The sequence below is a fragment of the Pseudomonas sp. S2_B10 genome, assembly GCF_054668425.1.
Genome location: NZ_CP162768.1, coordinates 2,459,158 through 2,913,397, shown reverse-complemented (window position 1 = coordinate 2,913,397; position 454,240 = coordinate 2,459,158). Strand labels below are relative to the sequence as shown.

At 60.7% G+C, this 454,240-nt stretch carries 412 protein-coding genes, 1 other RNA gene, 7 pseudogenes and 1 riboswitch (1 of these 421 cut by a window edge); of the genes and pseudogenes, 232 read left to right on the top strand and 188 right to left on the bottom strand.

Features of this window, described 5'->3' with window-relative positions; genetic code table 11:
• The 4 genes in view from AB4O45_RS13125 to AB4O45_RS13110 are tightly spaced (at most 3 nt apart) and all read right to left on the bottom strand, a layout consistent with a single transcriptional unit that may run on beyond the window.
• On the bottom strand, nt 1-105 hold the 5' end (the start) of the coding sequence (locus AB4O45_RS13125; RefSeq protein WP_236167826.1) for an ABC transporter permease. The gene continues 693 nt to the left of window position 1, outside the view; 105 of the gene's 798 nt are visible here — the first part of the coding sequence; its start codon is at nt 103-105; its stop codon lies beyond the left edge, outside the window.
• Entirely contained in the window at nt 106-1,548 is a 1,443-nt protein-coding gene (locus AB4O45_RS13120; RefSeq protein ID WP_056791065.1) for a mannose-1-phosphate guanylyltransferase/mannose-6-phosphate isomerase, read from the bottom strand.
• 3 nt (nt 1,549-1,551) lie between these two features.
• Entirely contained in the window at nt 1,552-2,523 is a 972-nt protein-coding gene (gmd, locus tag AB4O45_RS13115) for a GDP-mannose 4,6-dehydratase (RefSeq protein WP_105704732.1), read from the bottom strand.
• On the bottom strand, nt 2,520-3,434 hold the full coding sequence (locus AB4O45_RS13110) for a GDP-mannose 4,6-dehydratase (protein WP_460161478.1): 915 nt from the start codon (nt 3,432-3,434) through the stop codon (nt 2,520-2,522). The genes gmd and AB4O45_RS13110 overlap by 4 nt, the downstream gene beginning before the upstream one ends.
• Before the next feature lie 426 nt (nt 3,435-3,860).
• Between AB4O45_RS13110 and AB4O45_RS13105 the strand changes: the two genes are divergently transcribed.
• The 6 genes from AB4O45_RS13105 (at nt 3,861) to AB4O45_RS13080 (ending at nt 12,160) form a co-directional block, all read left to right on the top strand.
• A complete protein-coding gene (locus AB4O45_RS13105; protein ID WP_460059709.1) occupies nt 3,861-5,438 on the top strand; it encodes a glycosyltransferase in 1,578 nt (525 codons plus the stop codon).
• Nucleotides 5,432-6,733 (top strand): glycosyltransferase, encoded by a 1,302-nt coding sequence (locus tag AB4O45_RS13100; RefSeq protein WP_305381850.1) that lies wholly within the window; start codon nt 5,432-5,434, stop codon nt 6,731-6,733. Before AB4O45_RS13105 ends, AB4O45_RS13100 begins: the two co-directional genes overlap by 7 nt.
• A complete protein-coding gene (locus AB4O45_RS13095) occupies nt 6,730-7,884 on the top strand; it encodes an acyltransferase family protein (RefSeq protein ID WP_095181180.1) in 1,155 nt (384 codons plus the stop codon). The genes AB4O45_RS13100 and AB4O45_RS13095 overlap by 4 nt, the downstream gene beginning before the upstream one ends.
• Nucleotides 7,878-8,717, top strand: coding sequence for a class I SAM-dependent methyltransferase (locus AB4O45_RS13090; RefSeq protein WP_460161477.1), 840 nt, complete (start codon nt 7,878-7,880; stop codon nt 8,715-8,717). Before AB4O45_RS13095 ends, AB4O45_RS13090 begins: the two co-directional genes overlap by 7 nt.
• Nucleotides 8,718-8,853: 136 nt before the next feature.
• Nucleotides 8,854-10,038 (top strand): DUF3142 domain-containing protein, encoded by a 1,185-nt coding sequence (locus tag AB4O45_RS13085; RefSeq protein WP_460161476.1) that lies wholly within the window; start codon nt 8,854-8,856, stop codon nt 10,036-10,038.
• Nucleotides 10,025-12,160 (top strand): hypothetical protein, encoded by a 2,136-nt coding sequence (locus tag AB4O45_RS13080; protein WP_460161475.1) that lies wholly within the window; start codon nt 10,025-10,027, stop codon nt 12,158-12,160. The genes AB4O45_RS13085 and AB4O45_RS13080 overlap by 14 nt, the downstream gene beginning before the upstream one ends.
• Here AB4O45_RS13080 and AB4O45_RS13075 read toward each other — a convergent pair.
• Complete coding sequence (locus AB4O45_RS13075; RefSeq protein ID WP_460161474.1) at nt 12,157-12,786, bottom strand: LysE family translocator; 630 nt, start codon at nt 12,784-12,786, stop codon at nt 12,157-12,159. The genes AB4O45_RS13080 and AB4O45_RS13075 overlap by 4 nt on opposite strands.
• Before the next feature lie 146 nt (nt 12,787-12,932).
• Here AB4O45_RS13075 and AB4O45_RS13070 point away from each other — a divergent pair, with 146 nt between their 5' ends.
• Entirely contained in the window at nt 12,933-13,406 is a 474-nt protein-coding gene (locus tag AB4O45_RS13070; RefSeq protein WP_056791036.1) for an Lrp/AsnC family transcriptional regulator, read from the top strand.
• Nucleotides 13,407-13,506: 100 nt separating this feature from the next.
• Here the strand turns inward: AB4O45_RS13070 and lpdA are convergent, their stop codons facing one another.
• A complete protein-coding gene (gene lpdA / locus AB4O45_RS13065; protein WP_056791033.1) occupies nt 13,507-14,907 on the bottom strand; it encodes a dihydrolipoyl dehydrogenase in 1,401 nt (466 codons plus the stop codon).
• 210 nt (nt 14,908-15,117) lie between these two features.
• Here lpdA and hflK (AB4O45_RS13060) point away from each other — a divergent pair, with 210 nt between their 5' ends.
• From hflK (AB4O45_RS13060) to cfaB, 5 genes are all read left to right on the top strand, one after another.
• Nucleotides 15,118-17,079, top strand: a complete 1,962-nt coding sequence (gene hflK / locus AB4O45_RS13060) for a protease modulator HflK (protein WP_460161473.1) — start codon at nt 15,118-15,120, stop codon at nt 17,077-17,079.
• Nucleotides 17,076-18,104 carry a protease modulator HflC gene (gene hflC, locus AB4O45_RS13055; RefSeq protein ID WP_460161472.1) on the top strand — a complete coding sequence of 343 codons (1,029 nt, stop codon included), beginning with the start codon at nt 17,076-17,078 and terminating at the stop codon, nt 18,102-18,104. The genes hflK (AB4O45_RS13060) and hflC overlap by 4 nt, the downstream gene beginning before the upstream one ends.
• Complete coding sequence (hflK, locus tag AB4O45_RS13050; protein WP_353187292.1) at nt 18,101-19,150, top strand: protease modulator HflK; 1,050 nt, start codon at nt 18,101-18,103, stop codon at nt 19,148-19,150. Before hflC ends, hflK (AB4O45_RS13050) begins: the two co-directional genes overlap by 4 nt.
• Nucleotides 19,147-21,057 carry a heavy metal translocating P-type ATPase gene (locus AB4O45_RS13045; RefSeq protein WP_460094450.1) on the top strand — a complete coding sequence of 637 codons (1,911 nt, stop codon included), beginning with the start codon at nt 19,147-19,149 and terminating at the stop codon, nt 21,055-21,057. Before hflK (AB4O45_RS13050) ends, AB4O45_RS13045 begins: the two co-directional genes overlap by 4 nt.
• A 177-nt stretch (nt 21,058-21,234) precedes the next feature.
• Entirely contained in the window at nt 21,235-22,422 is a 1,188-nt protein-coding gene (gene cfaB / locus AB4O45_RS13040; RefSeq protein WP_095181188.1) for a C17 cyclopropane fatty acid synthase CfaB, read from the top strand.
• A gap of 10 nt (nt 22,423-22,432) precedes the next feature.
• Here cfaB and cls read toward each other — a convergent pair whose 3' ends face one another.
• Nucleotides 22,433-23,872 (bottom strand): cardiolipin synthase, encoded by a 1,440-nt coding sequence (gene cls / locus AB4O45_RS13035; RefSeq protein WP_460161471.1) that lies wholly within the window; start codon nt 23,870-23,872, stop codon nt 22,433-22,435.
• 131 nt (nt 23,873-24,003) lie between these two features.
• Between cls and AB4O45_RS13030 the strand changes: the two genes are divergently transcribed.
• Entirely contained in the window at nt 24,004-24,522 is a 519-nt protein-coding gene (locus AB4O45_RS13030) for a DUF3617 domain-containing protein (RefSeq protein ID WP_016772436.1), read from the top strand.
• Nucleotides 24,523-24,603: 81 nt separating this feature from the next.
• On the opposite strand, the gene AB4O45_RS13025 is transcribed toward AB4O45_RS13030, so the two are convergent.
• From AB4O45_RS13025 to AB4O45_RS13005, 5 genes are all read right to left on the bottom strand, one after another.
• A complete protein-coding gene (locus AB4O45_RS13025; RefSeq protein ID WP_460161470.1) occupies nt 24,604-25,479 on the bottom strand; it encodes a metal ABC transporter substrate-binding protein in 876 nt (291 codons plus the stop codon).
• A gap of 11 nt (nt 25,480-25,490) precedes the next feature.
• A complete protein-coding gene (locus AB4O45_RS13020; protein ID WP_460161469.1) occupies nt 25,491-26,360 on the bottom strand; it encodes a metal ABC transporter permease in 870 nt (289 codons plus the stop codon).
• Entirely contained in the window at nt 26,360-27,028 is a 669-nt protein-coding gene (locus AB4O45_RS13015; RefSeq protein WP_460161468.1) for a metal ABC transporter ATP-binding protein, read from the bottom strand. Before AB4O45_RS13015 ends, AB4O45_RS13020 begins: the two co-directional genes overlap by 1 nt.
• Complete coding sequence (gene folE2 / locus AB4O45_RS13010; RefSeq protein ID WP_460161467.1) at nt 27,025-27,921, bottom strand: GTP cyclohydrolase FolE2; 897 nt, start codon at nt 27,919-27,921, stop codon at nt 27,025-27,027. The genes AB4O45_RS13015 and folE2 overlap by 4 nt, the downstream gene beginning before the upstream one ends.
• A gap of 83 nt (nt 27,922-28,004) precedes the next feature.
• On the bottom strand, nt 28,005-28,382 hold the full coding sequence (locus tag AB4O45_RS13005) for a glutamine synthetase (protein WP_122748244.1): 378 nt from the start codon (nt 28,380-28,382) through the stop codon (nt 28,005-28,007).
• A 209-nt stretch (nt 28,383-28,591) separates the two neighbouring features.
• Here AB4O45_RS13005 and zigA point away from each other — a divergent pair, with 209 nt between their 5' ends.
• Nucleotides 28,592-29,797, top strand: a complete 1,206-nt coding sequence (gene zigA, locus AB4O45_RS13000) for a zinc metallochaperone GTPase ZigA (RefSeq protein ID WP_122506277.1) — start codon at nt 28,592-28,594, stop codon at nt 29,795-29,797.
• On the top strand, nt 29,797-30,447 hold the full coding sequence (locus AB4O45_RS12995; protein WP_460161466.1) for a DUF1826 domain-containing protein: 651 nt from the start codon (nt 29,797-29,799) through the stop codon (nt 30,445-30,447). The genes zigA and AB4O45_RS12995 overlap by 1 nt, the downstream gene beginning before the upstream one ends.
• A 4-nt stretch (nt 30,448-30,451) precedes the next feature.
• On the opposite strand, the gene AB4O45_RS12990 is transcribed toward AB4O45_RS12995, so the two are convergent.
• On the bottom strand, nt 30,452-30,808 hold the full coding sequence (locus AB4O45_RS12990; protein WP_041476571.1) for a hypothetical protein: 357 nt from the start codon (nt 30,806-30,808) through the stop codon (nt 30,452-30,454).
• A gap of 40 nt (nt 30,809-30,848) precedes the next feature.
• Between AB4O45_RS12990 and AB4O45_RS12985 the strand changes: the two genes are divergently transcribed.
• The gene (locus tag AB4O45_RS12985; protein ID WP_460142521.1) at nt 30,849-31,820 is read left to right on the top strand and encodes a CobW family GTP-binding protein; all 972 of its coding nucleotides are present in this window, start codon (nt 30,849-30,851) and stop codon (nt 31,818-31,820) included.
• Nucleotides 31,821-31,826: 6 nt separating this feature from the next.
• Here the strand turns inward: AB4O45_RS12985 and AB4O45_RS12980 are convergent, their stop codons facing one another.
• Nucleotides 31,827-32,240 carry a DUF3301 domain-containing protein gene (locus AB4O45_RS12980; RefSeq protein ID WP_038861179.1) on the bottom strand — a complete coding sequence of 138 codons (414 nt, stop codon included), beginning with the start codon at nt 32,238-32,240 and terminating at the stop codon, nt 31,827-31,829.
• Between the two features lie 117 nt (nt 32,241-32,357).
• Here AB4O45_RS12980 and pdxY point away from each other — a divergent pair, with 117 nt between their 5' ends.
• Entirely contained in the window at nt 32,358-33,230 is an 873-nt protein-coding gene (gene pdxY, locus AB4O45_RS12975) for a pyridoxal kinase PdxY (protein WP_095181198.1), read from the top strand.
• Nucleotides 33,231-33,337: 107 nt separating this feature from the next.
• Here pdxY and AB4O45_RS12970 read toward each other — a convergent pair whose 3' ends face one another.
• Nucleotides 33,338-33,820 (bottom strand): acyl-CoA thioesterase, encoded by a 483-nt coding sequence (locus tag AB4O45_RS12970; RefSeq protein ID WP_016772447.1) that lies wholly within the window; start codon nt 33,818-33,820, stop codon nt 33,338-33,340.
• 279 nt (nt 33,821-34,099) lie between these two features.
• Here AB4O45_RS12970 and AB4O45_RS12965 point away from each other — a divergent pair, with 279 nt between their 5' ends.
• Entirely contained in the window at nt 34,100-35,863 is a 1,764-nt protein-coding gene (locus AB4O45_RS12965) for a cation:proton antiporter (protein ID WP_095181199.1), read from the top strand.
• 21 nt (nt 35,864-35,884) lie between these two features.
• Here AB4O45_RS12965 and AB4O45_RS12960 read toward each other — a convergent pair whose 3' ends face one another.
• From AB4O45_RS12960 to uvrD, 3 genes are all read right to left on the bottom strand, one after another.
• On the bottom strand, nt 35,885-36,292 hold the full coding sequence (locus AB4O45_RS12960) for an SMI1/KNR4 family protein (protein WP_038359443.1): 408 nt from the start codon (nt 36,290-36,292) through the stop codon (nt 35,885-35,887).
• Nucleotides 36,293-36,427: 135 nt separating this feature from the next.
• Nucleotides 36,428-37,303 (bottom strand): Tim44 domain-containing protein, encoded by an 876-nt coding sequence (locus tag AB4O45_RS12955; protein ID WP_016772449.1) that lies wholly within the window; start codon nt 37,301-37,303, stop codon nt 36,428-36,430.
• Between the two features lie 300 nt (nt 37,304-37,603).
• Nucleotides 37,604-39,787 carry a DNA helicase II gene (uvrD, locus tag AB4O45_RS12950; protein ID WP_095181201.1) on the bottom strand — a complete coding sequence of 728 codons (2,184 nt, stop codon included), beginning with the start codon at nt 39,785-39,787 and terminating at the stop codon, nt 37,604-37,606.
• Nucleotides 39,788-40,043: 256 nt separating this feature from the next.
• Between uvrD and AB4O45_RS12945 the strand changes: the two genes are divergently transcribed.
• From AB4O45_RS12945 to AB4O45_RS12935, 3 genes are all read left to right on the top strand, one after another.
• Nucleotides 40,044-42,917 carry a putative bifunctional diguanylate cyclase/phosphodiesterase gene (locus tag AB4O45_RS12945; RefSeq protein ID WP_460161465.1) on the top strand — a complete coding sequence of 958 codons (2,874 nt, stop codon included), beginning with the start codon at nt 40,044-40,046 and terminating at the stop codon, nt 42,915-42,917.
• 127 nt (nt 42,918-43,044) lie between these two features.
• The gene (gene hexR / locus AB4O45_RS12940) at nt 43,045-43,911 is read left to right on the top strand and encodes a transcriptional regulator HexR (protein WP_007962240.1); all 867 of its coding nucleotides are present in this window, start codon (nt 43,045-43,047) and stop codon (nt 43,909-43,911) included.
• A gap of 233 nt (nt 43,912-44,144) precedes the next feature.
• Nucleotides 44,145-44,348, top strand: a complete 204-nt coding sequence (locus tag AB4O45_RS12935) for a PA3496 family putative envelope integrity protein (RefSeq protein ID WP_423663674.1) — start codon at nt 44,145-44,147, stop codon at nt 44,346-44,348.
• Here the strand turns inward: AB4O45_RS12935 and AB4O45_RS12930 are convergent.
• Nucleotides 44,290-45,252, bottom strand: a complete 963-nt coding sequence (locus AB4O45_RS12930; protein ID WP_252868494.1) for a LysR family transcriptional regulator — start codon at nt 45,250-45,252, stop codon at nt 44,290-44,292. The two genes, AB4O45_RS12935 and AB4O45_RS12930, sit on opposite strands and share 59 nt — an antisense overlap.
• 190 nt (nt 45,253-45,442) lie before the next feature.
• On the opposite strand from AB4O45_RS12930, the gene AB4O45_RS12925 reads away from it, so the two are divergent.
• Nucleotides 45,443-46,858, top strand: coding sequence for an acetyl-CoA carboxylase biotin carboxylase subunit (locus tag AB4O45_RS12925; RefSeq protein ID WP_024014853.1), 1,416 nt, complete (start codon nt 45,443-45,445; stop codon nt 46,856-46,858).
• 11 nt (nt 46,859-46,869) lie between these two features.
• Nucleotides 46,870-48,678 carry a sodium-extruding oxaloacetate decarboxylase subunit alpha gene (oadA, locus tag AB4O45_RS12920; RefSeq protein ID WP_056790967.1) on the top strand — a complete coding sequence of 603 codons (1,809 nt, stop codon included), beginning with the start codon at nt 46,870-46,872 and terminating at the stop codon, nt 48,676-48,678.
• Nucleotides 48,679-48,889: 211 nt separating this feature from the next.
• Here the strand turns inward: oadA and AB4O45_RS12915 are convergent.
• A pseudogene (locus AB4O45_RS12915) lies at nt 48,890-51,078 on the bottom strand (autotransporter family protein).
• A 56-nt stretch (nt 51,079-51,134) separates the two neighbouring features.
• Here AB4O45_RS12915 and AB4O45_RS12910 point away from each other — a divergent pair.
• Genes AB4O45_RS12910 through AB4O45_RS12900 form a run of 3 tightly spaced genes read left to right on the top strand, consistent with a single transcriptional unit; the run spans nt 51,135 to nt 53,072 of the window.
• A complete protein-coding gene (locus AB4O45_RS12910; protein WP_460161464.1) occupies nt 51,135-51,419 on the top strand; it encodes a hypothetical protein in 285 nt (94 codons plus the stop codon).
• A gap of 28 nt (nt 51,420-51,447) precedes the next feature.
• Complete coding sequence (locus AB4O45_RS12905; protein WP_460161463.1) at nt 51,448-52,797, top strand: HipA domain-containing protein; 1,350 nt, start codon at nt 51,448-51,450, stop codon at nt 52,795-52,797.
• Complete coding sequence (locus AB4O45_RS12900) at nt 52,794-53,072, top strand: helix-turn-helix domain-containing protein (protein WP_041476582.1); 279 nt, start codon at nt 52,794-52,796, stop codon at nt 53,070-53,072. Before AB4O45_RS12905 ends, AB4O45_RS12900 begins: the two co-directional genes overlap by 4 nt.
• Nucleotides 53,073-53,079: 7 nt before the next feature.
• On the opposite strand, the gene AB4O45_RS12895 is transcribed toward AB4O45_RS12900, so the two are convergent.
• Both AB4O45_RS12895 and AB4O45_RS12890 read right to left on the bottom strand, forming a co-directional pair.
• Entirely contained in the window at nt 53,080-53,916 is an 837-nt protein-coding gene (locus AB4O45_RS12895) for an amino acid ABC transporter permease (protein WP_460161462.1), read from the bottom strand.
• Nucleotides 53,913-54,731, bottom strand: a complete 819-nt coding sequence (locus AB4O45_RS12890) for an ABC transporter substrate-binding protein (protein ID WP_095181205.1) — start codon at nt 54,729-54,731, stop codon at nt 53,913-53,915. Before AB4O45_RS12890 ends, AB4O45_RS12895 begins: the two co-directional genes overlap by 4 nt.
• Before the next feature lie 113 nt (nt 54,732-54,844).
• Here AB4O45_RS12890 and AB4O45_RS12885 point away from each other — a divergent pair, with 113 nt between their 5' ends.
• Nucleotides 54,845-55,747, top strand: a complete 903-nt coding sequence (locus tag AB4O45_RS12885) for a homocysteine S-methyltransferase family protein (protein WP_353187262.1) — start codon at nt 54,845-54,847, stop codon at nt 55,745-55,747.
• Between the two features lie 122 nt (nt 55,748-55,869).
• On the opposite strand, the gene AB4O45_RS12880 is transcribed toward AB4O45_RS12885, so the two are convergent.
• Genes AB4O45_RS12880 through AB4O45_RS12870 form a run of 3 tightly spaced genes read right to left on the bottom strand, consistent with a single transcriptional unit; the run spans nt 55,870 to nt 57,634 of the window.
• Nucleotides 55,870-56,541, bottom strand: a complete 672-nt coding sequence (locus AB4O45_RS12880; RefSeq protein ID WP_353187260.1) for a GNAT family N-acetyltransferase — start codon at nt 56,539-56,541, stop codon at nt 55,870-55,872.
• 12 nt (nt 56,542-56,553) lie between these two features.
• Nucleotides 56,554-57,000: a GNAT family N-acetyltransferase gene (locus tag AB4O45_RS12875; protein ID WP_016772461.1), complete on the bottom strand. Its 447-nt coding sequence runs from the start codon at nt 56,998-57,000 to the stop codon at nt 56,554-56,556.
• Nucleotides 57,001-57,010: 10 nt separating this feature from the next.
• Nucleotides 57,011-57,634 carry an FMN-binding negative transcriptional regulator gene (locus AB4O45_RS12870; RefSeq protein WP_150743141.1) on the bottom strand — a complete coding sequence of 208 codons (624 nt, stop codon included), beginning with the start codon at nt 57,632-57,634 and terminating at the stop codon, nt 57,011-57,013.
• Nucleotides 57,635-57,727: 93 nt separating this feature from the next.
• Here AB4O45_RS12870 and pdxR point away from each other — a divergent pair, with 93 nt between their 5' ends.
• Nucleotides 57,728-59,278: a MocR-like pyridoxine biosynthesis transcription factor PdxR gene (gene pdxR, locus AB4O45_RS12865; RefSeq protein WP_460161461.1), complete on the top strand. Its 1,551-nt coding sequence runs from the start codon at nt 57,728-57,730 to the stop codon at nt 59,276-59,278.
• Here pdxR and AB4O45_RS12860 read toward each other — a convergent pair.
• The 7 genes from AB4O45_RS12860 to aspA all read right to left on the bottom strand — a co-directional run bounded on the left by AB4O45_RS12860 (nt 59,235) and on the right by aspA (nt 72,069).
• A complete protein-coding gene (locus tag AB4O45_RS12860) occupies nt 59,235-63,839 on the bottom strand; it encodes a dermonecrotic toxin domain-containing protein (RefSeq protein WP_460161460.1) in 4,605 nt (1,534 codons plus the stop codon). The genes pdxR and AB4O45_RS12860 overlap by 44 nt on opposite strands.
• Nucleotides 63,840-63,981: 142 nt before the next feature.
• Nucleotides 63,982-65,076, bottom strand: a complete 1,095-nt coding sequence (locus tag AB4O45_RS12855; RefSeq protein WP_150637189.1) for a polyamine ABC transporter substrate-binding protein — start codon at nt 65,074-65,076, stop codon at nt 63,982-63,984.
• Nucleotides 65,073-66,098: a histone deacetylase family protein gene (locus AB4O45_RS12850; protein ID WP_150637187.1), complete on the bottom strand. Its 1,026-nt coding sequence runs from the start codon at nt 66,096-66,098 to the stop codon at nt 65,073-65,075. Before AB4O45_RS12850 ends, AB4O45_RS12855 begins: the two co-directional genes overlap by 4 nt.
• A 199-nt stretch (nt 66,099-66,297) precedes the next feature.
• Entirely contained in the window at nt 66,298-67,290 is a 993-nt protein-coding gene (locus AB4O45_RS12845; protein WP_353187251.1) for an AraC family transcriptional regulator, read from the bottom strand.
• A gap of 245 nt (nt 67,291-67,535) precedes the next feature.
• A complete protein-coding gene (locus AB4O45_RS12840) occupies nt 67,536-68,540 on the bottom strand; it encodes an asparaginase (protein ID WP_460161459.1) in 1,005 nt (334 codons plus the stop codon).
• Nucleotides 68,541-68,711: 171 nt separating this feature from the next.
• On the bottom strand, nt 68,712-70,160 hold the full coding sequence (locus AB4O45_RS12835; RefSeq protein WP_016772471.1) for an alanine/glycine:cation symporter family protein: 1,449 nt from the start codon (nt 70,158-70,160) through the stop codon (nt 68,712-68,714).
• A gap of 484 nt (nt 70,161-70,644) precedes the next feature.
• Nucleotides 70,645-72,069: an aspartate ammonia-lyase gene (aspA, locus tag AB4O45_RS12830; RefSeq protein WP_016772472.1), complete on the bottom strand. Its 1,425-nt coding sequence runs from the start codon at nt 72,067-72,069 to the stop codon at nt 70,645-70,647.
• Nucleotides 72,070-72,249: 180 nt separating this feature from the next.
• On the opposite strand from aspA, the gene AB4O45_RS12825 reads away from it, so the two are divergent.
• The 5 genes from AB4O45_RS12825 to AB4O45_RS12805 all read left to right on the top strand — a co-directional run bounded on the left by AB4O45_RS12825 (nt 72,250) and on the right by AB4O45_RS12805 (nt 76,065).
• Complete coding sequence (locus AB4O45_RS12825) at nt 72,250-73,158, top strand: LysR substrate-binding domain-containing protein (RefSeq protein WP_024014837.1); 909 nt, start codon at nt 72,250-72,252, stop codon at nt 73,156-73,158.
• Between the two features lie 335 nt (nt 73,159-73,493).
• Nucleotides 73,494-73,985, top strand: coding sequence for a 5-(carboxyamino)imidazole ribonucleotide mutase (gene purE, locus AB4O45_RS12820; protein ID WP_007920220.1), 492 nt, complete (start codon nt 73,494-73,496; stop codon nt 73,983-73,985).
• Between the two features lie 10 nt (nt 73,986-73,995).
• Entirely contained in the window at nt 73,996-75,078 is a 1,083-nt protein-coding gene (locus tag AB4O45_RS12815) for a 5-(carboxyamino)imidazole ribonucleotide synthase (protein ID WP_041476593.1), read from the top strand.
• A gap of 111 nt (nt 75,079-75,189) precedes the next feature.
• The gene (locus AB4O45_RS12810; RefSeq protein ID WP_016772475.1) at nt 75,190-75,435 is read left to right on the top strand and encodes a GlsB/YeaQ/YmgE family stress response membrane protein; all 246 of its coding nucleotides are present in this window, start codon (nt 75,190-75,192) and stop codon (nt 75,433-75,435) included.
• A 93-nt stretch (nt 75,436-75,528) separates the two neighbouring features.
• Nucleotides 75,529-76,065 (top strand): DUF3299 domain-containing protein, encoded by a 537-nt coding sequence (locus AB4O45_RS12805; RefSeq protein WP_056790934.1) that lies wholly within the window; start codon nt 75,529-75,531, stop codon nt 76,063-76,065.
• Nucleotides 76,066-76,277: 212 nt separating this feature from the next.
• Here AB4O45_RS12805 and AB4O45_RS12800 read toward each other — a convergent pair whose 3' ends face one another.
• Together AB4O45_RS12800 and AB4O45_RS12795 are read right to left on the bottom strand one after the other, a co-directional pair.
• Nucleotides 76,278-77,177, bottom strand: coding sequence for a D-hexose-6-phosphate mutarotase (locus tag AB4O45_RS12800; protein WP_460161458.1), 900 nt, complete (start codon nt 77,175-77,177; stop codon nt 76,278-76,280).
• Between the two features lie 57 nt (nt 77,178-77,234).
• The gene (locus tag AB4O45_RS12795) at nt 77,235-77,639 is read right to left on the bottom strand and encodes an acyl-CoA thioesterase (protein WP_003229628.1); all 405 of its coding nucleotides are present in this window, start codon (nt 77,637-77,639) and stop codon (nt 77,235-77,237) included.
• Nucleotides 77,640-78,016: 377 nt separating this feature from the next.
• Between AB4O45_RS12795 and AB4O45_RS12790 the strand changes: the two genes are divergently transcribed.
• The 8 genes from AB4O45_RS12790 to AB4O45_RS12755 all read left to right on the top strand — a co-directional run bounded on the left by AB4O45_RS12790 (nt 78,017) and on the right by AB4O45_RS12755 (nt 88,877).
• Nucleotides 78,017-79,315, top strand: coding sequence for an MFS transporter (locus AB4O45_RS12790; RefSeq protein WP_073470879.1), 1,299 nt, complete (start codon nt 78,017-78,019; stop codon nt 79,313-79,315).
• A 240-nt stretch (nt 79,316-79,555) separates the two neighbouring features.
• Nucleotides 79,556-80,554 (top strand): phosphate ABC transporter substrate-binding protein PstS, encoded by a 999-nt coding sequence (locus AB4O45_RS12785; RefSeq protein ID WP_016772480.1) that lies wholly within the window; start codon nt 79,556-79,558, stop codon nt 80,552-80,554.
• 220 nt (nt 80,555-80,774) lie between these two features.
• On the top strand, nt 80,775-83,060 hold the full coding sequence (locus AB4O45_RS12780) for an ABC transporter permease subunit (protein WP_024014834.1): 2,286 nt from the start codon (nt 80,775-80,777) through the stop codon (nt 83,058-83,060).
• Nucleotides 83,061-83,076: 16 nt separating this feature from the next.
• Nucleotides 83,077-84,747: a phosphate ABC transporter permease PstA gene (gene pstA, locus AB4O45_RS12775; RefSeq protein WP_016772481.1), complete on the top strand. Its 1,671-nt coding sequence runs from the start codon at nt 83,077-83,079 to the stop codon at nt 84,745-84,747.
• Between the two features lie 93 nt (nt 84,748-84,840).
• Nucleotides 84,841-85,674, top strand: coding sequence for a phosphate ABC transporter ATP-binding protein PstB (gene pstB / locus AB4O45_RS12770; RefSeq protein WP_041476597.1), 834 nt, complete (start codon nt 84,841-84,843; stop codon nt 85,672-85,674).
• 119 nt (nt 85,675-85,793) lie between these two features.
• Nucleotides 85,794-86,555, top strand: coding sequence for a phosphate signaling complex protein PhoU (gene phoU / locus AB4O45_RS12765; RefSeq protein ID WP_016772483.1), 762 nt, complete (start codon nt 85,794-85,796; stop codon nt 86,553-86,555).
• Between the two features lie 176 nt (nt 86,556-86,731).
• Nucleotides 86,732-87,664 carry a response regulator gene (locus AB4O45_RS12760; protein WP_041476598.1) on the top strand — a complete coding sequence of 311 codons (933 nt, stop codon included), beginning with the start codon at nt 86,732-86,734 and terminating at the stop codon, nt 87,662-87,664.
• A 316-nt stretch (nt 87,665-87,980) separates the two neighbouring features.
• Nucleotides 87,981-88,877 carry a peptidoglycan DD-metalloendopeptidase family protein gene (locus tag AB4O45_RS12755; protein WP_460161457.1) on the top strand — a complete coding sequence of 299 codons (897 nt, stop codon included), beginning with the start codon at nt 87,981-87,983 and terminating at the stop codon, nt 88,875-88,877.
• A 172-nt stretch (nt 88,878-89,049) separates the two neighbouring features.
• Here the strand turns inward: AB4O45_RS12755 and AB4O45_RS12750 are convergent, their stop codons facing one another.
• The 3 genes from AB4O45_RS12750 to phoB form a co-directional block, all read right to left on the bottom strand.
• Nucleotides 89,050-90,390 carry a hemolysin family protein gene (locus AB4O45_RS12750; protein ID WP_016772486.1) on the bottom strand — a complete coding sequence of 447 codons (1,341 nt, stop codon included), beginning with the start codon at nt 90,388-90,390 and terminating at the stop codon, nt 89,050-89,052.
• Between the two features lie 123 nt (nt 90,391-90,513).
• Nucleotides 90,514-91,800 (bottom strand): phosphate regulon sensor histidine kinase PhoR, encoded by a 1,287-nt coding sequence (gene phoR / locus AB4O45_RS12745; RefSeq protein WP_221264854.1) that lies wholly within the window; start codon nt 91,798-91,800, stop codon nt 90,514-90,516.
• A 137-nt stretch (nt 91,801-91,937) separates the two neighbouring features.
• Complete coding sequence (phoB, locus tag AB4O45_RS12740; RefSeq protein WP_007896474.1) at nt 91,938-92,627, bottom strand: phosphate regulon transcriptional regulator PhoB; 690 nt, start codon at nt 92,625-92,627, stop codon at nt 91,938-91,940.
• Between the two features lie 151 nt (nt 92,628-92,778).
• On the opposite strand from phoB, the gene AB4O45_RS12735 reads away from it, so the two are divergent.
• On the top strand, nt 92,779-93,162 hold the full coding sequence (locus AB4O45_RS12735; protein WP_056790922.1) for a COG4315 family predicted lipoprotein: 384 nt from the start codon (nt 92,779-92,781) through the stop codon (nt 93,160-93,162).
• Nucleotides 93,163-93,273: 111 nt separating this feature from the next.
• Here the strand turns inward: AB4O45_RS12735 and ubiA are convergent, their stop codons facing one another.
• Together ubiA and AB4O45_RS12725 are read right to left on the bottom strand one after the other, a co-directional pair.
• Nucleotides 93,274-94,164, bottom strand: coding sequence for a 4-hydroxybenzoate octaprenyltransferase (gene ubiA / locus AB4O45_RS12730; RefSeq protein WP_041476601.1), 891 nt, complete (start codon nt 94,162-94,164; stop codon nt 93,274-93,276).
• Nucleotides 94,164-94,724: a chorismate--pyruvate lyase family protein gene (locus AB4O45_RS12725; protein WP_056790917.1), complete on the bottom strand. Its 561-nt coding sequence runs from the start codon at nt 94,722-94,724 to the stop codon at nt 94,164-94,166. The genes ubiA and AB4O45_RS12725 overlap by 1 nt, the downstream gene beginning before the upstream one ends.
• A gap of 201 nt (nt 94,725-94,925) precedes the next feature.
• Here AB4O45_RS12725 and AB4O45_RS12720 point away from each other — a divergent pair, with 201 nt between their 5' ends.
• The 3 genes from AB4O45_RS12720 to AB4O45_RS12710 all read left to right on the top strand — a co-directional run bounded on the left by AB4O45_RS12720 (nt 94,926) and on the right by AB4O45_RS12710 (nt 96,727).
• On the top strand, nt 94,926-95,093 hold the full coding sequence (locus AB4O45_RS12720; RefSeq protein WP_305381791.1) for a rubredoxin: 168 nt from the start codon (nt 94,926-94,928) through the stop codon (nt 95,091-95,093).
• 19 nt (nt 95,094-95,112) lie between these two features.
• Entirely contained in the window at nt 95,113-96,261 is a 1,149-nt protein-coding gene (locus AB4O45_RS12715; RefSeq protein ID WP_460161456.1) for an NAD(P)/FAD-dependent oxidoreductase, read from the top strand.
• Nucleotides 96,262-96,451: 190 nt separating this feature from the next.
• Complete coding sequence (locus tag AB4O45_RS12710) at nt 96,452-96,727, top strand: HU family DNA-binding protein (protein WP_003213368.1); 276 nt, start codon at nt 96,452-96,454, stop codon at nt 96,725-96,727.
• A 97-nt stretch (nt 96,728-96,824) separates the two neighbouring features.
• On the opposite strand, the gene AB4O45_RS12705 is transcribed toward AB4O45_RS12710, so the two are convergent.
• From AB4O45_RS12705 to tssI, 5 genes are all read right to left on the bottom strand, one after another.
• The gene (locus AB4O45_RS12705; RefSeq protein ID WP_150637178.1) at nt 96,825-97,181 is read right to left on the bottom strand and encodes a hypothetical protein; all 357 of its coding nucleotides are present in this window, start codon (nt 97,179-97,181) and stop codon (nt 96,825-96,827) included.
• Between the two features lie 94 nt (nt 97,182-97,275).
• A complete protein-coding gene (locus AB4O45_RS12700; protein ID WP_460161455.1) occupies nt 97,276-99,606 on the bottom strand; it encodes a lipase family protein in 2,331 nt (776 codons plus the stop codon).
• Nucleotides 99,603-100,394 (bottom strand): hypothetical protein, encoded by a 792-nt coding sequence (locus AB4O45_RS12695; RefSeq protein ID WP_095181219.1) that lies wholly within the window; start codon nt 100,392-100,394, stop codon nt 99,603-99,605. Before AB4O45_RS12695 ends, AB4O45_RS12700 begins: the two co-directional genes overlap by 4 nt.
• Complete coding sequence (locus tag AB4O45_RS12690; protein ID WP_460161454.1) at nt 100,391-101,239, bottom strand: DUF4123 domain-containing protein; 849 nt, start codon at nt 101,237-101,239, stop codon at nt 100,391-100,393. Before AB4O45_RS12690 ends, AB4O45_RS12695 begins: the two co-directional genes overlap by 4 nt.
• Nucleotides 101,236-103,260: a type VI secretion system tip protein TssI/VgrG gene (gene tssI / locus AB4O45_RS12685; protein ID WP_460161453.1), complete on the bottom strand. Its 2,025-nt coding sequence runs from the start codon at nt 103,258-103,260 to the stop codon at nt 101,236-101,238. The genes AB4O45_RS12690 and tssI overlap by 4 nt, the downstream gene beginning before the upstream one ends.
• Before the next feature lie 699 nt (nt 103,261-103,959).
• Between tssI and tssA the strand changes: the two genes are divergently transcribed.
• The 23 genes and pseudogenes from tssA to AB4O45_RS12570 all read left to right on the top strand — a co-directional run bounded on the left by tssA (nt 103,960) and on the right by AB4O45_RS12570 (nt 133,085).
• Nucleotides 103,960-105,522: a type VI secretion system protein TssA gene (tssA, locus tag AB4O45_RS12680; protein ID WP_252877123.1), complete on the top strand. Its 1,563-nt coding sequence runs from the start codon at nt 103,960-103,962 to the stop codon at nt 105,520-105,522.
• A 32-nt stretch (nt 105,523-105,554) separates the two neighbouring features.
• A complete protein-coding gene (gene tssB, locus AB4O45_RS12675) occupies nt 105,555-106,058 on the top strand; it encodes a type VI secretion system contractile sheath small subunit (protein WP_016772498.1) in 504 nt (167 codons plus the stop codon).
• 28 nt (nt 106,059-106,086) lie between these two features.
• On the top strand, nt 106,087-107,562 hold the full coding sequence (gene tssC, locus AB4O45_RS12670) for a type VI secretion system contractile sheath large subunit (protein ID WP_016772499.1): 1,476 nt from the start codon (nt 106,087-106,089) through the stop codon (nt 107,560-107,562).
• A 9-nt stretch (nt 107,563-107,571) separates the two neighbouring features.
• The gene (gene tssE / locus AB4O45_RS12665) at nt 107,572-107,979 is read left to right on the top strand and encodes a type VI secretion system baseplate subunit TssE (RefSeq protein WP_007920274.1); all 408 of its coding nucleotides are present in this window, start codon (nt 107,572-107,574) and stop codon (nt 107,977-107,979) included.
• Between the two features lie 11 nt (nt 107,980-107,990).
• A complete protein-coding gene (locus AB4O45_RS12660) occupies nt 107,991-108,494 on the top strand; it encodes a PAAR domain-containing protein (RefSeq protein ID WP_076564582.1) in 504 nt (167 codons plus the stop codon).
• Between the two features lie 5 nt (nt 108,495-108,499).
• Nucleotides 108,500-109,351 carry a hypothetical protein gene (locus AB4O45_RS12655; RefSeq protein WP_016772501.1) on the top strand — a complete coding sequence of 284 codons (852 nt, stop codon included), beginning with the start codon at nt 108,500-108,502 and terminating at the stop codon, nt 109,349-109,351.
• Complete coding sequence (locus AB4O45_RS12650) at nt 109,348-109,731, top strand: hypothetical protein (protein ID WP_236167786.1); 384 nt, start codon at nt 109,348-109,350, stop codon at nt 109,729-109,731. Before AB4O45_RS12655 ends, AB4O45_RS12650 begins: the two co-directional genes overlap by 4 nt.
• Nucleotides 109,732-109,832: 101 nt before the next feature.
• A complete protein-coding gene (gene tssF, locus AB4O45_RS12645; protein WP_056790882.1) occupies nt 109,833-111,620 on the top strand; it encodes a type VI secretion system baseplate subunit TssF in 1,788 nt (595 codons plus the stop codon).
• Nucleotides 111,584-112,591, top strand: coding sequence for a type VI secretion system baseplate subunit TssG (gene tssG, locus AB4O45_RS12640; protein WP_056790879.1), 1,008 nt, complete (start codon nt 111,584-111,586; stop codon nt 112,589-112,591). The genes tssF and tssG overlap by 37 nt, the downstream gene beginning before the upstream one ends.
• An 11-nt stretch (nt 112,592-112,602) precedes the next feature.
• Nucleotides 112,603-115,260: a type VI secretion system ATPase TssH gene (tssH, locus tag AB4O45_RS12635; RefSeq protein WP_236167785.1), complete on the top strand. Its 2,658-nt coding sequence runs from the start codon at nt 112,603-112,605 to the stop codon at nt 115,258-115,260.
• Nucleotides 115,261-115,270: 10 nt separating this feature from the next.
• Nucleotides 115,271-116,791, top strand: coding sequence for a sigma-54 interaction domain-containing protein (locus tag AB4O45_RS12630; RefSeq protein WP_236167784.1), 1,521 nt, complete (start codon nt 115,271-115,273; stop codon nt 116,789-116,791).
• Nucleotides 116,792-117,088: 297 nt separating this feature from the next.
• A complete protein-coding gene (locus tag AB4O45_RS12625; protein ID WP_003229566.1) occupies nt 117,089-117,229 on the top strand; it encodes a hypothetical protein in 141 nt (46 codons plus the stop codon).
• Nucleotides 117,230-117,247: 18 nt separating this feature from the next.
• Nucleotides 117,248-118,444, top strand: coding sequence for a type VI secretion system-associated FHA domain protein TagH (tagH, locus tag AB4O45_RS12620; RefSeq protein ID WP_016772508.1), 1,197 nt, complete (start codon nt 117,248-117,250; stop codon nt 118,442-118,444).
• A 5-nt stretch (nt 118,445-118,449) separates the two neighbouring features.
• Nucleotides 118,450-118,949: pseudogene (gene tssJ, locus AB4O45_RS12615) on the top strand (type VI secretion system lipoprotein TssJ).
• 2 nt (nt 118,950-118,951) lie between these two features.
• Nucleotides 118,952-120,283 (top strand): type VI secretion system baseplate subunit TssK, encoded by a 1,332-nt coding sequence (gene tssK / locus AB4O45_RS12610; RefSeq protein ID WP_016772510.1) that lies wholly within the window; start codon nt 118,952-118,954, stop codon nt 120,281-120,283.
• Between the two features lie 5 nt (nt 120,284-120,288).
• Complete coding sequence (icmH, locus tag AB4O45_RS12605) at nt 120,289-121,164, top strand: type IVB secretion system protein IcmH/DotU (RefSeq protein WP_016772511.1); 876 nt, start codon at nt 120,289-120,291, stop codon at nt 121,162-121,164.
• 14 nt (nt 121,165-121,178) lie between these two features.
• Nucleotides 121,179-124,718, top strand: a complete 3,540-nt coding sequence (gene tssM, locus AB4O45_RS12600; protein WP_460161452.1) for a type VI secretion system membrane subunit TssM — start codon at nt 121,179-121,181, stop codon at nt 124,716-124,718.
• Nucleotides 124,718-125,446, top strand: a complete 729-nt coding sequence (locus tag AB4O45_RS12595) for a PP2C family protein-serine/threonine phosphatase (protein ID WP_041476618.1) — start codon at nt 124,718-124,720, stop codon at nt 125,444-125,446. The genes tssM and AB4O45_RS12595 overlap by 1 nt, the downstream gene beginning before the upstream one ends.
• Nucleotides 125,443-126,444, top strand: a complete 1,002-nt coding sequence (locus tag AB4O45_RS12590) for a serine/threonine-protein kinase (RefSeq protein WP_236167781.1) — start codon at nt 125,443-125,445, stop codon at nt 126,442-126,444. The genes AB4O45_RS12595 and AB4O45_RS12590 overlap by 4 nt, the downstream gene beginning before the upstream one ends.
• Before the next feature lie 28 nt (nt 126,445-126,472).
• Nucleotides 126,473-128,509, top strand: coding sequence for a type VI secretion system Vgr family protein (locus AB4O45_RS12585; RefSeq protein ID WP_460161451.1), 2,037 nt, complete (start codon nt 126,473-126,475; stop codon nt 128,507-128,509).
• Nucleotides 128,510-128,514: 5 nt separating this feature from the next.
• Nucleotides 128,515-129,534: a tetratricopeptide repeat protein gene (locus AB4O45_RS12580; protein ID WP_256807621.1), complete on the top strand. Its 1,020-nt coding sequence runs from the start codon at nt 128,515-128,517 to the stop codon at nt 129,532-129,534.
• A gap of 16 nt (nt 129,535-129,550) precedes the next feature.
• Complete coding sequence (locus AB4O45_RS12575) at nt 129,551-132,586, top strand: hypothetical protein (protein ID WP_256807623.1); 3,036 nt, start codon at nt 129,551-129,553, stop codon at nt 132,584-132,586.
• The gene (locus AB4O45_RS12570; protein WP_252877119.1) at nt 132,576-133,085 is read left to right on the top strand and encodes a hypothetical protein; all 510 of its coding nucleotides are present in this window, start codon (nt 132,576-132,578) and stop codon (nt 133,083-133,085) included. The genes AB4O45_RS12575 and AB4O45_RS12570 overlap by 11 nt, the downstream gene beginning before the upstream one ends.
• Before the next feature lie 173 nt (nt 133,086-133,258).
• Here the strand turns inward: AB4O45_RS12570 and AB4O45_RS12565 are convergent, their stop codons facing one another.
• Complete coding sequence (locus tag AB4O45_RS12565; RefSeq protein WP_252877118.1) at nt 133,259-133,531, bottom strand: hypothetical protein; 273 nt, start codon at nt 133,529-133,531, stop codon at nt 133,259-133,261.
• 11 nt (nt 133,532-133,542) lie between these two features.
• Between AB4O45_RS12565 and AB4O45_RS12560 the strand changes: the two genes are divergently transcribed.
• The 4 genes from AB4O45_RS12560 to AB4O45_RS12545 all read left to right on the top strand — a co-directional run bounded on the left by AB4O45_RS12560 (nt 133,543) and on the right by AB4O45_RS12545 (nt 136,539).
• Nucleotides 133,543-134,907 (top strand): lysozyme inhibitor LprI family protein, encoded by a 1,365-nt coding sequence (locus AB4O45_RS12560; protein ID WP_256807625.1) that lies wholly within the window; start codon nt 133,543-133,545, stop codon nt 134,905-134,907.
• Between the two features lie 139 nt (nt 134,908-135,046).
• Entirely contained in the window at nt 135,047-135,502 is a 456-nt protein-coding gene (locus AB4O45_RS12555) for a cell division protein (RefSeq protein WP_460094482.1), read from the top strand.
• 4 nt (nt 135,503-135,506) lie between these two features.
• Entirely contained in the window at nt 135,507-136,094 is a 588-nt protein-coding gene (locus AB4O45_RS12550; RefSeq protein WP_237143798.1) for a lysozyme inhibitor LprI family protein, read from the top strand.
• A gap of 13 nt (nt 136,095-136,107) precedes the next feature.
• On the top strand, nt 136,108-136,539 hold the full coding sequence (locus tag AB4O45_RS12545) for a hypothetical protein (protein ID WP_252877114.1): 432 nt from the start codon (nt 136,108-136,110) through the stop codon (nt 136,537-136,539).
• 59 nt (nt 136,540-136,598) lie between these two features.
• Here the strand turns inward: AB4O45_RS12545 and AB4O45_RS12540 are convergent, their stop codons facing one another.
• Nucleotides 136,599-136,961 (bottom strand): DUF6124 family protein, encoded by a 363-nt coding sequence (locus AB4O45_RS12540; RefSeq protein ID WP_056790830.1) that lies wholly within the window; start codon nt 136,959-136,961, stop codon nt 136,599-136,601.
• Nucleotides 136,962-137,329: 368 nt separating this feature from the next.
• Here AB4O45_RS12540 and AB4O45_RS12535 point away from each other — a divergent pair, with 368 nt between their 5' ends.
• The gene (locus AB4O45_RS12535) at nt 137,330-137,713 is read left to right on the top strand and encodes a hypothetical protein (protein WP_056790828.1); all 384 of its coding nucleotides are present in this window, start codon (nt 137,330-137,332) and stop codon (nt 137,711-137,713) included.
• Between the two features lie 188 nt (nt 137,714-137,901).
• Nucleotides 137,902-140,466 (top strand): hypothetical protein, encoded by a 2,565-nt coding sequence (locus tag AB4O45_RS12530; protein ID WP_460094486.1) that lies wholly within the window; start codon nt 137,902-137,904, stop codon nt 140,464-140,466.
• An 88-nt stretch (nt 140,467-140,554) separates the two neighbouring features.
• On the opposite strand, the gene AB4O45_RS12525 is transcribed toward AB4O45_RS12530, so the two are convergent.
• From AB4O45_RS12525 to exbB, 6 genes are all read right to left on the bottom strand, one after another.
• Nucleotides 140,555-141,955, bottom strand: a complete 1,401-nt coding sequence (locus AB4O45_RS12525; RefSeq protein ID WP_252877111.1) for an aminoacyl-tRNA deacylase and HDOD domain-containing protein — start codon at nt 141,953-141,955, stop codon at nt 140,555-140,557.
• 79 nt (nt 141,956-142,034) lie between these two features.
• Complete coding sequence (gene recG / locus AB4O45_RS12520; RefSeq protein ID WP_460161450.1) at nt 142,035-144,110, bottom strand: ATP-dependent DNA helicase RecG; 2,076 nt, start codon at nt 144,108-144,110, stop codon at nt 142,035-142,037.
• A 9-nt stretch (nt 144,111-144,119) separates the two neighbouring features.
• Nucleotides 144,120-145,049: a hydrogen peroxide-inducible genes activator gene (locus tag AB4O45_RS12515; RefSeq protein WP_024014805.1), complete on the bottom strand. Its 930-nt coding sequence runs from the start codon at nt 145,047-145,049 to the stop codon at nt 144,120-144,122.
• Nucleotides 145,050-145,265: 216 nt separating this feature from the next.
• Nucleotides 145,266-146,012, bottom strand: coding sequence for a TonB family protein (locus tag AB4O45_RS12510; protein WP_024014804.1), 747 nt, complete (start codon nt 146,010-146,012; stop codon nt 145,266-145,268).
• On the bottom strand, nt 146,009-146,437 hold the full coding sequence (exbD, locus tag AB4O45_RS12505; RefSeq protein ID WP_016772535.1) for a TonB system transport protein ExbD: 429 nt from the start codon (nt 146,435-146,437) through the stop codon (nt 146,009-146,011). The genes AB4O45_RS12510 and exbD overlap by 4 nt, the downstream gene beginning before the upstream one ends.
• A 6-nt stretch (nt 146,438-146,443) precedes the next feature.
• Entirely contained in the window at nt 146,444-147,397 is a 954-nt protein-coding gene (exbB, locus tag AB4O45_RS12500; RefSeq protein WP_041476629.1) for a tonB-system energizer ExbB, read from the bottom strand.
• Nucleotides 147,398-147,585: 188 nt separating this feature from the next.
• Between exbB and AB4O45_RS12495 the strand changes: the two genes are divergently transcribed.
• Complete coding sequence (locus AB4O45_RS12495; RefSeq protein WP_256807641.1) at nt 147,586-148,443, top strand: SDR family oxidoreductase; 858 nt, start codon at nt 147,586-147,588, stop codon at nt 148,441-148,443.
• Between the two features lie 140 nt (nt 148,444-148,583).
• Here AB4O45_RS12495 and AB4O45_RS12490 read toward each other — a convergent pair whose 3' ends face one another.
• The 6 genes from AB4O45_RS12490 to AB4O45_RS12465 all read right to left on the bottom strand — a co-directional run bounded on the left by AB4O45_RS12490 (nt 148,584) and on the right by AB4O45_RS12465 (nt 153,886).
• Nucleotides 148,584-149,324, bottom strand: a complete 741-nt coding sequence (locus AB4O45_RS12490; RefSeq protein WP_024014801.1) for a hypothetical protein — start codon at nt 149,322-149,324, stop codon at nt 148,584-148,586.
• A gap of 65 nt (nt 149,325-149,389) precedes the next feature.
• The gene (locus tag AB4O45_RS12485; protein WP_460161449.1) at nt 149,390-149,770 is read right to left on the bottom strand and encodes a RidA family protein; all 381 of its coding nucleotides are present in this window, start codon (nt 149,768-149,770) and stop codon (nt 149,390-149,392) included.
• 24 nt (nt 149,771-149,794) lie between these two features.
• On the bottom strand, nt 149,795-151,900 hold the full coding sequence (gene spoT / locus AB4O45_RS12480; protein ID WP_007920338.1) for a bifunctional GTP diphosphokinase/guanosine-3',5'-bis pyrophosphate 3'-pyrophosphohydrolase: 2,106 nt from the start codon (nt 151,898-151,900) through the stop codon (nt 149,795-149,797).
• Nucleotides 151,901-151,957: 57 nt separating this feature from the next.
• The gene (gene rpoZ / locus AB4O45_RS12475; protein ID WP_008030604.1) at nt 151,958-152,221 is read right to left on the bottom strand and encodes a DNA-directed RNA polymerase subunit omega; all 264 of its coding nucleotides are present in this window, start codon (nt 152,219-152,221) and stop codon (nt 151,958-151,960) included.
• Between the two features lie 168 nt (nt 152,222-152,389).
• Nucleotides 152,390-153,010, bottom strand: coding sequence for a guanylate kinase (gene gmk / locus AB4O45_RS12470; RefSeq protein ID WP_039757364.1), 621 nt, complete (start codon nt 153,008-153,010; stop codon nt 152,390-152,392).
• Between the two features lie 12 nt (nt 153,011-153,022).
• Nucleotides 153,023-153,886 carry a YicC/YloC family endoribonuclease gene (locus AB4O45_RS12465; RefSeq protein WP_016770639.1) on the bottom strand — a complete coding sequence of 288 codons (864 nt, stop codon included), beginning with the start codon at nt 153,884-153,886 and terminating at the stop codon, nt 153,023-153,025.
• Between the two features lie 268 nt (nt 153,887-154,154).
• On the opposite strand from AB4O45_RS12465, the gene rph reads away from it, so the two are divergent.
• The 3 genes from rph (at nt 154,155) to gltS (ending at nt 156,850) form a co-directional block, all read left to right on the top strand.
• Entirely contained in the window at nt 154,155-154,877 is a 723-nt protein-coding gene (rph, locus tag AB4O45_RS12460; protein WP_027610407.1) for a ribonuclease PH, read from the top strand.
• Between the two features lie 25 nt (nt 154,878-154,902).
• Nucleotides 154,903-155,271, top strand: coding sequence for a DUF4870 domain-containing protein (locus AB4O45_RS12455; RefSeq protein WP_016772541.1), 369 nt, complete (start codon nt 154,903-154,905; stop codon nt 155,269-155,271).
• Nucleotides 155,272-155,641: 370 nt separating this feature from the next.
• Nucleotides 155,642-156,850 carry a sodium/glutamate symporter gene (gene gltS / locus AB4O45_RS12450; RefSeq protein ID WP_460161448.1) on the top strand — a complete coding sequence of 403 codons (1,209 nt, stop codon included), beginning with the start codon at nt 155,642-155,644 and terminating at the stop codon, nt 156,848-156,850.
• A gap of 68 nt (nt 156,851-156,918) precedes the next feature.
• Here gltS and AB4O45_RS12445 read toward each other — a convergent pair whose 3' ends face one another.
• Nucleotides 156,919-157,698 (bottom strand): exodeoxyribonuclease III, encoded by a 780-nt coding sequence (locus AB4O45_RS12445; RefSeq protein WP_016772543.1) that lies wholly within the window; start codon nt 157,696-157,698, stop codon nt 156,919-156,921.
• A gap of 82 nt (nt 157,699-157,780) precedes the next feature.
• On the opposite strand from AB4O45_RS12445, the gene pyrE reads away from it, so the two are divergent.
• Entirely contained in the window at nt 157,781-158,425 is a 645-nt protein-coding gene (gene pyrE, locus AB4O45_RS12440) for an orotate phosphoribosyltransferase (protein ID WP_056791572.1), read from the top strand.
• A gap of 102 nt (nt 158,426-158,527) precedes the next feature.
• Here the strand turns inward: pyrE and AB4O45_RS12435 are convergent, their stop codons facing one another.
• The 6 genes and pseudogenes from AB4O45_RS12435 to coaBC all read right to left on the bottom strand — a co-directional run bounded on the left by AB4O45_RS12435 (nt 158,528) and on the right by coaBC (nt 164,217).
• Nucleotides 158,528-158,920 carry a hypothetical protein gene (locus tag AB4O45_RS12435; protein WP_305381777.1) on the bottom strand — a complete coding sequence of 131 codons (393 nt, stop codon included), beginning with the start codon at nt 158,918-158,920 and terminating at the stop codon, nt 158,528-158,530.
• On the bottom strand, nt 158,907-159,479 hold the full coding sequence (locus AB4O45_RS12430) for a hypothetical protein (protein ID WP_016772546.1): 573 nt from the start codon (nt 159,477-159,479) through the stop codon (nt 158,907-158,909). Before AB4O45_RS12430 ends, AB4O45_RS12435 begins: the two co-directional genes overlap by 14 nt.
• 438 nt (nt 159,480-159,917) lie before the next feature.
• Nucleotides 159,918-160,823, bottom strand: a complete 906-nt coding sequence (gene argB, locus AB4O45_RS12425; protein WP_016772548.1) for an acetylglutamate kinase — start codon at nt 160,821-160,823, stop codon at nt 159,918-159,920.
• Between the two features lie 17 nt (nt 160,824-160,840).
• Nucleotides 160,841-162,244, bottom strand: a pseudogene (locus AB4O45_RS12420) (phosphomannomutase/phosphoglucomutase); the annotation flags it as partial.
• A 303-nt stretch (nt 162,245-162,547) separates the two neighbouring features.
• Nucleotides 162,548-163,003, bottom strand: coding sequence for a dUTP diphosphatase (gene dut / locus AB4O45_RS12415; protein ID WP_041476635.1), 456 nt, complete (start codon nt 163,001-163,003; stop codon nt 162,548-162,550).
• Nucleotides 163,004-163,008: 5 nt separating this feature from the next.
• The gene (gene coaBC / locus AB4O45_RS12410; protein WP_016772551.1) at nt 163,009-164,217 is read right to left on the bottom strand and encodes a bifunctional phosphopantothenoylcysteine decarboxylase/phosphopantothenate--cysteine ligase CoaBC; all 1,209 of its coding nucleotides are present in this window, start codon (nt 164,215-164,217) and stop codon (nt 163,009-163,011) included.
• Between the two features lie 133 nt (nt 164,218-164,350).
• Between coaBC and radC the strand changes: the two genes are divergently transcribed.
• A complete protein-coding gene (gene radC / locus AB4O45_RS12405) occupies nt 164,351-165,025 on the top strand; it encodes a RadC family protein (RefSeq protein WP_041476636.1) in 675 nt (224 codons plus the stop codon).
• 145 nt (nt 165,026-165,170) lie between these two features.
• Here the strand turns inward: radC and AB4O45_RS12400 are convergent, their stop codons facing one another.
• Nucleotides 165,171-166,757 carry an ABC transporter substrate-binding protein gene (locus AB4O45_RS12400; protein ID WP_460161447.1) on the bottom strand — a complete coding sequence of 529 codons (1,587 nt, stop codon included), beginning with the start codon at nt 166,755-166,757 and terminating at the stop codon, nt 165,171-165,173.
• A 446-nt stretch (nt 166,758-167,203) separates the two neighbouring features.
• Here AB4O45_RS12400 and rpmB point away from each other — a divergent pair, with 446 nt between their 5' ends.
• On the top strand, nt 167,204-167,437 hold the full coding sequence (gene rpmB / locus AB4O45_RS12395) for a 50S ribosomal protein L28 (protein WP_007920377.1): 234 nt from the start codon (nt 167,204-167,206) through the stop codon (nt 167,435-167,437).
• A gap of 11 nt (nt 167,438-167,448) precedes the next feature.
• Nucleotides 167,449-167,604 carry a 50S ribosomal protein L33 gene (rpmG, locus tag AB4O45_RS12390; protein ID WP_016772554.1) on the top strand — a complete coding sequence of 52 codons (156 nt, stop codon included), beginning with the start codon at nt 167,449-167,451 and terminating at the stop codon, nt 167,602-167,604.
• A gap of 203 nt (nt 167,605-167,807) precedes the next feature.
• Here rpmG and AB4O45_RS12385 read toward each other — a convergent pair whose 3' ends face one another.
• Complete coding sequence (locus AB4O45_RS12385) at nt 167,808-168,170, bottom strand: cupin domain-containing protein (protein WP_150742913.1); 363 nt, start codon at nt 168,168-168,170, stop codon at nt 167,808-167,810.
• Between the two features lie 236 nt (nt 168,171-168,406).
• On the opposite strand from AB4O45_RS12385, the gene AB4O45_RS12380 reads away from it, so the two are divergent.
• Complete coding sequence (locus tag AB4O45_RS12380) at nt 168,407-169,900, top strand: aldehyde dehydrogenase (protein WP_041476638.1); 1,494 nt, start codon at nt 168,407-168,409, stop codon at nt 169,898-169,900.
• 261 nt (nt 169,901-170,161) lie between these two features.
• On the top strand, nt 170,162-171,304 hold the full coding sequence (locus AB4O45_RS12375) for an MFS transporter (RefSeq protein ID WP_460161446.1): 1,143 nt from the start codon (nt 170,162-170,164) through the stop codon (nt 171,302-171,304).
• 87 nt (nt 171,305-171,391) lie between these two features.
• On the opposite strand, the gene AB4O45_RS12370 is transcribed toward AB4O45_RS12375, so the two are convergent.
• Together AB4O45_RS12370 and AB4O45_RS12365 are read right to left on the bottom strand one after the other, a co-directional pair.
• On the bottom strand, nt 171,392-172,960 hold the full coding sequence (locus AB4O45_RS12370; protein WP_130926272.1) for a phospholipase D family protein: 1,569 nt from the start codon (nt 172,958-172,960) through the stop codon (nt 171,392-171,394).
• Between the two features lie 61 nt (nt 172,961-173,021).
• A complete protein-coding gene (locus tag AB4O45_RS12365; protein ID WP_041476641.1) occupies nt 173,022-174,443 on the bottom strand; it encodes an aminotransferase-like domain-containing protein in 1,422 nt (473 codons plus the stop codon).
• A 175-nt stretch (nt 174,444-174,618) separates the two neighbouring features.
• Between AB4O45_RS12365 and AB4O45_RS12360 the strand changes: the two genes are divergently transcribed.
• Complete coding sequence (locus AB4O45_RS12360) at nt 174,619-174,861, top strand: DUF1127 domain-containing protein (RefSeq protein ID WP_150637114.1); 243 nt, start codon at nt 174,619-174,621, stop codon at nt 174,859-174,861.
• Between the two features lie 120 nt (nt 174,862-174,981).
• On the opposite strand, the gene AB4O45_RS12355 is transcribed toward AB4O45_RS12360, so the two are convergent.
• Nucleotides 174,982-176,292 carry an NAD(P)/FAD-dependent oxidoreductase gene (locus AB4O45_RS12355; RefSeq protein WP_460161445.1) on the bottom strand — a complete coding sequence of 437 codons (1,311 nt, stop codon included), beginning with the start codon at nt 176,290-176,292 and terminating at the stop codon, nt 174,982-174,984.
• A gap of 146 nt (nt 176,293-176,438) precedes the next feature.
• Here AB4O45_RS12355 and AB4O45_RS12350 point away from each other — a divergent pair, with 146 nt between their 5' ends.
• On the top strand, nt 176,439-176,792 hold the full coding sequence (locus AB4O45_RS12350) for a YkgJ family cysteine cluster protein (RefSeq protein WP_041476668.1): 354 nt from the start codon (nt 176,439-176,441) through the stop codon (nt 176,790-176,792).
• Between the two features lie 120 nt (nt 176,793-176,912).
• Here the strand turns inward: AB4O45_RS12350 and AB4O45_RS12345 are convergent, their stop codons facing one another.
• The gene (locus AB4O45_RS12345) at nt 176,913-177,401 is read right to left on the bottom strand and encodes an Lrp/AsnC ligand binding domain-containing protein (protein WP_010465173.1); all 489 of its coding nucleotides are present in this window, start codon (nt 177,399-177,401) and stop codon (nt 176,913-176,915) included.
• A 153-nt stretch (nt 177,402-177,554) separates the two neighbouring features.
• On the opposite strand from AB4O45_RS12345, the gene dadA reads away from it, so the two are divergent.
• The 6 genes from dadA to AB4O45_RS12315 all read left to right on the top strand — a co-directional run bounded on the left by dadA (nt 177,555) and on the right by AB4O45_RS12315 (nt 183,674).
• The gene (gene dadA / locus AB4O45_RS12340) at nt 177,555-178,859 is read left to right on the top strand and encodes a D-amino acid dehydrogenase (RefSeq protein ID WP_122506211.1); all 1,305 of its coding nucleotides are present in this window, start codon (nt 177,555-177,557) and stop codon (nt 178,857-178,859) included.
• The gene (locus AB4O45_RS12335; RefSeq protein ID WP_041476645.1) at nt 178,831-179,184 is read left to right on the top strand and encodes a RidA family protein; all 354 of its coding nucleotides are present in this window, start codon (nt 178,831-178,833) and stop codon (nt 179,182-179,184) included. Before dadA ends, AB4O45_RS12335 begins: the two co-directional genes overlap by 29 nt.
• A gap of 93 nt (nt 179,185-179,277) precedes the next feature.
• The gene (gene alr, locus AB4O45_RS12330) at nt 179,278-180,351 is read left to right on the top strand and encodes an alanine racemase (RefSeq protein WP_041476646.1); all 1,074 of its coding nucleotides are present in this window, start codon (nt 179,278-179,280) and stop codon (nt 180,349-180,351) included.
• Between the two features lie 88 nt (nt 180,352-180,439).
• Entirely contained in the window at nt 180,440-180,988 is a 549-nt protein-coding gene (locus AB4O45_RS12325) for a cupin domain-containing protein (protein ID WP_016772566.1), read from the top strand.
• Nucleotides 180,989-181,169: 181 nt separating this feature from the next.
• Nucleotides 181,170-181,583, top strand: coding sequence for a c-type cytochrome (locus AB4O45_RS12320; protein ID WP_039757383.1), 414 nt, complete (start codon nt 181,170-181,172; stop codon nt 181,581-181,583).
• A 168-nt stretch (nt 181,584-181,751) separates the two neighbouring features.
• Nucleotides 181,752-183,674, top strand: a complete 1,923-nt coding sequence (locus tag AB4O45_RS12315; RefSeq protein ID WP_460161444.1) for an acetyl-CoA hydrolase/transferase C-terminal domain-containing protein — start codon at nt 181,752-181,754, stop codon at nt 183,672-183,674.
• A 131-nt stretch (nt 183,675-183,805) separates the two neighbouring features.
• Here the strand turns inward: AB4O45_RS12315 and AB4O45_RS12310 are convergent, their stop codons facing one another.
• Both AB4O45_RS12310 and rep read right to left on the bottom strand, forming a co-directional pair.
• On the bottom strand, nt 183,806-184,378 hold the full coding sequence (locus AB4O45_RS12310; RefSeq protein ID WP_016772573.1) for a xanthine phosphoribosyltransferase: 573 nt from the start codon (nt 184,376-184,378) through the stop codon (nt 183,806-183,808).
• A gap of 57 nt (nt 184,379-184,435) precedes the next feature.
• Nucleotides 184,436-186,445 (bottom strand): DNA helicase Rep, encoded by a 2,010-nt coding sequence (rep, locus tag AB4O45_RS12305; RefSeq protein WP_016772574.1) that lies wholly within the window; start codon nt 186,443-186,445, stop codon nt 184,436-184,438.
• Nucleotides 186,446-186,717: 272 nt separating this feature from the next.
• Between rep and AB4O45_RS12300 the strand changes: the two genes are divergently transcribed.
• Nucleotides 186,718-188,391, top strand: coding sequence for a putative bifunctional diguanylate cyclase/phosphodiesterase (locus AB4O45_RS12300; RefSeq protein ID WP_056791613.1), 1,674 nt, complete (start codon nt 186,718-186,720; stop codon nt 188,389-188,391).
• 128 nt (nt 188,392-188,519) lie between these two features.
• Here AB4O45_RS12300 and AB4O45_RS12295 read toward each other — a convergent pair whose 3' ends face one another.
• Nucleotides 188,520-189,914: a NorM family multidrug efflux MATE transporter gene (locus AB4O45_RS12295; protein ID WP_095181248.1), complete on the bottom strand. Its 1,395-nt coding sequence runs from the start codon at nt 189,912-189,914 to the stop codon at nt 188,520-188,522.
• Between the two features lie 160 nt (nt 189,915-190,074).
• On the opposite strand from AB4O45_RS12295, the gene AB4O45_RS12290 reads away from it, so the two are divergent.
• The 3 genes from AB4O45_RS12290 to AB4O45_RS12280 all read left to right on the top strand — a co-directional run bounded on the left by AB4O45_RS12290 (nt 190,075) and on the right by AB4O45_RS12280 (nt 194,570).
• Nucleotides 190,075-190,995 carry a LysR substrate-binding domain-containing protein gene (locus AB4O45_RS12290; RefSeq protein ID WP_460161443.1) on the top strand — a complete coding sequence of 307 codons (921 nt, stop codon included), beginning with the start codon at nt 190,075-190,077 and terminating at the stop codon, nt 190,993-190,995.
• A gap of 188 nt (nt 190,996-191,183) precedes the next feature.
• Nucleotides 191,184-193,160 carry a methyl-accepting chemotaxis protein gene (locus tag AB4O45_RS12285; protein ID WP_016772578.1) on the top strand — a complete coding sequence of 659 codons (1,977 nt, stop codon included), beginning with the start codon at nt 191,184-191,186 and terminating at the stop codon, nt 193,158-193,160.
• Between the two features lie 195 nt (nt 193,161-193,355).
• Nucleotides 193,356-194,570 (top strand): aldose 1-epimerase family protein, encoded by a 1,215-nt coding sequence (locus AB4O45_RS12280; protein WP_460161442.1) that lies wholly within the window; start codon nt 193,356-193,358, stop codon nt 194,568-194,570.
• Here the strand turns inward: AB4O45_RS12280 and AB4O45_RS12275 are convergent.
• Nucleotides 194,567-196,060 carry a YifB family Mg chelatase-like AAA ATPase gene (locus AB4O45_RS12275; RefSeq protein ID WP_095181251.1) on the bottom strand — a complete coding sequence of 498 codons (1,494 nt, stop codon included), beginning with the start codon at nt 196,058-196,060 and terminating at the stop codon, nt 194,567-194,569. The two genes, AB4O45_RS12280 and AB4O45_RS12275, sit on opposite strands and share 4 nt — an antisense overlap.
• 381 nt (nt 196,061-196,441) lie before the next feature.
• Nucleotides 196,442-196,906: a hypothetical protein gene (locus AB4O45_RS12270; RefSeq protein ID WP_267795958.1), complete on the bottom strand. Its 465-nt coding sequence runs from the start codon at nt 196,904-196,906 to the stop codon at nt 196,442-196,444.
• A gap of 251 nt (nt 196,907-197,157) precedes the next feature.
• Here AB4O45_RS12270 and AB4O45_RS12265 point away from each other — a divergent pair, with 251 nt between their 5' ends.
• Nucleotides 197,158-197,427 (top strand): HigA family addiction module antitoxin, encoded by a 270-nt coding sequence (locus AB4O45_RS12265; RefSeq protein ID WP_460161441.1) that lies wholly within the window; start codon nt 197,158-197,160, stop codon nt 197,425-197,427.
• A gap of 212 nt (nt 197,428-197,639) precedes the next feature.
• On the opposite strand, the gene AB4O45_RS12260 is transcribed toward AB4O45_RS12265, so the two are convergent.
• Complete coding sequence (locus AB4O45_RS12260; RefSeq protein WP_008086041.1) at nt 197,640-197,900, bottom strand: accessory factor UbiK family protein; 261 nt, start codon at nt 197,898-197,900, stop codon at nt 197,640-197,642.
• Between the two features lie 394 nt (nt 197,901-198,294).
• Between AB4O45_RS12260 and glnK the strand changes: the two genes are divergently transcribed.
• The 4 genes from glnK to sutA all read left to right on the top strand — a co-directional run bounded on the left by glnK (nt 198,295) and on the right by sutA (nt 201,076).
• Nucleotides 198,295-198,633 (top strand): P-II family nitrogen regulator, encoded by a 339-nt coding sequence (gene glnK, locus AB4O45_RS12255; RefSeq protein ID WP_002555808.1) that lies wholly within the window; start codon nt 198,295-198,297, stop codon nt 198,631-198,633.
• A gap of 37 nt (nt 198,634-198,670) precedes the next feature.
• Entirely contained in the window at nt 198,671-200,008 is a 1,338-nt protein-coding gene (locus AB4O45_RS12250) for an ammonium transporter (protein WP_041476939.1), read from the top strand.
• A gap of 214 nt (nt 200,009-200,222) precedes the next feature.
• A complete protein-coding gene (locus AB4O45_RS12245; protein ID WP_024014775.1) occupies nt 200,223-200,648 on the top strand; it encodes a secondary thiamine-phosphate synthase enzyme YjbQ in 426 nt (141 codons plus the stop codon).
• A 101-nt stretch (nt 200,649-200,749) separates the two neighbouring features.
• The gene (gene sutA, locus AB4O45_RS12240) at nt 200,750-201,076 is read left to right on the top strand and encodes a transcriptional regulator SutA (RefSeq protein ID WP_056791627.1); all 327 of its coding nucleotides are present in this window, start codon (nt 200,750-200,752) and stop codon (nt 201,074-201,076) included.
• 190 nt (nt 201,077-201,266) lie between these two features.
• Here the strand turns inward: sutA and AB4O45_RS12235 are convergent, their stop codons facing one another.
• Genes AB4O45_RS12235 through lptM form a run of 6 tightly spaced genes read right to left on the bottom strand, consistent with a single transcriptional unit; the run spans nt 201,267 to nt 205,873 of the window.
• Nucleotides 201,267-201,974, bottom strand: a complete 708-nt coding sequence (locus AB4O45_RS12235) for an HAD family hydrolase (protein ID WP_460161440.1) — start codon at nt 201,972-201,974, stop codon at nt 201,267-201,269.
• Complete coding sequence (gene xerC / locus AB4O45_RS12230; protein ID WP_095181255.1) at nt 201,971-202,870, bottom strand: tyrosine recombinase XerC; 900 nt, start codon at nt 202,868-202,870, stop codon at nt 201,971-201,973. Before xerC ends, AB4O45_RS12235 begins: the two co-directional genes overlap by 4 nt.
• A 2-nt stretch (nt 202,871-202,872) precedes the next feature.
• A complete protein-coding gene (locus AB4O45_RS12225) occupies nt 202,873-203,598 on the bottom strand; it encodes a DUF484 family protein (RefSeq protein ID WP_041476935.1) in 726 nt (241 codons plus the stop codon).
• A gap of 13 nt (nt 203,599-203,611) precedes the next feature.
• A complete protein-coding gene (gene dapF, locus AB4O45_RS12220; protein WP_056791632.1) occupies nt 203,612-204,442 on the bottom strand; it encodes a diaminopimelate epimerase in 831 nt (276 codons plus the stop codon).
• A 3-nt stretch (nt 204,443-204,445) separates the two neighbouring features.
• Nucleotides 204,446-205,693, bottom strand: a complete 1,248-nt coding sequence (gene lysA / locus AB4O45_RS12215; protein WP_056791636.1) for a diaminopimelate decarboxylase — start codon at nt 205,691-205,693, stop codon at nt 204,446-204,448.
• A gap of 9 nt (nt 205,694-205,702) precedes the next feature.
• Entirely contained in the window at nt 205,703-205,873 is a 171-nt protein-coding gene (gene lptM / locus AB4O45_RS12210; RefSeq protein ID WP_016772589.1) for an LPS translocon maturation chaperone LptM, read from the bottom strand.
• Between the two features lie 314 nt (nt 205,874-206,187).
• Here lptM and cyaY point away from each other — a divergent pair, with 314 nt between their 5' ends.
• From cyaY to rnk, 3 genes are all read left to right on the top strand, one after another.
• Nucleotides 206,188-206,520, top strand: a complete 333-nt coding sequence (gene cyaY, locus AB4O45_RS12205; RefSeq protein WP_056791639.1) for an iron donor protein CyaY — start codon at nt 206,188-206,190, stop codon at nt 206,518-206,520.
• 3 nt (nt 206,521-206,523) lie between these two features.
• Nucleotides 206,524-206,745 carry a DUF1289 domain-containing protein gene (locus AB4O45_RS12200; protein ID WP_076564524.1) on the top strand — a complete coding sequence of 74 codons (222 nt, stop codon included), beginning with the start codon at nt 206,524-206,526 and terminating at the stop codon, nt 206,743-206,745.
• 254 nt (nt 206,746-206,999) lie between these two features.
• Complete coding sequence (gene rnk / locus AB4O45_RS12195; RefSeq protein ID WP_024014769.1) at nt 207,000-207,419, top strand: nucleoside diphosphate kinase regulator; 420 nt, start codon at nt 207,000-207,002, stop codon at nt 207,417-207,419.
• 9 nt (nt 207,420-207,428) lie between these two features.
• Here the strand turns inward: rnk and AB4O45_RS12190 are convergent, their stop codons facing one another.
• The 3 genes from AB4O45_RS12190 to AB4O45_RS12180 form a co-directional block, all read right to left on the bottom strand.
• Nucleotides 207,429-210,272 carry a class I adenylate cyclase gene (locus AB4O45_RS12190; protein ID WP_460161439.1) on the bottom strand — a complete coding sequence of 948 codons (2,844 nt, stop codon included), beginning with the start codon at nt 210,270-210,272 and terminating at the stop codon, nt 207,429-207,431.
• Nucleotides 210,273-210,454: 182 nt separating this feature from the next.
• Complete coding sequence (locus AB4O45_RS12185; protein WP_003229392.1) at nt 210,455-210,700, bottom strand: TIGR02647 family protein; 246 nt, start codon at nt 210,698-210,700, stop codon at nt 210,455-210,457.
• Nucleotides 210,701-210,897: 197 nt separating this feature from the next.
• On the bottom strand, nt 210,898-211,188 hold the full coding sequence (locus tag AB4O45_RS12180; protein ID WP_150637099.1) for a hypothetical protein: 291 nt from the start codon (nt 211,186-211,188) through the stop codon (nt 210,898-210,900).
• Between the two features lie 123 nt (nt 211,189-211,311).
• Between AB4O45_RS12180 and AB4O45_RS12175 the strand changes: the two genes are divergently transcribed.
• Nucleotides 211,312-211,971, top strand: coding sequence for a glutathione S-transferase family protein (locus AB4O45_RS12175; RefSeq protein ID WP_150742927.1), 660 nt, complete (start codon nt 211,312-211,314; stop codon nt 211,969-211,971).
• 119 nt (nt 211,972-212,090) lie between these two features.
• Here the strand turns inward: AB4O45_RS12175 and argH are convergent, their stop codons facing one another.
• On the bottom strand, nt 212,091-213,485 hold the full coding sequence (gene argH, locus AB4O45_RS12170; protein ID WP_039757402.1) for an argininosuccinate lyase: 1,395 nt from the start codon (nt 213,483-213,485) through the stop codon (nt 212,091-212,093).
• A 317-nt stretch (nt 213,486-213,802) separates the two neighbouring features.
• Here argH and AB4O45_RS12165 point away from each other — a divergent pair.
• From AB4O45_RS12165 to AB4O45_RS12130, 8 genes and pseudogenes are all read left to right on the top strand, one after another.
• Nucleotides 213,803-213,958, top strand: a pseudogene (locus tag AB4O45_RS12165) (sensor histidine kinase); the annotation flags it as partial.
• Nucleotides 213,955-214,701, top strand: coding sequence for a LytR/AlgR family response regulator transcription factor (locus AB4O45_RS12160; RefSeq protein WP_016772598.1), 747 nt, complete (start codon nt 213,955-213,957; stop codon nt 214,699-214,701). The pseudogene AB4O45_RS12165 and the gene AB4O45_RS12160, both read left to right, overlap by 4 nt.
• A 137-nt stretch (nt 214,702-214,838) precedes the next feature.
• The gene (gene hemC / locus AB4O45_RS12155; RefSeq protein WP_460161438.1) at nt 214,839-215,780 is read left to right on the top strand and encodes a hydroxymethylbilane synthase; all 942 of its coding nucleotides are present in this window, start codon (nt 214,839-214,841) and stop codon (nt 215,778-215,780) included.
• Nucleotides 215,777-216,475: pseudogene (locus AB4O45_RS12150) on the top strand (uroporphyrinogen-III synthase); the annotation flags it as partial. The gene hemC and the pseudogene AB4O45_RS12150, both read left to right, overlap by 4 nt.
• Nucleotides 216,476-216,559: 84 nt before the next feature.
• On the top strand, nt 216,560-217,702 hold the full coding sequence (locus tag AB4O45_RS12145) for a uroporphyrinogen-III C-methyltransferase (protein ID WP_056791721.1): 1,143 nt from the start codon (nt 216,560-216,562) through the stop codon (nt 217,700-217,702).
• A complete protein-coding gene (locus tag AB4O45_RS12140) occupies nt 217,699-218,937 on the top strand; it encodes a heme biosynthesis protein HemY (RefSeq protein ID WP_041476923.1) in 1,239 nt (412 codons plus the stop codon). The genes AB4O45_RS12145 and AB4O45_RS12140 overlap by 4 nt, the downstream gene beginning before the upstream one ends.
• A 216-nt stretch (nt 218,938-219,153) precedes the next feature.
• Nucleotides 219,154-219,705, top strand: coding sequence for a disulfide bond formation protein B (locus tag AB4O45_RS12135; protein WP_460161437.1), 552 nt, complete (start codon nt 219,154-219,156; stop codon nt 219,703-219,705).
• 181 nt (nt 219,706-219,886) lie between these two features.
• Nucleotides 219,887-220,345, top strand: coding sequence for an Rsd/AlgQ family anti-sigma factor (locus AB4O45_RS12130; protein ID WP_016985889.1), 459 nt, complete (start codon nt 219,887-219,889; stop codon nt 220,343-220,345).
• Nucleotides 220,346-220,403: 58 nt separating this feature from the next.
• On the opposite strand, the gene AB4O45_RS12125 is transcribed toward AB4O45_RS12130, so the two are convergent.
• Nucleotides 220,404-221,069 carry an FKBP-type peptidyl-prolyl cis-trans isomerase gene (locus AB4O45_RS12125; RefSeq protein WP_041476919.1) on the bottom strand — a complete coding sequence of 222 codons (666 nt, stop codon included), beginning with the start codon at nt 221,067-221,069 and terminating at the stop codon, nt 220,404-220,406.
• A 192-nt stretch (nt 221,070-221,261) separates the two neighbouring features.
• On the opposite strand from AB4O45_RS12125, the gene AB4O45_RS12120 reads away from it, so the two are divergent.
• A complete protein-coding gene (locus tag AB4O45_RS12120; RefSeq protein ID WP_460161436.1) occupies nt 221,262-222,425 on the top strand; it encodes an AlgP family protein in 1,164 nt (387 codons plus the stop codon).
• Here the strand turns inward: AB4O45_RS12120 and AB4O45_RS12115 are convergent.
• Nucleotides 222,422-222,883 carry a TIGR02444 family protein gene (locus tag AB4O45_RS12115; protein ID WP_460161435.1) on the bottom strand — a complete coding sequence of 154 codons (462 nt, stop codon included), beginning with the start codon at nt 222,881-222,883 and terminating at the stop codon, nt 222,422-222,424. The genes AB4O45_RS12120 and AB4O45_RS12115 overlap by 4 nt on opposite strands.
• A 50-nt stretch (nt 222,884-222,933) precedes the next feature.
• Between AB4O45_RS12115 and AB4O45_RS12110 the strand changes: the two genes are divergently transcribed.
• From AB4O45_RS12110 to rhtB, 3 genes are all read left to right on the top strand, one after another.
• The gene (locus AB4O45_RS12110) at nt 222,934-224,844 is read left to right on the top strand and encodes an ATP-binding cassette domain-containing protein (RefSeq protein ID WP_016772606.1); all 1,911 of its coding nucleotides are present in this window, start codon (nt 222,934-222,936) and stop codon (nt 224,842-224,844) included.
• Entirely contained in the window at nt 224,844-225,425 is a 582-nt protein-coding gene (locus tag AB4O45_RS12105; RefSeq protein ID WP_460161434.1) for a mechanosensitive ion channel domain-containing protein, read from the top strand. Before AB4O45_RS12110 ends, AB4O45_RS12105 begins: the two co-directional genes overlap by 1 nt.
• Nucleotides 225,426-225,578: 153 nt before the next feature.
• Nucleotides 225,579-226,211, top strand: a complete 633-nt coding sequence (gene rhtB / locus AB4O45_RS12100) for a homoserine/homoserine lactone efflux protein (protein ID WP_024014759.1) — start codon at nt 225,579-225,581, stop codon at nt 226,209-226,211.
• Nucleotides 226,212-226,381: 170 nt separating this feature from the next.
• On the opposite strand, the gene AB4O45_RS12095 is transcribed toward rhtB, so the two are convergent.
• From AB4O45_RS12095 to AB4O45_RS12075, 5 genes are all read right to left on the bottom strand, one after another.
• The gene (locus tag AB4O45_RS12095; RefSeq protein WP_460161433.1) at nt 226,382-227,128 is read right to left on the bottom strand and encodes a penicillin-binding protein activator LpoB; all 747 of its coding nucleotides are present in this window, start codon (nt 227,126-227,128) and stop codon (nt 226,382-226,384) included.
• 3 nt (nt 227,129-227,131) lie between these two features.
• On the bottom strand, nt 227,132-227,719 hold the full coding sequence (gene lpoB / locus AB4O45_RS12090; protein WP_016772610.1) for a penicillin-binding protein activator LpoB: 588 nt from the start codon (nt 227,717-227,719) through the stop codon (nt 227,132-227,134).
• 36 nt (nt 227,720-227,755) lie between these two features.
• Complete coding sequence (locus AB4O45_RS12085) at nt 227,756-228,127, bottom strand: YcfL family protein (RefSeq protein WP_016772611.1); 372 nt, start codon at nt 228,125-228,127, stop codon at nt 227,756-227,758.
• Nucleotides 228,128-228,143: 16 nt separating this feature from the next.
• Nucleotides 228,144-229,538 carry a COG3014 family protein gene (locus AB4O45_RS12080; RefSeq protein ID WP_056791673.1) on the bottom strand — a complete coding sequence of 465 codons (1,395 nt, stop codon included), beginning with the start codon at nt 229,536-229,538 and terminating at the stop codon, nt 228,144-228,146.
• A gap of 206 nt (nt 229,539-229,744) precedes the next feature.
• Complete coding sequence (locus tag AB4O45_RS12075) at nt 229,745-231,151, bottom strand: COG3014 family protein (RefSeq protein WP_150637080.1); 1,407 nt, start codon at nt 231,149-231,151, stop codon at nt 229,745-229,747.
• A gap of 242 nt (nt 231,152-231,393) precedes the next feature.
• Here AB4O45_RS12075 and AB4O45_RS12070 point away from each other — a divergent pair, with 242 nt between their 5' ends.
• Complete coding sequence (locus AB4O45_RS12070) at nt 231,394-233,292, top strand: FTR1 family protein (protein WP_460161432.1); 1,899 nt, start codon at nt 231,394-231,396, stop codon at nt 233,290-233,292.
• 102 nt (nt 233,293-233,394) lie between these two features.
• Entirely contained in the window at nt 233,395-233,850 is a 456-nt protein-coding gene (locus AB4O45_RS12065) for a YaiI/YqxD family protein (RefSeq protein ID WP_041476910.1), read from the top strand.
• Between the two features lie 104 nt (nt 233,851-233,954).
• On the opposite strand, the gene elbB is transcribed toward AB4O45_RS12065, so the two are convergent.
• Entirely contained in the window at nt 233,955-234,623 is a 669-nt protein-coding gene (elbB, locus tag AB4O45_RS12060) for an isoprenoid biosynthesis glyoxalase ElbB (RefSeq protein WP_016772616.1), read from the bottom strand.
• 167 nt (nt 234,624-234,790) lie between these two features.
• Nucleotides 234,791-235,450 (bottom strand): DedA family protein, encoded by a 660-nt coding sequence (locus AB4O45_RS12055; protein ID WP_056791681.1) that lies wholly within the window; start codon nt 235,448-235,450, stop codon nt 234,791-234,793.
• Between the two features lie 207 nt (nt 235,451-235,657).
• Here AB4O45_RS12055 and hemB point away from each other — a divergent pair, with 207 nt between their 5' ends.
• Nucleotides 235,658-236,671, top strand: coding sequence for a porphobilinogen synthase (gene hemB, locus AB4O45_RS12050; protein WP_122751194.1), 1,014 nt, complete (start codon nt 235,658-235,660; stop codon nt 236,669-236,671).
• Nucleotides 236,672-236,689: 18 nt separating this feature from the next.
• Nucleotides 236,690-238,915 (top strand): polyphosphate kinase 1, encoded by a 2,226-nt coding sequence (ppk1, locus tag AB4O45_RS12045; RefSeq protein WP_016772619.1) that lies wholly within the window; start codon nt 236,690-236,692, stop codon nt 238,913-238,915.
• Nucleotides 238,916-239,161: 246 nt separating this feature from the next.
• Here the strand turns inward: ppk1 and ppx are convergent, their stop codons facing one another.
• The 5 genes from ppx to AB4O45_RS12020 all read right to left on the bottom strand — a co-directional run bounded on the left by ppx (nt 239,162) and on the right by AB4O45_RS12020 (nt 243,731).
• The gene (ppx, locus tag AB4O45_RS12040; RefSeq protein ID WP_041476907.1) at nt 239,162-240,664 is read right to left on the bottom strand and encodes an exopolyphosphatase; all 1,503 of its coding nucleotides are present in this window, start codon (nt 240,662-240,664) and stop codon (nt 239,162-239,164) included.
• A 220-nt stretch (nt 240,665-240,884) separates the two neighbouring features.
• A complete protein-coding gene (locus tag AB4O45_RS12035) occupies nt 240,885-241,622 on the bottom strand; it encodes an amino acid ABC transporter ATP-binding protein (RefSeq protein ID WP_217849677.1) in 738 nt (245 codons plus the stop codon).
• On the bottom strand, nt 241,609-242,259 hold the full coding sequence (locus tag AB4O45_RS12030) for an amino acid ABC transporter permease (RefSeq protein WP_016772621.1): 651 nt from the start codon (nt 242,257-242,259) through the stop codon (nt 241,609-241,611). Before AB4O45_RS12030 ends, AB4O45_RS12035 begins: the two co-directional genes overlap by 14 nt.
• Entirely contained in the window at nt 242,256-242,924 is a 669-nt protein-coding gene (locus tag AB4O45_RS12025) for an amino acid ABC transporter permease (protein WP_122612308.1), read from the bottom strand. The genes AB4O45_RS12030 and AB4O45_RS12025 overlap by 4 nt, the downstream gene beginning before the upstream one ends.
• Nucleotides 242,925-242,945: 21 nt before the next feature.
• A complete protein-coding gene (locus AB4O45_RS12020) occupies nt 242,946-243,731 on the bottom strand; it encodes a transporter substrate-binding domain-containing protein (RefSeq protein WP_041476905.1) in 786 nt (261 codons plus the stop codon).
• Nucleotides 243,732-243,987: 256 nt separating this feature from the next.
• On the opposite strand from AB4O45_RS12020, the gene AB4O45_RS12015 reads away from it, so the two are divergent.
• From AB4O45_RS12015 to AB4O45_RS11990, 6 genes are all read left to right on the top strand, one after another.
• The gene (locus tag AB4O45_RS12015; protein WP_315434579.1) at nt 243,988-244,695 is read left to right on the top strand and encodes a FadR/GntR family transcriptional regulator; all 708 of its coding nucleotides are present in this window, start codon (nt 243,988-243,990) and stop codon (nt 244,693-244,695) included.
• Nucleotides 244,696-244,815: 120 nt separating this feature from the next.
• Nucleotides 244,816-245,145 (top strand): thioredoxin TrxA, encoded by a 330-nt coding sequence (gene trxA, locus AB4O45_RS12010; RefSeq protein ID WP_003206727.1) that lies wholly within the window; start codon nt 244,816-244,818, stop codon nt 245,143-245,145.
• A gap of 247 nt (nt 245,146-245,392) precedes the next feature.
• Complete coding sequence (rho, locus tag AB4O45_RS12005) at nt 245,393-246,652, top strand: transcription termination factor Rho (protein WP_003229334.1); 1,260 nt, start codon at nt 245,393-245,395, stop codon at nt 246,650-246,652.
• A gap of 239 nt (nt 246,653-246,891) precedes the next feature.
• Nucleotides 246,892-248,358 (top strand): 4-hydroxy-3-polyprenylbenzoate decarboxylase, encoded by a 1,467-nt coding sequence (gene ubiD / locus AB4O45_RS12000; RefSeq protein ID WP_039757427.1) that lies wholly within the window; start codon nt 246,892-246,894, stop codon nt 248,356-248,358.
• Entirely contained in the window at nt 248,358-249,326 is a 969-nt protein-coding gene (locus AB4O45_RS11995; protein WP_460161431.1) for a CDP-6-deoxy-delta-3,4-glucoseen reductase, read from the top strand. Before ubiD ends, AB4O45_RS11995 begins: the two co-directional genes overlap by 1 nt.
• Nucleotides 249,327-249,509: 183 nt before the next feature.
• Nucleotides 249,510-250,178, top strand: coding sequence for a gamma-glutamylcyclotransferase (locus AB4O45_RS11990; RefSeq protein WP_024014748.1), 669 nt, complete (start codon nt 249,510-249,512; stop codon nt 250,176-250,178).
• On the opposite strand, the gene glpT is transcribed toward AB4O45_RS11990, so the two are convergent.
• From glpT to AB4O45_RS11975, 3 genes and pseudogenes are all read right to left on the bottom strand, one after another.
• On the bottom strand, nt 250,154-251,503 hold the full coding sequence (gene glpT / locus AB4O45_RS11985) for a glycerol-3-phosphate transporter (RefSeq protein ID WP_024014747.1): 1,350 nt from the start codon (nt 251,501-251,503) through the stop codon (nt 250,154-250,156). The two genes, AB4O45_RS11990 and glpT, sit on opposite strands and share 25 nt — an antisense overlap.
• Before the next feature lie 258 nt (nt 251,504-251,761).
• Nucleotides 251,762-251,950, bottom strand: coding sequence for a zinc-binding dehydrogenase (locus AB4O45_RS11980; RefSeq protein WP_460138413.1), 189 nt, complete (start codon nt 251,948-251,950; stop codon nt 251,762-251,764).
• A gap of 41 nt (nt 251,951-251,991) precedes the next feature.
• Nucleotides 251,992-252,738, bottom strand: a pseudogene (locus AB4O45_RS11975) (NADPH:quinone oxidoreductase family protein); the annotation flags it as partial.
• Nucleotides 252,739-252,888: 150 nt separating this feature from the next.
• Between AB4O45_RS11975 and AB4O45_RS11970 the strand changes: the two are divergent.
• On the top strand, nt 252,889-253,296 hold the full coding sequence (locus AB4O45_RS11970; RefSeq protein WP_056791694.1) for a flagellar basal body-associated protein FliL: 408 nt from the start codon (nt 252,889-252,891) through the stop codon (nt 253,294-253,296).
• A 19-nt stretch (nt 253,297-253,315) separates the two neighbouring features.
• On the opposite strand, the gene AB4O45_RS11965 is transcribed toward AB4O45_RS11970, so the two are convergent.
• The 4 genes from AB4O45_RS11965 to AB4O45_RS11950 all read right to left on the bottom strand — a co-directional run bounded on the left by AB4O45_RS11965 (nt 253,316) and on the right by AB4O45_RS11950 (nt 258,692).
• Nucleotides 253,316-254,434: an ABC transporter permease gene (locus tag AB4O45_RS11965; RefSeq protein ID WP_460161430.1), complete on the bottom strand. Its 1,119-nt coding sequence runs from the start codon at nt 254,432-254,434 to the stop codon at nt 253,316-253,318.
• Nucleotides 254,434-257,157, bottom strand: a complete 2,724-nt coding sequence (gene rbbA, locus AB4O45_RS11960) for a ribosome-associated ATPase/putative transporter RbbA (protein WP_460161429.1) — start codon at nt 257,155-257,157, stop codon at nt 254,434-254,436. Before rbbA ends, AB4O45_RS11965 begins: the two co-directional genes overlap by 1 nt.
• A complete protein-coding gene (locus AB4O45_RS11955) occupies nt 257,154-258,119 on the bottom strand; it encodes an HlyD family secretion protein (RefSeq protein WP_095181274.1) in 966 nt (321 codons plus the stop codon). The genes rbbA and AB4O45_RS11955 overlap by 4 nt, the downstream gene beginning before the upstream one ends.
• Before the next feature lie 123 nt (nt 258,120-258,242).
• On the bottom strand, nt 258,243-258,692 hold the full coding sequence (locus tag AB4O45_RS11950; protein ID WP_460161428.1) for an EVE domain-containing protein: 450 nt from the start codon (nt 258,690-258,692) through the stop codon (nt 258,243-258,245).
• Between the two features lie 197 nt (nt 258,693-258,889).
• Here AB4O45_RS11950 and AB4O45_RS11945 point away from each other — a divergent pair, with 197 nt between their 5' ends.
• Nucleotides 258,890-259,045 carry a hypothetical protein gene (locus AB4O45_RS11945; protein ID WP_024014743.1) on the top strand — a complete coding sequence of 52 codons (156 nt, stop codon included), beginning with the start codon at nt 258,890-258,892 and terminating at the stop codon, nt 259,043-259,045.
• A 35-nt stretch (nt 259,046-259,080) separates the two neighbouring features.
• Here the strand turns inward: AB4O45_RS11945 and AB4O45_RS11940 are convergent, their stop codons facing one another.
• The 4 genes from AB4O45_RS11940 to AB4O45_RS11925 form a co-directional block, all read right to left on the bottom strand.
• Nucleotides 259,081-259,686 carry a 5-formyltetrahydrofolate cyclo-ligase gene (locus AB4O45_RS11940; RefSeq protein ID WP_056791700.1) on the bottom strand — a complete coding sequence of 202 codons (606 nt, stop codon included), beginning with the start codon at nt 259,684-259,686 and terminating at the stop codon, nt 259,081-259,083.
• A gap of 81 nt (nt 259,687-259,767) precedes the next feature.
• A non-coding RNA gene (gene ssrS, locus AB4O45_RS11935) (6S RNA) lies at nt 259,768-259,946 on the bottom strand.
• Between the two features lie 30 nt (nt 259,947-259,976).
• Nucleotides 259,977-260,294: a cell division protein ZapA gene (locus AB4O45_RS11930; RefSeq protein ID WP_016772632.1), complete on the bottom strand. Its 318-nt coding sequence runs from the start codon at nt 260,292-260,294 to the stop codon at nt 259,977-259,979.
• Nucleotides 260,291-260,500: a TIGR02449 family protein gene (locus AB4O45_RS11925; protein WP_007911197.1), complete on the bottom strand. Its 210-nt coding sequence runs from the start codon at nt 260,498-260,500 to the stop codon at nt 260,291-260,293. Before AB4O45_RS11925 ends, AB4O45_RS11930 begins: the two co-directional genes overlap by 4 nt.
• A 125-nt stretch (nt 260,501-260,625) precedes the next feature.
• Here AB4O45_RS11925 and AB4O45_RS11920 point away from each other — a divergent pair, with 125 nt between their 5' ends.
• From AB4O45_RS11920 to gcvP, 10 genes are all read left to right on the top strand, one after another.
• A complete protein-coding gene (locus AB4O45_RS11920) occupies nt 260,626-261,186 on the top strand; it encodes a YecA/YgfB family protein (RefSeq protein ID WP_041476897.1) in 561 nt (186 codons plus the stop codon).
• A 27-nt stretch (nt 261,187-261,213) separates the two neighbouring features.
• Nucleotides 261,214-262,548 carry a Xaa-Pro aminopeptidase gene (gene pepP / locus AB4O45_RS11915; protein ID WP_460161427.1) on the top strand — a complete coding sequence of 445 codons (1,335 nt, stop codon included), beginning with the start codon at nt 261,214-261,216 and terminating at the stop codon, nt 262,546-262,548.
• Entirely contained in the window at nt 262,545-263,732 is a 1,188-nt protein-coding gene (ubiH, locus tag AB4O45_RS11910; protein ID WP_150637069.1) for a 2-octaprenyl-6-methoxyphenyl hydroxylase, read from the top strand. Before pepP ends, ubiH begins: the two co-directional genes overlap by 4 nt.
• Complete coding sequence (locus tag AB4O45_RS11905; protein ID WP_041476891.1) at nt 263,725-264,210, top strand: DUF4442 domain-containing protein; 486 nt, start codon at nt 263,725-263,727, stop codon at nt 264,208-264,210. The genes ubiH and AB4O45_RS11905 overlap by 8 nt, the downstream gene beginning before the upstream one ends.
• A gap of 9 nt (nt 264,211-264,219) precedes the next feature.
• Nucleotides 264,220-265,437 (top strand): 2-octaprenyl-3-methyl-6-methoxy-1,4-benzoquinol hydroxylase, encoded by a 1,218-nt coding sequence (locus AB4O45_RS11900; RefSeq protein ID WP_460161504.1) that lies wholly within the window; start codon nt 264,220-264,222, stop codon nt 265,435-265,437.
• 220 nt (nt 265,438-265,657) lie between these two features.
• Nucleotides 265,658-266,662 carry an extracellular solute-binding protein gene (locus AB4O45_RS11895; RefSeq protein WP_406227822.1) on the top strand — a complete coding sequence of 335 codons (1,005 nt, stop codon included), beginning with the start codon at nt 265,658-265,660 and terminating at the stop codon, nt 266,660-266,662.
• A gap of 245 nt (nt 266,663-266,907) precedes the next feature.
• Nucleotides 266,908-268,524, top strand: coding sequence for an ABC transporter permease (locus AB4O45_RS11890; RefSeq protein ID WP_460161426.1), 1,617 nt, complete (start codon nt 266,908-266,910; stop codon nt 268,522-268,524).
• A 155-nt stretch (nt 268,525-268,679) separates the two neighbouring features.
• A complete protein-coding gene (gene gcvT / locus AB4O45_RS11885; RefSeq protein ID WP_095181283.1) occupies nt 268,680-269,762 on the top strand; it encodes a glycine cleavage system aminomethyltransferase GcvT in 1,083 nt (360 codons plus the stop codon).
• A 47-nt stretch (nt 269,763-269,809) separates the two neighbouring features.
• Nucleotides 269,810-270,193, top strand: coding sequence for a glycine cleavage system protein GcvH (gene gcvH / locus AB4O45_RS11880; RefSeq protein ID WP_095181284.1), 384 nt, complete (start codon nt 269,810-269,812; stop codon nt 270,191-270,193).
• Nucleotides 270,194-270,429: 236 nt separating this feature from the next.
• Entirely contained in the window at nt 270,430-273,303 is a 2,874-nt protein-coding gene (gcvP, locus tag AB4O45_RS11875) for an aminomethyl-transferring glycine dehydrogenase (RefSeq protein ID WP_460161425.1), read from the top strand.
• Between the two features lie 139 nt (nt 273,304-273,442).
• On the opposite strand, the gene AB4O45_RS11870 is transcribed toward gcvP, so the two are convergent.
• The 3 genes from AB4O45_RS11870 to AB4O45_RS11860 form a co-directional block, all read right to left on the bottom strand.
• A complete protein-coding gene (locus AB4O45_RS11870; protein ID WP_172667868.1) occupies nt 273,443-273,763 on the bottom strand; it encodes a DUF2388 domain-containing protein in 321 nt (106 codons plus the stop codon).
• A gap of 65 nt (nt 273,764-273,828) precedes the next feature.
• Nucleotides 273,829-275,613 carry a GspE/PulE family protein gene (locus AB4O45_RS11865; RefSeq protein WP_122506176.1) on the bottom strand — a complete coding sequence of 595 codons (1,785 nt, stop codon included), beginning with the start codon at nt 275,611-275,613 and terminating at the stop codon, nt 273,829-273,831.
• 92 nt (nt 275,614-275,705) lie between these two features.
• Complete coding sequence (locus tag AB4O45_RS11860; protein ID WP_305381723.1) at nt 275,706-276,044, bottom strand: hypothetical protein; 339 nt, start codon at nt 276,042-276,044, stop codon at nt 275,706-275,708.
• A gap of 126 nt (nt 276,045-276,170) precedes the next feature.
• Here AB4O45_RS11860 and AB4O45_RS11855 point away from each other — a divergent pair, with 126 nt between their 5' ends.
• Nucleotides 276,171-276,635, top strand: a complete 465-nt coding sequence (locus AB4O45_RS11855) for an Lrp/AsnC family transcriptional regulator (RefSeq protein ID WP_460161424.1) — start codon at nt 276,171-276,173, stop codon at nt 276,633-276,635.
• Nucleotides 276,636-276,816: 181 nt separating this feature from the next.
• Here AB4O45_RS11855 and AB4O45_RS11850 read toward each other — a convergent pair whose 3' ends face one another.
• Nucleotides 276,817-278,187 (bottom strand): CYTH domain-containing protein, encoded by a 1,371-nt coding sequence (locus AB4O45_RS11850; RefSeq protein WP_041476882.1) that lies wholly within the window; start codon nt 278,185-278,187, stop codon nt 276,817-276,819.
• A gap of 156 nt (nt 278,188-278,343) precedes the next feature.
• Here AB4O45_RS11850 and argE point away from each other — a divergent pair, with 156 nt between their 5' ends.
• On the top strand, nt 278,344-279,498 hold the full coding sequence (argE, locus tag AB4O45_RS11845; protein ID WP_252877080.1) for an acetylornithine deacetylase: 1,155 nt from the start codon (nt 278,344-278,346) through the stop codon (nt 279,496-279,498).
• 262 nt (nt 279,499-279,760) lie between these two features.
• Nucleotides 279,761-281,062, top strand: coding sequence for an amino-acid N-acetyltransferase (gene argA, locus AB4O45_RS11840; protein ID WP_016772647.1), 1,302 nt, complete (start codon nt 279,761-279,763; stop codon nt 281,060-281,062).
• A gap of 139 nt (nt 281,063-281,201) precedes the next feature.
• Here argA and tauA read toward each other — a convergent pair whose 3' ends face one another.
• On the bottom strand, nt 281,202-282,191 hold the full coding sequence (gene tauA / locus AB4O45_RS11835) for a taurine ABC transporter substrate-binding protein (protein WP_460161503.1): 990 nt from the start codon (nt 282,189-282,191) through the stop codon (nt 281,202-281,204).
• A 364-nt stretch (nt 282,192-282,555) separates the two neighbouring features.
• Between tauA and AB4O45_RS11830 the strand changes: the two genes are divergently transcribed.
• The 8 genes from AB4O45_RS11830 to AB4O45_RS11795 all read left to right on the top strand — a co-directional run bounded on the left by AB4O45_RS11830 (nt 282,556) and on the right by AB4O45_RS11795 (nt 289,833).
• Nucleotides 282,556-283,914, top strand: a complete 1,359-nt coding sequence (locus AB4O45_RS11830) for an OprD family porin (RefSeq protein WP_095181290.1) — start codon at nt 282,556-282,558, stop codon at nt 283,912-283,914.
• A gap of 294 nt (nt 283,915-284,208) precedes the next feature.
• Nucleotides 284,209-284,847, top strand: coding sequence for a peroxiredoxin (locus AB4O45_RS11825; protein ID WP_041476878.1), 639 nt, complete (start codon nt 284,209-284,211; stop codon nt 284,845-284,847).
• 314 nt (nt 284,848-285,161) lie between these two features.
• Complete coding sequence (gene ssuE / locus AB4O45_RS11820) at nt 285,162-285,755, top strand: NADPH-dependent FMN reductase (protein WP_041476877.1); 594 nt, start codon at nt 285,162-285,164, stop codon at nt 285,753-285,755.
• 89 nt (nt 285,756-285,844) lie between these two features.
• Complete coding sequence (locus AB4O45_RS11815) at nt 285,845-286,819, top strand: sulfonate ABC transporter substrate-binding protein (protein ID WP_460161423.1); 975 nt, start codon at nt 285,845-285,847, stop codon at nt 286,817-286,819.
• Nucleotides 286,820-286,844: 25 nt separating this feature from the next.
• Nucleotides 286,845-287,993 carry an FMNH2-dependent alkanesulfonate monooxygenase gene (gene ssuD / locus AB4O45_RS11810; protein ID WP_016772653.1) on the top strand — a complete coding sequence of 383 codons (1,149 nt, stop codon included), beginning with the start codon at nt 286,845-286,847 and terminating at the stop codon, nt 287,991-287,993.
• A gap of 9 nt (nt 287,994-288,002) precedes the next feature.
• Entirely contained in the window at nt 288,003-288,785 is a 783-nt protein-coding gene (ssuC, locus tag AB4O45_RS11805; RefSeq protein ID WP_027610511.1) for an aliphatic sulfonate ABC transporter permease SsuC, read from the top strand.
• A complete protein-coding gene (ssuB, locus tag AB4O45_RS11800) occupies nt 288,782-289,588 on the top strand; it encodes an aliphatic sulfonates ABC transporter ATP-binding protein (RefSeq protein ID WP_264365918.1) in 807 nt (268 codons plus the stop codon). Before ssuC ends, ssuB begins: the two co-directional genes overlap by 4 nt.
• 29 nt (nt 289,589-289,617) lie before the next feature.
• Nucleotides 289,618-289,833 carry a TOBE domain-containing protein gene (locus AB4O45_RS11795; RefSeq protein WP_003229256.1) on the top strand — a complete coding sequence of 72 codons (216 nt, stop codon included), beginning with the start codon at nt 289,618-289,620 and terminating at the stop codon, nt 289,831-289,833.
• 161 nt (nt 289,834-289,994) lie between these two features.
• On the opposite strand, the gene AB4O45_RS11790 is transcribed toward AB4O45_RS11795, so the two are convergent.
• Nucleotides 289,995-290,627 carry a TetR/AcrR family transcriptional regulator gene (locus AB4O45_RS11790; protein WP_041476873.1) on the bottom strand — a complete coding sequence of 211 codons (633 nt, stop codon included), beginning with the start codon at nt 290,625-290,627 and terminating at the stop codon, nt 289,995-289,997.
• Between the two features lie 282 nt (nt 290,628-290,909).
• On the bottom strand, nt 290,910-292,286 hold the full coding sequence (locus AB4O45_RS11785) for a glutamine synthetase family protein (protein ID WP_016772657.1): 1,377 nt from the start codon (nt 292,284-292,286) through the stop codon (nt 290,910-290,912).
• 278 nt (nt 292,287-292,564) lie between these two features.
• Between AB4O45_RS11785 and AB4O45_RS11780 the strand changes: the two genes are divergently transcribed.
• The 8 genes from AB4O45_RS11780 to AB4O45_RS11745 all read left to right on the top strand — a co-directional run bounded on the left by AB4O45_RS11780 (nt 292,565) and on the right by AB4O45_RS11745 (nt 301,372).
• A complete protein-coding gene (locus AB4O45_RS11780) occupies nt 292,565-292,921 on the top strand; it encodes a gamma-glutamyl-gamma-aminobutyrate hydrolase family protein (RefSeq protein ID WP_460161422.1) in 357 nt (118 codons plus the stop codon).
• Nucleotides 292,922-293,014: 93 nt separating this feature from the next.
• Nucleotides 293,015-294,373: a glutamine synthetase family protein gene (locus AB4O45_RS11775; protein ID WP_460161421.1), complete on the top strand. Its 1,359-nt coding sequence runs from the start codon at nt 293,015-293,017 to the stop codon at nt 294,371-294,373.
• Between the two features lie 56 nt (nt 294,374-294,429).
• Nucleotides 294,430-295,794: an aspartate aminotransferase family protein gene (locus AB4O45_RS11770; protein WP_460161420.1), complete on the top strand. Its 1,365-nt coding sequence runs from the start codon at nt 294,430-294,432 to the stop codon at nt 295,792-295,794.
• Between the two features lie 171 nt (nt 295,795-295,965).
• Nucleotides 295,966-297,078 carry a polyamine ABC transporter substrate-binding protein gene (locus AB4O45_RS11765; protein WP_039757472.1) on the top strand — a complete coding sequence of 371 codons (1,113 nt, stop codon included), beginning with the start codon at nt 295,966-295,968 and terminating at the stop codon, nt 297,076-297,078.
• A gap of 186 nt (nt 297,079-297,264) precedes the next feature.
• A complete protein-coding gene (locus AB4O45_RS11760) occupies nt 297,265-298,362 on the top strand; it encodes a polyamine ABC transporter substrate-binding protein (protein ID WP_038860901.1) in 1,098 nt (365 codons plus the stop codon).
• A 63-nt stretch (nt 298,363-298,425) separates the two neighbouring features.
• Nucleotides 298,426-299,568, top strand: a complete 1,143-nt coding sequence (locus tag AB4O45_RS11755) for an ABC transporter ATP-binding protein (protein WP_016772662.1) — start codon at nt 298,426-298,428, stop codon at nt 299,566-299,568.
• Between the two features lie 35 nt (nt 299,569-299,603).
• Complete coding sequence (locus tag AB4O45_RS11750; protein ID WP_177327003.1) at nt 299,604-300,485, top strand: ABC transporter permease subunit; 882 nt, start codon at nt 299,604-299,606, stop codon at nt 300,483-300,485.
• The gene (locus AB4O45_RS11745; protein ID WP_041476870.1) at nt 300,482-301,372 is read left to right on the top strand and encodes an ABC transporter permease subunit; all 891 of its coding nucleotides are present in this window, start codon (nt 300,482-300,484) and stop codon (nt 301,370-301,372) included. The genes AB4O45_RS11750 and AB4O45_RS11745 overlap by 4 nt, the downstream gene beginning before the upstream one ends.
• Nucleotides 301,373-301,572: 200 nt before the next feature.
• Here the strand turns inward: AB4O45_RS11745 and AB4O45_RS11740 are convergent, their stop codons facing one another.
• The gene (locus AB4O45_RS11740) at nt 301,573-303,984 is read right to left on the bottom strand and encodes a penicillin acylase family protein (protein ID WP_460161419.1); all 2,412 of its coding nucleotides are present in this window, start codon (nt 303,982-303,984) and stop codon (nt 301,573-301,575) included.
• A 102-nt stretch (nt 303,985-304,086) separates the two neighbouring features.
• The gene (locus tag AB4O45_RS11735; protein ID WP_056786241.1) at nt 304,087-304,665 is read right to left on the bottom strand and encodes a DUF6436 domain-containing protein; all 579 of its coding nucleotides are present in this window, start codon (nt 304,663-304,665) and stop codon (nt 304,087-304,089) included.
• Between the two features lie 99 nt (nt 304,666-304,764).
• Between AB4O45_RS11735 and bipL the strand changes: the two are divergent.
• Nucleotides 304,765-305,711, top strand: a pseudogene (gene bipL, locus AB4O45_RS11730) (phospholipase BipL).
• 132 nt (nt 305,712-305,843) lie between these two features.
• On the opposite strand, the gene AB4O45_RS11725 reads toward bipL, so the two are convergent.
• Nucleotides 305,844-306,575: a DUF2059 domain-containing protein gene (locus tag AB4O45_RS11725; RefSeq protein ID WP_024014712.1), complete on the bottom strand. Its 732-nt coding sequence runs from the start codon at nt 306,573-306,575 to the stop codon at nt 305,844-305,846.
• Nucleotides 306,576-306,683: 108 nt separating this feature from the next.
• Between AB4O45_RS11725 and AB4O45_RS11720 the strand changes: the two genes are divergently transcribed.
• On the top strand, nt 306,684-307,316 hold the full coding sequence (locus AB4O45_RS11720; protein ID WP_076564478.1) for a 2OG-Fe(II) oxygenase: 633 nt from the start codon (nt 306,684-306,686) through the stop codon (nt 307,314-307,316).
• A 2-nt stretch (nt 307,317-307,318) separates the two neighbouring features.
• Nucleotides 307,319-307,804, top strand: coding sequence for a 2-thiouracil desulfurase family protein (locus AB4O45_RS11715; protein ID WP_095181302.1), 486 nt, complete (start codon nt 307,319-307,321; stop codon nt 307,802-307,804).
• A 225-nt stretch (nt 307,805-308,029) separates the two neighbouring features.
• Here AB4O45_RS11715 and AB4O45_RS11710 read toward each other — a convergent pair whose 3' ends face one another.
• Nucleotides 308,030-308,593, bottom strand: a complete 564-nt coding sequence (locus AB4O45_RS11710; protein ID WP_150742959.1) for a transporter substrate-binding domain-containing protein — start codon at nt 308,591-308,593, stop codon at nt 308,030-308,032.
• 135 nt (nt 308,594-308,728) lie between these two features.
• On the opposite strand from AB4O45_RS11710, the gene AB4O45_RS11705 reads away from it, so the two are divergent.
• Nucleotides 308,729-309,154: a DUF4399 domain-containing protein gene (locus tag AB4O45_RS11705; RefSeq protein ID WP_039757489.1), complete on the top strand. Its 426-nt coding sequence runs from the start codon at nt 308,729-308,731 to the stop codon at nt 309,152-309,154.
• 104 nt (nt 309,155-309,258) lie between these two features.
• Here the strand turns inward: AB4O45_RS11705 and serA are convergent, their stop codons facing one another.
• Nucleotides 309,259-310,488 carry a phosphoglycerate dehydrogenase gene (gene serA, locus AB4O45_RS11700; RefSeq protein WP_024014707.1) on the bottom strand — a complete coding sequence of 410 codons (1,230 nt, stop codon included), beginning with the start codon at nt 310,486-310,488 and terminating at the stop codon, nt 309,259-309,261.
• A 205-nt stretch (nt 310,489-310,693) separates the two neighbouring features.
• On the opposite strand from serA, the gene AB4O45_RS11695 reads away from it, so the two are divergent.
• The 4 genes from AB4O45_RS11695 to AB4O45_RS11680 all read left to right on the top strand — a co-directional run bounded on the left by AB4O45_RS11695 (nt 310,694) and on the right by AB4O45_RS11680 (nt 315,024).
• On the top strand, nt 310,694-312,088 hold the full coding sequence (locus tag AB4O45_RS11695) for an FAD-binding oxidoreductase (RefSeq protein ID WP_460161418.1): 1,395 nt from the start codon (nt 310,694-310,696) through the stop codon (nt 312,086-312,088).
• 41 nt (nt 312,089-312,129) lie between these two features.
• A complete protein-coding gene (locus AB4O45_RS11690) occupies nt 312,130-312,795 on the top strand; it encodes a fumarylacetoacetate hydrolase family protein (RefSeq protein ID WP_024014705.1) in 666 nt (221 codons plus the stop codon).
• Between the two features lie 204 nt (nt 312,796-312,999).
• Nucleotides 313,000-313,923 carry an SdiA-regulated domain-containing protein gene (locus AB4O45_RS11685; protein ID WP_150637039.1) on the top strand — a complete coding sequence of 308 codons (924 nt, stop codon included), beginning with the start codon at nt 313,000-313,002 and terminating at the stop codon, nt 313,921-313,923.
• A 183-nt stretch (nt 313,924-314,106) separates the two neighbouring features.
• Nucleotides 314,107-315,024, top strand: coding sequence for an SdiA-regulated domain-containing protein (locus tag AB4O45_RS11680; protein WP_137214341.1), 918 nt, complete (start codon nt 314,107-314,109; stop codon nt 315,022-315,024).
• A 143-nt stretch (nt 315,025-315,167) separates the two neighbouring features.
• Here AB4O45_RS11680 and rpiA read toward each other — a convergent pair whose 3' ends face one another.
• Nucleotides 315,168-315,842 (bottom strand): ribose-5-phosphate isomerase RpiA, encoded by a 675-nt coding sequence (gene rpiA / locus AB4O45_RS11675; protein WP_007913886.1) that lies wholly within the window; start codon nt 315,840-315,842, stop codon nt 315,168-315,170.
• Between the two features lie 317 nt (nt 315,843-316,159).
• Here rpiA and ilvA point away from each other — a divergent pair, with 317 nt between their 5' ends.
• Complete coding sequence (ilvA, locus tag AB4O45_RS11670; protein WP_016772678.1) at nt 316,160-317,674, top strand: threonine ammonia-lyase, biosynthetic; 1,515 nt, start codon at nt 316,160-316,162, stop codon at nt 317,672-317,674.
• A 41-nt stretch (nt 317,675-317,715) separates the two neighbouring features.
• Nucleotides 317,716-318,129 carry a DUF2269 family protein gene (locus tag AB4O45_RS11665; RefSeq protein ID WP_024014701.1) on the top strand — a complete coding sequence of 138 codons (414 nt, stop codon included), beginning with the start codon at nt 317,716-317,718 and terminating at the stop codon, nt 318,127-318,129.
• A 120-nt stretch (nt 318,130-318,249) separates the two neighbouring features.
• Here AB4O45_RS11665 and AB4O45_RS11660 read toward each other — a convergent pair whose 3' ends face one another.
• Complete coding sequence (locus AB4O45_RS11660; protein ID WP_056786265.1) at nt 318,250-318,906, bottom strand: histidinol-phosphatase; 657 nt, start codon at nt 318,904-318,906, stop codon at nt 318,250-318,252.
• Between the two features lie 143 nt (nt 318,907-319,049).
• Between AB4O45_RS11660 and AB4O45_RS11655 the strand changes: the two genes are divergently transcribed.
• Nucleotides 319,050-319,529 (top strand): RNA pyrophosphohydrolase, encoded by a 480-nt coding sequence (locus AB4O45_RS11655; RefSeq protein ID WP_003229203.1) that lies wholly within the window; start codon nt 319,050-319,052, stop codon nt 319,527-319,529.
• A 22-nt stretch (nt 319,530-319,551) separates the two neighbouring features.
• The gene (gene ptsP / locus AB4O45_RS11650) at nt 319,552-321,831 is read left to right on the top strand and encodes a phosphoenolpyruvate--protein phosphotransferase (RefSeq protein ID WP_041476855.1); all 2,280 of its coding nucleotides are present in this window, start codon (nt 319,552-319,554) and stop codon (nt 321,829-321,831) included.
• A 122-nt stretch (nt 321,832-321,953) separates the two neighbouring features.
• Here the strand turns inward: ptsP and AB4O45_RS11645 are convergent, their stop codons facing one another.
• A complete protein-coding gene (locus AB4O45_RS11645) occupies nt 321,954-322,700 on the bottom strand; it encodes an NRDE family protein (RefSeq protein WP_460161417.1) in 747 nt (248 codons plus the stop codon).
• Between the two features lie 130 nt (nt 322,701-322,830).
• Between AB4O45_RS11645 and AB4O45_RS11640 the strand changes: the two genes are divergently transcribed.
• The 3 genes from AB4O45_RS11640 to AB4O45_RS11630 all read left to right on the top strand — a co-directional run bounded on the left by AB4O45_RS11640 (nt 322,831) and on the right by AB4O45_RS11630 (nt 325,530).
• Nucleotides 322,831-323,613 carry a sulfite exporter TauE/SafE family protein gene (locus AB4O45_RS11640; RefSeq protein ID WP_016772682.1) on the top strand — a complete coding sequence of 261 codons (783 nt, stop codon included), beginning with the start codon at nt 322,831-322,833 and terminating at the stop codon, nt 323,611-323,613.
• 79 nt (nt 323,614-323,692) lie between these two features.
• Nucleotides 323,693-324,508, top strand: coding sequence for a prolipoprotein diacylglyceryl transferase (gene lgt / locus AB4O45_RS11635; protein ID WP_016772683.1), 816 nt, complete (start codon nt 323,693-323,695; stop codon nt 324,506-324,508).
• A gap of 50 nt (nt 324,509-324,558) precedes the next feature.
• On the top strand, nt 324,559-325,530 hold the full coding sequence (locus AB4O45_RS11630; RefSeq protein WP_056786272.1) for a thymidylate synthase: 972 nt from the start codon (nt 324,559-324,561) through the stop codon (nt 325,528-325,530).
• Nucleotides 325,531-325,577: 47 nt separating this feature from the next.
• Here AB4O45_RS11630 and cadR read toward each other — a convergent pair whose 3' ends face one another.
• Nucleotides 325,578-326,027 (bottom strand): Cd(II)/Pb(II)-responsive transcriptional regulator, encoded by a 450-nt coding sequence (gene cadR / locus AB4O45_RS11625; protein ID WP_016772685.1) that lies wholly within the window; start codon nt 326,025-326,027, stop codon nt 325,578-325,580.
• 84 nt (nt 326,028-326,111) lie between these two features.
• Here cadR and AB4O45_RS11620 point away from each other — a divergent pair, with 84 nt between their 5' ends.
• The 7 genes from AB4O45_RS11620 to AB4O45_RS11590 all read left to right on the top strand — a co-directional run bounded on the left by AB4O45_RS11620 (nt 326,112) and on the right by AB4O45_RS11590 (nt 335,143).
• A complete protein-coding gene (locus AB4O45_RS11620) occupies nt 326,112-328,367 on the top strand; it encodes a heavy metal translocating P-type ATPase (protein ID WP_457264972.1) in 2,256 nt (751 codons plus the stop codon).
• A gap of 13 nt (nt 328,368-328,380) precedes the next feature.
• Entirely contained in the window at nt 328,381-329,244 is an 864-nt protein-coding gene (locus AB4O45_RS11615; RefSeq protein WP_353188321.1) for a LysR family transcriptional regulator, read from the top strand.
• Between the two features lie 221 nt (nt 329,245-329,465).
• The gene (locus AB4O45_RS11610; RefSeq protein WP_110599954.1) at nt 329,466-330,542 is read left to right on the top strand and encodes a putative 2-aminoethylphosphonate ABC transporter ATP-binding protein; all 1,077 of its coding nucleotides are present in this window, start codon (nt 329,466-329,468) and stop codon (nt 330,540-330,542) included.
• Entirely contained in the window at nt 330,542-332,266 is a 1,725-nt protein-coding gene (locus AB4O45_RS11605) for a putative 2-aminoethylphosphonate ABC transporter permease subunit (protein ID WP_130928470.1), read from the top strand. Before AB4O45_RS11610 ends, AB4O45_RS11605 begins: the two co-directional genes overlap by 1 nt.
• A 37-nt stretch (nt 332,267-332,303) precedes the next feature.
• Nucleotides 332,304-333,329: a putative 2-aminoethylphosphonate ABC transporter substrate-binding protein gene (locus tag AB4O45_RS11600; protein ID WP_073471011.1), complete on the top strand. Its 1,026-nt coding sequence runs from the start codon at nt 332,304-332,306 to the stop codon at nt 333,327-333,329.
• A gap of 126 nt (nt 333,330-333,455) precedes the next feature.
• Nucleotides 333,456-334,589: a TIGR03364 family FAD-dependent oxidoreductase gene (locus AB4O45_RS11595; protein WP_460161416.1), complete on the top strand. Its 1,134-nt coding sequence runs from the start codon at nt 333,456-333,458 to the stop codon at nt 334,587-334,589.
• The gene (locus AB4O45_RS11590; protein ID WP_150742968.1) at nt 334,586-335,143 is read left to right on the top strand and encodes a phosphonate degradation HD-domain oxygenase; all 558 of its coding nucleotides are present in this window, start codon (nt 334,586-334,588) and stop codon (nt 335,141-335,143) included. Before AB4O45_RS11595 ends, AB4O45_RS11590 begins: the two co-directional genes overlap by 4 nt.
• Before the next feature lie 163 nt (nt 335,144-335,306).
• On the opposite strand, the gene AB4O45_RS11585 is transcribed toward AB4O45_RS11590, so the two are convergent.
• The gene (locus AB4O45_RS11585) at nt 335,307-336,692 is read right to left on the bottom strand and encodes a GTPase/DUF3482 domain-containing protein (protein WP_460161415.1); all 1,386 of its coding nucleotides are present in this window, start codon (nt 336,690-336,692) and stop codon (nt 335,307-335,309) included.
• Nucleotides 336,685-338,058, bottom strand: a complete 1,374-nt coding sequence (locus tag AB4O45_RS11580; protein ID WP_460161414.1) for a DUF2868 domain-containing protein — start codon at nt 338,056-338,058, stop codon at nt 336,685-336,687. The genes AB4O45_RS11585 and AB4O45_RS11580 overlap by 8 nt, the downstream gene beginning before the upstream one ends.
• An 85-nt stretch (nt 338,059-338,143) precedes the next feature.
• Between AB4O45_RS11580 and AB4O45_RS11575 the strand changes: the two genes are divergently transcribed.
• Nucleotides 338,144-338,656, top strand: a complete 513-nt coding sequence (locus AB4O45_RS11575) for a dihydrofolate reductase (RefSeq protein WP_125925423.1) — start codon at nt 338,144-338,146, stop codon at nt 338,654-338,656.
• 93 nt (nt 338,657-338,749) lie between these two features.
• Here the strand turns inward: AB4O45_RS11575 and AB4O45_RS11570 are convergent, their stop codons facing one another.
• On the bottom strand, nt 338,750-340,141 hold the full coding sequence (locus AB4O45_RS11570) for an L-cystine transporter (protein WP_056786302.1): 1,392 nt from the start codon (nt 340,139-340,141) through the stop codon (nt 338,750-338,752).
• 239 nt (nt 340,142-340,380) lie between these two features.
• Between AB4O45_RS11570 and AB4O45_RS11565 the strand changes: the two genes are divergently transcribed.
• Nucleotides 340,381-341,436, top strand: coding sequence for an HAD family hydrolase (locus AB4O45_RS11565; RefSeq protein ID WP_095181319.1), 1,056 nt, complete (start codon nt 340,381-340,383; stop codon nt 341,434-341,436).
• Nucleotides 341,437-341,636: 200 nt separating this feature from the next.
• Here the strand turns inward: AB4O45_RS11565 and ilvD are convergent, their stop codons facing one another.
• From ilvD to AB4O45_RS11535, 6 genes are all read right to left on the bottom strand, one after another.
• Nucleotides 341,637-343,478 (bottom strand): dihydroxy-acid dehydratase, encoded by a 1,842-nt coding sequence (gene ilvD / locus AB4O45_RS11560; RefSeq protein ID WP_024014684.1) that lies wholly within the window; start codon nt 343,476-343,478, stop codon nt 341,637-341,639.
• A 256-nt stretch (nt 343,479-343,734) separates the two neighbouring features.
• Nucleotides 343,735-344,967 carry an MFS transporter gene (locus AB4O45_RS11555; protein ID WP_252868430.1) on the bottom strand — a complete coding sequence of 411 codons (1,233 nt, stop codon included), beginning with the start codon at nt 344,965-344,967 and terminating at the stop codon, nt 343,735-343,737.
• Nucleotides 344,960-345,937, bottom strand: a complete 978-nt coding sequence (locus AB4O45_RS11550; RefSeq protein ID WP_460161413.1) for a diiron oxygenase — start codon at nt 345,935-345,937, stop codon at nt 344,960-344,962. Before AB4O45_RS11550 ends, AB4O45_RS11555 begins: the two co-directional genes overlap by 8 nt.
• On the bottom strand, nt 345,934-347,007 hold the full coding sequence (locus tag AB4O45_RS11545; RefSeq protein WP_460161412.1) for a SagB family peptide dehydrogenase: 1,074 nt from the start codon (nt 347,005-347,007) through the stop codon (nt 345,934-345,936). Before AB4O45_RS11545 ends, AB4O45_RS11550 begins: the two co-directional genes overlap by 4 nt.
• 452 nt (nt 347,008-347,459) lie before the next feature.
• Nucleotides 347,460-348,656 carry a class I SAM-dependent rRNA methyltransferase gene (locus tag AB4O45_RS11540; RefSeq protein WP_016772700.1) on the bottom strand — a complete coding sequence of 399 codons (1,197 nt, stop codon included), beginning with the start codon at nt 348,654-348,656 and terminating at the stop codon, nt 347,460-347,462.
• 161 nt (nt 348,657-348,817) lie between these two features.
• The gene (locus AB4O45_RS11535; RefSeq protein WP_064364734.1) at nt 348,818-349,357 is read right to left on the bottom strand and encodes a type 1 glutamine amidotransferase domain-containing protein; all 540 of its coding nucleotides are present in this window, start codon (nt 349,355-349,357) and stop codon (nt 348,818-348,820) included.
• 228 nt (nt 349,358-349,585) lie between these two features.
• Between AB4O45_RS11535 and AB4O45_RS11530 the strand changes: the two genes are divergently transcribed.
• Genes AB4O45_RS11530 through AB4O45_RS11520 form a run of 3 tightly spaced genes read left to right on the top strand, consistent with a single transcriptional unit; the run spans nt 349,586 to nt 351,603 of the window.
• Nucleotides 349,586-350,398, top strand: coding sequence for an HDOD domain-containing protein (locus tag AB4O45_RS11530; RefSeq protein WP_164558347.1), 813 nt, complete (start codon nt 349,586-349,588; stop codon nt 350,396-350,398).
• Nucleotides 350,399-350,410: 12 nt separating this feature from the next.
• Nucleotides 350,411-351,223, top strand: a complete 813-nt coding sequence (gene mutM, locus AB4O45_RS11525; RefSeq protein WP_150743578.1) for a bifunctional DNA-formamidopyrimidine glycosylase/DNA-(apurinic or apyrimidinic site) lyase — start codon at nt 350,411-350,413, stop codon at nt 351,221-351,223.
• Between the two features lie 56 nt (nt 351,224-351,279).
• Nucleotides 351,280-351,603: a multidrug transporter gene (locus tag AB4O45_RS11520; protein WP_252877061.1), complete on the top strand. Its 324-nt coding sequence runs from the start codon at nt 351,280-351,282 to the stop codon at nt 351,601-351,603.
• 125 nt (nt 351,604-351,728) lie between these two features.
• Here AB4O45_RS11520 and AB4O45_RS11515 read toward each other — a convergent pair whose 3' ends face one another.
• From AB4O45_RS11515 to AB4O45_RS11495, 5 genes are all read right to left on the bottom strand, one after another.
• The gene (locus AB4O45_RS11515; protein WP_003195146.1) at nt 351,729-351,980 is read right to left on the bottom strand and encodes a YfhL family 4Fe-4S dicluster ferredoxin; all 252 of its coding nucleotides are present in this window, start codon (nt 351,978-351,980) and stop codon (nt 351,729-351,731) included.
• Between the two features lie 148 nt (nt 351,981-352,128).
• Nucleotides 352,129-352,608 carry a pantetheine-phosphate adenylyltransferase gene (coaD, locus tag AB4O45_RS11510; RefSeq protein ID WP_003229157.1) on the bottom strand — a complete coding sequence of 160 codons (480 nt, stop codon included), beginning with the start codon at nt 352,606-352,608 and terminating at the stop codon, nt 352,129-352,131.
• Between the two features lie 115 nt (nt 352,609-352,723).
• Complete coding sequence (locus tag AB4O45_RS11505; RefSeq protein ID WP_252868428.1) at nt 352,724-354,319, bottom strand: GMC family oxidoreductase; 1,596 nt, start codon at nt 354,317-354,319, stop codon at nt 352,724-352,726.
• Between the two features lie 131 nt (nt 354,320-354,450).
• Nucleotides 354,451-354,996 (bottom strand): twin-arginine translocation pathway signal protein, encoded by a 546-nt coding sequence (locus AB4O45_RS11500; RefSeq protein ID WP_252868427.1) that lies wholly within the window; start codon nt 354,994-354,996, stop codon nt 354,451-354,453.
• A gap of 29 nt (nt 354,997-355,025) precedes the next feature.
• Nucleotides 355,026-356,456: a coniferyl aldehyde dehydrogenase gene (locus AB4O45_RS11495; RefSeq protein WP_460059620.1), complete on the bottom strand. Its 1,431-nt coding sequence runs from the start codon at nt 356,454-356,456 to the stop codon at nt 355,026-355,028.
• 147 nt (nt 356,457-356,603) lie between these two features.
• Here AB4O45_RS11495 and AB4O45_RS11490 point away from each other — a divergent pair, with 147 nt between their 5' ends.
• Entirely contained in the window at nt 356,604-357,275 is a 672-nt protein-coding gene (locus AB4O45_RS11490; protein WP_016772708.1) for a TetR/AcrR family transcriptional regulator, read from the top strand.
• A gap of 31 nt (nt 357,276-357,306) precedes the next feature.
• Nucleotides 357,307-358,161 carry a sulfurtransferase gene (locus tag AB4O45_RS11485; protein WP_252886938.1) on the top strand — a complete coding sequence of 285 codons (855 nt, stop codon included), beginning with the start codon at nt 357,307-357,309 and terminating at the stop codon, nt 358,159-358,161.
• 181 nt (nt 358,162-358,342) lie between these two features.
• Here AB4O45_RS11485 and AB4O45_RS11480 read toward each other — a convergent pair whose 3' ends face one another.
• The 6 genes from AB4O45_RS11480 to AB4O45_RS11455 all read right to left on the bottom strand — a co-directional run bounded on the left by AB4O45_RS11480 (nt 358,343) and on the right by AB4O45_RS11455 (nt 365,780).
• Entirely contained in the window at nt 358,343-359,350 is a 1,008-nt protein-coding gene (locus AB4O45_RS11480) for a hydrolase (RefSeq protein WP_236167722.1), read from the bottom strand.
• A gap of 71 nt (nt 359,351-359,421) precedes the next feature.
• The gene (locus tag AB4O45_RS11475) at nt 359,422-360,894 is read right to left on the bottom strand and encodes a M16 family metallopeptidase (protein ID WP_460161411.1); all 1,473 of its coding nucleotides are present in this window, start codon (nt 360,892-360,894) and stop codon (nt 359,422-359,424) included.
• The gene (locus tag AB4O45_RS11470) at nt 360,891-362,231 is read right to left on the bottom strand and encodes a M16 family metallopeptidase (protein ID WP_460161410.1); all 1,341 of its coding nucleotides are present in this window, start codon (nt 362,229-362,231) and stop codon (nt 360,891-360,893) included. The genes AB4O45_RS11475 and AB4O45_RS11470 overlap by 4 nt, the downstream gene beginning before the upstream one ends.
• Nucleotides 362,232-362,339: 108 nt before the next feature.
• Nucleotides 362,340-362,942, bottom strand: coding sequence for a 16S rRNA (guanine(966)-N(2))-methyltransferase RsmD (gene rsmD / locus AB4O45_RS11465; protein WP_212617362.1), 603 nt, complete (start codon nt 362,940-362,942; stop codon nt 362,340-362,342).
• On the bottom strand, nt 362,942-364,432 hold the full coding sequence (locus AB4O45_RS11460; protein WP_315434611.1) for a pitrilysin family protein: 1,491 nt from the start codon (nt 364,430-364,432) through the stop codon (nt 362,942-362,944). The genes rsmD and AB4O45_RS11460 overlap by 1 nt, the downstream gene beginning before the upstream one ends.
• On the bottom strand, nt 364,425-365,780 hold the full coding sequence (locus tag AB4O45_RS11455) for a M16 family metallopeptidase (protein WP_041476824.1): 1,356 nt from the start codon (nt 365,778-365,780) through the stop codon (nt 364,425-364,427). Before AB4O45_RS11455 ends, AB4O45_RS11460 begins: the two co-directional genes overlap by 8 nt.
• A gap of 344 nt (nt 365,781-366,124) precedes the next feature.
• Between AB4O45_RS11455 and ftsY the strand changes: the two genes are divergently transcribed.
• From ftsY to rpoH, 4 genes are all read left to right on the top strand, one after another.
• Complete coding sequence (gene ftsY / locus AB4O45_RS11450) at nt 366,125-367,612, top strand: signal recognition particle-docking protein FtsY (RefSeq protein WP_460161409.1); 1,488 nt, start codon at nt 366,125-366,127, stop codon at nt 367,610-367,612.
• The gene (ftsE, locus tag AB4O45_RS11445) at nt 367,609-368,280 is read left to right on the top strand and encodes a cell division ATP-binding protein FtsE (RefSeq protein WP_016772715.1); all 672 of its coding nucleotides are present in this window, start codon (nt 367,609-367,611) and stop codon (nt 368,278-368,280) included. The genes ftsY and ftsE overlap by 4 nt, the downstream gene beginning before the upstream one ends.
• A complete protein-coding gene (gene ftsX, locus AB4O45_RS11440; RefSeq protein ID WP_016772716.1) occupies nt 368,277-369,302 on the top strand; it encodes a permease-like cell division protein FtsX in 1,026 nt (341 codons plus the stop codon). The genes ftsE and ftsX overlap by 4 nt, the downstream gene beginning before the upstream one ends.
• A gap of 115 nt (nt 369,303-369,417) precedes the next feature.
• Complete coding sequence (gene rpoH / locus AB4O45_RS11435; RefSeq protein WP_016772717.1) at nt 369,418-370,272, top strand: RNA polymerase sigma factor RpoH; 855 nt, start codon at nt 369,418-369,420, stop codon at nt 370,270-370,272.
• A gap of 179 nt (nt 370,273-370,451) precedes the next feature.
• Here the strand turns inward: rpoH and mtgA are convergent, their stop codons facing one another.
• Nucleotides 370,452-371,174 (bottom strand): monofunctional biosynthetic peptidoglycan transglycosylase, encoded by a 723-nt coding sequence (gene mtgA / locus AB4O45_RS11430; protein ID WP_056786362.1) that lies wholly within the window; start codon nt 371,172-371,174, stop codon nt 370,452-370,454.
• 74 nt (nt 371,175-371,248) lie between these two features.
• Here mtgA and AB4O45_RS11425 point away from each other — a divergent pair, with 74 nt between their 5' ends.
• The 4 genes from AB4O45_RS11425 to trmB all read left to right on the top strand — a co-directional run bounded on the left by AB4O45_RS11425 (nt 371,249) and on the right by trmB (nt 373,491).
• Nucleotides 371,249-371,629 (top strand): DUF423 domain-containing protein, encoded by a 381-nt coding sequence (locus AB4O45_RS11425; RefSeq protein ID WP_056786365.1) that lies wholly within the window; start codon nt 371,249-371,251, stop codon nt 371,627-371,629.
• A gap of 71 nt (nt 371,630-371,700) precedes the next feature.
• On the top strand, nt 371,701-371,901 hold the full coding sequence (gene thiS, locus AB4O45_RS11420) for a sulfur carrier protein ThiS (RefSeq protein ID WP_460161408.1): 201 nt from the start codon (nt 371,701-371,703) through the stop codon (nt 371,899-371,901).
• A 60-nt stretch (nt 371,902-371,961) separates the two neighbouring features.
• Nucleotides 371,962-372,756, top strand: a complete 795-nt coding sequence (locus AB4O45_RS11415) for a thiazole synthase (protein ID WP_007964131.1) — start codon at nt 371,962-371,964, stop codon at nt 372,754-372,756.
• Between the two features lie 9 nt (nt 372,757-372,765).
• On the top strand, nt 372,766-373,491 hold the full coding sequence (gene trmB / locus AB4O45_RS11410) for a tRNA (guanosine(46)-N7)-methyltransferase TrmB (RefSeq protein ID WP_024014663.1): 726 nt from the start codon (nt 372,766-372,768) through the stop codon (nt 373,489-373,491).
• Nucleotides 373,492-373,620: 129 nt separating this feature from the next.
• Here the strand turns inward: trmB and AB4O45_RS11405 are convergent, their stop codons facing one another.
• From AB4O45_RS11405 to AB4O45_RS11360, 10 genes are all read right to left on the bottom strand, one after another.
• Nucleotides 373,621-374,169: an RNA 2'-phosphotransferase gene (locus tag AB4O45_RS11405; RefSeq protein WP_095181331.1), complete on the bottom strand. Its 549-nt coding sequence runs from the start codon at nt 374,167-374,169 to the stop codon at nt 373,621-373,623.
• A gap of 138 nt (nt 374,170-374,307) precedes the next feature.
• A complete protein-coding gene (locus tag AB4O45_RS11400; protein ID WP_008083808.1) occupies nt 374,308-374,631 on the bottom strand; it encodes a DUF3392 domain-containing protein in 324 nt (107 codons plus the stop codon).
• 22 nt (nt 374,632-374,653) lie between these two features.
• On the bottom strand, nt 374,654-375,859 hold the full coding sequence (hemW, locus tag AB4O45_RS11395; RefSeq protein WP_460161407.1) for a radical SAM family heme chaperone HemW: 1,206 nt from the start codon (nt 375,857-375,859) through the stop codon (nt 374,654-374,656).
• The gene (gene rdgB / locus AB4O45_RS11390) at nt 375,856-376,452 is read right to left on the bottom strand and encodes an RdgB/HAM1 family non-canonical purine NTP pyrophosphatase (protein ID WP_024014661.1); all 597 of its coding nucleotides are present in this window, start codon (nt 376,450-376,452) and stop codon (nt 375,856-375,858) included. The genes hemW and rdgB overlap by 4 nt, the downstream gene beginning before the upstream one ends.
• On the bottom strand, nt 376,449-376,883 hold the full coding sequence (locus tag AB4O45_RS11385) for a DUF4426 domain-containing protein (RefSeq protein ID WP_041476817.1): 435 nt from the start codon (nt 376,881-376,883) through the stop codon (nt 376,449-376,451). The genes rdgB and AB4O45_RS11385 overlap by 4 nt, the downstream gene beginning before the upstream one ends.
• A 26-nt stretch (nt 376,884-376,909) precedes the next feature.
• Complete coding sequence (metW, locus tag AB4O45_RS11380; RefSeq protein ID WP_056786380.1) at nt 376,910-377,530, bottom strand: methionine biosynthesis protein MetW; 621 nt, start codon at nt 377,528-377,530, stop codon at nt 376,910-376,912.
• Between the two features lie 7 nt (nt 377,531-377,537).
• The gene (gene metX, locus AB4O45_RS11375; RefSeq protein ID WP_024014658.1) at nt 377,538-378,677 is read right to left on the bottom strand and encodes a homoserine O-succinyltransferase MetX; all 1,140 of its coding nucleotides are present in this window, start codon (nt 378,675-378,677) and stop codon (nt 377,538-377,540) included.
• A 254-nt stretch (nt 378,678-378,931) separates the two neighbouring features.
• Nucleotides 378,932-379,522 (bottom strand): YggT family protein, encoded by a 591-nt coding sequence (locus AB4O45_RS11370; RefSeq protein WP_016772729.1) that lies wholly within the window; start codon nt 379,520-379,522, stop codon nt 378,932-378,934.
• 11 nt (nt 379,523-379,533) lie between these two features.
• Complete coding sequence (gene proC, locus AB4O45_RS11365; protein ID WP_041476815.1) at nt 379,534-380,352, bottom strand: pyrroline-5-carboxylate reductase; 819 nt, start codon at nt 380,350-380,352, stop codon at nt 379,534-379,536.
• A 23-nt stretch (nt 380,353-380,375) separates the two neighbouring features.
• Nucleotides 380,376-381,062: a YggS family pyridoxal phosphate-dependent enzyme gene (locus AB4O45_RS11360; protein WP_071172225.1), complete on the bottom strand. Its 687-nt coding sequence runs from the start codon at nt 381,060-381,062 to the stop codon at nt 380,376-380,378.
• A gap of 56 nt (nt 381,063-381,118) precedes the next feature.
• On the opposite strand from AB4O45_RS11360, the gene AB4O45_RS11355 reads away from it, so the two are divergent.
• Nucleotides 381,119-382,153 (top strand): type IV pilus twitching motility protein PilT, encoded by a 1,035-nt coding sequence (locus AB4O45_RS11355; RefSeq protein ID WP_041476813.1) that lies wholly within the window; start codon nt 381,119-381,121, stop codon nt 382,151-382,153.
• A gap of 150 nt (nt 382,154-382,303) precedes the next feature.
• Here AB4O45_RS11355 and AB4O45_RS11350 read toward each other — a convergent pair whose 3' ends face one another.
• Nucleotides 382,304-382,921 carry a C40 family peptidase gene (locus AB4O45_RS11350; RefSeq protein ID WP_024014657.1) on the bottom strand — a complete coding sequence of 206 codons (618 nt, stop codon included), beginning with the start codon at nt 382,919-382,921 and terminating at the stop codon, nt 382,304-382,306.
• A 248-nt stretch (nt 382,922-383,169) separates the two neighbouring features.
• Between AB4O45_RS11350 and AB4O45_RS11345 the strand changes: the two genes are divergently transcribed.
• Nucleotides 383,170-383,604, top strand: a complete 435-nt coding sequence (locus AB4O45_RS11345) for an NINE protein (RefSeq protein WP_016772734.1) — start codon at nt 383,170-383,172, stop codon at nt 383,602-383,604.
• Between the two features lie 83 nt (nt 383,605-383,687).
• Here the strand turns inward: AB4O45_RS11345 and AB4O45_RS11340 are convergent, their stop codons facing one another.
• The 7 genes from AB4O45_RS11340 to gshB all read right to left on the bottom strand — a co-directional run bounded on the left by AB4O45_RS11340 (nt 383,688) and on the right by gshB (nt 389,699).
• Nucleotides 383,688-384,959, bottom strand: a complete 1,272-nt coding sequence (locus AB4O45_RS11340; RefSeq protein ID WP_150743563.1) for a dihydroorotase — start codon at nt 384,957-384,959, stop codon at nt 383,688-383,690.
• A complete protein-coding gene (locus tag AB4O45_RS11335) occupies nt 384,956-385,960 on the bottom strand; it encodes an aspartate carbamoyltransferase catalytic subunit (RefSeq protein WP_016772736.1) in 1,005 nt (334 codons plus the stop codon). Before AB4O45_RS11335 ends, AB4O45_RS11340 begins: the two co-directional genes overlap by 4 nt.
• Nucleotides 385,961-385,987: 27 nt before the next feature.
• Nucleotides 385,988-386,494 carry a bifunctional pyr operon transcriptional regulator/uracil phosphoribosyltransferase PyrR gene (gene pyrR, locus AB4O45_RS11330; RefSeq protein WP_016772737.1) on the bottom strand — a complete coding sequence of 169 codons (507 nt, stop codon included), beginning with the start codon at nt 386,492-386,494 and terminating at the stop codon, nt 385,988-385,990.
• 81 nt (nt 386,495-386,575) lie between these two features.
• Nucleotides 386,576-387,013, bottom strand: coding sequence for a Holliday junction resolvase RuvX (gene ruvX, locus AB4O45_RS11325; protein WP_041476809.1), 438 nt, complete (start codon nt 387,011-387,013; stop codon nt 386,576-386,578).
• Nucleotides 387,013-387,585, bottom strand: a complete 573-nt coding sequence (locus AB4O45_RS11320) for a YqgE/AlgH family protein (protein WP_016772739.1) — start codon at nt 387,583-387,585, stop codon at nt 387,013-387,015. The genes ruvX and AB4O45_RS11320 overlap by 1 nt, the downstream gene beginning before the upstream one ends.
• Before the next feature lie 135 nt (nt 387,586-387,720).
• The gene (locus AB4O45_RS11315) at nt 387,721-388,620 is read right to left on the bottom strand and encodes an energy transducer TonB (protein ID WP_039757551.1); all 900 of its coding nucleotides are present in this window, start codon (nt 388,618-388,620) and stop codon (nt 387,721-387,723) included.
• 107 nt (nt 388,621-388,727) lie between these two features.
• Nucleotides 388,728-389,699, bottom strand: a complete 972-nt coding sequence (gene gshB / locus AB4O45_RS11310) for a glutathione synthase (protein ID WP_056786399.1) — start codon at nt 389,697-389,699, stop codon at nt 388,728-388,730.
• A gap of 225 nt (nt 389,700-389,924) precedes the next feature.
• Here gshB and pilG point away from each other — a divergent pair, with 225 nt between their 5' ends.
• The 15 genes from pilG to madM all read left to right on the top strand — a co-directional run bounded on the left by pilG (nt 389,925) and on the right by madM (nt 407,583).
• Nucleotides 389,925-390,329 (top strand): twitching motility response regulator PilG, encoded by a 405-nt coding sequence (pilG, locus tag AB4O45_RS11305; protein ID WP_016772743.1) that lies wholly within the window; start codon nt 389,925-389,927, stop codon nt 390,327-390,329.
• Nucleotides 390,330-390,389: 60 nt separating this feature from the next.
• Nucleotides 390,390-390,755 carry a twitching motility response regulator PilH gene (pilH, locus tag AB4O45_RS11300; RefSeq protein WP_016772744.1) on the top strand — a complete coding sequence of 122 codons (366 nt, stop codon included), beginning with the start codon at nt 390,390-390,392 and terminating at the stop codon, nt 390,753-390,755.
• A gap of 10 nt (nt 390,756-390,765) precedes the next feature.
• The gene (locus AB4O45_RS11295) at nt 390,766-391,305 is read left to right on the top strand and encodes a chemotaxis protein CheW (protein WP_016772745.1); all 540 of its coding nucleotides are present in this window, start codon (nt 390,766-390,768) and stop codon (nt 391,303-391,305) included.
• Nucleotides 391,306-391,514: 209 nt separating this feature from the next.
• Complete coding sequence (locus AB4O45_RS11290; RefSeq protein WP_041476807.1) at nt 391,515-393,563, top strand: methyl-accepting chemotaxis protein; 2,049 nt, start codon at nt 391,515-391,517, stop codon at nt 393,561-393,563.
• An 11-nt stretch (nt 393,564-393,574) separates the two neighbouring features.
• Entirely contained in the window at nt 393,575-399,490 is a 5,916-nt protein-coding gene (locus AB4O45_RS11285) for an Hpt domain-containing protein (protein ID WP_460161406.1), read from the top strand.
• Nucleotides 399,483-399,953, top strand: a complete 471-nt coding sequence (locus tag AB4O45_RS11280; RefSeq protein WP_071172230.1) for a chemotaxis protein CheW — start codon at nt 399,483-399,485, stop codon at nt 399,951-399,953. Before AB4O45_RS11285 ends, AB4O45_RS11280 begins: the two co-directional genes overlap by 8 nt.
• A gap of 416 nt (nt 399,954-400,369) precedes the next feature.
• Nucleotides 400,370-402,040, top strand: a complete 1,671-nt coding sequence (gene mdcA / locus AB4O45_RS11275; RefSeq protein ID WP_460161405.1) for a malonate decarboxylase subunit alpha — start codon at nt 400,370-400,372, stop codon at nt 402,038-402,040.
• Entirely contained in the window at nt 402,040-402,897 is an 858-nt protein-coding gene (locus AB4O45_RS11270) for a triphosphoribosyl-dephospho-CoA synthase (protein WP_460161404.1), read from the top strand. The genes mdcA and AB4O45_RS11270 overlap by 1 nt, the downstream gene beginning before the upstream one ends.
• Nucleotides 402,897-403,196 carry a malonate decarboxylase subunit delta gene (locus AB4O45_RS11265; protein ID WP_039757560.1) on the top strand — a complete coding sequence of 100 codons (300 nt, stop codon included), beginning with the start codon at nt 402,897-402,899 and terminating at the stop codon, nt 403,194-403,196. The genes AB4O45_RS11270 and AB4O45_RS11265 overlap by 1 nt, the downstream gene beginning before the upstream one ends.
• On the top strand, nt 403,189-404,040 hold the full coding sequence (locus AB4O45_RS11260) for a biotin-independent malonate decarboxylase subunit beta (RefSeq protein WP_460161403.1): 852 nt from the start codon (nt 403,189-403,191) through the stop codon (nt 404,038-404,040). The genes AB4O45_RS11265 and AB4O45_RS11260 overlap by 8 nt, the downstream gene beginning before the upstream one ends.
• On the top strand, nt 404,037-404,822 hold the full coding sequence (gene mdcE, locus AB4O45_RS11255; protein WP_460161402.1) for a biotin-independent malonate decarboxylase subunit gamma: 786 nt from the start codon (nt 404,037-404,039) through the stop codon (nt 404,820-404,822). Before AB4O45_RS11260 ends, mdcE begins: the two co-directional genes overlap by 4 nt.
• Nucleotides 404,816-405,436, top strand: coding sequence for a malonate decarboxylase holo-ACP synthase (locus AB4O45_RS11250; RefSeq protein WP_460161401.1), 621 nt, complete (start codon nt 404,816-404,818; stop codon nt 405,434-405,436). Before mdcE ends, AB4O45_RS11250 begins: the two co-directional genes overlap by 7 nt.
• Nucleotides 405,433-406,353, top strand: coding sequence for a malonate decarboxylase subunit epsilon (gene mdcH, locus AB4O45_RS11245; protein WP_423663465.1), 921 nt, complete (start codon nt 405,433-405,435; stop codon nt 406,351-406,353). Before AB4O45_RS11250 ends, mdcH begins: the two co-directional genes overlap by 4 nt.
• Nucleotides 406,354-406,420: 67 nt before the next feature.
• Nucleotides 406,421-406,813, top strand: coding sequence for a malonate transporter subunit MadL (madL, locus tag AB4O45_RS11240; RefSeq protein WP_460161400.1), 393 nt, complete (start codon nt 406,421-406,423; stop codon nt 406,811-406,813).
• A 5-nt stretch (nt 406,814-406,818) separates the two neighbouring features.
• Nucleotides 406,819-407,583, top strand: a complete 765-nt coding sequence (gene madM / locus AB4O45_RS11235; RefSeq protein WP_236167703.1) for a malonate transporter subunit MadM — start codon at nt 406,819-406,821, stop codon at nt 407,581-407,583.
• 198 nt (nt 407,584-407,781) lie between these two features.
• Here the strand turns inward: madM and AB4O45_RS11230 are convergent, their stop codons facing one another.
• Nucleotides 407,782-408,702, bottom strand: coding sequence for a LysR family transcriptional regulator (locus tag AB4O45_RS11230; RefSeq protein WP_122881817.1), 921 nt, complete (start codon nt 408,700-408,702; stop codon nt 407,782-407,784).
• A 140-nt stretch (nt 408,703-408,842) separates the two neighbouring features.
• On the opposite strand from AB4O45_RS11230, the gene trhA reads away from it, so the two are divergent.
• Nucleotides 408,843-409,460, top strand: a complete 618-nt coding sequence (gene trhA / locus AB4O45_RS11225) for a PAQR family membrane homeostasis protein TrhA (protein ID WP_039757573.1) — start codon at nt 408,843-408,845, stop codon at nt 409,458-409,460.
• Between the two features lie 175 nt (nt 409,461-409,635).
• On the opposite strand, the gene AB4O45_RS11220 is transcribed toward trhA, so the two are convergent.
• Nucleotides 409,636-410,355, bottom strand: a complete 720-nt coding sequence (locus AB4O45_RS11220) for a 16S rRNA (uracil(1498)-N(3))-methyltransferase (RefSeq protein ID WP_056786439.1) — start codon at nt 410,353-410,355, stop codon at nt 409,636-409,638.
• 132 nt (nt 410,356-410,487) lie between these two features.
• Nucleotides 410,488-411,894, bottom strand: coding sequence for an adenosylmethionine--8-amino-7-oxononanoate transaminase (locus AB4O45_RS11215; RefSeq protein WP_252877042.1), 1,407 nt, complete (start codon nt 411,892-411,894; stop codon nt 410,488-410,490).
• Nucleotides 411,895-412,117: 223 nt separating this feature from the next.
• Between AB4O45_RS11215 and AB4O45_RS11210 the strand changes: the two genes are divergently transcribed.
• Nucleotides 412,118-413,887: a flavin monoamine oxidase family protein gene (locus AB4O45_RS11210; protein ID WP_236167701.1), complete on the top strand. Its 1,770-nt coding sequence runs from the start codon at nt 412,118-412,120 to the stop codon at nt 413,885-413,887.
• Nucleotides 413,888-414,249: 362 nt separating this feature from the next.
• Here the strand turns inward: AB4O45_RS11210 and llpB are convergent, their stop codons facing one another.
• On the bottom strand, nt 414,250-414,747 hold the full coding sequence (gene llpB / locus AB4O45_RS11205) for a lectin-like bacteriocin LlpB (RefSeq protein WP_353188107.1): 498 nt from the start codon (nt 414,745-414,747) through the stop codon (nt 414,250-414,252).
• 300 nt (nt 414,748-415,047) lie between these two features.
• Here llpB and AB4O45_RS11200 point away from each other — a divergent pair, with 300 nt between their 5' ends.
• Both AB4O45_RS11200 and AB4O45_RS11195 read left to right on the top strand, forming a co-directional pair.
• Entirely contained in the window at nt 415,048-415,599 is a 552-nt protein-coding gene (locus tag AB4O45_RS11200) for a cytochrome b (protein ID WP_041476792.1), read from the top strand.
• Between the two features lie 31 nt (nt 415,600-415,630).
• Entirely contained in the window at nt 415,631-416,209 is a 579-nt protein-coding gene (locus AB4O45_RS11195) for a YceI family protein (protein ID WP_039757580.1), read from the top strand.
• Nucleotides 416,210-416,458: 249 nt separating this feature from the next.
• Here AB4O45_RS11195 and AB4O45_RS11190 read toward each other — a convergent pair whose 3' ends face one another.
• The 5 genes from AB4O45_RS11190 to ahcY all read right to left on the bottom strand — a co-directional run bounded on the left by AB4O45_RS11190 (nt 416,459) and on the right by ahcY (nt 423,013).
• A complete protein-coding gene (locus AB4O45_RS11190; RefSeq protein ID WP_016772767.1) occupies nt 416,459-418,321 on the bottom strand; it encodes a DEAD/DEAH box helicase in 1,863 nt (620 codons plus the stop codon).
• Between the two features lie 221 nt (nt 418,322-418,542).
• The gene (locus tag AB4O45_RS11185; RefSeq protein ID WP_252868412.1) at nt 418,543-419,355 is read right to left on the bottom strand and encodes a substrate-binding periplasmic protein; all 813 of its coding nucleotides are present in this window, start codon (nt 419,353-419,355) and stop codon (nt 418,543-418,545) included.
• A gap of 87 nt (nt 419,356-419,442) precedes the next feature.
• Nucleotides 419,443-420,525 carry a hypothetical protein gene (locus tag AB4O45_RS11180; protein ID WP_460094548.1) on the bottom strand — a complete coding sequence of 361 codons (1,083 nt, stop codon included), beginning with the start codon at nt 420,523-420,525 and terminating at the stop codon, nt 419,443-419,445.
• A gap of 73 nt (nt 420,526-420,598) precedes the next feature.
• Entirely contained in the window at nt 420,599-421,444 is an 846-nt protein-coding gene (gene metF / locus AB4O45_RS11175) for a methylenetetrahydrofolate reductase [NAD(P)H] (RefSeq protein WP_056786871.1), read from the bottom strand.
• 159 nt (nt 421,445-421,603) lie between these two features.
• Nucleotides 421,604-423,013: an adenosylhomocysteinase gene (ahcY, locus tag AB4O45_RS11170; RefSeq protein ID WP_460161399.1), complete on the bottom strand. Its 1,410-nt coding sequence runs from the start codon at nt 423,011-423,013 to the stop codon at nt 421,604-421,606.
• 23 nt (nt 423,014-423,036) lie between these two features.
• Nucleotides 423,037-423,135: riboswitch (S-adenosyl-L-homocysteine riboswitch) on the bottom strand.
• Between the two features lie 198 nt (nt 423,136-423,333).
• On the opposite strand from ahcY, the gene AB4O45_RS11165 reads away from it, so the two are divergent.
• Together AB4O45_RS11165 and AB4O45_RS11160 are read left to right on the top strand one after the other, a co-directional pair.
• Nucleotides 423,334-423,738, top strand: a complete 405-nt coding sequence (locus tag AB4O45_RS11165) for an acyl-CoA thioesterase (RefSeq protein WP_016772772.1) — start codon at nt 423,334-423,336, stop codon at nt 423,736-423,738.
• A gap of 173 nt (nt 423,739-423,911) precedes the next feature.
• Nucleotides 423,912-424,799: a formate/nitrite transporter family protein gene (locus tag AB4O45_RS11160; protein ID WP_406227765.1), complete on the top strand. Its 888-nt coding sequence runs from the start codon at nt 423,912-423,914 to the stop codon at nt 424,797-424,799.
• Here the strand turns inward: AB4O45_RS11160 and AB4O45_RS11155 are convergent, their stop codons facing one another.
• Both AB4O45_RS11155 and AB4O45_RS11150 read right to left on the bottom strand, forming a co-directional pair.
• Complete coding sequence (locus AB4O45_RS11155; RefSeq protein ID WP_024014630.1) at nt 424,800-426,065, bottom strand: cation:proton antiporter; 1,266 nt, start codon at nt 426,063-426,065, stop codon at nt 424,800-424,802.
• A gap of 312 nt (nt 426,066-426,377) precedes the next feature.
• Nucleotides 426,378-427,547, bottom strand: a complete 1,170-nt coding sequence (locus AB4O45_RS11150; RefSeq protein WP_460161398.1) for an MFS transporter — start codon at nt 427,545-427,547, stop codon at nt 426,378-426,380.
• A gap of 332 nt (nt 427,548-427,879) precedes the next feature.
• Here AB4O45_RS11150 and AB4O45_RS11145 point away from each other — a divergent pair, with 332 nt between their 5' ends.
• Nucleotides 427,880-428,263 carry an MAPEG family protein gene (locus tag AB4O45_RS11145; protein WP_024014628.1) on the top strand — a complete coding sequence of 128 codons (384 nt, stop codon included), beginning with the start codon at nt 427,880-427,882 and terminating at the stop codon, nt 428,261-428,263.
• A gap of 113 nt (nt 428,264-428,376) precedes the next feature.
• On the opposite strand, the gene mltA is transcribed toward AB4O45_RS11145, so the two are convergent.
• On the bottom strand, nt 428,377-429,561 hold the full coding sequence (mltA, locus tag AB4O45_RS11140; RefSeq protein ID WP_460161397.1) for a murein transglycosylase A: 1,185 nt from the start codon (nt 429,559-429,561) through the stop codon (nt 428,377-428,379).
• Between the two features lie 128 nt (nt 429,562-429,689).
• On the opposite strand from mltA, the gene AB4O45_RS11135 reads away from it, so the two are divergent.
• Nucleotides 429,690-430,139 (top strand): c-type cytochrome, encoded by a 450-nt coding sequence (locus AB4O45_RS11135; protein ID WP_095181353.1) that lies wholly within the window; start codon nt 429,690-429,692, stop codon nt 430,137-430,139.
• A gap of 165 nt (nt 430,140-430,304) precedes the next feature.
• Here the strand turns inward: AB4O45_RS11135 and AB4O45_RS11130 are convergent, their stop codons facing one another.
• The 4 genes from AB4O45_RS11130 to AB4O45_RS11115 form a co-directional block, all read right to left on the bottom strand.
• Nucleotides 430,305-430,700 (bottom strand): DUF1090 domain-containing protein, encoded by a 396-nt coding sequence (locus AB4O45_RS11130; RefSeq protein ID WP_016772779.1) that lies wholly within the window; start codon nt 430,698-430,700, stop codon nt 430,305-430,307.
• A 97-nt stretch (nt 430,701-430,797) separates the two neighbouring features.
• The gene (gene ligB / locus AB4O45_RS11125; RefSeq protein WP_460161396.1) at nt 430,798-432,474 is read right to left on the bottom strand and encodes an NAD-dependent DNA ligase LigB; all 1,677 of its coding nucleotides are present in this window, start codon (nt 432,472-432,474) and stop codon (nt 430,798-430,800) included.
• Between the two features lie 221 nt (nt 432,475-432,695).
• Entirely contained in the window at nt 432,696-433,886 is a 1,191-nt protein-coding gene (gene metK / locus AB4O45_RS11120) for a methionine adenosyltransferase (RefSeq protein ID WP_024014624.1), read from the bottom strand.
• Nucleotides 433,887-433,904: 18 nt separating this feature from the next.
• Entirely contained in the window at nt 433,905-434,900 is a 996-nt protein-coding gene (locus AB4O45_RS11115) for an ArsR/SmtB family transcription factor (protein WP_024014623.1), read from the bottom strand.
• A gap of 259 nt (nt 434,901-435,159) precedes the next feature.
• Between AB4O45_RS11115 and tkt the strand changes: the two genes are divergently transcribed.
• The 8 genes from tkt to AB4O45_RS11075 all read left to right on the top strand — a co-directional run bounded on the left by tkt (nt 435,160) and on the right by AB4O45_RS11075 (nt 443,187).
• Nucleotides 435,160-437,157, top strand: coding sequence for a transketolase (gene tkt / locus AB4O45_RS11110; RefSeq protein WP_150636886.1), 1,998 nt, complete (start codon nt 435,160-435,162; stop codon nt 437,155-437,157).
• A 151-nt stretch (nt 437,158-437,308) separates the two neighbouring features.
• Entirely contained in the window at nt 437,309-438,361 is a 1,053-nt protein-coding gene (gene epd / locus AB4O45_RS11105; RefSeq protein ID WP_310218926.1) for an erythrose-4-phosphate dehydrogenase, read from the top strand.
• 12 nt (nt 438,362-438,373) lie between these two features.
• Nucleotides 438,374-439,537, top strand: a complete 1,164-nt coding sequence (locus tag AB4O45_RS11100) for a phosphoglycerate kinase (protein ID WP_375122805.1) — start codon at nt 438,374-438,376, stop codon at nt 439,535-439,537.
• 34 nt (nt 439,538-439,571) lie between these two features.
• A complete protein-coding gene (locus AB4O45_RS11095) occupies nt 439,572-439,793 on the top strand; it encodes a hypothetical protein (protein ID WP_016772786.1) in 222 nt (73 codons plus the stop codon).
• A gap of 57 nt (nt 439,794-439,850) precedes the next feature.
• Complete coding sequence (locus tag AB4O45_RS11090) at nt 439,851-440,183, top strand: MliC family protein (RefSeq protein WP_064365344.1); 333 nt, start codon at nt 439,851-439,853, stop codon at nt 440,181-440,183.
• Between the two features lie 251 nt (nt 440,184-440,434).
• Complete coding sequence (gene fba / locus AB4O45_RS11085; protein ID WP_008081027.1) at nt 440,435-441,499, top strand: class II fructose-bisphosphate aldolase; 1,065 nt, start codon at nt 440,435-440,437, stop codon at nt 441,497-441,499.
• A 145-nt stretch (nt 441,500-441,644) separates the two neighbouring features.
• Nucleotides 441,645-441,908 (top strand): helix-turn-helix transcriptional regulator, encoded by a 264-nt coding sequence (locus AB4O45_RS11080; RefSeq protein WP_024014619.1) that lies wholly within the window; start codon nt 441,645-441,647, stop codon nt 441,906-441,908.
• Complete coding sequence (locus tag AB4O45_RS11075) at nt 441,901-443,187, top strand: type II toxin-antitoxin system HipA family toxin (RefSeq protein ID WP_095181356.1); 1,287 nt, start codon at nt 441,901-441,903, stop codon at nt 443,185-443,187. The genes AB4O45_RS11080 and AB4O45_RS11075 overlap by 8 nt, the downstream gene beginning before the upstream one ends.
• Nucleotides 443,188-443,448: 261 nt before the next feature.
• On the opposite strand, the gene AB4O45_RS11070 is transcribed toward AB4O45_RS11075, so the two are convergent.
• Complete coding sequence (locus AB4O45_RS11070) at nt 443,449-444,117, bottom strand: polysaccharide lyase family 7 protein (protein ID WP_016772792.1); 669 nt, start codon at nt 444,115-444,117, stop codon at nt 443,449-443,451.
• A 312-nt stretch (nt 444,118-444,429) separates the two neighbouring features.
• On the opposite strand from AB4O45_RS11070, the gene AB4O45_RS11065 reads away from it, so the two are divergent.
• From AB4O45_RS11065 to AB4O45_RS11055, 3 genes are read left to right on the top strand one after another with little or no spacing between them, the layout of a single operon-like run.
• The gene (locus tag AB4O45_RS11065) at nt 444,430-446,553 is read left to right on the top strand and encodes a putative bifunctional diguanylate cyclase/phosphodiesterase (RefSeq protein WP_460161395.1); all 2,124 of its coding nucleotides are present in this window, start codon (nt 444,430-444,432) and stop codon (nt 446,551-446,553) included.
• A gap of 44 nt (nt 446,554-446,597) precedes the next feature.
• On the top strand, nt 446,598-447,092 hold the full coding sequence (locus AB4O45_RS11060) for a YgjP-like metallopeptidase domain-containing protein (RefSeq protein WP_038861199.1): 495 nt from the start codon (nt 446,598-446,600) through the stop codon (nt 447,090-447,092).
• Nucleotides 447,093-447,110: 18 nt separating this feature from the next.
• Nucleotides 447,111-447,407 carry a winged helix-turn-helix domain-containing protein gene (locus AB4O45_RS11055; protein WP_016772794.1) on the top strand — a complete coding sequence of 99 codons (297 nt, stop codon included), beginning with the start codon at nt 447,111-447,113 and terminating at the stop codon, nt 447,405-447,407.
• 123 nt (nt 447,408-447,530) lie between these two features.
• On the opposite strand, the gene AB4O45_RS11050 is transcribed toward AB4O45_RS11055, so the two are convergent.
• On the bottom strand, nt 447,531-447,983 hold the full coding sequence (locus tag AB4O45_RS11050; RefSeq protein ID WP_252886917.1) for a GNAT family N-acetyltransferase: 453 nt from the start codon (nt 447,981-447,983) through the stop codon (nt 447,531-447,533).
• Nucleotides 447,984-448,238: 255 nt separating this feature from the next.
• On the opposite strand from AB4O45_RS11050, the gene AB4O45_RS11045 reads away from it, so the two are divergent.
• Nucleotides 448,239-448,976 carry a substrate-binding periplasmic protein gene (locus AB4O45_RS11045; protein WP_041476775.1) on the top strand — a complete coding sequence of 246 codons (738 nt, stop codon included), beginning with the start codon at nt 448,239-448,241 and terminating at the stop codon, nt 448,974-448,976.
• 111 nt (nt 448,977-449,087) lie between these two features.
• Here AB4O45_RS11045 and yccS read toward each other — a convergent pair whose 3' ends face one another.
• The 3 genes from yccS to dbpA all read right to left on the bottom strand — a co-directional run bounded on the left by yccS (nt 449,088) and on the right by dbpA (nt 454,227).
• Nucleotides 449,088-451,280 carry a YccS family putative transporter gene (yccS, locus tag AB4O45_RS11040; RefSeq protein WP_095181360.1) on the bottom strand — a complete coding sequence of 731 codons (2,193 nt, stop codon included), beginning with the start codon at nt 451,278-451,280 and terminating at the stop codon, nt 449,088-449,090.
• 229 nt (nt 451,281-451,509) lie between these two features.
• Nucleotides 451,510-452,688, bottom strand: a complete 1,179-nt coding sequence (locus AB4O45_RS11035; protein WP_460142438.1) for a BaiN/RdsA family NAD(P)/FAD-dependent oxidoreductase — start codon at nt 452,686-452,688, stop codon at nt 451,510-451,512.
• Nucleotides 452,689-452,841: 153 nt separating this feature from the next.
• Nucleotides 452,842-454,227 carry an ATP-dependent RNA helicase DbpA gene (dbpA, locus tag AB4O45_RS11030; protein WP_024014613.1) on the bottom strand — a complete coding sequence of 462 codons (1,386 nt, stop codon included), beginning with the start codon at nt 454,225-454,227 and terminating at the stop codon, nt 452,842-452,844.
• Nucleotides 454,228-454,240 lie beyond the last annotated feature (13 nt).

Genomic DNA, 454,240 nt, shown 5'->3' with positions numbered 1-454,240 from the left:
CGCGCCGAACAGCGAATTGCGATAACGCGCTTGAAACTCGCGCTGCACGCTGCCGAGGATGAATCCACGGTAGCTGTGCAGCGAGCGGTACAGGGAAAGCAGCATTCAGACCGTCCTGCCGTATTGATCTTCGAAGCGAACGATATCGTCCTCGCCCAGGTACTCGCCGCTTTGCACTTCAATGATGACCAGATCTATCACCCCGGGGTTCTCCAGGCGATGCTTGTGGCCGGCGGCAATGAACGTCGATTCGTTCTTGGCGACCAGAGTCGTGCCGGAACCGTTGTTGGTGACCTTGGCCATGCCTTCGACCACCACCCAGTGCTCGTTGCGGTGATGGTGCATCTGCAACGACAATTTGCCACCGGGTTTGACCACGATGCGCTTGATCTTGAAGCGCGGGCCTTCTTCAAGAACGGTGTAGGTGCCCCAGGGCCGGCTGACGGTGCGGTGCAGGCGATAGGCTTCGTGGGATTTGTCCTTGAGCTGCTTGGCGACGCGCCGCACATCCTGAGCGCGGTCGGCATGGGCCACGAGCACCGCGTCGGCGGTGTCGACGATGATCAGGTTATCCACACCGACGGTCGCCACCAGCCGGCCTTCGCTCTGCACGAAGTTGTTGTGGCTGTCGATGAAGATCGCTTCGCCGCTGGCGCGGTTGTTATCAGCATCGGCGGGAATCAGCGCGGCGACCGCGTTCCACGAACCGATGTCGCTCCAATCGAAACCGGCGGGCACTACCACGACTTTTTCCGAGCGCTCCATCAATGCGTAATCGATGGAGATGTCAGTGATCTCGGCAAACAGGGTCGACGACAACTCCTGTTGCAGGCAGCCGACCGTTTCGACCGGTGCGCTGACGGCCATGCAGGCGCGGGTCTGTTCCAGCAACTCGGGTGCGTGCAGTTGCAGTTCGGCAATGAGCGTCGCGGTGGTGAAGCAGAACATCCCCGAATTCCACAGGAAGTTGCCGCTCTCCAGGTAATGCGTGGCGGTCTGCAGGTCGGGTTTCTCGACGAAGCGCTGCACCTTGGCCGCGCCTCTGGCGTCCAGCGGCGCACCGGTTTCGATATAGCCGAAGCCGGTTTCCGGCGCGGTAGGGACCACGCCGAAGGTCACCAGATAACCGTCCTTCGCCAGATTCACTGCGTGCTCGACCGCACACTTCAAGGCGTCCTGATTGACGATCAAATGATCCGCCGGCATCACCACCATGATTGCGTCGTCACCATGCAGCGCCTGCAATGACAGCGCTGCCGCTGCGATCGCCGGTGCGGTATTGCGCCCGCTCGGCTCCAGCAGAAAGTGCCCGCGATGGCGCGACACCTGCGCCGCGCAATAGTGATCCTTGCTCTGGAAGTAATACTCGCGGTTGGTCACCGTGACGATGTCGCCCCAGCCGTCCAGCAACGCCGCCGCTCGCTGGTAGGTCTTGCCCAGCAGCGACTGGCCGTCGGGCAGGGTCATGAACGGCTTGGGGTGGCCCTCACGGGACACCGGCCACAAACGGGTGCCGGCACCGCCGGACAGAATCACCGGAATCAGCATGGCCTACTCCTTGGCGACGCGTTTCATGTCCGCATCCATCATCATGCGGATCAAGGTATCCAGGTCGGTTTTCGGTTTCCAGCCCAGCACACGCTGGGCCTTGGCCGGGTTGCCGAGCAGCACTTCGACTTCGGCCGGGCGGAAAAACGCCGGGTCGATCTTCACGTAATCGCGGTAGTTCAGGCCGACGTGATCGAAGGCAATGCGGCACATCTCGCGCACGGTGGTGGTGACGCCCGTGGCGACCACAAAATCGTCGGGTTTGTCCTGTTGCAGCATCAACCACATGGCTTCGACGTAATCGCCGGCAAAACCCCAATCGCGCTTGGCGTCAATGTTGCCAAGCGCCAACTCGTGCTGTTTGCCCTGCTTGATGCGCGCGGCGGCGTCGGTGACTTTGCGTGTGACGAACTCAATACCGCGCAACGGTGATTCATGGTTGAAGAGGATGCCGCTGCTGGCGTGCAGGTTGAAGCTTTCGCGGTAGTTGACGGTGATCCAGTGGCCGTAGAGCTTGGCCACCCCGTAAGGGCTGCGTGGATAGAACGGGGTGTTTTCGTCCTGCTGCTCTGCCTGGATCAGGCCGAACATTTCGCTGGTCGAGGCCTGATAGAAGCGCGTGTGCGGGCTGAACTGGCGAATCGCTTCGAGCAGGTGCGTCACGCCCAGCCCATCGACGATGCCGGTGGTCACCGGTTGATCCCAGGAGGCGGCGACAAAACTCTGTGCGGCGAGGTTGTAGACTTCGTCCGGTGCCGATTTGATTACCGCACGCTGCACCGAGCAGGCATCGGCCATGTCGCCGTCGAGGTAGACAATGTCGGCTTCGACACCCATCTCGCGCAGGCGCCAGCGTGAATCGCTGCTGCGTCGAGCAACGAGGCCGTGAACCTTGTAACCCTTGTCCAGCAGCAGTTTGGCCAGATAGGCGCCATCCTGGCCCGTGATCCCGGTAATCAGTGCACTTTTTGTCATTCTTGTCGTACTCGCATCTCCCAGTCGGACAGGATCGCCCGCAGGGATTGTTGTGTGGTGATGGCTGGCACCCATCCTGTGGCGTTGGCCAGTTTTGCGTGGCTGCCGCAGACGCGGCGCTGGTCGGCGCGACGCATGCGCGCCGGATCCGGCACCAGTTCAACGTCGACTTCGGCCAGATCGGCCAATTGCTCGATCAGGCTGCGAATGCTTTGCTCGCGGCCCGAGCAGATGTTGTAGACCTGCCCCGGTGTGCCGTTTTCCAGCAATGCGAAGTACGCGCGAATCACATCGCCGACATCGAGGAAATCGCGGGTCACGTCGATATCGCCGACTTGCAGTTGCGGTGCTTGCAGGCTCTGTTTGATGCGGCAGATCTGCCGGGCTGCGCTAGCGATGACGAAGCTGTCTTTCTGCCCGGTGCCGATGTGGTTGAACGGACGCGCCACCAGCACCGGCCAGCCTTCACTCAGGCCCCATTGCAAGCTGAGGAACTCCGCTGAAAGTTTGCTCACCGCGTAAGGATTGCGCGGCAGCGGCGGTTGTTGCTCGGTGATCGGCAGGTGCTGCTCGCCGACTTGCCCGTAAACGTCGCCGGAGCTGACGTACAGGAAAGTGCCGGCAAAGCCGCGAGCCTTGAGCGCCTGCAACAGGTTGAGGGTGCCGAAAAGATTGATATCGAGGGTGCGGGCCGGGTCACGAAAGGCTTCCGGCACGAAGGTCTGTCCGGCCAGATGAATGACTGCATCCGGCATCTCGGGCCAAAGGTCGATGAGGCTGTCGGCGTTCGTAAGGTCGTAGGCCGATGCGGCAGGCAGCAGCGCCCACGACGATCCCGGCGAAGCCAGACGAGACTGAATGTGTTGTCCCACGAAGCCGCTGAGGCCCGTGACGAACAGACGTTTTTTCAAACAGCGACCCCTTGGTCATGACTCGCGCCGCTTTCCCGGATGCTTTTGGGATAAGTCTGAAATACAGCGGGGAATATCCGCGCAAACAGCAGGCGAAGCCGTTGTTGTAGTTGTTTGGTTGCCAATCTGTGCCAATTGCTCGGCAATTTCAACCGGGCAAACCGTGACTGGTCAGTTCTCGTCAGCATAGTCCGATTTATTCTCGCCCGGCGGTTCCCGGACTCGCGATGGATGTGTTTAGAATGGCCTTCGTCGCGAGTTGGCCGATTGTTTTCCGGACGCCGCGACGCGGGGTGAAACTGACCACTAAAACAAGAACAGAGACGTGCCCGATGATGACGGACGAGTGCCGGCCCTGCCGACCCGATCCGACGCGCGGCCGTCATAGCATGAAGTCGCCGGGATGGCGCTTCATCGTGGGATGCCATGAATTTCATTCTCTACTCGGACGTCAACGACAGCTCCATCAGTGCCAGTCTGGGGCGTCCGGAATACAGCTATTACTTTGTCCTCAAAGCCTATCGCCCGGTGCTGGAAAGCCTGGGGCGCGTGCACGTGGCCGGATCTGTCGCCGACGTCGATGTGATTTACCGGCAATTGCTCGCCGCAGGTGAAGACACTGTGTTCCTGTCCTTCACCCCACCGCAGAAGACCCCGGTTGATCTGGAATGCCCGACGATTTGCGTGGTGGCCTGGGAGTTCGATTCGATCCCCGATGAACAGTGGGACGACGATCCGCGTCAGGACTGGACACGCATGCTCGCACGCCACGGCCGGGTCATCACTCTGTCGAGCCACACGGCAACGGCCATCCGCCGCGCCATGGGCGAAGCGTTCCCGGTGCTGGTTTTGCCGACGCCGTTGTGGGACAGCTTCGCAACGATTCGTCAGCAACACCAACCCATGCCGGTCAATCCCGGGACTGCACTGGCGATCAAGGGCTGTATTTTCGATTCGCGCACCCTCGGCCTGTCAGCCGATGCGCTGATCCCAACGCCAATCAGCCCTGAAGAGCAGGCTGCACTGGCCGCAGCAATTGAAGCCGCGCGCCCGCCACCGTTGACGTTCAAACGCCGACTGGTCATTGCTCGACATTATCTGCGCCTGTGGGCACTGGACTTGGGACGCGAACAGACGGAACCGGTGCCGCGGGTGAAATTTCTGCACAACTGGTACTGGGAGGGCATTCGCGATCTGCTGCCGGACGCGTTGCATGGCTGGCTGCAACAGCGTTGGCCTGAGGTGTGCGGCGCTGCGCCGGTGCCCGTGATCGAACCGGCGCCACTCGATCTGCCGGACACCTCATCGGTGGTCGAAACCACAGTCGAGGGTGTGGTGTACGTCTCGGTATTCAATCCCAAGGATGGCCGCAAGAACTGGCATCGACTGATCAGCGCATTCTGCTGGGCGTTCCGCGAAACGCCCGACGCGACGCTGGTGCTCAAGATTACCCAGAATGATCTGGCGTCCTATTACAGCGAGTTGATGACCCTGCTGGCGCAACTCACGCCGTTCGCCTGTAGGGTCGTGGTGATGCACGGTTACCTCGACGACGCGCAGTACGCCAGGCTCTATCAGGCGGCCAGTTTCTACGTCAACGCGTCACGCTGCGAAGGGCTGTGCCTGCCCTTGATGGAGTTCATGTCCAGCGGTAAACCGGTGATCGCCCCCGATCACACGGCGATGGAAGATTACATCGATGACTCGGTGGCGTTCGTGGTCAGGTCCAGTGAAGAGCTGACGATCTGGCCGCAGGACACGCGGATCATCTACCGCACGCTGCGGCACCGCCCCGACTGGGGCTCGCTGAAAAACGCCTACGAAAACAGCTATCGAATGGCCAAGGCCCAGCCGCAGGAGTATCAGCGGATGTCTGCCGCCGCCGTCGCGCGCATGCAGCAATACTGCGCCTTCGCGCCGGTGCGCAAACGGCTCGCGGAGTTCTTTGCGCTGACAGCAGGCCCCAACGATGCTGCGCCTGTGACGGATAACGCCTCATGCTGATCATCATTCATTCGGAAACCAACCGGCACACCATTGCGCAGAACCTCGGGCGTTCGGAGTACAGCTATTACTTCGTGCTCAAGGAGTATCGCCCGGTGCTCGAACGCATCGGTCGGGTCGTGGAAGTGGCCGATCCGCAGACGGAAGTCGATGCTCTGTATCTGGAGTGTCTGAGCCGTGGCGAGCCCTGCGTGTTTCTGTCGTTCTCGCCGCCGCATCGCACTCCCGTTCAGCTGGCCTGTCCGACGCTGCCGGTGTTTGCGTGGGAGTTCAGCACGATCCCCAATGAAGCCTTCGCGGGCGAGCCGCGCAATGACTGGCGTAGCGTCTTGCATGCCTGTGGCGCAGCGATCACCCACTCCAGCTACACGGTCAATGCCGTGCACGAGGCGATGGGTGCCGAGTACCCGATCGTCGCGGTGCCGGCGCCGGTCTGGGACCGCTTTGCTGCCCGTGGCGCGAAAATGCCCGAGCAAGCCCTGGCCACCGCCTACAGCCTGACGATCAAAGGGCTGGTCGCGGACAGCCGCACCCTCAATCTGAATGCATTCGGGCCGGCGCACCTGCGCAGCGGCGACGGCATCGACTTCGCCGCGCCGGCCTCCGAGCAGACGCTGGTGCTTGACGGCGTGGTTTATACCTCGGTGTTCAATCCCGGTGACGGGCGCAAGAACTGGGAAGACATGCTCAGCGCTTTTTGCGTTAGTTTTCGCGATGTCGAAGACGCGACGCTGGTGCTCAAGCTCACTCACCACGACGCCGAAGAAGCGCTCAGCGATATCCTCCATCATTTGTACAAAAACCAGTCTTACCGTTGCCGCATCGTTCTGATCTACGGTTACCTCGCCGATCCGGACTACGAGCAACTGGTGCAGGCCACGCGGTACGTGGTCAACACCTCCTACGGCGAAGGTCAGTGTCTGCCGCTGATGGAATTCATGTCCTGCGGCAAGCCGGCGGTGGCGCCGCGTACCACGGCGATGATCGATTACCTGAGCACGGAAAATGCCTTTCTCATCGAGTCCACCGACGAGCTGACAGCCTGGCCCCACGACCCGCGCAAAGCCTTCCGAACCCTGCGTTATGTGACCAACTGGAGCTCATTGTGCGAGGCCTATCGGGCCAGTTACGACGTCGCGAAAAACCAGCCGCAGCGCTATGCCGAGATGTCGGCGCAGGCAGTCGTAAGTTTGCAGGCGTTCTGCAGCCAGACTGTGGCTGAACAGCGTTTGCGAGGGTTTCTGACGCAGTTGTTCGAGCATCGTGCGCCTGCTTTGGAAGCTCCCCAAGCATGAACGCCAAGCGCATCATGGACGTTGAAGTCCTGCGTGCGGTCGCGGTGCTCGCGGTGTTGTTCCACCATTTGCCGGACAATCTGTTCACTGACCCGGTGCCGTCGCTTGCCCGGATCCACGAATGGGCGCAGACGTGGTGGGGCGTCGACCTGTTTTTTGCGATCTCCGGTTTTGTCATCGCCCGCAGCTTGATCCCGGTGCTGCAAGGCTGCACGACGGGCCAGGAGCGCTGGCAACAGGTGCGCCATTTCTGGCTGCGCCGGGCTTTTCGCCTGTTGCCTTCGGCCTGGTTATGGCTGGCGGTGATCCTGCTGGCCTGTGTGTTTTTCAACCGGTCCGGTGCGTTCGGTACGCTGTCCGCCAATCTTCAGGCGACCTTGGCCGGGGTACTGCAATACGCCAATTTCCGCTTCGCCGACAGCTTTTTCCAATACGAATACGGCAGCAGTTTCGTCTACTGGAGCCTGGCGCTGGAGGAGCAGTTCTACCTGCTCTTTCCGTTGCTGATCCTGTTGTTTCGCCGACACCTGGTCTGGGCATTGCTGGCGCTGGTGGCGGTGCAGATTCTGACTGTGCGCACGCCTTTGCTGATGGTAGTACGCACCGATGCGCTGGCCCTTGGCGTGCTGTTGGCGATGTGGAGTGCGCAGCCGGGTTTTCAGCGCTGGCAGCCCTCGTTCTTGCGCCGACCATGGCTTGGCATTTCAGCGTTGATGGTCATTGGAGCGCTGTTGAGCTTCATGGCCACCGACCGTTTTACCCTGGCCAATTATCGGATCGGTTCGATCGCCGTGCTCAGTGCGCTGCTGGTCTGGATCGCCTCGTACAACTGTGACTACCTGATGCCTGCCGGACGCTTGCAGCGGTTGCTGGCATGGATCGGCAGCCGCTCCTACGGTATCTACCTCATTCACATTCCGGCGTATCTATTGGTGCGTGAACTGATCTTTCGCTTGCAGAGCAGTGGCCTGCCGAGCCCCGCCGGACATCCCATCCTTACGATGCTGATTGCCTTCGTCCTGATCGCGGTGCTCAGCGAACTCAACTACCGCTTGATCGAAATGCCGATGCGCAATCGCGGTGCTGCGCTGGTCAAGCGCCTCGGTTCCTCCCGAATTGCTGTTACCTCACCCGGAGCCACCTCATGCTGAGCTTTTTGAAGAAACTCTCGGCGACAACGCCTGCGCAAACTGCGGCAGAACCGGTCGCTGCGGTTGCCGACAAGGTTGATCCGTACTCGCTCGGCCTTTACGACGCGAAACTCAGCGGCTGGTACAACCAGGCGACCCACGAGCTGTACACGGGATTCCCTGTGAGTGCCGACGATACGTTGCTTGATGTCGGCTGCGGTGATGGCGGCAATGTGCACTTCTGCGGTATGCGTGGGGCGAAGATCATTCTTGCCGATATCGATGCGGCCAAGGTCGAGGCCACGCGCCGGCGTCTGAGCGACACCCCGGCCCGGGACATCGAATGCCACGTTACCGACTGCAACCCGCTACCGATTGCCGAGGCAACGGCGACGCGCGTGGTCTGCACCGAAGTTATCGAACACGTTGACGATCCTGCGCAGTTTCTTGCCGAACTGGTACGGGTTGGCAAACCGGGTGCGTTGTATCTGCTGAGCGTGCCGCATCCCAGCTCCGAGGACCTGCAAAAGGACATCGCCGCGCCGGAGTATTTCCAGAAACCCAACCACATACGCATCATCAGCGAAGACCAGTTCAAGACGATGGTCAGCGAGGCCGGGCTGGAGATCATCAGCCACAGCCAATATGGCTTCTACTGGTCGATGTGGATGATGTTGTTCTGGGAAGCCAAAGTCGATCTCAGCAACCCCGATCACCCGATGCTCGAGCACTGGGCCAATACCTGGCAAGCGGTGCTGGATTCCCCGCGCGGCGCGCAGATCAAGCAGGCGCTGGATGCGGTGGTGGCCAAGAGTCAGGTGATTATCGCGCGCAAGCCTGCGGCATCCCTGTAGGCGCTACGGCACGCTGCGATCTTTTGATCTGGAGTCTTGAAGCAAGATCAAAAGATCGCAGCCTCGTTTCACTCGTCAGCTCCTACACGGTTTTTGTGTAACCTTGCAGCCCTGTGGTTTCAGGGATTTTCAAGGTATGCGGTTGATTGTGTGTCTGTTCCTTGGCGTCTTGCTGGCAGGTTGCGAGCAACACGTCGCGCCGGCCCTCGACCAGCAACTCTACGTCTGGCAGCGCCAATGGACACCGGCGCATGAACCGGCATTGCGTGACAGTCGCGATGATTTCTCGACGCTGCGCGTACTGGCATTGCAGGCCTTTCCCGGCGAGCGGTGGAGCAGGGCGCGGGTTGATCCAGCCTTGTTGAGAGCCGATGGCCGGCCGTTGATTGCAGTGATTCGCCTTGATGGTCAGCTGCAATCACTGGACCAGCAGCAGGTCACCGCGCAGATTCTGCAAGTCATCGCCGATTGGCAGGCGCAGGGCCTCACGTTGAGCGGCGTCGAGATCGATCACGACGCCGGTACAGCACGGCTGCATGCGTATGCCCAATTGCTCAAAGATCTGCGCGCGACCTTGCCGCCATCGTTGCCTTTGAGCATCACCGCACTGCCGGCCTGGCTCGACAGCGCGCACTTGCCGGCGCTGTTGCAGAGCGTCGACAGCAGCGTGCTGCAAGTCCACGCCGTGAGCGATCCGCGACTGGGTCTTTTCGACGCCAGGCAGGCGTTGAAGTGGGCCAAGGCCTGGGCACATGTCAGCGACAAACCGTTCTATCTGGCGCTGCCGGCCTACGGCGTTGCGCTGTTGAGCGATGATGGTGGCGCGCCGGTAGTGGAAAGCGAAGTGCAACTGGAGCGCGGCGGGCAGCGCCGGGAATTGCTCGCCGATCCGCAGCAACTAAGCCAATTGGCCAAAACCTTGCGCGAGGATCCGCCTGAGCATCTGGCCGGGTTGATCTGGTTTCGCTTGCCGCTGACCAACGATCGTCGCGCCTGGAGCCTGACTACTTTGCGCGCCGTGGCGCGGGGCGATGGGCTGAACAGTCAGTTGCGCTTGTCATTCAAAGAGCAGGGTGGACTCTATGACATCCTGCTCGATAACCGCGGCAATCTCGACAGCCCGTGGCCCGCGCAAATTACGCTCAAGGCGCAGGATTGTGCAGGCGCTGATGCGCTCGCCGGTTACTCGTTGCAACAAAGTGCCAATCTGCTTACCTTCACCCGCCTGCGTGACGGCCGCTTGCCGGCGGGCGGGCAGCGCGCTGTCGGTTGGGCGCGTTGTGCACATATTGATCAAGGAGGTTCGCATGTTGACCCGTAACTGGCCCCGCCATCTGCTCTGCCTGAGCCTCAGCCTGCCGCTGGGTTCGGCGCTGGCCTGCGGCCCGGACTTCCCGATGCGCCTGCTCGACAACCGCGCGCAGACCTTGGCCGATTTGCCCGAGGGCAGCTTCAGCTTCGAAATCAGTCGCCTGGGTAAAACCATTGCCGGGCTGAAAAACGTCACCGCAGCGACCCATAACCCCAACGACTATTCCGAAGACAACGCGTCAGAGCTGGCCCGCGAACAGGCTGAGCAGGTGGGCCTGAGCGCTGAGCAATACGCGGTGGTCAAGCGCCTGCGTGGGCTCAGCGATGCGCGTCAGGCCGAGGAGCAGGGCGCCAGTCTGCCGGCGGAAATACGTTTGTACGTCGCCGGCGCGGTGGCCTTTGCCACCGGTGATCATCAATTGGCCAGTGAGTATTTCAACAAGGTGCTGGCCCTGCCGGCAGACCAGCGTCCGTTGCGCAGCACGTGGGCGGCGTATTCCCTCGGGCGCATTGCCTTCGCCATGAGCAACGGGGCGCACGACCGCATCGAAACGCTGGAGCAGGCGCGCGATGCCTTCCGCCAGGCACGGCAACTGAGCATCGACGGCTTCAGCGATCCGCTGGAACTGGGCGTTGCCAGCCTCGGTGAAGAGGCACGGGTGTTGCGCAGCGCGGGCGACTGGAGCGGCGCCATCGAACTGTACGAAGCACAGAACCTGCACGGTTCGGCCGTCGGTTACACCTCGCTCAAGCAACTGATGAACGAACTGGCCGAATTGCCGGAATCTCAGCTGGCCAAACTGCTGCAGCAGCCAGCAGTGCAGCAACTGGTCACGGCGTCGCTGGTCAGCCGTCAGGGCTGGTCTTTCGGTGAGCAGCCGCCGAATGAAAAGAAACTCGTCACACTCCTGCAAAACAGCACCCGTGGCAGCCTCGACAATGCCGATCGACTGGCGGCGATGAGTTATCAACAGGGCGACTACGCGTCTGCCAAGGCCTTTCTGGTAAACGCCGGGGACGGCGGACTGGCCTGGTGGCTGCGGGCAAAACTGGCAGTGCGTGAGGGCGACACGACTGCCGCCGCTGCCGCCTACGCCAAAGCCGCCCAGGCCTTTCCGCAGAATGAAGACTGGGGATATCGCCGCACGCCGGACTGGGCGTTTGAAACGGTGCAGCCCAAATGTCGGGTGGAAGGCGAAAGCGCGATCCTCGCGCTGCAACGCGGCGAATACCTGCAAGCATTCGTGCAGCTGTATCGCAGCAACAGCCTTTACTGGTTCGATGCCGCCACCGTTGCCGAGCGGGTGCTGACGGTCGATGAGCTCAAGCGGTACGTCGATGAGAACGTGCCGGCGCCGCCGCCATTGACGCAGCAGGAGCGCGATAACTATGTGCCGCTGTCGGTGGCCGCCAATCTGCGCAATCTGCTCGGTCGGCGCTTGCTGCGAGAAGGGCGATACGAGGAGGCGGTCGGTTATTTCGCCAGTGACGATCTGCAGCACAAGGCCCGGCTCTATGGCGAGCAACGGCTCAAGGCCGAGTCGGCGTGGTGGCCGAGCAAACGCGCCAGTGCGTTGTACAACGCCGCGTGGACAGCCCGGGAGTGGGGCATGGACATCCTCGGTTATGAGATGGCCCCTGATTACGCCACCTTCGGCGGCAATTACACGCTGGAGAGCACGAAGCTGGATGTCGGCCCGCTGATTTCCACGGCGGAAGTGCAGCGCCAGCAGGCCAGCGCCGCGCAACCGGATCAGCGTTATCACTATCGTTTTGTCGCCACGGCACTGGCCAGTCGCGCCGCCGATAACCTGCCGCACACCAGTCAGGCGTTTGCCGCCGTGTTGTGCAACGCGGCCGGCTGGAACAGCAGCCTTGAGGACCAGAGTGCGCTGTATCAGCGCTACGTCAAGGAAGGCCCTTATGTGCCGTGGGCGCAAGACTTCGGCAATCAATGCCCGTACCCGGACTTCGAAAATGCCGACAAGCGTTACGTTACCCAAGTGACCGATGCCGTGCGTGGGACGCTGCGGCCGTACAAGTGGCCGGTGCAGATCGGCGCGATCGTCGTAGTCGCGGCCATCGCGTTACTGCTGATCACCCGTCGTCAGCGCAAGGTACGCAAGGCTTAAGTCTGCTGAAGGAAGCTCAGGCGTACGGCGAAGCCAATCAACAGGCTGCCGAACAACCATTGCTGAACGCGCTGGGCGGTTGGACTGTGTTGCAGCCAACGGCCCAGTGCCGCGCCGGTCAGGGCAACCACGCTGTCGAACAGCAGACCTACGGCGACCAGCACCATGCCAAGCAAGGCAAACTGGCTCAGCACCGGCGCGCCGTGACTGACGATGAATTGCGGCAGCAGCACCGAGCAGAACAGCAACGCCTTGGGATTGAGTAGGTTGGTCAGCAAACCGCGACGGATCGCATCGCGCCACTGGCCGGGAACAGGTGCCTGCTCTTGGTTTTGCAGACGCGGTACCAGCGAGCTGCGCAAACACTGGATACCGATCCACAACAGATAGGCCGCGCCAGCGATGCGCACCACGTCAAAGGTCCACGGCGCCGTTTTGAACAGCGCCGCCAGCCCCAGTGCCGCCAAGGCAACGTGACAGGCGCGGGCGATGGCCAGGCCCAGTGCGGTGGCCAGCGCCGCACCGCGACCTTGCCGCGCACCGGTTTGCAATAGCAGGATCATGTCCGGTCCCGGCAGTAGCAGAACCACAGCCAGCGTCAGAATAAACAGCCAAAGACTTGCCACATCACACCCCGTTTTCGATGTCGATTTTCTCGCGCCAGTCTAGAGCGACACGGCAGGGCAGGTGCTTGCGTAGTCGGCTTCAATTGTTCACAGCTTTGGCATAACCTGCTGGTTTTCAACCGTCAGACTATCGGGATCTGCCAAAGATGAAACTCGACGCTTATGACCGCAAGATTCTCGCTGCGCTGCAGCGCAACGGCCGCCTGAGCAATGTCGAGCTGGCGGAACAAATCGGCCTGTCGGCCTCACCGTGTCTGCGCCGGGTGCGCATGCTGGAAGAGGCGGGGGTGATCCGAGGCTACCAGGCCAATCTGGATCGCGATGAAGTCGGGCTGGGGCTGACGGTGTTTGTCGGGGTCAAGGTCGAGCGGCACAACGAAGAACGCGCCGAGGCTTTTTATGCCGCCGTCACTGCACTGCCCGAGGTGGTCTCGGCGTTTCTGGTGTCCGGCGAATCGGACTTTTTGTTGCAGGTAGTGGTGCCTGACTTGCGCGCTTATGACCGCTTTGTCAGCGGCCATCTGCTCAAGCTTCCGGGTGTGAGCGATATTCGCAGCAACTTTGCCATTCACACGGTGAAAGCGCCGGGGGCGTTGCCGTTGGGGCATCTGCCGCTGTAGATCGGGTGGCGCCATTCGCGAGCAGGCTCGCTCCCACAGGGGGAACGCATTCCAAAGTGGGAGCGAGCCTGCTCGCGAAGACGGCGGCAAGGTTTGGAACCTACATCTGCGTCGCCATCCCCTCGACATTCATCGCTGCCTGCCGCAACGCTTCCGAACGCGTCGGGTGCGGATGGCAGGTCAGGGCAATGTCCTCGGCCGAGGCGCTGAACTCCATCGCCACACAGAACTCGCCGATCATCTCGCTCACGCTCGGCCCGACCAGATGCACGCCGAGCACTTCGTCCGTGCGCTCGTCGGCGAGGACTTTGGCAAAGCCTTCTGTTTCGTGATTGATCTTCGCCCGGCTGTTGGCGGTGAAGGGAAACTTGCCGACCTTGTAGGCGCGGCCCTCGGCCTTGAGCTGTTCTTCGGTCTGGCCGACGCTGGCCAGCTCCGGTTGGGTGTAGATGACGTTGGGGATCAGCGCGTAATTGACCTCGCCAGCCTTGCCGTGGATCTGCTCGACGCAGGCCATGGCCTCGTCTTCAGCCTTGTGCGCGAGCATCGGGCCGGACGTGACGTCGCCGATCACCCAGACCCCGGCGGCTTCGGTGCGATGTTGCTTGTTGGCGAGCATGCCGCGTTTGTCGGTACTGAGGCCGACGTTCTCCAGCCCCAGGCCCTGGGTGTACGGCCGGCGCCCGATGGCCACCAGCACATAGTCGGCTTCGATCAGCTCAGCCGTGCCACCGGCGGCAGGCTCGACGCTCAGATGCACGCCTGTGGCGGAGCTGGTGGCGCTGGTGACCTTCGAGCTCAGTTTGAAGGCAATGCCTTGTTTGCTCAGTGCGCGCTGCAAGGTCTTGCCGGCCTCGCCATCGACGCCGGGGCAGATCCGATCAAGGTATTCGACCACGGTGACCTGCGCGCCGAGTCGCCGCCACACCGAACCCAGCTCCAGGCCGATCACCCCGGCACCAATGACCACCAGATGTTTGGGTACTTCACTCAATGACAGCGCGCCGGTGGAATCGAGGATGCGCTGGTTGTCGATCTCGACGCCGGGCAGGGGAGTGGGCTCGGAACCAGTGGCAATAATGATGTCCTTGGCGCTGAGCTCGCTCTTGTTGCCTTGGGCGTCGGTCACCGTCACTTTGCCCGGGCCGTCGATATGGCCCCAACCCTTGATCCAGTCGACTTTGTTCTTGCGAAACAGAAACTCAATGCCCTTGGTCAGGCCGGCGACGCTTTCGTCCTTCTGCTTCATCATCTGCGCGAGGTTCAGCGTCGGTTTGACCTCGATGCCGAGATTGGCGAACTCTGTCCCCACCGCAGCGGCGTACAGCTCCGACGCGTGCAGCAAGGCTTTGGACGGCATGCAGCCGACGTTCAGGCAGGTGCCGCCGAGGGTTGCACGTCCTTCAACGCAAGCGGCCTTGAGCCCGAGCTGGCCGGCGCGGATCGCCGCGTTATAACCGCCGGGGCCGCCGCCCAGAATCACTACGTCATAGTTGCTCATGCGCTTGCTCCAGATTGCTCGATGGGGATAGCCAAGATTAGTCGCGATAAAAATTATGTACGTAATATGAGCTTCGTCGAACATTTCGGTCAAGGCTTCAGGCAAGCGACAGCTGCGGCATCTTTGAATAGAAGCAATTGTGTACGAATATTTCACAGTGTCCGTTATATCGTAACGCTATGAACGCTGAGCCTACATTTTCGGGGTGTTATGCAAGTCGATCTTGAGTTGGACGCCACGCCAGTCACCGGGCTGCCGCGCTTTCAGCAGGCAGCCGTACAGTCACGCAAATTGCGTCGGTTGGCGTATGGACTCGGTGCAGTGGCCGCGTCGGGCTGGGTGCTGGCGTTTTTCGTCGGCCTGTTTGCGCCGCAGTCCCTGTGGTTACCGTCATTGGTCAATCAGAACGCGGCGTTGCTGGTGCTCGTCGCCGGTCTGCAATCGGCCTGGTGGGTGACGCAATGGCGCGCGCGGGTGATGCATGCGCCCGCTTCGCAATCGACCGTCGTGGAAGAGGGCGGCGCAGCCGAGGGCTGGTACGAAAGGCTTCTGGAGCGCTTGAGTCAGCAGAGCCGCCATCTGCTTGGACAAATCGGTGCGCCGACGTTGTGGCTCGGCGGTTGGGCGTTGCTGGTTCTGCTTGGTATTGAGCAGGTGTGGAATCTCACGTTGCCTGCGGCGGCCTTGGGGCTGTCGGCGAGCATCGGTGCGGCATTGGCGTTGTTGCTGGCGTTTGCCCTCTTGGTGCTGGAGCGGCAACTGGCGCAGGTACCGCCGGCGCAATGGCCGGAAGCGGCTGCGCTGGCACAACTGACCCGGGCGGTGATCATCACCCTGTTGATCGGTGCGCTGTGTCTGTTGTTTGCCAGCGAAGACGCAGTCTGGCCGGCGCGTGTTGCGGTATTCAGCGCAATCCTGCCGATGTTGGTTGCCATCGAACTGTTATTGCGCGCGGTGCTGTCTGTTTTCAGCCCGCGCCGCGAACAACTCGAACCGACCCTGCTGGCGCGCAGTTTTATCGCCGATATGCTGCGTTGGCCGCCGCAGCCGTGGCTGGCGTTACAGCATGAAATGCACAACCGTTTCGGCATCGATTTGCGCCAGATCTGGGCCTTCAGTTACATGCGCCGGGCGTTGTTGCCGGTGTTGGCAGTGGTCGCCCTTAGCGGTTGGCTGCTGACCGGCGTACATGAAATTCCCCTGCAAGGTCGCGGCATCTACGAGCGCTTCGGTAAACCGGTACAGGTTTTCGGCCCGGGTTTGCATAGCGGGTTGCCTTGGCCATTGGGGCGTGTGATCTCCGTTGAAAACGGCGTGGTCCATGAACTGGCAACCAGTGTCGGCGACAAGCCAATCGCCGTGCAGTCCGACTCCGCTGAAGGCCCGGCGCCGCTGACCGCCAACCGTTTGTGGGACGCCAGCCATGTCAATGACAAATCCCAGGTCATCGCCAGCAGCCGCGGCGCGCAACAGGGCCTGCAAATCGTCAACATGGACGTGCGCTTCGTTTATCGCATCGGTTTGAACGACGAGGCGGCACTCGCCGCGACTTATAACAGCGCCGATGTACCGACGCTGATTCGCAGCACCGCCAGCCGCATCCTGGTTCACGATTTTGCCTCGCGCACCCTCGACGGTCTGCTCGGCGACGACAGGGCAGGGCTGGCCGAGGAAATCGGTCGCTCGGTGCAAAGCGATCTGAACAGATTGAACAGTGGCGTGGAGATCCTTGCCACAGTCGTCGAAGCGATTCATCCACCGGCCGGCGCGGCGAATGCCTATCACAGTGTGCAAGCGGCGCAGATCGGCGCGCAGGCGTTGATCGCTCGCGAACGCGGGGCGGCTGCGCAGGCCACTAACGAGGCGCAGTTGCAGGCGAGCGCGGCGCGGGATCAGGCAATGGCAAACGCGCGGGAGATCAACGCCGCTGCGCAAACCGCCGACCTGAAGTTCAGCGCTGAACAGAAAGCTTTCGCCAGTGCTGGCCAGGCGTTCGTGCTGGAGCAATACCTCAGCCAGCTCAGTCAGGGCTTGAGTAAAGGCAGGTTGCTGGTGCTCGACCATCGACTTGGCGGGAGCGCAAATGCGCCAACCATCGATCTGCGTACTTTCGCACTGCCGACTGATCCGTCGTCCCCCCGCACCACCGCTCAACCAGGAGCCACCCATTGAGCCAGTCGCCTGTTCATGACGTTCACGACCACAGCGGCCACGACCACGGCCACGGCGGGCATCACCATCATCATCACGGCGAGGTGCCAGAAGCCGGACCAATTCCATGGCGGCGTGTGGCCTGGGCTGCGTTGCTGGTGGCGTTTGCCATTGCCGCCGCGAGTCTGGTGCAGGTGCGCTCCGGCGAAGCCACGGTCATCACGCGTTTCGGAAATCCGTCGCGGGTATTGCTTGATCCCGGTTTGAGCTGGCGCTGGCCTGCGCCGTTCGAAGCGGCGATTCCAGTGGACTTGCGTCTACGTACCACCTCAAGTGGTTTGCAGGACGTCGGCACCAAGGACGGTTTGCGCATCATCGTTCAGGCCTACGTGGCGTGGCAGGTGCAGGGTGATCCTGAACATGTGCAGCGTTTCATGCGTGCCGTGCAGAATCAGCCGGATGAAGCGGCGCGGCAGATTCGCACCTTTGTCGGCTCGGCACTGGAGACCACGGCCAGCAGTTTCGATCTGGCCAATCTGGTCAACACTGATGCCAAACAAGTACGCATCGGCGATTTTGAAGCGCAGTTGCGTCAGCAGATTGACCAACAGTTGCTCGCCACTTATGGCGTGCGCGTGGTGCAGGTCGGTATCGAGCGGCTGACTTTGCCCTCGGTCACGCTCAGTGCAACCGTCGATCGCATGCGCGCCGAGCGTGAAACCATTGCTACCGAACGTACAGCGATCGGCAAACGCGAAGCGGCGCAAATTCGCTCCGCCGCCGAGCGCGATGCGCGAATCGTCCAGGCTGATGCAACGGTGAAAGCCGCTGACATTGAAGCGCAATCGCGAGTCGAGGCTGCGCAGATTTATGGGCGCGCCTACGCCAGCTCGCCGCAGCTTTACAATCTGCTGCGCTCGCTCGATACCCTCGGCACCATTGTCACACCGGAAACCAAACTGATTCTGCGCACCGATGCTGCGCCGTTCCGTGTGTTGGTCGACGGCCCACCGACTCTCGACAACAAAGCCGGATCGCAACCATGAGCGAAGAAGTTCCACGTGGAACACATGCGTTGAACAGTCCGTGGATTCAGGCCGGCCGTCTGACCTTCATCGCCTTGTATGCGATCACTGTTTTGGCCGCATTAGCATGGGCGGTCTCGAATGTCCGGCAGATTGATCCGCAAAACCGCGCAGTAGTACTGCACTTTGGCGCGCTTGATCGCGTTCAGAATGCCGGGCTGTTATGGGCGTGGCCGCAACCCTTTGAGCAGGTGATTCTGTTGCCGGCGGCTGATCGGGTGATCGAGCGTCGAGTGGAAAATCTGTTGCGCAGTGACGAGGCGCTGAAGGCTGACCGGGTGGCGTCCTTCGCTACGCCATTGAGCGATGCACTTGCCGGGTCTGGTTATTTATTGACCGGTGACGCCGGCGTAGTGCAACTGGACGTGCGAGTGTTTTACCAAGTCTCCGATCCCTATGCGTTCGTGTTACAGGGTGAACATGTGCTACCGGCGCTCGATCGGTTGGTGACGCGCAGCGCCGTGGCCCTGACCGCCGCGCGAGACCTCGACACCATTCTGGTCGCTCGCCCGGAATTGATCGGCGCCGACAATCAGGCAGCCGAGCGCCGTGAGCGATTGCGCGGTGATCTGGTGCAAGGCATCAACGCGCGTCTCGCTGAACTGAAGGCGAGCGGGCAGGGCATCGGTATCGAGGTGTCGCGGGTCGATGTGCAATCGAGTCTGCCGGAGCCAGCGATCACTGCCTTCAATGCGGTTCTGACGGCCAGTCAGCAGGCTGACAAAGCAGTGGCTAACGCGCGCACCGATGCCGAGAAACTTGCCCAGTCCGCCAACGAACAGGCAGACCGCACGCTCCAGGTGGCTCACGCGCAGGCAGGCGAGCGTCTTGCAAAAGCCTCGACCGATACTGCAACCGTCACGAGTCTGGCCACATCTACCGACCCGCAAATGCTCCTGCGTCTGTATCGCGAGCGCATACCGAAGATCCTCGGTCAGGCCGGCTCGGTCACCACCGTCAATCCGAAAGACGATTCCCGGTTGATCATTCAAGGAGCCACTCAATGACCGCGACCACCGCTGCTCCAAGTCTGTTGTCCTCGGCCGAACAACGTCGCGCCGCGCGCCAATTGACCCTGGCGATGCTTGCGCTCGGGCTGCTGGGTCTGGGGCTGGTCTGGCGCTGGACACTCCCGGAGCAAATCGGTGTCAGCCAACTGCTGCTCGGTTTCGCTTCTCTGCTCGTAGCGGTTCCGGTGATGCGATCGGCCTGGTACAGCCTGCGTTATCCAAGCCTGCACGGCATCACCGATCAATTGATTGCGCTGGCCATGCTCGGTGCCTGGGCGACCGGTGATCTGCTCACCGCGGCGTTGTTGCCAATCATCATGATCTTCGGCCATGTGCTCGAGGAGCGCAGCGTCATCGGTTCCCAAGAAGCAATTAATGCGCTTGGCCAGTTGACCCGCAGCCATGCGCGCAAGCTGCAAGCGGACGGTTCGATCATCGAAGTGGACAACCGCACGCTCAGTGCTGGCGATATTGTCGAGGTGCGGGCCGGTGATCGGGTGCCGGCCGACGGTCGGGTATTGTCCGGCCAGGCGAGTCTCGATACGGCGTCGATTACCGGTGAATCGGTACCGGTGGAAGCGGGCGTCGGCATGATGGTGTTCGGCGGCGCGATCAACCTCGATGGATTGCTGCGCGTCGAAGTCACCCGCATCGGCGACGAATCCACCTTGGGCAAAGTCATCGCCCTGATGCAAAACGCCGAGCGCTCGAAACCGCCGATCACGCGATTGCTCGAACGCTATGCCGGCAGCTACATGGTGCTGGTCTTGTTGCTGGCGGCGGTGACCTGGTTCGTCACCCATGATGCACAGGCGATGCTCGCGGTGGTGGTGGCGGCGTGTCCGTGTGCGTTGGTGCTGTCGGCGCCGGCCACGGCGATTGCCGGTGTCGCCGTCGCCGCGCGCCACGGGATTCTGATTCGCAGCTCGGCGTTCCTCGAAGAACTCGCCGATCTGACCTCACTGGTGGTCGACAAGACCGGCACGCTGACTTACGGCACGTTGCGTTTGCAGTCGATCGACAGCCTCAGTGTGGACACCAAAGAAGTGCAGGCGCTGGCCGCCAGTCTTGGCGCGGCGAGCAGTCATCCGGTGAGCCGGGCACTCGCCGGGATGGCCGATCAGGAAGCCTATTGGCCTCTGACCAACATCCATGAGCGCCAAGGCTTGGGCGTAGTGGCGACGACAGAGAAGGGCGAAGCTGCGCTCGGTCGTCCAGAGTTGTTCGCGCAACTGGGCATCACAACGCCCCTCGTTCCTGAACACGATGGCCCGATTGCCGGCCTGGCTTTGAACGGTGAATTCCTCGCCTGGCTGCTGCTAGCAGACAGCATCAAACCCGAAGCGCGCTTTGCCTTGAGCGAATTGCGCGAACTGGGGCTGGGACGCCAACTCCTGCTGACGGGGGATCGTCAGAGCGTCGCGCGAACCTTGGCGCAGGAAGTCGGGCTGAATGAAATCCAGGCGCAAGCGCTCCCGGAGGACAAACTCAATCGCGTGCTCAAGGAAATCGATCACGGCTTCCGCCCGATGGTGGTCGGTGACGGCATCAACGATTCACTCGCGCTCAAGGCCGGCGTGGTCGGCGTGGCGATGGGCGCTGGCGGAGCCGATATTGCGCTGGCTTCAGCGGACATTGTGTTGATCGGCAGCGATTTGCGCCGCCTCGGTACCTGCGTGCGCTTGAGTCGTCAGTGCCGGCGTACTTTGCAGGTCAATGTGATCATCGGTCTGGGCTGGACCCTGGCGATCGTGGTCTTCGCGGCTTTCGGTTGGCTTGGCGCGGCCGGGGCGATGATCGCGGCGCTGCTGCATAACCTGAGTACCTTGTTGGTGTTGGGCAACGCCGGACGTTTGCTGCGCTTTCAGGAGCCATTGCTCCGGCTCGACCCTCAGGCTAAATGAAAGAAAATTCATCGAACCGCCGAGTGCACAGGCAGTCATCTATCGTAAGGCACGCCGCCTGTGGCGTTCAGCCGATGTGCCGATCACGATAGACAAGGCCGATCGAATCGATAGCCTGCTATTTTTCAAGGTTGGTCTACCCTCAGATCAGACGTCTGAAACAAGGGGGGATTTTCCATGCTTGCGCAACTTCCACCGGCCTTACAGAATCTGCAGTTACCGCTTCGCCTGCGACTCTGGGACGGCCACGAGTTCAATCTGGGGCCGACGCCCAGCGTAACCATCGTGGTCAAGGACCCGCAGATGGTCACTCAATTCACCCACCCAAGCCTGGATGCGCTGGGTGCGGCGTTCGTCGAAGGCAAACTGGAACTGGAGGGCTCGATCAGCGAGGTCATCCGGGTTTGCGATGAGTTGAGCAATGCGCTGCTCGACGAAGACGAAGACAGTCAGCCGGTGCGCGCGCAACACGACAAGGACACCGACGCCAAAGCCATCTCCTATCATTACGACCTGTCGAATGCCTTTTATCAGCTGTGGCTGGACAGCGACATGGCGTATTCCTGTGCCTATTTCGAAACCGGCAGCGAAACCCTCGAACAGGCTCAGCAAGCCAAATTCCGCCATCTGTGCCGCAAGCTGCGCTTGCAGCCGGGCGAATATTTGCTGGATGTCGGTTGTGGTTGGGGCGGTCTGGCGCGGTATGCGGCGCGAGAGTTTGGCGTCAAAGTGTTCGGTATTACCTTGAGCAAGGAACAATTGGCCCTGGCGCAGGAGCGAGTCAAAGCCGAAGGGCTGGACGATCAGGTCGAACTGCAATTGCTCGACTATCGCGATTTGCCCCAGGACGGCCGCTTCGACAAGGTTGTCAGCGTCGGCATGTTCGAACACGTCGGACACGCCAATCTCGCCGAATACTGCAAAACCCTGTTTGGTGCGGTGAAGGAGGGCGGCCTGGTAATGAACCACGGCATTACCGCCAAGCACACCGACGGCCGCCCGGTTGGACGCGGCGCAGGCAACTTCATCGAAAAATACGTGTTTCCCAACGGCGAGTTACCGCATCTGGCGATGATCTCTGCCGAAATCAGTGAAGCGGGACTGGAAATTGTCGATGTCGAAAGCCTGCGCCTGCACTACGCGCGCACGCTCGATCACTGGAGCGAGCGACTGGAGGACAACCTCGAAGCTGCGGCGAAACTGGTGCCTGAGCAAGCACTGCGTATCTGGCGTCTGTATCTGGCCGGTTGCGCTTATGCCTTCGCGCGGGGTTGGATCAATCTGCATCAGATCCTCGCTGTGAAAGCGCATCCGGATGGCAGCCACGAACTGCCTTGGACCCGCGACGACATCTACCACCCCTGAAGCGGGGCGCTCAGAGAATCGGCGAAATCAGCCGGGCGATCCGCATGCCGACCTGTTGCAGGCGGTGGATCTCCCGGCTTTCTTCTTTGGCCACCTCATCGGCCTGGGCGAAATCGTCATTGAGCATGTGTTCCACAGCAGCGGCGAACTCGCTGTCGACGGTCAGCAACATCACTTCGAAATTCAGGCGGAACGAGCGATTGTCCAGGTTGGCGCTGCCGATGGCGCTGATTTCGCTGTCGATCAACACCACTTTCTGGTGCAGAAAACCCGGTCGATAACGGAACACCCTAACGCCGGCCCGTACCGCTTCAAAGGCATACAGGCTTGAGGCGGCGTAGACAATGCGGTGATCAGGCCGTGACGGCAAAAGCAGGCGCACATCGACACCACGCAATACCGCCAGCCTCAATGCCGCGAATACCGCTTCGTCCGGGACAAAGTACGGGCTGGTGATCCATACGCGTTGCGTTGCTGCGTGGATGGCTTCGACGAAAAACAGCGAGCAGGTTTCGTAGGCGTCCGCCGGGCCGCTGGCGAGCAATTGGCAAAGCACGCCATCCTCCGGGTACGTATCCGGCAGGATCAACGGCGGCAGAGTACGAGCAGCCCAGAACCAGTCTTCGGCGAAGGATTCCTGCATGCAGGCTACCACCGGCCCGCGGACTTTGACGTGGGTGTCACGCCATGGCGCCAGCGGTGGTTTCTCACCCATGTATTCATCGCCGACGTTATGCCCGCCGACAAACCCGACTACGCCATCGACCACGACGATTTTGCGGTGGTTGCGGAAATTGACCTGAAAGCGGTTGAGCCAGCCACTGCGCGTGGCAAAGGCTTTGACCTCGACGCCGGCATCACGCAGCGCCTGCACGTAATGATGGGGCAAGGCATGGCTGCCGATGCGGTCGTAAAGCAAATGAATTGATACGCCTTCGGCGGCTTTCTTCAACAGCAAATCACGCAAGCGCTGGCCGAGCCGATCGTCGTGAATGATGAAGAACTGGATCAGCACGGCTTCCTTCGCTTGTTCGATCGCCTGAAAAATCGCATCGAAGGTCGCGGTGCCGTTCACCAGCAGTTGCACCTCGTTGTTCGCCAGGCACGGCATGCGCCCCAGTTTCGGCATCGCGCGCAATGAGGCGTAGGCGCTCGAAGCGCGAGCGGCCAGAGCCTCCTCCACCCATGGACGCCAGTTCAGTTCTGAAATGGCCAGGCGCATCTGCTCGTTGGCCTGGCGCCGGGCCTTGATGTAGCCATCGAAGGTACTGCGACCAAAGACCAGATACGGAATAAGCGTGAAGTAGGGAATGAAGATCAACGACAATGCCCAGGCGATCGAGCCTTGCGCTGTGCGCACGGTGAGCACCGCATGGATCGCAGCGATCGAACCGAGTGTGTGCAACAGGGCGATCAGGTAACCGAAAATGTGCGGTCCGAAAAAATCCATGGGGCAGCCTTGCTCCGCGAGATGCAATGCTTAACAGACCATGTTCTGCGGCGAATGTCTCTATTTAATCGGCGCATGAACCGACACAATCGGCCGGCGTCTAACGGCCACAACTGATCAGGAGTTACTCGATGAACGTTCGTCTGCTGGGTTTGGCGCTGGGCCTGGGTTTGGCATTACCGGTGGTTGCGCAGGCACAAATGCTGCAGCCGGGGTTGTGGGAAATGTCTTCGAGCAATCTGAAGGTCGATGATCAGGCCATGGACGTGCAATCGATCCTTGGCCAGATTCAAGGCCAGATCACCCCGCAGCAGCGCGCTGCGCTCGAGAAAAACGGCATCAATATTGGCGGCAAGGGGATCCGTGCCTGCCTGACGCCGCAGCAGGTGGCAACCAACGATATCCCGCTGGCCGATCCGCAATCGGGCTGCAAACAGCAGATCACCGAGCGCACCGGCAACCAGTGGAAATTCCGCTTCAGCTGCCCGAAAGCCCAAGGTACCGGCGTGGCGACATTCCTCAGTGACCGCGAATTCACCACCGTCGCCAATGGCACCTTCAACGCCATCGGCATCAATCAGAAGGGCAGCCTGGAAACCCGGGCAGTGTGGCTCGGCCAGGATTGCGGTACGGTAAAACCCCGCGCTTAAAACCTCCGACTCCCACAGCTGGAACCCATTCCAACTGTGGGAGCGAGCGTGCTCGCGAATAGATCGGAAGTTCGCCTCAAGTCATGGCTGACTCAACGCCTTGTACAACGTATTGAGGTTGTATTCGAACAGCCCGGTAAAGGTGCTCGCCGGTCCACTCGCCGCCAGCGCATCCGAGTACAGCGTGCCGCCAATGTGCGCGCCGCTTTCATCCGCGATCTGCTTGAGCAGGCGCGCGTCCTTGATGTTTTCCATGAACACCGCTTTGACCTTGGCTTGGCGAATCTGCGTGATCAGCGCAGCCACTTCGGCGGCTGACGGCTCGCGTTCGGTGGACAAACCCTGTGACGCGATAAAGTCGATGCCATAGGCCTGTCCCAGATAGCCAAAGGCATCGTGGCTGGTGACGATCTTGCGATTACCCGGCGGCAGCGCGCCGAGTTTGTTTTTGGCTTCGGCGAGCAGGGCATAGATCTGCTTGAGGTAGGTCTGGCTGTTGCGCTCGTAGTCAGGCTTGTTGGCCCGGTCGGCGGCGATCAGCGCCTTGGTGATGTTGGCGACGTACAACTCAGCGTTCGCCAGATTGTGCCAGGCGTGTGGATCCGCAACAGTCTCGCCGTCTTCATCGAGCGAACGTGGAATCACCCCGCGACTGGCGCTGATCACCGTCGCCTTGCTGTCGGTGCTGGTCACCAGGCGATCCAGCCAAGGTTCGAAACCCAGGCCGTTCTTGATGATCACTTTGGCTTTGAGCAGCGCCTTGGCATCGTCCGGTGTCGGCTCGTAGGTGTGCGCATCGGCGTCCGCGCCGACCATGTTGGTAATCTGCACGTGCTCGCCGCCGACCTGATGAACCATGTCGGCAAGGATGCTGAAGCTGGTGACCACCGGCAGTTTTTCGGCGGCCGACAAGGACATCGACAGCATCAGGCTGAACAGCACAAGTAGAGCGCGCATCGGGAAGCACCTCATTGGGATGTGAGCAAAGGCGGGCGGCGCAGCAAACCGTGAACCGGTCCAAACACCACCGACAGCAGATAGCCGAGCCCCGCGACCAGCACGATGGCCGGGCCACTGGGCAGCGAGTAGTAGAACGACAGCAGCAAGCCGAACCACACCGACACGCAGCCCATGACGGCGGCGACGGTAATCAGTATCGGCAGATGACGACTCCAGAATCTCGACGCGGCAGCCGGAAGCATCATCAGTCCCACCACCATCAGCGCGCCGATCGCCTGAAAACCAATTACTAGATTCAGCACCACGAGAGTCAGAAACACACCATGGGCCAGAGGCCCCAAACGGCTGACTGTGCGCAAGAACAGCGGGTCGAGTGTGTCCAACAGCAGGGGTTTGTAGATCGCGGCCATAGCCATGAGGCTGATGGCCGAGACCCAAAGCATGCCGGTCAGCGTCGGCCCGTCTACGGCCAACGCTGAGCCGAACAGCAAGTGCAGAAGGTCGAGGCGTTTGCCGGCAATACCAAGAATCAGCACGCCGCTGGCGAGTGAAATCGGATAGATCGCGGCGAGACTGGCGTCCTCGCGCAAACCCGTTCGCCGGGTGATCCAGGCCGCAAGTCCGGCCATGCTCAGACCGGCTCCCAAGCCACCGAGGGTGAGTGCGGGAAGGCTCAAACCGGCAAACCAGAATCCCAGCGCTGCACCAGGGAGAATGCCGTGGGCGACAGCGTCGCCGATCAGGCTCATCCGTCTGAGAATCAGAAACACGCCCAAGGGCGCCGTGCTGCACGCCAGCACCAGGCCGCCGAGCAAGGCCCGGCGCATGAACACGAATTCGCTGAACGGCTGCCAGAAATGGCTGACGGTGGCGAGCATCAGGCGACCTGCATGTGCGGTGTCGGCTGGATCAGTTCTCGGCTGGTTCCGTACACGCAGTGGCCGTTTTTGATCAGCAGCGTATGCGGAACGTGTTCTCGCACCGCCGCCAGGTCATGGCAGACCATGACCAGTGTCCGGCCCTCGGCGTGCCAGTGGTGAATGTGTTGCCAGAGCAATTGCTGGCCGAGTTCGTCGAGTGCGGCGTGAGGTTCATCGAGCAACAGCACCGGGGCGTCAGCGAGGCTCAGTCGTGCGAGCAGGGCGCGTTGTAGCTCACCGCCGGACAGGGCCATCAACGGACGCTGTTCGAGTCCACTCAAGTGCCAGTCTTCCAATGCGTTTTTCAGTCGCTGCGTGCGCAGTTGCGTCGACAGCCGGCGGCCCCAGAAACCTGCGGCGATGAGTTCTTCCAGGCTTATTGGAAATTGCCGATCCAAGTGCTGCTGTTGCGGCAGAAAGGAAATTCCGCTTTGGCGTGGAACAGCCATTTCCACTTTGCCAGCGAGAGGCTTCTGCAATCCGGCAATGACCTTAAGCAGGCTGCTTTTGCCGCAGCCGTTGGCGCCGATGATGGCGGTCAGGCTGGCGCTCTCGAACTCAAGACTCAGAGGCGTCGTCAGCGGTTGACCGGGAGCGCCCCATACCAAGGATTGGCAGCGGATCATTTTTGCTCCCGTCGCCAGCTGCTTTCGGCGACGGCGTCATGGGCATGCAGGCTTTCGGCATGGATCACGCGGATGTGGAATTGGTTGATGCCGGGTGTGCGTTGCAGTGCCAGGTTGAGGCGGCGCGCGGCGTCTTCACAGAACATCAGGTTCTGCCCATTGGCGAGAGCGAATGCTTGCTCGTCGGGGCGCTTTACTGCGGTCTGCACGGCGGTGCCGAGGGCTGCTTCAGCGTCATTGATGATCGCGGTCAGCGGTAGCTCGTCGATGAAGTTGTCGAGATGCAGGTGCAGTTGCGCATAGCTGCGCTGGCTGTGCGGAGTGGCTACGATCCCTTTGGTTGAGCCAAGCCATGCCAAAACATCTGCGTGTTGCAGAGCCTTGTTGGCGAAATCGTCGACGAATTGCTGCTGGATCAATTGCCTTGCCAAGGCTGCGGAGCATGGGCACGTCGAGGAATAGGGCAGTTCAATTTTTAGTTCCACGTGGAACATTTGCTGTTTCAGGCTCGCTGAAATGGACGCCGGATAGGATTTCCAGCCGGCCAAGGGGCTGACCAACGCGGGTCGTTTCAGCAACAATTCGGTGTGAATATTCAGATACGCGCAGGCGGATAGACCTTGATGGCTTGTCAGAAAACACTTGAGTACCTGATGCAGCAAAGCGGGAGAAAGGCTTCGCTGTTCGAGGGTTTCGAGTGCCAGATACAAGCGCGACATGTGAATACCACGCGCTTCACCATCATCGAGACTCACGCCAGCGTCGACTCTGGCGCTGAGGCGTTGGCTTTCGAGCACAACGGGTAGGGCAATCCCACGCATGCCTACCCAATCGAGTGGCAGTGCCTGGCGCGCAGATTGGGCGGCGATATCCGGGAGAGTAAGAGCATTCATGGTTGAGACCGTCGTATTGATCTCTATTTACGTTACATTATAACAATCCATTCAGCGATGCTTTTTTCATGAAAAGGTTTTCACTAGCAGCCCGTCATCCGGCTGCAAGTGAACCTTGCGCTGCTACCGCCCGAGCTGGAGAAGCGGTTGATGGTTGTCCAGCCGACACGACGGGTGTAGCCAACCCAAGCCTCGCCATCGGAGGCGATGCCGGTAAAGAAGGTTAATTGGCCGAAGCGGCTGTTGGTCTGCGCCCAATAGCGATGGCCGTCCTTCTCGAATCCGCGCAGGTAAAGCGTGGTGCCTACCGTATTGACGCTATAGGCATTGCCATCGGCGTCTACACACGCCAGCAGATTAGCGCTGCGTGTGCAGTGCGCCGGCCCCGGCATGTGCGCTTGGGCTTGGCTGGCCAGCGACATAGCAAAGCTCAAAAGCAGGCATTTCAACCCCTTGTTCATTGCGAGTGTCCACGATCGGTGGTGCAGCAATTTGCGAAATCTCCTCTGTCGGACTGGCAAACTCAAGTTGTTATACTATAACATAAATCGGAACCAGCCTGAGCTGCCGATCACAATCATTTGCCTTCGTTGACCCGAGTAAATGAAGCGCAACGCGCCAAGCGCACACCTCAAAGCGCAAATCGGCTGCCATTTATGAGGATTATCCAATGTCAGCCAAATTGCCCGTCACCGTACTTTCAGGATTTCTCGGCGCCGGAAAAAGTACACTTTTGAATTACGTACTACGTAACCGAGACGGCTTGCGCGTTGCGGTGATCGTCAACGATATGAGCGAGATCAACATCGATGGTAGCGAAGTCCAGCGCGATGTCAGTCTGAACCGTGCGGAAGAAAAGCTCATTGAGATGAGCAACGGCTGCATTTGCTGTACGTTACGCGAAGACCTGCTTGAAGAAGTCAGCAAACTCGCCCGCGAGGATCGTTTTGATTACCTGCTGATCGAATCCACCGGCATTTCCGAACCGCTTCCGGTCGCTGAAACCTTCACCTTCCGCGATGAACAGGGGCAAAGCCTCGCCGACATTGCTCGCCTCGATACCATGGTCACCGTGGTCGACGGTGTGAATTTCCTGCTCGATTACCAGGCGGCCGAAAGTCTTGCCTCTCGCGGCGAGATTCTCGGTGAAGAAGACGAGCGCTCCATCACCGATCTGTTGATCGAGCAGATCGAGTTCGCCGACGTCCTGCTGATCAGCAAAATCGACCTGATCAGCCAGCACGAGCGTGAAGAACTCACCGCCATCCTCAAGCGCCTCAATGCCCAGGCTGAAATCATTCCAATGGTGATGGGCGAAATCCCCCTGGAGAAAATCCTCAACACCGGTCGTTTCGATTTCGATCAGGCCGCACAAGCGCCCGGATGGCTACAGGAATTGCGCGGTGAGCACGTCCCGGAGACACAGGAATACGGCATCGCCTCGACGGCCTACCGCGCGCGCCGGCCATTTCACCCGCGACGCTTCTTCAGCTTCATCGATCGGCCTTGGCTGAACGGCAAGCTGCTGCGCTCCAAAGGCTTCTTCTGGCTCGCCAGCAAACCCACCGATGCCGGTAGCTGGTCGCAGGCTGGTGGCTTGATGCGGCATGGATTCGCCGGTCGCTGGTGGCGTTTTGTGCCAAAGAATCAATGGCCGCAGGATCAGGAAAGTGTCCAGGCGATCATGGGAAACTGGATTCCAAGCGTAGGAGATTGCCGCCAGGAGCTGGTTTTCATCGGTCAGAACATAGATTTCCTACAGCTCTCCGCCGAACTCGATGCCTGTCTGCTGACCGACGAAGAAATGGCAACGGGCGTAGAAGGCTGGCGCTTGCTGCCTGATCCATTCGGCCCTTGGCACGAAGAGGCCGCCTGATGCTCGCACTCAAAGATCAGCCGCTTCTTACCCGTCAGCAGCACCAGGGTGTGACACCGCAAACGTTGACGCGAATCCTGGACGACCAGACCAATCTCGCCGTCTGGCAACGCCAGCTGCCCGTGCACATCGCCGATTTTGCGCAATTGGTGCTGTCGCTCAACGAGCCCTTGGCCGAGTCGCTTTGCCTGGAATTGGCTGACGAGGACGCTGAGCCGGATCTCGCCGGTCTGGCTGCAGGGCTGCGTGATCTGCACGGTTTCGGAGGTTTCATCAGCGACCTCAAATGGCTGATCAGTGCCTTCGCCTGCCTGCTGGGCGCGCGGCGTATCGGCGTGCGTTTGCGCGTGCTGGACAAGGCCATGTGTCCGCGTTTCCACGTCGATCACGTGCCGGTGCGCCTGATCACTACTTACGCTGGCATCGGCAGCCAATGGCTTGAGGAGGGTGCGATGGACCGCGCGCAACTTGGCCAGTCCGATGCCGAACCGCAAGATCCAGCGTCGATTCGTCAGCTCAACAGCGGCGACGTCGCGCTGCTCAAAGGCGAAAAGTGGCACGGCAATGAAGGCTTCGGCCTGATCCATCGTTCGCCGCAACCGGCACCCGGTGAGCGCCGTCTGTTGCTGACCCTCGACTGGCTCGGCTGACACATCAGGGCTTGCGCCAGACGCCCTGGCTCTGGCCTTCGCAATATGGCTTGAGATACGCCGTATCGGTGGCCACGCCGTAATAGTGGATATCCTGGCGATAGGGCATATTGGCGACTTGCGCGTTGCTGCACACGCCGAAAGCGCCGCTGGGGCACTGGTCGACGTATTGCACCTCGACCTTCTGCCCGGCCAGCGTCGGTTGGCAGAAGCCGTCATTGAACAATTTCTGCGGAATCGTCCGGTTCTGCTGACAGACTTTGACGTCGAGCCGTTCGCCTTGTGTGTGCACCACGCAGGCCTGAGCCCACGCTTCACTCGACAGCAGCGCCAACAGCAACGACCATCCCGACCAGCGCATCTTCGATCTCCTCAATAACTGTCCGCAGAAAGTACCCGCCATGTTGCAGAACATTCCGACCCACGTCATCGCCGGCCCGTTGGGCGCCGGCAAGACCAGCCTGATTCGCCAGTTGCTGGCGCAACGGCCTGCGGACGAGCGCTGGGCGGTGCTGATCAACGAGTTCGGCCAGATCGGTCTGGATGCTGCATTGCTGACGAATGACGCCGATGGTATCGCACTGGGTGAGGTGGCCGGGGGCTGCCTGTGTTGCGTCAATGGCGCGCCATTCCAGATCGGCCTTGGCCGCCTGCTGCGCAAGGCCAGGCCGGATCGACTGTTTATCGAGCCATCCGGGCTGGGCCATCCGGCGCAATTGCTCAAGCAACTTAACGAGGCGCCGTGGCTGGGCGTGCTGGCGGTTCAGCCCTGTGTTCTGGTTTTGGACGCTCAGGCACTGCACGCGGGTAGAACCCTGCCGGACGCCCAGCAGCAAGCGTTGGCCCGCGCGGGTTTGCTGTTGTTGAACAAGGCCGAAGATCTCGATGAAGCGGTTCGAGAGAAAATCGTCAGCCAGTTGCCGCCCGTCAGGCTGATCTGGACGCAGCAAGCGCAACTGCCTCTGAGCGAGCTTCCGGGGCTGAAAGCAAAAGCAAAAGCGAACGAAGGCGCAGGGCATCTGCCGCTGCCGACTGGATTGGCACAGCTGCCAGCGGTCTGGAGCGATCCGGCCGAACCGATTTGCCTGAGTCAGGCGCAGGAGGGTGGGTGGAGCATCGGTTGGCGCTGGCATCCGCAGCAGGTATTTGATCAAGCACGCATCGCCTATTGGCTGAGCGCGCTCGACTGGAAGCGGGCGAAACTGGTTATCCACAGCACGGATGGCTGGGTTTCGGGCAATGCCCTGGAGCATGCCGAGCTGAGTTGGCAAGCCAGCGAATGGCGAAAAGACTCAAGAATCGAGCTGATCTTCGCTGAACCGCAGAACATCGAACAGCTGCAAGCCGGTTTGGCTGAATGCCGGATTCAGTGAGTCAGCTCAAGGCTTCCACTTGGTATGTTCCTGGCGCCACTGGCTCAGCTCAATGACTTCTGCGCGAGGCTTGTGCACTTCGACCACCGGCGGCGTGTCGTCGAACGGCGCCGGGTAGGGCGCCAGTTCAATCTGCGCACTGTGCGCGCCGAACTGGGTGACGGTGCCGTTGTGGCGGCTTTCACCAGTCACGGTGAACTCGAAGTTGTAGACTCGCGCCAGTCGTCGGCGACCGTTGGCATCCCTGATCAGCCCGATCTTTTTCAGCGCGACGTTACCGTCCAGCAGCTCGACGCCGACATTGGTGCAATGCTGTTTGACCCGCTCCAGCGCGCGCTCGCGCAAGCCGTGGTTGTGCCATAGCCAGGCACCAGCGGCGGCGAACAGCATCAGCACGAAGATGTTTTCCAGGGTCAGCATCGACATCAAACTCCAAAAGATGGCGTCAGCTTAACTGTCTCGCCGGTCTGTCGTACAGGCTGTGTTTCGTCGCATACTGCGCGGCTTGAATTTCAATCGTTTTACGGAATGACCCGAATGAAACGTACGCCTCATCTGCTCGCCATCCAGTCCCACGTGGTGTTTGGCCACGCCGGCAACAGCGCTGCGGTTTTTCCGATGCAGCGGGTCGGGGTCAACGTCTGGCCGCTCAACACCGTGCAGTTTTCCAACCACACCCAGTATGGTCAGTGGGCCGGTGAAGTGCTGGCACCGCAGCAGATTCCCGAGCTGATCGAAGGCATCGCTGCGATTGGCGAGCTGGGCAATTGCGACGCGGTGCTGTCCGGCTATCTCGGTAGCGCCGCGCAGGGCCGGGCGATTCTCAGCGGTGTGGCGCGGATCAAAGCGGTCAATCCAAAGATGCTGTATCTGTGTGATCCAGTGATGGGCCATCCGGAGAAAGGCTGCAGCGTGCCCACCGAGGTCAGCGATTTCCTTCTCGATGAAGCGGCGGCCGTGGCGGACATCATGTGCCCGAACCAGTTGGAGCTGGACAGTTTTTCCGGGCGCAAGCCGCAGTCGCTGTTCGATTGCCTGGCGATGGCGCGGGCGCTGCTGGCGCGCGGGCCGAAAGCGGTACTGGTCAAGCATCTGGATTATCCGGGCAAACCGGCGGAGGGCTTCGAAATGTTGTTGGTGACGGCTGAGGGCAGTTGGCATTTGCGCCGTCCCTTGCTGGCGTTTCCGCGTCAGCCGGTGGGGGTGGGCGATCTGACATCCGGCCTGTTCCTGGCGCGGGTACTGCTGGGCGACACGCTGTTGGCGGCATTCGAATTCACCGCAGCGGCAGTGCACGAGGTGTTGCTGGAAACCCAGGCGTGCGCCAGTTATGAGCTGCAACTTGTGCGGGCGCAGGATCGCATTGCGCATCCGCGGGTGAAGTTCGAGGCTACAGCGATCAGTCTCTGAGACCGAGTCGTCTTTATTCGCGAGCAGGCTCGCTCCCACAGGAAGAATGCATTCCAGATGTGGGAGCGAGCCTGCTCGCGAAAGCGATCAATTGAGCGCTACCCGTTTCAGGCGTCGCCCTTGATCTCCTGATAACGCTTCTCCAGTTCCTGACGAATCTGCCGGCGCTGCTGCGCCTGCATGAAGCGGCGTTTGTCTTCGCTGTTCTGCGGTTGCAACGGCGGCACGGCGGCCGGTTTGCGCTGATCATCCACCGCGACCATGGTGAAGAAGCAGCTGTTGGTGTGGCGCACCGAGCGTTCGCGGATGTTTTCGGTGACCACTTTAATGCCAACTTCCATCGACGTGTTGCCGGTGTAGTTGACCGAGGCCAGGAACGTCACCAGTTCGCCGACATGAATCGGCTCGCGGAAAATCACCTGATCCACGGACAGGGTCACCACGTAGCGCCCGGCATAACGGCTGGCGCAGGCGTAGGCCACTTCGTCGAGGTATTTGAGCAGGGTGCCGCCGTGGACATTGCCAGAGAAGTTGGCCATGTCGGGGGTCATCAGTACCGTCATCGACAGCTGGGCGTTTCCGGGTTCCATAACGTTCTCACGGATCAAGGCTGATTGCAGGAAGCGCCTCTGCGGGCACCTGGTGGCTTTTCAAAAAGCACCGTTATCGGGACGCCGCGCGGCGGGCCGCCGTCACGCCGGTAGCGATCTGTTTCCATATATTGCACCGGCTTCCAGAGCGAAGTCGCGGTGTTAACCTGCAAAAGCCCTGCCCAAGGGCAATTCCTACATTAAAAGCGGATTTTTACCCTGCTCGCGCAGAACGTTCTGACGTCTGTCCGCGCGCCTCGTCATCAAGGAGCCTACGCCATGCATGCCATCAGTTTTATTCAGGATCTGGCAGTGATCATGCTGGTCGCGGGCGTGGTAACCGTACTGTTTCATCGTTTCAAACAACCGGTGGTGCTCGGCTACATCGTCGCCGGCTTCATCATCGGCCCGCATACGCCGCCGTTCGGCCTGATTCACGACGAAGAAACCATCAAGACCCTGGCCGAACTCGGGGTGATCTTCCTGATGTTCTGCCTTGGCCTGGAGTTCAGCCTGCGCAAGCTGTTCAAGGTCGGCGCCACGGCGTTCATTGCCGCGTTTCTCGAAATCATCCTGATGATCTGGATCGGCTACGAAATCGGGCGCTGGTTCGACTGGAACACCATGGATTCGTTGTTCCTCGGCGCGATTCTGGCGATCTCCTCAACCACCATCATCGTCAAAGCGCTGAATGACCTGAAGATGAAGAACGAGCGCTTTGCGCAGTTGATCTTCGGTGTACTGATTGTCGAGGACATCCTTGGCATTGGCATCATTGCGTTGCTGTCGAGCATCGCCGTCAGCGGCACGGTGAGCTCGGGGGAAGTGTTTTCCACGGTCGGCAAGCTGTCGCTGTTCATGATCGTCGCGCTGGTCATCGGCATTCTGTTGGTGCCGCGTCTGCTGGCTTATGTGGCGAAATTCGAAAGCAACGAGATGCTGCTGATCACCGTGCTCGGCCTGTGTTTCGGCTTCTGCCTCCTTGTGGTCAAGCTCGAATACAGCATGGTTCTCGGGGCTTTCCTGATCGGTGCGATCATGGCCGAGTCGAAGCAGTTGTTGAAAATCGAGCAGTTGGTCGAGCCGGTTCGCGACTTGTTCAGTGCGATCTTTTTTGTCGCCATCGGCTTGATGCTCGACCCGCTGATTCTCATCGAATACGCCTGGCCGATCGCGGTGATCACCGTGGCCGTGGTGCTGGGCAAGATGTTGTCCTGCGGCCTCGGTGCGTTTATCGCTGGCAACGACGGACGGACCTCACTGCGGGTCGGCATGGGTCTGTCACAGATCGGCGAATTTTCCTTCATCATCGCCGCGCTGGGCATGACCTTGCAGGTGACCAGCAACTTCCTCTACCCGGTCGCTGTAGCCGTGTCGGTGATCACCACACTGCTGACACCGTATCTGATCCGCGCGGCGGATCCGTTGTCGATCAAGCTCTCGGCAGTCGTGCCCAAGCGTCTCGGGCGTGTACTCGGCATGTATGGCGAATGGTTGCGCAGCATCCAGCCGCAAGGTGAGGGCGCGCTACTGGCGTCGATGATCCGACGGATCCTGTTGCAGGTCGGGGTCAATCTGGCGCTGGTGATTGCGATCTTCTTTGCCGGCGCATACTTCGCCGAGCGCATGTCGTTGTGGCTGCAGGACTGGATCAGCGATCCGAGCTGGCAGAAGGCACTGATCTGGGGCGGGGCGTTGCTGGTCTCGCTACCGTTCCTGATTGCGGCTTATCGCAAGCTCAAGGCGCTGTCGATGCTGCTGGCGGAAATGGGCGTCAAGCCGGAGATGGCCGGGCGTCACACACAGCGAGTGCGCCGGGTGATCGCCGAAGTGATCCCGATTCTCTCGCTGCTGGTGATTTTCCTGCTGTTGGCAGCCTTGTCGGCCAGTATCCTGCCGACCAACAAGCTGCTGGTGCTGATCGCAGTCGTGGCGGCCGCCGTAGCGGCGCTGCTCTGGCGCTGGTTCATCCGCGTGCATACGCGGATGCAGGTGGCCTTGCTGGAAACCCTCGACAACCATAAGGAATCGTCGGGGCATTGACCCACAGGGGCGTTTGGCGGCTCAGCTTTCCAGCCAGACGTCCCGCGCCCAGTGCCACACCGATTCCCAGGTTTCTTCAGCAATCAGTTCTTCTTCGGCCTGCCACAGCACCACGGTGCCGTCTTCTTCGACACAGTAGTAGTCATCGCCGTCCTGACAGATCGGGATCAAGCTGCGATCAACACCCACGTCCCATGCATTGGCCGCAACGTCCGGCAGATAGGTGTGCGATTGCGGGTCAGTGACGGTCACCGGCTCGAGGCTGCCATAGACCACATCGCTGACGGTCAGCAAAAATTCTTTGAAGACGAACGGAATGTCGATGAACAGTTGTTCTTCGATTTCTACCAGCAGGTCTTCGTCAGGCAATTCCAAAGGAACCGGTACGGGTTCGTTGGCTTCGCGCAGTTGTTCGATGATTTCTTCCACGTCCGGGATCCTCTTGCTGAATGGCGCGGTTTATATGGGCCGGTTTATACAGTAGCTCGCCATAGATGCAACCGTGAAATGAAAAACCCCGGCCGAGGCCGGGGTTCTGTTACCGCAAGTGAAGCGCAGCAGGGATCAGCCGTTCTGGCGGATACCGGCGACCAGCCAAGGCTGGTTGTCGCCCTGCGGACGTTCCATGTTCCAGCTTTCGCTGAACACTTCGCCCTGGTCGAAACGCGAGGTTTTCGACACGCCGGTGAAGGTCAGGGTGGCGATGGTCTTGTCGGCACGATCGTCGACGCCGTCCAGCTGCACCTGCAGGTTGTCGATGTAGGTCGACTGGAAGCCATCGCCCAGATCCGCACGCTCACGCTTGAGGAACTCAAGCATTTGCGGGGTCACGAACTCGGCGATCTTGTCCATTTCGTTGGCGTCCCAGTGCTGCTGCAGCGACTGGAAGTGGCTACGCGCAGCTTCAAGGAAACGCTCTTCGTTGAACCAGGCCGGTGCGTTGATCACTGGACGGGCGGCAGCCGGAGCAGCCGAACCACCGAAGATCGAACCCATGGCGGCAGGCTTCTGCTCGAACACTTCACGCTGCATCGGCGCGCCGGCCGGAGCGAATTGCTCCTGCTGCTTGCGACGACGGGCGGCGATGAAGCGGAAGATCACGAACGCGATCAGGGCCATGATCAGGATGTCGAAGATCTGCATGCCCTGGAAACCGTCGCCCATGAACATCGACGCGAGCAGGCCACCGGCGGCGATGCCCGCCAATGGGCCGAGCCAGCGCGAAGCACCGCCGGCCTTGGCCGCGGCGCCAGCAGCACCGGCAGCGCCAGCGGTCGCTGCTGCGCCGCCCACGCCTGGAGAAGAAGGAGCCATCTGGCTGGTCTGGTGCGTCGGCGCAGCGCCGGCGCTTTTGCCACCACCAAAGCGCTTGGCGTTGGCGTCGAGGCTCATCGTCAGGCCGATGCACAACGCCATGGCGATGCTAAGAAAACGTTTCATAAAGGGTATTCCCGTTTTGTGGAGACACGCGCGCCATGTTGCACAGCTGAAGTGTTACTGGCTAGCGAGAGAGTGTTTCGGGCTTTTGCCTGACAGGTTGCGTTCAGCTTGGCGAGGCAATCAGCCGATGTACTTTGGTCTGTAGGAAAAGGCGATAGGTTCAGAGGGATTGATGCACTTGCGCCGCATAACCTGTGGGAGCGAGCCTGCTCGCGAAGGTGTCGTGTCAGGCAAATGATTGCTTGATGACACAGTGCTTTCGCGAGCAGGCTCGCTCCCACATGGGTTCAGTACCGGTGGTTAGATAGCTTCCAGCTTGGCATAACCGAGCATCAGCCACTTGCTGCCTTCACTGAAGTTCACCTGTACCCGGGCCTGGGCGCCGGAACCTTCGAAGTTGAGGATCACCCCTTCGCCGAAGATCGAGTGACGTACGGCCTGACCGAGCACAAAACCGGTTTCCGGAATCTCGCTGCCGTTGAACAGGCTGCTGCCGCTCATCGACTGGTTGCCGCCGAACGGTCGGCTGACGCTATTGGACAGGCGCACTTCCTGGATCAGGCCTTTCGGCACCTCGCGGACGAAACGCGACACCTTGTTGTAGGTTTCGCTGCCGTACAGGCGCCGGGTTTCGGCGTAGGTCATGACCAGATTCTGCATCGCCCGGGTGATACCGACGTAAGCCAGACGCCGTTCTTCCTCGAGACGCCCCGGTTCTTCCAGGCTCATCTTGTGCGGGAACAGGCCTTCTTCCATGCCAACAAGGAACACGTAAGGGAATTCCAGACCTTTGGCGCTGTGCAGGGTCATCAACTGAACGCTGTCTTCGTGCTCGTCGGCCTGTGTATCGCCGGCCTCCAGCGAAGCGTGGCCGAGGAAGGCCGCCAGTGGGGTCAGTTCTTCGTCCTCTTCGGTGTTTTCGAAGTTGCGTGCAGCGCTGACCAGTTCCTCAAGGTTTTCCACCCGCGCCTGGCCTTTTTCGCCTTTTTCCGCTTCGTGATAGGCGATGAGGCCGGATTGCTCGATGACGGTTTGCGTCATCAGGTGCAGCGGCATCTCGGCGCACTTGGCGGCGAGGTTCTCGATCAGTTCGATAAATGCACCGAGCGCGCTCGCTGCACGGCCGGTCAGGCCTTTGTTGGCCACCAGCTGGCGCATCGCTTCCCACATCGACACGTCGCTGTGCCGCGCATGCTCGCGGATCGCTTCGACAGTTTTCTCGCCGATGCCCCGCGCGGGTACGTTGATCACTCGCTCCAGCGCCGCGTCGTTGCCACGACCTTCGAGCAAGCGCAGGTAGGCCATGGCGTTCTTGATTTCCGCGCGTTCGAAGAAGCGCTGACCGCCATAGATGCGGTACGGGATGCGCTCGCGCAGCAGGGCTTCTTCGAGCACCCGCGACTGGGCGTTGGAGCGGTACAGAATCGCAATATCGCTACGGGCCAGACCGGTTTTCAGCGCGCTTTCGATGGTTTCCACCACGTAACGCGCTTCGTCGTGTTCGTTGAACGCGGCGTACAGGTTGATCGCTTCGCCGTCGCCGCCGTCGGTCCACAGCTCTTTACCGAGACGCCCGGTGTTGTTGGCGATCAGCGCGTTGGCGGCTTTGAGGATACCGGCGGTGGAGCGGTAATTCTGTTCCAGACGAATCGTTTCGGAGTCCGGGAAGTCCGAAGAGTACTGATGGATGTTCTCGATCTTCGCCCCGCGCCAGCCGTAAATCGACTGGTCGTCGTCGCCGACCACCATCAGGCTGTCGCCGCCCTTGCCGAGCAGGCGCAACCAGGCGTACTGCACGGCGTTGGTGTCCTGGAATTCGTCGACCAGAATATGCCGGAAGCGCTTTTGGTAGTGCGCCAGCAGGCCCGGGTGATCGCGCCACAGATCGAGGGCGCGCAGCAGCAGCTCGGAGAAATCGATCACGCCAGCCCGCAGGCATGCCGCCTCGTAGGCTTCGTAGATGCCGCGCATGGTGGCCAGGAACAGGTCGCCGCTGGCCTGAATGTGTTGCGGCCGCAGACCTTCGTCTTTCTGGCCGTTGATGAACCACTGCGCCTGACGCGCCGGCCAGCGTTGCTCGTCCAGGCCCAGCTCGCGGATCACCCGCTTGACCAGACGCTGCTGGTCATCGCTGTCGAGAATCTGGAAGGTCTGGCTCAGGCCCGCTTCCTGCCAGTGCGCCCGCAGCAAGCGGTGCGCGAGGCCGTGGAAGGTGCCGACCCACATGCCGGCCGGGTTGATGCCCAGCAACTGCTCGATGCGATGGCGCATCTCGGCAGCGGCCTTGTTGGTGAAGGTCACCGACAGGATGGAGTGAGGCGAGGCGTTTTCGACCTGGATCAACCAGGCGATACGGTGCACCAGCACTCGGGTTTTACCGGAACCGGCGCCGGCCAGGACCAACTGACGGCCAACGGGGGCTGCTACGGCCTGGCGTTGGGCATCGTTGAGGGAGTTCAGCAGAAGGGAGAGATCATCGCGCATCGGGGCATTCTAGGGTGCGCCGCAGGCCCGGGCAAACCGTGCGTTGCATTAGCCGATGAAAGTGCTGCCGATGACGACCGGTCGGTCACTGGCTGCAGGCTTCGGCCCGTCTCGCCTGAGGGGTTGCAGCGGTGCGCAAGCGGCGGAAAATTTCCCCGCAATTGTGATCGGCAGCAGTTTGGCATCGGGATCGGCTTGTGTATGCTCCGTCCACGTTTCGGGCGCACGCCCTCCTATAAGAACAAGAACGTTGCCCATGATCCTCAGCGCCGAACTGTCGGGGCCCTCCGTGGACCCCCGGGTGATCCGCAAGCACTATGCCGTCGAAATGGCGGTGGAGCGCACGCGTCTGCTGTATCAGGGCTCGTTGTTGCCCACGCTGTTCATGTTGATCAATGGTCTGGTCTGCGCCGCTTTGCTCTGGAGCCCGCAGCGCTACTTCGTGGTCAGCGTCTGGCTGGTGTGGCTGCTGTCGCTGGTCGCGCTGCGGGTGATTCAGGTGGCCGCGTTCGATTCGGCGATTCCCGATCGCCAGGCCCAGCCGATCTGGTTCCGCATGTTCCTGCTCGGTTCGACCATGACCGGCCTGACCCTGGCCGGAGCCGGCATCGCTCTGGTACCCGCTGACAACTTCATGCAGCAAGCCTGGGTGTTCGGCCTGATCGGCGCGGCAACGCTGTCCGCCAGCGTCGCCTACGCGGTGAGCCTGCCGGCGTTCCTCTCGTTTACCTTGCCGTGCCTGCTGCCAGCCATCGGCTACCTGTTCTGGGGCGGCGACGATCAGGCCCGGGGCTGGGGCTGGCTGGGTCTGATCCTGCTCGGTTCGTTGAGCGTGGTGGCGTGGCAGGTCAATCGGCTGATCGACCGTGGATTGCTTCGGCGCTTCCAGAATCAGCATCTGATCGAGCATTTACAGCAAGCGCAAACGCGCAGCGAACAACTCAATCAGGAGCTTGGCAAAGAGATCGAACAGCGCCGCTGTGCCGAGGCGCAGTTGCGTGAAGCGCAGGTCGATCTCGAAGATCGCGTCGCCCAGCGCAGCCGCGAACTGGATGCCGCCAATCAGGCCCTGAGCAAAAGCGAAGCGCGCCTGGCTCTGGCGCTCAAGGCCAGTGAGCTCGGATTGTGGGACTGGAACCTGCAGACCGACGAAGTCCACCACACACAGATTCAGGAACTGTTCGGCCTCGCCCCGGAGTACGTCACGGCGCTGCTGCGCGACCTCAAGCCACGACTGCACCCCGAAGACTTGCCGTCACTCAAGTTCGCCCTGGTCGAGCATTTGAAGGGGCGCACCGAGGATTATCAGGTCGAATATCGCCTGCGCCATGGCGACGGCCACTGGGTGTGGATCGAGGACCGTGGCCGTGCCGTGGAGCGCAGCGCCAGCGGCCGGGTGATCCGCATGGTCGGTACTCGCCGCGATATCAGCGCCAGCAAAAGCCTCGAAGAGCAGCAGCGGCTGGCGGCCACGGTGTTCGAAGCGGCCAGCGAAGGCATCGTGATTCTCGACCCGAACTACGCGCTGATTGCGATCAACCAGGCGTTCAGCCGGGTCACCGGTTACGAGATCGACGACATGCTCGGGCGCAACGTCGTCGAGTTGCCCTGCAGCCGCGATGCCCATCGCCACTATGTGGCGATCCGTCATGCACTGGAGCAGCACGGCAGTTGGCAGGGTGAGTTGGTGGAAACCCGCAAGAACGGCGAGTTGTACCCGCAGTGGTTGCAGCTCAATGCGGTGCGCGACAGCCGGGGCAATGTCAGCCATATTGTCGGCTTCTTCGCCGATCTCTCGGCACGGCGTGCGTCGGAAGAACGCCTGCGTTATCTGACCCATTACGATGAGCTCACCGGCCTGGCCAACCGTTCGCTGTTCCGCGAACGTCTGCACGAAGCCCATCAGCGGGTGCGGCAGGGCGGGCGCCGCAGTCTGGCGTTGCTGCACATCAATCTCGATCGCTTCAAATTGCTCAATGACAGCCTCGGCCATGAAGTCGCCGATCAGCTGCTGCAAAAAATGGCGCGGCGGCTGGTCAATGCCTTGCCTGAGGCCGACACCATTGCGCGCTTGTCCGGAGACGAGTTTGCCGTGCTATTCGATGCCTACGGCAATCTGTCGAGCCTGGCGCGGGTGGCGACGCGGTTGTCGGCCAAGCTGCGTTTGCCGCTGAGCGTCGACGGGCATGAACTGGTGGTCAGCGCTTCGATGGGCATCAGCCTGCTGCCGGACAACGCGCGGGAGATTTCCGCGCTGGTCAGCCAGTCGAACATGGCCATGCAGCATGCCAAACATCTGGGCGGCAACAATTTCCAGTTCTTCACCGACAGCCTGCAAGCCAGCACACTCGAACGCTTGCAGCTGGAAAACCACCTGCGCAGAGCTATTGAAGAACAGCAACTGACGGTGTTCTACCAACCGAAACTGTGCCTGCAAACCGGCCGCATGAATGCCGCTGAAGCGCTGGTGCGCTGGGATCATCCGAGCATGGGCCAGGTGCCGCCGGCGGATTTCATTGGCCTGGCCGAAGAGACCGGTCTGATCGGGCCGATCGGCGAATTCGTTTTGCGTCAGGCGTGCTGGCAGGCGTGCGAATGGCAACGGCAGGGCCTGGCGCCGATCCGCGTGTCGGTGAACCTGTCGGTGCATCAGCTGCGCCAGGGCAAACTGGTCAGTCTGGTCCGGCAAGTGCTGGAAGAAACCGGGCTGGCGCCGCACTACCTCGAGCTGGAGCTGACCGAAAGTCATTTGCTCGACAGCGTCGAACACATCATTGCCACGTTCCAGCAACTGCGCGATCTGGGAGTGAAACTGGCGATCGATGATTTCGGTACCGGGTATTCGTCGTTGAGTTACCTCAAGCGCATTCCGGTGGATTACGTGAAGATTGATCAGGCGTTCATTCGCGGCTTGAGCGAGGGCAGTGCGGACGCGGCGATCACTCGCGCGATCATCGCCATGGCCCACGGACTGGCCCTCAAAGTCGTCGCCGAGGGTGTCGAGCGTGAGGATCAGCTGGCATTTCTGCGCGCCGAACGCTGCGACGAAGTGCAAGGTTATCTGATCAGCCGGCCGGTGGACGCTGCCCGTCTGGCCGGGCTTCTGCGTGATCAGGCAAATCCGCAGTAAGGGCTACATGCACCTCAGCGCGCCTGATGCCGGGACATCGAGTTACGCATTGAGCAGGCAAAATGCCCATTCATGTAGTATAACTACAAGCTTGCTACATCCTTGCCCACAAGAAGAGTCCAGCCCCTTGAATCTGCTGCAACACATCGCCCAGTCACGTCACCTGTTACGCAAGTCGGAGCTCAAGGTCGCCGACCACGTGCTGCTTGACCCTGCGGCAGTGATGCACAGCTCCATGGCCGACCTGGCTCACAGCGTCGGCATCAGCGAGCCGACCATCGTGCGCTTCTGCCGCGCCATCGGTTGTTCCGGCTTTCAGGATCTCAAGCTGAAACTGGCGCAAAGCCTGGCCGCCGGCGCCAGCTTCGGCCAGTTCGCGATCCACGAAGATGACTCCGTCGCCGACTACAGCCTGAAGATTTTCGACACCACGCTGCACACCCTGATGGAAGTGCGCGAGAAGCTCGACCCGGTGGAGTTACAGCGCGCGGTGACGCTGATGTCCCAGGCGCAGCGTGTCGAGTTCTATGGCTTCGGTGCTTCCGGTGCGGTGGCCGCGGATGCACAGCACAAGTTCTTCCGTTTGTTGCTGACCGCAGCGGCGTATTCCGATCCGCACATGCAGGCGATGTCGGCTGTGACGCTGAAGCCTACCGATGTGGCGATCTGTATTTCCCAGTCGGGGCGCTCCAAGGATTTGCTGATCACCGCTAACCTCGTTCGCGAAAGCGGGGCGTCGTTGATCACCCTGTGTCCGAGCCAGACGCCGTTGGCCGAACTGTCGACCGTCAATCTGGCGATCGATGTGCATGAAGACACCGAGATCTATACGCCGCTGACCTCGCGAATCGCCCACCTGGTGGTGATCGACGTGCTGGCGATGGGCGTGGCCATGGCGCGCGGGCCGAGCCTGGTCAATCACCTCAAGAGCGTCAAGCGCAGTCTGCGCAGTTTGCGTTTGTCTCCAAAAGCCGTGAAAGCGCTGGATGACTGAGCAAGGTCGTTCCGACCTTGTTCGCGAGCAGGCTCGCTCCCACAGGGGATCTCCTGAGAACATAAATTCTGGGTCATAACGGGATCAGATGTGGGAGCGAGCCTGCTCGCGAAAGCGTCCTCCAAAAAATCACATTCCTGCGCACATTTCATCACATTGTCATCCCCGCGCAGCCAAACCGTCATCCCCCACGCCTATCGTGAAACTCCCGTACTCGCCCTGGGAGACTCGAAATGGCTCAGCCCTACGAAGAACGCAACAGCGCCGCGAAAACCCGTCGTCAGCAGGAAGATCAGCGCCGCATGGAATTTCGCCGCGCAATCGAGGATCGCTTCGAACTTCGCCAGCTTCAGGCTGAGATCGGCGATTTTCCCGAGATCACGCACTGGCAGGCAGTGCCCGCCGCTTCCCGTCGAAACGCTCAACCAGCGCAATAATCTGCGCCCGCTCGCTGCGGATGAACGCCAGGAAGGCGTGCGCCACCGGTGACAGCCGTTTGGCTTTGGCTTGCACCAGACACCAGCTGCGCATCAGCGGCAACTCCTCGACCGGCAGCTCGATCAGGCCGCCGGTCGCCAGCTCCAGGTTCAGGGCGTGGCGCGTCAGCAGCGCCAGGCCCAGACCCGCCAACACGCATTCGCGCTGAGCTTCGGCCGAGGCCACTTCCTGGGTCTGAGTGAAGTGCACGCGCTTTTCCTTGAAATATTCTTCGCAGGCCAGACGTGTGCCCGAGCCCGGCTCGCGGATCAGCAGCGTATACGGCTCCAGATCCTGCAAGCGCAACGGGCCCATGTGTGCCAGCGGGTGATCCGGGCGCGCCACGGCGACAATCGGATTGTTGAGGAACGGCAGGAATTCCAGGCCCATGTCCTGCGGCACCATCGACATGATCACCAGATCATCGCGATTGTCCGAGAGGCGGCGGATGACCTGGCCACGGTTGACCACGGTCAGCTGCAAATTGACTTCCGGATGCTGGCGCTTGAACGCGGCGAACAGATGCGGCACGAAATATTTGGCGCTCGATTCCACCGCCAGTTTCAGCTGACCCTGCAGTGAACCCTGCATGTCCGACAGTTGCATGTCGAGGTTTTCCAGGCGCCCGAAAATGTCGCGGCTGGCGCGCTGAAGCGCTTCCGCCGCCTCGGTCATGTAGAGTTTTTTGCCGACATAGTCGAACAGCGGCTGGCCAATCAGCTCTTCCAGCTGACGAATCTGTAGGCTCACGGCCGGTTGTGTGAGGGACATTTCCTCGGCGGCGCGGCTGTACGAGCGTAAATCACACACCTCGTTGAAGATCTGCAATTGACGCAATGTCATACGCATCAATGACTTACGCATATTTTTCAGGCTCGATCAGCGGTCAGTTGCTTCAACTATAAGTGTTTGCTTATGCCTGACCCAATTTTTATTCATTTTTGTTAATCCCTCAGCAGCGCTAGTGTGGACCTGCGACTGAATTGAAACATTTGGTCACGCGTCGACCTGGGTCTAGCAGGTCGTGGTGCCACCGGCTCAAGGGAACCTCCAAGTGATAAAAAAGATCCTGATCGCCAACCGTGGTGAGATTGCCGTACGCATCGTACGAGCCTGCGCCGAAATGGGCATTCGCTCGGTTGCGATTTTCTCCGACGCCGATCGCCATGCCTTGCATGTGAAGCGTGCGGACGAGGCCCACAGCGTGGGTGCCGAGCCACTGGCCGGCTATCTGAACCCGCGCAAGCTGGTGAACCTGGCGGTGGAAACCGGCTGCGATGCGCTGCACCCCGGCTACGGCTTCCTTTCGGAAAACGCCGAGCTGGCGGAAATCTGCGCCGAGCGCGGCATCAAATTCATCGGCCCGTCGGCGGAGGTCATCCGGCGCATGGGCGACAAGACCGAAGCGCGCCGCAGCATGATCAAGGCCGGCGTACCGGTAACGCCCGGTACCGAAGGCAACGTCTCCGGCATCGAAGAAGCCTTGGTCGAAGGCGACCGTATCGGTTATCCGGTAATGCTCAAGGCCACCTCCGGTGGTGGCGGGCGCGGTATCCGTCGCTGCAACAGCCGCGAAGAACTCGAACAGAACTTCCCCCGGGTCATCTCCGAAGCCACCAAGGCGTTCGGTTCGGCGGAAGTGTTCCTGGAAAAATGCATCGTCAATCCCAAGCACATTGAAGCGCAGATCCTTGGCGACAGCTTCGGCAATGTCGTGCACCTGTTCGAGCGTGACTGCTCGATCCAGCGCCGCAACCAGAAGCTGATCGAGATCGCGCCGAGCCCGCAGCTGACCCCGGAACAGCGCGCCTACATCGGCGACCTGTCGGTACGTGCAGCCAAGGCTGTGGGCTACGAGAACGCCGGCACCGTGGAGTTCCTGCTCGCCGAGGGCGAGGTGTACTTCATGGAAATGAACACGCGGGTGCAGGTGGAACACACCATCACCGAAGAAATCACCGGCATCGACATCGTCCGCGAACAGATTCGCATCGCTTCCGGCCTGCCGCTATCGGTGAAGCAGGAAGACATTCAGCACCGTGGCTTTGCATTGCAGTTCCGTATCAACGCCGAGGATCCGAAGAACAACTTCCTGCCGAGCTTCGGCAAAATTACCCGTTACTACGCCCCCGGCGGCCCGGGCGTGCGCACCGACACGGCGATCTACACCGGCTACACCATTCCGCCGTTCTACGACTCGATGTGCCTGAAACTGGTGGTCTGGGCGCTGACCTGGGAAGAGGCGATGGACCGTGGCCTGCGCGCCCTCGACGACATGCGTCTGCAGGGCGTGAAGACCACCGCCGCGTACTACCAGGAAATCCTGCGCAACCCGGAATTCCGTAGCGGCCAGTTCAACACCAGCTTCGTTGAAAGCCACCCGGAACTGACCAACTACTCGATCAAGCGCAAACCCGAAGAGCTGGCCCTGGCCATCGCCGCCGCCATCGCCGCCCACGCAGGCCTGTGAGGAATACAAGAATGAGCAAGAAAATCTTCGTAACAGACACCATCCTGCGCGACGCTCACCAATCGCTGCTCGCCACCCGCATGCGCACCGAAGACATGCTGCCGATCTGCGACAAGCTCGACAAGGTCGGCTACTGGTCGCTGGAATGCTGGGGCGGCGCGACGTTCGACGCCTGCGTGCGCTTTCTCAAGGAAGACCCGTGGGAGCGCCTGCGCCAACTGCGTGCGGCGCTGCCCAACACCCGCCTGCAAATGCTCCTGCGCGGGCAGAATCTGCTCGGCTATCGCCACTACAGCGATGACGTGGTCAAAGCTTTCGTCGCCAAAGCAGCGGTGAACGGCATCGACGTGTTCCGCATCTTCGATGCGATGAACGATGTGCGTAACCTGCGCGTTGCCATTGAAGCAGTGAAAGCTGCCGGCAAACATGCGCAAGGCACCATCGCCTACACCACCAGCCCGGTGCACACCATCGACGCTTTCGTCACCCAGGCCAAGCAAATGGAATCCATGGGCTGCGACTCGGTAGCGATCAAGGACATGGCCGGTCTGCTGACCCCGTATGCCACTGGTGAACTGGTGCGTGCTCTGAAAGCCGAGCAGTCGTTGCCGGTGTTCATCCACTCCCACGACACCGCCGGCCTGGCCGCCATGTGCCAGCTCAAGGCGATCGAAAACGGCGCCGATCACATCGATACCGCAATCTCCAGCTTCGCCTCGGGCACCAGCCACCCGGGCACCGAATCAATGGTCGCCGCGCTCAAGGGCACCGAGTACGACACCGGCCTGAATCTGGAGCTGCTCCAGGAAATCGGCCTGTACTTCTATGCCGTGCGCAAGAAGTACCACCAGTTCGAAAGCGAATTCACCGCCGTCGATACCCGTGTGCAGGTCAACCAGGTGCCGGGCGGGATGATTTCCAACCTCGCCAACCAGTTGAAAGAGCAGGGCGCTCTGAACCGCATGAGCGAAGTGCTCGCAGAAATCCCGCGCGTGCGTGAAGACCTCGGCTTCCCGCCGCTGGTGACCCCAACCTCGCAAATCGTCGGCACCCAGGCGTTTTTCAACGTACTGGCCGGCGAGCGCTACAAGACCATCACCAACGAAGTGAAGCTGTATCTGCAGGGCGGCTACGGCAAGGCACCGGGCGTGGTCAATGAAAAGCTGCGGCGCCAGGCGATCGGCAGCGAAGACGTCATCGACGTGCGCCCGGCCGATCTGCTCAAACCGGAAATGACCAAGCTGCGTGCCGATATCGGCGCACTGGCCAAATCCGAAGAAGACGTACTGACCTTCGCCATGTTCCCGGACATCGGCCGCAAGTTCCTTGAAGAACGCGCCGCCGGCACTCTTACGCCGGAAGTGCTTTTGCCGATCCCGGAAGCGGGCGCCGTTGCCTCGGCGAGCGGCGAAGGCGTGCCGACCGAGTTCGTCATCGACGTCCACGGCGAGACTTACCGCGTCGACATCACCGGTGTCGGCGTCAAGGCCGAAGGCAAGCGCCACTTCTATCTGTCCATCGACGGCATGCCGGAAGAAGTGGTGTTCGAACCGCTCAACGAATTTGTCGGTGGTGGCAGCAGCAAACGCAAACAGGCCTCGGCACCAGGCCACGTGAGCACCACCATGCCGGGCAACATCGTTGATGTGCTGGTCAAGGAGGGCGATACCGTCAAGGCAGGCCAGGCGGTACTGATCACCGAAGCGATGAAGATGGAGACCGAAGTCCAGGCTGCCATCGGCGGCAAGGTCACGGCGATTCATGTGGCCAAGGGCGACCGGGTCAACCCGGGCGAAATCCTCATCGAGATCGAAGGCTGAGATAACAGTCGCGATCCAATGCTTTAAACCTCGGGGGGGCATGTGCTCCCCTTTTTTTTGCCTGTGATTTTCCGACCTGTCAGGTCATTGTCAGGGACCGCATGTGGGAGCGAGCCTGCTCGCGAATGCGCCAGGTCAGCCAATAGCATCTTTTGTATGATGCACCGCTTTCGCGAGCAGGCTCGCTCCCACAGGAGGCGTGCTTAATCCATCAGAACGCCATGCGCCATTGACCCGCCACGCCATACGTTCGGCTGTCATTACCCAGCTCACCCGTCAAGCCCACGCCCAGTGTGTGCGCCGCCGAAAGACCAAGATCGAGCCCCGCATCCAGCGACAGACTGTTCCGATCCAGTGCCGCGCCGGTCACTTCGAAGCGCTTGCCGCCCTTGCGCAGTTGCTGGCGGGTGTCACTGTCGATGTCGCCGTAGGTATGTTTCCAGCCTGCGCTCAATCGCGGGGTCAAATGCATGCCGTTATCCAGCGTATTGACCAGCGCAACACGCAGACCGAAGGTGCTGCTGAAGTTGTCGCGGGTCTGGCCGTAGACTTTCAACGCCGCGTCGCCGCCCTTTTCGTTGTAGCTGTCGCGCTGATAGCGCTGATAGCCGAGGCTGGCGAAGGGTTCGAGGGTCACGTTGTTGCGGCCCAGGTTGAACCCGGCCTCGGCAAATGCTTGCTGAGTATTGGCGTCGTAATTGCCTTTGAGACGATCGCTGAAACCCTTGAACGCGACCCGCCGTGTGCTGCTGCCGTCATGGCTGGCGTAGGTCGCACCTAGGCGCAAAGACAGCGGGCCATCCTGACGCACGGCGTAGGCACCGAGGTGCCAGCTGTCGAGGTCGCCGTCGTACTGGCGGGCATCGAGTTTGGTCTGCGATTTGCCGCCAAGCAGGCCGACATGCCAGTGCTCGTCGAGTCGCCAGTCAGCGCCCACGACCAGCCCTTGCGTGGCATGTTGGAGGATGCCGTCAGCGTCGCGGTCAACCTTGCCGCCGTGGCCCAGCGCCTGAACCCACACCCGTCCGGAGTCTTCGTTGCCTGCGGCCTGACGCGGTGAACTGCGCGAGCCGTCAGTAGAGCCGGAACGGTTGTCCAGTTGGCGCATCGCCGAGAGCATGCTCGTACTGACCGGCGTGATACTGCTCAGCGTGGCTTTGGCGAGGTTGGCATTGCTGCCTGCGGCAAGTTGATCGAGGGCGATTGGCGCGGTGGTTTTATCGCTGGTCAGCAGTGCGGCGACGGCGGTGTTAATGGGCTTTGCAGGCTCCGACGCGGGCTGTGCGGTGGTTTGTGCAGTTACGATTTCGTCGGGCATCGATGATTCCACCGATGCGGAGTCTTCAATCAAGGTCGCAACTGAGGTCAGGGCGGGGGCTGGAGCTGCGATCACCGCTGTCATTGAAGCTGGAGCGGGCGTTGTCGCGATCGGTACAGCGGGAGAAGTCGGCTGCTCTGGCTCGATAATACTTCCTGCAAGTGCGCCTGCATTTTCTGTAGGAGCGAGGCTTTCAAGCGGTTCACCATTGCGAGCGTAAGTCAGCCCAACCGATTTCTTGTTGTATTGAGCCGTGGCCGTCATATACGCCAGATCGTTCTCGATCCGGCCAAACTCGCCTTTCACCTCACGGGCTTCGATGATTTTGTATTGGCTGCTCTGCGGATATTCTCCGGGAGCCGAAACAATCTTCAGGGTGGCACCTTCGAGTTGGGCGGTGCCATCGACCTTGATCGTCTGACCACCAGCGGGAGTGACCTCGTAAGCCAATTCGGCGTCAGGCGCCAAGTGCAAATTACCCTTCACTCGTGGTGCGCCAAGCGCTGCATTGACGGTGAGCAGCCCACCCACCTCAAGATTTCCCACCGTGCCTTTACCGGCGAAACTGCCGCCATTCTGGACATACACATCACCCTTGATGCTGCCGAGGTTGGTCAACGCTCCACCGCTGTCGACCAGAACACCTTCATGGAAATCGCCTTTGGAGCTCAATGTCCAGTCGCCTTGGGCGACGAATAACCCATTGAAGTTGCGCGTGTCGTTCAACGTGCCGCCATCCGCAGCATTCAGGAACAACACGTTATCGCCCTTGCCGCCATCCAGCCGGCCAGTGAAGCTTGCCCCGTCTGCAAGGGTGATCAAGTCGTTGACTTCAGTCCCTTTGAACACGGCTTCCGGTGTCGTAAAGGTAATCGGCACTGTGCTCGCGTAGTTGAGAAAACCCTGGAGCCGTTCCAAAGCCTGTTGCTTGGGGTTGGCTTCGGGCTGCTCCGTCGTTTCCATGCTTGGGGGCTGCTCGATTGCTTCAGTGGATTGCTCGGCGTTCGCCAGCGCTACGCACCCATTGCCAATGAAATAGCCAGAGCCAGGTGTTTTGGTGCGAATAGGTGTTGAGTGGGCATCAGGTTCGATTTCCGTATCGAGAAAATCCAACTCTATTGCTGCCTGAAAAAAACCGATGTCGGCCGCTTCCCACATCCACGCAGGCGACATCGGATCGTTCTGTGGAAAATCCTCACTGGATTTCGCAAACAATTCTTTTGCGCGGCGCCACTTGTTCTTTTTCCTACAGCTTTCGCTTGAAGACGGCATTTTTATCAGCGTGAAGTTAAATGCTTGTCTGCATTATTTTGCATTTGGTAAGTCAGTAGCGAGCGCTAATGTGCATTTAGTTGCAGATTTGGGGCGTCTTTGGCTGCCAGAATGCACTATATTGCAATTGTCGAAGATTTCTCTTTCTTGAAACGCATTAAAATGCACACGGAATCAACATGTACAACCTGACACTCCAGATCTTCACCGCTGGGCAATGGCACGACGCGATGATTCTTGACTTCGATGATCCGGAAAAAGGCTTCGAAAGCCGCTGCAGTTTTGGCTATGAAGCGGACTATCTGGTGGAAAACATCGAGTTGATCGGGTCGCCTTTTTCCCAAGCCGTGAGTGCCCTGTATCCGCTGGATTGGGAAGGTCGGCGCGCGAAGACGCCGGCCTTTGTCCACGACATCGCACCGGCAGGCGCAGCCAAGCGGTTTCTACTCGCCCGCCTGGGTCAGGAAAGACCCGCCGAGATCAGCGCCGATCTCTTTCTGCTGGGTCGCAGTACACCGGCACCCATTGGCAACATGCGAATAAAGGAATCGGCGGAAGCAGTCGATGACAGGAAGCCGATCGGATTCAAGCGCGAGGAGGTCATTAGCCGCGACAACCGCTTTCTTGAATATGCCTACGAGCTGGGCGCGGCCATCGGTGGCGCGACGGGGGCAGGTGGGGAAGCTCCGAAGCTCTTACTGGCAGAGAACAGCGCCGGGCTTCTGTATCCCGATGCGGTATTGGACGATGAAGAAGTGCGACAGCACTGGTTCGTGAAATTCGCCAGAAACAGGGGCGGGCAGACCGACCAGGACATCCTGCGCAGCGAATTCCATTACTACAAAGCGCTGCAGACATTGGGCATCGCAACCGTCGCGGCAGAAGGCCTGGCCTTGGAAGAGGCGACCAAACCGAGTTTGTGGATGCGACGTTTTGATCGACAAGTGAAAGATGGGGCGGTGTCGCGTTTCGCCGTCGAATCGATTTATTCGCTGGCTGAAGTGACGACGCCAGGCAGCGCCATGAATCATCTGGAAGTGATCCGTATGCTCGCCGGGCTCTGGAGCAAAGCGGGTCAGGCCAGCCAGATTCCCGGCCTCGTCGCCGATTATCTGCGTCGCGACCTGATCAATAAAATCCTCGGAAACTCCGATAACCACGGTCGTAACACGGCGATCATCCGGCAAGAGAATGCTTTCCAACTCGCGCCGATCTATGACCTCGCCCCGATGGTCATGGATGACGAAGGCGTGACTCGTACGACCAAGTGGCCAAAAGAGTTGGAGCGGGCGGGAGATGTCGATTGGCGAGGTGTCTGCCGCGTATTGGCAGATAGCGCAGATCCGCACGAATCTTTGACGGGGCTGGATGCCTCGGCGCTGTTCGAAGGCCTGCATGCGGATGCCCGCCGTCTGGCCGCACTGCCGGATATTCTTGCGGCCAGCGGTTTGCCCGCCAGAACCATGAATCACCCGAGCGTTCATCTGAAAAACCTCGAGCAACGTTTGAAAGAGTGGGACCTGCAATGAGTCTGACCGTCCTCGAGCGCACGGCGCTCATCGAAAGCATTCAGCAATCACTGGCCGAAGGCACTCTGGAAATCGGTGACGCCGTGCGCCGTTTACGGGTCGAAGTCACCGGTCTGCATCAGACCCAGTTCGCGAAGATGTGCAAGATTTCAGTGCGCACGCTGGTGCATATCGAACATGGCGAAGGCAATCAGACCCTGAAGTCGCTGAACGCGGTGTTCCGCCCATTCGGCATGAAAATGGGCGTAGTGCGGATTCGCCGGGACACCATTTGAATGCACCTCAACTACGGCGCACATACGCCTTGCCGAAATGCCGCTCCATCCGTGCCTGAATCAGCTCCAGCCCGATCGACATCAGCCAGTAGATGATCGCCGCCGTGGTGAGCATTTCGATGTAGCGATAGCTTGAGCGCCCGTAGGACTGAGCGAGAAACATCACTTCCCAGACACCCATCACCGAGATCAGCGACGAGTCCTTGAGCATCGAGATGAACTGGTTGGTGGTCGGCGGGATAATCGTGCGCATGGCCTGGGGCAGGGTGATGCGCCAGAAGATCACGCTTTCGCGCAGGCCCAGCGCCAGGGATGCTTCGCGTTGGCCGTGATCGACGCCGAGGATGCCGGCGCGGAAGATTTCGCTCAGGTAGGCGCCATAGTTCAGCGACAGGGCAATGATGCCGGCGACGATGGCGCCGGGGACGATGCCCAGTTGCGGCAGGCCGAGGTAGATCAGCAGGATCTGGATCAGCAATGGCGTGCCGCGAAAGAACGAGGTGTAGAAACTGGCGATGCCAAATGCCACGGCGCTGTTCGACAGGCGCGCCAGCGCGGTGATGAAACCGAGTAGCGACGAGGCGATGATCGAGCAGGCGCAGAGAAACAGCGTCAGCGCTGCGCCTTGCAGGAAGCCGTTTGGCGCCAGCTTCAGGCCAACGAGGTTGGGCAGTTTGTCGAGGATGATCGCGAACTTCAGGTCGAAGCTCAGGAAGAATCCGGCAAACAGGCAGAACAGCGCCGCCCACGTCAGGTACAGGCGCGTGCGGAAACCAAAGAGCTTTTGCAGGCGTGTTTCAGCCACCGGTTGCGGTGGCTGTGGCGGGGTCGGAAAAGAAGTCATTGGCTGATATCGGCGCCGATCCATTTCTGCGACAGCTTGCTCAGGGTGCCGTCCTGTTTCAGTTGTGCGAACACCTCGCGTACCTTGGCGTCCCATTGCGGGTCACCCTTTTCGATGGCCACCGAGTTCGGTTCCGAGTACAGCGGTTCGCCGGCCAATTTGAAGCGCTGGTCCTGATTCAGACGCGGCTGTGCGGTGACCAGATTGGTAAGGATTGCATCCAGGCGCACGCCGGCGCCCAGGCCCAGATCCTGGAAGGCGACGTTGTCGGTGTCATAAGGAGCGATCTGCACATCCTCGAACGGATACTGCAACTGCGTATCCTCGGCGCCTTCGATCACCAGATTTTTGTTCAGATAACTTTCGTAGCTGGAGGCGCTGGTCAGGCCGACCTTTTTGCCGCTCAGATCCTTGGCGCTGTGGATGCGATCGTCCTTGGCATTGACCACGATTACCGCTGGCGAGGCGTAGTACTCGACCGGGAAGTCGAACACTTCTGCGCGGGCCTTGCTCGGGGTCATCGAGCAGATGCAGATGTCGTAGCGCCCGCTCCAGCGACCGGCGGCGATCACGTCCCAGGACGGCGTTTCGAGACGCAGTTTGACGCCAAGCTTGTCCGCCACCGCTTTGGCAACGTCGACATCGAAACCGTCGAGTTGATTCTGCTCATTGAGAAACGAGAAGGGCGGATAGCTTTCCATGAGCACGCCGACCAGTTCTTTTTTCTGCTCGACGCGGTCCAGCGTCGCGCCGCCGAAGGCTTGGGTGGAGGCCAGAATGGTCAGGCCCAGGGCCAATAGCGGTTGGAATTTCACAGTCGCTTCCTGTTGAAAAAAGAGGTTGTTATTAACCGAGTGGTGCGTATTAAATAGTTATAAGAACGACTCTGGTAGTGAGTTATTTTCATAAGCATATGAGTGAAAAGCATATGGGCGCAGCAAGTACGGTCATTCTCGATGGCGGCATGGGCCGTGAACTGCAACGCGCCGGGGCGCCATTTCGCCAGCCCGAGTGGTCGGCACTGGCGCTGAGCGAAGCGCCGCAGGCGGTCGAGGCGGTGCATGCCGCTTACATCAACAGCGGCGCCGACGTGATCACCAGCAACAGTTACGCGGTGGTGCCATTTCACATTGGCGAGGCGCGCTTTGCGGCTGAAGGCCAGGCGCTTGCGGCACTGGCGGGGGAGTTGGCGCGGCGGGCGGTGCAGGCATCCGGCAAGCCAGTGCGTGTTGCCGGTTCGTTGCCGCCGCTGTTTGGTTCGTATCGTCCGGATCTGTTCGAAGCGGATCGCGTGACCGAACTGTTGACGCCTTTGGTTAACGGTCTGGCGCCACATGTGGACCTGTGGCTGGCAGAAACGCAAAGCTCGATCGTCGAGGCCCGCGCTATCCACGCCGGGCTGCCGAAGGACGGCAAACCGTTCTGGCTTTCATTCACGCTCAAGGATGAAGACACCGATGAAGTGCCACGCCTGCGCTCCGGTGAGCCGGTAGCCGAAGCGGCTGCGCTGGCGGCTGAACTTGGCGTCGAAACCCTGCTGTTCAATTGCAGTCAGCCTGAAGTGATTGGCGCGGCCATCGACGCGGCGCGCGCAACCTTTGAGCGTCTCGGCGTCAGGATCAATATCGGCGCGTATGCCAACGCGTTTCCTCCGCAACCGAAAGAAGCCACGGCCAATGACGGGCTCGACCCGTTGCGTGACGATCTTGATCCGCCGGGGTATCTGCACTGGGCGCTGGACTGGCAACAGCGCGGCGCCAGCCATCTGGGTGGCTGCTGCGGGATCGGGCCAGAGCACATTGCGGTGCTGGCGCAAGAACTGCGTTGTTAAGAAAGACCCCGCCCATTGTGGGAGCGAGCCTGCTCGCGAAAGCGGTCAGTCAGGCCACATTTGCAGTGACTGACACAGCGCCTTCGCGAGCAGGCTCGCTCCCACAGGGGTATCCGTGAAGTTCAGCTACGGCATTCGGCCAGACCTTTGAGTTGGCCAGCAGGCGTCTGGTTTTCATCGCTCAGCCAGCGCTCGAACCCTGCACCAATCGCCGGCCATTCCGCATCCAGAATCGAATACCACGCGGTGTCGCGGTTCTGCCCCTTGACCACCATGTGCTGGCGAAACACCCCTTCGAAACTGAAGCCCAGACGCTCGGCCGCGTATTTGGAGCGGGCGTTGCCGTTGTTGCACTTCCATTCCAGGCGCCGGTAACCCAGCTCGAACGAATATTTTGCCAGCAGGTACACCGCCTCGGTGCTTTTCGGCGAGCGTTGCATTGGCGCACCGAAAGTGACGTGGCCGATTTCGATGCGGCCCTGCGCCGGGACGATCGACATCAGGCTGAGGATGCCTTGGACCTGACCAGTCGCACGGTCGATGATGCTGAAGAAATACGGGTCGCTGTTGGCTGCATGATTGTTCAGCCAGTCGTTGAACGCGCTGCGCTCGGGAAACGGACCGTAAGGCAGATAATCCCAGAGTTTCGGATCAGCACCCGGACCTTCGAGAGCGGCGTAAAGCTGCTCGGCATGGCGTACCGGGTCAAGTTTTTCCAGGCGGATGAAACGGCCTTCGAGCAGCGTGGCGGAGGGGGCGGGGACGCCTTTCCAGTCAGCGAGTGAAGCAGTCATGTGCGCGTCTCCTTAAAGGGCTTTACGAAACTGGATGAAGCCCGGGCGTTCGGCAATGCGCTCGTAGAGCTGGATCGCCGTGGCGTTGGTTTCATGGGTCAGCCAGTGGACTTTGCAGCAACCATCGGCCTTGGCGGTAGCGTAGACATGCTCGATCAACAGCCGACCGACACCGGTGCCACGGGACTCGGGCAGCACCAGCAGATCCTGCAGATAGCAGGAATTTTCAATGCTCCAGTTCGAGCGATGATAGATGTAATGCACCATGCCCAGCGCTTTGCCTTCAGCCCAGGCGAGGGCGGCGTGGGTCGGTTCGTTCGGATCGAGAAAGCGCTGCCAGGTGCTCTGGGTGACGGCGTCCGGCAGTTCGGTGTTGTAAAAACGCAGGTACGCCTGCCATAGCGGCAGCCAAGCGGCGTGGTCGTTGGCGCTGACCGGGCGAATATCGATCTGAGTCATGCGGATTTCCTTAGCGCATCAGGCGGGCGAGGGTTTGATCGTTGGCGTCGGGGCTGGCGGCAAGGCTTTCGCGCACCCCGGCAATATCTTCGGCGCTGCGGTTCTGGCTGAGCTTGCGTTTGCCTTCGAGGCGGTCGATGGGAATGGCAAACCCGACGATGGCCTTGAGCATGCCGTCGATGTATTCGGCTGGCGCATCGTCGACCGACCATGGCTGGGCACGGCCTGCCTCGTGACGGTCGGTGAGGGTGCTGACAATGTCGAGCAACCGGCCGCCATCACTGAAGGTCTCGGCCTGGCCGTAGGCGTGCACGGCGATGTAGTTCCAGGTCGGCACGACCTTGCCGTGCTCGGCCTTGCTCGGATAGAAGCCCGGGCTTACGTAGGCGTCTGGTCCGGCGAAGATCAACATCGCCTCGGCGCCGTCACGCAGGTCTTTCCATTGCGGATTGGCCTTGGCCAGATGGCCGTAGAGCGTGCCGTATTCACCTTGTTCGCGATGCAGCAGCACCGGCACGTGGCTGGCTTGCAATCCGCTGTCACCGTGGCTGACCAGAATGGCCAGGCGCGTGGCGAGGATCAGTTCGTGCAGTTGGGACAAGTCTTCGATGGCAAAGGCGCGTGGCGTGTACATGGACAGATTTTCCTTGGCGAATGCCTGCATCCTAGGCAGGCTATTGGTCCGTTGTAAGAGCCATTGCCGAGCCATTTCATAGGTCCATTCGCCATGCCCGATCTGCCACCCTTGTCGATGCCCTTCAACCCGGCCGGTATCGAGCTTGATCGCCGTCAAGGCCTGAGTCGCCAGCTCTATCAGTCTTTGCGCCTGCGGGTGCTTGATGGACGTCTGGCCAGTGGCACGCGATTGCCGGCCAGCCGTGACCTGGCCTCGGCGCTGGGCATTTCCCGTAACAGCGTGGTGCGCGCCTACGATCAGTTGTATGCCGAGGGCTTTATCGAAGGGCGCGTCGGCGACGGTACTTACGTGGCGCAATTGGCTCAGACAGCCACGTCGAAGAAAAAACTATCCACAAATTCATCCACAGGCTTGTCAACAGGCTTACCCACAGCCTTATCCACAAATTGGCTGGATTTACCTGTGAATTCATCCAGCAAAGTTATCCACAGTGGTGGCTTTTCTCGCATTGAAAAGCACCATTTACCTCGACCACCGAGCGGTCCGCCGCGCGCTTTTCGGGTGGGTGTGCCTGCATTTGATCTGTTCCCGTTCGAGGTCTGGGCCAAGCTGAACGCGGCTTTCTGGCGTAAACCGGATCTACAGCAGCTGTGTTACGGCGACCCGGCCGGTGACGCGCGGCTGCGCGGCATGATTGCTGCGTATTTGCGCAGCTCGCGCGGCATGCAGTGCACGGCTGAGCAAATTGTGATCACCAGTGGCGCACAGCAGGGCATCAGCCTTTGTGCACAGTTACTGGTCGAGCCGGGGGACGGTGTGGCGATCGAGAATCCGGGCTATCGCGCCGCCGGGCATGCCTTCGCTGTGGCAGGGGCGAAATTGCATGGGGTGGCGGTAGATAGCGACGGTATCGATTGCAGCGCCATGGCCCGGCTCAGCGATTGTCGGGTGGCTTATGTCACGCCGTCTCATCAGTACCCGACCGGAGTGGTGATGAGTCTGGCCCGGCGTCTGGAATTGCTCGCCTGGGCCGAGCGGGTCGGCGGCTGGATCGTCGAAGACGATTACGACGGCGAGTACCGCTACACCGGCGCACCCCTGGCGCCGTTGGCCGCACTTGATCGTCAGGGGCGTGTGCTCTACGTCGGCACCTTCGGCAAGGTCGCTTTTCCGGCGTTACGCCTTGGTTATCTGGTGCTGCCGCCAGCGCTGGTCGACGCGTTTGCGCAACGCCGCGCCGTCGATGTGCGGCACTCGGAGGTCAGCACCCAAGCGGTGATGGCCGAATTCATGGCTGCCGGGCATTTCCAGCGGCATATCCGCCGCATGCGCCGGGCTGCGCTGAGCCGACGCAACTGTCTGCTCGAAGGCTGGCCGACGGTCGCCGGTGTCGGTCAGTTGCCGGCCGTTTCAGCCGGGCTGCACCTGACCGTCGCCGTGGACAGCATCGAGCGCGAGCAGCAATTGATCGCTCAGGCCGCTGATGTCGATGTCGAAATCAACGGCCTGAGCAGCTACTGGTTACCCGACTCGACTACGCCCATGGATCAGCGCGCCGGCCTGGTGCTGGGTTTTGCCGCCGTACCAGAGCCTGCGATCAAAGCGGCGCTGTCGCGTCTGCGGCAGGCTTGGCAAGATTGAAGAACAGCGTTTCGGCGCTGCGACTGGAAATTTCGCTGCGATGGATTTCAATCAGCCTCTGATTATCCACACCCGTTATTTCGGCGACGCCCCCCATGCGGTGCTGAGCGAGCGTTTTCATATGTCCACGCACAAATGCACCAACGGGCGCGTCGACGCTGCTGTAATGGAAATGCGCATAGCAGAGGACCTTGTCGGTATGCGCATCACGAATCTGATACTCGTCGAGAAAATCGTTCTGATGGCGCCTCAGACGCCGTCGGGTCAGGGTTTTCGAGATGCTCACTTCGCCCTTGTCCTTGAGCCACTCGACCCCGGCAGCTGTTGGCAGTTGTTGCTTGACCAGGCGGATTCGCGTGCTGGTGCCTTTTTGCTCCAGTGTCGTAGCCGCAGCGTCGAGCTTGTGGTTGAGCTCTTCGGACGGTTCATGCAGAGCAGCGGTGAGGTTACTCGCCGTCAGCGCTTCATCGATCGCCGCACCGGCTTTGCGCAACAGGGCGGCGTGGTTGTGGTATTCCTCTTCGACCTCCACTGGAATGCGCGAGCCGCGTTTGAGACGCGCCTCGATGCGCCGATGAAACGCCGCCAGCCCGTCGATCAATGCCTGCCCTTCGCTGATGCTCTTGTTGAGGTTGGGCCTGGCTTTAGGCAACGGTGCAGGCCGTGCACTCTGCTCGACCCAGATACCTGGCGATTCCTCCTTGAATGTCGCGATCACTCTCGTCAGCGCCGTACCGACTTCGACCAGATCGGTGTTCTTGCCGTCGAGGCTTTTTTTCCGCTGGCCGACCAGGGTGCCCTTGTTGCGTGTCTTGATGATCTGCCGATTCGAAGCTGACGTTGCGGGTCTCGACGGACCGGCTTGCGGCACCAGTAGATGCCGGTAGCGCAACAGATCGGCGAGTCGATTGTCGGCGCTTTCCTTGAATGCGACCACGCGCGCCTGCAACTGCTTGAGTCGCTCCGTGTGTATGTGTTCGGAATATTCACTCGCCAGGTCATCGAAACGCTTGTCCACGGAAGCGAACTGTTCGCTCACCTGACTCAGGGCGTCGATGCGTATGCGCAGATCACTGAGGCTTTCATCGGCGCTCAGGTCCCGCGAACTCTGAACGTTCAGCGCAGCATCTTCGAACAGACTGGCCAGCGCTTGTTGTGCCTCGACATGAGCGGTGGAATCGCCGGGTTTGATGCAGGTGTACTGGCCGAGACTGATCTGCAGAGTCTTCAGATCATCCAGCGGGTAGGGCGCCAGGCTGATGTTGTATTTCTGCTTTATCTCCAGGCCATCAGGTCCCAGCCTGGTCAGTTCATCCAGGCAGGCTTCAGCCGACTCCATTTTCTCGATAATGGTTTGAGTGGCATCGTTCAACTGTTCGAACGCAGAGGTGACCGCCTGCGATTCGCCGCGCAGTTCGTCGTCCAGTATCGCCTGCACCCTCAGTACGCGTTGCTGGTAATCCGAAGCGTTATTACTGAGCCACTCCTGCCCCAGAAACAACTGCATGTCCAACCGCTCCGGCATGACCGTGCGGTAGTTGGGAATCGATTGCTTGCAGTTGAGTGTCTTGATCAGCTGAATGTTCGCGGCATATTCGTTGTGCTGTGAATCGAGCGTGGCGAGGTACTGCGCAAGCGCTTGTTCGCGTGCCTGCGCAGGGGCATCGCGAAGGCTGTTGCGTTCGGTATCGAGAAGGCTGCCTTTGCTCTCCATCGTCAAATCGAACGCGGTGATCTGCTCGGACAATACGGCCACCTCCTGGTTTTTTTTGCCTTGCGCCACCTTGCGCCCGTCCTCCAGCCCGCCTCCGCGCAGGCGCAAACGCAGATCTATCACCCATTGGCCATTGGCGGTATAGACAAGCCTGGGCCCGGCTGGTCGGGTGGGCTGACGCGTATCGACGATGTGCACATCGCCATGCACGTTGCGCGCGACTTCGAACCAGCGCTCACCGACCCGGGCGTACCATTTGTCTGCGTGGGCGTAGAGGTCTCGGTACGCGCCTTCCCGGGTGGCTGCGCCAAGGGCTTCGGGCTTGCCGACCTCGAACCCGTCCAACAGCGTGGCGAGTGCCGTCGGGGATCGCTTCAGCGCCGTGATGCTGTCGATTGATGTGCCATGGAATTGGGTTAATTGCGGGCCGGTGATATCGGGCTGGCGCAGCGCTTTGACGATTCTGGCGGCAGGTCTGGTCGTCGCTGCATCCTCTTCGAGCTCCGTGGCCACGGGTGTCGATGGCGCATCGCCCACCGCCGCACGGTGGGCGAGCACCATGCCCAGCGCCAGGAGAATATCGGCGATGGCCGTCCAGGCGATCTTCCCCGATTGCTCGTTGGCGCCGTCGGTGATTTCCTGCAGATCATCCATGATCTGCCAGATCCACGCCGCTGTGCCTACGCTGCGGCCCAGGAACGGCAGCGCGGCATTGAGCATCACCCAGCCGCCCTGTTTCAGCGAGGCCCAGCGTGCTTCGGCATCGGAGACCGACTGCCGGTCGGCTTGAGTGACAAGCGCCTTGACGTTGCGTTCGTGCAGGGTTGCGAGGACATCGCTGGCGATCACCTGAGTGCCCAGCGCGACCGCGCCTGACATATCCAGCGCAGTGGTCGGATTGATCATCAGTTGCGGGATCGTCCACACCGACGGCAGCCTGGCGGTGAAGACGAACTGGCTGTAATTGAAGCGCACATCGTCCGGCAACCAGGCCAGTACCGAGTCACGCAAATGTCGCGAATGCTGGATCGCAAAAAGCAGATTCGCGGGCCCCCGATATTGCAGCAGAGTCTTGTCAAACAGCGGTCGATACAGCACGCACGGCCCTTTGTCGGCATCGCGCGGGCCTATGACATACATGTTGTCGACAGTGTCTGCGGTGGAGCGGCTGCGATGAGCGACGAAGGCCAAAGGGCGAATGACGATTTCCTCGCCATCGACGTAGCGTTCCGCGCCAGTCGTGGCGAATGCGGCGACCACGTATCGATAACCCGATTCATCGAGGCCGGCTCTACCCCGGATCTTGTGCTGCAACGCCAGCAATGGCAGCTCAATGCGCAACTGACTGGTGTAGAGCCCTTGCAACAGCGGCGCTTGCACGGGGTCGTCTAGCAGCATGGCCTTGAGATGCGCCGGGTAGGTCTTGCCGATGTCGACCGTGCTGACCAGTTTTTCCAGAAAAGTCGCGCTCATCCACTCGGGTACCGGGCTGCCATCCTTGTACCGCACAGTCTTGTTGCCCAACGGCAGGCCTGCGAGGTTTTGCAGGGCAAGCTCGGTCAGCGTCCATGTCTGAGCCTGAGTATTTCCCGGCAATACAAACGTGCCCCAGACCACGAGACTGGTGATGGTGATTTCGATGTTGTCGATGTTCACGTCTTTGGCGCCGGGCTGCTCCTTGAGAATCTGTTTGATCAGCGCTGCACGAGTGAACGCCTGCAGGCTGGTGATTTCGCTTTGAAAGGATTTGCCGTTGTTCTCGTGCTGCAGCGTTGTCAGATCCAGCAGGTGCCGGCTGTAACGCGTCTGATCCATGGGCAGTGCGTCGTTCAGCCAGTCCGGAAGCATCGGCTGCAAACGCTCGAAGTGCGCTTCGAGGCGCGGTGTCGGTTGAGCCGGTTTGCCGGCCGTGCCGGTATGCGGATAGACGCGTTTACCAGGGGAATCCTGAAAAAAACTGATTTCGCCCAAGGCATCCGCTTCCATGGAAATCAGCGTGCACGCCTGCTGGTCGAAGAAATTGCCCTGGGGTTCGACCAGCCGCCACTTGAGATCTTCGCCCGAGGCGCTTGCGCCATATATCCGCAGCAGAGCCTCGCCGAGCTCCTCCAGTGAATCGAAACGCTGAAAGCCCTGGGTGACCGCGTGGGTGAGAATCAACTTGCGGTCTGCGATTGTGCCGATCACTACTGCGGCATCGACCAGGGTCAAGTGCGATGACTTGTCGGAGCTACCGCGATCGAGGTCAATCAGATATGCCTTTGCCGAGTACGGGGCGGGGGCCAGGCGTTGTTGCGGGTCGGGCTGTTTGAAAATCGCCCGGGCCATGGCGATCTCGTCAGCGTCCCAGCCGACGCTGGCATCGACGTTCCACAGGTTGCGCAGTGCCTCGGACAACTGCTGCCAGCGCGGTTGCCCGGGGTAGGTGAACTCGTCCCAGTATTCGACGTGCTGCTCCTTGTAGGCGATGAACAGCAGTGGCGCCAGTTCGTTGAGCAACAGGCCGATGGCATCGATCTTTACCGGCAGATGCGCGGGTGCGGGCATGCCGGGTTGCAGGGTCAGATAATGCTCGCCATCAAGGTACGTCACCGTGGTGCCGGACAGGCCGAGCCGCACCAGGGCGTTGGTCAGCGATCCAGCCTGATACCCGTCGGGTACGACTCGACCATCCACAATGGCCCAGGTGGGTTGCACGACCATCGCCAGACGCGGGTCTATGTCGAGATTCGGATACAGCGTCTTGAGGGCATCGCGCAGCGTTTTTGAAGCGACTTCCTGCAGTGAGGGGCCAGTAACCAGCTGAGTCACGATATCGACGGCACTGGCTTTGGGAATGGCGGTCATGGTGGTTTCCTGCTCTGTCGGGACGCCGCAAGGGCGGCGGAGCAGGGCAAGTTAAAAGGCGCAACAGCGACCCGTGCGGTAGATAAAGCTGCCAGGCAAAAAAAAGACCCGCCGAGGCGGGTCTTGAGCAAACGAGCCGGTTTCAGGTCCCGGACTTGATTTTCGTCCACGCTCGCGTGCGTGCGCGTTCGGCATCCCGAGGCAGCGGCTGCAAGGTGTAGAGCGTGCTCATTGCCGCGTCGGTCGGGTACAGGTTCGGGTTGTTGCGAATGGCTGGATCGACCAGGCCGGTGGCGTCCTTGTTCGGGTTCGGATAGCCGACAAAATCGCTGACCGGGGCAATCACCGCCGGTTGCAGCAGATAGTTGATGAAGGTGTAGGCGTCCTCGGTGTTCTTCGCGCCCTTGGGAATGGCGAGCATGTCGAACCAGATCGGCGCGCCTTCTTTGGGCAAGCGCATTTCCACCACCACGCCGTTTTTCGCTTCCTTGGCGCGGTTGGCCGCTTGCGAGAAGCTGCCGGAATAACCGACGGCCACGCAGATGTCGCCGTTGGCGATGTCGGCCATGTACTTGGACGAATGGAAGTAGGTCACGTAAGGACGAATCTTCATCAGCAGCGCTTCGGCCTTGGCGTAATCCGCCGGCTTCTTGCTGTTGGGGTCCAGGCCCAGGTGTTGCAGAGCCAGCGGCAGAATCTCCGACGGTGAGTCGAGCAGGGCGACGCCGCACTGCTTGAGCTTGCTGATGTTCTCTTCCTTGAAGATCAGGTCCCAACTGTCTACCGGCGCGTTATCGCCCAGGGCTGCTTTGATCTTGGCGGGGTTGAAGCCGATCAGAATGGTGCCGTACATGTACGGCACGGCAAATTTGTTTCCAGGATCATTGGCTTCGATCAGCTTCATCAGCTTCGGATCGAGATGATTCCAGTTCGGCAACTTGCTGCGATCAAGCGGCTGGAACACTCCGGCCTCGATCTGCTTGGCGAGGAACACGTTGGACGGCACTACCACGTCATAGCCGGAGTTGCCGGTGAGCAGCTTGGCCTCGAGCGCTTCGTTGGTGTCGAAGATGTCGTAGATCAGTTTGGTCTGGCTGTTCTGTGCCTTGAAGTCGTCCAGCGCCTTGGGCGTGATGTAGTCGAACCAGTTATAAACGCGCAGCGTGCGTTCTTCGGCGTGGGCGCCAGCGCTCAGCATGGCTGCGCACAGCGCCGAGGCGATCAGTCGCTTTTTCATTGTTCGAAACCTTCCAGCACGTTCACTGCGTTGATGCCGATTTCTTCCACCGCGTAGCCACCTTCCATGACGAACAGGGTCGGCTTGCCGAGGGCGGCGATGCGCTTGCCCATGGCCAGGTAATCCGGGCTGTCGAGTTTGAACTGCGAGATCGGATCGTCCTTGAACGTATCGACGCCGAGGGAGACGACAACGATGTCCGCTCCGTAGCGATCAATCTCGTCGCAGGCCTGATCCAGCGCTGCACTCCAGACATCCCAGCCGGAACCGGCCGGCAGCGGATAGTTGAAATTGAACCCTTCACCGGCGCCTTCGCCACGCTCGTCGTCATAGCCGAGGAAGAACGGAAACTCCGCTTCCGGGTGACCGTGGATCGAAGTGAACAGGACGTCGCTGCGTTCATAGAAAATCGACTGAGTGCCGTTGCCGTGGTGGTAGTCGACGTCAAGGATCGCGACTTTCTTGTGGCCCTGATCGAGAAAGGCCTGAGCGGCGATGGCGGCGTTGTTGAGGTAGCAATAACCGCCCATCAAGTCGCTGGCGGCGTGATGTCCCGGAGGACGGCACAGCGCGAAGGCCGCGCGTGCGCCACGCTGGATTTCAGCCTGCGCGGTAAGCGCCACTTGCGCCGCGCTGTAGGCCGCTTGCCAAGTGCCGGCGGTAATCGGCGCGCCGCCGTCGAAGCTGTAATAACCGAGCTGGCCATGCAGGCTGGTCGGCTTGATCGCACGCAGCGTGCGCGCCGGCCAGGTGTAGGGCAGCAAGTCGCCGTCGGTGTTGAACTCGGTCCAGCGTTGCCATGCACCTTTGAAAAATTCCAGATAGTCACGGCTGTGAATGCGCGCGATCGGCTCCAGGCCGAAATCCTTCGGCGCTTCGACCGCCCCGAGGTTTTGCTTCTGCACGCGTTGCAGTACGTGGTCGGCACGCGACGGCATTTCGAAGCACGGCTTGAGCTGGCCATCGATGAGTTCGCAGCGGCCATGGTGCAAGTGGTGATCGTCTGAGTAGATCGTCAGCATTTGTTGTTCTCCGCAAGGCTGATTCGGTGGCTTTCAGTGTTGCGGCGCAGTTTGAATCGGAGAATGTCGGGAGCGGCCAAAAGGGGATCGATATGGCCAAAACCTCTGACCGCAATTCGCCCCTCACAGCCAAAGATCGCAGTCTTCGGCAGCTCACCGATCCCTGTAGGAGCTGCCGAAGGCTGCGATCTTTTGATCTTCAGGATCTGAACTGACTCGGCGCCACGCCACTCCAGCGCACAAATGCATGACGGAAACTCGCGGTCTCGCTGAAGCCCAGCGTCTCGGCGATCCGATAGATTGGTAACTGGTCCTCACACAGCATCTGCTTGGCCCGTTCGAAGCGCAGTTCATCGAGCAGTTCCTGATAGCTGCTGCCCATGTCTTTCAAATGCCGGCGCAGGGTGCGCGGTGAGCACTTCATTTGCTGCGCGAGCCCCTCGAGCCCCGGCGCGGCATTCAATTGTGCGCTGAGCAACTGACGAATCCGCCCCAGCCAGGCCTGACGTCCGGTGAACTCAAGATTCTGCTTGCGGCAACGTTCGGCCATGGCCTGATGAGTGATCGCGTCGGCCAGCGGCAGCGGCTGATCGAGCCAATGGCGGTCGAAGGCGAAGGCGTTGTCTTTGGCCGAGAAGTGCAGTGGCGAGTTAAAGGGTTCGGCGTAGCTGTCGCGGTAGTCCGGCGCTGCATGTTCGAAGCGCGTGGCGCGCAGCGGCAGCGGATGGCCAAGCAAGTCGTCGCAGATGACTTTCAGTGACACCAGACAGAATTCGGCGTTGAACACCGCCATCGCCGCGCTTTCACGGTAATCAGCAGCGACGAACCAGACCTGCTCGCCATCGTCTTCCAGGCTCAGTTCGAACAACGTGCCCAACAGCGCCGGATAACGGATTGCCAGACGCAAAGCGTCACCGAAGGTGGCACAGGTCAGCAGGGCGTAACCGAGCATGCCGTAACAGGACACGTGCATGCGCCGGCCCAATTCGAGACCGATGTCACGCTTGAGCGCGACCGCGTTGGTGCAGACCTGCATCTCTTGATGGGTGGTGATGCGCGTATCGGCCCGCTGCAGATCCGCCGCAACAATACCGCTGCCAGCCAGCAGCGCCTCGCTCGACAGGCCTTCGGCCTTGAACGTGTTGAGGATCAGCGAGACCGCGTTGAGGGTGGTGAGGTGGGAGTGGAGCATGGGATCTTCCAGCCTGGAGGTGGCTGGGACCCAGCAAGTTGCATGCCGCAGGCCCTCACCCCAGCCCTCTCCCAGAGGGAGAGGGGGCCGAACGGGGGATATTGCAGAACTACACCGACGTGAGACACCGCCGCCGAATCCATAATCGACACTGTTTATCAGGTCGGTGTATAGCGCAAGACAACAGGGTCAGTTCCCTCTCCCTCTGGGAGAGGGTTAGGGTGAGGGGCAATCCAGCGCCGTGCTCAGATCAACTCACCACACAAATCCAGTTCGATCAATCGTCGCACTTCAGCCGTTTCCAGCCCGGCCCCCAGCAAGCCATGCAACTTGCCGAACGCCGCCTCGCGGGTCATGCCGCCACCGGACAACACGCCCACCCCACGCAAGCGGCTGCCAGCCTCGTAGACATCCAGCTCTACCCCGCCTTCATGGCATTGCGTCACTGCCACCACCACCACGCCGTTATCCCGTGCACGGCCAAGGCTGGCGAGGAACTCGGGGTTATCGCTCGGCCCGGTCCCGCTGCCGTAGCATTCCAGCACCAGACCTTGAATGCCGCTGTCGAGCAGGCCGTCGAGGACTTCGGCACTGATGCCGGGAAACAGCGGCAACACCGCGACTTTCGCCAGTTGCTTCGGCTGGTTGTAGTTCAGCGCGCCTGGAATCGAAGGCGCCTTCACACCACCGCCCTGACGCTCCAGGCGTTTGAACGGATGGCGGCCGAAGCTGCGCACTTTCGCGCAGCGGGTCGGTGCCAGCAGTTCGCCGTGGAAGTACAGGTGCACGCCTGGCGCCAGGCCCTGGCCGAGGGCGACCAGCGCGCCGCCGAGGTTTTCCCAGGCATCACTGTCGGTCACGCCCGCTGGCAGCATCGAACCGGTGAAACACACGCGGGCATGCAGACCGAGCAACTGAAAACCCATCGCCGCCGCGCTGTAGGCCAGGGTGTCGGTGCCGTGCAGAATCAGCACGCTGTCGCAGCCTTGCACGTCCACGGCATTGACCACCGCTTCGCGCAGTTGCTGCCAGTAGGCCGGGGTCATGTTGGCGCTGTCGATCAGCGGCGACATTTCCCGAAATTGCCACTGCGGCACTACCAGCTCAGGCTGACTGTGCAGGTAGTCGCGCATCCGCGCTTCGAAACCGGACGCCGGGGCCAGACCGTTGGCGCTGGCCTGCATGCCGATGGTGCCACCGGTGTAGAGCACCATGACGTGTTGAGCGGCGGGATAGGTCGACGAGCTCATAGGATTCTCCGAAACGATGAGGGCCCTGTGGGAGCGAGCCTGCTCGCGAAAGCAGTGTGTCATTCAACAATGATGTTGGCTGAAAGTCCGCCATCGCGAGCAGGCTCACTCCTACAAGTTATTGCATCACAATAACTGACGGGCGCAGGGGATGCGCCCGTCATTCACCTGTCAGCGTTGCGCTGCAGGTACGCCTTGCGGCGCAGTTTCAGTCTGGCCCGCCGCTGCTGGCGGGTTCACCGGCCAGGCGTTGCGATCCAGATCCAGATCGGCGAATTTGCTCGAATCAAACACTGGCTGTTTAACGCCGGCGCGACGCTGCTCATCGTAGTCGCGCATCACCCGCAGGCCGACCTTGAACAGCATGGCCAGGGCCACCAGGTTGACGAAGGCCAGGCAGGTCATGGTGATGTCGGCAAAGGCGAACACCGTCGTCAGGTCCTGCATCGAACCCCATACCACCAGCGCCAGCACCAGGCCGCGGAACAGCATCAGCAGGGCGCGGTTACGGCTGAGGAACTGCAAGCTGTTCTCGCCCAGATAGTAGTTGTAGAGGATGCAGGTGAAGACGAACAGCGACAGCGCGACGCTGACGAACATGCGGCCCCAGTCACCGACCACGGCCGCCAGCGAGTTCTGGGTCAGGACGATCCCGTCACCTTCGAAACCCGGGGTGTAGAAGCCCGACAGCAGGATCAGCAGCGCGGTGCAGGTGCAGATCACGAAGGTGTCGAGGAACACGCTGAAAGCCTGGACCACGCCCTGCGCGCCCGGGTGCTTGACGGCGGCCACGGCGGCAACGTTCGGCGCACTGCCCAGGCCCGCTTCGTTGGCGAACACGCCACGCTTCACGCCCATGACAATGGCGCTGCCGAGCAGGCCGGCAAAGGCCGGGTCGAGGCCGAAGGCGCTCTTGAAGATGGTTTCCAGCATGGCCGGCACGTGTTCAATCTGGGTGCCGATCACGTACAGGGTCACGCCTATGTAGGCCAAGGTCTTGATCGGCACCAGCAGGTCGGACACCGAAGCGATGCGCTTGATCCCGCCGATAAAGGTGATGGCCAGCAGCACCGCCAGGACGATACCGGTGTGTTGCGGGTTGAAGTCAAAGGCGTTCTGCAGCGAGTGGGTCACGGTGTAGGACTGCAGGCCGATGAAGGCGAAGCCGTAGGTGACCAGCAGCAGAACGGAGAAGACTATCGCCATGCCTTTGAGCTTGAGCCCGTGCTGGATGTAATAGGCCGGACCGCCACGGTACAGGCCGTCGCCATCCGCGCGCTTGTAGACCTGGGCCAGGGTGCACTCGAAGAAGCTGCTGGACATGCCGACCAGTGCGGTCACCCACATCCAGAACACCGCACCCGGACCACCGAGAGTCACGGCGATGCCGACACCGGCGATGTTGCCTGCACCGACGCGGCCGGCGAGGCTGAGCATCAAGGCCTGGAACGAGCTGAGTTGCCCGGCGCTGCCTTTGAGGCTGTCGCGGAACACCGCGAACATGTGGAAGAAATGACGCAGTTGAACGAAACGCGAGCGAATCGTGAAGTAACTACCGAGCCCGACAATGAGCACGATCAGTACTTTCCCTGAGAGGAAGTCGTTGATGACTTCGAGCATGGATTTATCCTCGCTGTTTTTTGTGGGTGCAAATGCTGGATCGGAGAAACATCGTGTTACACCGGCCTGCGCGCGGCACGACGGGTGAGGCGAAGGTTTCGTCCCGGATCCATATCGCGGGTTTTGTTATTAGTTCGGGTTTCGCATGGGTTATGGCCTCGTTACCGACGACCGCTCACGCGAAGAGGGGCGGCACTATACCGATCAGTGGCGCGCCCGTCTGCACGGTAGTGGTGCAAGCGACGAAACGAGGTTGCTGCAAATCAAAAGATCGCAGCCTTCGGCAGCTCCTACAGGTGCACGTCAATCCTGTAGGAGCTGCCGAAGGCTGCGATCTTGGCGGTATCGAATACACAAAGCATCTAACGTCCTGCCCGCAAAGAAGTTAAAAAAAAGGGCTCGGGGACAAAATCCCCAAGCCCTCAAAAGGTGAGAGGTGTCTAGTCCCTCGACCTGGTGAGCGGTGCTACAAGTTCGCGTCGGCTCAGGCTTTGAGCGGAACCAGACGCGGGGCAATCATGTTTTCCGGGCGCAGGATGTCGGCGAGCATGGCTTCGTCGAGCAGACCTTCTTCGCGCACCAGTTCCAGCACGCCCCGGCCGCTTTCAAGGGCGATACGGGCGATGCGGGTGGCGTTTTTGTAGCCGATGTACGGGTTCAGTGCGGTGACCAGACCGATCGAGTGCTCGACCAGTTCACGGCAGCGCGCTTCGTTGGCGGTGATGCCGACGATGCAGTGCTCGCGCAGCATGTCCATGGCACGTTGCAGCAGGCGGATCGAGTCGAGGATCTTGAAAGCGATCAGCGGCTCCATCACGTTCAGTTGCAGCTGGCCGCCCTCGGCTGCCATGGTCAGCGCCAGATCGTTACCGATGACCTGGAACGCGACCTGGTTCACGGCTTCCGGGATCACCGGGTTGACCTTGCCGGGCATGATCGAGCTGCCTGGCTGACGCGCTGGCAGGTTGATTTCATTGATGCCGGTGCGTGGGCCGCTGGACAGCAGGCGCAGGTCGTTGCAGATCTTCGACAGCTTGACCGCGGTGCGCTTGAGCATGCCGGAGAACAGCACGAACGCGCCCATGTCGGAGGTCGCTTCGATCAGGTCGGCGGCCGGTACCAGCGGTTGCCCGCTGATCAAAGCCAGACGTTGAACAGCCAGTGCCTGATAACGCGGGTCGGCGTTGATGCCGGTGCCGATCGCGGTGCCGCCCAGGTTGACTTCGGTCAGCAGCTCCGGGGCCAGCGTCTTCAGACGCGCGAGGTCTTCGCCCATGGTGGTGGCGAAGGCACGGAATTCCTGGCCGAGGGTCATCGGCACGGCGTCTTGCAGCTGGGTACGGCCCATTTTCAGGACGTGGTCGAACTCTTTGCCCTTGGCCGCGAAGGCCTGAATCAGGCTGTCGAGACTGGCCAGCAGCGCGTCGTGACCCAGCAGCAGACCCAGGCGGATCGCCGTCGGGTAGGCGTCGTTGGTCGACTGCGCCATGTTCACGTCGTCGTTCGGGTGCAGGTACTGGTACTCGCCTTTCTCGTGGCCCATCGCTTCCAGAGCAATGTTGGCGATCACTTCGTTGGCGTTCATGTTGGTGGAGGTGCCGGCGCCACCTTGAATCATGTCGACCACGAACTCTTCGTGGTAATCGCCGCGGATCAATCGCGCACAGGCTTCGCTGATGGCAGCGTGCTTGGCTTCGCTCAGGTGACCCAGCTCGCGGTTGGCGTCAGCGGCGGCCTGTTTGACCATCGCCAGGCCCACAACCAGTTTCGGGTAATGCGAAATCGGAACGCCCGAGAGGCGGAAGTTGTTCACCGCTCGCAGGGTCTGGATGCCGTAATACGCATGGGCCGGTACTTCGAGGGCGCCAAGCAGGTCGGTTTCTGTGCGGAAAGATGCAGCGGAGGACATGATAGAAATCATCTCGATAAGGACCCGGTCTGTGCCGGAACGCTGCGAATGCTAGGCTTGTAGGGATTTTTGGGCCAATGCTGTTCAGCACTGCCCTATGCACATTCGGCATAATGCCCATGTGACGCCGCCTGTGCGGCAGACGTGTGACCTGTTTTGGTGCGTGTCCGGGAGGACGTGATGAATCTGGAAAGCAAATGGCTCGAGGACTTCAGTGCCCTGGCCGCCACCCGCAGCTTCTCGCAGGCGGCCGAACGGCGCTTCGTGACCCAGCCGGCATTCAGTCGGCGGATCCGCAGCCTCGAAGCGGCGCTGGGGCTGACTCTGGTCAATCGCTCGCGCACGCCGGTCGAACTGACGGCGGCGGGGCAGTTGTTTCTGGTGACTGCGCGCACCGTGGTCGAACAGCTCGGTGAAGTCCTGCGCCACCTGCATCATCTGGAAGGCGGGCAGGGCGAGGTCATGCAAGTCGCAGCGGCGCACTCGCTGGCGCTGGGCTTTTTCCCGCGCTGGATCGCCCAGTTGCGCAACGAAGGGTTGAACATCGCCACACGGCTGGTGGCGACCAACGTTGGCGACGCCGTGCACGCTTTGCGTGAAGGTGGCTGCGATCTGATGCTGGCGTTCTACGACCCGGATTCGGCGATGCAGATGGACCCGGAGATTTTCCCGTCGCTGCACTTGGGCCAGACCGAAATGCTGCCGGTGTGCGCGGCGGATCTGGATGGCAAACCGCTGTTCGATCTGGAAGGCGAGGCCAGCGTGCCGTTGCTGGCTTACAGCGCCGGGGCGTTTCTCGGCCGTTCGGTGAACGGCTTGCTGCGCCAGCGCCAGTTGCGCTTCACCACGATCTACGAAACCGCGATGGCCGACAGCCTGAAAAGCATGGCCCTGGAAGGCCTCGGCATTGCCTGGGTGCCGCAACTGAGCGTACGCGCCGAACTGGCTCGCGGTGAACTGGTGGTGTGCGGCGGCCCGCAATGGCATGTGCCGCTGGAGATCCGCCTGTACCGCTGCGCCCTGGTGCGCAAGGCCAACGTGCGGTTGCTGTGGCGAAAACTAGAAGGTGGCGCCGCACAAAGCGCTTGAAGCTGATGAAGATCGAATGTGGGAGCGAGCCTGCTCGCGAATGCGGAGTTTCAGGCGCTGAGGTATCGTCTGACGCAACGCTTTCGCGAGCAGGCTCGCTCCCACAGGGGGATTTTTGCGGTGTTCTTTCGCTGACCTCAAGGTCAATAAAACCGGGCGTTTCGCTCATTTGACAGATGGTCGTTTCGGGGGCTGTTTATTGCTTTCTTTGCGGTATACTGCGCGGCCTTCGGCCGGCACGTCCGGCCATTTTTCGTACAATCAAGCCACGCAACCTGCGTGGCTTGTTGTTTTATGACGCGCCTGCGGGCGCTCCAGAGAGAAGAGGCGCGACGATGAGTGCACTGGTTGGCGTGATCATGGGCTCCAAGTCCGATTGGTCCACCCTTAGCCACACCGCCGATATGCTGGAAAAGCTCGGCATCCCGTACGAGGTCAAGGTGGTTTCCGCCCACCGCACCCCGGATCTGCTGTTCCAGTACGCCGAAGAGGCTGAAAGCCGCGGCATCGAGGTGATCATCGCCGGTGCCGGTGGCGCAGCCCACTTGCCAGGCATGTGTGCGGCCAAGACCCACCTGCCGGTGCTGGGCGTGCCGGTGCAGTCGGCCATGCTCTCGGGCGTCGATTCGCTGCTGTCGATCGTGCAGATGCCAGCTGGCATTCCGGTTGCCACCCTGGCCATCGGCAAGGCTGGCGCAATCAACGCCGCCCTGCTCTCGGCGAGCATCCTCGGCGCCAAGCACCCGCAGTTCCACGCGGTACTGAAAACCTTCCGTGCCGAGCAGACAGACAGCGTCCTGGACAATCCAGACCCACGTATTGCCTGAGGTTGTTGAGATGAAGATCGGTGTAATCGGTGGCGGCCAGTTGGGTCGCATGTTGGCCCTGGCGGGCACTCCGCTGGGCATGAACTTCGCTTTTCTCGACCCTGCGCCGGACGCCTGTGCGGCCGCGCTGGGCGAACACCTGCGGGCCGATTACGGCGATCAGGATCATCTGCGCCAACTGGCCGATGAAGTCGATCTGGTGACCTTCGAATTCGAAAGCGTCCCGGCCGAAACCGTGGCGTTTCTTTCGCAATTCGTGCCGGTCTACCCGAGCGCCGAAGCCCTGCGCATTGCTCGTGACCGCTGGTTCGAAAAGAGCATGTTCAAAGACCTCGGCATTCCGACCCCGGCCTTCGCCGACATCCAGTCGCAAGCCGACCTGGATGCCGCCGTCGCTTCCATCGGTCTGCCGGCCGTGCTGAAAACCCGCACCCTGGGTTATGACGGCAAGGGTCAGAAAGTCCTGCGCAAACCGGAAGACGTGGCCGGTACGTTCGCCGAACTGGGCAGCGTTGCCTGCCTGCTGGAAGGCTTCGTGCCATTCACCGGCGAAGTGTCGCTGATCGCGGTGCGTGCCCGCGATGGTGAAACGAAGTTCTATCCGCTGGTGCACAACACCCACGACAGCGGCATTCTCAAGCTGTCGGTTGCCAGCACCGATCACCCGTTGCAGGCGCTGGCGGAAGATTATTCCAGTCGCGTGCTCAAGCACCTCGACTACGTCGGCGTGATGGCTTTCGAGTTCTTCGAAGTCGACGGTGGCCTCAAAGCCAATGAAATCGCCCCGCGCGTGCACAACTCCGGGCACTGGACCACCGAAGGCGCCGAGTGCAGCCAGTTCGAAAACCACCTGCGCGCCGTGGCCGGCCTGCCGCTGGGTTCGACCGCCAAGGTCGGCGAGAGCGCGATGCTCAACTTCATCGGCGTAGTGCCGCCGGTGGAGAAAGTCATCGCCATCGAAGACTGCCATCTGCATCACTACGGCAAAGCTTTCAAGGCCGGACGCAAGGTCGGCCACGCCAACCTGCGCTGCGCCGACATGGCCACCCTGCAAGCGCAGATCATCAAGGTCGAAGCGCTGATCGCCGAGTAAAACAGTTTCATGTGGCCGCGGCGGAACCATTCAGGGGCCGCCGTTCTCTCATGGCAGGATGCGAAACACTGGCTAGTCTTTCGCATATCTTCCAAATCAGAGGGAAATGCCATGGGAATTATCGGAACCATCTTTATCGGCTTGATCGTCGGCCTGCTGGCTCGGTTCCTGAAACCGGGCGATGACAGCATGGGCTGGATCATGACCATCCTGCTCGGTATCGGCGGTTCGCTGGCGGCCACCTACGGCGGCCAGGCTCTGGGCATCTATCAGGCGGGCGAGGGCGCGGGTTTCCTCGGCGCACTGGTCGGCGCTGTCGTGTTGCTGGTGATCTACGGTCTGATCAAAAAGAACTGATCGAAAGCGACAAAGCCCTCTCGGCCAGCGCGGCCGGGAGGGCTAGAATGCGCGGCGACTCACCGTCCATTCCTTTGCCTGCCGAGCACCTTCATGCGCCGTCTTCTGTTGACTCTCCTCTTGCTGGGCAGCTATCTCGCCCACGCCGGCGAACTGCCGGAAACCGACTGGCTGGAACTGATGCCCAAGTCGGATCAAAAGGCCCTTGAGGCCATGCCGGAAATCGACCACAACTCCCCCGAAGCCACCGGCACCTTCACCGAGAAGGGCGGGATGAAGCAGGCCAAAGGTCTGCCAGCGGTGATGTATTCGACGAAAACCGTAGCGTCGATGAACGACAAACACATTCGCATCGGTGGTTATCCGGTGCCGCTGGAATCCGACGCCAAGGGCCGCAGTACGTTGTTCTTCCTCGTGCCCTATCCGGGCGCCTGCATCCACGTACCGCCACCACCGCCGAATCAACTGGTGCTGGTGCGATATCCGAAAGGGTTGAAGCTGGAGGACATCTACACACCGCTGTGGGTGACCGGCACGCTTAAAATCGAAAAGGTCAGCAATGACCTGGCGGATGCGGCGTATGCGCTGGAGGCGGAGAAGGTGCGGGTGGTGCAGGAGGCTGACCTCTAAAGCGCGCCGCACATAAATTTGGGAGTGAGCCTTTGTGGTGAGGGGATTTATCTGTGGTGAAGGGATTTATCTGTGGCGAGGGGATTTATCCCCGCTGGACTGCGCAGCAGGCCCCAGCTTTTGATTTAAAAAAAGCGGGGGCCGCTTCGCGACCCAGCGGGGATAAATCCCCTCGCCACGGGGCTCTTTGCCCTTTTGTATTGCGCTAGAGCTTAGAGCGGTGCAGCGGCTACGCTAACACCCATCGTATGGCGCGCACCCGGCGCCAGGGTCACCAGATCATCCATCACATTCGCCGTTTCGATGCACAGCATGCGCTGCCAGCCATCGTTGTCCATGTCCGGCAGGGCGGCGGCGCGGTCGATCCACGGGTTCCAGATCACCGCAGTGCGCGAGCCGGTAGAGGTCAGCACAATGCGTCGTTCCCAGGTCGGATCAACGATGCTCAATTGCGGCGGAGCATTGAGGTAGATGCGGTCGGTCTCGCCAGCGAAATGCAGATCGCCGCTCTGGCCGGCCGTGTTCCAGTCGTCCAGGGTCTCGATGTAGTTGAGCCCGGCCACGCCGTCGACATGCACATTACGCACGTCACTCACGGCGAAATAGGTGTGCAGCGCCTGACTCAGCGTGACGCTGTCAGTCCCCCGGTTATGGCTGGTCAGACTGTAATGCAGTTGATCCGCCAGATGCAGGGTCAGGGTCAGATCGACTTCGTGGGGCCAGCCCGGCAGGCCACCTTCCGGGTAGGGCAGCTTGAATTCGACCTTGATGCCGTCAGCCTCTGATTCGATGTTGCCCAATTCCCAGTCCATCGCCCGCACCAGACCGTGCGCGGGGGCCGGCTGCTCGCCGGTGTACATGGCCTGCACGCTGCTCGGGTTGCGTTCGAATTTGCCGAACCACGGCCAGCACACCGGCACGCCGGCGCGGATGCTCTTGCCGGTCTTGAACTCGGCCTTGTCGTTGAGCCAGATGATCGGCGGCTGGCCGTCGATCTGATAACTGAGGATGTGCGCGCCTTGCTGGGCCACCAGCACTTCGGCCTTGCCGTGGCGGATGCGCCAGCAGTTCAGTTCATCCTGTTTCACGGCTTCAACGTTGGGCGTGTTCATGGGCAACTCTCGATCAGACACTGGGGACGACTATCGACCGCAAAACGGCCGCGAGGTTTAACGCGCGCGTGGCGGCACCGAACGGGTGCGACCGCTGCCGTCGATGGCGACGAAAACGAAGACCGCTTCGGTGACCTTGCGCCATTCGCTGGAGAGTGGGTCATCGCTCCACACTTCGACCATCATCTGGATCGAGCTGCGGCCGATTTCCAGGGTCTGGGTATAAAAGGACAACTGCGCGCCGACCGCGACCGGGACGAGGAACGCCATGCGGTCGATGGCGACAGTGGCAACGCGGCCACCGGCCACCCGGCTGGCCATGGCGGTGCCGGCCAGATCCATCTGCGCGACCAGCCAGCCGCCGAAAATATCGCCAAAGCCGTTGGTTTCGCGGGGAAGTGCGGTGATTTGCAGGGCCAGGTCGCCCTGTGGGATCGGATCTTCTTGTTCGAGCTCTATCATGCCGAGGGGCCTCTGACCCATGACTCTTCGTGGGTATTGCGAGTGGTAGCCGTCTTCAAGAAAAACGATTCAACACCGAACACACTGCGTTCGTCACGTTTTCCATCAGGCGCCTAAAGGGAAACTCTGCGAAAAAGGCTAAATCCCGAGCAAAGGACGGGCCAACAACGTTTTCGCACAGCAACCTCTTACAAATCCTGCGCAGGTGGCGAGTATATCGGTCGATAGACCCCGCGACGACCACCCGGTTCTGATTTCGACCGTCAATTACGCGCCTCTATGTGCTTTTTCGAACAATTTGCTATGGTGCCGAACCTGTCCAAGCCACCGCCAGCGTTGTTGTGGCGACAGATTCGACTATAAGAGAAGCCCTTGCCATGACCACAGCGCCTTCGAGCCTCGCGCAGCCCGAGCAACCCGCACGACCGTTGACCCGCAATGACTACAAGACTCTGTCGCTGTCCGCCCTCGGCGGGGCGCTGGAGTTCTACGATTTCATCATCTTCGTTTTCTTCGCCACCGTCGTCGGCAAGCTGTTCTTCCCGGCCGACATGCCCGAGTGGCTGCGCTTGATGCAGACCTTCGGCATCTTCGCCGCCGGCTATCTGGCGCGTCCTTTGGGCGGCATCGTCATGGCGCACTTCGGTGACCTGCTGGGACGCAAGAAGATGTTCACCCTGAGCATTTTCATGATGGCCGTGCCGACGCTGATCATGGGGCTGCTGCCGACCTACGCGCAGATCGGCATCTGGGCACCGATTCTGTTGCTGCTGATGCGGGTGATCCAGGGCGCCGCTATTGGCGGTGAGGTGCCGGGAGCGTGGGTCTTCGTTTCCGAACACGTACCGCAAAAGCACATCGGTTATGCCTGCGGCACGCTCACCAGCGGCCTGACTGCCGGCATCCTCCTCGGCTCGCTGGTCGCCACTGCGATCAACAGCATTTATACGCCAGCCGAAGTGTCGGATTACGCCTGGCGGATCCCGTTCCTGCTCGGCGGCGTGTTCGGCCTGTTCTCGGTGTACCTGCGTCGCTGGCTGCACGAGACACCGGTGTTCGCCGAACTGCAATTGCGCAAGGCACTGGCCGAAGAAGTGCCGTTGCGCGCGGTGCTGCGTGACCATCGCGGCGCCATCGCGATTTCGATGCTGCTGACCTGGCTGCTGTCGGCCGGCGTCGTCGTAGTCATCCTGATGACCCCGACCGTGCTGCAAACGGTCTACCACTTCTCGCCAACCACGGCGCTGCAAGCCAACAGCCTGGCCATCGTCTTCCTCAGCCTCGGCTGCATTGGCGCCGGCGCGCTGGCCGATCGTTTTGGCGCCGGTCGCGTCTTTGTCTTTGGCTGCCTCGGTCTGCTGATCAGCTCCTGGACCTTCTACCACAGCCTCGCCGACCACCCGGACTGGTTGTTCCCGCTGTACGCATTGACCGGTTTGCTGGTCGGCACCATCGGCGCGGTGCCGTACGTGATGGTCAAAGCGTTCCCGCCGGTGGTTCGCTTCAGTGGCCTGTCGTTCTCGTACAACGTCGCGTACGCGATCTTCGGTGGCTTGACGCCGATGGTGGTGAGCCTGCTGCTGAAGGAAAGCGCAATGGGGCCGGCTTACTATGTAGCGGTGCTGTGCGGAATGGGGATTGTGGTAGGTGCGTGGCTCTGGAAGAAGGGGCGTTGATTTTCTCTCCCGCCTGATCGTTCCCACGCTCTGCGTGGGAATGCATCCTGTGACGCTCCGCGTCACGTCTCAAATGCGGACGCAGAGCGTCCATGGCGGCGTTCCCACGCAGAGCGTGGGAACGCTATGTCGCGACATGCTGGCCTTTCATCCAATTGTCATATTTCAGCCATAGAGTGTTCACATGGCCTGCTGATACTTGGCCCCGACTTAACACACCCTATCTGCTAGGAGTAAGGCATGAAACTGAAGCGTTTGATGGCGGCAATGACTTTTGTCGCTGCTGGCGTTGCGACTGCCAACGCGTTCGCCGCTGTTGACCCTGCTATCCCGAGCTACACCAAGACCACTGGTGTGTCGGGCAACCTGTCCAGCGTCGGTTCCGATACCCTGGCCAACCTCATGACCCTGTGGGCCGAGAACTACAAAAAAGAATACCCGAACGTCAACATCCAGATTCAGGCTGCCGGTTCTTCCACCGCGCCACCTGCACTCACCGAAGGCACCGCCAACCTGGGCCCGATGAGCCGCAAGATGAAGGACAACGAGCTGCAGGCTTTCGAGCAGAAGTACGGCTACAAGCCGACGGCGATCCCGGTTGCCGTGGATGCCCTGGCCGTGTTCGTGCACAAGGACAACCCGATCAAGCACCTGACCATGGCTCAGGTCGATGCGATTTTCTCCTCGACGCGCCTGTGCGGTGCCAAAGCTGACGTCAAGACCTGGGGTGACTTGGGCGTGACCGGTGACCTGGCCAACAAGCCGGTCCAGCTGTTCGGCCGTAACTCGGTGTCCGGCACCTACGGCTACTTCAAGGAAGAAGCCCTGTGCAAAGGTGACTACAAGCCAAACGTCAACGAACAACCAGGTTCGGCGTCGGTGGTGCAGTCGATCAGCAGCTCGCTTAACGGCGTCGGCTACTCGGGCATCGGCTACAAGACCGCCAGCGTGAAAACCGTAGCCCTGGCCAAGAAAGAAGGCGGCGAGTTCATCGAAGACACCGAAGAAAACGCCCTGAACGGCAAGTATCCGCTGTCGCGCTTCCTCTACGTTTACGTCAACAAAGCCCCGAACAAGCCTCTGGCCCCGCTGGAAGCCGAGTTCGTGAAGCTGGTGCTGTCGAAACAGGGCCAGGAAGTGGTAGTGAAAGACGGTTACATCCCGCTGCCAGCCAAGGTTGCTGCCAAAGCACTGGCTGACCTCGGTCTGCAAGAAGGCGGCGCTGTCGCCAAGAAGTAACACCCTGAGGCCGGCCTGAAGCCGGACTCCTGTGGGAGCGAGCCTGCTCGCGAAGGGGTGGTCACATGCAGCATCGATGTGACTGACCCGACGCCTTGGCGAGCAGAAGCGCTCCTGCAACCACCAAATTTTCGACTCCGCTGCCGGACTTCCGGCTGGCGGATTTGCTGCGTCACTGCACTGTCATCTTTCTGTCATACAGGATCGCTAGGGTGTGCGCATGAATGATCTGGCCAATTCCCCAATGACTACGTCTTCCCCTCCCAAGCGCATTGACTTCAATACGCCTGAGCTGCAACGCAAGCGCCGCATCCGCGCGCTCAAGGATCGCTTCACCCGTTGGTACGTCCTCGTCGGCGGCCTGGCGGTGCTGGCGGCCATCACCCTGATCTTCTTCTTCCTCGCCTACGTCGTTGCGCCACTGTTTCAAGGCGCCGACCTGACCGCGAAAGACTCGATCACCCCGGCCTGGATGCAGGACGCGGGCAAGCCGCTGATGATCTCGCTCGAAGAGCAGAATCAGGTGGCCATGCGTGTATCCGACAAGGGCCAGGCGCTGTTCTTCGATCTCGACAGTGGCGCTGAATTGAGGCGTGTCGATCTGCCGCTGCCTGCGGGCGCCACTGTGACGTCTATTGGCGAAGACCAGCCGGGTCATCCGCTGGTGGCCGTGGGTCTGTCCAACGGTCAGGCGCTGGTGTTCCGTCATACCTATAAAGTCAGCTATCCCGATGGCAAGAAAACCATCAGCCCGGCCATCGAATATCCCTATGGCGAAGCACCGATCGCGCTGAACGAAAGCGGCGGCGCGCTGGAGCATGTCAGCCTCAATGCCACCGATTCGACCCTGATGCTGGTCGGCTCCACTGGCTCGCAACTCAATGTGCTATCGCTGACCAGCGAAGAAAACATGATGACCGGCGAAGTCACCAACGAGCAGACGCGCATCGATCTGCCGCAGATGACCGAGCCGGTGAAAAACATCTTCGTCGACCCGCGCCAGCAGTGGCTGTACGTGGTCAACGGTCGTGCTCAGGCCGACGTGTTCAGCCTGCGCGACAAGAGCCTCAACGGGCGCTACAAACTGCTGGAAAATGCCGACGCCCAAGTAACCGCCACCGCGCAGCTGGTCGGCGGTATCTCGCTGATCGTCGGCGATTCCAAGGGCGGTCTGGCCCAGTGGTTCATGGCTCGCGATACCGATGGCGAGCAGCGTCTGAAGCAGATCCGCACCTTCCAGATGGGCACCACGCCGATCGTTGAAATCGCTGCCGAAGAGCGCCGCAAAGGCTTCCTCGCCCTCGATGCCAGCGGCAAGCTCGGCGTGTTCCACAGCACCGCACACCGCACGTTGCTGGTCGATCAGGTGGTTGAAGGCCAGGGCCTGTTCGGTCTGTCGCCGCGCGCCAACCGAGTGATCGTCGAAGCCGGCGGCAAGCTGCAGCCGTTGCTGCTCGACAACCCGCACCCGGAAGTATCGTGGAGCGCGCTGTGGAGCAAGGTCTGGTACGAGAACTACGACGAGCCTAAATACGTCTGGCAGTCGACCGCCGCCAACACCGATTTCGAACCGAAACTGAGCCTCTCGCCGCTGACCTTCGGCACTCTGAAGGCCGCGTTCTACGCCATGCTGCTGGCCGCGCCACTGGCCGTCGCCGCTGCGATCTACACCGCGTACTTCATGGCCCCGGGCATGCGCCGCAAGGTCAAACCGGTGATCGAACTGATGGAAGCGATGCCGACGGTGATCCTCGGTTTCTTCGCCGGTCTGTTCTTGGCTCCATATGTAGAAGGGCATCTGCCGGGCATCTTCAGCCTGCTGATGTTGCTGCCGATCGGCATTCTGGTCGCCGGTTTCACCTTCAGCCGCCTGCCCGAGTCGATCCGCCTGAAAGTCCCGGACGGCTGGGAAAGTGCGCTGCTGATTCCGGTGATCCTGTTTGTGGGCTGGCTCTCGCTGTACATGAGCCCGTTCATGGAGAACTGGTTCTTCGGCGGCGACATGCGCATGTGGATCTCCCATGACCTGGGCATCACTTACGACCAGCGCAACGCTCTGGTGGTCGGTCTGGCCATGGGTTTCGCGGTGATCCCGAACATCTACTCGATCGCCGAAGACGCCGTGTTCAGTGTGCCGCGCGGCCTGACCCTGGGTTCGCTGGCCCTGGGTGCGACGCCATGGCAGACCATGACCCGCGTGGTGATCCTGACCGCCAGCCCGGGCATCTTCTCGGCGCTGATGATCGGCATGGGCCGTGCGGTCGGCGAAACCATGATCGTGCTGATGGCCACCGGCAACACCCCGGTCATGGAGATGAACCTGTTCGAAGGCCTGCGCACCCTGGCCGCCAACGTCGCGGTGGAAATGCCCGAGTCGGAAGTCGGCGGCAGCCACTACCGCGTGCTGTTCCTCTCGGCGCTGGTGCTGCTGCTGTTCACCTTCGTCATGAACACCCTGGCAGAACTGATTCGTCAGCGTCTGCGCAAGAAATACTCGTCGCTTTAAGCAAAGGTAGAAGTCTGTGAAACAGAACTCCCTGAAAGGATGGTTCAAGAGCGGCGCCCCGGGCGTCTGGATCAGCGGTGGCGCGGTGTCCATCGCGGTCATCATGACCATTGGCCTGTTGGCGGTGATTGCCGTGCGCGGTCTCGGTCACTTCTGGCCGGCGGACCTGATCCACGCCCATTACGACGTACCGGGCCAGGCCAATCACCTGGTGATCGGCGAAGTGGTGCAGAAAGAAGAAGTGCCGCGCGCACGTCTGAAGAGCGCCGGTCTGCCGGTGCCGGACGAAGGCCCGGAATTCATGACCCGCGAGCTGATCAAGGTCGGCAACCGTGACCTGAACGGCAACGACTTCACCTGGATCGTCGGCGAGTGGCTGACCAAGCAGACCACTCCGCCAGAATTGATGGCGATCGAGCGTCGCGAGTGGGGCAACTTCTACGGCTATCTGGTCAACGTCAAGCAGGATGGCAAGGTCATCGCCGAAGGCGAGGCCGCTTGGCCTGAACTGCAAGCGCGCATCGATCGGGTGAACGATCTTGCTGCTCAACTGAAGACGCTGGAAAAAACCGACATCGGCGCAATCAATGCCGGCCTCGAGCGAATCCGTCTGCACGGGCGCAAACTCGAGCTGGAAGGCAAACTCGACGCCACCGCACAAGCGGACATGGAGTCCGAGCGCGCCGAGCTGGACGCGCGCTACAAGGACATCGAAGCACGTCTGTCTGATTTGCATGCTCAGTTCAACCGCGACGCCTTGACCGCCCGTGACGCCAACGGCAAGGAAATCGAAATCGGTCTGGGCAAAGTGGTTCACGCTTACCAGCCGAACGGCATGAGTACCTTGACCAAGGTCGGCTTCTACTTCAGCAAGATCTGGGAATTCCTCTCCGACGACCCGCGTGAAGCGAACACCGAAGGCGGGATCTTCCCGGCGATCTTCGGCACCGTGATGATGACCCTGATCATGGCGATGATCGTTACACCGTTCGGCGTGCTGGCAGCGGTGTACCTGCGCGAATATGCCAAGCAGAACACCCTGACTCGCGTCATTCGTATCGCGGTGAACAACCTCGCCGGCGTACCGGCGATCGTTTACGGCGTTTTCGGTCTGGGCTTCTTCGTCTACGTGCTGGGTGGTTCGGTCGACCGCTTGTTCTTCCCTGAAGCACTGCCAGCGCCGACCTTTGGTACGCCGGGCCTGCTCTGGGCCTCGCTGACCCTGGCGCTGCTGGCGGTGCCGGTGGTGATTGTGGCGACCGAAGAAGGTCTGGCGCGGATTCCTCGTACCGTGCGTGAAGGCTCGTTGGCCCTCGGCGCGACCAAAGCGGAAACGCTGTGGAAAATCGTTATCCCGATGGCCAGCCCGGCCATGATGACCGGCATGATCCTCGCCGTCGCCCGTGCCGCCGGTGAAGTGGCGCCGCTGATGCTGGTGGGTGTGGTGAAACTGGCGCCGTCGCTGCCGGTGGACGGCAACTACCCGTACCTGCACCTGGACCAGAAGATCATGCACCTGGGCTTCCACATCTATGACGTCGGCTTCCAGAGCCCCAACGTCGAAGCAGCCCGCCCGCTGGTGTACGCCACCGCGCTGCTGCTGGTGCTGGTGATCGCGACGCTGAACCTGTCGGCGGTGTATATCCGCAACCACCTGCGCGAAAAATACAAAGCACTGGATAGCTAAAGCCATTAGCCACAAGCGGCAAGCTACAAGCCGCTTTTGCTCAAACTTGCAGCTTGCAGCCAGAAGCTTGCAGCTACGAACGGAGTGAGACCCATGCAGCACGAAACACACAGCCACGGCATCAACATGTCTGCCCTGGGCCGCGACAAGCAGAGCCTCAACCTGGCGCAGGAAACCGTCGCCATCGAAGTGCCGGGCCTGAGCCTCTACTACGGCGACAAACAGGCACTGTTCGACGTCAGCATGAACATCCCGAAACAGCGCGTGACGGCGTTCATCGGCCCGTCCGGCTGCGGTAAGTCGACGCTGCTGCGTACCTTCAACCGGATGAACGATCTGGTCGACGGCTGCCGTGTCGAGGGCGCGATCAACCTGTACGGCAACAACATCTATCGCAAGGGCGAAGACGTTGCCGAACTGCGTCGTCGCGTCGGCATGGTGTTCCAGAAGCCCAACCCGTTCCCGAAGACCATTTACGAAAACGTGGTCTATGGCCTGCGCATCCAGGGCATCAACAAGAAGCGCATCCTCGACGAAGCCGTTGAATGGGCGTTGAAAGGCGCGGCATTGTGGGACGAGGTCAAAGACCGTCTGCACGACTCGGCCCTCGGCCTGTCCGGTGGTCAGCAACAGCGTCTGGTGATCGCGCGCACCATCGCGGTCGAGCCGGAAGTGCTGCTGCTCGACGAACCGTGCTCGGCTCTCGACCCGATCTCGACGCTGAAAGTCGAAGAGCTGATCTACGAGCTGAAATCCAAGTTCACCATCGTCATCGTGACCCACAACATGCAACAGGCGGCGCGGGTGTCCGACTACACCGCGTTCATGTACATGGGCAAACTGGTGGAATTCGGCGACACCGATACTCTGTTCACCAATCCGGCGAAGAAGCAGACCGAAGACTACATCACCGGTCGCTATGGCTGATTGCAGCAGCTGCACGCCGCAAGCTTCAAGCGGCAAGAAAGAATTGGTGCGATATCAGGACTTATACATAACTGCTTGAAGCTTGCAGCTTGAAGCTTGCAACTTTCGCGGAGCGAACAATGATTTCCAAAGAAGGCCTTACCCATCACATTTCCGCGCAGTTCAACGCTGAACTGGAGGAAGTGCGCAGCCACCTCCTTGCCATGGGCGGGCTGGTCGAGAAGCAGGTCAACGACGCGGTCACGGCGCTGATCGAGGCCGACTCCGGCCTGGCTCAGCAGGTCCGTGAGATCGACGACCAGATCAACCAGATGGAACGCAACATCGACGAAGAATGCCTGCGCATTCTCGCCCGTCGTCAGCCGGCAGCCTCTGACCTGCGTTTGATCATCAGCATTTCCAAATCGGTGATCGACCTCGAGCGTATCGGCGACGAAGCCACCAAGATCGCCCGTCGTGCCATCCAGCTGTGCGAAGAAGGCGAAGCGCCGCGCGGTTACGTCGAGGTTCGTCACATTGGCGACCAGGTGCGCAACATGGTTCGTGATGCGCTGGACGCCTTCGCGCGTTTCGACGCCGATCTGGCCTTGTCGGTGGCGCAGTACGACAAGATCATCGACCGCGAATACAAAACCGCCCTGCGTGAGCTGGCCACTTACATGATGGAAGACCCGCGCTCTATCTCGCGGGTGCTGAGCATCATCTGGGTCCTGCGTTCACTGGAGCGCATCGGCGATCATGCGCGCAACATCTCCGAACTGGTGATCTACCTGGTGCGCGGCACCGACGTGCGCCACATGGGCCTCAAGCGCATGAAAGAAGAAGTTGAAGGCACAAGCGCTGAAACCGCTAATGTTCCGGGCGAAGCTGACGATAAGTAAGATTGCCTGAGAAAAGCGCCCGGCCCTCTGGCCGGGCGTTTTTGTTTCTGCTTTTCAGAAGCGGATTCGAATTAAAAGCAGCACCCGCGAACGAAAAGTCCCGGCGTGACTGAAGAGTTTTGGCAATGTGCCATCAGCCAGCGTTATGCTTGCCGGGATTTTAATAGGGGTGTTGGATGAGCAAGATCAGTGTGTTGGTCGTGGACGATGCTTCGTTCATTCGTGACCTGGTGAAAAAGTGCCTGCGTAATTACTTCCCGGGGATCCGCACCGAGGACGCCATCAACGGCAAAAAGGCCCAGGCCATGCTGGCCAAAGAGGCTTTCGACCTGGTGCTGTGCGACTGGGAAATGCCGGAAATGTCCGGCCTCGAACTGCTGACTTGGTGCCGCGAGCAGGACAACCTCAAGACCATGCCGTTCGTCATGGTCACCAGCCGTGGTGACAAGGAAAACGTCGTGCAGGCGATTCAGGCCGGCGTATCCGGTTACGTCAGCAAGCCGTTCACCAACGAGCAGCTGCTGACCAAGGTCAAGCAGGCACTGAACAAGGTCGGCAAGCTCGACACCTTGATGAACAGCGCGCCGACCAAGATGAATTCGGCATTCGGCAACGATTCCCTGAGCGCACTGACCGGCGGCAAGCCTGCCGTGGTCGGCGGCGCTGCGGCCAGGCCTGCCGCTGCTGCACCCGCTCCAGCCGCTGCGCCGTCGCGCGGTTTGCTCAACAGCCCGCCAGTTCAGGCGCCCGGTGCATCCAAGGCGCCGGTGGGCGGTCGGGGTCAGGGCCAGTTGCGCCTGCCGAGCGGTACTCAGCAATGCGTGATCAAGGCCTTGAGCATCAAGGAAGCCCTGCTGGTGGTGAAGCGCACCGAAACCCTGCCGCAGATCCTCGACAGCGCCGTGCTCGATCTGGAGCAGGGCGACAACGCCGAGATCGCGCGGCTCAATGGTTACCTGCACGCCATCGTCGCCCACGAGCAGAAAGCCGACAGCGACTGGCTGCAACTGACCTTCCGCTTTGTCGACCAGGATGCGCAGAAGCTCGACTACATCTCGCGCCTGATCGCCCGGGGCACGGCGCAGAAGCATTTCGTACCCGGCGCGTAAGCTTCGTCGCCCGATAGGCCGCCTTCGCGAGCAGGCTCGCTCCCACCCTGGAACGCATTCCAAATGTGGGAGCGAGCCTGCTCGCGAAGGGGCCAGCCAAAACACCACTTGTCTCCCGTGCTCTGATCGTTCCCACGCGCAGCAAAGGAATGCCTCAACCGGACGCTCCGTGTCCTCTGTGCAGGGGACGCAGAGCGTCCCGGGCTGCATCCCCACGCAGAGCGTGGGGACGATCATTTGAAACATCTGTCGACTAGCCTGGTCTGTCTCAGCTGCTAGGCTGATTCCCAGGCCTTCCTTCGACAGACTTTTGCCCATGTTCGCGCGCCTGCTGTTTTTCTGCGGTCTCTGCCTGGCCTCCCAGCTGGCGATGGCCATGACCATCTACAAATCCACCGATGCCAACGGCGTGGTCTCGTACAGCGACCGCCCGAGCAAAGGCGCAAAGGTGTTCGTGTTTCAGGACCGTATGGTCGAGCGCCTCGACCGCCAGGTGTACCTGGACATCAAGAAGCAGAAAGGCGTCGACGTGGTGTTTGCGCGCAACGATTTGTACGCGCCGGTCGAGGTTGCCCTGGCCTTCATTGGCACGAGTAATGTGCGCGGCGTGCCCGCGCGGGCGATCCGTCGTGTGCTGCCACCGCGCAGCAACACTCGGCTGGCGCTGCTGACGGCGATCAGCCGTGACCAGCCGCTGGTGTATTCGCCGCAGTTCCAGTATTCGCTGGGCGACCCCGCAGGCACCGCACAGAGCTATCGCTATCCGCTGCCCTGGCGTGGCGGGCCGTTTCGCCTGAGTCAGGGCGCCAACGGCCAATACAGCCACTACGGGTCGAAGAACCGCTACGCCATGGACATCGCCATGCCGGTGGGCACGCCGATCATCGCCGCGCGAGCGGGAGTAGTAGTCAAGACCGAGAACTCACAGAGCGGGCGCGGTACCGATGCCTCCGGCAATTTCGTTCGGGTGCTGCACGACGACGGCACGATGGGCGTGTACCTGCATCTGAAACAGGGTTCGGTGAGTGTGCGCGAAGGACAACGGGTCAAGGTCGGCAGCCCGCTGGCGCTGTCGGGCAACACCGGCAACAGCAGCGGCCCGCACCTGCACTTCGTGGTGCAGCGCAATACCGGAGAGGGGCTGGTGTCGATTCCCTATCAGTTCAACCAGCCACTGGGAGCCTTGCCCAACTTTGCGTTGGGCAAACAGTAGGCGCGATAGGGTGTTGAGGGTTTTTGTGGCGAGGGGATTTATCCCCGTTGGGCCGCGAAGCGGCCCCAAATATTGCAACTCTGTACTAACTGACTGCATTCAATGGTTTTGGGACGGCTGCGCCGTCCAACGGGGATAAATCCCCTCGCCACAAGAGCCCCCCAAACTCCCATCAATCGAGCATCAACACCTTGGCCAGGACAATCTTCGGCCCTTTCATCTTCTTGATGATGATGCGCAGGCCTTCGACTTCCAGCACTTCTTCCTCTTCCGGCACCCGTTTCAGGGTTTCGTAAACCAGCCCGGCAAGGGTTTCCGCTTCGATGTGATCAAGATCGATGCCCAGCAGACGTTCGACCTTGAACAACGGCGTATCGCCACGCACCAGCAGCTTGCCTGGCTGATAGGCGAGAATGCCGCGCTCTGCCTTGCGGTGTTCGTCCTGAATGTCGCCGACCAGCACTTCCAGCACGTCTTCCATGGTCAGGTAGCCGATGATGTTGCCGTCAGCCTCCTCGACCACGGCGAAGTGCGAGCCGCCCTTGCGGAACTGCTCCAGCAGTTGCGACAGCGGCATGTGCCGCGAGACGCGCTCCAGCGGGCGGGTCAGCTCGGCGAGGTTGAACGACTCGGGAATGTGGTCCAGCGCGGCCAGTTCCAGCAGCAGATCCTTGATGTGCAGCAGGCCGACGAACTCCTGGCGCTCGCTGTCGTACACCGGATAACGGCTGAACTTGTGGCGACGGAACATCGCCAGGATTTCCTTCAGCGGCGCGTTGAACTCCAGGGTGATCAGGTCTTCGCGGGAATTGGCCCAGTCGACCACTTCCAGCTCGCCCATTTCTACGGCCGAGGCCAATACGCGCATGCCCTGATCGCTCGGATCCTGGCCACGGCTGGAGTGCAGGATCAGTTTCAGTTCTTCGCGGCTGTAATGGTGTTCATGGTGCGGGCCGGGTTCACCTTGCCCGGCGATACGCAAAATCGCGTTGGCGCTGGCGTTGAGCAGGTAGATCGCCGGGTACATCGCCCAGTAGAACAGGTACAGCGGCACCGCGGTCCACAGCGACAAAAGCTCGGGTTTGCGGATCGCCCACGACTTGGGCGCCAGCTCGCCGACCACGATGTGCAGGTACGAAATGATGAAGAACGCGGTGAAGAACGACACGCCTTTGATGATCTCGGGCGAGTCGACGCCGACTGCGCTCAGCAGCGGCTCGAGAATATGCGCGAACGCCGGTTCACCGACCCAGCCCAGACCGAGAGAGGCGAGGGTGATGCCGAGCTGACACGCCGACAAGTAGGCATCGAGCTGACTGTGCACGGTGCGCAGGATGTGTCCGCGCCAGCCGTGTTGTTCAGCGATGGCCTCGACCCGGGTCGAGCGCAGTTTGACCATGGCGAATTCCGCCGCAACGAAAAAGCCGTTGAGCAAAACCAGGATCAGAGCAAAAAGAATCATGCCGAAGTCGGCAAAAATGGTTGCGAGGGACAAGCCAGGGGAAGGGTCCATGATGGAGTTTTGCGGGTTCCGTGTGATTCGAAATTAGGGAGAAACAGCGCCTGAAAGGCAGGCACAAGTCAGCCAATGTAGCGGCTGACCGTGCGATTGCCTAGTGGCGTGTGCCGGGCGGCGTCACTCGGTGGCGCTGATCGCCCGTGCGCTGGCCACCTGGGCCGGGGCGAAATGGCAGGTGAACGTGCTGCCGTGGCCGGGCACGCTGCTGATCTCCATGCGCGCGCGGTGGCGCAGCAGCACGTGCTTGACGATGGCCAGGCCGAGGCCGGTGCCGCCCGTGTTGGAGTTGCGGCTGGAATCGACGCGGTAGAAACGCTCGGTCAGGCGCGGCAGGTGTTTGCTGTCGATACCGATGCCGGAATCCTGCACGCTCAGGTGCGCGCCCTGATCGTCGCCCCACCAGCGAATGCGGATGTTGCCCTCGGCGGGGGTGTACTTGACCGCGTTGAACACCAGATTGGAGAACGCGCTGCGCAACTCCGCTTCGCTGCCCTTGAGCAGCACTCCGGCATTGGCCTCGAGGCTGATGCGCTGGTTCTTCGCCCCGGACAACTGCTGCGCATCGCTGGTGATCGATTGCAGCAAGGTGTCGATCTGCACTGGCTGGTTGTCCGACGGATAGTCGGTGGCTTCCAGCTTGGCCAGCAGCAACAGATCGTTGAGCAGCGTCTGCATGCGCCCGCCCTGTTGCTGCATCTGTTGCAGAGCTCGACTCCAGCGCGGGTTCACTTCTTCGACATTGTCCAGCAGGGTTTCCAGATAGCCGCAGATCACCGTGAGCGGTGTGCGCAGCTCGTGGGAGACGTTGGCGATGAAGTCCTTGCGCATCTGTTCCAGCTGATGAATGCGCGTCACGTCGCGGACCAGCATCAGGTGTTCATTGTTGCCGTAGCGGGTCAGGTACAGCTGAATGCGCACGCGATCGTTGGTCGGCGAAGGGATTTCCAATGGCTCGGCAAAGCTGTCCTGCTCGAAGTATTCCTTGAAGCGCGGATGGCGCACCAGGTTGGTCACCGGTTGGCCGCTGTCCTGCGGAGTCTTCAGGCCGAGCAGGGTTTCAGCGGCGCGGTTCCACCATTCGAGATTGCCGTCGCTGTCGAGCATGATGACTGCATCTTTCAGCGCGGCGGTGGATTCCTGCACCCGGTCGATCACCGCTTGCAGACGCCCGCGCACCCGTTGGTCGCGGCGTTGCAGGTGATAGATGCTGTCGAACACCTCGCCCCACAGACCATAGCCATCGGGCGGCGCTTCGTCGGGTTGGTGCTGGCGCAGCCATTCGTGCAGACGCAGCAATTGCTTGAGCGTCCAGGCCAGATAAAGCCCCAGACCCGCCGCGAGGCTCCAGCCGTAATAGCCGGTGATCAGGCCGATCACCAGGCAGGCGGTGACCAGCAACAGCATGTGGCGAATCAGGGTGCCATGCCAGTTTTGATTCACAGGGGCGTCCTTAGCCGCAGCTTCAAGTTTCAAGCTACAAGCTGCAAGTCAGAGCGGCTCGCTGTTTCTTGCCGCTTGTAGCTGAAAGCTTGCAGCTGCTTTCATGCTTTTGTGGAGAACCGGTAGCCGGTGCCGCGCACGGTTTGTACCAGATTTTCGTAAGCGTCGCCGAGGGCCTTGCGCAGGCGCCGGATGTGCACGTCGACGGTGCGCTCTTCGACGTAGACGTTGCCGCCCCAGACCTGATCCAGCAACTGGCCACGGGTGTAGGCGCGTTCCTGATGGGTCATGAAAAATTGCAGCAGGCGGTATTCGGTCGGGCCCATCTCGGCGGGTTTGCCGTCGATGGTCACGCGGTGGCTGATCGGGTCGAGCAGCAGGCCACCCACTTCGATCGGCGCTTCGCCATCGGTCGGTCCGGCGCGGCGCAGCACAGCCTTGAGGCGGGCGACCAGTTCACGCGGAGAAAAAGGTTTGGTGATGTAATCGTCGGCGCCGACTTCCAGGCCCTGGATCTTGTTGTCCTCTTCGCCCTTGGCGGTGAGCATGATGATCGGGATGTCCCCGGTCAGCTCGTCACGCTTGAGGCGCCGGGCCAGTTCGATGCCCGAGGTGCCGGGCAGCATCCAGTCGAGCAGGATCAGGTCCGGTTTGCGGTCGACGATGATGGCGTGAGCCTGCTGCGAGTTCTCTGCCTCGAGGCAGTCATAGCCGGCCATTTCCAACGCCACGGCGATCATTTCGCGAATGGGCGCTTCGTCGTCGACGATCAGAATGCTCCTGCCAACCATGCCTTAATCCTCTTGTCATTTAACTGTCTTGCGCCGCATTAGATAACGGAATTATTGCAGTCGTGTGACAGTATTTCAGGCCCGCAACATTTGCACCCATCCTCGACTAAGCTCTAAGTCCGAATCCTGACAACCACAAAAGAAGGTTTCCATGACTCAGATGACTGCTTCTTTCAAAGCCCTGCTGATGGCCGCCGCCCTGACAATACCGGGGCTGGCCATGGCGGCCGATCCGGCGATGGAGAAGGACGGCATGTACACCGACCACAAGGGCATGACCCTGTACACCTTCGCCAAGGACTCCGCTGGCAAGTCCGCGTGCAACGACAAGTGCGCGGCAAACTGGCCGCCGTTGATGGCGCAGGCGGGTGACAAATCCATGGGCGACTGGACGGTGATCAAGCGTGACGACGGCACGATGCAATGGGCCTACCAGGGCATGCCGTTGTACACCTTCGTGATGGACAAGAAGGCCGGCGACATGACCGGCGACGGCAAAATGGACGGCGCGTGGAAAGTCGCCAAGGCCAAATAGATGCAACCCAGACGCTGTGGGAGCGAGCCTGCTCGCGAAAAGTGTCAGTTATCGCAGAGGTGACTGACATGACGCCTTCGCGAGCAGGCTCGCTCCCACAGGTGTCATGCATTAGCGCAGTGCGTAATCCAGCACGATCCCGACAAATATCGCCAACCCTGCCCAGTGGTTGTGCAAAAAGGCCTGGAAGCAGCGCATGCGGTCCTTGCTGCGTGTGTACCAGAACTCCCACGCATAACATCCCGCAGCTACCAGCAAGCCGAGGTGGAACCAGATCCCCAGCTCGAACTTCGACCCGGCCAGAATCAGGCAGCCCAATGACAGCGCCTGCAAGCTGAGGATGATCACCCGATCCGCCTCGCCAAACAGAATCGCCGTGGATTTCACGCCGATCTTCAGGTCGTCATCACGATCGGTCATCGCGTAATAAGTGTCGTAGCCCACCGTCCACAGCAGGTTGGCAATCCACAGCAGCCACGCCGCCGCTGGCAACTCGCCGGTCTCGGCGGTAAAGGCCATCGGCATGCCCCAGGAGAACGCCGCGCCCAGCACCACTTGCGGGTAGTAGGTGTAGCGCTTCATGAACGGATAAGTGAACGCCAGCGCCAGACCGCCGAGCGACAGCCAGATCGTCGGCGCATTGGTGCACAGCACCAGCAGAAAACTGATCCCCATCAGCACGGCAAAGAACACCAGCGCTTCCTTCGAGCTGATCCGGCCAGCGGCGAGCGGCCGTTGCGCGGTGCGTTTGACATGGCCGTCAACCTTGCGATCGGCCCAGTCGTTGATCACGCAGCCGCCGGCACGGGTCAGCACCACGCCGAGGACGAAGATGACGATGTTGGCCAGCGACGGCGAACCCTTGCCGGCAATCCACAACGCCCACAGCGTCGGCCACAGCAGCAGGTAAATGCCGATCGGCTTGTCCATGCGCGTCAACTGAACGAAATCCCAGGCGCGCGGGTTCAGACGGTTGAGGGACTTGAGCAGGCTCTGATACATCAGCAGTTCTCCGGATGGGCGCGGGCGGCGTCCCACAGGCTCGGCAGGAAGATTTCCGCGACCAGCACGCTCAGCGTGCCACGGTCGAAACGCGAACGCCGGCCCCACAGTTCAGGGGCTTGCACCGCTGGCGGCAACCATTGTTCAGGGTAGTGGCAGACTTCAATGGCGCGGCGTTGAAATGCGCGATCGCAAAACAGCAATTCGCCCAGCGAGCGGCTGCCCAGTTCATCCATGTGTAAACCATCACCTTGCAGGGCGGCGCGCGAGGCGACGCTGCGGGCAAACACCCAGGCTTCGCCATGACCACGCAAATACACCTCACGCACCCAGCCTTCGCTGCCCTCGGCCAGATCCAGTGCCGCGCATTCATCAGCGCGCAGGGTGTCCCAGCCTTCGAACAACGGCGACACGCTGAAGCCATCCTCGGACAAACGGGTCAAACGGCGGGTCAGCGAACCTTCGTCGAACAACCAGTCCAGGGTCAACGGATCGGGGCGGGGCGTCAGGCGGTCTTGGGTCAGCCAGAGCGGGGCGGGGCAGGCATTTGAATGTTGCACAATGAGTCATTATTGGCCGCAAATGAGGCGGCGAGCTTACCATGGCAGGCGACAGGATTGAGCGGCGCCGGCCGCCGTTGCGCCGAACAGGCTTGCATCTGCGCGGCACCCTCAGTACAAAACGCCCTGAGCAGGATGGCAGCGCAACACCCATCGACCGTCCGCGCCGGCACTACGCCTGAACCCTGAGGAAGTACCTGAATGAAGAAGTGGCAATGTATCGTCTGTGGCCTGATCTATAACGAAGCCGAGGGTTGGCCGGATGACGACATCGCGCCGGGCACCCGCTGGGAAGACGTACCGGCAGACTGGCTGTGTCCCGACTGCGGCGTCGGCAAAATGGACTTCGAAATGATTGAAATCAACTAAGCAAATAGAGGAGTAAGGCATGAGCGCACCAGTCGTCATCATCGGCACCGGGCTTGCGGGCTACAACCTGGCCCGCGAGTTTCGCAAGCTCGACAGCGAAACCCCGCTGCTGCTGATCACCGCCGATGACGGCCGCTCTTACTCCAAGCCGATGCTCTCCACCGGCTTCGGCAAGAACAAGGACGCCGACGGCCTGAGCATGGCCGAACCCGGCGCCATGGCCGAGCAGTTGAAGGCCGAAGTGCGCACCCACACGCGCATCAGCGGCATCGACGCCGGCCACAAACGCTTGTGGATCGGTGAAGAAGCCGTGCCTTATCGTGATCTGATCCTGGCCTGGGGCGCGGAAACCGTGCGCGTGCCGATCGAAGGCGACGGCGCGGAACTGGTATTTCCGATCAACGATCTGGAAGACTACGCGCGCTTTCGTGCCGCAGCCGCGGGCAAGCGTCGGGTGTTGTTGCTCGGCGCCGGGCTGATCGGCTGTGAATTTGCCAATGACCTGATTCTCGGCGGCTACGAAGTGCAACTGGTCGCGCCGTGCGAACAAGTCATGCCAATGCTTTTGCATCCTGCCGCTGCGGCGGCCGTGCAGGCCGGGCTGGAAAGTATCGGGGCGAAGTTTCACCTCGGCCCGGTGCTGACCCGCCTGGAGAAAGTCGCCGATGGCCTGGAAGCGCACCTGTCCGACGGTCAGATCATCCCGTGCGATGTGGTGGTCTCGGCGATCGGTCTGCGCCCGCGCATCGATCTGGCAGCGGCTGCCGGCGTGCAGGTCAATCGCGGCGTGATGGTCGATCGTTACCTGAAGACCTCTCACGCCAACATCTACGCCTTGGGCGACTGCGCCGAAGTCGACGGGCTCAATCTGCTCTACGTGATGCCACTGATGAGCTGCGCGCGCGCGTTGGCGCAAACCCTCGCCGGAAACCCGACCGCAGTCAGCTACGGGCCGATGCCGATCACCGTGAAAACCCCGGTGTGCCCGCTGGTGGTTTCGCCGCCGCCACGGGGCAGCGAAGGCGTTTGGAGCGTCGAAGGGCAGGGCGCCGACATCAAAGCGCTGTGCCACAGTGCCGACGGTCAGTTACTCGGATACGCCCTGACCGGCGGGGCAGTCATGGAAAAACTGGCCCTGAACAAACAGCTGCCGCCGCTGCTGGCGTAAATGCCGGTCGTTCTGTCGCAAACACCGCTCTTTTGCCCCGACAAAGGTCTTGGGGAGACTGGCGCCGCCGTTGGCGGCGTGCCATTCTCACTCCCGTCTGCCGCAGAGTAGAGCCTGCGGCGCCTTGGGCGCTGTTCCAACGAGAACAGCACGGACATAACAACAAAAAACCGTCAAAGGGGCTTCACTAATGCGTAAACCAGAACTCGCCGCTGCAATCGCCGAAAAGGCAGACCTGACCAAAGAACAGGCCAATCGCGTCCTCAACGCCGTCCTCGAAGAAATCACCGGCGCCCTGCACCGCAAGGACAGCGTGACGCTGGTCGGCTTCGGCACCTTCCTGCAACGCCACCGCGGCGCCCGCACCGGCAAAAACCCGCAGACCGGCGAACCGGTCAAGATCAAGGCCAGCAACACCGTGGCGTTCAAGCCAGGCAAATCGTTGAAAGACAGCGTCAATCCTTGATGGCGGCGTGCTCCCCTGAATGACGGGGAGAACCGCAAATGAAAAATGGGCACACCGATTGCGGTCGGGTGCCCATTTTTTGTGGCTGTCTGTTGGCTTACTGGCGTCGGAAGCAGGCCTTGCCGTTGCCGAAATCCACGGCCAGGCAGTTTGGCTCGATCGCCAGTTGCAGGTCCTGGAACAGTCCGCCCAGATCGCTGTTGGAGGCAGGCTTGGTTTTGCTTTCCAGCAGTACTGTCTGGTTCTCGACTTTCCAGGTGCCTTTGGCAAAGCCATCGGCGCTGCCATACGCCACACCGGCATCAAAGGTGCCGTCGTTTCGCAACAGCAACTCGGCGCCCATTTCCATTGCGCCGGTCAGGTAGTAATGGCCTTCCAGCTGTGGGGTGTCCGCTGACGCTTGGGAGGCGGGCAGCCACATCAGTGCGGCGAAAAACAGTGGTTTCAGTTCCATGAAATGAAGCTCCTTGGCAGTTGTAGTAGAGGGAGCGCATTTTCGAGCGTTGGATTCTGGCACAGCCATGTTTTGCCCGCCCGTTGTTCAGGCGCTACACAATCGAATCAATATCCAGCTGAAACGGCGCGCCAACTGCATGTCCACCGGTCATCGCGGCGATAGCGGCATCGTGGTCTTCAGCGGCTGGCGGGATCATCGCCAGTTGCTCCTGAACCAGGTTTTCAGGATGGGCGTTCCAGCGCAGCAGACCTTCCTCGACCCATTCGGGCTGGTCGGCATAGCTGCCGTAAACGTCGACCTCGGTGACCCGTTGACTGCGCAGCGCTGTCAGGCGGGCCATGGTCATGCTGATCTTGTCTATTTCCTGATTGAGCATCAGCGTCTTGTGCGCGCGCTCCTGCTCTCGCACGTAAGAACGGTGGTTGTTTTGCAGATCGCGCTTAACGGCCCGCAGCTGTTGCTGAATATTCTCCAGGGCGCTGCTGATCCATTCGTATTCGCGATTGGTCACCAGCGAACGCTTGAGCTGCAGTGCTTCCTGCCAACGGCGCAAGCTGGCCCAGCAGCCGGGGATGTAGCTGCCGACCATTGAGTGGTGACCCCGGTCGAACAACTGCCGCAGAAACGATCCGCGTTCGGGCAAGCCGTTGGTAGCGCGCAGGGCCTTGGCGCAGCCGTGATCGACGATCGTGCTGCAACCCGGCTCCCAGAGAAGGGAGGATCGGTGGTCCTTGTCGAACTCAACGGGCATGAAATGGCGCAAAGCACCGTGATGCCCATAGTCGTCGCCAAAGAAATTGATGATTCCCCAGATCAGCAGGCCGAGGCCGGCGACCGGGTTGAAGCCCAGCACCACGGCGTTGGTTGCGTACATCGGCCCAGGCTTGGCAAAGGTGTTCATCCAGGTCGCCGGCACGCTCGGTACCGGATCGTTCTGATTGACGATGCGGTGATGCACCAGCGATCTGGCGCTTTCGATGAAGGTGGTGTCGCCGGCGCGGGGGGCGCCGTAGGTGTAGAGCACGATTTGCGGGGAGAACTCCAGGTTGCGTCTCAGCATCTCGGACAGGATCAGTGCAACTGCACCGCCCAGACTGTGACCCGTGATCAGCAGCTTTTGCCCGCTGTAGAATTTTTCCAGATAAGTCACGATAAATGGATAAGCCGCCAAAGCGCCACCGTAGAAACCGCGGTGCACTTTGCCTTCGCCTTCGGCAAAGGGAACCTGATAGGCATCGCCGTCACGCCGGCCGTCGGGCCAGATCTCACTGGTACCGCGTACGCTGATCAGGATCAGTTCGTCGTGGTGGCAGATGAAAGCCTGAGTGTCCGTGCTTTCGACCTGTTTGCGATCATCGAAAAAATGCAGTCTGGCGGGGTGTTCTTGTTGATTCCCTAACGCGGGGTCATTCACTTCGGGGTAAAGATTCGGGTCAAACGGCACCACTTCCAGGCGTTTCGAATACGGCACGTCTTCATACAGTGGATAGTATTTCTGCGATTGTGAGTCATCGACCTTCCACAACTCATCGAACTGCGGCAGCGCGTGGCCGAACCAGTTGCCGCTGCTGGGCTGTAGCGGAAAGCTTACCGTGTCGGTCTGCACCGGTTGAGTGTTGGGTTCCTGTCCGAAATCGGTGTAGCTCAGCGTCGCCATCACCGACAGCTGATAAAGGTTGAGCGCGCAGAACGCGTCGCCTGTCGACAGCATTGGCCGTAGCGCTCTCATCGGCCGTACTTCCAGCACATGGTGTTTGTTCGGCAGCAGTGCGACGCCCTTGGGCGGCGGCGGGGAAAACCCCAACTCGACGGTGGCCATCTCCGCCGCACTCAAGATGGTGTGCAGTCCGCCATCCGCAGAAGTTTTATCGACGACCGTGAAGTCTCTGGACTTCGCAGCGGGGCGCATGAGCTTGTGCGCCGCCCTCTTCGGAGCGTCGCGACGAGCAGCCAGCGGCGGCAAGTGGGCGATGTGTTTTACCAGTTCACTGACTTCGACCTGGCAGTACGCATCGGTTTCGGACAGGTCCTTGGCGGGGTTGGCCTGGGTGCGAGTGCCTGTTTTGTGGAAGAAGCGGGTTTTTTCGGCGCGGACTTGGAGTTCGGTGATGGGGAGAGGGTAGTGCGGTCGTTCCTTCAGTCGCGCATATACTTCCTCTTTACCCTGATAAAACTGACTGAGCTTCAGGGTTACGGGACCGCAGTAATGATCAAGAACTTTTCCGGAGCCCGAGGAATCCAGTTTGCCGGTATAAACAATATCTTCGTAATCGACGGCTTCGTAGGTCAAACCGGCGTAGGGTTTGCCATCACCGAACTCGTCCACCAATTGAAAACTTGTGGCTTGTCCGCGTCTTGGGCAGGCGTGGATGTTGCCTTGCATAAAGGCCGCAATGCCGGAATCTGTCGGCTCAATGCTCATGGGGTCTGATCCTTGTTTTCAGTGCAATCGGGGTAAATAGTGCAGATGCGCTCGTCTACCATCCTGAATGTGCTGAAGTCTTTGTAATTGCCGAAACAGAACGCATCCTGATCCTCAAAGGCTTTCCCCATGCAGCGCTTCCATCCGCCGGGCACTTTTACCCACGTGTCACCAAAAGCGGGCTTTTCCCGCTCAGATAATTGGATTTTCAGAGTCACCGTTTTTCCAGAAAGCTGAGTCAGCGTGTACGCCGTGAAAGGACGGCTCCGCCCGACATTGCCCTGTGCATCCATTTTTTTGCAGGTCAGCAGTTTGATCAGATAACGCTTCGGGCCCACCGTGCGAAAAGACCACATGCACTCACCAAAGAACTCAGCTGTCTCGTCATCTCTGAAACTACCCATCTGTCGTTCCAGCAACTCCGGACGTACAGCAATCGAGGCGTAGTCATAGCTGAAGTTGCTTCGCCCTGAACCATAAATACCGATGACCTTGATCTCGATGTAATTCAGCGCCAGCGGACATTCGCTTACGGTTCTGTACAGCGGGATCTCGGAAGTCCCTTGGTACTTCATATTGGTTTTGTTGTATCCCAGCTGAGTGTTTCTCCCGCCAGGCACGGTGCATGTTTGGCCCTTGGCCGGAACATAGGTGGCCGTCAGGTCGTACTTGAATCCAGGTGGAAAATCCGGAACAAACATAAAGGTGTTCGGGGTCTTCACCGTCGTACAACCCACCAGCAATCCCAGGCAACCACTCAGCAGCAACCCTCGTTTCAAGTTCCTCATCGACCTACTTCTCCCTGCCAATACAACGCTTCCTGATATACCCGCTCAAAATGCATCGCCGGATCTTCGCCGGGTTTGGGCAGCCATGATTTGCCTGGCCGATATCCCGGTAACTGCAAACTGCGGGTCAGCAAGAAATGCACTTGCTCCGGTTGTTGCCAGCCCCACAAGTGCGTCAGTTGAATCAGGCCCCACAGCCACTCATCGACGTCGAGCTGTTCGGCCAGCGTGGCCATGGCTTCGGTGTGTTCGCCGACCAGGTAACGGCGGGTGTTGTCGAACAGCACGTTGGCGTAGATCAGTTCCGGGGTCGGCGTGTGCAGCCACGGCGGATCCATCGGCAGCGGGTGGTGGCCGGGGTCCGGGTTGTCGATGGCGTTCCATCGTTCTGCGTGCCAATAGCAAACGCTGTTGAATGGCCCGAGAAACGCCGCGCGGTGCTCGGGTTGCAGGTGCGCCAGCGCACGGCCCAGAACCCGGTTGTCATGCACGCGGTACACCGCCTGATTCGGGCGTTCGCCGGTTATCAGGCGCTCGCGCCAATGCGCCGCCAGCAGATCAAGTTCGACGTGACGGGCACTGGCCAGCCAGCCCCAATTGCGCTCGGGCGTGGCGAGCAAGGTCTGGAGGGCGGGATGCTGCGCCGTATCTATCTGCAACAGCAGCGGGCCGGTCGGCACCAGCGACTCGGCCGGCGTGCCGCTGTAGAGCGGACGAAACCGCTCGGTGCCGAGGTCGCGGGTCAACGCAGCGTGCTCTGCCCTTTGGCCGTCGGTGTCGAGCATCAGATACAGTCCGCAGCCGGCGCGGGACTGAGCGTGCAACCATTGTTCGACCGGGCTCATGCGACTTCTCCCAGCTCGCACAGACCCGCCGCGCAGGCTTCGCACAGCGGGCAAAAATCCGCTGCCTGCTGGCGGGCGCTGTTGACGATCGACAGCGGTGTGGCGCTGCTCGGAAGAACCAGGCCAGCCTCTGCCTGTAGCGGTTGTAGCGGTGCGAGCCCCGGCAGTGGCGCGCCGCCCTGAACGATGGGCACGCTGCTGAAAATCCCGCCGGCATTGATCACGATGTGATGTCCGCCCGCTGACAGCGTCAGGCTCATGCCGGCATCGATCACCACGTTGCTTGCCGTGACATGCGCCTGCTGGCCGGCCTGGATCACCAGAGCGCCCAGGGTCTGGCTGCTGGTGCCGCTGACCTGCAACAAGTCATCGGCGTTGATCACGGTGCTGCGCAGCCCTTGATGAGTGCGCGAATCCCTGCCCTCGATGAGACTGGTGCTGTCATTGCCGACATGCTCATAGCGGTCGCGAGTGATCAGGCTGCGGCTGTCGTTGAGGATCAGTTGCTCGAGGTCGCGCTGCGCGCGCAGGCAGATTTTCTCCTGCCCGGCGCGATCCTCGATCGACAGTTCGTTGTAGCCGCCATTGCGCGGTGAGCTCTGGCTGCGTAATACCGTGCGGGTTTTACTCGCCGGCAAGGGATGAGCGACGGCATTGACCTTGTTGGCGACGCAGCCGGTAATCAGCGGTTGGTCCGGGTCGCCTTCCTGGAAGGTCACGACCACTTCCATGTCGACCCGGGGAATGGTCACCGCACCGAATCCGTCACCTGCCCAACTGGAAGCTACGCGTAACCAGCAGCTGCTTTTTTCGCTGTTGCGTTCAGCGCGATCCCAGGGAAACTCGACACGAACCCTGCCGTACTCATCGCAGAAGATCTCTTCTCCGGGAGGCCCGGTAACGCGCGCGGTCTGGCAGACCAGCAAGGGTCTTGGCGCGGGCAAAGGCGGGCGGAAAACCACTTCTGCGGGAATGGCCCTGAAGGTATTGCGGTAGCCCTGGGAAAAACCATCGGCAGGTTTCGCCTCGCTGCTGAAAGCCTCTTCGAGCACTGCCGGTTGCTTGCCTTCGTGACTGAGACTGACCAGCGACCACAACTCGTTGCAGTCGGCCCTGGGATGTTCGCTCAGCTCGAACAGGTGACCGCTGCGCAAAATCGGCTGATTGCTTTTGCCTTCAATCCATTGATAGTCGCTGCGATGGCGCTCCAATGCCTGACGCGCCAGCTGTTTGCCGTGCTTCTCGGACTTGATCAGCAGTGGATAGCGATAGTCCTCCAGAGCCGGCGTGAACTCGGCGGTGAAGCGGCTTTCCAGCAGCAGGCTTGGGCGCTTGAGGTCATAGTCGCGGCGGGTGACCGTGCTGGTACGTGTGTTGAAGCCCATGCTCAGGTGGTTGACCACCGGGTGTTCGGCGACCATGCCGCTATCGACCCTGAAGGGTGTGGTGCCCAATTTGCGCGCGAACACCGGGCTGTCGCTGAACACCAGCAAGTGCCTGTCGAGCGAATGCTGGTGGTGCCAGGCAATACCCTCTTCGGCGCACAGGCGCTGGATGAACAGGAAGTCGCTTTCGCCGTATTGCGTGCAGTACTCACGAGGCTCACCGGCGGCGACATTGAACGTGAAGTCATCGGCCTGGATGCCATGCCCTTTGAGCACTTGCGCGATGATCTGCGGCACTGTCAGCTGCTGGAAAATCCGCTGGTCGTGGCTCATTTGCAGATAATGCAGCGCCGGTACCACTGACAGCTCATAGCGGGTCAGGCGCTTTCCCGATTCGCCGAGCATGACATTTTCGATCCGCCCGTGAATGCCTTCGCCCGCTAACCCGAATTGCAGAAAAGCAGGCTGGCTGAGCAGGCTTTCCAGATCGAAATCCGCGTACTCGCTCACCAGCTCGATGCGAAATGCGTACAGCTGACTGATCGCTTCGGTGCCAGTGAACGCGAGCACCTTGAAGTCGTGACGAATGGCCGGGATATGCAGTGAGAATGGCGCGCAGTGGCCTTTGCCGAACATGGGCTTGTCCTTAAGCAAAGTGAGTCAAAGCGCGATACCGTCCTCCCTGATCGCCGCGCATGAAAAGTTGCCAGGGCAAGCTAGCGGCGCGGCAAACTAATTGATGTAAGAAGTATCCCTGACATTTGTCAGAGTATTCCGGGTGTGGAAGTCTTGGCCGGGATGGGAGAAGTGTCTGTAGGACGCGGCTCGGATAACTATCGAAGTGCCAGTATTTGCCGGGGGAGTAAAGTTTCAGAATAATGAAATGCCATCATTATAGTGGCACTTTTTGCATTGATCGTTGTCGCTGCAAACTTCTCGATGGAACCCGGTCATTTTAGGAAGTGTCCTACTTCTATTTTTTTTTGAATTTGGCATGCTGCACGCCGCTCGAGGGTGCGGGCGTCAGGTAAACTCGCCCGGCTGCGGCCGAGGCTCTGGGACAATGGTTTGGCGGGAGCCGGGAAAATGCGCTGATTTATAAACGGCATCAGGGAAACCCCTGCGATATATAGGGCGATCTCCTACAGACCGCAATGAACAGTTCGTCTTGTTGTTTAATCAGATGCTTGCTAGTGGCCATCATAGTGATTACGATGCGCCCACTTGAAAGAGCACATCTCAATTGGATGAGTCGCTGAACTGCTCTTCGATACTGTCCCGCGTTGCTGAAACTCCATTCGCGCGCATGACTGTAATCCTTAATAAAGGCCATGGATGTCCTACTCAAGCAAACTTTCCGCCCATTACCTCGAACTCGCAAAAGTCTCTGTTTCCAAAGAGAATTTCGCGGGCGAAGACGTTCGTTTTTCGAGCGAATTCGAGGCGCTGGAAAGTGAGCTGGCCAAGGCTTCGTCGATGCACGAAAGCGGGCAGATCGACTGGCTGAAAATCCGCGAAAACAGCGAAAATCTGCTGCGTACCCAATCCAAGGATCTGCGTGTCGGCGCCTGGCTGACGTGGTCGCTGTACCAGCGCGAATCCTTTCCCGGGCTGCTTGCCGGCCTCGGTCTGCTGCACCATCTGTCGGAAAACAACTGGGCCGACGTCCACCCGCTCAAACCCCGCACCCGTGCCGCCGCGATCGGCTGGCTGGTGCCGCGTCTCGAGCAGGTCATCACCGAAAACATTGCGATCAAAGAGCAGTTGCCGATGTTCCGGCAGCTCTCCGAGCACCTGGCCGGCCTTGAGGCCGCGTGCACTGAACATCTGGGCGATGACGCGCCGCTGTTATTGCCGATCTCCCGCCGCCTGAAAACCATGATCCAGCGTGCCGCCGACAACCAGCCGGCACCCGGTGTGGTGGGTGCGGCGGTGGCGCAGGTCAAGCAGGCCGCGACCCAGCTGCTCACTCCTGGCGCACCGATCGACAACGAGCGGGATGCGCACAAAGCCCTGCGCGCCCAGCAGGACAGCGCCCGGCCGTTGTGTGCCTGGTGGCTCAAGCAGAAGGCTACCGATCTGCGTGCCCTGCGCCTCAATCGCACGCTGTTGTGGATGACCATCGACGCAGTGCCCGAGCGCAACGCCGAGCAGATCACCGTGCTGCGCGGTCTGCCGCTGGAAAAGCTCAAGCTCTATCAGGACCGTTTCGATCAGGGCAAATACGCCGATCTGCTGGTGGAACTGGAGGCGAGCCTGGCGAAGGCGCCGTTCTGGTTCGATGGCCAGAGGATGGTCTGGGAATGTCTCCAGAACCTTAACGCCGAGCTGGCCATGCGCGAAGTGGAAATCCACTTCGCGCTTTTGATTCAGCGCCTGCCGGGCATCATCGAGTTGCGCTTCCATGACGGCGCGCCGTTTGCCGATCCGTCCACCCGCGCGTGGATCGCCGCCAACGTCATGCCGCATCTGCAAAGCGCCAGCGCGCCGCGCAAGGTCGAAAGCGAGAACGTTGAAACCCAGCCGGCCTGGGAAAAAGCCCTCGAGGAAGTCCAGCCGATTCTGCGCAAGGAAGGTTTGAAGCCGGCCGTGCAGATTCTCAAGCAGGGTCTGCAATCGGCCCACGGTGGCCGCGAACGCTTCTTCTGGCAGTTCAGCCTCGCGCGGCTGTGTTTCCTGGCCAAGAAATACGAACTGGCCAAGAACCAGCTCGAAACCCTCGATCAGACATTACAGGACTCAGGCCTGCACGCCTGGGAGCCCGATCTTGCATTGCAAGTGCTGCACCTGCTGCACAGTTGCTGCGAGTTGTTGCCGCAGAACCACGCCGTACGTGAAAGCAAGGAAGAGATTTATCGCAGGCTGTGCCACCTCGACCTCGAAGTGGTACTCGAATAGGCCCCAGGGCCACAACCGCAAGGAGAAAAGCCATGGCCAAAGAAGGCTCGGTAGCCCCCAAGGAACGCATCAACGTCACCTTCAAACCCGCCACCGGCGGAGCTCAGGAAGAGATTGAACTGCCGCTGAAGCTGCTGGCAATCGGTGACTACACCCACCGCAAGGACGATCGCAAAATCGAAGATCGCAAGCCGATCAGCATCGACAAGATGACCTTCGACGAAGTGTTGGCCAAGCAAGAGCTGGGTCTGACGCTGAGCGTGCCGAACCGTCTGCAGGAAGATGGCGAGGCTGAAGAGCTGGCCGTGCAATTGCGCGTCAATTCGATGAAGGACTTCAACCCGGCCAGCCTGGTCGAGCAAGTGCCTGAGCTGAAAAAACTGATGGAACTGCGCGATGCGCTGGTGGCCCTCAAAGGCCCGCTGGGTAACGCACCTGCGTTCCGTAAAGCGATCGAAGGCGTGCTCGCCGACGACGAATCCCGCGGTCGCGTACTCGGTGAGCTGGGCCTGAACGCCGCAGCCCCGGACGCCTGAGACTCCAGTAGCCAAGGAAGCCAACACAATGAGCACTAGCGCAGCACAAGAGAAGAGCGCCGCCAGCGGCGAATACAGCATTCTCGACAGCATCATCGCCGAAACCCGTCTGACTCCGGACGACGAAGCCTACGACATCGCCAAGCGTGGCGTGTCGGCGTTCATCGAAGAGCTGCTCAAGCCGCAGAACAACGGTGAGCCGGTCAAGAAAGCCATGGTTGACCGCATGATCGCCGAGATCGATGCCAAGCTCAGCCGTCAGATGGACGAGATCCTGCACCACCCGGATTTCCAGGCGCTGGAATCGTCGTGGCGTGGTCTGCAGTTGCTGGTCGACCGCACCAACTTCCGCGAAAACATCAAGATCGAAATCCTCAACGTCTCCAAAGAAGACCTGCTGGACGATTTCGAAGATTCGCCGGAAGTCATGCAGTCGGGCCTGTACAAGCACATCTACACCGCTGAATACGGCCAGTTCGGTGGTCAGCCGGTGGGCGCGATCATTGCCAACTACTACATGTCGCCAAGCTCGCCAGACGTCAAGCTGATGCAGTACGTGGCCAGCGTTTCGTGCATGTCCCACGCGCCGTTCATCGCTGCTGCCGGCCCGAAATTCTTCGGTCTGGAAAGCTTCACCGGCCTGCCGGATCTGAAAGATCTGAAAGACCACTTCGAAGGCCCGCAATTCGCCAAATGGCAGAGCTTCCGTACCTCGGAAGACTCGCGCTACGTTGGCCTGACCGTGCCGCGTTTCCTGCTGCGTAACCCGTACGATCCGGAAGAAAACCCGGTCAAGTCGTTCGTGTACAAGGAAACCGTTGCCAACAGCCACGAGCACTACCTGTGGGGCAACACCGCTTACGCGTTCGGCACCAAGCTGACCGACAGCTTCGCCAAATTCCGCTGGTGCCCGAACATCATCGGCCCGCAGAGCGGTGGCGCGGTTGAAGACCTGCCGTTGCACCACTTCGAAAGCATGGGCGAAATCGAAACCAAGATCCCTACTGAAGTTCTGGTTTCCGACCGTCGTGAATACGAACTGGCCGAGGAAGGCTTCATCTCCCTGACCATGCGCAAAGGCTCCGACAACGCGGCGTTCTTCTCCGCAAGCTCAGTGCAGAAGCCGAAGTTCTTCGGCATCAGCGCAGAAGGCAAGGCGGCAGAGCTGAACTACAAGCTCGGCACCCAACTGCCGTACATGATGATCGTCAACCGTCTGGCTCACTACTTGAAAGTGCTGCAGCGCGAGCAACTCGGTTCGTGGAAAGAGCGTACCGACCTCGAGCTGGAACTGAACAAGTGGATCCGTCAGTACGTGGCCGACCAGGAAAACCCGAGCGCCGAAGTCCGTGGCCGTCGTCCGCTGCGTGCTGCGCAAGTGATCGTCAGCGACGTTGAAGGCGAGCCGGGCTGGTATCGCGTGAGCTTGAACGTGCGTCCGCACTTCAAGTACATGGGTGCCGATTTCACCCTGTCGCTGGTTGGCAAGCTGGACAAAGAGTAAGAGCGACTCATGGACGGATACGGCAGCCTGTTCGAACGCCTCAACGGCGACGCACAACTACGCAAGGGCAACAGCCTTGAGGCTTGTGCCATGGCGTCAGTGGCTGCCCATCTGGCCAAAATGCTCAGCACCCGGGCCGGCAGCGTGCAAACGCTGGCCGACTACGGGTTGCCCGATCTCAATGACATGCGCCTGAGCCTGCACGACTCCCTGAGTCAGGCCCGCCTGGCTATCGAAAACTTCATCGAAGCCTACGAGCCACGCCTGAGCAATGTGCGTGTCATTTCCCTGCCGCGTGACCACGATCAACTTCGCCTGGCCTTCAGTATCGAAGGCCTGCTGGAAGTCGAGGGTTTCAAGCGTCAGGTCAGTTTCTCCGCGCGCCTGGATGGCAGCGGTCAAGTCAAGGTCACCTAAGGAGATCCCCGATGTCTGGCAAACCCGCAGCACGCGTATCCGACCCCACCGCTTGCCCGCTCCCCGGCCACGGCACCAACCCGATCGCCGCCGGTTCCGGCGACGTGTTCTTCGACGGCCTCGCGGCCGCCCGCCAAGGCGATGTCTCGGCGTGTGGTGGTGCGATGGTCGGCGATCTTGCGACAACCGTGTTGATCAACGGCAAACCGGCTGCGACCGTAGGTTCGGTTGGATCTCACGGCAATAAGGTCACGGCCGGATCCGGGACGGTGATTATTGGCAATTCGCATACGCCGGCGCCGTTTGTGCCGCCGGAGCCGGTCATCATTCCTGGAATATTCAATCGTGTCTTTGAATTCAAAACCGCAGATGGAAGAACGGTTGAAAATTTAAACTACATCATGCGCTCTGATAGCGGGATTGAGAAAACAGGCTCAACGTCAACAGGCATGTCAGGTGGTTTTTCAACTGGAAAGACGGCAGAGCCTGTAACTATATATATTTCGGCGGACTAGTAGGTATGGAGACCGTAATCAACATCGATGGTGTCGCTTACACGTTTGTGACTCAGGACGAGGTGACTACACTTAAAGTTCTTACCGAAACAACTGAGAGCAAGGATACAAAGCCTAAGAAAGTTGACCTTCCGTTGGCCTGGATTATTACGCGAAAAAGTGGTGTGCCGCTCTTCGCCTTGAAACCGGGTAAGGATGACTCTCCATTCAGAATTATCACTGCGGAGAAACTATACGCAGAAAAGGGTCAGTGGTTCGAACCGTTGGCCAGATATTATAGAGAGCTTGTCTGGATCAACCCGGAAACAACGCAGGCCGGATCAGAATCGCATGCGGCTTATAAACATGTTACTTGGCAGGAGCTGATCGACTTCGCAATCGTCGACCGGTTTTCATTCACTTTTCACTCTGGAATGCCGGGTGACTGGAAATTCCGTGCCGTGGGCGGTGCTGAGTTCTTGATGGTGTTCATGGAGGATAAACCGTATTGGACTGATGGCATTGGCCAGGTGCCGTTTGCGGTTAACACCTATAGAAAATATCTGCGAGAAACAAAGCAGGTAGAACTCGCAATAAAGCTGGCTGGTGAAACGGGTGTGACCTGGGGCGACGGCAAAGCCTATACCGGAGCAGAGCGAGGACCGAAAGACGTTTACGATAACTTCATCATATTGCGAGGGATATTGTGGGCAAAAGAAAACTGCAAGTTGGTTGTGAAAAAAGACACGGTATACGATAAAGGTATCCCGCACACAATTGAACTTACTGACGCACCTTATGTGCCTGTATCGAATGCGAAGTTAATAAATCCAATTTCGCAAGGCGATATGGATCAGTACGGGGCATGGAATAAATGAAAGCTCGTCGCTTAGTTGCCTGTATTCCACACCTGATAGTATGTGCCCTGTATATTCCTTTGCATAACTACGGTGTCGACGTATATATCGATATGTATGGCGGGTTGACATCGAGAGGTATCGGCATCGGTATGACGCCGGATCTAATGGTTCAGTATTTTGTGGTGATGAACGCTATAGCGTTTTTTGTCCCCAAGCTGAAATTAAAGGTCCTGTCTGTCTCATTAATGCTGGGAATTATTTTGTACTATTTTTTGCCTCACTACCCCGTCCGTGCGATGGCTTACACCTCGATGGGTGGTGTCCTGACTTTTGCGGCGATATTTGCTGGCCAATTAATTGATCGCGTTTTTTTTTCAAATCGAGAAGTTAAAGCATGACTGTTGGGCGTTATGGCCGACATTGCCCGCGGGGAGTTTCTTACCCGCATGAACTGTTCTGCTGTTTTTTTAAATGAGTTCCACTACCAGGCAGGTACCCCGTGTCCTTTAACCACTACTACCAAAGCGAACTCACCGCACTGCGCCAGCTCGGTCGCCGTTTCGCCGAGCGTAGTCCGGCGCTGGCGCCGTATCTGGGGCAGGCCGGGCGGGATCCGGATGTAGAGCGGTTGCTCGAAGGCTTTGCATTCCTCACCGGGCGCCTGCGCCAGAAGCTCGATGACGAACTGCCGGAGCTCAGCCATTCGCTGATGCAGTTGCTGTGGCCGAACTACATGCGCCCGCTGCCGGCGTTCAGCATTTTGCAGTTTGATCCGCTCAAGCGTTCCGGCCCGGCGCTGCTGGTTGAGCGCGATACGCCGATCGAGAGCAAGCCGATAGAAGACGTGCGCTGCCGCTTCCGCACCTGCTATCCGACCGAAGTCTTGCCGCTGGATCTTGCCGCGCTGAATTACTCGGTGAAGGGCGACGGTTCGCTGCTCAGCCTGCGTCTGGAAATGAGCGCCGACGGCCACCTCGGCGAACTGGAACTGAGCAAGCTGCGCCTGCACTTTGCCGGTGAGCGTTACATCAGCCAGATGCTGTATCTGAGCCTGCTGCGCAACCTCGAAGGCATCGAGCTGATCCCGCTCGACGCCGCCGGCAAGCCGATTGATGGCGTCAGCGGCAAACCGATGGCGTTCAAGATTCCCGGTGATCGGGTCAAACCAGTGGGCTTTGCCGAAGAAGAAGCGTTGATTCCGTATCCGCTGAACACCTTCCGTGGCTATCGCTACCTGCAGGAATATTTCGCCTTCCAGGACAAGTTCCTGTTCGTCGACGTCAACGGTCTGGACATTCTCAAGGCGCTGCCGGAAGACACGCTCAAGCAGATGCGTGGTCTCGAACTGCGCTTCGACATCCGCAAGAGCGGCATCATGCGCATGCGTCCGACCCTCGATAACGTGAAGCTGTTCTGCACGCCGATCGTCAATCTGTTCGAGCACGACGCGCTGCCGATCCGTCTCGATGGCAAGCAGGACGAGTACCTGTTGCTGCCGGCGGAATACGACCTGGAAAACTGCGGTGTGTTCTCGGTGGAAACCGTCACTGGCTGGAAGCCCGGCGGTCTCGGTTATCAGGAATACGTGCCGTTCGAGTCCTTCGAGCACGACCCGAGTTTCGACGTGCCCAACAGCCGTCCGCATTACAGCATTCGCCAGCGTTCGTCCTTATTGCATGACGGCCTCGACACTTACCTGAGCTTCGGCATCCGCCACACCGAAGCCCACGAAACCCTGTCGATCGAGCTGATGTGCACCAACCAGAACCTGCCGAAAAAGCTCAAGCTCGGCGACATCTGCATGGCCAGCGAGCAGACCCCGGAATTCCTCAGTTTCCGCAACATCACCCCGGCCACTCCGAGTTTCGCGCCGCCGCTGAACCGTGACTTCCTGTGGAAGCTGATCAGCAACATGTCGCTTAACTATCTGTCGCTGGCGGACGTCAATGCGTTGAAGGTGATTCTGGAAACCTACGACCTGCCTCGCTACTACGACCAGCACGCGGAAAAGGTCAGCAAGCGCCTGCTCGGCGGCCTCAAGCACATCAAGCATCACCACGTCGACCGCCTGCATCGCGGTCTGCCGGTGCGCGGTTTGCGCACCGAACTGACCATCGACCCGGAAGGCTATATCGGCGAAGGCGACCTGTTCGTCTTCGCTTCGGTTCTCAACGAGTTTTTCGCGCTTTACGCCAGTCTCAATTCATTCCATGAACTGCGGGTAAAAAGCACACAGGGAGAGGTGTACCAATGGACACCACGTATGGGCCTGCAGCCCCTGCTTTAAGCGGGCTGACCAAGGTAATACGCGAGTACTCGCTGTTTCAGGCCGTGCTGCTGGTGATCGACCGGCTGCGCGAGGCACACCCGCATCTGAGCGAAGACGATCTGTACGACCAGGTCGAGTTCCAGGCCAACCCGAGCCTGGGCTTTCCGCGCAGCGACGTCGATCGCGTCGAGTTTTTCGAAGAGCACGGCAAGATGCGCGCGCGCATGCGCTTCAACCTGATCGGCCTGGTCGGCTCCGGTTCGCCGCTGCCAGCGTTCTATGGCGAACAAGCCCTGGGCGACAGCGAGGACGGCAACCCGACGCGCAATTTCCTCGACCTGTTCCACCATCGCCTGCAACGACTGATGCTGCCGATCTGGCGCAAGTACCGCTACCGCGCGAGCTTCCAGAGCGGCGCGATCGACCCGTTCTCGGCGCAACTCTTTGCGCTGATCGGCCTGGGCGGCGACGAGATCCGCAAGGCCAAGGAACTCAACTGGAAACGCCTGCTGCCGTACCTCGGTTTGCTCAGCTTGCGGGCGCACTCGGCGGCGTTGATCGAAGCCGTGCTGCGTTACTACTTCAAGCACGAAGACCTGGTCATCGAGCAGTGCATCGAGCGCCGCGTGGAAATTCTCGACGAGCAACGCAATCGTTTGGGCCGCGCCAACAGCGTACTCGGCGAAGACCTGGTGCTGGGCGAGCACGTGCGCGACCGCAGCGGCAAATTCCGCATCCACATCACCGAACTCGACTGGCAGCGATTCCATGAATTCCTGCCGATCGGTTTCGGCTACCAGCCGCTCTGCGCGCTGGTGCGGTTCACCTTGCGTGACCCGCTCGATTACGACATCCGCCTGGTCCTGCGCCAGGAAGAAATCCGCGAACTGCGCATCGGTGAGCAGAACGCCTGTCGCCTCGGTTGGACCAGTTGGCTGGGCCGCGAGAAAGCGGACGGCGTGGTGACCCTGGGCAGCAAAATTCATTAAGGACGTGAGCCATGATCAACGTAGACCTGCAACAACTCATCCAGGCGCTGGACGCCGAAACCCGTCGTGATCTGGAACGTTCGGCCGAGCGTTGCGTCGCCCGTGGCGGGAGCAAGATTCTGGTCGAAGACTTGCTGCTGGGCTTGCTCGAGCGTCCGAACGGTTTGCTGTCGCGCGCGTTGCAAGATGCTGACGTCGACGCCGGTGAACTGACCGCTGCATTGCAGTCGCGGGTCGAGCACAGTGCTTCGCGCAACCCGGTGTTCGCCCCGGAACTGGTGCAATGGCTGCAAGACGCGCTGCTGGTGGCCAACCTCGAGCTGGGCCAGACCCAGGTCGAAGACGCCGCGCTGATCCTGGCGTTGCTGCGCAACCCGATGCGTTATGCCGGCAGCCGCTATCAACCGCTGCTCGCCAAGCTGAACATCGATCGTCTGAAGGAATTTGCCCTGTCGCAACAGGAGCAACCGGCGGCCAACGGCAAGCCGGCGGCGCAAGGCGAGTCGCTGTTGCAGCGCTTCACCCACAACCTGACCCAACAGGCCCGCGACGGCAAACTCGACCCGGTGCTGTGCCGCGATGGCGCGATCCGGCAGATGGTCGACATCCTCGCCCGTCGGCGCAAGAACAACCCGATCGTCGTCGGTGAGGCCGGTGTCGGTAAGACCGCCATCGTCGAAGGCCTCGCCTCGCGCATCGCTGCCGGTGAAGTGCCGCAGGTACTCAAAGGCGTTGAATTGCTGTCGCTGGACATGGGCCTGTTGCAGGCCGGCGCCAGCGTCAAAGGCGAATTCGAGCGTCGTTTGAAAGGCGTGATTGATGAGGTCAAAGCCTCGCCAAAACCGATCATTCTGTTCATCGACGAAGCTCACACCCTGATCGGCGCGGGCGGCAATGCCGGCGGTTCCGACGCGGCCAACCTGCTGAAACCCGCGCTGGCCCGTGGCGAACTGCGCACCATCGCCGCGACCACCTGGGCCGAGTACAAGAAATACTTCGAGAAAGACCCGGCGCTGGCGCGTCGCTTCCAGCCCGTGCAACTGCACGAACCGACCGTCAGCGAAGCGGTGACCATTCTGCGTGGTCTGGCTCAGGTCTACGAGAAGAGCCACGGCATCTACCTGCGCGATGACGCGGTGGTGTCCGCTGCTGAATTGTCCGCGCGTTACCTGGCCGGTCGGCAACTGCCGGACAAGGCTGTAGACGTCCTCGACACCGCGTGCGCCCGCGTGCGTATCAGCCTCGCTGCGGCCCCGGAAAGTCTGGAGCGCCTGCGTGGCGAACTGGCTGAAGGCGGCCGTCAGCGTCAGGCCCTGCGCCGCGATGCCGAAGCCGGTCTGCTGATCGACCACGAAGCGCTGGAAGCACTGGAAGCGCGGCTGGACGAAGCCGAAAGCGAGATGGTTGCGCTCGAGACCCTGTGGACTGAGCAGAAAGAGCTCGCCGAGCGTCTGCTGGAACTGCGTCAGCAACTGGCCAAGGCCCGCGAGGCTGCAGCTGTTGAGCCGACCGTCAGCGTGGAAGAAGACGCCGAAGGCACCGTGATTGAAACTGTGGTCGCCGAACTCGAAGAAGGCCAGAGCGTCGAAGCTCTGGAAGCTCAGCTGCATGAAACCCACGCCGCGTTGACTGCCGCGCAAGTCAAAGAACGCCTGGTCAGCTTCGAAGTCTGCCCGCGTCTGGTTGCCGAAGTGATCAGCGCCTGGACCGGCGTGCCGTTGGCGCAACTGGCCCGCGAGCACAACGCCAAGGTCGCCAGTTTCGCCACCGATCTGCGCACGCGCATCCGTGGTCAGGAACAAGCCGTGCACGCGCTGGATCGCTCGATGCGCGCGACCGCTGCCGGTCTGAACAAGCCTGATGCACCGGTCGGTGTGTTCCTGCTGGTCGGCCCGAGCGGCGTCGGCAAGACCGAAACCGCGCTGGCACTGGCGGACCTGCTGTACGGCGGCGACCGCTTCATCACCACCATCAACATGTCCGAGTTCCAGGAAAAGCACACCGTCTCGCGTCTGATTGGTGCGCCACCGGGCTACGTCGGTTACGGCGAGGGCGGCATGCTCACCGAAGCCGTGCGCCAGAAGCCGTATTCGGTGGTGTTGCTCGATGAAGTCGAGAAGGCTGATCCGGACGTGCTCAACCTGTTCTACCAAATCTTCGACAAAGGCGTGGCCAACGACGGCGAAGGTCGCGAGATCGACTTCCGCAACACGTTGATCCTGATGACCTCCAACCTCGGTAGCGACAAGATCAGCGAACTCTGCGAATACGGCGCGCGGCCGACCGCCGAAGTGCTCGAAGAAACCATTCGCCCGGTACTCAGCAAACACTTCAAACCGGCGCTGCTGGCGCGGATGAAAGTGGTGCCGTACTACCCGGTGGGCGGCCCGGTGCTGCGCGAGCTGATCGAGATCAAACTCGGCCGTCTCGGCGAGCGCCTGAACCGTCGTCAGCTGGAGTTCAGCTGGTGCCAGAACCTCGTCGATCACCTGTCCGAGCGCTGCACGCAAAGCGAAAGCGGCGCGCGCCTGATCGATCATCTGCTCGATCAACACGTGCTGCCGCTGGTGGCCGATCGTCTGCTTGATGCGATGGCGACCGGCGAGAGCCTCAAGCGTGTGCATGCCACGCTCGACGGCAACTCCAGCGTGACCTGCGAGTTCGTCTGAGGTGGGCGTGATGTTCACTCAGGTGCCGCAGCCACTGGTCTACGCCGAAGCGTTGCTGGCGCAGTTCGCCAGTCTGTCGCGGGCGGCGGACAGTGCTGCGCTGCTGAGTGAATTCGTCCGTGGCCTGGCCGAGCTGAGCGGCTGTGAATTGACGCAGCTGTATCTGCTCGATGCCACCCACACTTGCCTGGGGATGAACGCCGAGTGCCTCGACGGTGCGCTGCAACCGCGTCAGGCGGCGAGCCTGCCAGCGGATTACAACGGCGAGCAACTGCTGCAATTCGCCCTGTGCCAGAACCGCGTGGTGTGCCTCGACGACCTGACCGGCAGCCTGCACGAAACCAGTTTTCTACCGGCGGCGAGCACGCCGTGGCAGTCGCTGTTGTGCGTGCCGCTGGTCAATCAGCACAAGTCGGTCGAGGGCTTGTTGCTGTGTGCCAGTCGTCGTCGCACTGACTTGCAGGGTTTCGCCGACTCCCTCGGCCAGCTCGGCTCGTTCGTGCTCGGCCAACTGCATCTGCTGCAACGCCTGCGTCAGCCAGCCGCCGAATCGGCCACCGCCACACGCAGCGTGCCGAGCATCAGCGGCTACGGCCTGATCGGCAAAAGCGCGGCGATGCGCCAGACCTATTCGCTGATCAGCAAGATCCTTCACAGCCCGTACACCGTGCTGTTGCGTGGCGAGACCGGCACCGGCAAGGAGGTGGTGGCGCGGGCGATCCACGATTGCGGCCCGCGTCGCTCCCAGGCGTTCATCGTGCAGAACTGCGCGGCGTTCCCGGAAAACCTGCTGGAAAGCGAACTGTTCGGCTACCGCAAAGGCGCCTTCACCGGCGCCGATCGAGATCGCGCAGGGCTGTTCGACGCGGCCAATGGCGGCACGTTGCTGCTCGATGAAATCGGCGACATGCCGTTGTCGCTGCAAGCGAAGATTCTGCGCGTGTTGCAGGAAGGCGAGATCCGTCCGCTGGGTTCTAACGACACGCACAAGATCGACGTGCGCATCATCGCCGCAACGCACCGTGATCTGGCGGCACTGGTCAGCGAAGGCAAGTTCCGCGAGGACTTGTACTACCGCCTCGCACAATTCCCGATCGAGCTGCCGGCCCTGCGTCAGCGCGAAGGCGACATCCTCGATCTAGCCCGGCATTTCGCCGAGAAGACCTGCACCTTTCTGCAGCGTGATCCGGTGCGCTGGTCGGATTCGGCGCTGGAGCATCTGTGCGGTTACACCTTCCCCGGCAACGTTCGCGAACTCAAGGCACTGGTCGAGCGCGCGGTGTTGCTCTGCGAGGGTGGCGAGTTGCTCGCCGAGCATTTTTCCCTGCGTCTGGAACCGATGCCCGAAGACAACAGCGGCCTGAATCTGCGCGAACGCCTGGAGCAAGTCGAGCGCACTTTGCTCCTCGATTGCCTGCGCAAGAACGACGGCAACCAGACCCTCGCGGCCCGCGAACTGGGCCTGCCACGGCGCACGCTGCTGTACCGCCTCGGGCGCCTGAATATCAATTTGGGTGACTTTGATGGTTGAGCTACAGCACTTCTTCGAACCCAACACATACCCTGTGGCGGGGGGATTTATCCCCGTTCGGCTGCGCAGCAGTCGCAGTCCGGTACATACGGTTTCACTGAGAAATCGCGCTGGCAGGTTATGGGGGCGCTGCGTACCCCAACGGGGACAAGTCCCCTCGCCACGGGAGGTCGCCGTACCTCCAGGCTATGGCTCAAGGCCCCGATCTAGAGGCTTCGAGACCACCTCAAAAACTTATTTCAGCGCCGCCCGCAAGGGTCGGCGCTTTGTGCTTTGTCTACACCTGGAGACCCTCTGATGTCTGTTCGTCACTGGCACGCTGTCCTGCTGACCCTCGTCGTTCTATGCGGCCTTGGCGGCTGTAGCGGCAATTACAAATTCAACGACAACGACTATCGCCCGTTGGGTGATCCGCAAGCGGTCAATCGCGGCAAGTGACCGCAAGGAGCATCAAACATGGAATTGGTTTTCGAAATGCTGAACACCAAGCAGTTCGTGCCCACCGAGCTTTGCCAGCGGACCTTCAAGCAGGCCGGCGGCGTGATCGGGCGCGGCGAGGACTGCGACTGGATCATCCCTGACCGCAAGCGGCACCTGTCCAATCATCACGCGATTGTCAGCTACCGCGAGGGCTCGTTCTTCCTCACCGACACCAGCAGCAACGGTGTCCAGGACGGCAGCAGTGGCGCACGCCTGCACAAGGGCGAGCCGGTGCGCATCGAGCACGGCAGCACCTACATTCTCGGCGACTTCGAGATCCGTGCGCGGCTGGTTCGTGATCCGGCGACCTTCGACGGCGAAGTCGGCCGCCCGCGCGCCGCTGGCAGCATCATTCCGGACGACGCGTTCCTCGACCTCGACCCGCTCAACGCCCTCGAACAGCAAGAGCGCGTGTACTCGGAAATCGACGAACTGCTGTCGCCTACCGCCAAGCCGGAAGATTCCCGTCAGCGTGCCGACTACGCGCGCATCGATATGGAAAGCCTGATGGTCCCGGAGCTAATTGCCGCCCCGGTCGAACCTGAGCCGGCGCCTGCACCGAAAGCCGTCGAGCGTCAGAGCGAAGGATTCTGGGAGCACTTCGGCGCGGCGCTGGGCGTCGACGTCAAAGGCCTCAGCCACGACGAACGCGAAGCGCTGGCGCTGAACGCTGCGCGCCTGCTGCGCCAGAGCATCGGTGGTTTGCAGCAGAGCCTGCGCACCCGCTCCGAGCTGAAAAATGAACTGCGTCTGGCGCAGACCACCGTGCAGGGCACCAACAAGAACCCGCTGAAATTCGCCGTCGATCCGAGCGAAGCACTGCAAATTCTGTTGCAGCCAAGCAAGCCCGGCCATCTGCCGGCCGAGCAGGCGATCTCCCGCGCATTCCGTGATTTGCAGGCGCACCAAGTGGCTCTGCTGACTGCCAGTCGCGCCGCCGTACGCGGCACGCTGGAGCACTTCTCGCCAGAGCAGCTGACCCTGCGTTTCGAGCGCGACAGCAAGCCATTGATTGCAACATCGGGTGGGCGCTGGAGAGCGTTCGGCCGCTATCACCAGGCACTGCGTCAGGACGATGACTGGAGCGAGCGTCTGCTGGCCCGCGACTTCGCCCAGGCCTACGAAGAACAGATCCGCCTGATCTCCACCCTCCACACCGACCACCAAGGATGATGCGCATGTCTCGCCGCTCGACCGCTTTTTCAAGACGCTGACTGCGCTCACCGTGCTGGTGCTGCTCGCTGGTTGCTCGTCGCTGTCGCCGTACTCGAAAGTGACCAAGATCAACCTCAAGCTGACCGGCAGCGATCAGCTCAATCCGGACCTCAACGGGCGGCCGTCGCCGATCGTCGTGCGCCTGTTCGAACTCAAGCACCCGGTGACCTTCGAGAACGCTGATTTCTTCAGCCTCTACGAGCGCGCCAAGGAATCCCTCAACCCGGATCTGGTGGCCAGCGAAGAACTCGAACTGCGCCCGGGTGAAACCGTGGAACTGAAACTCAGCGTGGAGGAGGGCAGCCGTTACGTGGGCATCCTCGCCGCCTATCGCGACCTGCCGGATACGCAATGGCGCCACACCGTGCAGATCACTCCGCTGGAACTCACCGAGGCTGATCTGACCCTCGATCAGGCCGGTATCCGCAACACCCAACAAGTGCTCGCCAAGGCGGATGACTGATCATGAACACCCATAAAGTCATTTGGCAGGAAGGCATGCTGCTGCGACCGCAGCACTTCCAGCACAACGATCGTTATTACGATCACCAGATGAAAACCCGCACGCAATTGCTCGGTGGCTACACCTGGGGTTTTCTCAATCTGGAAATCGACTTGCAGTTCCTCAACATGGGCAAACTGGTGATCAGTGAAGCCTCGGGGATTCTGCCGGACGGCAGCCTGTTCGAACTTGGTGGCAACACTGAGCCGCTGGCGCTGGACGTGCCGCCGAACACCGGCAACACGCCGATCTATCTGGCGCTGCCGCTGGTCACCGGCAACCACATCGAGGCCCGGCGCCCGGAGCAATCCGACGTGCTCGCGCGCTACACCGCGTATGACGCCGAAGTCGCCGACTCCAATGCCGGCGACGATTCCGCCAGTCAGGTCAGCTGCGGTCGCCCGGATTTCAAACTGTTGCTCGGCGAGCAGCAGAGCGATCAGGCCTACGTGAAGCTGAAAATCTGCGACGTGCTCGATACCACGCCCGACGGCGTGATCAGCCTCGACCCGGACTTCGTGCCGACCTACATTCAGGCCCACGCCTCCAGCTATTTGCTGTCGTGCCTGAAAGAAGTCATCAGCATGCTCAGCCACCGTGGCGACACCATTGCCGAGCGGATTCGCTCCAACGGCAAGGTCGGCGGTGCGGAAGTCGGTGACTTCATGATGCTGCAACTGATCAACCGCACCGAACTGCTGCTGCGTCACTATCTGGGTCTGGAGCAGGTGCATCCGGAAGAGTTGTACCGCACGCTGCTGACCATGCTCGGCGATCTGGCGACCTTCTCCGGCGAGAGCAAACGCCCGCGTCTGGACAGCCGCTATTCCCACGCCGATCAGGGCGCGAGCTTTCGCAAACTGATGGAAGCGATCCGCCAAGTGCTGTCGATGGTGCTCGAACAGCACGCCATCGAACTGATCCTGCAGGCGCGTCAGTACGGCATCATCGTCTCGCCGTTGCACGATCACAAACTGCTCGGCTCGGCCTCGTTCGTGCTGGCAGCCAGTGCCAACTGCGACTCCGAAGAACTGCGTCAGCGCTTGCCGCAGCACCTCAAGGTCGGCCCGGTGGAGCGCATCCGCCAACTGGTCAACCTGCACTTGCCGGGGATCAAGGTCAAACCGTTGCCGGTGGCCCCACGGCAGATCGCGTTCCACTCGAACAAAACCTATTTCATCCTCGAACTCAGTTCCGAAGACCTGGCACAACTCGAGCGCTCCGGCGGTTTCGCGTTCCACGTGTCCGGCGAATTCGCCGAGCTTGAACTGAAATTCTGGGCCATCAGGAACTGACCGACATGATCAAGGAAACGGATTACAACCAGGACGACAAAACCGTCCTGCTCGACCGTCAGGGCCACGGACCGGCATCGAGTCCGCTGACCGACTTCGCCGCGCCGCCGCGTTTCGAGCAACTGGAAGAACGCATGATCTACGCCGCGCGCCTGCGTCCGGCGGAGGCGTTCAATATCAGCCTCAACTCGCTGGTCGCCGCTTCTTCCGATCTGCTCTCGGAAGTGGTGCGTCTCAAGCACAGCGAGACCCGCGAAGATCTGTACGCACTGAATGAGCGGCTGACCGCCGGGCTGAAGTTGTTCGAAGTGCGCGCCCTGCACAACGGTGCGGAAAGCAGCCAGGTAATGGCCGCGCGTTACGTGCTCTGCACCGTGGTCGACGAAGCCGTCGTGACCACGCCGTGGGGCAACGAAAGCGAGTGGTCGCAGATGAGCCTGCTGAGCAGCTTCCACAACGAAACCTTCGGCGGCGAGAAGTTTTTCCAGCTGCTCGATCGGCTGTCGAAAAACCCGGTCAAGCACCTGCCGATGCTCGAACTGATGTACCTGTGCCTGTCCCTCGGTTTCGAGGGCAAGTACCGCGTGCAGGCGCGCGGCATGCTTGAGCTTGAAGGCATCCGCGACGCCTTGTACCGGCAGATCCGTCAGTTGCGCGGCGACGTGCCGCGCGAGTTGTCGCCGCACTGGGAAGGTCTCAACGATCAGCGCCGCAACCTGGTGCGCATCGTGCCGGCGTGGATGGTGGTGCTCTTTACTCTGGTCTGTCTGGTGGTGATGTATTCGGGCTTCGCCTGGGTCCTGAGCGAACAACGCGACACCGTTCTGCATCCTTATCAGCCGCTTGATCCAGCCGCGGTGCAACCGCAGGCGCAGCCGTAAAACAGGGACGTGTGATGAAAAAGTTTTTCAAGAAAGTCGGCGCCTTCCTGCGCCAGACCTGGGTCTGGACTCTGCTGCTGGTGCTGTTCGTGGCGCTGCTGGTGTGGTTCGTCGGCCCGTTGTTGGCGGTCGATGATTACAAGTTCTGGGAAAGCGCGACCTCGCGCCTGCTGACCATCAGCGTGCTGTTCCTGATCTGGGGCCTGACCATGGTCTTCGTCAGCTGGCGCGCCGGTATCCGCAAGAAAGCCGAGGAAGAAAGCGAGGACGGTCAGGACCGTATCCGCCGCGAAGAGCTGATCGACGAAGAACAGAAAGAGTTGAAGGCGCGTTTCAAGGACGCGCTGAAAACCCTGAAGACGTCGAGCCTGTATCGCGGTCGCAGCGAGCGCTGGCGCAGTGACTTGCCGTGGTACCTGCTGATCGGTCCGCAGGCCTCGGGTAAGACCAGCCTGCTGGACTTTTCCGGTCTGGAATTTCCGATCAACAAGATCGACCGCAAGCTGACCCGCGACACCCTCGGCACCCGTCATTGCGACTGGTATTTCGCTGATCACGGTGTACTGATCGACACCGCCGGGCGTTACACCACTCAACCGGACGCCGAAGTCGACGGCAACGCCTGGACAACACTGCTGGAGCTGCTGCGCAAGCGTCGTCGCGGTCGTCCGTTGAACGGCGTGCTGGTGACCATTCCGGTGGAAACCCTGACCGGCGGCAGCGAGCAGGACATCGAAACCCTCGCACGCCAGGTGCGCAGCCGTCTGCAGGATGTGCATCAGAAACTGCACGTCGACGTGCCGGTGTATCTGGTCCTGAGCAAGGCTGACAAGCTGCTCGGCTTCGACGAGTTCTTCGATCAACTGACCCGCGAAGAAAGCGATCAGGTGCTCGGCACCAGTTTCCGCAAGGATCAGGTCGGCACCGACGTCACGGTCCTGCGCAACGAGTTCGAAGAGCTGCTGCGCCGCCTGAACAGCCAAGTGATCATGCGCATGCACTCCGAGCGCGACACTCAGCGCCGTGGCCGCATCCTCGACTTCCCGCATCAGCTCGGGCAGATCGGCGAGCGCCTGTGCCTGTTCGTCGACATGGCGTTCACCGGCAACCGCTATCAGCGCGCCACGCAACTGCGCGGTTTCTACCTGACCAGCGCGCCGCACCTGACCCAGGAAATGAATTCGACCACCGCCGGCATCGGCGCCAGCCTGGGCATGAACGCCGGCGTGCTGCCGACTCTGCGCAGCGGTCGTTCGCGATTCATCCACCACTTGCTCAGCCAGGTGATTTTCCCCGAGGCCGATCTGGCCGGTCTGGACAAGCGCGAGCGCAGCCGCATTCATTGGGGCCAGCGTGCGCTGTACGTCGGCGCACTGGCAGCACTGGCACTGTTCGGCATGCTCTGGGCCGGTGGTTTTTCGGCCAACTACGAGCGTCTGGAAAACCTGCGCACGCTGGCACAGAACTGGACCCAGCAACGTTCGGCCGTAACGCCGCGCGATGACGCCATGGGTGTGCTGAAAGTTCTCGACACCAGCTACGCCGCGACCCAGGTGTTCCCGAGTAAGGGCGACGTCTCTTACCACGAGCGTGGCGGCCTGTATCAAGGCGAAGAGATCAACCCGGTGGTGAAAACCGCCTACGAGCGTGAGCTTGAAGCGCAGTTGCTGCCACGGGTGGCGACCATGCTCGAAGGGCAGATCCGCGCCAACATGAAGGACCGCGATCGCCTGCTCAACAGCCTGCGCGCGTACCTGATGCTGAACATGAAGGATCGTCGCGACGCGGCGTGGCTCAAGGACTGGGTCGCCACTGACTGGTCGCAGCGCTACACCGGTAACACTGCGGTGCAGAATGGTCTGAACACGCACCTCGAGCGTTTGCTCAAGCAGCCGTTCATTTATCCGCTGAACGATCAACTGGTCACGCAGGCGCGTCAGGTCCTGCGCAGCGAGTCGTTGGCCAACGTGGTTTACCGCATGCTCCGCGAGCAGGCGCGCAACCTGCCGGACTACCGCTTCAGCCAGCACCTCGGCCCGCAAGGTTCGTTGTTCATCGGCACTGAATACGTGATCCCGGGTTTCTACACCCAGCAGGGTTATCAGCAGTATTTCTCGGTGCAGGGCGCCGCGCTGGTCACCGACATCCTGCGTGACAACTGGGTGCTGGGCGAAGGCGCGGGCATCAGCGACATGGATTTGCGTCGCCTGATGGTCGAGCTTGAGCAGCTGTACTTCCGCGACTACGCCAACTACTGGAGCGAAGCCGTTGGCCAGGTCGCACTGCCACCGATCAGCGACGCTGGCGAAGGCGCCGAGCAACTGGCGGGCCTGACTTCGGCCAACTCGCCGGTCCTCGCGCTGCTCACCGAAGTGCGTGAAAACACCCGCTTCGAAGCCGCGGCTGATCCGGTCGATGAAGCCGGCGAAGCCGCCGATGCGCTGGCCGGACAGAAAGGCAAACTGGGCAAGGTCGGCAAACTCGCCGCCGCTGCCGCCGACAAGGCTTCGGCGCTGAACGTGGCGAAGAACCTGCCGGACACCGCGAAGAAATCCCTGCAACGCCGCTTCGAACCGCTGCATCGTCTGCTCGACGACAACAACGGCCCGGGCGCTGACCTGACGCCAGCGTTCAGCGCGCTCAACGACCTGCAACTGCAACTGGCCGGTCTGGCCCGTTCCAGCACGCCGGAGCAAGCTGCGTTCGAGATGGCCAAGACGCGCATGAGCGGCCAGCGTGATGCGCTGACCAACCTGCGTAATGCCTCAGGTCGTTTGCCGCGTCCGCTGAGCGTGTGGTTCAACGTGCTGGCCGAAGACTCGTGGCGTTTGGTGCTTAACGATGCCTACCAATACCTGAACGGCCGTTATCAGAACGAGCTGTACAGCGTGTACGGCAAAACCATCAGCAAGCGTTATCCGTTCAGCGCCAGCAGCACCAGCGATGTGGCGATCAGCGACTTCCGCGAGTTCTTCCGTGCTCAAGGTACCGTCGACCGCTTCTTCGACAGCTACATGCGTCCATTCGTCAGCGGCGATCCGGGCAACTACCGCATGCGCAGCGTCGACGGTCACAGCCTGCCGGTATCGAAGGTCTACCTCGATCAGATGGCGGCGGCGCAGACCATTCGCCAGAGCTTCTTCTCGATCAACCCGGCCGAGCCGACCGTGCAGTTCAAGCTTGAGCCCTACACCCTCGATCCGGCGGTCAGCCGCTCCGAATTCAAGTTCGGTGACAAGACCATGGAATACCGTCACGGCCCGATCCTGCCAATGACCTTCAAGTGGCCGACCGATGCTGAAGACGGTCGCACCAGCCTGGTCATGGACAAGATGGCCGGGCGTCCGATCGGGATCGAGAAGAACTCCGGCCCATGGTCGCTGTTCCGTCTGTTCGACCTGATGCAGACCGAGTACCTGAACGGTCGCGACGTGCTGGTACTGAAAGCCGACGTGGGCGGCCTGCGCGCCAACTACCTGCTGACCAGCCAGCGCACGCCGAACCCGTTCGACATGGGCGTGCTGCGCACCTTCCGTATGCCGGTGCAGCTCTGATGCTGGTGGCCAGTCCCTGGCGCAGCGCGGCGCGTACCGACCCGGGCAAGGTGCGGGCGCGCAACGAAGATGCCTTCCTCGATTCCCCGCAGCATGGGCTGTGGGTGGTCGCGGACGGCATGGGCGGTCATCAGGGTGGCGACATCGCCAGCCAGTTGATCGTCGCCAGCCTGGCTGAGTTGCCGCAACATGAGGATTTCGACGAACGCCTCAAAGCCATCCGCCAGTGCCTGCACTGGCTGAACCGGCGACTGGGGCAAGAGCTGACGGTCACCGCCGGACGCCACGACAGCATCATGGGCAGCACCGTCGTCGCGCTGCTGGTTGAAGGCAATCGCGCGGCCTGCATCTGGGCCGGCGACAGTCGTTGCTACATGTGGCGCGGGCAGCGGCTGTATCAACTGTCCAAGGACCATTCGCTGCAACAGCAACTGATCGACGAGCAGCAAATGAGCGTCGAACAGGCGGCAGCGCACCCGGCGGCTCAGGCACTCACCCGAGCCGTCGGCGCCGCCGACACACTGACCCTGGATGTGCTGGAACTCGAGGTCTATCCGGGCGATGTGTTTTTGCTCTGCAGCGATGGTTTGTATCAGGGCCTGAGCAGCGATGCCCTCGGCAACGCCCTCAGCCTCAGCGCGCCGCACGTGGCGCTGGAACGTTTGTTCGACGGCGCCCTGCGTGGCGCTGCGCGGGACAACCTGACTGCCGTGGTGATCCGCCAATGAGTGAACTCGAATCGCCCATCGATGACCTGCTGATCAGCGAAGAAGAGGCCAGCAACCTGACCTACTTCGCCTTCGCCAAGGGCAACAAGGCCGAACCGTTGCTGGCGCCGACCAAGGCCAGCATCGGTGCGCTGCCAGATGTACTCGCCGGTCGCTACCACCTCGAGCGTCTGCTCGGGGCCGGTGGCATGGGCGCCGTTTACCGGGCGCGGGATCTGCTGCATGAGCAGTTCGGCGATCCCGACCCTTACATTGCGCTGAAAATCCTCAGCGAAGAATTTGCCGAATCGCCGGACGCCAGTGCCTTGCTCTACAGCGAGTTCGCCCTGACCCGACGCCTGCGCCACGACAACGTCGTGCGTGCACACACCTTTGAAGTCGACACCGACTGCCAGCGGGCCTTCATCACCATGGAATACATGCGTGGCCTGACCCTGGACAAATTGCTCTGCGAGCGGCCCCTCGGCTTGCCGTGGAAAGAACTGCGCGACATCGTCCTGCCGCTGCTCGACACGCTGGTCTACGCCCACGGTCGCGGCGTGCTGCACGGTGACCTGAAACCGAGCAACGTCATGCTCAGCGAAGACGGCCTGCGCCTTTTCGACTTCGGTCTGGGACAGGCAGAGGAGGGCACCTTGCCCGGCCTGCCGCACCTGAGCCGCGAGCGTTTCAACGCCTGGACCCCGGGCTACGCCGCCCCCGAACTGCTTGAGGGCCAACCATTGTCGGCCAGCGCGGACGTGTACGGCGTGGCCTGCGTGATCTATGAACTGGCGGGCGGCAAACACCCGTTCCGCCGCTTGCCCTCGACCCAGGCCCGCGACGAGCACCTGGAGCGCGAGCTGCGCGCCCCAGCGAATCTACCCCAGCACGGCTGGCAAGCGCTGCGAACCGCGCTGAGCTTCAACCCGGCAGAACGCACCATCACTGCCCAACAATTGCGTGACGCCTTGGGCGCCACTTCGTCCTGGCTGCAACGTCTGCGACTTCGGGCGTAACGGATGACATTCGAACAGGGAGCACACGATGTTCAACTCAGCTAACGAAACCCACTTCAGCCTAAAGGTCGAAGACTACGTCGGCGACCTGCAAGTGCTGTCGTTCACCGGCACCGAAGGCATCAGCCAGGCGTATCGCTTCGACCTCGAACTGGTCAGCGAAAACCCCGATCTGGACCTCGAACAACTGCTGCACAAGCAGGCGTTTCTGGCATTCGATCCACAGGGCTCGGGCATCCACGGGCAGATCTACCGCGTCGCCCAGGGCGATGCCGGCAAGCGCCTGACCCGCTACAAAGTCTCGATCGTGCCGCAACTGCAATACCTGCATCACCGCACCAACCAGCGCATCTACCAGCAGATGTCGGCGCCGAAAATCATCGCGCTGATCCTTGAAGAGCACGGCATCAAGAGCAACGCCTACAGCTTCCAGCTCAGCCAGCCGTGCCCGGATCGCGACTACTGCGTGCAGTACGACGAAACCGACCTGCATTTCGTCCAGCGCCTGTGCGAAGAAGAGGGCATTCACTACCACTTCCAGCACAGCGAAAAGGCCCACCTGCTGGTGTTCGGCGACGACCAGACCGTGTTCCAGAACCTTGGGCAGCCAACTGCTTATGTGCAGGGCAGCGGTATGGTCGCCGACGAGCCGGTGATCAAAGCCTTCAAACTGCGCCTGGAAACCCGCACCACCCGCACCACGCGCCGCGACTACGACTTCGAAAAACCGCGCCTGCGAATGGAAGCGGCCTACAAACCGGACGGCGACAGCACTGAACCGGATCTCGAAGACTACGACTACCCCGGCCGCTTCATCGACCGCGCCCGAGGCAAGTTCCTCAGCCAGCGCGCCCTCGAACGCCACCGCGCCGACTACCGCCAGGCCGAAGGTCGCGGCGACCAGACCAAACTGGTCAGCGGCCACTTCATGGAAATGTCCGACCACCCGCGCAGCGAGTGGAACGACCTCTGGCTGCTCACCGAAATCTTCCACGAAGGCAAACAACCGCAAGTCCTCGAAGAAGGCGTGACCAGCGACACCACCGACGAAAAAGATGACTTCCACCAGGGCTACCGCAACCGATTCCTCGCCACCCCGTGGGACGTGTTCTACCGCCCGGCCCTCGAACACCCGAAACCGCGCGTGCTCGGCAGCCAGACCGCCATGGTCACCGGCCCAAAAGGCGAAGAAATCCACTGCGACCAATACGGCCGCATCAAAGTGCAATTCCACTGGGACCGCGAAGGCTTGGCCGACGACAAAACCAGCTGCTGGCTACGCGTCTCCAGCTCCTGGGCCGGCGACCGCTACGGCGCCATCAGCATCCCGCGCATCGGCATGGAAGTCCTCGTCACCTTCCTCGAAGGCGACCCCGACCAACCGCTGGTGACCGGCTGCCTGTACCACAAGGAAAACCCGGTGCCGTACGCACTGCCGGCGAACAAGACTCGCAGCGTGTTCAAAACGCTTAGCTCACCGGGTGGCGGTGGGTACAACGAACTGCGCATCGAAGACAAGAAAGGTGCGGAGCAGATCTACATCCATGCGCAGCGCGATTGGGATGAGAACGTTGAGCACGACCAGAAGATTCGGGTCGGCAATGAACGCCACGACACGGTGGTGAAGAACACTTACACCGAGCTGAAGGCAGAAGAACACCGCACCACGATCTCTGACCGTAAGGTTGAAGCGAAGCTGGATGATCATTTGACGGTTGGGCAGAACCAGCATGTGAAGCTGGGCACGGCGCAACTGACCAGCGTGGGGAAAGAGATACACCTCAAGGCTGGGGACAAGATTGTTATCGAGGCGGGGACGGAGCTGACCATTCTTGGGGGTGGGAGTTTTATCAAGCTTGATGGCGGTGGGGTGACGGTGGTTGGGCCGGTGATCAAGATCAATGCCGGGGGCTCGGCTGGGTCGGGTACTGGCATCGGGATTAAACCGCCGGTGCTGCCGGGTGCGGCGGATAAGGATAAGGCGGGGAGTTTGATGGATCAGGCGTTGTTGAATGCACCGACTGAGAAAGTTAAACCGAAGGCTTTTTTTGTGTTTTCCGAGTGATCGACATGAATCGTGTTTTGAAGAAGAGCAATGGCATCGCGATAGCGGTTTTCACCGCGTCGCTGTTGAGCCTGTTTCATGGCAGCGCTTATGCGGATGAATGTCCGTCCGAGGACTTTTCCCAGTTTCTGCCGGCGTTTTCTGCGAATGCTGAAACCCAGCAGCGTTTGACTGCGATGACGGTGAAGTCGCTGGTGTTGAAACCCGAAGGAGAGGGGCGGACTCTTGAGCCGCAAACGGCGGAGATCAACAGCTCCACATTGGCGTTTCCGCTGATGGCACCTTTAGCCACAGACAAGACAGACGGGGTTGAAGTCGAAATAATCGACGACAGTCACGTCAACGTTGTGGACAAGCGAGCGGGTAACAGCAACATCAAGATTTTCAATTTTTCTCGTCAGGCATGCTGGGTACTCGAGGGCGTCGAGAACTGGTCGATCAATGATAAAGACCTTGTTGAAGGGACCACGCCGACCCTGAGTACCGCCGAGAACTTTTGCTATCAGCGTGCGCGAACTTACGGACGCCTTGGTGGCCTGGACAAATACTCCCTGACGGGAGAACTCTTTGAAGCAGCATTGGAAAACTACCTGTGTGCAGCAGCTTCCGGCGATCCTCAGGCAAGTCTCAGTGCTGCCAGTCTGAGCCTTTCCGGAATGGCATCGCAATTGGAAACAGAGAAGGTCGAAGCCCTGTTCAAGGCCGCCGCTACTACTCTGGCAAGCGGAGCTTCTGCATTGTCCACATTCTATTGTTATGGCAATGACACAGACCCCGAGGGCCCTTGTCAGCATCCTGAAGAAGCAGAAAGGGAATTGATTCGCGCCGCATCGATGGGCTCTTCCGATGCTCAAAATAAACTGGGTGATACATTCGAGACCGGTAGATTGGTAACCAAGGATGCCTCCAGAGCACTGGATTGCTATCGCTTGGCCGCCAGTAAAGGAAATGCCACCGCCCTGAGTAATTTAACCAGATTGAAATCGCAAACCGCTGACGCCACAGAATCCAGCCATTGCTATTGATTTGCAGGATGCAGAAATGACAGAACCATTAGATTTAACGGGTAATTACGAAAACCGTGGCTACGTGTACAAGATGGGCGGCGATGGCATAAAAACAAATGCGGCCGGTAATAAGTTAATCGACTGCTCGCACATGGTTAATTTGTTACTAACGGGGGCTGGCTATAAAATCCCGTATCAAGACACACGTGTAATGGTGGACTCCACTTACTACACAACCGTGGTGCCACCCGACGTCAAGAAAGGCGATATCGCTCTTTGGATTAATGAAGATCCGCTGGGTGGTGGAGATAAGTTATTTCATACCGGTATTGTTGTTGACGTTAATCCTACCGGTACTGCAGGCAAGTTCTTCGGCGCGCAGACGAGGAAAGGGCCGTCATTTACTTACTTTGGCACTAAAGATCCGGCCTTCTACTGGCCCATTCCTACAAAATTTCTCAGGGCTAAAGAAGAGTATAGAACCGGCGCAGCGGAACAACCGGCCCCTGCCCCCGCTCCTGCACCAACGCCTGCTGGACCGGAGCCTGTTCTAAACTTTCAATTCCCCATAAGAAAGGCTGATGGGAAACAGTTCGACAGTGCCAATGAACTGTATACCGCCATCGAAAATGAGACCTCAGGTCAATACCTTTTGGGTAGCTATAACTTTTGGCACGGTGGCATTCATATTAGCAATGCCAGTGCATCCTACTGTGTGAAAGACGAGCCCGTACGATGCATGGCGGATGGTGTGGTTGTAGCCTATCGCCTCAACGAAGATTATTTACAGTCGGAGTACGCTGGAGATAAACCGGCCAAGCTTAAATACTCTAATTCTTTCTGCCTGGTTCGGCATGACTACAAGTCGCCCGCTAACCCGGAAGAAGGCCCGAACAAAGGGAAACAAAATAAGCTGGTATTTTTCAGTCTTTATATGCACTTGATGCCCTATAAAGGCTACTTGCCTACAGAGGAGGAGTTGGGTAAGCCGAAGATAAAGTTCACGGTGGGAGATTTTACTGCCCGCAGTGATTCTGAGGAAGGTCCGGAATGCGTGAAGTATGGGCTGATTTCTGCGGGCTCTGTCTTTGAAGTTCTAGAAGAAAAGCTTGCCAGCAACGGTATCACTTACGCCCGAGGTAAGTTGTTAAGTGGCAAGGTGCCTAACAGGAAATTAGGGGAAGAATCCTGGTTTGCTTATAAGAAAGATGGTGTGGCAGTCAAGAATAAAAAAGACACCGCGATCTGGAGCGCAATATTACCGCCGGAACGAACCCGGCCAGGCTATTGGAAGGGGCTGGTTAAGGCTCGTGTCAGCGCCCCGAACGGATTGCCGTTGTTCGCAGCGCCCAAAGCTGTTGCTAACGGTGAAAGTGCTGGTGAACCGCTGGGAGAAATGGCCCTTTGTTTGAACAGTGAAATTAAATTCGACGGCACCAAAGTATTTAATCTGAAGGTTGGAAGTTCTCTGGTTCGGATGGCTGAGTGCACCTGCCTGTCTGGCGGTTTGAGAGGCGCAGGAACGGTTCCGTCAACATTCTGGGCGAGCGTCGAAGATATCGGTAACGGTCGGATGGTCACGTGGGCCGAAGTCACACCTGCCGAATTCGATAAGGTAATTGCTTGCGAAGCAGCGATAAAAGCAGGCCATCCAATAGGGTTTTTAGGCTTGCAGGAGAACCTCGGGAAAGTTGAGGGTTCAATCTCTAGCAAATATCACGCTCATATTGAGATATTCACCAGTGATACCGGCCTCGATAAATTCTTGCAGAATGAAGCTGCCCTGAAAATTGGCATGAGTTACCTGAATCTGCCGGCGGGCACGGTACTTGCCAGTAAGGCGACCACGGGACAGCCTGCGACCCTTGAGTCCAAACATATAGTTCCTATGGGATCGGTCTCTGTGTTCAAAGACTCAAAAGGGGTTGAGTGGTATGAGCCGACCGTTACAGAGAAAGATAAAAAGCTGACGGGCCTGATCAAAAAGGCAGATGTTACCTTTACGTCTGCAGGTGCTCAGTTGATATCTCAACATGATTGGGCAAAGTTGGGATATGCAGTTGTCAAAGAGGGCGATGAGAATTCAGATGGTTTTCTTGATCCGGACTCGATGCCGCCTTTTTTCAAGGAGCTCCATGCGAAACTCGACGCTTTGGGTGACAAAGATGGTGAAGTTACCTCCGCGGACTTGAACTCGGCATTGAAGAATGTGGAGTTCCGGGATAAATGGACAAAGTTGATTGCTTACCACCCCACCGAGTGGCAGGCGAAGTCTTCCGAGCCCAAGTGGAGTCGTCTTGATCAATTGCTCGCTGAGTCGCCAAAGTTACTGGAACATGAAAAAGAGCGGATTGACAAGCTTGTTTTTTGGGATGAGCTGGCGGGTGCGTTACAGATGCCTCTTCCGAAACAGGTCTATCATTTTCACCCGATTGCGTTCGTCAATAATTTCATGAAGTTTGCCGTGCCTGGAAAAGGTTGGGCGCACAGTGCGTTTGCCAATTTGCTCGCGAGCGTTGAGTCGAATAATGATTACACTGCTTACAACAGGACCAAGGGTGGACTGAAAGCGTTTTATAAAACTGATTTGACTACGTTGACCATCGCTGAACTACAGCAGAAACAGAAGGACCGGGATATTTTTGCGGCGGGTCGCTATCAAATGGTTCCTGACACGATAAATGGTGCTGTGAAAAAGCTCGAACTTGCTTCCACGCTTAAATTTGACGAAGAGACTCAGGATAAGATTTTTGAGGAATACTTGATAAAAGTTAAGCGCAAGGCATTCATCCAGTATCTGGAAGGCGATGGCGACGTCGAAAAAGCTGCCTATGCCTGGGCCTTGGAATTCGCCTCGGCAGGTGTAAGAAAGGGCAAGACCATTAGCCCGGTGCCGAAGAAAGATGAGCACGGAAACATCGAAATGAAAGACGGCAAACCGGTGATGCTCGCGAGGGTCGCAAGCTTTGAGGGACAGTCGTATTATGCGGGCGACGGTCTCAATACCGCTCACATTTTGCCGGCTGACATGGTTCGTGTTCTCGAGGAGTCAAAAAACAATGGCAAGTAAGTTATCAGCGTCCCGCTTGTTTTGGCTGGGCGCGCTTTTTCTCTTCTCGTGTTTTGCCAAGGCCGATGTGCCGCGGTTCGAAAACTATAAAGTCGACGAAATTTTTAAGGGCCAACATCACGACGCTGTTGCCAGTGATGAAAATAAAAGCTGGGCTGAGGGGCGCAAGAAAGCCATCAAGCAACCCGTAAATTTTGCGGGCCATTATGTTGTTTACGCAAACGGCTGTGGCGGCGGGTCTATCTGTGGCGAAATTCTTGACGTGAAAACGGGGGAGGTTGTTACGTCCTTTCCTAATGCTTATTACATCATCGGAAATGACGGTACCGCACCCTACGCGGCCGTCTACAAGCCAGACAGCAAATTGCTCGAAATTATGGGTGTAGCGGCCGATCCGGAAGTGGATGTAGAGGGTAACGATCTCGAGGAGGGTAACCGGCAGCGCTTCTACGAGTTCGATGGCAAGAAGCTCACTCTGATCGAACTTGTCGATCAGTAAATTTGGTTTATTCCAAGGGGAAAGGTGACGGATGTGCCTCTGGCTAAGTCCGCACCTCCCCTTTCTCCAGCGTGTTCATTTCCTGCGTTGTCGCCATCGACTATCCCTGATGTTGCAACGACCCGTTTGCACTCCTGGGATTCCGGGCGCAGGTGGGAGTAGGGCGGGTAAATTCAGTTCAACCCTTTAGCGGCATCACTAATCGGTCTGACTTGGACGATGCCGGCGTTAGCTGAAACCACCACATTGAGTCCCGTCAACGGTGTCGACACGAAATCAGCCCCAAATCCGGCACGTTTGAAGAGTTGCAGCCGGACTGCGGCGATGGCTTCGTTAACCTGCGCGTCGACAAAAAACGTAAGACGTTGCTCAGCACTTACTGGGGCATGAACGGACCAGATCAATGCATCACCCGACTCACCAAACGCAAAGCCTGAATGACTCAAGGAAGAACCCCGTGAAACGTTTTGTTTTTACCCTGCTGGCCGTGCTACTGCCGGTTTCAGCGGCCTATGCGCAGGATGACTGCAGCCATGTCACCTCAAGCCTGGAAATGGTGCCCTGTTCGGAGGCGGCGAAGAAGGCTGCCGATGCGCAGTTGAACGTCAGCTACAAGCAGTTGATGTCGCGGCTTGAGTCTGACTATCGAGCAGATCCGGCGTTGGGTGCGGAGTACGCGGCGAAGGTTAAAGAGTCGCAACGTGCGTGGTTGAAATTGCGCGATGCTAACTGCCCTTTGGAGGCATTCGAGATCGAGACTGGGATGCCGGCGCATGTGTTCGCGGTTAACTTGTGCATCGCCAGAATGAGTCGCGAGCGCTCGGCGTATCTGGACAAGATTGTCCCTGCGCTTGCATCCGATAAGAGCGCTTCGACGGCACCGACCAGCGACGCTTGCCCCTCGGAGGAGTTCGCGCCTTTCCTGACCGCGTTTTCCGCCAACAGCGAATCACAACGCCGTCTGACTGCAATGACGGTCAAGTCGCTGGTGTTGAAACCGGTAGCTGGGAAGGATCGACGTACCTTTGAGCCTTCGACCTCGGGTGTCAGTGGAACAACCTTCACCTATCCGCTGATGGCTGCAATCACGCCCGGCAAGACACCTGGGGTCGAGATTGAAGAGGTTGATGACAGTCACGTCAACGTGGTGGATAAACGGGCCGGCAACAGCAATATCAAGATCTTCAACTTCTCTCGTCAGGCGTGCTGGGTGCTTGAGGGGATTGAGGATTGGTCGGTCAGCGAGAAGGATCTTGTCGCAACGGATAACCCGGGAATGAGCCGCGCCGAAAACTTTTGTTATCAGCGTGCAGAAGCGTTGGGTGGGCTGGGGTCTCTTGAGCAATACGGGCTGACTGCGGAGCTGATTGAAGCGTCGCTGGAAAATTTTGTGTGTGCTGCAGAGTCGGGCGATGCACAGGCGAGCCTGTCGGCGGCGAGCCTGAGTCTTTCGCAAATGGCATCTCAGTTGGAAACCCCTAAGGTTGAGGCTTTGTTCAAAGCGGCCTCGAAAATACCAAAGGGTGCGCTGGGCTATGCGACGTTTCTTTGTTCGGGAAACTCCACCGACTATAACGGCCCTTGCCTTCATCCCAAGCAGGCAGAAGAGCAGGTTATTCGAGCGATTACCATGGGCTCCACAGACGCGATGAATTATCTGGCTTCTACCTTTGAAGCAGGCGAGTGGGGAACGAAGGATATGTCTCGAGCGTTAGCCTGTTATCAAATGGCGGCTGACAAAGGTGATCAGCTGGGCCTCTTCAACGTGGGGCGATTGGGATCGTCAGCCACGGCGCCCATCAAATCCAGCCACTGCATTTGAATTTCGAGGGCCTGTTTGAGGCGGTTTTGCACAAGTTTTGCCTGAATCCCTCAGGCTAAAACGTTTAACGCTTGAGCATCTGACTCCCCCGATTTTCCTTTAAACTCCCCACCCCCAAGGAACGCGCTCAGGACACGGAATGCCAGCCCCTTCTTCCTCGCTTCGCCCAGCGTTGGTGCTTTGGCTATATGCCGCTGCGATCACGCATATCCTCGCCGGTCTTACCCTGACCTGGGCCGGTGACTCCGGCTTGCTCGATGGCTACGTGCAAGTCCTCGAACTGTCGTTCTGGGGTGCCGATGCGGTTCCCACCGCCGGCCGCGAACAACAAGTCTGGTGGCTCGCGCTGTTCGGCGCGACGTTGCAAAGTTATTCGCTGTACATGTTCGCGCTGGTGCACTTGGGCAATCGCTTGAAAGCTCCGGCCATCTGGGGCTGGTTGATCGCCGGCATCCTGTTATGGGCGCCGCAGGACATGTGGCTCTCGGCGCAACAGCAGGTCTGGTCGCACGTGTGGCTGGATGGTTTAGCTCTGTTGGTGTTGTTGCCGCCGCTGTTTTGGCTGTACAGACATGACCGTCAAAGGAAGGAGTAACAGCGTGAAAGTATTTTCGATTCTTCTCGGTTGCTTGCTCTCTGCTGCTTCATCCGCATTGTTTGCTGGAGAAGCGTGCAACCCAGACAGTTTGTCCAACCCGGACTTGATCACCTGCGGCCAGCAAACCTTCAAGAAAGTCGATGGTGTCTTGAACGAGCAATACAAAAAAGCGCTGTCGACTCTGGCTCCTGCGGAGCAAAGCCACCTGAGAGATGTGCAAAAGAACTGGGTGCGCTTCAAAGAGTCGTTTTGCGAAGAGCTTTACCAAGCTGCGTTGCCGGGTGCTGAGGCGCCAATCGAGAGGCTTGGGTGTCTGGTGCAGACGACCAATGCTCGGCTGGGAGAGTTGATCGCTCTACAGACGGGTTTACTGCTGGATGGTTTTTACAAAGCGGCATCCGCGATTGCAGGGAAGGATCGTGAGAGAAATTTAGCGGCCTCAATCGAGCGGCTGGGAGGGGATCAATTCGATGATCCGCTTTGGAAGAAGTACGCAGAAGGGCACTGCCAGATGGCTAGCCGTCTGTTGCGTGAAGACGTCGCCTACTGCGTGGTGAGGATGCGCTTTCAATTACCCATGAACCGCTAAAGGAATGTTTGGTTTGAAATTTTCGTCTGCATTGTTTTCCGCGATGCTCGTTTTCATTCCTCTGGCGGCTCATAGCGAGGTCACGACCGGGGTTTTTTGCTTTCGCTCCTACGAAGGCAAACCCATAAATTTTGAATTCCGAACCTATTACGACTCTGTCGCCAAATGGAGCGGTGCTGGCGTCAAGTACAGCAAGTCGAAAAAGGCAATCGGGCTGGTTCATCGCAGTACTGAACAAGAAGAACTCGTGTATGGCCGGCCCTACCAGTACACGACAACTTGGGTTGAAGTAGTTGATGGCGCACTGACAGGTGAGTATCAGATGGTCACTCAGGGTGGCCGGGTTGATGCGATGACGTATACGAATTACAAGTCTGCAAAGAAGTATTCGTTTGAAAACGATTACAACGTGGATGCGAAACCTGAAACAGGTTGCCAGTGGTGAAGCAGGGAATATTCAAAAAGGGGACTTAACGTCCCCTTTTTTTTCATTCACCAATCTCGCTACGGCTTGGCCGCCACGCTTCGCACTTCAATGTGATCAAGCGTCCCTTCCACCATCAATCTGACCCCGTCCGCCATCCTACTCAATGCCAATGCAACCGAGCGGCGTGAGCCATCTATGTCGTCCGCAAGGTCCGCAGCGATTATGCTGATGGATAGCAGGTCTTCCGAGGCGTTGGCCAGGAGGGCTTCGGCATCGATGTCCGGGTTCAGGCTGAACAGGCCTTCAGGGCGTGGGGCCTGAGAGAGGTCAGATTTGCCGAAGTGGTGATCGAGGGCGCGTTCGGCGGCTTCATGTAATTTTCTTGAATCGAAGGATTCGTAGGGGGAGGTGTCCTCGGTGTTGGTATTTGAATTGGTCATCGGTGTAAATCCCTTGGAGTAAGAAGAAATTGCTCCCGAATTCGGACTTGCACATCCGGTCACCGAATACCCGATGACGCAGGAAGCCTATCGGTGATCTTCAAGCTCGCCTAGTTCACGGACAGCCCCGCACTTTGCAGGAAACTTCCCATGGATTCGCGGGGCGGAAGATCAAAAGATCGCAGGCTTCGCCAGCTCCTACAGGGATGTGTTTCAACAGGTGTAGGACGTTGCTTGCGGAATCGTGACTTGGCGGTCATCGTGCGGGAAATGGTCTGCATCCTCTTCCAACAGCTTCAGATACTGGCGTTATCGTCCGAATCCCTTACACTGCCCCGGCCGTTCATTTTCCTTTTGAGGCTGTGCGCATGAAATTTCGTTTTCTCCTGTGGATGATGGGTTTGTTGATGGGTAAGGCCAGCCGGACAAATCCTGCGTTCCAGCAGCAGTTGGGTGACAAGGATCTGGTGTTTCAGCTGCAGACGCTGGACGGGAAAGTGGCGCGGCATTTCGTGGTCAAGGATCAGCGCATCACCAGCAAGTCTGGCGTGGTGCCGGAGCCGGCGTTTGCGATTGCGTTTAAAGACGCGGGTTATGGCTTTGCCACGATGCAGGCGAAGAACAAGCAGTTGGCGTTTATGCAGGGGATTCAGGACAAGTCGATCCAGCTCAAGGGCAACCCGGCGCTGGTGATGTGGTTTCAGGGGTTGATGAAGTATTTGAAGCCGAGGAAGGCAAAGGCCAAGGCTTGAGATTTTTTTGGGTTGGCTTCAAGCGAAGCACAATGAAGAATCGTGCGTTCTTTGGCTCGCAAAGTCTTTATTCAGGCCTGTAAAGACGGTCGAACTGTCATTTCTGTCAGGTGCTTTGCTCATCTTCGCGATGCTCTACTCAAGCTCCGGTCCCGTAAAGGACGCCACGCACTTGATGGAGCAAGAACATGACTCAGGCTCAGGACTTGACCACGCCAGGTACCCCCGATCCCTCTTTTGCCCTGAATGGTTTATTGAAATTACCGATACCGGGCATTGCGAGCCATGAGGCTGCGGCCGTTTTGGCCCTTCCCGACGGGAAGTTGCTGGTCGCTCTTCCTCTGGAAGGAAGTGACGCGCTGCTGGCCATCGCCCGATTGAACGAAGACGGTACGCTCGACAAGTCCTTCGGAAGTCATGAGACGGGTTTCGTCGAGATATCTTTGAACGGCGCTAGCATCAGCACCGTGTTTGGGCTCGATGCGTTGCGGGACGGCGGCTGGCTGGTGCGCGTTCAATACTTCACACAGAAGGCCGTCGATGCCGGCCAAGCAATGATCCGCTTGAAAGGCGACGGTGAGCTGGACGATTCGTTCGGCGATAAAGGCGTGAGTTTATTTTCTTTCTACAAGATCCCGGGCTCCACGCTTGCGTCGTCGGCAGGGGCGAAGTCAAGCCAAAAGTCCCCCGCTACAAATGCCTCTACCGTCTCTGCAGTTCAGCAGGCCGATGGCAAAATCGTCCTGCTCCATTTCCTGCTGATCGATGAGCCATGGCCATCGCCCGTCGTGATGCGTCTTTTGGCGAACGGCTCGCTCGATCCATCATTTGACGGCGCGGGGTACGTCTTGGTGGATGTCGGTGCCACCTCGAACACCGCCGGCGCTATCGCTGTTCAAGCCGATGGCAAAGTATTGGTTTGCGGCGTTTTTCAGAGTGGTGAGACAGCCTCCGGAGTTTTTCTGGCACGTTTGGACGTAGCGGGGAAGCTGGATAAGGATTTCAACAACGGCCAGGCGAAGCTGATTTTCGACGAGGATGGCGAGAGCTCTTTGAACGCTGTTTCGGTGCGCGAAAGTGATGGCAGGATCGTTGCGGTGGGTGACGCCTGGCAAAAGAACGTCCATGGCGGGTTGGTGGTTGTGCTGAACGCCAGTGGAGCATCCAATCTTGTATTCAATAATGGCCAGCCTCTGTTTTCCCCGTTACTGCCAGACGGATTGACGTGGCGGCATACATCACAGCTCGACGGCTCGATCATTGTCGTTGGAGCCGGTGATTCCGCGGTAATTACCGCGCGCTTTCTCGCAGACGGCAAGCTGGACACGGCCTTCAACGGTATTGGCTATACGCTCTTCGATAACGTAGCGGGGCCAGTGTTTCCTCATGATCTGGCAATCATGGAGGACGGTCGGATAGTGGTGTCCATGACCCACACCAGCCTTTCTGACCCTTCCCGGGTGGATGGTTGGATCACTCGCTATCTAAGCGCAAACCTGACGAGTGGCACGCTGAATTTTGATCCGTCTTTTGGCGAAAACGGCATTGTCAGATTTCCGCTTGGAGGATTGTCTGAGTTTGACGTAAGAGCGGTATTGGCTCTGCCGGACAACAAGTTGCTGGTGGCTGTTCGTCGACGCAAGGATGGCCTGGAAACGCTGATCGCCCGGCTTCTGGAGGACGGCCAACTAGACCTCGGTTTTGGTGAAGAAAAGACCGGATTCGTCGAGATTTCACTCAAGGACGGTTTGTATATGCACTCGATGCTCGAGTTGACGCCGTTCCCGGATGGCGGTTGGCTCGTTCGTGCCGAGTACCAGAACAATGGGCCTGATGTTTCTGCCGGGCTGGTTGTCGTGAAACAAGACAAAGATGGACGGCTGGATCACAACTTTGCTGACCAGGGTGTGCGTTACATTCCTTATGGGCAGATGGGGAGCGCGGGTCATGGCGACAATGTCTTGCGGCAAGACGAGAAAATCCTGCTGGTCGGCTCCGTCGAAGACGACACTGGCCGTGTGAGCGGCATCGTCATGCGGCTCAATGCGGATGGCTCCGACGACACCACGTTCAATGGCACGGGTTTCGCGCTTGTCGAGCTCGCTGGCATTGCATACCAACACAGTTCTGCGCAGCTGGTCGTGCATCAACCTGACGGCGCTGTGGTGGTTGGTGGCAGCTATAGCGGGCCATCTTCGGGCGCTTACGTCATTCGATTCGACGCTAACGGCAAGATCGACAGGGAGTTTGGCGAGAGCGGTAACGGAGTCGTGATCATCTCTGGTGAGGATGAGATCCACCTGTCCGCCATTTCAATTGTGGATAGCAAGATTGTTCTTGCAGGGGCTGCCGTAAGGGACGGTGGCATGCGTGGAGTGATTGCGGTCCTCACGTCCAAAGGCTCCTACAATCTCGTATTCAATAACGGTAAACCGTTGTTCTCCGACTTTGTCCCGCAAGGTTTGAGATGGTTGCGCTGTGTAGCGCGACCTGACGGTTCAATCGTCGTCAGCGGCGACACCGGAATCGGAGTCACCGACGATGATCCGAGTGCGATCACGGCGAAGTTTTTGGCGGACGGAACACTGGACCTGTCATTCAACGGCACAGGGTTCAGCATCTTCGACGAGGCCGGGGTCCTGGAGGCTCTTCATGACATGACGGTACTGGGGGACGGCCGAATTGTAGTGGGAGGGTATTTCATTGGAAGCTTCCCGAATCCGCAGGGCTGGGTGATTCGGTACCGCGGTTGATTACGCCAATAATCAACAGTTGGCCGCAACGCACCCGCTCCTGAAGATCGCATCGATCTTGTGGGAGCGGGCTTGCCTGCGAAGCTTTTCAGGCCTGGCTGAACTGCGAAGCCAGTTCACGCAGCAGCACTTCAGCCTCAAGCACTTTGCTGACGACATCGTTGGCTTTGTCACGGCTCAGGCCGACGCGTTCAAGCAGGGCATCCGGAATATCTTCATCCGGCCCGGAGCCAATCCCGCGGCTGCGTAGCAGGCGTACGGCCAGGCAGACGAGGTTCGGGTATTCGGCGTAGGCGCCGTCGTAGCTTGGGTCGTGCTGGAAGCGCAGGGCGGTGGCCAGTTCATCCGGCATGTCCCAGTAGCGCATCAGCCACGAGCCGATCTGTTCACGGCTGATACCGAGCAGGTGTTGCTCGATGTAGCTGTGGCAAAGGTGCGGGTTGACCTCCAGGTGGCGGCAGATCAGCGAGAAGTGCGGCGGAAACACGTGGGCCAGCAGCAGGTAACCGAAGTTATGCAGCAGACCGGCCAGATACGTCAGGCCGGCTTCCGGGCGCTGGGCGCGCGGCATGGCGCGGGTCAGGCCTTCGATGACGGCGGCGGTGTAGATCGACTGCTGCCAGTACGGCGTGGTGTGTTGCGGGTGGTCTTTCGGCAGGCTCAGGGTCTTGCCGAGGGCCAGGCCCAGCGCGAGGTTGATCACCAGATCGAAGCCCAGCACGCGGACGATCGCGTCTTCCACCGAACGAATCTTGCCCGGCGAGGCGTAGTACGGCGACGCCGCCCAGCTCACCACTTGCGCGGCCAGCGCCGGGTCGGTTTCAACCACGCCGGTGATGTCGTCGATGGTGGCATTGGGGTCAACGCGCAGCTTGATGATTTTTTGCGCGGTTTCGGCCAGCGGCGGAATCTCGATGGTCGCTTCCAGACGCTGCTGAATGCGGCGTGCGGTGAACGCCTGCACGGCCTGGGTGATTTCCTCGCGGTCATCGTCCGGGCGGTCGAGGTTCGGGCGGATGCTGCTCAGGGCTTCGCCGAAGTTGGCGGCGCTGGCCTTGGTCAGCATCGATTTGAAGTCTTCGCTGCTGATTTCCAGCAGCAGGCCCGGCTCGCCGGAGTTGATCAGCAGCTTCGGCTCGCGCAGCAGGCTTTCTTCGTAGAGGCACGGCGAACTCGTCAGCGCCGGCAGGCCTGGGAGCAGGCTCAGATTGTGTTTGCCGAGCATCTTTTCCAGGCGTTCGGTGGACACGGCTGTGAGTCGGCGACCAGTGAGTTCGGCGAGGCGATTGAGATCCAGCAACTGGCTCTGTGGAAACAGCACCATCAACGCGCCCACGGCGTCGTCCAGCAACACGGCCTGCACTTTGCGCGAGGCATTGAGGCCGTGGTGGTCGAGCACTTCTTCGTAGGCAACGCCCAGCTTGTTGAGCAGCAGCCGAATAACAGACGGAGCTTGCGGAGATTCGGGGACGAGAGCAGCTTCGATCATGGTCTGTATCCGTTTTTGAAACAATGGCAGGAGTATAACCAGCTCTGTAGGAACGATCCTGCACAAACTGCGACGGTGCTCACACTTGGCCGTATTGCTGCCCATGCCGCAGCCAACGGTCAAGCAATGGGCTGACGTGGGTCGGCCAGCGCTCCAGCAAAGCCTGGGCAGCATCGCGCACGGCGGGCAATAAATCGGCGTCGCGCATCAGGTCGGCGACCTTGAATTGCAGCAGGCCGGTCTGGCGGGTGCCGAGCATTTCCCCGGGGCCGCGCAATTCGAGGTCCTTTTCGGCGATGACGAAACCGTCGTTGGTCTCGCGCATGATGCCCAGGCGCTGGCGACCGATCTGCGACAGCGGCGGGTGGTAGAGCAGCACACAATGGCTGGCCGCGCTGCCCCGACCAACCCGACCGCGCAACTGGTGCAGTTGCGCGAGGCCGAGACGCTCGGGGTTTTCGATGATCATCAGGCTGGCGTTGGGCACGTCGACGCCGACTTCAATCACTGTGGTGGCGACCAGCAGTTGCAGGTTGCCGGCCTTGAAATCGGCCATGACGGCGGCCTTCTCGACGGGTTTCATGCGCCCGTGAATCAGCCCGACTTTCAGTTCGCCGAGGGCGAGGGTGAGGTCTTCAAACGTGGTTTCGGCGGCCTGACAGGTCAGCTCTTCCGATTCTTCAATCAGCGTACACACCCAATAGGCCTGACGACCTTCGGCGCAAGCGCTGCGCACCCGTTCGATGACTTCGACGCGGCGGGTGTCGGTGACCAGCACGGTGTTGACCGGGGTTCGGCCGGGCGGCAATTCGTCGAGGATCGAGGTGTCGAGGTCGGCGTAGGCGCTCATCGCCAGCGTCCGTGGAATCGGTGTGGCGGTCATGATCAGTTGGTGCGGGCACATGCGCCCGCCAACGCCTTTCTGCCGCAGCGCCAGACGCTGTTGCACGCCGAAGCGGTGCTGTTCGTCGATGATCACCAGTGCGAGGTTCTTGAACTGCACTTCGTCCTGGAACAGCGCGTGGGTGCCGACCACCATTGGTGTGCCGCTGGCGATCTGCTCCAGCGCGGCGACGCGGTTTTTGCCTTTGAGCTTGCCGGCCAGCCACGCGACTTCAATGCCCAGCGGTTCGAGCCAGCGCTTGAAGGTGATGAAGTGTTGTTCGGCGAGGATCTCGGTCGGCGCCATCAATGCAACCTGGTAACCGGCCTCCAGCGCTTGCAGTGCGGCGAGGGCGGCAACCACGGTCTTCCCCGCGCCAACGTCACCCTGAATCAGCCGCAACATCGGTTCGTGCTGACTGAGGTCGTAGGCGATTTCGTTGCCGACGCGCTGTTGCGCGCCGGTCGGGTTGAAGCCGAGGTTTTTCAGGTATTTCGGTGGCAGCTTTGTGGCTTTCGGCATCGCCGGCGCGCGCAGTGAACGCATGCTTTCGCGCAGACGCTGCTGTGAAAGTTGATGCGTGAGCAGTTCTTCGAAAGCCAGGCGATGCTGCGCCCAGTGATGGCCAAGGGCGAGTTCATCGACATCGGCATCGGCGGGCGGGTTGTGCAGGTAACGGATCGCGTCGGCCAGCGGTGCCAGTTGGTAGTCGCGGGCCAGTTCGGTCGGCAGCCAGTCCGGCAGGGTGCTCGGCTTGAGCAGCGTCAAGGTCTGCATGCACAACTGGCGCAGGCGCTGCTGGGTCAGGCCTTCGGTGAGCGGGTAGACCGGGGTCAGGGTTTCATCCACTGGCGGCGGTTCGTCACCGGTGATGGCGCGGTATTCGGGGTGGTAGATTTCCAGGCCTGAGGCGCCGGGCCGGGCTTCGCCGTAGCAGCGAACCCGCGTGCCACGCTTGAGCCCTTCCTTCTGCGCGTTGCTGAAATGGTAGAAGCGCAGGCTCAGCCCGCCGGTGCCGTCCTGCAAGCGCACGACCAGACTGCGGCGGCGACCCATGACCACGTCGGCACCGCTGACGGTGCCTTCGACCACGGCGTCCTGCCCCGGTCGCAATGCGCCGATCGGCACCACGCGGGTGCGATCCTGATAACGCAGCGGCAAGTGGAAGAGCACGTCCTGCAGATTCTCGAGGCCGACCTTGGCCAGTTTCTCGGCCATGGCTTCGCCGACACCCTTGAGTGCCGTCACCGACACTTGCGACAGCTCCGTCATGACGCTCGCTTAACCGGCCGTGACCGGCGCCGCTGGCTTGGCCACCGAGCACAGGCGAATGGAGTCGGCGAGGATCTCGATGGCTTTCGGCCGTGGGAAGCTGGCGCGCCAGGCGATCGCCACGGTGCGGAACGGCACCGGCGCGGTCAGTGGGCGCACTTCGATCACGCCGGGGGCGTAGTGATGGCTGTCCACCGCCGACAGCGGCAGGATCGAGATGCCCAGGCCGGACGCGACCATGTGGCGAATGGTTTCCAGCGAGCTGGATTCTACCGTGGTGTGCTTGGCGCCGTCGTTGCCCTTGGTCAGGGTCGGGCAGGCTTCGAGCACCTGATCGCGGAAACAGTGACCTTCACCGAGCAGCAGCAGGCTCTTGTCGTTGAGCAGGCCGGCGTCGATGGATTCTTTCTTGGTCCACGGATGCTGGGCCGGCATGAGCACGTAGAACGGCTCGTCGTAAAGCGGCAGGGTCAGCACGTCGGCTTCATTGAACGGCAGGGCGATGATGATCGCGTCGAGCTCGCCGTTGCGCAGTTTGTCGCGCAGCACGTGGGTAAAGTTTTCTTCGATGTACAACGGCATCTGCGGGGCGACCCGGTGCAGTTGTGGAATCAGATGCGGGAACAGGTACGGGCCGACGGTGTAGATGGCGCCGACTTTCAGCGGTGCGGTCAGCTGGTTCTTGCCGGCTTGGGCCAGTTCGCGGATGCCTTGGGCTTGTTCCAGGACTTTCTGCGCCTGGGCGACGATGCCTTCGCCGACCGGGGTCAGGCGCACGGCGCTTTTGCTGCGCTCGAAAATCAGCACACCGAGTTCGTCTTCAAGTTTTTTCACGCCCACCGACAGCGTCGGCTGACTGACGTGGCAACGCTCGGCGGCATGGCCGAAGTGCTGCTCTTGGGCGAGGGTAACGATGTAGCGTAATTCTGTGAGGGTCATAGCAAGCGTCCATGAAGATGCGCGCCAAGCATACCGGCTGCAATCGATAGACGCACGTTATCAGACTGCGGGCTGAGTGCGACACCGGTCGAGGTCGGTTTGCCGCTGGCAGATATGCAAAAGGCACCTTTCGGTGCCTCTTGGCTTGGTTCTCTCGGCTGGCGGAGAACCTTGTGGGAGCTGGCAAGCCAGCTCCCACAGGTATTGCGGTGTTGCTTAGCGGCGGCGTTCGAGCGAATAAACAAACGGCGCAACAATTTCGATCGAGCCGTTGTTGAGCATGTCGGCCGGCGGCTTGGGCAGCGGTTGCGCGCGGCGGATCATGTCCAGGGTGGCCCGGTCCAGATCAGCGTTGCCAGAGCGGCCCACCAGTTCGAACGACAGCACATTACCTTCGCCATCAACCACGAAGCGCAGACGATTCAAGCCTTCCTTGCCCCTCGACTGCGCACTCTGCGGGTACTTCTTGTACTTCTGCAAATGCGCGAGCAGGGCGCCTTGCCAACTGGCCTTGGCCGCGACTTGAGCTGGCGATGGGCCCGGTGCCGGCTGGGCGGATTTCTCCGTCGGTGCCTGGGTCGGTTGCGTATCGGCCGGTTTCTCCTCGGAAGGTTTTTCCTTCGGCGGCTCTGGCAGTTTTTTCTCGACCGGCTTCGGCGGTTTTGGCTTGGGCTTCGGCTTGGGTTTCGGTACCGCGATTTCCGCTTTCGGTGCTTCAGCCAGTTTCGGAATCGGCAATTCTTCCACCGGAGCCGGTGGCTGCGGCGGTGTGACGACTTTCGGCGGAGCCGGCGGTGGCGGGGCAGGCAACGGGGCCAACTCGACCATCATTGCCTGCGGCGGCAATTCGATGGGCGGGCGGGCAGTCCAGTTCAGCGCCAGCGCGATGGCCAGCGCATGCACGCCCAGCACCACGGCCAGGCTACCGCTGTAACGCGTCAGCTTATGGCGCGTCGTGATCATTTCTTGGCTGCCGTCTCAAGTCCGACCAGACCAACCTTCAGGTAACCGGCGGCGCGCAGGCTGTCCATCACGCTCATCAGGTCACCGTAATCCACGCCTTTGTCGGCCTGGAAGAAGATGGTGGTGTCTTTCTTGCCCTGGGTCTTGGCGTCGAGGGTGGCGCCGAGGGTTTCGGCTTTCACTTCGTCGTCACCGAGGAACAGGCGCTGGTCCGCTTTCACACTGAGGAACACCGGTTTCTCTGGCCGCGGCGCCGGTTTGGCGGTCGAGGCCGGCAGGTCGACTTTGATGTCCACAGTGGCCAACGGCGCGGCCACCATGAATATGATCAACAGCACCAGCATCACGTCGATGAACGGCGTGACGTTGATTTCGTGGTTCTCGGCCAGATCGTCGTCTGCGCCTTCTTTCAAATGCAGGCCCATGGCCGATTACCCCACTTTAACCATGTGCGGCTGCGAGCTGCGCTCAGGCTGGTGGTCGAGATCGCGGCTGACCAGCAACAGGACTTCTGCCGAGGCATCGGAGACCTGCGCCTTGTAACCGGCGATGGAACGGGCGAAGACGTTGTAGATCACCACAGCAGGAATCGCCGCAACCAGACCCAGTGCAGTGGCCAGCAGCGCTTCAGCGATACCCGGTGCGACAACTGCAAGGTTGGTCGTCTGGGTTTTGGCGATGCCGATGAACGAGTTCATGATGCCCCACACGGTACCGAACAGACCTACGAACGGTGCGGTCGAACCGATGGTGGCGAGGACGCCGGTGCCGCTGCTCATGTTGCGACCGCAGGCAGCAACGAGGCGCTCGAGGCGGAAGCTGACGCGTTCCTTGATGCCTTCTTTCTCGCGGCTGTTGACCGACAGGCGCATCTCTTCAAGCGCGTCATGCACCAGCAGGTTGGCGAGGGTGCCTTCCTTGCCAGCCGTGGCGCTGGCTTCCTTGAGGGTGGTGGCTTTTTTCAGTGCAGCGATTTCGCCACGCAGACGACGCTTGGCGCCCATCAGCTCGAAGCCTTTGGCGATCCAGATAGTCCAGGTGATGATCGAAGCGATGGCCAGACCGATCATCACGATTTTCACGATGATGTCGGCGTTCTGGTACATACCCCACGGCGAAAGGTCGTGGGCCATGCCCAAGGTGTTGTCGGCTTCGAGGGCTTCAGGTGCGTCGGCGGCGTCGACAGCCTGCACCGGATCGGTGGCGGCTGGTGCAGCCGGAGCGGCAGCGGGTGCGCTCTGCTCGGTGGCGGCTGGGGTGGCGGGCGCTTGGGCGTCGGCGAAGGCGGCGGTCGGTGCCAGCATCAGGCTGAGCAACAGAGCCGCGACGGCGCTCCAGGCGCGAGGTCGAGTGGTTGGCGAAGCGGGAGTTTGATTACGTGTCATGCTGGCCGGACCTGAGATAGAAAAACGTTGTTGCTCTTCCAGGCCTCGTGAGGCCGAGAACAAAAGTGGCGTGCATTATTGCAAGTAATTCTTGTTAACAAAAGTAATAGAGTAACTTTTTTTCCTTCATTGCTAGCCGTTCGTCCTGTGCCAGAGCTAGTCTGTGCCTTTCCGATGGGAGTTTTCTGATGTCCGCGCCTTCTGTTTTGATTGCCGGTTGTGGTGATGTCGGCAGTCGTCTGGCCACGCAATTGCTGGCGGCTGGCTGGCAAGTCCATGGCCTGCGCCGCGACGTTTCCAAGCTGCCGGAGGGTGTCATCGGCGTCGCCGGCGACCTGTTCAGCGAAGAGTGCCCGGCGACCTGGCCGGTAGGCGCTGTCGATTATCTGGTGTATTGCGCTGCGGCCACCGATCACGACGAAGAGGGCTATCGCAAAGCTTACGTGCAGGGTTTGCAGAATGTGCTGAGCTGGCTGGGTGACTATGGGCAAGTGCCTGAGCGGCTGATCTTCGTGTCCAGCAGCAGCGTGTACGGCCAGCAGGATGGAGCATGGGTGGATGAGACCTCCGAGACTGTCGCGGCCGGATATTCAGGTCGCTTGATGCTCGAAGCCGAGCAGGTCGCGCTCAATAGCGGCATCCCGGCAAGCGTGCTGCGCCTGACCGGCATTTACGGCCCGGGCCGCGAGTGGCTGTTGACTCAGGTGCGTCGCGGCTATCGCGTGGCTACGGAGCCACCGCTGTATGGCAATCGTATTCATGCCGATGATGCAGCGGGGCTGCTGGCGTTCTTGCTGGAAAAAGACCGCGAGGGCGTCAAGCTGGACGAGCTCTTTATCGGTGTGGATGACGCGCCTGCGCCATTGGCCGAAGTGGTGGGCTGGTTGCGCGAGTACCTGGGTGTGACTGAATGGGCGGACGACGCCAGTGTGCGGCGCACCGGCAGCAAGCGTTGCAGCAATGCGCGGGCGAAAGCGTTGGGGTGGGTGCCGAAGTATCCAAGTTACCGCGAAGGCTATGCAGCGATTCTTGAAGGTAAGTGCTGAATTTTCAGCAACACAAAAACCACTGTGGGAGCGAGCCTGCTCGCGAATGCGGTATGTCAGTCATTATCAGTTCGACTGACCCACCGCGTTCGCGAGCAGGCTCGCTCCCACATTTGATCTTCTGAGGTTTCGGAAGCAGGTTACTGTTTTTCCAGCAACCACTTGCGCTCACCTGCGGCAAACTGCGGTTGCTCATCTGCCAGCGCAGCATTGACTGCCTGCAGAATCTCCAGCTCCTTGCCCTTGCGCACAAAGATCCAGTTGTTGCCCTGGCCATTGAGTTGCAGCCACATGCTGTCGTTGCCATTGCTCATGGACGCGCAATCGCCGGCCAGACACAAGGCATAACGGTCAACGCCCGGCAGGCCGGTCACCTGGCCGTCGGCCTGGAACTGCACGGTGCCGCCTTCACCCTGGCCGCTGGCGATGGTCCAGTTGCCGCCCAGGTATGCTGAGTAGAGCGCGCGTTCGAAGCTGGCACCGATTGGCGCGCCTTCCGGCACGGGGATCTGTGCGCGATCGAAGACTTGTTCGGGTTCGTTGTCGCTGGCAGCTTGCTGCAGGCGCCCGCCATCGCGTTTCAGTTCGCTGGCGGAGCTGCCGTAGAAATCGACTTTCCAGGCGCCGGACTCTTCGCCCAGCAGCCGTCCTTCGACGTTCTCAAAACCGTTGGTATAGCGGGCCTGGCCGGCCTTGGTGTTGACGTCCCACTCCAGATTCGGGCCGTAAGCCTGCAGCGCTTCACGCAGGGGACCGCCCTTGGCGGCGGCATCGATCGCCACCTGGTTGATCCAGGTGCCGCTGATGTCACGGTCGGCAGGGTCGCTGGCGCAGCCGCCGAGAAACAGGGCGAGCAGCGAGAGAGCTAGCGCTTTGCGCATGGTGAAATCCTTTCAAAACCTTTTCTTGCGGCAGTCGGCGCGGCGTGAAGGCCGCGCCGTGCGCATCACTCGATGACCAGAATGGCATCCATTTCAACCTGCGCACTCTTCGGCAGGGCGGCCACGCCAATGGCGGCGCGGGCAGGGTATGGCTGGTCGAAGTACTTGCCCATGATCTCGTTGACCTTGGCGAAGTGGCTCAGGTCGGTGAGGAAGATGTTCAGTTTGACGATGTCCTTGAACGAACCGCCGGCAGCTTCGGCCACGGCTTTGAGGTTCTCGAAGACCTGGACGGTCTGGGCTTCGAAGCCCTCAACCAGTTCCATGGTTTTTGGGTCCAGAGGAATCTGGCCCGACATGTACACGGTGTTGCCTGCCTTGATCGCCTGGGAGTAAGTACCGATGGCGGCCGGGGCCTTGTCGCTGGTGATGACGGTTTTGGTCATGTAGGACTCCTTGTAATAGGCAGGTTATGCGCGCATGCGGGTGATGCGGATCACCCCGGTCAAGGCGCGCAGTTTCTTGATCACGCGGGCCAGGTGCACACGGTCGTGGACGCTGACCACCAACTGCACGACGCTGATGCGACCATCGCGTTCGTCCATGCTGATTTTCTCGATATTGCCGTCGGCCGCGTTGACGCTGCTGGCCAGCAGGGCGATCAGGCCGCGCTGGTGTTCCAGCTCGACGCGCAACTCGACGTTGAATTCGCCGGTGACATCCTTGGCCCACGAGAGCTGGATGCATTTTTCCGGGTTGTGCCTGATTTCGCTGATGTTGCGGCAGTTATCCAGGTGCACGACCATGCCTTTGCCCGCCGACAGGTGCCCGACAATCGGGTCGCCCGGGATCGGCGTGCAGCATTTGGCGTAGCTGAGCACCAGGCCTTCGGTACCGCGAATCGCCAGCGGACCTTCCGGGCTCGGCAGCTGCTCACCTTCGCCGAGCAGGCGACGGGCAACGACATAGGCCATGCGGTTGCCCAAGCCGATGTCTTCGAGCAGGTCTTCGATCAGTTCGAGGCGGTACTCGGTAAGCATTGCTTTGACGCGCTCTGCCGGGATCTTCTCCAGGGAGCTGTCGAAACCGTTGAGGACCTTGTTCAGCAGGCGTTCGCCAAGACTGATGGACTCGGAGCGGCGTTGTAGCTTCAGCGCATGACGAATGTGCGTACGCGCCTTGCCGGTAACGACGAAGTTGAGCCATGCCGGGTTCGGCCGGGCGCCGGGAGCGCTGACGATCTCGACCGTGGAGCCGCTTTGCAGCGGTTCGGACAGCGGCGCGAGACGACGATTGATGCGGCAGGCGATGCAGCTGTTGCCGACATCGGTGTGCACTGCGTAGGCAAAGTCGACCGCCGTGGAGCCTTTTGGCAGCTCCATGATCCGGCCTTTGGGCGTGAACACGTAAACCTCGTCCGGGAACAGGTCGATCTTCACGCTTTCGATGAATTCCAGCGAGTTGCCGGCACGTTGTTGCATTTCCAGCACGCCTTTGACCCACTGGCGAGCGCGGGCGTGCGTGCCTTTCGGTTGCTCGTCACCGCTGGATTTGTACAGCCAATGGGCGGCGATGCCGTTGTTGGCCATTTCTTCCATTTCGCGGGTGCGGATCTGGATCTCGATCGGTACACCGTGCATGCCGAACAACGTGGTGTGCAGCGACTGATAGCCGTTGGCCTTGGGGATCGCGATGTAATCCTTGAAGCGCCCTGGCAACGGTTTGTACAAATTATGCACAGCACCCAATACGCGGTAGCAGGTATCGACCTTGTCGACGATGATCCGGAACGCGTAAACGTCCATGATTTCGTTGAAGGCCCGACGCTTGCCGCGCATTTTCTTGTAGATGCCGTAGAGGTGTTTCTGCCGACCGCTGACTTCGCCCTGGATGCCGTCGATGGCGAGGCAATGGCCGAGGGACTCTTCGATCTTGTTGACGATTTCCTTGCGGTTGCCCCGGGCGCGCTTGACCGCCTGGTAGATCCGCGCGGAACGCATCGGGTGCATGGCCTTGAAGCCGAGGTCTTCGAATTCGATGCGGATCGCGTGCATGCCCAGCCGGTTGGCGATGGGTGCGTAGATCTCGAGGGTTTCCTTGGCGATACGCCGGCGTTTTTCGCCGGACAGCACTTCCAGCGTGCGCATGTTGTGCAGACGGTCGGCGAGCTTGACCAGGATCACCCGGATGTCGCGCGCCATGGCCATGGCCATTTTCTGGAAGTTTTCAGCCTGTGCTTCGGCCTTGGTCTCGAAGTTCATCTGGGTCAGTTTGCTGACCCCGTCGACCAGTTCGGCCACGGTTTCACCAAACTGCGCTTGCAGCGCTTCCTTGGCGATACCGGTGTCTTCGATCACGTCATGCAGCATCGCGGCCATCAGGCTCTGATGGTCCATGTGCATGTCGGCAAGTATATTGGCCACGGCAAGAGGATGCGTGACGTACGCCTCACCACTGCGACGGCGTTGACCGTCATGGGCTTGTTCGGCGTAGAAATACGCTCGGCGGACCAGGTTGACCTGGTCGTTGCCGAGGTAGGTCGATAAGCGATCGGCGAGGGCGTCTATGCTCGGCATGATGATTCCTGCCGAAAGCTGCGACCCCGCGCCGTGCTACGTCGACCAGGCATAGGCTTAGACGGCCTCGTTCGACTCGTCCTCGAACGCTGCGAACAGCGGTTCATCCTGGACGATTTCCTGCTCGGCGATGAACTCGTAGCTCATCAGGCCTTCAGCAATTTCACGCAGCGCGACAACGGTCGGCTTGTCGTTTTCCCACTGCACCAATGGCTCTTTGCCGCCGGTGGCCAGTTGACGGGCACGCTTGGTAGAGAGCATGACCAGCTCAAAGCGGTTTTCCACGTGTTCTAGGCAGTCTTCAACGGTTACGCGGGCCATGGTATTCCTCGGAGCGAATGCAATATGCGCGCTGCCCGGTTGGGCGAGCGGACTGAGCAGTTTAAAAAATCACCAGCGATTAGGGAAGCGCTGATTTTTTGACCAGACCCTTCAACGCGCTGCAAGCACCAATGTAAAGCGCTTGCAGGCATTTTGGGAAGTGCTGTTTTAGCCGAGCAATTCAGCCAGCAATTTGCCGAAACGCACTTGCTGGCGTTTCTGTTGCAGCTGATTGGCGCGGAAAATCGCTTTCAGATCGTCCAGCGCGTGGGCGAAATCGTCGTTGATGATCAGGTAATCGTAATCGACGTAATGGCTCATCTCGCTGACCGCTTCGCGCATGCGGCCGTCGATGATCTCGTCGCTGTCCTGGCCGCGGTTGGTCAGGCGCTGGTGCAGGGCTTGCAGCGATGGCGGCAGGATGAAGATCGAGCGCGCTTGCGGCATCAGCTTGCGCACTTGCTCGGCGCCTTGCCAGTCGATTTCCAGAATCAGGTCGTGACCTTCGTCCAGGGTCTGTTGCAAACGGCTTTGCGAGGTGCCGTAGAAGTTGCCGAAGACTTCGGCGCGTTCAAGGAAGTCGCCGTGCTCGCCCATCTTCACGAACTCTTCGCGGGTCACGAAATGGTAGTTCACGCCATCCACTTCGCCCGGGCGCATGGCGCGGGTGGTGTGCGAGACCGAAACGCGGATCTCCGGGTCGGCGTCGGTCAACGCCTTGACCAGACTGCTCTTGCCCGCGCCCGATGGCGCGGAAATGATGTACAGGGTGCCGGTGTGTTGGGTCATGTCAGGGTAGCCTTACTCAATATTCTGCACTTGTTCGCGCATCTGCTCGATCAACACCTTGAGGTTGACGGCGGCCTGGGTGCTGCGCGGGTCGAAGGCTTTGGAGCCCAGTGTGTTGGCCTCGCGGTTGAGCTCCTGCATCAGGAAGTCCAGACGCCGCCCGGCGGCACCACCGGACTTGAGCACCCGGCGGACTTCGATGATGTGAGTGCTCAGGCGATCCAGTTCTTCGGCCACGTCGCTTTTTTGCGCAAGGATGACCATTTCCTGTTCCAGGCGCTGCGGGTCGAGCTCGGCCTTCATGTCGGCAAAGCGGTCGAGGACCTTCTGGCGCTGGGTGGCGAGCATCTGCGGCACCAGTTCACGCAGGGTCACCACGTCTTCTTCGATGGAAGTCAGGCGGTCGTTGATCAAGCGAGCCAGCTCCGCGCCTTCGCGCTCGCGACCAGCCTTCAGATCCTTCAAGCCCTGATTGAACAGCGCCAGCGCTTCGGCGTTCAGCGCTTGCGGGTCGGTCGCATCGGCCACCAGCACGCCGGGCCAGGCCAGCACTTCCAGCGGATTCAGCGCAGCAGGATTCTTGATCAGCCCGGCAACGGTTTCCGCAGCGGCCACCAGTTGTGCGGCGCGTTCGCGGTCCACTTGCAGCGGTTTGCCGGTGCTTTCTTCGGTGAAGCGCAGCGTGCATTCCAGTTTGCCCCGCGACAGGCCCTGACGCAGTGCTTCACGCACGGCGCCTTCGAGGTCGCGAAACGATTCGGGCAAGCGCAGGTGCGGTTCCAGATAGCGGCTGTTGACCGAGCGCAGTTCCCAGCTCAGGGTGCCCTGAACGCCGGCTTTCTCGACGCGGGCGAAGGCGGTCATGCTGTGCACCATGGCGGTGACCTCGCAATGCAGATCGGCGCGAAACGCTGTTTCGCAGGCGCGATTTCAATGAATTTAAGCCGACTGGCAGCAAAGGCGCAGGATTGTAGCGCAGTGCGGCGAATGCGCCCAAACACACGGTGTGACAAAGCGCTGCAGCCCGTCGGTTATGCGCGCTCGAGGGGCTTCGGTCGTCGGCCGGCGGTTTTAACCAGTGCCCACTCGCGGTGCAGCGCTCTATAATGCTCGGCAGTTTTCCGTCCTCAGTACAGGTATCCCTATGAAACGTCCAAGTGGTCGCGCTGCCGATCAGCTCCGCTCGATCCGCATCACCCGCAACTACACCAAACACGCCGAGGGATCCGTACTGGTCGAATTCGGTGATACCAAAGTCATCTGCACCGTCAGCGTCGAAAATGGCGTGCCGCGCTTCCTCAAAGGCCAGGGCCAGGGCTGGTTGACTGCCGAGTACGGCATGCTGCCGCGCGCCACCGGTGAGCGTAACCAGCGTGAGGCCAGCCGTGGCAAGCAGGGCGGTCGTACTCTCGAAATCCAGCGTCTGATCGGCCGCTCCCTGCGCGCGGCGCTGGATATGTCCAAGCTTGGCGACGTGACCCTGTATGTCGATTGCGACGTGATCCAGGCCGATGGCGGTACTCGCACCGCGTCCATCACCGGCGCCATGGTTGCGCTGGTCGATGCCCTGAAAGTGATCAAGAAGCGCGGCGGCCTGAAAGGCGGTGACCCGCTCAAGCAGATGATCGGTGCAGTCTCGGTGGGCATGTACCAGGGCGAGCCGGTGCTGGATCTGGACTATCTTGAAGATTCCGCTGCTGAAACCGACCTGAACGTAGTGATGACCAGCACCGGCGGTTTCATCGAAGTGCAGGGCACTGCTGAAGGCGCGCCGTTCCAGCCTGAAGACTTGAACGCCATGCTGGAACTGGCGAAGAAAGGCATGAACGAGATCTTCGAACTGCAGAAGGCTGCACTGGCCGACTGAGGTTTTCGACCACAAGGAGGACATGATGAGTGACGAGCAAGAGTTGCTGCCCAAACCGAGCCAGGAGGTTCGCCAGTGGGCAATGTTCTGTCACCTGTCCGCCTTGCTGGGGATCTGGATTCCGTTCGGCAATCTGATCGGGCCGTTGATCCTATGGCAGATGAAGCGCGAGAAAGACCCTTTTATCGATGCACAGGGCAAAGAGGCGTTGAATTTTCAGATCACGGTGGCGATAGCCTCAATGATCTGCTTCCTGCTCATGCTGCTGATCATTGGTTTCTTCCTGTTTGGTTTGTTGGCGATCGCCGCACTGGTCCTGACGATCATTGCAGGGGTCAAAGCCAACGAAGGTTTCCCATACAGATATCCGTTCACCTGGCGATTGATCAAGTGAAAGTCTGTTGTGTCGCAATATGAAAATACCCCGACTTATCGGGGTATTTTTATTTGTGCAACTTAATAATTGGTTTTTGTTGTAGGACTAGTCTGTTAACGATGTGCGGTTTGGCATTTATTTGCTGATGTTCCTCTATTACATCTTTGGTCACAACTGATCGGTCCAGTGCTTATTCCCGTTCTTGTTATTGGCGCGAGCTGGTTGTTAAAGTTGCCCGATGTAATGTTTCGGTTGAAACATTCCGATATGTTCAAGCCATCGATGGCACTTGAATTCCCCAGTAATCAGTGTTGAGAAAATCAGCCGGTTCACCCGTCGAGCCCAGGTAAACGCTCGCCTCGTGAATACTTAGCCAAGAATAATCCACATGATTGAGCTCGATTTCTACGGCACGCTCGTGGCCGCTTCTTTAGTACTGCTGCTCGGACGCGGACTTGTTACGCGTGTCGGCTTTCTGCGAAGTTACAATATTCCTGAACCGGTAGCAGGCGGCCTTGTGGTTGCCGTGCTCCTGTTGATATTGCGCACTTTCGACATTGAAGTCCGCTTCGATACATCATTGCAAACCCCCCTGATGTTGGCTTTCTTTGCCAACATTGGCTTGAGTGCTGACCTTGCCAGTCTGAAGAAGGGCGGCCGCATTGTCGGTATCTTCCTGCTGGCGGTCATTGGCTTGCTGGTGGTGCAGAACGCCATGGGCATCGGGTTGGCAACCCTGCTCGGGCTCGACCCTTTGATGGGCTTGCTGACGGGCTCGATCACGCTGGCCGGCGGCCACGGCACTGGCGCTGCATGGGGCGCGGTGTTCAGCGAGAAATATGGCCTGGCGTCGGCTTCAGAGCTGGCGCTGGCCTCAGCGACGTTCGGTCTGGTGCTGGGTGGTCTGATCGGTGGGCCCGTTGCCCGGTTGCTGATCAAGCGCGTGCAAGTGCCGGGTTGCAATCCGCAACAAGCGCCGCGACTGCCAAGAGGTTTTGAACAGCCAAACAAGGAACGCTCAATCACGCCGTTTTCGTTCGTCGAGACGCTGGCGCTGATTGCCGTCAGCCTGCTCGCTGGCAACCTTCTGAATGGCGTTCTGCATGGCACTGCGTTCGAACTGCCGACGTTTGTTTGCGTGCTGTTTGTAGGTGTGGTGTTGCGCAACAGTCTGTCAGCACTTGGCTTGTATCAGGTGTTCGAGCGTGAAGTTTCCGTGCTCGGCAATGTCAGCCTCTCGCTGTTTCTGGCGATCGCGCTGATGTCGCTGAAGCTTTGGGATCTGGCGGCGTTGGCATTGCCGATCTTCATCATTCTGGCCGTGCAGGCGCTGGTCATGGCGCTGTTCGCGATTTTCGTAACGTTTCGGGTGATGGGCAGCAACTATGATGCCGCCGTACTCGCTGCGGGACACTGCGGCTTTGGGCTGGGTGCCACGCCTACGGCCATTGCCAACATGCAAGCGGTGACGCAGCGCTATGGCCCTTCGCAAATCGCGTTTCTGGTGGTGCCGATGGTAGGAGCGTTCTTCATCGATATCGTTAACGTCATCGTGATCAAGCTGTACCTGGCCTTGCCATTCTTCGCTGCGGTTTAGGAAGCACGGCGCATAAAAAATGCCCGCATCTCACGATGCGGGCATTTTCTTTGGCTGCGATACGACGCTTAGATGGTCAGCGTCCAGTCGTAGTCGACGATCAACGGCGCGTGCTGCGAAAACCGTGGCTGACGCGGCAGGCGTGCACTGCGCACCGAGCGACGCAGGCCCGGGGTCAGGATCTGATAATCGAAACGCCAGCCCAGATTGAGCATCTCGGCCTGTTCGTTATCCGGCCACCAGCTGTACTGATCGCCTTCTCGGCTGACTTCGCGCAGCGCATCGACATAGCCCATGTTGCCGACAATCTCGTCCATCCAGGCGCGTTCCGGCGCCAGGAAGCCTGGAGATTGCTGGCTGTCGCGCCAGTTCTTGATGTCGAGTTTCTGCTGCGCAACGTACAGCGAGCCACAATAAATGTACTCGCGACGTTTGCGTCGCTGTTTGTCCAGGTACTTGCCGAAATCGTCCATGAGCTTGAACTTCTGGTTCAAGTCCTCATCGCCGTTCATCCCCGAAGGAAACAGCAAGGTGGCAATACTGACTTTGTCGAAATCTGCTTGCAGGTAGCGCCCGTAGCGGTCGGCCGTCTCGAAACCGAGACCGCTGATGACAGCCTTCGGTTGCAACCGCGAATACAAAGCCACGCCGCCTTGGGCAGGGACTTCAGCATCGCAGGCATAAAGGAAGTAGCCATCCAGTTGGAAGGCTGGGTCATCCAGTTCAAAGGCGGAGGCACGGGTGTCCTGCAGGCAGATGACGTCGGCATTCTGGGCTTGCAGCCAACTGAGCAAACCGCGCTCGACTGCCGCCTGAATACCATTGACGTTCACACTGATGATCCGCATAAATGGCCCCAAAAATCGCGTGCGTGTATGATACACGGCGTCAAGCTAATTAGCTAAATCCGTGGTATTTGGGGTTTTTTTCATGCAAGCGTATCAGCGCGATTTCATTCGTTTTGCCATCGATCGCGGCGTTTTGCGCTTCGGTGAGTTCACCCTGAAGTCCGGGCGCACCAGTCCCTACTTCTTCAATGCCGGCCTGTTCAATTCGGGTTCGGCCCTTGCCCAGCTGGGACGTTTCTACGCTGCGGCCATCACCGAGAGCGGCATCCCCTTCGACGTTCTGTTTGGCCCGGCTTATAAAGGTATTCCGCTGGCGGCCACGACCGCCGTTGCGCTGGCCGAGCATCACGATCGTGATCTGCCGTGGTGCTTCAACCGTAAGGAAGCCAAGGCCCACGGCGAGGGCGGCAGCCTGGTTGGCGCGCCGCTGACTGGCGAAGTCTTGATCATCGACGACGTGATCACCGCCGGCACCGCCATTCGTGAAGTGATGCAGATCATCGCTTCCCAAGACGGCGCCAAAGCCGCCGGTGTGCTGATCGCGCTGAACCGCCAGGAGCGTGGCAACGGCGAATTGTCGGCCATCCAGGAAGTCGAGCGTGACTTCGGCATTCCGGTGATCAGCATCGTCTCGCTGAATCAGGTGTTGGAGTTCCTCGCCGACGATCCGCAGCTCAAGCAACACCTCCCAGCCGTGGAAGCGTACCGCGCCCAATTTGGCGTGTGATACGCACCTGTAGGAGCTGCCGAAGGCTGCGATCTTTTGATCTTGTTTTTCAGGATCAAGATCAAAAGATCGTCCGATCGCGGCCCGAGCCTTCGGCAGCTCCTACAGTGGTCTACGCAGTTTTTGCCATTTGATCAGCAGTCTCAGCGCCAGTCCCGCATTGACCAGCGCAAACACCAGCAGCGCTACAACCACCATCACGTACAACGTGCGATCCACATCGAAATCCCACAAATCCAGCGTGCTGCTGTCGATGATGCTAACCGCAGCCGGCAAGTTGACGTAAAACAGCGCCACAAACGCGCACGTCAATGGCAATGCTCGCCAGTAGAAAGCTGCCATCACCTTGTCTCGACTGCGCTTGCGGGCCTGCGAACCTTTTTGAAATTCATCTTCAGCCAGCGCTTCATTGAGCGCCGGCCACGCCAGATTGAACATGAACGTGGTCAGGGTCAGCAGCAAGCCACTGACCGCGACGATGTCACTGAACGGCATTCAGACCCAGCGTTGCACACAGCAATGCGTGGGAATCTTCGCTGATCTCGAATTGCCCGGCGCTGCCCTTGCGTTTGGTGATGGGTTTGAAGGTCGGCTCGTTCTGGGTGATGAGCATGTTCAATTCATCGCGGATCACGTCCGAGCTGATCACCACCAGAAACACGTTTTGCGCATGCTCGGCGGACTGGATTACGGCGCGCATGCTGTGCTGCAGGATGTCGTCGAGCTGATTGCGAAAACGCGAAACGGTGTTCTTCAGCAGGGTTTTGCTTTGGCTCTGGGTCAGTTGAAAGATCGTCGAGATCTGCGATTCGGTCGGCAGGGTTTGCCCAAAGTAACTCTGAATCAGATACAGCAGGCGATCCTGTTTGGCTTCGTCCGCCCGGCTGGGCATGCCGCCCTCAACCAGCATTTTCAGGTATTCGGTCAGGCTGGCTTTGGCGATGCGCTCCAGCGCATGGGCGATTTCAGCGTCGCCGATGCGCAAGGTCTTTTTTACCGGTTCCTTTTGTTCCTGCTCGAAAGCATCGGCGTCGATCGTGAACGAGATCTGCATGAGTCGCCGCTCCGGTTATTTGTCGCTGGCGGCTGGGTAGGGATCCTGGGGTGCATCTCCTTGGCCGGTGAGCACTTTCCAGCCCTTGAGTGGGTGAGAGGCTTCGGTGAAGTCAGGGCAGGGCGGCATCGAAGTCTGCGAAGGGGCTGAATACTCTCGGCCGCAGTCCACGCAGGCGTAAGTGCCAGCCGAAATGTCACTGCCGTAAGGAACGCTGTTTTTTTGCATGGGAAGATCTCCGTTGGATGAGGGGAAGATCCTATGGAGATTTGTTCTGGAGGGATGTCGGACGTTTCGCTGTGTCGAGTCAGGCGTTTCCTGCGCGCACAAAAAAAGATCGCAGCCTTCGTCAGCTCCTACAAAAGCGGATTCCCGCATGTGCGAAATCCCTGTAGGAGCTGCCGAAGGCTGCGATCTTTTGCTTTCAGCGATCAGCCATCAAGGACGCTTGCGATTGCTGATCAGCGTACCCACGCCAGTATCAGTGAAGATTTCCAGCAGAATCGCGTTCGGCACACGACCGTCGATGATCAACGAACTACCTACGCCACCCTGAACCGCTTCCAGTGCGCAGCGGATCTTCGGCAGCATGCCGCCGTAGATCGTGCCATCGGCGATCAGGTCGTCGACCTGCTGCGTGCTCAGGCCGGTCAGCACGGTGCCCGACTTGTCCATCAGGCCGGCAATGTTGGTCAGCAGCATCAGCTTTTCAGCTTTCAGTGCTTCGGCAACCTTGCCCGCCACCAGGTCGGCGTTGATGTTGTACGACTCGCCGTTCTCACCGACGCCAATCGGCGCGATGACCGGGATGAAGTTGCCTTTGACCAGCAGATTCAACAGCTCGGTATTGATGCCGACGACTTCGCCGACATGGCCGATGTCGATGATTTCCGGCTGGGTCATCTCCGGGGTCTGGCGGGAGACGGTGAGCTTCTTCGCCCGGATCAGCCCGGCATCCTTACCGGTCAGGCCGATGGCGCTGCCGCCATGGCGGTTGATCAGGTTGACGATACTCTTGTTGACCTGACCGCCAAGGACCATTTCCACCACGTCCATGGTCGCCGCGTCGGTAACGCGCATGCCGTCGACGAAGTGGCTTTCGATCGACAGGCGCTTGAGCAGATCACCGATCTGCGGGCCGCCACCGTGCACGACCACCGGGTTGATGCCCACGGCTTTCATCAGCACGATGTCGCGGGCGAAGCCGGTTTTCAGCTCCTCGCTTTCCATCGCGTTGCCGCCGTATTTGATCACCAGGGTCTTGCCGACATAGCGTCGGATGTAAGGCAGCGCTTCGGACAGGACCTTGGCAGTGTTGGCGGCGGCTTCGCGTTCGAGGGTCATTCAGGGCTCCGGGTGGATCAGAACGGTAGTTGGAGATCAGGTGCAACGCGTTTCAGTTGGGCGTGGAACACATCCTTGATGCGCTGCAATTCAGCCTCGTCATCGGCCTCGAAGCGCAGCACCAGCACCGGTGTGGTGTTGGACGCGCGCACCAGGCCCCAGCCTTTGGCGTAATCGACACGCACGCCGTCGATGGTGGTCAGGTCGGCGCCTTCGCCCCACTGAGCATCGTGCAGTGCATCAATGATGCTGAATTTGCTCTCTTCGGTCACATGGATATTGATTTCCGGCGTGGAAATATCGTTCGGAAAGGTCGCAAACAGCTCTTCAGCAGTGGATTTTTCCTTGCTGAGGATCTCCAGCAGACGTGCGGCGCTGTAAATGCCGTCGTCGAAACCGAACCAGCGCTCCTTGAAGAAGATGTGCCCGCTCATTTCGCCGGCCAACAGTGCGCCGGATTGTTTCATTTTCTTTTTGATCAACGAGTGACCGGTCTTCCACATTAGCGGCCGACCACCGTATTCCTTGATCAATGGCACCAGGCGACGGGTGCATTTGACGTCGAAGATGATTTCCGCGTCCGGGTTGCGCGCCACTACGTCGCGAGCGAACAGCATCAGTAGGCGATCCGGGTAGACGATGCTGCCGGTATTGGTCACCACGCCAACGCGGTCGCCGTCACCGTCGAAGGCCAGGCCGATATCGGCGTTGGTCTCTTTGACTTTGGCAATCAGGTCTACGAGGTTTTCCGGTTTGCCCGGATCCGGGTGATGGTTCGGGAAGTTGCCGTCGACTTCGCAGAACAGCGGGATGACTTCGCAGTTCAGCGCTTCGATCAGTTGCGGGGCGATCACGCCGGCCGCGCCATTGCCGCAGTCGACCACGACTTTCAGGCGGCGGGCCAGTTTGATGTCCTGGACGATTTCGGTGTTGTAGCGGTCGAGGATTTCGACCTGGGTGACGCTGCCCTGGCCGCTGCTCAGGTCATTGTTCTTGATGCGCTCGTGGAGCACCTGAATCTGCTCGTTGGCGAGGGTGTCGCCGGCGATGACGATTTTGAAGCCGTTGTAGTTCGACGGATTGTGGCTACCGGTGAGCATCACCCCGGACTTGCCGGCCAGCACATTGGCGGCGTAGTACAGCGCTGGCGTTGGCACCAGGCCGACATCGCTGACGTGGCAACCGCTCTCGGCGATGCCGCGAATGAGTTCCGCGACCAGCTCCGGGCCGGACAGGCGACCGTCACGACCGACCGACACGTTCGGTTCGCCCTGAGCCAGGCTCTGAGAGCCGATGGCGCGACCGATCCAGTAGGCGGTTTCACCGTTGAGGTATTCCGGCACGGTGCCACGAATGTCGTAGGCGCGGAAAATGCTGTCAGGCAGCGTCGGGGCGATCTTGGCGGGGGTGCTCATCTGTGGACATGCTCCATCTCGAAAAGGGCGGGACAGACCGGCGAAAGATTCGACGGCAGGCTCAAACTGAAGGGTATGACGGCGTTTTCCACAGAGAGTTCGTGCTATGAAAGGGCCATGACGCCTCGCCTGGCGTGGCTTTCGGCCGGCAAAACCTTGATTTACGGTGTTAATACCTGCCGCCGATGTAGCGCATTTTTTGTGGCGAGGGGATTTATCCCCGTTGGGCTGCGCAGCAGACCCAAAATCTTGGGGGCGCTTCGCAGCCTATCGGGGATAAATCCCCTCACCACCATAATCTCTATCCAGTTATTTGGTGCCAGTGTGGCCAAAGCCACCGGTACCGCGCTCGGTCTCGACAAACTCTTCAACCATTTCGAAATGCGCCTGCACCACCGGTACCAGCACCAATTGCGCCAGGCGTTCGCCGACAGTCATGGTGAAGTCGCTCTGGCCGCGGTTCCAGCAGGAGACCATCAGCGGGCCCTGGTAATCGGAGTCGATCAGGCCGACCAGATTGCCCAGCACGATGCCGTGTTTATGGCCCATGCCCGAGCGCGGCAGGATCAGCGCGGCGAGATTCGGGTCGCCGATGTACACCGACAGGCCGGTGGGAATCAGCACGGTTTCACCCGGTTTGATCACGATGTCCTGTTCCAGCATGGCGCGCAGGTCGAGGCCGGCGGAACCCGGTGTGGCGTATTGCGGCAGCGGGAATTCGCTACCGATGCGTGGGTCGAGGATCTTGGCTTGCAAAGCGTGCATGTAAATTAAACCTGGTTCAGACGTTCGGCGATAAAAGTGACCAGTTGGCGAGCGATCTTGCTCTTGCTGGTCTGGGCGAAAACCGTGGCGTGCAGCTCACGGTCGATGACGCTGCAGGCGTTTTCTTCGCTGTTGAAACCGATGCTCGGGTTGGCGACGTCGTTGGCGACGATCAGATCGAGATTCTTGTCCTTCAGCTTGCGTGCAGCGTAGTCGAGCAGGTGTTCGGTTTCGGCGGCGAAGCCGACACTGAACGGACGGTCGGGACGGGTCGCAATGGTGGCCAGGATGTCCGGGTTACGCACCATTTGCAGGACGAAGCCGTCACCGCTCGTAGGATCTTTCTTGAGTTTATGCGGGGCGACGACTTCAGGGCGGTAGTCCGCCACCGCTGCCGACGAGATGAACACGTCGCAAGGCATGGCCGATTCGCAGGCGGCGAGCATGTCGCGGGCGCTGACCACATCGATCCGCGTCACGCGATCAGGCGTCGGCAAGTGCACCGGGCCGCTGATCAAAGTGACACGGGCGCCGGCTTCCACGGCTGCTTCGGCGAGGGCAAAACCCATTTTGCCGGAGCTGTGGTTGGTGATGTAGCGCACCGGATCGATGTTTTCCTGAGTCGGGCCGGCGGTGATCACCACATGCTTGCCGGTCAGGGCCTGGCGCTGGAAGCAATCAGCGGCGAGCAGGGCCAGATCGGTGGCCTCCATCATGCGGCCCATGCCGACGTCGCCGCAGGCCTGGCTGCCCGAGGCCGGGCCGAAAGTCTTCAGGCCACGGCTTTCCAGCAGTTGCAGGTTGGCCTGGGTCGCCGGGTCGCGCCACATCGCCTGATTCATCGCTGGCGCGACAGCAACCACGGCGTCGGTGGCCAGCACCAAGGTTGTCAGCAGATCGTTGGCAATGCCTTGGGCCAGACGGGCGATCAGGTCGGCGGTGGCCGGAGCGATCAGCACCAGATCGGCCCATTTCGCCAGCTCGATATGACCCATGGCGGCTTCGGCGGCAGGGTCGAGCAAGTCGAGGTGAACCGGGTGGCCCGACAGGGCCTGCATGGTCAGCGGGGTGATGAATTCGGCGCCGCCATGGGTCATGACCACGCGCACTTCGGCACCCTGGTCGATCAGGCGGCGAACCAGATCGGCGCTCTTGTAGGCCGCAATGCCGCCGCCGACGCCCAGAACGATGCGTTTCCGATACAGCCGCTGCATAGGTCTGCCTTTCATTTCGTTGATGACGGCGGCGCGATACCCCTCCCCAGGGTTGAATCGACCGCCAAAAAGATGGGCTACGATATCACAGCGACCGCTACGGAACAGCGGCGCCCACAGACAAGGAGGTGCTATGAGTATTCGCGATTGGCCGGCGGCGGAACGGCCGCGGGAAAGGCTGTTGGAACACGGCGCAGGGAGTCTTTCGGACGCTGAGTTGTTGGCGATTTTTCTGCGCACCGGATTGCCCGGAAAAAGCGCTGTGGACCTCGCCAGACATCTGCTGACGCAATTCGGTGGCCTGCGTTTGCTGCTCGAGGCCGATCAGGACGCATTCAGCAAACAACTGGGCCTCGGCCCCGCCAAGTTCGCGCAGCTGCAAGCCGCGCAGGAAATGAGCAAGCGCCATCTGGCCGAGCGTTCACGACAGAAACCGGCACTGGAAAACCCTCAGGTCGTCCGCGATTATCTCAAGGCGATGCTGCGGCATGAGCCGCACGAGGTGTTCGGCTGCCTGTTTCTCGATTCAAAGCATCAGGTGCTGAATTTCGAGGCGCTGTTTCGCGGCTCGATCGACAACACCAGCGTGCACCCACGGGAGGTGGTGAAGCGGGCGCTGGCGAATAACGCCGCAGCGGTGATCCTTTGTCACAACCACCCGTCCGGCAACACCGATCCTAGTCAGGCCGATCGGCTGCTGACCAAGCGCCTGCAGAAAGCGCTGGAGCTGATTGACGTGCGAGTGCTCGATCACTTCATCGTCGGAGACGGCGAGCCGCTGTCGATGGCGGAGTGTGGCTGGATGTAGTTCTCGGCGCCGATTCTGGACCTTGTGGGAGCGAGCCTGCTCGCGAAGGCGTTTTATCAGTCAGCATCATTGTTTGCTGAAAGACCGCTTTCGCGAGCGGGCTCGCTCCCACAGATTGTTTCCATCCACCGGCGTGTCAGGCAGGTTATTTGAGGCTGATCTTGGAGTAATCCTGCCGGCCAAACGGGCTGACGGAATAACCCTGAACATCCTTGCGCGTCAAAGCGTAGGCCGTCGGGTGCGCCAGTGGCAGCCACAATGCCTGCTGCTGGATCTGCGCTTGTGCCTGCTCATACAGCTTGGTGCGCACGCCTTGCTCGCTGGTGGTCTTGCCGGCGCTGATCAGCTTGTCCAGATCGGCGTTGCAGTACCGCGCGAAGTTGGTCCCGGACTTCACTGCTGCGCAGGAAAACTGCGGAGTGAGGAAGTTGTCCGGGTCGCCGTTGTCACCGGCCCAGCCCATGAACAGCAGATCATGTTCGCCGGCCTTGGCGCGACGAATCAGCTCGCCCCATTCGATCACACGAATTTCTGCCTGGATGCCGATCTCGGCCAGATCCGACTGCAGCATCTGCGCGCCGAGGCTTGGGTTCGGGTTGAGCAGGCTGCCCGATGGCCGCGTCCAGATCGTGGTCTGGAAGCCGTCCTTCAAGCCGGCCTTGGCCAGCAAAGCCTTCGCCTTGTTCACGTCGTGCGGATAGCCCGGCAGGTTCTTCGCGTAGCTCCAGGTGTTCGGCGGGTATGGCCCATTGGCTGCCTCGGCGGTGTCTTCGAACACGGCTTTGATGTAGTTGGCCTTGTCGAAGGCGAGGTTGATCGCCTGGCGCACTTCCGGCTTGTCCAGCGGCGGATGCTGGCTGTTAATGCCCACGAAAGCGGTCATGAACGCGTCAGTCTTTTCGACTTTCAGCGTCGGTTCCTTCAGCGCGGCCTGTACATCCAATGGTTTCGGCGACAGGGCGATCTGGCATTCATTGCGCCGCAGCTTTTGCAGGCGCACGTTGGCGTCCGGCGTGATGGCGAAGATCAACGGGTCGACGGCAGGCTTGCCATGGAAATAATCCGGGTTGGCCTTGTAGCGAATCGCCGCGTCTTTCTGAAAGCGATTGAACACGAACGGACCGGTGCCGATCGGCTGGCTGTTGAGTTTGTCGGTGGCGCCGGCCTTCATCAGTTTGTCGGCGTATTCGGCGGAATAGATCGAGGCGAAGCCCATGCTCAGGGTCGCGAGGAAGGTCGAATCCGGATGATCAAGCGTGAAACGCACGGTCAGCGGGTCGAGGGCGTCGATCTTCTTGATCAGGGTTGGCAGTTGCATCGACTGCGCATGGGGGAAGCCGCTCTGCGCGACTTTGTGCCACGGGTTGGCCGGGTCGAGCATGCGGTCGAAGCTGAATTTTACGTCTTCGGCACTCAGCTCGCGGCTCGGCTTGAAGTAATCGGTTGTGTGAAATTTCACCTGCGGGTGCAGTTTGAACACATAGGTGAGGCCGTCGGTGCTGACTTCCCAGCTGTCGGCAAGGCTCGGAATGACCTTGCCGCTGGCGGTGTCGAAATCCACCAGGCGGTTCATCAATACGTCAGCCGAAGCATTGGTGGTGGTCAGTGAGTTGTACTGCACCACGTCGAACCCTTCAGGGCTGGCCTCGGTGCACACGCTCAACGCGGCGGCCTGGGCAAGGGGGCTCAGCAGGAGCGGGGCGAGCAACAGGGGTAGGGCAGCGAGGCGCATGGTCGGTTTCCTTTACAGATCGAAGGCCCATCTGCAAGTGCAGTCTGGAAAAGTCCTACCCTAGAGCTCTGAATTGCAAATGACTATCCCCTTTTTGCATTTTCAGGCGCACTCTTGCGCGGTTTCTAGCGTGGGCCGCCCGATGAAAAGTCTGAATCGCCTGTAGGACGGGATTTCTGCGACGAGTGGTCAAAACTGGCCGCAGCCTTTGTCCAAGGCGTCTGCGGCGGAAAAAATCGCCCTTTTGCCGATTGATTGCACACCGATTGTTGTTGCACCCCGGTCTTTCTGGTATAAAGCAGCGCTCTTTTCTAGGGGCCCGGTTCCTTCACTGTAGGTGTAGCCGGTAAGACCTCTAAAGAAACGCGGCGCCTGGCGCCAAATGACTGAGAGATTAAGCGGCCAACCCATGCCGGGTTGGGCATGTGGTTTTAGAGGGCTGAGGCATGTCGAGAGTATGTCAAGTTACCGGTAAGGGTCCGGTGACTGGGAATAACATTTCCCACGCAAACAACAAAACCCGTCGTCGTTTCCTGCCGAACCTGCAGCATCACCGCTTCTGGGTTGAAGAAGAGAAACGTTTTGTGCGTCTGCGCGTATCTGCCAAAGGCATGCGTATCATCGACAAGCGTGGCATCACTGTCGTGCTCGCCGAACTTCGCCGCGATGGCAAGATTTAAGGGAGCTAATCATGCGTGAATTGATTCGTTTGATCTCGAGCGCCGGTACTGGTCACTTCTACACTACCGACAAGAACAAGCGTACTACCCCGGACAAAATCGAGATCAAGAAATATGATCCGGTTGTTCGCAAGCACGTGATGTACAAGGAAGGCAAAATCAAGTAATTGATTTTTCCTGACTACGAAAAAGGCCCGTATCGTGAGATACGGGCCTTTTTTTTGCCTTGGATTCTGCGGTGACCGGTTGGGCCTTATCGCTGGCGAGCCAGCTCCCACAGTGATTGCCGGTCTTCACAGAACCTGTGTCATGCACAAAACCTGTGGGAGCTGGCTTGCCAGCGATGAGGGCCGATCAGCCAGCAAACATCTCAAGCCTTCTGTTCAAAGATCACATAAACCTTGCGGCAAGCCTCCAGCACTTCCCAGGTGCCGCGAAAACCCGCCGGGATCACGAAGCGATCGCCAACGCGCAAGGTCTTGGCATTGCCATCGCTGTCACGCAATACCGAAACCCCCTGCAGAATCTCGCAGTACTCATTCTCGGTGTAATTCACCGTCCACTGGCCCACCGCGCCTTCCCACACACCAACACCCATTTGCCCACAAGGGCTGTCGTATTGATGAAACACCGCCTGCTCAGGATCGCCCTTGAGCACTTTCGCCGGGTCCGGGCGATAACGCTCGGCTTCGCTGCTGGCGAGGCTGATGTCGACGACGTTCTGGATGTTCATTGTTGTTTTCTCCGTTAATGACGGCGCGTTGGCTGGAATGAGCCAAAGTCTATGTTTATTAAAATGAACACCGCAAGGCCGTATGGCCAGCTTATGTCAAATATATTGAAACAAACCCGGTCGCTGGTTTAGGGTGGCGGGTGCCTCGGGCCGAAAGTGCAGGCTGGCCGGGCAGAATTCTTGAACAGCGCCGCAGCGCTTGCGGTGCTCGTATTCAATAAGAGGAGGACACCCGAATGACCACCCTGACTCGTGCCGACTGGGAACAACGCGCCCGCGATCTGAAAATCGAAGGCCGCGCCTTCCTGAATGGCGAATACACCGACGCCGTTTCCGGCGAAACCTTCGAATGCATCAGCCCGGTCGATGGCCGCTTGCTCGGCAAGATCGCCAGCTGCGACGCCGCCGATGCTGACCGTGCTGTAGAAAACGCCCGCGCCACCTTCAACTCCGGCGTCTGGTCGCGCCTGGCGCCGACCAAACGCAAAGCCACCATGATCCGCTTCGCCAGCCTGCTGAAACAGCACGCCGAAGAACTCGCGCTGCTGGAAACCCTCGACATGGGCAAGCCGATCAGCGATTCGCTGTACATCGACGTGCCGGGTGCGGCGCAGGCGCTGAGCTGGAGCGGCGAGGCGATCGACAAGATCTACGACGAAGTCGCCGCGACCCCACATGATCAACTGGGCCTGGTGACTCGCGAGCCGGTGGGCGTGGTCGGCGCTATCGTGCCGTGGAACTTCCCGCTGATGATGGCTTGCTGGAAACTCGGCCCGGCGCTGTCGACCGGCAACTCGGTGATCCTCAAGCCGTCGGAAAAGTCGCCGCTGACCGCCATCCGTATCGCTGCGCTGGCCATTGAAGCCGGGATTCCGAAAGGCGTGCTCAATGTGCTGCCGGGCTATGGCCACACCGTCGGCAAGGCGCTGGGTCTGCATAATGATGTCGACACGCTGGTCTTCACCGGCTCGACCAAGATCGCCAAGCAACTGATGGTCTACGCCGGCGAATCGAACATGAAGCGTGTCTGGCTGGAAGCCGGCGGCAAGAGCCCGAACATCGTCTTCGCCGATGCGCCGGATCTGCAGGCCGCCGCTGAATCCGCCGCCAGCGCCATCGCCTTCAACCAGGGCGAAGTCTGCACCGCCGGTTCGCGTCTGCTGGTCGAGCGCTCGATCAAGGACAAATTCCTGCCGATGGTGATCGAGGCGCTGAAAACCTGGAAGCCGGGCAATCCGCTGGACCCGGCGACCAACGTCGGTGCGCTGGTCGATACCCAGCAGATGAACACCGTGCTGTCGTACATCGAATCCGGCCATAGCGATGGCGCCAAACTGGTCGCCGGCGGCAAGCGCATCCTCCAGGAGACCGGTGGCACTTACGTCGAGCCAACCATTTTCGATGGTGTGAGCAATGCGATGAAGATTGCTCAGGAAGAGATTTTCGGCCCAGTGTTGTCGGTGATCGCTTTCGATAGCGCCGAAGAAGCCATCCAGATCGCCAACGACACGCCATACGGTCTGGCCGCAGCGGTGTGGACCCAGGACATCTCCAAGGCGCATCTGACTGCCAAGGCCCTGCGCGCCGGTAGCGTGTGGGTCAACCAGTACGATGGCGGCGACATGACCGCGCCGTTCGGTGGCTTCAAGCAGTCGGGCAACGGTCGCGACAAATCGCTGCACGCCTTTGACAAGTACACCGAGCTGAAGGCGACGTGGATCAAGCTGTAAACCGCTAAAGGGAGCCTGATTCAGTCAGGCTCCCGAACCGGACAGAGATCCCCTGTGGGAGCGAGCCTCTGTGGTGAGGGGATTTATCCCCGTTCGGCTGCGAAGCAGTCGCTAAACCATTGCACGCGGTGTACCTGGTACATCGTGGTTGCAGGTTTTGGGGCCGCTGCGCGACCCAACGGGGATAAACCCCTCGCCACAGGGGCTCGCTCCCACAGTGATTTTGTGGTGCATATAAAAATATCCACAGGAGCGTGGAACATGCGGTGGGCGACGTATTTCGCCGTGTTGGCGTCTGTCTTGAGTGTCGGCCTGGCCCTGGGGGTCAGCATGCCGCTGGTGTCGTTGCGTCTGGAGGGCTGGGGCTACGGCTCGTTCGCGATCGGTGTGATGGCAGCCATGCCGGCGATCGGCGTGTTGCTGGGGGCGAAGGTTTCCAGCCATCTCGCTGCGTTTTTCGGCACGGCGAACCTGATGCGCCTGTGCCTGTGGGCCGGGGCATTGTCGATCGGCCTGCTGGCGCTGCTGCCGAGTTATCCGATCTGGTTGCTGCTGCGGTTGCTGATCGGTGTGATCCTGACCATCGTGTTCATCCTCGGCGAGAGCTGGATCAATCAGCTGGTGGTCGAGCAGTGGCGCGGGCGTCTGGTGGCGGTGTATGGCAGCAGCTATGCGCTGAGCCAACTGTCCGGTCCGTTGCTGCTGGGTGCGCTGGGTACCGAGCATGATTACGGTTTCTGGGTCGGGGCCGGTCTGCTGACGCTCTCGCCTTTCCTGCTGCTGGGGCGCAGCGGCGCGCCGAGCAGCGAGGCCAACAGCGTCACGTTTGGTGATCTGTGGGGCTTCGCCCGTGAGCTGCCGGCGATTGCCTGGGCGGTGTCATTGTTCGCCGCGTTCGAGGCGATGATTCTGACGCTGCTGCCGGTGTACTGTCTGCAACAAGGGTTCACCGCCGAAATCGCGCTGGCCATGGTCAGCACCGTGGTGGTCGGCGATGCGCTGCTGCAATTACCGATCGGCGCGTTGGCCGATTACCTGTCGCGGCGCACGCTGTTTGCTGGTTGCGCTGTGGTGTTGATGCTGTCGAGTCTGGCCATTCCGATGTTGCTCGACACGCTGCTGATCTGGCCGCTTTGGGTGCTGTTCGGCGCCAGTGCTGGCGGCTTGTTTACCCTGTCGCTGATTCTGATTGGCGAGCGTTATCGTGACGATGCGCTGGTGCGCGCCAATGCGCATATTGCCCAGTTGTGGGGTGTCGGTTGTCTGGTCGGGCCATTGGCGGCGGGGGCGGGGAGTCAGTGGATCAACGGGCATGCGTTGCCACTGTTGATGGCGGCGGGGGCTTTCGGGTTGGTTATCCTGTTGTTGCGCCAGGGCGCCTTCGGCAAAATCCAGACTGCTTGAGATCAAAAGATCGCAGCCTTCGGCAGCTCTTACAGGGCAAACGCATTTCCAACTGTAGGAGCTGCCGAAGGCTGCGATCTTTGCTTTTTACAGCATCCGCTCCAGGCCGACGCTGGTGCTGAACCATGAGTTGAAGCGCCGCCACCAGCTCCCCGGCTCCTTGGTCAGGGTGTGCATCTGGCCGTTGTCTTCGGTGACCCAGACGACCTTGCCGTCCTCGAGTTTCGCCTGATAACTCAAGGTCGGCGCCATGCCTTGCAGTGCCAGTGCGCGCACATGCTCGGCCAGTTCCGGGCTGTCGACCAGGACGCCGACTTCGGTGTTCCACAGCACCGAGCGCGGGTCGAAATTGAACGAGCCGATAAACGATTTGCGTCGATCAAAGATCATCGCCTTGCTGTGCAGGCTGGAATCCGAGCCGCGAAACGACTTGCTGTAGAACACGCGTGGCCCGCTGCCGTAGTTATCCCCAGGCTGGCGGCGCAACTCATAGAGTTTCACTCCGTGTTCAAGCAACGCCTTGCGATAGGGCGCGTAACCGCCATGCACCGCCGGCACGTCGGTAGCCTCCAGCGAATTGGTCAGCAGACTTACGGAGACCCCGGCATCGGCGCGCCCGGTCAGGTAAACCAGCCCCGGCTGACCCGGCACGAAGTAGGCGGAAATCATGATCAGCTCTTTGCTGACGCCGGTCAGTTCCGGCGCCAGTTGTGTGGTCAGCAGCAGATGCGGATCCGGTTCGCCCTTGGACAGGACCTTGCTCGGCGCATCCCACAGCGCCTGGTTCCAGGCCCAGATCAGCTCTTTACGCCAGATGTCCATGCGCGGATCGGTGGTGAATTTCATCAACTGTTGATAGAGCGCGTGGTTCTGCTTGCGGGTTTCTTCCAGTGATTCTTCCAGGCGCGTGCGCGTGTTTTCCAGGTCGGCGGCGGTCGGCTGGCTGGAAAGGAATTCGTCGATCGGCTTGCTCAGCGCGCTGTTCCAGTACTGGTCGAAACTGTGTCCGAGCTGTTCGGCCACCGGGCCGATGCTGAGCATGTCGATGTCGGTGAAATTCAGGTTGGGTTCGGCGTCGAAATATTCATCGCCCAGATTGCGCCCGCCGACGATGGCCGCGCTGTTGTCCGCCAGCCACAACTTGTTGTGCATGCGCCGATGCTGCACGGACAGATTGAACAGTCGCCCGGCCGCGCGCGTTACGCCGGTGCTGCGCCCCAGGTGCAAAGGATTGAACAAACGAATCTGGATCTGCGGATGTGCCGCAAGGGTCGCGATGATCTGGTCGAGGCCGTCGCTGGTGGTGTCGTCGAGCAGGATGCGCACGCGCACACCACGGTCGGCAGCCTTGAGCACTTCCTCCACCAACATCCGCGTGCTGATGCCGTCGTGGACGATGTAGTACTGCAAATCGAGGCTGACCTGGGCATGGCGAATCAGCTCGGCCCGGGCGGTAAACGCCTCGCCGCTGTCGGAGAGCAGGCGAAACCCCGACTGCCCTTTGTAGGGCGCGGCCTGAGCCTGAATCGAACGGCCGAAGCTGGAGTCCGACGCTGGCAATGCCTGGCTCGGTTCGCGCGGTACATCAAGGCTGGCGCAGCCGCTGAGGAACGAGGCGAGTATCAGTAAAGCGAGTAAGGGCTGTCTGAAGCTCACGTAGGGTCGTTCCGGTTGGCGGCTGAGGTCGGCAATTTGGACGCCGGGCGCGCAAAAAAGGTCAGTCGGTCTCAGCGAGTAATTTGATTGCCGCAGCACCGACCTTGCGCACCGCTTCTTCGATTTGCGCTGTTGGTTTGGCAGCGTAGTTCATCCGCAAACAATTGCGGTACTTGCCCGAGGCGGAAAAGATGCTGCCAACGGCAATCTGTACGCCCTGATCGTGCAGCGCGCGATTCAGTTTCAGCGTGTCGAAACCTTCCGGCAGCTCCACCCAGAGCATGAAGCTGCCCTGCGGGCGACTGGCGCGGGTGCCGGCCGGGAAATAGCGCGTCACCCAGTCGATCATCGCGTCACGATTGCGTTGGTACTGCATGCGCATACGCCGCAAGTGCGGCTCGAAATGGCCGGCCTTGATGAATTCGGCGATAGCGATCTGCGGTTGTGGCGCGGTGGAGCCGGTGCTGATGTATTTCATGTGCAGCACTCGCTCCAGATATCGGCCCGGCGCCACCCAGCCGATGCGCAGCCCCGGCGCCAGGGTCTTGGAAAACGAGCTGCAGAGCAACACGCGGCCGTCTTCGTCGAAGGATTTGATCGTACGCGGGCGCGGGTAGGTATAGGCCAGTTCGCCATACACATCGTCTTCGATGATCGCCACGTCGAAACGCTGGGCCAACGTCAACAGCGCGCGTTTGCGCGACTCAGGCATGACGTAGCCGAGCGGGTTGTTGCAGTTTGGGGTGAGCTGAATGGCCTTGATCGGCCACTGTTCCAGCGCCAGTTCCAGGGCGTCGAGGCTGATCCCGGTGAGCGGGTCGGTGGGGATTTCCAGGGCTTTCATGCCCAGGCCTTTGAGGGTTTGCATGGCGCCGTGAAAACTCGGCGAGTCCACCGCGACGATGTCGCCCGGCTCGCAGATCGCATGGATGCTGGTGGACAGCGCTTCGTGGCAGCCAGTGGTGATCACCAGATCGCTGGCGCTCAACTGACAGCCGGAATCGAGCATCAGCCGTGCGATCTGTTCGCGCAGTTCGAGGTTGCCGTGGATGTTGTCGTAATACAGACCAGGCATGTCCTGCCGGCGGCTGATTCGCGCCAGCCCGCGCAGCAGCGGCTTCATGGTAGGTGAGCCAACATCGGGCATGCCACGTCCCAATTGCACGACGTCCTTGCGCGGTACGGCGCGGATCAATTCCAGCACCTGATCCCATTGCGAAATCTCTACCGGCCGTTGCGCGGGGCGGCCTACTGCGGGCAGCTCCGGCAACTCGCGTCCGACGGGGACAAAATAGCCGGACTTGGGTTTTGGCGTGGCCAGACCGCTGTCTTCAAGCACGCGATAGGCCTGCTGCACCGTGCTCAGACTGACTCCGTGTTCGACGCTCAAGGCACGCACCGACGGCAAGCGGTCGCCGGGACGATAGAAGCCTTGTTCGATGCGGGTGCCGAGCAATTCGGCGAGGTTTACATACAGAGTCATGGTGGCCTCGGTGCGTCTTGGTGAAAACCAGTACAGATGCGGCAAAAATCAATCATTCAGTCGGCGAATCGGCAAATCTGTATGGATTTAATACTGGTTCTTTGAGTCTGTAATGGTTTTGCTCGCCCGCGCATCATGGAATCTCTGGCTACCCAAGTAAACAGGAGCAACGAAAATGAACGGCTTGAGCGATGTGCGGCTGACGTTACACAGTCAGGAACTGGCGGCAGGGCAAAAGGACAACGCGCGCAATCTGCTGCGTAATGCGCCGTCCGGCCTCAGTCGCTGGGAGCTGTTCTGGCATCGTCTGCACACGCGCAAGGCGTTGCTCGGCCTGACACCGGAGCAGCTCAAGGATGTCGGGTTGACGCGGGAGCAGGCAAGGGAGGAGGGGTTGAAGCCGTTCTGGCGGATATGAATACCACAGATCGTTCCCACGCTCTGCGCGGGAACGCCGCCCCGGACGCTCTGCGTCCGCTGTGACGCAGAGCGTCACTGGATGCATTCCCACGCGGAGCGTGGGAACGATCCTGATTCGTCAGACCAACTCTTTCAGCCGATGCCACAACATCCCCAACGCCAACAACGGTGAGCGCAAGTGCTTGCCGCCGGGGAAGGTGATGTGCGGCACCTGGGCGAACAGATCAAAGCCGCCGCCATGCTGCCCGCTGATCGCCTCGGCCAGCAGCTTGCCGGCCAAGTGCGTGGCATTCACCCCATGCCCGGAATAGGCCTGGGCGTAATACACATTCGGCTGGTCGACGAGCCGGCCAATCTGCGGCAAGCGGTTGGCACCGATGCCGATCATCCCGCCCCACTGATAATCGATTTTCACCCCGGCCAGTTGCGGGAACACTTCAAGCATCTTCGGTTTCATATAGGCGCCGATGTCTTTCGGATCGCGCCCTGAATAATGGCAGGCGCCACCAAACAACAAACGTCGATCCGCCGAGAGCCGGTAGTAATCGAGCGCCACCCGCTGGTCGCAGACCGCCATGTTCTGCGGCAGCAGGTTGTGCGCCTGCTCTGCGCTCAGCGGCTCGGTGGCGATGATGTAGCTGCCGGCGGGCAGGACCTTGCCGCTCAGTTGCGGGTTGAGGTCATGGAGATAGGCATTGCAGCCCAACACCAGAGTCTTCGCCCGCACCGAGCCTAGCGCGGTGTGCACCTTCACTTCGGGGCCGTAATCGATGCGCGTCACTGCCGATTGCTCGAACAATTGCACGCCCAGTTGCTGCGCCGCTGCCGCTTCGCCCAGCGCCAGATTCAGCGGGTGCAGATGCCCGGAGCCCATGTCGATCAAGCCGCCGACATAGCGTTTGGAGCCGACCACAGTGTGCATTTCACTGGCCTGCAACAGACGGGTTTCGTAGCGATAACCCAGGCTGCGGAGTTCTTCGGCATCTTCGGCAAAACCGTCGAGATCGGAAGGCTTGTTGGCGAGGTCGCAGTAGCCCCAGGTCAGGTCGCAGGCAATGCCGAAACGCTCAACGCGCCGACGGACAATCTCCACCGCTTCCAGGCCCATGAGTTTCATCTCGCGCACGCCCTCGGCACCGATGACATTGGCGAACTGGTCAAGGCCGTGACCGACACCGCGAATCAACTGCCCGCCGTTGCGACCGCTGGCGCCCCAGCCGATCCGGTGCGCTTCCAGCAACACTACGCTGAAACCGCGTTCGGCCAGTTCCAGCGCCGTGTTCAACCCGGAAAAGCCACCGCCGACCACGCAGACATCCGCCACCACCTCGCCTTGCAGCACGGGATGGTCAGGCTGCGGCAGGCTGCTGGCGGCGTAATAAGAGGCAACGTGGGGTTGGCTCGCGGTGGTCGGGGCGCGGGCGGTCATGGGCATCATCCAACGGCTGAGTGTCGAGAAAATTTGACGGAGCATAAGCCGCGCGCCCGAACGTGGGCAACATCGGTCGGCCTGCGGTGTCTGGATCCGGACTTTTGCGGCACAATCATCAGCCCGCCACTTTGGTCACCGTTTCGATGAGCTGCAACAGTCAGAAAATCCGCACCCTGCGTCAGCAGATCCCCACGTTCGACTGCGTGCCGGGCTGCCACGACTGCTGCGGCCCGGTGACCACGTCGCCCGAGGAAATGGCCCGGCTGCCGCGCAAATCCCGCGCCGAGCAGGATGCCGCGCTGGAAGAACTCAACTGTGTGCACCTGGGGCCGAATGGCTGCACGGTGTATGAAGAGCGGCCGCTGATCTGTCGATTGTTTGGTACGACCAAGACCCTGCCGTGCCCGAACGAGCGGCGGCCGGTGGAGTTGATACATCCACGGGTCGAGAAGCAGATTTTCGAGTACATGGCGGCGAATCGGCAGGTGTTGGTTTAAGTGATCGTTCCCACGCTCTGCGTGGGAATGCCTCTTCGGACGCTCCGCGTTCGGCCTTTGGGACGCAGAGCGTCCCGGGCTGCATTCCCACGCAGAGCATGGGAACGATCATTGCGGTAATCAGTCCGGAATCGGCAGGCACAGGCTCTCTTTCACCTCTTCCATGACGATATAGCTCTTCGATTCACGCACATGCGGCAGCTTCAACAGAATGTCGCCGAGCAGTTTGCGGTACGAGGCCATCTCGGAAATCCGCGCTTTCACCAGATAGTCGAAATCCCCTGACACCAAATGGCACTCCAGCACATGCGGCAGCTTCAGCACCGCGCGTCTGAATTCTTCGAATGTGTCGCCGGATTTGTAGTCGAGGCTGATCTCGACGAACACCAGCAGGCTACCCTTCAAATGCTGGGGATTGAGCCGGGCGTTGTAGCCCATGATGATCCCCTCGCGCTCCAGGCGCCGCACGCGCTCGGTGCAGGGCGTGGTCGAGAGACCGACCTTTTCCCCGAGTTCGGTGAAGGAAATCCGCCCGTCCGCCTGCAGGATGCGCAGGATGTTGCGGTCGATCTTGTCCAGCTCACGTTTGGTCTGAGTGTTGGTACGCATAGGGGATGCGCCTCCGTGAAAAGGGTTTTTGCCGAGAATTGTCGCCAAATATAGGCGCTTATATAGTGAAAAGCACTGGCATTTCTTTTTTACACTGCGCCCATCATTGCTCTAACAAACAGTTCGGCGAAAAGCCGCGATGAGGGATTGAAAATGCGCGTCATGGTCTTGGGTAGCGGCGTCATCGGTACCGCCAGTGCTTACTATCTGGCCCGTGCCGGGTTTGAAGTGGTGGTGGTCGACCGGCAGCCTGCTGCGGCCATGGAGACCAGTTTCGCCAACGCCGGCCAAGTCTCGCCGGGTTACGCCTCGCCGTGGGCTGCGCCGGGCGTGCCGCTCAAGGCCATCAAGTGGTTGCTGCAACGCCATGCGCCATTGGCGATCAAGGCCACCGCTGATATCGACCAATACCTGTGGATGGCGCAAATGCTGCGCAACTGCACCGCCAGCCGTTACGCGGTGAACAAGGAGCGCATGGTGCGTCTGTCCGAGTACAGCCGCGACTGCCTCGATGAATTGCGCGCCGAAACCGGTATCGCCTACGAAGGCCGCAGCCTCGGCACCACGCAGTTGTTCCGTACTCAGGCGCAACTGGATAACGCCGCCAAAGACATCGCCGTGCTGAAAGAATCCGGCGTGCCCTTTGAAGTCCTCGACCGCGCCGGCATCGCCCGCGTCGAACCGGCTCTGGCAGGCGTGACTGACATTCTCGCTGGCGCGCTGCGTCTGCCCAATGACCAGACCGGCGACTGCCAGATGTTCACCACGCGCCTCGCCGAAATGGCGCGCAAGCTCGGCGTGGAATTCCGTTTCGGCCAGGACATCCAGAAGCTCGATTACGCCGGTGATCGCATCAACGGCGTGTGGATCGACGGCAAGCTGGAAACCGCTGACCGCTACGTACTGGCGCTGGGCAGCTACTCGCCGCAGTTGCTCAAGCCGCTGGGCATCAAGGCCCCGGTGTATCCGCTCAAGGGCTACTCGCTGACCGTGCCGATCACCAACCCGGACATGGCGCCGACCTCGACCATTCTCGACGAGACCTACAAGGTCGCGATCACCCGCTTCGACAACCGCATCCGCGTCGGCGGCATGGCCGAGATCGCCGGTTTTGACCTGTCGCTGAACCCGCGCCGGCGCGAAACCCTGGAGATGATCGTCAACGACCTTTATCCTCAGGGCGGCAATCTGGCCGAAGCGAGTTTCTGGACCGGCCTGCGCCCGACCACGCCGGACGGTACGCCGATCGTTGGCGCCACGCCGTTCAAGAATCTGTTCCTCAACACCGGTCACGGCACGCTCGGCTGGACCATGGCCTGCGGTTCCGGCCGTTTGCTCGCCGACCTGATGGCGAAGAAAAAGCCGCAGATCAGCGCCGAAGGCCTCGATATTTCCCGTTACGGCAACCAGACCCAGGAGTCCGCAAAACATGTCAATCCAGCGCCAGCTCACCAATGAGCGCATGAGTCAGATCGTCAGCCACAACGGCACCGTGTATCTGGCCGGGCAGGTCGGCGACGACTTTGACGCCGGAATTGAACAGCAGACCCGCGAGGTGCTCGCCAATATCGAGCGCCTGCTCGATCTGGCCGGGACGGACAAGCAGCATCTGTTGTCGGCGACGATCTACCTGAACGACATTGAAGCGCACTTCGCCGGGATGAACGCGGTGTGGGACCAGTGGCTGCCAAAAGGCGCCGCACCGGCCCGTGCCACCGTCGAAGCGAAGATGGCCAAGCCAAGCATTCTGGTGGAGATATCCATCGTCGCCGCGCTGCCATAACGTTTTACAGATCCCTCTCCCGGTGCTGTTGGCGGTTCACGTCGTCAGTCAGCGCCGGTTTTTCTTCCCATGACCGCCCAGAAGTCTGCCGCCATGCGTCCTGCCCGTGCCCTGATCGACCTTCAAGCCCTGCGCCACAACTACCGAATTGCCCGCGAAGTCACCGGCGCCAAGGCGCTCGCCGTGATCAAGGCGGACGCCTACGGCCATGGCGCGGTGCTTTGCGCCCAGGCGCTGGAAGCCGAGGCTGACGGGTTTGCGGTGGCCTGCATTGAAGAAGCACTGGAGCTGCGTTCCGCCGGGATTCGCGCACCGGTTTTGCTGCTGGAAGGCTTCTTCGAAGCTGACGAGCTGGCGTTGATCGTCGAGCATGATTTCTGGTGCGTGGTGCATTCGCTGTGGCAGCTCGAAGCGATCGAGCAGGCGGTGCTGAGCAAACCGATCACGGTGTGGCTCAAGCTCGATTCCGGCATGCATCGCGTCGGCCTGCATCCGAAAGATTATCCGGCGGCCTATCAACGTCTGCTGGCCAGCGGCAAAGTCGCGAAAATCGTGTTGATGAGCCACTTCGCCCGCGCCGATGAACTGCATGCGCAAAGCAGCGCCGAGCAGGTCGCGGTGTTCGAAGCGGCGCGTCAGGGTCTGGCGGCGGAAGTCAGCCTACGCAACTCGCCAGCCGTGCTCGGTTGGCCAGAAATCCAAAGCGACTGGGTACGCCCGGGCATCATGCTCTACGGCGCGACCCCCTTCGAAGAAGTCAACGCCGTGGCCGAACGCCTGCAACCGGTGATGACCCTCGAATCGAAAGTCATCAGCGTGCGTGAATTGCCGGCCGGCGAACCGATCGGTTATGGCGCCAGATTCATCACCGACAAGCCGATGCGCATCGGGGTGGTCGCCATGGGTTACGCCGACGGTTACCCGCGTCAGGCGCCGACCGGCACGCCGGTGCTGGTGGCCGGCAAACTCAGCCGCCTGCTGGGGCGTGTGTCGATGGACATGCTCTGCATCGACCTGACCGACATACCGGAAGCGGGCCTCGGTTCCAACGTCGAACTGTGGGGCAAAAACATCCTCGCCAGCGATGTGGCGAAGTGGGCCGATACCATCCCGTATCAGATCTTCTGCAACCTGAAACGTGTGCCAAGGCTCTATTCCGAGGGTTGACGCCGCTGCGGGGGCCAAGTGTTGTAAATACTGAACGCTGTCGCCATGATAACGCTCAATATTCTTACAACATCAGGAGGCTCCCGCCTTGGACGTCGGTGAACGACTGCAATCGATCCGCAAGCTCAAAGGGCTTTCCCAGCGTGAACTCGCCAAACGCGCGGGCGTCACCAACAGCACCATTTCGATGATCGAAAAGAACAGCGTCAGCCCATCGATCAGTTCGCTGAGAAAGGTGCTCGGCGGCATTCCCATGTCGATGGTCGAGTTCTTTTCCGAAGAGATCCTGCAGGACCAGCCGACCCAGATCGTCTACAAGGCCAATGAGCTGATCGACATCTCCGACGGCGCCGTGACCATGAAACTGGTCGGCCGCGCCCACCCGAGCCGCGCCATCGCCTTCCTCAACGAAATCTATCCGCCGGGCGCCGACACTGGCGAAGAAATGCTCACCCACGAGGGCGAGGAAACTGGAATTCTGGTCGAAGGCCGCCTCGAACTGGTGGTGGGTCTGGAAACTTTTATCCTCGAAGCCGGCGACAGCTACTATTTTGAAAGTACCAAGCCGCATCGTTTCCGTAACCCGTTCGACGTGCCGGCGCGACTAATCAGCGCAGCCACGCCGGCGAATTTCTAAGCAGAAGGCGCCAAGCCAATACGGCAAAGGCCCCAGAACCATTTTACCGATGGGCAACAAGACCCCTCTAACCATGGGGTTGTTTCAGTACGGCGGCCTACCCGCTATACTTGCGCCCGCCTGCGAACCGTGGCCGCAGGCGTGAATAGCCACCATTGAGGGTGAACGCGTGAACCTAATTATGAAAATGCTGGCCGCACCAGCAACCGTACTGGCCCTCTGGGCTGTCAGCGCTCAAGCTGCGACAAATGACGACATCGCCAAGCGCCTCGAGCCCGTCGGCCAGGTGTGTGTTCAAGGGCAGGAATGCAAGGGTATGGAAGTGGCTGCTACCGCTGGCGGTGGCGGGGGAGCAAAGGCCCCTAAAGACGTGATCGCCAAGCACTGCAACGCTTGTCACGGCACGGGCCTGCTCGGCGCGCCGAAGATCGGCGACAAGGCAGCCTGGAAGGAGCGGGCCGATCATCAGGGTGGTCTGGACGGCATCCTCGCCAAGGCCATCACCGGCATCAACGCCATGCCGCCAAAAGGCACCTGCGCCGATTGCTCCGATGAAGAGCTCAAGGGCGCGATCAAAGAGATGTCCGGTCTGTAATCAGCGCCGGCTTTGAAAAAACCGTCTTCGGACGGTTTTTTTGTGTCTGTGGTTTCTGGTTTCCGATTCATTCAGGCCCTGATCCCTCCAAACCAAACACTGTCCTTTGCAGCAAACTCAAGGCAATCTCGGTCTACCCCTATCAATAGAACGGGCGGGAGGCTTCAGATGGTGCAGTTGTGTTCGATCGAACAGGCGGTGGACGACGTGCTGGCGCGTTTGCCTGCGCACATCCACATGGGCCTGCCGCTGGGGTTGGGCAAGCCGAATCACTTCGTTAACGCGCTATACCGGCGCATCAAGGACCTGCCCGAGCGGCAGCTGACGATCTATACCGCGCTGTGCCTCGGTCGGCCGAATCTGGGCGATGGGTTGCAGAAGCGCTTTATCGAGCCTTTCATCGAACGCGTGTTTGGTGATTATCCGGAGTTTGATTTTCTCGCCGATCTCCAGCATGACAGCCTGCCCGCCAACATCCGAATCCAACAGTTCTTCATGCAGCCGGGCAGTCTGCTCAACAGCGCGCCGGCGCAGCAGGATTACGTCAGCAGCAATTACAGCCATGCTGCCCGCGACATCAATGCGGCGGGCCTGAACCTTGTGGCGCAACTGCTGGCCAGCAACAGTGAGCATCCCGATCGTCTGAGCCTGAGCTGCAACCCGGACATCACCCTCGACCTGCTGCCGATGATCGCCAAGCGCCGCGAAGCGGGGGAGACCATTGTGCTGGTCGGCCAGGTCCATACGGATCTGCCGTACATGCCCGGCGATGCGGAAGTCGATATCGACACGTTTGATCTGCTGATCGACGAAAAGGACAGCAGCACGCTGTTTTCCACGCCGAATATGCCGGTGGGCTTTCAGGATCATTTCATTGGCTTGCACGCCAGTGCGCTGGTGCGCGATGGCGGTACATTGCAAATTGGTATCGGCTCGATGGGGGATGCGTTGACTGCTGCGCTACTCGCGCGGCAGGCCGATAACGCCGGCTATCAGGCGGTGCTCGATGACATCAACCTCAGCCAATGGGCGCAATTGATTCAGCGCGAGGGCGGCACCGCGCCATTTGCCAAAGGCCTCTACGGTTGCAGCGAGATGTTCGTCAACGGGCTGCTGGTTTTGGCGGATGCCGGGATCATCCGGCGCAAGGTCTATCCGGATGTGCCGACCCAAGAGCAGGCCAACGCCGGCAGCCTAGATGAAGCGGCACAGCCTGACGGTATCTGCGTCCACGGCGGCTTCTTCCTCGGCCCGCGCAGCTTTTATGAACGGCTGCGCGAGTTGCCGCAAAGCAAGCTGCTGGAATTCAACATGACCCGTATCAGCTACATCAACGAGCTGTACGGCCAGGAAGAGCTCAAGCGCTTGCAGCGCATCGATGCGCGCTTCATCAACACCGTGTTCACCATGACTCTGCTCGGCGCCGGCGTGGCTGATCAATTGGCAGACGGACGCGTGCTCAGCGGGGTTGGCGGCCAGTACAACTTTGTTGCTCAGGGCCATGCGCTGGAGGGCGCGCGATCGATGTTGATCCTGCGCAGCTGGCGCGAATCGGGCGGCGAGGTCAGTTCCAATATCGTCTGGGACTACGGCCACTGCACGATCCCGCGGCACCTGCGCGACATCGTCGTCACCGAGTACGGCATCGCCGACCTGCGCGGTAAGTCCGACGCGGCGGTGATTGAAGCGCTGCTCAATATCAGCGATTCGCGCTTCCAGCCGGGGCTGATCGAACAGGCGCAGAAAGTCGGCAAGCTGCCAAAGGATTTCCGTATCGATCCACGGTTTGCCGATAACACACCGCAACGCTTGCAGGCGATTGCCGCGCGACATCCGAACCTGTTTCCGGAGTATCCGCTGGGCTGTGATTTCACTGTGATCGAACGGGATCTGCTGCGGGCGCTGAACTGGCTGAAGAGCAAGTTCAAGCTGACGGAGATTCTGGAATTGGGCAAGGCAGCGCTGGATGCGCCGGAGGCCTCAACGTTCCCGGAACACCTTGAGCGGATGCAGCTGACCAATCCGGAAGGTCTCAAGGAAGACCTGTTCCAGCGCTTGCTGCTCACCGGTCTGAAAGCCACCGCGCAATAACTGACCACCCCGGAACCCACTGTGGGAGCGAGCCTGCTCGCGAAAGCGGTGTGTCATTCACTCAACAGGGTGACTGACACAATGCATTCGCGAGCAGGCTCGCTCCCACAGGGGTAACTCGGTGCCGCTGGTTACTCGATGAAGGTAACGACGCCATCCTTCAGCGATTGCACCCGGGCCAGGGACTCAACGCGGTAGCCCTGCGAGTCCAGTTCGGCGCGGCCGCCCTGGAACGACTTCTCGATGACGATGCCCAGACCGGCAACGGTGGCGCCGGCCTGTTTGATGATCGAGATCAGCGCTTGCGAGGCCTTACCGTTGGCCAGGAAGTCGTCGATGATCAGCACGCGGTCGCTGCTGGTCAGGTGGCGCGGGGAGATGGCCACGGTGCTTTCGGTCTTCTTGGTGAACGAGTAGACGGTCGCCGAGAGCAGGTTTTCAGTCAGGGTCAGCGACTGTTGCTTGCGGGCGAAGATCACCGGCACGCCGAGGTTCAGACCGGTCATGATCGCCGGGGCGATGCCTGAGGCCTCGATGGTGACGATCTTGGTGATCCCGGAATCCTTGAACAGCGCGGCGAATTCGTCACCGATGAGCTTCATCAGGGCCGGGTCGATCTGGTGGTTCAGGAAAGCGTCGACTTTCAGGACCTGATCGGAAAGCACGATGCCTTCTTCGCGGATTTTTTTGTGCAGTGCTTCCACAACAGCTTCCTCTGTTGGCGCGATGGGCGCCGAAGGTAGATTAAAAAGTAGTCGATTCTAGCGCTTTAACATCGCGCGTATATCGGCCAATGCGCTATTGCCACGCACGGCTTTGACTTCAGTCGGGGTGTCGTCGTTGCCTTCCCAGGCCAGATCGTCCGGCGGCAGCTCATCCAGAAAGCGACTCGGCGCGCAGTCGATGATTTCACCGTACTGCTTGCGCTTGGCAGCGAAGGTGAATGCCAGGGTCTGGCGGGCGCGGGTGATGCCCACATAGGCCAGGCGACGCTCTTCTTCGATGGTGTCGGCTTCGATGCTGGAACGATGCGGGAGGATTTCCTCTTCCATGCCCATGATGAACACGTAGGGAAATTCCAGCCCTTTGGACGCATGCAGCGTCATCATCTGCACACCTTCGGCACCGTCCTCTTCTTCCTGCTGGCGCTCGAGCATGTCACGCAGCACCAGTTTGCCGATGGCGTCTTCGACGGTCATTTCGCCGTCTTCGTCTTTCTCGAGGGTGTTTTTCAACGCCTCGATCAGGAACCAGACGTTGCCCATGCGGTAGTCCGCCGCCTTGTCGCTGGAGCTGTTGGTGCGCAGCCAGTTCTCGTAGTCGATGTCCATGACCATGCTGCGCAGCGCAGAGATCGGATCTTCGCCGGCGCACTGCTCGCGGACCTTGTCCATGAAGCGCTTGAAGCGCGCCAGGCGATCGGTGAAGCGGCTGTCGAGATGTTCGCCCAGGCCAATTTCGTCGGTGGCGGCGTACATCGAGATCTTGCGTTCGGTAGCGTAGTTACCGAGCTTTTCCAGGGTGGTCGAGCCGATCTCGCGGCGTGGCACGTTGATCACGCGCAGGAAGGCGTTGTCGTCATCCGGATTGACGATCAGGCGGAAGTAGGCCATCAGGTCCTTCACTTCCTGACGACCGAAGAAGCTGTTGCCGCCGCTCAGGCGATACGGCACCTGGTGGTGTTGCAGCTTCAATTCGATCAGCTTGGCCTGGTAGTTACCGCGATAGAGAATCGCAAAATCGCTGTACGGGCGGTCGGTGCGCAAATGCAGGCTGAGGATTTCCATCGCCACGCGCTCGGCTTCGGCGTCCTCGTTGCGGCAGCGGATCACGCGGATCTCGTCGCCGTGGCCCATCTCGCTCCACAGCTGTTTTTCGAATTCGTGCGGGTTGTTCGAGATCAGCACGTTGGCGCAGCGCAGGATGCGGCTGGTGGAGCGGTAGTTCTGCTCCAGCATCACCACTTTCAAGGACGGATAGTCGTCCTTGAGCAGCATCAGGTTTTCCGGGCGCGCGCCACGCCAGGCATAGATCGACTGGTCGTCGTCGCCGACCACGGTGAACTGGTTGCGCTTGCCGATGAGCATCTTCACCAACAGATACTGGCTGGCGTTGGTGTCCTGGTATTCGTCGACGAGCAGGTACCGCACCTTGTTCTGCCACTTTTCGAGAATGTCGGCGTGTTCTTCGAAGAGCTTTACCGGCAGCAGGATCAGGTCATCGAAGTCCACCGCGTTGAACGCCTTGAGCGTGCGCTGGTAGTGGGTGTAGACGATCGCGGCGGTCTGTTCCTTGGGATTGCGCGCGTTTTCCAGGGCCTGGGCGGGCAGGATCAGGTCGTTTTTCCAGGCGCCGATCATGTTCTTGATCTCGTCGACGCCGTCGTCGCCTGCGTATTCCTTCTGCATGATGTCGGTCATCAGGGCTTTGACGTCGGTCTCGTCGAAGATCGAGAAACCGGGTTTGTAGCCCAGCCGCGCATGCTCCTTGCGGATAATGTTCAAGCCCAGGTTGTGGAAGGTGCAGACGGTCAGGCCGCGTCCTTCGCCGGCACGCAACAGGGTGCCGACCCGCTCTTTCATTTCGCGCGCTGCCTTGTTGGTAAAGGTCATGGCGACGATGTACTGGGCGCGGATGCCGCAGTTCTGAATCAGGTGCGCGATCTTGCGCGTGATCACGCTGGTCTTGCCGGAGCCAGCACCGGCGAGCACCAATAGAGGGCCGCCGACGTAGTTCACGGCTTCTTGCTGCCGGGGATTGAGTCGGGACATACGAAAATTCGGGAGTCGTTGACGAAATGGGCCGGCATTTTAACAGGCTCAGCGATTTGTGCTGCTCTGTCCGACTTGTGACGCAACACGCGATTCAAATTTGCCGGTTTTGTTACTTTCACGCAGGATGCGCGGGGATTTTGCGGCTAATGTTCTCATTCGTGACACAAAATAACGTTTCGATGCCGTTGTCATCAGACAACGCATTGGTCATTGTTCAGCACACCGGCATAATGCCCCGCCTACATCATTGCAGAGTCTAGGGAGTCAGCTTGTCTACGCCTGTCGAACCCTTGCGTTTGCTGCTACTGGCCGAAGAGCCAGCGTGGACAGCGTTGTTGCGTGAGTGTCTGGCTCCGATGGGGAGCGCGGCGGTGCTGATCAGTGCGCCGAACTGGGATTCGGTCAGCCGCCTGTTCGAGGACAACCGCCACGCGGTACTGCTGACCCTGCCAGCGTTGCAACCGCCGCCCGGGCGTTGCAGCCTGCCGACCGTTCTGCTGCTGGAGCACGAACCGGCCACTGCGCCGGTCGGTGTCAGCGACTGGCTGGTGTTCGACGCTCTCGACGCCGGCATGCTCCAGCGCTGCCTGCGCCATGTGCGCGAGCGCGGCGTGCTGGAAAACACTCTTCAGCGCCTCGCCGAACAGGACCCGCTGACTGGCATCGCCAATCGCCAGGGCTTTCAGACCCTGCTTACTGCGCGTCTTGCCGAGGGCGACGGGCGCGGTCTCGCCCTCGGCCATCTTGATCTCGACAATTTTCGCCATGCCAACGACGCCCTCGGGCATCAGGCCGGCGATCGCTTGATCCTGCAAGTCGTCGCGCGGCTGAAAAGTCAGCTGGAGGCCGGCGATCAACTGGCACGGCTGGGCAGCGATGAATTCGCTCTGCTGATCGATACCCGCCGCGCGCCGCAACGCGCCGAGTGGATGGCCGAACGCATCACTGAGGCGTTGGCCGAACCTTATTGGGTCGACGGCGAGAGCCTGCTGATCGGCTCCAGCCTTGGCATCGCCCATGCCCGCGCCAATGGCGGTGCCGATCCACTGATGTGGCACGCGCACATCGCCATGCAGCAGGCCAAGAGCACACAGGGCTGCACCTTTCATATCTTCAACGAACGCATCAATCGCAACGCACGAAGCATGGCCGACCTCGAAAGCGAACTGCGCCGGGCTTTGCGCCGCGATGAGCTGGAACTGCATTACCAGCCACGCCTGAATCTTGAAGACGGCCAGATTGTCGGCCTCGAAGCGCTGGTGCGCTGGCGTCATGGCGAGCGCGGTCTGTTGCCACCGAGCGAGTTCGTCCCGCTGGCCGAGCAGAGCGGTCTGATCGTGCCATTGGGTTACTGGGTGATTTCTCGCGCCTTGCGCGATATGCAGGCTTTGCGCGAGCAGGGGCTGCCGGCGCTGCACATGGCGATCAACCTGTCGTTCCGCCAGTTTCAGGACAGCCAGTTGCTGCCGACACTCAGCCGTCTGATTGCCGAGCGCGGCGTCGAGGCGCAGTGGCTGGAATTCGAACTGACCGAAACCGCGGTAATGCGGCGCAGCGATCTGGTCAAACAGACCATGGATGCTCTCGGCCGCCTCGGCGTGCGCTTCTCCCTGGACGATTTCGGCACCGGGTTTTCATCATTCGTGCACCTCAACAGCCTGCCCATCACCTTGCTGAAGATCGACAAGAGTTTTGTCGGCGGCATGGAACAGCGCGAAGAGAACCGCAAACTGGTGCACGCGATGATCAACCTTGCGCACAACCTGCATCTGGAAGTGGTCGCCGAGGGCGTCGAAACGCCGGAGCAGCTGGAATTGTTGCGCGGGTTCGGCTGCGATCAGGTGCAGGGTTATCTGATCAGCCGGCCGTTGCCGTTGGATGAGCTGGTGGAATATCTGACCTCGGGATCGAACCAGCAGCCGGCTTTGGAAATCGTCGGTTGATCACGATTGTTGCGGCCGGCACAAATCCCCGTGGGAGCGAGCCTGCTCGCGAAGGCGTTATGTCAGCTGAATGATCTGGGCCTGACACTCGGTCTTCGCGAGCAGGCTCGCTCCCACAAAGGAAAACCTCATTCGGCCTGGGGGATGTTGAAACCTTGAGCTTGCGGCTCGCGCCGAATCATCCGCTGCATCTTCCATTCGAACGCCAGCGTCAGGCTCACCGCCGCGCACGCCAGGCCCAACGCCAGACCCCACCAGACACCCGTCGGCCCCCAGTTGAGGTGGAACGCCATCCACCACGCCGCCGGTGCGCCAATCAGCCAATAGCAAGCCAGCCCGACCAGAAATGTGGTTTTGGCATCCTTGAGCCCGCGAATACAGCCCATGGCAATCGTCTGCGTGCCGTCGAACAGCTCGAACCACGCCGCTACGGCCAGCAGGCTCACCGCCAGACGGATCACCTCGGCAAACGCCGGGTCATTATGGTCCAGGAACAGGCCGACCAACTGGTTCGGCCACAGCCAGAACACCAGGGCGAAGCCGAGCATCACCACGGCGCCGAAAGCGATACCGACACGCCCGGACATCCGTGCATCGACCAGTTGCCCGGCGCCGTAGTGTTGGCCGACGCGCATGGTGATGGCATAGGACATCCCGGCCGGGACCATGAAGGCCACCGACACGATCTGCAGGGCGATCTGATGCGCACCCATTTGCGTACTGCCCATGGTGCCCATGCACAACGCGGCAAAGGCAAACAGCCCGACTTCCACCGCATAGGTGCCGCCAATCGGCAGGCCCAGGCGCCAGAGTTCTTTCAGGTATTGCCGGTTCGGCCGCGACAGACCGGCGCGCAACGGATAAGCGTCATAAGCCGGATGCCGACGGATATGCCATGCCAGCGCCAGTGCCATGCAGTTGGCGACAATCGCCGTGACCAGACCGATGCCGGTCAGACCCAACTGCGGCAGGCCGAACATGCCGGTGATCAGCGCGTAGTTGAGCAGGAAGTTGGCCACCGTGCCGGCGAGGCTGATGACCATCACTGGCGTCGCCCGGCCGATTGCACTGGTAAAGCCGCGCAGAGCCATGAAGCTCAGATAACCGGGCAGGGCGAAAGGCAGGGCGATGAGGAATTGCCCGGCGGCGTTGACGTTGGTTTCGGTCTGGCCAAACAGCAGCAACACAGGTTTGAGGTTCCACATCAGCAGCCCGGCGCCGAGGGCCATCAGCCACGCCAGCCACAACCCGGCCTGCGTCAGCCGCGCCGCGCCGATGATGTCGCCGGCACCCTGACGGATCGCCACCAGTGTGCCGACCGCTGCAATCACGCCGATGCAGAAAATCGACACGAACGAGTAGCTCGCCGCACCGAGGCCGCCACCGGCCAGCGCTTCGGGACTGAGGCGCGCCATCATCAGGGTGTCGGTGAGCACCATCAGCATGTGCGCCAACTGCGAAGCAATCAGCGGCCCCGCCAGCCGCAGAATGGCCCAGAGTTCGGTACGCACAGGATGCTGCATGGTCATCACCACCCAAATATCAGAGGAAGCAGAAGAGCGTCGATTCTCGGCGCTTGGCAGGCTTTGCACAAAGGGATAAAAAGGATGGGTGGCATGATTAATACTCATCCTGAAACGTACCCGCCGGATTGGCTATATCCCCGCTACTGGAGCTTTTTGTATGTCCCGACGCCTTCCGCCGTTGTACGCCCTGCGCGCATTCGAAGCGGCAGCGCGACACAGCTCGTTCACCCGCGCGGCGGAAGAATTGTCGATCACCCAGAGCGCGGTCAGTCGGCACATGCGCACCCTTGAAGAACACTTCGCCTGCCGGCTGTTTCATCGCAGCGGGCGCAACCTGCAACTGACCGAATCGGCACGGCTGCTGCTACCCGGAATCCGCGAAGGCTTCGCCGCCCTTGAGCGCGCCTGCAATACCTTGCGTGCCGAGGACGACATCCTGCGCATGAAAGCGCCATCGACCCTGACCATGCGTTGGCTACTGGCGCGGTTGAGTCGCTTCCGCCATTTGCAGCCGGGCAATGAGGTGCAACTGACCAGCGCATGGATGGATATCGATTCGGTGGACTTCAACAATGAACCGTTCGATTGCGCGGTGTTGCTCAGTGACGGGCATTTCCCGCCGGACTGGGAAGCGAGCCTGCTGTTTCCCGAGGAATTGATCCCGGTCGGTGCGCCGAACCTGCTCAATGATCAACCTTGGGACGTAGCGCGTCTGGCGACCGCCGAACTGCTGCACCCGACCCCCGATCGCCGCGACTGGCGCAGTTGGCTGGAGCGCATGGGCCTGTCCGATCAGGTCTCGCTCAAGGGTGGGCAAGTGTTCGATACGCTGGAGCTGGGCATGATCGCGGCGGCGCGCGGCTACGGCGTTTCGATGGGTGATCTGTTGATGGTTGCCGAAGATGTTGCGCAGGGGCGCTTGAGCCTGCCGTGGCCAACGGCCGTCGCCAGTGGCCTGAATTATTACCTGGTCTGGCCGAAACCGCGTCCGGGAGGTGAACGTTTGCGCCGCCTCAGCGATTTTCTGCAGAGCGAAGCCCGCGCCATGCAATTGCCGGCGGTAGAGCGCTTGAGCTGAAACGTTCGAGCCGGCACAATGCCATCACTGCGATATACCCACGCAATGCGCTCAAGTATTCGGTTTTACCGCCGACTACGAGCTTGTGGAACCGTCGTGCCGGTTTCGCGCTACACCCCACTATTAGAATGTTTTCCGGGCAATTACCGCGATCAAGGAGGATTCGGTGGCTCGGCCAGGAGCTGTTCATGTCTCAACCTCGTGCTCGGATCGCCTCGCAGCTGGGCCTTGCCCTTGCTGTGATACTGGCGATAGTCATCAGCGGCAGTACGGTGTTCGCCTTGCGTTCGCTGGATTCCGCCAACCTCGCCACCCGTGAAGAGCATCTGGCCAGTGAGGCCCGGCTGCTGGCCGATCAACTGAGTACCTTCCACGGTACGCTGCGCGAAAGCACCCTGCGCCTGAGCGGTCTGTTCGAAAAACGCTTCGGCAGTGGCCTGAGTGTGCACCCCGATCAGCCAGTGACCGTGGCCGGCGTGCAGACCCCGGGTCTGCATCTGGGCAACGAAGTGCTGAACAACAACTTCAAGGAAGTTGACGAGTTCAAGCAGATGACTGCCGGTGTGGCCACGGTATTCGTGCGCAGCGGCGAAGACTTCATTCGCGTCAGCACCAACGTCAGCAAGCAGGACGGCACCCGTGCCATCGGCACCGTGCTCGATCATGCCAACCCGGCCTACGCGAAGTTGATGGCAGGGCAGAGTTATGTCGGCCGCTCGTTGCTGTTCGAGCGCTACTACATGTCGCAGTACACACCGGTGCGCGATGCGGGCGGCAAGATCATCGCCGTGTTGTATGTAGGTTTCGATTACACCGACGCGCAGAACGCGCAGTTCGCCAATCTCAAGCGCTTCCGCATTGGCAAGACCGGCTCGCTGGCCCTGCTCGACGAGCAGAACAAATGGCTGGTGCCGATTGCCGGCGTCGAAAACCTGGATCAAGCCGCCCCGACCATCAACAACCTGGTGAAAACCCCGGGCAAGGGTGAGTTCTGGAGCGACAAGGGCGAGGACTTCTACAGCATCGCCGTGCCGTTTGAAGGTGGTCCGTGGTCGGTGGTGGCGAGCATGCCGAAAGCCGAGATCCGCGCGGTGACCTGGAGCGTCGGTACGCAACTGGCGATCGGCAGCCTGCTGGCGATGTTGCTTGCGGTCGGTTCCGTGGTCTGGCTGCTGCGCAGCAAACTCGCGCCGTTGGGCGATCTGGTGCGTCAGGCTGAGGCCTTGGGTGCTGGTGATCTGAGCGTGCGTCTGAACGTATCGAGCCACGATGAAATCGGGCAGCTGTCCCGCGCGTTCAACCAGATGAGCCAGGCGCTGTCGACCATGGTCGAGCACATCCGCCGCGCTTCGGAAGAGGTCAATAGCCGTGCGCAGGCGCTGTCCGGTTTGTCCGGTGGTGCTTACGAAGGCATGGAGCAACAGTCGGGCGAAATCACCAGCATGGCCGGCGCCGTGGAAGAGTTCAGCGCGACGTCGTTGAACATCGCCGACAACATGGGCGCGACTCAGCGCCTGGCGCAGGAAAACGCTCAGCAAACGCAGATCGGCCGCAGCTCGATGGAAGAAGCGTCGTCGTCGCTGGAGCAGATCGCCGGTGCGCTGAACAGCACCGCCAGCGTGATCAACACGCTGGGGCAGCGCTCTCAGGAAATCGGCGGAATTGTCGGTGTGATCACCTCGATCGCCGAGCAGACCAACCTGCTGGCACTCAACGCTGCCATCGAAGCCGCGCGTGCCGGTGAACAAGGTCGCGGTTTTGCCGTGGTCGCGGACGAAGTGCGCAGCCTCGCCTCGCGTACCCGTCAGGCGACCGATGAAATCTCCAGCATGATCCACAGCATCCAACAGGAAACCGGCAACGCGATCAGCACTATGGAACAGGGCAACGTGCTGATGCAGGAAGGCCTGTCGCGCAACGCCAATGTCGCCTCGGCGCTGGCGCGGATTGACGAGCAGAGCCGTTCGGCAGGCCAGCAGTTTGCTGCGATCACCACCGCCACTCAGGAACAAAGCAGCACTGCGACGTTGCTGAGCAGCAATTTGCAGAGCATCGCCTTGGCCAACAGCGAGCAGCGTGAGGTGGTGTCGAACCTGGCTGTCACCGCGAAAGAGCTGGAGAAGCTGGCGGCGGATCTGCGTTCCGAGGTTGACCGCTTCCGTTGATGCATCTTTGAAACAGCTATCGCGAGCAGGCTCGCTCCCACAGTAGTCGGCGTAATTCACAAATATTGTGAAGGCCCGATGTCCCTGTGGGAGCGAGCCTGCTCGCGAATGCTTTTCTCCCACCGCTTCTTTACACTTGCTGAAACGTTTCCGCAGCGCTATAAAAATGGCACAACTCCAATAAAGGCTGCTGCCATGACCCCGCTCAAACTCCTCGTCGCCCTCGGCGCATTCTCTGCCGCTTCTCATGCCATGGCTTGGGACTATGTCCTGCTCGACGCCAACACTCCGGCAAAAAACCGGACGATCACCAGTGAGCAACTCGGTGTAAAAACCGCCAAACCGTTTTCCGTGACCTTGCGTACTCTGCATGGCGGTCGTCAGGAGGGCGTCAGCATCGTCGACATCGATAACGGCACGATGAAACTCTCGGTGGTGCCAACCCGTGGCATGAACGTGTTGCAGGCTTCGGTGGGCGACGTGCGCATGGGCTGGGATTCGCCGGTCAAGGACGTGGTCAACCCAGCGTTCATCGAACTCAACGGTCGCGGTGGTCTGGGCTGGCTGGAAGGCTTCAATGAGCTGGTCACCCGTTGCGGTTACGAGTGGGTTGGCCATCCCGGCATGGACAACGGCGAACTGCTGACCCTGCACGGTCGCGCCGCCAACATCCCGGCCAGCACCGTCACTTTGCACATCGACGAGAAGCCGCCGTATGCCATCACGCTGCGTGGCGAGCTGAAAGAGCAGGCATTCAAGAAAGTCGATTTCTCGGTAGCGACCGAACTGGTCACCGAACCGGGCAGCGCAAGCTTCGCCCTTAACGACACTCTGACCAACAACGGCGACTATGCGAAGGAATATCAGGCGCTGTATCACAGCAATTTCAGCACGCCGTTTCTTGAGCAAGGGGCAAAATTCGCTGCGCCGGTGAAGCAGGTATCGCCGTTCAACGACAAGGCCAAGGGTGACCTGCCCGACTGGCAGACCTATCGCGCGCCAACCAAGGACTACGACGAAACTGTCTACAACGTCGTGCCTTACGCCGACGCCAAGGGCGACACCTTGACTGTGTTGCACAACAAGGCCGGTAGTCTCGGCGTATCCGTTGGCTTCAACACCGAGCAGTTGCCGGTGTTCTCGCTGTGGAAAAACACCGACACCCAGGGGCAGGGCTACGTCACCGGGCTGGAGCCGGGAACCAGTTTTTCCTATAACCGTCGCTATCAGCGGCCGTTGAATCTGGTGCCGACCATCGCCCCAAAACAGCACAAGCAGTTCCAGATCAGCTACAGCCTGTTGGCGGATAAAGCTGCGGTGGATAACGCCTTGAAGCGCGTGACCGAGATTCAGGCCGGGCGTGATACCGAAGTGCGCCAGACGCCGCTGGTTGATCTGACCGAGCATTAAGGTGTCGCCGGCCGGTATTGCAGTGCCTCGGCCAAGTGTTCGCGCTTGATTGCATCGACTTGCTCGAGGTCTGCCAGAGTGCGGGCGACCTTGAGCAGGCGATGGGCCGAGCGCAGCGAAAGCGTCAGCCGTTCACAGGCTGATTCCAGCCATGTCTCATCGGCTGTGGATAACTTGCAGTGCCGCTTCAATCCCGGCAGATCGAGAAACGCATTGGCACAGCCCTGACGCTTCTGCTGTCGTTCGCGAGCCTCGGCCACCAAAGCCGCAGCGCTGGCGCTGTTTTCGCCGGGCTTGGCTGCCGGATTCAACGCGGTTGCCTCCCGCGCCACGGTCAGGTGCAGATCGATACGATCCAGCAGCGGCCCTGACAGCTTGTTGCGATAGCGTTGGACCATATCCGGTGTGCACGAGCATTTGCCGCTGGGTTCGCCAAGATATCCACAGGGGCACGGATTCATCGCGGCAACCAATTGAAATCGCGCGGGGAAACGTACGCGATCCTTGGCCCGCGCGATGACGATATGTCCCGACTCCAAAGGCTCGCGTAAAACTTCCAACACCTTGCGATCAAACTCAGGCAACTCATCGAGAAACAGCACGCCATGGTGGGCGAGGGTGATCTCGCCGGGTTGCGGTTTCGAGCTGCCACCGACCAATGCCGGCCCTGAAGCCGAATGGTGCGGTTGCCTGAACGGCCGCTGCGGCCAGTGAGTCAAGGGAACCCCGCTGGCGACCGATTGAATCGCTGCCACTTCCAGCGCCTCGCATTCGGATAGCGGCGGCAGTAATCCTGGCAGACGACTGGCCAGCAGCGTCTTGCCAGTTCCCGGAGGCCCGCTGAACAACAAGTTGTGCGCCCCCGCTGCGGCAATCAGCAGTGCGCGCTTTGCGGCTGTTTGACCCTGCACTTCGTTGAGGTCGGGATAGGGCTTGGCAGCGTGCATCAAACCATCGGAAACGTAAGGCTCGACCGGCGTGTGCCCATTGAAATGCGCCACCGCTTCCAGCAAATGATCGACCGCAAACACCTTGAGCCCGGATGCCAGGCACGCCTCTTCTGCATTCGCTCGAGGCACCACCAGCGCCCGCCCGGCCTTGCGCGCCGCCAGTGCCGCCGGCAGCACACCACGCACCGGCCGCACGGCACCCGACAGCGCCAACTCACCCAGACATTCCACCTCGTCCAGGGTCAGGCAGGGCACCTGCACACTCGCCGACAGAATCCCCAAGGCAATCGCCAGATCAAACCGCCCGCCATCCTTGGGCAGGTCCGCCGGCGCCAGATTCAAGGTGATCCGCCGCGCCGGAAATTGCAGTCCGGAATTGATGATCGCGCTGCGTACGCGATCCTTGCTCTCCTTCACCGCCGCTTCAGGCAGGCCGACCATGGTCAGCGACGGCAGACCGTTGGCCAGATGGACTTCGACGGTAACAGCGGGGGCTTCCACGCCAATCTGGGCGCGACTGTGGACAATGGAGAGGGACATGGTCGTTCCTTGAGCTGAATCGGGGAGCCGCTTCCTGCGGGTTTTTGAAGGGTAGTTGAGCCGGGTTTCAGTGCTGAAATAGAGGTTTACAAGACGTATCCAGACCCGATGGGCTGTCACTGCTTGCCTGAATTAGAGCGTTGACTCTCGCCCGGCATTGAAGGATCATCCCATTCGAGGACTGCAACTGCGCATTCGTCGGGACTGGGCACCAGCAAAAGCTCCCCCGCATTTTTGGCAGCAGAGAAAGCTGGTTTCTCTGAAGTAGTGACGACGGGCTAGCCTGTCGGATTCTGAACCCAAGGCTGTAAAGCCCGGAGCTAAAGAATCGCTGCGACTACTCCTCAAAAAATACTTAAAAGGCGTCCATCGGACGCTTTTTTATTTCTGATTTGACGGTGCTCGTGGTATCTGCCCCACTAACGTGCCATGTGCGCGTTTTTGCGGGTACCAAGTCACCACGAAGTAACCAAATCCTGTGGCGCGCTCGTGTCGCGGTTCAAGAATCAGTGTTCCCATAGAAGTCCTTAGTACCGCGACCCTGTTTCCACATCGCTGTTCTTTGAACTCACAATAGATTTGTGCTCCCGGGACGATCATTTTCGCAACAATCGCTGCTACCCCATCGGCAGTCTGGCAACCATGCTTGAGCAAATCGGCACTATGGGCTTCCCAAATGTGCACTACGCCAAAACCACTATTCGCTCGACGGTGAATACCTACCCGCAGGTAAATCTTCCCGCCTGGCAAGCCGAATTTTGGCATATCGGGGATCGTGCCAAAGATGTAACCACCATCTGGATGCTGAACTAGCGTGTTTTCTTTGAGCTTGAGCAAATCAGACAAGAGGGATCCAGAACCAGAGTGTCTGGCGATCAATGTGTATCGCCTGGAACTCGACGAATAGGATCGACCAGCGCAGGCGAAAGCCACCAGCCTAATCACAGCGAAGAGCTCACGGAATCAGGCGCAGACGCTGATGTTTGTAGGGCCATGCCCTAATATTTGTAGGACGCTGGCGAAAGGGGTGTGAAGGTCTTGTACCGGGAGTCGGATGTTCCACTTTGGCCACTCAACGCAGCCTCTGGAGGCGAAAAATGGACCGCAGTGGTATGCGCCCGATTCATCCGGGCGAGGTTCTGAATAAGGAATTCATGGAGCCGTTGAGCATGACCGTCATGGATCTGGCCATGCCCACGAAATGGCCCGAAAGCGAGATCGAAGAGCTTGTGAAATGCCAGCTCAGGATCTGCGCCGATCTGGCAATCAGCCTCGCCATTCAGCTCAACACTACGCCTGAGTTCTGGATGAATCTTCAGTCGACTTACGATTTGCGCAGAGCCCAGCTCCGGCATGCGGGCTCATAGCGATTGCAGCATCCGCGAAGCCCTTTTCCACCATGGCCCTGCCCGGGTCGCCCAACCCTCTGCTGAACATTCAGCATCAGATGAGCTTAGAAACCTGGGTTTTTTGGCGCAATCGGACGGCGGTCATCAAGGTTGTAGGACGTTGCGGGGATGGTTCAAGGGCTGAAGATCAAAAGATCGCAGCCTTCGGCAGCTCCTACAGGGGACGCGAATTATTCAGCGGGCGGTGTCAGCTTCGCTTCCATCTCGGCAACCTTGGCTTCGAGGCTTTCGAGGCGGGCGCGAGTACGCGCCAGCACTACCATCTGACTATCGAACTCTTCCCGGCTGACCAGATCAAGTTTGCTGAAGGCACTTTGCAGCAGCATTTTGAACTGGCTTTCGATTTCGGCTTTCGGCAGCGGGGTGTCGCCGTTGAAGAGGCGGGAGGCGGTGCCGCTCAGGGCGTCGAGGAAGTCTTTGGGCGCGAGCATGGGAAATGTCCTGGAAACAATGGCCGGCAGTGTATCACGCAGTGTCTATAGTCAATCCCGTTGCACGGATGCACGCTTTTCGCGCAGGGGGACGGACGGTGGCGCACCGTTGTTGTGCGTATCGGCAAAAGCTTTTCTGCCCGAGCGCGTGCAACAGGGGCCAAGAGATTGAAATGCAGGGTTTTTGCCGAGCTGGCAAGGTTTCTGCTTAGTCACCCTCGACCCATGCACTGATGCAGTCGCTGTGACGAATGCAGTGCGGCAGACGAAGCGGGGAGTTTCGTCTGATGCGGTTAGCTGGCGTCAACGATGCGTTACAAAGCCAGGCACTGCGCTTAGACTTGAGACGGGTTTGTTTTCCTGGGGCAAGTCCACCAATTCGGGAGAGAGTTTCATGAAGCTAGTCACTGCCATCATCAAGCCGTTCAAGTTGGACGACGTGCGCGAGTCGCTGTCCGAAATCGGCGTGCAGGGCATTACCGTTACTGAAGTCAAAGGCTTCGGCCGGCAGAAGGGTCACACCGAGCTGTATCGCGGCGCGGAATATGTGGTCGATTTTCTGCCCAAGGTGAAAATCGACGTGGCCATCGACGACAAGGATCTGGATCGGGTTATCGAGGCGATAACCAAAGCGGCCAACACCGGCAAGATCGGTGACGGCAAGATCTTCGTGGTCAATCTGGAACAGGCGATCCGCATCCGTACCGGCGAAACCGATACCGACGCGATCTAAGCGCCGCCACAAACCCAACGCCCCAGGAGAAAACAATATGACTCTGCGTAAATTCGCAGGGCTAGGCGCCCTGTTGTCCATCGTAATGCCCGGCATCGCCATGGCGGCAGACGAAGTGGCAGCGCCAGTCCTCAATTCCGGCGACACCGCCTGGATGCTCACCTCGACAGCGCTCGTGCTGTTCATGACCATCCCCGGCCTGGCGCTGTTCTACGGCGGTATGGTTCGCTCGAAAAACATTCTTTCCGTGCTGATGCAGTGCTTCGCCATTACCGGTCTGATCAGCATCCTGTGGGTCATTTATGGCTACAGCATTGCCTTCGACACCACCGGCATGGAGCAGGGCGTCGTCAACTTCAATTCGTTCTTCGGTGGCATGGGCAAGGCGTTCCTCGCCGGTGTCACGCCTTCGAGCATCACCGGCCCGGCGGCGCTGTTCCCTGAAGCGGTGTTCATCACCTTCCAGATGACCTTCGCGATCATCACCCCGGCGCTGATCGTCGGTGCGTTCGCCGAGCGCATGAAGTTCTCCGCGATGCTGATTTTCATGGGCATCTGGTTCACTCTGGTTTATGCACCGATCGCGCACATGGTCTGGTCCGGTAACGGCGGCCTGATGTGGGACTGGGGCGTGCTCGACTTTGCTGGCGGCACCGTGGTGCACATCAACGCCGGTATCGCCGGCCTGGTCGCGTGCCTGGTACTGGGCAAGCGCAAAGGCTTCCCGACCACACCGATGGCTCCGCATAACCTCGGCTACACCCTGATGGGCGCGGCGATGCTGTGGGTTGGCTGGTTCGGCTTCAACGCTGGTTCCGCTGCTGCCGCCAACGGCACTGCCGGTATGGCCATGCTGGTTACTCAGATCGCCACCGCCGCTGCGGCACTGGGCTGGATGTTTGCCGAGTGGGTCACCCACGGCAAGCCAAGCGCACTGGGGATTGCTTCGGGCGTGGTCGCCGGTCTGGTCGCGATCACTCCGGCCGCTGGCACTGTAGGCCCGATGGGTGCACTGGTGATCGGTCTGGCCGCAGGCGTGGTGTGCTTCTTCTGCGCCACCACCCTGAAACGCAAACTCGGCTATGACGATTCCCTGGATGCCTTCGGCGTGCACGGTATCGGCGGTATCCTCGGCGCGATCCTCACTGGTGTGTTTGCCGCACCGGCACTGGGCGGCTTCGGCACCGTGACTGACATCGGCGCGCAGGTCTGGATTCAGATCAAAGGCGTCGGCTTCACGGTGATCTACACCGCGATCGTGACTTTCATCATCCTCAAGGTGCTGGACGCCGTCATGGGTCTGCGCGTAACCGAGGAAGAAGAGTCGGTCGGCCTCGATCTGGCACAACACAACGAACGCGGCTACAACCTGTAAGTACGCGCGATAAAAAATTGCCCGGTTCGCCGGGCATTTTTTTGTCCGGGATTTGTCATTCAGGGTGCGGCTGAAAGGATTTTTCTTACGGCTTTGGTCGTCTTTACGACGAGGCTTTTTCTGCGGGCAATCGCTTACATCGCTGCAGGAATATTAGGGCCTTTGTTTTTTTTCAGAGCACGCTAGAATGCGCCCCGAACGAGCGGAGAACTGTATGTGGCAACAGACTCTGATAACCCTGCGGGCAAGGCCCCGGGGCTTTCATCTGGTGACGGACGAGTTACTCGCAGGCTTGCCTGAACTCAAGACCTGTCGGGTCGGTCTGTTGCATTTGTGGCTGCAGCACACGTCGGCATCGTTGACCATCAACGAGAACGCCGATCCGGCAGTTCGTCGCGACTTCGAACGATTTTTCAATCGTCTGATCCCACAAGGAACAGACGGCTACGAGCACAACGACGAAGGCCCGGATGATCTCCCGGCGCACTTCAAGGCCAGCGTGCTCGGTTGCCAGATCAGTCTGCCGGTTGCGGCAGGGCGGCTGGCACTGGGTACCTGGCAAGGGATTTATCTGGGCGAGCACCGTGATCATGGCGGTGCCCGTAAAGTCCTCGCCACCTTGCACGGTGAACAGGCATGAGCCGCTGCCGGGCAGCGGCAGAAGATTTTTCAACGGCGGCTTCGACAGCCGCCAAAGCTGGTCTATAACTAATCTGCTTTTGGCAAGTCATGAGGTAGAACATGAGCGACGATGATCTGGAAAACGACGACCTCGAAGTAGGCGACGAAGACGAGGCCGAGGAAGGCCTGGAAGCGGCAGCGGAAGACGTTACCGAAGACGATGGCGGTGACGACACGCCGGCCCCGGCTGCCAAAGGCAAAGCCAAGGCTGCGGTCTCGGTCGACGAGTTGCCGAGCATCGAAGCCAAGAACAAGGAGCGCGACGCCCTGGCCAAGGCCATGGAAGAATTCCTTGCGCGCGGCGGCAAGGTGCAGGAAGTTGAGGCCAACGTGGTCGCCGATCCGCCCAAGAAGCCGGACAACAAGTACGGCAGCCGCCCTATCTGAGGCGCGTCGCTCGCTTGCTGAAAAAGCCCGCCGTCGCTGCGGGCTTTTTTATGCCTGAAATAAATCCGTTGAAAGCAAATGCAGTCCTCTGTGGGAGCGAGCCTGCTCGCGAAGAGGGCATGTCAGCCGACATACATGTTGAATGACACACCGCATTCGCGAGCAGGCTCGCTCCCACAGGGTTTGTGGATTATTTCGAGGTGGCATTCCAGCGCGAGAGCACGACGGGCAATTCGGTCAGGCTGCGAATTTCCGCATCCGGCAAGTGCTCCGCCTCCCAGACCTTGCCTGTCGGGTTGAACCACACCGCGCGCAACCCCGCCTGCTGCGCCCCGGCGATGTCATCGCCGGGATGATCGCCGACATGCACCGCCGCTTCAGCACCCACACCACCGCGCTGTAACGCTTCATGAAACAGCCGTGCATCCGGTTTGGCGATGCCGATGTCTTCGGCGCACAAGGCGAACTTGAAGTAATCCGCCAGCCCCAGCCGGCGCACGTCGGCATTGCCATTGGTGACCACGCCGAGGGCGTAATGATTGGCGAGCAGCTCCAGCAGCGGCTCGACCTCCGGGAACACTTCGATCTGATGCCGCGCATGCAGGAACACTTCAAAAGCCTTGTCAGCCAGCTCCGACGCCTCGCGGTGGGCATATCCGGCTTCTTCCAGCGCATGGAACAGCACGCGTCGACGCAGCGCGCTGATGCGGTGCTTGAGCCCCGGTTCGCCCGCCAGCACACGCTCGCGAATCGACCATAAATGCTCCACCGGCACCGCGCCCAGACTCGACGCATGTTCGCTCAGCCATTCGCGCAACACTGTTTCGGCGCTGGCGATCACCGGAGCGGTGTCCCACAGGGTGTCGTCGAGGTCGAAGGTGATCAACTGAATGCTCATGAATCATCGCCTTTCATGCGTTTGGCCCGGGGATGGGCGCTGTCGTAGACCGCCGCCAGATGCTGGAAGTCGAGGTGGGTATAGATCTGTGTGGTTTTGATATCGGAGTGGCCGAGCAATTCCTGCACCGCGCGCAGATCCTGCGAGGACTCGAGCAAATGGCTGGCGAAGGAGTGCCGGAGCATGTGCGGGTGCAGGTTCTGCCCCAGTTCGCGCTCGCCAGCCAGTTTGACCCGCACCTGAATCGCGCGCGGGCCAAGGCGTCGGCCCTGCTGGCTGACAAATACGGCATCGTCTGCCGGGTTGGTCATTGCGCGTAGCGGCAACCAGTGTTCGAGGGCTTCGCGGGCCTTGGCGCCGACTGGCAGCAGCCGGGTCTTGCTGCCCTTGCCGAGCACCTGAACCATGCCGTCGGCGAGGTCGAGTTGATCGAGATTGAGCCCGGTCAGCTCGGACAGGCGCAGGCCAGAGGAATAGAACAGCTCCAGAATCGCCTGATCGCGCCGGGCGAGAAAATCGTCCTCGACCGCACCTTCCAGCAGCTGCAATGCGCGATCGGTATCAAGGGTTTTCGGCAGGCGTCGTTCGCCTTTCGGTGGGGCCAGGCCGGTGGCCGGGTCGTGGTCACACAGGCCTTCGCGATTCAAGTAGTGATAGAGCCCGCGCACCGCCGAGAGCAGGCGGGCGAGGCTGCGCGAGGACTGGCCTTGAGCATGCAACCGGGCGATCAGGCTGCGCAGGCGCTGGATATCCAGCGCGGCCCAGCTGCCGATGTTCTGCTTGATGCACCAGCCAAGGACTTTATCGAGGTCGCGGCGATAAGCCGACAGGGTGTGCGGCGACACCTGTCGCTCACTGCGCAGATGTTCGCAGTAAGCGTCCAGTTGTCGTTCCATGGTCAGCGTACCGAGCGCAGCGAGCTGTTGACCCGTGGCAGCACGCGGCCCATGACCTCGGCGATGTAGCTCAGGAACAGGGTGCCGACCGAGCTCTTGTAGTGCTGCGGGTCACGGCTGGCGATGGCCAGAATGCCGTGAATGCCCTGATGGCTGATGGCAACCACGGCGGTCGAGCCGATCTGCTGGCGCTGTTCTTCGCCGAAGAGGAAATCCAGCTCATGTTCACGCAGGCTGCCGCTGACGCTTTTGCCTTCGGTGAGCAGGCCACCGATCGCGGTTTGCGCGTCGGCGTGAGTCACCCAGCGGCCGACCGGTGCCGGGTTGTCGCCGAGCAGGATCAGGCTGACGAAAGGCACCTGGAAATCCTGACGCAGGCTGTCTTCAACGCTGATGACCACGTCTTCCAGGGTCGATGCATCCATCAGCGCGAGAATCAGGCGGCGGGTCTTTTCGAACAGGCGATCGTTGTCGCGGGCCACGTCCATCAGATGCGAAAGGCGATGGCGCATCTCGATATTGCGGTCGCGCAGGATGGTCATCTGCCGTTCGACCAGCGACACGGTGTCGCCGCGTCGGTGCGGGATGCGCAACGACGGCAGCAGCTCTTCGTGCTCGACGAAAAAGTCCGGATGAGCCTCCAGGTAGGCGGCAACCGCGGCTGCCTCGAGGCTCTCGGACGCTGATTCATCGGCTGGTCGGGCGGGTACCTGTGGCTTGTCGGTCATGATTTCTGCTCGCTCAAAGACGCACTTGTCCTTCGTATACACGCACTGCCGGACCGGTCATCAACACCGGTTCGCCCGGGCCGGCCCACTCGATGGACAGACGCCCGCCGGGCAGGTCGATCAACAGCGGCGAATCCATCCACCCCTGACTGATGGCCGCCACCGCCGCCGCACAGGCGCCGGTGCCGCAGGCCTGGGTTTCCCCGGCGCCGCGTTCCCAAACACGCAGTTGCGCGCGATGGCGGTCGATGACCTGAAGGAAGCCGACATTGACCCGCGCCGGAAAGCGCGGGTGGTGTTCGATCTTCGGCCCCAGTTCATGCACCGGTGCGCTGTTGATGTCGTCCACGCGAATGACCGCATGGGGATTGCCCATCGACACGGCGGCCAGTTCGACCGTGGTGCCATCGACTTCCAGCGGATAGCTGCTGGCCTGGGCCGGCGCCTGGAATGGAATGTCTGCCGGCACCAGGCGCGGCGCGCCCATGTTCACGCCGATCTGGCCGTCGTTACGCACGTCCAGTTCAATGATGCCGCCCTTGGTCTCGACGCGGATCTGCCGTTTGGCGGTCAGACGCTTGTCGAGCACGAAGCGGGCGAAGCAGCGCGCACCGTTGCCGCATTGCTCCACTTCCGAGCCGTCGGAATTGAAGATCCGGTAGCGGAAATCCACATCCGGGTTGCTCGGCGCTTCGACGATCAGCAACTGGTCGAAACCGATACCGGTGTGGCGGTCGCCCCATTGCTTGGCGTGTTTGGGCTGAATGTGCGCGTGCTGGCTGACCAGGTCGAGGACCATGAAGTCGTTGCCCAGGCCGTGCATTTTGGTAAAACGCAGCAGCATGGGTTACTCCGGCAGCAGGCTTTCGCCGGCAAACAGCTCGGCCACGGTTTCGCGGCGACGCACTTCAAAAACCTGATCACCATCCACCAGCACTTCAGCGGCACGGCCGCGAGTGTTGTAGTTGGAGCTCATCACAAAACCGTAGGCGCCAGCCGAATGCACGGCCAGCAGATCGCCTTCTTCCAGCGCCAGCTCGCGGTCCTTGGCGAGGAAGTCGCCGGTTTCGCAGATCGGGCCGACGATGTCGTACTTGCGTGCAGCGCTGTCGCGCGGTTTCACCGCGGTGACGTCCATCCATGCCTGATACAGCGCTGGACGGATGAGGTCGTTCATCGCCGCATCGACGATGGCGAAATCCTTGTGCTCGGTGTGCTTGAGGTATTCGACCTGTGTCAGCAACACGCCGCCATTGGCAACGATGAAGCGGCCTGGCTCGAACACCAGCGCCAGATCACGCCCGTCGAGACGTTCGCGCACGGCTTTGATGTAGTCGGCAGCCAGCGGCGGCTCCTCATCGCGGTAACGCACGCCCAGGCCGCCACCGAGATCGATGTGGCGCAGGTGAATCCCGCAATCGCCCAGACGGTCGACCAGATCCAGCAGGCGATCCAAGGCGTCAATAAATGGTGGCAGCGTGGTCAGTTGCGAACCGATATGGCAGTCAACGCCCACCACTTCCAGGTTCGGCAGATGCGCGGCGCGCACGTACACGTCTTCGGCATCGGCAATGGCGATGCCGAACTTGTTCTCTTTCAGACCGGTGGAAATGTACGGATGGGTGCCGGCATCGACGTCCGGGTTCACGCGCAGCGAAACCGGGGCGCGAACACCCAGCTCGGCGGCGACTACTTGCAGGCGCTCGAGCTCGTCGGTGGATTCGACGTTGAAGCAGTGCACGCCGACTTCGAGGGCGCGGCGCATGTCGTCACGGGTCTTGCCGACGCCGGAGAAAACGATCTTGTCGGCGCTGCCACCAGCGGCCAGTACACGTTCCAGCTCGCCACGGGAAACGATATCGAAACCGGCGCCGAGACGGGCCAGGACATTCAGTACACCGAGGTTGGAGTTGGCTTTGACCGCGAAGCAGACCAGATGCGGCATGCCGGCCAGCGCATCGGCGTAGGCCAGATACTGCGCTTCGATGTGCGCGCGCGAGTAGACATAGGTGGGCGTGCCGAAGCGGTCGGCGATGGCGGACAGCGCCACACCTTCCGCGAACAGCTCCCCGCCACGGTAGTTAAAAGCGTCCATGGCGATCCCTTAGTAAACGTCGTGCTTGTGAGCCTTGGATGGCTGCTTCTGCGAAGACTGGGCTTGTTCGGCCGGGTCCTGATCGTCATCCGGCAGGTACAGCGGGCCTTTTTGACCACAGGCCGAAACGAGGCAGGCAACCGCGACGAGCGCAGCAAGGGAAGAGATCAGGCGCTTCATGGCGAAATCCTTGAAAATGCGTTAATTGCGCCGGAGTATACCGGCCACCCGGCAGCTTGCCTATGCGAGGGGGTTCCCGTCCGGCGGGGCTCCTGTGATGCGCATCATCCCTGTGGGAGCGAGCCTGCTCGCGAAGGCGTCGGCAAATTCAACAGGCTCGTTGCCTGACACACCGCTTTCGCGAGCAGGCTCGCTCCCACGGGGGCGGTGCTGGATGGGCCGACAGGTGCTTGGTCGTTAATCTTTGCAATCGGTCGGCAGCGTCCGTATCTTTCGGCGCTTGAGCCTGATCAGACATTTTTGAGGTTGCCGCAATGAGTTTGTCCGAAGCCCGTTTCCACGATCTGGTCGATGCTACCCAGCAGACGCTGGAAGATATCTTTGATGACAGCGACCTGGATATCGACCTGGAGAGCTCGGCAGGTGTCTTGACCGTCAAGTTCGAAAATGGCTCGCAGCTGATCTTCAGCCGCCAGGAGCCGTTGCGTCAGCTGTGGCTGGCGGCCGTGTCCGGTGGTTTCCACTTCGACTACGACGAAGAAAGCGAGCGCTGGATGTGCGACAAGAGCGAAGAGCAATTGGGCGAAATGCTTCAGCGCCTCGTAAAGCAGCAGGCTGGCGCCGAATTCGATTTCGAAGGTCTGTGATTCGTGACGGATGCCGCGCCTGTTCGCCCGCCGAAACCGCTCTACAGCAACGTCAGCCCGGCGGTGCCTTCGCCCTGCACGGGTGTGTGTCGACTGGACGAGCAGAAAGTCTGTCTCGGCTGTGCGCGCCACGTCGAGGACATTCGCGAGTGGCGCTCGGCGGATGATCAGCGGCGCCGGGTGATTTGCCAGCAGGCTACCGCACGAAAGTCCCAAGCCTGTTGATATTGTGGCGAGGGGATTTATCCCCGTTGGGTCGCGTAGCGGCCCCAAAATCTATACGGCTGCTGCGCAGCCGAACGGGGATAAATCCCCTCGCCACAAGGGTTTCACCCAGGCAAAAAAGGGCGTGACTTGTATATTTTTTGAGCTGTGATAGTGTCCGCGAACGCCTCAAACCACCGAGGCACGGTGAAAACCCCGTCTTTTTTGGCGGGGTTTTGCTTTTTTTGTGCAGAAGAAAGGAGTCTGCCTGGATCATGACCGCACCTTCCATCACCCTTACCCGTCTGGACGTGCAACGTCTGGAGCGCCTGATCGACAGCCTGAGCGACAAAGACCAGGCTGCGCCGGGCGTGATTGCGCTGCAAACCGAGCTGGACCGCGCCGATACCGTGGTCGGCCACGATGAAGTGCCCGCCGATGTCGTGACCATGAATTCCCGCGTGCATTGCCGCGAAGAAGGCAGTGGCAAGGATTACCACCTGACGCTGGTCTATCCCAAGGACGCCAACGCCGATGAAGGCAAGATTTCCATTCTCGCTCCGGTTGGCAGTGCGCTGCTGGGCCTGAAGGTCGGTCAGCACATCGATTGGCCGGCGCCGGGCGGCAAGTCGCTGAAACTGACCTTGCTGGAAGTGGAATCGCAACCGGTCAACGGCGGCGCCTTTCCCGAATAAATTCCTGCTTCAAACCTGTTCGAGCGCTTCATTCAACGAGCGCTCCAGGTCCGCCTTGTAGCGCAGATACAGATTGCTTGAACTGTGCCCGTCACCGAGCAGACCCGACAGGTCGAGGTCGGTGATGTAGCAGCGATAACGCTCGGTCTCGCGACGCTGCTCGACGATCTCCCGGGCGACCACGCTGAACAACTGGTCGCCATGCTCCAGCTCGCTGAATTCCCGCTGATTGCAGTACAAGGTGACCTGCACTTCGCCGGGTGCGGCTTTGCCGATGATTGCCTGCACGTCGTAGAACGGTTTGTTCACCGGGGTCTGCGGTGCTGGTCGGGTTTCGACCCTGCGCGAGCGCCCCGGGCCTGACGGCAACAGCTGGTAATACAAAGTCTCGGGGCTGCCCGCAGGGCCACCGTCCATCGGCAATTGCGCTTCACGGCGGTACTGGATCGATTGCAGAAAACGTTGCAGCGGCACCAGCAGACTCTGCTCGTCGTGGTACGGCAGCTGCTGTTGCCACAGCGCATTGAATTCATCCAGCACGTACAGCTCCGCCTGCTGTTCACTGATGCGATAGAACACTTGAATGCACTCCGGCTGACCCATCGGCAGGATCAGCGCCAGATCGTGATCTTCCAGCGCCATCGGGTCGAGGTGCAGCGGGCTGTAGCGCGGTTGTTCTTCGCCCAGATAATCGAGCAGCGCCGGCAGGGTGGCGAGGGCGACATGGTTGACCTGACCCGGCACCAGCTCCAGCACGTGATAGTGCTGCTGCACCTGAATCAGGTAGCGATGATTCAAGTCACTGAGCAACAGGGTCTGCGCGGTGTCGACGATTTCCTCGACGCGGCGGGCAATGAATTGCGCGCGGTTGTGGCAGAAGCAGCGCACTTTCAGCGAAGGCTGCACCGGGCCGCGCGGCAGGTTGTTGAGGTAATCGCGCAGGCAGTCGAGCAGCGCATGCGGGCCGTCGAAACGATTGACCAGCACTTCGTTCCAGCTGTTGAGCGTGACCTGATCGAGGGTCAGCACCAGGTTCTCGCGCACGCCGGCATAGCTCAGCGAGTCGGTGCGTTCGGTGGTCATCAAAATGTTCAGATCACGGTGATGCTTGAGCGGATCGACGCCGACGTTGATCAGCAGCAGCACTTCGCTGGGCACGGCGGCGCGCAGCAAGGGCTCTTCGGCGACGGTGGACAAGGGCAGGGCGATGCATTGCTGCAGGCTGCCGAGCAGGTTGAACAGCTCGAACTCGCTCAAGTCGCTGGTGCCCGGATGCAGGGCCAGGCGGGTGCTGCTGTCGATCACGCCGTTGCGGTGGCACCAGGTCAGCAGTTCAAGCAGCTCGCGACTGCGCTTGATCGGCGCGAAGTGTTCCCACTCCAGCGCCGTCAGGCTGCCGTTGTACAAACCCCACTGGGTCTGCCCCGGCTCCTTTTTGTTCGGCGACTGCACCAGGGTCAGGGTGTCTTCGGCCAGGTCCGGGGCGATGCCCGGATTGATGAACTCGACCTTGTCGGCCTTGCGCTCGAATGCCGCGTAGAGTCGACGGCCAAGCACATTGAGGTCGCGCTTGTTGATCAGGCTGACAGTCTGTTCGCTGCGGGCGAACTGGGTCAGGAAGCGATAGCTGTAGTTGAGTTCGTTGACCAGCGCTCGGCGCTCGGCGCTGACCTGGCGGACTTTCCACTGACTGCGGCTGTCGAGCAGCGCCAGTTGCCGCTGATCCCAGTGCCACTCGCCGGCCAGGCGTTCGAGCAGTGCGCGTTGCCAACCCTGACTGCGGCTGTTGCCGGTGAGCTTGCGGTTGACCTTCAGATACAGCGCGCGGCGCACCAGCTCAAGGCGTTCCGGTTCGTTGCGGGCGAGCAGGTATTCCTCGATACGCCGGTACACGACCATGTACGGGTCAAGCTCATCGAGATCGAGCTGATTGGCGAACACGGCTTTCTTGAAGCGCAGGCTCAGGCACTGCACCTGCGGATGTTCGCTGGCGTACACCTCGGTCAGCAGCAGTTTGAGCACCGACTTGTAGGGCGACTCGATGCCTTTGAACAACTGCCACAACCCGGCACCGATGAATTCGCCGGGCGGAATGGTCGCCATCGGCCCGAGATCGAGGGTTTCATCGGCGCGAATAAAGCGTTTGGACAGCAGGGTGTGGGTGTAAGCGTCGTAGGCTGTTTCTTCATAGACTGGCACCAGCCACCAGATCGGCGTGCGCCCGGCCAGCCAGATCGCCGTGCGATAAAACTCGTCGAGCAGCAGATAGTGCTGGGTGCTGCCGCAGTTTTCCGAACTGAGCTGAGCATCACGTTCGCCTTTGACGAAGCGCGCCGGGTCGATCAGGAAGAAATGCGCCTCGGCACCCTGGCTCGCGGCCCAGGTTTCCAGCAACTGGCATTTCTTGCGTAGCTCGGCGAGTTCGCTTTCGCTCAGATCTGGGGCATGGCAGACCCACACATCCATGTCGCTCTGATCGGCCTGTGCCAGCGTGCCGAGGCTGCCCATCAGGAACAGACCGTGAATCGGTCGCGGTGGGTTGCTGCCATGGCGCGGTTTGTAAGAAAACGAGCGGGTCAGGCGCTGCGCCTCGGTCAGCGCATTGGCGTCCGGCTCATAATTCGAGAGACCGGCCGGCGTACTGCCCGAGACATAGCCGGGCAGCAACGGATGATTGACGTGAAAGAACAGCGGCAACAGCGTCAGCACGCTTTGCTGGCGCGTCGACAAACCTTCGAGGGCGCGGCCGAGGCGGCCTTCATTGAGTTTGAGAAAACGGGCGCGCAGTTGGCTGAGTACCTTGCGGTCGATGCCTTCGTCCAGGTCGGGGCGGATTTCGTGGGTGCGCGTCATGTCAGCTCAAACCGGCTTGCAGGCTCGGACGTAGAGGGTCTCGGAATGGCCGCAGTTTAGCCTCTGCGCAGCAGGAGGTTTAAGCTGAATTTGTTTTTTGACGTCAGATTTTCATCGGCAGTGATCAGGCTGGCCCGCGGAAATCCCGTGGCAGGAGTTTCCGTGGGCAAAGTCGGAAAAAGTCAGGCGGTTTCCTGCTCTCTCAGAATCGTCAGTACGGTCTGCACGTTTTGCGCGGCATCGCGGCCGAGGCTGGTCAGATAACCGCCATCGGGCTGGTCGGTGAGTTCTTTTTCGAAGAGGCGTTTGGCGGCGGCTATGTGTTTCGGGGCAGCGGTCTGATGAATTTTCAGACCTTCCTGGGAACTGTCCAGGTTGAAGAGTGCAAGGACTTCCAGTTCGGCAACCAACTCAGGGGTAAGCGACATAAGGACTCCAGACTTTCTAGGAATTGGACGACAGCGCCCCTAAGGTGAACCCGCTGGTGCAGCATGTCCAGTGCTCGGATCAGGGGATTTTGTCTTGAGGCGAATTCCAGTGTAGTCCGCATAAAAAAGATCGCAGCCTTCGGCAGCTCCTACAGGAGATTGGTGCAGGAGCTGCCGAAGGCTGCGATCTTTTGATCTTAGAGCTTTTCCGGTGGCAGCTCTGGCAATGCGCGCAAGGCTGCTTCATACCATTCGGTGTTGAACGCGCGGTCTTCATCGAGCATCGCGTCAATCTCATAGGCAAGCACGTGAGCCATGAGGTTGAGGATCTCCTCACGTTCCATGCCGACCAGGGTCAGCTTGTTCAATGTCGCCTTGGCCGCCGGCGGGTTGTCGCTTTCGATCTGGTTTTCGATGGCTTCGATCAGCGTCGCTTCGGTGAATGCTTCTTCGTCGTCATCGTTGACGATATCTGTCGGCTCGCTCATGGCAGGCTCCTCAGGGAAAGGCGCCAGTTTACCCGCATTCAGCGGCGTGATGCTGCTGGCGGGAAACGTCGCGGCGATCTATAAACAGGCACTGCCCACCCCGCACGGCCTGGAGGCTCTGTGATGTTCAAGCTCTACGGATTTGCTGTCAGCAACTACTACAACATGGTCAAACTGGCGCTGCTGGAAAAAGGCCTGCCCTTCGAAGAGGTGACGTTCTACCCGGCGCAAACCCCGGAGTCACTGGCGATCAGCCCGCGCGGCAAGGTCCCGGTGCTGGGTGTCGACGCCGGTTATATCAACGAAACCGCGATCATTCTCGAATACCTCGAACAATCACAAAAGGGCACGCCGCTCCTGCCCAGCGATCCGTTCGAGCGCGCGCAGGTATTGGCGATTGCCAAGGAGATCGAGTTGTACATCGAGTTGCCGGGGCGTGCCTGCTATGGCGAGGCGTTTTTCGGTATGACATTGCCGGAGCCGATCAAAGAGAAAACCCGGACCGAGCTGCTGCTGGGCTTCGCCGCGCTGGGCCGTCATGGCCAGTTCGCCCCGTATGTGGCGGGTGACAGCCTGAGCATTGCCGATTTGTATTTCCTCTACAGCGTGCCGCTGGCCTGTGCGGTCGGGCAGAAGCTGTTCGGGATTGATCTGCTGGCCGAGATGCCGCAGGCGAAAGCGCTGCTGGAGCGGTTAGAGCAGAATCCGCATGTGCAGAAGATTGCGGCGGATAAAGACGCGGCCATGCCGGCGTTTTTGGCGATGATTGCTGCCAAGAAGTGAATTTTGTAGCGCTCAGAAGTCAGTCATCGCTGGCAAGCCAGCTCCCACAGGGCTATGGGTCGAACGCAAAATTGTGTTCCACGAAGAACCCTGTGGGAGCGGGCTTGCCCGCGATGCTTCTAGCGGCTGGCGATTAGGGCCTGACCGCGCGCCACCGCAGCCTTGACCTGCGCCGGCGCAGTCCCGCCGATATGATCGCGGGCATTCACCGAGCCTTCGAGGGTCAGCACGGCAAACACGTCCTGCTCGATCTGATCGCTGAACTGACGCAGTTCTTCGAGGCTCATCTCGGCCAGATCCTTGCCGGTGTCGACGCCGTATTTCACCGCGTGGCCAACGATTTCATGGCAATCACGGAACGGCAGGCCACGGCGCACCAGATAATCCGCCAGGTCAGTCGCAGTGGAGAAACCGCGCAGTGCCGCTTCACGCATGATCGCGTGTTTCGGCTTGATCGCCGGGATCATGTCGGCAAACGCGCGCAGCGAATCGCGCAGGGTGTCGGCGGCGTCGAACAGCGGCTCCTTGTCTTCCTGATTGTCCTTGTTGTAGGCCAGCGGCTGGCCCTTCATCAGGGTCAGCAGGCCCATCAGCGCGCCGAAGACGCGGCCGGTCTTGCCGCGTACCAGTTCGGGCACGTCAGGGTTTTTCTTCTGCGGCATGATCGAGCTGCCAGTGCAGAAACGATCCGGCAGATCGATGAACTGGAACTGCGCGCTGGTCCACAGCACCAGCTCTTCGGAGAAGCGCGACAGGTGCATCATCGCGATGCTCGCGGCCGAGCAGAATTCGATGGCGAAGTCGCGATCGGAAACGTTGTCCAGCGAGTTGCCGCCGACGGCGTCGAAGCCGAGCAGTTGCGCGGTGTATTCGCGGTCGATCGGGTAGGTGGTGCCGGCCAGCGCGGCGCTGCCCAATGGCATGCGGTTGGTGCGCTTGCGGCAGTCGACCAGACGCTCGTAGTCGCGGCTGAGCATTTCGAACCAGGCCAGCATGTGATGCCCGAAAGTTACCGGCTGCGCGGTCTGCAAGTGGGTGAAGCCCGGCATGATGCTTGCGGCCTCACGCTCGGCTTGCTCCAGCAGGCCTTTTTGCAGGCGGGTGATCTCGGCGAGGATCAGGTCGATTTCATCGCGCAGCCACAGACGGATGTCGGTGGCGACCTGGTCGTTGCGGCTGCGCCCAGTGTGGAGCTTTTTACCGGTGACGCCGATGCGGTCGGTCAGGCGTGCTTCGATGTTCATGTGCACGTCTTCGAGGTCGACGCGCCAGTCGAACTGGCCGGCCTCGATTTCGCCCTGAATGGTCTTCAGGCCATCGATGATGCTGTCGCGCTCGGCATCGGTCAGCACGCCGACCTTGGCCAGCATGGTGGCGTGGGCAATTGAGCCCATGATGTCGTGGCGATACAGGCGCTGGTCGAAAGTGACGGAGGCGGTGAAGCGGGCGACGAAGGCGTCGACGGGTTCACTGAAGCGGCCGCCCCAGGACTGATTGGTCTTGTCAGTGCTCATGAATTCGCTCGTATCGGCTTGAAGAAATGGCGTGAAACGCTGGCGCGGATAATAACAGGGTTGCCAATCCTGTCGCTGACACCGGTCGATACGTTTTTTCGCGGATGTGTCAGGCATGTCCGGCGCGGTCTGCAAGGAATTTACAAAAGGATATTTTTTGATTGAGCAATATCGTTCCGACGAACGTCTACAGTGGACATAAGGGTCGGTGCGAATGCGGATCATGCAAAGGTCCGGCCACTGGCTATAAGAAGAGGGGGCGGGTGAGTTGTACAACGGTCACCCACCGCGAGAAACGCAGGAAACACTGGGCTCTGAGCCGTTCGACCCGGACGCTGGCAAATATTGCTGGCCGACGTACGGCACTTTTTGGCGCTCGGGCTAGTCTTAGCGTGGATCGCGGTGACGGAGGTCACTACACCTGTCTACGCTATCCTTGTGCGAGACTCACGCAGGAATCCAGCGCAATATGAATGTCCTGATCGTTGATGACGAACCCCTGGCTCGCGAGCGCCTAAGCCGTATGGTGAGCGAGCTCGAGGGTTACACAGTCCTGGAGCCCAGTGCCACGAATGGCGAGGAGGCGTTAGCGCTGATCGACAGCCACAAGCCGGATATCGTGCTGCTCGATATCCGCATGCCGGGCCTCGATGGCCTGCAGGTTGCTGCCCGACTGTGCGAACGAGAGACGCCGCCGGCCGTGGTGTTTTGCACCAGTCCCGATGAATTTGCCGTGGAAGCCCTGCAGGCCAGCGCCGTGGGCTATGTGGTGAAACCTGTGCGAACCGAACACTTGAATGAAGCCCTGAAGCGGGCTGAACGTCCCAACCGGGCGCAACTCTCGGCCCTGACCCGTCCCGCTGCCGAAAGTGGCAACGGCCCACGCAGCCACATCAGCGCACGGACCCGTAAAGGCATCGAGCTGATTCCGCTGGATCAGGTGGTCTACTTCATCGCCGACCACAAATACGTGACCCTGCGTCACGAAGCCGGCGAGGTGCTGCTCGACGAACCCCTCAAAGCCCTTGAAGACGAATTCGGCGAACGCTTTGTGCGTATCCACCGCAACGCGCTGGTCGCTCGCGACCGCATCGAGCGCTTGCAACGCACCCCACTGGGACATTTCCAGTTGTTCCTCAAAGGCCTCAATGGCGATGCGCTGATTGTCAGCCGTCGGCATGTTGCCGGTGTGCGCAAGATGATGCAGGGGCTGTGACCCGGTCTTCGCCGGGCCTTTCGAGTTCTTTTACCCGGCATGGCAGGCCAGGGAGGCCGCGCCGGTTCTGATTCAGGTCAAAGTGAAATTGACTGAGCTGTTATTATCCGCCGTATCTATTCAGTACGGATTGTTCCATGTCCCCTCGCGAAATCCGCATCGCCACCCGTAAAAGTGCGCTGGCCCTCTGGCAGGCCGAATACGTCAAAGCCCGTCTCGAGGCGGCCCACCCGGGCCTGCTGGTGACGCTGGTGCCCATGGTCAGTCGCGGTGACAAGCTGCTCGACTCGCCACTGTCGAAGATCGGCGGCAAGGGCCTGTTCGTCAAGGAACTGGAAACCGCGCTGCTGGAAAACGAAGCTGATATCGCCGTGCATTCGATGAAAGACGTGCCGATGGACTTCCCGCAAGGCTTGGGTCTGTTTTGCATCTGCGAGCGTGAAGACCCGCGCGATGCTTTCGTCTCCAACACCTACGCCAGTCTTGAAGCGCTGCCTGCCGGTGCCATCGTCGGCACCTCGAGCCTGCGTCGGCAAACGCAATTGCTGGCGCGTCGCCCGGATCTGCAGATCCGTTTCCTGCGTGGCAACGTCAACACCCGTCTGGCCAAGCTCGACGCCGGCGAGTACGACGCGATCATCCTCGCTGCGGCGGGCTTGATCCGCCTGGGTTTCGAAGATCGCATCACTTCGGCGATCAGTGTCGATGACAGCCTGCCGGCCGGTGGCCAAGGCGCGGTCGGCATCGAATGCCGCAGCGCCGACCACGAAATCCACGCCTTGCTCGCACCTTTGCATCACGCCGATACCGCTTCGCGGGTGAACGCCGAACGCGCCCTCAACAAACATTTGAACGGCGGCTGCCAAGTGCCGATCGCCTGCTACGCCGTGCTTGAAGGCGAGCAGTTGTGGTTGCGCGGTCTGGTCGGTGAGCCAAGCGGCGGCAGGCTGATCAGTGCCGAAGCCCGCGCGCCGCGCGCAGACGCCGAGACATTGGGCGTGCAAGTCGCTGAAGATCTGCTCAAGCAAGGTGCCGACGACATTCTCAAAGCAGTGTACGGCGAGGCGGGTCACGAGTGACAGCCTGGCGCCTGCTGCTGACGCGCCCGGCAGACGACTGCGCGGCGCTGGCCGAACAGCTGGCCGGGCACGGGATTTTCAGCAGTTGTCTGCCGCTTTTGGACATTGTTCCGCTGCCGGTCTCTGACACTATTCGCCAAGCGATTTCGCGATTGCCCGCTTGCAGCGCAGTGATCGTGGTCAGCAAACCGGCGGCGCGGATCGCGGTGGACTTGCTCAAGTCTGAAGGCGCGCCGCCATTGAGCATGCCGTGGTTCAGCGTCGGCGCGGCGACCGCAGGCATTCTTCGCGAACACGGTCTCGATGTGAGCTTTCCGGTTGACGGCGATGACAGTGAAGCTTTGCTGCAATTGCCGCGTCTGCGCGAGGCGGTGAGCCAGCCCGGCGCGCAGGTGATGATCCTGCGCGGCGAGGGCGGTCGTGAGCTGCTCGCCGAGCGCCTGCGCGCGCTTGGTGCTAGTGTCGAGTATCTGGAGTTGTATCGCCGTGAACTGCCAGCCTATCCGCTGAACGAGCTGCCACGGCGGATCGAAGCGGAACGCTTGAACGGGCTGGTGGTCAGCAGTGGACAGGGTTTCGAGCACCTGCGGCAGATGGCCGGCGATGCCTGGCCGAAGATCGCGCAGTTGCCGTTGTTTGTTCCAAGCCCGAGGGTCGCCGAGCTGACACGTGCCGCCGGGGCTCAAACAGTTGTGGATTGCCGCGGCGCGAGTGCCGCGGCTTTGCTGACGGCGTTACGGGAATGTCCCGTGCCGTTTTCTAATGCAAAGGATGGATACGTGAGCGAAACAGCCTTGCCAAAAGATGACGTCCAGCCTGCGCTCGATGCCCAGGTTGAAACTCCACCACCGGCCAAAGAGCCGCGCCGAGGCAATGGACTGGCAATTGTCGCCCTGCTGCTCGGCGCCGCCGGTGTCGCCATTGGCGGCTGGGGTGTCTGGCAGGTGCGCCACCTGCAGAACAACACGCAGCAACAGTCGAGTCAGGTGCAGGCGCTGAACGATCAGGCGCAGAGTCTGAAGCTCAACGAACAGCGTCTGACCGAACGCCTGGCGCAGCTGCCCGGTGCTGACGAGCTCGCCGAGCGCCAGCGTCTGGTCACGCAATTGCAGGGCGATCAGCAGCGCCTCAATCAACGTCTGGAAACCGTCCTCGGCGCCAGCCGCAAGGACTGGCGTCTGGCCGAGGCCGAGCACTTGCTGCGTCTGGCCAGCCTGCGCCTTTCAGCGCTGCAGGATATCAGCAGCGCCCAGGCACTGGTGCAGGGCGCCGATGAAATTCTGCGTGAACAGAACGATCCAGGTTCCTTCGCCGCGCGCGAGCAAGTGGCGAAAACCCTGGTCGCCTTGCGCAGCACCGAACAGCCGGATCGCACCGGGCTGTTCCTGCGTCTCGGCGCGCTGCGCGATCAGGTCATCGACCTCACCGAGCTGGCGCCGGAGTACAAGGATCGCGGCGAGTCCCTGCTGGGGCTGACCGCCGATGGCGATGGCGCCGGTCGCTGGGCGCAGTGGTGGGACAAGGTGTCGCGCTATATCCGCATCGATTTCAACGCTGACAAAAACGTCAAACCGCTGCTGGCCGGGCAAAGCCTGAGCCAGGTGCGCCTGGCCCTGAGTCTGGCGCTGGAGCAGGCGCAGTGGGCGGCGCTCAACGGTCAGGCGGCGGTGTACACCCAGGCGCTGGCCGAGGCACGCGATGTGCTCAAGGGCAATTTCAACCCGGACAATCCGCAAAGCAAAGTCATGCTGGAACAGGTCTCCGAGCTGAGCAAGGAACCGGTCACCGTCAAGACGCCGGATCTGACTGGCACCTTGAGTGCGGTGCAGGGGTATCTGGAGCGGCGTAACGTCAATGCCGAGGAATCGGTGAAACCGTTTGCCAAACCGGCCGCCAATGCTGCGCAGGAGGCGACCCCATGAAGCGCCTCTATGTAATCGTGTTTCTGGTCATCGCCGCGACGGCAGCGCTGGGCCTGGCGATTGCCGAGCATTCCGGTTACGTGCTGGTGGCGTACAAGAGCTTCCGCTACGAATCGAGCCTGTGGGCGACCTTGGCGGTGATAGCGGTGCTGTGGCTGCTGTTCTGGGGCATCAAGGTGCTGGTCGAGCTGGTGATGACCTCCACCGGCGTGGTCAATCCGTGGTCGCGACGCAATCGCAGCCGCCGCGTGCAAGTGGCGATCGAGCACGGGCAGCTGGATCTGGCTGAAGGTCGCTGGGCCAGTGCGCAACGGCATCTGACCCGCGCGGCGGAAGCCGAGCGCCAACCATTGCTTTATTACCTCGGCGCCGCACGTGCGGCGAACGAGCAGGGCCAGTACGAAGAAAGTGATCGTTTGCTCGAACGCGCGCTGGAGCGTCAGCCGCAAGCCGAATTGGCAATTGCCCTCAGTCACGCCCAACTGCAAACCGACCGTGGCGACACCGACGGTGCGCTGGTGACCTTGCAGGCGATGCATGAACGGCATCCGCGCAGCGCGCAGACGTTGCGTCAATTGCAACGTCTGCATCAGCAGCGTGGCGAATGGTCGGCGGTGATTCGTTTGCTGCCTGAGTTGCGCAAGGACAAAGTGCTGCCGCCAGCAGAACTGGCCGAGCTCGAACGGCGCGCCTGGGGTGAGAACCTCTCGCTGGCAGCGCATCGTGAAGAAGACGGTACGGTGGGTCTGCAATCGCTCAAGCGGGCGTGGGAACAGCTGACTTCGGCGCAGCGTCAGGAAGCACCTTTGGTACTGGCCTATGCCGAGCAATTGCGCCAGCTGGGCGCTCAGGTCGAGGCCGAAGAGGTCCTGCGAGCAGCGCTCAAGCGCAAATACGACAGCCATCTGGCGCGGCTTTATGGTCTGGTTCGTGGCAGTGATCCTGCGCGTCAGTTGCAGACGGCCGAAGGCTGGCTCAAGGAGCACCCGGCCGATCCGAGCCTGCTGCTGACCCTTGGACGCCTGTGTCTGCAAACCAGCCTTTGGGGCAAGGCCCGTGACTATCTGGAAAGCAGTCTGCGCGTGCAGCGCAATCCGGAGACCTGTGCGGAGTTGGCCCGTCTGCTTGCACAGCTTGGCGATACCGAGCGCAGCAATCAGTTGTTCCAGGAAGGTCTGGGGCTGCTTGATGAACGCCTGCTGGCGGCGCCTCTGCCAGTCCCGGCGAAGGTATGAATGGCGAGGGAGGTTGCTCCCTCGTGAACTTCGATGACCGAAAATTCCCCTTCTTTGCGCTCTACAGACAAAGTCCTACAAAGCGCTTCACCGTTTCCTATCGAGCCTGTCGGGTTTTCCCTACACCTGTGGTGAACTGTCGCCAGGCCCTTGCCTTGAAAGGCTGACACGCTTTCCTCTACCGTAACCGTCTGTCTCTACTGTTACGGAAAAGCCATGTCGTTGGCCTGCTCACGCTCCTTGTTCTTCATGGCTTTCATTGCGGGGGCCTTTGCTCTGGGAGCTTCCTATTACCTCGAATACGCGGTCGGACTGACGCCTTGCAGTCTGTGCCTGGTGCAGCGGTTGTTCCTCACATTGCTGTGCATCGGCTGCGGCGTGGCGGCGGTGCATGGCCCCCGGCGCGTTGGCTTATGGTGGTACTGGCTGTTTGCGCTCGGCGCCAGTCTGGGGGGAACCACCGCTGCGTGGCGGCAGGTGTTGATTCAGAGTGACTCCATGCTGCAACTGGTCAAATGCTCGCCCACCGTGGAGTCACTGTTCAGCGAACTGCCGTGGATCTGCGCCTTGCAACGGATGTTCAACGGCGGCGCTGATTGTGCGGATATTTCCTGGACACTGTTCGATTTGAGCATCCCCGAATGGAGCCTGCTGTTTTTTGTCGGTGTGTCGATCCTTGCGGTTTATCAGTTGTTGCGTCTGATCTGGAGCGCTCTGCAACGACCGGTCAGCGACGAAGCGTCGCACCACCTGCTGGTCAGGGATTAAACACTTGTATGAACTTTATCTCCTGCGTACCTTGAAGCCATAGGCGTGCGGGCATAATCTGGCCGGCACGTGTCATTGGATTTATGTTGCTCGATGACGCTCTGCCCGATCGTCCACCAGTCAAATCAGAACAGGGGCGCGGGTGTAGAGCAGCATGACCCACAAGGGAAGAGAGATCGCCATGCTCGAAAGTTGTCAGAATGCTCAGGAACGTTGGGGTGGGGTTCATCTGCTGATCGACCGCTGGTTGCAGGAGCGTGAAGAGCTGATCGGCGCCTACGACAAGCTCGGTGCGCAGCCTGAGTCGCTGTCCGAGAGCCGCAAGCCTTTGCAGGAGTTCTGCGGAGTGCTGGTCGATTACGTATCGGCGGGGCACTTCGAAATCTATGAACAGCTGACTGGCGAAGCCAAGGCGTTCAACGACAAGCGCGGTCTGGAACTCGCCGAGACCATCTACCCGCGCATCGACGTCATTACCGAGAAGCTGCTGGCCTTCAATGATCTGTGCGATGAAGGCAAATGCGTTGCGGAGAAATTCAAGGAATTGGGCGGCTTGCTGCACGAGCGCTTTGAACTTGAAGACTGCCTGATAGAAGTGCTGCACACGGCACACAAGGAAGAAGATCCGGTTCAGGCCTGATCCACGTCCTTCATGAAAAAACGGTGCGCCCGCAAGCGCACCGTTTTTTTATGCCTGATCAGCTCGTCGCGCCACGCAACTCCACTTCAAAAACCAGAGGCGTGAACGGCGCAATCAGGTCGCCGGCACCGTCGGCGCCATAGGCTTGATCCGATGGAATCACCAGCCGCCATTTCGCCCCCACCGGCATGTTCTGCAAGGCGGTGCGCCAACCGGCAATCACGCTGTCGAGGTTGAACCATTGCGGCTGGGTGTTCTGATCGAACACGGTGCCGTCCGGCAGCTTGCCGACATACAGCACCTGCACTTTGCCGTCCGGGCCGGCCTTGGCGCCAGTGCCCGGAACCAGTTCAGTCAGAAGGATGCCATCGGCCAGTTCCTTCACCCCCGGTTTGGCTTTTTCTGTGCTGAGAAAGCGTTGCTCGTTTTCCATCGCAGCATCGCTCGACTGCCGTGAAGCCTGCTCGGCATTTTGCGATTCATGGTCGGCCAGAATCTGTTCGATACGCGCTTCACTCAGCGCCAGTGGCTTGCCCTGATACGCCTGTTGCAGACCTTCGATCAGCGCCTGGATCTGCAACTGCGGCACCTCTTGGCGCAGTCGTTCGCCGAGGCTGGCACCGAGGCTGTAAGCCAGATCATGAGCATCGTTCGCCGTGGTTTTTTCATCGGCATACGCCGTCGAAAAAAACACGCAGAGGGACAAAATAAAGTAGCGCGACATGGGCACTCTCCGACCTGAGATGCGGGGGATTATGCCAGTGCAAACGTCTGCATCGGTGAACTGCTTTTTCCTCGGCGCAGAACATTTCGGCTGCGGTGCAACGCAACGGTGCAGATACTGTCAACATGCCCTAGCGGCGGTATCAGCAGAGGTCTAGTATGAGCCGCACTCACGTCAGCCAGGAGGTAAACCATGTCGGCCACCAAGAAGCCTGTAAATACTCCGTTGCACCTACTCCAACAGTTGTCGGGCAGCCTGCTCGAGCATTTGGAAAACGCTTGCTCGCAAGCCTTGGCTGATGCTGAAAAACTGCTCGCCAAGCTGGAAAAACAGCGTGGCAAGGCGCAGGAAAAACTGCACAAATCGCGCACCAAGTTGCAGGACGCCGCCACTGCCGGCAAAGCCAAGGCTCAGAACAAAGCCAAGTCTTCCGTGAAAGAACTCGAAGACCTGCTGGACGCTTTGAAAGATCGTCAGTCCGAGACCCGCAGCTACATTCTGCAGCTCAAGCGCGATGCCCAGGAAAGCCTGAAACTGGCCCAGGGTGTTGGCCGCGTTCAGGAAGCAGTGGGCAAAGTTCTGTCGTCGCGCTCGGCCAAACCGGCAGCAGCACCAGCGAAGAAAGTCGCTGCCAAACCTGCTGCAAGCAAAGCCCCGGCGAAGACCGCTGCGGCGAAACCTGCTGTTGCGAAAACCGCCGCCAAACCAGCGGCCAAGGCGCCAGTGAAAGCGGCTGCCAAACCAGCGGCGAAAACTGCAGCGAAGAAGCCGGCGGCGAGCGCCGCAAAACCGGCGGCTAAAACCACCGCAGCCAAACCTGCTGCAGCCAGGCCAGCAGTGAAAGCAACCCCTGCCAAAGCCGCTGCGAAACCGGCCGCGAGCAAAGCTGCACCGGCGAAAACCGCAGCTGCCAAACCTGCTGCCAAAGCAGCAGCGAAACCAGCAGCGAAACCAGCAGCAAAACCTGCTGCCAAGACTGCGGCCAAGCCGGCTACCGCCAAACCTGCTGCGAAAGTGGCGGTAAAACCGGCTGCCAAACCAGCCGCAACATCGGCAGCAAAACCTGCGGCAAAAACCGCTGTGAAACCGGCCGCCAAGCCTGCTGCCAAGCCTGCGACCGCTGCTGCAAAACCGGCCGCCAAGCCAGCCGCAAAACCAGCGGTGAAAAAGCCTGCAGCTGCCAAGCCAGCCGCGACCAAACCGGCCACCGCTCCAGCGGCCAAGCCTGCCACTGCCGCTACCCCGGCTGCTCCAGCTGCGTCGGCACCGTCGTCCGCCGCCCACTCGACCCCTTCGACTGCGCCAGCACCAGCCGCTTCGTCGAACGTCAGCAGCACCCCGACCAGCGCTTCCTAAGTGCCGGTTGCCGCGACGCGCAGCACTTGCAGCGCGTCGCGGTTCAGGCTGGCGGCATTGCCGGCCAGGTCTTCAAGCCAGGTCACCGAACCTGCATCGTTGCGCGTCCACTCCTGCGCCACACCTTCAAGGCGTGAAAGCAAGGTGCGCTCAGCTTCAAGCTCCAGTGATTTGATCTGCCCGCGCATGCCGGCCACCACCGCATCGTCGACGGCCCGCGCTTTCCATTGCAGGCGCAGGGTTCGCAGCGGCTGCACCACTTCGATATCCCATGGCGCGGTCAAGGCCTTGAGCAAGCGTACGCGCGGCTGATCGCAGGCCACCGCGCGCTGCTCCAGCCACAAACCGCACAGCAGCAGGCAGACATTGGCGCCCGCCGTTTGCAATTGCAGGCAGGCATCTTCCACACCCGGGCGGGCGTAGACATCAAGGGCAAAGCTCCACAGGTCAGAGGACATCGTGCTACTCGCGCCAGTTGTGAGCGAAGCTGGTAGACTCCGCCGCCATTATGATCCGACTTCAGAACCTGACTTTACAGCGTGGCCCGCAACGTCTGCTAGAAGACGCCGAGCTGACCCTGCACGCCGGCCACAAAGCCGGCCTCATCGGCGCCAACGGTGCCGGCAAATCCAGCCTGTTCGCCCTGCTGCGCGGCGAGTTGCACCCGGATTCGGGCGACTGCCTGCTGCCGGCCGACTGGCGCATTGCGCACATGCGTCAGGAGGTCGACACCCTCGAGCGCCTGGCGGTCGATTATGTGCTCGATGGCGACCTGCGTCTGCGCGAGGTGCAACGCGAGCTTGCCGCTGCCGAGGAGGCCCATGACGGCACCGCACTGGCGCGTCTGCATGCCGAACTCGACAGCGCCGACGGTTACACCGCCGATGCGCGGGCGCGCAAGCTGCTCGCCGGTCTTGGGTTCACCAATGAGCAGATGGATCGTCAGGTAGGCGATTTCTCCGGTGGCTGGCGGATGCGTCTGAATCTGGCGCAGGCACTGATGTGCCCGTCGGATCTGCTGCTGCTCGACGAACCGACCAACCACTTGGATCTCGACGCGATCATCTGGCTCGAAGAGTGGCTGAAGAGTTATCCGGGCACCTTGCTGCTGATTTCCCACGACCGGGATTTCCTCGACGAAGTGGTCGATCACGTCGCCCATGTCGATCAGCGCAAACTGACCCTCTACCGCGGCGGCTACACCGCCTTCGAACGCGCCCGCGCCGAGCGTCTGGCCCAGCAGCAACAGGCCTACGAGAAGCAGCAGGCGCAGCGTGCGCACATGGAAAGCTACATCGCCCGCTTCAAGGCGCAAGCGACCAAGGCCCGTCAGGCGCAGAGCCGGATCAAGGCGCTGGAGCGCATGGAAGAATTGTCGGCGGCCCACGTCGATTCGCCGTTCGACTTTGTTTTCCGCGAGTCGACCAAGATCTCCAGTCCGCTGATCGACCTGTCCGATGCACGCTTGGGCTACGGCGACAAGACCATCCTCGAGAAGGTCAAGCTGCAACTGACCCCGGGTGCGCGGATCGGTCTGCTTGGGCCGAACGGTGCGGGTAAATCGACGCTGATCAAGAACCTCGCCGGCGAGCTCGAACCGCTGGCCGGGCGCCTGACCCGTGGCGAAAACACCGTGGTCGGCTACTTCGCTCAGCATCAGCTCGACTCGCTGGATTCCAAGGCCAGCCCGTTGCTGCATTTGCAGCGTCTGGCGCCGGGTGAGCGCGAGCAGACCCTGCGTGACTTCCTCGGCGGCTTCGACTTCCGGGGCGCACGCATCGATGAGCCGGTGCTGAATTTCTCCGGTGGCGAGAAGGCCCGTCTGGCTCTCGCGCTGATCGCCTGGGAGCGGCCGAACCTGTTGCTGCTCGACGAACCGACCAACCACCTCGACCTGGAAATGCGTCTGGCGCTGACCATGGCCCTGCAGGAATTCAGCGGTGCGGTGCTGGTGGTTTCTCACGATCGGCACTTGCTCAAGAGCACCACCGACAACTTCTATCTGGTTGCCGACGGCAAGGTCGAAGAGTTCGATGGCGATCTCGAAGACTACGCACGCTGGCTGGTGGAATACCGTCAGCGCAATGCGCCGGTCAGCAACACGCCGGTCAACCCGGACAAGACCGACAAGAAAGCGCAACGCCAAGCAGCGGCAGCGTTGCGTCAGCAACTGGCGCCGCACAAGCGCGAGGCCGACAAGCTCGAAGCCGAACTGGGCAAGCTTCACGAGAAACTGGCCAAGGTCGATGCCAGCCTGGGTGACAGCGATATCTACGAGCCGGCACGCAAAAATGAATTGCGTGATCTGCTCGCCGAACAGGCCAAATTGAAGGTGCGTGAAGCCGAGCTGGAAGAAGCCTGGATGGAAGCGCTGGAAACCCTGGAAAGCATGCAGGCGGAGCTGGAGGCGTTGTCCTGATGGAAGCCTTCAAGCTGCCCTTTGCGGCGGTGTGGGTCGAGCCGATCTGGTTCACCGCGCAGATTCTGCTGATTCTGCTGGCCGGTTACCTGACCCAGCGTTTCGTTGCCAAAGGCCTCACTCGGCTCGGTGAGCGCTATCCGTTCCCACCGCAGTTGCTGATGCCGCTACGTGGCGTGTTGCGCTGGCTGATCATGGGCAGCGCGCTGATCTTCGTGCTCGAGCGCCTCGGCGTTTCGGCCACGGTGCTGTGGACGGCGCTGTCGGGATTTGTCGCGGTGGCGGCGGTGGCGTTCTTCGCCATGTGGAGTGTGCTGTCGAATTTGCTCTGCGCCATTCTGATCTTCACCGTCGGGCCGTTCCGCCTCGGCGACGTAGTCGAGCTGGTGGATACCACCGACAAGCCTGGCGTCAAAGGCCGGGTGATCGCGATCAATCTGCTCTACACCACGCTGGTCGAGGCCGAAGAGTTGGGCACCGGCAGCGCCATGGTGCAGGTGCCGAACAGCCTGTTCTTCCAGCGTTCGGTGCGGCGTTGGCGCGGGACAGATGTGTTTCCGTCGAGTGGCTTTGAGAAGTAGCTTTTCCAGCAAGATCAAAAGATCGCAGCCTTCGGCAGCTCCTACATTTGGAATACGATCCCTGTAGGAGCTGCCGAAGGCTGCGATCTTTTGCTTTTAGCCCCAAACAGCATTAGTTTTGACGACTTGTTACAGCATCAGCCGAGGTGTGCGATGGAGCTTCAAACATGGCTGGCATTTTTTGCCGCCTGCTGGGTGATCAGCCTGTCCCCGGGCGCGGGCGCCATCGCGTCGATGTCCAGCGGTCTGCAATACGGGTTCTGGCGCGGCTACTGGAACGCACTGGGCCTGCAGATCGGTCTGGCGGTGCAGATCGCGATTGTCGGCGCGGGTGTTGGCGCTGTGCTCACCGCTTCGGCCACAGCATTCCATGCGATCAAATGGTTCGGTGTCGCCTATCTGGTTTACCTGGCGATCAAGCAATGGCGGGCGCTGCCCATGGACATGAGCGATGACGCCGCAGTGCGGCCGATCGGCAAGCCGCTGGCTTTGGTGTTTCGCGGCTTTCTGGTGAACATCAGCAACCCCAAGGCGTTGGTGTTCATGCTCGCGGTGTTGCCGCAGTTCATCAATCCCCATGCACCGCTGCTGATTCAGTATGTGGTGATCGGCGTGACCATGGTTTTCGTCGATCTGATTGTCATGGCCGGCTACACCGGACTGGCGTCGAAGGTGCTGCGCCTGTTGCGCACGCCCAAGCAGCAGAAGCGCATGAACCGCACCTTTGCCGGATTGTTCATTGGCGCGGCGGCGTTCATGGCGACGTTGCGCAAAGCGGCGGCGTAAACCGTCCGGGCAGAAAAAAGGCGACCTCATGAGGTCGCCTTTTTCATTTCTACCGAGACATCGGGGCAAGCGAGCTTTTCTTGAATCAATAGCGAGGGCCGCTTCGCGACCCAACGGGGATAAATCCCCTCGCCACAGAGCCCTTCGCCACAAAAGTCCTCAGATCCGGCTCAGCGTAAAATCACCGGCGCCGTATCACGCGGCAGATTATTGCGCTGCGGCGCTTCACGCGGCTGCTCATAACCGTCACCACTACCGAGCTGCATGCTCAGTTGCCCGGCCACGTCTTCGCCCAAAGCCTTGGACACCTCACGCACCACCCGCGGACGGTTCAGCGAGATCTTGATGTCGCGGTGGTTCACCAGTTTGGTGTCCTGCGCTTCACCCATCGCCGTGAAGGCCGAGGTGATCTCGTAGGTCTTGGTGTTGATCAGACTGAAATCCGCCACCAGCGTCAGGCCCAGCACCGCCGAGTAGCTGTCGGTGTGCGCCAGCTCGTTGATGTCCTGGGTGAAATCGATGTCGGACACGGTGCCGAACAGTACGTAGTCGGCGCCTTTGAAGTTGCCGGCCTTGATGCGCTTGATCACGTCATACACGTCGCCTTTGGATGAGGCGGTATACGGCGTGCCCTGGACCAGCTGGAACATGCCGGTACGCAGGATTTCACCCTTGATGTCGCCGGTGAATTTGCGCAACTCGCCCTGTTCGATGTAGCTGGTGGTCGCTTCGATCTCGTTGTAGCTCGAAGAGCCGCTGGCGCTGTAGTAACTCTCACGATGATTACTCTGCGCCGAAACGATGTGGATGTATTGCTCCACGCGCTCCTGATACGCCAGATCCGTCACCGCCACTTTCGGGGCCGCCTGCGCGCTGAACGCGCAAGCCAGGGCCATCATGCCAATCCATGTGCGCATCGATTAACGCTCCGTGGTTTTGCGGATCTCTTTTTCGTCCATCCACTCGGCCAGACCGCTTTCGACGTCGATCAACTGCAGGCTGAATTTGTAGAAGACGTCCTTGTAGTCGCTGCTGCGCTTGACGATCGAGCTGATCGAGCCTTCGATGCGGTACTTGGCGGCAACCATGTTGCCGGTCTTGGCCACGGTGCTTTTCTTGTACAGGCCGCTCTGGTTTTGCAGCTTGAGCTGGTCGACCTGGCTCTGCATTGCATTGTTGTCGCTGGCGAAGCGCGCAACACCGGTTTTCATCAGTTGGGTCTTGATGCTGGTGGTGATTTCGCGGGTGTCGATGTACTCGCTGGTCTTGTTCTTCACATCGTAGACCTGAACCACCGGACGGCCCTGCAGAATGCCGGACTGGGCCAGCGAGCGGGTCATCGACTCGGCGATCATTTGCAGGTCGGTCGAACCGAATTCGTTGGTCACGGTTTCAACCGCTTTGGTGTCGCCGTAGCTGATGTTCTTGCTGCCCAGGGTCGGCGAGGTGTTGGCGCAACCGGAGGCGAGCAGGGCGATGACGGCGATGCAGGAAAAGCGTGCAAACATGAGAAAGCTCTCTCAATCAGAAATAGGGTGGCGGGCTTAAGGCGTCTTGATTTCCAGACGGAAATCCACGGCTTTCGGGGTCGGGGCGATGGCCTGAATGAAGCTGGTCTGGGCGCCGTACATCATCTGGCTTTTCCACACTTCTTCTTCGGCAACCGGGAAACCTTCGGCGCCGAGCCAGGCGAAGCGGTAGTAGAAAATCTTGTTGCTGTTAAGGGTGTTGCTCAACTGCACGTTGACGGTCATGAAGCCGTTTTCACGAGCCACGCGCATGGCGCCGACGACGATGTGTTTCTGCGGGCCCATGGCCACGACTTTGCTCGCGGCGCTGCCCGGCTCAGGTGGTGGCGGGGTGGCGCAGCCTGCCAGCAAGGCGAGGGCGGCGACGGCGATGATCTTCAAGCGCATTGCAAAGACTCCGTTCTTAAGGTTGTTTGAGGCTGGCGACGTTGGTCGCGGCAGCGCTCGGCATTACGTGAGCAGCGATGCCGCCAGCGAATACCTGGTTGCCCACGGCACGCAGGCTGATCACTTGGTAACGCTGGTCGACGGTGACCTTGACCACCGAGCCGCCGACGGCGCTCGGCAGGGTAACCTGATGCTCACCTTTTTTCAGGCGCAGACGCACCACTTGGGTGTTGTCCGGCAGGGTGCGCCATGTACGGGTATCGGCACCTTCGAGCACTGCTGAAGAAATACCCACAGCGAGACCGGCCAGCGGATTGGTTTCGTTGATCTGCTTCTGCGCCACGCCTTTGGTGATCGCGCGCACGGTGGTGCGCACGATGATCCCCGGCATGTCATCACGCAGAGCGCGGCGGGACATGGCGGTGGTGCTGTTCAGTGCGGTCAGGTCGACCTGCTTGCCGTCGACGCCGATCTGCGCAAAAGGCGCGGTGGAGGTGTCCGGTTTGATGATCGGGAACGACAACGGGGTGATCACCACGTTGTTGGAAATCGGCAGCGGCAGCGGTACGCGAATCGAGTCACGGGCCGGGGCCAGACCGCTCTGCACGACGATGAGAATGTCGCTGTCATCGGATTTGGAAGGCTTGTCGAGGTTGACCAGCGCCTGCTCGAGCAGCGGCGTGTTCGGGCGCAATTCGGCAGCCTTGCGATAACCCGGCGCGGCCAGATCCTTCTCGCCCAGGGCTTCGTAAACGAAACCGGCCAGGTAATGGCTGAACGCACTCTGGTAGCTGTTTTTCAGGCCGACCACTTCCGGCGCGTCGAGGCTGGCCACCGGATAACCCTGCAGATCCTTGTACTGGGTCTTGATGCCTTCTTTCTCGGCCTGTTCTTCGCTCTTGAGGTATTCCTTGTCGCGCAGGTCAGCGATCACTGCTTCGCGTTCGTGAGTCTTTTTGATCGCCGTGCGGGCACCATCGAAATCGTTGACCGCCAACAGGTTCAGAGCCATCTGCGTGGTCAGCATGACTTTTTCGTAGTCATAGCCTTCGTAGCGACGCACCTTGTCGTTGACGATGAAGCTGCCGAACTGCGCCAGGTACTTGGCCGAGTCGAGCTTGACCGCGTCTTCCCATTGACCGACCACCTGATCGGCGCTGCCCCACGCGTTCTGGCTGCCTGACAGGTCGCCCTTGGCGCGCAGCAGTTCGCCTTTCTCGAAGTAATAGAGCAGGTCTTTGTCGGTGCCGGTGTTGTTCTTTTCCAGCAGGGTCAGCGCGGCGTCGACGTTGCCGGATGCCAGTTGCTGATTGGTCTGGGCCAGTTCGGAATCGTAGTTGCGAAACGCTGCGCAGCCGGACAACAGCGTGACGGCGCTGAGCGCGAGCAGCATGGGAGCGCGGAATGCCATGGGTACTTCTTCCCTGAGTAACAAAACTTGCAGCCGCGTGTGCTGGTCGGGCTGGTGTGACCTATCGACGGTGGCGCTGGCCTCCTGCCAATTCCTCATGCGTGAGGAGCTTTTGATGCCGGCTCGCTGGGCGAGGGCGCGGCATTATAAACGTGGGGTGATGGCTATGTAATAGCTTTTTGGGTGCATTTTCAGATGCGGTGCCATCACTTCTCCGCAGAAGCGGGTGTATCCGACGCGGGTTTTTGATTCGGTACAAAGGCTGATCCGACGGTATAGACCTGATCCCGGAATACCCGCAGGTGCAGAATCTGGCGGTCCTGGTCGACGCGCATTTCAAAAGGGTGGTCGATGGACGCAGGCGCAAAACGGAAGGTATGCAGGCCTTTTTTCAAGCGCAGGCGGGCGACCAGCGTCTTGTCCGGCAACGCTCGCCATGTGCGGGTGTCGGCTTCTTCGAACGGATCATGCTGAGTGACGATCAACGAGGCTTTCGCCGGGTTGCGCTCGTTTTCCTGCGCTTGACCGATGGCGGCCATGTTGGCGCGGAACATCGCCCGCGAGATGATTTGCGGCATGTCGTCGCGCAGTGTGCGCATGGACATATCGGTCACGCTATTGATCACTACCAACGGCTGTTTGCGACCGTCTACGGTGATATGGCTGAAGTTGGGTGTGACCGCGTCCGGCACCATCACCGGGAATGAAATGGGCGCAATGATGACCAGCGTTTCGTTCAGACGAACCGGGATCGGCACCTGCACGGAGCTGCGAGCCGGGGCCAGGCCACTCTGGATAATCAGCAACACATCGCTTTCATCGGCTTTCGCTGGCGGTTTGTCGAGATTGCGCAGGGCCTTTTGCAGCAAGGGCATATCCGGCCGCAGTTCGATCGCCTGACGATAACCGGCCGCCGCGAGGGCGCGTTCGCCGAGGGCTTCATAGGTGAATCCGGCCAGATAGTGGCTGAACGCACTCTGATAGCCGTTTTTCAGCTCAACGACCTGCGGCGCATCAAGCAAGGCGACCGGGTAGCCTTCCAGTTCCTTGTAATGGAGAACTTTGCCTTGAGCTTTTGCCTGTTCCTCGGCCGCTTCGTATTGCTTTTCACGCTGGCGGGCGATCAATGCTTCGCGTTCGTGGGTTTTCCTGATGTCTGCGCGGGCGCCGGCAAAGTCATTGACGGATAGCTGGTTCAAGGCCATTTGCGTAGTCAACATGACCTTTTCGTAATCGTAGCCTTCATAGCGCCGCAGCTTGTCGTTGACCAGCATCGTGCCCATTTCATCACCGAAACGGGCCAGTAATTTCATCGCGCCGGACGGGTTGGCTTCCTCGCGCTGGAAGATCATGCGGTCGGCATTGCGCCAGGCGTCCTGGCTGTCGGGCAGGGCACTGCCAGCGCTGAGGATCGCGCCTTTTTCCAGGTAATACAGCAGATCCTTGTCTTCCCACGGGTTGTTCATTTCCACCAGTGCCAGAGCCCCGGTCAGATTGCCCCGGGTCATTTGCTCGGTGGTCTGCTGCATTTCAAGATCGTAGTTGCGATAGGCGGCACAACCGCTCAACTGAACAGCGACGCAAAGCAGCAAAACGAACGGAAGACTCCGCATTGAGGTTGATTCCTTGCGCGCAAATGCTCTGGGGCGGGCAGTATAAAGTGGATGGTGGCAAATGGCTGCGATCTTGATCGAGCGTCAATCGGCAGCGGGCAGTGCGGCAATACTCGGCGACAAACGCTGCTGCCGTCTGCCGGGTATTTCCTGCCAATCAAAGCGAAACGCCGACAAAGCTTGAGAGAAATGTCTTCGAAGTGAACAATATGTAACTTCGCATTTCCATTTGAGATTCGTTCATGACTGCCTCGTCCCGATTGCTGGCCTGGCTGCTGTTCCCGTTATTGTCCCTGAGCAGCCTGCCGCTGCTGGCCGATACCGTGGAAGGCGCGCCGCAAGCGTTGCACCTGCTCGATTACATCAGTGCCGATTACCCGCCGACGGTCGCGGCAGGCAAAGTCATCGACGATGGCGAATACCGCGAGCAGCTGGAATTCACCCAGGTTCTGCAAGGCTTGATCACTGCATTGCCAGCCAAACCGGAAAAAGCCGCGCTGGAACAGGGCGTCGAATCTTTGCACGCCGCCATCACTGCGAAGCAGGACGGTGCTGATGTCGCCCGTCAGGCCCGACAGCTGGGGGCGAAACTGGCGGTGGCTTATGAAGTCAGCCAGGCACCGATCATCACTCCGGACCCGACACGCGGTGCGCCGCTGTATGCGCAAAATTGCTCGGTGTGCCACGGCGACACTGGTGCTGGCGACGGCCCGGCCGGTGTCGGTCTGACCCCTGCGCCAGCCAACCTGCGCGACGCTGCGCGGATGGATCACCTGAGTCTGTACGCGATCTACAGCACCCTCGGCCAGGGCGTCGAAGGCACCGACATGCCGGCGTTCGCCGATCAGCTCGATGATCGCCAGCGCTGGGATCTGGCCACCTACATCGCCGGCTTCAGCGCCGATGCGGCGGCCGCCAAGTCCGACAAGGTCTACAACATCGCTGACCTGGCCCGGCAGACCCCGGCCGAAGTGCAGGCGGCGGAGGGCGCAGAGGTCGCGGCGACGTTCCGTGCCCAGCGCGCGCAACCGCCGCAGGTCAAGCGCGGTCCGGCGCAGTTGCTCGATTACACCGCCGCCACGCTGGAGAAAAGCCTCGCGGCCTACCGCGCCGGTGAACACGATCAGGCCTACGACCTGTCGGTGGCGGCGTATCTGGAAGGCTTCGAACTGGTCGAAAGCTCGCTGGATAACGTCGATGCCAACGTGCGCAAGGACACCGAAAAATCGCTGATGGCGTATCGGCAGTCATTGCAGGATGGTCTGCCGGTCGAGCAGGCCGAACAGCGTCTGGACGCGGCCAAAGCCAAACTCAAGGAATCCGCCGGCCTGCTGGGCAGCGATGGTCTGAGCTGGTCGCTGAGCTTCATCTCCGGCCTGCTGATTCTGCTGCGCGAAGGCCTGGAAGCGATTCTGGTGCTGGCGGCGATCCTCGCCTTCCTGCGCAATACCGGTCAGCAATCGGCAGTACGCAGTGTCAACGTTGGCTGGGGTCTGGCACTGCTGGCAGGTCTGGGTACCTGGGCACTGGCGGCGTACGTCATCGACGTCAGCGGTTCGCAGCGTGAGTTGCTGGAAGGCGCCACCGCGCTGTTTGCCAGCGTCATGGTGTTGTGGCTCGGCGTGTGGATGCATGACCGCCGTCATGCGGCGGCCTGGCAGGATTACATCAAAAGCAGTCTGGTCGGCGGCGGTGGACGTTTCGGCTTTGCGATCCTGGCGTTCTTCTCGGTCTATCGCGAGTTGTTTGAAGTGATCCTGTTCTACGAAACCCTGTGGCTGCAGGCCGGTCCAGCCGGGCACAACGCCGTGCTGGCCGGCGGCGCGACGGCGCTGGTGCTGCTGGTCGGCCTGGCCTGGGTGATTCTGCGCGGCTCGGCGAAACTGCCGCTGACCTTGTTCTTTAGCATCAACGCTGCGCTGTTGTGCGCGCTGTCGGTGGTGTTTGCCGGGCATGGCGTCAAGGCCTTGCAGGAAGCCGGGATCTTCGGCACACGGCCGGTCGCGTTCTTTGAATTCGACTGGCTGGGGATCCATGCCGATGCCTATTCGCTGACCGCGCAGGTGGTGGCGATTGTGGCGATTGCTGTGCTGTATGGGCGCAGTTGGGTGGCGGAGAAGCGTCGGGTTTCGGCTGCATAAAGGCATTCGCTGCGCTCATATTCGCGAGCAGGCTCGCTCCCACAGGTTCGGTATGTATCCTGTGGGAGCGAGCCTGCTCGCGAATTTTTTGGAGGCAAGAACATGCGTGTATGGATCGATGCCGACGCCTGTCCACGGGCGGCGAAGGATCTTGTAGTGAAATTCGCCCTCAAGCGCCAGTTCGAAGTGGTGCTGGTAGCCGGGCAGCCGCAGACCAAGCCGGGGCTGGCCATCGTCAAACTGATCGTGGTGCCGAGCGGGCCGGATGCGGCGGATGATTATCTGGTCGAGCACGCCGTGCCGGGCGAGCTGGTGATCTGCAGCGATATTCCGCTGGCCGATCGGCTGGTCAAGAAGGGCGTGGCGGCACTGGATCCGCGCGGCAAGGAGTTCGATGCGCAGAACATGGGCGAGCGGCTGGCGGTGCGGAATCTGTTCACCGATCTCAGGGAGCAGGGCCAGATGAGCGGCGGCCCGGCGCCGTTTGGCGAGCGCGAGAAGCAGGCGTTTGCCAATGCGCTGGATCGGATTCTCACCCGGCTCACCCGCAAGCCCTGAAAAGATCGCAGCCTGCGGCAGCTCCTACAGGGGCGGTGTATGCCGCAATATCACGGCGCGACACGAAACCTGTAGGAGCTGCCGAAGGCTGCGATTTTTTGATTTCAAGCGTCGTTTTCGTGGGTCAGTTCGAGCACGCGGTCGACCAGTTTGTTGATCCCCGAAGCCGCTTCACTGATGGTCTGCGCCAGCATGTAAGCCGGGGTGGTGACCAGTTTGCGCGCCTTGTCTTCGACGATTTCCGTCACGGCGCACTCTTCGTGGGTGGCGCCCATTTTGTTCATGGCCGCAGCGGTGTCGGCGTCGTTGCCGATGGTGCAGGTCACGCCTGGGCCATAGATTTTCGCCGCCAGTGCCGGTGAGATGCAGATCAGCCCGACCGGTTTGCCCGCTTCGGCAAATGCTTCGGCCAAGGCCAGCACTTCAGGTTGCACGGTGCAGCCGGCGCCTTCGATCGCGAAGTTCGACAGGTTCTTTGCCGCGCCGAAACCGCCGGGCACGATCAGTGCGTCGAAATCCTCGACATCGGCGTCGCGGATATCCTTGACGTTGCCCCGGGCAATCCGCGCCGATTCCACCAGTACGTTGCGCGATTCCGGCATTTCTTCGCCGGTCAGGTGGTTGATCACATGCAATTGCGCGATGTTTGGCGCGAAGCACTGCACCTGTGCGCCGCGCTGGTCGAGGCGCAGCAGGGTGATGACACTTTCCTGGATTTCGGCGCCGTCGTACACGCCACTGCCGGACAGGATCACTGCAACTTTTTTGCTCATGGGCTTCTCTCCAGATTCATGGCGCTCAATGTCCCTTAAATCGTCGCGCGTGGCCATAGGGGCATGGCTGACGCGCGCGGGAACAGAGCGCTCTCTCAATGGATCGCAACGGCGGCGGGGTGTTCATTATTTGCCTGGAATGCGCGTGGCAGCCGCCAGCGAATGGCTTATTCGGCTGGCGTTTTCGGTCCGGCAGGAGGGGTCGCTTCGGCCTGACGCAACTGCTCGGCCTCGGCGGCCTTGGCGAGCTGCTCGTCCTGATAGATTTTCTTTGCCAGTTGCGCATTCTTGAAGCGGCGCCGCAGCCACAGGCCCAGCCCGAGGATCAGCAATGCGCCGAGCACCCACAGCTCGTACTTCTTGATGCTGCCGAGCATGCCTTCCAGCACTGCGCCGAAGTGGTAAGCCGCCGCAGCCAGGGCGGTGGCCCAGATCGCCGCGCCGATGCCGTTGAGCAGCAAGTAACGTCCCGGTGGATAACCGGACAGGCCGATCGCCACCGGCATCACCGTGCGCAGGCCATAAACGAAGCGGAAGCTCAGGACCCAGATGTCCGGATGTTTGCGGATGTGCTCCAGCGCACGGTCGCCCATCATCTGCCAGCGCGGTTTGCGCGCAAGCAATTTGCGCCCGTGCTTGCGCCCCAGGAAGTACCACAGCTGATCACCGGCATAACTGCCGAAGAACGCCACGACCACCACCAGGTTGATGTCCATGTATCCACGGAACGCAAGGAAGCCTGCGAGCACCAGAATGGTTTCGCCTTCGAAGAACGTGCCGAGAAACAAGGCAAAGTAGCCAAAGTCGTGCAGAAATTGTTGGAGCATTGTCTGGGTGCTGGCGAAATGAACGCGCAGCCTAACCCTTCGGGCACATTCATGAAAGTGTCCAAATGTGTCTCGACGTGAACATTTCCTACATCGACAATGGATTGCGGCTACCTGTCACAGAGCACACATAACTGTCATCTGTTAGTCATAATGGCCGTCTATAACTGTCACGCTCGCCCGCTTGCCCGGGCTCAGGAGTCTGCCGTGAGCTTTACCCCCGCCAATCGTCTGTTCCCAGCCACTCGTCTGCGCCGCAATCGTCGTGATGATTTTTCGCGGCGGCTGGTGCGTGAAAACGTGTTGACGGTCGATGACCTGATCCTGCCGGTGTTCGTGCTCGACGGTGAAAACCGCCGCGAAGCCGTGGCCTCGATGCCGGGCGTCGAGCGACTGACCATTGATCTGCTGCTTGAAGAAGCGGCGAAATGGATCGAGCTGGGCATTCCGGCGCTGGCGCTGTTCCCGGTCACCCCGCCTGAACTGAAATCCCTCGATGCTGCCGAAGCCTGGAACCCCGAAGGCATCGCCCAGCGCGCCACTCGCGCCCTGCGTGAGCGGTTCCCGGAGCTGGGCGTGATCACTGACGTGGCGCTGGACCCGTTCACCACCCACGGTCAGGACGGCATTCTCGACGAAGACGGCTACGTGCAGAACGACATCACCGTCGATGCGCTGGTGCGTCAGGCGTTGTCCCACGCCGAAGCCGGCGCGCAGGTGGTGGCGCCATCGGACATGATGGACGGCCGCATCCAGGCGATACGTGAGGCGCTGGAAATTGCCGGCCACGTCAACGTGCGCATCATGGCCTACTCGGCCAAGTACGCCAGCGCCTACTACGGCCCTTTCCGCGATGCCGTGGGTTCGGCGTCGAACCTCGGCAAGGCCAACAAGGCCTCTTATCAGATGGACCCGGCCAACAGTGACGAAGCGCTGCACGAAGTCGGTGCCGACTTGTCCGAAGGTGCGGACATGGTCATGGTCAAACCGGGCATGCCCTACCTGGACATTCTTTTTCGCGTCAAAGATGCCTTCAAGGTGCCGACCTTCGTCTATCAGGTCAGTGGCGAATACGCCATGCACATGGCCGCTATCCAGAATGGCTGGTTGAGCGAAGCGGTGATCCTCGAGTCACTGACCGCCTTTAAACGTGCCGGTGCAGATGGCATCCTGACTTACTTTGCCGTTCGTGCCGCTCAATTGTTACGAGAGCAGAAATAGCCCTCCCAGGAACATTCCATGAATACCGAAGGACTCACTGAAGTTGCCGTAAAAGAAGCTCAGCCGGTGGTCGAGCAAATCACCGAAACCCCGCCGGAACTGGAGCCTGCGCCACCCGCGCCGGTTGCCGAAACCGCTGTGGCGGTACCGGCGATCGCCATTCCCGGCCTGGATGACAGCAGCCTGTACATCCACCGCGAGCTTTCGCAATTGCAGTTCAACATCCGCGTGCTGGAACAGGCGCTGGACGAGTCCTACCCGTTGCTGGAGCGTCTGAAGTTCCTGCTGATCTTCTCCAGCAACCTCGACGAATTCTTCGAGATCCGCGTCGCCGGGCTGAAAAAGCAGATCACTTTTGCCCGCGAACAGGCCGGCGCTGACGGCTTGCAGCCGCATCAGGCGCTGGCGCGGATCAGCGAACTGGTTCACGGTCACGTTGACCGCCAGTACGCGATCCTCAACGACATCCTCCTGCCGGAGCTGGAAAAGCATCAGGTGCGCTTCATCCGTCGGCGCAACTGGACGACCAAGCTCAAGACTTGGGTACGCCGCTATTTCCGCGACGAGATCGCGCCGATCATCACCCCGATCGGCCTCGACCCGACGCACCCGTTCCCGCTGCTGGTGAACAAGAGTCTGAACTTCATCGTCGAGCTCGAAGGCATCGACGCCTTCGGGCGCGACTCCGGTCTGGCGATCATTCCGGCGCCACGTCTGCTGCCGCGGATCATCAAGGTCCCGGAAGAAGTCGGCGGCGCTGGCGACAACTATGTATTCCTGTCGTCGATGATCCACGCCCACGCCGATGACCTGTTCCAGGGCATGAAGGTCAAAGGCTGCTACCAGTTCCGTCTGACCCGAAACGCCGACCTGGCGCTCGACTCCGAAGACGTCGAAGACCTGGCCCGCGCCCTGCGTGGCGAGTTGTTCTCGCGGCGCTACGGTGACGCGGTGCGTCTGGAAGTTGCCGACACCTGCCCGAAACACCTCTCGGACTATCTGCTCAAGCAGTTCAACCTGAGCGAGACCGAGCTGTATCAGGTCAACGGCCCGGTCAACCTGACTCGCCTGTTCAGCATCACCGGTCTGGACAGCCATCCAGAGCTGCAATACACGCCGTTCACCCCGCAGATCCCGAAACTGCTGCAGAACAGCGAAAACATCTTCAGTGTGGTCAGCAAGCAGGACATCCTCTTGCTGCACCCGTTCGAGTCGTTCACGCCGGTGGTCGACCTGCTGCGTCAGGCCGCGAAAGACCCGCATGTATTGGCCGTACGGCAAACGCTGTACCGCTCCGGCGCCAACTCGGAGATCGTCGATGCGCTGGTCGACGCCGCGCGTAACGGCAAGGAGGTCACCGCCGTGATCGAGCTGCGCGCGCGCTTCGACGAAGAATCCAACCTGCAACTGGCCAGCCGTCTGCAAGCGGCGGGCGCAGTGGTGATCTACGGCGTGGTCGGCTTCAAGACCCACGCCAAGATGATGCTGATCCTGCGCCGTGAGGCTGGCGAAATCGTCCGCTACGCGCACCTCGGCACCGGTAACTATCACGCCGGCAACGCCAAGCTCTACACCGACTACAGCCTGCTGACCTCCGACGACGCTTTGTGTGAAGACGTCGGCAAACTGTTCAGCCAGTTGATCGGCATGGGCAAGACGCTGCGCATGAAAAAGCTGCTGCATGCGCCGTTCACCCTGAAGAAGGGCATGCTCGACATGATTGCCCGCGAAACCCAGTTTGCCCTCGAAGGCAAACCGGCGCACATCATCGCCAAGTTCAACTCGCTGACCGATCCGAAGATCATCCGCGCGCTGTACAAGGCCAGCCAGTCCGGCGTGCGCATCGATCTGGTGGTGCGCGGCATGTGCTGCCTGCGTCCGGGCATCGCCGGGGTCTCGCACAACATTCATGTGCGCTCGATCATTGGCCGCTTCCTTGAGCACACGCGGGTGTTCTACTTCCTCAACGGCGGCGACGAGCAGATGTTCCTCTCCAGCGCCGACTGGATGGAGCGCAACCTCGACAAGCGCGTCGAGACCTGCTTCCCGGTGGAAGGCAAGAAACTGCTGACTCGGGTCAAGAAGGAGCTGGAGCTGTACCTGACCGACAACACCCACAGCTGGAGCCTGCAGTCGGACGGCCGCTACATCCGCAACACACCCACTGGCAACCAGAACCCGCGCAGTGCGCAGGCGACGTTGCTGGAGCGGCTGGGCAGCCCGATATTGCCTGTCAGCAGTTAAGTGCCGAAGGTCAAAAGCCCCTCACCCTAACCCTCTCCCGGAGGGGAGAGGGGACTGACCGAGGTGTCTTGCGTCATACACTGACCTGAAATACCTGATCGAACTCTGGCCTCAACGCTAGTACAAATCGGCTCCCTCTCCCTCGGGAGAGGGCTGGGGTGAGGGGAGAGCTACACCGCCGCTCTCAAGCCAAACCCAATAAAAAGGCGATCCTAACGGATCGCCTTTTTTGTGCCAGCCAGTTACTCAGTGCACCGTGAGGACAATTCCAACCCGCGTCAGCCAATCCGCTTCCAGGCCGAAATCCGCCTGGGTCAGCTGATTTTCATCCAGCCAGTTCTCCGGGAATTCCACGTCGAGATGATCGCCATTGGCATGCAGCGCCACCTGTGGCATCGCCTGGGTCCCGCGAATGTGATGGAACAGAATCGCAAACCGCAGCAGCACGCACAGGCGAATCAGTTTGATGCCGTCATCGCCGAATTCGGCGAATTTGTCCTTGGGAATATTGCGCCGATGCCCACGCACCAATAGCGCGAGCATCTGCTGGTCTTCTCGCGAGAAGCCGGCCAGATCGGAGTGTTCGATCAGGTAGGCGCCATGCTTGTGGTAGTGATAGTGAGCGATGTCGAGGCCGACTTCGTGCACTTTCGCCGCCCAGCCGAGCAGTTCGCGCCAGATGCCGTCATCCAGTTCCCAGTCCACGGCGACCTGATCGAAGGCGTGCAGGGCCTTGCGCTCGACCCGCGCTGCCTGTTCCAGGTCGACGTGATAGCGCTCCATCAGCGAGGTCAGGGTGCGTTCGCGCACGTCTTCATGGTGATGGCGGCCGAGCAGGTCGTAGAGCACGCCTTCGCGCAGCGCGCCTTCGCAATGGTCCATGCGTTGCAGTTCGAGGGCGTCGAAGATTGCTTCGAGAATCGCCAGGCCCGCCGGAAAGATCGCCCGGCGGTCAGGCTTGATGCCTTCGAAATCGATCTTGTCGGCGTCGCCGAGCTTGAACAGCTTGCGCTTGAGCCACGCCAGGCCTTCGGCGTTGACCTCGCCGCTGCCGTGGCCGCCAGCCTTCAAGGCCAGGCCGATGGCGCGAATCGTACCGGAGGAGCCGATGGCTTCATCCCAGGTCAGGCGATGCAGGGCGTGCTCGATGCTCATGATCTCCAGGCGCGCCGCCGTGTAGGCCTGGGCGTAGCGCGCCGGGGTGATCTTGCCGTCCTTGAAATAACGCTGAGTGAAACTCACGCAGCCCATTTGCAGGCTTTCGCGCAATAAAGGCTCGAAGCGCTGGCCGATGATGAATTCGGTGCTGCCGCCGCCGATGTCGGCGACCAAACGTTTGCCAGGGGTATCGGCGAGCGTGTGCGAAACGCCGAGATAGATCAGGCGCGCTTCTTCACGGCCGGAAATGACTTCTACCGTGTGGCCGAGGATTTCTTCGGCGCGGCGGATGAATTCGCCACGATTGCGCGCTTCACGCAGGGCGTTGGTGCCGACGATGCGCACGGCGCCGAGCGGCATACCGTTGATCAGTTGGGCAAAGCGCTTGAGGCAATCGAGGCCGCGCTGCATCGATTCTTCGTTGAGCTGGCGCGCGTCGTCGATGCCGGCGGCCAGTTGCACCTTCTCGCCGAGGCGCTCGAGGATGCGGATTTCGCCGTTCTGGGCCTTGGCCACGACCATGTGAAAGCTGTTGGAGCCCAGGTCGATTGCGGCGATCAGGGACAGATTCTTGGCTTGGGATTGCGGCATGGTCAGGGGGTCTCGGTCGATAACCCCGACATCGTGCCACGATCAAACGCTGGCGCCAACGCGCATGGCTCAAACCGCCGGAGCGCGCACCCCGAACCTGATCGTTCCCACGCTCCGCGTGGGAATGCCTCACCGGACGCTCTGCGTCCGCTTTTGGGACGCGGAGCGTCCCTGGCTGCATTCCCACGCGGAGCGTGGGAACGATCAGGATGAGGCTGCTTCAGGCTGTCGCTTCCACCGTGCCAATAAAGTTCGCCAGCTCGGCCGTCTGCGGATTGGCAAACAACACCTTCGGATCGCCCACCTCATGCACCTTGCCATGGTGCATGAACACCAGTTTGTCGCCCACCTCTCGGGCAAAGCGCATCTCGTGGGTGACCATGATCAGCGTCATGCCTTCCTTGGCCAATTGCCGCACCACGCTGAGTACTTCATTGACCAGCTCAGGGTCCAGCGCCGAGGTGATTTCATCGCACAGCAGCACCTTCGGCGACATCGCCAAAGCCCGGGCGATCGCCACCCGTTGCTGCTGACCACCGGACAAACGGTCCGGGAAGGCACCGAATTTCTCCCCGAGCCCGACTCGCTCGAGCATTTCGCGCGCCAGTTCGGCTGCCTTGGCCTTGGGTACTTTCTGCACCACTTGCGGCGCGAGCATGACGTTTTCGCCGACGGTCAGGTGCGGGAACAGGTTGAACTGCTGGAAGACCATGCCGACCTTCTGTCGCAGGCTGCGCAGATCAGCGCGGGCGGCGTCGAGGTATTCGCCGTCGACTTCGATCACGCCATCGTTGATCGATTCCAGGCCGTTGAGCGTGCGCAACAGGGTCGATTTGCCCGAGCCGCTGCGGCCGATGATCGCCACGACCTGGCCTTCCTCGACGCTGAGATCGATGCCTTTGAGTACGTGGTGATCGCCGTAGTATTTATGCAGGGCGGAAATTCTAAGCAGAGGCATGCAGTCTCCTTTCCAGGTAGCGCGCACTGAGGGACAAGGGGTAGCAGAGCAGGAAGTAGCCGAGGGCGACGAGGCCGTAGACCATGAACGGTTCGAACGTGGCATTGGCGAGCATGCCGCCGGTCTTGGTCAGTTCGGTGAAGCCGATGATCGAGGTCACCGCTGTGCCTTTGACCACTTGCACCGAGAAGCCCACGGTCGGCGCCACGGCGATGCGCAGCGCTTGCGGCAGGATCACGTAGCGCAACTGCTCAAGCGGATTGAGCGCCAGGCTCGACGAGGCTTCCCACTGACCGTGGGGAATGGCCTCGACGCAACCGCGCCAGATCTCCGCCAGATAGGCGCTGGTGAACAAGGTCAAAGCGATCGCCGCGGCCATCCACGGCGAAATCTCGATGCCGGCCAGCGCCACGCCGAAGAACACCAGAAACAGTTGCATCAACAGTGGCGTGCCCTGAAACAGCTCGATCCAGGTGCGGGCGATGCTGCTTGGCAGCGTGTTCTTGGAGATGCGCATCACCAGAATCAGCAGGCCGACGAGGCCGCCGCCAATGAACGCCACCAGTGACAGCGCCAGGGTCCATTGCAGGCCGGTGAGCAGGTTGCGCAGGATGTCCCAGAAAGTGAAATCGCTCATTGGCTGCTCCTCGCAATGAACCGACGCCCGAACCAGTTGAGCAACTGGCGGATCAGCAGCGCCATGCACAGATAGATCAGGGTGGTCAGCGCATAGGTTTCAAAGGCGCGGAAGTTGCGCGACTGAATGAAGTTGGCGGCGAAGCTCAATTCTTCCGTGGCGATCTGCGAACACACCGCCGAACCGAGCATGACGATGATGATCTGGCTGCTCAGCGCCGGCCAGACCTTGCCCAGCGCGGGCAGCAGGACGACGTGGCGGAACGCTTCGAAGCGCGTCATCGCCAATGCCGCAGCCGCTTCCAGCTGCCCGCGCGGAATCGCCTGGATGCCGGCGCGGATGATCTCGGTCGAATAGGCGCCAAGGTTGATCACCATCGCCAGCACTGCCGCCTGCCACTCGGAAATCTGCACGCCGAGCGACGGCAGGCCGAAGAAGATGAAGAACAGTTGCACCAGAAACGGCGTGTTGCGGATCAACTCGACGTAGACGCCGAAGATCGCTGAGAACGGGCGGATCTGCCACGCTCGCACCAGCGCGCCGACAATGCCCACGCCGACCCCGAGCAGCGCGCCGATGGCGGTCAGCTCCAGCGTGAACAGTGCGCCGCGCAGCAGCAGGTCGGTGTTTTCCACCACCGGCAAAAAATCGAACTGATAAGCCATGAACGTCTCCCGCGCAGTCGATCAGAGATCGGCCGGCAGCGGCTCTTTCAGCCAGGTCTGCGAGTTCTTTTCCAGTGCGCCGTCAGCCTTGGCGGTGTTGAGGATGTCGTTGACCTTGGCCAGCAACGCCGCTTCGTTCTTGTTCACGCCCACGTAGACCGGGGAATCCTTGAGCTTCACCTTCAGCGCCGGCACGCGCTTGGGGTTCTTCTCGCTGATGGCCACCATCACCACGTTGCCGCTGGCAATCAGATCGACCTGGCCTGCCAGATAAGCAGCGATGGTCGAGTTGTTGTCTTCGAAACGTTTGATGGTCACGCCTTCGGGGGCGACTTTGCTCAGCTCGATGTCTTCGATGGCGCCGCGGGTGACGCTGATGGTCTTGCCCTTGAGGTCGTCGAGGCTGGTGATCGCGGCGTCTGGCGGACCGAACACGGCGAGGTAGAACGGCGCATAGGCGCGGGAGAAGTCGATGACTTTCTCACGCTCGGGGTTTTTGCCGAGGCTGGAGATCACCAGATCGACTTTGCCGGTGGTGAGGAACGGGATGCGGTTGGTGCTGTTGACCGGGGTCAGTTCGAGTTTGACCTTGAGTTGGTCAGCGAGCAGTTTCGCTGTGTCGATATCCAGGCCGCGCGGCTTCATGTCCGGGCCGACCGAGCCGAACGGCGGGAAGTCCTGGGGCACGGCAACTTTCAGCGTGCCGCGTTTGACCACGTCGTCCAGACCGTCGGCGTGAGCGGGGGCCTGGCACAGCAGCAGGCCGGCAAACAGGGAAGCGAGGAGGGCGCTGTAACGCTGGGTCATGGACAATCTCCGGATCGGCGGGAAGTGGTTGCTGCGATCGGACAGAGCATGGGCCGTGCCAACAGGCGGATTTCGCCCCGGCAGGCCGCGGCACCAGCGACTTCGTTCGGTCTTACTGGTCTGAACAGTCAACTCGGTTTTCGCACTGCGATGGCGCATCGGCAGTGCGCGCCGAACCCCGCTGGGGCACGACTTGCCGGACTCGACGAATAGCTTTACAACTAGCCGCACCTTGGCCCTGACGCGTCCGCACATCATGAATTCGATCTCCCGCGCCGTACCCGAAGTGGCGCTGCAAGCGATCCGCAAACTGATCACCGAACAGGGCTTCGGTGCCGGCGACGCGTTGCCTTCGCAACGGGATCTGGCGCTGCAACTGGGCGTCAGCCGGGCATCGTTGCGTGAAGCGCTGTCGTCGCTCAGTGCACTGGGCGTAGTCAGCATTCAGCCGGGCAAGGGCGTGTTCGTGCAGTCGCCGGTCGAATTGTCGCGCGGCGACAACGCGCCAGGCTGGTCGTTTGCGGCGCAGGCATCGCCGCTGGATATCTTTCAATTGCGCTATGCGCTCGAAGGGTTTGCAGCAGGTTTGGCGGCAGTGACGTTGAGCACGTTCGATCTGGATGCGCTGGAAGACAACGTTGCGGCCATGCGCGAGCAATTGAAGCTCGGCGACTTTGAGGCAGCGGCGAAACTCGACTTCGAATTTCACCGGCGCATCCTTCTCGCCAGCGGCAATCAGGCGATGCTGAGCATCCTCACCGCCAGCGCCGAGATCTTTCTCGAGAGCCAGAAACTGCCGTTCATCCGCGCCGAGCGCGCCATGGAAACCTGGCAGGAACACCGCAAGATCCTCCGCGCACTGGCGCGCCGCGCCTCGGCGGCGGCGCAGAAAGCCATGCAGGAACACGTGCGCAACGCCGCCCTGCGCACCGGAATCGCCTTCATCGCTCCCGCCACGGGGTGACTTGAGCTATACCCAAACTCATCAAGGGCCATAGCAACACTCAATCATCTGCGGCTTCCTGAACAAGGGAAGGGCGGCTATGATGGGCCACGTTTTTTTGCTTACAACCTGGAGAATTCCATGAGCAGCGATCTGATCAAACACGTTAGCGACGCTAGTTTCGAAGCCGACGTACTCAAGGCCGAAGGCGCTGTCCTGGTCGACTACTGGGCTGAATGGTGCGGCCCTTGCAAAATGATCGCACCGGTTCTGGACGAGATTGCCGAGACTTACAAAGGCAAGCTGACCGTCGCCAAACTGAACATCGACGAAAACCAGGAAACCCCGGCCAAGCATGGCGTGCGTGGTATCCCGACGCTGATGCTGTTCAAGAACGGCAACGTTGAAGCGACCAAGGTCGGCGCACTGTCGAAGTCGCAGCTGGCGGCTTTCCTCGACGCCAACATCTGAGCGTCGCAGTAAAACGCTGAAAAAAAGCCCCGCAAATCGCGGGGCTTTTTGCATATTCAGGGCTAGACGCTCCGAAACTCAGGTGGTACATTCGGCCCCGCACTGGTTTCTCCAATGCCCCCTGCTAGCCGTCGCCGACGCACTCCTTTTCGAATTAGTTCGCGATCCTGTCGCCTTCTCCGCGGCGCGGCCTCATTAAGCCAAAAGCTTAATTTCCCCCCTCCATAAATGATTACGTCATTCCTATATGAATCTGACTGAACTCAAGCAAAAGCCGATTACCGAACTGCTCGAATTGGCCGAACAGATGGGCATAGAAAATATGGCCCGTTCGCGCAAGCAGGACGTGATTTTCTCCCTGCTGAAAAAGCACGCGAAAAGCGGCGAGGAAATCTCCGGTGATGGCGTGCTGGAGATTCTCCAGGACGGCTTCGGCTTCCTGCGCTCCGCAGACGCTTCCTACCTCGCCGGCCCTGACGACATCTACGTCTCGCCGAGCCAGATCCGCCGCTTCAACTTGCGCACCGGTGACACCATCGTTGGCAAGATCCGGCCTCCGAAGGAAGGCGAGCGGTACTTCGCCCTGCTCAAGGTCGACACGATCAACTTCGATCGTCCGGAGAACGCGAAAAACAAGATTCTCTTCGAGAACCTGACGCCGCTGTTCCCGACGGTGCGCATGAAGATGGAAGCCGGCAACGGTTCCACCGAAGACCTCACCGGTCGCGTGATCGACCTGTGTGCACCGATCGGCAAAGGCCAGCGTGGTCTGATCGTCGCACCGCCGAAAGCCGGTAAAACGATCATGCTGCAGAACATCGCAGCGAACATCGCCCGTAACAATCCTGAAGTTCACCTGATCGTGCTGTTGATCGACGAGCGTCCGGAAGAAGTGACCGAAATGCAGCGCACCGTGCGCGGCGAAGTGGTTGCCTCGACCTTCGACGAGCCGCCGACCCGTCACGTGCAGGTTGCTGAAATGGTGATCGAGAAGGCCAAGCGTCTGGTCGAACACAAGAAAGACGTGGTGATCCTGCTCGACTCCATCACCCGTCTGGCCCGTGCCTACAACACCGTGATCCCGAGCTCCGGCAAGGTATTGACCGGTGGTGTCGATGCCCACGCCCTGGAGAAGCCGAAGCGTTTCTTCGGTGCCGCGCGTAACATCGAAGAAGGCGGCTCGCTGACCATTATCGCCACCGCGCTGGTTGAAACCGGCTCGAAGATGGACGAAGTGATCTACGAAGAGTTCAAGGGTACCGGCAACATGGAACTGCCTCTGGATCGCAAGATCGCCGAGAAGCGTGTGTTCCCGGCCATCAACATCAACCGCTCCGGCACCCGCCGCGAAGAGTTGCTGACCGCCGACGACGAACTGCAGCGCATGTGGATTCTGCGCAAGCTGCTGCACCCGATGGACGAAGTCGCCGCCATCGAGTTCCTGGTCGACAAGCTGAAAACGACCAAGACCAACGACGAGTTCTTCTTGTCGATGAAACGCAAGTAATACGCTGGCGTTTCAACAAAGGACGCTCCCGAGAGGGGGCGTTTTTTTTTGCCCCGAAAAATCTCGCGCCCGTCACGGATATCTGTTGATGGGCCGATATTGCGGCGTCGGCAGCGCACTCCCGAGTTCGAGGCCTGCGCCTTCGCCGCAGCGCGGGGGCCACAATCGAGCAATGACGGGCTGCTGTTTGCCCCTCAGAGCAGGTAGGATGTACGCCTATTTTGAGGGTGCCATCGTCAATGAAATTCAAGGATCTTCGGGATTTCGTGCAGCAGCTTGAGCAGCGCGGAGAGTTGAAACGCATCCAGATTCCCGTCTCGCCGGTGCTGGAGATGACTGAGGTGTGCGATCGCACGTTGCGGGCCAAAGGCCCGGCACTGTTGTTCGAGAAGCCCACCGGTTACGACATTCCGGTGCTCGGCAACCTGTTCGGCACCCCCGAGCGCGTGGCCATGGGCATGGGCGCCGAGTCGGTCAGCGAGCTGCGCGAAATCGGCAAGCTGCTGGCCTTCCTCAAGGAGCCGGAGCCGCCGAAGGGCTTGAAGGACGCGTGGTCGAAACTGCCGATCTTCCGCAAGATCATTTCGATGGCGCCGAAAGTCGTCAAAGACGCGGTGTGCCAGGAAGTGGTCATCGAAGGCGACGATGTCGATCTGGCGATGTTGCCGGTGCAGACCTGCTGGCCCGGCGACGTTGGCCCGCTGATAACTTGGGGCCTTACGGTCACCAAAGGCCCGAACAAGGAACGCCAGAACCTCGGCATCTACCGCCAGCAAGTGATCGGCCGCAACAAGGTGATCATGCGCTGGCTCAGCCATCGTGGCGGCGCTCTCGACTTCCGCGAGTGGTGCGAGAAGCACCCGGGCCAGCCGTTCCCGGTGTCCGTAGCCCTTGGCGCCGATCCGGCAACGATTCTCGGTGCCGTGACGCCAGTGCCGGACAGCCTTTCCGAATATGCTTTCGCAGGGCTCTTGCGCGGCAACCGTACCGAACTGGTCAAGTGCCGTGGCAACGATCTGCAAGTACCGGCCACCGCCGAAATCATCCTTGAAGGCGTGATTCATCCGGGCGAAATGGCCGACGAAGGCCCGTATGGCGACCACACCGGTTACTACAACGAAGTCGACAGCTTCCCGGTGTTCACCGTCGAGCGCATCACCCACCGGATAAAGCCGATCTATCACAGCACTTACACCGGCCGCCCGCCGGATGAGCCGGCGATTCTCGGCGTGGCGCTGAACGAAGTGTTCGTGCCGATCCTGCAGAAGCAGTTCCCGGAAATCACCGACTTCTACCTGCCGCCGGAAGGCTGCTCGTACCGCATGGCCGTGGTGACGATGAAGAAGTCGTATCCGGGGCATGCCAAGCGCGTGATGCTCGGTGTCTGGTCGTTTTTGCGACAGTTCATGTACACCAAGTTCGTTATCGTCACTGACGACGATATCAACGCCCGCGACTGGAACGACGTGATCTGGGCCATCACCACGCGCATGGACCCCAAGCGCGACACGGTGATGATCGACAACACGCCGATCGACTACCTCGACTTCGCTTCGCCGATTTCCGGCCTGGGCTCGAAAATGGGCCTGGATGCCACCCACAAGTGGCCGGGCGAAACCACTCGCGAGTGGGGCCGCGTGATCGTCAAGGACGACGCCGTCACCCAACGGATCGATGCCATCTGGAATCAGTTAGGAATAGATTGATGCGTGTAACCCTGCAGCCTTCCGGAGCAGTGCTCGAGATACAGCCCGGTGAGCGGATTCTCGACGGTGCGCGGCGCCTGGGCTATGACTGCCCGCAAAGCTGCCGCAACGGCAATTGCCACGTGTGTGCAGCGCTGCTGGTGGAGGGCCGCGTCGAGCAGGCCGGCAAAGTCCACGACCATGGCGAGTTCTACACCTGCATCGCCGCACCGCTGGAAGACTGCGTGCTGTTGTGGGATGGCGTGCTCGCACTCGGTGAATTGCCGGTGCGCAGCCTGTCGTGTCAGGTCATTGAGTGCCGCGAGGTCGGCGGCGATACCTGGCGCGTGCGTCTGCGTGCACCGGCGGGCAAGCCGCCGCGCTATCACGCCGGGCAATATTTGATGATCGAGCGTGAGAACGGTGAGAAGTCGGCGTTCTCCATGGCTTCGGCACCCCACGGCGGACGTGATCTGGAAATCCATGTGCTGGCGCGCGAAACCAGTGCGTTGAGCCTGATCGAGCAGTTGCAACGCAACCCGCTGGTGCGTGTCGAGTTGCCGTTCGGTGACACACATCTTGCGGAGCTGCCCGACGGTCCTCTGGTGTTGATCGCCGCCGGCACCGGCATGGGCCAGATTCACAGCCTGATCGAACATTGCCGAGCCGAAGGTTTCAGGCATCCGGTGCATCTGTACTGGGGTGTGCGCCGTCCCGAAGACTTTTATCAGATCGAGCACTGGGACGAATGGCTGAAGCTGCCCAATCTGTTCCTGCACAAAGTGGTCAGCGACCAGTGCGGCTGGGAAGGGCGCTGCGGGATGTTGCACGAAGCGGTTTGCGAGGATTTCCCCGATCTGAAGCCGCTGCACGTCTACGCCAGCGGTTCGCCAGCGATGGTTTACGGCACCTTGGACGCGCTGGTCGAGGCGGGGATGGATGCGCATCAGATGCGCGCCGACGTCTTCGCCTATGCGCCGCGCTCCTGAGACTTATAACTTGGTATATAGCCGATCGGTATTTACCTTAAACAGTAAATATCGCTAGGTTATATATGAATCAGGCAATTAATCAGTGGCACTTAATTTGCCTTAAACATATGTGCCTTATTGTTACAACGGTGCGTTCTATTAAGTAATTCTTCACCCGCGGGGAGCTGAACGCTATTCGCCATGAGCGCCATTGAAAACGCAATCCTGAACCTGGCTTACCCTCCGCGGCTCGATCTTGGGCCGCAGCTGACGCACGAACAACTTCTCGCTTCCATGCAATCGACCATGGCACGCCACAAGGGCGGGCCGGTGTGGCTGTTCGCCTATGGTTCGCTGATCTGGCGGCCGGAATGCACGGCGGTTGAGCGCATGCGCGGTCGCGTGCATGGCTATCATCGCGGCTTGTACCTGTGGTCCCACGAGCATCGGGGTACCCCGGAAATGCCCGGTCTGGTGTTCGGTCTGGATCGCGGCGGTTCATGCAGCGGTTTTGCCTACCGCTTGCCGGAAGACAATCTCGATACCGCGCTGTATGCCCTGTGGAAACGTGAGATGCCGTTTCCCTCGTATCGCCCGCACTGGCTCAATTGCCGGCTCGAAGATGGCACTCAGGTGCAGGCTTTGGGATTCGTTCTGGAGCGCCACCTGCCGAGCTATGCCGGCAACTTGCCGGATCATGTGCTCAGCCAGGTGTTCGCCAGCGCCAGCGGGCGGTACGGCACCACTCGCGATTATGTCGAGCAGACCGCGCACGCCCTGCGCAGCCACGCCATGCCGGATCGAAATCTGGAGGCGCGGCTCAAGCGCTGTAAATCACACAGCGATCAGGCGACCGCTTCACGGCTCTGACTGGCGACTTGCTTGTGCCACAGCGTTGGCGCAAGGAAGGCCATCGCCAGCAGGCAAGCGCCGACCAGCAGCACGAAACCGCCATCCCAGCCGAAGTGGTCAACGGTGTAGCCCATCGCCGCACTGGCCGCGACCGAACCCCCCAGATAACCGAACAGACCGGTGAAGCCCGCTGCAGTACCGGCGGCTTTCTTCGGCGCCAGTTCCAGCGCTTGCAGGCCGATCAGCATCACCGGGCCGTAGATCAGGAAGCCGATCGACAGCAGGGCGATCATGTCGACCATCGGATTGCCGGCCGGATTGAGCCAGTAAACCAGGGTCGCGACAGTCACCAGGGCCATGAACACCATGCCGGTCAAACCACGGTTGCCACGGAAGATCTTGTCTGACATCCAGCCGCACAGCAGCGTGCCCGGGATGCCTGCCCACTCGTAGAAGAAATAGGCCCACGAGGTCTTATCCACGGTGAAGCCCTTGGCTTCCTTCAGGTACGTCGGCGCCCAGTCCAGCACGCCGTAGCGCAGCAAGTAGACGAAGACGTTGGCCAGAGCGATGTACCAGAGCATTTTGTTGCGCAGCACGTATTTGACGAAGATTTCCTTGGCGCTGAATTCGTCTTCGTGGCTGGCGTCGTAGCCTTCCGGGTAGTCGTTCTTGTACTGCTCGATCGGCGGCAGGCCGACCGATTGCGGGGTGTCACGCATGGTGATGAAGGCGAATACCGCTACGCCAAGTGCGACTGCTGCCGGGACGTAAAACGCCGCGTGCCAGTCATTGAACAGACCCATGCCGATCAGGAACAGCGGGCCGATCAGACCGCCGCCGACGTTATGCGCCACGTTCCACACCGACACCACGCCACCGCGTTCCTTCTGCGACCACCAGTGCACCATGGTCCGCCCGCTCGGCGGCCAGCCCATGCCCTGCGCCCAGCCGTTGATGAACAGGAGGATGAACATCATCGTCACGCTGGACGTTGCCCACGGCGCGAAACCGAAAATGAACATCACCCCGGCCGAGACCAGCAGACCGAACGGCAGGAAGAAGCGCGGGTTGGAACGGTCGGACACCAGGCCCATGAGGAACTTCGACAGGCCGTAAGCAATAGCGATCGCCGACATCGCCAGACCAAGGTCGCCACGGCTGTAGCCTTCATCGATCAGGTACGGCATGGCCAGGGAGAAGTTCTTGCGCAGCAGGTAGTAACCGGCGTAGCCGATAAAGATACCGGCGAAGATCTGCCAGCGCAGGCGGCGGTAGGTGCTGTCTATTTTTTCTTCAGGCAATGGAGCCTGATGTGCGGCAGGACGAAAGAAAGCAAACATTCAAGAGCTCCAGTTTTCTTGTTTTGACTGCGGATGCGAATGTTACAGTTTCGTTACCGAAAATAGCATCGCTTCACGTCGGCAAAACAGCGGAAATTAGGGCAGATGAGCGTTCCTTTATGAACATGTCGCTCTGAGACAAGTACGCGGCGCTGAGGGAATGGTGGCTCGGGTGGGTTTCTGCGGTTTAACGTATTGGCGAGGCGGATCTCAACGGTAAAGCGATCCGGGTTGCGGTTCCGGATCGCTCCATAATTGTTAGCGAACCTGAACGACAACCTTGCCCACAGCCTTGCGCTGGCCAAGATCATCGATCGCCTGCGCGGCATTGCTCAGTGGATAGACCTGCGACACCAGCGGTTTGAGCTTGCCCTCGGCAAACCAGGCGAACAGCTGCTGGAAGTTGGCTGCATTGTCCTGTGGCTGGCGTTGGGCAAAGAACCCCAGAACACGCCGAGTACCGCCGCGCCCTTGAGCAGGGCGAGGTTGACCGGCAGTTCCGGGATGCGTCCGCTGGCGAAGCCGACCACCAGCAGGCGGCCGTTCCAGGCGATGGCGCGGATGGCCTGGTCGAACAGGTCGCCGCCGACCGGGTCGTAGATCACGTCGGCGCCCTGGCCGTCGGTGAGGCGTTTGATCTCGTCCTTGAGGCTGGCTTCGCTGTAATTGATCAGCTCATCGGCGCCGGCAGCCTTGGCCACCGCGAGTTTCTCGGCGCTGCTGGCGGCGGCGATCACGCGGGCGCCCATGGCTTTGCCGATCTCCACAGCGGCGAGGCCGACGCCGCCCGACGCGCCGAGCACCAGCAGGGTTTCGCCCGGTTGCAGGTTGGCGCGTTGCTTGAGCGCGTGCATCGACGTGCCGTAGGTCATGCTGAATGCAGCGGCGACGTTGAAATCCATCGACGGCGGAATCGGCAGGACGTTGTAGCCCGGCACCGCCACCTGCTCGGCAAAACTGCCCCAACCGGTCAGCGCCATGACCCGGTCGCCGACTTTCAGATGGCTGACCTTTTCCCCGACTTCGCGCACCACGCCCGCCGCTTCACCGCCTGGCGAAAACGGGAAGGGCGGTTTGAACTGGTACTTGCCCTCGATGATCAGCGTGTCCGGGAAATTGACTCCGGCAGCGTGCACGTCCAGCAGGATTTCATTCTTCTTCGCGACAGGACTGGCGACGTCTTCCAGCACCAGCGATTCGGCAGGGCCGAAGGCTTTGCACAGCACGGCTTTCATCAGGGCTATTCCTTTGGGAGTGATGGCCGATAAGTGTAGGTGTGTGAATCAACGGGTCAACGAGCATGCCCGGCCCTGATAGTCAGCCATAAGCTTGTGCTTGCGCGGCGGGTCGTTATGCTAGGCCGCAAACCGGATAAGGAGCGAATTGTGAAAGCGTGGATCATGTTGTTGCTGGCCCTGTCTCTGCCTGTGGCAGCACTGGCCGAAGAAGCCAAAGAAGGCGAGGCGCCGAAGGTCAATTACATCACCCTGAGCCCGCCGTTCGTCGGCAACTATGGCCTGGACGGCACCGCCAAGCTCAAGGTCTACAAGGCCGATGTGGCATTGCGTGTGACTGGTGAGGAGGCGACCAAACTGGTCAAGGCCAACGAGCCGCTGATCCGCAATCAGCTGGTGGCGCTGTTCACTCAGCAGTCGACCGAGGCGATGGGCAGCATCGAGGGCAAGGAAAAGCTGCGTCAGGAAGCGTTGAAGCAGACCCAGCAGGTCATGAATGACGAGACCGGCAAGCCTGTTGTTGAGGATCTGTTGTTCAACAACCTGATCATTCAGTAAATACGTTGGCTGCTGCTCTTCAGGACGCCAGGCTTTTGCGAAAGCGTGCCAAGGCGATGGCGAAGAACAGCAGACCGATGGCAGTCAGCGCCAGCAACTCCGGCCAGACCACGCTCAGCCCGGCGTCGCGAAACAGAATCGCGGCGCTGAGGCTGACAAAATGCGTGGACGGTGAGCCCTGCATGACCCACTGCAGCCAGTGCGGCATGCTGTCCAGGGGCGTGCTGCCGCCCGACAGCAGCAGCATCGGGATGATCACCGGAATCGCCAGCAAGCCGAACTGCGGCGTCGAGCGCGCGAGTGTCGCCAGAAAGATGCCCAACGCGGTACTGGCAAACAGATAAACCGCAGTCACCAGCAAAAACAGGCTCATTGAGCCGGAAAGCGGCACGCCGAGTGCGCCTTTGACCACCACCTCCACGGACAGCCAGGTGCACAGCACCACCACCAGCAGGTTGCTCCAGATTTTCGCCAGCATGATTTCCAGCGCCGTCAGCGGCAGCACCAGCAAATGGTCGAGCGTGCCGTGCTCGCGTTCGCGCAGCAGCGCCGTGCCCGTGAGGATGATCGCCAGAATGGTGATGTTGTTGACGATCTGGATCACCGCCAGAAACCAGCCACCCACCAGGTTGGTATTGAATAGCGCGCGGGTGGTCAGCGAAATCGGCGTCTTGCTCGCGGCATCGCTCTGACCGCCGTAGGCCTGCAGTTCACGCTGGAAGATCCGGCCGATGTAACCGGCGCCCATGAACGCCTGGCTCATCGCGGTGGCATCGACGTTGACCTGAATGGCCGGTCGCCGCGCCGCGAGCAGGTTGGTTTGAAACCCCGCCGGAATGTTGATCACGAAGGTGTACTGGCCGCTGTCCATCACCTGATCCAGTTGCGGGTAAGGCAGCAGCACCGGCGTCTGGAACTCCGGCGGTTGCAGGGCCTGGGCCAACTGGCGCGAGAGGGCGCTGCGGTCTTCGTCGACGATCGCCACGCTGGCGTTGTGCACGCCGATTACCGAACCGGCGGCGGGCATGTAGATCGCCACGGTGAAGGCGTAGAACAGGAACAGCAACAACACGCTGTCGTGGCGCAGGCTGGTCAGTTCCTTGAGTCCCAGGCGCAGGATGTGCGCGAACTTGTGCATCAGGCCTCCTGCTTTTTCAGCATGATCAGGCTCAACCCTGTGAACCCGACGAAGAAGCCGAACAGGGCCAGGCATTGTGGCCACAGCTGCCGCAAGTCCAGCGCCTTGGTGAACGTCCCCACGGCAATATCGAGAAAATGTCCTGCCGGAAACAGCATGCCCATCACCGCAGCCGCACCTTGCAGCGAAGAACGCGGCACGATCAGCCCGGAGAACTGGATGGTCGGCAGGCTGGTGATGATCATGGTGCCGAGGATCGCGGCGATCTGTGTGCGGGTGAAGGCCGAGATCAGCAGACCCATGCTGGTGGTCGCCAGCACGTAGAGCAGGCCGCCAAACGCCAGCGTCAGCAGGCTGCCCTTGAACGGCACGCCAAACAGCCAGCGGTTCATCGCCACCAGCAGCGCGAGATTGACCAGACTGACCAGCAGGTATGGCGCCTGTTTGCCCAGCAGAAACTCCAGGCGGGTCAGGGGCGTGGCGTAGAAGTTGGTGATCGAGCCCAGTTCTTTCTCGCGCACGATGCCGAGTGCGGTGAGCATCGCTGGAATGAACGCCAGTATCAGCGCCATGACGCCGGGGCCGATAGCGTTGACGCTGACCACATCCTGGTTGTAGCGAAAGCGCGTTTCCAGGCTGGCGCCCGCCTGATGGTTGATGGCGAGACTGCTCTGTTCGGCCAACTGTTGCAGGTTGGCCAAGTGCACCGCTTCGACATAATTGCGGCTGGTCTCGGCGCGAAACGGCATGCCGCCATCCAGCCATGCCGCCACCGCGGGCTGGCGACCGGCGTACAGGTCACGGCCGAAACCGGGGGGGATTTCCAGCGCAAGTTTGATCTCCGAGCGTTGCAGGCGTCGGTGCAATTCCTGTGCATCATGGATGGCTGGCCGTTCATCGAAGTAACGCGAGCCGCGAAAGGCCTCCAGATAGGTTCGGCTCTGCGGTGTCTGGTCCTGGTCGTACACGGCAAACGCGAGGTTTTCCACGTCCAGGGAAATCCCGTAGCCGAAAATCACCATCATGAAAATCGCCCCCGCCAGGGCGAACGCCATGCGCACCTTGTCACGCAGCAGCTCCTTGCCTTCGCGGCTGGCCACCGCCAGCAGGCGACCGAGGCTGAAACCGCGCTGCTGGAGCGGCGGCGTGGCGGTCGTTGGCGCGGTCGGCGATTCACTGGCAGGCGGCGACTGCGCAATGCCCTGAGCCTGTTCCAGGCACGTCACGAAAGCGGCTTCCAGCGTTTCTCCAGCGAACTGACGTTGCAGCGCTGCCGGGGTGTCGCACGCCAGCACTTGGCCGGCGTGCATCAGCGAAATGCGGTCGCAGCGCTGGGCTTCGTTCATGAAGTGGGTGGAGAGAAAAATCGTCACGCCTTGCTCGCGGGACAGTTCGATCAGCAGTCGCCAGAAGTCATCACGGGCTGCCGGGTCGACGCCGGACGTCGGCTCATCAAGGATCAGCACTTCCGGACGATGCAACACCGCAACCGCCAGCGACAGGCGTTGACGCAGCCCCAGAGGCAGGGCGCCGGACGGCTGATCGGCGACGCTGAGCAGGTTGAAGCGTTGAATGAGGGCATCGATGCGTGGCGCACTCTCGGCTTTGGGCAAGTCGAACAGCCGGGCGTGCAGATCAAGGTTCTGTCGCACACTGAGTTCGCCATACAGCGAAAAGCTCTGGGACATGAAGCCGACCCGTTTGCGCGTGGCCAGATCCTTGGCATTTACCGGGTTGCCGAGCAGTGTCGCGCGGCCTTCGCTGGCCGGCATCAGCCCGGTCAGGACTTTCATCGTGGTGGTCTTGCCGCAGCCGTTGGAGCCGAGAAAACCGAAAATTTCGCCGCGACCGATGGCGAAGTTGACGTGATCGACCGCAGTGAAGTCGCCGAAACGCAGTGTCAGGTCGTGGGCCTCGATGGCGGTGTCGCTGCTGCCACTGCTACGTGGCGGAATCACCAGCGGCCTGGCGTCATGCTGGCTGTCACCCTGGAAATGGGTGAAGGCCTCATCAAGTTTGCCACTGGGGGTGACGGCCGCCAGTTCACGGCTCAGACCGGTGGCAATCAATTTGCCGTTGTCGAGCATCAGGCAATGCTCGAACTGTTCGGCTTCTTCCATGTACGCGGTGGCGACCAGCAGGGTCAGTTGCGGGCGCTGGCGCCGCACGTCGTCGATCAGCTCCCAGAAACGCCGTCGTGAGAGCGGGTCGACGCCGGTGGTTGGCTCATCGAGGATTAACAGATCCGGTTCGTGGATCAGCGCGCAGCACAGTCCGAGTTTCTGTTTCATGCCGCCGGACAACTTGCCGGCGGGGCGCTCGGCGAACTTCAGCAGGTCGGTGGCAAGCAGCAGATTGCGCATGCGTTGTTCGCTGTCGGCCTTCGACAGGCCGAACAGCGTGGCGAAGAACTGAATGTTTTCGCGGATCGACAGTTCTGGATACAGGTTGCCGCCCAATCCCTGCGGCATGAAAGCGATGCGTGCATACAGCGTGTCGCGGTGGTGGCGCTGCTGGATCGGCCCGCCAAGGACGTCCAGTTGCCCTTGCTGCAAGGCCTTCACGCCGGCGATCAGCCCCAGCAGGCTGGACTTGCCCGCGCCATCGGGGCCGATCAGACCGCAACGGGTGCCGGCTGGCAGGCTGAAGGTGATATCGCTCAGTGCTTGCTGTTTGCCGTAGCGGTGCGCGATAGCATTGGCCTGGACCGCAAGGCTGCTCATTGCAGATTGGCCGGCCAGGCGATCGGCGCGGTGCGCACATACCCGGCACCGGGCATGCCGGGCTTGGCTTGCGGTACGGCGCTGGGTTGGGTCAAGCGCAGTTTGACGCGGAACACCAGTTTTTGCCGCTCGTCGCGGGTTTCGACTTCCTTGGGGGTGAACTGCGATTTGCCGGCGACAAAACTGATTTTCGCTGGCAAGGGCTTGTCGGGCAGGGCATCGAGCAGTACCCGGGCCTCATCGCCCACCGCCAGACGCCCGGCCACCGAGGCGGACAAGTAGAGGTTCATGTACTGATCGTTGGGATCAATCAACAGCAGGACGCGGCCACCGGCACCCAGCACTTCCCCGGGTTCGGCCATGCGCAACTGGATCACCCCATCAATCGGCGCGCGCAGGCTGCTGTCGTCGATTTCGCTGGTCAGTTGAGCGACCTGCGCCTGGGCTGCGCCGATCGCTGCAGCGACCGCCGACACTTGGGCGCGGGCCGCCGTCACGGCAGCGTTGCCGGTGCCGATGCGCGACTGCAATTGATCGATGACCTGAGCGCTGACGAAACCGTGCTTGAACAGCGACTCAGAGCGCCCGAGTTCCTGTTGGGCCAGCAGTAGCTCACTCTGACGCAACTGCACGTTGGCCTGGGCGGCGTTGAGGTTTTCCCGGGCGCGCAACACCTCGGCTTCGGCCTGGTTGCGCTGGGCTTCAAGGGTGCGGGTGTCCATGCGGGCCAGCAGTTGGCCTTGAGTGACCTTGTCGCCTTCATCGACCAGCACCTCGGCGAGGCGCCCGGGGGTCTTGCTGGCGATTTGCACTTCGGTGGCCTCAAGTCGTCCGTTGCCGGCCGACAGCCCCTCGGGCAGGCGGCTGCTCATCGACTTCCAGTAACCGAAGCCGCCAGCGGCCAACAGCAAGGCTATGAGCGATCCGGCAAATAACAGTGAGGAACGGCGGTGCGTCGACATGGGGGCATCCTGCGGCTGTGGCGTCCACTCTGACGGTTCAAGCGCTGGGGGCGCTTGATGTCAGTCAAATGAGCGTCAAGCCTAGACCCTTTTGTCTGCCACCACGGTGTGACCTGGCAGTTCTCAGCGCAGGCCGAGCACTGCGGCCCATTGTTCGGCGGTGACGGGCATCACTGAAAGTCGCGAGCCCTTCTGCACCAGTGGCATTTCTGCCAGCGCCGTCTGCTGCTTCAGATAATCGAGCTTCAACACCCGCGCAAACGTCTCGACATGCTCGACATCGATCGCGCTCCAGGCATTTTTCTCCGGCGTAGCTTTCGGATCGAAGTAGTGACTGTCTGGCTCCAGCGCCGTCGGATCGGGATACGCTGCTTCGATAATTTTGCCAATCCCGGCAATCCCCGGCTCCGGGCAGCTGGAATGGTAGAAAAAGAACTCGTCACCGACCGCCATCGCCCGCAGGAAATTGCGCGCCTGATAGTTGCGAACCCCGTCCCAGCGCGCCTTGCCGAGCTTTTCCAGACCCTTGATCGAGAGTTCGTCGGGCTCTGATTTCATCAGCCAGTAGGCCATGTCGTGTGCTCCTGAAGCGGTCATTGGGCAGGTTGTCGGGCAATTTTATGACAAACCGACAGTCGGTTGACGTCAGCGTTTGCGCACAGGTTCACGTTGCCGCAAAATGCCGGCCTTTAAAGCTTGACGCTGCTGCACGGCCTACGAACGGAAACCGCTGCTGTCATCGTGATGATGTGCCTTGAGGGGGGCAATCGATGAAACGCAAACCGGATTTGCTATGGACTTTGGTAATTTTGTTTGGCCTGGGCGTGGTAACCACCGGTTACGCGCAGAGCCTGTGGGCGAACAAGACCGACGCGCCGATTGAAGTGGCGCAACAGGTGCAACAGTCGACCGCTTTCAAACGCTGAACCTGTCTCTTCGACGCCGCTGTTCCATGCGGCGTCTACTCTGCGAAATACCACGCCTTGTCGGTGACCGTGCCTTGTAACGGAACATCCCAGCTCGCCTGCGCCAGACGTTCGACCTTCTGACACTCATGGGCCAGGCCCAGCAGCGTCGGCTTGCGCCAGTTCTTGCGGCGGGCCAGATAGGCGAGGCTGCGATCATAAAATCCGCCGCCCATGCCCAGGCGCCCGCCGACATCGTCAAACCCTACCAGCGGCAACAGCACCAGATCCAGCGCCCAGACCTTGCGTTGCCGAGCCAGATTGACCCGGGGCTCGAGGATGCGGAAACGATTGGGGATCAGCTTTTCGCCAGGGCGGATGCGCTGGAAGACCATTTTCGTTCGTGGCCACGCGCTGAGTACCGGCAGATAAGTTGCCTTGCCGCGACGCTGGGCTTCGCGCAGCAGCAGGCGCGGATCGATTTCACCGTCGGTGGGCAAATACAGAGAGATATGTTTCGCCCGGCGAAAGTGCGGGTCTTGCGCCAATTGCCGGAACAGGCCTTTGGCAGCCTGGCGTTGTTCGCCCGGCGTCAGTGCGCGACGGGCCTTGCGCAGCAGGCGGCGGAGTTGCGGGCGGGGCAGCAGCGCGGGTTCGGTCATGGTTCGGCTTCGGCAGGTGGATGCAAAAACGTACGCATAAAAAATCCGATGTCGGCATACACCGACATCGGATTTCGAATCAGGCTCCCCGGATGAACCGCTGTCAACTCAGCCCTTGAACCCGAAAGTTCAAGGTGGAAGAAGCAGTAGACTTTAAGGCTTTCCGTCTAGCGGACATGCACACCAGCCCAACGTGCAACTTCCAGGGTAGTGCGAATCGGCTCCGGGACATCGTCAACTGGCAAGCACCCCAGGGAGTGCCGCGAGTATACCTCAAGCTGCCAGGCGAATCAGCCCTTGGCGGTGTTCTGATCGTCGGCCAGGACCAGATCGACACGATCGAGCAAGTCGCGCACCTGTTCGCGGGTCGAACCGCTGGCCTGGATGTCCGGGCGCTCTTCTTTGTGCAACAGGTCGTGGGTGATGTTCAGCGCGGCCATCACGGCAATGCGGTCGGCACCGATGACTTTGCCGCTGCTGCGGATCTCGCGCATCTTGCCGTCCAGGTAGCGCGCGGCACTGACCAGATTGCTGCGTTCTTCCGGCGGGCAGATGATCGAATACTCTTTGTCGAGGATCTGCACGGTAACGCTATTGCTTGAACTCATGAGTCTTGCTCCAGGGCCTTGAGGCGCGAAATCATCGATTCGACCTTACGCCGGGCGATTTCGTTTTTTTCAATGAGGTGAGCGCGTTCCTCGCGCCAGGTTTTTTCCTGAGCTAGTAAGAGTGCGTTTTGACTCTTAAGTTGCTCGACTCGGCCAATCAGCAGTTCGAGTCTGGCCATCAGCGCTTGCAGGTCGGTGTCTTCCATTGGGTCCACGTGTTCGTCTGATGGGTGGTGACTGGCGGACAGCCTTTAATGGTCTTGGCGGGGCTGTCGATGTAGGATACAAGGCCTTCATTCTAGACATAGCGCCGTCTGGCGCCTAGCTGCCCATGACCATTGCGAATTCCCCGTACCAAGCCTTTGCCACCCTGCTGACTGCCAGCGGCCACAACGTCTCGCCTGCCGAACTGCACGGCGTGCTGCTCGGGCGCAGTTGCGCCGGGGCCGGCTTCGATCACGAAGGCTGGCTGATCGACGCCGCCGAACTGCTCGAAGGCGACATCCAGGACAACGTCCGCAACGCTCTGATCGGCCTGCAGGAGATGGTCAAAGGCGAGCTGACCGGCGACGACGTCACTGTCGTGCTGCTGCTGCCGACCGACGATGCGCCGCTGGCCGACCGCGCTGCTGCACTGGGCGAATGGTGCCAGGGCTTCCTCAGCGGTTTCGGCCTGAACTGCCGCGACAGCAGCATGCTCAGCACCGAAGCCACCGAAGTGCTGCAGGATCTGGCCGCCATTTCCCAGGTGCAGGACGCGCTGGAGGAATCCGAAGACGGCGAATCCGACTACATGGAAGTCATGGAATACCTGCGCGTCGCGCCTCTGCTGCTGTTCTCGGAAACCAAGAAGTCCGATGTGCCGCCAGCGGCCAAACCTTCGCTGCATTAATCGCGTGCCAGGGAAAGCCATCTGCCCATGACCCATATCCCCAAAGCGGAATACAGCCGTCGCCGCAAGGCCCTGATGGCGCAGATGGAGCCCAACAGCATCGCGATCCTGCCCGCCGCCGCGGTGGCCATCCGCAACCGCGACGTCGAGCATGTCTATCGTCAGGACAGCGACTTCCAGTACCTCAGCGGTTTTCCCGAGCCACAGGCCGTCATCGTCCTGATGCCCGGCCGCGAGCACGGCGAGTACATCCTGTTCTGCCGTGAACGCAACGCCGAACGCGAATTGTGGGATGGCCTGCGCGCCGGGCAGGAAGGCGCGATCCGCGAGTACGGCGCCGACGACGCCTTTCCGATTACTGACATCGACGACATTCTCCCCGGCCTGATCGAAGGCCGCGACCGGGTGTATTCGGCGATGGGCAGCAATCCCGAATTCGATCGACACCTGATGGACTGGATCAACGTGATCCGCTCCAAGGCGCACCTCGGTGCGCAGCCGCCGAATGAATTCGTTGCCCTGGATCATCTGCTGCACGACATGCGCCTGTATAAATCGGCGGCAGAAGTGAAGGTGATGCGCGAAGCCGCGCGGATTTCGGCGCAAGCGCATATCCGCGCGATGCAGGCCAGTCGTCCGGGACTGCATGAATACAGCCTGGAAGCCGAACTGGATTACGAATTCCGCAAGGGCGGGGCGAAGATGCCGGCCTACGGTTCGATCGTCGCCGCCGGGCGCAACAGCTGCATCCTGCATTACCAGCAGAATGACGCGTTGCTCAAGGACGGCGATCTGGTGTTGATAGACGCCGGTTGCGAGATCGACTGCTACGCCAGCGACATCACCCGCACCTGGCCGGTCAATGGCAGGTTCTCGCCGGAGCAGAAGGCGATCTACGAGTTGGTGCTGGCTTCGCAGGAAGCGGCATTCGCCGAGATTGCCCCCAACAAGCACTGGAACCAGGCGCACGAAGCCACGGTGCGGGTGATCACCGCAGGTCTGGTCAAGCTTGGCTTGTTGCAGGGCGAGGTTGACGAGTTGATCGCCAGCGAAGCCTACAAGGCTTTTTATATGCACCGCGCCGGCCACTGGCTGGGCATGGATGTGCATGACGTTGGCGAGTACAAGGTCGGCGGCGAATGGCGTGTGCTGGAGGTCGGCATGGCGCTGACCGTGGAGCCTGGCATCTACATCGCGGCAGACAATCAGAACGTGGCGAAGAAATGGCGTGGCATTGGCGTGCGCATCGAGGATGACGTGGTCGTGACCCGATCCGGTTGTGAAATCCTCACCAGCGGCGTGCCGAAAACCGTCGACGAGATCGAAGCGCTGATGGCACAAGCAAGGACACACGCAGCATGAGTCGAGTCAATCTGGCAATCATCGGTGGCGGTCTGGTCGGCGCCAGTCTGGCGTTGGCGTTGCAGGCCGGGGCCAAGGCGCAGGGCTGGAAAATCGTCCTGATCGAACCGTTCGCCCCCGGCGACAACTGGCAGCCGAGCTACGACGCTCGCTCCTCGGCGTTGTCGTTCGGCTCGCGGCAGATTTATCAGCGCTTGGGCGTGTGGCAGGAAATCTCCCGCCGCGCCGAGCCGATCAAACAGATTCATGTCTCCGACCGTGGCCGTTTCTCCACCGCGCGTTTGTCCGCGATGGAAGAGGGGGTTCCTGCGCTCGGTTACGTGGTGGAAAACGCCTGGCTCGGCCAGTGCCTGTGGCAGCACCTCGACAAAGACGTGATCACGTGGCGCTGCCCGGCGGAAGTCACGCGCATGGAGCCGTTGGCCGATGGCTATCGCCTGACCCTCAACGATGAAACCACGCTGGAATGCGATCTCGCAGTGCTCGCCGATGGCGGCCGCTCCGGGTTGCGCGAACAGTTGGGCATCAACGTGCGCAAGCGCCCTTACAACCAGAGCGCGCTGATTGCCAACATCACCCCGAGCGAAGCGCACAACGGCATGGCCTTCGAGCGCTTTACCGATGAGGGGCCGATGGCCCTGCTGCCGCTGCCGGACAATCGCTGCGCCCTGGTGTGGACGCGGCTGGGCATGGACGCGCAGCGTCTGACCGAGTTGAGCGAGCGTGATTTTCTCAGCGAGCTGCAAGGCGTATTCGGTTACCGCCTCGGCACTTTGAAACAGGTCGGCGCACGGCATCTGTATCCGCTGTCGCTGATCGAAGCTGAAGAACAGGTGCGCTCGCATCTGGCCGTGCTCGGCAACGCCGCACACAGCCTGCACCCGATTGCCGGCCAGGGCTTCAACCTGTCGCTGCGTGACGCCGACGCCTTGGCTGCCGCGCTGCTGGCCAGCGACAAGCCGCTGGGCGACTTCGCCACGTTGCAGGCCTATCGCGAACGGCAGCGCCTCGATCAGGACCTGACGGTGGGCTTCTCCGATCAGGTCACGCGCCTGTTCGGCAGCACCCAGCCGCTGGTGTCGCTGGGGCGCAACCTCGGCCTGCTCGGCCTCGACCTGCTGCCACCGGCCAAGCGCTGGTTCGCCCGGCAGGCGATGGGCCTGGGAACCCGTCCGGATGCTTGAGTGGCTGAGCAACACATTCGGCAAGGCACGATTGATGCGCTGGGTAATGACCTGCTACCCGCCATATCTCGGCGCGGGTGTGCGGGTGCGCCACATCAGCGATGACTTTCGCGATGTGCAGGTGTCCATGGGGTTGGGCTGGTACAACCGCAACTATGTCGGCACCCAGTTTGGCGGCAGTCTGTATTCGATGGTCGACCCGTTCTTCATGTTGATGCTCATGGAAAACCTCGGTCCGAAGTACATCGTCTGGGACAAGGCCGCCGACATCGATTTCATTGCGCCGGGCAAAGGCCCGGTGTTCGCCCGGTTCAACATCGACCAGACCCTGCTCGACGAGATCCGCCGGCAGACCGCCAACGGCGAGAAATACCTGCCACAGTTGCAGGTCGACATTCATGACGGCGCTGGCAACCTTGTGGCGCGGGTCGGTAAAACCCTTTACGTGCGGCTCAAGCCGCAAGCGAGACAGGCCTAAAGCATGGAAATGCGCGCAGATGTGCTGATTGTCGGAGCCGGAATGGTCGGCAGCGCCCTGGCGCTGGCGTTACAGGACAGTGGGCTGGAAGTGCTGTTGCTCGACGGTAGCCCGCTGAGTGTCAAACCCTTCGCTGCCGAAGCGGCGTTCGAACCGCGCGTCAGTGCATTGTCGGCGGCGAGCCAGCGTATTCTCGAGCGCCTCGGTGTCTGGGACGGCATCGCCCAGCGGCGCAGCAGCCCGTACACCGACATGCACGTGTGGGACGGCAGCGGCACCGGGCAGATTCATTTCTCGGCGAGCAGCGTGCATGCCGATGTGCTCGGCCACATCGTCGAAAACCGCGTGGTCCAGGATGCGCTGCTCGAGCGTTTGCATGATTGCGACCTCGGCATGTTGGCCAATGCGCGGCTGGAGCAGATGCGTCGCTCCGGCGATGACTGGCTGCTGACGCTGGCCGACGGCCGCACCTTGCGCGCGCCGCTGGTGATCGCGGCCGATGGCGCCAATTCTGCTGTGCGCCGTCTGACCGGCGTGGCGACTCGCGAGTGGGATTATCTGCATCACGCCATCGTCACCAGCGTGCGCTGCAGCCAGCCGCACCGCAAAACCGCCTGGCAGCGCTTTACCGATCACGGGCCATTGGCGTTTTTGCCGCTGGAGCGTGATGGTCAGCAGGACTGGTGCTCGATCGTCTGGTCGACCACACCGGCTGAAGCCGAGCGCTTGATGGCGCTCGAGGAGACTGCGTTTTGCGCTGAGCTGGAGCGAGCGTTCGAAGGGCGCCTCGGTGAAGTGATCAGCGCCGATCCGCGTCTGTGCGTGCCGCTGCGTCAGCGCCATGCCAAGCGCTACGTCGCTGAGGGCCTGGCCTTGATCGGTGATGCGGCGCACACCATTCACCCCTTGGCGGGGCAGGGTGTGAACCTTGGATTCCTCGATGCCGCCGTGCTGGCGGAAGTGCTCCTGCAAGCGCATCAGCGCGGTGAGCGACTGGCGGACGTGAAGGTGCTGAGCCGCTACGAGCGTCGGCGCATGCCGCACAATCTGGCGCTGATGGCAGCGATGGAAGGCTTCGAGCGGTTGTTCCAGGCCGACCCCCTGCCGCTGCGCTGGTTGCGCAATGCCGGATTGAAACTGGTCGAGCAGATGCCCGAGGCCAAGGCGTTGTTTGTGCGCGAGGCGCTGGGGTTGATCGGTGATCTTCCCGCTCTGGCAAAGCCCTGAGCGCCTCATTGAGGCTGATGGCCCCTTCGCGAGCAGGCTCGCTCCCACTGTTGAGATGCATTCCAATGTGGGAGCGAGCCTGCTCGCGAAAGCGTCCGCCCACTTACCGCAGTTTTGAGCCGTGCAACATCTGGTAACGCCTTCCCCCAGTGTTCGATTGTGGTGGTAAATGTGAGTCCTTATCATTTGGCCCACCTTTCCCGACCGTGAGACCACTCCCATGTTGGCACCCAAGCGTCTTCTGACCGCACTGGCCTTGACCCTGATCGGCAGCACCACTGCCCAGGCCGCCGATGAGGTGGTGGTGTACTCGTCGCGCATCGATGAGCTGATCAAACCGGTATTCGATGCCTACACCGCCAAGACCGGGGTGAAGATCAAGTTCATCACCGACAAGGAAGCGCCGCTGATGCAGCGCATCAAGGCCGAAGGCGAAACCGCCACCGCCGATCTGCTGCTTACCGTCGATGCCGGCAACCTGTGGCAGGCCGAGCAGATGGGCATCCTCCAGCCATTCACCTCGAAAACCATCGACGCCAATATTCCTCAGCAATATCGCTCGTCCACCCACGCCTGGACCGGCCTGAGCCTGCGCGCACGGACCATCGCCTATTCCACCGAGCGGGTGAAGCCGGGCGAACTGACCACCTACGAAGCGCTGGCCGACAAGAACTGGGAAGGCCGCCTGTGCCTGCGCACGGCGAAGAAGGTCTACAACCAGTCGTTGACTGCGACCATGATCGAAGTCCACGGCGCCGAGAAGACCGAGAAAATCCTCAAGGGCTGGGTCAACAACCTGTCCACTGACGTGTTCTCCGATGACGTTGCAGTGCTGGAAGCGATCAACGCCGGGCAGTGTGACGTTGGCATCGTCAACACCTACTACTACGGTCGCCTGCACAAGCAGAAGCCTGAATTGCCGGTGAAGCTGTTCTGGCCGAATCAGGCTGATCGCGGCGTGCATGTGAATCTGTCAGGCATCGGCCTGACCAAACATGCACCGCACCCGGAAGCGGCCAAGGCTCTGGTCGAATGGATGACCACGCCTGAGGCGCAGAAGATTTTTGCTGATGTGAATCAGGAATTCCCGGCCAACCCGGCGGTGGCGCCATCGGAAGAAGTGGCGGCGTGGGGCAAGTTCATTGCTGATACCTTGCCGGTAGAAGTGGCGGGCAAACGTCAGGCCGAGGCGATCCGGATGATGGATCGGGCGGGGTGGAACTGAGGCGTTTCGTGTAACTGTTGATCTTTCAAGATCGCTCCCTCACCCCAGCCCTCTCCCGGAGGGAGAGGGAGCCAACTTGTGTTGCTTTCGAAACTTGAGTTCGACTCAATATCTCAGGTCGATGTAGTTTGCATGAGCACCTCGGTCAGTTCCCTCTCCCTCCGGGAGAGGGCTAGGGTGAGGGCAGCAATCCCAACCTGAAATACGCAATCCAAGAACACCCCAATCCCTCCAGAGACCCAAAAGTGGCCCACCCCGCCCAACGCCGCTGGTACCCCATCGTCTTCGCCATCGCCGCTCTGGTGTTGTTGCCGCTGAGCGTGTTGCTGCTGTCGTGGCAGACCATCGATCAGCAGATCTGGTCGCACCTGTGGCAAACCCAGATGCCGCGTCTGCTCGGCAATACCCTGAAGCTGATCCTCGGCGTCGGTGTCGGCGTGATTCTGCTGGGTGTCAGCCTCGCATGGCTGACCAGCCTCTGTGAATTCCCCGGTCGGCGCTGGCTCGACTGGGCGCTGATGCTGCCCTTCGCCATTCCAGCGTATGTACTGGCGTTCGTTTTCGTCGGCCTGCTCGATTTCGCCGGCCCCGTGCAGTCCCTGTTGCGCGAATGGTTCGGCAGCGGCCTGCGCCTGCCTCGGGTACGGTCCACCGGCGGGGTGATCGTGGTGCTGGTGCTGGTGTTTTATCCCTACGTTTATCTGCTGGCGCGCACCGCGTTTCTGGCTCAGGGCAAAGGTTTGATGGAAGCGGCGCGGGTGCTGGGCCAGTCGCCGTGGCAGGCGTTCTGGCGGGTTGCGCTGCCGATGGCGCGTCCGGCGATTGGCGCGGGCGTGGCGCTGGCGCTGATGGAAACCCTGGCCGATTTTGGCGCGGTGTCGGTGTTCAACTTCGATACCTTCACCACGGCCATCTACAAAACCTGGTACGGCTTTTTCAGCCTGCCCAGCGCTGCGCAACTGGCCAGTCTGTTGCTGCTGGTGGTGATGCTGGTGCTGTACGGCGAGCGCCGGGCACGCGGGGCGAATCGGGCCAGCAACGAGCGGCCACGGGTGAAAGCGCTGTATCACCTGCGGGGAATCAAGGCCTTCGCGGCGACGGGCTGGTGTGGATTGGTGTTCGCCTGCGCCTTCGTCATCCCGGTGCTGCAACTGATCGTCTGGTTCTGGCAGCGTGGACGCTTCGATCTGGATGAGCGTTACGCCGGGCTGATTCTGCACACGCTCTATCTGGGCGCGATGGCGGCGCTGATCACCGTCAGCGTTGCGCTGTTGCTGGCGTTTGCCCGGCGCCTGGCACCGACCCCAGCCATCAGCTCCGGGGTCGGCCTGGCCAATCTCGGCTACGCGTTGCCCGGTTCGGTGCTGGCGGTGTCGATCATGCTTGCCTTCAGTTATCTGGATCGTGAGCTGGTGATTCCGCTTTCGTCATGGCTCGGCGGTGCGGGCAGACCGTTGCTGCTCGGCAGCCTCGCAGCTTTGCTGATGGCGTATCTGGTGCGCTTTATCGCTGTCGCTTACGGGCCGCTGGAAAGCAGTCTGGCGCGTATACGGCCATCTTTGCCTGAAGCGGCACGTAGCCTGGGTGTCAGTGGGCCGCGACTGTTTTTCAAAGTGTATCTGCCGCTCTTGCTGCCCGGCACGTTGAGCGCCGCGTTGCTGGTGTTCGTCGATGTGCTCAAGGAAATGCCCGCGACCCTGCTGATGCGCCCGTTTGGCTGGGACACGCTGGCGGTGCGCATCTTTGAAATGACCAGTGAAGGCGAATGGGCGCGCGCCTCGTTGCCAGCATTGACCCTGGTGCTGGTCGGGCTGTTGCCGGTGATCGGATTGATTCGACGTTCGGCGCATCGAAACACTTAGTCGTCAGTCCTACATCATGCGGCTACAATGCGCGGCATTCGGTGCGGTTCGTCTGACAGACCCGTGCGCTGGAATCGGCTGCAAGCCTTATCCATCAAGGCTTTCAGCCGTATAGCGGCGGTCCGCACCCTCGCCACGCCCGGAAGGAGAAACCCATGGGACAGCGTACGCCTCTGTATGACCTGCACCTCGCGCTCGGCGCGAAGATGGTCGATTTTGGCGGTTGGGACATGCCACTGCATTACGGCTCGCAGGTCGAGGAGCACCACGAAGTGCGCCGCGATTGCGGGGTGTTCGATGTTTCCCATATGACCGTGATCGATGTCACCGGCGCCCAGGCCAAGGCCTGGCTCCAGCATCTGCTGGCCAACGACGTCGAACGTCTGCACCGCCCCGGCCGGGCGTTGTACAGCACCATGCTCAATGAGCGCGGCGGCATCGTCGACGACATGATCGTCTATCGCCTCGACGACGCGTACCGGCTGGTGTTCAACGCCTCGACCCGCGATCAGGATCTGGCCTGGATGAACGCCCAGCTCGGCGCCTACGACGTGCAACTGCACGAGCGCGCCGAGCTGGCGATGCTTGCCATCCAAGGCCCGCAGGCCCGGCACAAGATTGCCGAACTGGTGACCCAGTCCCGCGCCACGCTGATCCAGCAACTCAAACCTTTCGAAGGCGCCATCGACGGCGACTGGTTCATCGCGCGTACCGGTTACACCGGCGAGGATGGCCTGGAAATCTGCCTGCCGGCCAATCAGGCGCCGGGTTTCTTCAACGACCTGGTCGGTGCCGGTATTTCGCCGATCGGCCTTGGCGCTCGCGACACCTTGCGTGTCGAGGCCGGAATGAACCTGTACGGTCAGGACATTCATCAGGACGTTTCACCGCTGGCCTCGAACATGGCCTGGAGCATCGCCTGGGAGCCGGCCTCGCGGCAGTTCATCGGCCGCGCGGCGCTGGAGGCGGAAAAAACCGCCGGCGTGGCGCACAAACTGGTCGGTCTGGTGCTGGAAGAGCGCGGGGTTTTGCGCGCTCACCAAGTGGTTCGCATCGCCGATGTTGGCGAAGGGGAGATCACCAGTGGTAGTTTCTCTCCTACGCTGAGCAAATCGATTGCCCTGGCGCGTGTACCGATGGCGACTGCCGACCGCGCCGAAGTGGAAATCCGTGGCAAGTGGTATCCGGTGCGAGTGGTCAAACCGACCTTCGTGCGCCATGGCAAAACCTTGATCTAACCTTTTCTGGCGGGTATGACCGCTGACCAATTTCCGAGGAACCGAAGATGAGCGATATCCCTGCCGAACTGCGTTTTGCCGAAAGTCATGAATGGGCGCGTCTGGAAACCGACGGCACCGTCACCGTGGGCATCAGCGATCACGCGCAGGAAGCGCTGGGCGACGTGGTGTTCGTCGAGTTGACCGAAGTCGGCAAGGTGTTCGCCGCCGGTGATCAATCCGGCGTGGTCGAGTCGGTGAAAGCCGCCTCCGACATCTACGCCCCGGTCAGCGGTGAAGTCATCGCGATCAACGAGGCGCTGACCGACTCGCCAGAAGAGCTGAATAATGACCCGTACGGCGCGTGGATCTTCAAGCTCCAGCCAAGCGACAAGGCCGAGCTGGACAAGCTGCTGGATGCTGCTGGGTACAAGGCTGCAATCGGCGAGTAAGTTGCCGGCAACACCCAAAGCCCCGATTCGTCGGGGCTTTTTTATGGGCGACGAATATCCCTTTGTGGGAGCGAGCCTGCTCGCGAAAGCGCCATATCAGTCAATGCCAAGGTTTCTGAAACACCGCTTTCGCGAGCAGGCTCGCTCCCACAGGGGCGGCGTGATCTTGAAAATTCGCCTGCTATGCTGGTTTGACCGTGTCGATTGACGCCAAGCGCCAGCCAGGAGAGCCCGTCATGTCCCAGTCGCCGTCCCTGAGCCAGTTACGCGATCCCGAAGCCTTTCTGCGCCGCCACCTTGGCCCGGATGCCGCCGAGCAGCAGGCGATGCTCGACAGCCTGGGCCTGGGCAGTCGTGCCGAGCTGATCGAGCAGACCGTGCCGCCGGGGATTCGCTTCAATCGCGCACTGGATCTGCCGCCGGCACTCGACGAACAGGCTGCGCTGGCGAAACTGCGCGGTTATGCCGAGCAGAATCAGCTGTTCACCAGCCTGATCGGCATGGGCTATCACGGCACCGTCACGCCGACCGTCATTCTGCGTAACGTGCTGGAAAATCCCGGCTGGTACACCGCGTACACCCCATATCAACCAGAGATCGCCCAGGGCCGGCTCGAAGCCCTGCTGAATTTTCAGCAGCTGACCATCGACCTCACCGGCCTGGAACTGGCCAACGCCTCGCTGCTCGATGAGGCCACCGCAGCGGCCGAAGCCATGGCGTTGGCCAGGCGCGTGGCGAAGTCGAAGAGCAATCTGTTTTTTGTGGATGAAAACTGCCATCCGCAAACCCTCTCCGTGGTGCAGACCCGCGCCGAAGGTTTCGGCTTCGAGCTGGTCGTCGACGCGGTGGATAACCTGGCGCAGCACGAGGTGTTCGGCGCGCTGCTGCAATACCCCGACACCCACGGCGAAATCCGCGATCTCAAACCCTTGATCAACCACCTGCACGCACAACAGGCCCTGGCCTGCGTCGCTACCGATTTGCTCAGCCTGCTGGTGCTGACGCCGCCGGGTGAGTTGGGTGCCGATGTGGTGTTCGGTTCGTCCCAGCGTTTCGGTGTGCCGATGGGTTATGGCGGCCCGCACGCGGCGTTTTTCGCCAGCCGCGAGGAGTACAAACGAGCGATTCCGGGGCGGATCATCGGTGTATCGAAAGATGCTCGCGGCAACGTCGCGCTGCGCATGGCCCTGCAAACCCGCGAGCAACACATCCGCCGCGAGAAAGCCAATTCGAACATCTGCACCGCGCAGGTGCTGCTGGCCAATATCGCCAGCTGTTATGCGGTGTATCACGGCCCCGAGGGCTTGAAGCGTATCGCCCAGCGCGTGCATCGCCTGACCTGCCTCCTCGCCGCGGGACTCAAGCGCAACGGTATCAAACGGCTCAACGAGCAGTTCTTCGACACCCTGACCCTGGAGGTCGGCGGTGCGCAAACGGCGATCATCGAAAGCGCTCAGGCGGCGCAGATCAACCTGCGCATTCTTGGTCGCGGCCGCGTCGGTCTGAGTCTGGACGAGACCTGTGATGAACACACCGTGGCGAAGCTGTTCGATGTGCTGCTCGGCGCCGATCACGGCCTGAGCGTTGATGCGCTTGATGCGCAGGACATCGCCTCGGGAATTCCCGACGAACTCCAGCGCAGCACGCCGTACCTGCAACATCCGGTGTTCAACGCTCACCACAGCGAAACCGAGATGCTGCGTTACCTCAAACAACTGGAAAACAAGGATCTGGCGCTCAATCAGTCGATGATTCCGCTCGGTTCCTGCACGATGAAGCTCAACGCCACCAGCGAAATGATCCCGATCACCTGGCCGCAGTTCGCCAATCTGCATCCGTTCGTGCCGAGGGAGCAGGCTGTCGGTTACACACTGATGATCGAAGAACTTGAGGGTTGGCTCTGCGCGATTACCGGTTTCGATGCTATCTGCATGCAGCCCAATTCCGGCGCCCAGGGCGAATACGCCGGGCTTTTGGCGATCCGTAAATATCACGAGAGCCGGGGGGAGGGCGCGCGGGATATCTGCCTGATTCCGTCGTCGGCCCATGGCACCAACCCGGCCTCGGCGCAGATGGCCGGAATGCGTGTGGTGATTGTCGAATGCGATGAGGCGGGCAACGTCGATCTGGAAGACTTGAAGCTGAAAGCCGCAGAGGCCGGGAACAAGTTGTCGTGCCTGATGGCGACCTATCCGTCGACCCATGGCGTTTACGAGGAGGGCATCAGCGAAATTTGCGCAGTGATCCACCAGCACGGCGGCCAGGTGTACATGGATGGCGCCAATCTCAATGCCCAGGTTGGTCTCGCCCGACCGGCGGACATTGGCGCCGACGTGTCGCACATGAACCTGCACAAGACCTTCTGCATTCCCCATGGCGGCGGCGGGCCGGGCATGGGGCCGATCGGCGTCCGTGCGCATCTGGCGCCGTTCGTCGCCAACCATCCGGTGGTGCCGATTGACGGACCGCTGGCACAAAACGGCGCAGTCAGCGCAGCACCGTGGGGCAGTGCGAGCATTTTGCCGATCAGTTGGATGTACATCGCCATGATGGGCCCGCAACTGGCGGACGCCAGCGAGGTGGCGATTCTGGCGGCAAATTATCTGGCGCAGCATCTATCCGGGGCATTCCCGGTGCTTTACGCCGGGCGCAACGGCCGGGTGGCGCATGAATGCATTCTTGATTTGCGCCCACTGAAGGCTCAGACCGGCATCAGCGAGGAAGACGTTGCCAAGCGGCTGATGGATTACGGCTTCCACGCGCCGACCATGTCCTTCCCGGTGCCCGGTACGTTGATGGTCGAGCCGACCGAGAGCGAATCCAAGGCAGAACTCGACCGCTTCATCGCGGCGATGCTGAGCATTCGCGCAGAGATCAATGAAGTGCAGAAGGGCAACTGGCCGGGCGAAGACAACCCGCTCAAACGCGCGCCGCATACGCTGGCCGATGTCACTGGGATCTGGGAACGGCCCTACAGCATCGAACAGGGCATTACCCCGAATGCGCACACCCGATTGCACAAATATTGGCCGGCGGTGAATCGGGTGGATAACGTCTACGGCGATCGAAATCTGTATTGCGCCTGCGTGCCGGTGGATGATTACCGCTGAAGATCAAAAGATCGCAGCCTTCGGCAGCTCCTACAGTAGGAATGCATTCCAAAGGTAGGAGCTGCCGAAGGCTGCGATCTTTTGATTCTGGCGCAAAAAAAAGCCGCTCGATCGAGCGGCATTTTTGAGGGTGCGAGGCTTACTCGGAAGCCACGGCGTTCTTCGCCAGAATCGCGTTCGCCAGTTCCATGTCCGAAGCCTGCAGGCCCGGGTTGTCGGCGCGGACTTTCTGCATGGCTGCTTCCAGGTACGGGCCACGGATGCCGCCGTCGCTGGCGACGAAGCTGCCGGCGTCGTCCTGGGCGGCGACGATCAGCTTGTGATCCTTGAACGTCAGGTAGGTCGAGCCGGTGGTGGCACCGGAGGAGATGACGTTACGCCAAAAGCTGTCCGCCATGGCCGAACCAACGGGAAGCGACAGCAGGGCCAAGGTGGCGACAGCAAGTTTGAGACGCATGATGAGGTGACTCCTGGGATTGACTACGGCGTTGGATAGCCGATCCCCCGATCCAGTTCCGTGCTGAATTATTTCAACTCACTTTGCGGCGTCACCCGCAGCACTTCTTCCACCGTGGTCAGCCCCGCCGCGACTTTCTGCGCGCCGGACAGGCGCAGGCTGCGCATGCCTTCCTTGAATGCCTGACGCCTGATCGCGGTGAGGTCGGTGTCCGGGGTGATCAACGCTTTGAGGCTGTCGCTCAGTTGCATGATTTCGTAGACCCCGGCGCGCCCGCGATAGCCGGTGTCGCGGCATTCCAGGCAACCGATCGCTCGCTGCGCATTGCTCGGCAGCGGCGCTTGCCAGGGCCGGGTCAGGGTTTGCCAGTCTTCATCCTCGAGCGTCAGTGGCGCCTTGCAGTGCGGGCATAACGTGCGCACCAGACGCTGAGCCATAACGCCGAGCACGGTGGCTTTGATCAGGTAATGCGGCACACCGAGTTCGAGCAAACGGCTGATGGCGCTTGGTGCATCGTTGGTGTGCAGGGTGGACAAGACCAAGTGGCCGGTGAGTGCGGCCTGAATCGCCATTTCCGCAGTTTCCAGATCGCGGATCTCGCCGATCATGATGATGTCCGGGTCCTGCCGCATCAGTGCGCGCACCCCGGCGGCGAAAGTCAGCTCAATGTTGTGCTGCACCTGCATCTGGTTGAAGGCCGGCTCGACCATTTCGATCGGGTCCTCGATGGTGCAGAGGTTGACCTCCGGCGTCGCCAGTTTTTTCAGCGTGGTGTACAGGGTGGTGGTCTTGCCCGAACCGGTCGGCCCGGTGACCAGAATGATGCCGTTGGGCTGGCGGGTCATGTCCTGCCAGCGCCGCAGGTCGTCGGCGCTGAAACCCAACTGGTCGAAATTCTTCAGCAGCACTTCCGGGTCGAAAATCCGCATGACCATTTTTTCGCCGAACGCCGTCGGCAAGGTCGACAGACGCAATTCCACTTCGCCGCCGTCCGGGGTCTTGGTCTTGACCCGGCCATCCTGGGGTTTGCGCTTTTCCGCGACGTTCATGCGACCGAGGCTTTTCAGGCGGCTGACGATCGCCATGGTCACCTGCGGCGGGAACTGATAGACGTTGTGCAGCACGCCGTCGATGCGAAAGCGCACGGTGCCGTGCTCGCGGCGCGGTTCGATGTGGATATCGCTGGCGCGCTGCTGGAAGGCGTACTGGAACAGCCAGTCGACGATATTGACGATGTGCGCGTCGTTGGCGTCCGGCTCCTGGTCGCTGGCGCCGAGGTTGAGCAGTTGTTCGAAATTGCCGAGGTTGCCGCTCTGGGCGTCGGCATTGCTGGCGCCGCTGACCGATTTGGCCAGCCGGAAAAATTCGACGCTGAAGCGCTGGATGTCGACCGGGTTGGCCACAACGCGTTTGATCGGCAGCTTCAATACGTGGGTCAGGTCGGCTTCCCAACCGCTGACGTAGGGCTGAGCGCTGGCCACGGTGACCGAATCGCGGTCCACGGCGACGGCGAGAATCTTGTGGCGCTGGGCGAAGGCATAGGACATCAGCGGCGTGATCGCCGCGACATTGATTTTCAGCGGATCAATGCGCAAATACGGCTGACCGGCCTGTTGCGCCAGCCACAGGGTCAGGCTTTCCAGATCCAGATGTTTGCCCGGACGGCTGAGGTCGTCGAGTTGCTGGCTGGCGATGAATTCCAGCGGATGCATCTGCCCGTGAGCAGCATGGCGACGGCGGGCATTGAGCGCCTGTTCCGCCGCGTCCTGGCAGATGAAGCCTTGGGCGACCAGTTCCCGTAATACATCGTTGAGGTCCAGCCAGCGGTCCTGAGTGACAAATTGAACGGACATGCGGCTTTCCTTTTTAAGCGTCATGCGCAAAAGGATAGTCGTGGCTCTGCTGACCGTTGGGCCACTACCCGACGAAGCCGTTGCCGGATTTGTCAGCCGGCCGCCTGTGCGGGCGCCTGCCACGCGGCGTCGGCGTTGTGCAGGTCCACTGTGCAGACGCTGATCAGGTTGCGCAGTTTTTCCGCGATCACTTGCGCGCGATGCCAGCTCAGGCCGCTCATGAGCAGATCGATCGACAGCAGATCGTCCTGGCGCTGGACGTTGACCTGCTCCGGCGTCAGAAACTGCAAAGCGAACAGATTCAGCACCCGCACCAGCAGATCCGGCTCGGCCTCGGCGAGGATCCGGTACTGCGCCAGGCAGTGGGCGTTGTTGACGTTCCAGACATCGGCGCGGGTGGGGGCGCTGTTCACGGCTTCAAGGTGCGGCATGGCGAGTCTCCAAAATCACTGGAGAAATTTTTACATTCGGTGCGGGGTATTTCTTGGCTATGATCGGCGTCTGAACGGATTTATCGAAAGAGTTGATTCGTGAAAGATGATCTTTGAGGATTTTTTATGCACAGCGAGCTGGACGCCTACGACCGCAAGATCCTCGCCTTGCTGCAGGAAGACGCTTCGCTGTCGAGCGCGCAGATCGCCGAGCAGGCCGGCTTGTCGCAATCGCCGTGCTGGCGGCGGATTCAGCGGATGAAGGAGGAGGGCATCATTCGCGGCCAAGTGACCTTGCTGGATCGCAAGAAGATCGGCCTGAACACGCAGATTTTTGCCGAGATCAAACTCAACGCTCATGGGCGTTCGAACTTCACCGAATTCACCGAGGCGATTCGCGGCTTTCCGGAAGTGCTGGAGTGTTATGTGCTGATGGGCGCAGTGGACTTCATGTTGCGCATAGTCGCGGCAGACATTGAGGCATACGAGCGGTTCTTCTTCGAGAAGCTGTCGCTGGTGCCGGGGATACAGGAAGTGAATTCGATCGTGGCATTGTCGGAGATCAAGTCCACCACCAGCCTGCCGGTCTAGTGCGGATGGCCTTTGTGGCGAGGGGATTTATCCCCGCTGGGCTGCGCAGCAGACCCCGCTTGATCGTTCCCACGCTCCGCGTGGGAATGCAGCCCGGGACGCTCTGCGTCCCAAAGCGGACGCAGAGCGTCCATTGAGGCGTTCCCACGCAGAGCGTGGGAACGATCAGGTGGGAAGGTGTTTAGCTGCGCAGGAGGATTTTCCAGGCGCGATTCTGGTACACCGCAATCGCCTGATGCTTGCGTGCATCGAGCAGTTCGTCGGTGATGGTCGGCTCGTTGGCCAGTTGCGCCAGTTTGTTCAGCTCACCGTACAGGCGATCCATTTCCGGGATGTCCAGCACGTTGCGCGCATGGTGCAACCAGACCTGAATGCGTTCGATACGCGGCAGTTGTTCAGCGAGATCTTCCGGCTGCTGCTGATAGCGTTGCAGCTGCAGAGCAGTGGCTTCTTCGCCGAGCAGACGCGGCAGCCAGCTGTGCAGTTGCGCGTCACCCTGACGATTACCGCGAGTGTTGCGGTCGGCGGTCCAGGTGCGGGCCAGCAGCCAGCGTGAAGCGTTCAGCGAGAACTGGCCCCAGCGCGGGTCTTCCAGTTCTTCGAGGAACTGCTCCGGCGCGGCCTTGCGCACGTCTTCGTCTTCGATGCCGACCTGTACCAGTGGACGCCAGTCTTCCAGCAAGGCATCGAGGGCCACGCGCAAATCGTGGGTCGACTGACGCGGCGCAGCCTGGCCGAGGCTGCTGAGCAGGGCGCGCATTTCCGCGAGGTTCTCGACCCAGTCCTGCAGCAGACGCCAGTGGCCGTTGAAGCGATATTGTTCGGCCAGACGCTGGCTGCTGCCGAGCAGATGCCAGCTCAGCGCGGCGAAGGCGTCGTCGAGACGGGTTTCGGTGGTCAGCTGCGGCGCTGGCAGGCTCAGCGAGTAGCTGTTGGCGTCGTGCAGGCGATAACCGCGCTCGGCCTTGCTGATATCGCATGGCATCAGCGCCAGGGTTTCGGCCAGTTCGGCAGCCAGTTCCAGCAACGCGGCAGGCTCGCCTTCGCGCAGTTCCAGTTCCAGTTCGCAGATTTCTTCTTTCTGTTTGCCGACCACTACGTGGCCGAGATCCAGCGCGGCCTCGATAACCACTTTGGTCTTGCCACGGCCCCAGGCGATTTCGGCGCGCTCGCGGACGAAATCGGTGGTGAAGATCGGCTTGAGGGTTTTCTTGTCCAGCTCGGCGAGCGACTCTGGCCAGCATTCGCCGTCGAGTTTCTTCACGTCGAGCTTGGCTTTCGGCAGTTTCCAGTCGTACTCGTTACGCTCGGACAGACCGGCGACGCTCTGGCCACGGGTCTTGAGAGTTTGAATCACTTCGTCACCGTCCTTGCGCAGGCGCAGGGCGACCTTGGCCTGGGCGAGGTCGCGCTCGGGGGTGTCGAAGTACTGGTTCATCAACTCACGGCGTTCCCAGCCACTTTTGTTGCGTTTCTTCAGCAGCGGGTGCTCGCGCAGGGCAGCGAGGGTTTCGCGGCTGACGCGGAGTTTGATTTCAGTTTCTTTTTGCATGGCCGGAACATCCAGAATCGGGAGCGCAGCCGGGGGAATGTGTGGCTGCCAAGGCCGTGCAGTGTACAGGAGTCAAACTTCCTACGCCCTGCGGCGGTTTATTCCGCGCGCCGGATGATTCTATAGTGGGCCTCAATCCGGGACCTGGAGTCAGTGATGCCATTGCCGTCCATGCAAGACCAGTTCGCCGCGCTGATTGCCGCGCCATCGGTCAGCTGCACCCAACCGAACCTGGACCAGTCCAACCGCGCCGTCATCGATCTGCTGGCGTGCTGGCTCGGTGACCTGGGTTTCAGCTGCGATATCCAGCAGGTCAGCCCCGGCAAATTCAATCTGCTTGCCAGTATCGGCAGCGGCCCCGGCGGCCTGGTGCTGGCCGGGCACAGCGACACCGTACCTTATGACGACGCGTTGTGGCAGACCGACCCGCTGAAGCTCACCGAAGTCGACGGTCGCTGGGTCGGGCTGGGCAGTTGTGACATGAAGGGCTTCTTCGCGCTGATCATCGAAGCCGTGCGGCCGCTGCTCGATCAGCCGTTCAAGCAACCGCTGCTGATCCTCGCCACCTGCGACGAAGAAAGCTCGATGTCCGGCGCCCGCGCACTGGCCGAGGCCGGGCAGCCGCTGGGCCGCGCGGCGGTGATCGGCGAGCCGACCGGGCTCAAGCCGATTCGCATGCACAAAGGCATCATGATGGAGCGCATCGACATCCTCGGGCAGAGCGGCCACTCCTCGGATCCGCGCCTGGGCCACAGCGCCCTTGAAGCGATGCACGATGCCATCGGCGAACTGCGCGGTCTGCGTCTGTTGTGGCAGCGTGAATTCAGCAACCCGCAGTTCAGCGTGCCGCAACCGACGATGAACTTCGGCTGCATTCATGGCGGCGACAATCCCAATCGCATCTGCGGCCAGTGCTCGCTGGAATTCGACCTGCGGCCGCTGCCGGGCATGGACCCGAGCCTGCTGCGCGCGGAAATCCTGCGCAAGCTCAACCCGGTGGCCGAGCGGCATAAGGTGAAAATCGATTACAAACCGCTGTTCCCGGAAGTGCCGCCGTTCGAACAGTCCGAGGATGCCGAACTGGTGCGCATCGCCGAAAAGCTCACCGGCCATCGCGCCGAAGCAGTAGCGTTCGGCACCGAAGCGCCTTATCTTCAGCGCCTCGGCTGCGAAACCATCGTCCTCGGCCCCGGCGACATTGCCTGCGCGCATCAACCCGGCGAGTACCTTGAAATGTCACGTTTGCAGCCTACCGTGCATCTGATTCGGCAGTTGATTGAACATTACTGCCTGACGACAGACGAACGATGACGGCCCTGTGTGGGAGCGAGCCTGCTCGCGAAAGCGTTCCGTCAGTCGCCATTGATGAACCTGATCCACCGTTTTCGCGAGCAGGCTCGCTCCCACAGGGTTAAATGTCTTGCATCAACCCGGTAAATTGCCTGTACCCCAACCCGTATTCATGAGGAGAGCGCGCGTGTCGCCAAGCCTGTTCCGACGATAACCATCAGCCCGCTGTGCGTTTTTCGTTTCGCCCCTTTTTTCGGCTGCTCTTTATTACAGGCCCAGGTTCATGCCCGAATACGTCAATTGGCTTCGCCACGCGTCTCCCTACATCAATGCCCACCGCGATTGCACCTTCGTCGTCATGCTGCCCGGCGACGGCGTCGAGCATCCGAATTTCGGCAACATCGTCCACGACCTGGTCTTGCTGCACAGTCTGGGCGTGCGTCTGGTGCTGGTGCACGGCTCGCGCCCGCAGATCGAAACCCGCCTCGCCGCCCGTGGCCTGACCCCGCATTACCACCACGGCATGCGCATCACCGATGCCGCGACGCTTGAGTGTGTGATCGATGCGGTCGGCCAGTTGCGCATCGCCATCGAAGCGCGGCTGTCGATGGACATGGCCTCGTCGCCGATGCAGGGCTCGCGCCTGCGCGTGGCCAGCGGCAACCTCGTTACCGCGCGGCCGATTGGTGTGCTGGAAGGTGTCGACTATCACCACACCGGCGAAGTGCGTCGGGTCGACCGCAAAGGCATCAATCGCCTGCTCGATGAGCGCTCGATCGTATTGCTGTCGCCGCTGGGCTACTCGCCGACCGGCGAAATCTTCAACCTTGCCTGCGAAGACGTCGCCACTCGCGCCGCCATCGATCTGGGCGCGGACAAGCTGCTGTTGTTCGGCGCCGAGCTCGGCCTGATCGACGAGAACGGCAAGCTGGTACGCGAACTGCGCCCGCAGCAAGTGCCGGCCCATTTGCAGCGCCTCGGCATGAGCAACTATCAAGCGGAGTTGCTCGATGCCGCCGCCGAAGCCTGCCGTGGCGGTGTGGCGCGCAGTCATATCGTCAGTTACGCCGAAGACGGCGCATTGCTAACCGAACTGTTCACCCGTGACGGTGGCGGTACGCTGGTGGCGCAGGAGCAGTTCGAACTGGTGCGCGAAGCGGCGATTGAAGACGTCGGCGGTTTGCTCGACCTGATCAGTCCGCTGGAAGAGCAAGGCATTCTGGTGCGCCGCTCGCGGGAAGTGCTGGAGCGCGAGATCGAGCAGTTCAGCGTGGTCGAGCGCGAAGGCATGATCATCGCCTGTGCGGCGCTGTATCAGATTGCCGATTCCGATGCCGGTGAACTGGCGTGTCTGGCGGTGAATCCGGAATACCGCCACGGCGGACGCGGCGACGAGTTGCTCGAACGCATCGAAACCCGCGCGCGGGCACAGGGTTTGAAAACCCTGTTCGTACTCACCACGCGCACCGCGCACTGGTTCCGCGAGCGCGGTTTCGAGCCAAGCAGCGTCGAACGCCTGCCAGCGGCACGGGCGTCGCTGTACAACTATCAGCGTAATTCGAAGATCTTCGAAAAGACCCTCTGAACAACAGCGAGGTCTCCTGTGGCGAGGGGATTCATCCCCGCTGGACTGCGCAGCAGTCCCCTTGCGTTTCCAAGTGAAAACATAGGTGGTCGCTACGCGACCCAGCGGTGATAAATCCCCTCACCACAGGGTTCTGCATTCAGTCAGTGATGAATTTGGCGCTGACGTACGGCGAATAATCAGGCAGCACCGTCTCGACCTTGCCCTGTTCCTTCAAGAATTTCGCCGTTTCGGCAATGGCCTCGGCGGTGCCGCCGTCCAGCAGCGCCGTGCTTTGCTGCGCCTTGGCATCCGGGAACGCCGAACCGGCCAGCAGTTCCGGTACATCTGCTGCGTTGGCACCGGTCAATTTGGCGATTTTCTGCACAGGCACCGAGTCGGCCGTCCAGCTGTCTTTGTGCGCGGCGTAATCAGCGAACGAATCCAGGGTGACCTTGGCGAATTTCGCCACGACCTCGGGATGCTTCTCGGCAAAGTCCTTGCGCGCGACCCACACCTCGAAGGTCGGCGCACCCCACTGGCCGACCTGGGCGGCGTCGGTCAGGGTCTTGCCGGTCTTGCGGATCTCGCCCAGCGCCGGCGACCAGACAAACGCACCATCAATGTCGCCACGCTTCCACGCGGCGGCGATTTCCGCCGGTTGCAGGTTGACCACTTTGACTTGCGAGGTATTCAGGCCCCAGTGCTTCAGCGCCCCAAGCAGACTGTAGTGCGAGGTGGACACGAACGGTGTGGCGATGGTTTTACCGATCAGGTCCTGCGGTTTGTCGATGCCGCTGCCGTTGCGCACCACCAATGCTTCGGCGGCATTGATCTGTGCCGAAACGATGAACGCCACGATCGGCAGATTGCGTGAAGCAGCTGCTGCCAGGGGACTTGAGCCAAGGTTGCCTATCTGCACGTCGCCAGAAGCAATGGCAGTGACGACTTCCGGGCCGCTGTTGAAACGACGCCAGTCGATCTTCTCGCCGATGGTTTTTTCATAGACACCATCGGCCTGCGGCACTTTGCTCGGATCGATCCCGGTCTGGTAACCGACCGTCAGACCGGCGGCATGTGTGGAAAAAGAAAACAGTGCCGACACACAAACTGTAACAAATTGACTTGATAGTGCGCGTTTCGCCATGATGCGTCGCCTTTTCGATGGGATTTGCCGTGTTGGGAGCACGGCAAAGCTAATCGATCTAAAAAAAGGTCAACAAATACCATTTAGGAATGAGCTTAGGCGCCGATACGCTGTTTCCCGGCGCGGATGGCCATTAATGGGCCATATACCTGAATGGCATGAAAAAGAACGAATAAATTCTTTTTGGGATTATCAGGAAGTCTTTACGCTGCAGGGACCAAATCACTCGCGATTAGACGATGGTCGTAGACATACAAGGTTACGATTGACTTGGCAGTCACGGTCTGGCGCTAATCGCGGATCTTAGGATTCAGGGCAAATCGACCCCGAACCAGGAACACAAGAATTAGAACGAGAGGAGCGATACATGAACAAGTCCACCTTGGCCCTGGCTGTGGCCGTTGGGGTTATGGCGCAGCAGGCAGGCGCCGCCGGTTTCATCGAAGACAGCAAGGCTACTCTGGGTCTGCGCAACTTCTACATCAACACTGACAACCGTAACGGCACTGCCGAACCAAGCCGCAACGAAGAGTGGGGCCAAGGCTTCGATCTGCGTTTCATTTCCGGTTACACCCAAGGCACTGTCGGCTTCGGTATCGATGCCATCGGCCTGTTGGGCGTACGTCTGGATTCGGGCGGCGGCACCAACGGTAACGTTGCCTCCAACGGCACCCCAGGCACTGCTTACGGCGGCACTGTTTTCCCAAGCGAATCCAACGGTCAGGCAGTTGATAACTTCTCCAGCCTGGGCCTGACAGCCAAAGCGAAGATCTCCCAGACCGAACTGAAGCTGGGTACTCTGCAGCCGAAGAACCCGGTCATCGTCACCAACGACGGTCGTTTGCTGCCGCAAACCTGGCAGGGTGGCCAGATCACTTCCGGCGAGATCAAGGACCTGACTCTGGTCGGTGGCCAGATCGAGCACGTGAAAGGTCGTAACTCCAGCAACAATGAACAGCTGTCGATCGGTGGTGCAAACGCACGCACCGCGAACAGCAACAAGTTCATCTACGCCGGTGGTGATTACAAAATCACCAAGGACCTGACTGCCCAGTACTACTACGGCAATCTGGAAAACTTCTACAAGCAGCATTTCCTGGGTCTGGTGCATAACTGGTCGATCGGTCCAGGTGTGTTGAAGTCCGACTTCCGTTACTTCAATAGCTCCGACGACGGCCGTAATGGCGATGAATCTGCCTATTTCAGCAACGGTGCCTACGGCAACAGTTCGCTGGGTAACGGCAAAGGCAAGGTCGACAACAATCTGTACAGCGGCCTGTTCCTGTACACCGTTGCCGGTCACACCTTTGGTGGCGGCTATCAGGTGAGCAACGGCAGCAGCGACTTCCCTTGGCTGAACCAGGGCGACGGTTCGTCGAACTACACCATCACCGACATGCAGATCCAGAAGTTCAACCGTGCCGGCGAGCGCACCTGGCAAGCACGTTACTCCTATGACTTCGCCAAGGTTGGCGTGCCTGGCCTGACCGCAGGCATGGTTTACCTGCGTGGCGACAATGTCGATACCTACGCGAGTCGTGTGCAAACCTCCAATGGCGCTTCCGAGTGGGAACGCGATCTGACCGTGGCGTACGTGGTTCCGGAAGGCCCGTTGAAGAACGTCGGCTTCATGTGGAAAAACGCTTCGTGGCGCACCGACATCGCTGGTCAACGCGACCAGGACGAAAACCGCCTGATCCTCAGCTACTCGATCCCGCTGCTGTAATAGCGCTCGAGCAACTGAAGCAAAAAAAAGCCCCGTCCGGCATCGCGCCGGACGGGGCTTTTTGCGTTTTCGAGTCAGGCTCACCCCCGTAAGCCCTTCTCGATTTCCCTCTTTGCTGCAACTCAAGGCCTTCTCGAACCTTGCGTTGGATGTTCGTCGCGATGCGGGTCGGTGTCCAATGAACAGATGTTTAATATTCACTAATGATCTAGATATCTAGTTATTTATTCTTTTTCACGCTGATCGATCCCGAGCTACAGTTGTTGTCTCCCATCCCTCATCAGGAGCAGCACCATGAGCCTCAGACTCGGCGACATCGCCCCCGATTTCGAACAGGACTCCAGCGCCGGCAAGATTCGTTTTCACGAATGGCTGGGCGATAGCTGGGGCGTGCTGTTTTCCCATCCGGCGGACTTCACTCCGGTGTGCACCACCGAGCTGGGTTTCACCGCCAAGCTCAAGGATGAATTCAGCCGACGCGGCGTCAAGGCCATCGCGCTGTCGGTTGACCCGGTGGACTCGCACCACAAGTGGATCGAGGACATCAACGAAACCCAGAACACTATCGTCAACTTCCCGATCCTGGCCGATGCCGATCGCAAGGTCTCCGATCTCTACGACCTGATCCACCCGAACGCCAATGACACGCTGACCGTGCGTTCGCTGTTCGTCATCGACCCGAACAAGAAGATCCGCCTGACCATCACCTACCCGGCGAGCACCGGGCGCAACTTTCACGAGATCCTGCGGGTGATCGACTCGCTGCAGCTCACCGACAATTACAAAGTCGCCACACCGGCCAACTGGCAGGACGGTGAAGAAGTGGTGATCGTGCCGTCGCTCAAGGACGAAGACGAGATCAAGCAGCGCTTCCCGAAAGGCTATCGCGCGGTGAAGCCGTACCTGCGCCTGACGCCGCAGCCGAACAAATAAGATTTGTGGTGCAGTCACCGCCGCTTTCGCGAGCAGGCTCGCTCCCACATTTGCAATGCATTCCCCTGTGGGAGCGAGCCTGCTCGCGAAGGCGTCAGTCCAGGCACTTGAGAATCCAGAATCACAACGCAGGGGAATTTCGGCCGTTTCGACGGCCTTTTTTTCGCCTGGATTCTGCTCATCTACATATCTCTTAAATGCATAACCAAATGAATAAATATGATTTATGGATATATGAATCAGCTGGTAAGGTCACTGCCATTGAAGCGAGATCGCAGCCTGCGAATCGCCTGTGACGCTTAAAGGAATCTGCAATGCTGGTCGTCTCACTCGGTGGCAGCCCCAGCCTGCGCTCCCGTTCCGGGGTGCTGCTGGAGCGTTCGCAACGCTGGTTGCAACAGCAAGGGGTGGAAGTGGTGAGTTATCAGGTGCGGGACTTCCCGGCCGAGGATCTGCTCCACGCGCGCTTCGACAGTCCGAAGGTCCTCGACCTGCTGCAACAGATCGCAAACGCCGATGGCCTGCTGATCGCCACGCCGGTGTACAAGGCCTCGTTTTCCGGTGCGCTGAAGACCCTGCTGGATCTGCTCCCCGAGCGTGCCTTGAACCACAAGATTGTCTTGCCGATGGCCACGGGCGGCAGCATCGCCCACATGCTGGTGGTCGATTACGCCCTCAAGCCTGTGCTGTCGGCACTCAAGGCCCAAGAGATGCTTCAGGGCATTTTCGCCGAGGACAGCCAGATCGCTTACGGCGAAGGCAGTGCCGCCGCGCAACTGGCGCCGGCCCTGGAGCAACGGTTACACGAGGCCCTGGACCAGTTCATCGGCGCCATGGCGCGCCGGCCGAAACCGCTGGAGCCAGGCCTGCTGAACGAACGTTTGTTGAGTGCTCGCTGGAGCATTTAAGCCTTATCGAAATTTGAAGTACTGGCCTTACTCGCCCGCCAACGGGCAAGCAGGTGCAGCCACAACCCAACAGCAAAAAGGAGAGCGCTATGCGCACTGTATTTTTGCGTCGTGGTCTGGTCGCTCTGTTTGCTGCGGCTGTCACCTTCGGCGCCATTACCCAAGCTCAAGCCGAGACCCTTCGGATCGGTTATCAGAAGTACGGCACGCTGGTGCTGCTCAAAGCCAAGGGCACGCTGGAAAAACGCCTCGCCGCGCAAGGCGTCGACGTGCAATGGACCGAGTTTCCCGGCGGCCCGCAGCTGCTCGAAGGCCTCAACGTCGGCTCGATCGATTTCGGCGTGACCGGCGAAACCCCGCCGGTTTTCGCACAGGCCGCTGGCGCGGATCTGCTCTACGTCGCCTATGAACCGCCAGCACCGAACAGCGAAGCGATCCTCGTGCCGAAGGACTCGCCGATCAAATCGGTGGCCGATCTCAGGGGCAAGAAAGTCGCCCTGAACAAAGGCTCCAACGTGCACTACCTGCTGGTGCGCGCGCTGGAAGACGCCGGCCTCACGTACAGCGATATTCAGACCGTGTTCCTGCCGCCGGCTGATGCCCGCGCTGCGTTCGAACGTGGCAGTGTCGACGCCTGGGTCATCTGGGATCCGTATCAGGCCGCTGCCGAGAAACAACTGCAAGCGCACACCCTGCGCGACGGCAAAGGCATCGTCGACAACCATCAGTTCTATCTGGCCACAAAACCTTACGCGCAGAAAAATCCCGAGGTGATCAAGACCCTCGTCGAAGAGGTGCGCGCGGTTGGTGAATGGTCGAAAGCCAATCCCGAAGACGTGACGCAACAGGTCGCGCCGCTGCTGGGCCTGCCGGCGGACATCACCCTGACCTCGGTGAAACGCCAGGGCTACGGCGCGCTGTTCCTGACCCCGGAAGTGGTCGCTGAGCAACAGAAAATCGCCGACACGTTCTTCCAGCTCAAGCTGATTCCCAAGCCGTTGAGCATCAAGGATGTGATCTGGACCCCGCCGGCCGCTGTGGCCCAAAGCTCCCAAGCCCAGTAATTCGAATCCACAAGGAGACCACTCCATGAGCCTCAACATCTTCTGGTTCCTGCCGACCCACGGCGACGGCCATTACCTTGGCACCGCCGAAGGCGCCCGCGCGGTTGATCACGGTTATTTGCAGCAAGTCGCGCAAGCGGCGGACCGTCTGGGTTTTGGCGGGGTGCTGATTCCGACCGGGCGTTCCTGCGAAGACTCGTGGCTGGTGGCAGCCTCGCTGATTCCGGTGACCCAGCGTCTGAAATTCCTCGTCGCCCTGCGCCCCGGGATCATTTCCCCGACGGTCGCGGCGCGCCAGGCTGCGACGCTGGATCGTCTGTCCGGCGGGCGTGCCCTGTTCAATCTGGTCACCGGTGGTGACCCGGAAGAACTGGCCGGTGACGGGCTGTTCCTCAACCACGAAGAGCGCTATCAGGCCTCAGTGGAATTCACCCGCATCTGGCGTCGCGTGCTGGAAGGCGAAACCGTCGATTATGACGGCGAGCACATAAGCGTGAAGGGCGCGAAGCTGCTGTATCCGCCGATCCAGCAACCGCGTCCGCCGCTGTATTTCGGTGGCTCTTCGGAAGCGGCGCAAGATCTGGCGGCCGAGCAGGTCGAGATGGTTCTGACCTGGGGCGAGCCGCCGGCCGCGGTGGCCGAGAAGATCGCACAAGTGCGCGCCAAAGCCGCCAAGCTCGGCCGCACCGTGCGCTTCGGCATTCGTCTGCATGTGATCGTCCGTGAAACCAATGCCGAAGCCTGGCAGGCAGCGGACCGGCTGATCTCGCATCTGGACGACGACACCATCCAACGTGCCCAGGCTTCGCTGGCGCGCTTCGATTCGGTCGGCCAGCAACGCATGGCCGCGCTGCACGGTGGCAGCCGCGACAACCTCGAAGTCAGCCCGAATCTCTGGGCTGGCGTCGGTCTGGTGCGCGGCGGTGCCGGTACCGCACTGGTCGGCGATGGCCCGACCGTGGCAGCGCGGGTCAAGGAATATGCGGATCTGGGCATCGACACCTTCATCTTCTCCGGTTATCCACACCTCGAAGAATCGTATCGGGTAGCCGAGCTGCTGTTCCCGCATCTTGACGTTGAACGCCCGGAACTGCCGAAGAGCGCCGGTTATGTCAGCCCGTTCGGCGAGATGGTCGCCAACGACATCCTGCCCAAAGCCGCGTCGCAGAGCTGAGGCGCGGCCATGAACAAATTTATCCACAGCCTCGCGCCCTGGGCGTTGCCGGTGTTGCTGCTGGCGGTGTGGCAGTTGTCGGTGTCGGCCGGTTGGTTGTCGACGCGGATTCTGCCGGCACCGGTGGCGGTGATCGAAGCCGGCGTCAGTCTGGTGCGCAGCGGCGAGATCTGGACACACCTGGCGATCAGCGGCTGGCGCGCAGCACTCGGTTTCACCATCGGCGGCAGCATTGGTCTGGTGCTGGGTTTCATCACCGGCCTGTCGAAGTGGGGCGAACGCCTGCTCGACAGCTCGGTGCAGATGATCCGCAACGTGCCGCATCTGGCGCTGATTCCGCTGGTGATCCTGTGGTTCGGCATCGATGAGTCGGCGAAGATTTTTCTGGTGGCGCTGGGCACGTTGTTCCCGATCTACCTCAACACGTATCACGGCATCCGTAACGTCGACCCGGCGCTGGTGGAGATGGCGCGCAGTTATGGTCTGAGCGGTTTCAGTCTGTTCTGGCAGGTGATTCTGCCGGGGGCGCTGCCGTCGATTCTGGTCGGCGTGCGCTTCGCCCTGGGCTTCATGTGGCTGACGCTTATCGTCGCTGAAACCATCTCGGCCAGCTCCGGTATCGGCTATCTGGCGATGAACGCCCGCGAGTTCCTGCAGACCGATGTGGTGGTGCTGGCGATCCTGCTTTACGCGGTGCTCGGCAAACTCGCCGACCTCGCCGCCCGTGGTCTTGAACGTGTGTGGCTGCGCTGGCACCCGGCCTATCAGGTTGCCAAGGGAGGTGCGGCATGACCGCTCAACAACCTCCACGCCTGTTGCGCGGGATTCCGCTGGCGGTGCGCAATCTGCAGAAAACCTTCGGCGCGCGCCAGGTGTTGCGCGACATCGATCTGCACATTCCGGCGGGGCAGTTTGTCGCCGTGGTCGGGCGCAGCGGTTGTGGCAAGAGCACGTTTTTGCGCCTGCTCGCCGGCCTCGATCAACCGACTGGCGGCGAGCTGCTGGCCGGTTCCGCGCCGCTCAGCCAGGCGCGCGACGATACGCGGCTGATGTTCCAGGAAGCGCGGCTGCTGCCGTGGAAAAAGATCATCGACAACGTCGGTCTCGGCCTCAAGGGCAACTGGCGCCAGCAAGCGCTGGACGCACTGGAAGCAGTGGGCCTGGCCGATCGCGCCAATGAATGGCCGGCGGCGTTGTCCGGTGGCCAGAAGCAGCGCGTCGCGCTGGCCCGGGCGCTGATTCACCAGCCGCGTCTGCTGCTGCTCGACGAACCGCTCGGCGCACTGGATGCACTGACCCGCATCGAGATGCAGCAACTGATCGAACGGCTGTGGCAGCAACACGGTTTTACCGTGCTACTGGTGACCCATGACGTCAGTGAAGCGGTGGCGATTGCCGATCGGGTGATCCTCATCGAGGACGGCGAAGTTGGCCTCGACCTGCACGTCGAACTGCCGCGCCCCAGGGTGCGTGGCTCGCATCGCCTCGCCGCGCTGGAAACCGAAGTGCTCAACCGTGTTCTGTCCCTGCCCGGCGAACCGCCGGCGCCGGAACCCGTTTCACCCCTGCCTACGCAACTGCGCTGGGCGCAATAACACCTTTATCAACGACAGGAATCAATGCCATGACTATCAAAGCCATCAACGTGCGCAACCAGTTCAAAGGCTCGATCAAGGAAATCGTCCTCGGCGACGTGCTGTCGGAAATCGACGTGCAGACCGCTTCGGGCATCGTCACTTCGGTGATCACTACCCGCTCTGTGAAAGAGTTGGAGCTGGTGGTCGGCAGTGAGGTGATCGCCTTTGTGAAATCCACCGAGGTGTCCATCGCCAAGTTGTGAGCCGGTGAGCAAAAAACAACCCCGGAGGGTGTGAGCCCTGCGGGGTTTTTTGTGCCTGTCGCGGATTCGGCGGCGCGGCTTTCGCGAGCAGGCTCGCTCCCACAGGGGAACGCATTTCAAATGTGGGAGCGAGCCTGCTCGCGAAAGGGCCGGTGCATGCGCTAGAGATTTCTTTTGGGTAGATACGGCGGAAGGTACAACCCGATATAGGCATCAAACACGCGCATCCCTTCCTCGGCCATGCGCGGGGTGATCTGCCCGTGCTGCTGCACCGAACGTGCATAGACCCGGTCGCCCAGTTCCATCGCCAGGGCAAACACATCGACATCGTCCGGCAGCCTTGGCAACTCGAAATGCTGGTCGAACAGCTTGTGCATCAGGTCGCCCAGTTCCAGATCGTGCTGGCGGTCGGCCTGGGTGACTTCGGTCAGGCCATGTTGCGCCAGGATCAATTGCCGCGCGGCTGCGTCTTCGTCGTAGATCTCCAGCATGCGCTGTTCGACCAGTCGCGACAGATCTCGCCAGTCACGCAAGGCATCGTGATCGATCGGCGCTTGCAGGCAGGCGCGGAAGGCAGCGTGGACATCGGCGGTCAGCGCTTCGAGCAGCGCCGGGACGCTGGCGAAAAAGTGATACACGGAGGAGGGCGGAATCTGCGCGCGCTCGGCGACGCTGTAGATCGACAGACTGGCCACGCCCTCGGCCGCCAGCAGGGTGCGCGCGGCATCGAGGATCGAATCGATCCGCGCCTGACTGCGGGCACGGGGTTTGCGGACGGTGGCGGGACGCGTCATGGAAGTCTCCTGCGGGGCAGCGGGCATTGTACGAGGCGGTTCAGGTGTTGTCTGCCAGTACCCTGTGGCGAGGGGATTTAGCGAAACGTCGCACCGCCCCGTTCGGCTGCGCAGCAGTCGTAAACCCTGAGAGCCGGGTATTCCTGACACACCGAGTGGGATGGATTTGGGGCTGCTTCGCAACCCAACGGGGATAAATCCCCTCGCCACAGGTTTTGTGTTCGGCCATAAAAAAACGCCGTGGGCGCGAAGCCAACGGCGTTTCTTTGGACGTTACAACGCTTAAACGGTATGCAGATACCAGTTGTACTCAAGGTCGGAGATGGAGTGTTCGAACTCCTCCAGCTCGCTTTCCTTGCAGGCAACGAAGATATCGATGTACTTCGGATCGATGTACTTGGCCATCACCTCGCTGTCGTCCAGCTCGCGCAGGGCATCGCGCAAGTTGTTCGGCAGGCTCTGTTCGTTCTGCTCGTAGCTGTTGCCTTCGACAGGCGCGCCCGGTTCGATCTTGTTGACCAGGCCGTGGTGCACGCCGGCCAGTACCGAAGCCATCAGCAGGTACGGGTTGGCGTCGGCGCCGGCCACGCGGTGCTCGATACGTACGGCATCGGCAGAACCGGTTGGTACGCGAATCGCCACGGTGCGGTTGTCCAGGCCCCAGCACGGCGAGTTCGGTACGTAGAACTGCGCGCCGAAGCGACGGTAGGAGTTGACGTTCGGGCAGAGGAAAGCCATCTGCGCCGGCAGGGTCTCGAGCACACCGCCGATCGCGTGACGCAGCGCGGCGTTCTGCTCGGGATCCTCGCTGGCAAAAATGTTTTTGCCGGCTTTGTCCAGAATCGAAATGTGTACGTGCAGACCATTGCCCGCCTGGCCCGGATACGGCTTGGCCATGAAGGTGGTGTCCATTTCATGGTCGTAGGCGATGTTCTTGATCAGACGCTTGAGCAGGACCGCGTAGTCGCAGGCCTTGATCGGATCGGCGACGTGGTGCAGGTTCACTTCGAACTGCGCCGGGGCACTTTCCTTGACGATCGCATCGGCCGGGATGCCTTGCTCTTTGGCACCTTCCAGAATGTCCTGGAGGCAGTCGACGTATTCGTCGAGGTCGTCGATCAGGTAGACCTGCGTCGAGTGCGGGCGTTTGCCGGAGATCGGCGAGCGTGGCGGCTGTGGACGGCCGTTCACGTTTTCCTGGTCGATCAGGTAGAACTCGAGTTCGAAGGCGGCGCAGATGGTCAGGCCGAGCTCGTCGAACTTGGTCACCACCTGGCGCAGCACTTCACGGGGATCGGCGAAGAACGGATCGCCTTCGAGTTCGTGCATGGTCATCAACAGCTGCGCGGTCGGGCGTTTCTGCCATGGCTCGTTGCACAGGGTATCGGGGATCGGATAGCAGATGCGATCGGCGTCGCCGATGTCCAGGCCCAGACCGGTGCTTTCCACCGTGGAGCCATTGATATCCAGAGCAAATAGAGAGGCCGGCAGGTTGATGCCTTTCTCGTAAACCTTGTGGAGGCTGGTGCGTTCGATGCGCTTGCCGCGCACCACACCATTCATATCCGCAATCAGAAGGTCAACGTACAGAACCTCAGGATGTTCCTTAAGGAACGCGTTCGCTTCGTTAAGCTGAACGGCACGCGGGGGTACCGACATGATGCAACACCTTTGTTGTTAAAAATATCAATCATTGATCTTTTCTGGTTTCAGTCAACCCGAACGGCCTGCCGAAGTCAAGCGAGGCCTTTTTTGCCCCGAAAAAGCGCTTGGAGGGCATTTATGGGGCACTTTGGGGCATTTTTTCCAACCTTGAACGTTGCTCTGCTGCGGGCTTGAGCAGGCCGTGTTGTATTTTTTACGGGGGTGTTGTGTAAAAAAATGAACAAGGCTAAGCTCCGGTCAAACCCATAACAGCAATAATACCGGGGTGCTTCATGTCTCGCCTGCCGTTAATCGGCATCACCGACTGCTCGCAACAGTCCGGTCTGCATGCTCATCACATCAGTGGCGATCAATCCGTCCGTAGCGCAGCCAGCAAGGCGCGCAGCCTGTCGACGAGACTCTCGTCAAAATCCGGCAAAACGGCAGCGTCCGATATTCTGGACGTCGGGCACAGCATCCGCTTTATGGCGTCTCCTTCCACTATAGAACTCTTTCCCGCTCAAAGCCCGTGCCGCACTTGGCGCCGTGCTTTTGATTCTGCACGTTTGCAAAGTGCACGGGAAATGCAACGCCAGCGTCAAGGGCAGGTAAGCTCCTCTTTCATTGTCTATGCGCGGTGCCAGGCGTAAGCCGGCACTGCGCGAGCAAGCCCCCTTTAACGCGACGCCGCAAGCGTCAAAATTGCCTGACATCGCGTCAGGAGACTCAGCCCAGAGGCATTTATGAGTAACAACCTCGACCAGCTCACCGATTGGTTGAAAGACCGCAAGATCACAGAAGTCGAATGCATGATCGGCGACTTGACCGGGATCACCCGGGGCAAGATTTCGCCGACCAACAAGTTCATCGCCGAGAAAGGCATGCGTCTGCCGGAGAGTGTGCTGCTGCAGACCGTGACCGGCGACTACGTCGAAGACGACATCTATTACGAACTGCTCGACCCGGCCGACATCGACATGATCTGCCGCCCCGACCAGAACGCCGTGTACCTGGTGCCGTGGGCCATCGAGCCGACCGCGCAGGTGATCCACGACACCTACGACAAGCAAGGCAACCCGATCGAGCTGTCGCCGCGCAACGTCCTCAAGAAAGTCTTGAAGCTGTATGCCGACAAGGGCTGGCAGCCAATCGTGGCGCCGGAAATGGAGTTCTACCTGACCAAACGCAGCGACGACCCCGACTATCCGTTGCAGCCGCCGATCGGCCGATCGGGCCGTCCGGAAATCGGCCGGCAGTCGTTCTCCATTGAAGCGGCCAACGAATTCGACCCGCTGTTCGAAGACGTCTACGACTGGTGCGAATTACAGGAGCTGGACCTCGACACGCTGATCCACGAAGACGGCACCGCGCAGATGGAAATCAACTTCCGTCACGGTGACGCCCTGTCGCTGGCCGATCAGATTCTGGTGTTCAAGCGCACCATGCGCGAGGCCGCGCTCAAGCACGACGTAGCGGCGACGTTCATGGCCAAGCCGATGACCGGTGAGCCGGGCAGCGCCATGCACCTGCACCAGAGCATCATCGACATTCAGACCGGCAAAAACGTCTTCTCCAACGAAGACGGGACCATGAGCCAGCTGTTCCTGCACCACATCGGTGGCTTGCAGAAACTGATCCCCGAGCTGTTGCCGCTGTTCGCGCCGAACGTCAACTCGTTCCGCCGCTTCCTCCCGGACACTTCGGCACCGGTAAACGTCGAGTGGGGCGAAGAGAACCGTACCGTCGGCCTGCGCGTACCGGATGCCGGCCCGCAGAACCGCCGCGTGGAAAACCGTCTGCCGGGCGCCGACGCCAACCCGTACCTGGCGATCGCCGCGAGCCTGCTCTGCGGTTACATCGGCATGGTTGAGGGCCTGAACCCGAGCGCGCCAGTAGTCGGCCGTGGTTACGAGCGCCGCAACCTGCGCCTGCCGCTGACCATCGAAGACGCGCTGGAGCGCATGGAAAACAGCGTGACCATCGAGAAGTATCTCGGCAAGACCTTCATCACCGGCTACGTCGCGGTCAAGCGGGCCGAGCATGAAAACTTCAAGCGCGTGATCAGTTCGTGGGAGCGTGAGTACCTGCTCTTCGCCGTCTGATACGCCGGGCGCGGCGGCCAGCCGTCGCGCCTTCACCGATAACAAGGAGAATTGGCATGACCAGCAACAACCCGCAAACCCGTGAGTGGCAAGCGCTGAGCAGCGATCACCACCTGGCCCCGTTCAGCGACTTCAAGCAACTGAAAGAGAAGGGCCCGCGGATCATCACCAACGCCAAGGGCGTTTACCTGTGGGACAGCGAAGGCAACAAGATCCTCGACGGCATGGCTGGCCTCTGGTGCGTGGCGATCGGTTACGGTCGCGATGAACTGGCCGATGCCGCCGCCAAACAGATGCGCGAGCTGCCGTATTACAACCTGTTCTTCCAGACTGCCCACCCGCCGGCGCTGGAACTGGCCAAGGCGATCGCCGAAGTGGCGCCAGAAGGCATGAACCACGTGTTCTTCACCGGCTCCGGCTCCGAAGGCAACGACACCATGCTGCGCATGGTCCGTCACTACTGGGCGATCAAAGGCCAGCCGAACAAGAAAGTCATCATCAGCCGCAAGAACGGTTATCACGGTTCGACCGTGGCCGGCGCGAGCCTCGGCGGCATGACTTATATGCACGAGCAGGGCGACCTGCCGATTCCGGGCATCGTCCACATCGCGCAGCCGTACTGGTTTGCCGAAGGCGGTGACATGTCGCCGGAAGAGTTCGGCATCTGGGCGGCCAATCAGCTCGAAGAAAAGATTCTCGAAGTCGGCGTCGACAACGTCGGTGCCTTTATTGCCGAGCCTATTCAGGGTGCCGGCGGCGTGATCATTCCGCCCGACACCTACTGGCCGCGCATCAAGGAAATCCTCGCCAAGTACGACATCCTCTTCGTTGCCGATGAAGTGATCTGCGGTTTCGGCCGTACCGGTGAGTGGTTCGGTAGCGATTTCTACGACCTCAAACCCGACATGATGACCATCGCCAAGGGCCTGACCTCCGGCTACATCCCGATGGGCGGGTTGATCGTGCGTGACTCGGTGGTGGCCGTGCTCAACGAAGGCGGCGATTTCAACCACGGCTTCACTTACTCCGGGCACCCGGTGGCAGCCGCGGTGGGCCTGGAAAACATCCGCATCCTGCGCGACGAAAAAATTATCGAGAACGCCCACAACGAAACGGCACCGTATTTGCAGAAACGTCTGCGCGAGCTGAACGATCACCCGTTGGTGGGTGAAGTTCGCGGCGTCGGTCTGCTGGGGGCGATCGAGCTGGTGCAGGACAAGGCCACGCGCAAGCGTTACGAAGGCAAGGGCGTGGGCATGATCTGCCGGCAGTTCTGCTTCGACAACGGCCTGATCATGCGCGCAGTCGGCGACACCATGATCATCGCGCCGCCGCTGGTGATCAGCAAAGCCGAAATCGATGAGCTGGTTACAAAGGCACTCAAGTGTCTGGACCTGACCCTCAATGCGCTGCAGGCCTAGGTGCTAGGCTTTGGGCGGGGGAGCTGCGGCGCACTCGCTCAAAGCTGTCAGAAAGGCCGGTCTTTTGTTGAAAGACCGCCTCGGATCTTGCCAGACTAGCCGCGGTTCCAGTTGTCCGGGTTCGGCCGCTGAACAAAGTGGTTCAAAAAAGAAAAATTTGGAGCATGACGCATGAAGGCATTAGGTAAAAAGCTAGCTGGCAAGACTCTGCTCGCGCTGTCCATGGCGGGCATGATGGCGGGTGCGGTGCACGCGGACGACAAGGTGCTGCACGTCTACAACTGGTCCGACTACATCGCGCCGGACACCGTGGCCAACTTCGAAAAAGCCACCGGGATCAAAGTCGTCTACGACGTCTTCGACAGTAACGAAACCCTGGAAGCCAAGCTGCTGGCCGGCAAGTCCGGTTACGACATCGTGGTGCCTTCCAACAACTTCCTCGCCAAGCAGATCAAGGCCGGCGTTTACCAGGAGCTGGACAAGTCCAAGCTGCCTAACTGGAAAAACCTCGACGAAGACCTGCTCAAGGCCGTTGGCGACGCCAGCGACCAGGGCAACAAACACGCCTTCCCGTACATGTGGGGCTCGATCGGCATCGGCTACAACCCGGCCAAGGTCAAGGCTGCGCTGGGTATCGACAAGATCGATTCGTGGGACGTGGTGTTCAAGCCGGAAAACATCGAGAAGCTCAAAAGCTGCGGCGTGAGCTTCCTCGATGCGCCGACCGAAATGATTCCGGCGGCATTGCACTATCTGGGCAAGCCGACCAACAGCAAGGACAAGGCTGATCTGAAAGCTGCCGAAGACCTGTTCCTGAAGATCCGTCCTTCGGTCGCCTACTTCCACTCTTCCAAGTACATCTCGGACCTGGCCAACGGCAACATCTGCGTCGCCGTCGGTTACTCGGGTGACCTGGAGCAATCCAAGACCCGCGCTCAGGAAGCCGGTGACAAGGTCAAGCTGGCCTACACCATTCCGAAAGAAGGCGCCGGTACTTTCTACGACATGGTCGCCATTCCCAAGGATGCCGAAAACGTCGAAGCCGCCTACAAGTTCATGAACTACCTGCTGGAGCCGCAAGTGATGGCCGGCATCACCAACGCCGTGCGTTTCCCGAACGGCAACAAGGCGGCAACGCCTCTGGTGGACAAGGACATCACCAGCGACCCGAGCATCTATCCTTCGGCTGAAGTGAAGAAGCAACTCTATGCGATCAGCGATCTGGACGCCGCCACGCTGCGTCTGATCACCCGCAGCTGGACCAAGATCAAATCGGGCAAATAAGCCGGTTTGTCGCCACAACCACTGGCCGTCGTCGTCGCGACGGCGGCCAGCGGATAATTAAATGACAGAAAGTTTTGCTGGATCGGTTTTTCGAGGGTAAGTTGCGCGCCGGTTTTGTTGTCGGGCAGCCATGGCTGTCATGCAGCGCGGGGCAACTTGGGCCCAATCAATTTAGAGGACCTCCACTTGCCTGTATTTTCTTCTTTGCGCAAAGCCCTGCTGGCCGCTGCCGGCCTGACAATCGCTGTCGGAGCCCAGGCTGCCGGTACGGTGCATATTTATAACTGGTCCGATTACATCGGCGAGTCGACCCTGGCCGACTTCGAGAAAGAGACCGGGATCAAACCGGTCTACGACGTTTTCGACTCCAACGAAACCCTGGAAGGCAAGCTGCTCGCCGGGCGGACCGGTTATGACGTGGTCGTGCCGTCGAACCACTTCCTTGGCAAGCAGATCAAGGCGGGCGCGTTCCAGAAGCTCGACAAGGCGCAGTTGCCGAATTATTCCAACCTCGACCCGGTGCTGCTCAAGCGCCTGGAGCAGAACGATCCCGGCAACCTCTACGCCGTGCCGTATCTGTGGGGCACCAACGGCATCGGCTACAACGTCGACAAGGTCAAGGCCGTGCTCGGTATCGACAAGATCGATTCCTGGGCCGTGCTGTTCGAGCCGGAAAACATCAAGAAGCTGCACAGCTGCGGTGTCGCGTTCCTCGATTCGGCTGACGAGATGATGCCGACCATGCTCAATTACCTGGGCCTGAACGCCAACAGCACCAACACCAAGGACTACGAAAAGGCCACCGCCAAGCTGCTCGCGGTGCGTCCCTACGTGACCTATTTCCATTCGTCGAAGTACATCGGCGATCTGGCCAACGGCGACATCTGCGTGGCCATCGGTTTCTCCGGCGATATCTTCCAGGCGAAGAACCGTGCCGAGGAAGCCAAGAAGGGCGTCAACATCGCCTACTCGATCCCGAAAGAGGGCGGCGCGCTGTGGTTCGACATGCTGGCGATCCCCAAGGATTCGTCCAACGTCAAAGAGGCCCACGCATTCATCAATTATTTGCTGAAACCTGAGGTGATCGCCCAGGTCAGTGATTACGTCGGTTACGCCAACCCCAATCCGGGTTCGGACAAGCTGATGGAACAATCCATTCGCACCGATGAAGCGGTTTACCCACCGCAAGCAGTCCTCGACAAGACCTACGTGTCGACCGAGTTGCCAGCCAATATTCAGCGTTTGATGACCCGTAGCTGGACCAAGGTCAAGTCGGGCAAATAACGCACAAACTATCCAGGGTTCGTCTTGCGGGGCGAACTGCTGCTTCTGTTGGGAGTTTCGTAAATGGCAGTTGCCTCCGGCGCCTACAAGAAAGCCCTCGAGGGCGACCAGACACCAAAACAGGTGCTGGTCAAAATCGACCGGGTCACGAAGAAGTTCGACGAGACGATTGCCGTGGACGACGTGTCCCTGGAAATCAAGAAGGGCGAAATTTTTGCTCTGCTCGGCGGTTCGGGATCGGGCAAATCCACCTTGCTACGGATGCTTGCAGGCTTCGAACGGCCCACGGAAGGGCGGATTTTCCTCGACGGCGTCGACATCACCGACATGCCGCCGTACGACCGTCCGATCAACATGATGTTCCAGTCCTACGCTTTGTTCCCGCACATGACCGTGGCGCAGAACATTGCCTTCGGCTTGCAGCAGGACAAGATCCCCAAGGCCGAGATCGACGCCCGCGTGGCCGAGATGCTCAAGCTGGTGCAGATGAGCCAGTACGCCAAGCGCAAGCCGCATCAACTGTCCGGCGGCCAGCGTCAACGCGTGGCCCTGGCCCGTTCGCTGGCCAAGCGGCCGAAGCTGTTGCTGCTCGACGAACCGATGGGCGCACTGGACAAAAAGCTGCGTTCGCAGATGCAGCTGGAACTGGTGGAAATCATCGAGCGCGTCGGCGTGACCTGCGTGATGGTGACCCACGACCAGGAAGAGGCCATGACCATGGCCGAGCGCATCGCGATCATGCACCTGGGCTGGATTGCGCAGATTGGTAGCCCGATTGACATCTACGAAACCCCGACCAGCCGTCTGGTCTGCGAATTCATCGGCAACGTCAACATCTTCGAAGGCGAAGTGATCGACGACGCCGAAGGCCACGCGACCATCACCTGCAAGGACCTCGACCGGCAGATCTACGTCGGCCACGGCATCAGTACCTCGGTGCAGGACAAGTCGGTCACCTACGCGATTCGCCCGGAAAAACTGCTGGTCACCGCCGACATGCCGACCTGCGAGTACAACTGGTCGAGCGGCAAGGTCCACGACATCGCTTATCTGGGCGGGCACTCAGTGTTCTACGTCGAATTGCCGAGCGGCAAACTGGTGCAGTCGTTCGTCGCCAACGCCGAACGTCGCGGCGCGCGTCCGACCTGGGGCGATCAGGTCTACGTGTGGTGGGAAGACGATAGCGGCGTGGTACTTCGCTCATGAACATGCGCAAATTCAAACGCCGTATAAACCGAATCATCCCCAATGGCCGGCAGCTGGTCATCGGGGTGCCGTTCATCTGGCTGTTCCTGTTCTTCATGCTGCCGTTCTTCATCGTTCTGAAGATCAGCTTCGCCGAAGCCGACGTGGCGATCCCGCCGTACACCGAGATCTACACCTACGCCGAGCAGAAGCTGCAACTGCTGCTGAACCTGGGCAACTACGCGTTGCTTGGCGACGACGAACTGTACATCGCCGCCTATCTCGGCTCGCTGAAAATGGCCTTTATCAGCACCGTGCTCTGCCTGCTGATCGGTTACCCGATGGCCTACGCCATCGCCAGCGCGCGCAAGGAGCTGCAAACGGTACTGGTGCTGCTGATCATGATGCCGACCTGGACCGCGATCCTGATCCGCGTGTACGCGTGGATGGGCATCCTCAGCAACAACGGCCTGCTCAACGGCTTCCTGATGAGCATGGGCCTGATCGACGAGCCGCTGCAGATCCTCAACACCAACCTGGCGGTGTACATCGGGATTGTCTATTCGTACCTGCCGTTCATGATCCTGCCGCTGTACGCCAACTTGGTGAAGCACGATCAGAGTCTGCTGGAAGCCGCGTCGGATCTGGGTTCGAGCACCTTCAACAGCTTCTGGAAAATCACCATTCCGCTGTCCAAGAACGGCATCATTGCCGGCTGCATGCTGGTGTTCATTCCGGTGGTCGGCGAGTTCGTGATCCCGGAACTGCTCGGCGGCCCGGAAACCCTGATGATCGGTAAGGTGCTGTGGCAAGAATTCTTCAACAACCGCGACTGGCCGGTGGCGTCCGCCCTGGCGGTGGTGATGCTGGCGATCCTGATTGTGCCGATCATTCTGTTCAACCGCAGTCAGGCCAAGGAAATGGAGGGTAAAGAATGAAGCGCTTCCGTTTCTCCAGCCTGATGCTGGTATTGGGTCTGATCTTCATCTATCTGCCGATGCTGATCCTGGTGATCTACTCGTTCAACGCCTCGAAACTGGTGACGGTGTGGGGCGGCTGGTCGATCAAGTGGTACGTCGGCCTGCTCGACAACTCGCAATTGATGGGCTCGGTGTTGCGCTCGCTGGAAATCGCCTGTTACACCGCCGTGGCGGCGGTGGCACTGGGTACCCTGGCAGCGTTCGTGCTGACCCGTATCACGCGCTTCAAGGGCCGTACGCTGTTCGGTGGCCTGGTGACTGCGCCGTTGGTGATGCCGGAAGTGATCACCGGTCTGTCGCTGTTGCTGCTGTTCGTGGCCATGGCCCAAATGATCGGCTGGCCGCAGGAGCGCGGCATCGTCACCATCTGGATCGCCCACACCACGTTCTGCGCCGCGTATGTGGCGGTGGTGGTGTCAGCGCGCTTGCGTGAGCTGGACCTGTCGATCGAAGAGGCGGCGATGGACTTGGGCGCGCGGCCGTGGAAGGTGTTCTTCCTGATCACCATCCCGATGATCGCGCCATCACTGGCGGCAGGCGGGATGATGTCGTTCGCGCTGTCGCTGGATGACCTGGTGCTGGCGAGCTTCGTTTCCGGCCCGGGTTCGACGACGCTGCCGATGGAGGTGTTCTCGGCCGTGCGCCTGGGCGTGAAGCCGGAGATCAACGCCGTGGCCAGTCTGATTCTGCTGGCGGTGTCGCTGGTGACCTTCCTCGTCTGGTTCTTCAGCCGCCGCGCCGAAGAAGCACGCAAGAAAGCCATCCAGCAAGCCATCGAAGAAAGCGCTGCCGATTCGTGGAAACAACCGGACGCACGCCGCGCGCCAGCGCCGCAATCAGCTTGAGCAATATCGGGTTGGCCTCAACCCTGCGGCCAACCCGGTTGTAAATGTGGGAGCGAGCCTGCTCGCGAAGACGGAGTGTCAGTCGACTCAGATGTCGGCTGACACAGCGCTTTCGCGAGCAGGCTCGCTCCCACATTTGGAATGCAATCTCCTGTGGGAGCGAGCTTGCTCGCGAAAGGGCCGGTGCAGATTGCATCAATCTATCGCGCAGCCCGCGCAGGCAGCAGCTTCAACGTACTGCGCGTATTCGCCAGCACCTCTTCCTCGCTGAAATGCGCCTGCACATAAATCCCCTCCACATACGCCTCGGCCTGGTCGTCATAGTGACTGTCCAGCGGTACGCCACTTTGGCCGACCGGGTTGATCGTCAGGCCATGCACCGGATCGGCGAAATCCACCAGACGCCGGGTCGACGGTCCATAGGTCACCGGCCATGGCGCCGGGCCGATTTTTGCCGAGAGGTTGTTCGGCACTTCATGACTGCCCGGCGCCGCGAACGGGCCGACGTTGAACAGGCGATCCAGCGGCTTCTGCTGCCCCAGCGGATGGCCGTGAGTCAAGGTGTGTGCCGCACCCCACTGCCAACCCGCCACGTTGTCGCCGAGGGTCAGTTTCAGATGCGCCATGCTTGCCGCCCACGCCGTGCGCACGACATCGGCGCGGGTTTCTCTGGCCGGCGTGCTGCGATTGTCCCACCACGGTGAGTCCGCCTTGGCCGCCAGGCGTGGCAGCGCGGAGTCGATCACCCGCGTCGACAGCAGTGTTTCGAAGAAGTCGTTGCCCAACTCATCGCGCATCGCCGCATCGGCAAGGTCGTAGAGGAATTGGTTGAACAGCGTCGCGCTGACGGAATTCAGCGGATAGTCGCCGGGCCATTGCGCCAATTGCTCGACCAGTTTCAGCTGCGCCGGATCACTCACCACCTCACGCAACACCGGCAACAGCGGCGCCAACAGACGCGGGCCGTAACCGGTCGCGGTGCCCAGTTGCAGTTGCTGGTTGGCCTCGTTGCTCCACTTCACCCGGTTGTCGCTGAGCTGACGGTCAAGCTGCTGACCGCGATCGGCAAGGTTGTAATAACCGGGAATCTCCATGCCGGTCGGCGACACGGGCTGGAAGTTGGCCGAGACGATATAGCCGCGCGCCGGGTTCTCTTCCTGCGGGTTGGCGCTGAACGGGTAATAGCCGTCCTTGTCCGCCTCGGGCGTGCTGCCGTCGAGGATGAAGTCCGGTTTCACCCCGGCCGGACGTTTGGGCAGCAAGGTCGAGGCCCACCAGGCGATATCGCCTTTGGCGTTGGCGTACACCAGATTCAGGCCCGGCGCCTGCACCTTGGCCGCTGCCGCGCGGGCCTTGGCCAAGGTGTCGGCGCGGTTGAGCTGGTAGAAGCCGTCGAGGATCGGGTTAGGTGTTTCGAGGAAGGCCCACCACATCGCGATCGGGGTCTTGCCGGCGGCGCTGCCAAGAGCATCGTTGACGATTGGCCCGTGCGGGGACTGGCGCAAGGTGAGAGTCACCGGCGCCTGACCCTTTACATTGATCTGTTGTTCGCTGACGAGCATCTCGGTCCACTGGCCGCGATACCAGACCTGATTGGGATTGTCCGGGTTGACCTTCTCGGCGATCAGATCGAGGTCATCGTTCTGGAACATGGTCAGGCTCCAGCCGAAATCGAGGTTGTGCCCCAGAAACGCGAACGGCACCAGTGCCTGATGATGGCCGTACAACTCGAAACCCGGCGCCGACAGCTGCGCCTCGTACCACACCGACGGCACCGAGAAACGAATATGCGGATCGCCGGCCAGCAACGGCTTGCCACTCTGGCTGCGGCTGCCGGCAATCACCCAGGCGTTGCTGCCCTCGAACTGCGGCAGGCCGTTGTCGAGCAGCGCCTGTTCGCTGAGGCGGGCGAGGGCGGTGAGGTCCTGCCAGTCGCCGGCGGCGAGGGCCGGTGCGTGCCGGGTGTGATTGGTGGCCAGAACGCCTTTGGCCTGCCAGTCGAGATCGAAGACATTGAGGTAATCGGCGCCGAGCTGATCGCGCACGTAGGTCAGCAGCGGCTCGGTGCGAAACGCAGCGGCAAAGCTGTAGGCCATGTAGCCGGCGACGCTGATGCTGTCTTCGGCAGTGAACGGCCGCTTGGGGATGCCCAGCACGTCGAACTCGATCGGCGCGGCGTGGGTGTCCTGATATTGGTTGATGCCATCCAGATAGGCTTGCAGGCCCTTCCATGCCGGCGACTGCTTGTCGAGGCTGGCGACGTAACTGGCCGCGCGCTCGCGAATGCGCAGGCTGCGAAACAGTTTGTCGGTGTCGAGCAGTTTCGGCCCTAGCACTTCGGCCAGCTCGCCCCGGGCGAGGCGGCGCATGGCTTCCATCTGGAACAGACGATCCTGCGCGTGCACATAACCGAGGGCGCGATAGAGGTCGGTTTCGTTCTCGGCGCGGATATGCGGCACACCGCGCTCGTCATAGCGCACGGTCACCGAGCCTTGCAGGTTGCGCAGCTCGACCTGGCCCTGGCGCGTCGGCTGCTTGCTGTAGATATACCCGCCGGCGGCGCCGAGCAGGACAACGATGAGCAAGGCAACGACGATCAACGCACGCTTCATGGTGACTCCTTGTGCAGGCGGGAGGGCCGCCCATCGGGCTGCAAACATTTATCACAGAGCATCTGTGCGCTGCAGCGCTGTCCTTGAAAAGTCCGGAATGCCTTACTTCGCGTCCGCCGGCCATGGGCAATAACAACCCACCGCCAAGGTGTGGGTAGCATTGACCGGGCGATCTTCCGTCAGGGCATGCAGGATCGGTTCGATAAAGCTGTTGCTGGAGTTGCAGGTCAAGCCTTCGCTGTACGGGCCGAAGTAGGCGAGTTTGCCGCTGCGATCCCAGATCGCCACGGCAGGGCTGGCGGGGATCTGTTCGGCGCCGGGCAGGACGATGATGGTTTTCAGGCTGGCGAGGGTGGCGGGCAACTGGCCGTGGCTGCCGGGCTTTTGCACGGCGAAGAACTCCACGCCACGCGCGCCGAACTGTTCGACCATCTCGCTCAGGTGCTGTTGATTGCCGACGTTGCACGGGCAGGCCGGATCCCAAAAGTGCACGAGGCGGATATTGCCCGGCCCGGCGAGGTTGTCCGGCAGGCGCAGCGGGTCACCGGAAAATACCGCCGTATGTTCGCTGAACGCGCGCAGATAGCGGCCCTGAAACCAGTCATATGCCGCCCACAGCACCCCGGCGCAGATCAGCGCGAGCAGGCTGGCGAACAGTGCGGTGCGGTAGGGCGAACGCATGATTTCGGAATCTGAAAAGGTTGGCTAGCTTGCCATGCTTGCTCCGACAGATGAATATCGCAGGCCGATAAAGTCCGTTTCCCGCTCTGGAATACCCGCATGCCTGATACTTTCGACCCCGATCATTTACGCGCGAGCCTCAAGCCGTTGGCCGAGTGGCAGCCGTTATCGGATGAGGCGAAGGCTTATCAGCGCTTCTACAAGACCGACTTCGTCGAGCGCGATGTCTGGCGCGGCATGGGCCGTTTCGAAGTCGATGGCTACGAGCTGGTCAGCCATTGCTGGTGGCCGGAGAAGGTCAAGGCGACGTTGTTTCTGCTCCACGGTTACTACGATCACATCGGCCTGTACCGGCATGTGATCGAGTGGGCGCTGGATCAGGATTTCGCCGTGATCGCCTGCGACTTGCCGGGCCATGGTCTGTCGAGCGGGCCACGGGCAAGCATTCGTGATTTCTCTGAATACCAGGACGTGTTGCAGGCGCTGTTCGCTGAAGCGAACTCGATCGCGCTGCCGCAGCCTTGGCATTTGTGCGGGCAAAGCACCGGTGGCGCGATTGTCGTCGATCACCTGCTCAACCATGGCGAGAACAGCCCGGCGCAGGGGCAGGTGATTCTGCTGGCGCCGTTGGTGCGGCCGAGGGCGTGGGGCTGGTCTCAGTTGAGTTATTACCTGCTGCGGCCGTTTGTGCGCGGGGTGGTGCGACGCTTTAGCGAGAATTCCAACGATCCGGATTTTCTGCCGTTTCTGCAGGCCGACCCGTTACAGCCAAGACGTCTGCCAACGAAATGGGTGGGCGCGCTGTCGCGCTGGATCATCCGCGTCGAGCACGCGAAAAAAGTCCGCGACGGCCGCTGATCATTCAGGGGCAGGCGGACATGACTGTCGACTGGCAGCACAATCTGCAGGTGTTGAAATGGAAGTTCGACCGGCCGCAGATTCTGCTGTTGGCCGAGGCACGGCATCACCTGGCCAATGAAACGGCGGAGATGCGTGAGGAGTATTTCGAATTCTTGAGCAAGCGGATCAGGGGCAGGAATCTGTAGCGGCTGTGCGGGTCTCTTCGCGAGCAGGCTCGCTCCCACAGGGAATTCGGGATGCTCACACATTTTGTGTCCACTGATGATCCAATGTGGGAGCGAGCCTGCTCGCGAATGCGATCTTTCAGGCAACGAAGATTATTGGCCGACCGCCAACCCCGCCCGAATCGCCGCCAGTGCCGCCTGGTAGTAAGCCTTGCCCTCGGTCGACTCGGCAAATGTCGCAAACTCTTCCAGCTCTTCATCCGACAAATCGCGATAGACGTAGAGCAACGTGTTGTTCAGATCGGCGCCGATCTGATCCATCAGGCGCTGGCGCTGACCGTTCAACATGCCCTGTGCCTGTCCGCCGCCGAGCAATCCCGGGATCATCGAACTCAAGCTGTCCGCCGCTACGCCGGCAATCGCCAGACTGACCTCGGCGCCCGCCTCACGGGCCGGCAGGGCCTGGGCGAGATGGCCGATGATCAGCAAGCGACTGTCGCTGGCCTGCATCTTCGGCAGGCCCTGGGCATTTTTTGCCAGTTGATCGCGACGGGTTGCGAGCAATTCGGCGGCGACGATTTTCTTGCCCAGTGGTGACTGGAAGAAGGTCAGCGCCGGTTTCGGGTCGGCGAGTTTCTGCCGCAGTTGCGCTTCGGCACGCTGATCCATGGCCTGCGCGGCGAAGCGCTGATTGCTGTTGTTAACCAGCGCCTGAAATACCGCAGGCGGCAGGCTGTTCTGATAGCGCTGCTGGGCGGCGCTCAGGGCATCGTTGAAATGCGCGCGTTGTTCTGGCCAGCCGGCGACCTTGTACAACTGATCGTGGCCGTCCGCCCAGGCGGGCAATACGCAGAACATCAACAGTGAAAAAAGCAAACGGCGCATAGGGACTCCTGTCAGCAGCGGACTATTGTCCGTGCGGTGCCGGTACTTGTCGAGAATTCGTAGCAAGGCGCTGCGTGGCTCTGTCGGATTTGTTGCCGTCGGCATACTATGCGCGCCATGCCGATATCCTCTGAACACCCGCTGCTGTTACGCATTGTCGACGACCTGGCCGAACACGGCTGGTCGCAGCAGAACATCTTCCTGCCCGCCGATCTGACCCGGGCGCTGGCGGCCGAGTGCCGTAAACGTGAAGCCGAGGGTGAGCTGGCGCCGGCGGCGGTCGGACGCGGGCCGTTTTCGGAGATTCGCGAGGGTATTCGCGGCGATCACATCCAGTGGATCGACCCGGGTCAGGCCGACGCCACTGACCGCTACCTGAGCCTGATGGACAGTCTGCGCGAGGCGCTCAATCGTGGCTTGTTTCTGGGGCTTGAAGATTTCGAATGCCATTTCGCCCTGTACCCGCCCGGCGCGTTTTACCTCAAGCACCTCGACCGCTTTCGCGATGATGACCGGCGCATGGTCTCGGCCGTCATCTACCTCAACGAGGCCTGGTTGCCGGAGGACGGTGGCCAGTTGCGCATGTACCTGGGCGAGGAACGTGTGCACGACGTGCAGCCTACCGGCGGCTGCCTGGTGGTGTTTCTCTCCGGCGAAGTGCCCCACGAAGTGTTGCCGGCCCATCGCGAGCGCCTGTCGCTGACTGGCTGGTTCCGTCGCCGTGGCAACGAGCCGTTCTGAACATGGAAAAGATCCTGGTCAGTCGCTGCCTGCTGGGCCATCGCGTGCGCTATGACGGTGGCGCGAGCGGGCCGTTTGATCTGCTTGAGCAGTGGATCGAAGAAGGGCGGGTAGTGCCGTTGTGTCCGGAGGTGGCCGGTGGATTGCCGACGCCGAGGGCGGCGGCGGAGATTCCCGGCGGGCAGGGCGGTGAGGTGCTGGATGGCACTGCTGCTGTGATCACTACCGATGGCGAGGATGTCAGTGCGCAATTTCTCGAGGGGGCGCGGCAAGCGCTGGAACTGGTGCAAAAGCACGGCATTCGGGTGGCGGTGCTCAAGGCCAACAGCCCCTCTTGCGGGAATCTGTTGACGTATGACGGCACGTTCAGTGGGGTCAAAGTCAGTGGCGAAGGGGTGACGGCGGCGTTGCTCAAGCGTCATGGGGTTCGGGTTTTCAGTGAACTTGAGCTGGTTGAGGCGGCGGTGACTCTGGCGGCTTTGGACTGATCCGCCATCGTTGCCCTCACCCCAGCCCTCTCCCGGGGGGAGAGGGGGCCGACCGAGGTGTCTGGCGCTGTCCATCGACCTGAAAGACCTTGGCGACCAGGGATTCGACAAAGCCATGATCAGTCGATTTCGGATTAGGTGTAGCAATCCCAAGTCGGCGTACCTCTAAAGCATCCCCGGATCAGTTCCCTCTCCCCTCCGGGAGAGGGTTAGGGTGAGGGGCTCTTACGGTTTCAACCACTTCTCGGACAGCGCCGCCAACCGCCCATCCGCCTTGATCCGTTCCAGCGCGCTCTTTAGGCTGGCCTGAAATGCCGGATTACCCTTCTGAAACGGGATCGCCAGCTCGACCGGCACTGCCGCTTTCGGCTTCGCTTCGGTCAACGCCTGCACCAGCACCAGCGGTCGCGGCGTCTCGTCCTTCTTCGCCAGCAACTGCCCGTCGACCTCGCCGTACGGCTCGCTGAAGTCGAAACGATCCTTGAGTTCGGGTGTCAGTGCTATGTGGTTGAGCGCGACATCGTATTTGCCGCTTTCAACGCCCTGGAGCAGGTCGCCCTCGTCGGTGACGATGAAGTCGGCGCGTACATCCAGCTCTTGGGCCAGAAGTTGCCCAAGTTCGACCTCGAACCCCGTGAGGGTGTCGCCTTCCTTGTAATTGAAGGGCGGTGTATTAGCCTCAAGGGCTATGCGCAGCTCGCCACGGTCGTTGACGTCATCAATCAGTTCGGCGTGAGCCAGCGGGCTCAGAAGGGGTAGCAGGCAGATCAGGCCAGGCAGCAAGCGCATGGTCACTCCTTTGAAATCATTATCGCGACGCTCTGATTCAGGCTCGCTTTGCTATGGTTGTCGAGTGCCTTCGACAACGAATGGTCATGAAGTTGTCATGACCGTGCGGATTTTACGGAAAAACTGGAGAAGAAAATGAAAAGCTTTATGTCTCGTGCAGCGTTGGCCGGTGTGCTGATGGGTGTTTCGGTGCTGGCCAGTGCGGCGACACCGGCGCCGAAGGATGCTGAAGTGTTCATCGTTTCTCCCGAGGACGGCGCCACCGTCTCGCAGGAATTCAAGGTCAAGTTCGGCGTCAAGAACATCGCGCTGGCCCCGGCGGGTGACACCACCAAGAACACCGGCCACCATCACCTGCTGATCGACGTCGATGATTTGCCGGCCGAAGGCGCGCCGATTCCGACTGACGCCCACCACATGCATTTCGGCAAGGCGCAGACCGAAGCCACGATCAAACTGGCCCCGGGCAAGCACACCTTGCAACTGATCCTCGGCGACAGCGGCCACATGCCGTTCGACCCATCGATCGTTTCGGAAAAAATCACGGTCAACGTGAAATAAAAAAAGGGAGCCTTTCGGGGCTCCCTTTTTTATTCAGCTTCAAGTGGCTAGCTGCAAGCGGCAAGTAAAGGCAAAGCGCTTTCACTTGCCGCTTGTAGCTGCTTTTAGAAAAGCACCCGACTACGGATAGTACCGTTGACGTGTTGCAGCTTCTCTTGCGCCAGCTCCGAGTATTCGGCGTCGACGTCGATCACCACGTAACCGACCTTCTCGTTGGTCTGCAGGAACTGACCGGAGATGTTGATGCCGTTTTCGGCGAAGACCTTGTTGATCTCGCTCATCACACCCGGGATGTTCTCGTGGATGTGCAGCAGGCGGTGCTTGCCAGGGTGAGCCGGCAGGGCCACTTCCGGGAAGTTGACCGACGACACCGAGGTACCGTTGTCGCTGTACTTGACCAGTTTCTCCGCTACTTCCAGACCGATGTTGGCTTGCGCTTCGGCGGTCGAGCCGCCGATGTGCGGGGTCAGGATCACGTTGTCGAGGCCACGCAGCGGGCTTTCGAACTCTTCGTCGTTGGAGCGGGGCTCCACCGGGAACACGTCGATGGCCGCGCCGATCAGGTGCTTGTCCTTGATCGCGTCCGCCAAGGCGTCGAGCTCGACCACGGTGCCACGTGCAGCGTTGATCAGGATGCCGCCCTTCTTGATGGCGCGGATTTCCTTCTCGCCGATCATCCACTGAGTGGCGGCGGTTTCCGGTACGTGCAGGGTGACGATGTCGGACATGCCCAGCAGCTCGTGCAGGTTGTTGACCTGTGTGGCGTTGCCCAGCGGCAGCTTGGTCACGGTGTCATAGAAGAACACTTGCATGCCCAGACCTTCAGCCAGCACCGACAGCTGCGTGCCGATCGAGCCGTAACCGACGATGCCCAGTTTCTTGCCACGGATCTCGAACGAGTTGGCAGCGGACTTGATCCAGCCGCCACGGTGGCAGGAGGCATTTTTCTCAGGGATGCCGCGCAGCAGCAGGATCGCTTCGGCCAGTACCAGCTCGGCTACGGAACGGGTGTTGGAGTACGGCGCGTTGAACACGGCGATACCGCGCTCGCGGGCCGCACTGAGGTCAACCTGGTTGGTGCCGATGCAGAAACAGCCGACCGCGACCAGTTTCTTCGCGTGATCGAAGATCTCTTCGGTCAGTTGCGTGCGCGAGCGAATGCCGATGAAGTGAGCGTCAGCAATCTTTTCCTTGAGCTGGGCTTCCGGCAAGGAACCAGTCAGGTATTCGATGCTGGTGTAGCCCGCCGCCTTGAGGACGTCGACAGCCGATTGGTGGACGCCTTCGAGAAGAAGGAACTTGATCTTGCTCTTATCGAGAGAAGTCTTGCTCATCTGCGTAAACCTGTATCCCGGAGAAAAATGGCAGGGAGGGAGCAGCCTGGAGCTGACCCGCACGGCAACAAAGCCGTCACCGCGGATCTGGCCTTGGGCACTGTCCTGCGGGGTCGGTATGCTAGCATAGCCACCCCGCTAAACACTCATTCCTGCGACGTGAAGCGTTCTCAGGATGACCATGAATTGTTCGAGAGTTCTGTCGATGACCGATCCTGCGCTGATTGATGAACTGAAGACCCTGGTTGAGCCTGGCAAAGTCCTCACCGACGCCGACTCCCTGAACACTTACGGCAAGGATTGGACCAAGCACTTCGCCCCGGCACCGAGCGCCATCGTGTTTCCCAAGACCATCGAGCAAGTGCAGGCCGTGGTGCGTTGGGCCAACACTCACAAGGTTGCGCTGGTGCCGTCCGGCGGGCGCACCGGGTTGTCCGCCGCTGCAGTGGCGGCCAATGGTGAAGTAGTGGTTTCGTTCGATTACATGAACCAGATTCTCGACGTCAACCTCACCGATCGCACCGCCGTGTGCCAGCCGGGCGTGGTCACCGAGCAGCTGCAGAACGTTGCCGAGGAAAACGGCCTGTATTATCCGGTCGACTTCGCCTCGGCGGGTTCCAGCCAGATTGGCGGCAATATCGGCACCAATGCCGGCGGAATCAAAGTGATTCGCTACGGCATGACCCGCAACTGGGTGGCCGGCATGAAAGTCGTCACCGGCAAGGGCGACGTGCTGGAGCTGAACAAGGACCTGATCAAGAACGCCACCGGTTACGACTTGCGTCAGCTGTTCATCGGCGCCGAGGGCACCCTCGGTTTCGTCGTCGAAGCGACCATGCGCCTTGATCGCGCGCCGAAAAACCTCACGGCGATGGTCCTCGGCACCGCCGATTTCGATTCGATCATGCCGGTGCTGCATGCCTTCCAGGGCAAACTCGACCTGACCGCGTTCGAATTCTTCTCCGACAAGGCGCTGGCCAAGGTCATGGGCCGTGGCGACGTGCCGGCGCCATTCGACACCGAGTGCCCGTTCTACGCCCTGCTGGAATTCGAAGCGACTACCGAAGAAGTGGCCAACAGCGCGCTGGAAACCTTCGAGCACTGTGTCGAACAAGGCTGGGTGCTCGACGGCGTGATGAGCCAGAGCGAAACCCAACTGCACAATCTGTGGAAGCTGCGCGAGTACATCTCCGAAACCATCTCCCACTGGACGCCGTACAAGAACGACATCTCGGTTACCGTCTCGAAAGTACCGGCGTTCCTGCGCGAAATCGACGCGATCGTTGGCGAGCACTACCCGGATTTTGAAATTGTCTGGTTCGGTCACATCGGCGACGGCAACCTGCACTTGAACATTCTCAAGCCGGAAAACCTGAGCAAGGACGAGTTCTTTGCCAAGTGCGCCACCGTCAACAAGTGGGTGTTCGAAACCGTCGAGAAGTACAACGGCTCGATCTCGGCCGAGCACGGCGTCGGTATGACCAAGCGTGATTACCTGACCTACAGCCGCTCGCCGGCCGAGATCGAGTACATGAAAGCGGTCAAGGCAGTGTTCGACCCGAACGGCATCATGAACCCGGGCAAGATTTTCCCGGTTTGATCGGTAATCTCTGTTGAATCAATAAAGGCAGGAGTCGGTAAATGAGCTATCAGCACCAGTACGTCGACGGCACGCGCATTCACTTCCCGATCGGGAAAGTCGTGTGCATTGGCCGCAATTACGCCGAACACGCCAAGGAACTGGATAACCCGGTGCCGACCGAGCCGCTGCTGTTCATCAAGCCGGGCAGTTGCGTGGTGCCGCTGGAAGGCGGTTTCAGCATTCCGACCGAGCGCGGTTCAGTGCACTACGAGGCGGAGATCGCCGTGTTGATCGGCAAGCCGCTGTCGACCAAACCGAGCCGTGAAGAAGTCCTCGACGCAATCTCCGGTTTTGCCCCGGCGCTGGACCTGACCCTGCGCGACAAGCAAGCCGAGCTGAAAGCCAAGGGCCTGCCGTGGGAAATCGCCAAGTCGTTCGACGGCGCGGCGGTGATCGCGCCGTTCGTGGTCGGCAGCACCTTCGCTGACCTGACCGACATCGGCATCCGCCTGACCATCAACGGCGAAGTGCGTCAGGACGGCAACAGCAGCGCGATGCTCAACCCGATCGTGCCGATGATCCAGCACATGGCCGGCTGCTTCTCGCTGCAGGCCGGCGACGTGATCCTCACCGGCACGCCAGTGGGCGTCGGCCCGCTGAATGTCGGCGATGAAATCGTCCTCGAGCTGCCAGGGGCGAGCAGCTTCAGCAGCAGCGTGCGCTAACCGCAGAAGCCCTTGTAGGGGGTGAGCTTTGTGGTGAGGGGGTAAATTCCCTCGCCACAAGTGTGTTGCTGGCAAACGCACACGCCAATCCCGCCATTTCCCGTTTTTTTCACATCCTCTCTGGATAATTCCCGCGATTCTGGCGTCTCAGCCGGCCTCTTTGTGCTATTACCCTTGGCCTGAATTAACGGAACGCATCCCTCGATGGCATCTCGAACTCAGCAGAAACCCTCCCTCCGTTCGCGTTTTTTCCTGCGCTGGTATGTCTGGCTGTTGCTGGTCATCGCCGCAGCCTATGGGCTGGCGTTCGCCATGCATTGGGATGATCGCGGCGTGCTGTGGGTGCTGGAGCGCTTCGAGAGCAAGGCCGAGCAGAAGGAGAGCGTGTGGCTGCCGGATTATCAGGTGGTGATCGATGCCAAGCCGCTGCCGGGCATGGAAAAGGACGAAGCTTCGGATCTGGCCTATAACCCGCAGACCAAGACCCTGTTTGCGGTGATGGGCAAGAATGCCTTCCTGGTCGAGCTGACGCTCGAGGGCGACGTGTTGCGCAAGATGCCGCTGGTGGGCTGGAGCAATCCGGAAGGCCTGACGGTCATGGAAAACGGTTTGCTGGCCATTGTCGATGAGCGTGAGCATACCTTGTCGATCGTCAAGATCGACGCCGTGACTCGTGAGCTGAACATCGCCGATTTCCCCAAATACGACCTCCGGCCGTCGAAAGATCAGAACAAGGCGTTTGAGGCCATCACGTGGGATCCGCGCAATCAGCGATTGATTCTGGGGGAGGAACGCCCGCCGGCGCTGTTCACCTGGAAAAGCGATGGCGGCCAGACCCTGCAGGGCGACAAGCAGAAGCTGGCGAGCGATCAGCTGGATCTACGCAACCTGTCGGCGCTGGCTGTCGATCCGCGCACTGGCCATCTGCTGGTGCTGTCGGCGGATTCACACCTGTTGCTTGAACTCGACGAGGATGGCAAGCAAGTCAGCTTCATGACGTTGCTTGGGAATTTCAACGGTCTGAAAGACACCATTCCCCGCGCCGAAGGCATGACCATGGATGCGGACGGCACGCTGTACATGGTCAGCGAGCCGAACCTGTTCTACCGATTCGAAAAACACCGGTGATGCCTTCCCTGTAGGAGCTGCCGCAGGCTGCGATCTTTTGATCTTGCTTATGAAAGTCAAAAAATCGCAGCCTTAGGCAGCTCCTACGGCGCTTGGCTTGTGATCTGAGGCAAGTGGCCATTAAGCTTCAATTCAGACGGGCGTGATATTTCATCGGCCTGTCATGAATCCGAGCCTGCCTGAATGCGTCGACTTGCCCGCCCCAAACCGCTGATTCTCGTCCTGTTGATGATTGTCCTGATTGCGTTGATCGCGATCGGCCAATACCTGCGTCTGTTCGAGCGCGCCTGGTTCAACCTGCACACGCTGTGGCAACCGGTGAGCAGCGAGGCGATCGGGCTCGACCAGTATCGGGTGACGATCGAGGCGCGGCCGATCGAGGGGCTCGACGATGACGTCTCGGCGCTGACCTACGATCCGGTGCGCAAAAGTCTGTTCACGGTCACCAACAAGAATTCCGAACTGGTCGAATTGTCCCTGGAAGGCAAGATTCTGCGGCGCATCGCTCTGGTGGGGTTTGGCGATCCGGAAGCCGTCGAGTACATCAGTGCCGACACCTACGTGATCACCGACGAGCGTCAGCAACGCCTGATCAAGATCCACCTCGAGGCCGACACCACTTTTCTCGATGCCGAGGATGCCGAGCAAATGACCCTTGGCGTGCACATGTCCGGCAACAAGGGTTTCGAAGGGCTTGCTTATGATTCTGTGGGCAAGCGGCTATTCGTGGCGAAAGAACGCGACCCGATGCTGATCTACGAAGTCCACGGCTTCCCGCATTTCAAACCGGACAAGACCTACGCGGTGCACGTGATCAACAACCCCAAGCGCGATGCCGGAATGTTCGTGCGTGATCTGTCGAGTCTGCAGTACGACGAGCGCAGCGGGCACTTGCTGGCACTGTCGGACGAGTCGCGGTTGATTATCGAGCTGGATGTCGACGGGCGCCCGTTGAGCACCATGTCGATCAGCGGCGGGCGCCAGGGTTTGCAGAAAACCGTGCCGCAGGCGGAGGGAATTGCAATGGATGATGACGGCACGTTGTACTTGGTGAGCGAGCCGAATCTGTTTTACGTCTTCAAGAAGCCCACACAAAACTGACCAACACCACAAAACACTGTGGGAGCGAGCCTGCTCGCGAAGGCGGTTGATCAGTCTCTGAATATGTTGACTGACCCGACGCTTTCGCGAGCAGGCTCGCTCCCACAGGTTTATTTATCAGCCCATGGCAAGTGGGCAGTCTGTTACTCAGCCTTCAGCGTCTTCACGCCTTCACTGGTGCCCAGCAACAACAGATCCGCCGGACGCGCGGCGAACAGGCCGTTGGTGACCACGCCGACGATGGCATTGATCTGTGCTTCCAGCTCCACCGGGTTGGTGATCTGCAGGTTGAACACGTCGAGGATGATGTTGCCGTTGTCGGTCAGCACGCCTTCGCGGTAGACCGGGTCGCCACCGAGTTTGACCAGTTGGCGGGCGACGTGGCTGCGGGCCATCGGGATGACTTCCACCGGCAGCGGGAACTCGCCGAGTACCGGCACCAGTTTGCTGGCGTCAGCGATGCAGATGAAGGTCTTGGCCACGGCGGCGACAATCTTCTCGCGGGTCAGGGCCGCGCCGCCGCCCTTGATCAGGTTCAGGTGCGCATCGCTCTCATCGGCGCCGTCGACGTAGAACTCCAGATCGCTGACGGTATTCAGCTCATATACCGGAATCCCATGGCCCTTGAGGCGCGCGGCAGTGGCTTCGGAGCTGGCGACCGCGCCATCGAACGCGCCCTTGTGCTGGGCCAGGGCGTCGATGAAGCAGTTGGCGGTGGAGCCGGTGCCGACGCCGACGATGCTCTTGTCGTCGAGTTTCGGCAGGATGAAGTCGACGGCGGCCTGGGCCACGGCCTGTTTGAGTTGATCCTGGGTCATGCGGGCTCCGGAAGCGGGCAAGGGTTGGGCAGAAAGGCCGGCATTATAGGCCTCGCGGTGGTACAGGGGGAAACAAGCTGTGGCGAGGGGATTTATCCCCGTTCGGCGACGCAGTCGTCGTAAAACCCAGGAACGCGGTGTGACTGAAAAAAAGCAGGGGAGCGCTTCGCACTCCAGCGGGGATAAATCCCCTCACCACAACGGTGCTCACTCAAGAATGGGTTTCCAGACCTTAAAACCACCTGTTTAGTGTGGTCGCCTCGGCAAAAGGCGGGTTAGACTCGCTGGTCCCGCCCAATCGCCAGTGATGCTTTCCGATGCTCGAACAGTACGTCAAGAAGATCCTCACCTCGCGCGTTTATGACGTTGCCGTAGAAACCCCGCTGCAGAACGCTCGCCAGCTCTCCGAGCGGCTGGGCAACGACATCTGGCTCAAGCGCGAAGACTTGCAGCCGGTGTTCTCGTTCAAGATTCGCGGCGCCTACAACAAGCTGACGCAACTGAGCGACGAAGAGCGCGCTCGTGGCGTGGTCACCGCGTCGGCGGGCAATCATGCGCAGGGGCTGGCCCTGGCTGCGAAAGTGTTGGGCGTCAAAGCCACCATCGTCATGCCCAAGACCACCCCGGAAATCAAGGTCGAAGGCGTGCGTTCGCGCGGCGGCAAAGTGGTGCTGCACGGCGACTCGTTCCCGGAAGCGCTGGCCTATTCGCTGAAACTGGTCGATGAAAAAGGCTACGTCTACATCCACCCGTACGACGATCCGCACACCATCGCCGGGCAGGGCACCGTGGCGATGGAAATCCTGCGTCAGCACCCGCAGCCGCTGGACGCGATCTTCGTCCCGGTTGGCGGCGGTGGTCTGATCGCCGGTATTGCCGCGTACGTGAAGTATCTGCGCCCGGACATCAAAGTGATCGGCGTCGAACCGGACGACTCCAACTGCCTGCAAGCCGCGATGGCAGCGGGCGAGCGCGTGGTTCTGCCGACCGTGGGCATTTTCGCCGACGGCGTGGCGGTGGCGCAGATCGGCCAGTACACCTTCGAAATCTGCAAGGATTACGTTGATGAGGTGATCACCGTCAGCACTGATGAGATCTGCGCGGCAATCAAGGATATCTACGACGATACCCGCTCGATCACCGAGCCTGCCGGCGCGCTGGGCGTGGCCGGGATCAAGAAGTATGTTGAGCAGCGTGGCGTCAGCGGCCAGACTTTCGTCGCCATCGACTCCGGCGCCAACGTCAATTTTGACCGCCTGCGCCACGTCGCCGAACGCGCCGAACTGGGCGAAGGTCGCGAGGCGATCATCGCCGTGACCATCCCGGAAAAGGCCGGCAGCTTCAAGGCGTTCTGCGAAGCCATCGGCAAGCGCCAGATCACTGAATTCAATTACCGCTACAACACCGGCAGCGAAGCGCACATCTTTGTTGGCGTGCAGACTCACCCGGACAACGATCCGCGCAGCGCCTTGCTGGCGAGCCTGACAGAACAGGGGTTTCCGGTGCTCGACCTGACCGACAACGAGCTGGCCAAGCTGCACATCCGCCACATGGTAGGTGGCCGCGCCGCGCAGGTGGTCGATGAAGTGGTGCTGCGCTTCGAATTCCCGGAGCGTCCGGGCGCGTTGTTCAACTTCCTCAACAAGCTTGGCGGGCGTTGGAATATCTCGATGTTCCACTACCGCAACCACGGCGCAGCGGACGGCCGCGTGGTCGCCGGCCTGCAAGTGCCCCATGACGAACGTCATCTGGTGCCGGCGGCACTGGCGGAAATCGGCTATCCATATTGGGATGAAAGCGACAACCCGGCCTATCAGCTGTTTCTTGGCTGAGCGGCTACGCTGATGGGCATGGATCTACGGATGAGAACGACATGGAAACCCTGACCACCCTGAAAGTCCTTCACGTCGCGGCGACCGTGGTCATCCTCGCGAGCGGGCTGGGGCTCGCCGCCCTGACCTGGCGTAATCGCAGCGAAGGCCCGGCCAGTACGATGCGCCGTCCCTGGCTGTTCATCTGGTGTCTGATGCTGATCGGCATGCTCAGCATGCCTTTCACCGGCTGGTGGCTGGTGCACCTGGTGGGCTGGCCATTGGGCCAATTGTGGATTCTGGGGTCCAGCGTGATCTACGCCGTGGCCACGCTCAGCGCGGTCTGGCTGCTGGTCCGGCTGGATCGGCTGTGGACAAGCGGGGTGGGCAACCGCACATTCAATCTGGCGCTGGCGATTGTCAGCGGCGTCGGATTTGTCGCCATCGCGGCGTTGATGGGGGCCAAGCCGGTTTAAGGCTTGAGGCCGAGTTGACCCCCATCGCTGGCAAGCCAGCTCCCACAGGGGTATTCAGTGAACACAGATTAAGTGGACACTGACAACCCTGTGGGAGCTGGCTTGCCAGCGATAGCAATCTCAGCCGCGCAACGAAATCACCGGCCAGCCACGCTTCTCGGCCTCGGCCCGCAGATTCGGATCCGGGTCCACCGCCACCGGATTCGCCACCTGCTCCAGCAGCGGCAGATCATTCATCGAATCGCTATAGAAATAGCTGTCCTCGAGCGAATAGCCGGTCTCTTCCAGCCAGCGATTGAGGCGCGTGACCTTGCCTTCGCGGAAGCACGGGATGTCGGTGCTGCGCCCGCTGTAGCGGCCGTCGATCATTTCGCATTCGGTGGCAATCAGGGTTTCCACGCCCAGGCGCACGGCGATCGGTGCCGTCACGAAACGGTTGGTGGCGGTGATGATCACTAGTTTGTCGCCGGCATCGCGGTGCTTCTTCAGCAGCTCCAGTGCCTTGGGCAGCACGATCGGCTCGATGCAGTCGCGCATGTAATCGCTGTGCCATTGCTCAAGCACGGCCATTTCCGTGCGGCCGAGAATTTCCAGGCAGAAGTTCAGGTAGGCGGCGTTGTCCAGCTTGCCGGCCAGGTAATCCTGATAGAACTCGTCGTTGCGCGCCTTGTAGGCGATCGGGTCGAGGAAGCCGCGCTCGCACAGATAATCGCCCCAGGCGTGATCGCTGTCGCCGCCCAGTAGGGTGTTGTCCAAATCGAATAGAGCCAGGCGCATTGCAGTTACCCGCTGAAAAGTCAGTAAAAAGGCGACAAGAATACGGTCTTTTCACAAGAGTGCACATAAGGTAGGAACCTTCGTTGCCGCCTGATCAAGCTTTGTGGAACAATGCGGCGACATGCGTTTGCGAGGTTGTTGCCGTGATCGACCCCGATGGTTTCCGCCCCAATGTCGGGATCATTCTGACGAATGACGCCGGCCAGGTGCTATGGGCTCGCCGTATCAATCAGGACGCCTGGCAGTTTCCGCAAGGGGGGATCAACCCCGAGGAGACGCCGGAAGACGCCTTGTACCGCGAGCTGAACGAAGAAGTTGGCCTGGAACGTGAAGATGTTGAAATACTGGCCTGTACCCGAGGCTGGTTGCGCTATCGTTTGCCGCAACGCCTGGTGCGTACCCACAGCCAACCGCTGTGCATCGGCCAGAAACAGAAATGGTTCCTCCTGCGCCTGATCTCCAACGAGCAGCGGGTGCGGATGGATCTGACCGGTAAACCGGAGTTCGATGGCTGGCGCTGGGTCAGCTATTGGTATCCGTTGGGCCAGGTGGTGACATTCAAGCGCGAGGTGTATCGACGCGCTCTCAAAGAGCTTGCCCCGCGCCTTTTAGCGCGCGACTGACGACGGAGTTCGACCCCGAGCCATGCTCAATACGCTGCGCAAGATCGTCCAGGAAGTTAACTCCGCCAAGGATCTCAAGGCGGCGTTGGGGATTATTGTGTTGCGCGTCAAAGAGGCCATGGGCAGCCAGGTCTGCTCGGTCTACCTGCTTGATCCGGAAACCAATCGCTTCGTCCTGATGGCCACCGAGGGCTTGAACAAGCGCTCGATCGGCAAGGTCAGCATGGCCCCCAACGAGGGTCTGGTCGGTCTGGTCGGCACGCGTGAAGAACCCCTGAACCTGGAAAACGCTTCGGTTCACCCGCGCTATCGCTACTTCGCCGAAACCGGTGAAGAGCGTTACGCCTCGTTCCTCGGTGCACCGATCATCCACCACCGCCGCGTCGTCGGCGTGTTGGTCATCCAGCAGAAAGAACGCCGCCAGTTCGACGAAGGTGAAGAAGCCTTCCTCGTGACCATGAGCGCGCAGCTTGCTGGTGTAATCGCCCACGCCGAGGCCACCGGTTCGATCCGTGGTCTGGGCCGGCAGGGCAAGGGCATTCAGGAAGCCAAGTTCGTCGGCGTACCGGGTTCGCCGGGTGCTGCCGTCGGTACCGCCGTGGTGATGCTGCCGCCGGCGGACCTGGACGTGGTGCCGGACAAGACCATCACCGACATCGACGCTGAGCTGGCGCTGTTCAAGACTGCCATCGAAGGCGTGCGCGCCGACATGCGCGCCTTGTCCGCCAAACTCGCGACCCAACTGCGCCCGGAAGAGCGCGCGTTGTTCGACGTCTACCTAATGATGCTCGACGATGCCTCGCTGGGCAGCGAAATCACCACGGTGATCAAAACGGGGCAGTGGGCTCAGGGCGCGCTGCGTCAGGTGGTCACTGAGCACGTCAACCGTTTCGAACTGATGGACGACGCCTACCTGCGCGAGCGTGCTTCGGACGTCAAAGACCTTGGCCGCCGCTTGCTCGCCTATCTGCAGGAAGAGCGCCAGCAGAATCTGGTCTACCCGGAAAAAACCATTCTGGTCAGCGAAGAGCTGACGCCGGCGATGCTCGGCGAGGTGCCGGAAGGCACGCTGGTCGGTCTGGTTTCGGTACTCGGTTCGGGTAACTCTCACGTCGCGATTCTCGCCCGAGCCATGGGCATTCCGACAGTGATGGGCCTGGTCGATCTGCCGTACGCCAAGGTCGACGGCATCGAAATGATCGTCGACGGCACCCGTGGCGAGGTCTACACCAACCCGAGCGAAGTGCTGCGCAAGCAGTTCGCCGAAGTCGTCGAAGAAGAGAAACAACTGGCGCTGGGCCTCGACACCCTGCGCGACCTGCCGTGCGTGACCCTCGATGGTCACCGCATGCCGCTGTGGGTCAACACCGGCCTGCTCGCCGATGTGGCGCGGGCGCAGAAGCGTGGCGCCGAAGGGGTCGGCCTGTACCGCACCGAAGTGCCGTTCATGATCAACCAGCGCTTCCCGAGCGAGAAGGAACAGCTGGCGATCTACCGCGAACAGCTCGCCGCGTTCCACCCGCAACCGGTGACCATGCGCAGCCTCGACATCGGCGGTGACAAATCGCTGTCGTACTTCCCGATCAAGGAAGACAACCCGTTCCTCGGCTGGCGCGGTATCCGCGTCACCCTCGACCACCCGGAAATCTTCCTGGTGCAGACCCGCGCAATGCTCAAGGCCAGCGAAGGCCTGAACAACCTGCGGATTCTGCTGCCGATGATCTCCGGCACTCACGAACTCGAAGAAGCCCTGCACCTGATCCACCGCGCCTGGGGCGAAGTGCGCGACGAAGGCACCGACGTGCCGATGCCGCCGATCGGCGTGATGATCGAGATCCCGGCAGCGGTGTACCAGACCAAGGAACTGGCGCGGATGGTCGACTTCCTCTCCGTCGGCTCCAACGACCTGACCCAGTATCTGCTGGCGGTAGACCGCAACAACCCGCGCGTCGCCGACCTCTACGACTATCTGCACCCGGCGGTGCTGCAAGCCCTGCAAACCGTGGTCACTGACGCCCACGCCGAAGGCAAACCGGTGAGCATCTGCGGCGAGATGGCCGGTGATCCGGCGGCGGCGGTGCTGTTGATGGCGATGGGTTTCGACAGTCTGTCGATGAACGCCACCAACCTGCCGAAGGTGAAGTGGATGTTGCGTCAGGTGAACCTGAGCAAGGCGCAGGAGATGCTGGCGGAACTGATGAAGATCGATAACCCGCAGGTTATCCACAGCTCGCTGCAACTGGCGCTGAAGAATCTCGGGTTGGCCAAGATGAATTCGCCGGTGGTGACCAAGGCTCTCTAAAAGGCTGATGCCCTCTTCGTCGGAACGCCGCCCGGAGCAGGCTCGCTCCCACAGGGATTCGTATCGATCACGAAACCCAGGTGGGAGCGAGCCTGCTCGCGAAGGCGCCAGTTCAGGCACCGCTAAACCACAATCTCCACCTCGCCCAAATGCCCGCCATACGGCCCAAAGCTGCGCTCCACCATCCGCCGCGTTCCGTCCGCCTGCACAACCAACGCTGTACTCGCCCGCGTCCCATAACTCTGGCTGGCAATAAACACGCTCGACAGCAACGACTCCGTCGCCATGCCCACCCCGGTATCCGGCAACTCCGCCTCGGGTGCGGTCTGCGCATCGCTCAGCAAGGCCAGCAAGCGCTCAGGCTGCGGATCGTCCAGCACCGCGCTCAACGCCGCCCTGGCCTTGAGCAGTTTCGGCCACGGCGTATCCAGCCCCGCGTTGGATAACCCATAAACTCCAGGCTGCAACATCACCGGCTCTGACGCTCGTGCATTGAAATGCCACAACTCATGGGCATTGCCCAGCAGCAGATTGAACCCGGCATATTCGGCGGCACGAGCCACCACATCGCTCAAATAATCATCAATCGACAGATCACTCGTGAGAAACCGCGCTACCAGCTCGCCCCGGGATTTGGTCGCGGGCGGCTGTTGCGGATCGCGGATATTGGTCAGCGCTGCGAAGCGTCCGTTGCTGCCTATCCCCAGCCAGGTGCCGCCGGCTTCAAGGTCGCGCCCGGCATGCACCTGCGGCGCTTCTGGCCAAGGTGCCAATGGCAGGCTGGGGCGGGCGTAGAACTCGTCGCGGTTGGCCGCGACGACCAGCGGCTGGGCATGGCCCGGGCGCCAGGCGAAAACAATCAGGCACATAAGGTGGTCCTTGTGTGTTTTTTGCCCACTCTACGCATCCGGCGTCCGTGCATCCATCGCCAGTGGAGCAGAAGGCTGCGCATCCGTTAACATGCCGCTCCTGTTTTGCCGATGCGTGCTGGAGACGGTCATGGAATTTCTGCTCTACCTGGCGCTCGGTGCCTGTGCGGGCGTGCTCGCCGGGCTGTTTGGCGTTGGCGGCGGGATCATCATCGTCCCGGTGCTGGTGTTCAGCTTCACTTTGCAGGGCTTCGATCAGTCGATTCTTACGCACCTGGCGGTGGGCACGTCGCTGGCGACGATCATATTCACCTCGGTCAACGCCGTGCGTGAACATCACCGTCGTGGCGCGGTGCGCTGGGCGATTTTTCGCTGGATGACCGTGGGCATTCTGCTCGGCGCCGGTTTCGGTGCGCTGACCGCAGAAGCCATCTCCGGGCCGAACCTGCAAAAGATCATCGGTGTGTTCGCTCTGGTGATCGCCGTGCAACTGGCGCTGGATGTCAAACCCAAGGCCAGCCGAACGGTACCGGGCAAACTCGGTCTGACTGCCGCCGGTACGGTGATTGGCTGGGCGTCGGCGATTTTCGGTATTGGCGGCGGCTCGCTGACCGTGCCGTTTCTGACCTGGCGCAGCGTGCCGATGCAGCAGGCCGTGGCGACCTCATCGGCCTGTGGTCTGCCGATCGCTCTGGCCAGTGCAGCAAGTTTCATGATTCTGGGGTGGCACGATCCGTTGTTGCCGGCCCATAGTCTCGGTTTTGTTTATCTGCCGGCATTGTTGGGCATCGCCCTGACCAGCATGGTCTTCGCTCGGCTCGGCGCGCGTCTGGCGCACAGGTTGTCGCCGCGCTTGCTGAAAAGGCTGTTCGCCGCTTTGCTGTTCTGCGTGGGTTTGAGCTTTCTGCTCTGACCGCGTGGCAATCCTGGCTTAATCCTGAGGTGGCAGCGTCACCCGGGAATTTTGCTTTCAACTCTAACAAGGAGTCGCAATGCTGCCTTACCCGCAGATCGACCCGGTGGCCCTGGCCATCGGTCCGCTGAAAATCCACTGGTACGGTCTGATGTACCTGATCGGCATCGGCGGCGCGTGGCTGTTGGCGTCGCGCCGGCTCAACCGCTTCGACCCGACCTGGACCAAGGAGAAACTCTCCGATCTGGTGTTCTGGCTATCGATGGGCGTGATCGTCGGCGGCCGTCTGGGTTACGTGCTGTTCTATGACCTGAGCGCGTACCTGGCCAACCCGACGCTGATTTTCGAAGTGTGGAAGGGCGGCATGTCGTTCCACGGCGGATTCATCGGCGTGATGCTCGCGGCCTTGTGGTTCGGCAAGCGCAATGGCAAGTCGTTCTTCCAGCTGATGGACTTCGTCGCGCCGATGGTGCCGATCGGCCTGGGCGCCGGGCGCATCGGCAACTTCATCAACGCCGAGTTGTGGGGCAAGGCGACCGACGTGCCTTGGGCAATGGTGTTCCCGCCGTTCAGCGATCCGGCGCAGTTGCCGCGCCACCCGTCGCAGCTGTATCAGTTCGCCCTCGAAGGCGTGGCGCTGTTCCTGATCCTGTGGATCTTCTCGCGCAAACCGCGCCCGACCATGGCGGTCTCCGGCATGTTCGCGCTGTTCTACGGCATCTTCCGTTTCATTGTCGAGTTCGTCCGCGTCCCGGATGCTCAGCTCGGCTACTTGGCGTGGAACTGGCTGACCATGGGCCAGGTGCTCTGCGTGCCGATGATTGTCGGCGGGCTGTTGCTGATCTGGCTGGCCTATCGTCGCGCCCCGGCAGCGCCGCTCGCGCCGACGGCTTAAACTACGAACCCCGGCGCGCGACGCCTGGGCTCCAAGGACACAGGTAACTCATGAAGCAATATCTCGAACTGGTCTCGCACGTCATTCAGAACGGCACCAAGCAGGCCAACCGCACCGGTATCAACACCATCAGTTTCCCGGGGGCGATGCTGCGTTTCGATCTGCAGGAAGGCTTCCCGGCGATCACCACGCGCAAAATGGCCTTCAAATCGGCCATCGGCGAGATGTGCGGGTTTCTCCGTGGCGTGAACAACGCCGCTGAATTCCGCGCGCTGGGCTGCAAGGTCTGGGACCAGAACGCCAACGAAAACGCGCAGTGGCTGGCCAACCCGTTCCGTCAGGGCGACGACGACCTCGGTGAAATCTACGGCGTGCAATGGCGCAAGTGGCCGGCGTACAAGCAGATCCCGCTGAGCAATACCGCCGCCATCGAACAAACCCTGAGCAACGGCTACAAGCAGATCGCCCAGGGCGAAGAAGACGGCCAGGCCTACGTCGTGCTGTACAAGGCGATCGATCAGGTGCGCCAGTGCGTCGACACGATCATCAACGATCCGGGCAGCCGCCGCATCCTGTTCCACGGCTGGAACGTCGCCCAGCTCGATGAAATGGCCCTGCCGCCATGCCATCTGCTGTACCAGTTCCACCCGAATGTCGAGACCAAAGAGATCTCGCTGACCCTGTACATCCGCTCCAATGATCTGGGACTGGGCACGCCGTTCAACCTCACCGAAGGCGCCGCACTGCTGAGCCTGATCGGTCGCCTGACCGGCTACACGCCGCGCTGGTTCACCTATTTCATCGGCGATGCGCACGTCTACGAAAACCACCTGGACATGCTCAACGAACAGCTCAAGCGCGAGCCGTTTGCCATGCCGAAACTGAAAATCTCCGACCGCGTGCCGGAGTTTGCCAAGACCGGTGTGTATCAGCCGGAATGGCTGGAATTGGTTGAGCCGAGCGATTTCTCGCTGGAAGGCTATGAGCACCACCCGCCAATGACCGCGCCGATGGCGGTCTAGTCACCAATGATCGTTCCCACGCGGAGCGTGGGAACGAGCTTCGCCCGTCAGTGGCCGTGGCTACGGCCTACGTGGGAGTGTTCGACTTCGGTTGCGACAACCCCGCCACTCACTTCCAGCCGCTGCAAGATCCCGCATTGATCCGCCTCCGGCCCTTCGCCACAGCGTTGGCGCAGGTCGAGCAGTTGTGTCTGCAAGGCCAGCAAGCCATCAATCCGCGCCTTCACATGCTGAATATGTTCGTCGATCAGCGCATTGACGCTCTCGCACTGATCCTGCGGGCTGTCGCGTAGGGCGAGCAGGCTGCGGATTTCTTCGAGGGTCATGTCGAGGGTGCGGCAGTTGCGGATGAAGGTCAGGCGCTCGGCGTGGGCTTGGGTGTAGACGCGATAGTTGCCGTCGCTGCGCGCCGGTTCCGGCAGGAGGTTTTCGCGCTCGTAGTAGCGGATGGTTTCAACCGCACAGTCGGTGAGTTTCGCCAGTTCGCCGATCTTCATGACCGCCATCTCCAAAAGGGTGCTTGACCCTATAGTGGCTACAGGGTCTTTACTTGGCAACAGGCACCTTCATGGACGCGACCAATGAGCGATTCCCTGCACACCCACAAGCCCGGCGACGGTCACGATCACAGTCATAAATTGCAGCCCGTGCATAAACATGCGCATGGCGGCGATTCCTGCTGCTCGTCAAAAGCCGCCGCACCTGCGCGGGTGCAACTGAGCGAAAAGACCAGCGCCGACGCGCGCCTGAGCAGCTTCCGCATCGAGGCAATGGACTGCCCGACCGAGCAGACGCTGATCCAGAACAAACTCGGCAAACTGGCCGGGGTGCAGCAACTGGAATTCAACCTGATCAACCGCGTACTTGGCGTGACCCACAATCTGCCGGGCACCGAGCCGATCACCGAAGCGATCAAGTCCCTCGGCATGCACGCCGAGCCGCTCGAGGCGGGTGTCGACGCGCCAGTACCGGCAGCGGTGAAAAAACACTGGTGGCCATTGGCGCTGTCCGGCTTGACCGCGCTGGGCGCCGAAGTCATTCATTTCACCAGCGCCGCGCCGGACTGGGTGGTGGCAGTCGTTGCGCTGGTGTCGATCCTCAGCGGCGGCCTCGGCACTTATAAAAAGGGCTGGATCGCCCTGAAGAACCGCAATCTCAACATCAATGCGCTGATGAGCATCGCCGTGACGGGCGCGATCCTCATCGGCCAGTGGCCGGAAGCGGCGATGGTGATGTTCCTGTTCACCGTCGCCGAGCTGATTGAGGCGCGCTCGCTGGATCGTGCACGCAATGCGATCAGCGGCTTGATGCAGATGACCCCGGAGCAGGCCACGGTATTGCAGGCTGACGGCAACTGGCGCGAACAAGAGGTAAAAAGCGTCGATCTCGGCGCCCGCGTGCGGGTGAAACCCGGCGAGCGCATCGCGCTGGACGGCGCGGTGGTCAGCGGCAGCTCGACCATCGACCAAGCGCCGATCACCGGCGAAAGCCTGCCGGTGGAAAAAACCGTCGGTGACAAAGTCTTCGCGGGCACCATCAATCAGGCCGGTTCGCTGGAATACACGGTGACCGCTGCGGCGAACAATTCGACCCTGGCGCGGATCATTCACGCCGTCGAACAGGCCCAGGGCGCGCGGGCGCCGACGCAGCGTTTCGTTGACCAATTCTCGAAAATCTACACCCCGGCGGTCTTCGTCTTCGCCTTGGCCGTGGCGATCATCCCGCCGTTGTTCATGGGCGCGGCGTGGTTCGACTGGATCTACCGCGCGCTGGTGTTGCTGGTGGTTGCCTGCCCGTGCGCACTGGTGATTTCCACCCCGGTGACCATCGTCAGCGGCCTCGCGGCAGCCGCGCGCAAGGGCATTCTGGTCAAGGGCGGCGTGTATCTGGAGGGCGGCTTCAAGCTTGATTATCTGGCGCTGGACAAGACCGGCACGATCACCCACGGCAAACCGGTGCAGACCGATTACCTGTCACTCGACCCGACGGCCGATGCCAGCGCACCGGCAATCGCCGCCGCGCTGGCCGGGCGCTCCGATCACCCGGTGTCGCTGGCGATTGCCAACGCCGCTGTGGATAAAAACCTCGCCGCGCTGACTGTGGATAACTTCGCCGCGCTGGGCGGGCGGGGCGTCAAAGGCGACATCAACGGCCAGACTTATCACTTGGGCAACCATCGTCTGGTCGAAGAGCTTGGCCTGTGCTCACCGCAGCTGGAAGAGAAGCTGTTCGCCCTGGAAAAGCAGGGCAAATCCGTGGTGTTGCTGCTCGACAAATCAGGCCCGCTGGCGCTGTTCGCCGTGGCCGACACGGTCAAGGAAACCAGCCGCGAAGCGATTCGTCAGTTGCATGAACTCGGGGTGAAAACCCTGATGCTGACCGGCGACAACGTCCACACTGCCGAGGCGATTGCCGCCCAGGTCGGCATCGACGAGGCGCGCGGCGATTTGCTGCCGACCGACAAGCTGCAAGCCATTGAAGATTTGTACAAGCAGGGCCACCGGGTCGGTATGGTCGGCGATGGCATCAACGACGCCCCGGCACTGGCCCGCGCCGAGATCGGTTTCGCCATGGCCGCCGCCGGCACCGACACCGCGATCGAAACCGCCGATGTCGCACTGATGGACGACGATCTGCGCAAGATCCCCGCATTCATCAGCCTGTCGCGCAACACCGCCAGCATCCTGAAACAGAACATCGCACTGGCGCTGGTGATCAAGGCGATCTTTCTTGCGGTAACCTTTGCCGGGCTCGCCACCATGTGGATGGCGGTGTTTGCCGATATGGGTGTGAGCCTGCTGGTGGTGTTCAACGGTTTGCGCCTGCTGCGCAAATAGATGAGGAAAGAGTGTGCTGAGTGCCGAGCTGAAAGCGTTTTACATGGTCGCCCGCCTGGGCAGCATTACGCTGGCGGCGAAAAAACTCGGCCTCAGCCAACCGACCGTGACCACGCAAATCCGCAATCTGGAGAGTCAGTATTCGGTGGAACTGTTCTACCGTGGCGGGCGCCGCTTAAGCGTCAGTGACGAAGGCGCGCGCTTGCTGCCGATGGTCAAGACCCTATTGCAGCAAGAGGCCGACATCGAGTTCTTTCTGCGCAATAGCGGGCAAGTGCAGGGCACGCTGCGCATTGCCGCGACGGCGCCGTATTACATCCTCGATCTGGTGAAGACCTTCCGCGAGCGTTTGCCGCAGGTGGAAGTGTCGGTGGAAATCGGCAACTCGCAGCAGGTCCTGGAAGCGCTGGAGGATTACCGCGTGGATGTCGCGGCATCGTCGCAGTTGCTCGACGATGCACGGTTGATTCGCCGGGTGCTCGGCACCGATCCGCTGGTGCTGGCGGTGCATCGCAATCATCCGTTGGCCTCGCTGGAGCATGTGACGCTGAACGCGCTGGCCGGGCATACGTTGTTGATGCGCGAGCCGGGTTCGACCACGCGGCGGTTGACCGAAGAGTTGCTGGTCAGCGCCGGAGTGAGCTTCGGGCCGCTGTTGGAAATCGGCAGCCGCGAGTCGATCCGCGAAGCGGTGCTGCGCAATATCGGCATCAGCATCATCGCCCGCCAGGAAGTGCCGCATGATCCGCAGTTGCGCGTGCTGACCATCGAGAATGCGCCGCAGATTCCGGAGTATCTGTATTGCCTCAAAGAGCGCAAGGGTGCGCGGTTGCCGGCGGCGTTTCTTGGGTTGGCCCAAGAGATGTCTCCTGCGTAATGATCGTTCCCACGCTCCGCGTGGGAATGCAGCCCGGGACGCTCTGCGTCCCAAAAGCCGAACGCGGAGCGTCCGATGAGGCATTCCCACGCAGAGCGTGGGAACGATCTGCAGTGAACCAAAATCCCCAAATACCACTATCAGCGGTTTTTGCCTCGCTGCCACATGACGGACGCATTACAACTCTAGGATTGGCCTCATCCGTTTGATGAGGCCTGTCCATGAATCCTGCCATCGCAACTGCCCTGACCAACCCCGGCGCGCCGATGAAAGTGCGCGGCGTGCACAAGCGTTTCGGTGCGTTCACTGCGCTGGATAACGTTTCCCTCGATGTCGCCGCCGGCGAACTGGTGTGCCTGCTCGGTCCATCGGGCTGTGGCAAGACCACGTTGCTGCGCTGCATTGCCGGGCTGGAGCAGCAGGACAGCGGCGAGCTGTATCTGGGCGATCGCGATGTCTCGCATCTTGCCCCGCAAGCGCGGGATTACGGGATTCTGTTCCAGTCCTACGCGTTGTTTCCCAATCTGACGGTCGAGGCGAACATTGCCTACGGCCTCGCCGGCAGCGGTCGCGATGAAGTGCGCCGGCGTGTCGGTCAGATGCTGGAACTGGTCGGCCTCAGCGGCAGTGAGAAAAAGTATCCAGGCCAATTGTCCGGCGGTCAGCAACAGCGAGTAGCGCTCGCTCGCGCATTGGCGCCGGCGCCGTCGCTGCTGTTGCTCGACGAACCGATGTCGGCCCTCGACGCGCGGGTGCGCGAGCATCTGTGCACCGAGCTGCGTCAGCTGCAACGCAATCTCGGCATCACCACGCTGATGGTCACGCACAATCAGGACGAAGCGATGCTGATGGCCGATCGCATCGCGGTCATGAATAACGGCCGCGTCGAGCAGTACGCCACCCCGCAGGAAATCTACAACCGCCCGGCCACGCCGTTCGTGGCCGAGTTTGTCGGCCAGGGCAACTGGCTGCCGTTTCAGCGCAGCAGCGACAGTCACGCCAAGGTTGGCGGGATGAATCTGCGCTTGGCCGAGGGCAGCGTGCACGGCGCTTCGGGTCGACTGTTCTGCCGCCCGGAGGCGATCAACGTCAACCCGCTGGTGCACGAAGAGAACCTGTTCCCGGCCAAGGTTCGCGAAATCACTTTCCTTGGCAACCGCTGCCGGATGAGCTTCGAACTCGATCAACTGCCGGGCCATGCGCTGCTCGCCGAGCTCGCGCCAGAAGCCATGCCGCGCCTCGGCGCCCAGCAGATCATGGTCGCCTTGCCGCCGCGCAGTTTGCAGGTGTTCGCCTGATGAACAGCAACCTCGCGCTGCCGCTACCGCACAAGCAGGTGCGACAGTCCTCGAAAGCCGAGATCGGCGATCGCCTGTTCGTGCTCGGCGGCAAAGTCCTCCTGCTGGTGTTGCTCGGCCTCGCGGTGCTGCTGCCGTTGCTGGCGATCTTCTGGCGCGGCTTCAGCAACGACGCCGGGCAGGGCGGCGGCTGGCTCGCGGCGAAAGAGTTGGTGACCAGTGCCAATTTCCATTGGCTGCTCGGCAACAGCCTGAAAGTGTCCCTCAGCGTGGCGGCCATTGTCGTACCGCTGGCCTACCTGTTTGCCTACGCGCTGCAACGCACGCTGATTCCGGGCAAAGGCATCTGGCGCGGAATCTCCCTGCTGCCACTGATGGCGCCGTCGATGCTGCCGGGGATTGCGCTGGTTTATCTGTTCGGTAATCAGGGCATGCTGCGCGGACTGCTCTCGGACAATATCTATGGATTCTGGGGCATTGTGCTGGGCGAGGTGATCTACACCTTTCCCCATGCGCTGATGATTTTGCTCTCGGCATTGTCGCTGGCCGATGCGCGGCTGTTCGACGCCGCATCGAGCATGGGCGCCAGCCCGGCCAAGGCGTTTCGCAGCATCACTTGGCCGGCGACTCGGCAGGCAGTGTTCGCCGCGTTCTGTCTGGTGTTCACCCTGACCATCACCGATTTCGGTGTGCCGGTGGTGGTCGGTGGCGACTATCAAGTGCTGGCGCTGGAAGCCTACAAAGCCGTGGTCGGCCAGCAGCAATTCGGTCGCGGCGCGTTGATCGGCATGGTGCTGTTGCTGCCGGCGCTGTTCAGTTTCGGTGTCGATGCGTGGTTGCGTCGCCGCCATGGTGACTCGATGAGCGGACGCGCGCAGGTGTTCAAACCGCTGCCGTCCAAGCTGCGCGACGGCTGCTATCTGGCCATTGTTTTGCTGATTTGCGCCGCGCTGCTGCTGGTGTTCGGCATGGCGGTGTTCTCGTCGCTGGTGAAGTTCTGGCCGTACAACCTGTCGCTGTCGCTCAACCACTATCAGTTCAACGAGACCGCCGGCGGTGGCTGGCTCGCCTACGGCAACAGTCTGAAAATGGCGCTGGGCACCGCGCTGATTGGCAGCGTGCTGATTTTCACTGGCGCCTATCTGATGGAGAAAACCCGCACTCAGCGCGGGCTGAACCTGGTTTTGCGCATGCTCAGCTTCGTGCCGATGGCGGTGCCGGGATTGGTGCTGGGTCTCGGCTATGTCTTCTTCTTCAACCTCAGCGGCAACCCGTTGCACGTGCTGTACGGGACGATGACGCTGCTGATCGTCTGCACCATTGCGCACTACCTGACCACCGCACAAATGACCGCGACCACCGCGCTGCGCCAGCTCGACGCCGAGTTCGAAGCCGCAGCGCTGTCGCTGAAGGCGCCGCTGTACCGGCATTACCTGCGCGTCACCGTGCCGATCTGCCTGCCGGCGCTGCTGGACATCGTGCGCTACCTGTTCGTCTCGGCGATGACCACGGTTTCCGCTGCGATCTTCCTTTACAGCCCCGACACCATCCTCGCGGCGGTGGCGGTGCTGAACATGGATGACGCCGGCAACGTGGGCGGCGCGGCGGCGATGTCGACCCTGATTCTGTTCACCTCGGCCGGCGTGTCGCTGCTGCTGGCGTGGGCTTCGCGCGGCCTGTTGCGCCGCTCCCAGGCCTGGCGGCAAACCGCGCCCGGTCACTGATTGCAAACCCGATCAACTCATCTACAGGAAAACGCTCATGTTCAAGCCTATGGCCCTGGCCGCTGCTGTGCTCGCGACTTTCAGCCTGAATGCCTTCGCGGCAAAAACCGAGTTGACGGTGTACACCGCCCTCGAAGCCGAGCAACTGAAGTCCTACAAGGACGCCTTCGAAAAGGCCAACCCGGACGTCGAGATCAAATGGGTGCGCGATTCGACCGGGATCATCACCGCCAAGCTGCTCGCCGAAAAGGCTCGTCCGCAGGCTGACGCGGTGTGGGGCCTCGCCGCGTCGAGCCTGGCGATTCTCGACCAGCAAGGCATGCTGCAAAGCTATGCACCGAAGGATCTTGGCAAGATCGGCGCGAACTACCGCGACGCCGCCAACCCGCCAGCCTGGGTCGGCATGGACGTGTGGGCCGCGACCATTTGCTTCAACACTGTCGAGGCCGAGAAGCAGGGTCTGACCAAGCCCGTGAGCTGGCAGGACCTGACCAAGCCTGAGTACAAAGGCAAGATCGTCATGCCCAACCCGGCGTCGTCCGGCACCGGTTTCCTCGACGTCAGCGCCTGGCTGCAAACCTTCGGCGAGAAGCAGGGCTGGGCGTATATGGACGGCTTGCACCAGAACATCGGCCAGTACGTTCACTCCGGTTCCAAGCCGTGCAAGCTGGCGGCGGCGGGGGAGTTTCCGATCGGGATTTCCTTTGAATATCCAGCGGTACAGTTGAAACGCCAGGGTGCGCCACTGGACATCATCCTGCCGAAGGAAGGCCTGGGCTGGGAGATCGAAGCGACAGCGGTGATCAAAGGCACGCCGCATGAAGAGGCAGCGAAGAAACTCGCTGACTTCTCCGCCAGCGCCGAGGCGATGGATCTGTACAAAGAGAACTTCGCCGTGCTCGCCCAGCCGGGGATCGCCAAGCCGCAGACCGAATTGCCGGCCGACTATGAGCAGCGTCTGATCAAGAACGACTTTGCCTGGGCCTCGAAGAATCGCGACGAGATCCTGGCTGAATGGCGCAAGCGGTATGACGGCAAGTCCGAGAAAGTTGTCGCCAAGTAACCGGTGCCGATCGTTCCCACGCTCTGCGCGGGAATGAATCCCGTGACGCTCTGCGTCACAAAGGACGCGGAGCGTCCCTGGCTGCATTCCTTTGCTCCGCGTGGGAACGATCATTGAGGTGGCTTCATGACACAACCCAAAGACCTGCTCATCATCGGCGCCGGCATCCTCGGTCTGTCCCACGCCTATGCCGCTGCCAAACGCGGCCTGAAAGTCGCGGTATTCGAACGCACCGCCACGCCCCTTGGCGCTTCGGTGCGCAACTTCGGCCAGGCGCTGGTCACCGGTCAGCCGCCCGGCATCATGCTCGAACTGGCCAAGGCCAGCCGCGAGATCTGGGGTGACTGGGCGCAACTTGCCGGCCTGCAGGTCAAGCGCAACGGCTCATACCTGTTCGCCCGCAGCGAGGCCGAAGAACACCTGCTCGAAGCCTTCTGCGCCGGCCGCGCGGTCGAGCATGGCTACAACGTCGAGCTGCTGCGCGGCGCAGCGTTGCGTGATCTGTATGGCGGCCAGTTCAGCCATCACCGTGCCGCGCTGCACGGTGTCGATGATCAGCAGCTGTACTCGCGCGAAGCGATTCCGGCGCTGATCGATTATTTGCGCCGCGACCTGGGCGTCGAGTTTCACTTTTCCACGCTGGTGCGCGACGTCGAGCCGGGGCGACTGCGCAGCACTGCCGGTGAGTTCTGCGCCAAGCAGATCATCGTCTGCTCCGGCCACGACTATCAGACCCTACTGGCCGAGCCGATTGCTGCGCTCAATCCGCAGATCTGTCGTCTGCAAATGCTGCGGGCCAAACCGCAGGTCGATCTCAATCTGCAACACGCCGTGCTCACCGGCCTGAGTTGCGTGCACTACGGCGCTTTCGCCGATCTGCCGCAAGCCGCAGCGGTGCAGGCGCAGATCCTCCGTGAACAACCGCAACTGCACGCTAACGGCATTCACTTGCTGATCAGCCCGACACCGTATGGCGAACTGATCATCGGCGATTCGCATCATTACGGCAGCGATGCGTCACCGTTCAACGCCGAACAGGTCGACGACTGGATGCTCGAACTTGCCGAGCAGACGCTGGGCTGCCAGGTGCAAGTGGTCGAACGCTGGCAGGGCGTCTATGGTGCTCGTGGGCCTGGTCCGTTTTCTTTCCTGCGCCCGGCACCGGGCCTGAGCGTGGCGCTGATGCACACCGGCGTCGGCATGAGCGTCGGCCCGGCGCTGGCCGAACGCAACATCGCGCAATTACTGGAGGAGGCATGAATCACGAACAGGTGATCGCCCGGGTGTTCGGCCTGTATGAACGCTTCGGCGCCAGCGATTACATCGGCGAACCGGTGTCGCAGCTCGAGCACATGTCCCAGGCCGCAGAATTGGCCATGGCTGAAGGCTGTGACGATGAAGTGGTGCTGGCGGCGTTCTTTCATGACATCGGCCATTTGTGTGCCGAGGGCGCGGAAAACATGGGCGGTTATGGCGTGGTCAGCCATGAACGGCTCGGGGCCGATTATCTGCGTGAGGCAGGTTTCAGCGAACGGCTGGCGCGACTGGTGGAATATCACGTTCAGGCCAAGCGCTATCTGACCTTGCGCGAGCCGGGCTATTACGCACGGTTGAGTGAGGCGAGTCGCAGGACGCTGGAATATCAGGGCGGGGTAATGAGCGCGGCTGAGGCGGATGCGTTCGAGGCTGATCCGTTGTGTGCGCTGAGTCTGCGCATGCGGTGTTGGGATGAGTTGGCGAAGGAGGTTGCGGTGCCGCTGGTGGATCTGAGTGTGTTAAAGCGCAAGGCTGAGAAATTGTTGTCGGCTGAGTGATTGCAGCCCTCACCCCAGCCCTCTCCCGGAGGGAGAGGGAGCTGATCTCCATGCTTTTCAAACCTGAGTTCGACTGGATATCTCAGGTCGGTGTATGACCCAAGAGCAACACAGTCGGCCCCCTCTCCCCTCCGGGAGAGGGCTGGGGTGAGGGGGTAGCGATCTAAAGCTCAAGCACCCGATCAACCAACGCCTCAACCTGCACCTGCCTTTCCGCCTGATTCAACTTCGCCTGCGGATTGAGCGACGACCACTGCGGATGCGCGCGCGCCTTGTTCAGCGCTTCCGGCAACTTGCCTTCGCGCCAGGTCTTGTCCAGAGGCGTGGCCACCTGAATGCTGTCCATCGCCGCATGCCCGCGCTGATCTAGGGCCAGCAGCAACTGGCGCTGGCGCAACGCCAACAGGCGCAGCACGGCGTCATCCACTGTCAATTCCCGCTGGCCTTTGATCTTGCCGAGCAGGCGACTGCCATAACTGCGCGCGGTTTGCAGTGCGCCACCGGCAATCGCGCCGGCCAGTGCCGCCGCGCCAAGGGTAATCCCGCCGACCAGCAAATCCACCCCAGCCCCGGCCGCTGCACCGGCAGCAATGCCGCCGCCGACGCGCACGCCGAGTTGCTTCAGGGTTTCCGGGTTGAACAGATCATCGCCCCAGCGCCCGTCGAGCAACGGCAAGTCACTGGCCGCCGCGTCCTGCGGGCGAAACGCGTAGAGCTTGAGCAGCGTCTCAACGCACTTCTGCTCACGCTGACGTACGGCTTTGCGCAGTTCGCTGATCGCCTGCTGTTCCTGCTCGGCTTCGCTGACCACACTGCGTCGGCACGCAGCGCAGTCGATCAGCAATTCGGCAATCAAGCGCGCGGCGCTTTGCTGACGGGCGAGGCGCTGCGCCTGCTGGTCGGCGATCAACCGCTCCAGTTGCGGCCGGGCGTTTTCCAATAGAAGGGCGAGGCTCTCGTACAAGCGCCGCTCGCCATCCTCGGGCGGCGCGACGCTGTCGAAACGTACCAACGCATGCAGCCCCAACCGCGCCAGCGCTTCACGCCAATCGGGTTCGCGATGGTTGGCGCTGCTGACGAAATTCAGCACCGGCAGCAGCGGTTTGCCGCAACTGGCGAGCACTTCCAGCTCGTCGCGGTACTTGGCCAGCACCGGTTCGCGGGCGTCGATCACATACAGACCGGCATCGGAGGCCAGCAGTTGTCGCAGTACCTTGGCTTCCTGTTCGAAACGCTGGCGCGCCTCGCTGCCGTCGAGAAACCGTGCCAGCCGTGCCGGGCCGTCGAGGCGTTCGCCGGGGCGTTCCAGACGCTCGAGAAAATCCAGCAGGGCGATCGCATCTTCCAGCCCCGGCGTGTCGTACAGATCGAGCAACGGCTCGCCATCCACCGACAACCGCGCGCCTTCGACATGCCGGGTGGTGCTCGGCCGGTGCGAGACTTCGCCGAAGCCGACGTCACGGGTCAGCGTGCGCAGCAGCGAGGTCTTGCCGACGTTGGTGTGGCCAACCACTGCCAGTTTCAGCGGGGCCTTGCGTGCATCAGTCATGTCCGCTCTCCAGCCAGTTCATCGGCGCGCAATCGGCGAATGGCAGTTCCAGCTGTTGCAGCGCCGCGTGCCAGTCACCCAGACGTTGCCCGTCCAGCGCTTCGCCGGGTGGCGCTTGCAGCAGCCAGATGCGAGTGGCGCCGGCGTTGCGCGCGAGTTCGGCGATCAGCGCGAGGCTGCCGCGATCCGGCGAACGTCGCGGATCACAGGCGATGGCCAGCCGCGCTGGCGGGAAGCGACTGAGTTGCTCGAGCAGTTTGTGCCGCGATTCGCGACTGTCGAGGATGCCCGCGTTGCTGACGTTTTTCGGCAGCGCGGGTGGCCATGGACGCTGTTCGTCCAACTCGATCGCCACCAGCAGCGCGCCTTCACTGGCCAGTTCGCCGATGTTGCTTTCGACGCGATGCAGTTGCGCCGGCTCCGGGTCGTTGACGCCAAGGCGCTCGCTGGTTGGCATTAACCGTTCGCGCAGTTGCGCGTAGCCGGGCAGGTTCAGATCCAGGCGCAGCGCGGCTTTGCCGCTGTTCCAGCGCCACAGGCACAACAGCGCGAGCAGCAGGCGCGGCAGCACGCCGTAGACCACCAGCACACCGACCAGCCAGGTCGCCCAGGCTTGTCGTGCGCTTTCAATATCCAGTGCGCCGTCGCCGCTGGCGCGGATCATTTCCTCGGTCGGCACATTGAAGCCGAGCAGCGACGGCAGATAGCCAAGGGCCTGGGTGACATGGATAAAGGTGTCGGCGCCGAGGATCGTGGTTTCCCAGACAAAGCCGTAGCGCCGCGTGGCCATCAGGGTCAGCAACAGAATCAGCGCGCTGAGCATCGCCAGCAGCCACAGGCCATTGACCAACGCGCCGAGCGCCCAGCGGTTGAGTTTCTTGCGTTGCAGCAGCAACAGCAGGGCCGGCGCCAGTTGCGCGGCTTTGGTGTCGCGAGCGAATTTTTCGCTGAGCCACAGCCATAAGCGCCCAAGGGTGGCGCCGTGTTCGCCAGCGAAAATCAAGCCCAGCGCCCAGCTCAGTAGCAAAATCAGATTGATCCCGAGCAGACTGCCCAGCGCCCAGAACACATTTACCGGCGTCTGGCCAAGTGCGGCGAATGCCAGACCGGCGCCGCTGAGCACGGCGACAATCATCAACAGCACCAGCGCCAGACGCGCGCCTTGCAGCCAGTGCTTGAGCGCGGCGGTGAGCCCGTCGCGCTCGGCCAGCCATAGCGCCCGGCGCGCAATGCGGCCCGGCAGATCGCCGCCAGCGGCGCGGGCCAGACGATTGGCTTCCAGATCATCCAGCGGCCCCGCGTGTTCTTCGCGCAGGCGGATGGTTTCGGTGAGCCAGAGGTTTTGCAGTGGAGTCAGTTCAGTCACGCGGCGTCCCGTCGCTAAATCGAGCGCTGAGCATAACCGCTGTGGCGCTTATCGGGGTAAGCGCGGCTCTGGTATCCTCGCCGGCATGACTAAATCACTGCCCCTCAGCCTGATCGCAGCCCTCGGTGAAAACCGCGTGATCGGCGTCGACAACAGCATGCCCTGGCACCTGCCGGGGGACTTCAAATACTTCAAGGCGACCACGCTCGGCAAGCCGATCATCATGGGTCGCAAGACCTGGGATTCGCTCGGCCGGCCGTTGCCGGGGCGCTTGAACATCGTGGTCAGCCGCCAGACCGATCTGCAGCTCGAAGGCGCCGAGGTCTATCCGTCGCTGGAAGCCGCCGTGGCGCGCGCCGAGGAATGGGCGAAAGCCCAGGGCGTTGATGAACTGATGCTGATTGGTGGCGCGCAGTTGTATGCGCAGGGACTGGCGCAGGCCGATCGGCTGTACCTGACCCGCGTGGCGCTGAGCCCGGAAGGGGATGCGTGGTTTCCGGAGTTTGATCTGAGCGAATGGAAGCTGGTGTCGAATGTACCGAATCCGGCAGAGGGCGATAAACCTGCATATAGCTTTGAGGTTTGGGAGAAAGCCTAACAGCTTCGCGAGCAGGCTCGCTCCCACAGGGGAACGCATTTCAGTGTGGGAGCGAGCCTGCTCGCGAAGAGGCCCGCTCAGTCGCTGAGAAGCTTAAGCCTGGGCCAACTCTGCGTGTTCATCGGCATCCAGCAGCGCTTTATCCGTCTGCTGCATGACCTGACTGGTAATCGCCCCTGCGGTAATCGAGCCACTCACGTTCAACGCGGTGCGCCCCATATCGATCAGCGGCTCGACCGAAATCAGCAACGCCACCAGTGACACCGGCAAGCCCATCGCCGGCAGCACGATCAGTGCGGCGAACGTCGCGCCGCCACCCACTCCGGCCACGCCGGCCGAGCTCAACGTGACAATCGCTACCAGCGTCGCGATCCACAACGGATCCAGCGGGTTGATACCGACCGTTGGTGCCACCATCACCGCCAACATCGCCGGGTACAGGCCTGCGCAACCGTTCTGGCCGATGGTCGCACCGAACGAGGCAGCGAAACTGGCGACTGACGACGGAATGCCCAGACGACGGGTCTGCGCTTCGATGCTCAGCGGAATGGTCGCCGCGCTGGAGCGGCTGGTGAAGGCGAAGGTCAGCACCGGCCAGATCTTGCGGAAGAAGCGCAGCGGGTTGATCCCGGCGGCCGACACCAGCACGCCGTGCACGACGAACATCAGGCCCAGGCCGATATACGAGACCACGACGAAACTGCCGAGCTTGATGATGTCCTGCAGGTTGGAACCGGCGACCACTTTGGTCATCAGCGCCAGCACACCGTACGGGGTCAGCTTCATCACCAGACGCACCAGACGCATCACCCAGGCTTGCAGGGTGTCGATGGCGTTGATCACTTTCTGACCTTTCTCGACGTCGTCCTTGAGCAGTTGCAGCGCGGCAACCCCGAGGAATGCGGCGAAGATCACCACACTGATGATCGAGGTCGGCTTGGCCCGGGCCAGGTCGGCGAACGGGTTCTGCGGAATGAACGACAGCAGCAATTGCGGCACATTCAGGTCGGCGACCTTGCCGGCGTAGTCGTTCTGAATGGTTTGCAGGCGTGCCATTTCCTGGGTGCCGGCAACCAGACCTTCAGCGCTGAGGCCGAACAGGTTGGTCAGGCCGATGCCGATCAACGCCGCGATGGCGGTGGTGAACAGAAGCGTGCCGATGGTCAGGAAACTGATCTTGCCCAGCGACGAGGCGTTGTGCAGGCGGGCGACGGCGCTGAGGATCGAAGCGAACACCAGCGGGATCACGATCATTTGCAGCAACTGCACGTAACCGTTGCCGACCAGATCGAACCAGCCGATCGAGGCTTTCAGCACCGGATTGCCGGCACCGTAAATCGTGTGCAGCGCGACGCCGAACGCCACGCCGAGGACCAGTGCGAGCAGGACTTTTTTCGCCAGGCTCCAGGTGGTGTGGCGGGTCTGCGCCAGACCGAAGAGCAGGGCGAGGAACACCAGCAGGTTGAGAATCAGCGGTAGATTCATGAGAACTCCAGTAAAGACTGTGCCAACAGCCATCCGGGGCTGCTGCGAACCGGCAAGCCTAACAGCTTGATTTGCAATGATTTAATACCAAAATGGCTGGGCAACCGTCGTTTTTGGAATAAGCGCGTGTCGCTGTCGGCAATGCAACTGACGCGCAGGGGACGTAAGCGGTCGCTGACAGGCGAGGCTTGTCACAATGATTTGTTAGCGTCGAACTCTTTGCATCGGGGAGTAGCGCTATGAGAATTGCACGCACGTTGTTGGCTATGGCACTGGCGGCTGGCCTTGCTGGCCAGGCATTGGCCACGGACCTCAAGCATTGGCCGGCGGATCAGGCCAAGGCGCTGGACGCGATGATTGCCGCCAACGCCAACAAGGGTAATTACGCGGTGTTCGACATGGACAACACCAGTTACCGCTACGACCTCGAAGAATCCTTGCTGCCGTTCATGGAAAACAAAGGCCTTATTACCCGCGACAAGCTCGACCCCTCGCTGAAACTGATGCCCTTCAAGGACACCGCCGAGCACAAGGAAAGCCTGTTCAGTTATTACTACCGGCTCTGCGAAGTCGACGACATGGTCTGCTACCCGTGGGTGGCGCAGGTATTCTCTGGCTTCACCCTCAAGGAACTCAAGGGCTACGTTGACGAGCTGATGGCTTCGGGCAAACCGGTGCCGGCGACGTATTACGAAGGCGATGTGGTGAAGAAGCTCGATGTCAATCCGCCGAAGATCTTCACTGGCCAGCAGGAGCTGTACAACAAGCTGATGGAGAACGGCATCGAGGTCTACGTGATGACCGCCGCCTCCGAGGAACTGGTGCGTATGGTCGCGGCGGATCCCAAGTACGGTTACAACGTCAAACCGCAGAACGTCATTGGCGTTTCACTGCTGCTCAAGGATCAGAAGACCGGCGAGCTGACCACTGCGCGCAAACAGATCACTGCTGGCAAATATGACGAGAAGGCCAACCTCGGCCTGGAGCTGACGCCGTACCTGTGGACCCCGGCAACGTGGATGGCCGGCAAGCACGCAGCGATCCTGACCTATATCGATGAATGGAAAAAACCGGTACTGGTCGGCGGCGATACCCCGACGAGCGACGGTTACATGCTGTTCCACGATGTCGATGTGGCCAAGGGCGGCATTCACTTGTGGATCAACCGCAAGGACAAGTACATGACGCAAATCAACGGCATGATGGCCAGGCACGCGGCGGCGCAGGCCAAGGAAGGCTTGCCGGTGACGGCGGACAAGAACTGGGTGATCGTCAAACCGGAAGACATTCAGTAAGCCACGATCGCATGTAGGAGCTGCCGAAGGTTGCGATCTTTTGATCTTGTTTTGGATCGTTCCCACGCTCTGCGTGGGAATGCAGCCCGTGACGCTCCGCGTCACTGGACGCGGAGCGTCCCTTGAGACATTCCCACGCAGAGCGTGGGAACGATCAGCCCCGCACATGGCGGGGCATTTTTGCATCGACGATTTGACGGTTACAGCCCGTCGAGCATCGCTTTGTTACGCACCGCGCCCTTGTCGGCACTGGTCGCCAGCAGGGCATAGGCCTTGAGCGCGGTGGTCACTTTGCGTGGACGCACCTCGACCGGTTTCCAGCCTTTCTTGTCCTGCTCGGCACGGCGTGCCGCCAGTTCTTCGTCGCTGACCAACAGGTTGATCGAGCGGTTCGGAATGTCGATCAGCACCTTGTCGCCATCCTGCACCAGACCAATCGCGCCGCCGGCCGCAGCTTCTGGCGAAGCGTGACCAATCGACAGGCCGGAAGTACCGCCGGAGAAACGCCCGTCGGTGAGCAGCGCACAGGCTTTGCCCAGACCTTTGGATTTCAGGTAGGACGTCGGGTAGAGCATTTCCTGCATGCCCGGGCCGCCTTTCGGGCCTTCGTAGCGAATGATGACGATGTCGCCTTCCTTCACTTCGTCAGCGAGGATGCCGCGCACGGCGCTGTCCTGACTTTCGAAAATTTTCGCGTTGCCTTCGAAGACGTGGATCGACTCATCGACCCCGGCGGTTTTCACCACGCAACCGTCCTGCGCGATGTTGCCGTACAGCACGGCGAGGCCGCCTTCTTTCGAATAGGCGTGCTCGAAGCTGCGGATGCAGCCGTTTTCACGATCGTCGTCGAGGGTTTCCCAACGGGTCGACTGGCTGAACGCGGTCTGGGTCGGAATGCCCGCAGGACCTGCCTTGAAGAAGTGATGCACGGCTTCGTCGCTGGTCTGGGTAATGTCCCACTTGGCGATGGCTTCTTCCATGCTGCGGCTGTGCACGGTCGGCAGATCGGTGTGCAGCAGGCCGCCACGGGCCAGCGAACCGAGGATGCTGAAAATGCCGCCGGCGCGGTGCACGTCTTCCATGTGGTACTTCTGGATGTTCGGCGCGACTTTGCACAGCTGCGGCACGCTGCGCGAGAGGCGGTCGATGTCGCGCAGGTCGAAATCGATCTCGGCTTCCTGGGCGGCTGCGAGCAAGTGCAGGATGGTGTTGGTCGAACCGCCCATGGCGATGTCGAGCATCATCGCGTTCTCGAACGCCTTGAAGTTGGCGATGTTGCGCGGCAGCACGGAGTCATCGTTCTCGCCGTAGTAACGCTTGCACAGCTCGACGATGGTGCGACCGGCCTGCAGGAACAGCTGTTCGCGGTCGCTGTGGGTGGCCAGAGTGGAACCGTTGCCCGGCAAGGCCAGACCCAGTGCTTCGGTCAGACAGTTCATCGAGTTGGCGGTGAACATGCCGGAGCACGAACCGCAGGTTGGACAGGCGCTACGCTCGTACTCGGCGACTTTCTCGTCAGAAGCGCTGGAGTCGGCGGCGATCACCATGGCGTCGACGAGGTCGAGGCCGTGGGAGGCGAGTTTGGTCTTGCCCGCTTCCATCGGGCCACCGGAAACGAAGATCACCGGGATGTTCAGGCGCAACGCGGCCATCAGCATGCCCGGGGTGATCTTGTCGCAGTTGGAAATGCACACGATAGCGTCGGCGCAGTGGGCATTGACCATGTACTCGACGGAGTCGGCGATGATCTCGCGGCTCGGCAGCGAATACAGCATGCCGTCGTGGCCCATGGCGATGCCGTCATCGACGGCGATGGTGTTGAATTCCTTGGCCACGCCACCGGCGCGTTCGATCTCGCGGGCGACCAGTTGACCCAGGTCCTTCAGGTGCACATGCCCCGGGACGAACTGGGTGAACGAGTTGGCGATGGCAATGATCGGCTTCTTGAAGTCGTCATCTTTCATGCCGGTGGCGCGCCACAGTGCGCGGGCGCCGGCCATGTTGCGGCCGTGGGTGGATGTTTTCGAGCGGTAATCTGGCATGGAGCACTCCGGGCGGCTAATCACGTACTAAAGGGGAGTGAGCTTCTGTTGACCTCTGAAACACCCGAAAAATGGCCGTGTGTCCGGAAGCTGCCGATGACGTTGCGGGATCGCCGCTGGTCTCAGCCTGAGCTCATAAACCCGCCGGGGATGAATGGCGATGAATGAGGCGATTCTACACCGCTGACGCCGCGAGGGAATGGCGCAAAGCATCGTTGACTTGCTGATGCGGTGCGCGGGATGACGACTGGCAGGGTCAATGGTCGCCTCCGGGCATCAACCTGTTGCTGCGCAGGTTGCTGACGCGGCGGCCAATCACGCTGTTGAGCAACAGGGATATGCCGCTCAACAGGACGAAACCGTAGCCCAGCGTCGCTTGCAGGTTGGCCGGGCCGAGGCTGATCAAGGCGCTGACCAGCCCGCCACAGATAAAGATGATGGTGCTGCCGGCAGACGCCGATGCGCCGGCATTTTCGGCAAACAGGCTCATGGCGCGGGAGGTAGCCGGTGGCCGGGAAATGGTCGTGCCCACCGTGCAGATGAGCATTGGAATCAGCACAGTCGCAGCTGACAAATCATGGTTGGCGGCCAGATAGAGCATTACCAGTCCCGAGAGCAGGATCAGACTCAGCCCGGTAAAAATCTGCTGTTGCGCATTGATATGCCGGTTCAGCACGCTGGCGAGCACGCCGCCAAAGACATAGGCGGCGCCGTAAATCAGCAGGATCAAGGCGAAATCGTAAGGTGCCATCTGCAGCTGCTCCATGAAGATCAGCGGGGAAATGACTATGAAGGAAAAGTGGCAAGCGAAAGCGAATGCGGAAATCAGCCAGCAGCCGACAAATTCGAAATTGCCCAGGACGCGCTGATAGGACTGGATGAAGCCAAGGCGGGTGGGATCATGAGGAGGACGGCTGTTATCGAGCAATCGCCAGGTCTTGATCAGAACTGCTGCGGCCAGGGCGATGAAGACCCAGAAGCTGCCGCGCCAGCCGAGCGTGGCTTGCAGAAACGTGCCCGCCAATGGTGATACCGAAATGAAGATGCCCGTTGCGGTGACCATCAGGATCCGCAGGCGATCACGCTCGTTGCCTTCGAACAGATCCTGCACCAGTGCCTGGGACAGCACGAAGCAACCGCATCCCAGCGCCTGCATCACCCGGAAAATCAGGAACAGCGTGTAGTCATTGCTCAGCACGCAGCCCAGTGCGCCGAGCAGCGACACGCTCATGCCGGCAAGCAGCAGACCTTTGCGCCCGATCACATCTGACAGCGGGCCGATCAATAACTGGGCAAATGCGATGCCCACGGCAAACAGACTGATCGACAGCGCGATGTCGTTAGACGATCGGCCAAAGTGAGCTGCCAATGCCGGAAAGGAAGGCAGCAGCACATCCAGCGGAAACACGCCAAGCAGGATCATCGCCAACAACAGGCTGACGGCACCGCGTTGTTGCCGGCGGGTAGCTACACGGCTGTGTTTATCCATCGATCAATCCTGCTTTGGCGAAGAGTGTCTGGTTATGGGGCAATGCAAAGAAGCCGGCCTTGTGCAGGGCCTCCACAGTAGGTTTGCAGCCAACGCGTGCACGGGCGCGGTTGGCCTGCACCGTTGCCGTGCCGCCGACAATCTCCATCACGTCGATCTCGGCAATACCGGCCGAACGCAGGCTTTGTTGCAGCCAGCCTTCATCTGCTTCGAAGAAGATGGAAATGATCTCCACGAGCGTCTTGCTGGCGAACAGGCGTTGACGACTGTTCATCGCAATCCAGAAGTAATGGAAGGCTTCGGCGAAATAGCGGCTGTGCCGGGCTTCGTCGGCAAGGTGATCGCGCAACATGTCACTCACACTGGACACCAGCGTGTCGCGGCAGACCTCCAGCAACTCGCGGGCAATGATGGTTTCCGAGACAAATCCCAGCAGGAACCAGGCCAATGCACGGTTTTTCTCCGGCGTGCGCGCGATCAAAGCGTTCATGCGGCTGATCCGCTTCGGAATGACCGGTCGCCGGGTGATGCCGTAGAGCGCAGCGATCTGCTCGGCAATCTGGTTGGAAAACAGCGCGTGGTAGCCCTCGTCGGTATACAGCTGCAGTGCCGCATGTTTCATCGGTAGCGGTATATAAATGGGCAGTTCGCGGTGCACGATGACTTCCACCGCGCGGTTGACGATGCGGTGTTCGAGCAGGGTGGTGTAGTCGAGGAAATACACCAGATGATTGGCGGTAAGGCGGTGCAGGGTTTCGCGACCTTTGGCCTGGATGGCCGGATGCGCCAGATAGGGCACAAAGGCCGGGGGTAACCAGTAGCGGGTTTGCAATTGCTGCTCGACATTGCCTGGTAACCGATAGTCATGGACACTGCTGCGTACCGATGCACGGTTCTCCCAGCCTGGAAGCGTGAATTTGAGCGACCATGACACCGGGGCTTCGCTCTCGTCCATAGCCGTGGGAATCATGACTGTGCTCCGCTGAGCAGATCACGCATTTCCTGGCACATGGCCTGGCCATCGCTTTGTCCGCAACCGACGAAGAACAACGGTTGCTCGGCGCTGCCCGCGATGCCGAGCAGGGTTTCAATCTGTGCGTCGGCAAACGCGCCGGTCAACCAGGTGTTCAATCCCAGCGTCGTCGCTACCAGTTGAAAGGTTTGCGAGAGATGACCGGCTTCGATGAAGGCCATGCGATAGGCACGCGAGTGCTCGTACTTCCACCAGAGACGATCAAACCTTGCAGTGATGAACACGCCCAGTGGCAGGTTGTTGATGAAATGCTGGCCGCCGAGCAATTGACCCAGCTCCGGATCCGGCAGCGCATTGATCCGACTCAGGGCGTGTTCGGCAGGGTGATAGGCGTAGATGCCGGGTTCCAGTCCGCTGACATTTTGCGCCAGGACAAATCCCTCACAGGCGTTCAATCCGCCGCCGGACGGGCAGCTTCGGCGTGCCTCGAGACCCGGTGCGACCGGATCGTCGTGGGCATTGTCGCGTGTGGGAAGATAGCCGAGGGTCAAATACAGCAGCGTGCCAACCTCATCCAGTGTCACCGCTGCACCGGTGTAGGAACGACAGGTTTTGCGCCTCATCAGGGCCTGAGTCAGGCTGTCATCATCAATGGCGCCCGGTACGGGCAGGGTAATCAGGGGCTGCACTGATCGCCGCGCCCGGGTGTCTGCAGGTTCTGGCTTCGCCAGCACTTCGCTGCAGTGCGCCAGATATTGCCTGGACCACTCGTGGATATTCCGAGGCGTATGTGCGCAAGGTATGTTTTGTGTGCCGATGTGATAAATCTTCGACAATTCATCCCAGCCCCAATTCGGGCTGTCTATTTTTGAAGTTGTCAGAATTCCTGCGTCCAGAAGTTGTGTGTCTATTATGTTGTTCGGATCAAATAATTCAGGGTTGTGTATAAGTCTGGCGAGGCGATGGGAGTAATCAAGATCAAGTTCGTGTTGAGTGTGGTTCTTGTAGTTCCAGACAACTTGTCCAGGCGGGCGCGGCAATATAAAAAGAAAAGGATTGATATACATGGGCTCAGGTCACTCGGGAAAAAGTCTGATGGACGCCAGAGTGCCGGCACTCTCCGGCGTCCAGGCTTACTTAGCGGCCGGTGGCTGCAACCAGAAAGGCCAGGTTGGCGAGTTTGTCTGTTTCGAGATAAATGGTTTTCATGATGTGAACTCCTTGTTCGTTGGTAGTTGAGTCGCTTCGTTGCGACAACTTCATATTAGTTTGTAATCGAATATTGGCAAGCGGATATTAAGTAGGAATATTCCAGTAATTTTGTCGGAGTGATCTTTTGCAGGAGGCTTACTGCGTAGGTTTAATTTCCATGATTGACAGGCATGACGAAACTTCCTGCAAGGCAGCGAGAAAGAAGTTGTAGGAAGAGGGCAGGACACTCATGTCGAGTGTGAAAAAACGGGGGGAGGGCGCGCAAAAAAAACGGGGAGCTCAGTGGCTCCCCGGTGTTCAAGCGCAATCAGCTGTTGGGCAGCAGACGGCAGGTGATGCTTTTGATGTAACGGGTTTCAGCGATGGCCGGATGCACCGGATGATCCGGACCCTGACCGCCACGCTCGAGCATCTGGATATTGCGGTCCAGGTGACGGGCGCTGGTCAGCAGGATGTTCTGCAGATCATCTTCCGGCAGGTGCATGGAGCACGAAGCACTGACCAGAATGCCGTCCTTGGTCAGCAGGCGCATGGCTTGCTCGTTCAGACGACGGTAGGCGCCTTCGCCGTTCTTCATGTCTTTCTTGCGTTTGATGAAGGCCGGCGGATCGGCAACGATCACGTCGAAACGCTCTTCGCTGGCTTTCAGTTCCTTCAGCGCTTCAAAGACATCGCCTTCGATGCAGGTCATCTTGTCAGCGAAGCCGTTCAGCGCGGCATTGCGCTCGACGCCGTCGAGGGCGAATGCAGAGGCGTCGACGCAGAACACTTCGCTGGCGCCGAACGCAGCGGCCTGCACGCCCCAGCCACCGATGTAGCTATAGAGATCAAGTACGCGTTTGCCCTTTGCGTAAGGTGCCAGGCGCGCGCGGTTCATGCGGTGATCGTAAAACCAGCCGGTTTTCTGCCCTTGAATGACCGGCGCTTCGAACTTGACGCCGTTCTCTTCCAGCGCGACCCACTCCGGCACCAGACCGAACACGGTTTCGACATAACGGTTGAGGCCTTCGGCGTCGCGGGCGGCGGAATCATTCTTGAACAAAATGCCGCTTGGCTTGAGCACCTGGGTCAACGCGGCGATCACGTCGTCCTTGTGCGCTTCCATGGTCGCCGAGGCGATCTGCACCACAAGAATGTCGCCGAAGCGATCGACCACCAGACCCGGCAGCAGGTCGGAGTCGCCGTAGACCAGACGATAGAACGGCTTGTCGAACAGACGCTCGCGCAACGACAGTGCGACATTCAGGCGATGCACCAGCAACGACTTGTCGAGTGCCAGTTTGATGTCGCGCGACAGCAGGCGCGCGCAGATCAGGTTGTTCGGGCTCATGGCGACGATGCCCAACGGCTTGCCGCCAGCGGCTTCGAGCACCGCCTGATCGCCAGCCTTGAAGCCGTGCAGAGGCGTGGCGGCCACGTCGATTTCGTTGCTGTAGACCCACAAGTGGCCGTTGCGCAGGCGACGGTCGGCGTTGGCTTTGAGGCGCAGGCTAGGCAGGGACATGACGTCGCTCCGGAAAAAGAGCGGGAGTATAGCGTGTTGACGCGTGCTCCGGTCTGGCCTGCGATGAAAAGCGGATGGCCCCTTCGCGAGCAGGCTCGCTCCCACACTTGCAATGCATTCACCTGTGGGAGCGAGCCTGCTCGCGAAAGCGATTTCAGCTCTTATGCAGCCAGTGCGTCAATCAGGGCCTGACTGAATGCCGGCACATCATCCGGCTGGCGGCTGCTGATCAGGTTGCCGTCCTTGACCACCTCCTGATCGACCCAGTTGACCCCGGCATTGACCAGATCGTCCTTGACCGTTTTGTAGCTGGTCATGGTCTTGCCATTGACCAGCCCTGCGGAAATCAGCAGCCAGCTGCCATGACAGATCACGGCAATCGGCTTGCCCGCCGAAGCGGCAGTCTTGACCAGATGCTGAGCATCCTGATCGATACGGATAGTGTCGGAATTCTGCACACCGCCCGGCAGCAGCACGGCATCGTATTGATCGATGCTCACGGCCTGAAAGGTGTTGGCGACCGGAAAGTCGTCGGCCGGTTTGTCATGGTTCCAGCCTTTGACGGTGCCGGCCTCGGCCGAGAGGATATCGACCTGCACGCCGGCCTGCTCCAGGGCATCCTTGGGCCCGGTCAGTTCGACCTGTTCGAAACCATCGGTAACCAAAATAGCGACGCGTTTGCCATTGAGGGAAGTTGCCATCGGTAAGCTCCTGAGTCTGTGGAGATTTTGCCTTCGCAGCGGACCGTTGAGGTCCGATGCGCCCTACAGATTCCGAAGCCTGGGCACAGATGAAAGTTCCGGCGATGTGCCCATCGGTGTGTCGCCCTGCGGTTTCAGCGGTTAGAATCGCCGCCTGCCCCGGAGTGTGTACTTATGTCCCAAGAGCTGACCACCGAACAGATTCAACAATCGCTGCAAGGCATCAGTGTGCCGGCGCAACCGCAGATCATGGTGGATCTGCAAATGGAGCAGTACATGCCCGACCCGGACCTGGAGGTGATCGCCAAGCTGATCTCCCAGGACCCCGGTCTGTCCGGCGCGCTGCTGAAAATCGTCAACTCGCCGTATTACGGCCTGAGCAACAAGATCACCTCGATCCAGCGTGCGGTAAACCTGTTGGGCAGCCGCTCGATCATCAACCTGATCAACGCGCAGTCGATCAAGGGCGAGATGAACGACGACACCATCGTCACCCTCAACCGTTTCTGGGACACCGCGCAGGACGTGGCGATGACCTGCCTGACCCTGGCCAAGCGCATCGGTACCCAGGCCGGTGATGAAGCCTATGCGTTAGGGCTGTTCCACGATTGCGGCGTACCGTTGATGCTGCAGCGTTTCCCCAATTACATGACCGTGCTGGAAGAGGCCTACGCCAGCGCCAGCCCGGAATGCCGTGTGGTCGATACGGAAAACCGTGTGTTCAACACCAACCACGCCGTGGTCGGTTACTACACCGCCAAGTCCTGGCGCCTGCCGGAGCATGTCAGCGCCGCCATCGCCAACCACCACAACGCGCTGGCGATTTTCAGCGACGAATCGTCGAAGAACAGCCAGCTGAAAAATTTGCTGGCGATTCTGAAAATGGCTGAGCACATCTGCGCCTCGTATCGGGTGCTGGGTAACCAGACCGAAGATTTCGAGTGGAACGCGGTCGGCCCGCTGGTGCTCGATTACGTCGGTCTGTCGGACTACGACTTCGAAACACTCAAACAAACGATTCGCGACCTCGGCGCGCATTGATCCGAGGACACCATGCCTGAACTGCCGGAAGTCGAAACCACCCGTCGCGGGATCGCCCCGCACCTGGAAGGCCAGCGGGTCAGCCGCGTCATCGTCCGCGACCGGCGCCTGCGCTGGCCGATCCCCGAAGACCTCGATGTGCGCCTGTCCGGGCAGCGCATCGTGCTGGTCGAGCGGCGCGCCAAATACCTGTTGATCAACGCCGAGATCGGCACACTGATCAGCCATCTGGGCATGTCGGGCAATCTGCGTCTGGTCGAGGCCGGGTTGCCGGCGTTGAAGCACGAGCACGTCGACATCGAACTGGAATCGGGTCTGGCCCTGCGCTACACCGACCCGCGACGGTTCGGCGCGATGCTGTGGAGCAACGACCCGCTTAATCACGAATTGCTGATTCGCCTCGGGCCGGAGCCGCTGACCGATCTTTTCGATGGCGAAAGATTGTTCAAGCTGTCACGCGGGCGTTCGATGGCGGTCAAGCCGTTCATCATGGATAACGCGGTGGTGGTCGGGGTGGGCAATATCTACGCGACCGAAGCGCTGTTCGCCGCCGGCATCGACCCGCGCCGCGAAGCCGGAAGCATTTCCCGCGGGCGTTACTTGAAACTGGCGATCGAGATCAAACGCATCCTTGCCGCCGCCATTGAGCGTGGCGGCACGACATTGCGCGATTTCATTGGCGGCGACGGTCAGCCCGGCTATTTCCAGCAGGAACTGTTTGTCTACGGCCGGGGAGGGCAGCACTGCAAGGTCTGCGGCACCGGTCTGCGCGAAGTGAAGCTCGGTCAGCGCGCCAGCGTGTTTTGCCCGCGCTGCCAGACCTGAAAAAATCCTTGGGTCTATAGTGGGAAGTCTCACTGTTCAGCCCGAAGGATCGTGCCATGAAACTCCTGCAAGTCTTCTTCGTCACGCTGCTGCTGTGTTCCAGTCTGGCTGCTCACGCCTCGGAAAACGGCAGCGGTGACCCGCGATACACCATCCAGAATCCCCCGGCCTACGCCATGCTTGGCGACCTGCTGATTGCCCGACCTTTGCTGGTGGTGGCCACGGTGATCGGTGCGGGAGCGTTTGTGGTGTCGTTGCCGTTTACCGCGCTCGGCGGCGGTGTTGGCGATGCCGGTCAGGCGCTGGTGGTCGACCCGGCGAAAGCGGCGTTTGTGCGGTGTCTGGGGTGTACAGGGGAGGGGTTCGAACAGCGCGAGTGAGCTGATCGGGTTTCAGGGGTGTGGCTGATGGCCCATTCGCGAGCAGGCTCGCTCCCACAGGAGAATGCATTGCAAATGTGGGAGCGAGCCTGCTCGCGAAGAGGGCCGGACGGGCACTGAAGAGATCAGGCCTTGCCGGTAATCTTGCGGTACTTCTCCATCAACTGTTCTTCAGTTTCCGGATGGGCTTCGTCCAGTGGAATGCAATCCACCGGGCAGACCTGCTGGCACTGCGGCTCGTCGTAGTGGCCGACGCACTGGGTGCACAGGTTCGGGTCGATCACGTAGATCTCTTCGCCTTGGGAAATGGCGGCGTTCGGGCACTCGGGTTCGCAGACGTCGCAGTTGATGCAATCGTCGGTGATGATCAGGGACATGCTAACTCCAGCCGGGGCGGCAGGCCCGGGCGCTATAAATCAATGCGCGCAATTGTGCCGCATTGAAGCTCGCAGTGCACGCGGGGGCGATCAAGGGCACTCTTTGGCTGCGATCCAAAAACGAAAGGATCGCAGCCTGCGGCAGCTCCTACTTCTTGAAGCGCAGGGTCAGCGCGTCGGCCACGGCCGGGTGGACGAACTTGCTGATATCGCCGCCCAGCGCGGCAATCTCCCGCACCAGCGTCGAGGAAATGAAAGAATAACGCTCCGACGGTGTGAGAAACAGGCTCTCCACATCCGGTGCCAGTTGGCGGTTCATGTTGGCCAGCTGGAATTCGTATTCGAAGTCCGAGACCGCGCGCAGACCACGCAGGAACACATTGGCGTTCTGCTCTTTGGCGAAATGCGCGAGCAGCGTCGAGAAACCGACCACTTCCACGTTCGGCAGGTGTTTGGTGACCTCGCGAGCCAGTTCGACCCGTTGTTCCAGTGGGAACAGCGGGTTCTTTTTCGGGCTGGCGGCGACCGCAATGATCACGTGATCGAACAGGCGCGAGGCGCGTTCGACCAGATCGCCATGGCCCTTGGTAATAGGGTCGAAGGTACCTGGGTACAACACTCGGTTCATCGCGTCGTCCTGGCGGGAGTCCGTTGGGGAGTCGGATGGTATCGCAGCCTTCCCGGTCGGCCAAGTCGCCTGTTGGGTAAGAAAGCACTATAGACGATAGGAATATTCTGCTTTTTCATGGATTTTTCAGCCGATCAGCCAAGGCTGTCGCCAGTTGCGCGGTCAGGCCATACACCGACAACTGCGGGTTGGCGCCGATGCTGGTGGGGAACAGCGAGCCGTCGTGAATCGACAGATTGCGCAGTTGATGATGGCGACCGAGGCTGTCGGCGACCGCGCTTTTCGGATCTTCCCCCATCGCACAACCACCCATCACGTGGGCACTGCCCAGCCGCGTGCGGTACAGCTCCAGGCTCAATCCGTCGATCAGCGAGCGCGCCTCAGCCAGTGTCTTCACATAGCGACCGTCGGCGTGCATCGGCATGACCGATTGCGCGCCGCCGGCGAACTGGATTTCGGCCATGACGTGAAAGGCCCGGCGCAAACCGTCCCAGGCGTACTGCGAAACCTGATAGTCGAGCACCGGCGAGCCGTCGCCGCGCAGCTCCACCGAGCCACCGCTGCTGTCCGGGTGGAAGCCATCGCGCAGCAGCGCCAGCATTGCGTGGGTGTGCGGCAGGTCGGCCATGTGCCGGGCGTTCTCCCGGCCGAAACCACCCAGCAGCGTGGCCGCCAGCGCCGGGTGCAGCGGCGGCACTTCGAGTTTGAAAGCCATCGGCCCGGTGGTGCCGTCCTTCCACTGAAAATGGTCGGAATAGATCGACTGCGGCGCGCCGTAAAACGGATTGACCACCTCGGCGAAACGCGCGGCGGACATGTTCACCGGATGCAGAAAAGTACGCTTGCCCACGCGCTCATGCGGATCCGGTGCGTCGGAGCGCAGCAACAGCGCCGGGCTGTTGATGCCGCCGCCGGCCAGCACATAATGCCGCGCCTTGACGGTGATGCTGCGCCCGGTCGGCTCGACGCAGCGTTCGTCCATCGCCACGCAATGCAGCCCGGTAACCTTGTCGCCACTGATCAGCAGTTTCTCCACCCGCGCCAGATACAGCAGCTCGCCGCCCTTTTCCAGCGTCGCCGGGATGGTCGTGACCATCATCGATTGCTTGGCGTTGCTCGGGCAGCCCATGCCGCAATAGCCCAAATTCCAGCAGCCGCGCACGTTGCGCGGGATCACGTGCCAGCTGTAGCCGAGTTGCTCGCAGCCTTTGCGGATCACGTCGTTATTGGCGTTGGGTGGCACCATCCACGGCGCGACCCCGAGGCGCTGCTCCATTTTTTCGAACCACGGCGCCATCTCTGCCGGGCTATGGCCTGTGACGTTGTGCTCGCTGGCCCAGTGTTCGAGGGTCGGCTCGGGCGTGCGGAAGCTCGAGGTCCAGTTGATCAGCGTCGTACCGCCGACCGCGCGGCCCTGCAGGATCGTGATCGCGCCGTCCTTGCTCATGCGCCCGATGCCTTCCTGGTAGAGGCTGCTATAGGCCTCGTCTTCGAGCAGTTTGAAATCCGAGCTGGTCTTCAGCGGGCCTTCTTCGATCAGCAGGACTTTGTAGCCGGCCGCGCTGAGGATTTCCGCTGTGGTACCGCCGCCGGCGCCGCTGCCGATGATGGCGACGTCGGCTTCGAGGGTGAGGTCGTCGCTCAATTGCGCGCCGTTGTAGGTTTTCCAGCCTCGGGCGAGGCCTTCGCGGAAGGGATCGGGTACGGGCATCGGTCAGGTTCTCTTTATTATTCTGGATGCTGAGGTGATGCAGCAGGCCCCTTCGCGAGCAGGCTCGCTCCCACAGGGGGATGCATTTCAAATGTGGGAGCGAGCCTGCTCGCGAAGGCCGCGCCCTGGTTTCAGACCTTAGGCGGCCCGGGATAACCGCAGTGAGCCCAGGACTCGGCGCGGGTGTACCAGGCCATCATCACCATCTGCTGCAACGAGCTGTGGCCCATGCGCAGCAAGCTCAGTGAACTGTTCTCCCAGCGTTCGAGGAAATGCCGCATCGCTTCAGGGCTGGCGTTTTCCCAACTGCCCCAGATACCGGTGAGCGGGCCACGGGTCACGGCCATGCCGAGCACATCGAAGAGTTGCCGAGTGAGCTTGAGCATTTCCGGCGACACGTGATCAAGGCTGTAGTCCAGCGACTTCAGCGTGCCGTCGAGCGCAGCGGGCATTTCCCCGGTGGCAACGGCGCCGTCGAGCATCACCGGGATCAGCGCACGCAGGAACAGTAGATCGCCGTCGCGCAAAACGACAAAGCCGTTGGCGCTGACGCTCGACGAGCAGCCAGTGAGGCTGGCGCCAAGGCCGGCGGTGGCGAGAAACGCGCTGGCGCCGAGGCTGAATTTCAGCAGGCTACGGCGCGACAGGGCAGGTGTTTCGGTCAGGCTTGGGTGCATTGTTTTTATTACCCGGCGTCGACGAACGTTTAGCGAATGAACAGCTTCTGAATCAGTTTCTGAATCGATGTGCCGTAGGGCGGGTAGATAAGCCGGGCCGCGTTGAAGCGCTGTTTGATCAGCACGCCCTTGGCCTTGCTGAAGGTCAGGAAACCTTCGTGGCCGTGGTAATGGCCCATGCCCGAGGGGCCGATGCCACCGAAGGGCATATCGTCCTGAGCGACATGCAACAAGGTGTCGTTCAGGCATACGCCGCCGGAATGGGTCTCGTGCAGTACGCGATGCTGTTCGCGTTTGTCGTAGCCAAAGTAGTAAAGAGCCAGAGGACGAGGCCGCTGATTGATGTAAGCGAATGCCTGCTCCAGATCGCGATAAGGCACGATTGGCAGCAATGGGCCGAAGATTTCGTCCTGCATCACCGTCATCTCATCGCTGACATTGAGCAGCACGCTGTGCGGCATGCGCCGGCCCTGGCCTTGTTCGAACAGTGGGATCAGCAGCGCGCCCTTGCTGGTCGCGTCGCTGACGTAACCGTTCAGTCGGGCCATCTGGCGTTCGTTGATGATCGCGGTGTAGTCGGCGTTGTCGGCCAGGGTCGGGTAGAAGCCTTTCACAGCCTGACGGTAGGCCTCGACGAAGGCGCCGACGCGGTCTTCCGGCACCAGCACATAGTCGGGCGCGACGCAGGTCTGCCCGGCGTTGAGGGTCTTGCCGAAGGCGATGCGTTCGGCGGCGTCCTTGAGCGGTACGTCTGTGGAGACGATGGCCGGCGACTTGCCGCCCAGTTCCAGGGTGACCGGCGTGAGGTTTTCCGCCGCAGCGCGCATGACGTGTTTGCCGACGCTGGTGGAACCGGTGAACAGCAAGTGATCGAACGGCAACCGCGAGAACGCTACGCCGACATCCGCTTCGCCCAGCACTACACAAACCAGGTCTTCGGGAAAGATCCGCGCGAGCAGCTCTTTGAGCAACAGGCCGGTGGCCGGGGTCGATTCGCTGAGCTTGAGCATCACCCGATTGCCCGCCGCCAGGGCGCCGACCATCGGCCCTACGGCCAGATACAGCGGGTAGTTCCACGGCACGATCACACCGACCACGCCCAGCGGCTGGTAAACCACCTTTGCCGAAGCAGGCTGGAAGGCCATGCCGACCTTGCGCCGCGATGGCTTCATCCAGTTCTTCAGATGACGGCTGGCGTAGTGAATGCCGTGCAGGCTCGGCATCAGTTCGGCGAGCAGGGTTTCGTCGGCGCTGCGGTGACTGAAATCGGCGCTGATCGCCTCGATCAATGCCTGACGCTCAGCGCTGAGCAGATCGCGCAAAGCCTTGAGCCATTGCTGACGTTGTGCGGCCGGCGGCATCGGGTTGGCGGCGTACGCGGCCCGTTGTGCCTGGAACTGCCGATCGAGGGTTTCAAGAGGCTGTTGCAGGGTTTGCAGGTAGGCAATGTCGGCAGTCATCGCGGGCTCCGGATTTTATTGTAATGGGCACTTTTTAGAGTCTAAGCTCTAGAAAGTCAAACGACTTCCGTGCACGGCAAGGTTTTATCCATTTCCGGTTAGGTCGTAAGATGCGCCGTCTACGCACTCTGAATTAAAGCTCAAGCCATGGCCCCACGAATAAAAACCAGCGAGCGCATCGTTCAGAACAGCCTGGAGCTGTTCAATCAGCAGGGCGAGCGCAGCGTCAGCACCAACCACATCGCCGCGCACATGGAGATTTCTCCGGGCAACCTGTACTACCACTTCCCCAACAAGCAGGCGATCATCGCCGTGTTGTTCAGTGAGTACGAAGCCCTGGTGGACAGCTTTTTGCGTCCGCCTCAGGGCCGCCCGGCGACCGTCGAAGACAAGCGTTTCTATCTCAAGGAACTGCTCTCGGCCATGTGGCGCTACCGTTTTCTGCATCGCGACCTCGAGCATCTGCTCGACAGCGATGCGGAACTGGCCGCGCGCTATCGGCGCTTTTCCCAGCGCTGCGTGATCCAGGGCGCAGCGATCTACGAAGGCTTCGTCGCCGCCGGCATCCTGAAAATGGACCGTGTGCAGATTGAATCCCTGACCCTCAATGCGTGGATCATCCTGACCTCGTGGGTGCGTTTTCTGTGCACCACCCGGGAAAACTCCAACCACCTCAGTGAACAGGCCGTGAAGCGTGGCGTGTATCAGGTGCTGGTGCTGGAAGCAGGGTTTGTTACCGATCAGGCGCGGGATGAAGTCAACGCACTGTTCGACGAGTTCTATGTGCCGCTGGCGCAGGCCCTTGAAGACGTGAAATAAACCGTTCAGCCGAATTCCACAGGAGCCCGTTATGTCGATTGCGCAGTTGATCAGCCCACAAGTTTTGGACGCTCGCAAAGAGCAGCCGGGGCTGGTGATTCTCGATTGTCGTTTCGCCCTCGAGGATCCGGATTACGGCCAGCGCAGCTACGCCGAAGGGCACATTGCCGGAGCGAGTTTCGCCGATCTGGAACGGGATCTAAGCGGCAAAGTCGAGAAGGGTGTGACCGGGCGTCATCCGTTGCCCGAGCCGGCGGCGCTGATCGAACGCCTGCAAGCCTGGGGCATCAGCAACGACAGCGATGTGGTTTTGTATGATGACGGCCCGGGTGCATACGCGGCGCGGGCGTGGTGGTTGCTGGCATGGCTGGGCAAGCGCGACGGCGTATTCATTCTCGATGGCGGGCTCAAAGCCTGGCACGCGGCCGGCCTGCCGCTGAGCCTGGATCCGCCGAGCGTGACGCCGGGTAACTTCAGTGGCCAGCCGGACATGAGCCTGCTGCTCAGCGCCGAGCAATTGCAGCAGCGCCTCGGCCAGCCAACCCTGACCCTGCTCGACGCCCGCGCCTTGCCGCGCTTCAAGGGCGAAGTGGAACCGATCGATCCGGTGGCTGGGCATATTCCCGGCGCGCAGTGCGCGGCGTTCACCGACAACCTCGGCAGTGACGGACGTTTTTTGCCGGCGGAGCAGCTCAAGCAGCGCTTTGCGGCGAAGCTGGGTGATCGCTCACCGTCGGAACTGGTCGCCTACTGCGGCTCCGGGGTGACAGCGTGCCATAACCTGTTTGCACTGTGCCTGGCCGGTTATCCGCTGGGGGCGTTGTATGCCGGATCGTGGAGCGAGTGGATCAACGAACCGTCGCGCGGCATTGCCACGGGCGAATAAACCCAGCGATCTCTCTGTAGGAGTGAGCCTGCTCGCGATGGCGGTGTGTCTGTGAGTTAAATGCCAACTGACTCACCGCTTTCGCGAGCAGGCTCGCTCCCACATTGAACCAGGTTGTGCCATGCATTTTCATGCCGACACAAATCCCTGTGGGAGCGAGCCTGCAAGGGCCATGCGGCGTTCATTGACCGAGTGCGGCCAGCCATTGTGGTATGCGCCGCTCCAGGTAATACCCGGGCCGGCGAAACGAGCCGTCGACGAAGCCGACATGACCGCCACGCGCCTGCAATTCGAACTGGGTGCAGGCTGACAACTCATCGGCTTGCGGCAGGCTGTGGGGAAATACGAACGGATCATCCGCTGCCTGAATGATCAGCGTCGGCGTGCGGATCTCGCCGAGGTAGTAGCGGCTTGAGGCGCGGCGGTAGTAATCCTCGGCATCGGTGAAACCATGCAGCGGCGCGGTGACCCGGCCGTCGAAATCCCAGAACGTACGCATGTTTTCCAGCGAGCCGAGCGCGGCCAGTTTCGCCAGGCCGTCTTCGCGTCCGTCATGCTGGAACTGGCGCTGCTTGTTCTTGATGTAGGCGACCATTTCGCGCATGAAATGCGCCTGGTAAACCCGCGAAAATCCCTGGCCAATCCGGTCTGCGCATTGGTCGAGCCTGAACGGTACCGACACCGCCACCGCGCCGAGCACACCGCTGTTGCTGCCGGTTTCACCGAGATGCTTGAGCAGCACATTACCGCCCAGCGAATAACCGACCGCGTACAACGGCGCCAACGGTCGTTTCGCGCGCAGATGCTGGATGGCTTCGGCAAGGTCTTCGCTGGCGCCGGAGTGGTAGCTGCGCGGCAACAGATTCGGCTCGCCGGAACAACCGCGCCAGTTCAGCGCGACGCTGGCCCAGCCCTGCTCGGCCAAGGCCTTTTGAATGCCCGCCACATAGGGCGAATTGGATGAGCCGGTCAAACCGTGCAGCACCAGTACCAACGGCGCCTCGGCGCTGTGCGGGCCGTGCCAGTCGAGGTCGAGGAAGTCGCCGTCCTCGAGCCACAGGCGTTCGCGTTCGCGCTCGATGTGCACGGTCTTGCGCCACAGCGGACCCCACAGGGTTTGCAGATGCGGATTGCCGAGGCCGAAGGCCGGAACGAAACGCGAGGCGGGAAGCGGGGACGGTGATTGCACGGCAAATCTCGACAGGTCTTGCGTAAAGCGACCGGCGCACAGGGCGGGCTGTCGCTTCTCAACGAAAGCGCCTAACTTGCCACAAAGCCCGGGTCGGCGCGACACATGTCCTCTTCAGCCTGACCGATCGGCGCAACCTCCGGTCCAGGCAGTGGCTGTTGCTCGACACTGGGGCCGACCGTAACCGACACCCAGCGATCAACAGACAAGTGACGGTTCATAGCGAGTTTGATGTCGTCCACCGTCAGCCTCTGCACTTGTTGCATTGTGTAATCCAAATCGAGCGGCAAGTCGCAGCGGTTGATCTCCACGAGTCTGGCCAGAATGTGCCGGTTGCTGGCGCTGGTGAGCACATTTCTGTTGGCCAGCCTGCGCTTGAGGTGCTCGAGTTCCGGGGCGGTCGGCCCTTGCCGAAGAAAATCATTGAGCATCGAGCGCACCAAAGCGACGGTGCTGTCGCTCATGGAGCTACCGGTCTGCAAGGTGACGGTCAGCAACCCGGCGCCACCAGCCCAATTGACGCTGGCGCCATACACGTCATAAACCTGTCCGCGCTTGTGCCGCAGTTCATTCATCAACCGACTGTTGCTGCCTCCGGCGAGAATCTGACTGGCGGCGTACAAGGCGGTGTGATCGGCATGTCGTCGCGGCACGCTGATTTGGGCAAAGGCAATGTGGGTCTGCAGTTGATTCAGTTCCAGGTGACTGGACTGGACGTTTCCGGGCGTTGCCATTGCTGAAGACACCAGCGCGTCAGGAGGCTTGGGCAGGGCATTGCTGATCTGCAGGCTGATCGCTTGTGCCTGGTCCAGAGTGAGGTCGCCGACCAGGGTGATTTGCGCATGTCGGGCAGCGTAATAGCGGCGATGGAAATCCTCCACGGCGGCCCGGGTCACGGCATTGAGGCCCCATTGCGTGCCATAGACCGGAAGGCTGTAGGGGCTGTCCGGCGCAAGCAGTGCCTTGATGCTCTGCGAGGCCAGACCCGCGGCATCGCCTTGCTCTGCGATGAGCGCGGCGCGCAGTTCGTCTTTCACTGGCGGCAGGCGCTGGGCGCTGAGCGATGGCTCGCTGAATATTCGCGTCAACAGATCCATCGCCGGTAGGCGCTTGGCCGGATCGCTGAGGCTGCGCAGGGAGAACACGGCGCGGTCGTGATCGATGTCCATTTCCCATTGCGCGCCGAGCCCGTCGAAGGTTTCGACGATGGCGGACAAATCCTTGCCGGGGATACCTTCATTGAGCATGGAAAAGGTCGTGGCAGCCAGGCCCGGCAGGCTACCGTCGCGGGCGCTGCCTGCGGCGAAGCTGACGTGAATATCGAACATCGGCAGATCGCTCGTGCGCACGAACAGCACCTTGGTGCCGGTCAGGGTTTTCCAGCCCCTGATCTGCAATGCGCGCGGCTTGATTTCCAGCGCCTGGACTTCGCTGAGCGATTGCAGGCGCGATGTCCGCGCTTGTTCAGGCTGACCATCAGCGCAAGCCGCCGCAGCCGACAGCCACATCAGGACCAACCCCGTGCGCCTTGAGAGCCTGCTCATCGGACGTCCACCTTGCGCACGTGGGCAACGCTGAGACGCTCGGGGGTCAGCCACGTGGCGGCCACTTCGCGGATCTGTTGCGGCGTCACTTTCGCCAATGCAGCGGCATCTTCGTCGAGTATTCGCCAAGGCAAGCCGATGGCCTGGAGCCTGGCCAGCTGACGCGCCTGTTCCTGAATCGAATCGCGGGCATACACCTGCTGCGCAATCAGTTGCGTGCGTGCCCGCTCGAGCTCTTCCGGCGACGGTGGTGTGGTGCGCAACGTTTCGATCTGCTCCCACACCCGCGCTTGCGCACCTTCAAGATCGGTCAGCGGCGGATCGGCCAGCTCGGCAGTCAACATCAGCAGGCTGTCGCCGCGCGTCCGTTCGTCGTAGTGAGTGTCGACACGATTGAGCACGCGGTCGGTGAAAATCAGTTTCTTTTGCAGGCGCGCGCCATGTGCGCCGCCGAGTATCGCGTTGATCAGGCGCAGGGCGTGCACGGTGTGCAGGTCTTTGGCCGTGGCCAGTCCGGGCAGATTGAAAGCCATCAGTAACCGCTCTGCTGGGACATGGCGCTGCAAGGTCAGTCTGCGTTCGCCCGGCACTTTCAGCTCCACGGGCCGTAAGAGGCGCGGCACGGGACGATTTGCGAGCGCGCCAAAATAGCGCTCGGCCAGCGGCTGCACGTGTGCGAGCGTGACATCGCCGACGATCACCAGTACGGCGTTGCCCGGCGCATAACGGCTTTGATACCAATGGCGAAGTTCCTCGGCGTCCACGTGCTGCAGGTCGTGCATCCAGCCGATGACTGGCGTGCGATAGCTGTTGGCGACATGCGCCTGGCTGGTGAAGTGTTCCAGCACAGCGGCGTCGACATCGTCGTCGATGCGCAGCTGGCGCTCTTCGCGAATGACTGCCAGTTCGGTTTTCAGGTCGTCGACGTGCAAATCAGCAGTCGTCATCAGGTCGGCCATCAGCTCGAAAACCACGCCCAGATAGCGCGGCGACAAGGTCTGGTAGTAGCCGGTGACGTCCTCGGCGGTGAAGGCATTTTCTTCGGCACCCAGGGATTCCAAAAGACGCGAAGCCTCACCGGCGCAGGTCTTGCGGCTGCCTTTGTAGAGCATGTGTTCAAGAACGTGCGATAGCCCGGCTTGCCCCGGCGCCTCGTCTGCCGAGCCGACCTTGAACCACAAATGCGAAGTGACCAGCGGCGCACGGTGATCCTCGCGCACCAGTACCTGCAAACCGTTTTCCAGGGTGAATTGATGAGTCGGCGGGGGCGTGGCGGCCAGCGTCATGAACGGCGCGAGGCCAAGAAAAAGCAGCATCCGGCTGCAGAGCGTATCCATACGCGAAATCCTCAGTGGTTAACGCAGATTGCGGCAACCACTGTGGCTGACTGCGAGGCACTGGGTGCGGTAACTATCTACCGCACGCTAAAGCGCAGTGCGGATGGTTCAGGCGCTGCGCTGCCACAACGCGTAATACACACGACCGGATTTCTGTTCGCGGTGCAGGCGCCAGTTGCCCGGCAGGCCCAGCGTCGATGGCGCTGTTTCGCTTTCCGTGTAGATCCATGAATCGGCCGCGAGCCATTGGCGCTCTTCCAGCAAAGTACAAACCGCTGGCAACAGGTTCTGGTTGAACGGCGGGTCGAGGAACACCAGATCGAACGGCGTCGCGGTCTGGGTTTCCAGGTAGCGCAGCGCATCGGCAGTTTGCACCTGGCCGTTGCTGCAACGCAGGGTGCCGAGGTGCTCTTTCAGGCTGGAAACCGCAACGTTGCTGGCGTCCAGCGCCTGGGCCGTGGCCGCGCCTCGGGACAGCGCTTCGAGAAACAGCGCGCCGCTGCCGGCGAACGGGTCGAGCACTTTCGCCCCTTCGACATAGGGCGCGAGCCAGTTGAACAGGGTTTCACGCACGCGATCCGGGGTCGGGCGCAGGCCCGGTGCGTCGGGGAAGCTCAGCTTGCGGCTGCGCCACTGGCCGCCAATGATGCGCAGCTGATTGACGCCGTTGTGCACGTTTTGCACGGGTTTTTTCGGTGCTCGAGTGGCCATTAATGCTCCGGAACCCCGAGCGGTTGCTCGGCAGGTTTATCAGATGGGGCCGGTAACGGCTTTTGCGGCACGGTCGGGCCAGCGGTGACGATGACCATTTTCTCCGTGCTCAGGTGTTTGTTCAGCGCATCGCGGACCTGCTCCACAGTCAGGCTCTGCGACTGCCGCATGAAATCGTCGAGATAGCTCAGTGGCAGATTATAGAAGCCCATCGCGCCGAGCTGGCCAACGATGTCGGCGTTGCTCGCGGTGGACAGCGGGAAGCTGCCGGCCAGTTCGCGCTTGGCATCGTCGAGTTCTTTCTGTGTCGGCCCGGTTTTCAGGTAGTCGGCGAGCACGTCCTGCACCAGTTTCAGGGTGCCTTCGCTCATCTCGGCGCGGGTCTGCAGGTTGATCATGAACGGGCCACGGGCCTGCATCGGGCTGAACGCCGAATACACGCCGTAGGTCAGGCCGCGCTTCTCGCGCACTTCGCTCATCAGGCGCGTACCGAAACCACCGCCGCCGAGGATCTGGTTGCCCAGCGACAGCGCGGCGTAATCCGGATCATCGCGATCGATGCCCAGTTGCGCGAGCATCAGGTTGGTCTGTTTCGAAGGAAACTCGATGTGGTTGACACTGGCCTTCGGCTCCTGCGGCGCAGCGATCTTCGCCAGCGCCGGACCTTTCGGCAGGGCCGAGGAAACCTGATTGGCAATCGCCTCGGCTTCGGCTCGCGACAAATCACCAACCAGCGCAATCACCGCATTGCCGGCGGCGTAGGCCTTGGCATGGAACTCGCGCAATTGCGCGACGGTGATCTTCGGCACGCTTTGGGCATTGCCATCGCTGGAATGCGCGTACGGGTGATCGCCATACAGACGCTTCATCAGCTCCAGGCTGGCGAGTTTGCCGGGGTTCTGTTTCTGATATTCGAAACCGGCGAGCAGTTGGTTCTTGATGCGCGCGAAGGAATCGGCGGGGAAGGTCGGTTTGCCGACCACATCGGCGAACAGCTTCAACGCCGGTTCACGCTGCTCAGGTGCGCTCAGGCTGCGCAACGAGGCCAGCGCCATGTCCTTGAACGCACCGTTGCCGAAGTCGGCCCCGAGACCTTCAAAGCCCTGGGCGATGGCGCCGACGTCTTTGCCGGCGATGCCTTCGTTGAGCATGGCGTTGGTCAGCACCGCGAGGCCGGGCGCGTTGCCGTCCTGGCTGCTGCCAGCGGCGAAGATCAGGCGCATGTCGAACATCGGCAGCTCATGCGCTTCGACGAACAGCACTTTCGCGCCTTCAGCAGTGTTCCAGGTCTGCACATCGAGCTTGCGGCTGGCCGGGGCCTTGCCATCGAGTTCGGCCAGCGATTGCAATTTCTGGCTGGACTTGGCGTTATCCAAGGCTTCGCTGGCGTGGCTGTCAGCGCCGGGCGACAGATACACAGCCGCCGAGCCGATCACCGCGACAGCAATCAGGCCAAGCAGCATCAGGCGTGGGGTTTTGCGCTCACTCATGAGTCGTCTCCAAAGGCAGGACGTGGGCGACGCTGAGACGTTCGCGGGTGAAATACTTTTTCGCGGCGTTCTGGATGTCTTGCGGGGTCACGCTTTCCAGATCGGCCAGTTCGGTGTCCATCAGCTTCCACGACAGACCGACCGTTTCCAGTTGACCGATCGCGGTGGCCTGGCTGGTGATCGAGTCACGCTCGTAGACCAGGCCGGCGATGACTTGAGCGCGGACGCGTTCCAGCTCTTCGGCAGACGGCGCGGTGGTTTTCAGTTGCTCAAGCAGTTTCCACAAGCCGGCTTCGGCCTGGGCAATGGTCTTTTTCTTCTGCGTATTTGGCGTGGCCGACAGGGTGAACAGGCTGTCACCACGGGTGTAGGCGTCATAGTCCGACGAGCCGCCGGAGACCAGCTCTTCGCCACGTTCCAGCTGCGTCGGGATGCGCCCGCTGTAGCCGCCATCGAGCAGCGCGGAGATCAGGCGCAGGGCGTTGACCGAGCGTTTGTCTTCAGCGGTAGCAATGCTCGGCACGTTGAAGCCAAGCATCAGGCTCGGCAGTTGGGTTTGCACGCGCAGGGTGATCTGGCGTTCGCCGGGCTCGGCCAGTTCCAGCGGTTTTTTCGCCGGTGGCACGTCGCGTTTGGCGACCGGGCCGAAGTAGCGCTGGGCGAGGGTTTTCACTTCGTCCGGAGTGACGTCACCGACCACCACCAGCGTAGCGTTGTTCGGCGCGTACCAGGATTGGTACCAGTGGCGCAGTTCCTCGACTTTCATACGGTCGAGGTCAGCCATCCAGCCGATGGTCGGCGTGTGATAACCGCTGGCCGGGTAGGCCATGGCCTTGTAGCGCTCGTAGGCCTTGGACATCGGCTTGTCATCGGTGCGCAGGCGGCGCTCTTCCTTGATGACTTCGATTTCCTTGGCGAACTCGTCGGCCGGCAGGCGCAGATTGGCCATGCGGTCTGCTTCCAGCTCAAACGCCACGCCGAGGCGATCCCGGGCCAGCACCTGGTAATAAGCAGTGAAGTCGTCGCTGGTGAAAGCGTTCTCTTCGGCGCCAAGGTCGCGCAGGATCAGCGAGGCTTCGCCGGGGCCGACTTTTTCGCTGCCCTTGAACATCATGTGCTCGAGCGCGTGGGACAGACCAGTCTGGCCCGGAGTCTCGTAGCTGGAGCCGACCTTGTACCAGATCTGCGAAACGACCACCGGCGCACGATGGTCTTCGCGCACGACGACCTTGAGGCCGTTGTCGAGGGTGAATTCATGGGTCGGTTGCGGGTCGGCCGCCAAGGCCGAAAGGGGCAGGCAGACTGCGCTGAGCAGCAGGCCAGCAGCGCGGCGGGCTAGAGCATTCATTCGTTTTTCAACCTGTTGGGCTGCCCGCTTGGTCTTAGCGTCGGCGGGCGAGAGGGTGCTAGGATACTGATCCGTTTTACTGGCGGCCACGTCTATGAGGTTCTGCAACCTGATAAGGCTGAATGGGTTTGCGGCACAAGGCAGCGGTTTGGCAACCAGACCCTGCGTTTTCGCCGATTTTTGCCGGTTTAGATCATCGTAAAAACGATCCTTGAGGTGCTTTCGGTGCCTCGACAAAATGTTGCGCGTGAACAAGCTGGGTGAAACACAGTCTGTTCTGCATCGAATATTTATTTGCCGGGGCGCCCTGTTGGCGCGTCGCTACCGTGAGATAGCCGTCCTCCATGTTTGGTTCCAACGACGACAAGAAGAGCCCAGCTGCGGCTGGCGAGAAGAAAAGCCTGTTCGGATGGCTGCGGAAAAAACCGCAGGAACCCGTCGTCGAACAGCCGCCCGCGATTCCTGAACCGGCCCCCGCGCCAGCTCCTGTAATAGAAGAAGAGCCGGCGCCGATTGTGCTGCCGATCGCCGAGCCGGTGCTGCAACCGGAGGCTGAAGCCGAGCCGGAAGCGCCCGCCGCTCCCGAACTGCCGCTGACGCCCGCCGCCGAGCCGTGGCTGACCTTGCCGGTGGCAGAAGAGCCGGTCGCGCTGGTTGAAGAAGCGGCGCCACATGTGACGCCAGTGATTCCTGCGCCGGTTGCCGAGGTGCCTGCGCAGCCTGTGCCTGAACCGGTTGTCGAGCCTGCGCCGGTCATTTCTGAACCCGCCGCCCCGGTTGTCCCGCCGTCGGAGCCTGCACCGATTGCCGCTGCGCCGGTTGTCGCTCCGGTCGCTCCGGTCGTGCCGGTCGAAGTCCCTGTAGAAGCGCCAGTCGAAACCCCGCGCACCGAAGAAACCAAAGCCGGTTTCTTCGCCCGCCTCAAGCAAGGCCTGTCGAAGACCAGCGCCAGCATCGGCGAGGGCATGGCCAGCCTGTTCCTCGGGCGCAAGACCATCGACGATGACCTGCTCGACGACCTCGAAACCCGTCTGCTCACCGCCGACGTCGGTGTCGAGGCTACGACGCAGATCATCCAGCGCCTGACCCAGAAGGTTGCACGCAAGGAACTGGCAGACGCCGACGCCCTGTACAAATCCCTGCAGGCCGAACTGGCCGCAATGCTCAAACCGGTCGAACAACCGCTGAAAATCGCCTCGCAGAACAAGCCGTTCGTGATTCTGGTGGTCGGCGTCAACGGCGCCGGCAAAACCACCACCATCGGCAAACTGGCGAAGAAGCTGCAACTGGAAGGCAAGAAAGTCATGCTCGCCGCTGGTGACACCTTCCGTGCTGCGGCGGTAGAGCAATTGCAGGTCTGGGGCGAGCGCAACAAGATTCCGGTGATCGCTCAGCACACCGGCGCCGATTCCGCTTCGGTGATCTTCGACGCCGTGCAAGCGGCCAAGGCCCGTGGCATCGACGTGCTGATCGCTGACACCGCCGGTCGTCTGCACACCAAAGACAACCTGATGGAAGAACTGAAAAAGGTTCGCCGGGTGATCGGCAAGCTCGACGCCGACGCGCCGCATGAAGTGCTGCTGGTGCTCGACGCCGGTACTGGCCAGAACGCGATCAACCAGGCCAAGCAGTTCAATCAGACCGTCGAACTGACCGGCCTGGCGCTGACCAAACTCGATGGCACTGCCAAGGGCGGGGTGATTTTCGCCCTGGCCAAGCAATTCGGCCTGCCGATTCGCTACATCGGCGTCGGTGAAGGCATCAACGATTTGCGTACCTTTGAAGCCGAACCCTTTGTCCAAGCACTGTTTGCCGAGCGGGAGCGTTCATGATTCGTTTCGAACAGGTCGGTAAACGCTACCCGAACGGTCACGTCGGCTTGCATGAGCTGAGCTTTCGAGTCCGTCGTGGCGAATTCTTGTTTGTCACCGGCCACTCCGGTGCCGGTAAATCCACGCTGTTGCGCCTGTTGCTGGCAATGGAACGGCCGACCAGCGGCAAATTGCTGCTCGCCGGGCAAGACCTGAGCACTATCAGCAATGCGCAGATTCCATTTCTGCGTCGGCAGATCGGCGTGGTGTTCCAGAATCACCAGTTGTTGTTCGATCGCACGGTGTTCAACAACGTCGCCTTGCCGCTGCAGATCCTCGGCCTGTCCAAGGTCGAGATCGCCAAGCGCGTCGATTCGGCGCTGGAGCGCGTGGCGCTGTCGGATAAATCCGATCTGTACCCGGGCGACCTGTCCACCGGTCAGCAACAGCGCGTCGGCATTGCCCGCGCCATCGTCCACCGCCCGGCCTTGCTGCTGGCGGACGAACCGACCGGTAACCTCGACCCGCGTCTGGCCGCCGAAATCATGGGCGTGTTCGAAGACATCAACCGTTTGGGCACCAGCGTACTGATCGCCAGTCACGACCTGGCACTGATCGCGCGCATGCGTCATCGCATGCTGACCCTGCAACGCGGCCGCCTCATCGGCGACGGGGAGGCCGGGGTATGAGTGCGACACGCAGTCCGAAGGTTTCCGAGCGCGTGGCCCCGAAGGCCGCCGATCCGCAACCGCAGAAAAAGAAAAAGCACGACGATGACGACGGCCCGGACTTCGCCACGCTGTTTCGCGCCTGGATCGAAAGCCATCGCGCCAGCCTGCTCGACAGCCTGCGCCGTCTCGGCAAACAGCCGATCGGCAGCTTCTTCACCTGCATGGTGATGGCCGTGGCGTTGAGTCTGCCGATGGGGCTTTCGCTGTTGCTCAATAACGTCGAACGTCTCGGCGGTTCCTGGCAGCGCGCGGCGCAGATTTCCCTGTACCTGCAACTCGACGCCAGCCCGGAACAAGGCGAAGCGCTGCGTGAGCAGATCAAAGGCATGCCGGGCGTCGCTGATGCCGAATATGTCGGCCGCGATCAGGCGCTGGAAGAGTTCCAGCAGCAATCCGGCCTGGGCGAAGCCCTGCGTGAGCTGCCTGACAACCCTTTGCCGGGTGTGGTGCTGGTGACACCGAACGAAGTCGACAAGCCGACACTCGAAGCATTAAGACAAAAACTTTCCGAGCTGCCGAAGGTACAACAGGCGCAACTTGATCTAGTCTGGGTCGAGCGTCTGGCCGCCATCCTCAAGCTTGGCGACCGCTTTGTCTTCGGTCTGACGGTGCTTTTGGTGTCTGCATTACTTTTGGTGATAGGCAATACCATTCGTCTTCATATTGAAAACCGCCGCACCGAGATAGAAGTGATTAAACTCGTCGGCGGCACTGACAGTTATGTGCGTCGTCCTTTCCTTTATATGGGCGCGTTGTATGGCTTCGGTGCAGGGCTGTTGTCCTGGGGCGTATTGGCGTTCGGCCTCAACTGGCTGAACGATGCGGTGGTCGGACTGGCCGGCTTGTACGGCAGTGATTTCGCCCTGGCCGGTGTGCCAGTGGCCGACGGTCTGTCGCTCTTGCTTGGCGCGGTGCTGTTGGGTTATATCGGTGCATGGATTGCAGTCGCACGTCATCTCAGGGAGCTGGCGCCGAAGTAGAATCTTTTTTGCGCGTGATTGACCTTGCGGTTTTTATGGGAACTTGTACCTGAGTTCCCGGTCAATTTTTCGCAGTGCCGAGAGGCACGAGTATGTGAGTGGGAGGTTTTTTCGTATGACCAATTCTTTGCAACCTGCGTATGCGTTGGTTCCGGGTGCGAACCTGGAAGCCTACGTGCACACCGTCAACAGCATTCCATTGCTGACGCCGGAGCAGGAGCGTGAACTGGCCGAGAGTCTCTACTATGAGCAGGATTTGGGGGCGGCTCGGCAGATGGTGCTCGCCCACCTGCGTTTTGTCGTACACATTGCCCGTAGCTATTCCGGCTACGGTCTGGCTCAGGCTGACCTGATCCAGGAAGGCAACGTCGGCCTGATGAAGGCCGTCAAGCGCTTCAACCCGGAAATGGGAGTGCGTCTGGTGTCGTTCGCCGTGCACTGGATCAAGGCGGAAATTCACGAGTTCATCCTGCGCAACTGGCGCATTGTGAAAGTCGCGACCACCAAGGCCCAGCGCAAGCTGTTCTTCAACCTGCGCAGCCAGAAGAAGCGCCTGGCGTGGCTGAACAACGAGGAAGTCCACCGTGTGGCGGAAAGCCTCGGCGTCGAACCACGTGAAGTGCGCGAGATGGAAAGTCGTCTGACCGGTCACGACATGGCCTTCGACCCGGCTGCCGAAGCCGACGACGACAGTGCTTTCCAGTCTCCAGCCAACTACCTGGAAGACCACCGGTACGACCCGGCGCGTCAACTGGAAGATGCCGACTGGAGCGACAACTCCAACACCAACCTGCACGAAGCACTGGAAGTGCTGGACGAGCGCAGCCGTGACATCCTCTACCAGCGCTGGCTGGCGGAAGAGAAAGCCACGCTGCACGACCTGGCGCAGAAGTACAACGTGTCGGCCGAGCGAATCCGTCAGCTCGAAAAGAGCGCGATGAACAAGCTCAAGTTGTCGATCGCCGCTTAACTGGCGAATCCGCAATAAAAAACGCCCCGATCAGCGATGATCGGGGCGTTTTCATTTCTGTTTCAACACAAATCCCTGTGGGAGCGAGCCCGCTCGCGAAAGCGGTTTATCAGTGCCATCAATGCAAGCTGACACACCGCTTTCGCGAGCAGGCTCGCTCCCACATTGGAATTTCGGTGTTATTCAGCCCAAGGCGCCCGCCGCGAATCGTTCAGCCCGAGCAAGTAACTGTCTCCGCCCAACTGACTCATCTGCTGCCGAATCCACCCAGCCCGGCGCGATACATAACCGGTCGGATGACTCGCGCTCCACACCCGTGGATTGGGCAGTACGGCAGCCAGATAACTCGCCTGCTGGCGCGACAACGACTTTGCGCTCACACCAAAGTGATGGCGGGCCGCCGCTTCAGCGCCAAATACGCCGTCATCCCACTCGACGCTGTTCAGGTACACCTCGAGAATTCGCTGCTTGGGCCAGAACACCTCGATCAGCGCGGTAAACCACGCCTCCAGGCCTTTGCGCAGATAACTGCGGCCCGACCACAGAAAGAGGTTTTTCGACACCTGTTGGCTCAAGGTGCTGGCACCGCGAATCGAACCGCCCAGTTCGTTGTGGGCCAGAGCAGCCTGAATCGCGCGCAGATCGAAACCCCAGTGCTCAGGGAATTTCTGGTCTTCGCCGGCAATCACCGCCACTTTCAGGTCATCGGAGATCTCGTTCCACGGTTTCCAGCTGCGCTGCAGGTCAATCGGCTCGCCGTCGACCCAGGATTCGACCTTGCGCTCGACCATCAACGCCGTGCCCGGCGGTGGCACAAAGCGAAACACCAGCACCAGCAAGACACTGCCGCCGGCGAACCAGAGCAGGGCCTTCGTGAGACGACGGAAAATTGAACGCAGCATAGAGATGGCTTGGCCGAACCCGTGGAGCGGGCCATTATACAGACCCTGCCGATGGCGTCTGACTGGAGTTCCCCATGCTGCGTGGCTTTTTGATGCTGGCTGCTTTTTTCGGATTCACCGGTGTTGCGCTGGGCGCGTTTGCCGCCCACGGCCTGAAAAACCGTCTGACGCCGGAATACCTGACGATCTTCCACACTGGCGTCACCTACCAACTGGTGCACACGCTCGCACTGTTCGGCGTTGCGCTGCTGGCCACGCAGATTCCAGGGCGGCTGGTCACTTGGGCCGGCGTGTCCTTCACCGTCGGCATTGTGTTGTTCTCCGGCAGCCTGTATCTGCTGACCACCACCGGCATCAGCAAGCTCGGCATCATTACCCCTTTTGGTGGCCTCGCGTTTCTCATCGGTTGGGTTTGCCTCGGCCTCGCCGCCTGGCGCTTGCAGCTAACCGCTTGACGCTTGGTACTGACCTTTAGGTCATGATCGGGCTAGAATGCCAGCCCCTAAAAATGATGGCGGCGTTGTGCATGCGCATTCAGTTGAACGGTGAGTCCTTTGAACTGCCCGACGGTGAAACCGTTGCGGGCCTGATCACCCGTCTGGATCTGGCCGGACGTCGGCTGGCGGTCGAGCTCAATCTGGACATCGTCCCGCGCAGCCAGCATGCCGACACTACGTTGAACGACGGCGACAACGTCGAAGTGGTCCACGCCATCGGTGGCGGCTGATCGCCCGGCCCGCAAGGGCACAGAATTCTGCAAGACCCTCACCCTTAAAGAGGATTCCCCATGAGCATCGTTCGTAGCGACAAGCCTTTTGTGCTGGCCGGTCGTACTTACCAGTCGCGTTTGCTGGTCGGTACCGGCAAGTACCGTGACATGGAAGAAACCCGCCAGGCCATCGAAGCCTCGGGTGCCGAGATCGTCACCTTCGCCGTACGCCGCACCAACCTGGGCCAGATCGAAGGCGAGCCGAACCTGCTTGAAGTGTTGTCGCCGGATCGCTACACCTTCCTGCCGAACACTGCCGGTTGCTACGACGCCATCGAAGCCGTGCGCACCTGCCGCCTGGCGCGTGAACTGCTCGACGGCCACAATCTGGTGAAGCTGGAAGTGCTGGCCGACCAGAAGACCCTGTTCCCCAACGTGATCGAAACCCTCAAGGCCGCCGAAACCCTGGTCAAGGAAGGCTTCGACGTGATGGTCTACACCAGCGATGACCCGATCATCGCCCGGCAACTGGCGGAAATCGGCTGCATCGCCGTGATGCCGCTGGCCGGTCTGATCGGCTCCGGTCTGGGCATCTGCAATCCGTACAACCTGCAGATCATCCTCGAAGAAGCCAAGATCCCGGTGCTGGTGGATGCCGGTGTCGGTACCGCTTCCGACGCGACCATCGCGATGGAGCTGGGTTGCGACGCCGTACTGATGAACTCGGCCATCGCCCACGCCCAGCAACCGGTCATGATGGCGCAAGCCATGCAGCACGCCATCGTCGCCGGTCGCCTGGCGTACCTCGCCGGCCGCATGCCGAAAAAACTCTATGCCAGCGCCTCTTCGCCGCTGGATGGTCTGATCAAGTAAGAGCCATTGATGACTGAATCGAACGACACGCCTGTCCAGCCGGACGAAGGCGACGAGCGCCAACACCGCCGCATCAAGAGCTTCGTGATGCGCGCCGGGCGCATGACCGAAGGCCAGCAACGCGGCCTGGACCAGGGCGCGCCGCTGTACGTGCTGCCGCTGGCCGATGCGCCGGTCGATTACGACCAGGTGTTCGGCCGCTCGGCGCCGCGCTCGCTGGAAATCGGTTTCGGCATGGGCCACTCGCTGCTGGAAATGGCCGCTGCTGCTCCAGAGCAGGATTTCATCGGTGTTGAAGTACACCGTCCGGGTGTCGGCGCGCTGCTCAATGGCGTGCTGACCCAAGGGCTGACCAACCTGCGGGTCTACGATTGCGACGCGATCGAAGTGCTCAACCGCTGCATCGCCGACAACAGCCTCGATCGCCTGATGCTGTTTTTCCCGGATCCGTGGCACAAGAGCCGCCACCACAAGCGACGCATCGTCCAGGCCTCGTTCGCCGAACTGGTGCGCAGCAAGTTGAAGGTTGGCGGCATTCTGCACATGGCCACCGACTGGGAACCGTACGCCGAGTACATGCTGGAAGTGATGAACGTCGCCCCCGGCTACCGCAACCTTGCCGAAGACGGCAAATGCGTCCCACGCCCGGCCGAACGCCCGATCACCAAGTTCGAACGCCGCGGCGAACGTCTTGGCCATGGCGTGTGGGATCTGAAGTTCGAAAAGATCGCTTAAGCATCACGCAATAAAAACTGTGGGAGCGAGCCTGCCCGCGAAAGCGGTCTGACAATCAACGATGATGTTGGATGTCATGACGCCTTCGCGAGCAGGCTCGCTCCCACATTTGTTTTGTGTATGAGGAGATTACAGGGGGGCAAGAAATCGAGCGGGCACCTGCTCTGTCAACCAGACGCCATTTTCGGCCTGATAGAACTTGAAGCCCTGTTCTTCCATCTGCTTCGCGGCAACCTTCAGAACGACTGGCGTTCCGTAGCGTTGACCCACGGCCGACGCGGTGGCGATCTCGTCGGACAGATGCACCTGATGGCGTTGTCCTGGAATCAAGCCTTGTTCGTGGATCGAGTCGAGAAAACGCGTCGCTGTTCCGTGGTAGAGCGTTTGCGGTGGCTGTTTCTGCTCGAATTGCAGATCAACGCTTTTCGTCGAGTGGCCTTGAACAGCGCGTATACAGTGGCCATCAGCGGAAATCGTAAAACGCTTCTTGTCACTGCTGGTCACGACGTTTTCAATCAGCTCACGACTTAAATGCCTGCCATCACGCGCCGCGCCGCTGATCAGTGCTTCGATATTTGCCCAGCCTTCCGAATTCAGATTCAGTCCGATCGCCTGAGGCTCGTGACGCAACACGAAGCTAAGAAATTTGCTCGTCTCATCCAGTAGTTTTTTACTCATGAACTTCCCTTTCATTGCGATCAACTGTGGGAGTGAGCCTGCTCGCGATTGCGGACTGACAGTCACCGAAGAGGTTGAATGTCAGACCACTATCGCGAGCAGGCTCACTCCTACATTCGTTTTGGGTGTGCCGAAAGATCAGCGGCGATCAGCAACCACGCCGATCAGCACCAGTACCACCAGCAGCACCGGCGCCAGGCTGTAGTTGTTGAACTGGCTCAGGCCTTTGATCACCCATGGCGTGGCGTAGATCAGCGCGGCGCCGCTGCCGATCAGGCAGAGCAGGGCCATCAGGGGCACGCGCAGGGCGCCGGCGATGCTGCCCAGGCGTTGCTCGACCCAGCCTTTGAAGTCAGCGCCGAACAGCACCAGCAGGCAACCGACCAGCGCCAGGGCGATTTCCGAGAGATTGCTGCGGCTCCAGCGGGAGACGGTGGCCAGCAGGTCGAGTATCAAATCCATGCGTTTTCCCTTTGAGCTGAAGTCAGTTCAGAAATTGTTGCAGCAAATCGTTGAGGAACAGTTGGCCGCGTTCGGTCGCCGCCAGGCGTGACGGTTCGACCTGCAACAGGCCGCTTTGTTCGGCCTCGCGCCGGCCTTCGGCGAGGGTGTCCAGCGACAGGCCGGTGCGTTCCGGATACAGGCGCGATTCGACCCCGGCAGTCAGGCGCAGGGCGTTCATCAGGAACTCGAACGGCATCTCGTCATTGCTCAGGGATTTCTCGCCGGCCTGAAAGCTTTTCGCCGGGTTCAGATAATCCTTCGGCAGGCGGGTTTTCCATGTGCGCACGATGCGCCCGTCCGGGTGGCTCAACTTGCCATGGGCGCCGGCGCCGATGCCGATGAAGTCGCCGAAGCTCCAGTAATTGAGGTTATGCCGCGCAGGGCGACCGGCCTGGGCATACGCCGACACTTCGTACTGCGCGTAACCGTGCTCGGCCAGCAGCGCCTGGCCGGCTTCCTGAATGTCCCACAGCGTGTCGTCTTCCGGCAGCACTGGCGGCTGATTCCAGAACACCGTATTGGGCTCCAGCGTCAGTTGATACCAGGAAATGTGCGTCGGTTTCAGCGCAATGGCTTGGCGCAGATCGCTCAGGGCATCGTCCAGCGACTGATCGGGCAAACCGTGCATCAAGTCCAGGTTGAAGTTATCGAACCCTGCCTGTCGCGCCATGCCCGCCGCACGCACGGCTTCGTCACCGTTGTGGATGCGGCCAAGGGCCTCAAGCTTCTCCTGCTGAAAGCTCTGGATACCGATCGATAGCCGGTTGATCCCCAGCTTGCGATAGGCGACAAACTTCTCTTGCTCGAAGGTGCCTGGATTGGCCTCAAGGGTGATTTCGATGTCGGCGGCGAACGGGATGCGCTGTTCGACGCCCTTCAGCAAACGCCCGAGGGCTTCGGCGCTGAACAGGCTCGGCGTCCCGCCACCGAAGAAAATCGAAGTCAGCTCACGGCCATACACCGCATGCAGATCCTGATCGAGATCGGCCAGCAGCGCGTCGACGTATTCCTGCTCCGGCAGCATCGGGCTGGCGGTGTGCGAGTTGAAATCGCAATACGGGCATTTGCGCACACACCACGGGATGTGGATGTACAGCGCCAGGGGCGGCAGGGTTGGCAGCGGCGCCCGAGGCGAGGACGCGGCGCCGCCGATAATCAGCGACGACGCGGAAGAATCAGTGGTCATTTCAAGCCCAGACGCTGGCGCAGCAGATCCATTGCACGGGCGCGGTGGCTGATCTGGTTCTTGTCGGCCGGGCTCAGTTCGGCGCTGGAGCAGTCGCGCTCCGGCACCCAGAACAGTGGGTCATAACCGAAGCCGTGCTCGCCGCTGGCAGCGGTGAGGATGCGCCCGTGCCACAGGCCTTCGCAGAGAATCGGCAGCGGATCATCGGCGTGGCGCACCAGTGCCAATACGCAGACGAACTGCGCGCCGCGCTCGGCTTGCGGTACGTCCTTCAGCGCATCGAGCAGTTTGGCGTTGTTCGCCGCATCGCCCTGGCCGTCGGCGTAACGCGCCGAGTAGATACCCGGCGCACCGCCAAGGAAATCCACCGCCAGCCCGGAATCATCGGCCAGTGCCGGCAGTCCGGAAATACGCGCGGCGTTGCGGGCCTTGAGGATCGCGTTCTCGACGAACGACAGGCCGGTTTCTTCCGGCTCGACCTTGCTCCATTCGCCAATCGAACGCAGTTGCACCGAGTCGCCGAGCATGGCCTGAAGTTCTTTGAGTTTGCCGGCGTTATGGCTGGCCAGTACGAGCTGCTTGATGTTCATCATTCGCCGGGAAAGAGTTCTTGGTTGAAATTGATAGTGTTGATCTTGTCGCCGTTCTGCACCTTGATTTCAAAGGTGCGGGTTTCCTGCTGCGGCACCGGGTACTGGGCGATGTAGTAGATCGCGCCCTGTTCGGTGACCTGGCGGAATTTCAGCGGCACGCTGTTGCTGGTCAGGTCCTTGATCGTGCCGGTGACGCTGGCGATCACCGGTTTGCCGTCCTTGACCACCGAAACATTGATCACGCCCTGGTTCTTGCTGCGGATCAGCTCGGCAGCCTTGGCGATGTCCGGTTGCAGGAACGTCGAGTTGAAGGTGTTGTAGTGCACCGTGATGTCGCCGAAGGTTTCCTTGCGCTCACCTTTGATGACGTCCGCCGCCATGGTGCTGGCGCTCAGGCAGGCGGTGAATAACAGCAACGCTAGACGGCTCATGTTCGTGCTCCTTCAAATGCCCTGGCTCAGACCGCGACTCGGGCGTCCGCCAACTGCGGACTGCTGACGCGGTAGATACCGATTTCACCTAACAGATTAGGCCATAGCTTACTGGCCCACCCGTGGCGGTGCTGTTGATCCACGGCAAGCCGATCAATGACCTTGGCGTCACGTTCGCGGCACAACTCTTCGAAGTCCTCGAAGGTGCAGAAGTGAATGTTCGGCGTGTTGTACCAGGTGTAAGGCAGGAATTCCGAGACCGGCATGCGGCCCTTGCTCGCCAGATACCAGCGGCAGCGCCAGTGGCCGAAGTTGGGGAAGGTAATGATGCACTGGCGACCGACCCGAAGCATTTCGTCGAGGATCTTGTCCGGGTAATGCACCGCTTGCAGGGCCTGGGTCATGACGACGATGTCGAAACTGTTGCTGGCAAAATTGCCCAGGCCTTTGTCCAGATCCTGCTCGATGACGTTGATGCCCTTGGCCACGCACTCGGCGATGTTGTCGGCGTCGTTTTCCAGGCCATAACCGGTGACGTTCTTGTTGTCGCGCAGCCAGGTCAGCAGCTCGCCGTCACCGCAACCCAGGTCTAGGACGCGGCTGCCGGCGGGGATCCATTCCTGGATGATTTCCAGATCAGCTCTCATGGCTTTCTCACAACGAAATGCGGTTCATGTAATTGCCGAACGCCTGCAAATAACGCGGGATCGGAATCAGGAAGGCGTCGTGGCCCTGCGGTGCGTCAATTTCCAGATAACTGACGTCCTTGCGCGCGGCCATCAGCGCATCCACCAGTTCCCGCGAGCGCGCCGGGGAGAAGCGCCAGTCGGTGGTGAACGACATCACGCAGAACTTGGCCGTGGCGTTTTCGAAGGTTTTCGCCAGATCATCGTCGAAGTTCGCCGCCGGATCGAAGTAGTCCAGCGCTTTTGTCATCAACAGATAAGTGTTGGCATCGAAGCGCCCGGAGAACTCTTCGCCCTGATAACGCAGGTAGCTTTCGACCTGGAACTCGACACTGTGGAAGTCGTAGTTGAGCTTTTCGCTCTTCAGGCCACGGCCGAATTTCTCACCCATGGAGTCGTCGGACAGATAGGTGATGTGGCCGACCATGCGCGCGAGCATCAGCCCGCGCTTGGGGATCACGCCGGCTTCCTGGAACGAACCGCCGTGGAATTCCGGATCGGTGAGGATCGCCTGGCGCGCGACTTCGTTGAAGGCGATGTTCTGCGCCGACAGTTTTGGTGCCGAGGCGATGGCCAGGCAGTGCCGCACGCGATCCGGGTAGGTGATGGTCCATTGCAACGCCTGCATGCCGCCGAGGCTGCCGCCGATCACCGCCGCCCACTGGCCGATGCCGAGCAGGTCAGCCAGGCGCGCCTGGCTGTGCACCCAGTCTTCGACGGTGAGCACCGGGAAGTCGGCGCCGAACGGCTTGCCGGTCTCCGGGTTGATACTGCTCGGGCCGGTGGAGCCGTTGCAGCCGCCGAGGTTGTTCAGGCTGACCACAAAGAACTTGTTGGTGTCGATCGGCTTGCCGGGGCCGATGCAGCTGTCCCACCAACCGGGCTTGCGGTCGTCGACGCTGTGATAACCAGCGGCGTGATGATGACCGGATAAGGCGTGGCAGATCAGCACGGCGTTGCTCGCCTGGGCGTTCAGCGTGCCGTAGGTTTCATAAATCAGATCATAAGCGGCCAGGGAACGCCCACAGGCCAGCGTCAGCGGTTCGCTGAAATGCGCGGTTTGCGGCGTTACCAGACCAACAGAATCGGCGGGAAAGGCAGTTGGCATCGACCCTGCTCTCGTTGAAATGAGGCGTAAGTCTAAAGACCGGGTGGGTTAGCGGCAAGCAGCCCTCACCCTAACCCTCTCCCAGAGGGAGAGGGGACTGACCAAGGTGTTCTGTCGAACTGCGCCGACCTGATAATTGCGAGTCGAACTCCAATCTTGAGCTCAACACAAATCGGCTCCCTCTCCCTTGGGAGAGGGCTGGGGTGAGGGGCGCAGACGACGCCATATCAAGCCGAGCGCCAATCCCTCTCACCTCACATCAGCAAGCGCAGGATTTCCGGCATCATCGTCATCGCCGCCAGATTGTTGATCACCAGCATGTCGATCAATTTCAGCGCAAGGAAAGCGAAGATCGGCGACAGATCCAGGCCGCCGAGGTTCGGCAGGAAGCGGCGGAACGGTGCCAGCGCCGGTTCGCAGATCTGGTTGACCAGTTCAGCACCCGGATTGTGGCTGCCCGGTGCGACCCACGACAGAATCACGCTGATGATCAGAGCGAAGAAGAAGATCTTCAGGAACAGTGCAGTGACGCCGATCAGCGACCAGATCACCAGTTGCAGCGGATTGCCAGTGGTGCCGTAGGTCAGCAGCAGGGTCAGCGCCATCAGCAGCAGTTGCACCAGAATCGCCAGCACCAGCGACGACATGTCGAGGCCGAACAGGCTCGGGATGATCCGGCGCAAAGGCTTGAGCAGCGGCTGGGTGGCCTTGACCACGAACTGGCACAGCGGGTTATAGAAGTTCGCCCGCACCAGTTGCAGGACGAAGCGCAGCAGCACGATCAGCAGGTACAGGCTGCCGAGGGTTTGCAGCACGTAAACCGCTGCGGTGTTCAATCCGATCATGTAAGGCTCCTTTATTTGCCCAGTTGTTCGGCCATTTCGGCCGAGCGGTGCGCGGCGGCGCCGAGTGCGGTTTCAACCAGCGCTTCGAAGCCGCCAGCCTGGAATGATTTGATCGCAGCTTCCGTGGTGCCATTCGGCGAGGTCACGCGGCGGCGCAGTTCGGCTGCATCGACATCGCTGGACACCGCCATGTGCGCGGCGCCCAGAGCAGTCTGCACGGTCAGTTGCTCAGCGATCTCTTTTGGCAGGCCAAGTTTGACGCCGGCGGCGGTCATCGCTTCGATCAGCAGGAAGAAGTACGCCGGGCCGGAGCCGGACACTGCGGTGACTGCGTCCAGTTGCTGTTCTTCTTCCAGCCACAGGGCGATGCCGACGGCGGACAGCAGCTCTTCGGCTTGCTGACGCTGCTCGGCGGTTACTTCGCTGGTCGCGTACAAACCGCTGACACCCTGACGCAGCAGCGCCGGGGTGTTCGGCATGCAGCGCACGATTGGCTGTTCGCCGAGCCACGCGGTCATGCTCGCGCAGGTAATGCCGGCGGCGATCGACACCACCAGTTGATTCGGTTTCAGGCTTGGGCGAATCGCCTCGCACACGGCTTTCATCGCCTGTGGCTTGACCGCCAGCACGATGACATCGACGCCGTCGATGGCCTGGGCGTTGTCAGCGAAGGTTTCGATGCCGTGTTCGGCGCTGACCTTGGCACGGGTGTCTTCGCCCGGATCGCTGGCGCGGATCTGCGCCGCTTCCAGACCTTTGGCGCGCAAGCCGCCAATCAGACTGGCCGCCATGTTGCCCGCACCGATAAACGCAATACGTGTGTTGCTCATGTGTGGTCCTTATCTGGAAACGTTCAAGACTGGGAATAATCTCTGGCGCCAAACAGCGCGGTACCGATCCGCACCCAGGTGGCGCCTTGGGCAATGGCCGACTCGAGGTCGTGGCTCATGCCCATGGACAATGTGTCGAGCGGCAGAGCGAGGCTCGCCTGCAATGTCTGCACGGCGGCGAAGGCAGCGTCCTGTTCAGCGCGCTCTTCGGTCGGCTCGGGAATCGCCATCAGTCCGCGCAATTTCAGCCGGGGCAGGGCGCTGATGGCCTCGGCCAGCGCCGGCAGATCGGCCGGGGTGCAACCGGATTTGCTCGCCTCGCCGCTGACATTGACCTGAATGCAGATGTTCAGGGGCGGCAGTTCGGCCGGGCGCTGCTCGGACAGGCGTTGGGCAATTTTCAGACGATCCACGGAGTGCACCCAGTCGAAATGCTCGGCAATCGCGCGAGTCTTGTTCGATTGAATGGGGCCGATGAAGTGCCAGATCAAGGGCAGGTCGGCCAGCTCCAGCTGTTTGCCCAAAGCTTCCTGCAAGTAGTTCTCGCCGAAGTCGCGCAGGCCGGCGGCATAGGCTTCACGCAGGGCCTGGGCGGGTTTGGTCTTGCTCACGGCGAGCAAATGGATGCTGTTTTCGTCGCGGTGCGCAGCTTTCGCCGCTGCCTGGATGCGCGAACTAACCTGAAGGATGTTGTCTGCTATCGTGGACATCAAGAGGCGCCGGCGGTCTGTAGGTTCGCGGCATTCTACTGGAATTGAGGGACGCTATGGATATCACTGAACTGCTGGCCTTCAGCGCCAAACAGGGCGCTTCCGACCTGCACCTGTCGGCCGGCCTGCCGCCGATGATCCGTGTCGATGGCGACGTGCGACGGATCAATCTGCCGGCGCTGGATCACAAGCAAGTGCACGAGCTGATCTACGACATCATGAACGACACCCAGCGCATCGAATTCGAGAAAAATCTGGAAACGGATTTTTCCTTTGATGTACCCGGGGTGGCGCGCTTTCGGGTCAATGCATTCAACCAGAACCGTGGCGCTGGCGCCGTGTTCCGCACTATTCCGTCGAAAGTGCTGAGCATGGAAGACCTCGCCATGGGCGATGTTTTCCGCAAGATCACCGATGCGCCGCGCGGGCTGGTGCTGGTCACCGGGCCGACCGGCTCCGGCAAATCGACCACGCTGGCGGCGATGATCGATTACCTCAACACCCATCGCCATCACCACATCCTCACCATTGAGGACCCCATCGAGTTCGTCCATGAATCGCGCAAATGCCTGATCAATCAGCGCGAAGTCCATCGCGATACGCGCAGCTTCGCCACCGCACTGCGCTCGGCGCTGCGTGAAGACCCGGACGTGATTCTGGTCGGCGAGATGCGTGATCTGGAAACCATTCGCCTGGCGCTGACCGCCGCCGAGACCGGGCATCTGGTGTTCGGCACGCTGCACACGACCTCAGCGGCGAAGACCATCGACCGCGTGGTCGACGTGTTTCCCGGCGACGAGAAATCGATGGTGCGTTCGATGCTGTCAGAGTCGTTGCTGGCGGTGGTGTCGCAGACGTTGATCAAGAAGATCGGCGGCGGGCGGGTGGCGGCGCATGAAATCATGCTCGGGACATCGGCGATCCGTAACCTGATCCGCGAGGACAAGGTGGCGCAGATGTATTCGGCGATTCAGACCGGTGGGTCGTTGGGGATGCAGACACTCGATATGTGCCTGAAGGATCTGGTGACCAAGGGCCTGATCAGCCGCGAGCATGCGCGGGAGAAGGCGCGTACGCCTGATAATTTCTGAGGGTCGCTGGTGCGGCTGCCGGCCCCTTCGCGAGCAGGCTCGCTCCCACATCAAACCGCATTCCTTCAGCTGGAATGCATTCTTCTGTGGGAGCGAGCCTGCTCGCGAAAAGGCCGGTACTGCTGAAGCTGATTCAGGAGATCAAACAGCTCAGCGCTGGACTACGCGCAGCTGCTGTTGTTCTTTCGGCAATACGCGCTTGGCCACGACGTAATGCTTTTCCCAGTACGGCTTGTTCAGCGTGTCGATGCTCACCGCTTTGCCACGGCGCGGGGCGTGGATGAAGCGGTCGTTGCCCAGGTAGATGGCAACGTGGTTGACCCGACGGCTCTTGATGTTGAAGAAAATCAGATCGCCCGGCTTCAGATCCTTGCGCTCGACTTTCTCGCCGTGACCGCTGGCCATGGCATTGGAGGTGCGTGGCAGGTCGAAAGTAGCGTCGTTGAACGCGTATTTCACCAGACCGCTGCAATCGAAGCCTTTACTTGGGCTGCTGCCGCCCCAACGATAAGGTGTACCGAGGACGTTTACCGCACGGCTCAGCACATTGCTGCTTTCCTTGCTCGCCATCGGTGGCACCAGCTTGCTGCGGCTCTTGCTGCTCAGCGTGGTGGTCTTGCTCTTGCTGCTTTTGCTCGATGGAGCCGAAGCATGGGATTTAGGGGTGAAGCCGTTGACGTTGGGAAGACGTTGCTCACGATTGGTGGCGTGGGCGGCCAGTGGCATTAATAGGCAAATAGTCAGCCATGTCTTGAAAAATGGTCGCATTAGGCGTGGCTCATAAGTGATAGCGCGCAACTTTATAACAGCTTTTTTTGCCGTTCCGAGGCCGTTCATCGATTCATTCGGCTGGCTACGGAACCAAAAACGCTCAAAAAGTACGCAATTGTCCGACAGAAGTCAGGTTCTACAAGGGTTTCGCGCTAGCAACGGTAACATTTGCCATACGTCGGCCACCTGTAAAAAAGTCACAAAGAAATGAAGAATATTTATCTATCGAGTGCAATGAGGTCTTAATGAACAGCTATCAGCTACCCCGCGTGAAAGAAAAAGACACTCACAGCAAAGTCATCGGCTACCTGCTGTGGATTTTCGGATTCACTGGCGCGCACCGCTTTTATTACGGCAAACCGGTGACCGGGACGATCTGGTTCTTCACCTTCGGTTTGCTGGGGATTGGCTGGCTGATCGACCTGTTTCTGATCCCGGCGATGGATCGCGAAGCGGACCTGCGCTTTGCCGCCGGGCCGATCGAGTACAACGTCGCGTGGATTCTGCTGACCTTCCTCGGTGTGTTCGGCGTGCACCGGATGTATCAGGGCAAATGGATCAGCGGCTTGCTGTATCTGCTGACCGGCGGGTTGTTCTTTATTGGCGTGCTGTATGACTTCTGGACGCTGAACGATCAGGTGTCGGTGCGCAACGCGCAGAATCGCGGCGCCTTCCAGTAAGCTTTCGCGAGCAGGCTCGCTCCCACAGGAATCACCGCAATACCTGTGGGAGCGAGCCTGCTCGCGAAGGGGTCAACTGGCTATCAAGCCTGGTGCGTAATCCGCCCATCTACCAGCGTATAGCGCACCACGCCCGGCAGACTGTGGCCGATGAACGGGCAGTTCTCGCCCTTCGACAGCCAGTGTTCACCGGCCACCGTCGAAGACTTCGGATCGAACAGCACGATATCCGCCGCGCCGCCTACCGCCAGTTTGCCCGCCGGCAGGCGCAGCGCTTCGGCCGGGCCTGCGCTCAACCGAGCCAATAGCGTCGGCAAGTCGAGCAAACCATCCTCAACCAGCGTCATCGCCAGCGGCAGCAGCAACTCAACACTGCTGATGCCCGGCTCGGTGGCGCCGAACGGGGCCAGTTTGGCGTCGCGCTCGTGGGGCTGGTGATGGCTGGAAATGGCCGAGACCACCCCGGACTTCACTGCCTCACGCAGGCCATCGCGATCGGCGCGGGTGCGCAGCGGCGGTTGCACGTGGTAGAGGCTGTTGAAGTCGATCAGCGCTTCGTCAGTCAGGATCAGCTGATACAGCGCAACATCCGCCGTTACCTTCAAGCCACGGGCCTGGGCCTGGGCAATCAGCGCCACACCGCGCGCACTGGTCAGCTGGCTGAAATGCGCACGCACGCCGGTCTGCTCGACCAGCAGCAGATCGCGAGCCAGCGCCACGGTTTCGGCGGTTTCCGGGATGCCCGGCAGGCCAAGGAAACTGGCGACCGCGCCTTCGTGGGCCAGACCGCCCTCGGCCAGATCGTGATCCTGCGAGTTGAAGATCACCGTCAGGTCGAAAGTCGCCGCATATTCCAGCGCCCGGCACAGGGTGCGGCTGTTGCGAAAGCTCTCCAGACCGTTGCCGAACGCCACGCATCCGGCGTCGCGCAAGGCCACCAGTTCGGCCAATTGCTCACCGTCGAGACCTTTGCTCAGCGCGCCGATCGGGAACACCTTGGTGTTGCCGGCTTCGCGGGCGCGGTCGAGGATCAGTTCGGCGACGGCTGAGGTGTCGAGCACCGGTCTGGTCTTCGGTGGGCAGCACAGGCTGGTCACGCCACCGGCAGCGGCGGCGCGGGTTTCGCTGACGATCGAGCCTTTGCGGCTGTAACCCGGCTCGCGCAGGGCGACATTGAGATCGACCAGGCCAGGTGCGGCGACCAGACCTTGGGCATCGATGGTTTCTACTGCGCTGAAACCGGCCGGTGCGGCGCCGAGGGCGACGATCTTGCAGGCTTCAACGTGGATGTCGGTGATTTGATCCAGGCCGCTGCTGGGATCGATAACGCGTGCGCCGAGAATGCTGAGCTTCACTGGGCGTTCTCCTGCTCGAATTGACGTTGCGCAGTCTGCCCGCTCATGGCCATGGACAGCACGGCCATACGAATCGCGATGCCGTAGGTCACTTGATTGAGGATCACCGAGTGCGGGCCGTCGGCCACCGCCGACTCGATCTCCACGCCACGGTTGATCGGCCCCGGGTGCATGACGATGCAATCGGGTTTGGCCCCGGCCAGACGCGCGGTGGTCAGGCCGAACAGGCGGTAGAACTCGCCTTCGCTGGGCAGCAGGCCACCGGTCATGCGTTCACGCTGCAGGCGCAGCATGATCACCACGTCGACGTCTTTCAGGCCTTCAGCCATGTCGGTGTAGACCTTGACGCCGTATTGCTCGATGCCGATCGGCAGCAGGGTTTTCGGCGCGATCACGCGGATATCCGGGCAGCCGAGGGTTTTCAGCGCGAGCATGTTCGAGCGCGCCACCCGCGAATGCAGGATGTCGCCGACGATCGCCACCGAGAGGTTTTCGAAACCGCCCTTGTGCCGACGGATGGTGAGCATGTCGAGCATGCCTTGGGTCGGGTGCGCATGCCGGCCGTCGCCGCCGTTGATGATCGCCACCTGCGGGCAGACATGCTCGGCGATGAAGTGCGCCGCGCCCGAGTCGCCGTGGCGAACGACGAACATGTCGGCGGCCATCGCCTCAAGGTTGCGCAGGGTATCGAGTAACGTTTCGCCCTTGCTCGCCGACGATGTCGACACGTTCAGGGTGATCACGTCTGCCGACAACCGTTGGGCCGCCAGTTCAAACGTGGTGCGGGTGCGCGTGGAGTTTTCGAAGAACACGTTGCACACGGTCTTGCCGCGCAGCAACGGGACTTTCTTCACCGCCCGGGCACCGACTTCAAGGAACGAGTCGGCAGTGTCGAGGATTTCCGTCAGCAACTCGCGGCGCAGGCCGTCGAGCGAGAGGAAGTGGCGCAGCTGGCCCTGATCATTGAGCTGCAGCGGGCGCTTGGTATCTAGAGGCGTCATCGCGAGGGGGACTCTCAATAGGGCGGATTAAAGGGTGACGTCTTGCAGTTCGAGCGTCAGCGGCTCGGGGCCGGACAACTTGACCCGCTGGTTGCCGGCCAGGGTCAGGGTGGCGCCGACCACGTTGGGGCGGATCGGCAGCTCGCCGGCGTCCAGGTCCAGCAGGCAGACCAGGGTGACGCTGGCCGGGCGGCCGTAATCGAACAATTCATTCATGGCGGCGCGGATAGTCCGACCGCTCATCAGCACGTCGTCGATCAGCACCAGATGCTGGCCTTCGATCTCGAAGGGCAGGGCGGACGGGCGCACTTGCGGGTGCAGGCCATTCTGGCTGAAGTCATCGCGATAGAAGGACACATCCAGCGTGCCCAGTGGCGCATCGCTGTTCAGTTCCTTGAGCAGCGCCTGCGCGACCCAGATGCCGCCGGTGCGGATACCGATGTAACGCGGTTCGCTGATGTCACGCTGGGCAAGGTGCGCCTTGAGGCGGGTCGCCATCTGGCTGATCAGATCGGCGGGATTGGGCAGGCTCATGGTTGCTCCTTCGTGATTCCGCGCTGCGTCCTGCTGGACGAAGCTCGGTTTATAACCAAAAGAAAAGCGCCGAAGCGCTTGTCAGGATTCAAACAATGCAGTGTTTTCATCGAGCCAGCCCTGCAGCAGCAGGGCAGCGGCGATGGCGTCCACCGGGTTGTCGCGGTAACTGCCTTTCTGCCCGCCACGCACCAGTCGCTCGCCCTTGGCTTCGAAAGTGGTCAGGCGTTCGTCGTGGGTATAGAAGGGCAGGTTGTAGCGGCCGTTGAGGCGGCGGGCGAATTTCTCGGCGCGTACGCACATGTCGCTGGGCGTGCCGTCCATGTTCAGCGGCAGGCCGACCACCACGGCGTCGGGTTTCCATTCTTTTATTAGCGCTTCGACCTGATCCCAGTTCGGCACGCCGTTCTGCGCTTTCAAAGTGCACAGCTCGCGGGCCTGGCCGGTGATGACCTGGCCGACCGCGACGCCGATCTGTTTGGTGCCGTAGTCGAAGCCGAGAATCAGGCGCAGGGCCATCAGGCGTGACCTGCCTGGCTGGTGAGCAGATTGAGATCGATGCCCAAGTGCCGCGCTGCCGCTTCCAGGCGCAATTCGCTGCGGGTGTTGAACAGTATGTCGGCGTTGAAAGGGCAGGTCAGCCAGGCGTTGTCGGCCAGTTCGGCTTCCAGTTGCCCGGCTTCCCAGCCGGCGTAACCGAGGGTGATCAGGCTCTGCGCGGGGCCGACGCCGTCAGCGATGGCGAACAGCACGTCCTGCGAAGTCGACAGGGCCAGGTCGCCGTCCAGCTGCGCCGTGGCCTGGAACGTTTGGCCCGCCGGGTGCAGGACAAAACCGCGATCGGTCTGCACCGGCCCGCCGATGAAGATCGGCACATCCTGGCAGCGTGCCGGCGGCTCGATGTCCGGGCGCAGCTGTTCGAGGATGTCGGCCAGGTTCAAGTCTTGCGGCCTGTTGACCACCAGCCCCATCGCGCCATTGGCCGTGTGCTCGACGATGTAGGTCAAGGTGTGGGCAAAGTTCGGGTCGGCCATGTGTGGCATGGCGATCAGGAAGTGATGCTTGAGGTAGCTGGGGCTGACGTTTTTCATGAGCGCTAGTGTGGCGTCGCAAGGGCGAACTGACAAGCTGAGGCTTTAAAAGATCGCAGCCTTCGGCAGCTCCTACAGGGTGTACGCAGGCCCACTGTAGGAGCTGCCGAAGGCTGCGATCTTTTGATTTTGCTCTTAATTGCTTGAGAGCTTGTCGCCCCGGGCAAATTTCCAGGTGCGGATGATTTCCAGGCGGTCGATGTCCGACAGATCGCCGGTAAACGGTGCAAACGGCGCGGCCAGGCGGACGATGCGCTGCGCGGCCTGATCGAGCAGCGGCTGGCCGGAGGATTCGAGCACCAGCACCTCATACAGCGAACCGTCGCGGTTGATCGAGACCATCAGGCGCAAATTGCCGTAGATCTGCTTGCGCCGTGCTTCTTCGGGGTAGTTGAGGTTGCCGATGCGCTCGACCTTCTTGCGCCAGTCGTCCTTGTACCAGGCGCCCTTGTCGCGCATGGTCGAGGCCGCGCTCAAGCGGTGGATGCGCGGGCGTTTGGCGTACAGCTGTTGTTCCTTGGCCAGCTCTGCTTCGAGGCTGGCGATGTCGCTGGACAACTGCGAGCTGTCGAACACCGGCGCGTCGACGGTCGGTTTGACTTCGGTTTTGCTTTCTTCTTTCTTGGTCGGCGCCTTTTTCGGTTTCGGCGCGACGGTGGTCACCGCTGCCTTCGGTGCGGCTTCCTGCACCACTGGCTTGGCGGCGGGCGGCGGGGTGACCTTTTTGACCTGATTGTCCTGGAAAGGCGCGACTTCAGTGGTCTTGGGCAGGGCCTTCTTATCGAGCGTGCCGCTGCCTTCCTGGTTTTCCTGAGCGAGAAAATCTGCCTTTTCCGGCTTCTTCTCGGCCTTGAAGGTGGCCAGGGTGATTTCCAGGGTTTTGCTGATCTGCTGCGGCTCGACCATGGTGAAGCCGACGCCGAGCAGCAGCGCCAGGTGAATCAGCGCCGCGAGAAACAGGGTAAAACCGAGGCGATCGGCCGGGCGCACGCCACGATGGGCGAGTTCAGCGGGCAGATCGGACGGGAGGGTCATGACAAGAAAACCAACATCGCGTTTTTCAGAGGCTGCGCATGATAACGCAATGTTGGTTTCGCGCCTTGGGCTTCACGCTTCAAGCGACAGGCTGCATGTGACGTACATCAAGCTTGTGGCTTTTTGCCGGCCGCTTGCAGCTTTTTATCGATCGCATCCATCAGCATCCCGCCGATATCAGTGCCGAACGCATTGTCGATTTCACGGATGCAGGTCGGGCTGGTGACGTTGATTTCGGTCAGGTGCTCGCCGATCACGTCGAGGCCGACAAACAGCAAGCCTTTCTCGCGCAAGGTCGGGCCGACCTGGGCGGCGATCCAGCGATCCTTCTCGGTCAGCGGACGCGCTTCGCCACGGCCACCGGCGGCGAGGTTGCCACGGGTTTCGCCCAGCGCCGGAATCCGCGCCAGGCAGTAATCCACCGGCTCGCCATCGATCATCAGGATGCGCTTGTCGCCATCGACGATCGCCGGCAGGTAACCCTGAATCATGATCTGCTGCTTGCCGTGCAGGGTCAGGGTTTCGAGGATCACCGAGAGGTTCGGGTGGCCGGCGGTGTGGCGGAAGATCGACGAACCGCCCATGCCGTCCAGCGGCTTGAGGATCACGTCACCGTGATGGTCGGCGAACTCACGCAATACGTCCGGGCGGCGGCTGACGATGGTCGGCGGCGTGCACTGCGGAAACAGCGTGGCGAACAGCTTTTCATTGCAGTCGCGCAGGCTCTGCGGCTTGTTCACCACCAGCACGCCGGCGGCTTCGGCCTGTTCCAGCAAGTAAGTGGAGTAGACGAACTCCATGTCGAACGGCGGATCCTTGCGCATCAGGATCACGTCCAGGTCGCTCAGCAGCTTGTCCTGTTCGGCGTCCAGCTCGAACCATTTGTCCGGGTTGGCGAAGACTTTCAGCGGGCTCATCCGCGCCCGCGCCTGGCCTTCGGCCTGATACAGGTCTTTCTGTTCCATGTAGAACAGTTCCCAGCCACGCTTCTGCGCGGCCAGCAGCATGGCCAGCGAGCTATCCTTTTTATAGGAGATGCTGGCGATAGGGTCCATGACAATCCCGACGCGAACGCTCATTGGGTTTTCCTCGAAATTTGGCTACCGGATCGGTATTGAAAAAGTGCCGCCAGAGTGGCGCCGGGCGGGTTTCGGGTCAAGGAAAAACCCGTCGATAGATTGCATCTGGAGACTGTGCTAAAAAGGCTGGCAGATCGCGCCGCCCCATGGGTTTCAAGGGTTTCAGGCCATTATTCACAGCAAAACGGACAATTTGATTCGCAAAGGCGACGGTAGAACCCTCTTATGGAACAGCAGTCCAGCGCCTTGAAGGTCATGGTGATCGACGACTCGAAAACGATTCGCCGCACCGCCGAAACATTGTTGAAGAATGTCGGTTGCGAAGTGATCACCGCCATCGACGGTTTCGATGCGCTGGCGAAGATTGCCGACCACCATCCCGGGATCATCTTTGTCGACATCATGATGCCGCGTCTGGACGGTTATCAGACCTGCGCCCTGATCAAGAACAACAGCGCCTTCAAGGCGACGCCGGTGATCATGCTGTCGTCCAGGGACGGTCTGTTCGACAAGGCCAAGGGGCGGATTGTCGGCTCTGATCAATTTCTGACCAAGCCGTTCAGCAAAGAAGAACTGCTCAACGCGATCCAGGCCCATGTTCCGGGCTTCGCCGCCGTTTTGCCGCAGTAAGACACGCACAGTGACGCTCGGCCAGCGGGCCGGCAGTCGACCAGAAAAATGGGGAAGACCATGGCACGTATCCTGATCGTCGATGATTCGCCGACTGAAATGTACAAACTCACCGGCATGCTCGAAAAGCACGGCCATGAAGTGCTCAAGGCCGAGAACGGCGCCGACGGCGTGGCCTTGGCCCGTCAGGAAAAACCCGACGCGGTGCTGATGGACATCGTCATGCCTGGCCTCAACGGTTTTCAGGCGACCCGGCAGTTGACCAAGGATGCCGACACGGCGCACATCCCGGTGATCATCATCACCACCAAGGATCAGGAGACCGACAAGGTCTGGGGCACCCGCCAGGGCGCCAAGGATTACCTGACCAAACCGGTCGACGAAGACACCCTGATCAAGACCCTGAACAACGTACTCAACGGCTGATCGCGCGATCATGAACGAATCGCTGACCGCGTTCGAACTGCTCTGGCAGATCGACCAGCGCTGCCGCCTGCTGGCAGCGGACCTGCCGTCGCAAGCGGCGCGCCCGGATCGCTGGAGCGGCATCGGCTTTCGCCTCGGCGAACATTGGTATGTGGCGCCGATGGGCGAAGTCAGCGAAGTCCTGCATGAACCGCGCTTCACCCAGTTGCCCGGGGTCAAGCCGTGGGTCAAGGGTGTCGCCAATCTGCGCGGGCGGCTGCTGCCGATCATGGACCTGTGCGGCTTCTTCGGCCATGAGCTGTCGCCGCTGCGCAAACAACGGCGGGTATTGGTGGTGGAACATGAAGACGTGTTCGCCGGGGTAATGGTCGACGAAGTCATCGGCTTGCAGCATTTCGAACAGGGCAGTTTCGAGCCGCTGTCGATCAGCAAGCGCCAGGGCTCCAAGGCCGAATTCGTCAAAGGCTATTTCCGCCGTGAACAGAACTGGCGGGTGTTCAGCCTGTTCGCACTGGCCAGGTCTCCGGTGTTCATGGGTGTGGCTCTATAGCACGAACAACAGAACCCATGTGGACGCGGGCCATGTGGCGAGGGGATTTATCCCCGTTGGGTCGCGCAGCGGCCCCAAAAACTGCAATGCCTGACACCGTCAGCGCATGCGATATTTTTGCGACTGCTTCGCAGCCGAACGGGGATAAATCCCCTCGTCACAAGGCTCGCTCCCACAAGGGCCATGGCAGGTTTCATAGGCGAGGACCGATGACAAAAGCAAAAACAGGCAAGTCGGCAGAAGCATCACGCAGTCGCGCACAGATCATTGTGCTGTTTATCGCACTGATCGTGTTCATCATGCTGCTGTTCGCCAACTTCGCGTACCTCAACACCCAGGCGAACTACGACAAGCAGTACATCGGCCATGCCGGCGAACTGCGCGTGCTCTCGCAACGCATCGCCAAGAACGCCACCGAAGCGGCGGCGGGCAAGGCTGCGGCGTTCAAGCTGCTCAGTGATGCGCGCAACGATTTTGCCCAGCGCTGGGGCTACCTGAAGAAGGGTGACCCGAACACCGGCCTGCCGCCGGCACCCGTCGCCGTGCGCCCGGAAATGCGCGCGGTGCAGATGGACTGGGAGCGCCTGTTGAAAAACACCGATGCGATCCTCAGCAGCGAACAGACCGTGCTGTCGCTGCATCAGGTCGCCGCGACGTTGGCAGAAACCGTGCCGCAGTTGCAGATCGAATACGAAAAAGTCGTGGAAATCCTCCTCCAGCGCGGCGCTCCGGCGGCGCAGGTGGCAATGGCGCAACGGCAATCGCTACTGGCTGAACGCATTCTTGGCGCAGTCAACACCGTGCTCGCCGGTGACGAAAATTCACAGCAGGCCGCCGACGCCTTTGGCCGCGATGCCGCGCGTTTCGGCCTGGTGCTTAACGGCATGTTGCAAGGCAACCCGGCGCTGAAAATCAGCCAGGTCGAAGACCGCGACGCCCGTGCGCGTTTGAGCGAAATTTCCGAGCTGTTCCAGTTCGTTTCCGGCTCCGTGGATGAAATCCTCGAAACCTCGCCGGAGCTGTTCAAGGTCCGCGAGTCGGCCAGCAACATCTTCACCCTGTCGCAAACCCTGCTCGACGAAGCCTCACACCTTGCTACAGGTTTCGAGCATCTGGCCGGCGGGCGCAACACCGACACCATTGGCGGCTATGTGCTGGGCTTGCTGGCGCTCGCCTCGATCATCCTCATCGGTCTGGTCATGGTCCGCGAAACCAATCGCCAGTTGCGTGAAACCGCCGAGAAGAACGAGCGCAACCAGAACGCGATCATGCGCCTGCTCGACGAAATCGAAGACCTCGCCGATGGCGACCTCACCGTGACCGCTTCGGTGACCGAAGACTTCACCGGCACCATCGCCGACTCGATCAACTATTCCGTCGACCAATTGCGCGATCTGGTCGCCACCATCAACCTCACCGCCGGCCAGGTTGCCGCCGCCGTGCAGGAAACCCAGGCCACCGCCATGCATCTGGCCCAAGCGTCTGAGCAACAGGCCCAGCAGATTTCCGAAGCTTCGACGGCGATCAGCGACATGGCCGAGTCCATCGATCAGGTCTCGGCCAACGCTGCCGAATCGTCGGCGGTGGCCGAGCGTTCCGTGGAAATCGCCAACAAGGGCAACGAGGTGGTGCACAACACCATCCACGGTATGGACAACATCCGCGAACAGATTCAGGACACCGCCAAGCGCATCAAGCGCCTCGGCGAGTCCTCTCAGGAAATCGGCGACATCGTCAGCCTGATCGACGACATCGCCGACCAGACCAACATTCTCGCCCTCAACGCGGCGATCCAGGCGTCGATGGCCGGTGATGCCGGGCGCGGTTTTGCCGTGGTTGCCGACGAAGTGCAACGGCTGGCCGAACGTTCGTCCGCCGCGACCCGGCAGATCGAAACCCTGGTGCGGGCGATTCAGGCCGACACCAACGAAGCGGTGATTTCCATGGAACAGACCACCACCGAAGTGGTGCGCGGCGCGCGACTGGCGCAGGATGCCGGTGTGGCCCTGGAAGAAATCGAAGGCGTATCCAAGACCCTCGCGGCGCTGATCCAGAGCATTTCCAACGCGGCGCAGCAGCAGACCTCCTCGGCCGGGCAGATCTCGCTGACGATGAACGTGATCCAGCAGATCACCTCGCAGACTTCGTCGGGGTCCACGGCCACCGCCGAGAGCATCGGCAACCTGGCGAAAATGGCCAGTCAGTTGCGCCGTTCGGTGTCCGGTTTCACCTTGCCGGCGGCGACAGATAAAGCGTGAGTGGAGTGGTTATGGGTGATCGGCACGACTACGTGGCCCTGGAATGGGTCAAGGGCGAAATTGCCGAAACGCTGAAGCTGGCGCATCAGGCGATCGAGGCCGTGCTCGACGATCCGCAGGCCTTCCCCGGGCTGGACGAATGTCTGGCGTACATTCATCAGGTCCACGGCAGTCTGCAAATGGTCGAGTTCTACGGCGCAGCGTTACTGGCCGAAGAAATGGAGCACTTGGTCGAAGCCCTGCAACATGATCGTGTACCGCACCGCGACGAAGCCCTGCACCTGCTGCTGCAAGCTCTGGGGCAACTGCCGCTTTACCTTGACCGCGTGCAGAGCGCCCGCCGCGACCTGCCGCTGGTGGTGTTGCCGCTGATCAACGATCTGCGCAGCGCTCGCGGTGAAAGCCTGCTGGCGGAAACCAGCCTGTTCAGCCCGCCACTGCCCGAGCTGGCGCCGCTCGGCGACGAGGCACTCGCCGCGCTGGAACCGCCCGATCTGCCGAACGTGCTGCGCAAACTGCGGCAGATGCTGCAAATGGCTCTGGTCGGTCTGCTGCGCGAACAGGACGACCAGACGCACCTTGGCTATCTGGCCAAAGTCTTCAGCCGTCTCGAAGCGCTGAGCGGCGACGCGCCGTTGAGCCCTTTGTGGCAAATCGCCTCGGCATTGGTCGAGGGCATGCGCGAGGGCGTCATCGCCAACAGTCCGGCGCTGCGCAGCCTGTTCAAGGACACCGACCAAGAGCTCAAGCGCCTGCTCGAGCAGGGCATCGTCGGGCTCAATCAGCCGGCGCCGGCCGAGCTGCTGAAAAGCCTGTTGTTCTATATTGCCAAAGCCGAACATCCCACCGGGCAGATGCTGACCATGAAAGATCACTACTCCCTGGACGACGCGTTGCCCGACAGCGCGATGGTCGATGAAGAACGCGCACGCCTCGCCGGCCCCGACCGCGATGCCATGCGCTCGGTGCTGGCGGCGCTGTGCGAAGAGCTGGTGCGGGTCAAGGAGCGCCTCGATCTGTTCGTGCGCAGCGACCGCCAGCACGCCTCGGATCTGGACAGCCTGCTCGCGCCGCTGCGGCAGATTGCCGACACCCTCGCGGTGCTTGGTTTCGGCCAGCCGCGCAAAGTCATCATCGACCAACTGGCAGTGGTGCTCAGCCTCGCCCAAGGCCAGCGCGAACCGAACGACGCTATCCTCATGGACGTCGCCGGGGCCTTGCTCTACGTCGAAGCGACGCTGGCCGGCATGGTCGGCACGGTGGAGACGCAAAGCGCCGAAGACGCACGCCTGCCGACCACCGACCTGACGCAGATCCATCAGATCGTGATCAAGGAAGCGCGCATCTGCCTGCAACAGGCCAAGGACATGATCGTCGACTACATCGACGCCGATTGGGACCGCCAGCATCTGCAACCGCTGCCCGAACTGCTGACGCAGGTGCGCGGAGCGCTGGCGATGATTCCGCTGGCCCGCGCGGCGAGTCTGGTCGAGGCCTGCAACGGTTTCATTCGCGAGCATTTGATGCTCGATGCCCACGAACCGGGCTGGGAACAACTCGATCATCTGGCCGATGTGATCAGCAGCCTGGAGTATTACCTCGAACGCCTGAGCGACGACCCGCAGGCGCCCGCCGAGCATCTGCTCGATGTCGCGCAAAACAGCCTTGCCAGCCTCGGCTTCTTTGCCAACGAGCAGCCCGGCGAAGCGCAAGTGCCGGTGCTCGATGAGGTGCTCAGCCCCAGCGAAGCGCAGCTCATGCAGGATCTGCAAACCCTTGACGACCCTGACGTCGTGCAGTCGCTCGCCGAGGTGCTGGCCAGCCCGGTGTCGGCGCTCAACCCGCCGGCGCGCAACACCCCTGACAGCCTGATGCCGCCGCCGACCGATGAAGAACCGGTCGACGATGAACTGCGCGAAGTATTCCTCGAAGAGACCGACGAAGTCCTCGCGGTCCTCCACGAATACCTGCCGCGCTGGACCGCCAATCCGCAGGACCGCGCCGCACTGACCGAACTGCGCCGGGCCTTTCATACCCTGAAGGGCAGCGGGCGCATGGTCCGTGCCTTGGTCCTTGGCGAACTGGCCTGGGCCGTGGAAAATCTGCTCAACCGCGTGCTCGAACAAAGCGTCGAGCCCGGCGCAGTGCTGCGCCAGTTGCTCGGCGACACGCTGTTGCTGCTGCCCGAGCTGATCAACGAATTCGCCACCCAGCGTCAGCGCCAACGCAGCGATGTCGACCAACTCGCCGCCCGCGCCCACGCGTTGGCCAAAGGCGATGAGCCGCTGGCTGCCGAAGACACCGACGACGTCGCCGCGCTCGATCCGCTGCTGCTGGAAATCTTCCGCAAAGAAGCCGAAACCCACCTCGCCAGCCTCAACCGTTTCCTCGATCAGGCCGCCGAACAGGTGCCGTTGCCGGCCAGCGACGAACTGCAACGGGCGCTGCACACGCTCAAGGGCAGTGCCTCGATGGCCGGCGTATTGCCGATGGCCGAACTGGCGGCTTCGCTGGATCAACTGGCCCGCGAGTTCAAGGCGCATCAGTTGCCGCTGGATCTGGACGAGGTTGAATTGCTGCTCGAAGCCGAGGGCTTGTTCCGCGTCGGCCTGCGTCAGCTCAAACACGATCCGCTGGCGCCGATTGTCGGTGCGCAGTCGCTGATCAAACGCACCGAGGCGCTGCTCGCCGAGCGCCTGCAAGCCAGCTCCGATGGCGCTGACAGCGGCCTGCGCCTCAAGCGCGATCCGCAGCTGATCAACAACTTCCTCGCCCAGGGCATGGACATCCTCCTCGACGCCGAAAACCTCTTGCAGCGCTGGCAGCAACACCCCGGCGAGCGCCAGGAACTCAGCGCCTTGCTCGATGAGCTGACCACTCTGGGCGAGGGCGCGCACCTTGCCGATCTGCTTCCGGTCGATGGCCTCTGCGAAGCTTTGCTCGACCTGTATGGCGCGGTGGAAGAAAGCAGCCTGGCGGTCAGTGAGCGGTTTTTCCACGAGGCGCAACTGGCCCACGAAGCGCTGATCAACATGCTCGACGAGCTCGCTGCCGGCCAGGAAATCACCGCGCAACCGGAGCGGATTCGTGCCTTGCAGGAACTGCTCGACGAAGGCCTCGACCCGGCGGCGATGGGCCTGATCCGCAGCGACGGCAGTCGCACCCTGGACATTCGCGAACTGGGCAGCGCCACCGCCCAATTGCAGCAATCGGTTGCCGCCCTTGAGCCTGACGACGAGATCGTCGAAATCTTCCTCGAAGAGGCAGTGGACATTCTCGACAGCGCCGGGCAAGCCTTGCAGCGCTGGCGCAAGGACCCGGACAACGCCGCGCCGCTGTCGTCATTGCAGCGCGACTTGCACACGCTGAAGGGCGGCGCGCGCATGGCCGAAGTCGAGGCCGTCGGCGACCTTGCCCAGGAGCTGGAAAACCTCTACGAAGGGCTGGTCGATCGGCGTTACAGCCACAGCGTCGTGCTCGAAGGTTTGCTCCAGCAAAGTCACGAGCGTTTGGCGCTGATGCTGGAGCAACTGCAAGCGCATCAAGCGCTGACCCCGGCGCAGGATCTGATCGACGCGATCCGTCAATTGCGTCAGGGCCAGGCCGCCAGCGAATCTGCCCCCGCAGCGGTCGAACACGACAACGCCGGGCATGACCCGGAACTGTTGGAAATCTTCCTCGAAGAAGGTTTCGACATCATCGAAAGCTCCGGCGCCGCGCTGTTGCGCTGGCAGGCCGAGCCGGGTAACCGTCAGGAGATTGAAACCCTGCTGCGCGATCTACACACCCTCAAGGGTGGCGCGCGGATGGTCGAAATCGGCCCGATCGGCGACCTCGCCCATGAGCTGGAATTTCTCTACGAAAGTCTCTCTAGCGGTGCGCTGCAACCGTCTGCCGAACTGTTTGCGCTGGTGCAACGCGGCCATGACCGACTGGCGCAAATGCTCGATGGTGTGCGCGCCGGGCAGCCGTGCCCACCGGCCGATCGGCTGATCAGCGCGATCCAGAATTTCAGTCACCCGGTGCAGGTTGAAGCGCCACCGGCGCCGGTCGCGGCACCGGTGGCCAAGCCCGAGGCTGCGCCACCGGCCGCCGATGCTGGCGCGGACATGGTCAAGGTCTCGTCCGAGCTGCTTGATGAACTGGTCAATCTGGCCGGGGAAACCTCGATCTTTCGTGGGCGAATCGAGCAGCAAGTCAACGATGCGCAGATTGCTCTCAACGAGATGGAAACCACCATCGAGCGCATGCGCGATCAGTTGCGCCGCCTCGACACCGAAACCCAAGGGCGCATCCTCAGCCGCCAGCAAGTCGATGGCGAACGCCTCGGTTATGAAGACTTCGATCCGCTGGAAATGGACCGCCATTCGCAGCTCCAGCAACTGTCGCGGGCGCTGTTCGAATCCGCTTCTGACCTGCTCGACCTCAAGGAAACCCTCGACCGCCGCAACCACGATGCGGAGAACCTGTTGCAGCAACAGGGGCGGATCAACACCGAATTGCAGGAAGGCCTGATGCGCACGCGCATGGTGCCGTTCGAACGCATGGTGCCGCGTCTGAAACGCATCGTTCGTCAGGTCGCCGAAGAGCTGGGCAAGGATGTCGCTTTTGTCGTCGGCAATGCCGATGGCGAGATGGATCGCAATGTGCTGGAACGCATGGCCGCGCCGCTGGAACACATGCTGCGCAACGCCGTCGACCATGGCCTCGAACCCGCCGATGTGCGGCTGGCGGCAGGCAAACCGGCGCAAGGGCAGATCACCCTTGATCTGTCCCGCGAAGGCGGTGACATGGTTTTCGACATCCGCGACGACGGCGCCGGGGTGCCGCTGGAAGCCGTGCGGCGCAAGGCGATCAAACGCGGCTTGCTGGCGCCCGACGCCGAGATCAGCGACCGCGACGTGTTGCAGTTCATCCTTCAGCCGGGTTTCTCCACGGCGGAAAAGATCACCCAGATTTCCGGGCGTGGCGTCGGCATGGACGTGGTCCACGAAGAGGTGCGTCAGCTCGGCGGCAGCATGAGTATCGATTCGGTGCCGGGGCAGGGCGTGCATTTCCGCATTCGCCTGCCGTTCACCGTGTCGGTCAACCGCGCGCTGATGGTGCAGTGCGCTGAGGATCAATACGCGATTCCGCTGAACACCATCGAAGGCATCGTGCGTGTGTTGCCGAATGATCTGGAAGGGCACTTCCGGCAGGATCCACCGAGTTATCAATACGGCGGCCAGCGTTATGAGCTGTGCTACCTGGGCGAGCTGTTGAAGACTGCGCCACGGCCAAAACTGCTCGGGCAGAACCTGCCGTTGCCGGTGCTGCTGGTGCATTGCAACGACCGCCATGTTGCGGTGCTGGTCGACGCCATGGCCGGCACTCGCGAGATCGTGGTCAAGAGCCTCGGCCCGCAGTTCGCGGCGGTGCAGGGCGTGTCGGGGGCGACGATTCTCGGCGACGGCCGGGTGGTGTTGATTCTGGATCTGCTCGCACCGATCCGCGCGATGCAGGCGCGCCTAGCGCAAGAGCCGGCGCGCACGGAGATCGACAGCGAACCGCACAAGCCGCTGCTGATCATGGTCGTCGATGACTCGGTGACGGTGCGCAAGGTCACCAGCCGTTTGCTCGAGCGCCACGGCATGAACGTGCTGACTGCCAAGGACGGCGTCGATGCGATGCTGCTCCTCGAAGAACACACGCCCGACCTGATGCTGCTCGACATCGAAATGCCGCGCATGGACGGCTTCGAAGTCGCCACCCAGGTACGCGCCGACGAACGCCTGTGCCACTTGCCAATCATCATGATCACCTCGCGCACCGGGCAGAAACACCGCGACCGCGCCATGGCCATCGGCGTCAACGACTACCTCGGCAAGCCGTATCAGGAATCGGTGTTGCTGGAGAGCATCGCCCAGTGGAGCAAGAAACATGCATGAGCACCGGCACAACCCGCGCACCAGCCAGCTCACCGGGCTGTTGCTGCCGCTGGCCGATCGCAACCTGATCCTGCCCAATGTCGCCATCGCCGAGCTGATCGACTACCAGGCCAGCGCCTTCGATCTCGACACGCCGCCGTGGTACCTGGGCCGGGTAACGTGGCGCGAGCGGCAGATTCCGTTGATCAGTTTCGAATCGGCCTGCGGGCAGAAAATCGTCATCGGCGAACGGGCGCGGATCGTCATCCTGAATGCGCTGGGCGGCTTGCCCGAGCTGAGATTCATCGCCCTGTTGGTGCAGGGGATTCCTCGGTCGTACAAGCTGGACAGTCAGTTGAGTTATGTCGATGTGCCGTTGTGTGCGCTGGAGCAGGCGGCGGTGCAGGTCGGCGAGCAGGTGGCGAAGGTGCCGGATTTGTTGGGGCTGGAGCAGTTACTGGTGGATGCGGGATTGGCCCGCTGATCCAAGGCTTGACTGATCATTCCCACGCTCCGCGTGGGAATGCAGCCCGGGACGCTCCGCGTCCCATCAAGAGCCGAACGCGGAGCGTCCGTGGAGGCATTCCCACGGAGAGCGTGGGAACGATCAAAAGCCCCTCACCCCAGCCCTCTCCCAAAGGGAGAGGGAGCCGACCGAGGTGTCTCGCGTCCTACATCGACCTGAATGACCGAGTCGATTATGGATTCACTACAACGGGCTCAGGTCAGCGTCATTCCCAAGCATCCCCCAATCGGTTCCCTCTCCCTCCGGGAGAGGGCTAGGGTGAGGGTAGCTTTTGAACGTTACGCTCAGCGTAATGATTCACCGCCCAGCTTGATTGATGCCCTCACCACACACGCCTAACTTGGCTCCACGACAGCGAACCCCGTGGAGTGAGCATGACAACAACAATTTCCCCCGACTCGCGCTGGACGCGGCGGCGTGACGAAAAGCAGCGCCGGCTCGACAAGGTGCGCGGGCTCGCCGATGGCGCGGTGTTGCCTAGCGACAAGATCGTCGCCGCGCTCGAAGCGCTGATGCACCCCGGCGACCGCGTGGTGCTGGAGGGCAACAACCAGAAGCAGGCGGATTTCCTTTCGCGCTCGCTGGCCAAGGCCGACCCGGCCAAGCTCCACGATCTGCACATGATCATGCCCAGCGTCGGCCGCTCCGAACATCTTGATCTGTTCGAACGTGGCATTGCCCGCAAGCTCGATTTCTCCTTCGCCGGCACCCAGAGCCTGCGCATCAGCCAGTTGCTCGAAGATGGCTTGCTCGAAGTCGGCGCCATTCACACGTACATCGAACTCTACGCCCGCCTCGTCGTGGACCTGATCCCCAACGTTGTGCTCTCGGCCGGCTTCATGGCCGACCGCGCCGGCAACATCTACACCGGCCCGAGCACCGAAGATACCCCGGCACTGATCGAACCGGCGGCGTTCAGCGATGGCATCGTTATCGTTCAGGTCAACCAATTGGTCGATGACGTCAGCGAGCTGCCTCGCGTAGACATTCCCGCTTCATGGGTCGATTTCGTCGTGGTCGCCGACAAGCCGTTCTACATCGAACCGCTGTTCACCCGCGACCCACGGCACATCAAGCCTGTGCACGTGCTGATGGCGATGATGGCGATTCGCGGGATCTACGAAAAACACAACGTGCAGTCGCTCAACCACGGCATTGGTTTCAACACCGCCGCCATCGAACTGATCCTGCCGACCTACGGCGAATCCCTAGGCCTGAAAGGCAAAATCTGCCGCAACTGGACGCTCAATCCGCACCCGACGCTGATCCCGGCGATTGAAAGCGGCTGGGTCGAGAGCGTGCATTGCTTCGGTACCGAACTGGGCATGGAAAACTACATCGCCGCTCGGCCCGATGTGTTCTTCACTGGCCGCGACGGCTCGCTGCGCTCCAACCGCATGGTCTGCCAACTGGCCGGGCAATACGCGGTGGATCTGTTTATCGGCGCGACATTGCAGGTCGATGGCGACGGCCATTCCTCGACCGTGACTCGGGGCCGTCTCGCCGGTTTCGGTGGTGCGCCAAACATGGGCCACGACCCGCGCGGCCGCCGTCACGGCACCCCGGCGTGGCTGGACATGCGCCACGCCGACGGGCCGCAACCGATGCTCGAACGCGGCAAGAAACTCGTGGTGCAAATGGTCGAGACCTTCCAGGAGGGCGGCAAACCGACCTTCGTCGAAACCCTCGACGCCGTGGAGGTGGCGAAGAAAAGCGGCATGCCACTGGCGCCGATCATGATCTACGGCGACGACGTTACCCACCTGCTTACCGAAGAAGGCATCGCCTACCTGTACAAAGCGCGCTCGCTGGAAGAACGCCAGGCGATGATCGCAGCGGTCGCCGGGGTTACCGCCATCGGCCTGCGACACAACCCGAAAGACACCGAACGCATGCGCCGCGAAGGCCTGATCGCCTTGCCCGAAGACCTCGGCATCCGCCGCACTGACGCCACGCGCGAATTGCTCGCGGCGAAAGGCGTCGCCGATCTGGTCGAGTGGTCCGGCGGCCTGTACAACCCGCCCGCCAAATTCAGGAGCTGGTAATGCACGCATTTAACCTGCAAGCGAAACCGCTTTCTCTGGCTGACCGCTTGGCCGATCTGGCGGTGGACGCACTGATCGACGAAGCCGATCTGTCGCCGAAACCGGCGCTGGTCGATCGTCGCGGCAATGGCGCACACACCGATCTGCACCTGGGCCTGATGCACGCGTCGGCGCTGGCATTGTGGCCGGCATTCAAGGAAATGGCCGAGGCCGCGCTGGAGATCGGTGAAGTCGGTTTGCCGTTGCGCGAAGCGATCGGCCGCATCGGCCGTGAAGGCGAGCAAGCCATGCTCACAACCACCCAAGGCGTCAACACCCATCGCGGCGCGATCTGGGCGTTGGGACTGTTGGTGACGGCCGCCGCGCTGCAACCGAAATCCATCGCCCTGTGTGCCGCACGCCTGGCACTGCTCGACGATCGCTACGCACCGACACCGCTCAGCCACGGCGCACAGGTCGCCCAGCGTTACGGCGCACGTGGCGCTCGGGAAGAAGCGCAACTGGGCTTCCCGTCCGTGGTGCAACGCGGCCTGCCGCAACTGCATAAAAGCCGCGCCAACGGCCACGGCGAACAGAACGCCCGGCTTGATGCGTTGCTGGCGATCATGACCGAGCTGGCAGACACCTGCGTGCTTTACCGCGCCGGCGAACCGGGCCTGCACGCCATGCAGGCCGGCGCGCAAGCGGTACTCGATGCCGGCGGCAGCGCCAGCCTCAGCGGTCGCCGGCGCCTGCACGAACTCGATCAACAACTCATCGCATTGAATGCCTCGCCCGGTGGCGCCGCCGACCTGCTCGCCGCCACGCTGTTGCTCGATCGTATCGAGCGCGACGGCATCTCTCAGGGAGCGTTTTGATGGAAAACCTATCGTTTGAATTCCCCGCCGGGCAGCCGCCACGCGGGCGTGCGCTGGTCGGTTGTGTCGGCTCGGGTGATCTGGAAGTGCTGATCGAACCGGGTCTGGCCGGCAAGCTGACGATCAACGTGCAGACCTCGGTCAACGGCGCGCAGCAGCGCTGGCAGCACCTGTTTGCGCGGATGTTCGACGGCACCACGCCTCCGGCGATGGCCATCGATATCCACGATTTCGGCGCGACGCCGGGGGTGGTGCGCTTGCGTCTGGAACAGGGTTTCGAGGAGATCGGCCATGACTGACAGCGCAGCGTTGCTCAACAAACACAGTTTCGTCGAACTTGGCGCACGGCAGCGGGCGCAAGCCTTGCTCGACGCCGGGACCTTTCGCGAACTGCTCGATCCGTTTCAACGGGTCATGTCGCCGTGGCTCGAGCGCCAGGGCGTAGTGCCGCAAGCCGATGACGGGGTGGTGATCGCCAAGGGCAGCCTCGACGGTTTGCCGGTGGTCATTGCGGCGATTGAAGGTGCGTTTCAGGGCGGCAGCCTTGGCGAAGTCGGCGGGGCGAAGATTGCCGGTGCGCTGGAACTGGCTGCCGAAGACAACCGCAACGCCATCCCCACCCGCGCCGTGTTGCTGCTGGAAACCGGTGGCGTGCGCTTGCAGGAAGCCAATCTAGGGCTGGCGGCGATTGCCGATATTCACGCGGCGATTGTCGATTTGCAGCAATACCAACCGGTGGTCGGCGTGGTCGCCGGCAGTGTCGGTTGCTTCGGCGGCATGTCGATCGCCGCAGCGCTGTGCAGTTATTTGCTGGTGACCCAGGAAGCACGTCTCGGCCTGAACGGCCCGCAGGTGATCGAGCAGGAAGCCGGGATCGAGGAATACGACTCCCGCGACCGGCCCTTCATCTGGAGCCTGACCGGCGGCGAACAGCGTTTCAACACCGGACTGGTGGACCGTTATGTCGGCGATGATGTAGCGCAGATTCGTCAGCAGGTCGGTGAATTGCTCCAGCAAGGCTTGCCGGCACAGTCACGCAGTCAACGCGCCGAGTGGTTCCTGCAACGCCTCGGCAAGCTGAACACTGACCAGCAAATCGAACCGTCGGTGGTTCGCGATCTGTATCAAGGAGAGCGCTCATGAGCAGTTACTCACTGCGCGGTTTGCACTGGTTCAATGCGCTCAGCGCTGGCGCCAGTGTCGTCGAAGGGTTGCCGCCGTCATTGAAAGTGGCCGACGCTGAGCTCGGGCGTTTTATCGCCGTGGTCGCCGACCCGGACAATCGTTTCCCCCGCGCCCGCAATGGCGAGGTCGGTTTGCTCGAAGGCTGGGGGCTGGCCAAGGCTGTGGATGACGCGATCAGCGCCGACCGCGACAGCGCACAGAAGCGCCCGATCATCGCCATCGTCGATGTGCCGAGCCAGGCGTATGGCCGGCGCGAAGAAGCCCTCGGCATTCATCAGGCGCTGGCCGGCGCGGCGGACAGTTATGCTCGTGCGCGATTGGCCGGGCATCCGGTGATTGCGCTGCTGGTGGGCAAGGCCATGTCGGGTGCGTTTCTCGCCCACGGTTATCAGGCCAATCGCCTGATTGCTTTGCGCGATCCCGGCGTGATGGTCCACGCGATGGGCAAAGCCTCGGCGGCGCGGGTGACCTTGCGCAGTGTCGAGGAACTGGAAGCGCTGGCCTCGAGCGTGCCGCCGATGGCCTACGACATCGACAGCTACGCCAGCCTCGGCCTGCTCTGGGAAACCCTCTCGGTGCAGCAGATCGAACAACCGACGGCGGAAGATCTGACGCGCGTGACTGAGTGCCTCAAGCAAGCGATCAACGATGTGACCAGCACAGATTTGAAAGGGCGACTTGGTGCGAGCAATCGTGCCGCCTCCAGCAAAGTCCGCGAGTTGCTGAGGGCGCAGTGGTGAACCTGCCCCTGGCCCACGATCTGCTCTGGGGCATGACCCCGGCGCAGTTGCCGGCGGATGCGCCGCAGTGGGCGGTCGCGGCGCTGGCGGCCGGGCAACCGGTGGTGGTGCGCCGGGCCTTGAGCGAGGAAGGTCAGGTCGCGGTCGGTGTGCGCGGTGTGTTGCGCGAGCAGCGGCTGGCGGCGGTTATGGCGCTGGATTCGATTGCCTGTCGGGTCAGTCCCGAAGCCCTTTGTCATGTTGAGTGTGAGCGAGATCTGCCGGTGATGCAGGCGCTCAAACAACTGCGGCCGATGCTCGATGACTGCCGTTGGGTCTGGGGTGTCAGCGGCAGTGTCGGGTTTGAATTGGCCAGTGGTTTTGCAGCGATGCATGCGGCCAGTGATCTCGATCTGATTCTGCGTGCGCCGCAGATGATCGGCCGTGATCAGGCGCGCGAACTGGTCGCGCTATTTGATCAAACTGTGTGCCGAGTCGACATGCAATTGCAGACGCCGTTCGGCGCTGTGGCGTTGCGGGAATGGGCCAGCGGTTCGTCCCGAGTGCTGCTGAAAAATGCTTATCAGGCCTGTCTGGTGACGGATCCGTGGAACCCGCAGGAGCAGGCAGCGTGAGCAGTCTGCTGGTGTTTCCCGGCCAGGGCGCGCAGCAAGCGGGCATGCTCCAGCGTTTGCCAAGGGAAACGCTGGTCGAGGCCAGTGATGTGCTCGGCGAGGATGTCTTGCTGCTGGATTGTGCCGAGGCATTGCGCACGACACGAGCGGTTCAGTTGTGCCTGCTGATCGCCGGTGTCGCTGCTTCGCGGCAGTTATTGCAGGATGAACTGAGCGCGGATTACGTCGCCGGCCTGTCCATCGGCGCCTACCCGGCGGCGGTGGTGGCAGGGGCCTTGAGTTTCAGCGATGCGCTGCATCTGGCCAGTCTGCGCGGTGAGCTGATGCAACAAGCCTATCCACAGGGCTACGGCATGACCGCGATCATCGGCTTGCAGTTGTCCACAGTCGAAACCCTGCTGGCGCAAGTGCACAGCGAAGATGCGCCGGTGTATCTGGCCAACATCAACGCCGATAACCAAGTGGTGATTGCCGGCAGCGACAAGGCCATGCACGCGGTGGCCGAACTGGCACGCAGTCGCGGCGCCGGAGTGGCGAAACGGCTGGCGGTGAGCGTGCCGTCGCATTGCCCATTGCTGGAAAAACCGGCGCAGGCGCTTGCCGAAGCCTTCGCCAGGGTCGAACTTAAAACGCCACGGATCGGCTATCTCAGCGGCAGCCGCGCCCGCCCTGTGAGCAAAGTCGAAGCGCTGCGTGACGACCTCGCTTTCAACATGTGCCGCGTGGTGGACTGGCGCGGCACCGTGCAAAGCGCCTACGAGCGCGGCGTACGTCTACAGATCGAACTGCCGCCCGGTGCGGTGCTGACCGGGCTGGCGCGCCGGGTGTTCGAGCAAGGCACCGTCACTGCCTTCGACAGTGCCCGCCTAGACACCCTGCAAGCGCTGTTGCGCGAGGAGGGTGGCCGCCAACTCTAAAACCGCCGCGACTCAAGCTTCGAACAACAAAAACAACATTCGACGATGCACTTTGAGGACTACAACAATGATTATTTACGGTGTGGCATTTCTCGCCTTTTGCACGCTGGTCGGTATCTGGGTCGGTGAACTGCTCGGCAAGCTGATCGGCGTGCCGGCCAACGTCGGCGGTGTCGGTATTGCGATGCTGCTGTTGATCGGCCTGGGCAGCTATCTCTACAAGAGCGGCTGGCTCAAGGGCAAGACCGAGCAGGGCGTGGAGTTCTGGAGTGCGATCTACATTCCCATCGTGGTCGCCATGGCCGCACAGCAGAATGTCTACGGTGCGCTGAAGGGCGGCCCGATGGCGATTCTTGCCGGCACCCTCGCCGTAGTGATCGCTTTTGCCTTGGTGCCGGTGCTGACGCGCATGGGCAACAAGCAAGAGACGCCGATTGCTCCTGCCAAGAATGCGGGGTAATCGCCATGTACGAATCAATGATGAAAGTGATCACCGGCTACGGTTTGATCAGCGGCTTTTTGATTGTCGGCCTGACCATGTGGGTGTCCTACTGGATGTCCAACACTTTCACCAAGGGCCGTCTGCACGGTTCGGCGATCGCCATTCTGCTCGGGCTGGTGCTGTCGTATATCGGCGGCGCACTGACCGGTGGGCAAAAAGGCGTGGTGGATATTCCCCTGCTGTCCGGCATCGGCCTGCTCGGCGGTGCGATGCTGCGGGATTTCGCGATTGTGGCGACGGCGTTTGGCGTGAGTGTCGATGAGCTCAAACGCGCCGGATTCGTCGGTGTGCTGGCGCTGTTTGTCGGCGTTGGCACCTCGTTCGTCGCCGGGGTCGGCGTGGCGATGGCGTTCGGCTACACCGATGCGGTGAGCCTGACCACCATTGGCGCGGGTGCCGTGACTTACATTGTCGGCCCGGTGACCGGCGCGGCGATTGGTGCCACTTCCGAAGTGATGGCGCTGTCGATTGCGGCGGGGCTGATCAAGGCGATTCTGGTGATGGTGATGACACCGTTCGTGGCACCGATGATCGGCCTGAACAATCCGCGCAGCGCGGTGATTTTCGGTGGGTTGATGGGCACCTCCAGCGGCGTTGCCGGAGGTCTGGCGGCCACCGATCCGAAGCTGGTGCCGTACGGTTGCCTGACGGCGGCGTTCTACACCGCGCTCGGGTGTCTGCTTGGGCCTTCGCTGTTGTTTCTGGCGATGCGCGGGTTGATGGGTTAGTCAATTTAAGCTGCCCTCACCCTAACCCTCTCCCGGAGGGAGAGGGGACTGACCGAGTTGTTCTGGCGTTATACATCGACCTGAAATTTCTAAGTCGAACTCAGGTTCTGAAAAAGCCCCCGATCTGCTCCCTTTCCCCCTCTACCCCTTGGGGGAGAGGGCTGGGGTGAGGGGGTAGCTCTTGATTTTGATCTTGATCTAAACCCCAGCCTGCCGATTGGCATACATCCGACACTCCGCCAACAACGCCAGCAAATTCGGGTCACGCTCCTTGGCCTTCAGAAACACCACGCCAATGTGCTGCTGCAACCGGTACTTCTCCTGCAACGGAATCAGCTTCACCCGATTCTCGTACACCGCCGCAATCCGCCCCGGCAACAAGGCGTACCCCACCCCTGAGCTGACCATGCTCAGCAGGGTGAAGATGTCATTGACCTGCATCGCCACCTTCGGCTCGAACCCCGCTTGCTTGAATACCCGCACACCGTCCTGATGCGTGGCGAAGCCCTGGGTCAGGGTGATGAAGGTTTCATCGCGCACTTCCGCCAGATCGACTTCACTGCGCTGAGCGAATTTTGAATCGGCCGGGGTGGCGAGGAAGATGTCGTCGGAAAACAGCGAAATCTGCTCGCAATCCGGATCGTTGATGCTGTCGTCCAGCGACACCAGAATCGCGTCGACTTCCATGTTTTTCAGCTTGTAGAGCAGGTCGATGTTCGAGCCGAGGATCAGGTCGATGTTGAGTTCGCTGCGGCGGATTTTCAGGCCCATGATCAGCTGCGGCACGGTCTTCACCGTCAGCGAATACAGCGAGCCGAGCTTGAAGCGCTCGGCGGAGAACCCGGCGGCTTCGCGGGTCAGGCGCACGCTGTCGACGACGTCGTTGATCAGCTTCTGCGCACGTTCTTCCAGCACATAAGCGCTTTCCAGCGGCGTCAGGTTGCGTCCTTCGTGTTTGAACAGCGGGCAGCGCAGGGCGTTTTCCAAAGAGTGAATGGCGCGGTGCACGCTGACGTTGCTGGTCTGCAGTTCGGCGGCAGCGCGGGCGAGGTTGCCGGTGCGCATGAAGGCGAGGAACACCTCGAGTTTTTTCAGGGTCAATTCTTCGTCGATCAGCATGGCGCGGACTCTTTTTGGTATCGGCCGATTGTGCCCAATTCCCGCGGGCCGCGCAGGCGAGGTTGAACAGAAACATTGCGCTTTTACGCTCAAGGCCCGAGCCTTGCGCGCTGCGGTAACGAATGTGAGGTGAGCAATACATGTATCACGGGGAAAAACTCAACGCCTGGACCCATCTGGTCGGGGCCATCGCCGCGTTTATCGGCGGCGTGTGGATGCTGGTGATTGCCAGCCTCGACGGCAGTCCGTGGAAGATTGTCAGCGTGGCGATCTACGCCTTCACTTTGCTGGTGCTCTACAGCGCCTCGACCGTGTATCACAGCGTGCGCGGGCGCAAGAAAGCGATCATGAAGAAGGTCGATCATTTCTCGATCTACCTGCTGATCGCCGGCAGCTACACGCCGTTCTGCCTGGTGACGTTACGCGGGCCTTGGGGCTGGACGCTGTTCGGGATTGTCTGGGGGCTGGCGCTGATCGGCATCCTGCAAGAGATCAAACCGCGTTCCGAGGCGCGGATTCTGTCGATCGTGATTTACGCGGTGATGGGCTGGATCGTGCTGGTCGCGGTCAAACCGCTGATTGCCGCACTGGGCACGGCCGGGTTTGCCTGGCTGGCGTCGGGCGGGGTTTTGTATACGGTGGGGATTATCTTCTTTGCCCTGGATCACCGCCTGCGGCATGCCCATGGCATTTGGCATCTGTTTGTGATCGCGGGAAGTCTGCTGCACTTTGTGGCGATTCTGTTTTACGTCCTGTAAATGCAATCCCTGTGGGAGCGAGCCTGCTCGCGAAGGCGTCAGGTCAGCCAACACCTTCGTTGAATGAAACACCGCTTTCGCGAGCAGGCTCGCTCCCACAATAAATCTTCAGTGAACTCTGGTTTTGTGAACACCCTAGATCCAATGTGGGAGCGAGCCTGCTCGCGAAGGGGCCTTAGAAATCACCCCACAGTTGCTGGGCCACCGCCAACGCCACCACCGGCGCGGTCTCGGTGCGCAACACGCGCGGGCCGAGGCGGGCGGCGTGGAAGCCATTGCCTTTGGCCTGCTCGACTTCGCCATCCGTCAACCCACCTTCCGGTCCGATCAGAAACGCCAGCGTCGCCGGTTTGGCATGGCTGACCAGCGGTTCTGCGACCGGATGCAGCACCAGTTTCAATTCGGCTTCAGTCTGCTTGAGCCAGTCCGCCAGCAACACTGGCGGATGAATCACCGGCACCCGTGAACGCCCGCACTGTTCGCAGGCACTGATCGCCACCTGGCGCCAGTGCAGCAAGCGCTTGTCGGCGCGTTCGTCCTTGAGGCGCACTTCGCAGCGTTCGCTGAAGATCGGGGTGATTTGCGTCACGCCCAGTTCAGTGGCTTTCTGAATCGCCCAGTCCATGCGCTCGCCCCGGGACAGGCCCTGGCCGAGGTGGATCTGCAGCGGCGATTCGATTTGCCCGGCGAACTGCTCGTCGATCTGCACGACCACGCGCTTCTTGCCGACTTCGACGAGCGATCCGCGAAACTCATGGCCGGAACCGTCGAACAACTGCACCGCATCGCCTTCGGCCATGCGCAGCACGCGGCTGATGTAATGCGCCTGGGCCTCCGGCAGTTCGTGTTCGCCAGTGCTCAGCGGGGCGTCGATAAAGAAGCGGGACAGTCTCATTTCGGGTCTCTCAGATTAGATCGTTCCCACGCTCTGCGTGGGAATGCCTCATCGGACGCTCTGCGTCCGCTTTTGGGACGCGGAGCGTCCCGGCTGCATTCCCACGCGGAGCGTGGGAACGAGAAATTACGGTTAGCCCGGGTCGCGGAATCCCGGATGGAAGTCTTTCGGCACCGCAACACTGACGCTGTCACGCGTAGCAATATCAATACCTTCACTGGCCACTTCGGCGAGGAAGTCGATCTGCTCCGGGGTGATCACATACGGCGGCAGGAAATACACCACGCTGCCCAGCGGCCGCAACAACGCACCACGTTCCAGTGCATGCTGGAAAACCTTCAAGCCACGACGCTCCTGCCAAGGGTAGGCCTCTTTCGTGGCTTTATCCTTGACCATCTCGATGGCCAGGACCATGCCGGTCTGGCGCACTTCGGAGACGTTCGGGTGATCCACCAGATGCGCAGTCGCCGAGGCCATGCGCTGAGCCAGCGCCTGGTTGTTCGCGATGACGTTGTCCTGCTCGAAGATGTCCAGGGTCGCCAGTGCCGCAGCGCAGGCCAGCGGGTTGCCGGTGTAGCTGTGCGAATGGAGGAAGGCGCGCAGGGTCGGGTAGTCGTCGTAGAAGGCGCTGTAGACCTCGTCGGTGGTCAGGCACGCGGCCAGCGGCAGGTAGCCGCCGGTGAGGGCTTTCGACAGGCAGAGGAAGTCCGGGCGGATGCCGGCCTGTTCGCAGGCGAACATCGTTCCGGTGCGGCCGAAGCCGACGGCGATTTCGTCGTGGATCAGGTGCACGCCGTAACGGTCGCAGGCCTCGCGCAACAGCTTGAGGTACACCGGGTGATACATGCGCATGCCGCCCGCGCCCTGAATCAACGGCTCGACGATCACTGCCGCGACGCTGTCATGATTCTCTGCCAGCGTCTGTTCCATGGCCGCGAACATATTGCGTGAGTGTTCTTCCCAGCTCATGCCGTCGGGCCGGCCGTAGCAATCCGGGCTCGGCACTTTGATGGTGTCCATCAGCAGCGCTTTGTAGGTCTCGGTGAACAGCGGCACATCGCCGACCGCCATCGCCGCCATGGTCTCGCCGTGATAGCTGTTGGTCAGGGTGACGAAGCGCTTCTTGTTCGGCTGGCCGCGATTGAGCCAGTAGTGAAAGCTCATCTTCAGCGCGACTTCGATGCAGGACGAGCCGTTATCGGCGTAGAACACCCGGTTCAGGCCTTGCGGGGTCATCTTCACCAGGCGCTCGGACAGCTCGATCACCGGCTGGTGGCTGAAACCGGCAAGGATCACGTGTTCGAGTTGATCGACCTGATCCTTGATGCGCTGGTTGATGCGCGGGTTGGCGTGGCCGAACACGTTGACCCACCAGGAACTGACTGCGTCGAGGTAGCGCTTGCCTTCGAAGTCTTCGAGCCAGACGCCTTCGCCGCGCTTGATCGGGATCAGCGGCAGCTGTTCGTGGTCTTTCATCTGGGTGCAGGGATGCCACAACACCGCGAGATCGCGTTGCATCCACTGGTTATTCAGGCCCATTTACAGTCTCCTCGAGGCGGCTCGCGTCAGGCGCGGGCAAACAATCGCGCAAGCCTATGCAATGCATCGCGCGGGAACAACCCATTGTGTCGATTGAACTACTTTGTCTGAGCCGATAGACGTCGCTGGCGGCGTTTTGATGGCTAACGTATTCTTCGCGGTTCTTTGAGTCGTCTGACTCGCAAAACTGCTTTTTCCCACATGTTTTTCCGGAGTTCGCTGAATGTCTGTCGGTTGGCTGCGCGCCTGTGCGCTGGTGATGTTGGGGCTGTTCAGCGTTACGGCGCTGGCCAAGGATAAAACCGCGATCGTGATTGGCGGCGGCCTGTCGGGTCTGACCGCTGCTTACGAACTGCAGAACAAAGGCTGGCAGGTCACCCTGCTGGAAGCCAAACCGAGCCTGGGCGGGCGCTCGGGCATGGCCACCAGCGAGTGGATCGGCAACGACAAGACTCAGCCGGTGCTGAACAAGTACGTCTCGACCTTCAAGCTCGGCACCACGCCGGCGCCGGAATTCGTCCGTACCCCGGGCTATCTGATCGACGGCGATTATTTCTCCGCCGCTGATCTGGCCACCAAGCAGCCAGCCACCGCCGATGCGCTCAAGCGCTACCAGAAAACCCTCGACGATCTGGCGCGCTCGATCGACGACCCGCAGAACCCGGCAGCGACCGCCACCCTGCATGCACTGGACCAGATCACCGTATCGAGCTGGCTCGACAAGCAGAACCTGCCGGCCACCGCGCGTCAGTTGATCAACCAGGACATCCGCACCCACTACGACGAACCTTCGCGTCTGTCGCTGCTGTATTTCGCTCAGCAGAACCGCGTCTATCGCGGCGTTTCCGACCGCGACCTGCGCGCCTCGCGTCTGGTCGGCGGCAGCCAGGTCCTGGCCCAGGCCTTCGTCAAACAGATCAAGACCATCAAGACCAGCTCGCCGGTCTCGGCCATCATCCAGGACAAGGACGGTGTGACCGTCAAAGTCGGCAGCGTCGGCTATCAGGCCGACTACGTTGTGCTGGCGGTACCGCTGCGCGCGCTGAACAAGATCGCCCTGACCCCGGCGCTGGATGCCCAGCATCTGGCGGCGATCAAAGGCACCAACTACGGCTGGCGCGACCAGATCATGCTGAAGTTCAAGACGCCAGTGTGGGAAAGCAAATCGCGCATGTCCGGCGAGATCTACAGCAATACCGGTCTGGGCATGCTCTGGATCGAACCGGCACTGAAGGGCGGCGCCAACGTGGTGATCAACCTGTCCGGCGATAACGCCCGTGTGATGCAGGCGTTCGGCGACAAGCAGATGGTCGATCAGGTGCTGATCCGTCTGCACGCGTTTTACCCACAGGCCCGTGGCTCGTTCACCGGTTATGAAATCCGTCGCTACAGCACCGATCCGTCGATGGGCGGCGCCTACCTGGCTTACGGCCCGGGGCAGATCAGCAAGTTCTGGCGCCTGTGGGAACGTCCGCTGCAACGCGTAGCGTTCGCCGGCGAACACACCGACACCTTGTACCCGGGCACCTTGGAAGGCGCACTGCGCACCGGCCAGCGCGCGGCTAGCCAGGTTGAAGATCTGGCGGCAGGCAAGTCGTTCGAACCGGCCAAAGTGGTTCCGGCTGCAGCTGCGGCAGGCGCGGCGGGTGCGGTAGCGGCGAAGAAGGGCAACTTCTTCAGCAACCTGTTCGGCGGTTCGGATGACGAGAAGAAGCCAGAGCCTGTGAAAGCGCCAGAGCCAGCACCTGCTCCGGCCGCTCCAGCGCCTGCACCGACCCCGGCACCTGCGCCAGCGCCGGTGGAAGCACCGAAGCCAGCGGCCCCGGTAAAAGCCGAGCCGGCGAAAAAAGCAGCGGCCAAGCCAGCGGCGAAGAAACCGGCGGCAAAAACCGAAACGAAAAAGCCGGCGGCCAAACCGGCGGCGAAGAAGGCTGAACCGGCGAAGAAGCCAGCGGCCAAGCCTGCTGCAACGACCGAGACCAAGGCGCAGTAAGGCTTTGTTCACATGAAAACGCGGCCCTCGGGTCGCGTTTTTTTTGCCCTGCGTTTCAGTCCTTCGTCATCCGGTTACGGGACTTACCGGCGTACCGGAGCCTTCCCACAAGATGCTCGGAATGAGGTGATAGCGGCTGCCAGCGCGCCAATTTTATGCTGGAAAAAATTGGAGGCATGCTATGAAAACGCTTATCGCGATACTGGTTTTGATTGCACTTTCCGGATGTAGCAACGGGCAATTTTTCCCCGGCGGCTATGGTTCTGAACTGGCGCACAAGTGCCACATAGACCCCTACAGTGCCGAATGCCTGCAACCGCCGGCAGTACTCCATAACTGATCGGCCATGAATGGCTGGTCAGTCAAAACTCCCACTTGAAGAATTCTGTCCCGTTCGGCAGTTTCCTCAGCCACTTTTGCTTGGGTTTGCGCAGGCGCCCGGGAATGAAACCGAAACGCGCCCAGCGCAGACTGCCCGTGCGCTGGTCGTAAATCACCAGGTTTCCATCGTCCTGCACAGTCATGTATGTGTTGTACCAAAGCGACTTGTCGGTGCTGTGCGTGCTTTCCGCGATCCATAATCGTCGCCTGGAGGGGTCATAAAGAAAGCCGCTGTTGCTGATCACAAACTGCAGCGGCTCGCGCATCTTCTTCGGGTGCAAAGTTGCGCTGTAAGGTTGATTGGCGTCGGCGATCCAGATGATCGCCTCACCGTCCTTGAGCACGAGGTTCCCGTCGCTTTGCAGCATCAGACGAAATCGACCGTTGTCGGATTGCAGGAATTGGCCCGCAGACATCGTTTGATTGGGCGGCAGTACAGAAGAACCACTTGCTTGAAAGGGCGTATATCGCAGAGCCATGTTTTCGTGCCTGTTTGAATAATGAAAAGAAGCATCATTCGAGCAGGTTTGAATTGCGCATCAGCGGTACATAGTTATCAGGGTCGAGTTTCGCCGTATGCGTGTGCAGAGATGACGATGGTCAATGCAGCCCCCCTCATTTGTACAAGCGCTCTACGCAGGAATCGCCTTTAATCCTTCCTTAACACCCCGCTCGCAGACTCTTGATCGTATTTATCGATATTTCAAAGCAAAATTTTCCGCTTTAATTCGATAGATAACTCGCTAGTCTTGGTTCGCAGTTCTCACAGGATTTGGGCAATGCAGCTACGTAACTCTTCTTCGCGCTATGGTTGGGTCAGCATCTTCATGCACTGGGGCGTGGCGCTGGCGGTCTTCGGGCTGTTTGCACTGGGTCTGTGGATGGTTGGGCTGGATTACTACAGCACTTGGCGCAAAGACGCGCCGGATCTGCACAAGAGCATCGGTCTGGTGCTGCTTGGTGTGATGGTGTTGCGGGTGCTGTGGCGCTTCATCAGCCCACCGCCGCCAACGCTGCAAAGCTACAGCCGCATGACCCGTATCGGCGCTAAGTTCGGCCACGGGTTTCTGTATCTGGCGCTGTTCGCTGTGATGATTGCCGGTTACCTGATTTCCACCGCAGACGGTGTCGGGATCCCGGTGTTTGGCCTGTTTGAAGTCCCTGCTCTGCTCTCCGGACTACCGGATCAGGCAGATACCGCTGGGGTGATTCATCTGTGGCTGGCGTGGGCACTGGTAATTTTTTCCGGTCTCCATGCGTTGGCAGCATTGAAGCACCACTTTATCGATCGTGATGCGACCCTCACTCGAATGCTCGGTCGCAAAGCCTGAAATTCAACCTCGACTCAAAGGAAAAGAAAGCATGTTGAAAAAGACTCTGGCCGCTCTGGCAATCGGCTCGGCCGTGCTGTCCGCCAACGTAATGGCTGCTGACTATGTAGTAGACAAGGAAGGCCAGCACGCCTTCGTCGACTTCAAGATCAGCCACCTGGGCTACAGCTACATCACCGGTACCTTCAAGGACATCGACGGCAAGTTCAGCTTCGACGCTGCCAAGCCTGAAGACAGCAAGATCGAGTTCAACGTCAACACTGCCAGCGTGTTCACCAACCACGCCGAGCGCGACAAGCACATCGCCAGCGCTGACTTCCTCAACGCCAGCAAGTTCGGCAAGGCTACCTTCGTGTCCACCAGCGTCAAGTCCACCGGTGCCAACACCGCTGACGTGACCGGCGACCTGACCCTGCTGGGCGTGACCAAGCCAGTTGTCGTCAAGGCAACTTTCCTGGGCGAAGGCAAGGATCCATGGGGCGGCTACCGTGCCGGCTTCGAAGGCACCACCACCATCAAGCGTTCCGATTTCGGCAAGCAGAAAGACCTCGGTCCGAAGTCCGATGCGGTCGAGCTGTATGTTTCGTTTGAAGGTGTGAAAGCGAAATAACTTTCGCCGCCACATGAAAACGCCCCCGGTCGAAAGGCCGGGGGCGTTTTTTTTGCCACAACACGCTATTCCTTGTGGGAGCGAGCCTGCTCGCGAAAGCGGTGTGTCAATCGGCATAGATGCAGCTGACCCGCCGCCTTCGCGAGCAGGCTCGCTCCCAAAGGGGTATTGCGGTGTGGCAGAGATAATCGAGGTAAAAAAATGCCCCGGCTCTTTCGAGTCGGGGCATTTTTCATGACGGTATGAAACTCAGCGATTGCGGGTCAGCAGTGCTGGTTTCTCGCCACGCGGGCGGCTTGGCAGTTGATCGAGCTGCTCAGGCGTCGGGAAGCGGTCTGCTTTCGATTCCTTGTGCATGATCTTCGGACCGTTGCTGCGCGGGTTCTGCACGGCCGGTTCGCTGCGAGGTTGATCGTCACGGGCCGGGCGGCGGTTGCGCGGCGCGGATTCGTCGCGACGACCCTGACCATCACGCGGTGCGCCATTGCGCGGGCCGCTGCGTTTGGCCGGTGGTGTGCCGGTGCTCGAGCCGTTGCTGTTGCGCGGACCGTTCTGGCGACCCTGGGGCTGACCGCCACGGGGTGCGCCAGCGCCTTGCGCCGGTGCACCCGGACGACGGCCACGGCCGCCGGCAGGAGCGGCTTTCGGCACGTAGTCGACGCGGTTACCGAAGTTATCGATATCGTCGTCGAGGAACTCGTCCGGGGCACGGTCAGCTGCTGCACGCGGTGGCTGGCTCGGGCGCTGTTCGCGGCTCGGGGTGCCTTCGCGCGGTTTCTGCTGACGGGCAGGGCGCTCGCCACGTTCACCGGCCGGTTTTTCCTTGCCCTTGTCTTTGCCTTTGTCCTTGCGACCACCACCACCGCCGCCGCCATTCGGGCCGTCGCCACGCGGGCCACGGGAATTGCGCGGGTTGCGGATGTCCGGACGCTCGCGGGCTTCCGGCTTCTCGGCTTCGATGGTGCTGGAGTCGAAGCCCATCAGATCGCCGTCGGCAATCTTCTGCTTGGTCATGCGCTCGATGCTTTTCAGCAGTTTTTCTTCGTCCGGCGCGACCAGCGAGATCGCCTCGCCCGAACGACCGGCGCGGCCGGTACGGCCGATACGGTGCACATAGTCTTCATCGACGTTCGGCAGCTCGAAGTTGACCACATGCGGCAACTGATCGATGTCCAGGCCACGGGCAGCGATGTCGGTGGCAACCAGAATGCGTACTTCGCCGGCCTTGAAGTCGGCCAGGGCTTTGGTGCGCGCGTTCTGGCTCTTGTTACCGTGGATCGCCACAGCCGGCAGGCCGTGTTTGTCCAGGTATTCAGCGAGACGGTTGGCGCCGTGCTTGGTGCGGGTAAAAACCAGTACCTGTTCCCACGCGCCGGCGGTGATCAGGTGCGCCAGCAGCGCACGCTTGTGGCTGGCCGGCAGGCGGAACACGCGTTGTTCGATGCGCTCGACCGTGGTGTTTGGCGGCGTCACTTCGATGCGTTCCGGGTTGTGCAGCAGCTTGCCGGCGAGGTCGGTGATGTCTTTGGAGAAGGTCGCCGAGAACAGCAGGTTCTGGCGCTTGGCCGGCAGACGCGCGAGGACTTTCTTCACGTCGTGGACAAAACCCATGTCGAGCATGCGGTCGGCTTCGTCGAGAACGAGAATTTCCACGTGGGACAGATCGACGCTGCCCTGGCCGGCGAGGTCGAGCAAGCGACCCGGGCAGGCGACGAGAACGTCGACGCCACGGGACATGGCCTGGACCTGCGGGTTCATGCCGACGCCGCCGAAGATGCAGGCGCTGACGAATTTCAGGTCACGGGCGTAGATCTTGAAGCTCTCGTGCACCTGGGCCGCGAGTTCGCGGGTCGGGGTCAGGACCAGCACGCGAGGTTGGCGCGGGCCGTGACGCTGGGATTTGTCCGGGTGACCGTTGGGGAACAACCGCTCCAGAATCGGGAGGGCGAAGCCGCCGGTTTTACCGGTACCTGTCTGAGCCGCCACCATCAGGTCGCGACCTTGCAACACGGCGGGAATGGCCCGCTGTTGCACCGGAGTAGGCTCGGTATAGCCCGCATCTTCGATGGCACGGACTAAAGCCTCGGAGAGACCGAGGGAAGCAAAGGACATGAGTAATCCTGTTTTAGTTAGGGCTTGGCCCAATGGGAGTCTTGCCTGGCGCGAATCACGTTTAAGAGGACGCAATCCCGTCCGGTCCAGCGGCGGTTCCGAAGGCACGTCAGGAGCGCTCGCGCGGGCTGAAAGCTGCGCTGTAGCGGGTCGAGAGGCCTGTTACGGTTCCGGGCGTCCGGGCGTGAGCCTGGCGGGAACGCCGGAGTATAACAGAGCAATCACTGCGCGCTGCTTTCCTGCTGCTCAACGGTTTCGCCGCTGGCCGTGGCCGAGCGCAGTGATGCGCTATCGACAGGCGCGGCACCGTAGCGCGCGCTGAGCTCGGCGTAGGCCGGTTCGCGCTTGAAACGCTTGAGCTCGGCACCGAAACGCTGCACCAGCAAATCCATGCCGGCATTGCGCCGAACTGCAAGAAACTGGCTCTGACGGCTGATAACCGTCGGGTTTTCCGTGATCAGATCGCGAATATTCAGCTCATCGAGCAAATGCTGACCGACGCGGCGATCGGTAATCAGCAGGTCAATCCGCCCGCGCACCAGTTTGCCGAAATTGGCTTCATGAGTTGGCGCCGGCTCACGGGTAAACAGGTCCGACTGGCTGAAGTCAGGGCTGTACAGATAACCCGGCGAGGTGCCGATGGTCAGGCCTTTGAGTTGTTCGAGGGTGTTGAATGGATGCGGCCGCTCGTTGGCGTAGAACATCACGAATTCGACGTCGGACAGCGGTTCGCTGGGGTAGAGCAGAGTGGCGTCGCGTTCGGCGCTGTGAAAGATGTCCAGCGCACCGTCGGCTTGACCGGTCTCGAGCATCGACAGGCAGCGCTTCCACGGCAGGAACTGCCATTCCACTTCAATGCCCAGGCGCTGGAACACGATGGCGGTGGTTTCGTAGTCAAGACCGAGGTTTTTACCACCCTGTTCGTAGACGTAAGGCGCCCACGGCTCGGTGACAATACGCAACTTCTCCCCCCGAGCGGCGACGCTCAGGCAAGTCAGAAGAATAACGCTCAGCAGTTGGGCAATAAGGGGCATGGCCTGAGGTTAGTACGCGAAACGCCTGATGAGAAGCTCTGGCATGCATGTTTCGCGCAGACCCCGGGCGCAATGGCCGCGATGGCCTTATTTGCTTGCGGTTTTCAGCAGGTGTTGGTGGACCTTCGCGTGACGCGAACCAAGGATCCGCTTGACCAGGCCGCGACTGAACCAGTCCCTGAGCAAGTGCCTGCAAACCGGCTTGCCGATGCGTTGCTGCTGGTTTTCCAGCGCCTTGTCCCACCAGACCGCTGCACACGCCTGATCGAACTCGTTGGGATGTTCATAGCAGCCGTAAAGGATTTCGCGAATGAACTGACGCAGATGTGCCGGCAGCAGCAACGTGACGAGCTTGTAGAACATCCGCTGCAGTCGCGGTGGTCGAGGCAGTTGCGGTGATACACGTCGGGTGTCGTCCAGTGCAGCCTCGCCGGTCGGGTTGTCGCCATGTTTGGCGACCCAGGCCTGAACCTTGGCCCTGAACAGGTGCTTGCGGCTCCAGTAATGGTGAATCAGATCCGGGCACTTGTTGACGTCCAGCGTGCGATAGGCAGCCACTGACAGGCAGAACTCTTCGAGGGTGTAGGCGCCCTGTGCCGACGGGAACAGCTCATCGATCAAAGCGATGGAGCGGTCGAGCACGTGAGCGTCCTGGCGGTGCAAGCCGATGACGCCGGAGTTGAGCAGGCGCATGTGATCGTCAGTCAGGCCTTTGTCCAGCAGTGTTGCCGACAGCGTGCGATAGAGCAGGCTCATCTTGTTGTCGCCATAGCGAGCGTAGTAGTCGTTGCACAGCAGGGTGCCGGGCTGCACCCGCTCGAACAGTTTGAGCGGCGAGCAGTGGAAAAACGTATCGGTGTCGATCAACAGCGCCGTTTCATGCTCTTCAAGTACCGAGCGCAACGCGACATGTTTGATGCGGAAATGATAACCGTGGGGCTCGCTCCATTTCTGGCGCGTTTCGGCGTCCAGCGGGCGAATGCGTACGGGGAGATGCTCGTAGGGTTGCGGGTTGTCGCTGAAGACCTGGATATCGATCGGGGCATCCGGTGTCTCGCGCAACCACGCCAGAGCACTGGCGATGCTGAAAACAGCTTCCTGATGGTAAGTCTCGGCACCGAAAACCAGATAGACCAGTTGAGGGTGTGTTTTTGTTTGCGCGCAGATCATCGACGACAATATTCCATTTGTGCTTTTCAGTGAAAAGGCCCGGTGAGGGCCTTTTTTATCGCATGGAAAACCTTCAGCGCGGCAGCTTGAGGTTGTTCCAGATGGCCAGGCTAGGTTCGGCCTGGTTCATCGAGTAGAAGTGCAGCCCCGGTGCGCCGCCCTGCAGCAGGCGTTCGCACATTTCGCTGACGACTTGTTCGCCAAAGCTTTGAATGCTTCGCGTGTCATCGCCGTAGGCTTCCAGCTGCTTGCGGATCCAGCGCGGGATTTCCGCACCGCAGGCATCGGAGAAGCGCGCGAGTTTGCTGTAGTTGGTGATCGGCATGATCCCCGGCACGATCGGCAGATCCACGCCCAGCGCCTGCAAACGGTCGACGAAGTAGAAGTAGCTGTCGGCGTTGAAGAAGTACTGGGTGATCGCGCTGTCGGCACCGGCCTTTGCCTTGCGCACGAAGTTGGCGAGATCGTCTTCGTAGTTGCGTGCTTGCGGATGCATCTCCGGGTAAGCCGCGACTTCGATATGGAAATGATCGGCGGTTTCTTCCCGAATGAATTCCACCAGTTCATTGGCGTGACGCAGCTCACCGCTGGTCATGCCCATGCCGGACGGCAGGTCGCCACGCAGGGCAACGATGCGCTTGATGCCGGCAGCCTTGTATTCGTTCAGCAGGCCGCGCAGGTCGTCCTTGCTGTCACCGACGCACGACAGGTGCGGTGCGGCGGGTACTTTGACTTCGCTTTCCAGCTGCAACACGGTGTTGAGCGTGCGATCACGGGTCGAACCGCCAGCGCCGTAGGTGCAGGAAAAGAAATCAGGATTGTAGGTGGCCAACTGACGGGCAGTGGCAAGCAGCTTTTCTTGCCCGGCATCGGTCTTCGTCGGGAAAAACTCGAAGCTGTAGCGACGGTCTTGGGACATGGTCATACCCTTGGAAACAAGTACCTTCGAGACGCTGCAATCCCGTGTGGGAGCGAGCCTGCTCGCGAAAGAGCTGGGTCAGACAACACGGATGTTGAATGATAAGCCGCCTTCGCGAGCAAGCTCGCTCCCACAGGGAGAGCGAGCATTCAGCGCCTGTTAGTAGCGGTAGGCGTGCGGCTTGAACGGGCCTTCGACGGTGACGCCGATGTAGTCAGCCTGTTGCTTGGTCAGTTGGGTGACCACGCCGCCGAAGCCGCGAACCATTTCCAGGGCCACTTCTTCGTCGAGTTTCTTCGGCAGCACTTCAACGGTCAGACGCTCGGCTTTCTGCGCTGGCGACAGGTCGGCGTACTTCTGGCCGAACAGGAAGATCTGTGCCAGAACCTGGTTGGCGAACGAACCATCCATGATGCGGCTCGGGTGACCGGTGGCGTTGCCCAGGTTCACCAGACGGCCTTCGGCCAGCAGGATCAGGTAGTCGTCGTTCTGTGGATCGAAGCTGCCGGCACCGGTGCGGTGAACCTTGTGCACCTGTGGCTTCACTTCTTCCCATGCCCAGTTCTTGCGCATGAAAGCGGTGTCGATTTCGTTGTCGAAGTGACCAATGTTGCAGACCACGGCGCGCTTCTTCAGGGCTTTGAGCATGTTCGCGTCGCAAACATTGACGTTGCCGGTGGTGGTCACGATCAGGTCGATCTTGCCCAGCAGCGCTTTGTCGATGCTCGCTTCGGAACCGTCGTTGATACCGTCGATGAACGGCGACACCAGTTCGAAGCCGTCCATGCAGGCTTGCATGGCGCAGATCGGGTCAACTTCAGAGACTTTAACGATCATGCCTTCCTGACGCAGCGACTGAGCCGAACCCTTGCCCACGTCACCGTAACCGATGACCAGCGCTTGCTTGCCGGACAGCAGGTGGTCGGTGCCGCGCTTGATCGCATCGTTCAGGCTGTGACGGCAGCCGTACTTGTTGTCGTTCTTGGACTTGGTCACCGAGTCGTTGACGTTGATCGCCGGGATCTTCAGCTCGCCCTTGGCCAGCATGTCCAGCAGACGGTGTACACCAGTGGTGGTTTCTTCGGTCACGCCGTGAACGCGATCGAGCACTCGCGGGTATTTCTTGTGCAGCAGCTCGGTCAGGTCGCCGCCGTCGTCGAGGATCATGTTGGCGTCCCATGGCTGGCCATCCTTGAGGATGGTCTGCTCCAGGCACCACTCGTACTCTTCTTCAGTCTCGCCTTTCCAGGCGAACACCGGGATACCGGCGGCAGCGATAGCGGCAGCGGCCTGATCCTGAGTGGAGAAAATGTTGCAGGACGACCAGCGCACTTCGGCACCCAGGGCAACCAGGGTTTCGATCAGCACGGCAGTCTGAATGGTCATGTGGATGCAGCCGAGGATTTTCGCGCCCTTGAGCGGCTGTTCGGCAGCGTATTTGCGGCGCAGACCCATCAGGGCAGGCATTTCCGATTCGGCGATGATGGTTTCGCGACGGCCCCAGGCAGCCAGGGACATGTCGGCAACTTTGTAATCGGTAAAATCGGCAGGCGTGTTGACAGCGCTCATGAAGAGCCTCCATTCGTAATGTATGCGAATGGGCGCCGTTGTGCGTTTAGTGTCCGGCGTGAGCCGGTCAACGCCCCATCCGAGCCTGACAGGTCGAACCTGCTGCAGCGCCCCTCGGACAGGTGGCGGGAAAACGGTAGCCAATGAACGTTACCGTTTTTTGAAACGGGGGCGATTATAGCCGCCCGGGCTGATCTTCCAAAGGGTTTCTGTCGGCCAGATGAAGATCGCCAATGGCGACCATAGTCGCAGCTGCCTGGAGCCTGACTGATCAGTCTGCCAAGATGGGCGCATCTTTCGGCAAGCGCTCAGGAGTGAACATGAATTTCCACACCCGCAAATGGGTTAAACCCGAAGACCTCAACCCCAACGGCACCCTGTTCGGCGGCAGCCTGCTGCGCTGGATCGATGAAGAAGCGGCGATCTACGCCATCGTGCAACTGGGCAACCAGCGCGTGGTGACCAAGTACATCTCGGAAATCAACTTCGTCAGCGCCTCGCGCCAGGGCGACATCATCGAACTGGGCATCACCGCCACCGAATTCGGCCGCACCTCGATCACCCTGACCTGCGAAGTGCGCAACAAGATCACCCGCAAGAGCATCCTGACCGTTGAGAAAATGGTGTTCGTCAATCTCGGCGAAGACGGCCTGCCGGCGCCGCACGGGCGTACCGAGATCAAATATGTGAAAGACCAGTTCAAGGATGACGAAGCCGTTCAATAAGATCGGCGGCGCATTCTTCGCGAGCAGGCTCGCTCCCACAGGTACAGCGTGATCCTTGTGGGAGCGAGCCTGCTCGCGAAAGCGGTTGCCAATTCAGCGGAGATTCGCCTGCCCACTGAACAGCCATGAAGCGCAACGGTCGTAGCTACATCCCCCCCACCGGTTGCCACGCCATGACCACCCCCACCAGCGACAAGACCCCCGACCTCTCGGCCAAGGAGCAGCACGAAGTCGAGAAGAGCCAGCCGCCGCGCGCGGCCGTTCTGCATGAAATCATCCGCACCCAGGGCGACCAGGAACTGGAGCGCAGCATTGCCGCGCTGTGGTGGTCTGCGCTGGCGGCAGGATTGACCATGGGCCTGTCCCTGATGGGCATGGGCCTGCTCAATTCGCGCCTGCCCGACGGCGACGAATTCAAGGTGATCGCCAGTTTCGGCTACTGCGCCGGTTTCCTCGCGGTGATCCTTGCCCGCCAGCAGCTGTTCACCGAGAACACCTTGACCGCCGTGCTGCCGGTGATGACCAAGCCGACGCTGAAGAATTTTCTGCGACTGATCCGTCTGTGGACAGTGGTACTGGTCGGCAACCTCTGCGGGACGATTCTGGTCGCCTACGTGATGCTGGAACTGCCGATTTTCGACAGCAAGACCGACGTCGCCTTCCTCGAGATCGGCCGCAAGGTCATGGAGCACAGCGCCAGTCAGATGTTCGCCAAGGGCATCGTCTCCGGCTGGATGATCGCCACCATGGTCTGGATGATCCCCTCCATGGAGAGCGCGAAGATGTGGATCATCATCCTCATCACCTACTTCATGGCGCTGGGCGACTTCACCCATATCGTCGTCGGATCGGCGGAAGTGTCCTATCTGGTGTTTGCCGGCGAGTTGCCGTGGAGTGATTTCTGGGCGGTGTTCGCCGGGCCGACGCTGGCAGGAAATATCATCGGCGGCAGCTTTATCTTCGCGCTGATCAGCCATGCGCAGATTCGCAGCGAAAGCGGTGCGCCGAAGGAATCTGCGGATCAGGCTGTTAAGCCCGATCCGCAGTCGATCAAGAAATGATCAGTGGTGGGCTGGCTCAGCCACGCTCGCGGGCTCGTTGCGCGTCGCGTGCTTGACCAGTTTGCCGATGGTCAGGCCCTGCAGCAGGATCGACGACAGCACGACGATGTAGGTGATGCTCAGCAGCAGATCGCGCTCCGGGCCCAGCGGCAGCGCCAGCGCCAGTGCCACCGAAACACCGCCGCGCAAACCGCCCCAAGTGAGGATGCGGATGGTGCCGGCCGGCACTGAGCGCCAGCGCCGCAGCAAAAGGATCGCCGGCGCCACGGTAAGCAGGCGCGACAACAGAATCGCCACCGCCAGCAGACCTGCGGCGGCCATGTGCAGCCAGTTGAACGGCAGCAGCAACAACTCCATGCCGATCAGCGCGAACAGCAAAGCGTTGAGCATGTCATCGAGCAGCTCCCAGAAACCGTCCAGATAACGGCGGGTCATGTCGTTCATTGCCAGATTGCGCCCGAGGTTACCGATGATCAGACCGGCCACCACCATCGCAATCGGCGCCGAGACGTGCAACTCGGTGGACATCGCCGAGCCACCGATCACCAGGGCCAGGGTCAGCATCACGGTGATCTGATGCTGCTCGACGCTTTTGATCATCCGATAGACCAGATAACCGATCAGCCCGCCGAACAACACACCGCCAATGGCCTCATGGACGAAGAGCATGGCCGTGGCGCTGACGGTCGGGGTTTCGCCCAGTTGCGCGATGCCCAGCAGCACGGTGAAGACCACCACCGCCGTGCCGTCGTTGAACAGTGATTCGCCGACGATGGTGGTTTTCAGTGGCTTCGAAGCGTTGGCGGTACGCAACACGCCGAGTACCGCAATCGGGTCGGTCGGTGAGATCAGCGCGCCGAACAACAGGCAGTAGAGGAAACTCACGTGCCAGCCGAACAGGGCAAAAATGTAGAAGGCCAGGCTGCCGATCACCACGGTGGCGATCAACACGCCGAAGGTCGCCAGCAGGCCGATCGGCCAGCGGTAGCTACGCAAATCATTGAGGTTGACGTGCAGGGCGCCGGCGAACAGCAGGAACGAGAGCATCCAGTTCATCAGCAGATCGCCGAAATCGATCTGTCCGATCAGTTGCTGCACGCGATCTTCGAGGCCGGGAAAGCCGAGGACGCTGAGGCCTTGCAGGAGCAATGAGAACAGCAGGGCGGTAACCATCACGCCGATGGTCGGCGGCAGGCCGATAAAGCGGAAATTGACGAAGGTCAGGAGGGTGGTGAGGCAGATGAAAGCGGCGACAAGTTCAAGCATCCGGGGTCCTTTGGATGAAGGGTGAATGGAGCGCGACCGGAGGTTGGACGCAGGGGTTTGATGGGGCGGGGTTGGCTGAGGGCACATTCGAATGGCGCGTCATGCTCAACAACAACCCCCTCACCCCAGCCCTCTCCCGAGAGAGAGGGAGCTGACCGAGGTGTCTGGCGAGGTGCATCGACCTGGACGATCGGGTCGATTATGGATTCAGCAATGCACGTTCAAGTCGGCGTGGGTATCGAGCATCCCCCGATCAGTCCCCTCTCCCTTCGGGAGAGGGCTAGGGTGAGGGCTCTATCTGACACACCACGATCAGCCAGACACATTGACCGCACTCGCCTGCCGACGTTGCAGGTAAATGAACAACAGCGCCGTCAGCACCGTCAGCGCGCCAACCAGCGCCCCGGTCCACGGCAGATCCGCCAGATCCGCGCCGCTGGCCACCACCAGCCCGCCAATCCAGGCACCTGCTGCGTTGCCCAGATTGAACGCGCTCTGGTTCAGCGTCGAACCGAGGTTCGGCGCTTCATGCGCCTGATCGATGATCAGCAGCTGCAGAATCGGGCACAGCGCAAAAGCGAAAATTCCCCACAGCACCAGAGTGATCGCCGCCGGAATCACCGAGCGGCTGGTCTGGCTGAACGCCGCCAGAATCACCACAACTGCCAGTGCCACGCCGACCAGTGACGGCAGCAAGCGGCTATCGGCCAGACGCCCGCCGAGCATGCTGCCCGCTGTCAGGCCGACGCCGAACAACAGCAGCATCACCGTCACGCCGTGGGGACTGACGCCAGTGATGTCTTGCAGGATCGGTGCGATATACGTGAACACGCTGAACAGGCTGGTCGAGGCCAGCACGCTCATGCCCAGCGCCAGCAGCACGTTGGCCTTGCCCAGCACTTTGAATTCGCTGGCGAGATTGGCCTTGTCCATCGCGATGTGTTTGGGCAACCACAACCATTGCGCCAACGCCGCCACAATGCCAATCACCGACACCGCCCAGAAGGTCGAGCGCCAGCCAGCGTATTGGCCCAGCGCTGTGCCGAGTGGCACGCCAAGCACGTTGGCCAGGGTCAGGCCGGTGAACATCATGGCAATGGCTTGCGCGCGTTTGTTCGGCGCAACCAGGCCAGCGGCAACCACCGAGCCAATGCCGAAAAACGCGCCATGACACAGCGCCGTGACCACGCGCGCCGCCATCAGCGTCGCGTAGTTCGGCGCGAGCGCGCAGAGCACGTTGCCGAGGATGAACATCAGCGTCATGCCCAGCAGTGTCGCTTTGCGCGGCATATTGGCGGTGCCGATCGCCAGGATCGGTGCGCCGAACACCACGCCCAGGGCGTAACCGGTGATCAGCAGCCCGGCATGAGGAATGCTCACCGCCAGATCGCGGGCAACGTCGGGCAGCAGGCCCATGATGACGAATTCGGTGGTGCCGATGCCGAATGCGGCAACGGCGAGTGCAAGTAAAGCGAGGGGCATGCGCAAGGTCTCTGTCGGTAGTCTTGACGCTTTGATCAGGCATACGCGTGCCAGCGACCGTTTTCGAAGAAAGCGGAGCAGGCAGCTTTTATTGGAGTTTTTTGGTGTGCAGCTGAGTACGGCGTGGTGGGTTGCAGTATAAACAGCTGCTGACACATGGCGAATCAATAATCTGACTAATCGACGGCTCACTGGAATTGCCGTGTTATATCCAGCTGAAAGAACCTTTCGGCCGGGCGCTGCTCTTAGCCTGTGGGCAGGTGCTGATCGGCATGCTGGTGATGAAGTTCTGACCGCTCGCCAATTTCTCCAATCGAAAAAAGGACGACGTTATGACAGTGGCTCTGTGGTGTGTGTTGATCGCGATTTTCCTGCCGTACGTGTGCACGATCGTGGCGAAGGCCACCGGCGGTTTCCGCCTCAAGGACAATTACGATCCACGGGACTTTCTCGACAGCGTCGATGGCGTCGCCCGTCGCGCCCACGCCGCGCAACTGAACAGCTTTGAAGTAACGCCCGCGTTTGCCGCTGCGGTGATCGTTGCGCATCTGGTCGGCACTGCGGAGCTGGTGACGGTCAATGTGCTGGCCGTGCTGTTTATCACCAGCCGCCTGCTGTACATCATTTGCTACCTGGCTGACTGGGCTGCACTGCGTTCGGTGGTGTGGTTTATCGGGATGGGGCTGATTGCTTCGTTCTTCTTTGTGTCGATCTGACTATCGGCTGTTGCTGCCGGCCTCTTCGCGAGCAGGCTCGCTCCCACATGGAATGCATTCCAGATGTGGGAGCGAGCCTGCTCGCGAAAGCGATGGATCAGACCACGAAGAACCTAAGACTTTTGCTTCGGTGTATCCGCCACCTGCGGCACTTGCGGCAACTCTTTTCCTTTAGGCCAGAGCATCCAGATCTGCCCCTGCTGTTTCATGTCCCCGGCCAGTTGCCCGGCCGCATCACCCGTGCCCCAGAACAGATCCGCGCGCACCTCGCCGGCAATCGCGCCGCCGGTGTCCTGCGCCGCGACCGGGCGCACCAGTGGGGTGCCATCCGGTTTGGTGGTCGACAGCCATAACAGACTGCCCAACGGAATTACTTTGCGATCCACTGCCGCGCTGTAGCCGGCGGTCAGCGGCACGTTCAGCGAGCCGCGTGGGCCTTCGTTGCTGTCCGGGTTGCGGGTGAAGAACACGTAGCTCGGGTTGCTGGCCAGCAGTTCTGGAATGCGCGTGGGGTTGGCCTTGGCCCAGTTGCTGATCGCGGTCATGGTCACGTCTTCTTTCTTCAGCTCGCCTTGCTCGACCAGCCAGCGACCGATCGGTCGATACGGGTGGCCATTCTGATCGGCGTAGGCGATGCGCAACTGTTTGCCGTCCTCGGTCTGGATCCGGCCCGAGCCCTGGATCTGCAGAAATTGCAGATTCATCGGATCAGTCAGATAGGCGACCACTGGCGCTTTCACACCTTTGGATTCAATGGTCGCCGCGTCGTCGTAAGGCTTGAGCACGCGACCTTCGAGGCGGCCGCGCAGGCGCTTGCCCTTCAATTCCGGGTAGATGCTGTCGAGCGAGACGATGATCATGTCTTCCGGCACGCCATACACCGGCACGTTTGCTGTTGCGGTGGGCGTCAGGCTGCCGGGGTACACCGGTTCGTAGTAGCCGGTGATCAGACCGTTGGGGTTGTCGTTCTCGGCGCGCAGGCCGTAGACATCGAGATTCTGCTTGAGGAATGCACGAATCTCGGCGGCGCTTTGCGGCACATTCGCCGCCGCAGCGCAGGTCGGCCCCCAGACTGCGTCGGCTTTGAGTCGGGTGCACGCGCTGCGCCAGGAACCGAAACCTGCGACCAGATCGCTATCGGAGACCGCGGGCAAGGCTTCCCAAGTTGCGCTGGAATACGTAGCCAGTGCGTGGGTTTTCGGTTTGGCGCTGTCACCGCCAGTGCAACCGGCAAGGATGGCCAGAATCGGGAGGGTGACGATAAGCGGGTGACGCCAGGCCGTGAAGCGGCTGTTCATGGAGTGATTCCTGTGCCGGTTGGCCGAGTGCTCCATGCGCTCGACCAACCCGTATTTTTAATAGGGCTATTGGTGTTTGGCGGTGAGCCGAGGATACTGGCCGCCGATTTCCGCGACCTGAAGCCATCATGACTCTGAAACCAATTGCTGTTGTATTGCTGGCCTGTCTGACCTTGTCCGCCTGTGGCGGCGTCGACCCGAATTCGCCGCTGGGTCAGCGCAAGGCCATCTTCAAGCAGATGCTCAAGACCAGCGAAGACCTCGGCGGCATGTTGCGTGGGCGCATTGCCTTCGACGGACCGAAATTTGCCGAGGGCGCGGTCAGACTTGATGCGTTGGCCCATGAACCGTGGAAGCATTTTCCGCAGGTGCGCGAGGAAGATCACACCAGCGCCAAGGACGATGTCTGGCAGAAACAGGCGCGTTTTCAGCAACTGGCCCGCGCCCTCGAAGCGGCTACCGGTGAACTGGTGGTCGCCAGTCAGGTTCAGCCGTACAAGGCCAGCAATCTCGGACCGGCAGTGCAGAAAGTCGAGGATGCCTGCAGTGCTTGCCATAAAGAGTTTCGCGATCATTGATTCCTGAGGCTGCTGAGTACCTTGTGGCGAGGGGATTCATCCCCGATGGGCTGCGAAGCAGCCCAAAAACCATATAACCGAGTTTTTTCAGTCGGACCCGACCAGTCGAATTTGCGACGGCTTCGCCGCCGGACGGGGATAAATCCCCTCACCACAGGGCTTGGGTTACTTATCGATCTCGTCCAGCGCTTCCTGCAGTTCCTTGCGCGACTCGGCGAGCTTTTCCTTGCGTTTGTTGATCTTCTCCGGATCGCCCTTCTTCATGGCCTTGTCGAGATCCGCCTGACGCTGGCTCACCTCATGCTTGGCCTCAAGCACCTTGTTCTCACGCTCTTTCTTCAGCCCGGCGTCGGTGCAGTGTTCGTTCACTTCGCGCAGTGCGGTTTCCAGGCCTGCCTGCTGCTCCATGTTGCCGCGCGACTTGGCCTGTTCGATCTGATTGATGATGCCCTGCTTCTTGGCAGCGCAACCGGTCAGGCCCGGGCCGTCTTCTTCGGCCATGACCGGGGCGGCCATGACGCCGCAAAGAGTAAGCAGGGCGAGCGGTGCGAGAAATTTCATAAAAGCTCCATGTGCAAAGGCAATCGGGGTTGGAGGGCACTGCGCTGTTGGAGCGTCTGGCCGGCCGTTGGGTTCCCGCCGGGCGGGGATTGCAGGTTCAGAAGCCGTCGATTCCGGCGGCTTTCAGGGTGTCACTCAAAGCCAGTACCTGCGGGTCACGAAAGAATGCGCTCAGTTGCGCCGCGCGTCCCGGGCCGATACCGGCTTCTGCCTGCCATTGTTCAGTGTCGCGTTGTGCCAGGGCCTGCCACGAATCGTCCAGTTGTGCCTGTCCGGTCGGCGGCATGCCCAGCGCTTTCAACCATCGAGCGAGCGGCTGTTGCCGCGCGCCGTGAAAACTGTCTATCAGCCGTGCGCTGCTGCGCTCGCCGAGGCCGGCAATGTTAGCAAGCTCTGATGCATCGAGGGTCAGCCAATCCAGCAGGTGTTTCAGACGGCCTGTTTCCAAAAGTTTCTCCCAGGTGCCGCGACCGACATACTGCATGGCCAGGCCCTGCTTGCCACTGAGCCAGGTCAGACGCGCGAGAAACTGGCTTTCACACCCCGGCGTCGGTTGCCAGCAGCTCAGGGCGTGGTAGTCGCCAGCATCGGGGATGTTGATGTCCGCCCGTTCGCTGGTGCGCAGCACGACACTGTCGAGGCGCGGAATGGTCAGCCCGGCCAGACTGATTGCCACCTGATCGCCGGGGCGGATGTCGAGGGTTTGCCAGCGCTTGAGCGAGCTGACGCTGACCCGTTTGATTTCGCGGTCATCGAGTCTGACCGGCAGCAGTTCCAGCACCGGCGTGATCCGCCCGGTGCGGCCGATTTTGAAGTTGACCTTGCGCACTTCGGCCAATGCCTGGGCGAACGGGTATTTCCAGGCAATCGCCCAATACGGCGCGCGAGCCTGCCAGCGTTCGGCGGGTGGCCGTTGGCTCTGACGCAGCACCACGCCGTCGCTGGCAAAGGGCAGTGGCGAGCGATACCAGTGCTCGCGCCATTTTTGCGCGTCTTCGAATCGGGTGACGGGCTGGGTATAGGGCTCGGTTGTGGCGAACCCCAATGTCTGAAGTTCGGACAATCTTTCCGGCAGCCGCACAGGACCTTGCGGCCAGTCCCAGACAAACAGGCCGATCCCGGCGGCCTGTTCAACATCGAGTGTTTTACGTCCCATCAGCCCGGCGACGGTGGCGCGGGCATTGACGCTGCCGGACTGTGATTGAACATGCGCGCTCAGGCGCCAATAGAGTTCGCCCTGTACCAGCAGATCCCGTGGCTGCCTCAAACGTTGCGGAATGGCTGCAATCCTGCGCGCGGAGGCTGTCCAGTCCTGGCCGTTGACCCCATCACCGCGACTGATCGCCTGCTGCAATACCCCCTGGCGGTAGATCAGCGTGACAGCCACGCCGTCGACCTTGGGTTGCACCCAGACGTTCTGGCGATCACGCAACCAGTGGGCGACGTCTTCGACTTTGTGCAGCTTGTCCAGGCCGGTGTGGGCGATGGGGTGGGTGACCGTGCCGGACGCGGTGCGCAACGGCTGCGGGGATGTGGGTTGGTTGAAACAGGCTTGCCATTCTTTCAGCCGCAGTTGGGACTGGTCATAGAGTTCGTCGCTGATCAATGAACGGCCTTCGCGATGATAGGCGTCGTCCCATTGGTCGATCCGGTTTTGCAGGCTGGTGATTTCGCGTTGGGCTTGGGAATGATCCCAGTTCGGACAGTTGGCTTGGCTGACAAGGGTGATGAGTGCCAGCAGGAAGGCCAGCAACAGGCGCAGTGTGAAGAGCATCGTTGAGCGTCCTTGCTCGGGGGTAATATTTGAAGGGTAGGTGAGGATTCGAAATGCGTTACCGGGGGTGTTTTTCGAGGTGTTTCCGGATTCTGAATTGTCGTTGCATGGGCGGGCGCCTTCGCGAGCAGGCTCGCTCCCACAGGGATCTCAAAAATCTGTCAGGCATGAAAAAGCCCCGCACGGCGCGAACCGTGCGGGGCTTTCTTGCAGCCAGGGTATTACAGGCCAGCGGCGGAACGCAGGGCGTCGGCGCGGTCGGTTTTTTCCCAGGTGAACGTGGTGAAGCTGTCTTCGCCAACGGTCTTGGTCTGCGGCGCACGACCGAAGTGGCCGTAGGCTGCGGTTTCCTGGTACATCGGGTGCAGCAGGTCGAGCATGGTGGTGATCGCGTATGGACGCAGGTCGAACACTTCACGCACCAGTTTGATGATCTTGTCATCGCTGATCTTGCCGGTGCCGAAGGTGTTCAGCGAGATCGACGTAGGCTGGGCCACACCGATCGCGTAGGACACCTGGATCTCGCAACGCTCGGCCAGGCCGGCCGCAACGATGTTCTTGGCCACGTAACGGCCAGCGTAGGCAGCCGAACGGTCAACCTTCGAAGGATCCTTGCCGGAGAACGCGCCGCCGCCGTGACGGGCCATGCCGCCGTAGCTGTCGACGATGATCTTGCGGCCGGTCAGACCGCAGTCACCTACCGGGCCGCCAATGATGAACTGGCCGGTCGGGTTGATGTGGAACTGGGTGTCCTTGCTCAGCAGTTCGGCAGGCAGTACGTGCTTGACGATCAGCTCCATCACGCCTTCGCGCAGGTCTTTGTACGACACTTCCGGGTTGTGCTGGGTCGACAGAACAACAGCGTCGATACCGACAACCTTGCCGCCTTCGTAACGGCAGGTCACTTGCGACTTGGCATCCGGACGCAGCCAAGGCAGCAGGCCCGACTTGCGTGCTTCAGCCTGACGCTGCACCAGCTGGTGCGAGAAGGTGATCGGCGCTGGCATCAAAACGTCGGTTTCGTTGCTGGCGTAACCGAACATCAGGCCCTGGTCGCCGGCGCCCTGATCTTCAGGCTTGGCGCGGTCGACACCCTGGTTGATGTCAGGGGACTGCTTGCCGATGATGTTCATCACGCCGCAGGTCGCGCCGTCGAAGCCGACTTCGGAGCTGGTGTAGCCAATGTCGCAAATCACGTCACGAACGATCTGCTCCAGGTCGACCCAGGCGCTGGTGGTCACTTCACCGGCAACGATGGCTACGCCGGTCTTGACCAGGGTTTCCACAGCCACGCGAGCGTGTTTGTCCTGGGCAATAATGGCGTCCAGCACCGCATCGGAAATCTGGTCGGCGATTTTGTCCGGATGTCCTTCAGACACGGACTCGGAGGTGAAGAGGGAGTATTCGCTCATCTCGATGTTTTCCTGAATTTACCGATGGTGAGTGTCGCCAGCCGGTCGCTGAAAGTGGCGAACCTGGATCTGGAAACCATTACGTAAGCCTACATAGAGGCTTTCCCCGGGAACGAGTCCCGCAGCGGTGGCCCAACGGGCCAGATCGTCCTGTTCAAACCCCAACCAGAGATCACCGCAGGCCTCCCTGGCCCAACTCTGGTTGTGGCTACATAACTCTGTCACGAGCAGGCTACCGCCCGGTTGCAGCAGATCGGCCATGTGCCTGAGCGCATCGGCCGGAGCGGCGAAATGGTGCAGGACCATGTTCAACACCACGCAATCGGCTTGAAGGCTTGTGCCGTTCAATGCATCGGCCAATTGCAGGCTGACGTTAGCCAGCTGTTCACGTTCACACACCTGACGCGCCAGTTCGAGCATCGCCGGGCTGTTGTCCAGCGCGGTTACGGTGCCGAAACGACGGGCCAGTTCCGGCAGAAAAGCACCATCGCCGGGGCCGACTTCAATGGCCGTGGCTGCACCATCGAAGTTCAGTTTGTCGAGCAGGGCCAGCACGCTGTCACGGTACTGCGGCAGGCCTGCGATCAAATCTTGCTGGGCACGGAATTTCTCCGCGACCCGGGCGAAAAAATCCCGGCTGGCGGCGGCACGCTGACCATGAACCTGCTCGATGCGTGCTTGCACTTCATCGGGCAGATCCAGATTGTCGACTTCTTCCAGCAATGCCGCGTGCAGCTTGCCGCCGAGCAATTCGCTGTGGGGCAGGGCACGACGATAGAAAATCGCGTTGCCCTCACGGCGTGTCGCCACCAGATCGGCTTGCGCCAGCACCTTGAGGTGGTGGCTCATGCCCGACTGGCCGATGCCGAAAATCTGCGCCAGCTCCAGCACGCCAAACGAATCGTTGGCCAGCGCGCGCAATACATTCAGCCGCAGCGGATCGCCGCCGGCCTTGCACAGGGCCGCCAGCTCGTCGCAATCGTCATGGCGAATGGAAGGCACGCGTAAGTTCATAGGGCTGGCAGTCTAGAGACGGGGGCAAGGCACCGCAAGGTCAATATCAAAAAGTTTTGATATTGCTCGATAAATGGCACTTCTCGGCGGACGGCAGTCTCTACAAACGAATAGCGGAAAGGTTTCACCAAGCGAAACCTGTGCTATCGATTGGAAAAACGCCTGCCGATGACTATCTGTCATTGCCCCGAGGCGCATGGGTGAGGGAAAATGCCCTCCTTTTTTCCGTTTCAGTCTATTCACACCCAGGAGATCAGCGATGCCTAGCCGTCGTGAGCGTGCCAACGCCATTCGTGCCCTCAGCATGGATGCCGTGCAAAAAGCCAACAGCGGCCATCCCGGTGCCCCTATGGGTATGGCAGATATTGCCGAAGTGCTGTGGCGCGACTACCTCAAGCACAACCCGAGCAACCCGTCGTTCGCCGACCGTGACCGCTTCGTGCTGTCCAACGGCCACGGCTCGATGTTGATCTACTCGCTGCTGCACCTGACCGGCTACGACCTGTCGATCGACGACCTCAAGCAGTTCCGTCAACTGCACAGCCGCACTCCAGGCCACCCGGAATTCGGTTACACCCCGGGCGTCGAAACCACCACCGGCCCGCTGGGTCAGGGTCTGGCCAACGCCGTCGGTTTCGCTCTGGCTGAAAAAGTCATGGGCGCGCAGTTCAACCGTCCCGGCCACAACATCGTTGATCACCACACCTACGTGTTCCTCGGTGATGGCTGCATGATGGAAGGCATTTCCCACGAAGTCGCCTCCCTGGCCGGCACGCTGGGCCTGGGCAAGCTGATTGCCTTCTACGATGACAACGGCATTTCCATCGACGGTGAAGTCGAAGGGTGGTTCACCGATGACACGCCGAAGCGTTTCGAAGCCTACAACTGGCAGGTGATCCGCAACGTCGACGGCCATGATCCGGAAGAGATCAAGACCGCCATCGAAACCGCACGCAAGAGCGCTCAACCGACGCTGATCTGCTGCAAGACCACCATCGGTTTCGGTTCGCCGAACAAGCAGGGCAAGGAAGATTGCCACGGCGCCCCATTGGGTGACGCAGAAATCGCCCTGACCCGTCAGGCGCTGAACTGGAACTACGGCCCGTTCGAAATCCCGGCCGACATCTATGCCGAGTGGGATGCCAAAGAAGCTGGCCGCGCGGTCGAAGCCGAGTGGGATCAGCGTTTCGCCGCTTACTCCGCTGCATTCCCGACTGAAGCCAACGAGCTGATTCGTCGTCTGAGCGGCGAACTGCCGGCCGACTTCTCGGAAAAAGCCTCGGCTTACATCGCCGAAGTCGCCGCCAAGGGCGAAACCATCGCCAGCCGCAAAGCCAGCCAGAACACCCTCAACGCTTTCGGCCCGCTGCTGCCGGAAATGCTCGGCGGTTCGGCTGACCTCGCCGGCTCCAACCTGACCCTGTGGAAAGGCTGCAAAGGCGTCAGCGCTGAAGACGCCAGCGGCAACTACATGTACTACGGCGTGCGCGAGTTCGGCATGACCGCGATCATGAACGGCGTCGCCCTGCACGGCGGTCTGGTGCCTTACGGCGCGACCTTCCTGATGTTCATGGAATACGCACGCAACGCCGTACGTATGTCTGCTTTGATGAAGAAGCGCGTGATTCACGTGTACACCCACGACTCTATCGGTCTGGGCGAAGACGGCCCGACGCACCAGCCGATCGAGCAATTGACCAGCCTGCGCAGCACGCCGAACCTCGACACCTGGCGTCCAGCCGATGCCGTGGAATCGGCAGTGGCCTGGAAAAACGCGCTGGAGCGCAAGGACGGCCCGTCGGCGCTGATCTTCTCGCGGCAGAACCTGCAGCACCAGGAACGCGACGCTGGCCAGATTGCCAACATCAGCCGTGGTGGTTATGTGCTCAAGGACTGCGCAGGCGAGCCTGAGCTGATCCTGATCGCCACCGGTTCGGAAGTCGGTCTGGCCGTGCAAGCCTTCGACAAACTGACCGAGCAGGGCCGCAAGGTTCGCGTGGTCTCGATGCCTTGCACCAGTGCGTTCGATGCTCAGGATGCGGAGTACAAGCAGTCGGTTCTGCCATTGCAGGTCAGCGCACGTATCGCCATCGAAGCCGCCCACGCCGATTTCTGGTTCAAGTACGTGGGTCTGGAAGGTCGTGTGATCGGCATGACCACCTACGGTGAGTCGGCGCCGGCTTCGGCATTGTTCGAAGAGTTCGGCTTTACCCTGGAAAACATCTTGGGTCAGGCTGAAGAGCTGCTGGAAGACTAAATCTGACAGTTATGTTGTCCGGGCTGACGCCTTCGCGAGCAGGCTCGCTCCCACGGGGAAATGCATTCCAATGTGGGAGCGAGCCTGCTCGCGAAAGCGTTGGTTCAGGCAACATCGCACTGCCTGATTCACCACGGTAATCGAGAACCCCATGCCTCAACCGCGTCCCTACAAAGTTGCACTCAACGGCTACGGCCGCATTGGTCGTTGCGTCTTGCGTGCGTTGTTTGAGCGAGGCGAGAAAGCCGGGTTTGAAATTGTCGCGATCAACGATCTGGCCGACATGGCCAGCATCGAATACCTGACACGCTTCGACTCCACCCACGGCCGCTTTCCCGGCGAAGTGCGGGTTGAAGGCGATTGTCTGCATATCAATGGCGACTGCGTGAAGGTCCTGCGCAGTGCCACCCCCGAAGGCATCGATTGGGCGTCGCTGGGCGTCGATCTGGTGCTTGAGTGCTCCGGCGCTTACCACACCCGTGCCGATGGCCAGCGTTTTCTCGACGCCGGCGCACCGCGCGTGCTGTTTTCGCAGCCGATGGCCAGCGAAGCGGATGTCGACGCCACCATCGTCTACGGCGTCAATCAGGACTGCCTGACCGGCGACGAACTGCTGGTGTCCAATGCCTCCTGCACGACAAATTGCGGCGTGCCGCTGCTGCGCCTGCTTGATCAGGCGATCGGCCTCGATTACGTGTCGATCACCACGATTCACTCGGCGATGAACGATCAGCCAGTGATCGACGCCTATCACCACGAAGACCTGCGCCGCACGCGTTCGGCGTTCCAGTCGGTGATCCCGGTGTCCACTGGTCTGGCACGCGGTATCGAGCGCCTGCTGCCGGAACTTGCCGGGCGAATTCAGGCCAAAGCCGTGCGCGTGCCGACAGTCAACGTGTCCTGCCTCGACATCACGATGCAGACCGCCACGGCGACTGACGCCAATGAGGTCAACCGGATCCTGCGCGAAGCCGCCACCAGCGGCCCGCTCAAAGGCCTTCTGGCCTATACCGAGTTACCGCACGCCAGCTGTGATTTCAACCATGACCCACATTCGGCCATCGTCGATGCCAGCCAGACCCGAGTTTCCGGCCCCAAACTGGTGAACATCCTGGCCTGGTTCGACAACGAATGGGGTTTTGCCAACCGAATGCTGGACGTTGCAGACCACTATCTGCAAACAGCAACTTCAAAAAAACCGTAGGAAGTGCGACCCATGACCGTGTTGAAGATGTCCGACCTCGATCTGCAAGGTAAGCGCGTATTGATCCGCGAAGACCTCAACGTCCCCGTCAAGGACGGTGTTGTCACCAGCGACGCGCGCATCCTGGCTTCGCTGCCGACCATCAAGCTGGCCCTGGAAAAAGGCGCGGCAGTGATGGTCTGCTCGCACCTGGGCCGTCCTACCGAAGGCGAATTCTCCGCCGAAAACAGCCTGAAACCTGTCGCCGATTACCTGAGCAAAGCGCTTGGCCGTGAAGTGCCGCTGGTGGCTGACTACCTCGGTGGCGTTGAGGTCAAGGCTGGCGACGTCGTGCTGTTTGAAAACGTACGCTTCAACAAGGGCGAGAAGAAGAACGCCGACGACCTGGCGCAGCAATACGCGGCCCTCTGCGACGTGTTCGTGATGGACGCCTTCGGTACTGCTCACCGCGCCGAGGGTTCGACCCATGGTGTAGCCAAGTTCGCCAAAGTCGCTGCCGCCGGCCCGTTGCTGGCCGCTGAGCTGGATGCACTGGGCAAAGCCCTCGGCGCGCCGGCCAAGCCAATGGCAGCCATCGTTGCCGGCTCCAAGGTGTCGACCAAACTCGACGTGCTGAACAGCCTGAGCCAGATCTGCGATCAACTGATCGTCGGCGGCGGCATCGCCAACACCTTCCTCGCGGCGGCTGGTCACCCGGTCGGCAAGTCGCTGTACGAACCGGACCTGCTCGACACCGCGCGTGAAATCGCTGCCAAAGTCAGCGTACCGTTGCCGGTTGACGTTGTGGTCGCCAAGGAATTTGCCGAAAGCGCTGAAGCGACCGTCAAGCTGATCGCTGACGTGGCGGCTGACGACATGATTCTCGACATCGGTCCGCAAACTGCAGCCAATTTCGCCGAGCTGCTGAAGTCGTCGAAAACCATTCTGTGGAACGGCCCGGTTGGTGTGTTCGAGTTCGATCAGTTCGGCAACGGCACCAAAGTGCTGGCCCAGGCTATCGCCGAAAGCTCGGCATTCTCCATCGCGGGCGGTGGCGACACCCTGGCGGCGATCGATAAATATGGCGTGGCTGAGCAGATCTCCTACATTTCCACCGGTGGTGGCGCGTTCCTCGAATTCGTCGAGGGCAAGGTGCTGCCTGCCGTTGAAGTCCTGGAAAGCCGGGCCAAGGCCTGAGGCCGCCCGTTTGGCCAGGCAAAGGAGTGTTCACATGGTCAAGTCGTTAGCGCTGTTGTTGCTGACCGGTACGCTGGCGGCCTGCGGGAGCACCCCGAAGGCTGACGCGACGCCAGCACCGAGCGAGCCGCAGAAGGGCTGTTATCAGGCCGACTGGCAGGCCGAAACCAACCCGGTGCTGAACAAGCGCTCGGGCCCGGACGGCCTGGACAAATACGAGACGCAAACCCCGGTCAAGGAACATGGTTGTCCTTGACGGGTCTGACTCTTTAACTCAGGGCTGGCGGCATGCGTCGTCAGTCGAGGAACACGGATGAAAGGCTTGATCGCCGTTGCGGCGTTGGCATTGTTGGGTGGTTGCGCGCAGTTGAACCTGTTTCAGTCGTCGGCCCCGGCAGACAACTGGACGACCTGGACCTGCGACAGTCAGGCCAAGGTGTTGTGGCGTTACGCCGATGCCGGCCAGAAGGAAGTCGACGTTCGCCTCGGCGGCGGTGATCAGGTCTATCGCCTGAAAGAAGAGCCGGGCGCCTCTGGCACGCTGTACAGCGACGGCATGCTGGCGTTTCACGTCAAGGGTGACGAAGGCCTGGTGTACTGGGTCGCCACCAATGACCTGATTGGCCGTGGTTGCAAGGCGCAGTAATTGACACACCACAGTTCTACTGTGGGAGCGAGCCTGCTCGCGAAAGCGGCCTGGCAAGCACTGCATCAGCGACTGCAAGATTGCTTTCGCGAGCAGGCTCGCTCCCACAGGGGATCTGTGTAGTTCTTGGAATTTGCTTTACCGAATCACCAGACCGGGCCTCAACCCCCGATCTGCATTAACTTGAATAGCCGCCGCCGCTTCGGCAGGCTGGCACGATCAACGACCCTCAACCGGGAGAGACACACACAATGGCACTTATCAGCATGCGCCAGATGCTGGACCACGCAGCCGAGTTCGGCTACGGCGTTCCAGCCTTCAACGTCAACAACCTTGAGCAGATGCGCGCCATCATGGAAGCCGCTGACAAGACTGACTCCCCGGTGATCGTCCAGGCTTCGGCCGGCGCCCGCAAATACGCCGGCGCGCCATTCCTGCGTCACTTGATCCTGGCCGCGATCGAAGAATTCCCGCACATCCCGGTGTGCATGCACCAGGACCACGGCACCAGCCCTGACGTCTGCCAGCGTTCGATTCAACTGGGCTTCAGCTCGGTAATGATGGACGGCTCGCTGGGCGAAGACGGCAAGACCCCGACCGACTACGACTACAACGTCCGCGTCACCCAGCAGACCGTGGCCATGGCCCACGCCTGCGGCGTTTCGGTAGAAGGCGAGCTGGGTTGCCTGGGTTCGCTGGAAACCGGTATGGCCGGTGAAGAAGACGGCATCGGCGCTGAAGGCGTTCTGGATCACAGCCAGATGCTGACCGACCCGGAAGAAGCCGCTGACTTCGTCAAGCGCACCCAGGTCGACGCCCTGGCCATCGCCATCGGCACCAGCCACGGTGCCTACAAGTTCACCAAGCCACCAACCGGCGACGTGCTGGCGATCGACCGCATCAAGGAAATCCACAAGCGCATCCCGAACACCCACCTGGTGATGCACGGTTCGTCCTCCGTGCCACAAGAGTGGCTGGCGATCATCAACCAGTACGGCGGCGACATCAAAGAAACCTACGGCGTCCCGGTTGAAGAGATCGTCGAAGGCATCAAGCACGGCGTGCGCAAGGTCAACATCGACACCGACCTGCGCCTGGCCTCCACTGGCGCCATGCGTCGCCTGATGGCCACCAACCCGAGCGAATTCGACCCACGTAAATTCTTCGGCGCCACCGTGACCGCAATGCGCGATGTATGTATCGCTCGTTATGAAGCGTTCGGTACTGCCGGTAATGCCTCGAAGATCAAACCGATCTCGCTGGAAGCGATGTACCAGCGTTATCTGAAGGGTGAGTTGAACGCCAAGGTCAACTGAGCCTGAGCGTTGAGCTGATTAAAAAGAAACCCGCCGAGAGGCGGGTTTTTTGTGGTGGAAGCGTTGTGACAAGACATCGGCATCCTTTTGCTTGAAATGTCACCTAAAGGGGACTTTACTGGTAATAATCTATTTAAAGTCCGATATGGGTGACATTTTGCTTCTCGATAATCCAGCAACGTTTGCCCAGCGTATTCGCCAATTGCGCAAAGCCAAGGGCTACAGTCAAGCGCTGCTTGCGCATAGGGCTCATTGCAGCCGCAAAACCATCATCGATCTAGAAGCAGGCGAAAACGTCGCTTTTTATACGGTGTTTAGAGTTATTGCCGCGTTAGGCATGGCGTTGGAGATTGTCGATAACCGAATCGATCTCAAATCACTCGCCGAATTGGTAGAGCATGATGAGTAAGGTGAAACGACTGAATGTCATGACGCCTCAGGGCCATTCCGGCGAGTTGTCCAAAGGTTCGCAGTTTTCATTCGCTTACCAGTCAGCGTCGCCACTCAAGGAAGTTTCCCTGGTCATGCCCTATGACCCGACACCGTCGGTGAGCAGCGTATTGCAGCCCATCTTCGATATGAATGTGCCTGAGGGATATCTGGCCGACCAAATCAAGCGGCGCATGGCCAAGCATATGCAAGTGGATGAAATGCGCCTGTTGTCCGTCATTGGCGGTAATCAGATCGGTCGCCTCACGTATGAGAATCCGGTAGAACCTTCAGGCTCTGTTCGTGCGCAGGTCGGCCTGCAGGAGATCCTGTCGGCGGACACCTCTCAGCATGTTTTCGGTTTTTTGGTCGAAACCTACTTCGAATCGGGGATTTCAGGTGTTCAGCCCAAGGTTCTGGTGCCCGATCTGGACAAACTGACTGGTAGCCGAAAAACAGTGATCAGCTCCGACCTTATCGTCAAATCAGGAGCGGAAGAGTATGAGCACCTGGCTCAAAACGAGTTTCTGTGTCTGGAAGCAGCGCGGCTGGCAGGACTGTACACGCCGCCTTTCTGGCTTTCCGATAACGGTGAGCTGTTTGTCATGGAGCGTTTTGATCTGACAGCGTCTGATCGCCTTGGCTTTGAAGACATGGCGGTGCTGCTGGGGTTAAACAAGGATCCCCACGACAACTATAAATATTCGCAGAGCTACGAAACCCTTGCTGCAGTGATCCGTCAGGTATGCAGGCATGCCGACCCGATACGAGAACTGGAACGATTTTTTTCATCCGTCTGTCTTTCGGTCATGGTGCGTAACGGCGATGCGCATTTGAAAAACTTCGGGGTGACCTACACGCACCCCGCGGCCTCTGAAACGGTGCAGTTGGCGCCGGTATACGATGTCACGACGACAACCGTATACGAGAACTACAACCCCAGGACCGGGCGATCGCTGGTTGACCGTACTCTCGCCATCAAGATGAACAAGGCCAAAGCTTATCCGGATCGTCAGCAGTTGATTGAGTTTGGTCGTAAACACTGCGCTGTGGATAAGCCAGCACTGATCGTCGACCGGATAGCCGAGGCAATGAGTCAGGCGCTTTTGATTCACCGACCACGGATAGACGTTGAATTGTTTGCAAGGATGCAACGCGAATGGGACATCGGGCGCATGGTTGCGTTGAATGACTCGGTCGGTTCGGGTTTGAAGCGTCATCCTTTATCAAGCGGTAGAAAGGAAAAGGCTGATAAATGATAAGCGGTGTACCGCTACGGTGACATTTGCTACTCAAAGTCGCGTATACGCGACATTTCGCCAAGGCAGCGGCCCGCATTTTGAGGTGGCGCAGTCCGCAGCCCACCCCTGAAGCCCTTGCAGGAGTGAGCCTGCTCGCGATAGCGGAGTTTCAGACACATGAATATTGAATGACACACCGTTATCGCGAGCAGGCCCACTCCTACAATTGGAGCGAGTGTGGTCTGCAAGTTATGGGTTGTTTGTCATTTTGGCGGCTAGCTACTTGTCGTGATCAATATCCAGTTTGGTAAACGTCACCTGCCCACCCTCACTGGTATAGCCGGTGTTGTCCTGCACATACACGCCGGCCTTGAAGTACAGCGGCTTGTCGCGCCAGGTCGCGCTGATCTGGGAGTCCCACTGATAGCCCGCCGCACTCACGCCCAGGGCACCGCCGGGGCTCAAGTGGATGAGGTAGTTGAATTCGCGATCAAGCTTGACGCCGGTGGCGAGGGTGATGACGCGGCTTTCGGCGTCGTCCGGGCGCATGCGCACTTTGATCACCAGATTGCCGGTCTGGGTTTTTTCCTTGTACTGATATTCGAGCTTGACCATCGGCCGCTGGCTTTCGTACGCGTGAATCTGGCCGATGACGATCTTGCCCGAGCTCGGCACCTTGTTCACCGCGAGGGTGGCGCGCAGCAGGTTGTCGGCGTCCGGGTAGTACCAGTTGCGCAGGGTGCCGTTGCTGTAGGTTTCGCGCAGTTCGGTACGCGGGTAGATGGCGTTTTCGGTTTTCGAGCCAGTCACCGGGGACCAGAAGAACAGGGTGCCGGTGTCGGAATGGAAGTACTGATCCTTGAAGCCATCCACCAGTTTCGAGGTTTCGACGGTGTACGGCGGGCTGCCAACAGGAACGCTGAGGTTCCAGGTTGCGAGGTCGATCATGACGGTTCTTCCAATCAATTCATCCGGAACGCCGGTGCCAGAAGCTCTAGCCCGCGCGTTTTCGGGCGTCTTTATAAGCGTAGCGGCAATTTTTGTTAATGCCCGTCCGGCGATTACTTGACGTCAACATCCTGTCGAAATGCCATCTCGCCCGGTTCTCGGGGGCTGTAGCGGTGACCGTTAGTCGGCTAGGTTGAGCATTGTTTAAATGATGGCGGGATGACAGCTTCTGCTTTCACTGATCCGCGTCTAGAGTGAAGGCTCAGTACGTCTATGGTTTTGCCGGCAACCGGTCCCGATAAGAGAAGCAGCATGGAATGCGCGCAACCCCAGCCAGGTGAAGGCAGCTCGGTCCTTTTGATCGTCGATGATTACCCCGAAAATCTGATCAGCATGCGCGCGTTGCTGCAGCGTCAGGATTGGCACGTGATGACCGCCGCCTCGGGTTTCGAGGCACTGAACCTTTTGCTCGAACACGACATCGACCTGGTCCTGCTCGATGTGCAGATGCCCGGCATGGACGGTTTCGAGGTCGCGCGGCTGATGCGCGGCAGCCAGCGTACGCGGCTGACACCGATCATTTTCCTCACCGCCAACGAGCAATCCCAGGATGCCGTGATCAAGGGCTATGCCAGTGGCGCGGTGGATTACCTGTTCAAGCCGTTCGATCCGCAAATCCTCAAGCCCAAGGTTCAGGCGCTGCTCGAGCACCAGCGCAATCGCCGTGCCCTGCAACGCCTCAGTCATGACCTGGAAGTGGCGCGCGCCTTCAATGCCTCGGTGCTGGACAACGCCGCCGAAGGCATTCTGGTGTTGAGCGAGGACGGTGTGATCCGCTTCGCCAACCCGGCGATTTCGCGGTTGCTCAATGCGCCGGTGAAGGATCTGCAAGGCAAGGAGTTTCTCGATTTCCTGCAGAAGCCACACATTCCCCTGTGGGCCGATTCCGAGTTCTACGCCGGTTACCAGCGCGGTGAAACCCTGCGCCTGCATGATGCGTTGCTGCGCACGGCGCCCGGGCAGCAAGTGCCGGTGGCATTGTCCTGTGCGCCGCTGTCCTCGGAGCAGCATGCGATGGTGGTGACGGTGCTGGACATGTCGGTGGTGCGTCACTTGCACCAGCAACTGGAATTCCAGGCGGTGACCGATCCGCTGACCGGGCTGCTCAACCGGCGCGGGTTCTACCAGACCGTCGAAAACCTGCTGTTGCGCGGCGAGCGCAGCGACAGCAGCTGGGTGCTGCTCTACCTCGATCTCGATGGCTTCAAGCGGGTCAATGATTCCCTCGGTCACGATGCCGGCGACCGCGTGTTGCGCTGGGTTTCCGAGCAATTGAAAGCGTGCCTGCGGCCGTTCGATATTCTCGCGCGCATGGGCGGCGATGAATTCACCGCGCTGCTGGATCTGGAATTCCCCGAGCAAGCGGCGAAGATTGCCGAAAAACTCATCGAACGGGTATCGGTGTGTCAGCAGATCGAAGGTCTGGATATCGTTCTTGGCGCCAGTATCGGCATCGCCACCTATCCTGACTGCGGGCGCAATCTCGACGGCTTGCTGCGCGCATCGGACATCGCTATGTACGAGGCCAAGCGCGCCGGGCGTCAGCAATATCGTTTCTATGACCCTGAAATGAACGGCCGCGCACGCTCGCGTCTGATGCTGGAAGACAGCGTGCGTGAGGCCATCGAGAATCGCGATTTCAATCTGGTCTATCAGCCGCAGGTGGCGATCGGCAGCGGACAGATCCGTGGGTTCGAAGCGTTGCTGCGCTGGCAGCATCCAAGCGTCGGCGATGTGCCGCCGGGGTTGTTTCTGCCGTTGCTGGAAGAGGCGCGCTTGATCAGTCGCCTCGGCAGCTGGATCTATCACCGTGGCGCCGGTCAGCGCAAAGCCTGGGAAACCTTGTTCGCTGAAGATCTGGTGCTCGGCGTGAGCCTGAGCAATACCCAGTTCGGCCTGCCGAATCTGGTCACTGAATTGCGTCAAGTCATGGAACGCCATGCGCTGCAACCGCGGCAACTGGAAGTCGAAGTCACCGAAGAAGCGTTGATGCAAGACCCGGACGAAACCCGCAAGCAACTGCGGCTGCTGCGTCATCTCGGGGTGCGCGTGGCGCTGGATGATTTTGGTTCGGGGCCGTGTTCGCTGGCGCATCTGCGCGATCTGGAGCTGGACACGCTGAAGCTCGACCGCCACTTGATCGCGCGCCTGCCGGACTCGCCTCGTGATGCGGCGCTGGTGCGCATGGTCATCGACCTGTGCAAGCAATACGGTCTGCTGGTGATCGCCGAAGGAGTGGAAACCCCCGAGCAATATCAGTGGCTGCAAGCCCATGGCTGCGAATACGTGCAGGGCTTCCTCGTCGCGCGGCCGTTGATCGCCGAAGACGCGGTCAGCTTCGTCGAACCCTTTGACTGGAGCGCGCTGCCCGGTTGAATTCGCTACACTGGCGGACCTTTTTCGAACCGCGTCGCTCGTCCATGACTGTGTTGAAGTACCTCCAGGCCTACCCCGCGCAATTGCAGGATCAGGTGCGCCAACTGATTGCCGAAGGGCGTCTGGGTGAATACCTGAATCAGCGCTATTCAGGGCGACACGACGTGCAGAGCGACAAGGCCTTGTACAGCTACGCGCTGGATCTCAAGCAGCAGTACATGCGTAATGCGCCGGCGATCGACAAAGTGCTGTTCGACAACCGCCTCGACCTGACCCACCGCGCGCTCGGTCTGCACACCACGGTGTCACGGGTGCAGGGCGGCAAGCTCAAGGCCAACAAGGAAATCCGCATCGCCGCGCTGTTCAAGGACGCCGCGCCGGATTTTCTGAAGATGATCGTGGTGCACGAGCTGGCGCACTTCAAGGAATCGGATCACAACAAGGCGTTCTATAAACTGTGCGAGCACATGCTGCCGGGGTATCACCAGATCGAGTTCGATCTGCGTGTGTACCTGACGTGGCGGGATATGCAGGCTTGACCAATCAGGAAGGTGTGGATGGACGTCAGCAAGACCAAAAGCAGTTTCTATCGCCGTTTGTACGTGGCTTATCTCATCGATAGCGGCCTGGCGCCGAGTGTGCCGACGCTGACCGAAGTCACTGGCATGCCGCGACGCACGGCGCAGGACACGATTGCCGCGCTGGCTGATCTGGACATCATCTGCGAGTTCGAACAGGAAGAGGGCGCACGCAATCATGCCGGGCGCTATCGGATTCGTGAGTGGGGAGCGATTGATCGCGGATGGATCGAGCGCAATTTGCGGCAGATAAAAGCGGTGCTGGAATACCCCTGATTCCTGCGGCGCCTGAACTGACGCAATCGCTGGCAAGCCAGCTCCCACAGGGATCTCCAGCGAACACGGTTTTCGTGAACGAGCGATGAACCTGTGGGAGCTGGCTTGCCAGCGATGAGGCCCTCAAGAACGACGCATGCCGATGTGTGGAATGTCATCCTCAAGATATTCCTCACCCACCACGACAAACCCGTACTTGCCGTAATACCCCTGCAGATGCGCCTGCGCTGACAAATAGATCGGCACCTGCGGCCAGTGCTTTTCGGCCTGTCTCAGCGCCTGTTCCATCATCGCGTGGCCCAACCCTTTGCCACGGCCGGCGGGCGCGGTCACCACGCGGCCAATCACCACGTCGCCGCCCTGGGATTCCGGATCCAGCAGGCGCAGGTAAGCCATCAACTGATCATCCTCCCAACCCATCAGGTGATGGGTATCGCCCTCCAGATCCTGGCCGTCGAGATCCGGGTAGGCGCATTTCTGTTCGACCACGAATACATCAGAGCGCAGCTTCAACGAGGCGTACAACTGCTCTTTGCCCAAATCGCGATGATGTTTGCAGATCCACTCGATTGTCATTTTTCGATTCCTTGACCATGTCGCCCGATACTAAGCGCAGCTGCGCCATATGTCTGTATGGCGCAACAGTCTGTGATAAAGGTCAAAATGCCACCATTCCTTTCTCGCGGCCGCCGAGACTTTGTGTAATCTGCTCAAGAGCACTGCGCACTGGTTCCCATGAGCTAATGTTCAATGCTTGGGTTTTGCCGGTAAGGGGCCTTTGGTTTTGACGTGAAACCACGTCGGGCGGTTGCCCGCTGAGGATGTTCAAGCATGCTGCGATTGCTTCAAGCCGTTGCTTTGATCGGACTGCTGGTGCTGGGCCAGGATGCTGCGGCGCAGAAGCTGCGGCTGGCGTTCGATAATTGGCCGCCGTTTACCGACGATGCACTGGTCAACGGTGGACTGGCCACCGACATTGTCAGCACCGCACTGGCTCGCGCCGGTTATGCCAGCGGTTACGAACAAGTGCCGTGGGCGCGAGCATTGCTGGGGATTGGCGAGGGGCGTTACGACGTACTGGTCAACGCCTGGTACAACGACGAACGCACACAGATCGGTCAGTTTTCCGGTGAGTACCTGATCAACCGCATCCGCTTCCTCAAGCGCAAAGACGCACCCATCGACTACAGCAACCTCGAGCAACTGCACACTTACCCGATTGCCGTGGTGCGCGGGTACGCCTATTCCGCACCTTTCGATGCCGATACGGCGATGCAGAAAGTCCCTGTGCACAACTTCGCCATGGGCGTGCGCATGCTCGCGGCGGACCGGGTCAAGCTGACCCTGGAGGATGAGTACGTGGCCAAGTATTACCTGGCACGGGAATCGGCCAAGGTACGCAATTCGGTGGAGTTTTTACCCAAGCCGTTGAGTGAGAACAGCCTGCATATTCTGGTCAGTCTGAAGAACCCGCAGCATGAGCAGATCGTCGCCGGGTTTGATCGTGCGATCGAGGCGATGAAGGCTGACGGGACTTATGAGAAGTTATTGCGGCGGCATGGAATGTGAAGGGTGATCCGGCAATTTCTTTGTGGCTGATGACCTCTTCGCGAGCAGGCTCGCTCCCACAATTTGAAATGCATACCCTGTGGGAGCGAGCCTGCTCGCGAACGCGTCGTCTCAGGCGCCGCTGATTTCGGCAGTGTCCTTGATCAAATGCGCCGCCAACGTCCGAAGCGGCCCCAACTGCCGGCAAATCAGCGCCAGCTGCGTCTGCACCAACCGTTGCCCTTCATCGATTTCATCCGGCATCTGCTCCAGCTCATTGGCCAGCGCTTCCTCGTCATCACTCTGAATCGCAATCGGCTGCTTGCTCGCCAAACCATGAGCGATTTCGTCGATGCTGGTCGCCAGTTTCACCCCGGCGCCTTCGATCAGATGCTCCCGCACCTCCGCTGGCAACTGTGTTTCACGGTGCGCGCCGAGCCCTGACAAATAGCTGAGCAACGTGTGCGATAGCACCAGGAAGCGGAAGCCGACATCCGCCTCCTTACGGAAATGCCCCGGCTCCATGAGCATGTTCGCCAGTGTAGTCGACAGCGCCGCGTCAGCGTTATGGGCGTTGCGTCGGGCCAGGCGATAAGCGAGGTCATCGCTTTTGCCGGCGGCGTATTGCTGCATGATCTGGCGCAGGTAGATGCTGTTGCAGGTCAGGGTGTTGGCCAGCACTTTGTTCAGGCGCCGACCCTGCCAGTCCGGCAGGAATAGGAACACCGCCAGACCTGCGATCAGGCTGCCCAGCAGGGTATCGAACAGCCGTGGCAGGAACAGCCCGTAGCCATCGCCGACCTGATTGAAGCAGAACAGCACCATGATCGTGATCGCCGCCGTTGCCAGGGTGTAGCGGGTGGTGCGGTTGGTAAAGAACACCACACCGGCAGCGATGGCGAAGCACGATTGCACCACCGGGTTGGGGAACAGATCGAACAGCGCCCAGGCCACCGTCAGGCCAATGGCCGTGCCGATGATCCGCTGGCCGAGTTTGCGCCGGGTGGCGCCGTAGTTCGGCTGGCAGACGAACAGCGTGGTGAGGATGATCCAGTAGCCTTGCGACGGGTGAATCAGGTGCACCATGCCGTAGCCGATGCTCAGTGCCAGCGGCAAGCGCAGGGCATGGCGGAACAGCAGCGAGGTCGGCGTCAGTTGCGTACGCAGGCGAATCCATACGTCCTTGAGATTGCGCGGTGAACGGTCGAGCAGGCTGCTGTCGGTGGCGTCCGCCAGAGCATCGGGGTTGCTGGCATCGCTAAGCAGGCGGTCGAGGGTGCCGAGGTTGGCCGCCAAGGCGCGCAGCGAGCGCAGCAGGCCGCGCCATGCCGGATTGCTCTGGATGCGTAAATGTTCGAGGGAGGCATGCAGGTCGTTCAGGGCTTCGGCGAAACTGGCGTCGTAGATGAACGGCTGGCGCATCTGGATCGATTCGGCCAAGGCCCGGCAGGCCTTGCCCTGCTGGCGCAGCAGGCGCTGGCAGCGAAACAGCACGTCGCTGTGGAAGAACGCTTCGGCCAGCGCGTTGTAAGGATAGTGCGAAGAGCTGGCGCGTTCGTGAATGTCCTGCGCGAGGAAATACAGCTTCAGATAACGGCTGACTTTCGAGCCGGGTCGACCGTTGCCGACCCGATGCAGGATGATTTCCTTGGCCGTGTTCAGGGCGGCGACCACCCGGCCATTCTGCTGCGCCAGTTCGAGGCGGCGGGCTTCGACGTCCATCTGCCGGATCGGCTCGAACAGCGAAGATTTCAGCTTCAGATAAAGGCCCAGCTCGCGGAACAGCCGCGCCAGACTTTGCTGCACCGGTTGATTGGAAAACAGTGCCTGCCACAGCACCGAGAGCAAGCCATACCACGCCGCGCCGGCGACCAGCAGCATCGGTTCGTGCCAGAAATCAGTGACCGCGCCGCCGCGCTGATCAACGCCGATCATCGTGTACACCGACAGAATCAGCGTCGCCGAAGCGATCGCGCCGTAACGCTCGCCCAGCGCACCGAGCATGGTCAGGCCGAAACTGGCCAGTGCCAGGGCCACGGCGAAAATGATCGGGTAGGGAAACAGCAATTCCACCGACAGCGCGGCGATGCTGAAACACACCAGTGTCACCGCGAGGGCGTTGAGACGACCCTGCCAACTGTCGTCGGTTTCGGCCAGGGCGCTGGCGATGATGCCGAGAAACAACGGGATCAGCAGGCCCATTTCATCCTGATACCAACACAGCGCCATGCTGCCGGTCAGGGCGATGAATACCCGCACGCTGTAGCTGAATTTATCCAGCGCCCACAGGCGCCGCAAAGACTGACGAAACGAGGTCGAGGACATGAAGTGCGAAGGCCTTCCGAGGCGATGCCGCTAAATTGAGCCAGTAATGACGCCGACGCAATGGCGCCGAGCACATCTGACAGCAAAAAGTGTTCCTTTTACTTACACCACAAACCATTGTGGGAGCGAGCCTGCTCGCGAAAGCGGAGTGTCATTCAACATTGATGTCGACTGGTACACCGCATCGCGAGCAGGCTCGCTCCCACAGGGTTTTGTATTTGGCCTTGAGTTAAGCGTACTGCGCGGCGGCGTAACCGGAGGCCCAGGCCCACTGGAAATTGAAGCCGCCCAAGTGCCCAGTGACGTCGAGCACTTCCCCAATGAAGTACAGGCCGGGGCTTTTCAGCGACTCCATGGTCTTGGACGACACCTCGCGGGTATCGACGCCACCCAGAGTCACCTCAGCCGTGCGATAGCCTTCAGTCCCCGCCGGCACGACTTTCCAGCTGCCGAGCTTCTCGGCAATCTCCGCCAGTTCAGCATGGGTGTACTGCTTCATCGGTTTGGAGACAAACCAGTTGTCCGCCAGCAGATTGGCCATCTTCTTGGTGAAGATCTCGCCAAGCAAAGTTTTCAACTCGCTGTTCGGACGCTCGGCGACTTGCTGTTGCAACCAGCTCGCCGCGTCGTGATCCGGCAGCAGGTTGATTTCCACCGTGTCGCCGGGCTCCCAGAACGAACTGATCTGCAAGATCGCCGGGCCACTGAGGCCACGATGGGTGAACAGGATGTTCTCGCGAAAGCTCTGGTCATTGCAGCTGACCAGACAATCCACCGAGGTGCCGGACAGCTCTGTGCACAACTCCTTGAGCTGGTCGGTAATGGTGAATGGCACCAGGCCGGCGCGGGTCGGCAGCAGTTCATGGCCGAACTGTTTGGCGACCTGGTAACCGAAACCGGTAGCGCCCAGGGTCGGAATCGACAGGCCGCCGGTAGCGATCACCAGCGACTGGCACTGGACTTGGCCGAGGGTGGTGTCAAGCAGATAACCACTGGCGGTTTTTTCGATGGTCTGGATCGAAGTGTCCAGGTGCAGCTCGACGCCGGCCTGATCGCATTCATCAAGCAGCATGCCGAGGATGTCGCTGGATTTGTTATCGCAGAACAGCTGGCCGAGTTTCTTCTCGTGGTACGGCACGCCGTGTTTGCCGACCAGACCGATGAAATCCCACTGGGTGTAACGCGCCAGCGCCGATTTGCAGAAATGCGGATTCTGCGAGAGGAAGTTGCTCGGTTCGGTGTACATGTTGGTGAAATTGCAGCGACCGCCGCCGGACATGAGGATTTTCTTGCCGGCCTTGTTCGCGTGGTCGAGCAGCAACACCTGACGCCCGCGCCCGGCGGCGGTCAGGGCACACATCAAGCCGGCCGCGCCAGCGCCAATGATCACGACTTCGGTAGAGCGCAAAACGGTGTCCTCTTGGTGGGTCGCTACAAAACAAACTGTGGGAGCGAGCCTGCTCGCGAAAGCGTTGTGTCATTCAACAATGATGTCGACTGACAGATTGCATTCGCGAGCAGGCTCGCTCCCACAGGGGATCTCCCATGGATGGAAGATCGCTTACAGAATACGCACGCGCAACGAGCGGCCCTTGATCTTGCCGTCGTTCAGGCGCTGCAAGGCCTGCATGGCCACGGTGCGCTCGACAGCGACGTAGGCCTGGAAATCGAAGATGGCGATCTTGCCGACCTGCGCACCGGGAATGCCCGCTTCGCCGGTCAGTGCGCCAAGAATGTCGCCCGGGCGCACTTTGTCTTTGCGGCCAGCGCCGATGCACAGGGTGGTCATCGGCGGTTGCAGCGGCGCCAGGCCCTGGGACTTGAGGTTGTCGATCTGATCCCAGTTCAGCGGCGCTTTCTGCAGTTGTTCGATGGCTTGCGCACGATGCGCTTCGGACGGCGCGACCAGGCTGATGGCGATGCCTTTCTCGCCCGCGCGACCGGTACGGCCGACGCGGTGGATGTGGATTTCCGAATCGCGCGCCAGCTCGACGTTGATCACCATGTCCAGCGCATCGATATCCAGACCACGGGCCGCAACGTCGGTGGCAACCAGCACCGAGGTGCTGCGGTTGGCGAACATTGCCAGCACCTGATCGCGATCACGCTGTTCCAGATCGCCGTGCAGGCCGACGGCGGAAATGCCTTTGGCGGTCAGGTGATCAACGGTTTCCTGAACTTGCTGCTTGGTGAAGCAGAACGCCACGCAGGACGCCGGACGGAAGTGGTGCAGGACCTTGGTCACCGCGCTCATGCGCTCTTCCGGGGAAATCTCGTAGAAGCGCTGCTCGATCTGCGTGTCGTCGTGGAAGGCTTCAGCCTTGACGGTCTGCGGATCGCGCATGAATTTCGAGGCCAGTTGCTTGATGCCCACCGGGTAGGTCGCGGAGAACAGCAGAGTCTGCCGGCGCTCCGGGGTCTTGATGATGATGTCTTCGATGGCGTCGTAGAAGCCCATGTCGAGCATGCGGTCGGCTTCGTCGAGGATCAGCGTGTTCAGGCCATCGAGCACCAGCGAACCCTTGCGCAAATGCTGCTGAATGCGCCCCGGGGTGCCGACGATGATGTGCGCGCCGTGCTCCAGCGAAGCGATCTGCGGGCCGAACGAGACGCCGCCGCACAGGGTCAGGACCTTGATGTTGTCTTCGGCGCGAGCCAGACGGCGGACTTCCTTGGCCACCTGGTCGGCCAGCTCACGGGTCGGGCAGATCACCAGCGCCTGGCACCCGAAGTAGCGCGGGTTGATCGGGTTGAGCAAGCCGATGCCGAACGCGGCGGTCTTGCCGCTGCCGGTCTTGGCCTGGGCGATCAGGTCCATCCCCTTGAGGATCACCGGCAAGCTCTGCGCCTGGATCGGCGTCATCTGGGCATAACCGAGTGATTCGAGGTTAGCCAGCATGGCGGCGGACAGCGGCAGAGTATTAAAAGCGGTGGCGATGGTGGTCACGGGACTGGCCTGC

Excerpts from the sequence above, each read along its gene's own strand:
- AB4O45_RS13120 (WP_056791065.1), bottom strand. The coding sequence starts at position 1,548 with ATGCTGATTCCGGTGATTCTGTCCGGCGGTGCCGGCACCCGTTTGTGG.
- gmd (WP_105704732.1), bottom strand. The coding sequence starts at position 2,523 with ATGACAAAAAGTGCACTGATTACCGGGATCACGGGCCAGGATGGCGCC.
- AB4O45_RS13105 (WP_460059709.1), top strand. The coding sequence starts at position 3,861 with ATGAATTTCATTCTCTACTCGGACGTCAACGACAGCTCCATCAGTGCC.
- AB4O45_RS13100 (WP_305381850.1), top strand. The coding sequence starts at position 5,432 with ATGCTGATCATCATTCATTCGGAAACCAACCGGCACACCATTGCGCAG.
- AB4O45_RS13095 (WP_095181180.1), top strand. The coding sequence starts at position 6,730 with ATGAACGCCAAGCGCATCATGGACGTTGAAGTCCTGCGTGCGGTCGCG.
- AB4O45_RS13090 (WP_460161477.1), top strand. The coding sequence starts at position 7,878 with ATGCTGAGCTTTTTGAAGAAACTCTCGGCGACAACGCCTGCGCAAACT.
- AB4O45_RS13085 (WP_460161476.1), top strand. The coding sequence starts at position 8,854 with ATGCGGTTGATTGTGTGTCTGTTCCTTGGCGTCTTGCTGGCAGGTTGC.
- AB4O45_RS13080 (WP_460161475.1), top strand. The coding sequence starts at position 10,025 with ATGTTGACCCGTAACTGGCCCCGCCATCTGCTCTGCCTGAGCCTCAGC.
- AB4O45_RS13070 (WP_056791036.1), top strand. The coding sequence starts at position 12,933 with ATGAAACTCGACGCTTATGACCGCAAGATTCTCGCTGCGCTGCAGCGC.
- lpdA (WP_056791033.1), bottom strand. The coding sequence starts at position 14,907 with ATGAGCAACTATGACGTAGTGATTCTGGGCGGCGGCCCCGGCGGTTAT.
- hflK (WP_460161473.1), top strand. The coding sequence starts at position 15,118 with ATGCAAGTCGATCTTGAGTTGGACGCCACGCCAGTCACCGGGCTGCCG.
- hflK (WP_353187292.1), top strand. The coding sequence starts at position 18,101 with ATGAGCGAAGAAGTTCCACGTGGAACACATGCGTTGAACAGTCCGTGG.
- AB4O45_RS13045 (WP_460094450.1), top strand. The coding sequence starts at position 19,147 with ATGACCGCGACCACCGCTGCTCCAAGTCTGTTGTCCTCGGCCGAACAA.
- cfaB (WP_095181188.1), top strand. The coding sequence starts at position 21,235 with ATGCTTGCGCAACTTCCACCGGCCTTACAGAATCTGCAGTTACCGCTT.
- cls (WP_460161471.1), bottom strand. The coding sequence starts at position 23,872 with ATGGATTTTTTCGGACCGCACATTTTCGGTTACCTGATCGCCCTGTTG.
- AB4O45_RS13030 (WP_016772436.1), top strand. The coding sequence starts at position 24,004 with ATGAACGTTCGTCTGCTGGGTTTGGCGCTGGGCCTGGGTTTGGCATTA.
- AB4O45_RS13025 (WP_460161470.1), bottom strand. The coding sequence starts at position 25,479 with ATGCGCGCTCTACTTGTGCTGTTCAGCCTGATGCTGTCGATGTCCTTG.
- AB4O45_RS13020 (WP_460161469.1), bottom strand. The coding sequence starts at position 26,360 with ATGCTCGCCACCGTCAGCCATTTCTGGCAGCCGTTCAGCGAATTCGTG.
- AB4O45_RS13015 (WP_460161468.1), bottom strand. The coding sequence starts at position 27,028 with ATGATCCGCTGCCAATCCTTGGTATGGGGCGCTCCCGGTCAACCGCTG.
- folE2 (WP_460161467.1), bottom strand. The coding sequence starts at position 27,921 with ATGAATGCTCTTACTCTCCCGGATATCGCCGCCCAATCTGCGCGCCAG.
- AB4O45_RS13005 (WP_122748244.1), bottom strand. The coding sequence starts at position 28,382 with ATGAACAAGGGGTTGAAATGCCTGCTTTTGAGCTTTGCTATGTCGCTG.
- zigA (WP_122506277.1), top strand. The coding sequence starts at position 28,592 with ATGTCAGCCAAATTGCCCGTCACCGTACTTTCAGGATTTCTCGGCGCC.
- AB4O45_RS12995 (WP_460161466.1), top strand. The coding sequence starts at position 29,797 with ATGCTCGCACTCAAAGATCAGCCGCTTCTTACCCGTCAGCAGCACCAG.
- AB4O45_RS12990 (WP_041476571.1), bottom strand. The coding sequence starts at position 30,808 with ATGCGCTGGTCGGGATGGTCGTTGCTGTTGGCGCTGCTGTCGAGTGAA.
- AB4O45_RS12985 (WP_460142521.1), top strand. The coding sequence starts at position 30,849 with ATGTTGCAGAACATTCCGACCCACGTCATCGCCGGCCCGTTGGGCGCC.
- AB4O45_RS12980 (WP_038861179.1), bottom strand. The coding sequence starts at position 32,240 with ATGCTGACCCTGGAAAACATCTTCGTGCTGATGCTGTTCGCCGCCGCT.
- pdxY (WP_095181198.1), top strand. The coding sequence starts at position 32,358 with ATGAAACGTACGCCTCATCTGCTCGCCATCCAGTCCCACGTGGTGTTT.
- AB4O45_RS12970 (WP_016772447.1), bottom strand. The coding sequence starts at position 33,820 with ATGGAACCCGGAAACGCCCAGCTGTCGATGACGGTACTGATGACCCCC.
- AB4O45_RS12965 (WP_095181199.1), top strand. The coding sequence starts at position 34,100 with ATGCATGCCATCAGTTTTATTCAGGATCTGGCAGTGATCATGCTGGTC.
- AB4O45_RS12955 (WP_016772449.1), bottom strand. The coding sequence starts at position 37,303 with ATGAAACGTTTTCTTAGCATCGCCATGGCGTTGTGCATCGGCCTGACG.
- uvrD (WP_095181201.1), bottom strand. The coding sequence starts at position 39,787 with ATGCGCGATGATCTCTCCCTTCTGCTGAACTCCCTCAACGATGCCCAA.
- AB4O45_RS12945 (WP_460161465.1), top strand. The coding sequence starts at position 40,044 with ATGATCCTCAGCGCCGAACTGTCGGGGCCCTCCGTGGACCCCCGGGTG.
- AB4O45_RS12935 (WP_423663674.1), top strand. The coding sequence starts at position 44,145 with ATGGCTCAGCCCTACGAAGAACGCAACAGCGCCGCGAAAACCCGTCGT.
- AB4O45_RS12930 (WP_252868494.1), bottom strand. The coding sequence starts at position 45,252 with ATGCGTAAGTCATTGATGCGTATGACATTGCGTCAATTGCAGATCTTC.
- oadA (WP_056790967.1), top strand. The coding sequence starts at position 46,870 with ATGAGCAAGAAAATCTTCGTAACAGACACCATCCTGCGCGACGCTCAC.
- AB4O45_RS12910 (WP_460161464.1), top strand. The coding sequence starts at position 51,135 with ATGTCGGCCGCTTCCCACATCCACGCAGGCGACATCGGATCGTTCTGT.
- AB4O45_RS12905 (WP_460161463.1), top strand. The coding sequence starts at position 51,448 with ATGTACAACCTGACACTCCAGATCTTCACCGCTGGGCAATGGCACGAC.
- AB4O45_RS12900 (WP_041476582.1), top strand. The coding sequence starts at position 52,794 with ATGAGTCTGACCGTCCTCGAGCGCACGGCGCTCATCGAAAGCATTCAG.
- AB4O45_RS12895 (WP_460161462.1), bottom strand. The coding sequence starts at position 53,916 with ATGACTTCTTTTCCGACCCCGCCACAGCCACCGCAACCGGTGGCTGAA.
- AB4O45_RS12885 (WP_353187262.1), top strand. The coding sequence starts at position 54,845 with ATGGGCGCAGCAAGTACGGTCATTCTCGATGGCGGCATGGGCCGTGAA.
- AB4O45_RS12880 (WP_353187260.1), bottom strand. The coding sequence starts at position 56,541 with ATGACTGCTTCACTCGCTGACTGGAAAGGCGTCCCCGCCCCCTCCGCC.
- AB4O45_RS12875 (WP_016772461.1), bottom strand. The coding sequence starts at position 57,000 with ATGACTCAGATCGATATTCGCCCGGTCAGCGCCAACGACCACGCCGCT.
- AB4O45_RS12870 (WP_150743141.1), bottom strand. The coding sequence starts at position 57,634 with ATGTACACGCCACGCGCCTTTGCCATCGAAGACTTGTCCCAACTGCAC.
- pdxR (WP_460161461.1), top strand. The coding sequence starts at position 57,728 with ATGCCCGATCTGCCACCCTTGTCGATGCCCTTCAACCCGGCCGGTATC.
- AB4O45_RS12860 (WP_460161460.1), bottom strand. The coding sequence starts at position 63,839 with ATGACCGCCATTCCCAAAGCCAGTGCCGTCGATATCGTGACTCAGCTG.
- AB4O45_RS12855 (WP_150637189.1), bottom strand. The coding sequence starts at position 65,076 with ATGAAAAAGCGACTGATCGCCTCGGCGCTGTGCGCAGCCATGCTGAGC.
- AB4O45_RS12850 (WP_150637187.1), bottom strand. The coding sequence starts at position 66,098 with ATGCTGACGATCTACTCAGACGATCACCACTTGCACCATGGCCGCTGC.
- AB4O45_RS12845 (WP_353187251.1), bottom strand. The coding sequence starts at position 67,290 with ATGCTCCACTCCCACCTCACCACCCTCAACGCGGTCTCGCTGATCCTC.
- AB4O45_RS12840 (WP_460161459.1), bottom strand. The coding sequence starts at position 68,540 with ATGAGCTCGTCGACCTATCCCGCCGCTCAACACGTCATGGTGCTCTAC.
- AB4O45_RS12835 (WP_016772471.1), bottom strand. The coding sequence starts at position 70,160 with ATGCTCGAAGTCATCAACGACTTCCTCTCAGGGAAAGTACTGATCGTG.
- aspA (WP_016772472.1), bottom strand. The coding sequence starts at position 72,069 with ATGTCCTCCGCTGCATCTTTCCGCACAGAAACCGACCTGCTTGGCGCC.
- AB4O45_RS12825 (WP_024014837.1), top strand. The coding sequence starts at position 72,250 with ATGAATCTGGAAAGCAAATGGCTCGAGGACTTCAGTGCCCTGGCCGCC.
- purE (WP_007920220.1), top strand. The coding sequence starts at position 73,494 with ATGAGTGCACTGGTTGGCGTGATCATGGGCTCCAAGTCCGATTGGTCC.
- AB4O45_RS12815 (WP_041476593.1), top strand. The coding sequence starts at position 73,996 with ATGAAGATCGGTGTAATCGGTGGCGGCCAGTTGGGTCGCATGTTGGCC.
- AB4O45_RS12810 (WP_016772475.1), top strand. The coding sequence starts at position 75,190 with ATGGGAATTATCGGAACCATCTTTATCGGCTTGATCGTCGGCCTGCTG.
- AB4O45_RS12805 (WP_056790934.1), top strand. The coding sequence starts at position 75,529 with ATGCGCCGTCTTCTGTTGACTCTCCTCTTGCTGGGCAGCTATCTCGCC.
- AB4O45_RS12800 (WP_460161458.1), bottom strand. The coding sequence starts at position 77,177 with ATGAACACGCCCAACGTTGAAGCCGTGAAACAGGATGAACTGAACTGC.
- AB4O45_RS12795 (WP_003229628.1), bottom strand. The coding sequence starts at position 77,639 with ATGATAGAGCTCGAACAAGAAGATCCGATCCCACAGGGCGACCTGGCC.
- AB4O45_RS12790 (WP_073470879.1), top strand. The coding sequence starts at position 78,017 with ATGACCACAGCGCCTTCGAGCCTCGCGCAGCCCGAGCAACCCGCACGA.
- AB4O45_RS12785 (WP_016772480.1), top strand. The coding sequence starts at position 79,556 with ATGAAACTGAAGCGTTTGATGGCGGCAATGACTTTTGTCGCTGCTGGC.
- AB4O45_RS12780 (WP_024014834.1), top strand. The coding sequence starts at position 80,775 with ATGAATGATCTGGCCAATTCCCCAATGACTACGTCTTCCCCTCCCAAG.
- pstB (WP_041476597.1), top strand. The coding sequence starts at position 84,841 with ATGCAGCACGAAACACACAGCCACGGCATCAACATGTCTGCCCTGGGC.
- phoU (WP_016772483.1), top strand. The coding sequence starts at position 85,794 with ATGATTTCCAAAGAAGGCCTTACCCATCACATTTCCGCGCAGTTCAAC.
- AB4O45_RS12760 (WP_041476598.1), top strand. The coding sequence starts at position 86,732 with ATGAGCAAGATCAGTGTGTTGGTCGTGGACGATGCTTCGTTCATTCGT.
- AB4O45_RS12755 (WP_460161457.1), top strand. The coding sequence starts at position 87,981 with ATGTTCGCGCGCCTGCTGTTTTTCTGCGGTCTCTGCCTGGCCTCCCAG.
- AB4O45_RS12750 (WP_016772486.1), bottom strand. The coding sequence starts at position 90,390 with ATGGACCCTTCCCCTGGCTTGTCCCTCGCAACCATTTTTGCCGACTTC.
- phoR (WP_221264854.1), bottom strand. The coding sequence starts at position 91,800 with ATGCTGTTGCTGGTCACCGCCTGCCTGGTGATCGGCCTGATCACCGGC.
- phoB (WP_007896474.1), bottom strand. The coding sequence starts at position 92,627 with ATGGTTGGCAGGAGCATTCTGATCGTCGACGACGAAGCGCCCATTCGC.
- AB4O45_RS12735 (WP_056790922.1), top strand. The coding sequence starts at position 92,779 with ATGACTCAGATGACTGCTTCTTTCAAAGCCCTGCTGATGGCCGCCGCC.
- ubiA (WP_041476601.1), bottom strand. The coding sequence starts at position 94,164 with ATGTATCAGAGCCTGCTCAAGTCCCTCAACCGTCTGAACCCGCGCGCC.
- AB4O45_RS12720 (WP_305381791.1), top strand. The coding sequence starts at position 94,926 with ATGAAGAAGTGGCAATGTATCGTCTGTGGCCTGATCTATAACGAAGCC.
- AB4O45_RS12715 (WP_460161456.1), top strand. The coding sequence starts at position 95,113 with ATGAGCGCACCAGTCGTCATCATCGGCACCGGGCTTGCGGGCTACAAC.
- AB4O45_RS12710 (WP_003213368.1), top strand. The coding sequence starts at position 96,452 with ATGCGTAAACCAGAACTCGCCGCTGCAATCGCCGAAAAGGCAGACCTG.
- AB4O45_RS12705 (WP_150637178.1), bottom strand. The coding sequence starts at position 97,181 with ATGGAACTGAAACCACTGTTTTTCGCCGCACTGATGTGGCTGCCCGCC.
- AB4O45_RS12700 (WP_460161455.1), bottom strand. The coding sequence starts at position 99,606 with ATGAGCATTGAGCCGACAGATTCCGGCATTGCGGCCTTTATGCAAGGC.
- AB4O45_RS12695 (WP_095181219.1), bottom strand. The coding sequence starts at position 100,394 with ATGAGGAACTTGAAACGAGGGTTGCTGCTGAGTGGTTGCCTGGGATTG.
- AB4O45_RS12690 (WP_460161454.1), bottom strand. The coding sequence starts at position 101,239 with ATGAGCCCGGTCGAACAATGGTTGCACGCTCAGTCCCGCGCCGGCTGC.
- tssI (WP_460161453.1), bottom strand. The coding sequence starts at position 103,260 with ATGTTCGGCAAAGGCCACTGCGCGCCATTCTCACTGCATATCCCGGCC.
- tssA (WP_252877123.1), top strand. The coding sequence starts at position 103,960 with ATGTCCTACTCAAGCAAACTTTCCGCCCATTACCTCGAACTCGCAAAA.
- tssB (WP_016772498.1), top strand. The coding sequence starts at position 105,555 with ATGGCCAAAGAAGGCTCGGTAGCCCCCAAGGAACGCATCAACGTCACC.
- tssC (WP_016772499.1), top strand. The coding sequence starts at position 106,087 with ATGAGCACTAGCGCAGCACAAGAGAAGAGCGCCGCCAGCGGCGAATAC.
- tssE (WP_007920274.1), top strand. The coding sequence starts at position 107,572 with ATGGACGGATACGGCAGCCTGTTCGAACGCCTCAACGGCGACGCACAA.
- AB4O45_RS12660 (WP_076564582.1), top strand. The coding sequence starts at position 107,991 with ATGTCTGGCAAACCCGCAGCACGCGTATCCGACCCCACCGCTTGCCCG.
- AB4O45_RS12655 (WP_016772501.1), top strand. The coding sequence starts at position 108,500 with ATGGAGACCGTAATCAACATCGATGGTGTCGCTTACACGTTTGTGACT.
- AB4O45_RS12650 (WP_236167786.1), top strand. The coding sequence starts at position 109,348 with ATGAAAGCTCGTCGCTTAGTTGCCTGTATTCCACACCTGATAGTATGT.
- tssG (WP_056790879.1), top strand. The coding sequence starts at position 111,584 with ATGGACACCACGTATGGGCCTGCAGCCCCTGCTTTAAGCGGGCTGACC.
- tssH (WP_236167785.1), top strand. The coding sequence starts at position 112,603 with ATGATCAACGTAGACCTGCAACAACTCATCCAGGCGCTGGACGCCGAA.
- AB4O45_RS12630 (WP_236167784.1), top strand. The coding sequence starts at position 115,271 with ATGTTCACTCAGGTGCCGCAGCCACTGGTCTACGCCGAAGCGTTGCTG.
- AB4O45_RS12625 (WP_003229566.1), top strand. The coding sequence starts at position 117,089 with ATGTCTGTTCGTCACTGGCACGCTGTCCTGCTGACCCTCGTCGTTCTA.
- tagH (WP_016772508.1), top strand. The coding sequence starts at position 117,248 with ATGGAATTGGTTTTCGAAATGCTGAACACCAAGCAGTTCGTGCCCACC.
- tssK (WP_016772510.1), top strand. The coding sequence starts at position 118,952 with ATGAACACCCATAAAGTCATTTGGCAGGAAGGCATGCTGCTGCGACCG.
- icmH (WP_016772511.1), top strand. The coding sequence starts at position 120,289 with ATGATCAAGGAAACGGATTACAACCAGGACGACAAAACCGTCCTGCTC.
- tssM (WP_460161452.1), top strand. The coding sequence starts at position 121,179 with ATGAAAAAGTTTTTCAAGAAAGTCGGCGCCTTCCTGCGCCAGACCTGG.
- AB4O45_RS12595 (WP_041476618.1), top strand. The coding sequence starts at position 124,718 with ATGCTGGTGGCCAGTCCCTGGCGCAGCGCGGCGCGTACCGACCCGGGC.
- AB4O45_RS12590 (WP_236167781.1), top strand. The coding sequence starts at position 125,443 with ATGAGTGAACTCGAATCGCCCATCGATGACCTGCTGATCAGCGAAGAA.
- AB4O45_RS12585 (WP_460161451.1), top strand. The coding sequence starts at position 126,473 with ATGTTCAACTCAGCTAACGAAACCCACTTCAGCCTAAAGGTCGAAGAC.
- AB4O45_RS12580 (WP_256807621.1), top strand. The coding sequence starts at position 128,515 with ATGAATCGTGTTTTGAAGAAGAGCAATGGCATCGCGATAGCGGTTTTC.
- AB4O45_RS12575 (WP_256807623.1), top strand. The coding sequence starts at position 129,551 with ATGACAGAACCATTAGATTTAACGGGTAATTACGAAAACCGTGGCTAC.
- AB4O45_RS12570 (WP_252877119.1), top strand. The coding sequence starts at position 132,576 with ATGGCAAGTAAGTTATCAGCGTCCCGCTTGTTTTGGCTGGGCGCGCTT.
- AB4O45_RS12555 (WP_460094482.1), top strand. The coding sequence starts at position 135,047 with ATGCCAGCCCCTTCTTCCTCGCTTCGCCCAGCGTTGGTGCTTTGGCTA.
- AB4O45_RS12540 (WP_056790830.1), bottom strand. The coding sequence starts at position 136,961 with ATGACCAATTCAAATACCAACACCGAGGACACCTCCCCCTACGAATCC.
- AB4O45_RS12535 (WP_056790828.1), top strand. The coding sequence starts at position 137,330 with ATGAAATTTCGTTTTCTCCTGTGGATGATGGGTTTGTTGATGGGTAAG.
- AB4O45_RS12530 (WP_460094486.1), top strand. The coding sequence starts at position 137,902 with ATGACTCAGGCTCAGGACTTGACCACGCCAGGTACCCCCGATCCCTCT.
- AB4O45_RS12525 (WP_252877111.1), bottom strand. The coding sequence starts at position 141,955 with ATGATCGAAGCTGCTCTCGTCCCCGAATCTCCGCAAGCTCCGTCTGTT.
- recG (WP_460161450.1), bottom strand. The coding sequence starts at position 144,110 with ATGACGGAGCTGTCGCAAGTGTCGGTGACGGCACTCAAGGGTGTCGGC.
- AB4O45_RS12515 (WP_024014805.1), bottom strand. The coding sequence starts at position 145,049 with ATGACCCTCACAGAATTACGCTACATCGTTACCCTCGCCCAAGAGCAG.
- AB4O45_RS12510 (WP_024014804.1), bottom strand. The coding sequence starts at position 146,012 with ATGATCACGACGCGCCATAAGCTGACGCGTTACAGCGGTAGCCTGGCC.
- exbD (WP_016772535.1), bottom strand. The coding sequence starts at position 146,437 with ATGGGCCTGCATTTGAAAGAAGGCGCAGACGACGATCTGGCCGAGAAC.
- exbB (WP_041476629.1), bottom strand. The coding sequence starts at position 147,397 with ATGACACGTAATCAAACTCCCGCTTCGCCAACCACTCGACCTCGCGCC.
- AB4O45_RS12495 (WP_256807641.1), top strand. The coding sequence starts at position 147,586 with ATGTCCGCGCCTTCTGTTTTGATTGCCGGTTGTGGTGATGTCGGCAGT.
- AB4O45_RS12490 (WP_024014801.1), bottom strand. The coding sequence starts at position 149,324 with ATGCGCAAAGCGCTAGCTCTCTCGCTGCTCGCCCTGTTTCTCGGCGGC.
- AB4O45_RS12485 (WP_460161449.1), bottom strand. The coding sequence starts at position 149,770 with ATGACCAAAACCGTCATCACCAGCGACAAGGCCCCGGCCGCCATCGGT.
- spoT (WP_007920338.1), bottom strand. The coding sequence starts at position 151,900 with ATGCCGAGCATAGACGCCCTCGCCGATCGCTTATCGACCTACCTCGGC.
- rpoZ (WP_008030604.1), bottom strand. The coding sequence starts at position 152,221 with ATGGCCCGCGTAACCGTTGAAGACTGCCTAGAACACGTGGAAAACCGC.
- gmk (WP_039757364.1), bottom strand. The coding sequence starts at position 153,010 with ATGACCCAACACACCGGCACCCTGTACATCATTTCCGCGCCATCGGGC.
- AB4O45_RS12465 (WP_016770639.1), bottom strand. The coding sequence starts at position 153,886 with ATGGTGCACAGCATGACCGCCTTCGCCCGCGTCGAGAAAGCCGGCGTT.
- rph (WP_027610407.1), top strand. The coding sequence starts at position 154,155 with ATGAAACGTCCAAGTGGTCGCGCTGCCGATCAGCTCCGCTCGATCCGC.
- AB4O45_RS12455 (WP_016772541.1), top strand. The coding sequence starts at position 154,903 with ATGAGTGACGAGCAAGAGTTGCTGCCCAAACCGAGCCAGGAGGTTCGC.
- gltS (WP_460161448.1), top strand. The coding sequence starts at position 155,642 with ATGATTGAGCTCGATTTCTACGGCACGCTCGTGGCCGCTTCTTTAGTA.
- AB4O45_RS12445 (WP_016772543.1), bottom strand. The coding sequence starts at position 157,698 with ATGCGGATCATCAGTGTGAACGTCAATGGTATTCAGGCGGCAGTCGAG.
- pyrE (WP_056791572.1), top strand. The coding sequence starts at position 157,781 with ATGCAAGCGTATCAGCGCGATTTCATTCGTTTTGCCATCGATCGCGGC.
- AB4O45_RS12435 (WP_305381777.1), bottom strand. The coding sequence starts at position 158,920 with ATGCCGTTCAGTGACATCGTCGCGGTCAGTGGCTTGCTGCTGACCCTG.
- AB4O45_RS12430 (WP_016772546.1), bottom strand. The coding sequence starts at position 159,479 with ATGCAGATCTCGTTCACGATCGACGCCGATGCTTTCGAGCAGGAACAA.
- argB (WP_016772548.1), bottom strand. The coding sequence starts at position 160,823 with ATGACCCTCGAACGCGAAGCCGCCGCCAACACTGCCAAGGTCCTGTCC.
- dut (WP_041476635.1), bottom strand. The coding sequence starts at position 163,003 with ATGCACGCTTTGCAAGCCAAGATCCTCGACCCACGCATCGGTAGCGAA.
- coaBC (WP_016772551.1), bottom strand. The coding sequence starts at position 164,217 with ATGCAGCGGCTGTATCGGAAACGCATCGTTCTGGGCGTCGGCGGCGGC.
- radC (WP_041476636.1), top strand. The coding sequence starts at position 164,351 with ATGAGTATTCGCGATTGGCCGGCGGCGGAACGGCCGCGGGAAAGGCTG.
- AB4O45_RS12400 (WP_460161447.1), bottom strand. The coding sequence starts at position 166,757 with ATGCGCCTCGCTGCCCTACCCCTGTTGCTCGCCCCGCTCCTGCTGAGC.
- rpmB (WP_007920377.1), top strand. The coding sequence starts at position 167,204 with ATGTCGAGAGTATGTCAAGTTACCGGTAAGGGTCCGGTGACTGGGAAT.
- rpmG (WP_016772554.1), top strand. The coding sequence starts at position 167,449 with ATGCGTGAATTGATTCGTTTGATCTCGAGCGCCGGTACTGGTCACTTC.
- AB4O45_RS12385 (WP_150742913.1), bottom strand. The coding sequence starts at position 168,170 with ATGAACATCCAGAACGTCGTCGACATCAGCCTCGCCAGCAGCGAAGCC.
- AB4O45_RS12380 (WP_041476638.1), top strand. The coding sequence starts at position 168,407 with ATGACCACCCTGACTCGTGCCGACTGGGAACAACGCGCCCGCGATCTG.
- AB4O45_RS12375 (WP_460161446.1), top strand. The coding sequence starts at position 170,162 with ATGCGGTGGGCGACGTATTTCGCCGTGTTGGCGTCTGTCTTGAGTGTC.
- AB4O45_RS12365 (WP_041476641.1), bottom strand. The coding sequence starts at position 174,443 with ATGACTCTGTATGTAAACCTCGCCGAATTGCTCGGCACCCGCATCGAA.
- AB4O45_RS12360 (WP_150637114.1), top strand. The coding sequence starts at position 174,619 with ATGAACGGCTTGAGCGATGTGCGGCTGACGTTACACAGTCAGGAACTG.
- AB4O45_RS12355 (WP_460161445.1), bottom strand. The coding sequence starts at position 176,292 with ATGACCGCCCGCGCCCCGACCACCGCGAGCCAACCCCACGTTGCCTCT.
- AB4O45_RS12350 (WP_041476668.1), top strand. The coding sequence starts at position 176,439 with ATGAGCTGCAACAGTCAGAAAATCCGCACCCTGCGTCAGCAGATCCCC.
- AB4O45_RS12345 (WP_010465173.1), bottom strand. The coding sequence starts at position 177,401 with ATGCGTACCAACACTCAGACCAAACGTGAGCTGGACAAGATCGACCGC.
- dadA (WP_122506211.1), top strand. The coding sequence starts at position 177,555 with ATGCGCGTCATGGTCTTGGGTAGCGGCGTCATCGGTACCGCCAGTGCT.
- AB4O45_RS12335 (WP_041476645.1), top strand. The coding sequence starts at position 178,831 with ATGTCAATCCAGCGCCAGCTCACCAATGAGCGCATGAGTCAGATCGTC.
- alr (WP_041476646.1), top strand. The coding sequence starts at position 179,278 with ATGCGTCCTGCCCGTGCCCTGATCGACCTTCAAGCCCTGCGCCACAAC.
- AB4O45_RS12320 (WP_039757383.1), top strand. The coding sequence starts at position 181,170 with ATGAAAATGCTGGCCGCACCAGCAACCGTACTGGCCCTCTGGGCTGTC.
- AB4O45_RS12315 (WP_460161444.1), top strand. The coding sequence starts at position 181,752 with ATGGTGCAGTTGTGTTCGATCGAACAGGCGGTGGACGACGTGCTGGCG.
- rep (WP_016772574.1), bottom strand. The coding sequence starts at position 186,445 with ATGTCCCGACTCAATCCCCGGCAGCAAGAAGCCGTGAACTACGTCGGC.
- AB4O45_RS12295 (WP_095181248.1), bottom strand. The coding sequence starts at position 189,914 with ATGCAGCATCCTGTGCGTACCGAACTCTGGGCCATTCTGCGGCTGGCG.
- AB4O45_RS12290 (WP_460161443.1), top strand. The coding sequence starts at position 190,075 with ATGTCCCGACGCCTTCCGCCGTTGTACGCCCTGCGCGCATTCGAAGCG.
- AB4O45_RS12285 (WP_016772578.1), top strand. The coding sequence starts at position 191,184 with ATGTCTCAACCTCGTGCTCGGATCGCCTCGCAGCTGGGCCTTGCCCTT.
- AB4O45_RS12280 (WP_460161442.1), top strand. The coding sequence starts at position 193,356 with ATGACCCCGCTCAAACTCCTCGTCGCCCTCGGCGCATTCTCTGCCGCT.
- AB4O45_RS12275 (WP_095181251.1), bottom strand. The coding sequence starts at position 196,060 with ATGTCCCTCTCCATTGTCCACAGTCGCGCCCAGATTGGCGTGGAAGCC.
- AB4O45_RS12265 (WP_460161441.1), top strand. The coding sequence starts at position 197,158 with ATGGACCGCAGTGGTATGCGCCCGATTCATCCGGGCGAGGTTCTGAAT.
- AB4O45_RS12260 (WP_008086041.1), bottom strand. The coding sequence starts at position 197,900 with ATGCTCGCGCCCAAAGACTTCCTCGACGCCCTGAGCGGCACCGCCTCC.
- glnK (WP_002555808.1), top strand. The coding sequence starts at position 198,295 with ATGAAGCTAGTCACTGCCATCATCAAGCCGTTCAAGTTGGACGACGTG.
- AB4O45_RS12250 (WP_041476939.1), top strand. The coding sequence starts at position 198,671 with ATGACTCTGCGTAAATTCGCAGGGCTAGGCGCCCTGTTGTCCATCGTA.
- AB4O45_RS12245 (WP_024014775.1), top strand. The coding sequence starts at position 200,223 with ATGTGGCAACAGACTCTGATAACCCTGCGGGCAAGGCCCCGGGGCTTT.
- sutA (WP_056791627.1), top strand. The coding sequence starts at position 200,750 with ATGAGCGACGATGATCTGGAAAACGACGACCTCGAAGTAGGCGACGAA.
- AB4O45_RS12235 (WP_460161440.1), bottom strand. The coding sequence starts at position 201,974 with ATGAGCATTCAGTTGATCACCTTCGACCTCGACGACACCCTGTGGGAC.
- xerC (WP_095181255.1), bottom strand. The coding sequence starts at position 202,870 with ATGGAACGACAACTGGACGCTTACTGCGAACATCTGCGCAGTGAGCGA.
- AB4O45_RS12225 (WP_041476935.1), bottom strand. The coding sequence starts at position 203,598 with ATGACCGACAAGCCACAGGTACCCGCCCGACCAGCCGATGAATCAGCG.
- dapF (WP_056791632.1), bottom strand. The coding sequence starts at position 204,442 with ATGCTGCTGCGTTTTACCAAAATGCACGGCCTGGGCAACGACTTCATG.
- lysA (WP_056791636.1), bottom strand. The coding sequence starts at position 205,693 with ATGGACGCTTTTAACTACCGTGGCGGGGAGCTGTTCGCGGAAGGTGTG.
- lptM (WP_016772589.1), bottom strand. The coding sequence starts at position 205,873 with ATGAAGCGCCTGATCTCTTCCCTTGCTGCGCTCGTCGCGGTTGCCTGC.
- cyaY (WP_056791639.1), top strand. The coding sequence starts at position 206,188 with ATGAGTTTGTCCGAAGCCCGTTTCCACGATCTGGTCGATGCTACCCAG.
- rnk (WP_024014769.1), top strand. The coding sequence starts at position 207,000 with ATGACCGCACCTTCCATCACCCTTACCCGTCTGGACGTGCAACGTCTG.
- AB4O45_RS12190 (WP_460161439.1), bottom strand. The coding sequence starts at position 210,272 with ATGACGCGCACCCACGAAATCCGCCCCGACCTGGACGAAGGCATCGAC.
- AB4O45_RS12185 (WP_003229392.1), bottom strand. The coding sequence starts at position 210,700 with ATGTCGCTTACCCCTGAGTTGGTTGCCGAACTGGAAGTCCTTGCACTC.
- AB4O45_RS12180 (WP_150637099.1), bottom strand. The coding sequence starts at position 211,188 with ATGAGCGAGCCGACAGATATCGTCAACGATGACGACGAAGAAGCATTC.
- AB4O45_RS12175 (WP_150742927.1), top strand. The coding sequence starts at position 211,312 with ATGTTCAAGCTCTACGGATTTGCTGTCAGCAACTACTACAACATGGTC.
- argH (WP_039757402.1), bottom strand. The coding sequence starts at position 213,485 with ATGAGCACTGACAAGACCAATCAGTCCTGGGGCGGCCGCTTCAGTGAA.
- AB4O45_RS12160 (WP_016772598.1), top strand. The coding sequence starts at position 213,955 with ATGAATGTCCTGATCGTTGATGACGAACCCCTGGCTCGCGAGCGCCTA.
- hemC (WP_460161438.1), top strand. The coding sequence starts at position 214,839 with ATGTCCCCTCGCGAAATCCGCATCGCCACCCGTAAAAGTGCGCTGGCC.
- AB4O45_RS12140 (WP_041476923.1), top strand. The coding sequence starts at position 217,699 with ATGAAGCGCCTCTATGTAATCGTGTTTCTGGTCATCGCCGCGACGGCA.
- AB4O45_RS12135 (WP_460161437.1), top strand. The coding sequence starts at position 219,154 with ATGTCGTTGGCCTGCTCACGCTCCTTGTTCTTCATGGCTTTCATTGCG.
- AB4O45_RS12130 (WP_016985889.1), top strand. The coding sequence starts at position 219,887 with ATGCTCGAAAGTTGTCAGAATGCTCAGGAACGTTGGGGTGGGGTTCAT.
- AB4O45_RS12125 (WP_041476919.1), bottom strand. The coding sequence starts at position 221,069 with ATGTCGCGCTACTTTATTTTGTCCCTCTGCGTGTTTTTTTCGACGGCG.
- AB4O45_RS12120 (WP_460161436.1), top strand. The coding sequence starts at position 221,262 with ATGTCGGCCACCAAGAAGCCTGTAAATACTCCGTTGCACCTACTCCAA.
- AB4O45_RS12115 (WP_460161435.1), bottom strand. The coding sequence starts at position 222,883 with ATGTCCTCTGACCTGTGGAGCTTTGCCCTTGATGTCTACGCCCGCCCG.
- AB4O45_RS12110 (WP_016772606.1), top strand. The coding sequence starts at position 222,934 with ATGATCCGACTTCAGAACCTGACTTTACAGCGTGGCCCGCAACGTCTG.
- AB4O45_RS12105 (WP_460161434.1), top strand. The coding sequence starts at position 224,844 with ATGGAAGCCTTCAAGCTGCCCTTTGCGGCGGTGTGGGTCGAGCCGATC.
- rhtB (WP_024014759.1), top strand. The coding sequence starts at position 225,579 with ATGGAGCTTCAAACATGGCTGGCATTTTTTGCCGCCTGCTGGGTGATC.
- AB4O45_RS12095 (WP_460161433.1), bottom strand. The coding sequence starts at position 227,128 with ATGCGCACATGGATTGGCATGATGGCCCTGGCTTGCGCGTTCAGCGCG.
- lpoB (WP_016772610.1), bottom strand. The coding sequence starts at position 227,719 with ATGTTTGCACGCTTTTCCTGCATCGCCGTCATCGCCCTGCTCGCCTCC.
- AB4O45_RS12085 (WP_016772611.1), bottom strand. The coding sequence starts at position 228,127 with ATGCGCTTGAAGATCATCGCCGTCGCCGCCCTCGCCTTGCTGGCAGGC.
- AB4O45_RS12080 (WP_056791673.1), bottom strand. The coding sequence starts at position 229,538 with ATGGCATTCCGCGCTCCCATGCTGCTCGCGCTCAGCGCCGTCACGCTG.
- AB4O45_RS12075 (WP_150637080.1), bottom strand. The coding sequence starts at position 231,151 with ATGCGGAGTCTTCCGTTCGTTTTGCTGCTTTGCGTCGCTGTTCAGTTG.
- AB4O45_RS12070 (WP_460161432.1), top strand. The coding sequence starts at position 231,394 with ATGACTGCCTCGTCCCGATTGCTGGCCTGGCTGCTGTTCCCGTTATTG.
- AB4O45_RS12065 (WP_041476910.1), top strand. The coding sequence starts at position 233,395 with ATGCGTGTATGGATCGATGCCGACGCCTGTCCACGGGCGGCGAAGGAT.
- elbB (WP_016772616.1), bottom strand. The coding sequence starts at position 234,623 with ATGAGCAAAAAAGTTGCAGTGATCCTGTCCGGCAGTGGCGTGTACGAC.
- AB4O45_RS12055 (WP_056791681.1), bottom strand. The coding sequence starts at position 235,450 with ATGCTCCAACAATTTCTGCACGACTTTGGCTACTTTGCCTTGTTTCTC.
- ppk1 (WP_016772619.1), top strand. The coding sequence starts at position 236,690 with ATGAATACCGAAGGACTCACTGAAGTTGCCGTAAAAGAAGCTCAGCCG.
- ppx (WP_041476907.1), bottom strand. The coding sequence starts at position 240,664 with ATGCCGCAATCCCAAGCCAAGAATCTGTCCCTGATCGCCGCAATCGAC.
- AB4O45_RS12035 (WP_217849677.1), bottom strand. The coding sequence starts at position 241,622 with ATGCCTCTGCTTAGAATTTCCGCCCTGCATAAATACTACGGCGATCAC.
- AB4O45_RS12030 (WP_016772621.1), bottom strand. The coding sequence starts at position 242,259 with ATGAGCGATTTCACTTTCTGGGACATCCTGCGCAACCTGCTCACCGGC.
- AB4O45_RS12025 (WP_122612308.1), bottom strand. The coding sequence starts at position 242,924 with ATGGCTTATCAGTTCGATTTTTTGCCGGTGGTGGAAAACACCGACCTG.
- AB4O45_RS12020 (WP_041476905.1), bottom strand. The coding sequence starts at position 243,731 with ATGACCCAGCGTTACAGCGCCCTCCTCGCTTCCCTGTTTGCCGGCCTG.
- AB4O45_RS12015 (WP_315434579.1), top strand. The coding sequence starts at position 243,988 with ATGAATTCGATCTCCCGCGCCGTACCCGAAGTGGCGCTGCAAGCGATC.
- trxA (WP_003206727.1), top strand. The coding sequence starts at position 244,816 with ATGAGCAGCGATCTGATCAAACACGTTAGCGACGCTAGTTTCGAAGCC.
- rho (WP_003229334.1), top strand. The coding sequence starts at position 245,393 with ATGAATCTGACTGAACTCAAGCAAAAGCCGATTACCGAACTGCTCGAA.
- ubiD (WP_039757427.1), top strand. The coding sequence starts at position 246,892 with ATGAAATTCAAGGATCTTCGGGATTTCGTGCAGCAGCTTGAGCAGCGC.
- AB4O45_RS11995 (WP_460161431.1), top strand. The coding sequence starts at position 248,358 with ATGCGTGTAACCCTGCAGCCTTCCGGAGCAGTGCTCGAGATACAGCCC.
- AB4O45_RS11990 (WP_024014748.1), top strand. The coding sequence starts at position 249,510 with ATGAGCGCCATTGAAAACGCAATCCTGAACCTGGCTTACCCTCCGCGG.
- glpT (WP_024014747.1), bottom strand. The coding sequence starts at position 251,503 with ATGTTTGCTTTCTTTCGTCCTGCCGCACATCAGGCTCCATTGCCTGAA.
- AB4O45_RS11965 (WP_460161430.1), bottom strand. The coding sequence starts at position 254,434 with ATGCACAAGTTCGCGCACATCCTGCGCCTGGGACTCAAGGAACTGACC.
- rbbA (WP_460161429.1), bottom strand. The coding sequence starts at position 257,157 with ATGAGCAGCCTTGCGGTCCAGGCCAATGCTATCGCGCACCGCTACGGC.
- AB4O45_RS11955 (WP_095181274.1), bottom strand. The coding sequence starts at position 258,119 with ATGTCGACGCACCGCCGTTCCTCACTGTTATTTGCCGGATCGCTCATA.
- AB4O45_RS11950 (WP_460161428.1), bottom strand. The coding sequence starts at position 258,692 with ATGGCCTACTGGCTGATGAAATCAGAGCCCGACGAACTCTCGATCAAG.
- AB4O45_RS11945 (WP_024014743.1), top strand. The coding sequence starts at position 258,890 with ATGAAACGCAAACCGGATTTGCTATGGACTTTGGTAATTTTGTTTGGC.
- AB4O45_RS11940 (WP_056791700.1), bottom strand. The coding sequence starts at position 259,686 with ATGACCGAACCCGCGCTGCTGCCCCGCCCGCAACTCCGCCGCCTGCTG.
- AB4O45_RS11930 (WP_016772632.1), bottom strand. The coding sequence starts at position 260,294 with ATGAGTTCAAGCAATAGCGTTACCGTGCAGATCCTCGACAAAGAGTAT.
- AB4O45_RS11925 (WP_007911197.1), bottom strand. The coding sequence starts at position 260,500 with ATGGAAGACACCGACCTGCAAGCGCTGATGGCCAGACTCGAACTGCTG.
- AB4O45_RS11920 (WP_041476897.1), top strand. The coding sequence starts at position 260,626 with ATGACCATTGCGAATTCCCCGTACCAAGCCTTTGCCACCCTGCTGACT.
- pepP (WP_460161427.1), top strand. The coding sequence starts at position 261,214 with ATGACCCATATCCCCAAAGCGGAATACAGCCGTCGCCGCAAGGCCCTG.
- ubiH (WP_150637069.1), top strand. The coding sequence starts at position 262,545 with ATGAGTCGAGTCAATCTGGCAATCATCGGTGGCGGTCTGGTCGGCGCC.
- AB4O45_RS11905 (WP_041476891.1), top strand. The coding sequence starts at position 263,725 with ATGCTTGAGTGGCTGAGCAACACATTCGGCAAGGCACGATTGATGCGC.
- AB4O45_RS11900 (WP_460161504.1), top strand. The coding sequence starts at position 264,220 with ATGCGCGCAGATGTGCTGATTGTCGGAGCCGGAATGGTCGGCAGCGCC.
- AB4O45_RS11895 (WP_406227822.1), top strand. The coding sequence starts at position 265,658 with ATGTTGGCACCCAAGCGTCTTCTGACCGCACTGGCCTTGACCCTGATC.
- gcvT (WP_095181283.1), top strand. The coding sequence starts at position 268,680 with ATGGGACAGCGTACGCCTCTGTATGACCTGCACCTCGCGCTCGGCGCG.
- gcvH (WP_095181284.1), top strand. The coding sequence starts at position 269,810 with ATGAGCGATATCCCTGCCGAACTGCGTTTTGCCGAAAGTCATGAATGG.
- gcvP (WP_460161425.1), top strand. The coding sequence starts at position 270,430 with ATGTCCCAGTCGCCGTCCCTGAGCCAGTTACGCGATCCCGAAGCCTTT.
- AB4O45_RS11865 (WP_122506176.1), bottom strand. The coding sequence starts at position 275,613 with ATGTCCGTTCAATTTGTCACTCAGGACCGCTGGCTGGACCTCAACGAT.
- AB4O45_RS11860 (WP_305381723.1), bottom strand. The coding sequence starts at position 276,044 with ATGCCGCACCTTGAAGCCGTGAACAGCGCCCCCACCCGCGCCGATGTC.
- AB4O45_RS11855 (WP_460161424.1), top strand. The coding sequence starts at position 276,171 with ATGCACAGCGAGCTGGACGCCTACGACCGCAAGATCCTCGCCTTGCTG.
- AB4O45_RS11850 (WP_041476882.1), bottom strand. The coding sequence starts at position 278,187 with ATGCAAAAAGAAACTGAAATCAAACTCCGCGTCAGCCGCGAAACCCTC.
- argE (WP_252877080.1), top strand. The coding sequence starts at position 278,344 with ATGCCATTGCCGTCCATGCAAGACCAGTTCGCCGCGCTGATTGCCGCG.
- argA (WP_016772647.1), top strand. The coding sequence starts at position 279,761 with ATGCCCGAATACGTCAATTGGCTTCGCCACGCGTCTCCCTACATCAAT.
- AB4O45_RS11830 (WP_095181290.1), top strand. The coding sequence starts at position 282,556 with ATGAACAAGTCCACCTTGGCCCTGGCTGTGGCCGTTGGGGTTATGGCG.
- AB4O45_RS11825 (WP_041476878.1), top strand. The coding sequence starts at position 284,209 with ATGAGCCTCAGACTCGGCGACATCGCCCCCGATTTCGAACAGGACTCC.
- ssuE (WP_041476877.1), top strand. The coding sequence starts at position 285,162 with ATGCTGGTCGTCTCACTCGGTGGCAGCCCCAGCCTGCGCTCCCGTTCC.
- AB4O45_RS11815 (WP_460161423.1), top strand. The coding sequence starts at position 285,845 with ATGCGCACTGTATTTTTGCGTCGTGGTCTGGTCGCTCTGTTTGCTGCG.
- ssuD (WP_016772653.1), top strand. The coding sequence starts at position 286,845 with ATGAGCCTCAACATCTTCTGGTTCCTGCCGACCCACGGCGACGGCCAT.
- ssuC (WP_027610511.1), top strand. The coding sequence starts at position 288,003 with ATGAACAAATTTATCCACAGCCTCGCGCCCTGGGCGTTGCCGGTGTTG.
- ssuB (WP_264365918.1), top strand. The coding sequence starts at position 288,782 with ATGACCGCTCAACAACCTCCACGCCTGTTGCGCGGGATTCCGCTGGCG.
- AB4O45_RS11795 (WP_003229256.1), top strand. The coding sequence starts at position 289,618 with ATGACTATCAAAGCCATCAACGTGCGCAACCAGTTCAAAGGCTCGATC.
- AB4O45_RS11790 (WP_041476873.1), bottom strand. The coding sequence starts at position 290,627 with ATGACGCGTCCCGCCACCGTCCGCAAACCCCGTGCCCGCAGTCAGGCG.
- AB4O45_RS11785 (WP_016772657.1), bottom strand. The coding sequence starts at position 292,286 with ATGTCGGTACCCCCGCGTGCCGTTCAGCTTAACGAAGCGAACGCGTTC.
- AB4O45_RS11780 (WP_460161422.1), top strand. The coding sequence starts at position 292,565 with ATGTCTCGCCTGCCGTTAATCGGCATCACCGACTGCTCGCAACAGTCC.
- AB4O45_RS11775 (WP_460161421.1), top strand. The coding sequence starts at position 293,015 with ATGAGTAACAACCTCGACCAGCTCACCGATTGGTTGAAAGACCGCAAG.
- AB4O45_RS11770 (WP_460161420.1), top strand. The coding sequence starts at position 294,430 with ATGACCAGCAACAACCCGCAAACCCGTGAGTGGCAAGCGCTGAGCAGC.
- AB4O45_RS11765 (WP_039757472.1), top strand. The coding sequence starts at position 295,966 with ATGAAGGCATTAGGTAAAAAGCTAGCTGGCAAGACTCTGCTCGCGCTG.
- AB4O45_RS11755 (WP_016772662.1), top strand. The coding sequence starts at position 298,426 with ATGGCAGTTGCCTCCGGCGCCTACAAGAAAGCCCTCGAGGGCGACCAG.
- AB4O45_RS11745 (WP_041476870.1), top strand. The coding sequence starts at position 300,482 with ATGAAGCGCTTCCGTTTCTCCAGCCTGATGCTGGTATTGGGTCTGATC.
- AB4O45_RS11740 (WP_460161419.1), bottom strand. The coding sequence starts at position 303,984 with ATGAAGCGTGCGTTGATCGTCGTTGCCTTGCTCATCGTTGTCCTGCTC.
- AB4O45_RS11735 (WP_056786241.1), bottom strand. The coding sequence starts at position 304,665 with ATGCGTTCGCCCTACCGCACCGCACTGTTCGCCAGCCTGCTCGCGCTG.
- AB4O45_RS11725 (WP_024014712.1), bottom strand. The coding sequence starts at position 306,575 with ATGCGCCGTTTGCTTTTTTCACTGTTGATGTTCTGCGTATTGCCCGCC.
- AB4O45_RS11720 (WP_076564478.1), top strand. The coding sequence starts at position 306,684 with ATGCGCGCCATGCCGATATCCTCTGAACACCCGCTGCTGTTACGCATT.
- AB4O45_RS11715 (WP_095181302.1), top strand. The coding sequence starts at position 307,319 with ATGGAAAAGATCCTGGTCAGTCGCTGCCTGCTGGGCCATCGCGTGCGC.
- AB4O45_RS11710 (WP_150742959.1), bottom strand. The coding sequence starts at position 308,593 with ATGCGCTTGCTGCCTGGCCTGATCTGCCTGCTACCCCTTCTGAGCCCG.
- AB4O45_RS11705 (WP_039757489.1), top strand. The coding sequence starts at position 308,729 with ATGAAAAGCTTTATGTCTCGTGCAGCGTTGGCCGGTGTGCTGATGGGT.
- serA (WP_024014707.1), bottom strand. The coding sequence starts at position 310,488 with ATGAGCAAGACTTCTCTCGATAAGAGCAAGATCAAGTTCCTTCTTCTC.
- AB4O45_RS11695 (WP_460161418.1), top strand. The coding sequence starts at position 310,694 with ATGACCGATCCTGCGCTGATTGATGAACTGAAGACCCTGGTTGAGCCT.
- AB4O45_RS11690 (WP_024014705.1), top strand. The coding sequence starts at position 312,130 with ATGAGCTATCAGCACCAGTACGTCGACGGCACGCGCATTCACTTCCCG.
- AB4O45_RS11685 (WP_150637039.1), top strand. The coding sequence starts at position 313,000 with ATGGCATCTCGAACTCAGCAGAAACCCTCCCTCCGTTCGCGTTTTTTC.
- AB4O45_RS11680 (WP_137214341.1), top strand. The coding sequence starts at position 314,107 with ATGCGTCGACTTGCCCGCCCCAAACCGCTGATTCTCGTCCTGTTGATG.
- rpiA (WP_007913886.1), bottom strand. The coding sequence starts at position 315,842 with ATGACCCAGGATCAACTCAAACAGGCCGTGGCCCAGGCCGCCGTCGAC.
- ilvA (WP_016772678.1), top strand. The coding sequence starts at position 316,160 with ATGCTCGAACAGTACGTCAAGAAGATCCTCACCTCGCGCGTTTATGAC.
- AB4O45_RS11665 (WP_024014701.1), top strand. The coding sequence starts at position 317,716 with ATGGAAACCCTGACCACCCTGAAAGTCCTTCACGTCGCGGCGACCGTG.
- AB4O45_RS11660 (WP_056786265.1), bottom strand. The coding sequence starts at position 318,906 with ATGCGCCTGGCTCTATTCGATTTGGACAACACCCTACTGGGCGGCGAC.
- ptsP (WP_041476855.1), top strand. The coding sequence starts at position 319,552 with ATGCTCAATACGCTGCGCAAGATCGTCCAGGAAGTTAACTCCGCCAAG.
- AB4O45_RS11645 (WP_460161417.1), bottom strand. The coding sequence starts at position 322,700 with ATGTGCCTGATTGTTTTCGCCTGGCGCCCGGGCCATGCCCAGCCGCTG.
- AB4O45_RS11640 (WP_016772682.1), top strand. The coding sequence starts at position 322,831 with ATGGAATTTCTGCTCTACCTGGCGCTCGGTGCCTGTGCGGGCGTGCTC.
- lgt (WP_016772683.1), top strand. The coding sequence starts at position 323,693 with ATGCTGCCTTACCCGCAGATCGACCCGGTGGCCCTGGCCATCGGTCCG.
- AB4O45_RS11630 (WP_056786272.1), top strand. The coding sequence starts at position 324,559 with ATGAAGCAATATCTCGAACTGGTCTCGCACGTCATTCAGAACGGCACC.
- cadR (WP_016772685.1), bottom strand. The coding sequence starts at position 326,027 with ATGAAGATCGGCGAACTGGCGAAACTCACCGACTGTGCGGTTGAAACC.
- AB4O45_RS11620 (WP_457264972.1), top strand. The coding sequence starts at position 326,112 with ATGAGCGATTCCCTGCACACCCACAAGCCCGGCGACGGTCACGATCAC.
- AB4O45_RS11610 (WP_110599954.1), top strand. The coding sequence starts at position 329,466 with ATGAATCCTGCCATCGCAACTGCCCTGACCAACCCCGGCGCGCCGATG.
- AB4O45_RS11605 (WP_130928470.1), top strand. The coding sequence starts at position 330,542 with ATGAACAGCAACCTCGCGCTGCCGCTACCGCACAAGCAGGTGCGACAG.
- AB4O45_RS11600 (WP_073471011.1), top strand. The coding sequence starts at position 332,304 with ATGTTCAAGCCTATGGCCCTGGCCGCTGCTGTGCTCGCGACTTTCAGC.
- AB4O45_RS11595 (WP_460161416.1), top strand. The coding sequence starts at position 333,456 with ATGACACAACCCAAAGACCTGCTCATCATCGGCGCCGGCATCCTCGGT.
- AB4O45_RS11590 (WP_150742968.1), top strand. The coding sequence starts at position 334,586 with ATGAATCACGAACAGGTGATCGCCCGGGTGTTCGGCCTGTATGAACGC.
- AB4O45_RS11585 (WP_460161415.1), bottom strand. The coding sequence starts at position 336,692 with ATGACTGATGCACGCAAGGCCCCGCTGAAACTGGCAGTGGTTGGCCAC.
- AB4O45_RS11575 (WP_125925423.1), top strand. The coding sequence starts at position 338,144 with ATGACTAAATCACTGCCCCTCAGCCTGATCGCAGCCCTCGGTGAAAAC.
- AB4O45_RS11570 (WP_056786302.1), bottom strand. The coding sequence starts at position 340,141 with ATGAATCTACCGCTGATTCTCAACCTGCTGGTGTTCCTCGCCCTGCTC.
- AB4O45_RS11565 (WP_095181319.1), top strand. The coding sequence starts at position 340,381 with ATGAGAATTGCACGCACGTTGTTGGCTATGGCACTGGCGGCTGGCCTT.
- ilvD (WP_024014684.1), bottom strand. The coding sequence starts at position 343,478 with ATGCCAGATTACCGCTCGAAAACATCCACCCACGGCCGCAACATGGCC.
- AB4O45_RS11555 (WP_252868430.1), bottom strand. The coding sequence starts at position 344,967 with ATGGATAAACACAGCCGTGTAGCTACCCGCCGGCAACAACGCGGTGCC.
- AB4O45_RS11550 (WP_460161413.1), bottom strand. The coding sequence starts at position 345,937 with ATGATTCCCACGGCTATGGACGAGAGCGAAGCCCCGGTGTCATGGTCG.
- AB4O45_RS11545 (WP_460161412.1), bottom strand. The coding sequence starts at position 347,007 with ATGTATATCAATCCTTTTCTTTTTATATTGCCGCGCCCGCCTGGACAA.
- AB4O45_RS11540 (WP_016772700.1), bottom strand. The coding sequence starts at position 348,656 with ATGTCCCTGCCTAGCCTGCGCCTCAAAGCCAACGCCGACCGTCGCCTG.
- AB4O45_RS11535 (WP_064364734.1), bottom strand. The coding sequence starts at position 349,357 with ATGGCAACTTCCCTCAATGGCAAACGCGTCGCTATTTTGGTTACCGAT.
- mutM (WP_150743578.1), top strand. The coding sequence starts at position 350,411 with ATGCCTGAACTGCCGGAAGTCGAAACCACCCGTCGCGGGATCGCCCCG.
- AB4O45_RS11520 (WP_252877061.1), top strand. The coding sequence starts at position 351,280 with ATGAAACTCCTGCAAGTCTTCTTCGTCACGCTGCTGCTGTGTTCCAGT.
- AB4O45_RS11515 (WP_003195146.1), bottom strand. The coding sequence starts at position 351,980 with ATGTCCCTGATCATCACCGACGATTGCATCAACTGCGACGTCTGCGAA.
- coaD (WP_003229157.1), bottom strand. The coding sequence starts at position 352,608 with ATGAACCGAGTGTTGTACCCAGGTACCTTCGACCCTATTACCAAGGGC.
- AB4O45_RS11505 (WP_252868428.1), bottom strand. The coding sequence starts at position 354,319 with ATGCCCGTACCCGATCCCTTCCGCGAAGGCCTCGCCCGAGGCTGGAAA.
- AB4O45_RS11500 (WP_252868427.1), bottom strand. The coding sequence starts at position 354,996 with ATGCACCCAAGCCTGACCGAAACACCTGCCCTGTCGCGCCGTAGCCTG.
- AB4O45_RS11495 (WP_460059620.1), bottom strand. The coding sequence starts at position 356,456 with ATGACTGCCGACATTGCCTACCTGCAAACCCTGCAACAGCCTCTTGAA.
- AB4O45_RS11490 (WP_016772708.1), top strand. The coding sequence starts at position 356,604 with ATGGCCCCACGAATAAAAACCAGCGAGCGCATCGTTCAGAACAGCCTG.
- AB4O45_RS11485 (WP_252886938.1), top strand. The coding sequence starts at position 357,307 with ATGTCGATTGCGCAGTTGATCAGCCCACAAGTTTTGGACGCTCGCAAA.
- AB4O45_RS11475 (WP_460161411.1), bottom strand. The coding sequence starts at position 360,894 with ATGAGCAGGCTCTCAAGGCGCACGGGGTTGGTCCTGATGTGGCTGTCG.
- AB4O45_RS11470 (WP_460161410.1), bottom strand. The coding sequence starts at position 362,231 with ATGGATACGCTCTGCAGCCGGATGCTGCTTTTTCTTGGCCTCGCGCCG.
- rsmD (WP_212617362.1), bottom strand. The coding sequence starts at position 362,942 with ATGGCCACTCGAGCACCGAAAAAACCCGTGCAAAACGTGCACAACGGC.
- AB4O45_RS11460 (WP_315434611.1), bottom strand. The coding sequence starts at position 364,432 with ATGAGTGAGCGCAAAACCCCACGCCTGATGCTGCTTGGCCTGATTGCT.
- AB4O45_RS11455 (WP_041476824.1), bottom strand. The coding sequence starts at position 365,780 with ATGAATGCTCTAGCCCGCCGCGCTGCTGGCCTGCTGCTCAGCGCAGTC.
- ftsY (WP_460161409.1), top strand. The coding sequence starts at position 366,125 with ATGTTTGGTTCCAACGACGACAAGAAGAGCCCAGCTGCGGCTGGCGAG.
- ftsE (WP_016772715.1), top strand. The coding sequence starts at position 367,609 with ATGATTCGTTTCGAACAGGTCGGTAAACGCTACCCGAACGGTCACGTC.
- ftsX (WP_016772716.1), top strand. The coding sequence starts at position 368,277 with ATGAGTGCGACACGCAGTCCGAAGGTTTCCGAGCGCGTGGCCCCGAAG.
- rpoH (WP_016772717.1), top strand. The coding sequence starts at position 369,418 with ATGACCAATTCTTTGCAACCTGCGTATGCGTTGGTTCCGGGTGCGAAC.
- mtgA (WP_056786362.1), bottom strand. The coding sequence starts at position 371,174 with ATGCTGCGTTCAATTTTCCGTCGTCTCACGAAGGCCCTGCTCTGGTTC.
- AB4O45_RS11425 (WP_056786365.1), top strand. The coding sequence starts at position 371,249 with ATGCTGCGTGGCTTTTTGATGCTGGCTGCTTTTTTCGGATTCACCGGT.
- thiS (WP_460161408.1), top strand. The coding sequence starts at position 371,701 with ATGCGCATTCAGTTGAACGGTGAGTCCTTTGAACTGCCCGACGGTGAA.
- AB4O45_RS11415 (WP_007964131.1), top strand. The coding sequence starts at position 371,962 with ATGAGCATCGTTCGTAGCGACAAGCCTTTTGTGCTGGCCGGTCGTACT.
- trmB (WP_024014663.1), top strand. The coding sequence starts at position 372,766 with ATGACTGAATCGAACGACACGCCTGTCCAGCCGGACGAAGGCGACGAG.
- AB4O45_RS11405 (WP_095181331.1), bottom strand. The coding sequence starts at position 374,169 with ATGAGTAAAAAACTACTGGATGAGACGAGCAAATTTCTTAGCTTCGTG.
- AB4O45_RS11400 (WP_008083808.1), bottom strand. The coding sequence starts at position 374,631 with ATGGATTTGATACTCGACCTGCTGGCCACCGTCTCCCGCTGGAGCCGC.
- hemW (WP_460161407.1), bottom strand. The coding sequence starts at position 375,859 with ATGACCACTGATTCTTCCGCGTCGTCGCTGATTATCGGCGGCGCCGCG.
- rdgB (WP_024014661.1), bottom strand. The coding sequence starts at position 376,452 with ATGATGAACATCAAGCAGCTCGTACTGGCCAGCCATAACGCCGGCAAA.
- AB4O45_RS11385 (WP_041476817.1), bottom strand. The coding sequence starts at position 376,883 with ATGAGCCGTCTAGCGTTGCTGTTATTCACCGCCTGCCTGAGCGCCAGC.
- metW (WP_056786380.1), bottom strand. The coding sequence starts at position 377,530 with ATGAGAGCTGATCTGGAAATCATCCAGGAATGGATCCCCGCCGGCAGC.
- metX (WP_024014658.1), bottom strand. The coding sequence starts at position 378,677 with ATGCCAACTGCCTTTCCCGCCGATTCTGTTGGTCTGGTAACGCCGCAA.
- AB4O45_RS11370 (WP_016772729.1), bottom strand. The coding sequence starts at position 379,522 with ATGATCGGATTGAACACCGCAGCGGTTTACGTGCTGCAAACCCTCGGC.
- proC (WP_041476815.1), bottom strand. The coding sequence starts at position 380,352 with ATGAGCAACACACGTATTGCGTTTATCGGTGCGGGCAACATGGCGGCC.
- AB4O45_RS11360 (WP_071172225.1), bottom strand. The coding sequence starts at position 381,062 with ATGTCCACGATAGCAGACAACATCCTTCAGGTTAGTTCGCGCATCCAG.
- AB4O45_RS11355 (WP_041476813.1), top strand. The coding sequence starts at position 381,119 with ATGGATATCACTGAACTGCTGGCCTTCAGCGCCAAACAGGGCGCTTCC.
- AB4O45_RS11350 (WP_024014657.1), bottom strand. The coding sequence starts at position 382,921 with ATGCGACCATTTTTCAAGACATGGCTGACTATTTGCCTATTAATGCCA.
- AB4O45_RS11345 (WP_016772734.1), top strand. The coding sequence starts at position 383,170 with ATGAACAGCTATCAGCTACCCCGCGTGAAAGAAAAAGACACTCACAGC.
- AB4O45_RS11335 (WP_016772736.1), bottom strand. The coding sequence starts at position 385,960 with ATGACGCCTCTAGATACCAAGCGCCCGCTGCAGCTCAATGATCAGGGC.
- pyrR (WP_016772737.1), bottom strand. The coding sequence starts at position 386,494 with ATGAGCCTGCCCAATCCCGCCGATCTGATCAGCCAGATGGCGACCCGC.
- ruvX (WP_041476809.1), bottom strand. The coding sequence starts at position 387,013 with ATGGCCCTGCGCCTGATTCTCGGCTTCGACTACGGCACCAAACAGATC.
- AB4O45_RS11320 (WP_016772739.1), bottom strand. The coding sequence starts at position 387,585 with ATGAAAAACGTCAGCCCCAGCTACCTCAAGCATCACTTCCTGATCGCC.
- AB4O45_RS11315 (WP_039757551.1), bottom strand. The coding sequence starts at position 388,620 with ATGACCCTCCCGTCCGATCTGCCCGCTGAACTCGCCCATCGTGGCGTG.
- gshB (WP_056786399.1), bottom strand. The coding sequence starts at position 389,699 with ATGAGCGTTCGCGTCGGGATTGTCATGGACCCTATCGCCAGCATCTCC.
- pilG (WP_016772743.1), top strand. The coding sequence starts at position 389,925 with ATGGAACAGCAGTCCAGCGCCTTGAAGGTCATGGTGATCGACGACTCG.
- pilH (WP_016772744.1), top strand. The coding sequence starts at position 390,390 with ATGGCACGTATCCTGATCGTCGATGATTCGCCGACTGAAATGTACAAA.
- AB4O45_RS11295 (WP_016772745.1), top strand. The coding sequence starts at position 390,766 with ATGAACGAATCGCTGACCGCGTTCGAACTGCTCTGGCAGATCGACCAG.
- AB4O45_RS11290 (WP_041476807.1), top strand. The coding sequence starts at position 391,515 with ATGACAAAAGCAAAAACAGGCAAGTCGGCAGAAGCATCACGCAGTCGC.
- AB4O45_RS11285 (WP_460161406.1), top strand. The coding sequence starts at position 393,575 with ATGGGTGATCGGCACGACTACGTGGCCCTGGAATGGGTCAAGGGCGAA.
- AB4O45_RS11280 (WP_071172230.1), top strand. The coding sequence starts at position 399,483 with ATGCATGAGCACCGGCACAACCCGCGCACCAGCCAGCTCACCGGGCTG.
- mdcA (WP_460161405.1), top strand. The coding sequence starts at position 400,370 with ATGACAACAACAATTTCCCCCGACTCGCGCTGGACGCGGCGGCGTGAC.
- AB4O45_RS11270 (WP_460161404.1), top strand. The coding sequence starts at position 402,040 with ATGCACGCATTTAACCTGCAAGCGAAACCGCTTTCTCTGGCTGACCGC.
- AB4O45_RS11265 (WP_039757560.1), top strand. The coding sequence starts at position 402,897 with ATGGAAAACCTATCGTTTGAATTCCCCGCCGGGCAGCCGCCACGCGGG.
- AB4O45_RS11260 (WP_460161403.1), top strand. The coding sequence starts at position 403,189 with ATGACTGACAGCGCAGCGTTGCTCAACAAACACAGTTTCGTCGAACTT.
- mdcE (WP_460161402.1), top strand. The coding sequence starts at position 404,037 with ATGAGCAGTTACTCACTGCGCGGTTTGCACTGGTTCAATGCGCTCAGC.
- madL (WP_460161400.1), top strand. The coding sequence starts at position 406,421 with ATGATTATTTACGGTGTGGCATTTCTCGCCTTTTGCACGCTGGTCGGT.
- madM (WP_236167703.1), top strand. The coding sequence starts at position 406,819 with ATGTACGAATCAATGATGAAAGTGATCACCGGCTACGGTTTGATCAGC.
- AB4O45_RS11230 (WP_122881817.1), bottom strand. The coding sequence starts at position 408,702 with ATGCTGATCGACGAAGAATTGACCCTGAAAAAACTCGAGGTGTTCCTC.
- trhA (WP_039757573.1), top strand. The coding sequence starts at position 408,843 with ATGTATCACGGGGAAAAACTCAACGCCTGGACCCATCTGGTCGGGGCC.
- AB4O45_RS11220 (WP_056786439.1), bottom strand. The coding sequence starts at position 410,355 with ATGAGACTGTCCCGCTTCTTTATCGACGCCCCGCTGAGCACTGGCGAA.
- AB4O45_RS11215 (WP_252877042.1), bottom strand. The coding sequence starts at position 411,894 with ATGGGCCTGAATAACCAGTGGATGCAACGCGATCTCGCGGTGTTGTGG.
- AB4O45_RS11210 (WP_236167701.1), top strand. The coding sequence starts at position 412,118 with ATGTCTGTCGGTTGGCTGCGCGCCTGTGCGCTGGTGATGTTGGGGCTG.
- llpB (WP_353188107.1), bottom strand. The coding sequence starts at position 414,747 with ATGGCTCTGCGATATACGCCCTTTCAAGCAAGTGGTTCTTCTGTACTG.
- AB4O45_RS11200 (WP_041476792.1), top strand. The coding sequence starts at position 415,048 with ATGCAGCTACGTAACTCTTCTTCGCGCTATGGTTGGGTCAGCATCTTC.
- AB4O45_RS11195 (WP_039757580.1), top strand. The coding sequence starts at position 415,631 with ATGTTGAAAAAGACTCTGGCCGCTCTGGCAATCGGCTCGGCCGTGCTG.
- AB4O45_RS11190 (WP_016772767.1), bottom strand. The coding sequence starts at position 418,321 with ATGTCCTTTGCTTCCCTCGGTCTCTCCGAGGCTTTAGTCCGTGCCATC.
- AB4O45_RS11185 (WP_252868412.1), bottom strand. The coding sequence starts at position 419,355 with ATGCCCCTTATTGCCCAACTGCTGAGCGTTATTCTTCTGACTTGCCTG.
- AB4O45_RS11180 (WP_460094548.1), bottom strand. The coding sequence starts at position 420,525 with ATGATCTGCGCGCAAACAAAAACACACCCTCAACTGGTCTATCTGGTT.
- metF (WP_056786871.1), bottom strand. The coding sequence starts at position 421,444 with ATGTCCCAAGACCGTCGCTACAGCTTCGAGTTTTTCCCGACGAAGACC.
- ahcY (WP_460161399.1), bottom strand. The coding sequence starts at position 423,013 with ATGAGCGCTGTCAACACGCCTGCCGATTTTACCGATTACAAAGTTGCC.
- AB4O45_RS11165 (WP_016772772.1), top strand. The coding sequence starts at position 423,334 with ATGAATTTCCACACCCGCAAATGGGTTAAACCCGAAGACCTCAACCCC.
- AB4O45_RS11160 (WP_406227765.1), top strand. The coding sequence starts at position 423,912 with ATGACCACCCCCACCAGCGACAAGACCCCCGACCTCTCGGCCAAGGAG.
- AB4O45_RS11155 (WP_024014630.1), bottom strand. The coding sequence starts at position 426,065 with ATGCTTGAACTTGTCGCCGCTTTCATCTGCCTCACCACCCTCCTGACC.
- AB4O45_RS11150 (WP_460161398.1), bottom strand. The coding sequence starts at position 427,547 with ATGCCCCTCGCTTTACTTGCACTCGCCGTTGCCGCATTCGGCATCGGC.
- AB4O45_RS11145 (WP_024014628.1), top strand. The coding sequence starts at position 427,880 with ATGACAGTGGCTCTGTGGTGTGTGTTGATCGCGATTTTCCTGCCGTAC.
- mltA (WP_460161397.1), bottom strand. The coding sequence starts at position 429,561 with ATGAACAGCCGCTTCACGGCCTGGCGTCACCCGCTTATCGTCACCCTC.
- AB4O45_RS11135 (WP_095181353.1), top strand. The coding sequence starts at position 429,690 with ATGACTCTGAAACCAATTGCTGTTGTATTGCTGGCCTGTCTGACCTTG.
- AB4O45_RS11130 (WP_016772779.1), bottom strand. The coding sequence starts at position 430,700 with ATGAAATTTCTCGCACCGCTCGCCCTGCTTACTCTTTGCGGCGTCATG.
- ligB (WP_460161396.1), bottom strand. The coding sequence starts at position 432,474 with ATGCTCTTCACACTGCGCCTGTTGCTGGCCTTCCTGCTGGCACTCATC.
- metK (WP_024014624.1), bottom strand. The coding sequence starts at position 433,886 with ATGAGCGAATACTCCCTCTTCACCTCCGAGTCCGTGTCTGAAGGACAT.
- AB4O45_RS11115 (WP_024014623.1), bottom strand. The coding sequence starts at position 434,900 with ATGAACTTACGCGTGCCTTCCATTCGCCATGACGATTGCGACGAGCTG.
- tkt (WP_150636886.1), top strand. The coding sequence starts at position 435,160 with ATGCCTAGCCGTCGTGAGCGTGCCAACGCCATTCGTGCCCTCAGCATG.
- epd (WP_310218926.1), top strand. The coding sequence starts at position 437,309 with ATGCCTCAACCGCGTCCCTACAAAGTTGCACTCAACGGCTACGGCCGC.
- AB4O45_RS11100 (WP_375122805.1), top strand. The coding sequence starts at position 438,374 with ATGACCGTGTTGAAGATGTCCGACCTCGATCTGCAAGGTAAGCGCGTA.
- AB4O45_RS11095 (WP_016772786.1), top strand. The coding sequence starts at position 439,572 with ATGGTCAAGTCGTTAGCGCTGTTGTTGCTGACCGGTACGCTGGCGGCC.
- AB4O45_RS11090 (WP_064365344.1), top strand. The coding sequence starts at position 439,851 with ATGAAAGGCTTGATCGCCGTTGCGGCGTTGGCATTGTTGGGTGGTTGC.
- fba (WP_008081027.1), top strand. The coding sequence starts at position 440,435 with ATGGCACTTATCAGCATGCGCCAGATGCTGGACCACGCAGCCGAGTTC.
- AB4O45_RS11080 (WP_024014619.1), top strand. The coding sequence starts at position 441,645 with ATGGGTGACATTTTGCTTCTCGATAATCCAGCAACGTTTGCCCAGCGT.
- AB4O45_RS11075 (WP_095181356.1), top strand. The coding sequence starts at position 441,901 with ATGAGTAAGGTGAAACGACTGAATGTCATGACGCCTCAGGGCCATTCC.
- AB4O45_RS11070 (WP_016772792.1), bottom strand. The coding sequence starts at position 444,117 with ATGATCGACCTCGCAACCTGGAACCTCAGCGTTCCTGTTGGCAGCCCG.
- AB4O45_RS11065 (WP_460161395.1), top strand. The coding sequence starts at position 444,430 with ATGGAATGCGCGCAACCCCAGCCAGGTGAAGGCAGCTCGGTCCTTTTG.
- AB4O45_RS11060 (WP_038861199.1), top strand. The coding sequence starts at position 446,598 with ATGACTGTGTTGAAGTACCTCCAGGCCTACCCCGCGCAATTGCAGGAT.
- AB4O45_RS11055 (WP_016772794.1), top strand. The coding sequence starts at position 447,111 with ATGGACGTCAGCAAGACCAAAAGCAGTTTCTATCGCCGTTTGTACGTG.
- AB4O45_RS11050 (WP_252886917.1), bottom strand. The coding sequence starts at position 447,983 with ATGACAATCGAGTGGATCTGCAAACATCATCGCGATTTGGGCAAAGAG.
- AB4O45_RS11045 (WP_041476775.1), top strand. The coding sequence starts at position 448,239 with ATGCTGCGATTGCTTCAAGCCGTTGCTTTGATCGGACTGCTGGTGCTG.
- yccS (WP_095181360.1), bottom strand. The coding sequence starts at position 451,280 with ATGTCCTCGACCTCGTTTCGTCAGTCTTTGCGGCGCCTGTGGGCGCTG.